Raw genomic sequence first — 461,373 nt, forward strand, 5'->3', positions numbered from 1 at the left:
AAATAGAAGCCTTCATTCATGGTGCTATGTGTATTGCTTACTCTGGTAGATGTACATTAAGTAACCACATGACAGCACGTGATTCCAATAGAGGTGGCTGTTGTCAAAGTTGTCGTTGGGATTATGATTTACTACAAGTAGATGAAGATGGTGAACTTGATTTATTTTATGAAGATGGACAAATCGTCCCATTTGCAATGAGTCCGAAAGACTTAAAATTAATCGAATCAATCCCACAAATGATGGATTTAGGTATTGATTCGTTAAAAATAGAAGGCAGAATGAAATCAATTCATTATATAGCTACTGTTGTGTCAGTATATCGTAAAGTAATTGATGCATATGCTGAAGACCCAGACAATTTTAAAATTCAACCTGAATGGTTAATGGAATTAGATAAATGTGCTAATAGAGATACAGCACCAGCATTCTTTGAAGGTACTCCAGGATATGAGGAACAAATGTTTGGAGAACAACAATCGAAGAAGTCTCCTTATGATTTTTGTGGCTTAGTTTTAGATTATGATCAGGATACAAAAATTGCTACAATTCAACAAAGAAATCACTTTAAACCTGGACAAGAAATTGAATTTTTTGGTCCGGAAATTGAAAGTTTTAAACAAGTTGTTGATACCATTTATGATGAAGAAGGTAATGAGCTTGATGCTGCGCGCCATCCATTACAAATTGTACAAATTAAAGTTGATCGTCCAATCTATGCAAACAACTTGATGAGAAAGGAAATCGGTTAATGACACAAACGACGATTATAGGAATTGCTGGAGGCTCTGGCTCTGGTAAAACGACAGTCACAAATGAAATTATGAAAAATCTTGAAGGTCATAGTATTGCATTATTAGCGCAAGACTATTATTATAAAGACCAATCACATTTAACTTTTGAAGAGCGTTTGGAGACAAACTATGATCATCCATTTGCATTTGATAACGATTTGTTAATTCAAAATCTAAGAGATTTACGAAATGGCAAAGCAGTTAAAGTACCAACATACGATTATGCTAATCATACAAGAAGCGATCAAACGATTGCATTTGAACCGAAAGATGTTATCATCGTAGAAGGTATCTTCGCTTTAGAGAATAAAACGTTACGTGATATGATGGATGTTAAAATATATGTCGACACTGATGCAGACTTAAGAATTTTACGTCGTCTTAAAAGAGACACTCATGAGCGAGGACGTTCTATGGATTCGGTTATCAATCAATACTTAAATGTGGTGCGTCCAATGCACGTGCAATTTATTGAACCAACTAAGAAACATGCTGACATCATCATCCCAGAAGGTGGTAGTAACAAAGTAGCCATAGACATTATGACTACTAAGATTCAATCTTTAGTTAGTAAACAATAGTATTTAAAAGTAAAGGAAGATGACATAATGGAAAATCAAAAACAATATCCAATGACTCAAGAAGGGTATGAAAAATTAGAACAAGAATTAGAAGAATTAAAAACAGTTAAAAGACCTGAAGTAGTTGAAAAAATTAAAGTTGCACGTTCTTTCGGCGATTTATCTGAGAACTCAGAGTATGATGCGGCTAAAGATGAACAAGGTTTTATTGAACAAGATATCCAACGTATTGAACATATGATTAGAAACGCTTTAATCATTGAAGATACAGGCGATAATAATACAGTACAAATTGGTAAAACTGTTACGTTTATCGAATTACCAGGAGACGAAGAAGAAAGTTACCAAATCGTAGGTTCAGCTGAAGCGGATGCATTTAAAGGTAAAATCTCAAACGAATCACCAATGGCGTCAGCATTAATTGGTAAAGAATTAGACGATGAAGTTCGTGTACCACTACCAAACGGTGGAGAAATCAACGTTAAAATTGTAGATATAAAATAATTAACTATTCTAAAAATAGTCGCAACAGCCTGGGACAAAAATCAGTGTCTCAGGCTACAATTATATATAGGCAGTAGTTGACTGATAAAGTAATTCTTTTTTCTTTAGAAATTAGAATTACTTATGCATGAGTGTTAACTCATGTAATCCTTAGTGGAACACATTAGCTAAAGCTAATGTGTAAGTATCACTAAACTATTAAAATAGTAGTGACACTTTATTTTTCAAATCTAGTCAACCTTGCCGGGGTGGGACAACGATAAAGAAATACTTTTTCTTTAGAAATTAGTATTTCTTACGCATGAGTTCAACTCATGTGTTCCATTAATGTACACCTTAGCTAAAGCTAATGTGTAAGTACTACTAACCTAATAAAATTAGGAGTAGTGCTTTATATTTCTGTCCCACTCCCTTGCGCTTTTTTGGAATGTTTAATATTTAAGTGAGACATTTGAAAAATCTTTTAATTTAATGCAATCATTTTAATAAGGAAAACTTATTTGGTGATAACGATTACAGTGACAAATTAAACTTATTATGATTAAATATAATAAAGAATTTTTTGAATAGTTAGTAATTATTATTAGTAAACGTAAATCTTAGAATGAATTGAGAAATTGGTTATTACTAATAATTAGAATAATTTATTAAACAATCACGCAAATAAAATGATACAATAATATAGCACAACAAACTAGTCCTATAAAAGGGGAGGAATTGGTAAGTTGGAAACTAGATTGATAAATGAACAATCTTTAATGATTTATTTTGATAATGAAATTACTAAAGATACATATAATAAAGTAAATAAATTAGTTCAATATATTAAGGAACAAAATCATAAAGAAATCATAGATATAGTACCTTCATATAGAGCTATTTTGATTTCGTTTGATAACACAAGTATTGATGGCACTAAATTAATTGAAAATTTAGAACTTAATCAATTTAATGACTCAGAATCAAATCAATTACAACAACGAAAAGTAGTAACAATACCCGTAGTTTATGGTGAAGAATTTGGACCTGATTTGGAAGAAGTTGCCTCTAGTAATCAATTAACAACTGAGGAAGTAATCCAGATACATACACAACAACCCTACTTAATATATATGTTAGGTTTTATGCCAGGATTTCCATACTTAGGTGGTCTAGACGAACGTATACATACACCTCGTCGTTCAGAGCCAAGAGTAAAAATTGAAGCAGGATCAGTTGGTATTGCGAATAACCAAACTGGTTTATATCCTTTAGATTCACCAGGTGGTTGGCAAATTATTGGACGTACGCCGCTAAAAGTATTTGATTTAGATAGAGAGCCAATGACAATCTATGAAGCTGGTGACTATATTCAATTTAAAGCGATTACACAAGATGAATTTGAACAAATTCAAGCAGATATTAATGCTGGAAATTTTGAATTAGATAAGTGGGTGACTTACGACAATGAGTATTAAAATTATAAAGCCAGGCTTGTTCACAACCGTTCAAGATGAAGGAAGAAAAGGCTATATGAATTTAGGTTTTTCGGAAGCTGGCGCACTTGATAAATTTAGCTATTTGATTGCTAAGCATCTAATCGGTAATGAAGGCCCTTCACTTGAATATACAATTGTAGGACCATCTATACAATTTTTAAGTGATAATTCATTTACCATTACTGGTGGACAGTTTAATGCAAAATTAAACGGGAACCCTATACAGACACAAGTCATCTATGAAGTTCATCAAGGTGATATTTTGGAAATCGGTAATGCTATTAAAGGCGCTCGAGGTTACATTACATTTGGTCAACCATTGGATATACTAAAAGTTGCAAATAGTTATGCAACGCATACTAGAAGTAAAATGGGTGGCTTTAAAGGTCGTGCATTAAAGAAAGATGATGTTATAGATACAGTATCATTACCTAAATATAAGAAATATGTAGGTCAAGCTGCAGAAATAAATTTAAACTATGAAGACAATGTGATTCATATTGTCGAAGGGCCACAAATTGAAGCTTTTTCAGAAGAGGCTAAAGCAAAATTAGTTGAAAATGAATTTATTATCTCAGATATGTCAGATAGAATGGGATTTCGCTTAAAAGGTGAAAGTATCCCACCCGAAGAATCTGCAGATATTATTTCTGAACCAGTAGCCTTAGGCAGTATCCAAGTTCCAAATGATGGAAACCCTATTGTATTATTAAATGATAAACAAACTGTTGGGGGCTATACAAAAATTGCAACAGTAACACAACTAGGATTAAATAAATTAGTTCAATTACAACCAGGAGAAGCTGTGCAATTTAAATGGATATCAATTGAAGATGCTATAAATGAATCTGCAACATTTAACGAGCAATTTGAAGACGAATTATCAAATATACAAAAACAACCGCTATACGAACTATCTATGTTAAGACAAACATCAAAAAAATTAGCGAATCTACTTAAAGGAGATATTTAATCAATGAATACTAAAAAAATAGAAGAAATCATTAAACTAGTCAAAGCTAATGATGTGAAAAAATTTAAATATAAAGATTTTGAAAGTGAAATTGAATTAGATTTTACAGAAGGACAAGTATTAGCACAGCCTACCAATGTACCTCAAGCTCAAAATGGTGCGACATCAAATGGTGTAAATCAACAAGATTCTCAAAAAACTGATGTTCAATCTGAAGAAAATGCGATCAAATCACCAATGGTCGGAACATTCTTTTTACAAGATAGTAAAGAATTAACAGAACCTCAAATTAAAGTCGGCGATAAAGTAGAAAAAGGCGATGTTATTGGTTACATTGAAGCTATGAAAGTAATGAATGAAGTTACTAGTGATATTGCTGGTGAAGTAGCTGAAATTGTTGTCGATCATGGAACTAATGTTGAATATGACCAAGTTTTAGTAACGTTGAAGTAAGGGGGTACAAGTAAATGTATCGATGTTTAATTGCAAACAGAGGGGAAATTGCTGTTAGAATTATTCGTGCCTGTAGAGAGATGGGCATTGAAACTGTAGCAGTATATGCTAAAGGAGATGAAGATAGCTTACATGTAGGATTAGCTGATCAAGCAGTTTGTATTGGTGAAGCAAATCCACTAGATAGTTATTTAAATATTCCTAGAATCATAGGTGCTGCAGAGGTAACTGGTGCGAATGCTATTCATCCGGGATATGGATTTTTATCTGAGTCAACAACATTCGCTAAAGCTGTAGAAGATAATAATATCAATTTTATCGGACCTAATAAAACAACTATGGAAATGATGGGAGATAAAATTACAGCTAGACAAACTGTTGATGGTGCTGGAGTTCCTGTTATACCTGGTTCAACAGATGAAGTTAAAACTGTAGAAGAAATAAAAACACTGGCAGAAGACATTGGTTATCCTGTTGTTTTAAAAGCTGCAAGTGGTGGCGGTGGTAAAGGAATACGTATTGTTAAAGAACCTGACCATCTTGAAAAAGCGTTAAAAGAAGCTAAAAGTGAAGGACAAAAATACTTTAATGATGACCGAGTATATGTAGAAGCCTTTATTCCTGTTGCTAAACATGTTGAGGTTCAAATTATTGGAGATGGAAAAGATAATTTTGTTCATTTAGGAGAACGTGATTGTTCAGTACAAAGAAAAAATCAAAAATTAATTGAAGAATCTCCATGTGCTGCACTAACTGAGGAAAGACGCCAACGTATTTGTGATGATGCAGTTAAAGTTGCTCAAGCTTCAAATTACAGAAGTGCAGGTACGATTGAGTTTTTAGTTACTGAAGATGCACATTATTTCATTGAAATGAATGCAAGAATTCAAGTAGAACATACTGTTACAGAAATGCGTGCTGACAGAGATTTATTACTTGCACAACTTTATCTACTACAACATGATGAGCTTCCTTTTAAACAAGAAGACATTAAGTTTAATGGTCATGTAATTGAGGCAAGAATCAATGCTGAAAATCCTGAAAAGCATTTCCAACCAACACCAGGTAAAGTAAATGCATTACACTTACCACAAGGTTTTAACGTTAGAGTAGATTCACTTCTATATCCAGGATATAAAGTATCTCCTTATTATGATTCTTTAGTAGCAAAAGTAATTGTAAAAGGTGCAGATAGAGCTAGCGCAATTCAAAAGTTAAAAGTAACTTTAGATGAAATGGTTATCGATGGTTTTACAACAACAGCAGATTTCCTTTATGCAGTATTAAACTATCCTGCATATTCAGATGGAGACGCAAAAGATGTTGATATTAAATTCCTTGAAAAACATCAAATAAGTAAAGGAGTGGAATTATAATGCAAATTGATTTAAATTGCGATTTAGGCGAAGCATTTGGTAATTATTCTTTTGGTGGAGATAAAGATATTCTTCCTCTAATTACATCAGCAAACATTGCTTGTGGTTTTCATGCTGGTGATGCGAATGTAATGAATGAAACAATTCAATTAGCTAAAAAAAATAACATTGGTATAGGTGCACATCCTGGTTTACCTGATTTACAAGGTTTTGGTAGACGTAAATTAGATATGACACCTGATGAAATATATAACATTGTAGTATACCAATTAGGCGCATTAAATGGCTTTTGTCAAATACACGACGTTAAAATGAATCATGTTAAGCCTCATGGAGCATTGTACCAAATGGGTGCTAAAGATGAAGCTATAGCAAATGCTATTGCTAAAGCAGTTTATGATTTTGACTCAAGTCTTGTATTTGTTGGTTTAGCTAATACATTACTTATTTCAGAAGCAGAAAAAGTTGGATTAAAGACAGCTTCAGAAGTATTTGCAGATCGTCGATACGAAGATGATGGTCAACTTGTAAGTCGTAAAGAAACGGATGCAGTGATTACTGATTCTGAAGAAGCATTGGAACAAGTTGTAAAAATGGTAACTGAGAATAAAGTCATTTCAAAAAATAATAAGGAAATCACTCTTCAAGCAGACACAATATGTGTTCATGGAGATGGCGCACATGCGCTTGAATTCGTAACAAAAATAAGAGAAAAATTAACGAAAGAAGGCATTGATATCCAAACTTTATAGGGGGTTTTTAGATGGGAGAAAAACTATCATCAAATCACAATGGGAAAGCTCAATTTACTAGAAATCATAAAAGGTTGTTATTAGGATCTGTATTTTTGATGGCTACATCAGCTATCGGTCCAGCATTTTTAACACAAACAGCAGTATTTACTGCACAATTTTATGCTAGTTTTGCATTTGCTATTCTCATTTCTATAATTATTGATATTGGAGCTCAAATAAATATTTGGCGTGTACTTGTTGTAACTGGTTTAAGAGGCCAAGAAGTATCTAATAGGATACTGCCTGGTCTTGGAACAGTAGTCTCGATTTTAATTGCATTTGGGGGCTTAGCATTTAATATAGGTAATATAGCCGGAGCAGGTCTTGGACTAAATGCGATGTTTGGTATAGATGTAAAATGGGGTGCTGCGATAACTGCTATTTTTGCTATCTTAATATTTGTTAGTAAAAGTGGTCAAAAAATTATGGATGTTGTGTCTATGATTTTAGGAGTTGTTATGATTCTTGTTGTAGCCTATGTCATGGTAGTGTCCAATCCACCTTATGGTGATGCACTAGTACATACATTTGCTCCTGAACATCCAATTAAGTTGATTTTACCAATTATCACACTTGTAGGTGGTACTGTTGGTGGTTACATAACTTTTGCTGGTGCCCATAGAATTTTAGATTCTGGCATAAAAGGTAAAGACTTTTTGCCGTTTGTGAATCATTCAGCTATTGCAGGTATTTTAACTACTGGTGTGATGCGTACTTTACTATTCTTGGCAGTTTTAGGTGTTGTTGTAACTGGTGTTACATTAAGTTCTGAGAATCCACCAGCTTCAGTGTTCGAACATGCGATTGGACCAATTGGTAAGAACATTTTTGGACTCGTTATTTTTGCAGCAGCAATGTCCTCTGTTATTGGATCAGCTTATACAAGCGCAACGTTCTTAAAGACAATGCATAAATCTTTGTTCAATAAAAATAATTTAATCGTTATTTCATTTATCGTTATTTCAACTTTAATCTTCTTGTTTATTGGTAAACCAGTTAGCTTATTAATCATAGCAGGCGTAATAAACGGTTGGATTTTACCGATTACATTAAGTGTAATTTTAATAGCGAGTAGAAAGAAATCGATTGTTGGTGATTATAAACACCCTACTTGGATGTTAGTGTTCGGAATTATTGCAGTATTAGTAACTATCTTAACTGGCATCTTCTCATTGCAAGATTTAGCTAGTTTGTGGAAAGGCTAAGATTGTAATATTAAATTAAGATAATAAATATGCGTTAATATTATTCATTTAGTTAATAAATGTTTAGTATTAACGCTTTTTTTATAACTTAAAACATACGATTATATATTAGTTAAATACTAACCTATTGTCGTTGAAAGCTATAAAATGTGATAGAATAACAAATGCTAGTATAATAAGATAAGGTGGGACAATAATGATAGGTATTATTGGTGCAATGGAAGAAGAAGTTGCCATTTTAAAAGATAAATTAGTGAATTTAAGCGAAATTAATGTAGCTCATGTTAAATTCTATAAAGGTGAACTTAATCAAAAAGAAGTAGTCATTACTCAAAGTGGTATTGGTAAAGTTAATGCAGCTATTTCTACAACATTACTAATCGAAAAATTCAATCCAAAATACATCCTAAATACAGGTTCAGCCGGAGCACTAGATGAAAACTTATCTATAGGAGACGTATTAATCAGTGATAATGTAGCTTACCATGATGCAGATGCTACAGCATTTGGCTATGCATTGGGTCAAATCCCACAAATGCCAGAAAAATATGAAGCAAATCAAAATTTAATAAATGAAACAAGTGAAGTTGTAAAACAACAAAATTTAAATGCTAAAGTTGGGCTTATTGTAAGTGGTGATAGTTTCATAGGAAGTGCAGAACAAAGAAAAACGATAAAAACTCAATTTAGCGACGCAATGGCTGTAGAAATGGAAGCAACTGCTATCGCTCAAACATGTTATCAATTTAAAGTTCCATTCATCATTACGAGAGCTGTCTCTGATTTAGCTAATGGCGAAGCAGATATGACATTCGAGGAATTTTTAGGAAAAGCAGCTGTTTCATCTAGTGAAATGGTAGAATTATTAGTCGGAAAATTATAATTAAAGAGTAAAGGTGACAATTCAATGGGTATTATTAAACATTATTTTATGCCTAATGCATATGTAAAGTCAGTATTCGAAATCAATGTTGATAAATTGGCTGAAACTGGTGTAAAAGGTATTATCACAGATTTAGATAACACACTTGTAGGTTGGGATGTTGTCGCGCCTACTGAACAAATTAAACAATGGTTTAAAGAAGCAAGAGAAAAAGGCATACAAATCACAATTGTTTCAAACAATAATGAACAACGTGTAGGTGAATTTTCAAAAGATTTAAATGTAGATTTCATTTGTAAAGCTAGAAAACCGATGGGTAAAGCATTTAAAAAAGCAATTAAACAAATGAGCATCAAACCTAGTGAAACAGTGGTAGTTGGTGACCAAATGTTAACAGATGTTTTTGGTGGTAATCGCAATGGTTTATATACGATTATGGTTGTACCTGTTAAACGTACTGACGGGTTTATTACCAAGTTTAATCGCTTAATTGAAAGAAGATTATTAAATCACTTCAGGAAAAAAGGTTATATTAAATGGGAGGAAAATTGATTGAGTGATGAATTGAAATGTATAGGTTGCGGCGCACCATTGCAATCAGAAGATAAAAACGCACCAGGTTATGTACCGGAACATAATATGTTTAGAGAAGATGTTATTTGTAGAAGATGTTTTCGATTAAAAAATTATAATGAAGTACAAGATGTAGGACTTGATAGCGAAGATTTTTTAAATTTACTTTCTGGATTATCAGATAAAAGCGGTATCGTTGTTAATGTCGTAGATGTATTTGATTTTGAAGGTTCATTTATTAATGCAGTTAAACGCATTGTTGGTAATAAAAAAGTTATTTTAGTAGCTAACAAGATGGACTTACTTCCAAAACAAATTAACAAACGTCGTGTAAAAGAATGGTTGAAACGTTCTGCTAAGAAATACGGTCTTGATTCTGAAGACGTTGTACTCATTTCAGCTGAAAAAGGACAGGGTATTGAAGATCTATTATATTCAATCAATAAACATCGTCAACAGGAAGATGTCTATATTGTAGGTACAACTAACGTAGGTAAATCAACATTAATTAATAAATTGATAGAGCTTAGTGTAGGTGAAAAAGATGTTGTCACAACGTCTAGATTCCCAGGAACTACATTAGATATGATAGATATTCCATTAGATGAAAAATCATTTATGTTTGATACACCTGGTATTATTCAATCACATCAAATGACTCACTTTGTCACAGAAAAAGAATTAAAATTAATTATGCCTAAAAAGGAAATCAAACAAAGAGTATATCAACTAAATGAAGGACAAACATTATTCTTTGGTGGTTTAGCTCGAATTGATTATGTTTCAGGTGGAAAAAGACCATTGATATGTTTCTTTTCAAATGAATTAAATATTCATAGAACTAAAACAGAAAAAGCCAATGATTTATGGAAAAATCATATTGGAGATTTGTTAACACCACCTCATGATCCTAATCAATTTAATATGAGTGAAATGAAAGCTGTTCGATTAGAAACAGGCAAAGAAAAACGAGACGTAATGATTTCTGGACTAGGATTTATTACAATTGATGCTGGTGCAAAAGTTATTGTTAGAGTACCTAAAAATGTAGATGTCATTTTAAGAAATTCGATATTATAAGGAGGGATAAACGTGAAATTTGCAGTAATTGGACATCCAATTTCACACTCTTTATCACCACTTATGCATACTGATAATTTTGCATCTTTGGGTTTGAATTATACTTATGAAGCAATTGATATACCTGAAGATCAATTTCATAACATTAAAGAAATAATTAAAGAAAGAAAATTAGATGGATTTAATGTTACGATCCCACATAAAGAACGTATTATTCCATTTTTAGATGAAATAGATTCACAATCTACAACTGTTGGTGCTGTTAATACAGTAATGGTACGTGACGGTAAATGGATTGGATACAATACAGATGGGATAGGTTATGTTACTGGCTTGCGTCAAGTTTATAATGATTTAGAAAATGCATATATATTAATTTTAGGCGCTGGTGGAGCTAGTAAGGGTATAGCAAATGAATTAACTAAATTTGTTCAACCGAAATTAACGATTGCTAACCGTTCGATGAAACGATTTGAGTCATGGCATTTAAATGTTAATCAGATAACTCTAGAACAGGCTGAATCCCACTTAGATGAGTTCGATATTATTATTAATACAACACCTGCTGGTATGGATAATAATCAAGAATTACCCATCAGTCTCAAGAATTTAAACACAGACACCTTAGTAAGTGATATCGTATATATTCCGTATAAAACACCAATTTTACTAGAAGCGGAAAATAAAGGTAATCCGATTTATAATGGATTAGACATGTTTGTATATCAAGGCGCTGAAAGTTTCAAAATATGGACTGGATACCAAGCCGATATTAAAATGATGAAACAATCAGTAATAGATAAATTAAAAGGAGTTTAATTATGTTAACTGGAAAACAAAAAAGATATTTACGTAGTTTAGCACATAATACTGATCCAACCTTCCAAATTGGTAAGGGTGGTATAAATGAAAATATGATTAACCAAATTGACGATACTTTAGAGAATCGCGAATTAATTAAGATACACGTATTACAAAATAATTTTGATGATAAATCAGAACTTGCTACTGCATTAAGTGATGCTACGAATAGTGAAGTTGTTCAAATCATAGGGTCTATGATTGTTTTATACAGAGAATCAAAGGATAATAAAGAAATTACGTTACCATAATGAAAAAGAAAATTATTTTATATGGTGGACAATTTAACCCGATTCATATCGCTCATATGATGGTAGCTAGTGAAGTGTATCATGTCATCAAGCCAGATGAATTTTATTTTTTACCAAGTTATATGTCTCCTTTAAAAGAACATTCTGATTTCCTAGAAGCACCACAACGCATTAAAATGATAGAGTTAGCAATTGCTACTTTAGGTTTTGGTAAAATTAGTGAAGAAGAAATAGAAAGAAAAGGGCAAAGCTATACTTATGATACGTTATCATCATTAATAAAGTCACATCCTAATAGTGAATTCTACTTCATTATAGGCACTGATCAATACGATCAATTAGATAAATGGTACAATGTTGATGAATTAAAGAAATTGATTACATTTATAGTGGTTAATAGAGAGAAAGATGTACAGTCTGTTGAAGAAGGTATGATATCTATCACTATTCCTAGAATGGATATTAGTTCTTCAATGATACGTGAACGTGTTAAAGCGAAACAGTCTATTCAAATATTAGTTCCTCAAAGCGTTGAACATTATATTCGAGAGGAAGGATTATATGAAAATTGAAAATGCTATAGAGTTAGTCAAAGAGAAATTGCCAGAAAAGCGATTTAAACATTCACTTAGAGTAGCAGAGACAGCTGTAAAATTAGCAGAAATCTATGATGGCGATAAAGATAAAGCTGAACTAGCTGGTGTACTTCATGATTATTGTAAATATGATGATTTAAGTACTATGTATCAAACAGTGAGACAGTATGATTTAGAATCTGATTTATTGAGTTATGGTGGAGAAATTTTGCATGGACCGGTTTGTTCAGCAATAATGGAAAATGACTTTGATGTCAAAGATGAAGAAGTTTTGTTAGCTATTAAATATCATACAACTGGTCGTCAACAAATGACAAAAACAGAAAAACTAGTATTTATAGCTGACTATATAGAGCCTGGTCGTAAGACTCCAGGAGTTGAAGAAATCAGAGATATGGCATACAATCAAGGTAGCTTAGATAAAACAATTTATGAAATTTCTAAGCGTACAGTACTATTTTTAATTCAAAAAGATATTACAGTTTACGGTGCTACGATTGCTTGTCTAAATTATTATAACTATAGTGATGAAAGAATAAAGGATGATTAAATGAATTCAGACAAATTGTTAAACATTGCTGTTGATGCAGCAGAGAACAAAAAAGCAGAAGATATTATTTCTCTTAATATGCAAGGTATCAGTGATATGACAGATTATTTTGTTGTATGTCATGGTAATAATGAACGTCAAGTTCAGTCAATTGCTAGAGCTGTAAAAGAAGCAGTTCATGAACATGATATCGATGTTAAACGAATGGAAGGTTATCAAGATGCAAGATGGGTTCTAATTGACCTTGCCAATGTAGTTGTTCATATCTTCCATAAAGATGAACGATCTTATTATAATATTGAGAAATTATATCAAGATGCTCCAATCGAATCATACGGACAGGTTGTTTACTAATTATGTCTCAATATGAAGAAATGAGTTTGGTTTATGATCAACTCACACAAGATCAACCTTATGAATCATGGTTTGATATAGTTCAATTTTATGCTAATCATCATGCCGATATCCTTGATATTGGATGTGGTACAGGTACATTAACATGTATGTTAAATGATTTAGGAAATGTTAGTGGCATGGATATTAGTCCGGATATGCTTTCCATTGCCTCTCAAAAATCTAATCAAATCAATTGGTTAGAAGGAGACATGACGAATTTTCAATTAGATCATCAATTTGATATTGTTACTATTTTTTGTGATTCATTAAACTATTTACCTACATTAGACAATGTTGAAGATACTTTTAAATGTGTTTATAACCATTTGAAAGATAACGGTTTGTTAATATTTGATGTACATACCGTTGCTAAAATGACTACATTATTTAGTGACCAAAGTTATATAGATGAAGCAGAACATTTATTTTTAGGATGGGATGCTCTAAAAGGCGCGGAACCATTAAGCGTTATTCATCAAATGTCATTTTTTATTGAAAGAGAAAATGGTTTATATCAAAGATTTGACGAAGAACATTATCAACGTACATTTGAAAAAGATGTATATACTCAATTATTGGAAAAATGTGGATTAACTTTAGTCAAAACGTTTACAGATTTCAATATGAATCAAGATGATGAACAGGCAGATCGATTATTTTTTGTAGCTCAAAAACATTAAATATAAAGTAAAATCACGCTGACATACGTTAATTAGTATGAAGGGGTGATTTTTTGCTTTCTAAATTAACACAATTAATAAAGATTTTGACACCGTATCAACTATATATTGGAATTGGAATAGCAATTATTTTTATAGCAGTTTTATCTTATTCTATGAATCATAATGAAGACAAAAGTCAACAAACATATGTTGAATCAAATACAGATAGTTATAGTAATAAAACAGATAAAAAAGAAACTTTATCTAAACGTCATCAAGGCGAAACTAAAGATTCTGATGCAAAAAAGGAAAATAAAGTTATATACGTTGACATAAAGGGGGCAGTAAAGCATCCCAATGTATATAAAATGAACAGTTCTGATAGAATCATTGACTTGTTAAAGAAAGCCCAATTAAGTAATAATGCTGATACTAAACAAATTAATTTATCAGAAAAATTAATAGACCAAAAGTTAATTTACATACCTGAAAAGGGAGAAAAGACTTCTCAAAATATACAAGAACAAATTACAAGTAATACGGTTGATAGTACACAATCAACTATTAATTTGAATGTAGCGACAGAAGAGCAATTATTGAAAGTTCCTGGTATAGGTCCTTCTAAAGCCAAAGAAATTATAGATTATAAAAATAAAAATGGTGCTTTTAATAGTATAGAAGATTTAAAAAACATAAAAGGATTTGGACCAAAAACATTTGAAAAATTAAAGGCTTATTTTACTGTGTAATAAGAGTTGCATTTGCATTATGATTTTAAAATGAGTAAGCTATAATTATTATTTTAATTAAGTACGATGGAGGCATAGATCATCATGGAAAGAATAAAATGGGAAGAATATTTTATGGCACAAAGCCACTTATTAGCATTAAGATCAACTTGTCAAAGATTATCAGTTGGCGCGACGATAGTTAAAGACAACCGTATTATTGCAGGCGGTTATAATGGATCCGTAGCTGGTGAAGTACATTGTATCGATGAGGGTTGTTTGATTGAAGATGGCCATTGTATAAGAACTATTCATGCTGAGATGAATGCGTTATTACAATGTGCAAAGCAAGGTGTATCGACTGAAGGTGCAACAATTTATGTCACACATTTCCCATGTCTTAATTGTACAAAATCAATCATTCAAGCAGGAATAAAGACGATTTATTACGCTGAAGATTACCATAATCACGAGTATGCCATGAAGTTACTGGATCAATCTGGAATAGAATACAAAAAAATTCCATTTTCACCAGATTATGTTGCAAAGTATTTAACTCAAGGTTAAGTTTATTGTTTTATATTGCAATATCATTTCTAGTAGGGATACTTTGGTTATTTAACAAAGTGCTCTCTACTTTTATACTTTGTATGCTAATGTTTCTATTAATAAGAAAAAATGTAATTAAGCAATATCTATTCTTGGTATGTATCTCAGTATTACTTAGTGTTTTAATGTTAAATTTAGCACTTACTAAACATAAACAAGAAATGCAAAATATTAAGAATAGTAAACATATTAATGAAGCAGTAACTTTTATTAAATTAAACAAAGAAAGTAATATCTATAAAGGACTCCTTGAATGGCATGACCACAATGTAAAGTTTTATTACAGACATCAAGGTGATTATAATCGATTGAATATTGATAATTATAGATGTGCTATAAATGGAGATTTACAGTTATTAAATTCGAATCAGCCTATAATATTTATTAAACAGATAGATTTAAATAGTTGTACACAAAATAAGAAAATTAATCCTATAGCCAAACATCAAAGTTATATTCAGAATCAAATGAGTAAAACAAAAAATGTTTATCACGATAGGTTACTAGCTTTGATTACTGGTGACACATCAACATTAAATCAATCATTTATTGACGATGTTAAAGAAATAGGAATTTATCATTTACTTGCAGTAAGTGGTTCACATGTTGCTGCAATTATTTATTTAGTACATTCCGCTTTTGTGAGATTGAACACACCATATTTATTAATTAAGCTTTTACTTCTACTTATATTACCTCTATATGCTTTTTATACTGATTTTGCTCCTAGCGCAGTTAGATCTATATTAGTCGGCATAATTTTACTCATTCTTCCTAGACAGTTTAAAAGTAAACCGTTAGATATACTCTCTTTTATTTTTATATTAATGTATTTTATCAATCCACTGATAGTTTTTGATATTGGTTTTCAGTTTAGCTTTTTTATTTCATTCTTCCTTATAATTTCTACACCATTATTAAAGGAACTTACTGGACTAAAATTATTAATGTCAGTGACAATTATAGCTCAATTAGGAGCGTCAGTAATTACTGTCTACTATTTTAATCAAATTCAATGGATAGGATTAGTTTCAAATTTAATTTTCGTTCCTTTATATAGCCTTATTATCTTTCCGCTAGCGATTATATTTTTCTTTCTTAGCCACTTCACAACCCACTTATTAATTTTAAATACAGTAATAAATTATAGTTACCGTATACATGATCTATTTCTTTCTTTATTTCTTTCATTAAAGTACATTAGAATTTTTGTTCCTGAGTTAAACACTTTCGCAATAGTGTTTTTAATAATTTCTGTGTTCATTTCATTATTTTTATTCGTTAAAAGAAATATTTTAACGTCTGTTTCGATAATTTTTCTTAGCATTATAATAATTATATATACATCGAGGCCTTCAGAAACAGAGTTAACAATGTTAGATGTTGGTCAGGGAGACAGCATTTTATTTCATACTGAGTACAATCTAAATATTATGATTGACACTGGTGGAAAACTAACTGACAGTCACACTAAATCTAATAATAATATAACCAAATATAAGATTTTACCAAGTTTAAAAGCCAAGGGGATATCTACAATTGATTATTTAATTATTACACATCCTCATTTAGACCACATGGGTGAATTATCATATTTAAGTAATCATATAAACATCAAAAATATTATTATAGAGCCATCAAGTTATCCTAAAAATGTCCTAAAAAATATTAAAAGTATTTGTCAGTTAAATGGTATCAATTTCATGGATATTACCTTACTCAATTCTTTATCTATTAAAGATGGGAAACTTGAATTTTTAGATACTTATATTCAAGAAAGCGACGATAAAAATGAACACTCAATTGTTACATTATTAAAATATAAAAATAAAACTATTTTACTTACTGGTGATATGACTATTAATAATGAGGAACTACTGTTAAATCGATATCAATTACCTAAAATAGATATTTTGAAAGTTGCGCATCATGGCAGTAAAACAAGTAATTCTGCAAATTTAATACAACACATAACTCCAAAAATCAGTCTTATATCAAGTGGTAAAGGTAATAAATATCATTTGCCAAATCAAGAAGTAATTATACGGTTACGTCAATCTGGAAGTAAAGTTTTAGATACCCAAATAAACGGGGAGATAACTGTTAAACTAGATTCAAATTTATCAATATCAACTAAGCAACAAAAATAAATTGGTAGAGGTTAGAGTTTATTACGTGATATAATTTCTTAATGTGAACTATATGGAAAGGGTGTAATGCATGTCTGACAATATCATTATGGTATATGGAGAGGTACCAGACTTAGTTGAGAAAAAGAGTTCAGAAATGATAAATAAATATTTACAATCAGAAAAAGATGACTTCAACTATGTGAAATATAATTTATATGAAACTGAAATTACACCAATCATTGAAGAAGCATTAACAATGCCATTTTTTTCAGATAAAAAGGCAATTTTAGTTCAGAATGCATATGTCTTTACGGGTGAAAAGGTTACCAAAGAATTGAATCAAAATACCGACCAATTACTTGAATTTATTGAAAAATATGATGGTGAAAACCTTATAGTTTTTGAAGTATTTCAAAATAAATTAGATGAACGAAAAAAATTAACCAAAACACTTAAGAAAAATGGACAATTAAAAAAAGTTGAACAAATGTCTGAAGAAGAAATAAAAAAATGGATTCAATCAAAATTAAATGATAATTTTAAGGACATCAAACAAGACGCACTAAATAATATGATTGAGTTAACCGGTATTAATTTCAATATTATCTCACAAGAATTAGATAAATTAATGCTATTTTTAGGTGATAGACCGACTATAAATAAAGACGATGTGAATCAAATCATTAATCGTAGTTTAGAACAAAATGTATTTCTGTTAACAGAATATATTCAAAAACGCCAAAAAAATAAAGCAATACAACTGGTCAAAGATTTAATTAATATGAAGGAAGAACCAATTAAATTATTAGCATTGATAACTAGTAATTATAGGTTATATTACCAATGTAAGATTTTAAGTCAAAAAGGATATAGTGGGCAACAAATAGCTAAAACAGTCAATGTCCATCCATATAGAGTGAAATTAGCATTGGGGCAGGTAAGACATTATCAGTTAGAAGATCTTTTAAATATTATAAATTCTTGTGCAGAAACTGATTATAAATTGAAATCTTCATATATGGATAAACAACTGATTTTAGAATTGTTTATTTTATCATTATAAGATTGATTTGTTGTTACATAAAAAAATAAAAGCTAGTTCGACCTATTAGGCGAACTAGCTTTTATTTATAATTATTTGTTAGCGCTCATCAATTGTGATTTTACGCGATCAGCTTTGTTAGAGTGGATTAAGTTGCTTTGAGCAGCTTTATCTAATTGCTTAATAGCAAAGCTTACTAATTCATTTTTGTTATCGGCATTTGTCTCAATAGCTGATTTCGCACGTTTAACTGCTGTACGCATAGTATTTTTCTTAGAAATATTACGTTCTTCAGCAGTTTGAGTTGTTTTAACACGTTTAACTGCAGATTTAATGTTTGGCATTACTGTCACCTCCTAAAAGTGAACTAACTTATCAAATTAAATTATATTTGATTACAACAAGAAATATTTTATCAAATGTACTATCTTTGTGCAATCATTTATTTAATGGCTATGCTAATAAATGAATATCACATTATAGTATTGGAATTAAGTTCATTACACTTTATAATAAAGTATGCAATATTAAACTTAAACCAATATAAGTATTAGTTTATCAAAGTAAATGGTTTATTTAAACGATTAATTAGATGTTTGCATTTACAATTTAAAAACGTTATCATATCAAAGATGTACAAATACGGGTTATAAATATGAAAGTGAGAAGGATATAATGGATAAGCAAGAACGATACAATAGAAGAGATAAGATTAGAAATTTCTCTATTATAGCTCATATAGACCACGGTAAATCTACCTTAGCTGATAGAATTCTTGAAAATACGAAATCAGTAGAAACTAGAGATATGCAAGATCAATTGTTAGATTCAATGGATTTAGAAAGAGAACGTGGTATCACAATTAAATTAAATGCTGTTAAATTAAAATACGAAGCAAAAGATGGAGAAACATATACATTCCATTTAATCGATACACCTGGACATGTCGATTTTACATATGAAGTTTCAAGATCATTGGCTGCATGTGAAGGTGCTATTTTAGTAGTCGACGCTGCACAAGGTATAGAAGCACAAACACTAGCTAATCTATACCTAGCTTTAGATAATAACTTAGAACTATTACCAGTAGTTAATAAAATTGATCTTCCAGCAGCTGAACCTGAAAGAGTTAAGCAAGAACTTGAAGATGTTATTGGTCTTGACCAAGATGATGTAGTTCTTGCAAGTGCAAAATCTAATATTGGTATTGAAGAAATTCTTGAAAAAATTGTAGAAGTTGTCCCACCACCTGAAGGAGACCCAGAAGCTCCATTAAAAGCATTAATTTTTGATTCAGAATATGATCCGTACCGCGGTGTTATTTCATCAATTAGAATTATTGATGGCGTAGTAAAAGCTGGAGATAAGATTAAAATGATGGCAACAGGTAAAGAATTTGAAGTGACTGAAGTAGGTATTAATACTCCAAAACAACTATCTGTGGACGAATTAACTGTCGGTGATGTTGGTTATATCATTGCAAGTATTAAAAATGTTGATGATTCACGTGTCGGTGATACTATTACTTTAGCGAATAGACCTGCTGAGAAACCATTACAAGGTTATAAAAAAATGAATCCAATGGTTTATTGTGGTTTATTCCCAATTGATAATAAAAATTATAATGATTTACGTGAAGCGCTTGAAAAACTACAATTAAACGATGCTTCATTAGAATTTGAACCAGAATCATCACAAGCCTTAGGTTTTGGTTATAGAACTGGATTCTTAGGTATGTTACACATGGAAATCATTCAAGAAAGAATCGAACGTGAATTTGGAATTGAATTGATTGCAACTGCTCCATCAGTAATTTATCAATGTATATTAAAAGATGGATCTGAAGTCACAGTTGATAACCCAGCACAAATGCCTGAACGTGATCGTATAGAAAAAATTTATGAACCATATGTTAGAGCAACAATGATGGTACCTAATGATTATGTGGGTGCAGTCATGGAACTATGTCAACGTAAGCGTGGCCAATTTGTTAATATGGATTACTTAGATGACATTCGAGTTAACATCGTTTATGAAATTCCTTTATCAGAAGTTGTATTTGATTTCTTTGATCAACTTAAATCTAATACTAAAGGTTATGCATCATTTGATTACGAATTTATTGAAAATAAAGAAAGTGATTTAGTTAAAATGGACATCCTACTTAATGGTGAAAAAGTAGATGCGCTTAGCTTTATAGTCCACAAAGAATTTGCATATGAACGTGGTAAATCACTAGTTGAAAAATTAAAAACATTAATCCCTAGACAACAATTCGAAGTACCTGTACAAGCTGCAATTGGTCAAAAAATAGTAGCACGTACAAACATTAAATCTATGGGTAAAAACGTATTATCTAAATGTTATGGTGGGGACATTAGTCGTAAACGTAAACTTTTAGAAAAACAAAAAGCTGGTAAAGCTAAAATGAAAGCTGTTGGTAATGTAGAGATTCCTCAAGATGCATTCTTAGCAGTACTTAAAATGGATGAAGAATAATAATGACGTTATTAAGTGTGACTTTGTATTTAAAAACACTTTTTAATTAAGATTTAAATATTTATATTTGATACGAGGTGGGACCAGAATTGATTTTTAACTTAATTCTATCCCGCCTCTAATTTTTTAATAAAAATAAAGTCATATCTTGTGGAGGAATTAAATTGACCATACAAAGTGCTTATATTCATATACCGTTTTGTGTCAGAATATGTACTTATTGTGATTTCAATAAATATTTTATTGATAAGCAACCAGTTGATGACTATTTGGATTCATTACTATTAGAAATGGAAAGACGTACTAAACATTCAAATACCAATTTAAAAACGATGTATGTTGGTGGAGGTACGCCAACTGCATTGAATATAGATCAACTTACAAAATTATTATCAGGAATCAATAATCTATTTAATATTGAAGGCGAATACAGCTTTGAGGCAAATCCAGATGAACTTACATTTGAGAAAGTGAAATTACTAAAATCTTATGGTGTAAATCGCATATCAATGGGTGTACAAACGTTCAAACCAGAACTACTAAATATTTTAGGAAGAACACATAAAACCGAAGATATTTATAATGCAGTTAAAAATGCTAGAGATGCTGGTATAGAATCTATTAGTTTAGATTTAATGTATCATTTACCACAACAAACTCTTCAAGATTTTGAAAATAGTTTAGATTTAGCAATGCAAATGGATATTGATCATATATCTAGTTATGGACTCATACTAGAACCCAAAACCCAATTTTATAATATGTATAGGAAAGGTCATCTCAAACTACCTAACGAAGATTTAGGTGCAGAAATGTATCAATTATTAATGCATAAAATTGAAAATTCAAGATTCCATCAATATGAGATTTCAAATTTTGCTATTGAAGGACACGAATCTGAACATAATAAAGTTTATTGGTTAAATGAGGAATATTATGGTTTCGGTGCGGGTGCAAGTGGATATACAAATGGAGTACGTTATACAAATGTTAACCCTGTCAATCATTATATTAAAGCTATTAAAAATGAAGAAGTACCTCTTCTTACTCAAACTGAACCAACTATAAATGAGCAAATGGAAGAAGAGATGTTTTTAGGACTAAGATTAAATCAAGGCGTTAGTATGACTAAATTCAATGAGAAGTTTAATACATCAATTGAAAATGTATTTGGTCAAACTATTAATGATTTAAAAAATAGAAAATTGATTGAGGAAAAATCAGATTATATTTATCTTACGGAGAGAGGTAAAGTCATTGGTAACGAGGTTTTTGAAGCATTTTTATTAAATATCTAAAATAAATTTAAATTTCTAACGCTTTAACGTTGACTTACTTTGACCAATTTGATAAATTATAATTAGCACTTAACAGAAAAGAGTGCTAATGAGGTGAAAACATGATAACAGATAGACAATTAAGCATTCTTAATGCAATTGTTGAAGATTATGTTGATTATGGACAACCCATTGGTTCTAAAACTTTAATTGATCGTCACGACTTAAATGTAAGTCCAGCGACAATTCGGAATGAAATGAAACAACTGGAAGATATGGATTTCATTGAAAAGGTTCATACATCTTCAGGAAGGTCACCATCCGAATTAGGTTTTAGATACTATGTAAATCAATTATTAGAACAAACATCTCATCAAAACTCAAACAAAATTCAACGTTTAAATCAGTTAATGATTGAGAATCATTATGATACTTCTTCTGCATTAACGTATTTTGCAAATGAACTATCTATGATGTCTCAATATGCAACGTTGGTTGTTCGTCCCAACCATAATCAAGACATTATTAATAATATTCATTTGATTCGAGCAAATAATCATTTAATAATAATGATTTTAGTATTTTCATCAGGCTATGTTGAAAATGTGCATCTTACATCTGAATTACCTTTAACTAATGATGAATTGAATAAGATATCCAATTTCCTATCAAATCAATATAATAAGTTAATTAAAGGTCAAATTGATGAAATAGAAAGATTCGCACAAACTCAAAATGAAGCACAATTCATTAAAGAATTAGTTAAAATGATGAATTTACACATTTCCAATCAAAGTAATAGCATTTACATGGGTGGAAAGGTTAAACTGATTGATGCATTGAATGAATCTAATGTATCTTCTATTCAACCAATTTTGCAGTATATCGAATCAAATAGAATTATTGAATTATTAGATGATATATCCAATTCTCAAATCAATGTAAAAATTGGTAAAGAAATAGATGAAAATTTAAGTGATATATCAATAGTATCAACACAGTATCACTTTGATGAGAAACTCAAAGGTCAAATTGCGGTTATTGGACCAACTGCGATGCATTATCAAAATGTAATTCAATTACTTAACCGAATTTGGTAACGTAATTAGAATTGTATTGGAGGGCACAAAATGACAGAAAAAGATGAATCAGTGAAACAAAATACTGAAACAGAAACAGACAACCAAACAACAGATACACAATCTGAAGAAACAGCGACTTCAGTTGATAACACTGAATCTAATAATACGCAAGATGTAGAAACGCAAGAAGAATCAAACAATGAAACAGTTTCTTCTGAAGAAACTGATAATGAAAGCATTGATCCAAAAGATCAAGAAATTAATGACTTACAAAAGTTAGCAAATGACAACGAAGAGAAATATTTAAGATTATATGCTGAATTTGAAAACTATAAACGTAGAATTCAGAACGAAAATAAAATCAATAAAATGTATCAATCTCAAGGTGTACTAACAGATATTTTACCAACTATTGACAATATAGAACGTGCACTACAAATTGAAGGTGAAGATGAATCATTTAAATCACTTCAAAAAGGCGTTCAAATGGTTCATGAAAGTCTGTTAAGAGCCTTAAAAGACAATGGTCTTGAAGAAATTGAATCTGAAGGGCAAGAATTTGACCCTAATGTACACCAGGCAGTAGTTCAAGACGACAATCCTGAATATGGTTCAGGTATTATCACCCAAGAACTACAAAAAGGGTACAAATTAAAAGATAGAGTGTTAAGACCATCAATGGTTAAAGTAAACCAATAATATTGGCGAAAAAACATTGAAAATATAAATATAACAATTGGAGGAATTTTATTATGAGTAAAGTAATCGGTATTGACTTAGGAACAACAAACTCTTGTGTAGCAGTATTAGAAGGTGACGAACCAAAAGTTATTCAAAACCCTGAAGGTGCTCGTACAACACCATCTGTTGTGGCTTTTAAAAATGGTGAAACACAAGTCGGCGAAGTAGCTAAACGACAAGCTATTACTAATCCAAATACTGTACAATCTATCAAACGTCATATGGGTACAGATTACAAAGTAGATATAGAAGGTAAATCATACACACCACAAGAAATTTCAGCAATGGTATTACAAAACTTAAAAAACACTGCTGAAAGCTATTTAGGTGATAAAGTAGATAAAGCTGTTATCACAGTACCTGCATACTTCAATGACGCTGAACGTCAAGCAACTAAAGATGCTGGTAAAATTGCTGGTTTAGAAGTAGAACGTATTATCAATGAACCAACAGCTGCTGCATTAGCTTATGGTTTAGATAAAACTGAACAAGATCAAAAAGTATTAGTATTCGACTTAGGTGGCGGTACTTTCGACGTTTCAATCTTAGAATTAGGTGACGGCGTATTTGAAGTACTTTCAACTGCAGGTGACAACAAATTAGGTGGGGATGACTTTGACCAAGTAATCATTGACCACTTAGTATCAGAATTCAAAAAAGAAAACGGTGTAGATTTATCACAAGATAAAATGGCTTTACAACGTCTTAAAGACGCTGCTGAAAAAGCTAAAAAAGACTTATCTGGTGTATCTCAAACTCAAATCTCATTACCATTCATCTCTGCTGGTGAAAGTGGTCCATTACACTTAGAAATCAACTTAACTCGTTCTAAATTTGAAGAGTTAGCAGATTCATTAATCAAACGTACAATGGAACCAACTCGTCAAGCAATGAAAGATGCTGGATTATCAAACTCAGATATTGATGAAGTCATCTTAGTTGGTGGTTCAACACGTATTCCAGCAGTTCAAGATGCTGTTAAAAAAGAAATCGGTAAAGATCCACATAAAGGTGTAAACCCAGACGAAGTAGTAGCAATGGGTGCAGCAATTCAAGGTGGCGTAATCACTGGTGATGTTAAAGACGTTGTACTATTAGACGTAACACCATTATCATTAGGTATTGAAATCATGGGTGGACGTATGAATACGTTAATCGAACGTAATACTACTATCCCAACTTCAAAATCACAAGTATACTCTACAGCAGCTGATAATCAACCAGCAGTAGATATTCATGTATTACAAGGTGAACGTCCTATGGCTTCAGATAACAAAACATTAGGTCGTTTCCAATTAACAGACATTCCACCAGCTCCACGTGGTGTACCTCAAATTGAAGTAACATTCGATATTGATAAAAATGGTATTGTAAATGTTACTGCAAAAGACCTTGGTACTAATAAAGAACAAAATATTACTATCCAATCAAGCTCTTCATTATCAGACGATGAAATCGATCGTATGGTAAAAGACGCTGAAGAAAATGCTGAAGCTGATAAAAAACGTCGTGAAGAAGTAGACTTAAGAAACGAAGCAGATAGCCTAGTATTCCAAGTTGAAAAAACTATTAACGACTTAGGTGAAAATATCGGTGAAGAAGATAAGAAAAATGCTGAAGACAAAAAAGAAGCATTAAAATCTGCTCTTGAAGGCGAAGATGTTGAAGACATTAAAGCTAAAAAAGAAGAACTTGAAAAAGTTGTTCAAGACTTATCAGCAAAAGTTTACCAACAAGCTCAACAAGCACAACAACAAGCTCAAGGTGAATCTGGTGAACAAAATCAAGATAGCACTGTAGAAGATGCTGAATTTAAAGAAGTTAAAGACGACGAAGATAAAAAATAATATTTAAGTCGAACTAATCAACTTCAATTAAAGCTATTTTAAAAAAGTCAAAGTCAATTGTACATTGGCTTTGGCTTTTTATTTGGATAGTTGTTATGAATTAGTTAAACTTATCTTGTTAGTAAAAAAGGAGAGGTTACTGTGGCCAAAAGAGATTATTATGAAGTCTTAGGGGTAAGTAAAAGTGCTTCTAAAGACGAAATTAAAAAAGCTTACAGAAAATTATCAAAAAAATATCACCCTGATATAAATAAAGAAGAAGGCGCAGATGAAAAATTCAAAGAAATATCTGAAGCCTACGAAGTTTTAAGTGATGATAACAAACGAGCAAATTACGATCAATTTGGACATGATGGTCCACAAGGTGGTTTCGGCAGCCAAGGATTTGGCGGCGGTGACTTTGGTGGATTCAGTGGCGGCGGTTTCGAAGATATATTTAGTTCATTCTTCGGAGGTGACTCTAGACAAAGAGATCCAAATGCACCACGCAAAGGTGACGACTTGCAATATACTATGACGATCACATTTGATGAAGCAGTTTTCGGTGGTAAGAAAGAGATTTCAATTCGTAAAGATGTAACTTGTCATACATGTGATGGTGAGGGTGCTAAACCTGGTACTAAGAAAAAAACATGTAGCTATTGTAACGGAGCAGGTTCTGTTTCAGTTGAACAAAATACGATCTTAGGAAGAGTTAGAACTGAACAAGTTTGCCCTAAATGTGAAGGTAGTGGACAAGAATTTGAAGAGCCATGTCCAACTTGTCACGGTAAAGGTACTGAAAATAAAACAGTTAAATTAGAAGTTACTATTCCAGAAGGTGTCGATAATGAACAACAAATTCGTTTAGCTGGCGAAGGTTCACCAGGTGTAAACGGAGGACCAAGTGGAGACTTATATGTTGTATTCAGAGTTAAACCTTCTGAAGTGTTTAAACGTGATGGAGACGACATTTACTATGATTTAAATATTAGTTTCCCTCAAGCAGCACTAGGTGACGAAGTGAAAATACCAACTTTAAATAGTAACGTTGTATTAACTATTCCTTCTGGAACTCAAACAGGTAAACAATTCCGCCTTAAAGATAAAGGTATTAAAAATGTTCATGGTTATGGACACGGTGATTTATTTGTAAACATTAAAGTGCTTACACCAACTAAAATGACTGAACGACAAAAAGAAATTATGAAAGAATTTGCTGATATTAATGGTGAAGAACTAAATGAACAGCCTTCAAATTTTAAAGATAAAGCTAGAAGATTCTTCAAAGGAGAATAACAAAAATGAATTGGACGGAACTTTCGATCGTAGTTAATCATGAGGTTGAATTCTTGGTTACTGATATACTTGAGAACTACGGGTCTAACGGAGTAGTAGTAGAAGACTCAAATGATTTAATCAATCCCCCAGAAGATAAGTTCGGTGAAATTTATGAACTTAAACCTGAGGACTATCCAGAAAAGGGAGTACGTTTAAAAGCTTATTTCAATGAAGTGAATTTTAATGAGAATTTACGTACTAGTATTGAAGAAGAAATTCTAGCATTAAAAGATATAGATAAATCTATTTTTAATATAAGTGAAACTACAATTGCAGAAGAAGATTGGGAAAATGAATGGAAAAATTATTTTCATCCTTTCCGAGCATCTAATAAATTTACTATCGTTCCTAGTTGGGAAACTTACAATAAAGAATCAGATGAAGAGTTACTTATAGAATTAGATCCAGGTATGGCTTTCGGAACGGGAGACCATCCAACGACGAGTATGTGTTTAAAAGCTATTGAAACATATGTGACTCCACAACACAGTGTCATCGATGTTGGTACAGGTTCTGGAATATTAAGTATAGCTAGTCATTTGATAGGTGTTAAAAGGATAAAGGCATTAGATATTGATCAAATGGCTGTTAATGTAGCCAAAGAAAACTTTGAAAAAAACCATTGTCTAAATGAGATTGAAGCTGTTCCTGGTAATTTATTAAAAGATGAAAATGAAAAATTTGATATTGTTATTGCAAATATTTTAGCTCATATTATTGATGAAATGATTGAAGACGCTTATAATACAGTCAATGAAGAAGGTTACTTTATAACTTCAGGTATAATTGAAGAAAAATATGAAGAAATTGAAGAACATATGAAGCGTGTAGGTTTTAAAATTATTTCAGTTCAACATGACAACGGTTGGGTATGTATCGTTGGTCAGAAAGTGAGTGACTAATTTGCAAAGATATTTTATTAATCAAAACGCTGATGAAAGTCAGCGTTTTTTTATTACAGATAAAGAAGATATGCATCATATTAAAAATGTAATGCGCCATTCTGAAGGACATAAAATAGTAATCACATTTAATGATAAAAATGTTTATACGTGTAAAATAACTAATATATCTGATCAAAATATAGAGTTAGAATTAATCGAAAAGCAAGAAATTAATACTGAGTTACCGCAACATATTACTATTTGCAGTGGTTTGATTAAGGCTGATAAATATGAATGGATGATTCAAAAAGCAACTGAACTAGGTGCCAGTGAATTTTTGGCAGTAGAAATGGACCGATCTATTGTTAAATTAAACAATGCAAAAATCTCTAAAAAACTAGAACGATGGCAAAAAATAATCAAGGAAGCTGCAGAACAAAGCTATAGATTAACAATTCCTCAAATTAATTATCTATCGAATTCAAAGGCAATTTGTGATATCATAATTCAGTATGATTATGTTCTTGTTGCTTATGAAGAACAAGCCAAACATAACGAAAATAGTCATTTCAAACACATGTTAAAACAATTTAAGCCACAAGATCGTGTATTACTTATATTTGGTCCAGAAGGCGGACTTTCTGATGAAGAAGTGTCAATGTTAAAATCAAATTCACAGTTAGTTGGTTTAGGACCAAGAATTTTACGGGCAGAAACAGCGCCACTATATGCATTGAGCGCGTTAAGTTATGAAAAAGAATTAATGGGGTGAACAATATGTCAACAGTTGCGTTTCACACTTTAGGTTGTAAAGTTAACCACTATGAAACTGAAGCAATTTGGCAATTATTTAAAGAAGCAGATTACGAAAGAGTAGATTTTGAAACAAATGCAGATGTATTTGTTATTAATACTTGTACTGTAACGAATACCGGAGATAAAAAAAGTAGACAAATTATAAGAAGAGCAATCAGAAAAAATCCTGATGCTGTAGTATGTGTAACTGGTTGTTATGCACAAACATCTTCTGCTGAAATTATGGAAATTCCAGGTGTAGATGTAGTCGTAGGTACACAAGACCGTCATAAATTACTTGATTACATTGATGAATTCCAAAAAGAACGTCAACCAATTAATGGTGTTGGTAATATTATGAAAAATCGTAAATATGAAGAGTTAGATGTGCCATACTTTACAGATAGAACAAGAGCATCATTAAAAATTCAAGAGGGATGTAATAATTTCTGTACATTCTGTATTATTCCATGGGCTCGTGGATTAATGAGATCTAGAGATCCTGAAAAAGTAGTGGAACAAGCGACTACTTTAGTTAACTCTGGTTATAAAGAAATCGTATTAACTGGTATTCACACAGGCGGATATGGACAAGATTTAAAAAATTATAATTTAGCTCAATTATTAAGAGATTTAGATCAAGTTGATGGTTTAGAGCGTATTCGTATTTCATCAATTGAAGCAAGTCAATTAACTGATGAAGTAATCAGTGTTCTTGAAAGCTCAAATAAGATTGTAAGACATTTACATGTACCTTTACAATCTGGATCAGATACAGTGTTAAAACGTATGAGACGTAAATATACAATGGAACACTTCTCAGAAAGAATTACTAAATTACATCAAGCTTTACCAGATGTAGCTATTACTAGTGACGTTATCGTTGGTTTCCCTGGCGAAACAGAAGAAGAATTCCAAGAAACATACGACTTTATTGTGAAGCATAAATTCTCAGAATTACATGTTTTCCCATATTCATCTCGTATTGGTACTCCAGCTGCAAGAATGGACGACCAAATCGATGAAGAAATCAAAAATGAACGTGTGCATAAATTAATTGAATTAAGTAATCAATTAGCTAAAGAATATGCATCTAAATTTGAAGATGAAGTACTTGAAGTCATTCCTGAGGAAAGTGGAGAAACACCAAACACTTTAGTTGGATATGCTGATAATTACATGAAAGTTGAATTTGAAGGCAATGAAGATTTAATAGGTCAAATTGTGAAAGTTAAAATTCAAAAAGCCAATTATCCTATAAATAAAGGTAAAGCTATTCGTATTGTTGATCATGCTACAAATAAATCTGAACAAGAAGTACTTGTTTAATTATTTTAAAAATATAAATATTAGTAATTGACCGGATATTACAGATATATTATACTAATAAAAGCATAGTTTTACTATGCGATTGAATATAAAGTTCCGTTGATATTTGGAGGGAGGGAAATACAGATGTCTAAAACAGTAGTACGTAAAAATGAATCACTTGAAGATGCTTTACGTCGATTTAAGCGTTCAGTTTCAAAAAGTGGTACTATCCAAGAAGTACGTAAACGTGAATTTTACGAAAAACCTAGTGTTAAACGTAAAAAGAAATCAGAAGCTGCACGTAAACGTAAATTCAAATAATTAATAACACTGTTGACTCCCTCAACAAGAATGTTAATTATAAATATGAAACACCTTAGTTGTAATAACTGAGGTGTTTTTTGTTATCTATAGAAAACTAACTTTTATAAATTGAGTTTAAATTTAATTTAATAAATATTTTTATATATTACTAAATCACTATAATATGTCTGCGTTTTCATGTATAATTATGGTGAGAGTGAGGTGAAATAGTGACATATTCAAATGTAATACATACTTTACTGTTAACTCAATTTTCAACTGAAAATAGTTGGGTTAAAGATATAACTAACGTTATTGTCCATCCGTTGGTATCACTTGTTCTAACATGTATTATTTTTCTAGGGTTTTTATATCAATTATATTCTAAAAAAATAAATATGATTGGTATCTTAGCATCATTATCGTTATTAATTTTGTTTCTAGGTTTTCTTATTAAAGGTGATGTCAACATATTATCTGTAATACTTTTTGCTATTGGCGTTTTATTCGTTATTATCGAATTATTTATTGTTGGTGCAGTCATAGGTATTATTGGCATAATACTCATATCAATTAGTATTGTGATGTTAGGCAATAACCTGCTACTTATGTTAGGTAATGTGATTGTAGCTCTAATATTATCAATAATTGAATGGGTGGTATTAGTGAAAATATTTAAGAAAAATATTCCATTTTTAGATAAAGTTATTTTGAAAGATTCAACTAATGCTGAATCAGGGTTCACTTCTCACGATGATCGCTCTCATTTAGTCGGTAAAACGGCTCAAACCGTCACGGACCTTAGACCTGCTGGTATCATAAAGTTAGATGATGAACGTATTGATGCAGTTTCTGATGGCACATTCATATTAAGAAACAGACAAGTAAAGATACTTGAAGTTGAAGGCACACGTGTCGTAGTAAGAGAAATAGAATAGTTATAAAGGAGAGTTAAAATGATTAGTATTGGATTTATAATAATTGCAGTCATTATTGTTGTAGCTTTATTAATACTATTTTCATTTGTACCTGTAGGCCTATGGATTTCAGCTTTAGCAGCTGGTGTTCATGTTGGTATCGGTACTTTAGTAGGTATGCGTTTAAGAAGAGTATCACCAAGAAAAGTAATTGGTCCTTTAATTAAAGCACATAAAGCTGGTTTAAATTTAAAAACAAATCAACTTGAATCTCATTATTTAGCAGGCGGTAATGTAGATAGAGTCGTTGATGCAAACATTGCTGCTCAACGTGCAGACATAGATTTACCATTTGAACGTGGTGCAGCGATTGACTTAGCAGGTAGAGATGTTTTAGAAGCAGTTCAAATGTCTGTAAATCCTAAAGTAATTGAAACACCTTTTATCGCTGGTGTAGCTATGAATGGTATTGAAGTTAAAGCTAAAGCACGTATCACTGTACGCGCGAATATTGCCCGTTTAGTCGGTGGTGCTGGTGAAGAAACAATTATAGCACGTGTAGGTGAAGGTATTGTTTCTACTATTGGTTCAAGTCAACACCACACTGAGGTTCTTGAAAATCCGGATAATATTTCAAAAACAGTGCTAAGTAAAGGTTTAGATTCAGGAACTGCATTTGAAATTTTATCAATTGATATTGCCGATGTAGATATTAGTAAAAACATCGGTGCCGATCTACAAACTGAGCAAGCACTTGCAGATAAAAATATTGCACAAGCGAAAGCTGAAGAACGTCGTGCAATGGCAGTAGCATCAGAACAAGAAATGAAAGCAAGAGTTCAAGAAATGCGTGCTAAAGTTGTAGAAGCAGAATCAGAAGTTCCATTAGCAATGGCTGAGGCTTTACGTTCTGGAAACATTGGTGTAAAAGATTATTATAATCTAAAAAATATTGAAGCTGACACAGGCATGAGAAATGCCATTAATAAACGTACTGATCAAAATGATGACGAATCACCAGAACAATAATTGTGGGGTGATTAAATGAATATTGGAATAATTATTTTTGTCATATCGATCATAGCAACAATAATTAGTACCATACGTGATAAGAGTCATGAAGAAAGACAAAATCAAAAACCACCGTCCACACCTAAAGAAAACCAACAACCAAAAAAAGGTGGTTTTTTCGAAGAATTTGAAAAGACATTTAAAGAACTTAGTGATGAAATTAATGGAGAAACATCAAGTGAAAAGAAAAGAACATTTGACGATAATCTTCCTCCATTGAATCAAGAAATAGAGAACAGTAAACCTACATCTGAAGAATTACATCGTAGACCTACTGACTATGATGATTCCATTCCTAAACCAGACCCAACACCTTATCATAATGAAAAAGAAGTGCGTGAACCTGTAAAACAATCAACATCTAGAGATGAAAGCGCTGAAAATTTACGTAAAGATCTTGAATCAAATTTACATCAAGATTTAAAGAATGTAAGAAGTGAGATAGATAGGGAAAAAGAAAAACAGCTCGCTTTAATTGAGAAAAAGGCGCAAGATATTATTAATGATAAATATCTTTCAGAACGTACGAAAAGAGTCAGATTAAAACAATTACTCAATTCACAAAATGTAGAACGTAATATGAGTAAGTCAGCTTTTCAATTTGATAATGATGAAATAGTGAATGGTATTATTTGGAATGAAATTTTAAATAAACCTAAACAACTTTAATTTGTAATAGCTCGGGACAGAAATGTCTCGGGCTTTTTTTGACATTAAATACTACGTTTAAATATACTATTTAGAAGTATCTTTTTTATTACTTATATTAATAAAATTTGAGTAGATATTTAGAATTTAGTAAAATTTAGTTGTATTACCACTTCTTGTTTTAAAAGGTTAAGTCTATGATAGCTCACTTCGTTATTGAAAAAGCTAGTTTTATAGTAAATTGTTATTTAAATTGAAACGAATCTTAATTAATATATGTTCAAGAATGGTATAATATAAGTATGTTAGCCCTTAAAATGGGTGTATTGAATTATAAAACTGTAATTTGAAAAGGAGCGCGTTTATGCCTGGAATAATTCAAATCGACGACATTAATCAATCCCAAGCTTTAATTGGAAATAATGATGAACATTTAAAAGCTATTGAAGATAGTTTTGATGTCGTAATTCATGCTCGTGGACAAGAAATCGCTGTTAAAGGTGAAAAAATTGAGCATGTAGAAAAAGCCGAATTAGTTCTAACCAATTTATTAAAAGTGATTGAATTGGGAAATAATATTACGCTTAAAGATGTTGAAGCTGCTATTAAGATGGCAGAAAATGGAACCATTCAACAACTTTTAGATTTATATGAAGAAGAAATAACAAAAGATGCGTTCGGCAAAACTATCCGCGCTAAAACAATGGGACAACGTATGTATGTCAATGCTATGAATAGAAATGACTTAGTATTTGGTATTGGACCTGCTGGTACAGGTAAAACATTTTTAGCTGTTGTATATGCTGCTAAACAATTGCGTAAAGGGAATGTTAAACGTATTGTGTTAACACGTCCAGCTGTTGAAGCAGGTGAATCACTAGGTTTCTTACCAGGTGATTTAAAAGAAAAAGTTGATCCATATTTAAGACCACTTTATGATGGATTGAATACTGTATTAGGTAGAGAACAAACAGCTCGATTCATTGAAAGAGGTATTATTGAAATCGCGCCTTTAGCATATATGCGTGGTCGAACATTAGATGATGCATTCGTAATATTAGACGAAGCACAGAATACAACACATGCACAAATGAAAATGTTCTTAACGCGCTTAGGTTTTGGTTCAAAAATGGTAGTAACTGGTGACCAAACACAAATAGATTTACCAAAAGGTGTTAATAGTGGTTTGAAAGAAGCAGTAAAAAAACTACATGGCGTTAAAGGAATTAGTATCATGAAACTAGAGCAAGACGATGTATTAAGACATCCACTTGTAAGTAAAATCATAGATAGATACGAAGGAGAGGACTAAATGTTTACAATAGATTTTAGTGATCACACAGAATTAGTGAATGATGATTGGTATGAACAAATAGAAAATTTATTGAACTTCGCTAAACAAGAAGAGCAAATTAATGAAAATGCTGAATTATCCATAACCTTCGTTGATAAAACTGAAATTCAAGAAATTAATAAAATGTACAGAGATAAAGATAAAGTGACAGATGTAATATCATTTGCTTTAGAAGAAGATGAGCCAGAAATTGATACAAGCGAATTTGATATTCCAAGAGTATTGGGAGACATTATAATATGTACGGATGTTGCACAAGAACAAGCAGAGTCTTATGGTCACTCTTTTGAACGTGAATTAGGGTTTTTAGCGTTACATGGTTTTCTTCACTTATTAGGATATGATCATATGAATGAAGAAGATGAAAAAGAAATGTTTGGTCGTCAAGATGCTATATTAAATGCTTATGGATTGACGAGAGATTAATCGTGAAAAGATTTAGCTATGCACTCAATGGCTTGAAAACACTATTAATTAAAGACCAAAAATTTTCTCTTCACATTTATGCTAGTATTATTGCAATTGTTTTTGGCTTCATTTTTCATATCAATCGCTTAGAGTGGTTATTTATTCTATTAGCAATAAGTTTAGTCCTAGCTTTTGAAGCGATTAATACTGCAGTAGAATACGTCGTAGACCTTGTTACATCTGAATATCATGATTATGCCAAATATGCAAAGGACATTGCTGCATTTAGTGTAATGATTGTGTCAATTTTAGCTTTATTAATTGGTTTAATCGTTTTTATTCCATATTTTATTAATTTATTATAGGAGGGCAACATGAGCTATCAATCTCATTATTTTAAAGAAGTCAGAGAAGCACAACAAAGATCTTATTCACCATATAGTCATTTTAAAGTAGGCGCCTATTTAAAAGCTAAGGATGGACGTACATTTTACGGAACGAATGTTGAAAATGCAGCATATTCAATGTCAATTTGTGCTGAAAGAGCTAGTTTAGTTTCTGCGATATCTGCTGGTTATCAGCCCGGTGATTTTGAATCAATTACTGTCACTGTAGACGCTGATCAACCATCTTCACCTTGTGGGGAATGTCGTCAAGTATTGAAAGAATTATGCGACGATGATATGCCAGTATATATGACTAATCACAAAGGTGATATGATTGAATCATCAGTTAAAGAATTATTACCATACGGATTTTCTGGAAAGGATTTAAATAAATGACAGAACATAAATCAGGATTTGTTTCAATTATAGGAAGACCTAATGTAGGTAAATCTACATTTGTAAATAGAGTTATAGGTCATAAAATTGCAATTATGTCTGACAAAGCTCAAACTACACGTAATAAAATTCAGGGTGTAATGACTAGAGATGATGCTCAAATTATTTTTATTGATACACCTGGGATTCATAAACCTAAACATAAATTAGGTGATTATATGATGAAAGTGGCAACAAATACGCTTTCTGAAATAGACGCAATTATGTTTATGGTCAACGTTAATGAAGATATCGGTCGTGGCGATGAATATATCATGAATATGCTAAAAGATTTAAAGACACCTGTATTTTTAGTATTAAACAAAATTGATTTAGTTCATCCAGATGCGCTAATGCCACAAATTGAAAAGTATCAAAAATATATGGACTTTACTGAAATTATTCCAATTTCTGCGTTAGAAGGTTTAAATGTTGATCATTTTATTGATGTTTTAAAATCTTATTTACCAGAGGGACCAAAATATTATCCTGATGATCAAATTTCCGATCACCCAGAACAATTTGTAGTAGGTGAAATCATTCGTGAGAAAATTTTACATTTAACAAGCGAAGAAATTCCGCATGCTATTGGTGTAAATGTTGACCGTATGATTAAAGAAGATGAAGATCGTGTACGTATTGAAGCTACTATCTATGTAGAACGTGATTCTCAAAAAGGGATTGTTATCGGTAAAGGTGGCAAAAAACTTAAAGAAGTAGGTAAACGTGCAAGACATGATATAGAAATGCTTTTAGGTTCTAAAGTTTATTTAGAACTATGGGTTAAGGTTCAGAAAGATTGGAGAAATAAAGTTAATTTTATTCGCCAAATTGGATATATAGAAGATCAAGATTAACTCAAAAGATGGTGAGTTAGTATGTTAATGAAACAAAAAGGGATTATTTTAAAATCTGTAGAATATGGCGAATCAGATAAAATCATTACGATTTTAAACGAACATGGCGCTAAAGTACCGCTGATGGCTAGAAGAGCTAAAAAAGTTAAAACAGGTTTACAAGCACATACACAAATGTTTGTGTATGGCTTATTTATTTATAATAAGTGGCGAGGTATGGGGACACTTAATTCTGTAGATGTCATTGATCAACATTATGAATTACAACTTGATTTGTATGAAAGTAGCTTTGCGACATTGTGTGCTGAAACAATTGACCGTTCAATGGAAGAAGAAGAAATATCAAAATTTAATTTTGACTTATTACAGTTTGTTTTAAATAAAATTTCTTCAGGACAATCTGCACAATTAATGTCTATCATAGTCTTACTCAAATGTATGAATAAATATGGTTTTTCTGCCTCGTTTAATATATGTGCTGTTAGCGGCAATACAGACCAATCTCAATTAATAGGGTATAGTTTTAAATTTGATGGTGCCATTTCAAAAAGTGAAGCATATCAAGACCCTCATGCATTACAATTATCAAATAGAACATTGTATCTATTAGATATATTATTAAAATTACCAATTGATAAGATGAATGAACTAAAAATACATCAAGACATTTTAGATGAAATGTCAGAATTAATGATAATGCTTTATAGAGAATATGCAGGCATGTTTTTTAAAAGTCAAAAGTTAATCAATCAATTGAAAAGATTAGAATTAAATGATTTAGATAAATAATTAGTTTAAAATCTAGATAAAAGACCGCAATCACAAAGCTCTTGTGATTGCGGTCTTTAGTATTAATCAATGAGAAATTATCTCAACATAATTAAAATTTAATTTTTTCTGCTAAGAATGTCTCTAGTTCTGAAATAGGCATACGAACTTGTTCCATAGAATCTCTGTCACGTACTGTAACTTGATTATCTTCTAATGAATCAAAGTCAAATGTAATACAATATGGTGTACCAATCTCATCTTGACGACGGTAACGTTTACCAATAGATTGTGATTCATCAAAATCTATTGAGAATGTTTGACTTAATTGTTCAAAGATTTTAATTGCTTCACTTGATAATTTTTTACTCAATGGTAAGATTGCAGCTTTATAAGGTGCTAAAGCAGGGTGGAATTTTAAGACTGTACGTTCATCTTTACTTCCTTCTACTCCTTCTTGAGCGTAAGCATCACATAAGAATGCTAATGTTACACGATCAGCACCTAAAGAAGGTTCAATACAATATGGGATATATTTTTCATTTGTTTCTGGATCATGATATTTGAAATCTTCACCTGAATGTTCACTATGCTTTTTCAAGTCAAAGTCAGTACGACTTGCGATACCCCATAGTTCTCCCCAACCAAATGGGAATTTGTATTCGATATCAGTTGTAGCATTTGAATAGTGAGATAATTCATCAGCATCATGATCACGTAATTTTATATTGTCTTCATTAATATTTAGATCTTTTAACCATTGACTAGCAAATGTTTTCCAATAATTTTGCCATTCAATTTCTTCACCAGGTTTACAGAAGAATTCAAGTTCCATTTGTTCAAATTCACGTGTTCTGAAAATGAAGTTACCTGGAGTAATTTCATTACGGAAAGATTTACCAATTTGTCCAATACCAAATGGTAATTTTTTACGCATAGAACGTTGAACGTTTTTATAATTTACGAAAATACCTTGTGCTGTTTCTGGGCGTAAGAATAATTCGTTAGTTGAATCTTCAGTTACACCTTGGAATGTTTTAAACATTAAATTGAATTGACGGATATCAGTCCAATTAGCAGTACCACTTACTGGACACACAATACCTTCATCATCAATGATTTTTTTCATTTCATCAAAGCTTAAGCCATCAGCAATAAAGTTTTCATCGCCTTTTTCTTGTTGCATGTAATCTTCAATTAGTTTGTCTGCACGATAACGAATTTTACTATCTTTGTTATCAATCATAGGGTCATTAAAGTTACCTAAATGTCCTGATGCTTCCCATGTTTTAGGGTTCATTAAAATAGCTGCATCTAAACCAACATTATATGGTGATTGTGTAATGAATTTTTGCCACCATGCTTTTTTAACATTATTTTTTAATTCAACACCTAGTGGACCGTAATCCCAAGTATTAGATAAGCCACCATAGATGTCACTACCAGGGAATACGAATCCTCTGTGCTTTGCAAGTTGTACGATTTGTTCCATATCATTTGCCATTAATAATTCTCTCCTTACACATAAAAACGCCCCAAGACAATAAAACACAATTAAATATGCTTAATCATCTTGGGACGAGTTAATTTTTATTTAGTATAATTCATATACATTAAAATATCATTTAACCCGCGGTTCCACCCAAATTAGTGTAGCCACTCGCTTTAAAATAAATTTAATTTTATGCCAATATTTATATGCTAAGCTTACACCATCCTTAGCTCGCTTTATAATTATTCTAATTGATTAAATATTTAATAGCAAGCGTTTATATGTATTTGTGGCAAATAAAAATAACGGTTATAATATATAATGTATATAAGAGGGGTGAAGACCTATAGAACTGAATCAAAGACAAGAACAAATAGTTGAAATCGTCAAGCAACATGGACCAATAACAGGTGAGCATATCGCCGATCAATTAAATTTAACACGCGCAACATTAAGACCAGATTTAGCTATTCTTACGATGTCAGGATTTTTAGAAGCAAGACCTAGAGTAGGTTATTATTATTCAGGCAAATCTAAAAATAAAATCATCCATGAACAACTACGCCAGTATGTTGTAAAGGATTATATGTCACAACCGGTAGTGGTAAAAGAAGATATGTCGGTTTACGATGCCATTTGTACTATATTTTTAGAAGATGCTGGTACTTTGTTTATCACAAATAAGGATAATGATTTTATTGGAGTTTGTTCACGAAAAGATTTATTGAGAGCTTCAATGATTGGAAATGATATTCATACAATGCCGATTAGCGTTAATATGACTCGTATGCCTAATCTTACTTATTTAGAAGAAAGTGAACTAATTATCTATGCTGCTAATCAAATGATAGATAAAGAAATAGATGCTATTCCCATTGTAAGATTAAAAGATAATCAAAAATATGAAGTCGTTGGAAGAGTATCTAAAACGACAATTACAAAATTATTTGTATCATTATTTAAAGAATAGGTGGTTAATAGATGGATAATATAAACATAATTGTTGCTTCAGATTCAATTGGAGAAACTGCAGAGTTAGTTGCTCGTGCAGGTGTTTCACAATTTAATCCTAAGCAATGTAAACATGAATTTTTACGTTACCCATACATAGAATCATTTGAAAACGTAGATGAAGTGGTTCAAGTAGCCGAAGATACAGATGCTATCATCGTATATACTTTGGTTAAACCAGAAATCAAAAAATATATGGTAGATAAAGTAAAAGAACATAATTTAAAATCAGTTGATATTATGGGACCTTTAATGGATTTATTATCTGGTTCAATTGAAGAAACACCTTACTATGAACCAGGTATTGTCCATAGATTAGACGATGCCTATTTTAAAAAGATTGATGCAATTGAGTTTGCTGTTAAATATGATGACGGGAAAGATCCTAAAGGTTTACCAAAAGCAGATATCGTCCTTTTAGGTATCTCTCGAACATCAAAGACACCACTATCACAATATTTAGCTCATAAAAGTTATAAAGTCATGAACATACCAATTGTGCCAGAAGTTACACCTCCTGATGCACTATTTAATATTGATTCATCAAAATGTATTGCTTTAAAAATTAGTGAAGAAAAATTAAATAGAATACGAAAAGAAAGATTAAAACAACTTGGTCTTGGTGACACAGCAAGATATGCTACTGAAGCACGAATAAAAGAAGAATTAAATTATTTTGAAGAACTAGTGGAGAAAGTTGGTTGTCCAGTTATAGATGTAACAGATAAAGCAATTGAAGAGACAGCTAATGACATCATCTATTATATTGAAAATAATAAAACAAAATAATTTCATTTAATGCATAAAAAAGGTATAATATTAAGACTAATATTTAATAGGTGATTTATTTTGCGTATAGAACAATCGGTCATTAATGAAATCAAAGATAAGACAGATATACTTGATTTAGTAAGTGAATATGTAAAACTTGAAAAAAGAGGACGCAATTATATCGGTTTGTGTCCTTTTCATGATGAAAAGACCCCTTCTTTTACTGTGTCAGAAGATAAACAAATCTGTCATTGTTTCGGTTGTAAAAAGGGTGGCAATGTTTTTCAATTCACACAAGAAATAAAAGATATTTCCTTTACAGAAGCTGTAAAAGAGTTAGGCGAACGTGTCAATATATCAGTTGATGTGGGTAATAGCCAATATCAAAATACAAACACACAAATCGCAACTGATGATTTACAAATGATAGAAATGCATGAACTCATGCAAGAATATTACCATTATGCACTTATGAAAACTGTTGAAGGTGAACAAGCGCTTAATTATTTGAAAGAACGTGATTTTCCAGAACAATTAATTAAAGAAAGAGGAATTGGTTATGCGCCTAATTCGTCTCATTTTTGTCATGATTTTTTAGAGAAAAAAGGTTATGATATCGAATTAGCGTATGAAGCGGGACTTTTATCTCGAAATGAGGAAAACTTTAGCTATTATGATCGATTTAGAGATAGAATTATGTTTCCTCTTAAAAATGCTCAAGGAAGAATTGTTGGATATTCAGCAAGAACCTATACTAATCAAGAGCCTAAATATTTAAACAGTCCAGAAACACCTATTTTCCAGAAAAGAAAGTTATTATATAATCTCGATAAAGCTAGAAAAAATATAAGAAAAAATGATGAAATTATATTACTTGAAGGCTTTATGGATGTTATTAAGTCAGACCATGCTGGTTTGAAATCTGTTGTAGCAAGTATGGGGACTCAACTTTCAAATGAACATATCACATTCATAAAAAAATTAACATCCAATATTACTTTAATGTTTGATGGAGATTTTGCAGGTAAAGAAGCAACATTAAAAACTGGACAAGCGCTTTTAGAGCAAGGTTTAAATGTATTTGTCGTTCAATTGCCTTCTGATATGGACCCAGATGAATATATTAGAAAGTATGGAAATGAAGCATTTCTAGAATTTGTTCAAAAAGATAAAAAATCTTTCGTCTTGTTTAAAGTTCAAACACATAAAGATGAAATTCAAAATAATGATTTGGCTTATGAAAGATATTTAAAAGAAGTAACTCAGGATATAGCTTTAATGCGTTCATCCATACTTCAGAAAAAGGTATTGCAAGACGTTTCAGAATTGTTTAAAGTTAGTTTTGAGACTTTGGACTATGAAGTGGCTCATCAACAGCAAACACAAAATGTTCAGTCTTCTTACCCAGATCAATCTTATTTTTATAACGAGCCACCGCAACAAACGATACAATTCAATCAATTGAATCGTCATGAAAAGGCAGAACGTTCCTTGTTAAAACACTTTATGCAAGATAAAGATACATTTTTAAATTACTATCAAAAAGTCAATTCTGACGACTTTACAAATGAGTATTTCAAGCGTATATTTAATACTTTGCATGATTATTTTTCTAATAATGATGTTTACCAATTAAGTACAATGATTCAATATATAGAAAATAATGACTTAAGAGAAGCGTTGATATCACTTGATTCATATAACTTAAATGAAGAACCATTTGAACAAGAATTAGAAGATTATATTAATATCATAAACGAGAATAAAGATGGCGAATCTTTAGAAGTTTTAAATCATAAATTGCGAGAAGCAACTCGTATAGGAGATACAGAACTACAAAAATATTATCTTCAATTAATTGTTAATAAAAACAAAAGTAGAATGTAATCTTACAAAAATTTATGATATCGTTGTATTTTAGAGATTTATGAATGGTTACCATGTATTTACATTGGGTAAACAAATAATATCTAAAAATGACTATTCAGAATGATTATATGTATTTTAAAGGGAGTTATTTTGACTGATATTTCATAAGAAAGTAATATTTTTCAGAAGATGATTAATCTACTGGCTTATTTAACGCAACATTGAAAATACATTGCTTTTAACTAAACGAAAATATGAAATTTAGTCTATATTTTATTAGCATTACCATCATTATAATCAAATTACTAATAATAAAAATGAATAAATTGAAAGTTTATATTAATACCGGGAGGCCGTTTCATGTCTGATAAAGTTAAAATTAAAAAACAAACAATTGATCCGACTTTAACAATGGAAGATGTTAAAAAACAATTAATTGAAAAAGGTAAAAAAGAAGGTCATTTAAGTCACGAAGAAATTGCTGAAAAATTACAGAATTTCGAAATGGATTCTGATATGATGGATGATTTCTTTGATCAATTAAATGACAATGATATCACATTAGTAAATGAAAAAGACAATTCAGATACAGATGCTAAATTAAATCCTAATGATTTAAGTGCACCTCCAGGCGTTAAGATTAACGATCCAGTACGTATGTATTTAAAAGAAATCGGACGTGTTAACTTATTAAGTGCACAAGAGGAAATTGAGCTTGCTAAAAGAATTGAACAAGGTGACGAAATAGCTAAATCTAGATTAGCTGAAGCAAACTTACGTTTAGTAGTAAGTATTGCTAAAAGATATGTAGGTAGAGGTATGTTATTCCTTGATTTAATTCAAGAAGGTAATATGGGTCTAATTAAAGCAGTTGAAAAATTCGACTTCAATAAAGGATTTAAATTCTCTACTTATGCAACTTGGTGGATTCGTCAAGCAATTACTCGTGCTATTGCTGACCAAGCTCGTACTATTCGTATACCCGTGCATATGGTTGAAACAATTAACAAATTAATTCGTGTTCAACGTCAATTATTACAAGATTTGGGACGTGACCCTGCACCTGAAGAAATTGGTGAAGAAATGGATTTACCACCTGAAAAAGTTAGAGAAATCCTTAAGATTGCTCAAGAACCTGTATCATTAGAAACACCTATTGGTGAAGAAGATGATAGTCATTTAGGTGATTTCATTGAAGACCAAGAAGCACAAAGTCCTTCAGACCATGCTGCATACGAGTTACTTAAAGAACAGCTTGAAGATGTTTTAGATACTTTAACAGACCGAGAAGAAAATGTCTTACGTTTAAGATTTGGTCTTGATGATGGAAGAACTAGAACACTTGAAGAAGTTGGTAAAGTGTTTGGCGTAACTAGAGAACGTATCCGTCAAATTGAAGCTAAAGCATTAAGAAAGTTAAGACATCCAAGTAGAAGTAAACGTCTTAAAGACTTTATGGATTAAATAGTTTTGGACTGGGGCATAAAGCTTGTCCCAGTCTTTATTTTTTATAAACAGATGATTTATTATTTTAATACATATAGAGGCATTTATGATTTTAATAAAATAAAGGAGAATACCTTAGTGATCACATTAAACCAAAGATTGTTAAAAGTGTCAGAATTTATTAAACAAGGTACACTTGCCGATATTGGGTCCGATCATGCATATCTACCTATTTTTGCTATTCAGTCTAATTTATGTACTAAAGCAATTGCTGGTGAAGTTATCAAAGGACCTTTTGAAGCTGCTCAAAAGAATGTTAACGCAAATGAACTGGATAATGAAATTGAAGTGCGACTAGGTGATGGTCTTAGCGTAATTCGTGACAATGAACAAATAGATAATATAACATTATGTGGCATGGGAGGGCCTTTAATAGCTAAAATATTAAAAGAAGGCCAAAATAAATTACATTCTCATCCTAGATTAATACTACAAAGTAATATTCAAACTCAGAATGTAAGAACATTATTACAAAGTATTCAATACAAAATTTTAGATGAAATCATTTTAGAAGAAAAAGGCCATATCTATGAAATAGTTATAGCCGAATACCAAACTTCACCTTTTGAATATAATGAATATGAACTCAAATTCGGTCCTATTTTGCTAGAAAATAAAAATAAACATTTTTATAATAAATGGGAAAGAGAATTGAAGGCATTAGAAAAGATTAAGCAACAACTCAATCCAGAATTACACTTACATCGATATAATGAAATAGAATCAGAAATAAAATTGATTAAAGAGGTGTTAAATAGTGAAAGTTAATGAATTAATGGCTATGTTAGATGAGCATGTTCCGTTTAATACTGCTGAATCATGGGATAATGTAGGTTTATTAATAGGCGATGAATCTCAAGAAGTGAATGGAATATTAACAGCATTAGATTGTACTATTGATGTTGTTCAACAAGCAATTAATGAAAATGTTAATACCATTATTAGTCATCATCCACTTATTTTTAAAGGCATTCAATCAATTACTAATCAAGGATATGGCGAAATAATCAGATTACTTATTCAAAATAATATTAATTTAATAGCTATGCATACGAATTTAGATGTTAATCCTAATGGTGTAAATGCAATGTTAGCTTCCAAAATTGGTTTACAACATACACAGTTAATTAATAAAGAACCAATTCAATACTATAAAGTTCAAACAATTATACCTGAAGATCATCTAGAAACATTTAAACAACAGCTCAATGATATTGGTCTTGCTAAAGAAGGCGATTATGAATATTGTTTCTTCGAAAGTAAAGGGAGAGGTCAATTTAAACCTGTTGGTGATGCAGATCCGTATATTGGTTCAATTGATGAAATAGAATACGTTGATGAAGTGAAATTAGAATTTATGATATCTTATCAACAACGTCAGTTAACTGAGCGAGCTATCCATCACTATCACCCTTATGAAACACCAGTTTATGACTTTATTGAATTGAATAAAGAAGGTAATTACGGTTTAGGAATAATGGGAGAATTAAAAGAACCAATGAAAATTGAGGACTTTGTAGAACAAGTGAAAAGACAACTTCAAATTCCAAGTGTTCGATACGTAGGTAATTCAAATGCTATGATTAGTAAAGTTGCTATGATTGGTGGTTCTGGAATAGGTTTTGAATATAAAGCTGCTCAATTAGGTGCCGATATATTTATTACCGGTGACATCAAACACCATGATGCATTAGATGCGAAAATAGAAGGAATAAATTTATTAGATATCAACCACTATAGTGAATATGTGATGAAAGAAGGATTAAAACTTTTACTACAGGAATGGTTATTAGAAGAAAATTCAAATGATATCAAAGTTGTTGCTTCTAATATTAATACAGATCCTTTCACATATATTTAAAATCTTCATCAATTACATTATAATAGTAAAGATGAACTTATAAGGAGGCCATAACATGGCAAAACATCCATTCGAATACTTCGGTCTTGAAGATAGTATGATTGAAGCAGTTAAAGATTTAAATTTTGAAAAACCGACAGAAATTCAAAATCGAATTATTCCAAGAATTTTAAAGAAAACTAATATTATTGGACAGTCACAAACAGGTACAGGAAAATCACATGCCTTTTTATTACCTTTAATTAGTTTAATAGATATAAATATTCAAGAACCACAAGCTATTGTTGTAGCACCAACTAGAGAACTTGCACAACAACTATATCAAGCCGCTAATCATTTAAGTAGTTTTAAAGAAGGCGTAAGCGTAAAACTATTTATTGGTGGTACTGATATTGAAAAGGACAAGCAAAGATGTAATCAACAACCACAATTAGTTATTGGTACACCAACTAGAATTAATGACTTAGCTAAAAGTGGTCATTTACACACACATTTAGCTTCTTATTTAATTATTGATGAAGCTGATTTAATGATTGATTTAGGTTTAATTGAAGATGTAGACCTTATAGCATCTCGCCTAGAAGATAGTTCAAATATTGCAGTATTTAGTGCAACAATTCCTAAATCTCTACAACCATTTTTAAATAAATATTTAGAACAACCAGATTTTGTAGAAGTTGATAGTCAGTCTCAAAATAAGAAAAATATAGAATTTTATTTAATTCCTACAAAAGGTGCAGCCAAAGTTGAAAAAACACTTAAATTAATAGATATTCTAAATCCATACCTATGTATTATATTCTGTAATAGTAGAGACAATGCCGATGAATTAGCACGTTCATTAAATGAAGCAGGTATCAAAGTTGGTATGATTCATGGTGGATTAACACCTCGTGAACGTAAACAACAAATGAAACGCATACGTAATCTTGATTTCCAATTTGTAATTGCGAGTGATTTAGCTTCAAGAGGTATTGATATTGAAGGTGTTAGTCATGTTATTAATTTCGATGTACCAAATGATATAGATTTCTTTACTCATCGTGTTGGACGTACTGGTCGTGGTAATTATCACGGTGTTGCTATTACGTTATATAGTCCTGATGAAGAAGAAAATATTTCAGCAATCGAAGATAGAGGATACGTTTTCGAAAATGTTGATATCAAAAATGATGAACTTACACCTATCAAGGCGCATAACACTCGACGTACTAGACAACGTAAAGATGATCATTTAACAAATGAAGTTAAAAATAAAGTACGTAGTAAAACCAAACGTAAAGTTAAACCTGGTTATAAAAAGAAATTTAAGCAGGAAGTTGAGAAAATGAAACGACAAGAGCGTAAACAATACAGTAAACGTCAAAATCGTCAAGATAGAAAGAATAGAAAAGGATAGGTGAAAAAGATGTTATTAGGTTCACATGTATCTATGAGTGGTAAAAAAATGTTAGAAGGGTCTGCAGAAGAAGCACATAAATTTGGCGAATCAACATTTATGATATACACAGGAGCGCCACAAAATACACGTCGTAAAAGTATTGAAGATTTAAATATTACAAAAGGTCATGAAGTGATGGAACAATATGGTCTATCTAATATTGTAGTACATGCTCCATATATCATTAATATTGCTAACACAACTAAACCAGAAGTATTTGAATTAGGTGTCAATTTCTTACAGAACGAAATTGAGCGTACACAAGCAATTGGGGCTAAAGATATTGTATTACATCCCGGTTCTCATGTTGGCGCTGGTGCAGATGTAGGTATACAAAAGATCATCGATGGTCTGAATGAAGTATTAACAAATGATAACAATGTTCGTATCGCTTTAGAAACAATGGCAGGTAAAGGTTCTGAAATAGGTCGTAACTTTGAAGAAATTGCTCGTATCATTGATGGCGTGAAACATAATGAACGCTTATCCATTTGTTTTGATACATGTCATACGCATGATGCTGGATACAATATCAAAGAAGATTTTGATGGTGTTTTAAATGAATTTGATAAAATTATAGGTGTAGACAGAATTAAAGTCGTACACGTAAATGACAGTAAAAATGAACAAGGTGCACATAAAGATAGACACGAAAATATTGGATTTGGTCATATAGGCTTTGATGCATTAAATTACGTTGTTCATCACGATACTTTCAAAGACATTCCAAAAATTTTGGAAACACCTTATGTTGGTGAAGATAAAAAGAATAAGAAACCACCTTATAAACATGAAATTGAAATGTTAAAATCTCAGACATTTGATCCAGATTTAAAAGATAAAATTTTAAACTAATAATATTAAAAGTAGGCGTTACAGATATTTCTGTAACGTCTTTTATTAGTCGTAAGCATTACTATTTACATTAAGTTCATCAACATGTATAGTATACAATGAGGTGAAAAAATGACTACACCAGTATTTGAACTTAAAAATATAGATTACTATTTTGATCATAAACAAGTCTTAGAAAATATAAATATTAAAATTAACAAAGGTGAATTTTTAGCAATTGTTGGTCCTAATGGAGCCGGCAAATCAACACTTTTAAAAATCATACTTGGTTTGCTGCCATTACAATCCGGCGACATTTTTATAGATGGTCATCCTATTAAAAATAATAAATCAGCTCTAAAAATAAGTTATGTTTCACAAAAGGCCTCTTCGTTTACAGCTGGTTTTCCAGCAAGTGTTAAAGAAGTAGTTTTAAGTGGTTTAACTAAAACAAAAAAACTTTTTCAACGTTTTAATAATAAAGACATCAAGAAAGTAGAACATGTTTTAGAAAGATTAAATATAGAACATTTAATTGATAAAAACATTGCAGAATTATCAGGTGGCCAACAACAACGTGTGCTTATTGCACGTGCTTTGATTTCTAATCCTAGCGTGCTTGTATTAGATGAACCTACTAATGGTATTGATGCTAAACATGTAAATGAATTTTATGAAACGCTTGATCGATTAAAAAAGGAAGGCATAACCATTATATTAGTTACACATGATATTGGTGTAGTAGCAGATACAGCAACAGAAGTTGCATGCTTAAATAAACATCTTCATTTTCATGGTACGACTGAAGATTTTAAATCTCTTGATGAGGTTGAAATTTCCAAAATATATGGACACCCAGTTCAATTCGTTGATCATCAACATGATAGAGAATGTTGTACCTAAATTAGAATCGATTCATAGAAATAAATTTGAGGAGTGTAACTCGTGATAGATGCATTATTAAACTTTGATTTTATGAGATACTCCTTGATCAGTGGTATCTTAATAGGATTTATAGCACCATTAATTGGAGCTTTTATAGTAGTACGAAGGTTGTCACTTATTGCTGATGCACTAAGCCATGTAACATTGGGCGGTATATCATTTGGCATGTTTATTATAACAGTATTGCCAGCACTAACTTTCATTAATCCTATGTGGTTTGGAATATTATTCGCCATTATTGGTGCATTATTAATTGAAAAATTGCGTACCTCATATACTAATTATCAAGAAATTGCCATTCCAATTATTATGAGTGCAGGTATTGCCTTAAGTGCTATATTTATTTCATTAGCAGATGGTTTTAATCAAGAGATAGTTGGTTTATTATTTGGTTCAATTAGTGCAGTTAATTTCAGTGATTTAACTACAATTATCTTCATTACAATACTAGTTTTATTATTCATAACTTTATTTTATAAAGAGTTATTTATTTTATCTTTTGACGAAGAGTATAGTAAAGTTATAGGAATACCAAAATGGATTCAGTTTTTATTTATTGTAGTTGTTGCAATGGTTATTTCTGCTTCTATGAGAGTAGTAGGTATATTGTTAGTTAGTGCGTTAATCACTTTACCTGTAGCAATAGCGATGCGTTGGACAAAAGGATTCAAACAATTAATTATCCTTAGTATCATCATAGGTGAATTATCAGTGATACTTGGATTAGTTCTCGCATTTTACATTAATATTTCACCTGGTGGCGTGATTGTAGTACTATTAGTCATTATGCTAATGATTACAATGACTTATCAAAAGTTAAAATTAAAGTCACAAAAAGGGGATCGTAAATATGAACACTAGTGATGCTATTAAAATATTAAAAGATAATGGTTTAAAATATACAGATAAACGTAACGATATGCTTAATATATTTGTTAAAGAAGATAAATACATTAATGCTAAACATATTCAACAAGTTATGGATAAAGATTATCCAGGTATATCTTTTGATACCATCTATAGAAACCTTCATTTATTTAAAGACTTAGCAATTATTGAAAGTACTGAACTAGATGGAGAAATGAAATTTAGAATCGCTTGTACTAATCATCATCACCATCATTTTATATGTGAAAATTGTGGTGATACTAAAGTTATTGATTTTTGTCCAATTGACCAAGTTAAACAATATTTACCAAATGTTGATATTCATACTCACAAACTCGAAGTTTACGGTACTTGTGAAAAATGTCAAAAAGTAAATCATTAATCTTACTAGCCATAGTCTATCGACAAGAAGACTATGGCTAGTTTTTATATTAGAAAGCGAAAATACACATAAATACTAAAAAAACATACTCCATTAGTACGAATTCACTAATTATAGTAAATAAATGTTTAAATATCATCGTTTTGAGATATATAATACATGTAACAATAATTAGCAGTTATATATTAAGCACATTTATTGTCGAAATTGTGACTGCTTGTTATGATTAAGATACAGACATTTTAGGAGGATGATTATTTATGGCATTTGAATTACCAAAATTACCATATGCATTTGACGCATTAGAACCACACATCGATAAAGAAACTATGGAGATTCACCATGATAAACACCATAACACTTATGTAACAAAATTAAACGCTGCAGTTGAAGGTACTGATTTAGAAGCTAAATCAATCGAAGAAATTGTAGCTAATTTAGACAGTGTACCTTCTGATATCCAAACTGCTGTTAGAAATAATGGTGGCGGACACTTAAACCACTCATTATTCTGGGAATTACTAACACCTAACTCAGAAGAAAAAGGTGAAGTAGTAGATAAAATTAAAGAACAATGGGGTTCTTTAGATGAATTCAAAAAAGAATTTGCTGACAAAGCAGCAGCTCGTTTTGGTTCAGGTTGGGCTTGGTTAGTAGTAAATAACGGGCAATTAGAAATCGTTACAACTCCAAACCAAGATAATCCATTAACTGAAGGTAAAACACCTATCTTAGGTTTAGATGTTTGGGAACACGCTTATTACCTTAAATATCAAAACAAACGTCCAGATTATATCAGCGCTTTCTGGAATGTAGTTAACTGGAATAAAGTTGACGAATTATATAACGCTGCAAAATAATTTATATTTTGATGTTAGAGTCTAGAACATTGTTATAATGTTCTAGGCTCTTTTTTCTATGATTAATATGATATTATGTCTATTAATGAAAATGATTTGAATGTAAAATTAATTATAAATAAGGATTACAAAAAGGTCGTCATAAATAAAAAACGATAGTGTTTTAATTAATGTCTGTTCACTTTTTTATCAAAATGATAGAAAAATTTTTGTTTTTCATATATTATTTTAAAGAGATACTTTGAATAGAGGTAGGTTGTTTTGCTTAAAAGATTAAAGGAAAAATCAAATGATGAAAAAGTAAGAAACACGATGAACCGGAGAATTAATTTCATTTTTGGTTTGGTTGTGTTTATATTTGCAATTATAGTACTCAGACTCGGTTACCTACAGATTGCCCAGGGTTCTCATTATAAGCAATTAATCAAAAGCGATGAGAATATCACTGTGAACGAATCTGTGCCTAGAGGTCGTATTGTAGACCGTAATGGTAAAGTATTAGTTGATAATGCCTCTAAAATGGCGATTACATATACTAGAGGTCGTAAAACCTCACAAAAAGAAATGTTAGATACAGCTAAAAAATTATCATCATTAATCAAAATGGATACTGACAAAATTACTGATAGAGACGAAAAAGACTTCTGGGTCACTTTACACCCTGAAAAAGCTAAAGCTTTAATGAAAAAAGAACAATCTCTATTAGAAAATGGTAGCATTACACAAGAACAATATGATGAACAGCAAAGAAAGAAAATTGGTAAAAAACAATTAGATGACTTATCTGACAAAAATTTACAAATTTTAGCTATATACCGTGAGATGAATGCAGGTAGTACACTAGATCCGCAAACTATTAAAAATGAGGATGTAACAGAAAAAGAATGCGCTGCAGTATCTCAACAATTATCTAAGTTACCTGGTGTAAATACATCTATGGATTGGGATAGAAAGTATCCATATAAAGATACGCTTAGAGGTATATTTGGCGAAGTTTCAACATCTACAGAAGGTTTGCCTAAAGAACTAACTGAACAATATTTATCTAAAGGTTATTCACGCAATGATCGTGTCGGTAAATCATATTTAGAATATCAATATGAAGATGTACTTCGTGGTAAGAAGAAACAAATGAAATATACGACTGATAAATCTGGTAAAGTAATAAAATCTGAAGTTATTAATCCAGGTTCTAGAGGACATGATTTACAATTAACAATAGACATTGATTTACAGAAAAAAGTGGAATCATTATTAGATAAACAAATTGAAAAATTACGTAGTCAAGGTGCTAAAGATATGGACAATGCCATGATAGTTGTTCAAGATCCGAAAAATGGTGACATTTTAGCTATGGCTGGTAAACAAATAAGTAAAAGCGGTAAATTAACAGATTATGATATTGGTAACTTTACTGCTCAATTTGCAGTAGGTTCATCGGTAAAAGGCGGAACTTTACTTGCCGGTTATCAAAATCATGCCATTAAAGTAGGAGAAAAAATGGTCGATGAACCATTAAAATTCCAGGGCGGTTTAACTAAACGTTCATACTTTAATAAAGATGGTCGAGTGACAATAAATGATAAAGAAGCACTTATGCATTCATCAAACGTTTATATGTTTAAAACAGCCTTAAAATTAGCTGGAGATCCATATTATTCTGGTATGCCATTACCAAACGATATTACATTAGCTGGTCAAAAGCTTCGAAAAGGTTTAAATCAAGTTGGTCTTGGTGTTAAAACAGGTATAGATTTACCAAATGAAACAAATGGTCAAATTGAACCATTAACTAATAATCCAGGTAATTACTTAGACTTATCTATTGGTCAATACGATACTTATACACCATTGCAACTTTCTCAATATGTATCAACAATCGCAAATGATGGTTATAGAATTCAACCGCATATTGGACTGTCTATACACGATTCAACTAATAAAGATGAACTAGGACCGGTAAAACGAAAAATTAAAGGTAATGTATTGAATAAAGTAAATAATTCTCAAAGAGAAATAAATGAAGTTCAAGACGGATTCAAAATGGCATTTAATGAAAAAGATGGTACCGGTTATGCTAGCTTTAAAAACACAGTTGTACCTTCAGCAGGTAAAACAGGAACAGCAGAAGTATTCCAAGATGGGGAATCTAGAGTAAACTCAACTTATATTGGTTATGCACCAATTAAAGATCCAAAACTAGCATTTTCTATTGTCTATACCAATCAACCAGTTCCACCACCTTGGTTAAACGGTGGAGACTTAGGAAGAGATGTTATCAATTATTATTTCAAAGATAAAGATAAAAATGGAGATAGCACTGAAAATAGTAGTGATAAATAATTAAAATTTAAATAAATTACAAACTATTGATACAGATTCTTAAAATTTACTTTGCAATTAATAAAGTAATTGGTATAATGTAAAGGTCGTATTTAGAAAAGGTAAGGAGGAATAATCATGCGCGTTAACGTTACATTAGCTTGTACTGAATGTGGTGAAAGAAACTACATCACTACAAAAAACAAAAGAACTAACCCTGAACGTATTGAAATGAAAAAATACTGTGCACGTGATAATAAACAAACTTTACACCGTGAAACTAAATAATTAATTTATTTAACAAATATTCAATACCAAAAGACGAAATTCCTCAGACGGAATTTCGTCTTTTTAAATTTTATAGTCAAATATTTTATGTTTACAAAACCTCATTTTATTCAAAGCTTTTAACAAAATTTGTACAATCACTTATTTTAATATAATTAAAAAGTTAATATCTTAGTCAACATAATGACATAAAATTAGATAAACGTTATAATATGGGGTAGTAAAAGTAGGTGAAAATTTGAGCAAAAAAAATATAAGAGCTAATATTTTAACTAAAATGAAACAGCATAATAGCATGCAGAAAAATGAGGCAGACAATTGGTTAGCCACAGAACTTATTAATTCTCAAGCATATCAAAATGCATCTTCTATAGGATTTGTGTTGTCATTGTCACATGAAGTAAATACATATCAAATGATTCAACAAGCTTTAAACGATAATAAAGAAGTATATGTACCTGAAGTTAATTATCAGACTAAAGTTATGACTTTTAAACAATTATTAAATATTAATGACATAGAAAAAGATGAAAAAGGTATTAATCATTCAGTTTCTGAATCAAATACTTCCAATCATTTAGATTTAATCGTCGTACCTGGTGTTGGCTTTAGAAAAGATGGCTATCGAATAGGATATGGAGGGGGTTACTATGATCGCTTTCTATCAAATTTCAAGACCAATACAATAAGTTTGCTATATGATTTTCAATTAACTGATTTTCAACCCGATACACACGATCAACCGGTCGATCAATTAATTATTTATAATAGCCACCAATGGAGGCATACATGAACATTAAAAAGCAATTTTGGAAAACCATTTATTACTGGATTAGGTATTTAAACTACGATGTAATTAATAGAGAAAAAGATGACCAAGAAATTTGGTTAAGTAACAAAAGAAAGAAAACAATTGTAATTTTTTCGAATCATATCACTACGACTCAGGAAATTCGGTTTGATAAAAGCAGAGTTATTGAAAATAAGGAAAATATAGAACAACTAGCTGGCTTTCAACCTCAAACAATTCTATTTTATTATTTTACTGATAAATCATTATCGACTGAATCATTAGATGAAACCTATCCGCAAAAAATAAAATTTAGAAGGATTAGTGATGAGAGGGAATTAGAACTTGCAATGCCAAATGTTATTTTATCTAAAATGATAAATCGAGAGGATTCTAAAAAGACATCTATCTTTTATAGAAACAAAGTTCTTTCATCTAATCTCTTAGATAAACATATGCAACGCTTTTCACCAGTTACATATTCCTTAATAATAATTAATATAGTCTTATGGCTATGCATGATACTTTATTTTAATCGTTTTTCTGATGTAAAATTACTTGATGTAGGTGGATTAGTACATTTCAACGTCGTACATGGTGAATGGTATCGTTTAGTTACCTCAATGTTTTTACATTTTAATTTTGAACATATACTCATGAATATGCTTTCACTTTTTATTTTTGGTAAAATAGTTGAATCGGTATTAGGTTCATGGCGTATGTTAGCCATCTATTTATTTGCAGGCATATTTGGAAATTTTGTTTCTTTATCATTTAATACCACAACGATTTCTGTTGGTGCCAGTGGTGCTATTTTTGGGCTTATTGGTTCAATTTTTGCAATTTTATATTTAAGTAAAAGCTTTGATAAAAAAGTAATTGGCCAATTATTAATAGCTTTAGTTATTTTAATCGGATTATCAATATTCATGTCTAATATTAATGTAATGGCACATTTAGGCGGGTTTATTGGTGGTCTCTTAATTACCTTAATTGGTTATTATTTTACTGTTAACCGTAATATTTTCTGGATACTACTGATTATTTTATTAGTATTGTTTGTGGCAATGCAGATAAGAATTTTTAGTATTAAAGAAGATAATATTTATGATAAATTAATTCGGGATCAAATGTTATCCGGTAATTATGATGAAGCTAGAAAAATTGTAAATAAATCTATTAAAAAGGATTACGCTGATGATCAAACATATTACCTAAGCGGTTTAATTACAGCTGCTAAAAGTTCTAAAGCTGAAGCAATGGCGGAATGGGAACGTGGATTAAGGCTGTTTCCTAATTCAGGTGCATTGAATTATGAAATGGCAATTGCTAATCGTTCACTAAAAGATAAAAGTAAAGCCTTAAAATATATTAAAAAAGCTAGAAAAGCTAATCCTCAAAATGCTCAATATAAAAATTTAGAAAAAGAGTTGAGTGAGAAAAGTGACTCATAAAATTAATAATTTCTATGATGTTTTGCAATTATTAAAAAAATATGGATATATCATCTATTTCAAAGATCCAGAAGATATGTATGAAATGATGTTACAAGAAATCAAATCTTTATACAGTTATGAATTATTAACTAAAGATGAATATCTTAAATGTATATTGATAATAAACCAAAGAAGGAATGAACATAAATGACAAAAATTATTTTAGCTGCTGATATTGGTGGGACTACTTGTAAATTAGGTATTTTTAATACTAATCTAGATAGAATTGAAAAATGGTCAATTCATACAGACACTACTGATCATACAGGAAAACTACTTTTAAAAAATATACATGAATCATTTGAAGCAAAAATTGCAGAATTAAATTACAACATGTCTGATGTAATCGGTGTTGGTATTGGAGTTCCTGGACCTGTAGATTTTGAAACAGGCATCGTTAACGGAGCTGTTAACTTACATTGGGACAACAATGTTAATGTCACTGAAATCTATCAAAATTTCATCGATTGTCCAGTGTATGTTGATAATGATGCCAATGTTGCTGCATTAGGCGAGAAACATAAAGGTGCTGGTAATGGTGCTGACGATGTTGTAACTATCACATTAGGTACAGGCCTTGGTGGAGGTATTATCTCAAATGGTGAGTTAGTACATGGTCATAATGGTTCAGGTGCTGAAATTGGCCATTTTAGAGCTGATTTCGACCAACGTTTCAAATGTAACTGTGGCAAATCAGGCTGTATTGAAACGGTTGCCTCTGCTACAGGTGTTGTCAATTTAGTTAACTTTTATTATCCAAAATTAACGTTTAAATCTTCAATTTTACAACTTATAAAAGATAATGAAGTTACAGCTAAAGCTGTGTTTGATGCAGCTAAAGAAGGTGACCAATTCTGTATCTTTATCACTGAAAAAGTAGCAAATTATATCGCTTATTTATGTAGTATTATTAGTGTTACTAGTAATCCTAAATACATTGTACTAGGTGGTGGAATGTCTACAGCTGGTTTAATTTTAGTTGAAAATATTAAAACTGAATATCGTAATTTAACGTTTAATCCAGCTCAACATGAAACAGAAATTGTACAAGCAGAATTAGGTAATGATGCAGGTATTACAGGTGCAGCAGGACTTATCAAAACATATATTTTAGATAAGGAAGGTGTAAAATAATGGCAATTGTTGACGTAGTAGTTATTCCAGTAGGTACTGAAGGGCCAAGCGTTAGTAAATACATCGCTGAAATTCAAACAAAGTTAAAAGAATTTAAAGATCAAGGTAAAATCGATTATCAATTAACACCTATGAATACACTTATTGAAGGTGATTTAAAGGATTTATTCGAAGTTGTACAAGCAATACATGAATTACCATTTGATAAAGGATTAGATAGAGTTTGTACAAATATAAGAATTGATGATCGCAGAGATAAATCTAGAAAGATGAATGATAAATTAAAATCTGTACAAAAACATTTAGATAATAGTGGGGAATAAATCATGAGAATTTCTAGTTTAACTTTAGGTTTAGTAGATACTAATACCTATTTTATTGAAAATGAAAACAAAGTATTACTCGTAGATCCATCTAGTGAATCTGATAAAATTATAAAAAAATTAAATCAAATTAATAAACCTTTAGAAGCTATTATACTGACACATGCCCATTACGATCATATTGGGGCATTAGACGATATTATAGAAAAATATAATGTACCAGTTTATATGCATAAAGAAGAATTCGACTTCTTAAATGATCCAGAAAAAAATGGTGCATCAAAATTCAAACAATATGGTATGCCTCAAGTTATAAGTCAGGCCAAACCAAAATCACTTGATGAGGGACCAGCTCAAATTGGTGATTTTACATTTGATGTATTGCATACACCTGGACACTCACCAGGAAGTTTATCTTTTGTTTTCAAAAAATTCGCAGTAGTCGGTGACACATTATTTAATAATGGTATTGGTAGAACAGATTTATACAAAGGCGATTATGAAACTTTAGTAGATTCTATTAAAGATAAATTATTCGAATTAGATGGAGATTTACCATTATTCCCAGGCCACGGTACTTATACAACTGTTGATGATGAACAATTAAATCCATTTTTAAATGGTTAAAGTAAAACTAACACCTCCTACGTTAATATATGTAGGAGGTGTTTTTATGAAGATTCTATTTCAAGAAATAATTAATAAAGGAATTGCATATAAAGCGAGTGATATACACTTTATTCCTATGGAGCATTATGTTCATATTAAATTTAGAGTAAATGATACATTAACACCTTATGAAACACTTGATATTAATATATATCGTAAGTTATTGGTGTTTATGAAATTCCAAGCTGGTTTAGATGTTTCTACACAACAAATCGCTCAAAGTGGCCGCTATACATATAAATTAAGGTCAGTTTATTACTTACGTATTTCAACCCTTCCTTTATCAATTGGATGTGAAAGTTGTGTTATAAGAATTGTGCCTCAATATTTTCAAAGTAAAAAGGAAACATACGAGTTTAAAGATTTTAAACATTTTATGAATAAGAAGCAAGGTTTATTGCTTTTTACTGGTCCTACAGGTTCAGGAAAAAGTACATTAATGTATCAAATGGTTATGTATGCACAAAAAGAGTTAAACCTAAATGTTATTTCTATTGAAGATCCAGTTGAACAAATTTTAAAAGGTATTACTCAAATTTCTGTTAATAACAAAGCAGGTATTACTTACGCTAGTTCATTTAAAGCAATTTTAAGATGTGATCCAGACGTTATTTTAATCGGAGAAATTCGTGATGCTGAAATCGCTAAATATGTCTTTCAAGCTAGTCTAAGTGGTCATTTGGTATTAAGTACATTACACGCCAATGATTGTAGAGGGGCTTTACTTAGATTATTAGAAATGGGAGTAACAGTTCAAGAATTATCTCAAGCTATAAATTTAATTTCCAATCAACGATTAATTACAACATCATATAATCATAGACAATTAGTGTGTGAACTAATGTTTAAAAATCAAATTAATTACTTTTTTGAACATAACCAAACGATGCCAAAATCTTTTAAACGATTAGCATCAAAATTAGATGATATGACAAAAGAAAGTATTATATGTGAAACTATTGCTGATAAATATATTTAAATTCAGACAAGCCAAATGCCTAACTAAATCTGAACAATTAGATTTAGTGTATAGATTACATCAATTACTTAAACATGGATTTACTCTTTACGAATCATTTAAATTTTTAAATCTACATTTTAAATATAGAGGAGATAAATCACATGATGAAGTGTTAAATAAAATAGAACAAGGTGCAACTTGCTGGGAAGTATTTAAATACTTAGATTATTCAAGTGACATTGTTACACAAACATATTTAGCTGAAAGATTTGGAAATTTAGAACTTTCTCTATTAGAAGCTACAAGATATTTAAAAAAGCAAATACAAGTTACTCAAAATGTTTTAAAGACGATACAGTATCCTATTGTATTAATAATTACTTTTATATTAATATTAACGTTACTCAATTTTACAGTTATACCTCAATTTAAAGAATTATACCAATCTATGAATATAGAACTTTCTCCATTACAATCTATTCTTTCTTATTTTATTACAACTTTCCCTTTATTCATCATAATTTTATCCAGTGTAATATGTATATTATCTATCATATTTAAATATCGTTTTAATAAGATGACTATAGAAAATCAAATTCAATTAATGTGTCACATTCCAATTATTAAACATTATTATAAAATTTTAAAAACGTATCAATTATCAAATGAGTTTGCCCATTTTTATAGAAATGGAGTTAATTTACAGATAATCGTTAGAATTTATAAACAATCAGAGAATAATCAATTTCATCAATTTTTAGGAGACAGGTTACTCAACCAATCTTATCAAGGAGAAAATCTACCTGATATATTAAAAAAATTAAATTGCTATGAAAATGACTTGATTAAATTTATAGAACAAGGAGAAAAAAGTGGAAAACTTGATATCGAATTAACGCTATATAGTCAGATACTTATACAACAATTCGAAGCTATGGCTAAAAGACACATTAAATTCATTCAACCAGTTATCTTTTTAATATTAGGATTATTTATCGTTGCACTTTATTTAACTATTATGCTACCTATATTTGACATGTTGCAGTCAATTAAATAGTAAGGAGGACTTATAAATTGAAGATATTCAAAACACTGTTTAACAAAAAGGCATTTACATTAATTGAAATGTTACTAGTTTTATTAATAATTAGCTTATTGCTTATTCTAATTATTCCCAATATAGCTAAACAAACTGCTCATATACAAACTACTGGTTGTGACGCTCAAGTGAAAATGGTTAATAGTCAAATTGAAGCATATACTTTAAAACACAATAGAAATCCTAATACCATCCAAGATTTAATTTCTGAAGGATTTATTAAAGAAAACCAAAAAAATTGCAAATCAGGAGAAACTATTAGTATTAATAATGGCGAAGCGGTTGCAAATTAAATATTTACCATCATTTACTTATCTAGAGATGTTAATGGTTATGTTTATTCTAGCTATACTAACTGCATGTACACTTATTGGTAAAACACTATTATCAGTATCAGCTTCTAACGAAGAATTAAACATTAATCATCTGATAACTCAAATGAATTATTTAAAATCTAAAGCTAACAATGAGAAACAATCAATTTCATTAATATTTACTAACCAAACAAATTCTATAAAAGTAAAAGAAGAACATGGTTCAAAATATCAGTTGAAAATTAAAGGCGGAAAAATAGTCAATATAGCTAAGATACAATTATTAACATTTAATAAAGATGGACATATTAATAATTTTGGTTCAATAAACTTAAAAATGAAACATGGGAATTATAAATTAATATTTCACATAGAAAAGGGGCGCATAAGGTATATTAAAATATAAAATTAAGGGGAGTGTTCTATTAGATAGTTTATTGGCCTTTTTAATCATGAGTACGATTACACTTATGTTCATGAGTTCAATTCATCATCTTATTAAAACATATCAAAATCCATTAGATTTATTAGAAATGCAAAAAGTCATTATAGTAGCCTTAAATAAATTCGATATAAAACAAATAAAGCAAGGAGTATTTATTGATCAATTTCAAGTTAGAATGTCTAAACAAACAATTTGTGTTTCAAATTGGCCAAAAAAGAAAAACTATTGTGTTAAGAAATAGGATACAAGGGTTTACTTTTATTGAAATGATTTTTGCTCTACTTATTACCATAGTAATCCTTACTTCACTACCCTTAACTATAAAACTAGTGAGTCATTATAAAGCGTTAGCTAACGAAAACAGCTCGATAGAATTTGAATTCTTTCATAGAGATTTAATAAGAGACATAAATCAAAATAATCTTAAATTATTTGTGAAAAACAAACATACATTCATTTTAAGGAATAATGAAAGTGGCGTAGAATATACATTTAAAAACAATAAAGTATACAAACAAATTAACGGCAAGGGGAATGTTACTTTATTAAATCAAGTTAATGTAGAAAAAATAATAAAGTCGAATGATAACATAATCAAAATTATACTGAAGGTAGGAAATCCGAATTATAAACAAATCAAAACCCTCTATTTATAAACAAAAAGCATTTATAAGTCCTTTTTTAATGATTATTTTTTTCATTTATTTAACTATTATATCTTTTTATGTAAGCCAATATAGTTTAAAATTAAAGACAACACATAACTTAGAAAAAACATATAAAGAAGTTATAGTTAATAAGCTCAAAGAGGTAGATGTTGTTGCAATTAAATAAAACACCAATTATATTAATAGGCTTCATGGGTACTGGTAAAACTACAGTAGGAAGTTACATGAGAAATCAATTAAAACTTAGTTATGTGGATTTAGATCAATATATTGAACTAAAAGAACATATGACAATACCTCAAATTTTTGATGAACAAGGTGAAACACACTTTAGAGATTTAGAGTATAAATATTTAAAAGACACATTAAATAAGTTTGATATTATTTCTACAGGTGGTGGAATAATTGAAAATCAAGCTTCTCTTGATTTATTAAAATTACAAAAAAATGTAATTTGGTTAGATTGTGACATTGAAATTGTATTTGAAAGGATTGTTAATGATCCTCATAGACCAAATGCTAATAATAAGTCACTAAATCAACTAAAAAACTTGTATTCATCAAGGATTTCAAGATATAATGAAATCGCATTCATGAAAGTGAATAGTAATCAAAATGTATCAGATATTTATCAAGAAATTACAACTTCATTAAATAGCGATTGATCAGTATTAGAGAGAATAAAAGATAGCTTTTATCGCCGAAGGTGCAAGTAGCAATACTACGAAACTCTCAGGCAAAAGGATAATACTGTTACGCGTTCCTGGAGAATAACTTTAAACAGGGTAGCAATTGTTTTGCTACTCTGTTTTTAAATAAATATAGGGGGTTTTGACATGACAAGCGAGTTAAAAAAGACGCCATTATATCAAAATTATGTAGACAGTGGTGCTAAGATAGTAGAATTTGGTGGATGGGCAATGCCTGTTCAATTTTCAAGTATTAAAGAAGAGCACAATGCAGTTCGTTATGAAACTGGTTTATTCGATGTAAGTCATATGGGAGAAGTTCAAATCCAAGGTGCAGAGGCAAAAGCATTTGTACAATATATTTTATCGAATGATACTAACAATCTAACTGATTCAAAAGCACTATACACTGCTTTATGTAATGAAGAAGGCGGCATTATTGACGACTTGGTTACATATAAATTAGCAGATAATGACTATTTATTAGTTGTTAATGCCGGAAATACCGATAAAGACTTCCAATGGATTGAAAAACAATCTAAAAAATTTGATGTTGAAGTAAAAAATGTTTCTAAAGATTATGGTCAATTAGCATTGCAAGGACCAAAAGCTAGAGACTTAATTCAAAAATTAGTAGACATAGATATATCTGAAATGGGTATGTTTGAATTTAAAAAAGATGTTCAACTTTTAAATAAAAACGTTATTCTTTCTCAATCAGGTTATACAGGTGAAGACGGTTTTGAAATTTATTGTGATGCTAAAGATACTGTAGATATCTGGAATGGTTTATTAGAATACGACGTAGTTCCTTGTGGTTTAGGAGCTAGAGATACTTTAAGATTAGAAGCTGGTTTACCATTACATGGTCAAGATTTAACTGAATCAATTACTCCATATGAAGGTGGAATTGCATTTGCTGCTAAACCTTTAATTGAAGAAGATTTTATCGGTAAATCTGTATTAAAAGACCAAAAAGAAAATGGTTCAACAAGACGTACTGTTGGATTAGAAATTTTAGATAAAGGTATTGCTAGAACTGGATACGAAGTATTAGATTTAGATGGTAATCAAATTGGAGAAGTAACTTCAGGAACAAAATCTCCTTCTTCTGATAAATCAATCGCATTAGCTATTATCAATAGAGATGAGTTTGAAATGGGTAAAGAAGTACTTGTTCAAATTAGAAAAAGACAAGTAAAAGCAAAAATTGTTAAGAAGAACCAAATTGAAAAATAGAACAAAGGGGTGGACGAATTGAGTCATCGTTATATACCATTAACTGATCAAGATAAGCAAGAAATGTTAGACACTATAGGTGCAAAATCAATTGATGAATTATTTGGAGACGTTCCTTCAGATATTTTATTAAATAGAGATTTAGGCATTGGAGAGAGTGAATCTGAAACAACTTTATTAAAACGTTTAAATAAAGTTGCTAGTAAAAACGTTACAAAAGAAACTCACGCATCTTATCTTGGTGCTGGCGTGTACGACCACTATGCACCTTCTGTTGTAGATGCAATGATTTCTAGATCAGAATTCTATACTGCTTACACACCATATCAACCAGAAATTTCACAAGGCGAACTACAAGCTATTTTCGAATTCCAAACATTAATTTGTGAATTAACTAATATGGATGTAGCAAACTCTTCTATGTATGATGGTATGACTAGTTTTGCTGAAGCATGTATTTTAGCTTATAGTCACACTAAAAAGAATAAAATTGTTGTATCAAAAGGATTACATTATCAAGCATTACAAGTATTAAATACGTATGCTAAAACACGTCAAGAATTTGAAGTCGTAGAAGTAGATTTAGATGGTACTATAACTGATTTAGAAAAACTAGAACAAGCAGTTGACGATGATACTGCAGCAGTAGCTGTACAATATCCAAATTTCTTTGGTTCAATAGAAGACTTAGAGAAAATTCAAAGCTTTATAGAAGATAAAAAAGCATTATTCATTGTTTATGCTAATCCTTTAGCATTAGGTTTATTAACACCTCCTGGATCATTCGGTGCTGATATAGTAGTTGGAGATACACAACCATTTGGTATTCCATCTCAATTCGGTGGACCACATTGTGGTTACTTCGCTACTACTAAAAAGCTAATGCGTAAAGTACCAGGTAGATTAGTTGGTCAAACCCAAGATGATGAAGGAAACAGAGGTTTTGTATTAACTTTACAAGCACGTGAACAACATATTCGTCGTGATAAAGCAACTTCAAATATTTGTTCTAACCAAGCGTTAAATGCTCTAGCTTCATCTATTGCAATGTCAGCTTTAGGTAAACAAGGTATATATGATATAGCTGTACAAAACTTTGAACATGCTAACTATGCTAAACAATCATTTAAAGACGCTGGATTTAATGTTTTAGAAGGTACTTCGTTCAATGAATTCGTAGTAGAATTTAATAAACCAATTATTGAAGTTAATAAAGCTTTAGCTGAGGAAGATATTATTGGTGGCTTTGACTTGAGTGTAGTTTCAAGTGAATTCAATAACCATATGCTTATTGCAGTTACTGAATTAAGAACTAAAGAAGAAATCGATACATTTGTTAAGAAAGCTGGTGAAATTAATGGTAAGTAAATCAAGTCCACTTATTTTTGAAAGATCTAAAGAGGGTAGATATGCCTATTCTTTACCGCAAAGCGAAATTAACAACAATTCATTTGAATCGATTTTAGATGATAAATTTATTAGAAAAGATAAAGCTGAATTCCCTGAAGTAGCTGAATTAGATTTAGTACGTCACTATACAGAGTTATCTAACAAAAACTTCGGTGTCGACACTGGTTTTTATCCGTTAGGCTCATGTACAATGAAATACAATCCTAAAATTAATGAAAAGGTAGCAAGAATTCCTGGTTTCAGTGAAGCACACCCACTTCAAGATGAAAACCAAATCCAAGGATCTCTTGAAATTATTTATAGTTTACAAGAAGAACTTAAAGAAATTACAGGTATGGATGAAGTTACGCTTCAACCAGCTGCAGGGGCACATGGTGAGTGGACTGCATTAATGATTTTCAAAGCTTACCACCAAAATAATGGTGAAGGTCATCGTGATGAAGTTATCGTTCCTGACTCAGCTCACGGAACAAACCCTGCGTCAGCATCATTTGCTGGGTTCAAATCAGTTACCGTAAAATCAAACGAACGTGGAGAAGTCGATATTGAAGACTTAAAACGTGTTGTAAATGAAAATACAGCAGCGATCATGTTAACGAATCCTAATACATTAGGTATTTTTGAAAAAAATATTATGGAAATTAGAGAAATTGTCCATGAAGCTGGTGGTTTATTATACTATGATGGCGCTAACTTAAATGCTATTATGGATAAAGTTCGCCCAGGAGACATGGGATTTGATGCAGTTCATTTAAATCTTCATAAAACATTTACTGGTCCACATGGTGGCGGTGGCCCTGGTTCTGGACCTGTTGGAGTTGTAAAAGAATTAGCAAGCTATTTACCAAAACCAATGGTAATTAAAGAAAATGACTATTATAAATATGATAATGATATCAAAAACTCTATTGGACGAGTTAAACCATTCTACGGTAACTTTGGTATTTATCTAAGAGCATATACTTATATTAGAACAATGGGTGCAAAAGGCCTTAAAGAAGTTTCAGAAGCTGCGGTATTAAATGCTAACTACTTAAAAGCACGCTTAAATGATCATTTTGAGATTCCATATCAACAATATTGTAAACACGAATTTGTGTTAAGTGGTATTAAACAAAAACAATATGGCGTTAGAACATTAGATATGGCTAAAAGATTATTAGACTTTGGTGTACATCCACCAACAATTTACTTCCCATTAAATGTGGAAGAAGGTATGATGATTGAACCTACAGAAACTGAATCAAAAGAGACATTAGATCATTTTGCAGATACTTTAATCCAAATTGCTAATGAAGCTAAAGACGATCCAGATAAAGTTCTTGAAGCCCCTCATACTACAATAATAGACAGATTAGATGAAACAACAGCTGCAAGAAAACCAATTCTTAAATTTGAAAATCTACATGCTGAAAAATAATAATTTTTATAGAGCCCGTTAGTGTATCATTCTGATGTGCACCCCAAAAGTTGGACTAAAAATCTAACTTTATGGGGTGCATTTTTTATGGGTAAACATTATAAATTTGAAATCAAATTAAAAATAGTTCACGAATATTTAAATAGTAGTTTAGGATATAAGAGATTAACTAAAAAATATAATCTTTCTCATCATTCTTTACTTCAAAGATGGGTTAACCAGTATTTGGAATCGGGCCCAGAAGGATTAGATAAAAAAATGAAAAATAGCTCATATACTAGAGATTTTAAAGTATCTGTTTTAAGATTTAGACAAGAAAATCAATTGTCTTATCGAGAAACAGCGAATCATTTTAAAATTACCAATCCTGCTACATTAGCTCAATGGCAGCGTAAATTTGATGAAGAAGGTATTCTCGGTTTAGACAATAAACAGAAAGGACATCCTTCTAAAATGAAAAGAAAACATACAAAAGTTGAACATGAAAATCAGTTGCCTTTAAAAGAAGATGAACGCGAAGAATTAGAAAGACTTAGGAATGAAAATGAAATGTTGAAAGCAGGTATTGCTTATCAAAAAAAGTTACAAAGATTGACCCAACATTACGGAACCAAACATCCGAAAAAGTAAAGGTCATTAAAGAATTACATGAAATGAATCAATTTGGGTTAAGTCTTCTGTTTAAAGTTACGGAAATAGCTAAATCCGTGTATTACTACTGGATTAAACGTTTCAAAAAACCCAAAAAAGATATAGATATAGTTAAATCTATTAAGCAAATATGTAAAGAAAGCGATTATACTTATGGTTATCGTCGAGTTACTCAAGCATTAGTTAATAAAGGAATGACAGTCAATCATAAGAAAGTAAGACGAATTATGAAAGAACATCAATTAACATGTAAGAAATTTAATCATAAAACAAGAAAATACAATTCTTATAGAGGCACAATAGGTAAAGTAGCTAGAAATATATTAAAACGTCGTTTTAATACAGATCGACCTTATCAAAAAGTGGTTACAGACATTACAGAATTTAAATTACTTGATGGAACAAAGGCATATTTGTCACCTTTTATGGATTTATATAGCTTGGAAATCTTAAGTTATCGTATATCAAAGCGTCCTACTATAGATATTGTGATTGAACCTTTAAATGAATTACTAACTATGAGACCTCAACTTTTTTATCGAATGACAATTCATTCAGATCAAGGATGGCATTATCAAAATAGAAACTATATTGAGTCATTAAAAGAACATGATGTATTTCAAAGTATGTCTAGAAAAGGAAATTGCCTAGATAATGCCTCAATGGAAAACTTCTTTGGGTTATTAAAACAAGAAATGTATTATGGGCAATCATTTGAAACATTCCAAGAATTAGAACAATCTATTCATAAATATATCAGTTTTTATAACAATACAAGAATTAAAGCAAAATTAAAAGGCTTGTCTCCTAAGCAATATAGGAAACAAACCTTTAAAATAGTATACTAAACCAGAGTACAACTTTTGGGGTTCAGTACATTCCAGTACACTAACGGGCTCTTTTTACATAAAAAAGAGTAAAGATAATGCGACTTTATATAAGACACATTATCTTTACTCCGAAATCATTTAATATTTTCATAAAAATATCAAATGACTATTTTTTGGACTTAATTTTACCAGTCCATTTTTTATAGCCGCCTTTAAGCATATAAATATCATTATAGCCATTTTTTCTTAACATACGAGCAGCACGATAGCTTGCTATACCGTTCGCATCACAAAGATATATAGGTTGATCTTTTCTTAAACCTTGGAATCTTTGTTTAAACATAGTAATTGGAATATTTCGAGCACCGTTAATGTGACCATAATCATAATCAACTTTTTCTCTCACATCAACTACTTGTGCTTTACGTAAACCTTTATGAAATTCATTTTGGTCTAATTCTTTAACAGCTCGTTTATTAAGAATTTGTTGAACGACCATATAACCAATTATTATTATTAAAATAATAATTGCAATATACAAAGAGATACTCATGTTGCATCCTCCCTAATTTACCGATATTATAATTATAAGACTGTTAGAACAAATTATCAAAATATTTTTATACATTTACAGATGTTTTAATAATTTATTCGTAATTATAGGGCTATAATCAAATTTGTTACTAAAGCAATTATTAATGGGGGATTTAATCATGACAGAAACATGGAATTTTATTAACACTGGTAGTAAAGATCCATATTACAATATGGCAATGGATGAAGCACTACTTAATTTCGTTTCTAGGGGGGAAATTGATCCGGTCATACGGTTTTATACATGGAATCCTGCGACACTATCAATAGGTTACTTCCAACGATTAAAAAAAGAAATAGATATTGAAAAGGTAAAAGAAAAAGGCTATGGACTAGTGAGACGACAAACTGGAGGAAGAGGTGTGTTACACGACAAAGAACTAACTTACAGTGTTATTGTTCCTGAATCACATCCTAAAATGCCTACAACTGTAACTGAAGCCTATAGAGTTATTTCTCAAGGATTATTAGAAGGATTTAAAAATTTAGGTTTTGAAACTTATTTTGCTGTTCCTCGTTCCAAAGAAGAAAGAGAAAAATTAAAACAACCACGTAGTTCAGTTTGCTTCGATGCACCTAGTTGGTATGAACTCGTTGTTGAAGGTCGTAAAATTGCTGGAAGTGCACAAACACGACAAAAAGGCGTGATTCTACAACATGGATCTATTTTACAAGACATTGATGTAGACGAACTTTTTGACTTATTTATTTTTAAACATGATCGATTAAAAAACAAAATGAAAGAAGCATTTGTAGATAAAGCGGTAGCGATTAACGACATCTCAGAAAAGCACATAACCCTAAATGAAATGGAAGATGCATTTAAAGAAGGTTTTAAAGAAGGTTTACAAATTGAATTTAAACCATTAACACTTACAGATGAACAAATGAACGAAGTTAAAGAACTAGAAGAAAAATTCCGTTCAGATGAATGGACATATAGAAAGTAATATAATCAATAATAAAGCAGTAGTCATCATCAAATTAATGATATCAATGACTACTGCTTATTTTTATTACTATTTATTTCTTTTACGATATTTTCTTGCAGCTCGTTTATACTTTCTTTGATCTTCTGTTAAAAAGAAAAAGTAGTATATTAGATAAATAATTAACACTAAAACTGCGAAACTAATTAACATTTTAACGATTGAAAACAAAAATACGTCTAAATTCATTATCAAACCAAATGCTGCAATCGCTATAACGATATAAAACATTATATTTTTCATTTAAATCCACCTAATTCTAATTAACTTCACTTTGTACACTAGCTAATTTTTTCTGTCCTTTATTAATTTTCTTTTTATTTTTTTCTTGATAACCTTGTTCGATGTCACTAAAGGCTGAAGTTATATTTTTATTTATCTTATTAATACTTTTTTTCGTTGATTTATCTTCACTTGTCATTGAGTCTTCATCTATATCAGATTTATATGTACTATAAGCATCGTTTAAATCAGATGTAATTGTTGATAATTTCTTTTGGATAGAGTTACTTCCTTTATTTTTAGTCACATCCGCATCTATGTCATTATACTTCTCTATAGATTTTGCAACTTTATTATAATAAGAAGAGCTTGCATTTAAATTCTTTTCTTTTTTCTTATTAGTAGCTGTTTGCTTACTATTTTCTTTATCTTTTTGTAATCCTGCAATTTTAGATTTTTGATCGCTAATATCTTGATTTAATTGCTGAATATCTAATTTTAATTGATGATTGTCATCTCTAAGTTTTGTAGTTTTATCTTCTAGTGGTGCAAGATTTTGACTACCACAACCAGCTAATAAGCAAGATGCGCCAATCACGATTATATATTTCTTCATGATTATCTCCCTAAACTAAAAACTATTATATTATTTATTGATTATGCTATCATTTTAATGTATTCAAATAAAATGTACAAACGTTATACTAATTATGGAGGTATTATATGAATAAATTAGAGCAAGTTCAACAATTATTAAAATCTAAAAAACTAGATGCAATTGTCATCCTTTCAGATTACAACAGAAGATATTTATCAGAATTTACTGGTACAAGTGGGGCATTGATTATTTCATCAAACCACAAATATTTAGTTACAGATTTTAGATATACAGAACAAGCTAAAAAACAAGCTACTGAGTTTGAAATTGTAAATAGAAAAAATGATATGATTTCCGAAATCAAATCTATTCTTGAAAAAGAAAAATTAGAAAATGTAGGTTTTGAAGGTCATGAGGTGAGTTATGATACGTACCTCGAATTAAATAAAGGTATGATTACATTAATCAGTATTTCTGATGCAATTGAAAAAATTAGAGAAGTAAAATCAGAAGAAGAAATTGATATAATTAAAAAAGCTGCACAAATCGTTGACGAAACATATGACTATATATTAACAGTTGTAAAAGCTGGTATGTCAGAACGTGAAGTCAAAGCTGCCTTAGAAAGTAAAATGTTACAATTAGGAGCAGATGGTCCTTCTTTTGATACGATTGTAGCATCAGGTTATCGAGGCGCTTTACCTCATGGTGTGGCAAGTGATAAAATTATTGAGCAAGGCGATATGATCACATTGGATTTTGGCGCATATTACAAAGGTTATTGTTCTGATATAACAAGAACATTTGCGATAGGTGAACCAGATCCAAAAATGAAAGAAATTTATGATATAGTATTAAAAGCACAAATAAAAGCTATCGATGAAATTAAACCGGGCTTAACTGTTAAAGAAGCAGATGCATTATCCCGTAATTACATTGAAGCAAAAGGATATGGTGAGCATTTTGGCCATTCATTAGGTCACGGTATTGGTTTAGACATACACGAAGGACCATTGCTTTCACAAAAAGCATCTGGACATCTTCAAGTTAATAATTGCGTTACGATTGAACCAGGTATTTATGTTGATGGATTAGGTGGCGTTAGAATTGAAGATGATATTTTAATTACAGAAAATGGTTGTGAAGTCTTTACTAAATGCACAAAAGACCTTATTATTTTAGAATAAGCGTGTATATTGAGGAGGAAACTGAATGATTTCAGTAAATGATTTTAAAACAGGTTTAACAATATCAGTAGATAATGGTATTTGGAAAGTAATTGATTTCCAACATGTAAAACCAGGAAAAGGATCTGCATTCGTTCGTTCTAAATTACGTAATTTAAGAACTGGTGCTATTCAAGAAAAAACATTTAGAGCAGGCGAAAAAGTTGAACAAGCTATGATTGAAAATCGTCGTATGCAATACCTATATGCAGATGGTGATAATCATGTATTCATGGATAATGAAACATTCGATCAAACAGAATTACCAGGCGATTATCTAAAAGATGAATTAAATTATTTAAAAGCTAATATGGAAGTTCAAATTCAATCTTATGATGGAGAAGTAATTGGACTTGAATTACCAAAAACTGTTGAATTAGAAGTTACTGAAACTGAACCAGGTATTAAAGGTGATACTGCAACTGGTGCTACAAAATCAGCTACAGTTGAAACTGGTTATACATTGAACGTACCTTTATTCGTTAACGAAGGTGACATTCTAGTAATTAATACTGGAGACGGAAGTTACATTTCAAGAGGATAGTCATCAAATTGATGTTCTTCAACACTCATAACTGTCAGAAATGATAGTTGTGAGTGTTTTTTTGCATTTTAATTAACTAAAATATTATATTGTAGGCTTGATAATTTTATAAGTATACAATATAATTGTATAAAAATACGAAAAGAGGTTTAAGTATGCGTATTAGTATTGTGGGGATTACTGGTTATTCTGGATTAGAATTAGTGCGACTTATCCATTCGCATAATCACTTAGAAGTTGTTTCTATACATGCGACTCAATCTACTGGCACTAAACTATCTGAAATCTATCCACATTTAAAAGGTATCTGTGACTTAGTAATTAAACCATTTGATGCTCGTTACATAATGAAACATGCAGATTTAGTAGTATTTGCCACACCTAGCGGAATAGCAAGTCAATTATCTTCATACTTTATTAATTATCAATTTCCAGTCGTTGATATATCCGGAGATCATAGACTGCCTCCTGATGATTACCAATTATGGTACAAGAAAGAAGCAGTTTCATTAGATATACAAACACAATTTACATATAGTCTTCCTGAATTTTCTAATATAAAAAACCAAAAATTCATTTCAAACCCAGGTTGTTACGCAACAGCAGTAGAACTTGCACTTATACCGCTAGTAAAAGATAAATTAATTCAGTTAGATTCAATCATCGTTGATGCAAAGAGTGGGTTATCTGGAGCAGGTAAAAACCCAACCACTACTAGTCATTTTGTAAATATAAACAATAATTATATTACATATAAATTGAATGAACATCAGCATATACCAGAAATTCTACAAATGCTAAAAAAGTACGATAAAAATTTACAGAATATTCAATTTTCTACATCATTAATACCTGTTAATAGAGGAATTATTTCTACTATTTATTGCAAGTTAAATAGTGACATTCATCCAAGTAAAATTAAACTTAGTTATGACTCAGCATATAAAGATAAGTATTTTATACGTATAGTGAATAACATGCCTCAATTGACAGATGTGATTGGTTCAAATTTTGTAAATATTGGTTTTAAATATAATAAATCTATGAATATTTTAACAATTATGGTAGCGTTAGATAATTTAATCAAAGGCGCTTCTGGACAAGCCCTTCAAAATATTAATCTTATGTATGGTTTTGATGAAACAGAAGGCCTTCGCACTTTACCATCAATAGTATAGTAAGGAGTAACAACATGATAGAAATCACAGGAAACATAGCAAGTCCTATTGGTTATACCGCAGATGGTATTCATTCAGGCATAAAAAAGAAAAACTTAGATTTAGGATGGATTGTGTCTGAAATACCCGCAAGTGTTGCATATGTACAAACAACTAATAAAGTTAAAGCCGCTCCCTTAATTTTAAATAATGAAATTATTCAGGAAAATGGTAAAGTACAAGCTATTATTGTTAATTCTGGTATTGCAAATGCATGTACTGGCTCTCAAGGTATGGAAGATGCTGTCTCAATGCAACAACTCACTGCTAATGCACTGAACATTAATCAAAATCTAGTAACTGTCGCATCTACAGGTGTCATTGGTAAACACTTGCCAATGGATATCATCGACAATGGGATTAGACGGTTAAATAAAAATGGTAACGCTCATCACTTTACAAAAGCTATATTAACTACTGATTTAACTACTAAAACCTGTGTAATCACTGAAACAATTTATCAACAAAAAATAACTATGGCAGGTGTCGTAAAAGGATCAGGTATGATACATCCAAATATGGCTACGATGTTAGCGTTTATCACTTGTGATGCAAATATATCAACTGAAACATTACAGCTAGCATTACAAACTAATGTTAATAAAACGTTCAATCAAATCACAATAGATAGAGATACATCAACTAATGATTTAGTACTTGTATTATCAAATGGCTTAGCACGTAATCAAGAAATTTTACCGAACACGGAGGAATACATAACGTTTTGCAATATGTTAGAGCACGTCATGCGAAACCTTGCTATGAAAATCGCTAAAGATGGAGAAGGTGCAACCAAACTAATAGAAGTCAAAGTAATGGGAATGCCTACAGAAACATCTGCTAGAATGATTGCTAAAACAGTAGTGGGGTCTAGTTTGGTTAAATCAGCAATTTTTGGAGAAGACCCGAATTGGGGACGTATTCTCGCCGCTATAGGCTATACAGAGACAAACTTTGATGTAACAAATATAGACATTGCTATTGAAGATATACTTGTTATGACTCATTCAACTCCTGAACCTTTTGATAAACAACAAATGCAGCATCTATTAAAAAAAGATCATATTAAAATTTCTATCAATATGCATCAAGGAAATCAAAATGGAACTGCCTGGGGATGCGATCTAACTTATGACTATGTAAAAATAAACGCATTATATACAACTTAGAGGTAATAATATGAATAAAATTATAGTAATAAAAATGGGCGGTATTGCAACAAAAAACATTACACCTGAAACAATACAACAGTTAAAAATTTGGATTAAACAACGATATCAAATTATTATCATACATGGTGGAGGAAAAGTGATCGAAGAATTATTAATCAATGCAGGCCATACTACAATAAAAAAGGATGGTCTTAGAATAACATCAAAATCAGATCTTCCTATAATAAAAGAAGCACTTTTCAATCATGTAGGTGCACAATTAACTGCATATTTAAAGAAGCAAAACATAACAGTCAATCACTTAAAAGATAAGCAACTCTCATTTATAAAAGCAGAGTATTTGAATTATAAAATATATGGTTCTGTAGGTACATCTATACAAATTAATCCAAATTATATTAATCCTCTTTTAAATAAAAATAATATCCCAGTATTAGCATCATTAGGTACTCATATAAATGGTGAATTAATCAACATTAATGCGGACCATTTAGCAACTGCCATAGCTATTTCACTAAAAGCACAAAAATTGATTCTAATGACAGATGTAAAAGGTGTCTTAGAAAACGGAAAACTTATCAATCGATTACATATAAGTGAGGTACAAACTAAAATAAAAGAAAACATTATTACTGGTGGAATGATACCTAAGATTGAAAGTGCTGTTGATACAGTAAAATCAGGGGTCAAGAAAGTTATCATAGGTGACAACTTGTTAACAGGGACAGTCATAGAGGGGAACATCTAATGAGTTATTTATTTCAAAATTATAAACGATCAAATATTGAATTCGTAAAAGCACAGGGCAATGAACTAATCAATGAAAATGGTAATAAATATCTCGATTTTTCATCAGGAATTGGTGTTACAAACTTAGGATTTCATCCACAACTTATTGATGCATTACAACAGCAAATTAACCTTATTTGGCACACGCCTAATTTATACATAAATACATTACAAGAAGAAGTTGCAAAATCGTTAGTAGATGATCAAGACTATTGTGTTTACTTTTGTAATAGTGGTGCCGAAGCAAATGAAGCAGCCATTAAATTAGCACGAAAATTCACTAGTAAACAATCTATAATTTGCTTTGAACAATCATTTCACGATAGGACTTATGGTGCAATGTCAGCGACAGGACAATCTAAAATTAAATATGGATTTGGTGATGGTGTTCCACATTTTTCGTTTGCCAAATTCAATGATATTGAAAGTGTTAAATCATTAATTTCTAGTGATACTGCAGCAATTATGCTCGAATTAATTCAAGGTGAATCAGGTATACATCTGGCGCAATCAACATTTATTAATCAATTAAATCAGTTATGCAAAGACAACAACATATTATTGATAATAGATGAAATTCAAACTGGAATAGGTCGCACTGGAACGCTATTTGCATATGAACAGTATGGTATTCAACCTGATATTATTACATCTGCTAAAGGGCTAGCAAATGGTATACCGTGTGGTGCTATGATAGGACATCGTCGTTTGAGCCATGCCTTTGATTATGGTAGTCATGGATCTACATTTGGCGGAAATAAATTAGCAATGACAGTGGCTAAAGAAACCCTCTCAATAGTAAAAGATAAAGAATTTTTAAATCAAATTAGTTTAAAAGGTAAAACTTTACTTGCTAAATTAAAAAAACAATTAAATGATAATCCAAATATTATAGACATCCGTGGTAAAGGGTTAATGATTGGTATTGAAACAACATTAAATATAGAACAATTAGTTAACGAAGCTCGTCGCCGAGGATTAATTGTTTTACCAGTAGGCCAAAATGTTATTCGATTACTACCTCCACTTACTATTACTTCACAACAAATTGATAAAGCAATAAGCATTTTAAATCAAATTTTCAATAAAAAATATTAAACTAACACAATAACGTGAAAGCAATCAACATACGATCTTTCACGTTTTTTATGTTTTACAAATGACTATATACGATTAATCTATTTATATTACTTATCAATTTAATCGTTGATATATCGCTCTCAATTTAAAATGAAATTAGAGGATATCTTCTCATGCTTGAATTGAGCGGTTTACTCAAGTAAAATAGACGGGTAGATGAAAACAAACTGAAGGAGTCAGTAATAATTATGAACTTTAAAGAAATAAAAGAATTAATTGAGATTCTTGATCAATCAAACTTAACTGAAATTAACATTGAAGATAACAAAGGTAGCGTAGTTAACTTAAAAAAACAAAAAGAAACTGAAATTATAACGCCACAAGTAGCACAAGCGCCAGCGCAATCAATAGCACAACCTCAACATGCTACTCAACCTGTGCAACAACCTAGTGAAGATAATCAAACTCAAGAAACAGCTTCAGACAATTACGAAACAATTAACGCACCAATGGTTGGAACGTTTTATAAATCACCTTCACCAGAAGAGGGTGCATATGTACAAGTTGGAGATAAAGTTTCCAACGATACAACTGTTTGTATCTTAGAAGCAATGAAGTTATTCAATGAAATTCAAGCTGAAATTTCAGGAGAAATAGTAGAAATATTAGTAGAAGACGGACAAATGGTAGAGTATGGCCAACCGTTATTCAAGGTGAAATAATGAAGAAAATACTCATCGCTAATCGTGGTGAAATTGCTGTAAGAATTATAAGAGCATGCCATGAGTTAGGTATTCAAACAGTTGCAGTCTATTCAGAAGGAGACAAAGACGCTTTACATACTCAAATTGCTGATGAAGCATACTGCGTCGGTCCAACCCTGTCTAAAGACTCATATTTAAACATTCCCAATATCCTATCAATTGCAACATCAACTGGTTGTGATGGCGTACATCCTGGCTATGGATTTTTAGCTGAAAATGCTGACTTTGCAGAATTATGTGAAGCATGTCAGCTAAAATTTATCGGACCTAGCTATGAATCAATCCAAAAAATGGGTATCAAAGACGTTGCGAAAGCAGAAATGATAAAAGCTAATGTACCTGTTGTACCTGGTAGTGAAGGCTTAGTTCATAATATCGATGATGCAAAGAAAGTCGCTAAGAAAATTGGTTACCCAGTCATTATTAAAGCTACTGCAGGTGGCGGCGGTAAAGGTATCCGTGTTGCTCGTGATGAGAAAGAACTTGAAACTGGATATAGAATGACACAACAAGAAGCGGAAACTGCATTTGGTAATGGCGGTTTATACTTAGAAAAGTTCATCGAAAACTTCCGTCATATTGAAATCCAAATTATTGGTGATAGTTTCGGAAATGTTATCCATTTAGGTGAAAGAGACTGTACAATTCAACGTCGTATGCAAAAATTAGTTGAAGAAGCACCATCACCTATATTATCTGAAGAAACACGCCAAGAAATGGGTAATGCAGCTATTAGAGCAGCTAAAGCTGTAAACTATGAAAACGCAGGTACAATCGAATTTATATATGACTTAAATGATGATAAATTCTACTTTATGGAAATGAATACACGTATCCAAGTTGAACACCCAGTAACTGAAATGGTAACAGGTGTTGATTTAGTTAAATTACAATTAAAAGTTGCAATGGGTGAAGCATTACCATTCAAACAAAAAGACATCAAAATTAATGGTCATGCTATTGAATTTAGAATAAATGCTGAAAATCCATATAAAGATTTTATGCCTTCTCCAGGTAAAATTACTCAGTATTTAGCACCGGGTGGATTCGGAGTAAGAATCGAGTCTGCATGTTATACTAATTATACAATTCCACCTTATTATGATTCTATGGTAGCGAAATTAATCGTTCATGAATCAACGCGCGATGAAGCTATCATGACAGGTATTAGAGCTTTAAGTGAGTATTTAGTTTTAGGAATAGATACGACAATACCTTTCCACCTAAGATTATTGAATAATGATGTATTCAGAAGTGGTGAATTTAATACGAAATTCCTTGAAAAATATAATATTATGGCTGATGACAAACAATAGGAGGTTAAAACAATGGTCAATGTTGCAGATTATTCTCATACAAATTTAGGCAAAATCGAAATTGCTCCAGAAGTTTTATCTGTTATTGCAAGTATTGCCACATCAGAAGTAGATGGCATTACAGGACATTTTGCAGAACTTAAAAATACTAACTTAGAAAAAATTAGTCGTAAAAATTTAAATAGAGATTTAAAAATAGATGCAAGAGAAGACGGTATTTATATTGATGTTTATTGTGCACTTAAGCATGGTATCAATATCTCCAAAACCGCAAATCAAATTCAAACTGCTATTTTTAATCAAATATCAACAATGGCAGCCATTGAACCACAACAAATTAATGTTCATATTACTCAAATAGTAATAGAAAAATAAATATTAACTTAAGATAGGTACTTGTTCAGAGATTTTAAAATTAAAATAAATATTTCTCAACAGTACCTTGTCTTTTATAAAAACGTTTGAAGGAGTAATTTATGAGTCGTAAAGAATCAAGAGTCCAAGCTTTCCAAACTTTATTTCAATTAGAGATAAAAGATACAGATCTAACAATTAATGAAGCTATAAACTTTATCAAAGATGATTATCCAGATTTAGATTTCGATTTTATTCATTGGCTTGTAACTGGAGTTAAGGATCATGAACCTGTTTTAGATGAAAAAATAAAACCATACCTTAAAGATTGGTCACTTGAAAGATTACTAAAAACAGATCGTATCATCTTACGTATGGCAACATTTGAAATTTTGCATAGTGAAACTCCAGCAAAAGTAGTCATTAACGAAGCCGTAGAACTAGCTAAGCAATTTAGTGATGACGACCATTATAAATTTATCAATGGTGTATTAAGTAATATAAACTAATAAAATTGAGTGATAATTATGACTGATTACTTAACAGTTTCAACATTAACCAAATATATTAAATACAAATTTGATCAAGATCCACATTTACAATCAGTTCTAATCAAAGGCGAGTTATCCAATTTCAAAAAACATTCTAGCGGCCACTTATATTTTAATGTGAAAGATAAAGAAAGTGTCATAAGTGCAATGATGTTTAAAGGTAGTGCGTCAAAACTTAACTTCGAACCTAAAGAAGGCGACGAAGTTTTATTAGAAGCACGAGTCTCTGTTTATGAGCGTAGAGGTAACTATCAAATTTATGTTAATAAGATGCAGTTGGATGGAATAGGCAATTTATATCAAAAATTAGAAGAACTCAAAAAGAAACTTTCAAAAGAAGGTTATTTTGATAATAGTAATAAAAAATCTATTCCTAAATTCCCTAAGAAAATTGCGGTATTAACAGCAAGTACAGGAGCAGCTATTAGAGATATACATTCAACAATCAATAGTAGATATCCTATAGTTGAACAAGTACAAATAAGTACACTCGTACAGGGACAACAAGCAAAAGAAGACATTATAGAGAAAATTAAATATGCTGATAGTCTTGATGTTGATACAATTATAGTTGGTCGTGGCGGTGGTTCCATTGAAGATTTATGGAACTTCAATGAAGAAGAAGTTGTTAAAGCAATCTTCGAATGTGAAACACCTATTATTTCTGCAGTTGGACACGAAACAGATTTTACATTAAGTGATTTTGTAGCTGATGTACGCGCTGCAACGCCAACTCAAGCTGCTGTCATGGCAACGCCAGACCAGTATGAATTATTGCAACAAATCAAACAATATCAATTCACATTAACTAGACACATTAAACAATATGTCGAACAGCAAAAGAAACATCTTGAGCATTTGTCATCATATTATAAATTCAAACAACCATCTTTATTATATGATCAACAAATTCAAAAAAGAGACGATTTAGAAAAGCAATTAAAACAAAAATTAACGATTAAATTAGAACAACAACAACATCAACTCAATTTATTAAAGCAACGATTTAATCCTAAACACTTACAAACATCTATTATTAGAAATCAGCAACAAAATGATCAATTCAAATCTCGTCTGTCACAAAAGATGAATTATGATTTAACTCAATATAAAAAAGAACTTAAATCTAAGCTAGAACAACTTAATCAGTTAAGTCCAACAAATACGATGTTACGTGGTTACGCTATTGTTAATAAAGATGACAATGTTATAACTAGTACTAAAGATATGTCTGAAAATGATGACATAGTATTAACTATGAAAGATGGTCAAGTCGACGCCATTGTTAAGAAAGTAAGGTGTAATGATGAGTAAAGAAAAACAAAGCTTTGAAGAAATGATGCAAGAATTAGAAAGTATCGTACAAAAATTAGATAATGAAACCGTCTCATTAGAGGAATCTTTAGATTTATATCAAAGAGGAATGAAACTATCTACAGCGTGTGACTCAACATTAAAAGATGCCGAGAAAAAGGTAAACAAATTAATGCAAGAGGAAAACGAGGAGCAAGATAATGAAGAATCTACAAATGAATGATTTAATTAATGAGATTAATATCGCTCTAAAAGAAACTATTCCACAGTCGAATTTAAATACTGATTTAGAGGAAAGTATGCTTTATTCACTTAATGCAGGCGGCAAAAGACTCCGTCCAGTTCTCTTACTTCTTACATTAGATATGTTAGAGGTAGATTACCAAAAAGGAATGCAAACTGCTTTAGCATTAGAAATGATTCATACATATTCGCTTATTCATGATGATCTTCCAGCGATGGATAATGATGATTACCGTAGAGGTAAACTAACAAATCATAAAGTATTTGGCGAATGGAAAGCAATTTTAGCAGGTGACGCACTTTTAACAAAAGCTTTTGATCTAGTATCGAATGACACAAATATAAACGATACAACTAAAATCAAAGTCATCCAACGTTTAGCATATGCTAGCGGACATTTAGGCATGGTCGGTGGACAAACTCTTGATATGCAAAGTGAAGACAAAGCAATAGATTTATCAACTTTAGAAGCAATTCACCGAACAAAAACAGGTGCACTATTAACTTTTGCAATTATGAGTGCAGTAGATATTGCTCATACTGACGAACAAACTTCAGAAATGTTAAACGAATTTAGTGATCATTTAGGATTAATGTTCCAAATTAAAGATGATTTATTAGATATCTATGGTGACGAACAAAAATTAGGTAAAAAAGTTGGTAGTGATTTAGAAAATGATAAAAGTACTTATGTATCACTATTAAATAAAGACGGTGCAGAAGAAAAGTTAAATTATCATAAAAATGAAGCACTTAAATCTTTAGAAAATATTAATGATAAATATGATAATTCTAACTTAAAACAAATCGTAGAATTATTTTACAATCGAGATCACTAAACCATTTAGTACTTATAATAATTTTTCAATAAGAGGTTAACAGAAATTACATTCAATTTTTGTTAACCTTATTTTATGTTTTAATTAGAATCTCACTGTCGTTATACAATAAATATTCACTATATTTCTAAAATGCATATAATTAACTATTAATTAATTTATCTTCAGTTGTTATTACATCATTATCATCATGCCTATTGAACTTAATTTATAGTAGTATTTCGAATGGTGATGAGTAGTAGATATGAAATGCATATGTTAAAATAATTGTATAAATATTCGTAACTAGAGGTGTTAATTTTGCCAAAGAAATCTGTAAGACATATAAAGATTAGAGAAATTATTTCGAATGAACAAATTGAAACACAAGATGAATTAGTAAAACGTTTAAATGAATACGAACTTAATGTAACACAAGCAACTGTTTCACGAGATATTAAAGAACTACAATTGATCAAAGTTCCTGCTGCTTCAGGTCAATACGTATATAGTTTACCAAATGATCGTAAATATCATCCTTTAGAAAAATTAGGAAGATATTTAATGGATTCATTTGTAAATATAGAAGGAACTGGTAATCTTCTTGTACTCAAAACATTACCAGGAAACGCTCAATCTATAGGCGCAATTTTAGACCAAATTGATTGGGAAGAAGTATTAGGAACAATTTGTGGTGATGATACTTGCCTTATTATTTGTCGTAATGAAGAAGCAAGTGAAGAAATTAAAACTAGAATTTTCAATTTATTATAAGGATGCGATGAATTTATGTTACAAACCTTATCAATAAAACAATTTGCAATCATCGATGAATTAGAAATTCAATTTTCAGATGGTTTAACTGTTTTAAGTGGTGAAACTGGTGCAGGTAAATCAATCATTATCGATGCAATTGGTCAACTTATTGGTATGCGAGCTTCATCAGATTATGTTAGACACGGTGAAAAGAAAGCTATAATTGAAGGTATTTTTGATATCGATAACAGTAAAGATGCAATTCATGTCCTACAAAATCTAAATATTGATATAGATGAAGATTTTTTATTAGTAAAGAGAGAAATTTTTAGCTCAGGTAAAAGTATTTGTAGAATTAATAATCAGACAATAACTTTACAAGATTTAAGAAAAGTGATGCAAGAATTATTAGATATTCATGGCCAACATGAAACACAATCTCTATTAAAGCAGAAGTATCACTTACAGTTACTCGATAATTATGCTGGTGACCAATATAGTCAGTTACTTTCAGAATATCATAGTGTATTTAATCAATATAAAGCTAAACGTAAAGAGCTAGAGGAATTAGAATCAGCTGACCAAGCGTTATTACAAAGATTAGATTTAATGAAATTCCAATTAGAAGAGATATCTGAAGCTTCATTAAAAGAAGGTGAAGTTGAACAGTTAGAAACAGATATTAAAAGAATACAAAACTCAGAAAAATTAAGTCTTGCTTTAAATAATGCACATTTAACACTAACTGATGAAAATGCTATCACTGATCGATTATACGAATTAAGTAATTTTCTAAATGAAATTAATGATATTGTTCCAGATAAATATGTAAAATTAAAAGAAGAAGTGGATCAATTTTACTATACTTTAGAAGATGCAAAACATGAATTATACGATGAAATGACAAATACAGAATTTGATGAGCAAATGTTAAATGAACTAGAATCGCGTATGAATTTACTTAATAATCTAAAAAGAAAATATGGTAAAGATATTTCTGAACTCATCGCATACCAAGGTAAATTAGAAAATGAAATAAGTAAAATTGAAAATTATGAAGAAAGTACTTCTCAATTACGCGAAGAAATTAACGATTTATATAAACAAGTGATTAAAATAGGTAAATCTTTATCAGGAGAAAGACGAAAAGTTGCAAGAGAATTAAGAGACCACATCGTCGCAGAAATTCAAAATCTCCAAATGAAAGACGCAAATCTTGAAATATCTTTCAAACCCTTGGATGAACCTAATATCGAAGGTATAGAATTTGTAGAATTTTTAATCAGTCCTAACAAAGGTGAACCTCTAAAAAGCTTAAATAAAATAGCTTCAGGAGGAGAATTATCTAGAATTATGTTAGCGTTAAAAAGTATATTTGTTCAATCTAGAGGACAAACTGCTATTTTATTTGATGAAGTTGATTCTGGAGTATCTGGTCAGGCAGCCCAAAAAATGGCAGAAAAAATGCGTGATATTGCTGAATATATTCAAGTTATATGTATTTCTCACTTACCACAAGTTGCAACAATGAGTGATCATCATTTACTTATTTCTAAACAGACAACAGAAGATCGTACGACGACTCAAGTAAAAGAATTAGAAGATGATGATAGAATTGATGAAGTTGCACGTATGATTTCGGGAGCTAGCGTAACTGATCTTACCCGAGAAAATGCAAAAGAAATGATTGCTCAAAATCAAAGAAAATCATAAACTTTGAAATTTCTTTTAAACAAATAATGTGTTTAGTCACTTTTTATTCAAAAAAATGAACATTTTAGAATTTCTAAAATGTTTTAACTGATGTAAAATATTAAAGTATTGTTTTATATGAGAGAACGTTAGATAGTTAATAACAATTTATATGAGAATATTCAATATCACATGTATATTGAATTTCTCTATACATAGAGTTAGGAGTAAGCAAATGTCTGAAAAACAATATGATTTAGTAGTACTCGGTGGAGGAACTGCTGGTTATGTGGCAGCAATTCGTGCATCACAACTTGGTAAGAAAGTTGCAATTGTAGAAAAGTCTCTTTTAGGTGGTACATGCTTACATAAAGGTTGTATCCCTACAAAATCATTACTAAAATCTGCAGAAGTCTTCCATACAGTGAAACACGCTAAACAATTTGGGATCGAAGTTCCTGAATATAGCCTTAATTATGAACGAATATTAGAAAGAAAAGACGAAATTGTCAATCAAATGTATCAAGGTGTACAACATTTGATGAAACAAAACCATATCGACATTTATAATGGAACTGGACGCATATTAGGTGAGTCTATCTTTTCACCACAAAGTGGAACTATCTCAGTTGAATTTGAAGATGGCGAAAATGAAATGATTCCTAATCAATTTGTATTAATAGCTACCGGTTCAACTCCTTCAGAATTGCCATTTTTACAATTTGATCATCAAGTTATTTTATCTAGCGATGATATCTTAAAAATGGATCAATTACCTAATAGTATAGCTATTATAGGTGGGGGCGTAATTGGATTAGAATTTGCCTCATATTTAACTGATTTAGGTGTTTCAGTTACCGTAATTGAGGCTAATGAGCGTATTTTACCGAATGAAAGTAAACAAATTGCTAAAACAATTAAGAATGAGCTCGAAAATCGAGGAACTAAGTTTTTTGAAAATGTTGCCTTAGATAATCAAAGTGTTTCTATTAATGATGAAACTAATGAAGCAACAATTAAAATTAATGATGAACAAATCACTGTTGAACGTATCCTATTATCAGTTGGTAGAAAGCCTAATACAACTGATATTGGACTTAATAATACTAAAATTAAGACAACAAAATCTGGTCACATTATTACGAACCAATATCAACAAACTGAAGATAAACATATATATGCAGCAGGTGATTGTATTGGTAAAATTCAGCTTGCTCATGTTGGTTCTAAAGAAGGAATAGTGGCAGTTGAACATATGTTTGATAATGCTCCACTTCCCGTTAATTATGATTTAATGCCAAAATGTATCTACACTTATCCTGAAATTGCATCAATTGGTAAAAATTTAGAACAAGCTAAAAATGATAATATTAAAGCCAAGAGTTTTAAAGTATCTTTTAAAGCAATTGGGAAAGCCATGATTGATTCAATTGATAATCAAAATGGTTTTTGTGAAATCATTATTGATCAAGAACAAGATGAAATTATTGGACTAAATATGATAGGTCCACATGTAACTGAGTTAATTAATGAAGTATCATTACTACAATTTATGAATGGGTCTTCATTAGAACTCGGATTAACTACACATGCCCATCCATCACTTTCTGAAGTATTGATGGAACTTGGACTAAAAGTTGAAGACAGAGCAATTCACGTATAATTAGGGAGGAAATGACATGATTGACTATAAGTCAGCAGGCCTTACAGAAGAAGACCTAAAAAATATGTATAAATGGATGGATCTTGGCAGAAAACTGGACGAAAGACTTTGGTTACTCAATAGAGCTGGGAAAATTCCTTTCGTTGTTAGTGGTCAAGGACAAGAAGCAACTCAAATAGGAATGGCTTACGCTATGAAACAAGGTGATATATCTTCTCCTTATTATAGAGATTTAGCTTTCGTAACATATATGGGTATTACACCTTTAGATACGATGTTAGCTTCTTTCGGTAAAAGAGATGATGTTAATTCAGGTGGTAAACAAATGCCATCACACTATAGTCACAGAGAAAAGGGGATTTTATCACAAAGTTCACCCGTGGCTACTCAAATACCACATTCAGTTGGTGCAGCTTTAGCTTTAAAAATGGACAACAAACAAAATATAGCAACTGCAACAGTTGGTGAAGGTAGTTCAAACCAAGGTGATTTTCATGAAGGTTTAAATTTTGCAGGTGTACATAAATTACCTTTTGTTTGTGTCATTATTAATAACAAATATGCTATTTCTGTTCCAGATTCTTTACAATATGCTGCTAAAAATCTATCAGATAGAGCAATAGGTTATGGTATGCATGGAGAACAAGTTGATGGTAATGATCCAATAGCTGTATATAAAGCGATGAAAGAGTCACGTGATCGCGCACTTAACGGAGAAGGTGCTACACTAATCGAAGCCGTAACTTCTCGAATGACTGCTCATTCATCTGATGATGATGATAAATATAGAACACAAGAAGAACGTGATGGATTAAAAGAAGCAGATTGTAATATTCATTTTAAAAACCATTTATTAGATTTAGGAATTATTGATGACGCTTGGTTAGCAGAAATTGAAGAGGAGCATAAACAAATCATTAATCATGCTACTAAAGCTGCTGAAGAAGCACCATATCCTTCTGTAGAAGAAGCTTATGCATATGTTTATGAAGAAGAAGGGAGTATCAATCATGACTAAGATGACTTATTTAGACGCGATTCGCCAAGCTCAAGATGTAGCTATGGAAAAAGACCAAAATACTTTTATTCTTGGAGAAGATGTTGGTAAAAAAGGTGGCGTATTCGGTGCTACTCTTGGTCTACAAAGTAAATATGGTAAAGAACGCGTCATTGATACACCTTTAGCAGAATCTAATATAGTTGGTACAGCTATTGGTGCTGCAATGTTAGGTAAACGTCCTATTGCAGAGATTCAATTTGCCGACTTTATTTTACCTGCAACAAACCAAATTATTAGTGAAGCTGCAAAAATGCGTTATCGTTCAAATAATGATTGGCAATGTCCAATTACTATAAGAGCGCCTTTTGGTGGTGGCGTGCATGGTGGTTTATACCATTCACAAAGTATTGAAAGTATTTTTGCATCAACACCAGGTTTAACAATCGTTATCCCTTCATCTCCATATGATGCTAAAGGATTATTATTGTCTTCAATTGAATCAAATGATCCAGTACTTTTCTTTGAACATAAAAAGGCATATCGTTTCTTAAAAGAAGAAGTACCAGAAGAATATTATACAGTTCCTTTAGGTAAAGCTGATGTAAAACGTGAAGGTGATGATATCACTGTATTTTGTTATGGTTTAATGGTTAATTATTGCTTACAAGTTGCCGATATTCTTGCAGAAGATGGTATCAATGTAGAAGTTGTTGATTTAAGAACTGTTTATCCATTAGATAAAGAAACAATCATTGATCGTGCTAAGAAAACAGGAAAAGTACTACTAGTAACTGAAGATAACTTGGAAGGTAGCGTAATGTCAGAGGCTTCAGCTATTATTGCTGAAAATTGCTTATTCGAATTAGATGCACCAATCATGCGTTTAGCAGGTTCTGATGTACCATCAATGCCATTCTCTCCAGTATTAGAAAACGAGTTAATGATGAATCCAGAAAAAATACAAGCGAAAATGCGAGAACTCGCAGAATTTTAAGGAGGCTTAATAATGGATATCAAAATGCCAAAACTAGGCGAGAGTGTACATGAAGGTACTATAGAACAATGGCTAGTATCTGTTGGCGATTATGTTGAAGAATATGAACCGTTATGTGAAGTAATTACTGACAAAGTAACTGCTGAAGTGCCTTCTACTGTTGCAGGTACAATTACTGAAATAGTTATTAGCGAAGGTGAAACAGTAGAAATTAATACTGTTATTTGTAAAATCGATTCACCTAATGAAAATAATGTAGAAAATACTTCTAATGATAATCAACAACAAGAGAAAACTGAAAACACTCAAGTAAATCATCAAGATACACAATCTAGTGTCCAACAAAACTCGACATCAAAAGAAAACTCAGACAAATCTAAAAATAATGGTCGATTTTCACCAGTAGTATTTAAATTAGCTTCTGAAAATCAAATCGATTTATCACAGGTTACGGGTACAGGTTTTGAAGGTAGAGTTATGAAAAAAGATGTATTAGCTTATATTAATAATCCAACTGAAAATCAAACTAATAACAATCATGCACAACCACAAAATGAACCAAAATCAACTACTATACCTAATCATTCACAAGATCAAATCGAATCTACTCAAAATGCAATGCCAGTGAATGGTGTGCGTAAAGCGATTGCTCAAAATATGGTTACAAGTGCTACTGAAATTCCACACGGTTGGATGATGATCGAAGCTGATGCAACAAATCTAGTGAAAACAAGAAATCACTTTAAAAATAGCTTTAAGAAAAATGAAGGATATAATCTGACATTCTTTGCTTTCTTTGTAAAAGCAGTAGCAGATGCATTAAAAGCTTATCCAATGTTAAACAGTAGTTGGAATGGTAATGAAATTAAAATTCATAAAGATATTAATATTTCTATAGCGGTAGCTCATGAAAATAAATTATTCGTTCCAGTCATTAAACATGCTGACGAAAAATCAATTAAAGGTATAGCTAGAGAAATTAATGAACTTGCTCAAAAAGCTAGAAATAACAAATTAACACAAGAAGATATGCAAGGTGGAACATTTACAGTGAATAACACTGGCTCATTCGGCTCAGTATCTTCTATGGGTATTATTAATCATCCTCAAGCTGCTATATTACAAGTTGAATCAATCGTTAAGAAACCTGTTGTTATCGATGATATGATTGCAATTAGAAGCATGGTTAATTTATGTATTTCTATTGATCATAGAATTTTAGATGGCTTACAAACTGGTCAATTTATGAATCATATTAAGCAACGTGTTGAACAATATACTGTAGAAAATACAAATATTTATTAAATTTACTATATAGTTAAATCTATACAATAACATTACCGTTCATAAGGTCGGAATGATTAAAAGATATTTAGATTTATAAAGTAAGAGAAAATTCAACTATAAGATTAGGCATAAATGCTTTCATATGTTAGAAAGTATTTATGCCTATTATCATATAGGTTAATCAAGCATGTTGAAGTATGTAACTATAATTAGTAAAATAAAGACAGTAAATTTAAAAAATGAAAGGTGATTCTAATTTATGGATTTAAATTTTGATTTATATATGAATGGGGTCGTAGATCAAGCTAGAAATGAAATTGAAGAAGCTGGTTATGAACAATTAACTACAGCAGACGAAGTAGATAAAGTTTTAAAACAAGATGGCACAACATTAGTTATGGTTAATTCTGTATGTGGTTGTGCGGGTGGTATTGCTCGTCCTGCAGCTACACATGCACTTCATTATGATAAATTACCTGATAGACTCGTAACAGTGTTTGCTGGTCAAGATAAAGAAGCAACACAACAAGCAAGAGATTATTTTGAAGGTTATGCACCATCAAGTCCTTCTTTCGCACTTATTAAAGATGGTAAAATCATTGAAATGATTGAACGTCATCAAATCGAAGGACATGATGTAATGAATGTCATTAGTCAATTACAAGGATTATTTGATCAATATTGTGAAGAAAGATAAGAGGTCATAATTAGATGCTCAAGTTAAATCCTTATAAGATTGGATTTAGAACACTCAAGACAGCTGTTGGTATGACTCTAGGCGTTATTATTTGTAAACTACTAGGCCTTGATAATTATGCTTCAAGTGCGATCCTAGTAGTTCTTTGTATAAAACATACAAAAATGCATTCTTTAACTGCTATTATTTCACGTTTAGTATCTTGTTTATTAATATTATTTTTAGGTTCTGCAATATTTTCCATACTTGGACAACACGCAATTGTGTTAGGTTTAATAGTATTGCTATTTATACCGTTAACAGTTGTATTGAATGCACAAGAAGGTGTCATTACAAGTTGTGTTATTTTATTACACGTTTTTAATGCTAAAACAATCGATGGACATCTTATAATAAATGAAATACTATTACTCATTGTTGGGCTAGGTATAGCATTTATTATGAACTTAATGATGCCAAGTTTAGATAAAACATTAAAACGCTATAAAAATGACATTGAACACCAAATTACTGATGTATTTATTGTATTTGACAAAGCTTGCAAACAACAAAACCATGACCTAAATATAACGTTCGAACCACTGGTTTTAAATATTAAAAAAGCAAAATCTTTAGCTTTTAGAGATGTTAAAAACCACTTCGTGAGAAATGAAAACTCATATTATCATTATTTTGATATGCGAGAAGAACAAGTTGAATTATTAAAACGAATGAAATTTTTAATAGAAAATATTCAAACTAAAGATCCTATTTTAGAGCATATTTCACAATTGCTTTGTGAAATTGGTCATAACGTCAATAGTAATGATTATACTGCTTTAAGATTACATTCCTTATATGAAATACGACTATCATTAGATGAATTACCTTTACCAACATCACATCAAGCACTCAATTCACGTGCTAATATCATTCAGTTGTTAAATGAATTAGAAGAATATTTGAATATTAAATCTCACTTTGGTTCATTAAAAATGCATAGTGAAATTAAGAACTTCGCATAAAAAACTAATAAGTATATTAAAAAATAGCCAGTGGCATATATGCCACTGGCTACTTCTATTAAGAACATCTTTTAATATCAGATTAATTCATCATAGGAACTAAACTTGTAAGTAGTAGTGCTAAAACTACAGCAACTAACATAACAATAATAATAATACGTAAAACTTTATTCATCATAAGGTGTTCCTCCAATTGCCTAATACATATTAAATTGCGTCTTAATTTAATACGAAATCTAATTATAAGATAACATTATATGATTTAAATCGAGAATGCAATCAATTTATTTTTGATATATTCAGAATTCAGTTAAACTATAGTTATATGATTAAGGGGGAATATTAAAGATGAATAAAGAACGTCTCTTAAATACATTTTTAGAATTAGTAAAAATTGACTCAGAAACTGGACATGAACAAGTCATCCAACCCATTTTAAAAGAGAAATTTGAATCACTTGGTTTAGAAGTTAAGGAAGATCAAGCAAGTGAAACAGAAGGATTAGGTTCTAACAATCTTGTTTGTACATTAAGAAGCAATTTATCAGATAAAGATGTTCCGAAGTTGTATTTTACAAGCCATATGGACACAGTTGTGCCAGGAATTAAAGTTCAACCTAATGTAGAGGATGATGGCTATGTATACTCAGATGGAACAACAGTTTTGGGGGCTGATGATAAAGCAGGTTTAGCCGCTATCATAGAGGCAATCACTACAATTAACGAACAAAATTTATCACATGGACAAATCCAATTCGTTATTACTGTAGGTGAAGAATCAGGATTACTTGGTGCCCAAGCACTAGATACTTCTTTATTAGATGCTGATTTTGGCTATGCAATTGATGCGAGTGTTGACGTTGGAACTACAGTTGTTGGTGCGCCAACACAAATGAAAATCAACACAACGATAAAAGGGAAAACCGCACATGCTAGTACGCCAACAGAAGGTATAAGCGCTATAAATATTGCAGCTAAAGCGATTAGTAAAATGAAACTTGGTCAAATTGATGACTTAACAACTGCTAATATAGGTAAGTTTCATGGTGGTTCTGCTACTAATATAGTGGCTGATGAAGTTGTTATAGAGGCAGAAGCACGTTCACATAATGAACAAAGTATTGAACAACAAGCTCAACACATGAAAGATACTTTTGAACAAACTGCAAGTGAACTTGGAGGTCAAGCTCAAGTAGAAATCGAGAAAAGTTATCCTGGTTTCAAAATTAGTGATGATGCCGAAGTAACCAAATTTGCTAAAGCAAGTGCAATTAGTTTAGGTCTTAAAGGTGATACTGTTATTTCTGGTGGTGGATCAGATGGTAGTATTATTAATACTTATGGAATACCGTCTGTCATTTTAGGTGTTGGTTATGAAAATATCCATACTACTAGTGAAAGAATAGCAGTAAAAGACCTTAATTTATTAACAAATCAAGTTCTAAAAATAATTGAACTCGTAGCAGAATAGCACGGTCAATTTAGTGAAGTAAATACTTAATTTGTGATACAATACTATTGAAATATTCGAATAAGAGAGGTAAGTAATATGACACAACAAATAGGTGTAGTAGGTTTAGCCGTAATGGGTAAAAACCTTGCATGGAACATCGAATCACGTGGTTACAGTGTATCTGTTTATAACCGTTCAAGACAAAAAACAGATGAAATGGTAGAAGAATCAAAAGGAAAAAGTATCCACCCAACATATTCATTAGAAGAATTTGTTAATTCTTTAGAAAAACCCCGTAAAATTTTATTAATGGTTAAAGCCGGACCTGCTACTGATGCAACAATAGATGGTTTATTACCTTTATTAGATGACGATGATATTCTTATTGATGGCGGTAATACTAATTATCAAGATACAATCCGTCGTAATAAAGCTTTAGCTGAAAGTGGTGTTAACTTTATTGGTATGGGTGTATCTGGTGGAGAAGTTGGTGCCTTAACTGGTCCTTCATTAATGCCAGGTGGACAAGAAGATGCATATAATAAAGTTAGTGATATCCTTGATGCTATTGCAGCGAAAGCTCAAGATGGTGCTTCTTGCGTAACTTATATTGGACCAAATGGTGCTGGACACTATGTAAAAATGGTTCATAATGGTATTGAATATGCAGATATGCAATTAATTGCTGAAAGTTATGCAATGATGAAAGACTTATTAGGTATGAGTCATACAGAAATTTCTCAAACTTTCAAAGATTGGAATGCAGGAGAACTTGAAAGTTACTTAATTGAAATTACTGGTGATATTTTCACTAAATTAGATGAAGATAACGAACCTTTAGTTGAAAAGATTCTAGACACAGCTGGTCAAAAAGGTACTGGTAAATGGACTTCTATTAACGCATTAGAATTAGGAATTCCTTTAACAATTATTACTGAATCAGTATTTGCTCGTTTCATTTCATCTATCAAAGAAGAACGTGTAAATGCATCAAAATCACTAAATGGACCAACTGCTTCATTTGATGGCGATAAACAAGAATTCTTAGAAAAAATTAGAAAAGCTTTATACATGAGTAAGATTTGTTCATACGCACAAGGTTTTGCTCAAATGAGAAAAGCAAGTGAAGATCATGAATGGAATTTAAAATTAGGCGAGCTTGCAATGATTTGGAGAGAAGGTTGCATTATTCGTGCTCAATTCTTACAAAAAATTAAAGATGCCTATGATAACAATCCAAACCTTGAAAACTTATTATTAGATCCTTACTTCAAAAATATCGTAACAGATTATCAAGACGCTTTAAGAGACGTTGTTGCAACAGGAGTTAAAAATGGTGTTCCGACACCAGGTTTCTCTGCAAGTGTAAACTATTACGATAGTTATCGTTCAGAAGATTTACCTGCTAACCTTATCCAAGCACAACGTGACTACTTCGGTGCTCACACTTATGAACGTAAAGATCGTCAAGGTGTATTCCATACACAATGGGTTGAAGAAGAATAAATAAATTATTTTAACGTCTTACATACATATGTAAGGCGTTTTTTATAATCTTTTTATTACTCCCAAAGATATAAGTAACTGATTTACTATATAAAATAAATATTTTGACGACGTTTCATTTTAAAGATAAAATAATTACTAAAGAAACCGGTTTCATTACAAAATATTAATAGAGGTGTGTTTTCAAATGACAAAAAATTGGTGGAAAGAAGCAGTAGCATATCAAGTATATCCAAGAAGTTTCAAAGATAGTAATAATGATGGTATCGGGGATTTACCAGGTGTTATTGAGAAATTAGATTACTTAAAAGACCTAGGCATTGATGTCATTTGGTTAAGCCCAATGTATAAATCTCCTAATGATGATAATGGGTACGATATTAGTAACTATCAAGATATAATGGATGAATTTGGTACAATGGATGATTTTAATCGTTTATTGGAAGGAGTTCATCAAAGAGGTATGAAATTAATACTTGATTTAGTTGTTAATCATACTTCTGATGAGCATCCATGGTTTATCGAATCTAAATCAAGTAAGGACAATCCTAAACGTGATTGGTACATTTGGGAGGACCCGAAAGAAGATGGCTCCGAACCAAATAACTGGGAAAGCATTTTTAACGGGTCAACTTGGGAATATGATGAGCATACTGGGCAATACTATTTCCATCTATTTAGTAAAAAACAACCAGATTTAAATTGGAATAATAAAGAAGTAAGACAAGCTGTATTCGATATGATGAATTGGTGGTTTGAAAAAGGTATCGACGGCTTTAGAGTTGATGCTATTACGCATATTAAGAAAACTTTTGAAGCAGGTGATTTACCAGTACCAGAAGGTAAAACATATGCGCCGGCATTTGATGTAGATATGAACCAACCTGGTATTCAAGATTGGTTACAAGAAATGAAAGATGAATCATTATCTCAATACGATATTATGACTGTTGGAGAAGCAAATGGTGTAACACCAGATAATGCCGATGAATGGGTTGGCGAAACTAATGGTAAATTTAATATGATTTTCCAATTTGAACATCTAGGTTTATGGAGTACAGGAGATTCACAATTTGATGTTACTGCTTATAAAAATGTATTAAATCGTTGGCAAAAGCAACTAGAAGGTAAAGGTTGGAACGCGCTCTTTATTGAAAACCATGACCAACCTCGTCGTGTGTCCACATGGGGTAATGATAGTCAATATTGGTACGAATCTGCCACTAGCCATGCTGTTGTCTATTTCCTTCAACAAGGCACGCCGTTTATTTATCAAGGTCAAGAAATTGGTATGACAAATTATCCATTCGAAAGTATAGAAACCTTTAATGATGTTGCAGTTAAAAACGAATACCAAATCGTTAAAGAAAATGGTGGAGATGTTAATCAATTATTAGATAAGTATAAAATGGAAAACAGAGATAATTCACGTACGCCTATGCAATGGAATAGCAATAATTATGCCGGATTTACCAATGTAGAACCATGGTTCCCAGTCAATCCAAATTATAAAGAAATCAACGTTGCTGACCAATTAGAAGATGAAAATTCTGTTCTAAATTTTTATAAATCATTAATTCAATTAAAAAAATCAGCTGATATTTACACATACGGTCAATTTGATTTAATTGATGCTGATAATCCAAATATATTTGCTTATACTAGAACGCTTGATAACGAAAAAGTATTAATTGTTGGTAACTTAACTGATAAAGAAAGTAAACTTAATTTAGATGACGACATCAAAGCATTCGATATATTACTTCACAATTATGATACTGATATTAATTTTGATAAGATTCAACCTTATGAAGCTTTTGTGCTTAAAATTTAATTATATTTAATGAAAAACATGCCTTTAATACTGACATATAGTCATTATTAAGGGCATGCTTTTTTATACATTTTCAATTATCATAATCATAATTTTCTTGTTCTACAGGTAACCACAGTTGTATTTTTGTAAAAGGATCATCAAATGATATATCTAATGGGTATACCTCCACATATAAACTATCTCTTTGATAAGGTAAAGTTAATTGCAAACTTGTTTCAATATAATACCAAGCTTCATTCACCGTATAATCAATTTCACCTTGTAAATTAAACTTAGCATAATGCCTACCAGGTAGGAATCTACTTTCTAAATGAGCAGGGTATCGTTCACTTGGTACACCTACAAAAATTTCTAAACCAGAATCAAGAGGGCAACTTATGACGAATAATTCAAATGGACTTACATCATTATAACGCTGTAACTCTTTTAATTGACCATCTAACAACAAATCTTCTAAAAAATCAGGAACATTAAAAGGATTTGATAAATCCTTAGCGTCAATATAACGTGCATATCCAACTAACGAAATATCATCAGTCTTTTCATGTCTATATGGATAAGGTGCTCTTTCTGTAGTTGTCAATTTTATATAAATTCGTTCTTGCATTTTGAGTTCATCTTTTTTAGTTGATGCTTGAATTGGTGAAACGCCATGAAAATCACTAAAGTCATTTGCAAAATCATTTGAATTTTCATATCTATACTTTTTAGCAACATCTACCAAGCGACTCGCACTATGTTTAACATCTATAGCAGCTAATGTGAGTTTTCTTGCCCGTGCATACGCCTCTGGTGATAACCCTACAATCATTTTAAAAGATTGTTCAAGGTGAAAGGGGGAGAGACCAACGTAATCACTTAATTCTTGCAAATTAAACGGCTCAAGTAGACGGTCTTCGATATAAACAATTGCCTGTTGTATTTGCTTGATAACGTCCAATATATTCACTCCAATTATTTTCAATCATTAACTTTTATTCTACATTATTTTGACTAAATATACACCTGAAAGCCTATCAATAAATCAAATTAATAAAAAAGTGAACGACTACAGAAACTGAAATGTTGATGAACTCAACTCACTTGATAGGAGATAAGATATCAAACATCACAGTTATACTATAATCATTCACTATTTGATTTATTTAGTCACATTTTCAATTTAACCTTTTTATTGAATATCGTCCCACCAATGATTACCATCTCTACTTAGTAGTAAGTCACTTTCTAATGGACCGTTCGTACCAGATTCATAGTTAGGAAATTCTGGTTCCACCATTGACCATTGTTCTTGAATAGCATCAACAAATTTCCAAGTTGATTTAAGTTCTTCCCAATGAGTAAAGTTAGTTGGATCGCCTTTAAGACAATCGAAAAGTAAATTTTCATATGCATCAACTGTATTCATTTTATCTTGTGCACCCATAGCATAAGAAAGTTGTACAGGTTCTGTATCAATGCCTTGAATGTTTTTCTTAGCATTTAAATGTAGTGATACACCTTCATTTGGTTGAATATTAATAACTAATAAGTTTGAATCTAATAATTTGTCAGTTTGATAATATAAGTTCATTGGAACTTCTTTAAATTCTACAACGACTTGAATCGTTTTAGATTTCATACGTTTACCAGTTCTAATATAAAACGGTACACCTGCCCATCTAAAGTTGTCGATAGTTAATTTACCAGATACAAATGTAGGTGTAATAGAGTCTTCTGCAACACGATCTTCATCGCGATAAGCTTTAACTTGTTTACCATCAATTACTCCTTCGCCATATTGACCACGAACGAAATTCTTTCTAACATCTTGTGGACGTAATTGACGCAATGATTTTAATACTTTAACTTTTTCAGCTCGTATATCCTCACTATTCAAACTAATAGGGGCTTCCATAGCTAATAAAGCAACCATTTGTAACATATGGTTTTGAACCATATCTTTTAAAGCGCCACTAGATTCATAATAGCCGCCACGATCTTCTACACCTAAAATTTCTGAAGATGTTACTTGAATATTAGAAATATATTTATTATTCCAAAGGGGCTCAAACATTGCATTAGCAAAGCGTAATACCTCAATATTTTGAACCATATCTTTACCTAAGTAATGGTCTATACGATAAATTTCTTCTTCTTTAAATGAACGACGAATTTGATTGTTTAGTGATTCTGCTGATTTTAAATCACTACCAAATGGTTTTTCAATAACTAAACGTTTGAAACCACTAGTATTAGTTAATCCAGATGATTTTAAATAATCTGAAATGACTCCGAAAAACTGTGGCGCCATAGCAAGATAAAACAGACGATTACCTTTTAAACTGAATTGAGTATCTAATTGATTACTAAACTCTAGTAATGATTGATAACTTTCTTCATCACTCACATCATGTTTATGATAAAACACATGTTCCATGAATTCATCAATTCGTTGTGTTTCTTTAACGTGATTTTGGATTGACGCTTTAACTTGTTCACGGAATGTATCGTTACTAATATCACGACGTCCAATCCCTATAATAGCTATATGTTCATCTAAGTTGTCTTGTTGGAAAAGATGGAAAATGGAAGGGAATAACTTTCTATGACTTAAATCACCAGTTGCTCCGAAAATTGTAATTAAACAAGGTATGTGTTTTTGTTTTGTACTCAAGAGTAAAACCTCAATTCTATAAAAGATATATGATTATTATATTATATGATAAAGAAAACTTATGGTCATATAATATGCTTTATTAAAGTTCATAAGCAATTTATCATTTAAATAAATGATAATCGATATCATACATATTTACCAAATTATACGACTCACAAACATGTGTAAAACTATGATATGAAATTAAAACTAATACGTTGTACTCAAATGGAATATTGATAATTATATTTTATTTCTTATTATAAAAATTGTCATTATATATGATAGAATGAATCGAAGAGAGGGAGGTGTGAGCATGGAAGTCACATTTTTCGGTACTAGTGCCGGACTACCAACTAAAGAGAGAAATACGCAAGCAATTGCTTTAAATCTAGAACCCTATTCCAATTCAATTTGGTTGTTTGATGTAGGAGAAGGTACCCAACATCAAATTCTTCATCATTCAATAAAATTAGGTAAAGTTGATCATATTTTTATTACTCATATGCATGGAGATCACATTTTTGGGCTTCCAGGATTACTAACGAGTAGGTCCTTTCAAGGTGGAGAAAATAAACCTCTTACATTAATTGGACCTAAAGGAATACAACAGTATGTAGAAACAACATTATCGTTGTCAGAATCACATCTCAATTATCCAATTACATACATAGAAATCGATGAACGTTTAGATTATCATCATGACGGTTTTACAGTACATGCTGAAATTTTGAATCATGGGATAACGTCATACGGTTATCGATTAGAAACACCTACAACACCTGGAACAATAGACGTAGAATCACTTAAATCAATAGGTCTTGAGCCTGGCCCTAAATATCAAGAAGTTAAAATGAATGATACTTTTGAATTTAATGGGAAGATATACCAATCTGATCAGTTTAAAGGAAATGCTAAATCTGGACCAATCGTTGCTATTTTTGGAGATACCAAGCCATGTCAAAACGAACATATCATAGCGAAAGATGCTGATGTTATGGTACATGAGGCAACATATATTGAAGGGGAAAAGACGCTCGCAAATAGCTATCATCATAGTCATATAGATGATGTCTTTGAACTGATGCGCCAAGCAAATGTTAAACAAAGTTTGATAACACATATGAGCAATAGATATACAAAAGAATATATTGATGAAGTTTATAATGAGTTGAAAAATACCACAGACACACCTAACTTTACATTCGTTAATGATTTTGACTCATTCAAAATTTAAATTTAAAACGCCACAGAGACAAATTCTGCGGCGTTTTAGTATATAATAAATTAATCTTCAGTTTTAGATAATTCAACACTGCGATTAACAGCTGCACTTAAACAATCCTCAAAAATAGCTACTAAGTCATATTGAGATAAGGCATCTAAACCAGCTTGTGTTGTACCACCTTTAGAAGTAATATTCTTTCTTAATTGTTCCATACTTAAATCTGAACGTTCAATCATCTTACTCGTACCTATAATTAAATTACGTATAGACTCTTCAACTTGATCTTTTTCCAAACCTAATTCAGTACCTGCTTTAACATATTGTTCAAATACATGATATAAAAATGCAGGTCCGCTTCCAGTTATAGCTGTTACCTGATGTAAATGGTTTTCTGAAACTTCAATAACTGAACCAAATGCGTTAACTAATTCATTAACTTCATCTTTAGATTTAGGACCAAAATTGTTAGAGTAACTTATACCTGTTACAGAATGACCTACTTGGGCATTAGTATTAGGCATAATACGTGCTAAAGGATTATTAGTATTCAATTGTTCTCTAATATAATCTATTGATAATCCAGCCATAATAGAAATAAAACGGTTATTTTCTGTAATTGAATCTTTAATTCTCTCAGCTAAAGCTTCAAAATCATGAGGTTTAGTGCCTAAAAATACGTAATCTGCATCTTTAAGTAATGCTTCATCATCATAACTATAATTGACACCTAATTTGTCAGCAAAATCTTTTAAAGCTTTCTCGTTAGACTTATTAGTTAAATAAATGTCATTAGGATCTAAATTACTAGAGTTTATTATACCTGTAAAAATCGCTTGTGCCATATTACCAGCACCATAAAATACAAGTTTCATATACTTCACATCACCTTCATTTTAATTATAAAATAATGATACTTTAAGAATATAAATATATAGTAACATAAATTGTAAACGGTATATACGAAGGAGGGATTAAACATGATAGGACAACATTACATAGTTACAGGAGGAACAAGTGGACTGGGATTAGAAATTGTACATCAACTTATTAAAAGAGGTGCTAAAGTAACAATTCTTGCACGTAATATTGAAAAATTTCAGCAAATCAATTTTGGTTCTCAATCCTATTTGGTTAATGTTTTAAAATGTGATTTACAAAATCAAAATGATATTAGGGCTTTATCAAATAAAATGAAATCTCCAATTCATGGACTAGTGTATAGTTCTGGTTTAGGATACTTTAAATCTTTATCGGATCATACAACCGATGAAATCATAGAAACGTATAATATAAATATCATCAGCTTCAATTTACTTTTTAAAATACTAAAACCTCATCTAGTAGAACACGCACATATTATAGGTATTTCAAGCCAAGCTGCTTTTGTCACACAAGCGCATGCAGCACATTACGGTGCATCTAAAGCTGCTTTTAACCAAATTCTTAATGCTTTACGATTAGAAGAACCACATCTTCATGTGATGACTGTTAACCCAGGTCCAATCGATACACCTTTTCATCAAAAAGCTGATCCGTCATTATCTTATTTTAATCAATATCGCTCAATCATGATTAATTCGAAACAACTAGCTTCTAGAATAGTAGAAGGTATCATTTTAGAGAAAGAAGAAATTAACCAACCATCATGGATGCACAATATGTTAAAACTATATCAATTAGCTCCAAGATTTTTAGAGAAACATTTTTCTTCATTGTTTAAGAATAAAACGAATCACTAAGTAAATAGAATATAATTCATAAAAGAAAAAGAGCCATTAATCAATGTTATATGACATCAATTAATGGCTCAAACTATAATTAATTTATTTTAAATGTTGTGTATACTGTAAGTCTTTCACACGTTCTCTTGCAGCTTTAATTTGATCTAAGCTAACATCTTTATAGTAGTTCTTAACATTTTCTTCTAATTGTTCAACACTACTTGCACCAACAATGATTGAACCTAATGCATCATGAGAAGTTAAGTAATTAAATGAAAGGGCAGTAAGGTTACTTTCAATTTCTTTAATAGATGCAATTGTTTCTCCTAACTCATCATTTGTATAATCGAAAATACCATCAGCAAACTTTTTATCCAATGCATTATTACTATTAGATGTTAGTAATCCTTTAAATACAGGACCTCTAGCTAATACTTTAACTTGCTTTTCGTGAACATCATCTAATAGACTTTCGGGACGATTATCGATTAGATTAAATTGAGACATCAATGTTTCAATTTGACTATGTTTTAAGTAGTAGTCTATAACGTTAGGGCGAATAGAAGATATACCATATGCTCGAATGACACCTTCTTGTTTTAATTCATCAAATGCACTGATTGTCTCATCTAATGGATCGTCTATAGTACCACCATGTAATTGATATAAATCTAAATGATCTAATCCAAGACGTTGTAATGAACCTTTTACGCCTTCTTTAATATGCTTTTTAGATGGGTCCCAAGTGATATTACCATCCTCAGTGAGTCGATTTCCAACTTTTGTACCGATGACAATATCATCTCGATTTTGATATTGTTTCAATGCTTTGCCAACGATTTCCTCATTTATACCTTGATCATACATATCTGCAGTATCAAAATAAGTAATACCGTTTTCGATTGCACTTTCAATAATAGGTTGGGCATTTTTAAAATCAGTACCTAAACTCATACAACCTAAACCTAACTCAGAAATTTCTAAACCACTTTTCAAAATATTCTTTTGCATGTAGTTTCTCCTTTCGATACACTTTAACTAACGCATTAAGTTTATCAATTTATTAAAACATTTAAAAGGACCGTGATTATAAATGGAATTTAACGAAAAAACGATAGATAGAACTGTGATTTATAATGGTAAAATTATAGATTTAGAAATCCACGATGTTGAATTACCCGATGGACAAACATCTAAACGTGAATTGATTTATCATAACGGCGCAGTTGCAATATGTGCAGTTACTCCTGAAAATGAAGTATTACTTGTAAAACAATTTAGAAAACCAGTAGAAAAACCACTACTTGAAATACCTGCGGGTAAATTGGAAAAAGATGAAGAACGTGAAGAAGCAGCAAAAAGAGAACTTGAAGAAGAAACAGGATACATTGCTAAAGATTTACAGTATGTTACTGATATGTATGGTTCTCCTGGCTTTTCAAATGAGAAATTAACGATTTATTTTGCTGATAATTTAGAAGTAGGCGAAATGAATCTAGATAACGATGAATTCGTTGAAGTTCATAAATTCTCAATTGAAGAAGTGAGAAAAGCCTTGCAAAACGCTGAAATTGAAGATGCGAAAACAATTATCGCACTTCAGCATCTATTATTAAATTATAATCATTCTAAATAATAAAGGAATATCCTTGCGTTTTATTGAGAATACTGGTAATTTATATTGTGAATCATACTTTAGATTAAAATGATTATAATTCTTAGTAGAGGAGTGAGGCTTCCGTGGAAGAACGATTAAATCGCGTGAAGCAACAATTACAACAGTCTTCATATAAATTAACTCCACAACGTGAGGCTACTGTAAGAGTTCTAATAGAAAATGAGAAAGACCATTTAAGTGCCGAAGATGTATATTTAAAAGTTAAAGATAAATCTCCAGAAATAGGTTTAGCAACTGTATACCGTACCTTAGAATTATTAGCAGAATTAAAAGTTTTAGATAAAATCAATTTTGGTGATGGGGTTGCTCGTTTTGATTTACGTAAAGAGGGGGCTAAACATTTCCATCACCATTTAGTTTGTATGGAATGCGGTAAAGTAGAAGAAATTGAAGAAGACCTATTACCAGAAGTTGAAAATCGTGTTGAAAAAGAATTTAACTTCAAAATTTTAGATCACCGCTTAACTTTCCACGGTGTATGTTCAGATTGCCAAGCTAAAAAGCAATCCGAACAGAAATAATAAAGATTATTCTCACTATAGTTAATTACACAGCCAATAATACAATCATATTGTATTATTAACTGAGAAAGTCTTTATATCTCTAATGGTGAAGTAATTTAATTAAGAAGCCACCGCTTCAAAAGAGGTGCTTTATGATAGATACAATCATAGAAGAGTATTTAAAATTTATACAAATTGAAAAAGGATTAAGCGTAAATACAATTGGTGCTTATCGAAGAGATTTAAATAAATACAAAGAGTTTTTAGAACTACAAAAAATAGCGAATATTGACTTTGTAGACCGACAAATAATTCAAGAATGCTTAGGTTATTTAATTGATCAAGGTCAATCTTCAAAATCTATTGCACGTTTCATCTCAACAATACGAAGTTTTCACCAATTTGCATTACGCGAAAAATATGCTGCAAAAGATCCTACAGTATTAATCGAAACGCCCAAATATGAGAAAAAATTACCAGACGTATTGGAAGTCGACGAAGTTATTCAATTATTAAATGCACCAGATTTAAATAAAAATAATGGCTACCGTGATCGCACAATGTTAGAACTACTTTATGCAACTGGTATGCGGGTATCTGAAGTGATACAAATTGAAATTGAAGACGTTAATTTAATGATGGGCTTTGTAAGAGTATTTGGTAAAGGTGATAAAGAGCGTATTGTTCCTTTAGGTGATACAGTTATAGATTATTTAACGACTTATATCGAAACAGTTAGACCTCAATTATTAAAACAAACTGTAACGAATGTTTTATTTTTAAATATGCATGGGAAACCATTATCAAGACAAGGTATTTGGAAAATGATTAAACAAAATGGTCTTAAAGCTAATATCAACAAAACACTAACACCACATACATTAAGACATTCATTTGCTACTCATTTACTTGAAAATGGTGCTGATTTACGTGCAGTACAAGAGATGCTCGGACATTCAGATATTTCAACAACTCAGTTATATACACATGTTTCAAAATCTCAAGTCAGAAAAATATATAATCAATATCATCCTAGAGCATAGTTATTATATTATAAAAGGCCAGTAATAATAGGGTAAATACACCTATATTACTGGTCTTTCTTATTATTAATATCTTTTATTTTATAATGTCTTTCTTCTAATGCCGCTTGTCTAGCTAATTCTACTTCACTACGGTCTCTCAACAAATGATGATGAACAATGTTTTCATTTTTTACAGGTGTGGACATAAAGTAATAATCTGGAAATGTTAATTCTAATTGATTTAACATTTGAATATTTATTGGTAACTGGATAGGTATAAATGGTAATTGTTGTTCAACTCTATCTATTTGCATTTCAAGCAATTGAATATACATGGCAATGTCTAAATGAAGTGTCATTTGATCTTTTCGTGAATCATAAGTAATCACTTGCTTTGCTTTATTAAAAGATTTTATTGCGCCTTTGAAATTACGTCTTCTATAGTGATAGCATGCTGTCGCACATAAGATTAAACTCACAACAGCATCTTGTTTACTGTAATCATTATTTTCTTTCCACGCTTCTTCCAAAATATCATGGCATAAAAAATAATGTTGATTTTTATGAAACTGATAATAAAACTGAATTAATGCTTGTTCCATCTGATTTTCACCTTAATTTTAAAAGTTATATAAATTCATGCTATAATATTTTAGTGAAATATGCACATAAGTTGCAACATGAGGTAGATACTATGTATGAAGTAAAACTGGACGCATTTAATGGTCCTCTAGATTTGTTATTACATTTAATTCAAAAATTTGAAATAGATATTTATGATATACCTATGAAATCTTTAACAGAACAATACATGCAGTATGTTCACGCTATGAATCAATTAGAAATTAACGTTGCTAGCGAATACTTGGTTATGGCTTCTGAATTATTAATGATAAAAAGTAAATTATTATTACCACAATCAGAAGAAAATTTAGACTTAGATGAAGACCCTCGTGAAGATTTAGTAGGTAGGTTAATTGAATACCAAAATTATAAAGAATACACTGAAATTCTAAATGACATGAAAGCAGAACGTGATTATTATTATACAAAACATCCAACTGATTTATCACATTTGGAAACAGATGAATCATGGGATCCATCTAATACAATTGACTTAACCGAATTAATAGTCGCTTATCAACGTGTTAAAAATCGTGTTGAAATTAATAAACCTCATTCAGTAGAAATCAGAAAAGAAACATTTACAATTCAACAAGCTACACATCAAGTAACTGATAGATTAAAGAACAATGCATCATTTAATTTCTTTAGTCTATTTACATTTACAGAACCAATCGAACAAGTGGTCACACACTTTTTAGCAATTTTAGAAATGTCTAAATCAGGTATAATTAATATTGAACAACACCATAATTTTGATGATATTAACATTTTAAGAGGAGTGAATTACAGCGTTGAATAAGCACGGCATATTAGAAGCTTTGTTATATACCTCTGGTGATGAAGGACTAGAAGTTAAACAGTTGCTCGAAATATTAGAAGTAAATGAAGATGAATTAAAAAAGTTAATCGATACTTATGAGTCAAATGGTCTCATCATTCAACAATTTGGAACAACTTGTGTTCTTACTACTAAGAAAGAAGCGGCAAATTACATCGAAGCACTCATAGAGCAGAAGTCTAAAATGAAATTATCTCAAGCAGCGATGGAAACTTTATCTATCATTGCTTATAATCAACCACTAACTAGAAGCGATATTGAAATGATTAGAGGTATCAATTCTGATGGCGCTGTTAAAACACTTATTGCAAGAGGTCTAGTTGAAGCAAAAGAAGTCCAAAATTCACGTAGTCAACAATTAATTACAACAGATCTATTTTTAAATGTATTTGGTATAGAAAAATTAGAAGATTTACCAACCACTCAAGAAGATGACGAAGAAATGGACGCATTCTTTAGTAACTTGGTAAATCAAAAAGGAGATACAAATGAGTAAAGAATTAGAAAGATTACAAAAAAGAATTGCAAGTAGTGGTTATACGTCACGCCGTAAAGCAGAAACACTAATTACAGACGGCAAAGTTAAAGTAAATGGTCAAGTTGTTACTGAATTAGGAACTAAAGTTTCAAGTTCTGACACTGTAGAAGTTGAAGGGATTAAATTAGAACAAGAAGATAAACTTTATATTTTATTTAATAAACCAGCTCAAGTTATTACGAGTGTATCTGACGATCGTGGTCGTAAAGTTGTTACTGATTACTTTAAAGATATCGAAACACGTATATACCCAGTTGGTAGATTAGATTACGATACATCTGGTGTATTATTGTTAACTAATGATGGTGAATTTACTAATTTAATGACACACCCTAGATACCATATTAAAAAGAAATATGTAGCTAAACTTAAAGGTTATTTGATGCGTGAAGAAGTGAAAGCTTTAGAAAAAGGTATTGAACTTGAAGATGGGTTTACACAACCAGCTCAAGTTAAAGTTAAAAATCAAGATAAAGACAAGAATACTACATTAGTGGAAATAACAATAAGTGAAGGTAGAAATAGACAAGTACGTCGTATGTTTGAACATTTCGGCCATCAAGTTAGTAAATTAACTCGTATCCAGTTTGGACCGTTAGATTTAAAAGGGTTAAATGCTGGTGAAGGGCGAGTACTTACACCACATGAAGTTAAAACTATTAGACATTTAGCTGAAAATGGTAATGTATAAGATAGTAGAGATTAATGTTTGAGATTTTTTTCACAAAGTTATTTTAAATACTAACTTAAATATTATTTCATATGCTATAATAACAAATGAAATGAACAGCATGTGTGGGAGGTAAATTAGTATTATGACGAATGAAATACTTATCGTTGACGACGAAGACAGAATCAGAAGATTACTAAAGCTTTATTTAGAAAGAGAATCTTTTGAAACACATGAAGCAAGTAATGGTAAAGAAGCTTTACAACTTGCAATGGAAAATGATTATGCGTGCATTCTTCTAGATTTAATGTTACCGGAATTGGACGGTATCGAAGTAGCCACTCAATTACGTGAGCATAAAGATACTCCTATCATAATGCTTACTGCTAAAGGTGAAGAAACAAATCGTGTTGAAGGATTTGAGTCAGGTGCCGACGACTATATTGTAAAACCATTCTCACCAAGAGAAGTGGTATTAAGAGTCAAAGCGTTATTAAGAAGAACACAATCAACAACACCTGAGAAAAGTGAACCTCATGCAAGAGATGTAATTGAATTTAATCATTTAATTATAGATAACGATGCACATAGAGTATTAGCTGATAATGAACAGGTAAATTTAACGCCAAAAGAATACGAACTTTTAATTTATTTAGCAAAAACACCTAACAAAGTTTTTGAAAGAGAACAATTATTAAAAGAAGTTTGGCACTATGAATTCTATGGCGATTTGCGTACAGTAGATACGCATGTTAAAAGATTGAGAGAAAAACTTAACAAAGTATCAAGTGACGCAGCTCATATGATACAAACGGTTTGGGGAGTCGGCTACAAATTTGAGGTAAATGCTAACGATGAACCGGCTAAATAGTGTAGTAATAAAACTGTGGTTAACTATAATCTTTATAGTAACGACAGTTTTAATTTTATTAAGTGCCGCGCTCATTACGTTTATTCAATATTATTATACTCAAGAAGCTGAAGACTCAATTAAAGAAGACGCCAAACGAATTAGTCATTTAGTAGAAAGCTCTCAAAATCAAAATATAGCCATTAAAAATAGTCAAACGCTAATAGATAATCCAGGTGGTTTAATTATTATGAAAAATAATAACACTGCCTATCAACAAACAACGTCATCATCAAAGCAATCCATGCTTAAAGAAATTAAAAGTAATAAAGAATTTAATAATGTATTTGAACATGGTGAACCATTAACACGTAATGTCACTGTTAATGAAAAGGGTAAATCTCATCCTTATATACTTGTTGGTTATCCAATGAAAGCTCAAGATGGTAGTGATTCAAACTATAGTGGTGTATTCATTTTTAAAGATTTAAAATCCATTGAGGATACAAATAATGCGATTACTATCATTATATTAATAACAGCAATTATATTCTTAGCGGTGAGTACTGTTTTTGCATTTTTCTTATCATCACGAATCACAAAACCTTTACGTCAACTTAGAAATCAAGCTCAAAAAGTATCGCAAGGTGATTATTCACAAATTACATCTGTTACTACAAAAGACGAAATTGGTGAATTGTCTCGTGCATTTAATAACATGAGTTTTGAAATTCAAGAGCATGTTGAAGCATTATCAACATCTAAGAATATACGTGATAGTTTAATTAATTCAATGGTTGAAGGTGTAATAGGTATTAATGAGCAAAAGGAAATCATTATATCTAATAAAATGGCAGACCAAGTCTTCCATAACTTAGATGAATGTGCTGTTGAATCAATAGAACAACAAATTGAACAAACCTTTAATACAAAAGAAACACAATTCCAAGAATTGGAAGCTAATACAAGATACTACGTCGTTATTATGAGCTATATTGATAGAATCCAAAATGATGGAAGAAGCGGTATTGTAGCGATTATTCGTGATATGACAAATGAACATAATTTAGATCAAATGAAAAAAGATTTCATAGCTAATGTATCTCACGAATTACGTACTCCAATAGCGCTATTACAAGGATATACTGAATCTATTGTAGATGGTATAGTGACAGAACCTGACGAGATTCATGAATCCTTAGCTATTGTTCTAGATGAATCTAAACGATTAAATCGATTAGTAAACGAATTATTAAATGTTGCACGTATGGATGCAGAAGGCTTATCAGTAGAAAAAGAAATACAACCTATTTCAGATTTATTAAATAAGATGAATATGAAATACCGCCAACAAGCTACTGATTTAGAATTAAACATGTATTTCGATGTGAACAATGATAATTTATGGAGCTATGATATGGATAGAATGGATCAAGTGTTAACTAACTTGATAGATAATGCGTCAAGATATACTCAACCTGGCGACACTATATCAGTTACTACAGATGAAAATGACACTCAAGATATTTTACGCATTCAAGATACAGGTACTGGTATAGCTCCAGAACATTTACAACAAGTATTTGACCGCTTTTATAAAGTAGACGCCTCAAGAAAAAGAGGTAAACAAGGTACTGGATTAGGACTATTTATATGTAAAATGATCATTGAGGAGCATGGTGGTTCTATAGAAGTAGAAAGCCAACTAGGAGAAGGTACTACATTTATTATTAAATTACCTAAAATTGATCAGTCCAAAATATAATTAACAAGCTAAAAGCACTAAGGTGATTAACATGAAATCATCTTAGTGCTTTTTTGAGTGCGATATTAAAAATGTATAACTTGGATTTCAAACTTAAATTACTAATACAAACTATTAGAAATCCATATCAATTTATTTAGTGTCACTATTAGGAATGATATCAACACTCTAACAAGCAAACGCATTGTGCATTACAGAGTTATCATGTATGATATATTTAAATAAAAAAATAATATTCAATTCATCTTCGGGGTCGGGTGTAATTCCCAACCGGCAGTAAATAAAGCCTGCGACGCAAGAAGAACACTATGTATAAATATAAGCGTTTTTCTTGCTTGATTCAGTGAGATTCTGAAGCCGACAGTATAGTCTGGATGGGAGAAGATGGAGGTTTTTTGTTGTGCAAATTTCCTCCTTTTCTAGCAAGATGAATGAAAGGAGAAAATTTAATATGCAACAAAACCAAAACAGACGTTTAATTACAATAAGTATGTTAAGTGCAGTGGCATTTGTATTAACTTTCATTAAATTTCCATTGCCATTTTTACCACCATACTTAACTTTAGATTTTAGTGATGTACCTACATTGCTAGCTACATTTTTATTAGGGCCAGTAGCTGGTATAATTGTAGCTTTTATTAAGAACTTACTTAACTTTTTCTTTAACATGGGAGATCCAGTTGGGCCAGTTGCCAACTTCCTTGCAATTACAAGTTTCCTATTAACTGCTTACTATATTTATAAAAATAAACGTAGTAATCAATCTTTAACAATGGGACTTATTGTCGGTACAATTGTTATGACAATCGTGTTAAGTATCTTAAATTATTTCGTTTTACTACCACTTTACGGTATGATATTTAACTTAACAGACATTGTCCATAACCTAAAAGTAATTATCGTATCTGGTGTTATTCCTTTCAATATTATTAAAGGAATTGTTATCTCACTGATATTCTTCTTCATATATAACAGAGTTAAAAATAATATACATTTATAATATAAAAATATAGGGCAGTATTAATGTGCTGACTCCCAAAGGAACAGTACTAGTTGAAGACTAAATAAATTCTTACAGATTTATCTGTATAGAATTATAGGCTGAAACTGTACCTTGGAAAAATATGTACATATAAAGCTGCCTGCAAAGTCAATAACTTTGTCGACGATCTAAAAAATCTCCCTTCACAAAATGTGATAGGGAGATTTAAATATTTATTATTCAAATTTAAGCGCGTCACCATCGAACGGCTCTTCTTCAATTTTAATAGAGTCAGTAGGACAACCTTCTAGTGCATCTTCCATATCTTCATATAACTCTTCAGGCACTTCTGCAGTACCTTGGTTATCATCAAGGATTACGTATGCTATACCTTCGTCATCATAATCATAGATATCTGGAGCTGCTGCACCACATGCACCACATGCAATACAAGTATCCATATCAACGATTGTATATTTAGCCAATTTCATTCGCCTCCTTTGAAAAAAATGCTACACTAGTAATTACAATACTACCATTGTAGACATCGATAGTCTAATTTTCAATATATTCGTTTTATAGAGTGAGGGTTCATTTTGTATCAAATTATCAAACATGCTTATCAACATGCATTCAACTACAAAACAAATAAAAGTATATATAATATTTTGATGGGAAAGAAATCTCATCAAACATTTTTCGACGCTTGTAGTCAACAACTTTTGTCATTATATCATAGTTTACCCCGATTAAAATATCCGTCTTTTGAGCGATATTTAAATGAACTAGATAATTATGATGCTTTATACGAAATTAAAATGCATCCTAGATTTACTTATGACAGTCTTATTAAGACATTTAATTGTATACAGTTACTGATTCAAACAGTTTCCCAAAGTCAACATCACGCATATAAATTTGTCCCTGTTGCTCAACAAACATACATACAACAACGTGTTAAAGATATATACAAACTAATCAGAGAACAGCAGCTAGAAACACAAGTTTATAACGAAATTCATCAACTATTTAATAAATTAGCAAGTAAAAATTACCATATTTATTTGCATTATTATTTACAAGGCTATGAAGAGCCTATGTATACTAGACAACAAGTAAGTTTAATAGAATCCATAAGCCAAGAAGAATTATTTGAATTGGAAATGAATCAATTAGTAGACCTGATGTATGAACTAGAAAATAATAACGATTATCCCACACTACATCAGACAATTATTTTACCTACATTACTAAACAAAACAAAAATGACATACAGACAAATACAACAAGGTCAATCACCCCAAGAAATTGCAACTATTCAAAACGTTAAAATTAACACTATAGAAGACCACTTATTAGAATTATTTATAAAAGGATATATGCACGATTATGAAACATTTATTGATTTATCCGAAAAAGACATTTTTATAAATTACTATAGCTCAAATATAGGATTGAAACTTCGAGAATATAAACAACAATTCTCTAAACTATCGTACTTTCAAATTAAATTGATGATTGTTGGTATAGAAAGAGGTGACATAGTTGCTACAAGAGAAGCTTAAACAATGGTTTGGATTTGATTCATTTAAACCCGGACAAGAAGAAATAATAACTAGTGTTTTAAATCAACAACATACACTTGGCATATTGCCAACAGGCAGCGGTAAAAGCTTATGTTATCAACTACCTACATATATTTTAGAAAAACCTATACTTGTTATTTCACCTCTAATTTCATTAATGGATGATCAAGTTATGCAAATGAAATTAAATGGAGAACATGCCGTTAGTTGTATACACTCAGGTATGGATGAAAATGAAAAACGACAAAATTTTAAAAAGATTAATCAAAGTAAATTTATATACCTTAGTCCGGAATTTATTTTACAACCTCAAAACTTCAAACTGATTGCAAATATTGATTTTGGTTTAATCGTTCTCGATGAAGCCCATTGTTTATCAGAATGGGGCTATGATTTCAGACCACATTATGCTCTAATTGGAAAAATCACTTCTCATTTTAAATCATCAACAATTGTAGCTTTAACAGCCACAGCACCACCACATTTAGAAAATGATTTAAAAGAAATATTACATGTTAATCTTCATACAGTTAAAACAAGTATGAATCGTCTAAACATCTCTTTAAGACATATGAATTTTGCATCTGACGAAGAAAAAATAAATTGGCTTTTACCACAACTTACGTCTACCGGACCCACAATCATATATGTGTCATCTAAAAAAATGTGCTTAACTTTAGCTAATCTAATATATGATTCTGGTTTTTTAACTGGTATTTATCATGGAGATTTAAGTTATCAAGAGAGACATACTGTTCAACAACAATTTTTAAATAATGATATACCCGTTATTGTCGCAACAAGCGCATTTGGCATGGGTATAAATAAAAAAGACATAAGAACAGTGATACATTTCCATTTATCTTCAAGTCCATCTAATTATCTACAAGAAATTGGACGAGCGGGTCGAGATGGTCGTCAAAGCCAAGCTATAAGTCTATATCAACCTGACGATGCATATATATTAGAAACTATTTTATTTGCAGATAGAATTACGCCCGAAGATATTAATCAATTTGAACTAGGTCAATTTATACCTCCGGAGAAAGAAACTATTTTGTCCATATTGTACAATCAATATACTATTGCTAAACTTCATTATATTTTTGATCAATCTTATAAACGAAAGAAATTAGGATATAGTAGAATGTTAGGTTATAAACAATTAGATCAATGTCGTCGTAAATATTTATTAGAATTTTTTAATGAACAACCAGAAATCCCAAATCAATGTTGTGATAATGATACAGAACTATCTGAAATTAAAGTCATTAACCGTAAAAAGGTAAAACGTAAGCTAAATTATAAAGAAAAGCTTCAAAATTTATTAGAGCTATAGATTTCATTTTGCTTAACGAAATATTCAAGCTATAATTAATCTATGAACAATTCTTTAATACCTTTAAAAATTCTTGATTAACATACATAATCATTTTTTTTGTGGGTATAGTTTATGTATCAAAACAAAATTAAAATAGAGAGGATGATGAATGTGTCTAATAATAACTTCAAAGATGATTTTGAAAAGAATCGTCAATCTATAGACTCAGAAGATCATAAAGAACAGACATCTTCAAACGAACATCATGAAGACAAACCAACAGACAAAGTAGAAGAAAAAGCGAATCAACAATTCCCACCAAGAAATGCGCAGAGACGTAAACGTCGTAGAGATGTCGCTACAAATAATAATCGTCAATCTGAATCACAAACTAGTTCTAACCAAGATGGCTCATTAGATGATAGATTCGATGATACATCATTACATAACGGAGACAACAAAAACTATGATGCTTCATCTAAGGATGTTTCAAGCAAATCACAAGAGCATCAAACAGTAAATAATGATCACAGACAAGAAACAACACATGACAATACTTCAAACCACGAATCTGACAAAGACTCTCGACAAGACGAAACATTAAAACGTAGTCATAAAGATGAAGACACTCGTCATGAAGATGTTGACCATCAAGATAAAAAAGATAATAAAGGTAAAAAAGCAGCTGCAACAGGCGCTGGGGTTGCTGGCGCTGCAGGTGCTGCCGGACTAGCTAAACATCATCACGATAAAAATGATAAGCATACTGACAAACACGATTCAAAACACGATGATAAGCATCTAAATAGTGATAGCCATGATACAACAAATGATAAACAACATGACGATAACTTAAAAGATCATGACAATGATCAACGTGGTCACAAAGATGAAGATACTCGTCATGAAGATGCTGACCGTCAAGATAAGAAAGATAACAAAGGTAAAAAAGCTGCCGCTACAGGCGCAGGAGTTGCTGGAGCTGCAGGTGCAGCCGGATTAGCTAAACATCATCACGATAAAAATGATAAGCATGCTGACAAACATGATTCAAAACACGATGATAAGCATGATGACAAACACGATCATAAAGATGATAACAACGAACCTAAAAAAGATAACGAAAAATCAGGCAAAGGTAAAAAAGCGGCTGCAGTAGGAGCAGGTGCTGCTGGGGCTGCAGGTGCCGCTGGGTTAGCTAAACATCATCATGATAAAAATGAAGCAAAAGATCATGACCATGATAACAATCATAATGATGATCATGACCATGATGATAATAATCATGGTAAGAAAAAGGGCGGCTTCATGAAGATCATCTTACCAATTATCGCTGCTGTATTAATTTTAGGTGCTATAGCTATTTTTGCTGGTATGGCTTTAAATAACCACAACAATAGTGGAAATAATGATAATAAAGTAGCTAATGAAGACAGCAAAGACGGCATGAAAAATAATGATACAAGCAAAGACAAAGATAGCAAAAAAGATAAAGATAGCTCTAAAGACAAAGATAAATCAAGTGATTCTGATAAAGATAAAGCAACATCAAATGATTCTTCAAATAGTAATTCAGCATCTGATTCAGATTCAGACGACAATGGCTCAAGTAGTAATAGCTCAAATGATGATAGTAATAGTGCTAATTCTCAAGCTACAAATAGTCAAAATAGCAGCAATAACCAAAATGGCCAAAGTCAAAATTCTCAACAAAACGGTCAACAATCAAATAATAGTCAAAGCAGTAATAGCCAACAAGGTAAACAAACACATACTGTTAATGGTAAAGAAAACTTATACAGAATTGCAATTCAATATTATGGCAGTGGTTCACCAGCCAATGTTCAAAAAATTAGACAAGCAAATGGTATAAGTGGTAATGATATCCATGATGGTCAAACATTAGTAATACCATAGGTTTTATTTATAACCATTTATAGACTGTGAGTAATGTTAAATCATTGCTCACAGTTTTTTTATTTATCCAAAATCATTTATTTTCCATTTCTTAAAACGTCACTAAAATTATAAATTTTTCTTAATCAAGGACTTCGCGTAAATAGATCATAACTGATATAATAGTTTGGTGATTAAAGGAGGCCGTATGACATGCAAAAAATAGAAAGTATCATCATTGGTGGTGGACCTTGTGGCTTAAGTGCAGCCATTGAACAAAAGAAAAAAGGTATTGAAACATTAGTTATTGAAAAAGGTAATGTTGTTGAAGCTATTTACAATTATCCAACACATCAAACTTTCTTTTCTTCAAGCGATAAATTATCAATTGGCGATGTACCATTCATCGTTGAACAAAGTAAACCACATAGAAACCAAGCATTAGTATACTATCGTGAAGTAGTTAAACATCATCAATTAAATATCAATCCATTTGAAGAAGTATTAACTGTTAAAAAGATGAATAACCGATTTACAATTACAACTACTAAAGATGTTTACGAATGTAAATTTTTAACTGTAGCGACAGGATATTACGGTCAGCATAATACATTAGAAGTTGAAGGTGCTGATTTACCAAAAGTAAGTCATTATTTTAAAGAAGCACACCCTTATTTCGACCAAAATGTAGTCATTATAGGCGGTAAAAATTCTGCTGTAGATGCAGCCTTAGAATTGGAAAAAGCTGGCGCAAATGTCACTGTAATATATCGAGGAGATCGTTATCCTAAAGCAATTAAACCGTGGATTCTTCCTAATTTTGAATCACTAGTCAATCATGAAAAAATTACAATGGAATTTAATGCCAATGTAACTCAAATTACAGAGGATAAAGTAGTTTACGAAAAAGATGGTAACACTATTGAAATACCTAATGATTATGTATTTGCTATGATAGGTTATCACCCTGACTACGAATTCTTAAAATCTATCGGAATAGATATTAATACGAATGAATTCGGCACTGCACCCGTATATAACCGCGAAACATACGAAACAAATGTTGAAAACTGTTATATTGCCGGAGTAATTGCAGCAGGCAACGATGCCAATACTATCTTTATAGAAAATGGTAAATATCATGGTGGTTTAATAACACAAAGTATTCTTGCTAAAAAGCAAACACCTTTAGAATCATAAATAAATGGCGTAGATTGATAGTATCAAATCAATTCTACGCCATTATTTTTTATTTTACTCTTCAAAATATTGTCTAATATCGTGTCGTTCAAGTTCATTACTTAAACTCACTAATAATTTCAACCGTGCTTTAGGTCCATTCAACCCATTAGAAAATATTAACCCTTTGTCAGCAAGTTGATACCCGCCACCTTCATAGGCATAAACTGGACTTACAATGCCATTAAATGAGCGAGATACCATGACGATAGGAATATTCTTATCTATGCAGGCATTTAGTCCATCTAAACAAGTAGGTGGAAGATTACCTTGTCCCATAGCTTCGATTACTAAACCATCGATTTCTTGTGATGCATAAAATTTAAATATATCACTTGGCATATCCATGTATGATTTAACGAGTGGGACATTTAAGCCAGGATTTATATTATGATAACTTGTATGACTTAAAGGATGATGGTGATATTGTACATTATCTTTTGTTAGTACACCTAATGGGCCATGGTTAGGGCTTTGGAATGTATTTGTATTAGATGTATGTGTCTTAGTCACATTGCGTGCTGTATGTATTTCATCGTTAAATACGACCATAACACTCATACGACGAGATTTTGCAGAAGAGGCCACTCTAATCGCTGAAATAAAATTGTATAGACCATCAGAACCTATTTCATTGGAAGATCTCATAGCACCTGTAATGACAACTGGTTCCTCTATATCTAATAATAAATCTAAAAGGTATGCAGTTTCTTCAAGAGTATCTGTTCCATGAGTAATGACAAATCCGTCATATGAATTGTCTTTATCATGATGAGCTTCTACAATGATATCTCTTAATTGCTTCACATGTTGTATAGACATATGTGGAGATGGTACATTCATAGGATGAATCTCATCTACTTGTGCATATTGTTTAATGATATCTTGATGTTGTGAAATTGGATTTTCTTTATTTGTAATAACTCTATTAGAACTATCCTGTGACATGCTGATTGTGCCACCGGTATGAATAACAAGTAGACGTTTCATACTTTTCCTCCTATTAATAAAATACATATTTATGATAAAATATTATTCATCAAACAACAAGGTAGGTATTTCGATAATGAGTTTAATTAATATTGCTTTAGATGGTCCTGCAGCTGCAGGTAAAAGTACAATTGCTAAACAAGTTGCTAGTAAGCTTTCTATGATTTATGTAGATACTGGTGCTATGTATAGAGCAATTACATACAAATATATACGTACAAACCAAACAGAAGATTTTGAAGCACTGATTAAAAATACAACATTAGAATTAACTTATGACGAAACAAAAGGCCAACGTGTGATGCTTGATAATGAAGATGTAACAGATTATTTAAGAGAAAATGATGTTACTAACAACGTTTCATATGTCGCTTCAAAAGAACCAGTTAGATCATTTGCAGTTAAAAAGCAAAAAGACTTAGCTGCTAAAAAAGGTATTGTTATGGATGGAAGAGATATCGGTACAGTTGTACTTCCCAATGCCGAACTAAAAGTATATATGATTGCTTCTGTTGAGGAACGCGCTGAACGTCGTCAAAAAGAAAATGAATTACGTGGCATCGAATCAAACTTGGAAAAATTAAAAACTGAAATTGAACAACGAGATAACTATGACATGAATAGAGAGATTTCACCACTAAGAAAAGCTGATGATGCCGTTACATTAGATACAACAGGTAAATCTATTGAAACAGTAACTAACGAAATTTTAAAAATGGTGGATCAAATTAAATAATTAACTAAAAGCTATGTAAACGTTATAAGCAGAAACGTTTATATAGCTTTTATTATCCCTTATAATAGAATTAGATTGAATCTTAATATTAATAAACACTATAAATATACATCTTCAACTTTAAATTGAAATTTATTTAAAAAATTCACTTTTTAATTGCATCTACGAAATCAACATAAAGTTTCTTAAAGTGTAAAAGGGGAATTTCTTGACAATTCAGTCAGTTTGTAAGATGTTATACTTATGTAGTGTATAAGGAGGCAGACAAGATGACTGAAGAATTCAACGAATCAATGATTAAAGATATTAAAGAAGGTGACAAAGTCACTGGAGAAGTACAACAGGTTGAAGATAAACAAGTAGTTGTGCATATTAATGGTGGAAAATACAATGGTATAATCCCTATTAGCCAATTATCCACACATCATATTGAAAAACCTAATGAAGTAGTTAAAGAAGGCGATGAAATAGAAGCCTATGTAACGAAAATTGAATTTGATGAAGAAAATGATTCAGGTGCATATATTTTATCTAAAAGACAACTTGAAACTGAAAAATCATATGACTATTTACAAGAAAAACTTGATAACAATGAAATAATTGAAGCTAAAGTAACAGAAGTTGTGAAAGGTGGATTAGTTGTCGATGTAGGACAACGTGGTTTCGTACCTGCTTCATTAATTTCAACAGACTTTATCGAAGATTTCTCTGACTTTGAAGGACAAACAATCAAAATTAAAGTTGAAGAATTAGATCCTGAAAATAACCGTGTAATCTTAAGCCGTAAAGCTGTTGAACAAGCTGAAAATGACGTTAAAAAAGCATCATTATTAGAATCACTTAATGATGGAGACGTGATTGAAGGTACAGTTGCTCGCTTAACAAACTTTGGTGCTTTTGTTGATATTGGTGGTGTAGATGGATTAGTTCACGTTTCTGAATTATCACATCAACATGTTCAATCTCCAGAAGAGGTTGTTTCAGTTGGCGAAAAAGTGAAAGTAAAAGTAAAATCAGTTGATAAAGATACTGAACGTATTTCATTATCAATCAAAGATACTTTACCAACACCATTCGAACAAATTAAAGGTCAATTCCACGAAAATGACGTTATCGAAGGTACAATTGTAAGATTAGCTAACTTCGGTGCATTCGTTGAAATTGCTCCTGGAGTACAAGGCTTAGTTCATATCTCAGAAATTGATCATAAGCACATTGGTACACCAGGTGAAGTATTAGAACCAGGTCAACAAGTTAGTGTTAAAATCTTAGGTATTGATGAAGACAATGAACGTGTATCATTATCTATCAAAGCTACTTTACCAAACGAAGATGTAGTTGAAAGCGATGCTTCTACAACACAATCTTATTTAAATAAAGATACTGAAGAAGATAACCCTACTTTAGGTGATGTCTTTGGTGATAAGTTTAAAGATCTTAAATTTTAATAAACGATAAATTACATTTACACTCCAATTAGAGTTATCTCTTTAATTGGAGTGTTTTTTTACATCTTCTCAAGTATTATTTAATATATTTAGTCGTTTGTTACAAACGTATTTTGAATCAGTGCTTGCATGTGATAAAATTATAGAGATTAAGAAAGAGAGGAAGTTAACAAATGACTAAACCTATAGTAGCAATTGTAGGCAAGCCTAATGTAGGGAAATCTACAATTTTTAATAGAGTAGTCGGCGAACGTGTTTCTATCGTTGAAGACACGCCTGGTGTAACCAGAGACCGAATCTATTCATCAGGTGAATGGTTAACTCATGAATTCAATATTATAGATACAGGTGGTATTGAAATTGGAGATGCACCATTCCAAACACAAATTAGAGCACAAGCAGAAGTAGCCATCGACGAAGCGGACGTTATCGTATTTATGGTTAATGTTAGAGAAGGATTAACACAAAGCGATGAAATGGTAGCACAAATGCTCTATAAAAGTAAAAAACCTGTCGTTCTCGCAGTAAACAAAGTAGATAACTTAGAAATGCGTAACGACATCTATGATTTTTATTCTTTAGGATTTGGAGAACCTTATCCAATTTCAGGTTCGCACGGTTTAGGTTTAGGTGATCTATTAGATGCCGTCGTTGAAAACTTTGGTGAAGAACAAGAAGACCCATACGATGATGATACAATTCGTTTATCAATTATTGGTCGCCCAAATGTAGGGAAATCTAGTTTAGTCAATGCCATTTTAGGTGAAGAACGTGTCATTGTTTCTAATGTTGCTGGTACTACAAGAGATGCTGTCGATACAGAATATTCATTCGACGGTCAAGATTACGTGTTAATAGATACAGCTGGAATGCGTAAAAAAGGTAAAGTATACGAATCTACAGAAAAGTATTCAGTCTTAAGAGCATTAAAAGCAATTGAACGTTCAAATGTCGTCTTAGTTGTTATCGATGCAGAACAAGGTATTATTGAACAAGATAAACGTGTCGCTGGATATGCGCATGAAGAAGGTAAAGCAATCGTCATTGTTGTTAATAAATGGGATACAGTAGAAAAAGACAGTAAAACGATGAAGAAATTTACAGAAGACGTTAGAAAAGAATTCCAATTCTTAGACTACGCACAAATTGCCTTTGTCTCAGCTAAAGAACAATTAAGATTGAAAACGTTATTCCCTTATATTAAAGAGGCAAGTGAAAATCATAAAAAACGTGTACAAAGTTCAACATTAAACGAAGTAGTGACTGATGCAATTTCAATGAATCCTACTCCAACAGATAAAGGTAGAAGACTAAATGTCTTTTATACAACACAAGTTGCGATTGAACCGCCAACATTTGTTGTATTTGTTAATGACGTTGAATTAATGCATTTTTCTTATAAACGTTATCTTGAAAATCAAATTAGACATGCCTTTGGATTTGAAGGTACACCTGTTCATATCATTCCAAGAAAAAGAAATTAAAACGGAGGGGAATATTAATATGACTAAAATATCAGTATTTGGTATGGGAAGTTTTGGTACAGCATTAGCCAATGTATTAGCACAAAATGGCCATGATGTACTAATGTGGGGTAAAAATGACGAAAACGTCGAAGAATTAAATACACATCATATGAATAAAAATTATTTAAAAGAAGCAAAACTAGATCCATCTATTAAAGCCAGTACAGATTTAAGCAAAGTTGTAGATTTTGCAGATATATATTTAATGGCTTTACCTACTAAAGCAATGAGAGAAGTTGCTAGTAAAATCGATGGATTACTAACTACAAAAAAGACTTTTATTCATGTTGCAAAAGGTATTGAAAATGGTACGTTCAAACGTGTATCTGAAATGTTGGAAGATTCAATCTCTCCTGAACACAATGCAGGTATTGGTGTATTATCAGGACCAAGTCACGCTGAAGAAGTTGTTATCAAACAACCTACAACTGTGGCAGCATCATCAAAAGATGAAGCAGTAAGCCAATTAATTCAAGATTTATTTATGAATGATTATTTAAGAGTATATACAAATAATGATTTAGTCGGAGTTGAGCTAGGTGGCGCGTTGAAAAACATCATTGCAGTAGCAAGTGGTATCGTAGCTGGAATGGGATTTGGTGATAATGCAAAAGCAGCTCTTATGACACGTGGTTTAGCTGAAATTAGTCGCTTAGGAGAAAAATTAGGTGCCGATCCTATGACATTCTTAGGTTTAGGTGGCATAGGTGACTTAATTGTAACTTGTACATCAACTCATTCTCGTAACTTTACATTAGGTTATAAATTAGGCCAAGGTAAAACAACAGATGAAGCACTTGAAGAAATGAAAATGGTAGTTGAAGGAATTTATACAACTAAATCTGTTTATTATTTAGCACAAGAAGTTAATGTTGATATGCCAATCACTACAGCATTATACAAAGTGTTATTCGAGGATGTTCCTGTTAAAGAAAGTATTAAAGAATTAATGGGTAGAGACAAAAAATCAGAATAATAAAGTGTCATTTTACACTTTATTGATGTGTTTTCCAAAAAAATTAATTCTAATCGTATTATTTTAAGGTTTTTAATATATAAATCGTTGCGGTGACAGTAATCAGTGTGTTAAAGTCTAACCATAATGATATAATGATATCATTATCAAACCTCAGGAGGTGAATTCATAATGAATAAAACTGATTTAATCAATGCAGTTGCAGAACAAGCTGATTTAACTAAAAAAGAAGCTGGTTCAGCAGTAGACGCTGTTTTTGAATCTATCCAAAACTCACTTGCTAAAGGTGAAAAGGTACAATTAATCGGTTTCGGTAATTTTGAAGTACGTGAGCGTGCTGCTCGTAAAGGCCGTAACCCTCAAACAGGTAAAGAAATCGACATTCCTGCAAGTAAAGTTCCAGCATTCAAAGCTGGTAAAGCATTAAAAGATGCAGTAAAATAATTTTACTTAAAAAAGCCCTTCGAGGGCTTTTTTCTTTTTGTATAAAATAAAAATTTAGTTCTCTATCAAAAAGAGAAAAATTAATTAACTATTTAACATAACTCCAAATACATAATCATATAATACATAAAAAGCGTTACTTTTTACATAAGTATAAATTCTGTAATCTAATAAAGATGAGAAGGGACTCTAATATTTAATTTTTTGATATATAATGTTAATATAAATAGTGATAATATCGTGAGGTGTGAACATGGAAACTACTGTAAGCAAATTAAATATAGATATTAAGCAAAGGCTTAAGGGTATAGTTGATTATGAAACCATACAAATCAATGAAAAGTTGGGTCAATTTTTAGACACATGCTCACTACCTGAAAAAGCAAAGTTAGCTTGCCTCACAATCGACACTTCGATGAAACATCTAGATGACATATCTAACAATCGTTTATCAAAGCATTCTATTCTAGTTGGAGATTTATTAAGTGCACATTTCTATACTATACTAGCTGAAATAAATGATCCTGAATATCAACTAGCAATGAGTAAAGCTATTGTTGAAGTGAGCGAGCTTAAATCTTCACTACATCAACATGTATTAACTGATGAAGAAGCGAGTGACGCAATTTTTAAAATTGAAACATTATTCCCATATATTACGTTAACTCATTTTAATAATGAAGGAAATGCAACTCAGATATATGACTTTTTATATGACGATGTACATGACTACTATCCATCATATTTAAAAAATTATAATAAAGAACGTGTTAATCTAATTATGAAAGACATCAAACAAACGCTAGATAAAAGAAGAGGTAATTAAAGATGGCTGAAAATAACGCAAAAAAAGAACAAGTTCATACAGTATTCCAAAATATTTCAAAAAAATACGATAGACTTAATAACATTATTAGTTTCGAACAACACAAAGTGTGGAGAAAACATGTTATGAAAGAAATGTCAGTCAAAAAAGGGAGTAAAGCCCTTGATGTATGTTGTGGTACTGCTGATTGGACAATCGCTTTAAGTAAAGCTGTAGGTCCTGAAGGAGAAGTAACTGGTATTGATTTCAGTGAAAACATGTTAGAAGTAGGAAAAGAAAAAACATCAAATATGGACAATATTAATTTAGTCCATGGAGATGCCATGAACTTACCATTTGATGATAATTCATTCGATTATGTCACAATCGGATTCGGCTTACGAAATGTACCAGACTATTTAGGCGCATTAAAAGAAATGAATCGTGTACTTAAACTAGGCGGTATGGTTGTATGCTTAGAAACGAGTCAACCAACATTACCTGTATTCAAACAAGTATATCGTTTATATTTTAAATTTGTGATGCCAATCTTTGGTAAATTATTCGCTAAATCAAAAGAAGAATATGAATGGTTACAACAATCTACTTTTGATTTTCCAGGTAAAGAAAAATTAAAACGATTATTTCAACAAGCAGGATTTAATAACATAAAAGTACGTAGCTTCACAGGTGGCGTTGCTGCAATGCACCTTGGCTATAAACAAAAATGATACGACCAAAGGTGATTAACGTGGCAAAGTTAAACATGAACAATGAAATAAAAAAAGTTGAAAAGCGTCTAGAACAATCAATTCATAGTAATGATAAAGTACTTGAAGAAGCCGCTTTTCATTTACTTTCTTCAGGTGGAAAACGTGTTAGACCAGCTTTCGTCATTCTTAGTAGCCAGTTCGGTAAAGAAGAAGGCGTTTCAGAAGATACGTATAAAGTGGCTGTAGCATTAGAACTCATTCATATGGCAACATTAGTCCATGATGATGTTATCGATAAAAGTGATAAACGACGTGGAAGACTTACAATTTCTAAGAAATGGGACCAAACAACAGCGATTATCACAGGGAACTTCTTACTTGCGTTAGGTTTACAACATTTATCAGAAATTAAAGACCAACGTGTTCATGAAATTTTATCTGAATCTATCGTGGACGTATGTCGTGGTGAATTATTCCAATTCCAAGATCAATTCAATAGCGAACAAACGATTACTAACTATTTAAGAAGAATTAACCGTAAAACTGCTTTACTAATTCAGTTAGCTACAGAAGTAGGTGCTATTACGTCTCAATCTGACAAAGAAACAATTAGAAAGTTAAAAATGATTGGTCATTACATCGGAATGAGTTTTCAAATTGTCGACGATATACTCGATTTTACTAGCACTGAAAAGAAATTAGGTAAGCCTGTAGGTAGCGATTTGATGAATGGTCACATCACATTGCCAGTTTTGCTTGAAATGAGAGATAATGCATCTTTCAAAGATATGATTGCTCACTTAGATAGAGACAGTAATAAAGAAGAATTTGAAAAATGTATAGATATTATACGCAATTCAAATAATATTCAAGTTTCAAAAGATATAAGTGAAAAATACTTGAATAAAGCGCTCAATCTAATTGATGAATTAGATGATAATCAAGCCCGAAACTTATTTAAAAAGTTAATTAAAAAAATGGGTTCTAGAAATGTGTAAATCATGTAAATCAGCTTGAAAGCGCTTTAATTAATTGGTAGTATATAAGTTAGCTACTTTATAATTAGCGGACAAGTTAATTTATACATACTTCAGAAGCTTGTTATTTTAAATTACAGGGGGACAACACAAAGTGGAACGTACATTTTTAATGATTAAACCAGATGCAGTACAAAGAAATCTTATCGGAGAAATAATTTCTCGTATTGAGAACAAAGGATTAAAACTTGTAGGTGGCAAATTAATGCAAGTACCACAAGAATTAGCTGAAAAGCATTATAGCGAACATGAAGGTAAACCTTTCTACAACAATTTAATTTCTTTCATTACTTCTGCACCAGTTTTTGCAATGGTTGTTGAAGGTGAAGATGCTGTAGCGGTTTCTCGTCATATCATCGGAAGCACAAACCCATCTGATGCTACTCCTGGATCTATTAGAGGAGATTTAGGTTTAACAGTTGGTAGAAATATCATTCATGGTTCTGATTCAGTGGAATCTGCTCAAAGAGAAATTAGTTTATGGTTTAATGATGAAGAAGTAAATAGTTATGAATCTCCTAGAGATGCTTGGTTATACGAATAAAAAAATAAAATTTAAAAAGTAATTCATTTTATCCATAGAGCCTGAGACATAAATCAATGTCTCGGGCTTCAATTATATATTAGCAGTTGTTGCATTAGTTATAACTTATTGAATACCTTAACTAAAACTAATGCATAAGTACCACTAACCTAATTTAGGGATTGGTACTTTATCACTTTTTTATTTGGTTGGTTAACGAAATAATATGTAAGTATTTATAATTCAATCAAAACTTGTTCAAAATAATATCATCTGTGATCAATCAATTAATTCCATTTAGAAATAACTCTTAAACTCATATTTTTGATTTGTAATAAAAATGACGGTAGCTCGATAAACTTATATTGATTTATTGATTGTGATATTATTAAACACATATAATAATTCATAAAAGAACTAAAGAGAAAGGAGTGTGCTTTAGTGAGATATTTAACTTCAGGAGAATCACATGGCCCACAACTAACAGTAATAATTGAAGGTGTTCCAGCTAATTTAGAAATTAAAGCTGAAGATATTAATAAAGAAATGTTTAAACGACAAGGCGGATATGGTAGAGGTCGTCGTATGCAAATTGAAAAAGACGCTATCGAGATTGTTTCAGGTGTAAGAAATGGCTATACACTAGGTAGTCCGATTACATTAGTCGTTACGAACGATGATTTTACTCATTGGAGAAATATCATGGGTATTGAACCGATTAGTGAAGAAGAACGAAAAAATATGAAACGTACTATTTCTAAACCAAGACCAGGACATGCTGATCTTGTTGGCGGAATGAAATATAACCATAGAGATTTACGCAACGTCTTAGAACGTTCTTCAGCTAGAGAAACAGCTGCTCGTGTAGCAGTAGGTGCTGTTTCTAAAATATTATTAGCTCAATTAGATATTCATATATATAGTAGAGTTGTAGAAATCGGTGGCATAAAAGATGAAGGCCTTTATGATGCAGAGACATTTAAATCTAATATCGATAAAAATGACGTTCGAGTTATTAATGAAGATATTGCTCAACAAATGAGAGATAAAATTGATGCAGCTAAAAAAGAAGGCGATTCAATAGGTGGCGTGGTTCAAGTAATGGCAGAAAACATGCCAGTAGGAATCGGAAGCTATGTTCATTATGATCGTAAACTAGATGGTCGTATAGCTCAAGGTGTAGTAAGTATTAATGCATTTAAAGGAGTTAGCTTTGGCGAAGGATTTAAAGCCGCTGAAAAGCCTGGTAGCGAAATTCAAGACGAAATTATGTATAACGAAACTCAAGGATACTATAGAGCTTCAAACCACTTAGGTGGATTTGAAGGTGGTATGTCAAACGGAATGCCTATCATTGTTAATGGTGTAATGAAACCTATTCCTACATTATACAAACCATTAAACTCAGTAGATATCAACACAAAAGAAGATTTCAAAGCAACGATTGAACGCTCTGATAGTTGTGCTGTTCCAGCAGCAAGCGTTGTTTGCGAACATGCAGTCGCTTTTGAATTAGCTAAAGCATTATTAGAAGAATTCCAAGCTAATCACATTGACCAACTAAAAGCACAAATCGCAGAACGTCGACAGTTAAATATCGAATTCTAATCCTCATAAATCAGGTGAATAAATATGAAATTAAATACAACTTATCAAGATAATAATTATCCAATTATTGTTGAGCATGGTGCTATTAATCAACTACAAGATTTCACTCAATCTTATGATCAGTCATTTTTTATCATTGATGAAACAGTGTATCAACATTTCAAAGATAAAATAGATCACTTTATTAGTGTGAATCACGCTCATAAAATAATCATTCCATCGGGTGAACAAACGAAATCTTTTAATTACTTCCATGAAATTGCCGAACATATTTTAAGCTTTCAAATTACGAGAAATACAGCAATTATTGCTATTGGTGGAGGCGCAACAGGTGACTTTGCAGGATTTATAGCTGCAAGTGTATTAAGAGGCGTGTCATTTATACAAGTCCCAACAACTATCTTAGCCCATGATTCAAGTATTGGTGGTAAAGTTGGAATTAATTCTCAACATGGTAAAAACTTAATCGGTGCATTTTATCGACCTAAAGCTGTTATTTATGATTTAGATTTCTTAACAACATTACCTTATAGTGAAGTACTAAGTGGTTATGCAGAAGTCTATAAACATGCATTACTAAATGGTCAAGAAGACACTAGCAATATTGAACAACATTTTCCTAATAAAGAAGTATTAGCGTCATTAGATGATATTGAAACATATATTTATAAAGGTATCGAAACAAAGCTAAATATCGTTGTGAATGATGAAAAAGAGCAAGGTATTCGTAAGTTTTTAAATTTAGGGCATACATTTGGCCATGCTATTGAATATAAATATAAAATTCCACATGGTCATGCTGTGATGATAGGTATTGTTTATCAATTTATCGTGTCTAATCAAATATTAAAAACCACATATGATATTGATCATTATCTTAATTATTTAGACTCACTAGGATATCCAATTAACATTATAAAAGAGTTAGAATTCGATGATATTTATCAATATATGCTTTTAGATAAAAAGAATAACCAAGATGGCATTCAAATGGTTCTAATGAAATCATTAGGTCATGCAGTTGTAGAACACGTAAACAAATCTACACACTTAGCTGCATTTAACGAACTTCAATCAAAAATAAAGTAGGTGAATAAATGATGTCGATTACACAAACAATTGATATTAATGGTCCTTTAACAGGGAACATTGAGGTGCCTGGTGACAAATCCATCACGCACAGAGCAATTATGCTCGCATCATTAGCAACAGGACAAACAACTATATATAAACCATTATTAGGTGAAGATTGTAAAAGAACGATGGCCATCTTTGAACTTTTAGGTGTAACAATCACCGAAGAAGAAGATCGTATTATTGTTGATTCACCTGGTTATCAAAATTTTAAAACGCCACATCAAGTTCTGTATACAGGTAATTCAGGCACAACAACACGTTTATTAGCCGGATTGTTAAGTGGTGTTGGTCTGGAAAGTGTATTATCGGGAGATGTTTCAATCGGTAAACGTCCAATGGATAGAGTATTAAAACCATTACTAAAAATGAACGCACAAATTAGTGGCGTGGATGGTAATTACACACCCTTAATTATTAAGCCTTCAAACATTAAAGGCATGCAATATACTATGGAAGTAGCTAGTGCCCAAGTAAAAAGCGCTATATTATTTGCTAGTATCTTTTCTAAAGAATCTTCTAGCATCACAGAAATAGATGTTAGCCGTAATCATACAGAAACTATGTTTGAACATTTTAATATTCCTATTTCAGTTAATGATAAAACGATTACTACCAAACCATTAGCAGTACAACATATACAACCACGTGATTTTCATGTTCCAGGCGATATTTCTTCTGCTGCATTTTTCATCGTTGCAGCCTTAATCACACCTGGCAGTGATGTTACAATTCATAATGTTGGCATTAACCCAACTCGTTCAGGTATCATAGACATCGTTAAACAAATGGGTGGTCATATTGAACTTAGTGACATAACAGAAGAATCGGAACCGACTGCATCTTTACGTGTGCGTTATACACCAAATTTAAAACCCATTCAAATATATGGAGAACTTGTACCGAGAGCAATTGATGAATTACCCGTCATTGCATTACTTTGTACACAAGCGTCAGGTACGAGTGTGATTAAAGATGCAGAAGAATTAAAGGTTAAAGAAACAAACAGAATTGATACGACAGCAGATATGCTAAATCAATTAGGTTTTGAATTGCAACCAACAAATGATGGTCTTATAATCCATCCTTCTGAATTTAAAACTAGTGTCACAGTTGATAGTCAGACCGATCACCGTATAGGAATGATGTTAGCTGTTGCATCACTACTCAGCTCAGAACCTTTATCCATAGAACAATTTGATGCAGTTAATGTTTCATTTCCAGGTTTCTTACCAAAATTCAAGCTTTTAGAAAATGAGGGAAAATAGTAATGGAAGATATCTACAAATTAATAGACGATATCAATTTACAAAAATTAACAAATTTAGATACTCGTGTAAATGAAGTGCTGAGTTCAAATAACGATGATGCATTATTCATTTTAGGTGAAACACTTTACAACTTTGGTTTAACACCACAAGGTTTAGAAGTATTCCGAACGCTTTATCACAGATATCCAGACGAAAGTGAATTACTTATTTACTTTATTGAAGGGCTAATGTCAGAGAACCAAACTGACGAAGCGTTAGAGTATTTAAGTCAAGTTGAAGAATCTACAGAAAAATTAATGCTCGAAGCAGATTTATATCAACAAATTAATATGCTTGAAGTCGCTATCGATAAAATTCAAGCCGCGATTCAATTAGAACCTAATGATCCAATTCTACATTTCGCTTTAGCAGAATTACTATATTTCGATGGGCAATATTTACGTGCTAGCACTGAATATGAAACAGTACTTGAAACTGGTGAATATGAAGTCAATGGTATTAACTTATTCTCTAGACAAGCAGATTGTAGCTTACAAAGCGGAAATTATAGTGATGCTATTCGCCTATATGATGAAATTAATGAAACTGAGATGAATTCTGAAGATTATTTCAAAAAAGCAATTGCTTATGAAAAAAATGACATAACACAAGAAGCCATTAAAATAATGAAAACGTTATTAACGAAAGACCCTGATTTCTTACAAGGTTATTTCTATTTACAATCATTATACGAAAACGAAAAAAATTATCCGGATGCTATTGAAATTGGTAAAGAAGGATTACGTTTAAGTCAATTTTATAAAGAATTAATGGTTTCAACAGGTAGTATAGAAATTGAACATGGCGATGCGAATGAAGGTGTCACTTTATTAAAACAAGCACTAGAAGTAGATAATGCATATCATGAGCCATTATTGATTTTAAGTGATTTATATAGAAGTGAAGAAGATTATGAAGCACTTATCGACTTGCTCACATATGTAGATGAAGAAGATTTAGACCCTGTGTTTATGTGGCATTTAGCCTATGCCTACGGACAAGAAGAACGTGACAAAGAAGCACAACATTTCTTTGAATTAGCTTATCCAACTTTAAAAACACAATCTGAATTCTTAAGCGACTACTATTTCTATCTCGTAGAAATAGGGCAAAAAGAACAAGCTAAATCTATTCTTGATCAACTACTTGAAATGGATCCAAGCAATGAAACATGGCATGATGAAGCAATACGTTTACAATCTTAAAAGGAATGGTACGAAATGAATAGCTCCCTTACAAAAATGAAACAAAGTTTTATCGAATATTTGCTATTCCATTATGAATTTAAATCTCGTATTTCAGTATGGGTATTAAATTATTTAAAAGCTAGTCCAAAAAAACTACAACGTATACATTTCGTCGAGGAAAAAATACAACAACATATGACATTAAAAATTGCAGAAGTAAATTCAGATGCTTCTGCAATTCAATTTAACGACCATCAACAAGCACTCGTTAACACAAATGAAATTTTCGAAGTCATTGCAAATAACGATATGACTTTTGATATCCAATTGCATTTTTCTTCTGAACATCAACGTGAAAGTCGATTAGACGATTTAATTTTAGCGCAATTAATCCATTCGCCACATTATACATCGTATGTTCAAGATTTGTATTCAATCTCTATGAGTGATCGTAAACAAACAACCTTAATTGAAACACTTCAAGATAATATAGATTTAAGTCTACAGATGAAAGAACAAGAAAGATTTTACCAACTTACACAAATACTTAATATTTTAAAAGCTAAGAAAACTAAACATGATATCGGAGATAACAATAATGACTATTAAACAATACTGGGAAGTTTCATTATATTATCGACCGTTTTAATATTTTTACTTGTATGTAATGCGATAGGTACAATATATGGCTATGACTGGTATAGTGGTCAGTTGTATATAACACCATCTTATTTTGTTCCTTTTGTTCCAGATAGCCCAACCGCTTCGTTATTTTTAACTATATCCATTGCATTATTGTTATTAAATAAATCATCATCCATAATTGAAGCTTTAGCATTCGTAACTTTAATAAAATATGGTGTTTGGGCAGTGATTATGAACTTGATTATGTTTGTAATAGATGGAGAGGTAACTATTAATGGATTAATGCTTTTGATATCACATGGCATTATGGCATTACAAGCATTTTACTTTTATCCTCGCTTTAAAATAACTATTTTGGGTTTTGTAATTTCATTAATTTGGGTGTTTTTAAACGATTATATGGACTATGTTAAAATGCAATTTCCTTATTATAAGTTTATTGCTTCCCATGTTATTGAAATTGGGGTATTATCTATTTGTCTAAGTATCATTTCGCTATTTTTATATTTATTTCTTAAACAAGTATTGAAAGTTAAATCATTTGATTAAAGTGCATTTTGACAGTAAAATATGATTAAAGGAGAGTGAGTTTATTGTCTTTAATATCAATGATTATTTATTTTGTAATATTAATGGTCATTCCAATGTGGGCTCAACATAAAGTTAAATCTAACTATGAAAAATACTCACAAGTTAGATCCACAAGTGGTAAGACTGGTCGTGAAGTAGCTGAAGAAATCCTACATGCAAACGGCATTTATGATGTCGATGTAGTTAAAGGTGATGGTTTCTTAACAGACCACTATGACCCAAATAAAAAAGTTGTTTGTTTATCTCCTGCAAACTACGATAGACCTTCTGTTGCTGGTACAGCCATTGCAGCCCACGAAGTTGGTCACGCAATTCAACACCAACAAGGTTATGTATTCTTGAGATTCAGATCAGCATTAGTACCTGTAGCTAACTTAGGTAGTTCATTAAGTTACATTGTTATTATGTTAGGTATTGTGTTAACTGCATTAGGTAGTGCCTTTGGATCTACTGCATTATGGATTGGTGCTGGATTAATGTCACTAGCAGTTTTATTCTCAATCGTGACATTACCCGTTGAATTTGATGCCAGTTCACGTGCAATGAAACAAATTACAGCATTGAATATCGTAAATGAGAAAGAGTACAAACACGCTAAAAAAGTATTATCAGCTGCAGCAATGACTTATGTTGCATCAACAGCAGTTGCATTAGCTGAATTAGCACGTATTATTTTAATCGCTAGATCAAGTGATTAATAACTATATGATTTAAATTTAGACACATCCACTGGTTGATATTGTCATACAGACATTATTAACCAGTTTTTTTTATGCTTTTTCATATTAATCATCATTAATCACCATCCCAATAAGCAATAAAAATAAATTACCAACCTTAAATTGCACTAAGAATGCATATCACTTTATTTTGATATATACTATATTAGAAATGCATTCAAAGGAGAGAATTTAATTGAAATCAATGACTCAAATGCAAAAAGAAGTAGATGATTATATTAGTCAATTTAAAGCAGGTTATTTTTCTCCCTTAGCTAATCTCGCTAGACTAACAGAAGAAGTTGGAGAACTTTCTCGAGAAATTAATCATCATTACGGTGAGAAGAAAAAGAAAGATACTGAAGAAGATAATACGATTAAAGCAGAGTTAGGCGATAACTTATTTGTATTACTATGTATTGCCAATTCATTAGGAATCGATATGACTGAAAGTTTTGATGAAACTATGCAAAAATTCAATACACGTGATTATAATCGATTCGAGAGAAAGTAACTATTTTATAAATTGATAATAGAAAGGATGGGACATAAATGAAGATAGGAATAACGTGTTACCCGTCCATGGGTGGCTCAGGTATCATTGCCACAGAATTAGGTATTAAAATGGCTGAGCGAGGTCATGAAGTTCATTTTATTACATCAAACATACCATTTAGAATCCGCAAACCATTACCTAATATCATTTTCCATCAAGTTGAAGTAAACCAATATGCCGTTTTCCAATATCCACCATATGATATTACGTTAAGTACTAAAATTTCAGAAGTGATAAAAGAGTATGACTTAGATATTTTACATATGCATTATGCTGTGCCACATGCGATTTGTGGTATTTTAGCAAAACAAATGTCAGGTAAAGATATTAAAATTATGACGACACTTCATGGTACTGATATAACAGTTCTTGGCTATGACCATTCACTTAAAGGTGCTATTAAATTCGGTATTGAAGAGAGCGATATCGTTACAAGTGTCAGTCATTCATTAGCAGAACAAACTAAAGAAATTATTCATACTGAAAAAGAAATCATACCTATATATAACTTCGTTAGAGAAAATGAATTTCCTACTCGTCATGACGAAAGCTTCAAATCTGATTATGGTATTGAACCACATGAAAAGGTATTGATTCATGTTTCTAACTTTAGATCAGTAAAACGAATTGATACAGTCATTGAAACATTTGCTAAAGTTCATCAACAAATCCCAAGTAAATTAATTTTACTAGGTGATGGCCCAGAACTCATTGATATGCGTCAAAAAACACGAGATCTTGGTGTAGAAGAGAATGTTCTCTTTTTAGGCAAGCAAGATAACGTTAGTGCATTCTATCAATTATCAGACTTAGTTTTATTATTAAGTGAAAAAGAGAGCTTTGGATTAACGCTTTTAGAAGCTATGAAAACAGGTGTCGTTCCTATTGGTTCAAATGCAGGTGGTATTAAAGAAGTCATTAAACACGGTGAAACTGGATTTATTGTCGATGTAGGTGACAGTGACAAAGCGGCTGAATATGCACTTAAACTATTACAAGACAATGAGCTTTATCAACAATTACAATCACAAATGTTATTAGATATAGAACAACGATTTGGCTCAGAATTGATTACAGATCAATATGAACATTATTACCGTCAAATGTTAAATAAAGGTGAGAACTTGCATGAGTAATGAACTATTTGAAAAAGCCAAACCCATATTAACTCAAATACAACAACAAGGATTTCAAGCTTATTTTGTAGGTGGCTCTGTAAGAGATTATCTCATGCATAGAGAAATTCACGATATAGATATTACTACAAGTGCAACACCAGATGAGATTGAATCCATTTTCAGCCATACTATCCCAGTAGGAAAAGAACATGGTACGATTAATGTAGTATTCAATCATGAAAATTATGAAGTAACAACATTTCGTGCTGAAGAGGAATATATTGATCACCGTCGCCCAAGTGATGTTCATTTCGTAAGAGATTTATACGAAGATGTTCAAAGACGTGATTTTACAATAAATGCAATTGCAATGGACACTGAGTATAAGACATTTGACTATTTTAATGGTGAAAGTGATATTCATCAAGCCATTATAAGAACAGTGGGTAATCCTTCTGAAAGATTTGCCGAAGATGCACTTCGTATATTAAGAGGTTTACGTTTTCAATCTCAGCTTAACTTTTCAATAGAAGATAACACGTTCCAAGCTATGGTAAATCAAATTGAAGATATCAAATATTTATCCATTGAACGTATTATCGTTGAACTCAAGAAATTAATCAGTGGTCAAAATGTTGCTACTAGCTATCATCATTTAATTCAATTAGATGCTTTTAAATATATTCCATATTTTGAAAAATTAGACATGCAAAATTTAATAATTGATGAACCTATGCAGTTTGATGTATGGATTGCTATACTTAATGCGAAAATGAATAATGAAGAACCATTATCAAAACTTAAAATAAGTAATAAAGAGCAATCACATATTAAGCATCTGGTTTCAATCATCAATCAATTACCGGAAGTCAATTCAAAATCAGATTTAACAATGATGGTGTATGATTATGATATTAATGATATTTTAACTATTATTAAGCATACGCCAACTCTTTCTAAAAATCACATTAAAACTGCAAGTCCACTGATTATAAATCAACAGACAATTAAAGATTCATATCAACAATTACCTATTAATCAACGACAACAACTAGCTATAAACGGGAATGATTTGATGCAACATTTAAATCAACAAGGTGGTCCTTGGGTCAAAGATGTCTTAAGAAAAGTAGAAGTTGCCGTCGTAACTAACAAAGTAAGCAATACGTATAATGAAATAATGAAATGGGTGGATAGTCATGTCAAAATATAGTCAAGATGTTGTAAGAATGCTATATGAACATCAACCTGAATATATTTCAGGTCAATACATAGCAGATCAACTTAATATTTCAAGAGCAGCTGTTAAAAAAGTCATTGATCAATTAAAATTAGATGGTTGTGATATTGAATCTATTAATCATAAAGGGCATTTACTAAAAACACTCCCAGATCATTGGTATAGTGGTATTGTTAATCCGATTATCGAGCAACGTGATTTATTTGATCAAATAGAAGTAATGAGTACAGTAGATTCAACACAATTAAAAGCGAAACAAGCGTTAGTAGGTAATCATGATACCTTTTTAATATTGAGTGATGAACAAACAAAAGGGCGAGGTCGCTTTAATCGAAATTGGGCTTCTAGTAAAGGCAAAGGTCTTTGGATGTCACTAGTACTTCGTCCTGATGTACCGTACGCAATGATTCCGAAATTCAATTTATTTATGGCATTAGGAATTAAAGATGCGATTCAACAATTTTCAACTGATGATGTTACGATTAAATGGCCTAATGATATATACATAGATGGCAAAAAAGTGTGTGGTTTCCTAACAGAAATGGTTGCCAATTACGATGCGATTGAAGCAATTATTTGTGGTATCGGTATTAATATGAATCATCAAGAAACTGATTTTGATGAAGAGATAAGACATAGAGCAACAAGTATGCGTATACATTCAGAATACGATTTTAATCGTTATGAATTTTTAGATATATTAATTAAAGAAATTGAAAAACGATATAATCAATTCTTAAAAGTACCTTTTGAAGATATTCGTGAGGAATATATTGCAGCTACAAACATGTGGCAAAGACCATTACGTTTCACAGAAAATAATGAACAATTTATCGGTGAAGCCATTGATATTGATCATGATGGTTTCTTAATGGTTAAGGACAATCAAGGACAACTTAGAAGGTTAATTAGTGCAGATATAGAATTATAACAATGTAAACTAGGAGAGATAGCTATGGGAATAGCAACATATGCAGTTGTTGATTTAGAAACTACAGGTAATCAACTTGATTACGATGATATTATTCAAATCGGCATTACTTTCGTTCGACAAAACAAAATAATAGGCACATATCATTCAATGATTCGAACTGATTTAGAAATACCTCCGTTTATTCAAGCACTTACTTCAATTGAAGAGACAATGCTTGAACAAGCACCGTATTTCAAAGATATTGCTAATGATATTTATCAACAACTTAAAGACTGTGTATTCGTTGCTCATAATGTCGCGTTTGATTTAAACTTCATTAAAAAAGCATTTAAAAATTGCAATATCAAATACCGACCTAAACGTGTTATGGATACGTTAGAATTATTTAAAGTTGCCTTCCCAACAGATAAAAGCTATCAATTAAGTGAACTAGCCGAAGCACATAATATTCCTCTAACAAACGCACATAGAGCGGATGAAGATGCTACAACCACAGCTCACTTAATGATTAAAGCCTTTGAAAAGTTTGAACAATTACCGCTTGATACATTGAAACAATTATATTATTTAAGTAAAGACTTAAAATATGATTTATATCACATTTTATTCGAAATGGTAAGACAACATAAATCCGCAACATTAGATCAACAATTTGGTCAATTTGAGCAAATTATTTATAAAAAGCAAGTAGATTTAAAAGGACCTGTGACTGAATTTAATGGCACATTAAAGACGCTATATAAAAAAGCAACTAAACAATTAGATCTAACATATCGACCACAACAACTTTATTTATCAGAAATTATTTTAGAACAACTTATGCATGGTGAAAAAGCCATGATAGAAGCACCACTTGGAAGTGGCAAGTCTCTAGCATACCTTTTAGCTGCGTTAATGTATAATATCGAAACTGGTCGACATGTTATGATTTCAACAAATACAAAGTTATTACAAAGTCAATTATTAGAAAAAGATATACCGGCTTTAAATAACGCACTCAATTTCAAAGTCAACGCAACACTTATTAAAAGTAAAAATGACTATATTTCACTTGGACTTATAAGCCAAATTTTAAAAGAAGAAACTAACAATTACGAAGTTAGTATACTTAAAATGCAATTATTGATTTGGATTACAGAAACGGATACAGGTGATATTCAAGAATTGAACTTAAAAGGCGGACAAAAAATGTATTTCGATCAGAAGATTGAAACTTATGTTCCAGTTCGTCATGATATTCATTACTATAATTACCTCAAACGCAATGCTCAAAATATCCAAATTGGCGTTACGAACCACGCTCATTTAATTCATTCTGATGCTGAAAATTCAATTTACCAGCTATTTGACGATTGTATTATTGATGAAGCACATCGCTTACCTGATTATGCACTTAATCAAGTTACAAATGAATTAAACTATGCAGATATTAAATATCAGTTAGGGCTTATCGGTAAAAATGAAAATGAAAAATTATTAAAAGCCATAGATCATTTAGAACAACAACGTATTTTAGAGAAATTAGATATAGCTCCAATAGATGTGTTTGGTCTGAAATCAAATATTAACGATATTCATGAACTTAATGAACAGTTGTTCAATAATATTTACAATATTGTACAAAACGCAGACGTATATGACGATGACATACACAAATATCATTATGTTTACGAATTTGACAATGATCAGATTATCAAAGATTTACATCGTTTAATACACAAATTAAACAAAACATTAGAAGTGTTTAATGGCATGAGTCACAAAACTATAAAGACTATGAGAAAGCAATTATTATACCTAAAAGAGCGTTTTAGACAAACAGAACAAAGTTTGAAAGATAATCATACAAGCTTTATTTCAATTAAAAATTTAAGCCAAAAATCAACGATTCGTTTACTTGTAAAAGATTATGCTGTTAAAGATATTTTGACACAACAAGTCTTAGATAAATTCAAATCCTTAACATTTATTTCAGGAACATTAACGTTTAATCAGTCGTTTGACTCCTTTAAAAATTGGTTTAACAAAGATGTTAAATTTAATACGTACGAAGTGGCATCAGCATTACAAAATACTAAAAACACTAATGTATTTATTCCGTCGGATGTCGCACCATACAACTATAAGAATGTCGACGATTATGTAGCATCAATTGTTAATTATGTTATTGAATATACAACGACAACAGAATCTAAATGTTTAATCCTTTTTACAAGTTATAAAATGATGCATATGGTTCAAGATATGCTTAATGAACTGCCTGAATTTGAGGATTATGTCATATTAACGCAACAACAAAATCAAAATTATAAAATTGTTCAACAGTTTAACCACTTTGATAAGTCTATTCTTTTAGGTACTTCAACATTCTTTGAAGGTTTTGATTTTCAAGCTAATGGTATTAAATGCGTCATGATTGCGAAATTACCGTTTATGAATAAAAACAATGCTAAATATTGGTTAATGAATTCTGAATTTACATCAACTTTTAAAGATTATGTATTACCTGATGCTGTGACACGTTTCAGACAAGGTTTAGGACGCTTAATACGACATGAAAATGATAAAGGATTAATTGTGTCATTCGATGATCGTCTCATCAATAGTAATTACAAAAGTTTCTTTGAACAAACATTAGAACATTACCGCCAGAAAAAAGGTGACATTAATCAATTTAGTAAATTATTATCACAAATCCAAAAATCAGTGGATAAATAAAAGTTGTGTGATAGGATACACATACTTTTAATTCAACTTGTAGAAGTTGGTAATATATTTTGTTAAAATAAATAAGTATTGAAAAAAGATAAAATAATAGGAGACTGGTTATGAATACAACGATTAAACAAGCAAAACAACATCTTAACCAAGAAGTGACAATTGGCGCTTGGTTAACTAACAAACGTTCTAGTGGTAAAATTGCGTTCTTACAATTACGTGATGGCACTGGATTTATGCAAGGTGTAGTAGTGAAATCAGAAGTAGACGAAGATGTTTTTAATTTATCTAAAGAAATTACACAAGAGTCTTCTTTATATGTAACTGGTACAATCACTGAAGATAACCGCTCAGATTTAGGCTACGAAATGCAAGTTAAATCTATCGAGGTTATCCATGAGGCTCATGATTACCCAATTACACCAAAAAATCACGGTACTGAATTCCTTATGGATCACCGTCATTTATGGTTACGTTCTAAGAAACAACATGCTGTTATGAAAATTAGAAATGAAATTATTAGAGCAACTTATGAATTCTTTAATGACAATGGTTATACAAAAATTGATTCACCAATTTTAACTGCAAGTGCTCCAGAAGGCACAAGTGAATTATTCCATACTAAATACTTTGATGAAGATGCATTCTTATCACAAAGTGGGCAACTATACCTAGAAGCTGCAGCTATGGCTCACGGATATGTATTTTCTTTCGGACCAACTTTCCGTGCAGAAAAATCAAAAACAAGACGTCATTTAATTGAGTTTTGGATGATTGAAGCAGAAATGGCATTTACTGAACATGCAAGAAGTTTAGAAATTCAAGAACAATTTGTTGCACACGTCGTACAATCAGTACTTAAAAACTGTAAATTAGAATTAAAAACATTAGATAGAGACACATCAAAACTTGAAAAGGTTGCTACGCCATTCCCTAGAATTTCTTATGACGATGCAGTTAAATTCTTAAAAGAAGAAGGATTTGATGATATTGAATGGGGCGAAGATTTCGGTGCACCACACGAAACTGCTATCGCTAATCATTATGATTTACCAGTATTTATCACTAATTATCCTACAAAAATTAAACCATTCTATATGGAACCTAACCCTGAAAATGAAGACACAGTATTGTGTGCTGATTTAATTGCTCCAGAAGGTTATGGTGAAATTATCGGTGGATCAGAACGTATCAATGATTTAGAGTTACTTGAACAACGTATTAATGAACATGAATTAGATTCAGAAGCTTATAGCTATTACTTAGATTTACGTCGTTATGGTAGTGTACCTCACAGTGGCTTCGGTTTAGGATTAGAACGTACGGTTGCTTGGATTTCAGGCGTAGAACATGTACGTGAAACTGCACCATTCCCACGTTTATTAAATCGTTTATACCCATAAGCATCATTCATTTAAATTTAAGTTATTATATTACATGTCGTCCAGTCGTATAAATAGACTGGGCGTTCATTTTTATCTTATACTAATTTATAATGATGCATTGCATTTTATTAAGGGCATCCATAAAAATCCTTCTATTTAATCAAATATAATGAAGGTTTAAATTTTAATGATAGGAGGGGTACAATGGACAAGTTTCAATTAAAAACTCGACCTGTTGTGATTCGTCGTGAATTATTAGATCATTACAGTGAACTAGGTATAGATGAACAAGATTTAATCATTTTAATCAAACTTATTTATGCATCAGAAACATCAAATAAACAACCATCCATTGAATCACTTCAACAGGGATCTACGATGCAACCACGTGAAGTTACTGCAGTCATTCAAAATTTAATTCAACGAGAATTATTAGAATTAAACGTTAATAAAGATGAAGAAGGTCGCTTCACAGAATATATGAATTTAGATCCTTTTTATGAAAAACTAAGTCAATTGCTTAAAAAGCAAACAATTGATACCAATGAACAAAGTGATAAAGAAAAGTTTAAAACATTATTCCAAATGATAGAACAAACATTTGCTAGACCATTGTCACCTTATGAAATTGAAACGTTGAACCAATGGATTGATGTTGATAAACATGATATATCAATTATTCAAGCTGCTCTTGATGAAGCAAATAGCCAAAATAAATTAAGTTTTAAATATATGGATAGAATATTGTTAAATTGGAAGAAAAATAATGTCAAAACAATTGATGACTCAAAAGAAATTAGAAAGCAATTTAATAAACCAAAAATGAAACACACTGTTAAGAAAGTACCAAAATTTGATTGGTTAAATGGAGAGAAATCAGATGATTAGTAAGAAAAAAGCACTTGAAATGATTGATGTAATTGCCGATATGTTTCCAGATGCAGAATGTGAACTAAAACATGATAATGCATTCGAATTAACAATTGCAGTACTTTTATCTGCGCAATGCACCGATATATTAGTTAATAAAGTTACTCGTTCATTATTTGCCAAATATAAAACACCAGAAGATTATCTAAATGTAAGTGATGAAGAATTACAACAGGATATTCGTTCCATTGGATTATATAGAAATAAAGCTAAAAATATCAAAAAACTTTGCCAATCTTTACTTGATCAATTTGATGGAAAGATTCCACAAACACATCAAGAACTAGAAAGTTTAGCTGGTGTTGGACGTAAAACTGCAAATGTCGTAATGAGTGTCGCTTTTAATGAACCTTCACTCGCTGTAGACACACATGTGGAACGTGTTTCTAAACGTTTAGGTATTAATCGCTGGAAAGATAATGTAAGACAAGTTGAAGATAGACTTTGTTCTGTCATACCAAAAGACCGTTGGAATAAAAGCCATCATCAACTTATTTTCTTTGGTCGATATCATTGTCTCGCTCGTAAGCCAAAATGTGATATTTGTCCATTGTTCAAAGATTGTAGAGAAGGTCAGAAAAGATACAAAGCAAGTTTGAAAGAAGCGTGAAACATTTGATAACTAAACAAGACTTTGAAGAGTTAGAACAACAACTCGATCAATTCGCAAGCCAAAAACAATTAAAATCAGCAGAAGCAAAACCAGTTATAGATGCTTATTTCGAAATGATTATAAGTTATTTTAAACAAATAAATGAAATCAATGAGTTAAATCTAAATGAGCTTGATAACTATCCAGTTGTTCCTATGAATTTTGGTGAGCGCTATCAATACATGTTAGCAAGAAAATATCATTTTATGGGTTATAGACAAATGAAAACATTAAAATCCGAGTTAATAAAAATGAATGCTTCGTACCAAATTCGTAAAAAAAGAAACCAATAAATGTATTGTGATTCACTAATCATTTCATACTTATAATAAAGTTGAAGTACCCACTGGTTAAATCTAGTAGGTACTTTTTAATTTATATAAAAACAAAAAAACGCCCAAATCCTATTTTAGGATTTGGGCGTTTCGTCTATATTATGAAGCTTTATTATTAAATATTGAATTAAAGCTGAATAGACTAGTTAGGGCATTTCCGTTTTGTTGGGAACTGCTATTTGAACTATTTGAGCTGTTAGAGCTTGATGAACCATTTGATGATGATCCATTACTTCCATTGCTGTTACCGCTATTAGAAGATGTTGATGAATCACTATCACCATGTGTGCTCTTATTAGTTGTATTACTATCTGAATGTCCTTTTACTGATAATGAATCAGGGTCACTACCTTCAACTGAGCTTGGTTTTTTAAAGTCTTTACCATCTCTTGAAGAAATGTCTGACATGACTTCTTCAAATAGATATTGTGGATATTCTTGTTCAGAATGTCCTACGAAAGAGTTAGTTCCGTATTCTTTAACTTTGTTGAAGCCCATCCACACTGACATAGTGTATTGAGGTGAGAATCCGTTGATCCAAACATCTTTGGCTGCATTATCAGGTAAGTTATATTGACTATAAACTTCAGCACCGTAAGTACCAGTACCTGTTTTAGCACCCATATTAACACCAGATACGCCGTGACCATAAGCTGAACCATAGGCTTTAAATGTACCTTTAAGCATTTCAGCTAACATATAGGCTGTAGAATCTTTCATTGCTTTATGGCTAGTATGATCATATTCAATAGTGTCACCATCGTGAGTAACAACTTTTTGAATTGAATGAGCATTGTTATAAGTACCACCATTTGCTAATGAAGCAAATGCAGATGCTAATTGAGTTGGTGAGAATTCTGATGAAGAACCACCAAGTACTTCAGATGGTCCAATTTTACCATCGTAATCTAAACCAACTTTAGATGCGAATTTCTTAGGTGCATCGTTACCTGCGCTAGATTTAGTTTGTTGCCAAGTTTTAAGGGCAGGGATGTTGAAACTTTGTCTTAATGCATCATATGCAGAGACAGTTCCGTGACTCTTCGTATCATAGTTTCGGAATGTTGAACCGTCTACTTGATATGAAGATTCGTCTTGAATAGCATGATTAGTTGCCCAATTCATGTTTTCAATAGCTGGACCATAAGCTAAGAATGGTTTTAATGATGAACCAGTAGGATGTGGATCTGTAGCTTGGTTTCTGTCAACGACGTCTTTATAATTACGTCCACCAGAAATGGCTACTAAACCACCAGTTTTACTATCTAAGATAGTAGCACCAACTTGTTGGTCATCGTTTTTGTAGAAGCTACCATTGTTAATCTTATCTTGAAGCGTTTGTTGAACATCTTTATCCATATTTGTATAGATCTTAATACCACTTTGAAGAACGTTACCTAAGTTTTCTTTCTTGAAGTGTTTGTTATTCATTAATTCTGATTTAACAAAGTTCACATAAGATGCTAACTCTGGGTTTTTATCTTCTGTAGTATTTTGACGTTCTTTATCACTTCTTTGAACTAAGTTAGCTTTAACATCGATTTTCTTAGCTTTCTCATATTCTTTATCGCTTATTCTATGATGATAATGCATTAAGTATAATACAGTGTCTTTACGATCTTCAGCTTGTTTAGGATGATCGTAAATATTGTAATTATTTGGTACTTGAGGTAAGCCGGCTAGGTAAGCTTCTTCAGCTAAGTTTAAATCTTTAAGGTCTTTATTAAAGTAATACTTAGCAGCAGCTTTAACACCAGTTACACCATCAGAGTAGTAAATTTTATTCAAGTAAACTTGGAATATTTCATCTTTACTGTACTCTTGTTCTAATCGGTATGAAAGGTAAGCTTCTTGAGCTTTACGACCGATAGATTTTTGTTGTGATAAGAATGAATCTTTAACAACTTGTTGAGTTAAGGTAGAAGCACCTTGAGCCCCAAATCCACCAGTTAAGTTTTTACCTATTGCACCGAATAGACGTTTATAGTCCAAAGCACCGTGATCATAGAAGCGATTATCTTCTGTAGCTAAGACGGCATCTTTCATACTTTGTGGTACATCTTTGATATTCACATGTTCATGACGTTGACCATAATCTAACGTCTTAACTAAGTCACCGTTTTTATCATAAATCTTAGCAGGGATAGGATCCTCTAACTTAGATTCAGTGAATGCAGGTGCTTTCCATGCGTAATATGCAAATAGTAAGATACCGAGTAACAATAGAACAATAAAGGCAATAAACATAAAGCCAATAATCTTAATAATCGTTCTCTTCACATTTCTATTCTTTTTTTCGTCGGACTTCCCATTATTGCCTTTATTTTTAGGCTGAGAAGACCCTTTGTTTTCCGTCATACGCGGTCCTCACTTTCATCTAATATCAACTTATCAACTGCTTTGAGGTAATTCAATCTAGGTTGATACTGATAAGGAATATGGTAACCATTTTTTCGTATTTCTTCAACTGTTATCGATTTTTTAATATCTTTTTTGTATCTATCCCAAAAGAATTCAAATTTAGAATAGGGTAATAGATAAACTTCATCAAGTGATTTAAATCTTATCATTAAAAAAACAATACCTCGTTGTTGGTATGTGTTCTTCATATGATCAACTTGATGATCATGGATATTATTCAAGGGGAAAGAAGTTTTATTCTTCGTTTCCTTTGCTTCAAAATCGATATAATAGCCATTATAGACACCATTATAATCTGTTGTTGAAGGCGTACGAAAATAAGCTTCATTTATCACAGCTTTACTCCGTTTTGGATAGTGAACATTGACTATCTGTACAGGAGTAGGTTTCTTGTGAATGACTGCGATGCCACTTTTTAAATAGTAAGCATTAGAATGCTCAATATCTTTTTCCAGTGACATACCTCGTCCACCATATTCAATATTACTTGAGTATGATGACGATTTGCGTCCGTCCAAAGTCTTATTTTCTTTGTATGGTTGACCATTAGGATAATTCATATATTTCACCACACAAGTCTGGTAGTAAACTGCGATTATTATACACAAGATTTTACAATTAACCAAACTTTTATAAAATTAATGCATTTTTCACTAACCTAAAATACATCAAACCTTATTTTAACGTGCTTTCATTAAATAAACAATAAAAATAGACACATTTATTTCCTTTGTATGCTTATTTAACACGTTTATTTTTATATAAAGCATAGTAAACAGGTAGTTTTTTTATTTAACGTGCAATTTATAACTATAAAAACAATACGTCACGTATGACGGGGGATAAACAATATGATAGATTAATAATGTAGGAGGCTACTAGATGTTAGATATCATTAAAAATTTAATATTAGAAGTCAATCATATGGGCCAAAAATATGAACGAGTTAGAGAAAAAGAGGAAGACGAAGATTTTCATAAAGTTGTAGAACCATATGTTCGAAATATAGATACACAGCTCAATCAACTGAGAAACTATGAACAATCACTCGTTAATACTACATATATGAACAAGAAGAAAGTTGATTTATTATTTAAAAATATTGAAGAACTTTCCGTAGAATGCCATTTTAAACGAACAAGTCGAAAGCTTTTTACAGAAAAAATGAAAGCTGTACAATATGATTTGAATAATATTTTAAAATATAATGTTTAAAGAGGGAAATTATGGTTAAAACTGTTTATATCACTGGATATAAATCTTATGAATTAAATATATTTAAAGATGATGCTCCAGAAGTTTACTATCTAAAGCAATTTATTAAACATAAAATTGAACAGTTATTAGATGAAGGTTTGGAATGGGTATTAATACAAGGTCAGATGGGCATTGAATTATGGACTGCAGATGTTGTTATTGAATTAAAAGAAATATACCCCGAACTTAAACTAGGTGTGATAACGCCTTTCGAGGGACATACATCTAAATGGAATGAACAAAATCAAGCTAAGTACATGAATATTATTAATAACGCTGATTTTACTGAAAGTGTTTTTCATTCTGAGTATCAGGGGCCGTTTCAATTTAAACAAACCGACCAATTTATGCTAGACCATACTGATCAAACTTTATTAATATACGATGAAGAACAAGAAGCAAGTCCTAAATTTTTTAAATCTATGTTAGTTGATTTTATGGAAAAAACAAATTATACTTGTGATATTGTGACGTTTGATGAACTCACTGACTTCATCAACGACTTGCAGTGGTCTCAAGATCAAAGTTTCGAATGAGGTGGAAAAAATGTCAGATGTTTCATTAAAATTATCAGCAAAAGATATTTATGAGAAAGATTTTGAAAAAACTATGGCTCGTGGCTATAGAAGAGAAGAAGTAGATGCTTTTTTAGATGATATCATTACAGATTATCAAAAAATGGCAGACATGAATAATGAAGTTGTAAAACTTTCAGAAGAAAACCACAAATTAAAAAAAGAACTTGAAGAATTAAGATTACGTGTTGCGACAACTAGACCACAAGAGAATAAAAACTTTTCTTCAAATGGTTCTAACAACAACGCATCATCAAACAATGTAGATATTTTAAAACGTATCTCTAACTTAGAAAAAGCAGTATTTGGTAAATAATATTTGAATTGGTTTAGACAAAGCTTTCTATTAGTGTGAGCGTAACACTTTGTTTCCATTTAGATGGGGACTTAAATTTTAAAAGGCTTTGTCTAGACCCTTTTTTATGTTATACTCTCAAAGGTGATATTTTGGGTAATCGCTATAGTGATATAGAGGAAAGTCCATGCTCACACAGTCTGAGATGATTGTAGTGTTCGTGCTTGATGAAACAATAAATCAAGGCATTAATTTGACGGCAACGAAATAACCTACGTTCTTTGAATAGGGTTAGAATAGTTTGAAAGTGCCACAGTGACGTAGCTTTTATAGAAATATAAAAGGTGGAACGCGGTAAACCCCTCGAGTGAGCAATCCAAATTAGGTAGGAGCACTTGTTTAGCGGAATTCAACGTATAAACGAGACACTAACATTTTAAATGTTATGGTAGACAGATGGTTACCACCAACGTACCAGTGTGGCTAGTGCACGTTTAGAGTACAATGGAACAGAACATGGCTTACAGAAATATCACAACTAGTTTAGCTCTCCCATCAAACGGAGAGCTTTTTTTAATGATATATTTACTTAAATCAATTTTACCAAAAATATTTTAATTCACTTTATAAAAATAAATGACTATGTATGATTAAACTTTAAAAGTATCTTTGTTAAAATAAACATAAATCAAATGAATCTAAAGGAGAACAATGCATGTTTCAATTATTAGCAGTATGTCCAATGGGATTGGAATCAGTAGTAGCTAAAGAAATACAAGAATTAGGCTATGAAACACAAGTAGAAAACGGTCGTATCTTTTTTGAAGGTGACGAAAGTGCTATTGTTAAATGTAACTTATGGTTACGTACAGCAGACCGTGTCAAAATCGTTATGGGTCAATTTAAAGCCACAACATTTGATGAACTTTTTGAAAAAACTAAATCATTACCATGGGAAACAATTATTGACCAACAAGGGAGTTTTCCAGTGCAAGGACGCAGTGTAAAATCAACACTTTATAGTGTGCCAGATTGCCAAGCTATCACTAAAAAAGCCATCGTTGAATGTCTAAAACATGCATATAATGAAAAAGGCTGGTTAAATGAAACAGGGGCTAAGTACCCAGTAGAAGTTTCTATTTTAAAAGATAATGTATTACTTACAATTGATACATCTGGCTCTGGATTAAACAGAAGAGGTTATCGTTTAGCTCAAGGTGAAGCGCCAATTAAAGAAACGCTAGCTGCAAGTTTAATTAAATTAGCCAATTGGACTGGCGATACACCATTAATTGATCCGTTCTGCGGTTCAGGGACTATTGCTATCGAAGCATGTCTAATTGCACAAAACATTGCACCTGGGTTTAATAGAGACTTTGTATCTGAAGAATGGAATATCATGCCACCAAATATTTATGATGAGATGCGAGATGAAGCTGATAAGCAAGCTGATTACGATAGAGAGATTCAAGTTTATGCTTCTGATATTGATCCAGAAATGGTTGAAATTGCTAAGCGTAACGCTGAAGAAGTTGGCTTATCAGATATTATTCAATTCAACGTTAAAGACGTCAATACATTAACGATTGATAGTGAAGAACCTATCGCATTAATTGGTAATCCACCGTATGGAGAACGTATCGGTGATAGAGAAGAAGTAGAAGAAATGTATCGTTATATGGGTACATTGATGAAACAACACCCATATCTATCTACTTATATCTTAACAAGTAATAAAGAATATGAGTTTTTAGTTAATAAAAAAGCAACAAAACGTCGTAAGTTATTTAATGGTTACATTGAATGTACTTATTATCAATATTGGGGTAAGAAACCTCAAACGAAAGATTAAATTAATCAAACAGTTCATTAGCACTCTCATTGCAACTATAGTAAAGTTGTTTTGAGAGTGTTTAAATTTAAATTACTGATGAAATTAATAAATAATATAATCAATAGATGAGAGGAGTAATATATATGAAGAATGTTTTAATTATTGGAGCTAATGGTAGAGTGGCCATTGAAGCAACCAAAATTTTCTTAGAAAACTCAAATTTTAATGTAAATCTATTTTTAAGAAATGCACACCGTATTCCAGATTATGGTTCAAACAGAGTAACTGTATTTGAAGGTGACGCTAAAAATCAAAGCGATTTAGAGAAAGCATTAGATAATATCGATATCGTATTCACTGGAACATCTGGTTCACTTAATCGTCATGCTGAAACGATTGTAAAAGCCATGGATGCAAAAGGAATTAAACGTTTAATTTTAATTGCTGCCCCAGGAATCTATGATGAATTACCTGAACCATTTAATGAATGGAACAAACAACAATTTGGCGAGAAACTTAATTTATATCGTCAAGCTGCAGATACAATTGAACAATCAGATTTAGATTATACAATTATTAGACCAGGTTGGTTAACTGATAAAAATGAAAACATTTATGAAATCACTACAAAAGATGGCCAATTCGAAGGTACTGAAGTATCTAGAAAAAGTGTCGCAAACTTAGCAGTACAAATAGCAAAACACCCTGATTTACATTCAAAAGAGAATATTGGTGTATTCAAGCCAGGCACTGAAGGCGACAAACCAGCTTGGTTTGAATAATCCTTCCCTAAATTCATAGGTTTTGAGTAATATATATGATAATATTTTAAGTAATATCATAATCTATGATTATTGGCTTACTCAAAAGAGGTTATGACAAAGTATCTTACATTAAAATTGCGTTTTGGATTTTAAGTCGTTTTGTCTTGACCTCTTCTTTTTTTATCGAAAGAACTAAAGGGGATTAAAACGTATGACACACACTGAACAATTAGACATTTTATATAAACTAAAAAAAGAAGTCGAAAAATCAAACAACACTGCTTTATTAAACACAATTAATCAAGTTATTAAAAAGGTATACAAAAATCAATTTACTACTTCATTTGTTGGTCACTTTTCAGCAGGTAAATCAACACTAATTAATTTGTTATTAGAACAAGATATTTTACCTAGCTCTCCAGTACCGACAACAAGTAATACAGCAATCGTCTCAGTTTCTGATTCAGAAGACATTATTGCGAATTTACCGGATCAACAATATACAAAATTAAAAACCTACGACGAAGTAAAACAGATGAATCGCCAAAATATAGACGTAGAGTCTGTAGAAATCAACTTTAAGTCTGATAAATTTGATAATGGCTTTACATTTCAGGATACACCCGGCGTTGACTCTAACGTAGCCACTCACCAAACTACAACTGAACAATTTATGTATACGAGTAACGTGTTATTTTATACTGTCGACTATAACCATGTTCAATCAGCGCTCAATTTTCAATTTATGAAACGAATTAATGAAGTAGGTATCCCTGTTGTGTTCATCATTAATCAAATAGACAAACACAATGAAGACGAACTTTCATTTGATACGTTTAAATCTAGAGTTGAAAAATCAATTAACGAATGGGAAATTAAATTAGAACATATTTATTATGTAACTAAATTTGACCATCCTGAAAATCAAATCAAGCAATTATCTGATTATCTCTTATATTTAGACGAAAATAGAGAATCAATGGAAGATTATATTGAACGCACAGTATCATTTATTACTGATGCACAATTATCATATATCCAAAATGAAATGCAAAGTATTTTAGAATACTTAAATATTGAAGAAGAAGAATTTGAACAAGCATATTTAAATTTCCAACAAACACAATCTGTATCAGAAGAAGCACAATTACTAAATGATAAAGATAAACTAAAGTCTTATCTCAAACAAAAACGTAAAGACATTTTAGAAAATGCTTATATTATGACTCATGATATGCGAGAACAATTAAGATCGTATTTAGAAAGTAAGGCTACAGATTTTAAAGTAGGTGGATTTTTCAATAAATCTAAGAAGAAGGAAGAAGCACAAACAGAACGTTTAAACAAAGCAGTTGATATGCTTCAAGAAAAGATAAACACCCAAATTCGCCAACCTATGAGAGAAGATATGTCATTTTTAACACGATTTATTAATCAGAAAAATATTAATGAACATATTTTAAATCAGTCTTATGATATACCAAACGATTTAGTTTCTTCTTTATATCAACCACAAACAACTATAAGTAATACGTATGTATTAACATTTTCTGATGAAGTGGTTAAAGCAATTAATCAATTTGTTGAACGCCAATCAAATCCATTATTTGAAAAGGCCATTCAACATGTTCAAGCTAACGAAATAGAAACTGAAGATAGTGAAGCATCAGAAGAATATCAACGATATATGAAATTAAATAATTTGAAAGAATCTCTAACAACACGCAATTATCAACATTACTATATACATTTAGAAGATTCTTTAGATAAATTAACAGGACGTACTGAAGCTAACTTCACGATTAAACAACAAAATGATACAACACATCATCAAAATAGAGATTCAATTCAATCAGAAAGCGATGATGTCTCAAGTTCACAAATTGATATTGAAAAGGCATTAAATGTAATCGAAGATATACCGTTATTTGAGCGAACTCAAATGGACATAAAGCAAACATTAACTCGTCTAGATCAAAAAATCACAAAAATTGGCGTATTTGGTACATTCAGCGCAGGAAAGAGTAGCTTAATTAATGCCTTATTAGGTGGTCAATATTTAGTAAGTTCACCAAACCCAACAACAGCGGCGACAACCGAATTGACTTACGGTGAAAACAGCAGTATTACTTTAAAATCATCAAAGCAATTACTTCAAGAAATTAACCAAATGCTTGAATACTTCAATCAGTCATTCGATTCACTTGATGAATTTATTAATAGTGATATAACGCAATTAAAATCAAAATTAGAAAAAAATCAACTTGCGTTTATTTCTGCTGTAGAAAAACATTATGACATGTATATCAATATGTTAAATGATGGAGAAGTACATCAAATCGACCAAGATGATGTTAAAAAATGGTCTGCAGAAGATGAATATGCAACATTTGTTAAAACAGTTCATTTACAAGTACCTGTTGAATGGCTTAAAGGAAAAATTATTGTCGATTCACTTGGTTTACATTCAAATAACCAACGACATACAAATGAAACAGAACAAATACTTACTTCTTCAGATTTAATTTTATATGTTAGTTACTTCAATCATTCATTTACTGACAATGACAAAGCCTTCATTGAACATATGAAAGATATGAATCAGCTAAACGAAAATCAAGCTTTCAAAATGATTATCAACGCGGTTGATTTAGCTGAGAGTGAACAAGATTTAGATGCTGTTAAAGATTATGTTGCTGATGCACTTAATCAAGTACAGTTACAATCAGACGTTTTTGGTGTATCTAGTCGAGAAGCATTAAAATCTAACGATGAAGGTATCAATCAATTGAAAGAAAGCATTCAACACTTTGTCGACATTGAATCTAAGACAATTCTAGAACAACAAATGATTCATCAACTACAACAAATCGACAAGTCATATGTTGAAATGATAGAAGAATTTGAATCTAATAAAGATGATATTGCTAAGCGTCAACAAAAATTAGAAACATATAAAGACCAACAAAGACTTGGTCATCAACTAATAGATACAACATCACAATATACGAATAATGAAGTTGAAGAACAAGTTTATCATTTAAATTCACGACTAAAACTTCAATTAATGGACGATATTAAATCTGTATATAACAGTCAAATGACTCAAAATAGTGATTTTAATGAAGAAAAGAAAAATTCGACTAAAATTTATTTAGATCAAATTCATCAAAGACTGTTCTTAGAACAATCATTAATTACTGAAAGAATTAAAAGATACTTTAATCAACAATTAGATGAACAAGTGGCACCTGTGTTACAACAATTAAGTCAATTGCATATCATAGTTAATCCACGTTTCAATTTACAACCAGATGTCATTAATAAACCGTTACTTCATATTGAACTTAACGATATGATGAGTGAATTACCTAAACAATTAACAAAACGTAAAATCCTTAATCCAAATTCACAGAAAGAAATTCACGAATATATTTGTCAAAGTACATTAGAATTGCTTCAATCAAATTTCAATCAGTTAAGACAGCAATTGGAATCATATGTTGATCAAATGTCTTCAGAAGCAGAAGAACAATTTAACAGTATCGAAGAAAACATTCAAAGTCAGATTAACGAACTGTTATCATTTAACTTGGATGAATCATTAATTACACAACTCAAAGATAAACACCAACAATTAGAAGCAATCATTTATTAAGAAAGAAGGATTACAAAAATGCCTAACAAAGTTTTACTCGTTGATGGCATGGCATTATTGTTTAGACACTTTTTTGCAACTAGTCTACACAGTCAATTCATGTATAATTCAAAAGGCGTGCCTACTAACGGCATTCAAGGATTCGTTCGCCATATCTTCTCTGCTATCAAAGAAATTCAACCAACTCACGTGGCTGTTTGTTGGGATATGGGACAATCAACATTTAGAAATGATATGTTTGATGGTTACAAACAAAATCGATCAGCACCTCCAGAGGAATTGATACCTCAATTTGATTATGTAAAAGAAATCTCTGAACAATTTGGCTTCGTTAATATTGGTGTTACTAATTACGAAGCAGATGATGTGATAGGAACATTAGCAAAATCATATTCAACAGATAATGACGTTTATATTATTACTGGCGACAGAGATTTACTTCAATGTATTAATGAAAATGTGGAAGTATGGCTAATTAAAAAAGGATTTAATATTTATAATCGTTACACATTAAATCGATTCAATGAAGAATATCAATTAGAACCTCAACAATTAATTGATATTAAAGCGTTTATGGGTGATACTGCAGATGGTTATGCTGGAGTAAAAGGAATAGGCGAGAAAACAGCTATTAAATTAATTCAACAATATGGCAGTGTAGAAGAAGTCATCAATCAAATTGACGCTTTAACACCCGGACAAAGAAATAAAATTAATGACAATATGAATGAATTACATTTATCTAAACGTTTAGCTGAAATTCATACAGAAGTTCCTTTAGATAGTGAACAAATATTTATGGATATGGCTTTTGCCACAACATTAAATCATATTCTATCTATTTGTAATGAACACGAACTATACGTTTCAGGAAAATATATTTCAAGTCATTTATAAATTTTAGCAATCGAATTCATCATATAGACTTTATAGTTTATATAGAATTCGATTGCTTTTTTGTATTTTTAACGCAATTTTAATAATAATAATTATAATTTGTAACAATTTTAATTACACATAAATTATATTTTGTGCTATTATAATTTAGAGCATAACTAAATTGTTCAACAACATGCTGTAATGTATTTTTATAGTCTGACTTTTAATTTCAAAAAATGTAAGACATAGATTTAAATTTCATTATCCATTACCAATTAGTGAGAATTATTATCATAATACATTACATTTTTATCAGGCAATTATACATTCACAACAAACACATCAGAGAAACAACATCAAGACAAGGAGTGAACAATAAAAATGAACGATCGTGAGAAATTACAGAAGTTTAGTATTCGTAAATATACAGTTGGTACATTTTCAACTGTAATCGCAACATTAGTATTTTTAGGATTTAACGCATCTAATGCACAGGCTGAAGAAACAAGCGCCAAGGAACAAACTAAAAATCAAACTTATCAGCATCAAGATGGACAACAGTCAAACACATCTGATTTAGCTAAACAAGAAACAAATACAATTTCACAGACAACCGATAAAGCAAATACTAATGTAGAAACTTCTATCGATAACTCAAGTCAAGAGTCTACAAAAGTAGCAAATTCAAAGAAATCTAATCAATCAGAACAAAATAGTTCTAAAGCACCGATTCAAAATTCTGAAAATACTGTAAATAAGAATCAAGAAGTTACAAATTCATCTGATTTAGAGCAGGGTAACACATTACAAAATGAACAACTTAATCATGCTGAGAATAAATTAACTGCACATGTTGAAGATAGCAATCGTCAAATTGATATAAACAATGACAATGCTCAACATTCACAAATTGATAAAAATGCTTTACAAGCATTTTTTGATGCAAATTACCATGATTATCGCTTTGTTGATAGAGAGAAAGCTGATAAAACGGCTTTCAATCAAGTAAAAGCAGCATTCGATAAAATTAATTTATTATTAGGAAGTAATGATGAATTAGACAATAAAACATTGCAATTAGCATATAAAGAATTAGAACAAGCTGTTGCAACTATTAAAACTCTACCTAAAAGACAAGCTCAAGTACGACGTAATCACCGTATTGAAGAACGTTCTGTAGAGCCAAGAGTAGGTTCTGATTATCAAAATGCATTATCAGAGTACTATGTTGAAAATTCAAATGATGGTTCAGGATATCCAGTTGGTACTTTTATTAGTGCATCTAGTCATGACTTCCCTACAGTTCCAGCACGTGAACATTGGAATATATTACATGCAGCTGATTCTAAAGAATTTGTATTAATGTCAGCTAAACCAGTACGTGATGGTTATGAATGGACAATTCAATTTAACCGAGCTTATACGAGACATGCAAAAATGGTATTTTGGTTTGGCTTGCCTGAAAATCAAACTCCTGTTGGGGAAACAAGAATTGACATTGTTGATCGTAATCAAAGCAATTTAATTAGCAGCACTGGTGCAGGCGGTGGTTTAAATAAATCATTACCTGAATTTTGGAGAAATGGTGATCAAATTGATAGTAGAAGAGCTAATTCTTTTAATCAGGGTGCACCAAATGGATATACCTTTTATGAAATGAGTGATATTCAAATCCGTAGTTTTGATGACTTTGCACGGGCAGGGGACTATTTCAATCAAACAGGTGCAAGTGAAACAGCAAAATCTAACGGTTATAAAAATTTCACTCTTTTAAATGGTGGAGATCAAAATCAAATACCAGGTTTAAATAAAATCTATTCATTTATTGGACAGGGGGAAAATAGTTATACAATTAAATTTAAAACTGTTGGTCCAACTACTGACAGATTATATTATGCAGCAGGTGCACGTGCTTATGAATATAATAATATGTCTAACTATACTCAACTTTATTTAGAGCCAAATAAGCAATATCAAGACAGAATTAGTAGCTTAACTCAAACTATAAATAGAGTACTACATATTGATAATACTAAAACTGTATACGATCCAAATGTTGGAAGGAATGTAACTAAATATATTTTAGATAGTAATTCTAATGTTATTGACTATGCAAGTGATCCTTTAAGCTATGTCAAAACACCAAGTAATACAGTTTTAGGATTTTTCGATCCAGATTCGGATTATAACCATAAGCGAAATTCAGATCCTGTTCAATTAAACTTATTCCAAATCCATGATATATTTAGTGAAGCTAATTTAACTGAACATAGCCGTACAGGACGACCTATAAGATTAATGATTGGGTTTGATGTTAAAGATAGATATGAAAATAAACAAACATTAGTGCCTGCTCAATTAACAGTCAAACCTGCATTACGTAATATCATCAATTTCTATACAAATAACGAAACTTTGGATAGAGGGGAACAACAAATATCTAAGGCAGTAAACCATCCTGTATTTGCAGTAAATCCTGGTGAAATGCAAAATAGTACATCACAAGTTGGAAATAAAACTGTATATAATCAACCATTACGTATTAATTTGGTTAGTAATGAACCATTTACTGATAAAGATTGGTCTATAATCGGTTTACCAAATACTCTTAGAATTGAAAATTCTGTCGATCGTGTGAATACAAATTATGAAAAAAATATTGAATTGGTAGGAACTCTTAAGCCAGGTGATTATTTTAGTACAATAAGATTTGGTAGAAAAGAACAAACATTTGAAATAAGAGTAAAACCAGCGCCTCCTCATATTGACACTACTGCAGAGCAATTACGTGGTAAAGGCGGAACAAGAGCAAATGTAGTTATTTCAAATGTACCGTTAGACACTAATGCACTAGTATATCTCATTAATACTGGTCCAAAAGGTCGGAATGGTACAAATGATCCAAATACCGTTCCCGTTAATTACAACATTTTAGCAACTGCTACACCTGATGGAGAACACAGTACTGTAACAATTACTAAGAATGATTACACTGTATTCCCACTCCCAACAAGCGGTAATATTAAGGCGATTGTATTTTATAATGATAATGTTAAATCTAATTGGGGCAATGAAGTAGAAATCTTACCAGATGTTACACCGCCAACAATTAGTGACCCTATAAATAAGAAAGATAAATATTATAGAGGAGACCATGTTAGTTTTACTGTTAATGTGTCAGACGAACAATATGGTTCCGGACTAAAAAATACTAATATTGCAAATTTACCAAGTGGATGGACATCTAACTTTGTTAAAAATTCAGATGGACGAACAGGAATTTTAACTATATCAGGTACAATACCTAACAATCAGGCTTTTAATAGTCACATCACTTTTACGATTACAGCAAATGATAATGCAAACAACATAAGCCAAGGTAAGCAAATATCAATAGATGTTGGAGAAATGAGTCAAGATTTTCATCCTATAGGTCTAGATAATGCTGAAAAAATAAAAGTTTCAGATCCAAGATCGGTAACAGATCTTGAAAATATACTTAAAATATTACAAGCGCTTCGAAGCAAAAATGCAACTATAATAGATAAATTAGCTCAAAGAAATCAGATTGTTGTTAATTCAAATGGTTCTGCTAGATTTACTTATTTAGATGGGTCTACAGATAACATGCCTGCTTCAGATATAATCACTTACAATCCTATTAGAAATACAGCATTTGCTAGTGGAGATAATTTAAAACAAGCTACAATTGTTATCGCTAAAGGGCAATCATATAATATTGGTGATTTAAAACAATATTTTGCGCTAGAAGATGGATCTGCGTTACCAAATGATTCATTTTACAATATTTCAGGGGATAATACATTACCTACTGCATCACAAATTTCACGTCTTGATGCAGGAACATATGACTATCAAGTTCTAGCTGCTAATGCGTATCATCAAACTCAAGCACCGTTAACTTTAACTTTAAAAGTTATAGATGTTCAACAACCAACAGATGATCAAAGGGTATATAGAGTATCAAATTATCAATTAACTGATGAAGAAGTTACTCGCGTTAAACAAGCGTTTATTAATGCTAATAGTCAAGTACTTCCATTAACAGAAAATGACATCACTGTAAATAACCCTGATGCTAGACAAGGTGTAAGTACTGTAACTGTGACAGTATCTAAAGATAGATTAGTTAAGACATTTACATCTAATTTGAATAATATGTCATTCCTTCGTTGGGTTGACTTTCCAAATGATTACCAAGTCAGTTGGACTAATCCTAAGATAGCAAATAGACCAACTGATGGGGGACTTGAATGGACACCTGATCATAAATCTTTAATTTATAGATATGACGCTACTTTAGGCCAAGATTTTAATACAAATGAAGTATTAAACTTATTAGTTGCTAATACTAATATTCCAGGTTTAAGAACTAACATTGTCGGTACTGAAAAAGAAGCTGCAGAAGCTGGTAGAAGAGCATCTAATACAACAGGATACTCTTTATCTACACCAAAGACAGATGGTCAAAGTTTATATACACTCGATGGCCAAGTTATTCAAGTACTTGATATTGTAACAACTAATACCGGTATCGGTGGACAAACAATTACTTATTCTAATTTGAGTAACAATAGTCAAAATTCAACATTAGTGAATGTAGACAAACCAGCTATTAATGGTGCAGGTGCATTTACTATTGATAAAGTTATTAAAAACAATACAATTAGCAATGCACATCATTCGATTTATCGAGCTCAATTATATTTATCACCTACAGGTCCTAAACCTTATATTGAATATTTACGTTCAAACATGGATCGTACAACTGACACTATTAATGTGTACTTTGTTCCAAGTGATAAAGTTAATCCAACGATTTCAGTTGAAAATTCAAATAATCAGCAAGTTTATTCTGGGGAAACATATACAAATCATATTACTGCTAATGATAATTATGCATTGCAAGATGTTACAGTTGCACCTACCTCGCAATTAACGGGGAATGTATCAAATAATAATCAACAAGCGTCGTTTACAATACCGAATGTAACTAGTTCAACGTCTAAAACAATTAACTTAATTGCAACAGACACAAGCGGTAATAGTACTGAACATTCATTCAATATAGCAATCAAACCATTAAAAGATAAATATCGTGTTTCAACAACTTCTACAGCTCAAAATCCAGTCAGAATCGCTAATATTAGCAATAATGCGAGTATTTCACAAGAGGACCAAGAAGCTATTACAAACTCAGTTACTTTGACAGAAATAGTACCTAATAGAAGTTATGCCACAGCATCAACAAATGAAGTTCAAAGTAAAACTGTAAGTAATGTTCGTAGACGCGGTAATAATGCTGATGTAACTGTTACAGTAACTTATACAGATGGAACTTCATCAACTGTAACCGTACCAGTCAAGCACATTCTTTATAATGTGATTGCTTCACCAAAATTTACAATACAAGGTCAAAATTTTGTTAGTGGTAAAGGATCAGCTCCAAGTGATTTCTTCACATTAGATAATGGAGACCCTGTACCTGATGCGACAATCACATGGTTACCAAATAACACACCTAATAAAAATAATGCTCAAATAGGTGAAAGCATCACAGTTAGAGCTAATATTTTATTTGATGGTGAAACTTCACCAATTGAAAAAGAATCATCGTATATGGTTGTAAAGACTGTGCCTAAACAAGTATTTGTTGCACCTAAATTGGGAACATTCCCTGATATTACTGACGTCAACAACCCTAAAGAATTTTTAAAACCTATTAATAACTCATGGTCTAACCAACCTGAAAATATGAGATTTGAGTTTATTGGCAATAATGGCTTAGGACCAAATACACGTCAAATAGGATTCCAAACTAGACTAGTACGTGTAACTTATGCTAATGGTCAAACTGAAAATGTTAGATTCTTATCTAAAGTACGTCCAGACCCACCAATTATTGATGCAAATTCTGTAAGTTACAAAGCTGGATTAACAAATCAAGAGGTTAAGTTATCTAATGTATTACCAAATTCAACAGTCCAATTATTTAAAGCAGATGGCACACCATTAACAATTACAAACCCACAAATTGGCGACAATCGTACACTAGTTGTTACTGTCACTGATGCATTACCTGATGGTGAAATTAAAGCTACTGCAACGTTGTCAGAAGGTAATCTTTCTTACACATCTATAAATGATCGTGGCCAAGTTACAAATGAAAGACATTCTGAAACTGTAGATTCGTTAGATAGTGATAGTGTTCGAGTAACAACACAATTACAAGCCATTGACGAAGGAGCAGTATTAGTTAAAGGTGGAAATAACTTTGATTTTGATCATGCAGAACGTTTTATTAAGAATGTACCAAGTGGCACAACAGCTACATGGCAAGATAATCCTGATAATTGGAAAAATAATGTAGGCTCATTTACTAAAACAGTTACAGTCACATTACCAAACGATCAAGGCACTAGAACTGTTGATATACCAGTCAAAATTTATCCATCAGCAGTCGCAATTAGTCCTGCTCGTGATAAAAAGGGTACAAATCTTACTCACGGCACTCAAGCTATTAATTATATAATTTTTGAACCAAATCAAAATACAACAGGAATTACTGCTGAATGGGCTAATAATTCTGCACCAACTTCTAATACTGCAGGCGTACAAAACTTAAAAATTAACGTAAATTATCCTGGTATACCTACACCAGTGCAAGTACCTGTAAAAGTGTATGTATATCAATTTGATTTCCCTCAAAGTGAATATACAACAACAATAGGTACAACATTTGCGTCAGGCATTGATGCTTCTCAATATGCTCATAATGAAAATGGTGATGGCCTACCTACTGACGGATTCACATATCATTGGAACAAAACTGCAACTGGTACTAATAATGCAAGCTGGTCAGCTATGAACAAACCAAATGCAGCTAAAGTAGTAAATGCTACATATGATGTTTTATACAATGGTCGAACATTTGCGACATCTCAACCAGCTAAATTTATTGTTAAAAATGTTCAACCAACTAAACCAACTATCAGTGAAACAGCTCAGGGTGTATTAACAATTGCACCAGGTAATGATCAACGTATTAATACAAGTTCTGGTAATGTTACAACTTATGCCGATAGATTAGTAATTAAACGTAATGGAAATGTAATTACTTCATTTAGTAGAAATAATAATAGAAGCCCTTGGACTAAGGAGCAATCTGCTCATACTGTAGCAGGAATCGTAGGTACTGCTAATGGAATTACTGTTACAGCAGGAACATTTAACCCAGCTGATACAATTCAAGTTATCACAACTCAAGGTAGTGGAGAATTAACAAGTGCTGAACAACCAAGTGATGAATTCACAGTTGTAGCACCACAACCAAATCAAGTTTTATCTACTGCATGGGACAATGGTCAATTAGACATTACACCTAATAACCCAACAGGCAATTTAGTTAACCCAACAAATGCTGTTGACATTTCTTACACTGAGAAAATTGCTAATAGTGCTGAACAAAATAAAATATTACATGTTGTTAAAGGCGCAAATGGCAAGTGGTCTATCGCTGATCAACCAAGTTACATTACGTTAGACAGTGCAACTGGTAAAGTAACGTTTAATGCTAATTCAATTAAACCTAACTCAGAAGTAACTGCGGTTGCTAAAGCAGGCTCTGGTAATGCAGCAAGTTCTAATTCTAGAACATTAACATCACCATCAGAGCACACAGTAACAACGGATCAAATTATTAAAGAATTCGGCGACAATATTACTGCTGACGAAATTAACAATGCTGTACATGTTAATAACAAACGAAATGCAGCAATTAAACAAGGTACAAATATGCCTACAAGCTTAGCTGGCGGTAGCACAACAACAATTCCTGTCATCATTACTTATAACGATGGTAGTACTGAAGAAGTAACTGAAACAATCTTTACGAAATCAGATAAACGTGAGTTAATTACTGCTAATGCTCATTTAGATGATGCAATTAGTACTGACGGTAAAACACCATCAAGTATTAATCAATATAACCAAGCAATGACAGCTGCCGAGCAACAAATCAATGCTGCTAAAGCTGAAGCAAATCAAGTCATTCAAGATCAATTTGCGTCACCTCAACAAGTTAGTGCTACTTTAACAAAAGTACAAGCAGCTCAAACGAAAATTGATCAAGCAAAAGCATTATTACAAGATAAAGCTGATAATAGTGAACTAGTAACAGCGAAAAACAACTTACAAGCAGCTGTTGATCAAGTACCTTCAACAGACGGTATGACTCAACAAAGTATTGATAATTACAATACGAAGCAACAAGTGGCTCAAGTAACTATTACTAATGCACAACAGGTGATTGATAATGGTGATGCCACTGAACAAGAAATTGCTGATGAAAAAGCAAGCATAGAACTTGCATTAACTGAACTTAACGAAGCAAAAGCTAATTTAACTGCTGATACTACTGCATTACAACAAGCAGTACAACAGCTTAATAGAACTGGTTCAACTACTGATAAGAAACCAGCTAGTATTACAGCTTACAACCAAGCAATGCAAGCACTTAATAGTGATTTAACTAGTGCTCGTAACAAAGCGAATGCCATCATTAATAAACCAATTCGCACTGTACAAGAAGTACAAGATGCATTAACAGCAGTAAATAGAGTCAATGAACAAATCACTCAAGCTATCGATCAATTACAACCTTTAGCAGATAACAGTGAATTAAAAGCAGCGAAAGCAAAACTTGATGAGGAAATAAATAAATCTGTATCAACAGATGGTATGACTCAAGAATCAATCAATGCTTACCAAACAGCTAAACAAACGGCTCAAGCTGAATCAAATAACGCACAACAAGTCATTGATAATGGAGATGCAACTGACCAAGACATCGCAGCTGAAAAAGCTAAAGTTGAAACTCAATACAATAACTTAAAACAAGCTATTACTAACTTAACGCCAGATAAAGCACCGTTAGAAGCAGCGAAAAATGAGTTAGAAAATGATATTAACCGTTCGACAAGCACAACTGGTATGACTGCGGATTCTGTCGCTAACTTTAATGAAAAACGCAATGCTGCACAACAAGCTTTAGAAGCTATTACTCAAGTACTTCAAGGTAATCCAGATGTAGCAACAATTAGAGAAAATGTGACTCAAGCTAATAACGCTAAATCTGCGCTTGATACTGCACGTGATGGTTTAACTGTAGATGAAGTGCCATTAGAAAATGCGAAAAATGAGTTACAACAAAGCATCACTCAAGCTGAAAGCACAAGTACAACAGGTATGACTCAAGATTCGGTGAGTGCATTTAATACAAAACTTTCTGCAGCGAAAGAAAAACTAAATGCTATTACTCAAGTATTAGATGGCAATCCTTCAGTTGACGACATCAATACAAATACAACCCAAACTAATAGTGTTAAATCTGAATTAGATCAAGCTAGAACAAATCTAACGCCAGATAAAGCACCACTAGAAGCGGCTAAACAAGCGTTAGAGCAAAGTATTAATCAACCAACAGATACTGTTGGTATGACAACCGCTTCACTAAATGCATATAACGAAAAATTAGAAGCAGCACGTCAAACTTTAAATGCAGTGAATCAACAACTTGCTGGCCAACCATCAGTTCAAACTATCAATGATAAAGTGACTCAAGCAACTAACGCTCAATCTGAGTTAGATCAAGCAAGAGCTGGTTTAACATTAGATCGTCAACCAACTTTAGAAGCATTACAACATGCAACAAGTCTTAACCAAGCTCAACAAGATAACTTTAGAGAGCAAATTAATGATGCATCAAATCATGCAGGTCTTGAAACAATTCGAAATAGCATTAATGCATTAAATACTGCTATGACATCATTACGAGAGAGCATTAATGATAATGATTCAATCAAAACTGGTATTAACTATACTGATGCAACATCATCTAACAGAACAAATTATGATAATGCAGTAAATGCAGCGAAAGACATTATTGGAGAACAAAATAGTCCAACAATGTCTCCTGACACAGTTAATCAAAAAGCAAATGCTGTTAATTCAACTAAAGTTGCCTTAGACGGAGAGCAAAACTTACAACGTGCTAAACAAGAAGCGATTGATACAATTACTAACGCTAATGACTTAAATCAAGCGCAAAAGAACGCTTTAACACAACAAGTAACGCAAGCTCAAAATGTACAAGCAGCTAATGATATTAAACAAAATGCGACTGCTCTAGATACAGCTATGGCCAATTTAAAACAAGGTGTCGCTAACCACGATCAATTAGTTCAAGACGACAACTATGTCAATGCAGATACTAATAAGAAAAATGCTTATGACACTGCTTATAATCAAGCAAATACAATCATTAATGGCAACGCTCAAAATCCAACGTTAATACCTAATGATGTAACTAACGCATTACAACAAGTATCACATGCTGAAACTGCATTAAATGGTTCTGATAACCTAAATCATGCAAAACAAGAAGCTCAAACAGCACTTGCTCAATTAACGCATTTAAATGACGCTCAACGTCAACAGTTACTGTCACAAATCAACGATGCACATCAAGTTGATTCTGTTAATGCAGTGAAACAACTTGCGTCTAATTTAGATACGGCAATGGATAACTTACAAAATGCTATCGCTAATAACGATACAGTGAAACGTGGCGAAGATTACTTAGATGCAGATAATGAAAAGCAAAATAACTACAATCAAGCAGTTTCAAATGCTAAACAAATCATTAGTGAAACTACGCAACCAACAATGACTGTTGATGCAATTAACCAAGCGATAAATCAAGTTACTTCAACAAAAGATGCATTAAATGGTTAAGAAAAGCTTGAACAAGCAAAACAACAAGCAAACAATGAGTTGAATACACTATCTCATTTAAATAATGCTCAAAAAGCAAATATCGCTTCTAAAATTAATGATGCAACTAATATTGCTAACGTTAATTCAGTGAAACAAAATGCCAACGATTTAAATACTGCAATGAGTAACTTACAAGATGCAATTAACAGCGAAAATGACACGTTAAATAGTCAAAATTATCAAGATGCATCATCTGATAAACAAACTAACTACACAACAGCAGTTAATGAAGCTAAAGCAATCCTAGCTAAAAACGGTCCTAATAAAACTCAAGACCAAGTTAACGCAGCTATTGCTAAAGTGAATACAGCTAAGAGCGAATTAAACGGTAACCGTAATTTAGAACAAGCACAACAAACTGCTAAACAAGCATTATCACAATTAACTCATTTAACTGATGCTCAAAAAGATCATTTAACAACTCAAATTAATAACAGTACAACAGTGGCAGATGTTCAAAGTATCCAAGGTAATGCGAATACGTTAGACCACGCGATGGATACATTAAGACAAAGCATTGCTGACCAAAATACTGTAAGAAATAGTGAAGATTATAACGATGCATCACCTGATAATCAAAATTCATATAATAACGCAGTAACTTCAGCTGAAGACATCATCAATGCTTCAACTAATCCAGAGATGAGTGCTGATACAATTAATGCGAAAGCTCAACAAGTGCTTCATGCTAAAGGCGATTTAAACGGTGACGAAAACTTATCAGCTGCTAAACAAAATGCACAACAGTATTTAGATACGTTATCTCATATTACTAACCAACAAAAAGATAACTTAAATACTCAAATCACTAATGCTCAAAATATTAGCCAAGTTGAACAAGCAAAACAAGTTGCTCAAAGTTTAGACACTACAATGAATAACTTACAAGATGCTGTTAATAATGAAAATCAAGTAAAAGCAACAGAAAATTACACTGATGCAGATACTAATAAACAAACAGCATACGATGAAGCGATTGCAGCTGCCAAAGCGATTTTAAATAAAGATGCAGGTCCTAACACACCACAAAATGATGTAGAAACAGCATTACAAAGAATTACTAATGCACAAAATGAATTGAATGGTGATCATAAAATTAATGATGCTAAAACAGCAGCTATTCAACATTTAGGTACATTAAATCATTTAACTACTGCTCAACATAACGCATTAGAAAATGATTTCAACCAAGCAACTAATCTTGCTGGCGTTGAACAAGTAAAACAAAATGCTGATGCATTAAATACATCAATGGGACAATTACAAACATTAGTTGATGATAAAAATAATGTTCAAAATAGTCAAAACTATTTAGATGCAGATTCACAAAATCAATCAAATTATGATATGTATCTTGTAACTGCTGAATCAACTGTAAACAAAGCGACTGGACCTAATACTTCTAAATCAGATGTAGATACTTTAGTTAACCAAATTAACCAAGCACAACAAGCATTAAATGGTCAACAAAACTTAGATCAAGCTAAACAAAGTGCAATCAATACAATTGATCAAAGCACTAACTTAAATACTGCTCAAAAAGACGCTTTAAAAGCTCAAGTTACTAGTGGTAATCGTGTTGCTGATGTAAATGGCGTTAAGCAATTAGCAACAACACTTAATACATCAATGGGTAACTTAAGACAATCGATTGCTAACAAAGCAGAAACTTTAACAAACGGAAATTATATCAATGCAGATAACGATAAACGTAATGCATATGACACTCAAGTTGCTAATGCAGAATCTATTATCAATGGTACAAATAATGTTGTTCTTGTACCAACAGATATCGATAATGCTACAACTTCAGTAACAAATGCTTATAATGCGTTAAATGGTGATAATAATTTACGTGTCGCAAAAGAAAATGCTAACAACACGATTGACGGATTAGCACAATTGAATAATGTTCAAAAAGCAAATCTAAAAGAACAAGTTCAAAATGCTCAAACATTACCTAATGTTCAAACAGTTAAAACCAATGCACAAACACTTAATGATGCAATGAGAACATTAAGAGATAGTGTTGCCAATGAACAAACAGTTAAATCAAGTCAAAACTATACTGATGCAAACCAAGACTTGCAACAGGCATACGACGCTCAAGTTAATAATGCGAACAACATTATTAATGAAACTGGAACACCAACAATGGATCCAAATACAATTACTCAAGCAGCAACACAAGTGACAAATGCAGAAGGTGCATTGAATGGTGCTCAAAATCTTGTAAATGCTCAAAACAATGCGAAAGCAAACTTAAACACGTTATCTCATTTAACAAATGCGCAAAAAGAAAGTATTACTAATCAAATTAATAGCGCATCTCATGTGAATGATGTAACTACTATTCAAAATGATGCGACTCAACTGAATAATGCTATGGGAGAATTAGCTCAAGCGATTCAAGATCAAGAATCTACTAAACAACAGGTTAACTACACTAATGCTGACCAAGCTAATCAAGAAGCATACAATAATGCAGTAGCTGAAGCAGAACGTATTTTAGATAAAGAACATGGCGCGAATACATCACAAGTTGATGTTCAAACAGCAATTCAAAATGTTCAACGTGCTAAACAGGCATTAAATGGTGACCGAAATGTTGAAATAGCTAAGACAAATGCTAAAAATGCATTAGAACAACTTACATCACTTAACAATGCTCAAAAAGCAGCGTTAACGACTCAAATCGACAATGCACCAACAGTTGCTAACGTCGAGCAAGTATCTAATACTGCAACACAGTTAAACCAAGCTATGGCTGAGTTACAACAAGGTATTAACGATAATAATGATGTAATACAAAGCGTTGATTATACTGATGCTGATCAAGCTAACCAACAAGAATATACAAATGCGGTTACTCAAGCTAATGCAATTCTAAATAAAGGTCAAGGTACAAATGCAGACATTACTCAAGTTCAAGCAGCATTAAATCAAGTTACAACTGCTAAAAATGCATTAAACGGTGAAGAAAAAGTTGCTCAAGCTAAAGAAGCTGCTAAACAAGCATTAGCAACTTATAATCACTTGAACACTGCACAAACAAATGTAGCAACTGAACAAATTACTAATGCAACTACACTTGCACAAGTCGCTCAAGCACAAAATACAGCTAATGAATTAAATACTGCGATGGGCGAATTACAAAATAGTATTAATGATCAAACTACAGTGAAAAATAGTGTTAACTTTACTGATGCTGACTCAACTAACCAAGACGCTTATACAAATGCAGTTACTGAAGCGGAAAGTATTTTAGATAATGCACACGGTGGTAACTTAAATAAAGAACAAGTTGAAGCGGTAACTAATAAAGTGTCTACAGCTAAAGACAATTTAAATGGTGATGCTAAAGTTCGTGAAGCGAAAGCTGATGCACTGAATAACTTAGGTACACTAAATCAATTAAACGATGCACAAAAGGCACATTTAACTAACGAAATTAATAGTGCCTCTACAGTTGATGGCGTTAACCAAGTTAAAACAACTGCTCAGAACTTAAATTCAGCTATGCAACAATTACAACAAGCTATCGCGAATAAAGACGAAACTTTAAACAGTCAAAACTACTTAGATGCTAATACAGATAAGAAAAATGCATATACTGGAGCAGTAGCAAATGCCGAAAGTATTTTAGACAAAACGAGTGGCACAAATGCTGATCAAAACGCAGTTGAACAAGCAATTCAAAACGTTACTCAAACTGCTAGTGAATTAAATGGTATTCAAAACTTACAAATAGCTAAAAATGATGCAACACAAGCAATTGAAAACTTAGCACATTTGAATACACCACAGAAAAATGCACTAAAAGAGCAAGTTAACCAAGCTCAAAATGTAGTAGCTGTTACTGACCTTCAAAATAATGCTAATGCATTAGACACTGCAATGGATCAATTACAACAAGCTGTAGCTGACCATAATACAATTGTTACTGATGGTAATTACACTAATGCAAGTGCTGAGAAACAAGGTAACTATACTGATGCTTACCAACACGCACAAAACTTAATTAACGGTTCGCCAGATGTTGTTACAAATCCAGCAGACATCAATACTGCTACACAAAATGTAATCAGTGCTGAAAATGAATTAAATGGTAATACAAATCTTACAAATGCGAAACAAGAAGCAACAGAAGCACTAAGTCATTTAACAGATCTCACTGATGCACAACGTCAAAGTATTACAAACCAAATTAACAGTGCTACACAACTTGATCAAGTTGCTAATATCAAGTCAAATGCAAATGCACTTAACAATGCGATGACTGATTTAAGACAAGAAATAAGCCATCAACAAGCAGTTAAAACAAGTCAACCATTTGTCGATGCTGATAATGATAGACAAACTGCTTACAACGATGCGATTAACCATGCTGAAAGTATTGTTAGTGAAACTACTCAACCAGAACTTAATCCTTCAAACGTTTCGCAAGCAATGCAACAAATTAAAACAGCAGAAACTGGTTTAAATGGTGCCGCTAACTTAACTCGTGCTAAAGAAAATGCATTACAAGATTTAAATCAACTTACTCATTTAAATCAAGCACAACGTACAGACTTTACTAACCAAATTAATGATGCTCAAAATATTGCAACAGTAAATCAAGTTACTTCTATTGCATCATCACTTAATCAAGCAATGGGGCAATTGATTGATGCTGTTAATGACCAAACAGATGTTAAACAAAGCGTCAATTACACTGATGCAGAACCATCTAAACAACAGGATTATAATAACGCAATAACAAGTGCTGAAAGTATTACGAACCCAACAACAGGTTCTAATGCAAACCAAGCACAAGTTGAAACAGCATTGTCAGCAATTAATACTGCTAAACAAGCTTTAAATGGTACGCAAAAAGTCAATGAAGCTAAAAATAATGCATCTCAAGAATTAAATGGTTTAGATAATTTAAATAATGCTCAAAGAGAAAATGTAGCTCAAAAAATTAATCAAGCTCAAACAGTTGCTGAAGTAGAGAAAATTAAACAAGATGCTCAAGATTTAAACACAGCTATGACTAAATTAAAAGAAAGCTTGGCTGACAAAGACAATACGTTAGATAGTCAAAATTATTTAGATGCTGATAATAATAAGAAAACTGATTATACAAATGCAGTGACAAATGCTGAAAATACTTTAAACCCTACACAAGGTACAAATCTAACTAAAGAACAAGTTGAAGCTGCAACTAACCAAGTTAATTCAGCTAAGAATGATTTAAATGGTACTCAAAACTTAAATAACGCTAAACAACAAGCTACAACAAATATCGATGGATTAACTAATGTTACTGATGCTCAAAAAGAAGCACTTAAACAATTAGTTGGAAATTCATCGAATGTAGCAGAAGTTCAAGCTAATTTACAAAAAGCTCAAGACGTTGACCAAGCGATGAATCATTTAAAACAAAGTATTGCAGATAATACAGCAACTAAGAATGATCAAAACTACTTAGATGCGTCACCAAATAAACAAGAGGCATATAACAATGCAGTTGATAGTGCAAAAGATATTATTGATAACACTTCTAATCCATCATTAGATCCGACTGTTATTAATCAAGCCACAACTAACGTGACAAACGCTAAAAATGAATTGAATGGTAATGATAATCTGAACCAAGCAAAACAAGAGGCTAATCAAACAGTAGGTGGACTTGATAACTTAAATAATGCACAACAACATGCTTTAAATGAGCAAATTAGTCATGCAACATCAGTTGATGAAGTAAATCAAATTAAAAACAATGCTCAAAATCTAAACAATGCTATGGCTGGTTTAAAACAAGCAATTGCCGATAAAGATTTAACAACATCAAAAGTTAACTTCACTGATGCTGATCCTGAAAAGCAAGCTGCTTACAATCAAGCTATTACGAATGCTGAAAATATATTAGATAAAGCTAGTGGCAGTAACGTATCTCAAACTGAAGTTGAACAAGCAATTCAACAAATCAACAATGCTAAACAAGCATTAAACGGTGATGCAAACGTTCAACAAGCTAAAGACGAAGCAACTGAACTCATCAATAATGCGAGTGACTTAAACCAAGCTCAAAAAGATGTATTAAAAGGTCAAGTGAATAATGCTACAACTGTTGCTGAAACAAATGGTATTAAACAAACTGCTCAAGACTTAAATAATGCAATGACACAATTGAAACAAAGTATTGCAGATAAAGATCAAACTAAAGCTGATGGTAACTTTACAAATGCTGATACTGATAATCAAACTGCATACAACAATGCTGTCACTCAAGCTCAACAGTTAATTGACGGAGCTCCAAATGTAGTTGTAACACCAAGTGAAATTACTGATGCGCTTAACCATGTTAATCGAACTAAAGACGAATTAAACGGTAATACAAACTTAGCTAATGCTAAACAAACAGTTACAAATGCAATTGATCAATTACCAAACTTAAATCAAGCTCAACGTGATGAATATAATAAACAAATCACACAAGCTACAGCAGTTCCAGATGTAAATGCGATTCAAACAGCTGCTGAAAAGCTTAACGAAGCTATGACAAACTTGAAACAAGGTATCGCTAACAAAGACGATATTTTAGCAGGCGAAGACTATCACGATGCAGATCCAGATAAACAAGCAGCATTTAACGATGCTATCTCTGCTGCACAAGATTTATTAAATCAAACAGCTAGTCCAACAATGGATTCAACTCAAGTGACTAACGCTTTAACGAAAGTTCAAGAAACGACTCAAGCATTAAATGGTAATGAAAATCTTGAAACTGAAAAGCAAAATGCAAAAGCAACGATAACTACACTTGATCATTTAAATAGTGCACAACAACATGCTCTAACTGATCAAATTGATCAAGCACCAGATATCGAACATGTTAACCAAATCAAACAAGTAGTGGAAAACTTAAATAATGCTATGACAGCCTTATCTAATGGATTACAAGATAAGACAGAAATATTAGGCAACATCAATTACACAGATGCTGATCAAGATAAGAAAGATGCATATGATGCTGCTATTGCACATGCTGAAAATATCTTAGATAAAGCTAATGGTGGCAATGTACCTCAAACTGAAGTTGAACAAGCATTACAACAATTAACTGATGCGAAACAAGCATTAAATGGTAATAACAATGTTCAAAATGCCAAAAATGAAGCAATTCAAGCTATTGAAAATGCAAGTGAGTTAAACCAAGCTCAAAAAGAAGCGTTAAAACAACAAGTAGATTTAGCTACTACAGTTGATAAAGTCAATGGTATTAAACAAACAACGCAAGATTTAAATCAAGCAATGGCTGATTTAAAACAAGGTATTGCAAATCATGACCAAGTGATTACAAATGGTAATTACTTAAATGCAGATCAAGATAAACAATCAGCATATTCTGATGCAGTAAATCATGCTCAACAAATTATCAATGGAACTCCAAATGCTATAGTTAATCCACAAGAAGTAACTCAAGCATTACAACAAGTGACTCAAACTAAAGGCGAATTAAATGGTGATCAAAATCTTCAAACCGCACAACAAAATACGACAACAATGATTGATCAATTATCTAATTTAAACACACCTCAAAAAGAGGCGCTTAAACAACAAGTAACTCAAGCAGGTTTAGTTCCAGATGTTGATCGTGTAAAACAAACTGCTAATGATTTAAATACTGCAATGGGTAATTTGAAACAACAACTTCAAGCTAACAGTCAAGTGCCGCAATCAATCGATTACACTCAAGCAGATAACAGTAAGCAAGTTGCTTATGACAACGCTACAAATCTAGCGCAACAAATCGTAGATGGCACACCAACAGCTGTATTAAACGTTGAAGATGTTAATCAAGCACTAACAAATGTTAATCAAGCTAAAGACGAACTTAACGGTAATGAAAACTTAGCTCAAGCTAAGCAAGAAGCAACAACTCAACTTGGTACATTACAAGATTTAAATCAACCACAACATGATGCACTTGCTGAACAAATTAACCAAGCACAATCAATTGATGCTGTTAACCAAATTAAACAAACTGCACAAGAAGTTAATAATGCAATGAATCAATTAAAACAAAGCATTGCTAATAAAGATGAAGTATTAGGTAGTGAAAATTATCACGATGCTGATGCAGACAAACAAATAGCATACACGAATGCAGTGAACCAAGCAGAAGCTATTATTAATCAATCATCTAATCCGACGTTAAATGCTAGTGACATCGAGAACACGATGAACCAAGTTAATAACACACATAACGAGTTAAACGGTGATGCAAAACTTGCTACTGAAAAGCAAAATGGCAATACAGAAATTAATGCAATGTCTCATTTAAACGATGCTCAAAAACAAGCACTCACAACTCAAATTGAACAAGCACCAGATATTGCAACAGTAAATCAAGTTAAGCAAACTGCTCAAAATCTTGATCAAGCAATGAATCAATTAGCTCAATCAATTAATGATAATGCACAAACATTAACTGATGGTAATTATTTAAATGCTGATCAACAAAATCAAGAAGCGTATAACCAAGCAGTTGCTAATGCTGAAAATGTATTAAACCAACATGCTGGCACAAATGAACTTCAAGATGCAGTTGAACGTTTAACAAATACAGTTAATAATGCGAAACAAGCGTTGAATGGTAATACAAACTTAGCTCAATCTCAACAAGAAGCTACTCAGTTTGTTAATCAATTACAACATCTTAACGATGCTCAAAAGCAAAATTACAATACTCAAATTAACCAAGCACCATTAGTTACAGATGTTTCAACAATAAAACAAAACGCTCAAGCGCTTGACCAAGCTATGGAACAATTGAGAAACAGTATTGCAGATAACCAAGATACATTAGCTTCTGAAGACTATCATGATGCAACAACTGAACGTCAAAATGACTATAACAATGCAGTAAATGCAGCAAATAATATCATTAACGAAGCTACTTCACCAATCATGGATCCAAATGATATCAATTCAGCTACATCTCAAGTGAACACAACTAAAGTAGCTTTAGATGGTGACGAAAATCTTGCAAACACTAAACAACAAGCTACTGAAACAATTAGACAATTGAGCCATTTAAATCAAACTCAAGTCCAAGCTTTAGAAGCTCAAATTACTCAATCGTCAGACATTGCTACAGTGAATCAACACTTACAAACTGCACAAGATTTAAACAGTGCAATGGGTAATTTAATTCAAGCTATTGCTAACCATAATGACATTGAACAGCAAGGTAACTTTACAAATGCGGATAATGATAAACAGACAGCATACACTGATGCAATTGCGAATGCAGAAAGTATCATTAACCCACAAACGGGTCAAAATGCATCACAAACAGAAGTAGAGCAAGCAATTACTCGTGTTCAAGATGCGTTACAAGCATTAAATGGTGATCAAAACTTACAAGATGCAAAAGTCAATGCTGAACAAGCAATTAATGCACTAGTTGATTTAAACGATCCACAAAAACAAGCTTTAATACAACAAGTGAATGGTGCACCATTAGTGACTGATGTTCACCAAATTGAACAAAATGCTAATACACTAAATCAAGCTATGCATGGTTTACGAGAAAGCATAAAAGATAACGCAACAGTCAAAACTAATAGTATTTACATTAATGAAGATCCAACAGAACAACAAAACTATGATCAAGCAGTTCAACATGCGCAAGATATCATCAACGAACAAACTGCTACGTTAGATGGAAATACTATTAATCAAGCTACTGAAGCAGTTAACAATGCTAAGCAATCGTTACATGGTGATGTGAAATTACAAAACGACAAAGACCATGCCAAACAAATAGTTAGTCAGTTATCTCATTTAAATGATGCTCAAAAACATATGGAAGATGCATTAATAGATAGTGAAACTACAAGAACAGCTGTTAATAATGACTTAAACGAAGCACAAGCACTTGATCAATTAATGGATACGTTACGTCAAAGCATTGCTGACAAAAATGATATTCATGCAAACAGTCAATATATTAATGCTGAACCTAACAAACAACAAGATTATGACACTGCTTTACAAAATGCTGAAAATATCATTGCTGGAACTAATAACCCAACAATTAATAAAGGTGATGTATCTCAAGCAACTCAAGCTGTCGATAATACGAAACAAGCATTAGACGGAGTTCAAAGATTAGAAGAAGATAAACAAAATGCAGGTACATCATTAAATCAATTTGATCATTTAACACCTGCTCAACAGCAAGCTATAGAAAATGCTATCAACAACGCTTCCACTCGTGATGAAGTTGCACAAAAACTTGAAGAAGCACAAGCACTTAATAATGCAATGCAAGCTTTAAAAGATAGTATTCAAGATCATGCACAAGTTGAAGCGAGCAGTAAATTTATTAACGAAGATCCTACTCAAAAAGGTGCTTATACTGATGCAGTTAACCCTGCTTTAGACATTATAAATAATGATTCAAATCCAATACTAGATAAGTCTGCGATTGAACATGCAACTCAAGCAGTAAATAATGCTAAAGATGATTTACACGGTGATCAAAAATTAGCTAATGATAAACAACATGCTAATGAAACTCTAAATCAATTAAATAATCTTAATACTGCTCAACGTGATACGCTACAAAATCAAATTAATGGTGCATCAACTAGAGATGAAGTTGCACAAATTATCAATCATGCTCAAGCACTTGATTTAGCAATGGAAAATCTAAAAGTAAGTATTAAAGACCAAGCTCAAACTGAAGCGAGTAGCAAATTTATTAATGAAGATCCTGCACAAAAAGACGCATATACACAAGCAGTACAACATGCTCAAGACTTGATTGACCAAACGTCTAATCCTACATTAGATATCACTCAAGTTGACCAACTAACTCAAGCAGTGAATAATGCCAAAGATAATTTACATGGTGACCAAAAACTTGAGCAAGCGAAACAACGAGCTTTAGAGAGCTTAAATAACTCATCTGATCTTAACCAACCACAACGCCAAACGCTTGAAACACAAATCAATCAAGCAACAACTAGAGATGACATTAATCAAATCTTAGTAAATGCTGCTGACCTTAATACAGCAATGGGCAATTTAAAAGCAAGCATTAATGACCAAGCACAAGTTGAAGCAAGTAGTAAATTTATTAATGAAGATCCTGCACAAAAAGATGCATATACTGAAGCAGTAACTAATGCCAAAGATTTAATCAATCAAACTTCAAATCCAACAATGGATACAAACCAAATTGAACAAAAAATCCAAGAGGTTATCAATGCTAAAGACAATCTTCATGGTGATCAAAAACTTGAACAAGACCAACAGCAAGCAACAACTACTGTTGATAGTTTAGATCATTTAAATCATGCGCAACAACAAGCTGCTAAAGATGCAATTGCTGGTGCTACAACAAGAACAGAAGTAGCACAATTGGTTCAAACAGCAACTCAACTTGATCAAGCGATGAAATCATTAAAAGATCAATTGAATCAAATTAATACTGATAAAGCTGAACCTAATTACACTGAAGCTTCAATAGATAAACAAGATGCATTAAATCAAGCAATAAGTAATGCTGAAAATATCGTTAACCCAGCACAAGGTACAAATGCTAATCAAACTGAAGTTGAACAAGCTTTAACACAACTTCAACAAACTGCAAATGATTTAAATGGTGATCAACGTGTTGCAGATGCTAAAGCACAAGCTAAAACAGACATCGATCAATTAACACATCTTAATAACGAACAACAAACTGCTATTAAACAAAATATTGATAATGCTACTCAACTTCAACCAATTGCTCAAATAGTTGAACAAGCAACTCAATTAAATACAGCAATGCAACAATTACAAGATGCAGTTAATGATCATACTAATGTTGAAAATTCAGTTGATTACAGCCAAGCAGATAACGATAAACAACAAGCATATCAACAAGCAATAACACATGCTCAACAATTACTTACAGAAAATGCATCGCAACAACAAGTTGAACAAGCTTATCAGGACATACAACAAACTAAACAAGCATTAAACGGTGATGAAAGAGTAGCTGAAGCGAAAACTCAAGCTAACCAAGCTATCGATCAACTCAATGCTATTAATGATTCACAACATCAATCTTTAGTTGAAAGAGTTAATCAATCAAATGACTTAAATGAAATTCAACAAATTGTTGATGAAGCTACATCATTAAATACAGTCATGAATCAGCTTCAACAAACTATCACTAATAATGAAGCATCAACTAAAAATAGCGGTAATTACATTAATGCTGAAGCTCAATTAAAACGAGACTTCGACCAAGCAATTACTAACGCTAAAGATGCAGTTGATAAAGCAAATGGTCAAAACTTACCTAAAGATCAAATTCAACAATTAATTGAGGCTATTTCAACTACAAAAGATGCACTAAATGGTGATCAAAGACTTAGTGATGCGAAAACTAAAGCGTTAGAAACATTAGACCAATTAACTAACATTAATAACGCTCAAAAGCAATTAGCTACATTACAAATCGATAATGCTGATACATTAAATAAAGTGACTCGAGCTATTAATAAAGCAACAGCAGTAGACCAAGCGATGAATGCTTTAAAACAATACGTTCAAAATAATGAACTACCAATAAAATCTAGCTCAAACTTTATAAATGCCGATGATGATTTAAAAGCCCAATTCAATAAAGCTATCACTAACGCACAAAATGTATTAAATAAAGATAGTGGAAATGCATTAACAAATACTGAAGTGGAAGCATTAAAACAAGCTATCATAGATGCAGAAAATGCATTAAATGGTGACCTTAAAGTTACAAATGCTAAATCAAAAGCTGATAAATTTATAGATAGTTTAGATCAACTTAACCAACCACAAAAAGTGGCAGCACATGAAGCAATCAAGAAAGCTAATGATTTAGATACTATAAATGACATTATCAATAATCAAATAGATTTAAATGATGCAATGGCTGAACTTAGAGATCTCGTTGAAAATACTATTCCAAACAGTGAAAATAGCATCGACTTCCAAAACGCCGATCAAAGTGCAAAAGATAATTTAAATGAAGTTAAATCAATTGCACAACAAATGCTAGATGGAAACAACAATAAAGGTACAGATGTTAACGATGTTCGTGGAATGATAGAATCAATTAAAGAAGCAATTAACCAATTAAATGGTGAAGAGAGATTACAAGAAGCTAAAAATGATGCCATCCAAGAAGTTAATAAAGCTTTAGCAGATAAATTGAAAGAAATTAATGCATCAAACGCTACTGAGCAAGATAAGACTGACGCTATTAATAAAGCCAAAGAAATTGCTAACCAAATTATTAATGATATTAATAATGCGACTAGTAACGATCAAGTCAATAAAGTTCAACAATCAGGCAACAAAGCAATCGATGAGATTCATGCAAATGAAATACCTAAAGCTAAAATCGATGCTAAAAATGATATTGAACAAAAAATCAATGACCTTATTACTAAGATTACAAATAACCCTGATTTAACGGATACAGAAAAACAACAGTTAATTAATCAATTGAATCAGTTAAAACAACAAAGTAATAATGATATTGATAATGCAACGACTAAAGAAGATATTGATCGAATTAAGCAAAAACTAGAAGATGCTGTTAATAATATTTCTAACTATGTCACAGCTAAAGTTGATGCTAAAAACGAAATCAAAGATGCTGCTGCAGCTAAAATCAAAGAAATTGATAATAATCCTGACTTAACGCCAGAACAAAAAGCTGCCGCTAAAGACGAAGTCAATCGTCTAAAAGAACAAGCATTGAAAGATATTGACAACGCGAAAGACTTAAACGGTATTGATGAAGCGAAATCTCAAGCACGAGATACTATCAGCAAATTTGATCCAAATCAATTCACGATTGATCAAGCAAAAGACAAAGCGAAACAAGCTATTGAAGAAGCAGCTAACAACAAACTCAAAGAAATTGATAATAACCCTGACTTAACGCCAGAACAAAAAGCTGCTGCTAAAGACGAAGTCAATCGTCTAAAAGAACAAGCACTTAAAGATATCGATAATGCGAAAGACTTAACTGGCATTGAGGAAGCGAAATCTAATGCGCAAGATACTATCAGCAAATTTGATCCAAATCAATTCACGATTGATCAAGCAAAAGACAAAGCGAAACAAGCTATCGAAGAAGCAGCCAACAACAAACTCAAAGAAATTGATAATAACCCTGACTTAACGCCAGAACAAAAAACTGCCGCTAAAGACGAAGTCAATCGCCTTAAAGAACAAGCATTGAAAGATATTAACAACGCGAAAGACTTAAACGGTATTGATGAAGCAAAATCTCAAGCTCAAGATACTATCAATCAGTTTGATCCAAATCAATTTACGATTGATCAAGCGAAAGACAAAGCGAAACAAGCTATCGAAGAAGCAGCTAACAATAAACTTAAAGAAATTGATAATAATCCTGACTTAACGCCAGAACAAAAAGCTGCTGCTAAAGACGAAGTGAATCGTCTAAAAGATCAAGCGCTTAAAGATATTGATAATGCGAAAGATATAAACGGCATTGATGAAACTAAGTCTAAAGCACAAGATACAATCAATCAGTTTGATCCAAATCAATTTACGATTGATCAAGCGAAAGATAAAGCCAAACAAGCTATCGAAGACGCAGCTAATAACAAACTTAAAGAAATTGATAATAATCCTGACTTAACGCCAGAACAAAAAGCTGCTGCTAAAGACGAAGTGAATCGTATAAAAGATCAAGCGCTTAAAGATATTGATAATTCAAAATCACTTGAAGATATAACTAAACAACAACATAAGTTTATATCTCAGATTATTTCTGTAAATCCAATTAAAGATTTAGTGAAACGTAAAGACGATGCTATTAAAAATATCAATAAAATATCAACACAAAAAGCTAATGACATAAGAAACAGTAGATTTGGTACTGCAAGTCAAAAACAAGATGCTTTAAATAGAATTAATAGCATAGTTAATGACACGATTAGAAGAATCAAAAATGCTCACACACCACAAGAAGTGGATGATGCATTGAGAGATGGTATTAATCGTATCTTAGCTGTTCAAATCAATACAAATATTGGCAGAAACAGAAATCAATTCAACAATACTTTAAATAGACCTTTCGATTTAACTAGAGTAGTTAGAGCTAATCAAACTAATGCTACTACTATCTTCGGAAATGGAACTAAAGAAAAATTAAATGGCAGCATACCTAGCGATAAATCTAAACAAAACAAAGATAAAAATAACAATCATCAAAATACACATAGTGTGACAGATTCAATTGCTAATGTACTTAAAAAGACACTAGGATTTGTAGGTATTTCTGGATTATTAGCTAGTTTCTGGTTTGTAATGGCAAAACGCCGTAGAAAAGAAGAAGAAGATGAAATGTTGAATCATAAAGATACTATTAAAGATGAAAAAAAACATTTATTGAGTGATAATGACCATGAACCATTGTTATTAGCTAAACAGAAAAAAGATGAAACAGAAACTAACAAACAATCTTCAAATTCATCAAAAGAGAAAAAGCTTAAAGGTAATGATAAAGATGCACCTATATTAATTGCTAAAAAGAAACAAAATCGTAAAGATAATGAAAATAAAGCAAAAGGTAAATCAACATCTAATAACAAAAAAGTCACAAACTCAAAAAAGAAGAAAAAGAATAATAAAAAATCTTCAAAACGTAAAAAATAAAACTCAATAAATTTATCCTAATTCTTCAAATAGAAGGAGCACCGATTGAATATTCATCAATCGGTGCTCCTCTTTTTACTATTTACGCTTTAACAATTTAAATAAAGCCTGTTGTGCATGTTGGTTAGCTTCTTTATTTTGTTCTCTAGGAACCCATTTTACAAACAATAACTCAAAATCTCTTTCCAATAATTCTAATTGTTCAAAATAGGGTTTAAATTTAGCATTTTTAATATATCCCGCATCAACACTATCCGCTATCAACTTCGAATCTGTGTATAGAAGGGCATTACTTACTTTTAGTTCTCTTGCATGTTCCAATGCATGAATGCACGCTGCCCATTCAGCACTATGATTATCCATTTCACCTAATTCATGAGTAAAAATATGATGTTGATCATCTTCTTTAATGACGATAGCACAAGTACTCATTCCAGGATTACCTTTTGTCGCTGCGTCAAAATTAATTTTTGCCATTTTCACACCTGCTTATATCAAAATTCCTTACAATCTAAATCATAATATCTATTTTAATCAAAAGAACAGTAATTTAAAAATACTTCAATTAAAAACATCAAATTATGGATTTATATAAATAAAAAACACGCTTCAACTCAATTATAAATTAAGTAAAGCGTGTGGCCACTATATATTAATAACCTTCATCCAATTTACTAATTTTACCTTTACGATAAAATGATTTCGCAATATAGCCAAATGGCACATTGAAAATAGTAGATACAAGTTTTAATACATATGTTGTTATGAATATTTCAAATACTGCCATACCAGGTAAACTTCCGATAAATGCGATAGATACGAAAAGGGCAGTATCAATGATAGAACTAATTACAGTACTACCATATGCTCTTATAATAAATGTTTTATCAGAACTAAATATTTTTTTAATTAGTGAGAAGATAAACACATCTATATGTTGTCCGATAATATATGCAACGATTGAACCTAATGCAATTCGTGGTACGACATCAAAAATGGCATGAAATGCGCTTTGAGCTGTGTCTTCTGGAGCAGGGATGAAATGTAATGACATTTGCATGACAATAATCATAACTAATGTTGAAGAAAATCCTAACCACACTGCGCGTTTAGCTACCTTTCTTCCATAAATATCATTCAATATATCAGTAGCCAAATAAATAGACGCAAACATGACATTACCTAAAGTAGCTGAAATACCAAATATTTCTACAGTTTTGATGACTTGAATATTAGCAATAATTGTACCAATTGCTACCCAAGCTATTAAACCATGTTTACCAAACAATCGATACATCACTACCATTAAAATAAACGTTACTAAAAACGTAGCTATTCCAAAAATTTCATTATACATATACTTTTCCTCCTAAATTTTGTTAATGCGGGTGTTTAGAAACCGCTAAAATAACTTAACCATTTTACTTGAAAAATGTTACTAATGCAATACGTAACGTTAATTAAATTTGTGGTTCTTAATAGCAAATTGATTATTGTTAATCCATCCATAATAAATGCTATAATGTTTACATGTGAATGATTGAGGTAGTATTAAAAACTAAATGTATCTCTTTATTTGCGACATAATAAACGCTATAGCTAAAGGGAGTTGAGAATATACTTACTTATTCCGAACAACAAGCTATAAATCGAATTGATCAATTATTGACTACGTATTGTCATCAATGTCCATTAAAGTCGCATATAAGAAAGACTGAAAATAAGACGCAGGCACATCATTTTTGTATCAATGAATGTTCAATTGGTAAACAAATCAAACAAATTGGAAACGAACTTCAATAGGAGGTAGTTAATATGGAAATTGTTTCAATTTCAGAAACACCAAACCACAACACTATGAAAATCACTTTAAATGAATCACGTGAAGATATGAAATCAAATACTTATACAGAAGCTCAAGAAGGGCAACCTGAATTCATCAATGCATTATTCGACATCGACGGTGTGAAATCTATTTTTTACGTTATGGATTTCATCTCTGTAGATAAAGAGGATCAAGCTGATTGGAATACACTTATTCCTCAAATTGAAGATAAATTCAACCAATAATTAAATTAAATTTCATGGAGGGACACATTTATGGAAATTTTACGTGTAGAACCTACACCGAGTCCTAATACTATGAAAATTGTTCTATCTGAAAAGAGGCAAGATAATAAATCAAATACTTATACTGAGGTAAACGAACAACAACCTCAATTTATTAATGATTTATTAAATCTTGAAGGTGTTAAGTCTATTTTCCATGTTATGGATTTTCTAGCTATAGATAAACAACCTAAAGCCGATTGGGAGAATGTTTTGCCATTAATTACATCTACTCTAAATAATGAAAAAAATGAGAATCAAGAGTATCAACCAGATGAACATTATGGCGAGATTAAGGCAGAAGCATTAATGTTTAAGGGTATACCATATCAAATTAAATTATCAACTCAGCAAGATGAAAAACGTAAACAATTGCCAGAGTTTTATGTAGACAATATGCTAAAAGCTCAAAAAGATAATGATAATGTCGTTTTTCTAAGAAAATGGGAAAATTTAGGCATACGATATGGCGACATAGATGAAGTCATGGATGACGTTTATGAAGAAATATTAGCGTTATACCCAGCGTCAAGAATAGAACAATTAGTTAACGAAGCACTAGAAACAGATATTGTTATCCCCGAAAGTCATTATAAACATGTAACATTAGCTGAATTTCAACAAGCTTCTGATTGGAAAGAAAAATTACGTATGCTTAAAGCATTTCCAACGCCGACTTTTGACGATATTCCTTTATTAGATTATGCATTAAATGAGGAAAAGATTCCGCTTCGTCGTGAGGCTGTAGTTTTACTAGGTATGGTTGAGGATAAAGACATTTTACCTTATATTTATAAAGGGTTACACGATAAGAGTCCTGCCGTACGACGAACTGCAGGGGATTGTTTAAGTGACTTAGGTTATAAAGAAGCACTTCCAGAAATGGAAAAAGCACTAGATGACCCTCAAAAAATCGTTCGTTGGAGAGCTGCTATGTTTATTTTTGATGAAGGAAACGAGCAACAGCTAGATAGCTTAAAAGCACATGCTAATGATCCAGCGTATGAAGTTAAATTACAAATTGAAATGGCCATTTCTAGAATAGAAAATGGGGATGAAGCCCTAGGATCAGTTTGGAAACAAATCGCTAATAGAAATAAATCCTAATAATTACTAAAAGGAGCATAAAATTATGAATGCCTATGATCAATATATGAAAGAACTTGCACAACAAATGCGTTCTGAACTTACAGATCATCAGTTTGAAAGTTTAGAATCTAGTGAATCAGTAAATCAATATATGAATAATGTAAATGAAGACGATACAACATTTGTTGTTATTAATTCTACTTGTGGTTGTGCAGCAGGTTTAGCACGCCCAGCAGCAGTAGCAGTTGCTGAACAAAATGAAGCTAAACCAACTCATAAAGTAACTGTCTTTGCAGGACAAGATAAAGAAGCTACTGAAACAATGCGTGAATATATTCAACAAGTACCTTCAAGTCCTTCATTCGCATTATTTAAAGGACAAAATCTAGTTCATTTCATGCCTAGAGAACATATCGAAGGTAGAGATATTAACGATATCGCAATGGATTTAAAAGATGCATTCGACGATTATTGTGAAACAAAATAATGCTGATTAGAGTGATACGGGAGGCTCATATTAATTTGAGTGTCCTGTATCGCTTTTTTATTAATAAGAAAGATTGACCCTTCATTAATTTTATCAAATATCTTGTTTCATACTTTTTTATGCGTCTAATTACAAGTATAATAATATTAATGTGACTATTGAAAGATAATAGGATTCCACTTCATTACATAAAATATAGAAAGGATGTATACAACCATGTTCAATTCATTCGACGCAGCATATCACGGTCTTTGTGAAGAAATCTTAGACATTGGAAATCAACGAGATGATCGTACACATACAGGCACAATTTCAAAATTTGGTCATCAACTAAGATTTGATTTATCCAAAGGCTTTCCTTTATTAACGACTAAGAAAGTTTCGTTTAAACTTGTAGCTACAGAATTATTATGGTTTATCAAAGGGGATACAAATATCCAATATTTATTAAAATACAATAATAATATTTGGAATGAATGGGCTTTTGAAAATTATGTTAATTCTAATGATTATCATGGTCCAGATATGACAAATTTTGGCCATCGTTCATTACAAGATAGTGATTTTAACGAATTATATAAAGTTGAAATGAAGAAATTCAAAGAGAAAATTTTAACTGATGATACGTTCGCACAAAAATATGGTGATTTAGGAAATGTATACGGTAAACAATGGAGAGATTGGGAAGATAAAGATGGCAACCATTTTGATCAACTTAAAACTGTTATCGAGCAAATTAAACAAAATCCTAATTCACGCCGTCATATCGTTTCAGCGTGGAACCCAACTGAAATCGATACAATGGCATTACCTCCGTGTCATACGATGTTCCAATTCTATGTACAAGATGGAAAATTAAGTTGTCAATTATATCAACGTAGTGCAGATATCTTTTTAGGTGTTCCATTTAATATTGCAAGCTATGCCTTACTTACTCATTTAATAGCTAAAGAATGCGGTTTAGAGGTTGGGGAATTTGTCCATACTTTTGGTGATGCACATATTTATTCAAATCATATGGATGCTGTACAAGAACAACTTTCTCGTGATAGTTTCAATCCACCTCAAATCAAAATTAACTCAGATAAATCTATTTTTGATATCGACTATGAAGACATAGAATTAATTAACTATGAGTCTCATCCAGCTATCAAGGCACCAATTGCAGTATAATTTTTAAATTAATCTTAATATTGATAAGTATTTTACAAATTTTCAAATTTATCTTTAGAAAACTTCCTTAAATACTACCTAATAGTAACGAATTGTATTCAATTTATGTTACATTTAATTTATGAAATCGATACACTAATGCCCACATATCAAGGAGGACAATGAAATGACATTATCTATTTTAGTCGCACATGATCAACAAAGAGTCATAGGTTATCAAAATCAATTACCATGGCATCTTCCTAATGATCTTAAACATGTTAAACAATTATCTACAGGTCATACATTAGTTATGGGAAGAAAAACATATGAATCTATAGGCAAACCTTTACCTAATAGACGTAACGTTGTTTTGACTAATAATAAGTCATTTCATCCTGAAGGTGTGGACGTTATTCACTCTTTTGAAGAAATAAAAGATTTAACAGGTCATGTGTTTATATTCGGTGGCCAAACTTTGTTTGAAGAAATGATTGATAAAGTAGACGATATGTATATAACTGTGGTTAATGGTAAGTTTCAAGGAGATACTTTCTTTCCTCGTTATACTTTTGAAGATTGGGAAGTTGAGTCCTCAGTTGAAGGCGAACTAGACGAAAAAAATACTATTCCACATACATTTTTACATTTAATAAGGAAAAAATCATAGGGGGACTATTTATGGTTAAGCAAGTTATCGTTACAGATTCTACTTCAGATTTACCTCAAAGTTATTTAAAAGAAAACGCAATCCATGTCATCCCATTAAATCTTACAATTAATGGTAAATCTTATGTTGACCAAGTTGACATTACATCTTCGGAATATATTGACTATTTAGAACAAGATGCTGATGTTAAAACAAGTCAGGCTTCTATCGGTGAAATAATTAACGTTTATGAAAAACTTGGGAAAGATGATGTAGAAATTATTAGCATACATTTATCTTCTGGTTTAAGCGGTATGTATAATACAGCTTACCAAGCTAGTCAAATGGTAGATGCTAATGTCACTGTAATTGATTCCAAATCTATTTCTAACGGTCTAGCTTATCAAATTAAACATATCGTTGAACTTATCGAAGAAGGTACGTCAACATCTGATATTGTTGATAGTGTTAAAAAGTTGCAAGACAACACTAAGTTATTTGTAGTAATTGGCCAATTAAATCAATTAATTAAAGGTGGACGTATAAGTAAAACTAAAGGACTTATAGGTAATATCATGAAAATCAAACCTATAGGTACGCTCAATGATGGTAAATTGGAACTCGTTCACAACGCTCGAACACAAAACACTAGTATCAATTATTTAAAAAAAGAAATTTCTGAATTCATTGAAAATCATAAACTTAAATCAGTAGGTATTACTCACGCAAATGCCATGGATTTTGTAGATAAAGTTAAAAATACATTTACAGAAGCTTTTAATTTCCATAATTATGATGTAAATGTTACAACACCTGTCATTTCAACACATACAGGTAAAGGCGCTATTGGATTGGTTGTTGTTCGCGAAAACTAATCCAATATATAGATATTTATAAACTTTTGAGCGTTTATCTTTATTTCTTTAATATAATATCGTAAATTATTAACAAAATAGGAAGGAGGCAATCAAATGGCTTATGCAACGTTAGCTGGAGGTTGTTTTTGGTGTATGGTAAAACCATTCACATCATATCCTGGTATTAAATCAGTTGTTTCTGGATATAGTGGTGGCCATGTAGAAAATCCTACTTATGAGCAAGTATGTACTAATCAAACTGGTCATGTAGAAGCTGTGCAAATTACCTATGATCCTGAAATAACTTCATTTGAAAATATTTTAGATGTTTACTTCAAAACATTTGATCCTACAGACGATGGGGGTCAGTTTTTCGACCGTGGTGAAAGTTATCAACCTATCATTTTTTACCATGACGAAGAACAACGTAAAGCTGCAATACTGAAGAAACAACAAATTGATGAACAAGGTATTTTTAAGAAACCTGTTATTACTCCAGTTAAACCATATAAAAACTTCTATCCTGCAGAAGACTATCATCAAGATTACTATAAGAAAAATCCTGAACATTACGAACAATATCAACGAGGTTCAGGCAGAAAAGCATTTATAGAATCACATTGGGGGTCTCAACATGATTAAGAAGAATAAAGATGAACTAAATGATATGGAGTATCTTGTTACACAAGAAAATGGGACAGAACCTCCATTTCAAAATGAATATTGGAATCATTTTGAAAAAGGTATATATGTCGATAAATTGTCTGGCAAACCATTATTCACTTCAGAAGAGAAATTCGAATCTGATTGTGGTTGGCCTAGCTTTTCGAAAGCAATCGACGATGAAGAAATTATCGAGCTAGTAGATAAAACGTTTGGTATGGTTAGAACCGAAGTACGTTCTGAAGATGCAAATAGTCATTTAGGACATGTATTTAACGATGGCCCTAAAGATAAAGGCGGTTTAAGATATTGTATCAATTCAGCATCAATTCAATTTATACCATATGACAAATTAGAAGAATTAGGTTACGGTGACTTAATACAACACTTTGAGAAATAGGAGTGGAACAAAATGTTTAAAAAATTATTCGGTAAAAGTAAAGAAGTAGATAAAAATATTCAAGTTTATTCACCATTATCAGGTGAATACGTTAAAATCGAAGACATTCCAGACCCAGTATTTGCTCAGAAAATGATGGGCGAAGGATTTGGTATTAACCCAACAGAGGGTACTGTGGTATCACCAATCGAAGGTACAGTAGATAATGTTTTCCCTACAAAACATGCTATTGGTCTAAAAGCTGAAAATGGACTTGAATTATTAGTTCATATCGGATTAGATACTGTTCAATTAGACGGTGAAGGTTTTGAAGTATTAGTAGATAGTGGTGACAATGTTAAAGTTGGAGATCCAATTATCAAATTCGATGTTGAATACATTAAAAATAATGCAAAATCAGTTATTTCTCCTGTAATTATTACTAATTCTGATCAAGCAGCATCAATTCATTTTGATGATGTTCAAGCAGCAGTTAAAGGTGAAACAAAAGTCATTGATGTGACAATGAACTAATGAAAAATTATTCATTTTATCAGTTCGCTATGACAGTTAGAGGTAGAAAAGATGATAAAGGGAAATTGGCTGAACAAATATTTGAAGATTTAGCATTCCCACGCCATGAGAATGATTTCAACGAACTATCTGAATATATCGAAACTCATGGTGATTTTACTCTATCTATGTCAGTCTTCGATGATTTATATGAAGAATATACTGAATGGCTTAAATTTTAATAATTATGTATTTATCGCCTGTGACAATAGAATTTTGTTACAGGCTTATTTTAAATTCTTTTTAACTTTATCATGTTATATTTCAGTTGATTTTGAAGAATAATCCATACATACTGTAAGTATCATTTTGAAAGCAAATGATTAAATGTATTAAATTGAATTTAAAATAAAGATAAAGTTATCATAAAGATGTTTCACTCAAAGACATCAAATTGAATTGTCGCCATTTTTAAAAGGAGTGATTATGTGACTAATAATAAAGACGATCAAACGACAGATGAGCAACAAAATTCAATACAAAATAAGAAGAAAGATAAACCAAAAAAACAAATTAATCTTAAATTATGGCAACTGATTACATTACTAATTGGTATTATCGTTATAACTGCGGCTATTACCGTTGCAGCAACAATACTAATTAGTCATCAAATGAGTGGTTTAAATAAGGAACAACGTGCAAATTTACATAAGATTGAATATGTGTATAAAACTTTAAATAAAGATTATTATAAAAAACAAAAATCTGACAAACTATCACAAGCAGCTATAGACGGTATGGTTAAAGAATTAAAAGATCCTTATTCAGAATATATGACTAAAGAACAAACGAAATCATTCAATGAAGGTGTGTCCGGTGATTTTGTCGGTATAGGCGCTGAAATGCAAAAGAAAAACGATCAAATTAGTATTACTAGCCCTATGAAAGGCTCCCCAGCGGAAAAAGCAGGGATCAAACCGAAAGATGTTGTTACAAAAGTTAATCATAAATCAATAAAGAATAAGCCACTAGATGAAGTCGTCAAAATGGTTAGAGGTAAAAAAGGAACAAAAGTAGTCTTAACGATTAAACGAGGCTCAGTAGAAAAAGATATTTCAATTAAACGTGATACTATTCATGTTAAAAGTGTTGAATATGAGAAGAAAGATAATGTTGGCGTAATCACAATTAATAAATTCCAAAACAATACTTCTGGCGAACTTAAAAATGCTGTCAAGAAAGCACACAAACAAGGTGTACGAGATATTGTTTTAGATTTACGTAACAATCCAGGTGGGTTATTAGATGAGGCTGTGAAAATGGCAAATATTTTCATAGATAAAGACAAAACCGTTGTCCAACTTCAAAAAGGTGATGACAAACAACAACTTAAAACAGAAAATGACCCATTAAAAGAAGCTAAAGACATGAAAGTTTCAATCCTAATTAATGAAGGTTCAGCAAGTGCATCAGAAGTATTCACTGGCGCACTCAAAGATTATCACAAAGCTAAAGTCTATGGTTCTAAATCATTTGGTAAAGGTATTGTTCAAACAACACGTGAATTTGATGATGGTTCACTATTGAAATATACAGAAATGAAATGGTTAACACCTGATGGCCATTATATTCATGGTAAAGGTATTCAACCAGATGTAAAAATAGAAACTCCAAAATATCAATCTCTAAATGTCATACCTAATAAGAAAACATATAAAATCGGTGATGAAAGCAAGCATGTTAAAACAATGAAAATTGGGTTAACTGCATTAGGATTCAAAGTTGATAACGAATCTAAAACATTTGATTCAAGCTTAGAATCGGCTATTAAGAAATTCCAAGAAGACAACAATTTAAAAGTAACAGGTGAATTTGATAAAGAAACAAATGATAAATTCACTCTAAAATTAGTCGAAAAATCTAATAAAAATGACACAGTTTTAGATAAATTAATCAAGAAGTTGAAATAAGTTTAAAAAGATGAAAATATGTGAATTAAATGATGAAAGCTTTTTAACCTATAACTATAAATACAAAGAGGTGTTTTAGATTATGATTAGATTAGCAACAAAAAATGATCTTTCAAGTATTGAGAATTTAGTAGAAGAAGCAAAAGAAATTATGGAGAAATTCAACAATAATCAGTGGGATGACAAATACCCTGTCACTGAACATTTTGAAGAAGATATCGAATCTGAAACACTTTATGTATTAGATGTTGATAATGAAATTTATGGTTTTATTGTCATCGACCAAAATCAATCAGAATGGTATGATGAACTAGAATGGCCTATTGATCGTAAAGGGGCATATGTGATACACCGTTTAGCTGGTTCTCAGTCTTATAAAGGTGCTGCTACTGAATTATTCCAATTTGCAGTAGATATGACAGAAGAGCACGGTGTTCATGTCATTTTGACTGATACATTTGCACTTAATAAACCAGCTCAAGGATTATTCGAAAAATTTGGCTTTACAAAAGTGGGCGAAGCCGAAATTGATTATCATCCTTTCGATCGCGGTGCACCATTTTACGCATATTATAAAAACATATAAGAATAGAGGTTATATTTATGACTAAAATCGCATTTACAGGTGGAGGAACAGTTGGACACGTTTCAGTTAACTTAAGTCTGATTCCAACTGCAACAGACAAAGGCGATGAAGCTTTTTATATTGGATCAAAATCTGGAATAGAAAGGGAAATGATTGAATCTCAATTACCAAATATTCCATATTATCCAATTTCTAGTGGTAAATTACGACGCTATTTATCATTTGATAATGCTAAAGACATCTTTAAAGTTTTAAAAGGTGTTTTAGATGCTCGCAAAATTCTAAAAAAACAAAAGCCAGATTTATTATTTTCTAAAGGTGGGTTTGTTTCTGTACCAGTAGTGATTGCAGCTCGTTCTTTAAAAATTCCTACAATCATTCATGAGTCAGATTTAACACCAGGTTTAGCCAATAAAATTGCATTGAAATTTGCTAAAAAAATCTATACAACATTTGAAGATACATTAAATTACTTACCTAAAGACAAAGCAGACTTTGTTGGCGCAACAGTACGTGAAGATTTAAAACAAGGTGATAAACAACGTGGTTACCAATTAACTGATTTTAAACAAGACAAAAAAGTGTTACTTGTTATGGGTGGTAGTTTAGGAAGTAAAAAATTAAATGACGCTATAAGAGAAAATTTAGAAGCTTTATTACAACAATATCAAGTTATTCATCTTACAGGTAAAGGATTAGTAGATAATTCAATAAATAAAGAGGGATATATACAGTTTGAATTTGTTAAAGATGATTTAACTGATTTATTAGCTATTACTGATACTGTTGTCAGTCGTGCAGGTTCAAATGCAATATATGAATTTTTAACATTAAGAATACCAATGTTATTAATTCCTTTAGGTTTAGATCAATCCCGTGGTGATCAAATAGATAATGCGAAAAACTTCGAAACTAAAGGTTATGGTCGAGCTATTCCTGAAGATGAACTTACACAAGTAAGATTGATACAAGAACTTAACCATATCGAATCTAACCGTGATGACATCATTAAACAAATGCAAACTTACAAAGAAAGTTACACTAAAGAAGATATATACGATAAAATTATCAAAGATGCTTTGAATCAATAGGGGGAATATTGCAATGAGTCGATTAAAACGAATTTCATTACTTATCATTTTTACTTTGATATTCGGTATCATTGCATTCTTTCACGAATCTCGATTAGGTAAGTGGATTGATAATGAAGTATATGAGTTCATTTATGCCTCAGAAAGCTTCATCACTACATCTATTATGTTAGGTGCAACAAAACTCGGTGAAGTTTGGGCAATGGTATGTTTATCTTTAATACTAATCGCTTATTTAATGTTAAAACGTTTAAGAATAGAAACACTCTTTTTTGTAATTGTGATGAGTTTATCTAGTATTTTAAACCCTGTATTAAAAAACATCTTTGATAGAGAAAGACCAACGTTATTACGTTTAATCGATATTACTGGTTTTAGTTTCCCAAGCGGTCATGCAATGGGATCTACTTCTTATTTTGGTAGTATCATTTATATTCTTAATAGAACTGATTCAGGTTTATCTAAAGGCGTACTTATTGGCTTAGCAGCCTCACTAACATTAATGGTGTCAACATCTCGTGTATACTTAGGCGTACATTATCCAACAGACATTATCGCTGGTATTATAGGCGGAGCCTTTAGTATTGTTTTATCAACATTGATCTTAAACAATAAATTATAAAGCACTTAAATTTGAAGAGATACTATTTTACTTAGAGGGGCATATATCTAAATTAACATTAGATATATTCCTCTCATTTTTCTATATATGTATATAACTAAGAAAGGAGCGAAAAGATGACACATAAAACATATAACTGTCCAGTAGAAGCAGTAATTAGTTTAATTGGTGGAAAATATAAACCTATTATATTGTGGTACCTCCTAAATAATACTTTACGTTTTAATGAAATCCAACGATTACTACCTCAAGCTTCTCCAAAAATGTTAAGTCAACAGCTTAAAGAACTACAAAAAGAAGGGTTCATTGAAAAGGTCATTTACCCAGAAGTACCTCCTAAAACAGAATATTATATGACAGACTACGGAAAAACATTGGAACATATTTTAAATGAAATGTGTAATTGGGGAGAGGAGTTTATGGGAGATTATATTGTTAAGCCAACAGATAGTTAGTATCTATTAATCCATACTTACCTTTTGGATACTATCTTACATTAAAGTGCGTTCTTCTCAAGTTAAATATGTAATGCTACTATTAATTAAAATCAATTGGGAAGGAATGACTTAAATGTTAAATGAAATTAAATGGCCAGAAAAATGGTTACCAGGTACAACAGATAATTTTGCTTCAAATGAAATCATCGTTAAAGATTTATCATTTGATAATGTTATAGAGAGTTTATTAAACACTTCTAAATGGGAAAATTACTATTCAAATAGTAGCGATATTTATATGTATAATCAAGATTCTCCAGTTTTAAAACAAAATACACGTTTTAAATTTAAAACATTCGGTTTTGATATAGAAGCTGAAGTTGAAGAATGTATGGTTGAAGATAATATTGCAAGAATCGCATGGCATGGCTGGAATAATGCAACAGGTGATGAATTCTTAGATGTTTATCATGCTTGGCTTATTGAAAAATTATCCCATAACAGACTAAGAATTTTAACTCAAGAATCACAAATTGGTAAACCAGCGAAAGACATGGCTAGTGACAACACTTATCCTATGATTAATGGACATCAGGAATGGATAACTACATTAGCTAACTTTTCAATGTAATATATTAATATCATAAAGAATAGAGCATTAAGATGATTGAAATCAAAGTCATCTTAATGCTTTTTTTTTTAATATCATTCACTATAGATTTTAATCAAAAAGTTCATACTGTTTTAGAGTTTTTTCTATTTTATTTTTGAGACTGTCTTGTTGCTCTTTTTCTTCTTTTCTCATTTTTTTATGTTCTTCAACATGACTTGGTCTGGACACCCAATTTTGGAATGATTTTTTCTCATCCCATTTTGATACAATAGAATATTCTATTTTTGATTTTGTTTCATTTTTCCATACTTCAGCATCAATTAAACCTTCGAATCCTTCAAAATCAGATTTCGCATTTTCGGCTTTTTTTAATAAAACTTCTTTTGCAGATTCATCTGATGTAGAAAAAGTAACTTGTGCAATAAACACTTAAAAATCCCTCCAATAGATTTATCGTATCAATTAATTGAAATACATTATCAATTATAATCAACTTTTACAGAATTCTCTAACGATTGAATTCTAATAACTCTTCGGTTCGCATGAGCTTTCCTCATGCATAACTCCCTCTAACGAATAAATTCGTAAGGTTTCTAGGTTCGCATGAGCCTTACTCATGCATAACTCCCTCTAACGAATAAATTCGTAGGGTCTTCGGTTCGCATGAGCTTTTCTCATGCATAACTCCCTCTAATGAATCAATTCGTAAGTTTTCTCAGTTCGCATGAGTTTCCTCATGCATAACTCCCTCTAACGAATCAATTCGTAAGGTTTCTAGGTTCGCATGAGCTTTCCTCATGCATAACTCCCTCTAACGAATCAATTCGTAAGAGGGAGTAAAAAAAGTAGTAAACCTCAAGTGTCTAAAGGTTTACTACTTTATTTGAACGTCGTCTCCAACGTTAGTCTTTTACGGGCATATAAAAGGGGATTATGAAAATGACCAATACATAAGAACGAAATATATGTGGGGGGAAAGTTCTTTTTGGTATTGATAATCATTTTAATTATTATTATACACGACTGAGAATCGTTGTCAATTAGAATACTGAAAATTTTATGATTTATTATTAAAAGGATTAAGAAATCCCTCAACCAAAGCATTTTTGGTTAAATATCCCTACAAAAATAGTTCTCAATACTGATAATAACACCATTGAAAGTATGATAAAATTTAGTTAACAACATAACTCGTTATGACAATACATAATAATGCGTTGAACTCTTTCAATTTACCTAAGATTATTACGTTTTAAAGTAGGATGTATAAACAATACTTTTATATTTTACTTAATAACAAAAGACATTGAAATGAGGTCACTTTGACATAAACAAAAATAATCACATTAACTTTTACATATTTATTAATTTATGATACATATTTATAACATACAAAATATTTATTTCAAACATATATAGTCATATTAAGAGGTGCAAAAATGACAAATATTTTATTAGTAGAAGATGAACAAAATTTAGCTCGGTTTATCGAACTTGAATTAACACATGAAAATTATCAAGTTGATATTGAAAATGATGGTGCCACTGGTCTCGAAAAAGCACTAAATAAAACATATGATCTTATTATCTTAGATTTGATGTTACCAAACATTAATGGACTTGAGATATGTAGACAAATTCGTCAAGAACAAACCATACCTATAATTATTATTACAGCTAAAAGTGATACTTATGATAAAGTCGCTGGACTGGATTATGGCGCCGATGATTATATTGTTAAACCATTTGATATTGAAGAATTACTTGCTCGTATTAGAGCAATTCTGCGACGCCAACCTCAAAAGGATACTATTAATATTAATGGTATTGTTTTAGATAAAGAAGCATTCGAAGTAACAGTTGATGGTACACAACTCGACTTAACTAAAACTGAATATGATTTATTTTATATCCTGGCAGAAAATAGAAATCACGTATTACAACGTGAACAAATATTAGATCATGTTTGGGGTTATAATTCTGAAGTTGAAACCAATGTAGTAGATGTTTATATCAGGTATTTAAGAAATAAACTCAAACCTTTTGGTAAAGATAAAGTGATTGAAACCGTTCGCGGTGTTGGGTACGTGATACGATGATGAAACAACGAAAACTCAAATACAAATGGATGTTAATTACAACTTTAATTACGTTTGTCACAATTGTTCTATTTTGTTTAATCATCATCTTTTTTCTGAAAGAAGCACTACATAATAGTGAATTAGATGAAGCAGAGAAAAGTTCCAATGACATTATCAATTTATTACACTCTAAGCCACCAGAAGATATATCTGCACTAGACTTAAACGCGTCACTAGAGAATTTTCAAGAAGTGTCTATTTTTGATGATAAAGGTAAAAAATTACTTCAAACAACTAGTGAAAATTTACCTACAATACCTTCAAATGTAGGACTATCACATCCAGAACGTGTAAAAGTCGTTAATTATAAAGGCGTTGACTACTTAGTCATCACCGAACGCATTCATTCCAAAAAGTTCGATGGTTATAGTATATTGGTTCATTCATTAGAAAGTTATGAACATCTTGTTCAATCTTTATATATTGTTGCAATAGCATTTGGTTTAATTGCGACATTTGTCACAGCTATGGTGAGTTACATTTTCTCATCTCAAATTACAAAACCAATTGTCACAATGTCTAATAAGATGAATCAAATTCGACGTGATGGCTTCCAAAACAAACTAGAACTAACTACCAATTACGAAGAAACAGATAATCTAATATGCACATTTAATGAAATGATGTTTCATATTGAAGAATCTTTTAAACAGCAACGTCAATTTGTGGAAGATGCGTCTCATGAACTTAGAACGCCACTACAAATTATCCAAGGTCATTTAAACTTGATTCAAAGATGGGGGAAAAAAGATCCTGCAGTATTAGAAGAATCTCTTAATATTTCACTTGAAGAAATGAATCGTATTACTAAACTTGTAGAAGAATTACTTTTATTAACAAAAGATAATGTAAATAGCGGACAATCTCAAGAAGAACTTGTAGATATTAATTCTGAAATATTATCTAGAGTTAAATCTTTAAAACAATTACATCCTGATTATACTTTCGATATCGATTTAGATGAGAAACCGATTAAACTTCAAATGAATCGACATCAATTTGAGCAACTCATTTTAATTTTTATTGATAATGCGATGAAATATGATAATGAAAATAAATATATCCAAATACGCACTCAATTAAAAAATAAACAAACGAGTATTGAAATCACTGACCATGGTCTTGGTATTCCTAAACAAGATTTAGAATTTATATTCGACCGTTTCTACCGTGTTGATAAATCACGTGCACGTAGTCAAGGTGGTAATGGCTTAGGCTTATCAATTGCTGATAAAATTGTTCAATTAAATGGTGGATTCATTCAAGTCGAAAGTGAAGTCAATCAATTTACAACCTTTAGAATTATCTTCTAAAAACAAATCATTAAACGTTGACTTTATATCATTGATTCTTATATTTAACTATTTAAATTCAAAATGTATATTAAGCAACCGTTCACCCAATCAATTCATATATTTCAATTAATTCAGAACCAAAATTATCTTGGTTCTGTTTTTTTACAATAATAGGTAAATCCACTTTAACAAAATTTGAAATAATGCTATTATTGTGTTGTAAGCGTTTCAACATTTTTGTGGAGGGTGTAATATGACAAAGGACAAGAGAGAAGTTACAGAGGCACCTGTAAACTTCGGCGCAAATCTAGGGTTAATGCTAGATTTATATGATGATTATCTACAAGATCCTTCATCAGTACCCGAAGATTTACAAGTCCTATTTAGTACAATTCAAACAGGGGAAGCTCATATCGAGGCTAAACCAGCCGCAAATGGCGGTGGTTCACAATCTGGTGACAGCACAATTAAACGTGTCATGAGATTAATCGATAATATTAGACAATACGGACATTTAAAAGCAGATATTTATCCAGTCAATCCTCCAGAGCGTAAACATATTCCTAAATTAGAAATAGAAGATTTCGATTTAGACCAAGCCACTTTGGAAAACATTTCAGCTGGAATCGTATCAGAACATTTTACTGATATTTACGATAATGCTTATGAAGCCATTGTTCGTATGGAAAAAAGATACAAAGGACCAATTGCGTTTGAATACACGCATATTAATAATAATAAAGAGCGTGTATGGTTAAAACGCCGTATCGAAACACCTTACAAAGCTACATTAAATAATCAACAAAAAACAGAATTATTTAACAAATTAGCTCATGTAGAAGGATTCGAAAAATATCTACACAAAAACTTTGTAGGTGCTAAACGTTTTTCAATCGAAGGTGTTGATACGTTAGTTCCAATGTTACAACAAACAATCACTCGTGCTGGTGAAGAAGGTATTACTAATATTCAAATTGGTATGGCACACCGTGGTCGATTAAATGTATTGACTCACGTTTTAGAAAAACCTTATGAAATGATGATTTCAGAATTCATGCATACTGATCCAATGAAGTTCTTACCAGAAGACGGTAGTTTAGAACTAACAGCTGGTTGGACAGGCGATGTTAAATATCACTTAGGCGGTATTAAAACAACTGACTCATACGGTATTGAACAACGAATTGCTCTAGCAAATAATCCAAGTCATTTGGAAATTGTAGCACCCGTTGTTGAAGGTCGTACGCGTGCTGCCCAAGATAATACTCAACAAGCCGGTGCACCACAAACTGACTTCCATAGAGCGATGCCAATTATTATTCATGGTGATGCTGCATATCCAGGTCAAGGTATTAACTTTGAAACAATGAACTTAGGAGATCTTGAAGGTTATTCTACAGGTGGTTCATTGCACATCGTTACAAATAATAGAATTGGTTTCACTACTGAACCAACAGATGGTCGCTCAACAACATATTCTACTGACGTTGCAAAAGGCTATGACGTGCCAATTTTACATGTTAATGCTGATGACGTAGAAGCAACAATCGAAGCGATTGATATTGCAATGGAATTCCGTAAAGAATTCCACAAAGATGTCGTAATTGATTTAGTTGGTTACAGACGTTATGGACATAATGAAATGGATGAACCATCTATCACAAATCCATTACCATATCACAATATCCGCAAGCATGATTCTGTAGAACTTGTTTATGGTAAGAAATTAGTCGAAGAAGGCATTATCAGTGAAGACGAAATGAATCAAATCATTGATAACGTTCAAAAAGAAATGCGTGCAGCGCATGACAAAATCGACAAATCAGATAAAATGGATAATCCAGATATGGAAAAACCTGAGGCATTACAACAACCATTGCAAAGTGATGATAAAGAATTCTCATTCGATCACTTAAAAGAAATCAATGATGCAATGTTAACTTATCCTGAAGGTTTCAACGTTCTGAAAAAACTAAATAAAGTTCTTGAAAAACGTAGAGAACCATTTGAAAAAGAAGATGGCTTAGTTGATTGGGCTCAAGCTGAACAACTTGCTTTTGCTACAATTTTACAAGATGGAACGTCAATTCGATTAACTGGTCAAGATAGTGAAAGAGGTACATTCAGTCACCGTCATGCGGTACTACACGATGAAGAAAATGGGGACACATATACTCCGTTACATCATGTACCTGACCAAAAAGCGACATTCGACATTCATAATTCACCATTATCAGAAGCAGCAGTTGTAGGTTTCGAATATGGTTATAATGTTGAAAATAAAGGTAGCTTTAATATTTGGGAAGCACAATACGGGGACTTCTCAAACATGGCTCAAATGATGTTTGATAACTTCTTATCAAGCGCACGTGCAAAATGGGGCGAACGTTCAGGTTTAACATTGTTCTTACCACATTCTTATGAAGGACAAGGTCCAGAACATTCATCAGCACGTCTTGAAAGATTTTTACAACTTGCAGCTGAAAATAACAGTACTGTAGTTAATTTATCAAGTGCAAGTAACTACTTCCATTTATTACGTGCACAAGCAGCAAGTTTAGATTCTGAAGAAATGAGACCATTGATTGTAATGTCACCTAAAAGTTTATTACGTAATAAAACAGTGGCTAAACCAATTAATGAGTTTACATCTGGTGGTTTCCAACCAGTTCTTGCTGAAGAATATGATGCAAATAAAGTGAAAAAAGTTATTTTAGCGTCAGGTAAAGTATTTATAGACTTAAAAGAATATTTAGCTAAAAATCCAGATGAGTCTGTATTACTTGTAGCTGTCGAAAGATTATATCCATTCCCAGAAGATGAAATTAAAGCTATTTTCGATGAATTACCAAACCTTGAGACAGTGTCTTGGGTACAAGAAGAACCTAAAAACCAAGGTGCATGGTTATTCGTTTATCCATACCTTAAATCACTTGTTGGCGATAAATATAATTTAAGTTATCATGGAAGAATCCAAAGGGCAGCACCAGCTGAAGGTGACGGTGAAATCCACAAACTTGTTCAAAATAATATTATTGAAAGTAGCATTACTAAATAAATAGGGGGAAAAATAAAATGCCAGAGGTTAAAGTTCCAGAATTAGCAGAATCAATTACAGAAGGTACCATTGCAGAATGGTTAAAAAATGTTGGAGATAGCGTAGATAAAGGTGAAGCTATTCTTGAATTAGAAACAGATAAAGTTAACGTAGAAGTTGTATCAGAAGAAGCAGGTGTATTATCAGAACAACTTGCTAACGAAGGCGACACAGTTGAAGTAGGTCAAGCTATCGCAGTTGTTGGTGAAGGAAGTGGTAATGCTTCAAGTGGTTCATCAGACAATCAAACTCCACAAAATAATGATGAAACTAATAAAGACGATCAACAAGCTAAAGAAACAACTCAACAATCAAATGATAATAATCAATCATCTGATCAATCACAAGATGATTCATCTAATAACCAATTTGTTAAAGCAACACCTTCAGCGCGTCGTCATGCACGTGCAAATGGCGTTGACTTAAACGAAGTGGCTGGAAAATCAAACGACGTTGTAAGAAAAGAAGATATTAATAACAATCAAAACCAACAACAATCATCACAAAGTGATAACAAACCTTCTGGTAATGAAGCTAAAAAATCAAGCGACAAACCATCTAAACCAGTTATTCGTGAAAAAATGTCACGTAGAAAGAAAACAGCTGCTAAAAAATTATTAGAAGTATCTAATAACACAGCAATGTTAACAACTTTCAATGAAGTTGATATGACTAACGTTATGGATTTACGTAAACGTAAGAAAGAACAATTCATTAAAGATCACGATGGTACTAAATTAGGTTTCATGTCATTCTTCACTAAAGCTACAGTAGCTGCACTTAAAAAATATCCTGAAGTTAACGCTGAAATTGATGGCGAAGACATGATTACTAAACAATACTATGATATTGGTATTGCCGTTTCTACTGAAGATGGATTACTAGTACCATTCGTAAGAGATTGTGATAAGAAAAACTTCGCTGAAATCGAAGAAGAAATCGCAAACTTAGCTGTTAAAGCACGCGACAAAAAATTAGGCTTAGACGATATGGTTAACGGTTCATTTACTATTACTAATGGTGGTATCTTCGGTTCAATGATGAGTACACCAATTATTAATGGTAGCCAAGCTGCAATTTTAGGTATGCACTCAATCATTACACGTCCAATTGCAATCGATAAAGATACAATTGAAAATCGTCCAATGATGTACATTGCTTTAAGTTATGACCACAGAATCATCGATGGTAAAGAAGCAGTAGGATTCCTAAAAACAATTAAAGAATTAATTGAAAATCCTGAAGATTTATTATTAGAATCTTAATTTTAAGATTTATATCTTAAAATTAGTTTGAAACAAAATAGCAGTAAGGTGACTTATAAAATGAAATCACCTTACTGCTATTTTTATATCCAATACTTCGTATTATATGACTTCGCTTTCCTAGGGTGCCGTCTCACTTGGTCTTCGACTGGCGCTGCTCCCTCAGGAGTCTCGTCATAAATACTTTATATAAATACATAATTTTTAATATAAAAACTAATAATATAATTGAGGTATGTACATGACAATTGATTGGACAATTTTATCTAACCCTTAAGTATCTATTTATGGTGCAATTGGAGGTTGGCTTTTAAAACAACTTACTAATAAAATGAAAATGAATCCTGAAAAAGGTATCAACGATATTTAATAAATCGTATGGAAATTTGTATTAATTCAATAAGTAAATAAAAAAACGTCCTAATACTGTTTGAATTTAACTGTTAAAAGCATAGCTTACTATGTCGCTATTAACATCATTCAAAGATTAGGACGTTTTATAATTATATTTTAATAAAGCATGAAGACTTCAATAATTGCTAAAATAAGAAACACAACAAAAGCAATTAGAAAATATTTAAAACTTGGTTTTTGTTTATTTTGTAAATTTGTAAAAACTTGTATACCTGAATAAACAGCAATTAATACAGTAATTGCAAATATAATCCACATACTGGACATATGATATGCCTCCTTCACTAATCTCTATATTTACATTTTAATATACTTTCTCGATAATACCAAAATGAATTTTTGTTCAAATATGAAAAATTAATTACAAACCACTTTACACATGGTGAGAATTTTGAAATTTATATACGTTTCAAGTCATTTTCTCTTAGAGTTCATCATATAAATCACGGTTAAAATACGTTATAATAATAGAGTAAAGATAAATGATTAGGGGTGTCAGTAGATGAGCGGAATTAGAAGCGTCACGTTAGGTACAAGTGACTTATCTAAAACGAAAGAATTATTCGAAAATATATTAGGTTTAAATTCATCTGAGAAAGGCGACAACGCATTAAGATTTGGCGATGCTGATTTAAATCCAGGAACACGTATACACTTTGTTGAAGTTCCAAACAATGACTATCAAAACTCACATATAGATAGTGTAGGTTTAAGAACACCGTCAGATTCTGGTTTGGATGAATATCAAGATATATTAAATCAACATCAAATATCTTTTAGCTCAATTACTGAACTCAATGGTAATATGCACTTTAACTTTGAGGATCATAACCAACAATTGTTTGATATCTATTCTAACGAACATAATACAGGTGTCCCTTTAGGTATGCCATCATTTGATAGTACTGTGAACCCATTACATCAAATTCAAGGCTTAGGTCCTGTTATTCTTAAAGTTAATGAATTATCTATTACAGCTTCAATTCTTAATAAAGTATTTGGTTTACATATATTTGCTGAATATCTTCCTTCTGAAGAAGCTACTCAGGCCATTCAAGTATTTAAAATTGGTGAAGGTGGACTTGGAGGTGAGCTTCATTTGTATGAAGCAGAGAGTGACATTACTAATCAAGATAATGAAATGATAGAACAGGTTGAATTTTCAACAAATAGTAAATCTGATTTTGAAAATGCGAAACAAACTTTAGAAGATATTGGCATTCCATATCAGACATTACAACAAGATGATTCCGAATCATTAAGAATCACTGAAAATAGTGGTATTTCATTTATATACACACTAGATAAATAACTTAAATATTCATAAAGGTAGGGAACAATAAATGTTACATGAAACATGGAAAGAACGCACACCTATTAAAAAAGTTGAGGTTACAAATACAGATGCTAAAAAATTCACTGTATCTGATATGTTAACTGTTGGTAAGCAATATGATGTAATAAATGAAACAGAAGAATATTATCAAATCATTGATAATTCTGGTTTAGTTGGTGGCTATTATAAAACATACTTTAAAGAAGTTTAATTTCATAAAAATCTTAAGTTAACTTTACTAAAAGTAGATAAAACAATAGTCAACAAGACTAAGACAATTGGAAAGTACAACCCACATGTCTTAGTCTTTTTCATATTAAAAAGGAGCATGCAAATAATGGCACAATCACAATATAAAAACTCAGATATTTCCGTATTTAACGATGCGAAAGCACTATTTGATTTAAATAAAAATATATTATTAAAAGGGCCTACAGGTTCTGGTAAAACTAAACTTGCCGAAACATTAAGTGAAGTTGTAGATACACCAATGTATCAAGTTAACTGTTCAGTTGATTTAGATGCTGAAAGTTTATTAGGCTTTAAAACAATTAAAACTAACGAACAAGGTCATCAAGAAATAGTATTTATAGATGGACCAGTAATCAAAGCAATGAAAGAAGGCCATATTCTATATATTGATGAAATTAACATGGCTAAACCCGAAACATTACCAATTCTTAATGGTGTATTAGACTATCGTCGTCGAATTACGAATCCATTTACAGGTGAAGTGATTCAAGCTAAACCTGGATTCAACGTTATTGCAGCAATTAATGAAGGCTATGTCGGTACATTACCGATGAACGAAGCACTTAAAAACCGTTTCGTAGTTATCCAAGTTGATTATATTGATGGAGACATTCTTAGCAACGTTATTAAAGAGCAAAGTCGTTTACAAGATGATGCCATCATCAAACAAATTATTAAGTTCAATGAAGATCTACGCACGATGTCAAAACAGGGTCAAATTTCTGAAGAAGCAGCCAGTATTCGTGCCCTCATTGATTTAAGTGATTTAATAACAGTAATGCCAATTGAACGTGCTATCAAACGTACCATCATTGATAAACTAGAAGACGAAAGAGAACAACAAGCAATTATTAACGCAATAGAACTAAACTTTTAGAGAGGGATTATTATGAGCGACCGTTTCATAAAATTTAATGATGAACAATTAGATGCTAAACAGGTTATGATGTTGCAAGACTTAGCTCGTTTACTTTTAAAAAATGAACAAACGCAAGTCAAAATTCAAAAATTCCCTTTTTATAATCCATTTAACAATACACTAATTACCAGTTGGTTTTGGTCACACCGCTCAAAGCCTGTTGAAGAAGCAGGTCTAAAAACGGATGTTATGTTAGCTGCTTATGGATATTATATGATGGATGTAGATATTACTAACGAAGTACTTCATAACGATGAATTTAATCATCCTAAATTTTTCCAACAATTATTCAAATTATTGGAAGATATGCGCATTTTTAATGAAATCAAAACTATGCGACCAAGCACAGCAAAATATATTGATTTACGATTGAAAACTAGACTCACATTTACTGAATCACAAATTAATGTATACAAAACAAAAACACTTTATACAGACTTATTATTTTTATATTTAGAACATGCTTTTATAAATCAAAACTTCTTTGATATTCCATCAATTCACCCTAAATTCGATGATGTATTAGTAAATATGTATCAATATTTACCTAATTTTTTCCAAAACGAATCTTCAGAAGACAATATGTATTTAGCAGAACGTATATTATATCAAGTTGACGATTTATTGAAAGAAGATATGTTAAACGAATATTATTATATTCCTAAAAATTTATACGAAGATATTCAAGCTGAAACATTCGAAGATTTGAAACGTACAGATGCAGCAAATACTGATGGTCATGATCAAACACAAGAAGATACTGATGCAGTTACGGCAGAAGCTGAAACTAAATCTGCAGACAGTCAATCTGAAGGTGGCGCTTATTTAGAAATGGAACTTCATGAAGGTGAAAATAGTGATGTTATGGCAGATAATGATACTGCTAGAGAAGGCGACTCGTCTGATGATATGACAGACATGATGACCAAAAAAGGGAAAGGATCACAAAATACATTAGACCGTGAAGAAGGCGGGTTTATTGGACAAAATAGTGCATTCGCATTAGAAGGTATCAATCAAAATGTCGAAATTGAGTGGAAAGTCCCTGATATTTTACCTGAATATCTTCAATTATATGAAGACGTTAAACATGATGTTCAATTTGAAATTAAAGATTTAATTAAAATTATTAAAAAGACAATCGAAAGAGAACATCAAGATGAACGTCATAATTTAACTAAAGGTCGACTACAAAAAGACTTAATTAATTGGTTTATAGATGATCAATACAAATTATTTTATAAAAAACAGGACTTAAGTCAATCGTTTGATGCAACGTTCACTTTATTAATTGATGCTTCTGCAAGCATGCATGACAAAATGGATGAAACGATAAAAGGCGTTGTACTTTTCCATGAAACATTACGAGAATTAAATGTTAAACATGAGATACTTGCATTTAATGAGGATGCTTTCGACTCTGATGATTCTAAGCAACCCAATATTTTTGATGAAATCATTCATTATGACTATTCTACAATGAAAAAAGATGGTCCTCGTATTATGGCACTAGAACCACAAGATGATAATCGTGATGGTGTAGCCATACGCGTTGCTAGCGATAGACTGATTCGACGCAGTCATAACCAACGATTTTTAATTGTCTTTTCAGATGGGGAACCTTCTGCATATAATTACAGTCAAGATGGTATTATAGATACTTATGAAGCAGTGGAAAATGCAAGAAAATACGGTATTGAAGTCTTTAATGTATTTTTAAGTCAGGAGCCAATAACAGAAGATATAGAACAAACGATTCATAATATCTATGGTCAGTATTCTATATTTGTTGAAGGTGTAGAACATCTTCCTAGTTTATTATCTCCATTATTGAAAAAACTCTTACTTAAATCTTTTTAAAAATTTGTCTAATTATGAAATTTAAATGAAGTAAGTGTTTAAATTTTCTGAAATTATATAGACTTACAAATTATATTTATGCTAGAATATTTAATGTTGCATATTTAATTATAAAGGAGCAGCATTATGAATAAGAATACATGGATTGTAGGGTTCATGCTATTTGCTATGTTCTTTGGTGCAGGTAATTTAATCTTCCCAACGAATTTAGGTTTAGATAGTGGACACTTTTTCTGGCCGGCGATTCTCGCTTTTGCATTAACTGGGATAGGATTGCCTTTACTTGGCGTCGTGGTTGGTGCACTTGATAAACAAGGTTATATTGGCGCATTTAATAAAATTTCACCTATATTTTCAATTATTTTTTTAATTGTTATTTACTTAACTATTGGACCTTTGTTTGCCATACCTCGTACGGCATCAACATCATTTGAGATGACAATAACTCCAATTGCACATTCACATGGTAATCTAACATTATTTATTTTTACGTTAATATATTTCATTATCGTATTATATTTATGTATCAATCCTAATAAAATGGTTGATCGTATAGGTTCATTATTAACACCTTTATTATTAATTACTATATTAGCTATGATTATTAAAGGGTTTATTGATTTTAGTAGTCATTCTTCAAGTCATGGGAAAACAGAACTGTTTAACAATAATATCGGTAGTTTTTCACAAGGCTTTACACAAGGTTACTTAACTATGGATGCTATTGCTGCAATAGCATTTTCTATGATTGTAGTTAATGCGATAAAAGCCACTGGTGTTAATCACGCAGATAAAATTTTCAAACAAACGTTAATTGCTGGATTAATAGCAGCTGTAGCATTAGTTTTTATTTATATATCACTTGGATTTATCGGAAATCATATCGATGTCTCAGATGCAAAATTAAAAGCATTAGCCGCGAAAGACCAAAATGTAGGTACATATTTATTAACTACTATGGCATCAACAGGTTTCGGAACATTTGGTAAGTATTTATTAGGTATTATTGTTGCATTAGCTTGCTTAACAACGGCATGTGGATTAATTGTAGCTGTTAGTGAATATTTCCATCGAATTATTCCTAAAATATCTTATAAGACATATGTTGTGTTCTTTACAATTGTTAGCTTCATTATTGCTAATCAAGGTTTAAATGCAGTGATTACAATGTCACAACCCGTTCTTAGTGTTATCTATCCAGTAGCGATTACAGTAGTTTTATTAATATTATTAGCTAGATTTATTCCAACAAAGCCAATTACACAACAAATTACTGTAATAGTAGTTGCAATCGTATCGATTTTAAGTGTAATTCACACACAAGGGTGGTTAAAACTTAACTTTATGGATTATCTTTGGTTAAAAGATTATTCATTAGAATGGTTCCCAATTGCTGTTATTACAACAATTATTGCATATATTATCGGTGCATTTATTAAACAACAACCTATCGTGTATCAAAAAGAATAAATCATAGAAAAATAGCCAGTAAAATGAGTCATTTTAAAACTCATTTTACTGGCTTCTTTATTTATCATGCTTTGTGCTATTCTTTTCTCATTGATAATAGATGTTGTTTTAAATCATTTTCTAAGCCTGATAGTTCTTTTTCGGCAGCTTGTCGTTTTTGTCGACCATCATGCTGAATTTGCAATGTTTGCTCGATTGTATCAATAATATCACTTTGAGTTTGTTTTAATGTTTCAATATCTACAACACCACGTTCATTTTCTGTGGCTGTTTCAATAGCATTTTGTTTTAACATCGCTGCATTTTGAGTTAGTAGATCGTTCGTAGTATCTGTGACTGCGCGTTGTGCAGATACTGCATTTCTTTGTCGCATGAGCGTTAGGGCAATAGCCATTTGATTTTTCCAAAGTGGAATACTTGTTAAAATCGAACTTTGAATTTTTTCAGCTAAGGCCTGATTAACATTTTGAATCATACGGATTTGTGGGGCAGTTTGTATTGCAATTTGTCTTGAAAGTTGTAAATCATAAATTCTTTTTTCTAATCTATCTACAAATTGTTCCATATCTGCAACTGCTTGTATATCCATTTGATTACCTGATTGTTCTGCTTTATGTTGTAAATTGGGAATCGTTGTTTGTCGTATCTCTTGTTTTTTACGTTGAGCAGCTGCAATATATACCGTTACTTCATCAAAATATTGTTTGTTTTGGTCATATAATCCATCTAATAAATCGATATCTTTTGTTAAATTACCTTTATGCTTTTCCAACTGAATTGTTATACGATCAATTTGAGAACTAACAGATTGCATTTTGGAAAATATTTCATTAATTGAGGCTTGAGTTCTTCTAAAGATACGTTTTAATTTAGATTGTTTGCTTGGGTCTAAATCATTTGGATTAACTGATTTTAATTTACTCATCAATTGATTTAATGAGTCACCGACAGGTCCCATGTCTTTGGATTGAACATCATCTAACATTTGATGAGAGAATTGAGACATATTTTGTTGTAAATTAGTACCAAATGATAATAAGCCATCATGATCTAGTGGTTTAATTTGCTCGCTAATTTGATTGATTTTTTGTTGGTCTTTCTCAGTAAATTGATGTTCAAAATCTTCGACAACTGTATTTGATTGCCCAGTTTGATTATTAATATACTGATCAAGAGGATGTGAGGCCTCACGTTCTAGTTCATTTGACATAGCCATTAATGCTCCTTTCTATATTATTTTTGTCTACGTTGTTGCTCTAATTTGTTTAATTCCATTTCGACATCTAATCGTTCATAATCTTCTTCATTTAATTGCTTTAAGTCTGCTACTAATGTGCGTTTAACCTCATCAAGAGTAATACGCGTTTGTTCTAACTTTTGCTTTTCTTCATGTGATTTCTTAGGCATTTTCGTTAATCTAGTATACGAATCCACTAAATTCAAAGCATTATCTATATGTGAATAGAAAAATCCTTCTACTTTAAAAAACATACCTGGACGTTGTTTCACACTCATATAAATAGAGTGAGATATTCTATAGATATCATTTACTTGTCTGAAGTCTTTAATAGATCGAATATTAATAAATGATTTTAAAATCATTCGAATTTTAGCCTGCGCTTGATTCAATTGACCTCTAACATATCTATATTCTCTTCTAGTTAAACCTATTTCATTTAAATACTTCCGTGATGTTAGCCGTTGGGTAGGGAAGTATGACACTATAAACCCACCCAAACCAATAACAGCATCTATGATAAATGACAGATCTAATCCAAAGATACTAATCATCCAAGCAATAATCGCTACAGGAATACCTACCATCATTCCAAATATTCTTGAAATATTATATCTCAACTGCCATCTTCCTTTTTAAATTAGTTTAAATCGTTTTAAAATCTTTCAATGATTCATCAACATCAAGTGTTTCAATATCATAATTGGTTACATTTGAGGCAGGAGAAGCACCTGAAACAACACTATTAATAAATTGATCTAAACTTTCTGTATCTCCTTGTGCATATATATCTACATAATCATCAACATTTTGTACTGTTCCTTTAATATCATGTTGATTTGCTATTTTCTGTGTATAAAATCTAAAACCGACACCTTGAACTGTGCCGAATACTTGTATATGTTTGCGTTCCACCATAATCACCTCTTAATATCATTATAAGGATAAAACGTTAAAAAAACTAATAATAACTACACTACGTATCGGCCAAAAGTATGAGTCTTCAAACTTGATTTTGTTATACAACAAGTTAAAATTAGCATATAGAATTATACAAAGAAGGGGATACATATGTGGACAGTTGCAAAAATTAGAGCTGACTACGAGGGTTGGTGGTTATTTGAAGATTGGCCAGAAAAAATCGTAAAGCAATCTGAGTTTTCATCATATGATGAGATGTTAGAAGAATATCAAGATTTAATTAAAGCTTGCCAAGCCTATTATGATAACTGTGTAATGGGAAAATATAATATGTACGCATTTTACAATAATTGTGATTTAAATTTCTGCGAAGATTGTGATGAAGATTTACAAATATTTTATAGTTTTATTGTTTTAAAAAATAATGAAGTATATTATAATCTTCCAAAAATAGTTTAAATGATAATTTCCTATAATTGTATTGCAATTTTGCTATTTTTAAACTATAATATTAATTAAGCAATAGTTTTATTCCATATTGCAAAAAGTATTTGCTATTATCGTTATGACTAATTAGACCATGTATTTTTTGTAATATGCGAATAACGCATATTGAATGAATTTTAGTCTTGGAGGTTTCAGATTATGAAACAAGGTACAGTTAAATGGTTTAACGCTGAAAAAGGATTCGGCTTCATCGAAGTTGAAGGAGAAAACGACGTATTCGTACATTTCTCAGCAATTAACCAAGATGGTTACAAATCATTAGAAGAAGGTCAATCAGTTGAATTTGAAGTAGTTGAAGGCGACCGCGGACCACAAGCTGCGAACGTTGTAAAACTATAATAAATAGATTGTAAAAATTGACTTTATTAACTAACACCTTACCAAGATGTAAGGTGTTTTTTATTGGAGTTTTTATATAAAATTAGCGGTTAGTGATCATAGGGTCACTAACCGTTTTTTATTTGAGGAATAGAAGTATATTAAAGAATAATAATGTAGACAATTTTATATAAATATTATACAATAATTATAACAACTAAAGGGAGGGATTAAAATGGAAAGTTTATTCAAATTATTACATGTATCAATTGGACGCTTTCATATTGGCTATAGAGGCAGACGTGTTAAATGGTAATTAATACACCTACTTTAGAGAATAAGATAAAAATCATCTTATTCTCTATTTTATTAGTAATATTTTCCTCTGCTTCATTAAGTATTTCCATAGGCATTTTTTCTATATTAATAAAAAATGAATTTGTACTTCAACTATGTACACTACTATCATTTATAATAAGTTTTATAATAATACCAATTCTTTTTATTAAACTTTTTAAGTTAAATAGTGTTGAAGGTTTATCTATTAATGTGAACAAATGTCTGTTAATATTTTTATGTGTTATTTTTATGTCATTTATTACTAAAGACTATTTAATAACATTTTATTTCCTATGTGTAGCTATTGGAGAGGAATATTTATTTAGACATATAATATACAAAATACTTAGTAAGGAATTTAATATAGTACTTATATCGATAATTGGTTCAATTTTATTTGCTTTTTTATTACATCTAAATGAACCTTTTTTAATTAATTTGATTAATAGGTTTCCAAGCAGTATAATATTATATTTTATTCGTTATAATATAAATTTAAGTTTTAGTATAATTACACATTGGATTTATAATTTACTATTAACTTATTTGGGGTGAATTAATGAAATATTATTTTTCTACTTTTATTTTAATTTCAATATTTTACCGGATAATGTGTTATTTTCAATTCAATATTAATGTTTACCTTGCATCAATATTAACGCTTTTAATTCCTACTATTATTACGGGTGTTTTTATTTTTTACTGTAACAAACACTATCAATTTGTGATTACAAATAGTCTGTTTAATTTATTATGTTATATCTTATACAGTCTTTATATAATGAATTTACCTAATTATGATTCTTATATTTTAAATTCTAAAAAAACGAATGATCAATTTGAAATTTCTATTGATGAGAATATGATAGCTATACCTCAATTAATTTTTATATTTTTATTTATGACTTCCGTTTTATTTTTAATAATACTTATCAAAAAAAGGAGGGGTTTTAAATGCTAAAATTACAGAATATTAAAAAAACTTATGGTTCTACAACTATCTTAAATAATATTAATTTTGATATGAATAATGGCGATATTATTGGTTTAATTGGTAAAAATGGTGCGGGTAAAACCACTCTAATGAAATTAATTGCTAAAATGCAACGACCTTCTGAAGGGACTATTTCATACAATAACCAAGATATACATATAAATGAAAATATACTTACTGACTTTGGTTTTATGATTAATCAAGTATATTTTCCTAATTATAGCGCGCGTCAAAATTTAGAATTTTATTTAAAAGTAAACAATCAAAATCAATATCTCGATAAAATAAGTGATATTTTAACTTTTGTTGCTTTAGAAGACAATAAAAAGAAGGTTAAAGACTATTCATTTGGTATGAAGCAAAGACTATGTTTAGCAATGTGCTTAATTACAGAACCTAAAATAGCAGTTCTAGATGAACCGTTTGTTGGTTTAGATCCAGTAGGTATTGATCAATTAATTCAACTTTTACAACAATATGCTGCAAAATATCAATCTATATTTTTAATTTCTAGTCATCAGATTAATGAATTAAAACAAATATGTAATCGTTATTTGTTCCTTAACAATGGTGAAATCAAAGAATTAAAATCTACACAATTTGAAAATCGACAATTACTTACATATACAAATCCAATAAAAGATATGCAATCAATCAAACAACAATTTGATTTTATTACGCATATAGATGGCAATACTATAGAAATTATTGACCAAGAAGATAATCTGAAATTAATTCAAAATTACATAGGTAATGATAATACTTTACTCAACATCAAAAATATTGAAGCAGATTATATATCATTATTTAAATAGTTAGGGGATTAAACAATGTTAAACGAAATTTTTAAATTTACAGTAAAGTTAAAGTCATTTTGGGTCTTATTATTAATCAGTTTATATCCATTACTTATTTTTATAGCAGAACTAACACATAGTGATTTTGTTTCATTATCATCAACTGAAAAAAATAGTGTCTCGTTTGCAGAATTACTGATTGCTATTTCTGATACAGAACTTAAATTTTTATTACCCATTGTATTAATAGGTATGATGATTGGTCAAAATTTTAATGATGATATTAAATCAGGCCGCTTAATCTTATTTAAAGATCAAAATAGGGATAAGATATTTAACTATAAATTTTTATCTATTTTATTATTAGTTATTATCTCACGAATAATATTAATCATTTCTAGCATTATCGTATATCTATTCTTTGTTAATAAACACGACTATTCTTCACACTCATTATTCTTAAATGATACATTAGTGAATAAAAGCTTTATATTATCATTAGTAGGTATTTTCAGTACGATTATTATTTTGTTATTTTTAGGAATTTTATCATCAATTAAATTTAATTCAGCTTATACAATTATGATTATGGTAATTGGATACATATTAACTAAAATCGTAGAAATGCTACCTAAATTTAAAGTTCTACCAGTTTCTTTTATAAAACTAGAACATGTTCAAGATTTTAATTTTCAGTTAGGTATGATGATAGGGCTAACATTCCTCTACATTATTATTTTTTACGTCATCGCTCGTACATTATTTAAAAAATTACAGTATTAATACAAAATTAAAGGTTCAATACAAGATAATCATTAATTGGTTGTCTTATATTGAACCTTAATTTTTTCTATTTTGTATCATTAATAATCAGTTGTCTTAATGATTGACGTTTAATGACTTCACGTGCTTTGCCATCTTTAATAAAGAACACTGATGGCTTTTGCATTTGGTTATAATTTGAAGCCATAGAATAGTGATAAGCACCAGTGGATAATATCGCTAAGTAATCTCCACGTTGTACTGAACTTGGAAGCTTAGCATTTTTAATAATAATATCTCCCGATTCGCACAATTTACCTGCAATTGTCATAGTATCATCCGCTTCTTCATGACGATTAACAAGTAACGCTTGATACTCGGCATCATATAATGATGTTCTAATATGATCACTCATACCGCCATCTATAGATACATATTTATTAACTCCTGGAATGACTTTCGTTGTGCCTACTTCATATAATGTTATACCAGCTTCACCAACGATTGAACGTCCTGGCTCAATGCCGATTTCAGGTGTATCCATATTTAACTTGTTAACCTCTTCTTTAATAGCATCTGTAATTTCAGCAATGCCAGTTTCAATAGGGAAGCTAACGTCGCCTTCAACATACTTAATACCAAAACCACCACCAAGGTTAAGCAGTTCAACATCAATATTGTTGTCATTTAACCAGTTCAACACAATTTTAGCTGTTTCAATCATTGCTTCAGTGCCTTCAATTTGTGAACCAATATGGAAGTGAAACCCTTTTAAATGAAGATGTTTTGTTTGTTTAATTTTATCTACCGCTTCATTAACTAATCCATAACGGATTGAAAGGCCAAATTTACTATCTTCTTGACCTGTTTGGATAAATTCATGTGTATGTGCTTCTACACCAGGATTGACTCTTAATACGACTTGTACTGTATCATTTGCATAGCGATCAATTAAATCAATTTCTTCTAAAGAATCTATAACAAAATAGCCAATGTTATTTTCTAAAGCATATCGGATTTCATGCTTTGTTTTATTATTACCATGGAAGTGAATACGACTTGGGTCAAAGCCTGCTTCAAGTGCTGTATATAATTCTCCTTCAGAAACCACATCTAAATGTAAATCTTCTTCTTGAACCAATTTAACCATTTGTATACATGTAAATGCTTTAGAAGCATATGAAATATTATATTTTAACCCGCTTTGTTGAAATGCTTGATGATAACGACGCATTTGATTACGAATTTGATCTTCATCATAAACAATGGTAGGGGTACCAAAGCTTTGAGCCACAGTTTTAAGACTTGTACCTCCTAATGTTAATTCGCCGTATTCGTTATATTCTACTGTCATATTTATCTATACTCCTTTATAAGAGAATCGTGATTCATTGCGCTAAGTTGTTCAGAATTTGCTCCCACACCCTTAAATGTGTATTCGTCTATGCGCATATTTTCATTATATAATACAACTTGATCTTGTGCATGTACGTTATCATCAACTTCCACGAACATATGACTCATCATTAAAGCACGAATAGGGTAGCGCTTTCCATTAATAAGTGCTTCATGTTGTGCTCTCGTTCTTAAAATACCATCACCATAACCAACATCTACTACCGCAAGTTTCGTATTATCATTCTGTGTTTCAAATGCCCAACTGTAGCCACAATAGTCTCCTTGCTGAACATCACGCACTTGTATGACATTTGCTTTTACAGTTAATGATTGCTGAATCACTTCTTCACCTAAACCACTATATGGGCGAGAACCATATAATGCAATACCAACTCTTGCGTGCGTATGGTGGGGAAGTACGACTTGACCTTCACGATAATAACTTGCACTATTTTGAGCGTGAATGAAATCAAACTGATAGCCTTCATTTAATAAAGTATTTAATACTTCTAACCATGCAGCACGTTCACGGTCATATTCAGGTACACCGAATTCATCAGCATAACCAAAATGAGTCCATAATCCTGAAATAATCATTTTATCTTGATTTGAATTTTGTTGGTGATCATGTAACACTTCTTGAATTTCAGTTAATGTTTTAAAACCGGAACGATGTAGCAAATTTTCAAATTCTAAATGTATATGAATATCATGCAAATCTTCTTTATGCTCATAATAATATTTCAAAGAAGGTAACGTCATATGAATTTGATTATCACGCACTGTATCAAAATCATATACTGCATTCATAAGAAATACCGTTGCATTTGGAGCTAATTCACGTACTCTTACAGCTTCTTTTAAAGAAGTCGTACTAAATGTATCAATACCTGCACTTAAAAACTGCTTTACTGCAAATTCTAAACCATAATGATAGGCATTATTTTTAACAACAGCCATAATAGGTTGTTGATTTTTAACTTTCTTTGCATTATCCAAAAATGCTTCTGAATCGACTGACCAAATTGCTGTCAATAGTTACACCTCTTTGTAATTTAGTAATAAATGTTCATAATAATTGGCTACATCAATTAATACCTTTTCATCAAAATTTAAATGAGATGTATGTAATCCTGTTACATAGCCTTTATCTGTATTTCGTGTACCTACAAAAACAAAATATGCTGGTGCTAATAATTGACCATAAAAACTAAAATCTTCGCCAAATAAAAATGGAGTAGGCTTTTCAATCACTTCTAAATGAGCATCTTTAAGTGCTTGTTCTACAGGTTTACGTAATTTAGGATTATTAATCGTAGCAGGGTATCCTTCTTCAAATTTCACTTCACAATCTACGTTAAATAACAATTTGACACTGTCAGCTATTTTTTGCATTTGATTTTTAACAATAGTTAAATCATCAGCATCATATGTACGAATAGTTCCTTCTAGATAACCATGACTTGGTACTGTATTAATCGCTTCACCAGCTTCAAAATGTCCCATATGTACGATATTACGTTTTAAACCATTTAAATGATATTGTTGAATTTGACCAACTTGCGTTAACACGTGATGTAATGCTTCACCACAAGAATAGCCTTGTTCTTTATCTGCAACATGGCTAGATAAACCTTTTAAATAAAAGCGATATTCAGTCGCACTAGCAGTAATTTCTTCATCTCTGATTACTACTGTGCCTTCATCTGAGAATGGATTTACATGGATACCAAATACTGCTTCAATAGGATATTGATCAAAGGCTTTGGCATTAATAAGACGATGTGCACCGCCACCTGTTTCTTCAGCAGGTTGGAAAATAAACACAACATTATGAGGAAGGGTACCTTGATCAGCCATTGCTTTACAACGTTGTACAAACAACATCAGGGCAGTTGTATGTCCATCGTGTCCACAAGCATGCATCACATTATCATTTTGACTTCGATAGTCTACATCATTTTCTTCAAAAATCGGTAAAGCATCAATATCTGCTCTATATGCAATCGTATGATTACTATTACCTTTTAAATAGGCGATAGCACCTGTTTCTAGTGGGCGTTCATATGTTACACCTAGTTCATTTAAAAATTGAGTGATATATTCAGTTGTTTCGTATTCATGTAAACTTAATTCAGGATGTTGATGTAAATGTCTTCTATGAGTAGTTACAAATTCTAATTCATTCATCAAAATCATTCCTTTCTCTAAAAATTCCCTAATGACGTTATCATATTTAATGATAATAAAAAGTCGAAACGAAAGGGTGGGGAGCTATCTGTTCTCAAGAAGTTTGAAATCTACTTCTTTAAACTGCTCAACCACGTCTTCGTTTCAACTTACTTTCATTTACGATATATTAATCGTTTAATTTTCTTAATGCAGACACAATCTCACGTTTAGAATCTTCAACTTCAGAAGTCTGTTTAATCACTTTAGCAGGTGTACCTGCAACAACTGCACCTGCAGGAACATCTTGTGTCACAATAGCGCCAGCTGCAACAATTGCACCTTCACCGACACGTACACCTTCTAAAATAACTGCATTTGCTCCGATTAAAACATTATCTTCGATGACAACTGGTGATGCGCTAGGTGGTTCAATAACACCTGCTAATACTGCACCTGCACCAACATGTACATTTTTACCTGTAGTAGCACGCCCCCCTAAAGTTGCATTCATATCTACCATAGTACCTTCGCCAACAACTGCACCGATATTAATCGTAGCGCCCATCATTACGACAGCACCATCTTCAATAATCGCTTGTTCACGAATAAAGGCACCGGGTTCAATTCTAGCATTCGTATTAGTTAAATCTTTTAAGGGAATCGCAGAATTACGACGGTCCATTTCAATCTCAACATCTTCAAATTGACCTTGATGTTGTTCATAGAATGGTTTCCATTCGTCTGCTTCTACAAAAATCACTTTAGAATTATCTGAACCAAATACTTTAAACGATTCAGGGAAAGTTACATTGTCAAAATTACCGTTAACATAAACTTTTAATGGTGTTGATTTTTTTGCATCACTAATATATTGAATTATTTCTTGGGCTGATAAATGTTGTACCATAATTTCGCTCCTTCAGTTGAATTATAAATTATCGAAAGTATAAAAACCTTTGTCTTTGTGAATTAATTTTTCAGCAGCGCCAATTGCTCCATTGGCAAAGATATCTTTTGATTGTGCTTTATGTGAAATAGTAATTGTTTCATCAGTACCAGCGAATAATACATCATGTTCTCCGACAATTGTACCTCCACGAACTGCATGAATACCTATTTCATCAGGTGTTCGTTTTTCTGATTTATCATGACGATCATATACAGGCGTTGTTTTTTCACGTAATCCTTCAATGACATCATATAGTTTAACTAACGTACCACTAGGGGCATCGACTTTTTTATTGTGATGCGCCTCGGTAAGTTCAATATCAAAATCTTGTAATAGGGGAACAGCCGCTTCTAGAATTTTGGTAAGCGCGTGTATGCCATAACTCATATTCGCACTGAAAAATACTGGCATGTTTTTCCCTAAATCTTCTAGTTTTTCAACTAATTTTTCTTTTTCACCAGTAGTTGCGATAACTAATGGTAATTTGAACGATTCTTCTAATAATGGGAATAATAAATTAGGATTAGAAAAATCTATCGCAACATCGGCATCTTTTGCGTCAGCAATGTGTTCGTATTGTTGATAAAGTGTTGAATCTTTCGGTGTGTGTTCGATAACGCCTACAATTTCATGGCCTTTTTCTTCAGCTAATCTAGCAACTCGTTGGTTCATAGCCCCATAACCAATTAAAAGAATTTTCATTATTTTTCACCTGCTTTAAATGTTTCATAAGCTTGTACTAATTTTTTACGATCATTTTCTTCTAATGGTAGAAGAGGTAAGCGTAGTTCATAGCTTCCAAAGCCTTCATGAGCAGTTAATGCTTTGATTGGTATAGGATTAACATCTACAGATAGAGCATCTAACAATTGTCCAATTGGCTCGAACGCTTTAGTGATATCGTCCCCGTTTTGTTTAGCATCATATAAATGTTGGAATTCTTTTGGAATAACATTAGCAATTACTGATATAACGCCATTACCACCACGTTCATAGAAATCAACTACATTGTCATCGTTACCACTATAAATTGCAAATTCGTCTTGATTAACTCGTTTTTTAACTTCTTCAAAGTAATCAAAATCATTTGTAGCATCTTTAAGTGCAACAATATATTGATTTTTACTTAACGTTTCAACTGTCTCTGGTTCAATCGTCATATTTGTACGAGAAGGCACATTATATAATACAACTGGTAATTCAACCGCATTTGCAATTGTTTCAAAATGTTGTACTAAACCGCGTTGATTCGTTTTATTATAATAAGGTGTAATTAACATGACTGCATCAGCGCCTAATTGTCTAGCTCGAACAGATGCTTGAATTGATTTTTCAGTATTATTTGTGCCAGTACCTGCAATTACAGGTACTTGTTTATTCACTAAATTTACTACAGTTTCTAATACATGTTCCTTTTCATCGTCATTTAAAGTAGGGCTTTCAGCCGTAGTACCATTTACAATAATTGCTTGAGCATTATTTTCTAATAAAAATGAAACGTGACTTCTTAAAGCATCATAATCTACCTCGTTATTTACGAATGGTGTAGTTAATGCTACACCTACGCCTTTAAACATGTGTGTCATATTAAAGAACTCCTTTCAATTTTAAAACTTGTTCTAAAACTTGAACTGCGTTTAATGCTGCACCTTTCAATAAATTATCTGATGTACACCATACATGGAATGTATTGTCTAAAGAATCGTCTCTACGAATACGACCTACAAACACTTCGTCTTTACCAGTAGAATGTATTGCAAGTGGATATTCATTATTAGCTGGATTATCTACAAGAACTACTCGATCATCTTTGTCAAATAGAGCTTGAATTTCTTCTACAGTTGTATCTTGATCGAATGTGACATCCATTTCCACGCTATGACTATCTTGAACAGGTACACGAACACATGTAGCAGTTACTTTTAAATCTTTATCATTTAAAATCTTACGTGTTTCATCAATCATTTTTTGCTCTTCTTTTGTATAACCATTTTCTAAAAATACATCAATGTGTGGTAACACATTATTATAAATAGGGTGAGGATAAGCTACAGGTTCTTTACCATTGGCGCCCTCAGATAAATCTCTCTTACCCTTAATACCAGATCCTGAAACCGCTTGATATGTTGTATAAGCAACACGTTTTAAACCAAATGCTTCTTGTAATACTTTTAAAGGTACAACTGATTGAATTGTAGAACAGTTTGGATTTGCAATGATTCCTCTAGTGAACTTAGGTTCATTAACTTCTGGAACTACTAAATCTACATCTTCTGCCATACGCCATTGACTAGAATTATCAATCACTATAGCACCAGCTTGTTCAAACAGTGGGGCGAAATGTTCACTTGTACCACCACCTGCACTCATTAATACATAGTCAAAATGTTCACTTGCTGCTTCTTCAGTTAATTCTTGTACTGTATATGTTTGTCCTTGAAAATCTATATTTTGACCAGCAGAACGTGCTGAAGAAAATAACACTAATTCGTCAAAGGGAATTGCTTTTCTATCTAATGTTTCTAACATTTTTGTTCCTACTAATCCTGTTGCGCCAACTACTGCTAATTTTGTCATGTGTAAGTCACTCCGTTTTCAATATTATTAATATTGTGAAAAATTAAGTTAAATCAATTATATATCAAAAGCACCGTATAGTTCTTCGACAGCTTTTTCACCATTTTCAGCATCAATGACATAAGAAATACTAATTTCTGATGTGGTTGTTTGGTAGAAGGGGATTTTAGCATTAATTAAAGTTATAAATGCTTTAGATGCAACACCTGACATATCTCTCATACCAGAACCAATTAAAGAAATTTTGACATAAGCTTCGTTAATTTTATAATCAAGAGCTTCAAAATTAACTGCTAACTGTTCTAAAATTTGTGAGATTTGATGTACATCTGTGTCTTTAATACTAAATGATAATTGTAATCCTTCATGGTTAACGATTTGGGAAATCATATCCACGTTAACTGAGCCTTCTTCTAATTCAGTGAATAATTGTGTTAATAAACGATTATCTGGTAGGGGATATGTGATTGTAACATGCATCATGTGTTTATCTAATGCGACCCCAGTTACTGCTTTTTTCTCTAATAAATCACTTCTAGACATAATCCATGTTCCTTTCACATTTGATAAAGTTCTTCCTAAATATAGTGGAATATTGTAATTTTTAGCCAATTCAACACTGCGCGTCTCAAGCACGCCAGCACCAAGTGCACTCATTTCCATCATCTCTTCATAAGATACATACTCTAAACGTTTAGCATGACTTAAAATTCGAGGATCTGTGGCATATACACCATCTACATCTGTATAGATTTCGCAAGGTATGTTATTGCTAGCTGCTAATGCCACTGCTGTAGTATCAGAGCCACCTCGACCTAATGTAGTTAATTCATGGTTCTCATTAATTCCTTGAAAACCAGCAATCACAAGTACATTATGTTGCTCAAATGCATCAGTGAAGGTTGAAGGGTTAATTTCAGCAATTTTACTTTTTAAGTGATGTCCAATTGTTTTAATTCCAGCTTGGTATCCAGTCATAGCTTTAGCACTAACACCAATATCGTTTAGCACCATAGACAAATACGAAACTGTTTGTTGCTCTCCAGTTGTTAAAAGTAGGGCAAGTTCTTGCTCTTTTGGAGTTGACGTTAAGGATGATACATTTTCCATCAATTGATCTGTAGTTTTACCCATAGCACTCACTACAACAATCAGTTGTTCATCTTGTTCAACTCGATCTTTTAACATGTTTGCTATATTTTTAATCTTTGTAAAATCGCTGACGGAAGATCCGCCAAATTTCAAAACACTTCTATTCAAAATTTGTCCTCCTCAGTTAGTAGGGAGGCCCACCTATTCAATAAAAAAAGAACAAGTCTGGAATGCGACTTGTTCTACATTTATGTACAAGTGATGCACTCCATTATTATCAAATAATGACAAACTCTTAGCTCTTAACCAAAAAGTCCAACAAATGATATCTGCTATTATCATTCGTTTCGGCATTGCCCCCTTTCAATATTAGCTGTTAGCAGACAGTAATCTAATATTTACTCATGTTTAATGCGCCTCATCAAAATCTTATTCAATTGATATGTTTTTATTATACATATCTGACATGTGACTGTAAACCGATAATTGCGATTTTTTCAAATAAACAGAAAATTTTAAAGCCACTTTCTTTTAACAAAGATTAGTGGCTTTTATGCAAAAGTTTGATTAAAACTTTTGTATTCCTTAAAACCTTATAGCATTTTAATGCTTAGTATCGTTTGTGCAATCGTTTGTTTAAGATCTTAATAAAATAGGGGACTAAAATCCCATAAAAAAACCCTTAAGTGACATCAACATTCACTTAAGGAAAAATAATCATTTATTCTATTGTAATACTCCAATTTCTTGTAAGTACTCTTCATAAGGAATTTCTTTTGAAACAGAACCCTGTGGATTTAAATCAATCACACGGTTAGCAATAGTGTTAATGAATTCAAAGTCATATGACGTAAAAATAAGTGAACCTTTAAATGATTTTAATCCATCATTGACTGCAGTAATACTTTCTAAGTCTAAATGGTTAGTTGGTTCATCTAATAATAATACATTCGCACTTGAAAGCATCATTTTACTTAACATACAACGTACTTTCTCTCCACCTGATAACACGCTTGCTTTTTTCTTAACTTCTTCACCACTAAACAACATACGCCCTAAGAAACCACGTAAGAACGTTTCAGTCTGTTCATCTTCTGGTGCATATTGACGTAACCAATCAACAAGATTCATGTTTACACCATCAAAGTATTCAGAGTTATCTTTAGGGAAGTAACTTAATGAAGTTGTAACACCCCATTTATATGAACCTTCGTCTGGTTCCATTTCACCAGCTAAAATTTTAAGTAGGGTAGTTTTAGCAATTTCACTATCTCCAATTAAAATAGCTTTATCGTTAGGGTTCATCGTAAATGAAATATTATCTAATACTTTTTCACCGTCAATTGTTTTAGAAAGATTTTGAACACTTAACAAGTCATTACCAATTTCTCTTTCTGGAGTGAATTTCACATATGGATAACGTCTAGATGATGGTTGAATATCATCTAATTCAATTTTTTCTAATTGTTTTTTACGACTTGTTGCTTGTTTGGATTTAGAAGCATTTGCAGAGAAACGTGCCACGAAATCTTGAAGTTCTTTAATTTTTTCTTCTTTTTTCTTATTTTGTTCTTGTGCCATTTTTTGAGCTAATTGACTTGATTGATACCAGAAATCATAGTTACCAACATAAACTTTAATTTTACCAAAGTCTAAATCTGCAATATGTGTACATACATTATTTAAGAAGTGACGGTCATGTGATACTACGATGACTGTATTTTCAAAATTAATTAAGAAATCTTCTAACCAACTAATAGCTGGAATATCTAAACCATTGGTAGGCTCATCTAGTAATAGTACATCTGGATCGCCAAATAAACTTTGCGCTAATAATACTTTTACTTTTTGATTATTTTCAAGTTCAGACATCTTTTTGTCTTGTAAAGATGCGTCAATACCTAAACCAGATAGTAAGTTTGCAGCATCTGCTTCTGCGTTCCAACCATTCATCTCAGCAAATTCGCCTTCAAGTTCAGCAGCACGAATTCCATCTTCATCACTGAAATCTGGTTTCATATAAATTTCATCTTTTTCTTTCATTACTTCATATAAACGTTCGTGACCTTTAATAACTACATCAAGTACACGTTCGTCTTCATATGCAAAGTGGTCCTGTTTTAAAATTGCTAATCTTTCATCTTTACCTAGTGATACATGACCAGTTTGTGAATCTAACTCACCAGATAATATTTTTAAGAAAGTAGATTTACCTGCACCATTCGCTCCAATTAATCCATAGCAATTACCATCAGTAAATTTAATATTTACATCTTCAAATAGTTTACGATCGCCAAAACGTAAACTTACATCAGTTACTTGTAACATGCATTTGCTCCTTTTTATATCGTTATTCTAACGGAAGAATTATATCATATTATTAAGATACTTTCGACCACCTACAACTTGTAATGATAGATTACTCCGCTCATGTTATACTATAAAAGAATAAATGACTCGAAGGAGAATATAATGGCACTAGAAAAAGATATCGTAGGTTCAATTGAATTTCTTGAAGTTACCGGCTTACAAGGTTCGACTTATATGTTAAAAGGACCAAACGGAGAACAAGTTAAACTGAATCAATCAGAAGTAAATGAAGAAGATGAATTACAAGTAGGTGAAGAATATAGTTTCTTTATCTATCCAAATAGATCAGGAGAATTATTTGCAACACAAAATATGCCTGATATCACTAAAGATAAATACGATTTTGCAAAAGTATTAAAAGTAGACCGTGATGGTGCACGTGTTGATGTAGGTTTACCAAGAGAAGTATTGATACCATGGGAAGATTTACCAAAAGTTAAAACACTATGGCCAGAAGCTGGTGACAAACTACTTGTTACTCTAAGAATCGATAGAGAAAATCAAATGTTTGCTCGTTTAGCAAGTGAAGGTATTGTAGATAATATGTACACGCCAGTTCATGATGATAGTAAGCAAAATGAAATGTTAGAAGCTAGACCTTATCGTGTCTTACGTGTAGGTAGTTTCTTATTAAGTACGGAAGGCTACAAAGTCTTCGTACATGAATCAGAACGTAAAGCTGAACCTAGACTAGGTGAGTTAGTTAAAGTACGTATCATTGGCCATAATGAACAAGGTGAGCTAAATGGTTCATTCTTGCCATTAGCACATGAACGACTAGACGATGATGGACAAGTCATTTTTGATTTATTAGTTGAATACGACGGTGAATTACCATTTTGGGATAAATCAAGTCCAGAAGCCATTAAAGAAGTGTTTAACATGAGTAAAGGTTCATTTAAACGTGCTATCGGACATTTATATAAACAAAAAATCATCAATATTGAAACAGGTAAAATTAGTTTAACTAAAAAAGGTTGGTCTCGCACTGAAAACAACCAAGATAATTAATGCAAAATCTTGTTTCTTCTATTAAAAAGGTAAAATTAATTTAATAACAACTATGTATAGCGTTGATTGAAACTCATATTTCAATCAACGCTATTTTTATGTTAACAATACTTACTTTAATATTTCCTCTTCTACTGAATTTCTCCTAAATCTTTGAATAATCTCAATACGATTAAAGTCTAAAAAGCTGATATATATAAGAATTTCTAATAACTTAACATAACTAAATCTAAACTTAACAAAACATTTACATTAACATAGTTTTTAATTAACAATGATTCGTTAATATTAGAACTGTAAGAAATACATATAACATTTGGGTTATTTATATTAGGAGGATGTTTCAATGAAAAAGTGGCAATTAGTCGGTACGACTGTATTAGGAGCTTCAGTACTTTTAGGCGCATGTGGCGGCGGTAACGGCGGTTCAGGCGAAGGTAAAGATGTAAGTGGTGAAGTAAAAGGTGACGGATCTTCAACAGTCGGTCCTATCATTGAAAAATTAAACGAAAAATTCGCTAAAGATTATCCTGACGCTACAGTATCTTCTGGTACTTCAGGAACAGGTGGCGGATTCGAGAAATTCATTTCAGGAGAAACAGATTTCTCAAATGCTTCAAGACCTATTAAAGATGAAGAAAAGAAAAAATTAGAAGACAAAGGTATTAAATACAAAGAATATAAAATTGCTCAAGATGGTGTAACAGTAACAGTAAACAAAGATAATGACTTCGTAAAATCATTATCTAAAGACCAACTTAAAGATATTTACTCTGGAAAAGCTAAAACTTGGAAAGACGTTAACTCTAAATGGCCTGATAAAAAAATCAAAGCGTTCTCTCCAGACCAATCACATGGTACATTCGACTTCTTTACTGAAGAAGTAATGGATAAAGGCGATATTAAAGCTGAGAAAAATGCTGACACTAACGTCATCGTACAATCAGTTCAAAAGAACGAACAAGGTATTGGTTACTTTGGTTATAACTTCTATCAACAAAATAAAGACAAATTAAAAGAAGTTAAAGTCAAAGATGATAAGGGCAAAGATACTAAACCAACTAAGAAAACAATCCAAGATAACTCTTATGCTTTAAGTAGACCATTATTCATCTACGCTAAAGAAAAATCATTAAAAGAAAACAAAGCTTTCCAGGAATTCATGAAATTCACACTTAAAGATGAAGGTAAATCTGCAGAAGATGCTGGTTATGTAGCACTTCCTAAGAAAGATTACAAAGATGAACTTAAAGAATTAAAAGATTACATTAAGAAAAACAGCAAAGACTCTGATAAAAAAGAAGATAAATAATTAACAATAGAGTTTGGGAATACAACGAAAATCAATACAAAGTGGGTTAATTCAGCCACTTTGTATGATTTTCTTTTCAGGTTAGCACATAAATATCATGAGTCTTTACTCTTATCAACCTGAAATATTCCCACTCTTTTTTTATAATTGGGAGATTTAAGAAGAGAGGTTTTCATATGGTTTCAAATACAAACATTAGAGAAATGATTGCTAAAAACAATGCCAAAAAGGGTGGCATGAGCGATAAAATAGTGCCAATCATTTTAGCTATCATTTCAGCAATTTCAATTTTAGTAACTTTAGGGATTTTATTTACATTACTAACTGAAACAATCACTTTCTTTACACGTGTATCAATCACAGAATTTTTATTTTCTACAGATTGGAACCCGTTCTCAGCTAAACCTTCATATGGTATTTGGGCATTAATCATTGGAACACTTAAAATCACAATTATTGCAGCTTTATTCGCAGTTCCAATTGGATTAGGCGCAGCTATTTATTTAAGTGAATATGCTTCAGATAGAGCTAGACGCATTATTAAACCAGTACTTGAGGTGTTAGCAGGTATACCAACTATCGTGTTCGGTTTCTTCGCATTAACATTTGTTACACCGATTTTAAGATCTATATTTCCTGACTTAGGTAGTTTTAACTCAATTAGTCCTGGATTAGTAGTAGGGGTAATGATTATCCCACTTATTACAAGTATGAGTGAAGATGCAATGGCATCAGTTCCAAACAAAATTCGTGAAGGTGCATTAGGGTTAGGTGCTACAAAATTAGAAGTTGCTATAAAAGTTGTTTTACCTGCAGCAGCTTCAGGTATTTTAGCATCAATTGTCTTAGCTATTTCAAGAGCAATTGGAGAAACAATGATCGTATCTCTAGCAGCTGGTAGTACACCTACAGCTTCATTAAACCTAACTGGGTCAATCCAAACAATGACTGGTTATATTGTTCAAGTTGCTACAGGAGATGCTACTTTCGGATCAGACGTTTACTACAGTATCTATGCGGTAGGATTCACGCTATTTATTTTCACATTAGCTATGAACTTACTATCACAATGGATTTCTAAACGTTTCAGAGAGGAGTATTAAAATGTCTACAACAACTACTAACGTAGCAAATCATAACAAAACATTAGTCGATCAAAATAAAGTCGAAAAAAATATTTCTAGTCGTATGACGAAGAATAAAGTATTTAAAGGTATATTCTTAGCTTGTACATTAATAGGATTAATCGTATTAGCAGCATTATTAATAGATACATTAATCAAAGGTGCTGGTCATTTAACACCTTCATTCTTCACTAACTTTTCTTCATCTACACCATCTATGGCCGGTGTTAAAGGTGCTTTAGTGGGAACATTATGGTTAATGATTACTATCATTCCAATTTCAATTATTTTAGGTGTCGGTACAGCAATTTATCTTGAAGAATATGCTCGTAAAAATCCATTTACAGACTTTGTGAAAGTTTGTATTTCTAACTTAGCCGGGGTACCTTCAGTAGTATTCGGTTTATTAGGACTTACATTATTCGTACGTGGTATGGGAATCGAGTCATTATCTCTTGGCAAATCAATTTTAGCTGGTGCATTAACAATGTCTTTATTAATCTTACCTGTCATTATCGTAGCATCACAAGAAGCTATTCGCGCGGTACCCAATTCAGTACGAGAAGCGTCATATGGTTTAGGTGCAAATAAATGGCAAACGATTTACAAAGTCGTTTTACCGGCTGCATTACCAGGTATTTTAACTGGATTTATCTTAGCTTTATCTCGTGCATTAGGCGAAACAGCGCCTTTAATTTTGATTGGTATTCCAACAATTCTATTACGTTTACCAAGCGGCATCATGGATCAATTCCAAGCATTGCCAATACAAATTTATAACTGGGCTAAAATGCCTCAAGAAGAATTCCAAAATGTTGCGTCAGCAGGCATTATCGTATTATTAGTTATCTTATTATTAATGAACGGTTTAGCAATATTCTTCCGTAATAAATTTAGCAAGAAATTTTAAAGAGAAACGAAATCTTAACATTGGGAAATGGATATTGATTATTAAGTAGACTTATTTCAACTTAATTATTTAGAAGGAGTTTTATACTATGGGTAACAAACAAGTCGAAGAAAACAAGAAATTAAATGAACTAAAAAGCAATTCAGGGCAAAGCGTTGCTACAATTGTAACTACAGATGATAAAAAAGATTCAATTTCAGATAGCGAAAGAAAAGTAGTATATTCTACTCAAAATTTAGATTTATGGTATGGCGATAACCATGCACTTCAAAATATCAATTTAGATATTCTTGAAAATAACGTCACTGCTATTATTGGACCATCAGGTTGTGGTAAATCAACTTATATTAAAGCATTAAACCGTATGGTAGAACTTGTACCTTCTGTAAAAACAGCTGGTAAAATTTTATACCGCGATCAAAACATATTTGATGCTAAATATTCAAAAGAGAAATTAAGAACTAATGTAGGTATGGTATTCCAACAACCAAATCCATTCCCAAAATCAATTTATGACAATATTACTTACGGGCCAAAAACTCATGGTATTAAAAACAAAAAAGTTTTAGACGAAATTGTTGAAAAATCACTACGTGGTGCTGCTATTTGGGATGAATTAAAAGACAGATTACACATGAATGCGTATGGTTTATCAGGTGGTCAACAACAACGTGTTTGTATCGCTAGATGTTTAGCGATTGAACCTGATGTTATTTTAATGGACGAACCTACATCAGCATTAGACCCAATCTCTACTTTAAAAATAGAAGAATTAGTTCAAGAATTAAAAGAAAATTATTCAATTATTATGGTTACACATAACATGCAACAAGCAGCGCGTGTTTCTGATAAAACTGCTTTCTTCTTAAATGGTTATATTAATGAATATGACGACACTGACAAAATTTTCTCAAATCCTGCAGATAAGCAAACTGAAGATTATATTTCAGGACGATTCGGATAATAGATGGCAGTTATTAGACAAAAATACGAAGATCAACTAGAAGGCTTAATCAAAGATTTACGCCGACTAGGTCTTCGTGTTTATTTTAATATTGAGAATGCCTTAGTGTCGTTAAGTGAAGAGAAGAGAACATTTGCCAGAGAAACTATTCAAAAAGATAAAGAAATCAATCATCTAGATCATGAAATTAATGAAAAAGTGATTATGTTGATTACAAAACAGCAACCAATAGCTACAGATTTGAGAATGATGATGTCAGCATTAAAAATTTCTACAGATTTAGAGCGAATGGGAGACAATGCAGCTAATATCGCTCATATTAGACTTCGAGTCAAAATAACTGACCATTATGTATTAACTAGATTAAAAACAATGGGTAAACTTGCTATGTTAATGCTTGAAGATTTAAATACAGCTGTTAAAAATGAAGATATTACTTTGATTAAAGAAATTATCGAACGCGATCAAGATATTGATGACTTATATATCAATATCGTTAATACTACTTACTTAATTGATAATGATCCTTTCGTTGCTGGACAAGCTCATTTAGCCGCTAGAAACTTAGAACGTGTAGGGGACCATATTAGTAATATTGCTGAAAGTGTATATTACTTCTTAACTGGTAACCGTTATGAAACATCACATTAATCTACCTATATAATCCAAATTAACAAATAACTATAAAAATATCCCCTCAAATGAATGGTGATTCTTTCATTTGAGGGGATATTTTTATAGTTATTTTGATTGACCTTCAATCTCATCAGTTAATGCAATTGCTTCATCTACTAATTCAGAAATATAGCGAATAGTATCTTTTAATGGCGCTTCAGTTGTAATATCTACACCTGCTTGTTTAGCTAATTCAACAGGAGATAAACTGCCACCTGATTTTAACGTATTTAACCAAGCATCGACTGCTGGTTGACCTTCATTTTTAATTTTTTGAGAAACAACCGTACCTATTGTTAAACCTGCAGAATAAGTATATGAATATAATCCCATATAATAATGTGGTTGTCTCATCCAAGTTAACTCAGCACCATCAGTCATTTCAACTGCGTCACCGAAAAATGTTTGGTAAACATTTAACATAATATCATTTAGTACTGGAGCAGTTAGAGATTCTCCATTATCTACTTTTTTATAAACTCCCCGTTGATATGCCGCTTCAAGTAAGTGTGTCACCATATTATGATAATAAGTACGTGATAAAATTGAGCCAATCACCCAACGTTTAAAACGCGGGTCATCACTATGGTTAAATAAATAATTGGCCATCAACATTTCATTCATAGTAGACGGGGCCTCTACAAAATACATAGACGCTTCAGATTCTAAGAAATTTTGATGTGTTTGTGCTAATGTAAAATGTCCAGCGTGTCCTAATTCATGTGCTAATACAAATGTTTCAGCCATTTTACCCGTCCAAGAAATAAAGACATATGAATGTGTAAAATATGGACTAGCACAAAAAGCGCCAGTATCTTTACCTTTATTTTGAGCAAAATCTATCCAACGATTCTGATAAGCAGATTCAAGCATTGAAGTATAATCATCACCCAACACATTTAATGCACCATAAATATATTTTTTAGATTCTTCTATTGAAATATCTGGTTCATAAGTAGGATCTATTGAAATTTTCAAATCTTCAAATCGCATTTTATCTAAACCATGAACACGTTGTAATAATTTGGCATATTTTTGCATTACTGGTGCTAAATCACTCATAATTACATCAATTTGTCTATCAAACATGTCTCGTGTCACTTCTTGTTCTTGTAACAGATAATCAATAACAGAATCATAGCCTCTTAAATCTGCTTCAATTTTTTCTTGTTGAACTTGCATATTATAAGTTGCTGCAGTTGTATGTTGATATCGTTTAATAGCATCACTAAATGATTTGAAACTTTTCTTTCTGAATTCTGCATCAGCATGATCTTCATATTCATTTTCAAATGTTGCGTAATCCATTGGATAATCTACATTTTCATGTTCAAACGATTCAAATGCGATATCTAGCATTTTTGTCGTACCATATAAATCATAAGGTTGATTAATAGTAGGGGATAAACTAGCTAAAGTTTGTTCTACTTTAGGATCTAGTTGATATGGTTTACGCTGAATGAGTTGTTGAATATAGTGTGGATATTGTGTTTCAGCTAGTAAGTGTTGTAATTCATCATCATCTAAATCTAATATTTCCGATTCTAAAAATGATAGCTGACTTGCGATTTTACCATATGAAGTATTTAATTTCGCATTTAATTGTTGTGCTTTTTCATCACTAGTATCTACACTTAGACGTAATTCTGAATAGTTTCCTAGACGATCTAATTGTATTAATAGAGTCTCATACTCATGTAATGCTTTTTCAGCAATTTGATAGTTTGTTAGTTGACCAGCAAATCGTTTATTAAAATCTATAGTTGAAGCCATTATTTCTTCTAACGTTTCGTAAAAGGCATCATCATTTTGGAATAAGTCTTTTAAATCCCAGATTTCTGAACTTGATACATCTTTTCTATTAGGTAAGCCTTGAGACAATATGTTTCACTCCCTGTTTGTTAATATACGTCATATTATACATTAGTTATTTTTCTTACGCAGTTGATTCAGATAGGAAAATCAAACTTTAATTAAAAGTGTTATTAATGAGATATACTACTATAGTAGGTTTAGTTGTTAGTTAGAAAATAGTATAATAAAAATAGTGTTATTTTAAATAAGGAGAATTCGTATATGACAATTTTTGATATGCCCAATTTCCTATGGATTACTATATTAGCGGTCATCATACTAACAGTGTTTTGCACTTTAGTATTACATAGATGGTTTATTGCGGCAGTAATTTCATTTGTGGTTTTAGGTGTGTTGGCATTCTTAATCCCTAACTTTCAAGATATTACATATCAACCGTTATTAGGATTTGCTGCTTTTATGGCAATAATCAGTTTAATTATTAGTTTCTTATTATGGTATTTCACTCGTAATTGGAGACGTGAAAGAAAGAAAAAACGACTCGAAAAAGATATGCGTAGATATGAACAATTTGAACATGACTATAATGATGATTTCGATAAATATCGTCGTCGTTAAATATAATTTTCATAACCCGATTCTGAATATAACTAACAGAGTTGGGTTTTTAATTTTGATGTAACTAAACATTTTTACAATATAAATATTAGCGTCTATAAACTTTGGCGTTATTAATTTAATATCATCATTTTTATGGAGAGATATCAATGAATATTTTTAAAATAATCACTGCAAAGTGCATACAAATGATTGTTGTGCTGTTAGTTTTATCAACGATTACTTTTTTATTGATGAAATTATCACCGGGTAATCCAGTTGATAAGATTTTACACTTAGATACTGCACAAGTTTCAAATACACAAATTAAAGCAACAGAGGACAAACTTGGACTAAATGATTCCATATTTATTCAATGGTGGCATTGGATCAATCAAATTTTACATTTGGATTTAGGTGTTAGTTATCAAACAAATGAGCCAGTTACTCAAGAAATCACTAACTATGCAACCCAAACTTTAATTATAACTTTAGGTACACTTGTTGTTTCTATTATTATTTCATTACCATTAGGTATCTTAGCAGCAATCCATTATCATCGCCCAATTGATAAAATAATAAGAATAGGTACTTCATTATTGGTCAGTTTACCTGCATTTTTTATAGGTATACTTTTATTATATATATTTGATTTGAAATTAAACATCTTACCACCAGCTAGTGATGGTCAATTTGTTTCATATATACTTCCAATTTTAACAATGAGTATTGGTATGTGCGCATACCTCATTAGATTAATTAGATCTAATTTGTTGGATTTATATCAAAGTCCGATCGTACAAGTTTCTCGATTACGAGGTATGTCTGAACACTATATTCTATTTCATGATTTATTAAAACCTGCACTTTTACCAACCATTCCATTGATTGGGTTATCAGTAGGTAGTTTAGTCGGAGGTACGGTGGTTATTGAAAATCTATTTGAAATACCTGGTTTAGGTGCTTTTTTAGTCGATAGTATTCGTTCTAGAGATTATCCCGTTATCCAAGGCGTTGTTTTATTTATCGGCACTTTAGTCATTTTTATTAATACCTTAGCTGATTTATTAAGTGTAATGTTAGACCCAAAACAACGTTTGGCTTCACACCATAATACAAAGAAATCGTCTCAAGGATATGAACAAAAGGAGGCGACACCTCATGAAAATTAAATTCAACAAGAAAAACTGGATATTTTATGTATTTTTCATTTATATTTTAATCATTATTCTGATGCAATTTTTTGTAAATGATGAAACTGCTATAAAAGTTAATTTATCTCAAACATTTGAGCCAATGAGTGGAAAACACTTTTTAGGAACTGATGATTACGGAAGAGATTTATTTACACGTTTAGTTGTTGGTGCACGTTCAACTTTGTTGGTAACAGTATTAACACTTATCATTACAGTCATTATTGGCGTTCCACTTGGTTTATTAGCAGGTTATAAAAAAGGTTGGACAGACAATATTATTATGCGTGCAATCGATATCGGATTAAGTATTCCAGAATTTGTTATTATGATTGCTTTAGCAAGTTTCTTTCATCCAAGTATTTGGAATTTAGTTATAGCTATTACAGTTATAAAATGGATGAATTATACAAGAGTCACAAGAGGAATAGTTAACAGCGAGATGCATCAATCTTATATACGTATGGCACAACTTTTCAAAGTACCTACATCGAAGATTCTTTTTAAACATTTATTGCCTAAAGTATTACCATCAATATTAGTATTAGTCATTGTAGACTTTGGGAAAATTATTTTATATATTAGTTCGTTATCATTTTTAGGTCTTGGTGCTCAACCACCTTCACCAGAATGGGGCGCGATGTTGCAAGCAGGACGTGATTTTATAACTTCTCATCCTATTATGATGATTGCACCTGCAACGACTATTGCTATTACAATCTTAATATTTAATTTAACCGGTGATGCTTTACGTGATCGTTTATTAGAAAGGGGAAATCGATAATTGAATACTATAGACATTAAAAATCTCTCAATTGAAGACGAACATAGAAACCAACTAATAACAAATGTCGATTTTACTATATATGATAAACAAGTAAATGCCATCATTGGTGAAAGTGGGGCAGGAAAAACGCTATTGATGCGTTTTATATTAAATCAACTACCGTCGCATTTTCGAGTTAATTGTGATCATTTTCATTTTAATGATCACTCTCATGGCACTATTCAATACCAATTAGGTAAAGATATCGGGTATATTTCTCAAAATTATACACAAAGTTTCAATGACCACTCTAAACTAGGTAAACAACTTGTTGCTATTTATCGCACTCATTACGATGTAACAAAACAAGAGGCTATTTCTAAAGTAAATAAAGCATTAGGATGGGTGAACTTAGAAGGTGAATTTATATTACAACGTTATAGCTTTCAATTATCAGGAGGGCAGTTAGAACGTGTATATATCGCTAGCGTACTTATGCTTGACCCAAAACTCATTATTGCTGATGAACCTGTTGCTTCTTTGGACGTCGTAAATGGACAACAAATTATGGATTTATTACAACATATTGTTAATGATCATCATCAAACGCTTTTAATCGTTACTCATAACATGAGTCATGTTTTAAAATATGCAGATTACATTAATGTTATGAAATTTGGACAAATCATAGATTATGGCGACCTTAACTATTTTCAAAGTCACCATATCAATCCTTATTCTCAACAATTATTACATTCTAGAAGTCATTTAAAGAGGGATGAACATGATTAAATTAGACAATGTTTCTTTCAATTACCATAAAAATCTACCTGTGTTGAAACATATTAATTTAACAATACAAGATAATGAAATCGTTGGTATTGTTGGGGAAAGTGGGTCAGGGAAGAGTACACTTGCCTCATTATTAATGAATGAACACAGCCCATCAGAGGGATTTATTAAGTCAGATACTCAAGACATACTACCTGTATTTCAACATGCTTCAGAAAGTTTTAATCCTAATATGACTATCCAACAGTCATTGTCTGAACCTTTGATCTACTATAAAAAGTATAATGATAATGATATTGATAAAATCATCAACGATACAACACAATCATTTAATTTACCATTATCTTTACTAACAAAATATCCTAGTGAATTAAGTGGTGGTCAGCTACAATGTTTTAACTTGATGCGTACGTTACTCGCAAAACCACAAATATTAATTTGCGATGAAATTACATCCAATTTAGATGTTATCGCAGAACAACACATGTTAGATATTTTAAAAGAAAATTATCAAAAACATATACAAACTTTAATTATGATTTCACACGATTTGTCTGTCATTCAGCGGATGTGTCAACGTATGATTGTATTACAAAATGGCGAAATTGTTGATGATTTTGAAACTGGATTGTTATTTAATGAGGACCGACATCCTTATACTAAACAACTTGTTCAAGCATTTGAATAAATAAGTTAAAAAGTGAGTGGGGAAGGCATTACATTGCCAACCTCACTCACTTTTTTATTGTTTTATTGAATGTTACTTTTTATTTTTAAAGGCATCTTGTATATGGTCAAGTTGATCAATTGTAAGTTGATGTCCACCTTCACCAAAGTACCATGCATTTGATTCAAATTGATATACTTCATCATTTTTAATTGCTTTAACATTCTTAATGACTTTATTATTTAATTCTTTAGGTATAGTTTTGTCATTACCATCTTTAGTACGGTTAATTACGAATATTTTATCAGGATTAATTTTATTTAAGTATTCATAACTCACTTGATTTCCCGCTGAATTTGCTTTCATATTGTCATCAGCATGTTGAATACCTAGATCTTTATTTAAAAAGCCACCAAAACGACCAGTATTAGCAAATGCTTTCATACCTTTATCATCAACCAACAATAATAATACTTTGTCTTTAGTAATTACACGTTGTGTTTCTTTAACTTTATCTTTCAATTGTTTATTTAAAGATTTGGCTTTTTGCTTTTTATCAAATATTTTACCAAGTTGATTTGTCGTATTTTCAATTGAAGAAATATAGTTATCGTTATCTGGGCTTACAAATAAAATTTTAGCATTAGGTGCAGCCTTCTTCATTTCATCAACAGTTTTCGTATGTGCTTGTCTGAAAGAAGCAAGTATTAAGTCTGGTTTTGCTTTAGCTAAGTTATCATAATTAGGGCGCCCAGGATTTCCTAAATTAATGTATTTTTTATCTTTAAATTCAGATAAAGAGTGGGGTAAAAAGCTATTACCTTGACCTTTAGCAATTGCTTTAATATGACTTTGAAGACCCATTTGTTGCATAATATCTAAAGCACCGTAGTCCATAACTGCGACATTTTTAGCATTTTTAGGTACCTTGACTGTCTCAGTTTTCTTATCTCCTTTAGAGTGGGTATTGTTTTTATCTTTAAATTCATATGTATTCTTTATAGTAACTGTGTCTTTATTTTGTTCCTTTGATTTATGAGAACCTTGACTACAAGCTACTAAAGTTAATCCTATCATTAAAATAAATAATAATTTACATGTATTTTTCATAATCATCCTCCTTATCAATATTATAATTGAAAATGAGAATCATTATCAATAGAAATTTTACTTATTTTACAACCATTTATCTATTACTTCACATACGGCTTCATTAGTATTTTCAATTAATGTAATATTAGCATTATTGATGAATGTTGTATGCTCCATATGTTCATTAGTGACAAAGTAGCCTTGTGTAGCATGTTCTAGCATCTGAATATCGTTATGATCGTTACCAAAAGCTATATATTCAGTGGCATTACCAATGAGTTCTTGGATAGTAGTATGTTTATCAATACCTTGAGCAGTAATATCAATATATCGTTCATTAAGATGATGTATAAGTTCAACAGATTTAGATTTTTCAGCTAAAATCGTAGCAATTTCTTCAAAATCATCTTTACGAATTTCTAATATAATGGCTTTAATTGGTTGAGAAATATCATTCATATCTAAAGCATTTGCAGTATTATTAGGGTCAATTCGTTGAAATAGTTCATTTGTAGCATCTAAATTCGTTGAATAGTTGTATTTATCATCAAATATGTATTTTAGTTGGTATGCATTTACAATATCTTTAATTAATTGCAAATCATCGAGTTGGATTGATTTAATAACTTCAATACGACCATTTTGAGAAATAATTGAGCCATTGCCACCAATAAGTGTAAAATCTTCAAATTCTGGAATAACTGGTAATAAATCTCTAATTGGACGTGCTGATGCAAATATAACTTGATGACCGTTAGCATGTAGTTTAAATATACGATCGATAATACGTTGATCTACATGTAGACCATCAAATGAAATCGTACCATCAATATCAAAAACAAAATTCATAAAACAAAACTCCTAAACTAAAAAGATGAACTTATTATAGCATAGTGTAAGTTAGCGTTAAAAAACGAAATTCTTTTGTAATAAACAGAAAATAGGGTCCCCTGTATCGAATATCTATAACTTCCTATAATATATATTATGTAAACTAAAATCAAAAAATAACTTAGTCTCCTTGGATTATTCTTAAATTCTAAATTTCATTACCGTATTTTATATTTTACAATTCGTTATATTTTTAAGTAGTTTTGTTTTTGTATGACTTATAACTATTAAACCTTAATTTATCCTGTATTGATTTTTATAAGTCTATAGTTAATAATATCCATTAGCTTGTTAATCTCAATATAAGATAAATTATTACTTTGATACAGACCATCAAATAATTTCTATTAAATGCTAACTGTTATAATCTCACAGAAACTAAGACTATTATGTGAGATACCAATAAATGCTACAACTTCAGGTTATGTCATATCGCATGACTGACATATCTATTGATATTAACAATTAATCATCTATATGAATTCTTTTTACACATATATTATTAATGAAATTTAACATATAAAATCATATAACTCTAAACTTCGGTACACGATTATTAACACTAATCTATTTATACACATTTTCAACTTAAATAATAGTTTTAAACATTCATGTACGTAGTTTGTTTTATTTTTGCTAATTTTAGATATATTCCACTTATAAATAATTTATTAAAAATTTCGCTATAACTATTGTTGTTAAGCGATTCTATTATGCTATGATTATTTTAGTAGGGTGCAATATGATTATAAAAATTAGAATTTTTATAATATTTATTTGTAGATTTTAACTTTTGAACAAAGTAGATAAATAAAAAAAGAGATTGAGACACATGTCCCAACCTCTTAAATACAATAAATTATTTTATTTAACTTACTTTTTCACTTTTCTACGAATACGATCTAATGTAGTGAATAACCAATATTTCACTTTGTTAATTGGCTTATAAAAATCTCCTATTAACTCTTCAATTTGAACATTAAAGCCTCGTTTAAAGCGATAAACACCGTAGTCCTCACTATTTTCAGTAAAATCACCAGATAAGCCATAAAAATTGTAACGATCATAGCCATTATCGAAGCAATAATTAATCATGAACCAATGCATCATGTATGGACCCATGTATTGATTGAATTTTTCTGATGAACCACCTGAGAAGTAGTTAACTTCATAAGCATTAGCAAAGTATACACCTGAAGCAAGATTCAATATTGAACCATCAGTTTGACGAATTTCACTCGCTTGAAGCATTTCTTTTTTGTCATGCTCAATTTGTTTGTCTAACTCACTAATTTTCTTAAGTTGCTTATCACTTTTATTTTCGTTAGCCATCATTTGATCGCGGCGGCTTTCTTTATCATTTAGTGAATGCTGTAATGATTCAATATATTCATCTAAATCAATATATGCTAAAGGAACTAATACTTTATCTCCATAATGGTCTATAAAATTATAAAAGTATTGATCCGTTTTAGAAGCAAAACCAGTTCTTTCTTCAGTTTCACGATAAAGTTCTAAGAAGAGATCAAATTCGTCCCTACTTAAAAATCTTACTTTAACTCCGTAGTTTATCGCTTTATTAATATTTCTTTTACGTTGACTATCAAATTCTTTTTTCAATGATGCAGGTGTTTTCCCCTCTAAATTTAATACACCCATCCATCTTACTTGACTGAAATTATCATATGTTGTTGTAAATCCATGATGCTCATAGCCATGTGATTTAAATAAATTAACGAGTGCATCATTTTTTTCATGATTATCTAGAGGTTTAATATCTTTATCATAAATTTGATAAATCCAATATGGGTCCATTTTGACATATAAACATTGATGTTGTTGTAAGTATTTTTCTAACTCTCTCAAATAAAAGTCAACTAGTCCTAAGTCAGAATAATCCATAACAGGGCCGCGGTTTGAATAATAAACGTAACTACCCATTGTTGGAATTTTAGAAAATAGACTTGCTGCAATGACCTTATTACTTTCATCTTTTATACCTAATAATACAACCTGAAAACCATCTGTTTCACGAGTAGCAATATTTTCTTTTACTTGAAAATAATGACTTTCTAAAGATGGATTTTGTACAAAGTTCTCAAATTCTTTAACTGTCAACTCTGTAAATTTCATATTTAGATAATTCCCTTCCTAATAAAAATTTATTATTTATGTTTATTTTTTAAGTAATTTCTTTAATGTAGTATAAACAGTGTACATAGGTTTATTTATTGGTTTAAGAAAATCTCCTACATATTCAATGACATCAGCATTATAGCCTTTTTTAAATTTGATTACACCAGCATCTTCTGCATCTTCTGTGAAGTCCCCACTGATTCCATAGAAATTATAACGGTTGATGCCATGTTCTAGTGCATAATTAATCATTGTCCATTGTACAGCATAACTACCTGCGAAGTGTCGATATTTGTTTGACGTACCGCCTGCATAGTAAACAACCTCGAAAGGATTAATAAAGAAGTAACCTGCAGAAATTGGTAATTCATTACCATGTTCTGCTTGAAGTCGTTGTGCTTCATCTAATTTCTGTTGATTAGCAGCTATTTGTTGCTCTAAGTTAGCCTTTTTATTATGTGATTTTTTATTATCTGGGCGCTTTTCAATATCTTTGATGGCTTTATTTAAATCTTTGTTTAGTGTCTCTTTTTCATTATTTAACTCTTCAATATATTCATCAAAATTAATATATGCTAATGGCACTAAAACTCGATCTTTGAAATGTTTAAAACGATCATAATAATAATTATCGTCTCTATCTTGGAATTCTTTAGTTTCTGATGTATCTTCCATAAATGATCTAAATATTGGTAATTCTTCTTCGGATAAGAATTTAACTTTCACACCATTTTTTTGTACCTTTTTAGTATTACGTTTACGTAAATTATCCATTCCGTCTAAAACATCTTTAGCAGTCTTGTCTTTTAAGTCTAATACTGAATGATATCTAACTTGTAATACTGGATGAAAGCCTTTATGAAAACCTTCATGTTTAAACCCTAGTGATTTCATTTTATCAAATATCCAATCATGGCCGGCATTTCCAAGGACTTCCCCATCATGATTTAAATATTGATACGGTACATACGGATCTACTCTTAAATAAAGACAGTTATGTTTTTTAACATATTTAGTTAATTCATTAAAAAAGTAATGAACTAATTCTTTATTATCATAATCAATGACTGGACCTCTATTAGTATAGAAATACTTGAAGAATTTCAACACTGGTACTGCTGTTAGTAAACATGCTGCAATGACTTCATTGTCATTATTCTTAATACCAACTAAATGTGACTCTGTACCTTCAGCAAGTTTCAATTCATAGTTACCTATCATTTGTGTGAAATGGGTGTAAGGCATTTGGTCTGTAAAATCGCCAAATTCCTTCGCTGTTAAGTTTGTAAACTTCATTATCATAACTCCTATTGTTTTTATCTCTATTTTTATCTCTGTTAAGAATTCGATTTAAGTTCAAATTATACTATGTTCAAATGATGTTACTTTCTATGTATATAATATCTAATAATACTTAAATATGTGCAATATAAATATTGCTATTTATGGTGTCCATATAAGTTATTACTGGTACACCTTAAAAATTAATTGTTTTAATAATATTAAGAATGCCTTTCATAACCTTTTTCAACTTATTTTGACTAATTGTAATAAATAATAGTATGAGTTAAATATATAAACCCATACTATTAATGTATTATCATCTATTATTTTAATGCATTTACAAACCTATTGCCAATGACTTCCCTTAAAACATTGTAAAATTTATGCAATTTGATTAAGTTCTATCATAATACGTGTATTAAATTACATATATCCTTTATAATTACATTTTTCTGATTTATCATGCTATGAATTAAAATCCATTTAAATTATTGATTTAGTGCATGTCGTATCGAATTGAAATATTTAATATTCTCTTCAGTTGAATCATTAGCGAAGCGTCTTACTATTTCACTACCTATAACTACACCATCTGCTATTTGTGAAATATCTTTAACATGTTGCACATTTCTAATTCCAAAACCAGCGACAACCGGAACTTGAGCAGTTCGTTTAATTAAATTAAGTTTGGATTTTAACTCTGGATGGAATTCACCATTTTTTCCAGTAGTTGCATTCATTGTAACAGTGTAAATAAAACCTTCAGCTTTTTCAGCTATTAGTTTCATTCGTTCTTCAGACGTTGTCATAGCAATTAAAGGAATTATTTTCACATTACTTTCATATGTTTGTTGTTTTAATTTTTGAGCAAGTTCAAACGGTAAATCAGGTATAATCACTCCATAAACACCTGCTCGTTGACAAGCTTCAAAAAATGCTTTTTCACCGTAATTACAAATAATATTATAGTAAGTCATTAACACATACTGACTTTTAATTTCTAATTGATGTAATTCTAGTTGCTCGAAAATGTATTCAATTGTAATACCTTCTTCTATAGCTTTTCCACCAGCTTCCATTATTGTCGGTCCATCTGCCACTGGATCTGAAAATGGTACACCAACTTCAATAATATCTGCGCCACACTGACTCAACGCTTTCATATGTTCTATCATTTTAGAATTGCCCATAATATATGGAATAAATAGTTTACTCATTTGTGTCACCTCTTTGTTGTGTGTATTGACGTATCGTATTCATATCTTTATCACCACGACCAGAAAGTGTTACAACAATGATGTCATCTTTATTCATAGTTGGAGCTAGTCTTTCTACATAACTTAATGCATGCGCACTTTCAATGGCTGGAATAATTCCTTCAGCTTTAGTGAAACGTATTAAAGCTTCCATAGCCTGTTCATCACTAGCTTCGGTATAAGTTACACGTCCAATGTCGTTATAATAAGAATGCTCAGGACCAATACCTGGATAATCTAAACCAGCTGAAATGGAATGTGCTAATTGCACTTGTCCATGCTTATCTTGAATTAAATACATTTTGGCACCATGTAAAACTCCAGGATTCCCTTTACCAATTGCAAGTGCATGTTTATCAGTATTTTTGCCTTTACCTGCTGCTTCAACACCATATAGTTTCACTTCATCTTGAATAAATGGATAAAATGTGCCGATAGCATTAGAGCCACCACCAATACAAGCAACGATTGCATCCGGTAATCGATTTTCTTTGTTCAATATTTGAGATTTAATTTCTTTTCCTATTACGCTTTGTAAATCTCTAACTATTGTTGGAAATGGATCTGGCCCTAATGCAGATCCTAAAAGATAATGTGTATCTTCAACATGACTAACCCAATATTGCAATGCTTTGTTTACTGCATCTGATAAAGTGCCTTGACCTTCTTCAACCGAAACAACCTTAGCGCCTAACAATTCCATTCTAAAGACATTTAATTGTTGTCTTTGAATATCTTCTTTTCCCATAAAGACAATGAGTTCCATATCGAATAATGCAGCAACTGTTGCACTAGCCACACCATGTTGTCCAGCACCTGTTTCAGCTACTAGTTTACGTTTACCCATACGTTTTGCTAACAGTGCTTGTCCAAGTGCATTATTAATTTTATGCGCACCAGTGTGGTTAAGGTCTTCTCTTTTTAAATAAATTTTTGCTCCACCTAATTGCTCTGTATATGCTTTGGCATAAGTTAAGGGTGTTTCTCTACCCACATATTCTTTTAAATAATATTGAAGTTCATCTTGAAATTTTTGATCATTTTTAGCTTTTTGGTATGCTTGTTTTAGTTCTATGATTGCTGGCATTAATGTCTCCGGTACATATTGTCCACCATATTCTCCAAAGAACCCTAATTCATCTGCTTCCGTTTGTATTTGTTTAATCATAACTCATTCCCCTTTCACTATATTAAAGATTGTTTTCATTTTGCGTTTATCTTTTCGTTCATTTGTTTCAATACCAGAGGCGATATCATAACCTAAATGTTTTAAAGGCATATGTTGAATCGTCTTAATATGTTCATCATTGAGACCACCTGCTATTAAAAATGGTGTATCTTCAATATGTTTTATTAAATTCCAATCAAAAGTTTGACCTGTACCACCATATTCAATAGATGGTGTATCTATAATAAATAAATCAACATACGGTTTATATAAATCAAGTTGACTATTGAGGTCTTGAGTAGCGGGTAACGCTTTAAAAATTTTAATATTTGGATATTGGTGTTTAACCCATTTGATAAGTTCAATGTTTTCATTACCATGAAATTGGATTGTATCAATATTAGTAAGCGTAACTATTTGTTGGATTTGCTGCTTATCTGGATTCACTACAACAACTACACGTTGTATTTTCTCAGGAACAAGCGCTGACAAATGCTTGATTTCATTAATTTCTAGATGACGTCGACTTTTGGAAAAATGAATAAATCCTATCGCATCGATATTACATTCAATTGCCTTTTTCACATCGTCTTCATATCTGAATCCACAAAATTTTAAATACATGATTTCACCTTGTTTAACTTAAGTGTTGGTAGAAATTGACTTAAATCATCACATTTCATTAAAGCTTCTCCAATAAGTAATCCATCGATACCTGAGTTAATAATTTGTTCTATATCAGACTTATTATGAATGCCACTCTCAGAAATATAATAAAATCCATCTTTCCTTTCTGCTAAAATGTCATTTGTATGATTAACATCAGTTACAAATTGCTTTAAGTCTCTATTATTAATTCCTATTATTTCTGGCTGTATTTGATACGCTCTATTAAGTTCATCTTTGTCATGAACTTCTACTAACACTTCTAAATTGAGTTGTGTCGCATATTGGTATAATCGTTGAAGTTGTTCGTCAGACAATATATTAACAATAAGCAAAATAATCGACGCCCCTGCAGTTTTTGCTACATCTATTTGAATTTCATCAATGATAAAATCCTTACATAAAATGGGTAATGTTGTTTGTGGTGCTAACTTTTGTAACCTTTCAAAGCTTCCACCAAAATATTGTTCATCAGTTAGAATTGATATTGCATTTGCCCCATACTTTTCATAGTCTTTAATTTGCTGTGATAAATCTCGTTCTGGTAATTGATTTACAGAAGGACTTTTAGATTTTATTTCTGCAATGATAGAAAGTTGGTTATCATTAGCTAAACTTTCTTTTAATGTTTTTTTCTTTAGGTGTGGCGTGTGATCATTGTTGTATGATTTGAGTGATATTAATTTTTCTTGATAATAATGAGACGATAATAATTTCTTTTTATAACTTACAATTTCATCTAAAATTGTCATTTAATTTCCCACCATTCTTAAATATTGTTTCATTGCTAAGCCACTATCTATTAAGTATTGAGCAAGATTGATACCTGTCTGGATATCATTAACTTTTTCTGCAACATATAAAGCTATACCTGCATTCAACACAACAACATCTCGTTTACTTGTATGATCTTGTCCATTCAATATATTTACTGTAATTGCTTTATTTTCCTCAGGTGTGCCGCCTTTTAAAGTATTGTTAGAAGCATTGCGTAATCCGAAGTCTTTTGCATTAATAGTATATGTTTCTATATCTTTACCTGTGGTTACTTCATAAATTAAGTTTTCTCCTGATAAACTTGCTTCATCCATACCTCCTGCCCCGTGAAGTACAATTGCTTTCTTACGACCCAAGTCTTTTACTGTTTGTGCAACATTACCTAATTGATTGGGATCATAAATACCCATTACTTGGTATGTTAATTTAAATGGATTAATTAACGGTCCCACTAGATTGAAAATAGTTGGCTTTGACATCATTTTTCTAATAGGTTGAATATATTTCATAATTGGATAGGATTCTGTAGCGCTGACAAATGCTAAGTTATATTGTTGTAATGTGTTAATCACATCGTTAACTTTTGTAGTATTTATATTTAATTGATTGAGTAAATCTGTGCTTCCAGAATTAGAAGTGATACTCTTGTTTCCGTGCTTCACAATTAAAGCTCCTGCACTAGCAACTATAAATGAAGCGGTCGTCGAAATATTAAAACTTCCTGACTTGTCCCCTCCCGTACCACATACACACATTGCGCCTTCATAATAAGGTTGTTCTTTATACATTGTTTTAATTAAACTTTTAGCTAAAAATGTTAACTCCGTTTGCTGCATTTCTTTATCAGTATATGTTTTTAATGCCTTATATTTAACTTGATTTTCAACTTCTGGATTAATCATTAAATTTATAAATGATTTCATATCTTCTTCATTTAAGTGTTGTTGCTTTTCTAGTTGTTGTAAAATTTCCATCTAATCACCCTTTACTGCTAAATTAATAAAGTTTTTAATAATATCTTCTCCGTGTTCTGTTGCAAAAGATTCTGGATGATATTGAATTCCAAAATGCAATTGATTTTCGTGTTCAAATGACTGGATACAATCATTTGTTGTTCCAGTTATAATTAGTGACTTAGGAAAATGTTTTGCGTCACTAACTAATGAGTGGTATCGCATGACATTAAAGTTTAGAGGTAAGTCTCTATATAGTATGGAGGTACCATTTTGCTTTATTTCATCTACTTTTCCATGCATTACAGTTTCACCTTGTATTACTTTTCCGTCGTAATAACACGTGAGTGCTTGTGCTCCTAAACAAACGCCAAGTATGGGTTTATCTTTATAACGTTCAATAATATTAACTAACCATTTATTATCCAATGGATGGCCTGGTCCAGGTGAAATAATGACACCATCTACATCTTGATTCATTACCTTTTCATCATCTGGATATAATACAGTGACATCATCTTCGTTTGGCATATACTGCGTGACGATATCAACTAAGTTATAAGTAAATGAGTCATAATTATCGACAATTAATATCATGGTGACACCTCCAATAAACTTTTAGCTTTTAATTTAGTTTCTTCTAATTCCTTCTGTGGTTCAGAATCATAAACAACGCCACAACCTGCTTCTACATTGATATATGTGTCATCAATCATCATTGTTCGTATTGCAAGTGCAAAGTCTAAGTTGTGATTACAATTGATATAACCAATGCCACCACTGTATACACCACGTTTGTTGGGCATAACTTCATAAATTCTTTGTATTGCTCTTAGTTTTGGTGCACCAGAAACTGTTCCGGTTGGTAATAAACTTGCTATCACAGACATTGGTGAAATATCTTTTTTAATTTGCCCTGTGACTTCGCTTACTATATGCATTACGTGTTCATATTTCTCTATTTCCATCAATTTCTTAATATGAGACGTTCCATTTCGGCATATCCTGTGAATATCATTTCTACCTAAGTCTACTAACATACTATGTTCGCTGCGTTCTTTTTCGTCATTAATGAGCTGATGTGCATTAGCTTCATCTTCTTCTAGTGTCCGTCCTCTTTTGATAGTTCCAGCAATTGGGTTGGTTTCAACTAAACCATCATGCACTTTTACAAAACTTTCAGGCGAACTACCTACAATAATTGGTTCACTCATATTGATGTAATACATGTATGGACTTGGATTTTGTCTTTTTAAATTTTGATATAACTGAAATGATAATGATTGACGTTGATTTTCAAAATGATGTTTATAGCGATAAATCCTTGAAGGTACCACTTGAAACATGTCCCCTTCAGTTATTTTCTTTTTAAAATCACTGACAATTTCCATGAAATGTTGTTCACTTATGTTGGTTTCTATTTGTTTGTCCTTAGGTTTAAATTGAATACTTGGTTGATATACTTGAATCGTTTAGAGTTGATTGATTCTTTCCTTTACACGTGTAATTAATTTTTCTCGAGCTACTTGAGAGAATAGATTTGTACTAATGACATATAATTCTTCTTTGTAATGATCAAATATATAAACGTCTTCTATCATGTGAAAATTAACATCATGTTGTGGATGATCATCTAAATTTATGTTTTGTAATATAGGAAATTCATGTCTTACTAAATCAAAACTGCATGTTCCAATAAAACCTGAGATAAAAGGTAATTCTTGTAAACTTTTATCTTCTATATCTTCATAGTACTGATTAACAAATTGTTTTAAATATTGATATGGTTTCTCTGTTATAGATTCGTTTTTGTGTTGAGTACTAATATGAACTTGATTGTTATCTAGCGTGATTTGTCCATAACTATCAAATACAACAATGGAATACCTTCCCTTAAGTTTATTCTGACTCGAACTTTCTAAAATGATTTTTCGGTTTTTGAGTTGAGCTAAAGTTTCTGGTGTTATATTGGCTTGTAGCTTTTCATAATATATTTCCACTTTTGAATACTCCTTTATGATTAATATTGCTTTCTTACTCATGTTTATCTTTTAGTTTGTTTTATTAGATTGCTTATTTCTGAAGAATGATTTTTATGCAAATAAAAATCAGCCTCCTATAAAAGGACGCTGACGCGTGGTACCACCTTAATTAACGTAATATTCTTAACATTCAGAATATTAAACGTTCACTCATTTTCTTTATTTAATTATTTGTCTTTATTTGCAAAACCCAATTTCATTTATAGAGGTGTTAGTTCTCATCACACACTAACTTTCTGTCACTACCTTGCTACAAACTACTACATTTTGCACCAATGAAAAAAGCACCACGAAACGCGTAAAATCAATAAGGACGCGTTACCGTGGTGCCACCTTAGTTAACAAATTATTATTGCTCACTTTTATACTATTTAATTTTATATTCGAAAGCCCAATTCACTGAATATGTTGTGCTAATTTACATTAACCATTAGCTTTCTATTTGCTACAAATCACATTCGCTACTTTATCTTCCGAATTGTTTAACAATTCTAATTATTTAGTATAATACATTCCACTCTAATATTTGTCAACGTAAAATCAAAATTTATTTTGAAATTTGCGACATACAATACGCATACAAAAGATTCTGTGTTGCTTCAATAGATTCAATATGTGTTCTTTCTAATGCATGTGAAGATTCTATTCCAGCTCCAAATAACCCGTGGCGAATATCAGCTCCTGCTTTCAGTGCTGTTGTAGCATCAGAAGTATAATAAGGATAAATATCTACTTTATATGGTATGGCATTTAATTTGCATAATTGTACTAATTGAGATCTCAATCCTTTATGGTATGGGCCTGAGCTATCTTTTGCACATATTGAAACTGTATATTCATCAGATGATTGTCCATCACCTAAAGCGCCCATATCTAACGCAATAAAATCCACAATGTTATTTGAAAGTGACGCATTTGCACCATAGCCAATTTCTTCATTATTAGAAATATAAAACTGTGTAGTATGAGGTAAATTAATATTATCTTGCTTAATTTTTTTCAATAACTCAATAATCATTGCTACACTTGCTTTATCATCAAGATGGCGTGACTTAATGAAACCAGATGTTGTAATTTGTGTTCTAGGATCAAAGCTAACAAAGTCCCCTACTTCAATACCTAAATCTTTAGTTTCTTGAACTGAATTTGTCTTTTCATCTATTCTTATTTCCATATGTTCTAAATCTCTCGGTATTTCATGATTATCTTTATATACGTGTACACTCGTTTCGTGTAAACATATCGTTCCTGTATAGACATCACCAGATTCTGTTTGGATTTCACAATACTCACCTTCTATAGCATTAAAATGAAATCCTCCAATTAAATCTATAGCTAATCTTCCATTTTCTTTTATTTCTTTAACCATTGCACCTAATGTATCAACATGAGCTGTAATACATCGCTGTTGACTTTGATTGTCTCCATCTACTGTTATAATCAAAGCACCTTTGTTAGTGAGTTCGGTTTGATAACCTAAATCTTCTGCTATATCCTTTACAAAATTTATTGCTTTTTCAGCATTGCCTGATGGACTATTAATTTCTGTTAATGTCTTTATAGTTTGTAAAATATTACTCATCTTATTTACCCTTTCCTGCATAATATGTTTAGTTTCAGTTTAGACTATTTAACTAATATATTCTAATATATATTTCTATTGATTCCGTTGCTCTCGTCTTTTACAATATTAGTATTCTGAAAATTTCGAAATAGGTGGTCATTCATGAAAAACATATTATTCGTAGGACTTGGTTTGATTGGTGGGAGTTTAGCAAGTAATTTAAAATATTATCATTCAGACATTACTATTACAGCTTTCGATGCAGACGAATCACAGTTAGATAAAGCCTTATCAATTGGTATTATCGATAAAAAAGCTATTCATTATACCCAAGCTGTTGAAAATGCCGATATGATTATCTATGCTACGCCTGTTGAACAAACCGTCTACTATCTTAAACATTTAACCAAATTAAATACTAAACCCCATTTAATTGTTACAGATACTGGTAGTACTAAATCAACAATTCAATCTTTTGAAAATGAGTTGTTAGAACATGATATCCATCTAGTTGGTGGTCATCCAATGGCTGGTAGTCATAAATCTGGCGTATTAAATGCAAAAAAACATCTTTTCGAAAATGCCTATTATTTACTTGTCTTTAATCAAAAGGCAAATAAGAAAGCTGCTGAGAAAATCCAAGAACTATTAAAATCAACGTTAGCTAAATTTATATTCACTGACGCTAATGAGCATGATTTTGTTACTGGTATTGTTAGTCACGTACCACATATAGTTGCGTCCAGTCTAGTTCACTTAAGTGCCGACCACGTAGAAAAACATCATTTAGTACAACAATTAGCTGCAGGAGGATTCCGTGACATAACTCGAATTGCTAGTAGTAATGCAGAGATGTGGAAAGATATCACATTAAATAATAAAACTTTCATTCTAGATATTTTAGAAGATTTACAAAATCAAATTAGTTCTGTTATGACAATGATTTCATCTTCAAAATCTGAAGATATTTATCAATTTTTTGCTAATGCTAAAGACTACAGAGATCAACTACCCGCTAAACAACGAGGTGCGCTATCTACGGCGTATGATCTATTTGTTGATATTCCGGATAAACCGGGTATGATTAGCAAAGTTACTCACATTCTAAGTTTACATAATATTTCTATAAGCAACCTTAAAATTTTAGAAGTCCGTGAAGATATTTATGGTGCCTTACAAATTAGTTTTAAAACTCCTGAAGATCGGGAAAGTGCTATTCAAGCACTAAGTCAATTTGATACTTATATTGAATAATATTTATGATTCAATGATTTTAACCTGAGACTTTAATTAATACGTCTCAGGTTAAAATATGCTTATTACGTTTTAAAAATAATATTTCTATTAGCGTTTTATTACATTTTATGACCTGCCATAAGTCCTAGTCGTCCATGTTTCGTACCAGCTTCTGTATACGATGTTGCCTTGGAAACAATACCTTTTCCATATTTCAAATGTAAATGGTCAATCGTTTTTGCTAATTTTTCGTCTCGTTTCCGTTCATATTCGTCAATAAACAAGTTCATTTGTCTTTCATTTTCATTTATAAATTGAGTTAGTGACACACTTAATGTCCGGTATAATGCTTGTTTATCACACAATTTGTTCGCAAAATAGTTAACTACTTTGAAAATATCTTTTTCTAAATTAGTTCCTTCTTCCAAGGTATATTGCTTATGTACGCCACCTTCATCACTATAACCAAATGAGAAGTGTATGGTACGTGCCAATTGTTTTCTTGCTCGAACCCTACTTGCTACATCCTCAATTAACTCTTGCATAACAACTTTGGCTTCTTCAAATTCATAATCTCTCATCAATATCTGACTTTTACATATTGATGGATTATTGACTTTATATTTTTCTCTCATTTTACTTTGATCAATACCATTAGCATGAAGATGCATATCCACACCTAATATCCCAAAATCCCTTTTTAAATATTGATACGGATATTGAGCTAAATCACCTATAGTAAAAATTCCTCTTTTATTTAATTTAGCTTCTGTCTTTCTATTTATTCCCCAAAATTCTCTTAATGGTTGAATTGGCCATAACTTTTCAGGTACATGCTGATAACGCCATTCAGCAATACCGTTTTTTGTATGCTTGGCTTCAATATCCATTGCTACCTTACTTAGTAACATATTGGAACCTATACCAATAGTACATCTAATACCTGTTTCTTCATGAATTTCTTTCTGTAACCTTTCGCAAAATGCTTCAACAGTTGAATTAAATCTATGATAACTATCAGTCACATCCATAAAAAATTCGTCAATACTATACTGATGTAAATCTTCTGGTGGCACATAACGTAAAGCAATCTTAGATATAGTTACTGAAACATTAAGGTACTTTCGCATACTTGGATTAATAATATATATATCGTTGCGATGTGGTATTTCAAATAACCTTGATCCCGTTTTAACACCTAATTCTTTAAGTTTAGGTGTCGCAGCTAATACGACTGAGCCTTGTCTTTTAGTATCAGCAACTACTGCTAATTTTGTTGTTAAGGGATCCAATCCCTTTTCTATACATGACACACTTGCGAAAAAGCTCTTTTGATCAATACATAGTACATCTCTATCTTCTAATAAATGATAGTCATACATCATTACCCCTCCCTAATACATTTTCATTATATACGAACAAATGTTCTTATTCAAGTATATAACGAACAAATGTTCTAAAAGGAAAATGTTTTTTTATTAACTATTCATGCTATACTAAGAGTGTAATAAATATCATTGGAGGAATGACATATGCCAATCGTAAACGTTAAATTATTAGAAGGTCGTTCAGATGAACAACTTAAAGACTTAGTTACAGAAGTAACATCAGCGGTAGAAAGAACAACAGGTGCTAATAGAGAGGCTATCCATGTAGTCATTGAAGAAATGAAGAAAAATCATTATGGTGTTGCAGGAGTTAGAAAATCAGATCAATAAGTTGATAAATAAAATAAAGCCACGCACTTAACAACTTGTGCGTGGCTTTATTCGTATTATTTTTTATCATTTTTGTCATCAAAAAAGTCTTGAATTGCTTTTTTGTTTTTTGCTTTATCAATTTGCAATGCACTACCATCGTTATTAGTAGTAATATCTTGATAAGAATTTTTAATAGGAACAGTTAATGAATCAACATTTTTGTCTCCTCGAATACCAAAGCTTATTCCAGTTTGGAACATAGCTGAATCAGGCATATCTGTATTCACATATCCTCGAAGAATACCAGCTACTTTAGGTAGCTTAGCAACTGTACCAAAATTCACTAATTCAGATTTAAGTGTTTGCATCACCTGTTGCTGACGACGTACACGTCCGAAATCGCCTTCTGCATCATGACGAAATCTTGCGTAACCAAGTAACTCTTTACCATTTAAACGATGATGACCTTTTTTCAATGATACTCCAATATTTTCAGACATATCTTTTTCTACATCTATAGGAACACCATTAGGTTCTAATTCATCTATCATTTTTTCAAAACCAGTAAAATCAACCACTGCGTAATATTCAGGATTAATTCCTAAATTTTTATTTAATGTTTTTCTTAGTAATTCTGGACCACCAAGAGAATAAGCAGCATTAATTTTATATTTATCATATCCAGGTATGTCTGCATATATATCACGCATGACTGACATCATTTTCATTTTTTTATGAATGTAATCATATTGTACAACCATAATGGAGTCTGTACGTGATTTACCACCCTGAGCTTTATCTGCGCCTAAAACCAATACAGAAATTTTACCGTCGTTTTTCACTGGACCGTTAAATTGATGTACTTTAATGTCTTTAGCATGCTTTTCAGCATACTTCACACCACTATTATATCCATGAACAATATAAGCAATAATAATGATGAAGATAATTAAAATTAATAAAATAATAAAAGGTAATTTGCGCACTCTTTTTTTCTTTCGTCGCCTAGAAGGTGTAGTTGATGTACCTGCTTGTCGTTTATACTCAGTTTCTTCTCTGTTATCCTTCTCGTCTCTCATATTTACCTACCTTATACCTTTAAAATTATAATACTATCATCTATAATTAATATGTATTAACGTTATAGAAAAAGTATTCAAAAAGCAAGGGTTTTTTTAATAAATGGTACTAAGGTCCAATGAAAGGGTGTCATAAATGAATATAAATATTGCATATTTTGCGGGTGGGTGCTTTTGGTGTATGACGAAACCTTTTGATACATTTGATGGAATAGAAAAAGTTACATCAGGATATATGGGTGGAGACATTGCTAATCCTACATACGAGCAGGTTAAAAGTGGCACTACTGGACACTATGAAACTGTAAAAGTAGAATATGATGTCGCATTATTCTCATACAATAAATTATTAGAAATCTTTTTTTCTGTAATTGATCCTTTAGATGATGAAGGACAATTTCAAGATAGAGGTTCTCAATATCAAACGGCGATTTTCTATTCCAATGAACATCAAAAGAAACTAGCCGAAGACTATATCAAGGCAATGCAAAATACAATCAACGCTGATAAAGCGATTGCTACTAAAATTTTACCTGCAACGACGTTTTATGAAGCAGAAGCATATCATCAAGATTTTTATAAGAAACAACCTGAAAGATATGCTAAAGAAGAACAAGATCGTAAAAATTATAAAAAAGACTAACTGTTAATTCAGAGAAAGTTGTATAAACATACAAAAATAGCGATTGATGAAATCATTTATTTTCATCAATCGCTTTTATTATATTATTTGTGACGTATAACTCTCATTACTTTAATCATAGATTGCCATAACGAGGCATCTTTTCTATAAACTAAAAATCTTGGCTCCCATTGTGGACCATACTTTTCTTTATAACGTCTTAAACCTTGGAAACGATATAATCCATTAAAATGTTCAAATACTCTTCCAGCTAATCGTTCTCTAAGATATGAATAATGTAGTTGTCCTACATTAGATAGCGTCGCCATACCTAAGTTAAATGATTGATATCCTTTTTCTTTACTCCACGATAGCATGTGTAAATACAATCCATCCATTAATGGTAAATCTAATTCCGGCAACCAACGAATTAAATCAACCGAAATAGCATCATTAAAATATGTTGGCATTAGAGTACAGAACGCTATAATTTTTCCTTCTTCATTTCGCATAATACCAATCGGCGCTTTAGATAAATAATCTTCACTAAATTGACCTACTGAAAAATGCATTTCACTTCTACCTTCTAACCATTGATCACTCACATTTTTTAATGTTTCGAACATATCTTGTGAAAATGGCGGCTCAATTATTTCAAATTTGATATTTAAATCTTCAAATTTATTTAAAGTTGCTCTAAAACCACGACGCTTTTTACCAGAAGTAGTAAATGTAGTTAAATCAATAATTGCTTCTTCCCCAAGTTTAAAGAATTGATTACCAAAATTATGATAAAGTGGCATGAATCTATCACTTACTTGATAAAAAATAATATCATAGCCATAATATTCAGCGTATTCATAAAATGCTTCTAATAAAGATTCGAACGATGCAGTATCCCCAACTGGATCACCTAATACTACTAAAGCATTAGATTTATATCGATACATCAAAAAGGCTGATTCGTTTTCATGAATAAAATAATTTTTATCTCCACTATAAATAAGATGCGTTAAATAATTACCACCATATTGTTGAATAATTTGTTCACAAACAGCTAAATTTTTATTTTGACTTGATTTAATAAATCGATAATCAAATAGCCATGCAATAAGTGCAACAATAATAGTAATTAGAGCTATCGTTATCCAGAAATAATATCTAAGCACTGTCGTATCTACTTCAATATTATAAACATCGAGTGCATATAACGTGCTAGAGATAATAACATGATTAATATAAAGTACGATGATACTTATTAATATAAATAAGAAGGCATTTTTTAATCTTAATGGTCTCTTAAGCACTTTTGATTGACGATAAGCAATAAACAAGAGTACTAACATAACCAAAAGCCATGTTAAAAGTATGAATGACGCATACGTATAAACTGTTGCTGCAAAAATTAATAAAATCGAAATAATCGCAAAAATAATTGCACGTCGACTTTGCTTAAATATTCCTTTTACATTTAACATTAATAATAAACAAGCACTTGTATGAATAGATAATGTTAAATAGTAAGCCAAATGATTATCGTCATATAATCCGTCATATATGATTGTTAAATTATTAATAAAGAAAATAACACTTGTTAAAAATACTAAAATCGCTAATGAAAAAGATGGAATTTTAGATAAAATATCCTTTTGATATGACATTAAAAATGACGTAACATCTTTTGCAGGAACAAAATATTTAGATTCTTCGATATATTTTCTAGCTGTATTACCAAATTCAAATGTAGATAATACTAATGCAATGGCTACAGGTACGAAATAATAAGCAAAACGATATAGTAATAAAGCTAATAAAATGTTTTCCTCATTTATACCAAGTGATTTAAGACCGAGTAGTACTACTAAATCAAATGCACCAAAGCCTCCTGGAATAAAACTAACTAATCCAGACAATGCTGCAATAATGAAAATACCAATAAAATTCATAAAGGAAATATCAATACCTACAATTAATGCAGAAAAATATAAAACAACTGCAGCAGCTAACCATTCAACACAAGAAACTAACGTACAATATACGCCCATATATCGGTTATTTGTATCCGCAGGTTTCACAATCGTATAAATAATAAATACTGGTAAAAATAAAGCAACAATATATAAAACCCAACGTACCCATGATATTTTATCTAACATATCAGATGCGTTAAACACATGAAGAACAACTAAAATCGATAACAAGCTCAAACCTGTTAACATCGAAATGAGTATGATAGATATATAGTGAACGAGTTTCTTATTATCTTGGGTATAATTTTTATAAATAAATGCTCTTAAACCTGCTCCGATAAACCCACCAAAGCCTACAATGGCATTTAAAGCATTAATAATATAACTCACTCTTAATACTTTTATTAAAGGAATTTTTAACTTAAGTGATTTAACAAGAATGACATCATATAAAGATAAAATTAATAAAGACGCTCCCCCGCTAATAAACAATAATACAATCCATAAACGATTGATTTTACCAAATTGCATTAAAGTATTTTTGAAATTAATGGAAGATAATTCTCGATATAACGTGAAAACTACAAACGTAAATAGTGCAGCAGCAAACACAAATTTTAATATAGATAATAATTTACTTTTCTTTTCCTGGGTCATTTTTTCACTTCAATTCTATTTAATTCTTCTATCTAGAAAAATATATCATAAGAATAAGATAAATAGAATATAAATAAAGTCAATTATGCATAACATTATTGTCATACTCAATGTAAGGTGCAAATCTTTTGTAGATAAAAGGATTGTACTTCTTTAAAAACAAAAAAGGATATCTTAGAAATTAAGTATCCATATGCCACAAATTGATGGCATAAAAGCTACTTGAAATAATTTCTAAAGATATCCTTGTACAAAGATAGATTATTCTTGTTCTTTATTTAACTTATAATTTCCTGCATCTTCTCCATAATATCTATTATATCTACGCTTGAATAATAAGAACATATGAGAAACTAAAACTTTCAACACTGCATAACCAGGAATACCTAATATAACCCCGACTATACCTAACAAATTACCTGCACTTAGTAAGATAAAGATAATTGTTAGCGGGTGAATTTGTAATGTTTTACCCATGATATTTGGAGAAATGAAGTGTCCTTCAAAGAATTGAACTAAAGTCCATACAATCGCTAATTTGAGTAACATTATTGGAGACGTAATTAAAGCAATAATGATAGCTGGTGAAATCGCTATTGTAGGTCCTAAATAAGGTACCACACTTGTTACAGCAGCTATACAAGCTAATATTAAACTATATTTCAATCCAATAATAGAATAACCAATAAATAGTAAAACACCTATACAGAATGACACAATGATTTGTCCTTGTATGTAAGAACCTACTTGAACACTCATTTTTTCAAGTAAATCATGAAAATCTTTTCTAAATTTAGGTGGCATAATATTAGTAGTGAAATCTTTGAACTTATGACCATCTTTTAACATAAAGAATAAAACAAATGGTGTAGTCACAATAACTACTCCAACATTAGCTACTGCTTCAACGAATGATGCTAATTTTGAACCAAAGCCATCAAAATAATCTGAAAGCATAGATGGTATCTTTTTAGTTAATGAGTTCAATTGATCATTAATTTGATCATAATAACCAGCAAAAATTGAATTACTTGTTACTTTATTAATTGTATTAGTTAACTTTTTAAAATATTGAGGAGAGTTATTAATGAAACTTCCTAATTGTGAACTAATTAGAGGAATTAATAAATTAACAATCAACACGATTATGCCTACAATCGCAACATAAATAATCAAAACCCCTACTAATCTTGGAATTCGATAACGTTCCATCAAATTAACAAGAGGGTTAAATAAATAAAATATAATCAATGAAACTATAATTGGTGCAGCAATAGTATTGAATACTATAATAAATGGTTGAAACACGTATGATACTTTATCAAAGATAAATATAACTATCCCTAAAAGCACAAGTGCTAACAAAGCATAAATTAAATCATTGCCGCCTAAAAATTTCATGAATCTTGTTTCAGACATACTGAAAATCGTTTTAAACTTTCTAGATGTCTTCTTTTCGGAAGATTTCATTTCATTCGACATTCGACATCACCATACTTTCATGTTACCTCGCTTTATAAAAATCATAAAAATGAGTTACTAAAAATTTCTAACACTAATCATAACATAATTTTACAAAACTAAGGAATATTAAAAACTAGTCTATATAAAAATTAAAAGTACTTATGAGAGCGCATAAGTACTTTTAATCCAACTTCATTTGGGCTTCAAAATGATGGATATGTAATGTTAAATAAATGATTTCAACATCATTAACAGTAATATCAAATTCCATCTGAATCATTTTTAATATTTTAAAAGCTGTAGAATAGCAACTAGGATATTGATTTTTAACCATATCAACAAAATCATTTTGAGCATGTAATGTTTCATTATTTCTTAAACGACGAATGAGAAATTGTACATGTCTAATAAAACGTTGATATTGTATTGAGGATTGATCAACTTGATGTTGTAAATCCGTTTCAATAATAGTGATACTTTTATTGATTAATTGATTAATTAACGCCATTTCTCTCATAGATAATTCTTCAGAGTTCGAAGCAATATGTAATGCGATAAAACCAATTTCATCTTCTGGAAAATCAACATCTAACTGTTCATTTAGTCTATCAATTACTTTTTCAGCTATTTGATAAGCATCTCGATATAAGTATTTTGTTTCCATGGCAAAAGGGTTGCTAATTATTTGATTTTGTTTTAAACGTTTATACGCAAAAATAATATGATCTGTTAGCGCAACAACTAGATTTTCATCACTAACATCTAGAGTCGTATTTGTAATTAAATTAACAGCTTCAATCACTGCTTGTAGAACATGGTCATCAGCCATCTCAACTAATGTCTTATAGTGTTCTTTATGCTTATCTAGATCAAGTTTATAAACTTTTTCAATGGAAGCTGATTCATCTAACGTATAGCCTTGCTTTTTATTAAAACCTATACCTTTTCCAATTAAAACAACTTCCTGGTTTTTATTCGTGCATATGATAACGTTATTATTGAGAATTTTACTAATTTTATACTTCCCCATCATTATCACCTTTCTTACTCCATTATTAAAATTATAAGGCTTAATGATATAAATGAAAAGAAAATAACTTATTAAATACTTTCATGAGTAAAATTAATTTTTAGTATATTAAACAATTTTCTACCTCTTTATAATAAATAATAGATATAATTATAAATTTCAAATTAAAAAGCTTGAGTATCCTTACGACACTCAAGCTAATCATTTATTTTAAATCTTTATTTGATTTGTTTGCATTAATTCCCCAAGATTCAATACCAAATAAATTAATTTCAAGATTCTCTGGTTTGAATACAGGCTTTTTACCTGCTTTACGTTGTACTTGGTAATCTTTCATTACTGCAAATGCAATATTGGAAAGTCCAATAATGGAGACAATATTCACTATGGCCATTAAGCCCATGAATAAATCGGCTGTACTCCAAACTGTTTCAGTTTTAGCAACCGCACCAATAAATACAAGCACAACTACTAAACATCTAAAGATGAAAATAATTGTTTTGTTATTAGATAAATACTCAATGTTAGATTGTCCATAATAGTAGTTACCTACAACTGAAGAAAATGCGAATAATGTTATTGCCACTGTTAAGAAAATACCACCAGCTGAACCTAAATGTTCATTTAAAGCTGATTGAGTAACTGCAACACCTTGAGGAGCGTTTTCTCCAAATTTTAAACCTGAATATAATAAAATCATTATTGCTGTAGCTGTACATACTAGCATTGTATCAAAGAAAACACCTAATGATTGAATTAAACCTTGTTTTACTGGATGAGGGACTGCTGCTGTTGCAGCTGCGTTAGGTGCTGAACCCATACCTGCTTCGTTTGAGAATAAACCACGTTTAATCCCTTGTAAAATAGCAGCACCAACTGCACCACCAGTTACTTGTTCAAAACCAAAAGCACTTTTAATAATTGTACCAATCATTGGAACAATTTGGTCTAAGTTTAATAACAAGATAACTAAAACCATACCAATATATATGATAGCCATAATTGGAACAATTAATGATGATAAAGTAGCAATACTTCTAACCCCACCAAAAATAATAATGGCTGTTACAACTGCTAATACTATTCCTGTAATCACTGGACTAATATGATATTGAGTATTTAATGATTCCGCAATCGTATTAGATTGCACTGTATTAAATACAAATGCGAAGGTAACTGTAATTAATATCGCAAACACAATACCAAGCCATTTTTGGTTTAAACCTTTAGTTATGTAATAAGCTGGTCCACCACGGAAACCACCATCTTTATCATGAACTTTATAAACCTGAGCTAAAGTAGCTTCCATAAAAGCACTTGCCGCACCTATAAATGCAATAATCCACATCCAAAATACCGCACCAGGACCACCAAGTACAATTGCTGTAGCAACACCGGCAATATTTCCAGTACCTACTCTTGAACCTGCACTAATCGCAAATGCTTGGAACGGTGAAATACCTTTTTTACCACTTTCTAATGTTTCTGGTTTCTCGACCAACGCTCTAAACATTTCTGGTAACATTCGTAGTTGTACAAACTTAGAACTGATAGTGAAAAAGAATCCTGCTGTAAGTAACAATCCAATTAGATACTGAGACCAAATTAAGTCGTTACCTACTTGTACAAAATCTTTAAACCAACCAGGAATTAAACTATCAAAATCTTTCAAATAAATCCCTCTCATCTATAAATAAAATTCATATCTTAAAAATATCAAGAGATTCATATTGGCATATGAAAGTCTATTTAAGCAATGTATCAAATAACAAATACTAAAATAGACAGTTCAATTGAGAATATAAACCTCTTGAATGATTTAATTGTGATTATTATATTTTATTTTATCATCTTATGCATGTGTTGCATATACTTTTATTGTAAGTACATTCCTTCAACTTCTCCGAAATCATCTACATCTACTATAAATGAACCATTAGTATATTGTTCTGATTTATGAACTGAAGCGATATCATTAGTTTCTTGGTCTTTAGCTGAATATAAAGTATATGTTGTATTGTCAGAACGAACAACATCTGCTGCCACGATACGATGTGGTGCTTTTTTCAATTCTTTAAGTAAGGTAATACCTCGTTGTGCTCGTTTCGCTTCTTGTAATACTTTAAATCCAATATGTTTAACAGCACCACGTTGTGTAGCCATAAGGATAGATTCTTTATTAGTGATTGTTTGCGTCATAATAACGTAGTCTTCATCTTTTAAATTAATAGATTTCACACCAGCCGCACGTAAGCCTGTATCAGATAATTCGTTTGTAGAGTATGTTAATGACATTCCTTTATGTGTAATAACAGTAATAAGTTGATCTTCTTCAACACGTAATACATTAATTACCTCATCTTGATCTTTTACTTTCATGGCAATTAATGGTTTATTATATCGTGTTGTTTTAAACAACGGTACAGTACTTTTCTTAATCATACCGTTACGAGTAGCCATAATATAGAATGCTTGTTGTTCTTTGAAGTCTTTTTCATTAAATACGTCAATAACTTGTTCATCTTCATCAATAGAAACAATTTGAGATACGTGTTGACCTAATTCTTTCCATCGGATATCAGCTAGTTTATGAACTGGAATAAACAAGTATCTACCTTTATTCGTAAATACAAGCGCTGTATCTTGTGTATTTACATCAAGGTATTTTAATAAACTATCGCCATCTTTCAAACCGACTTCAGAAACGCCGCTAGCATTAAAGCTACGTGTAGATGTACGTTTAATATAACCATGTCTAGTTAAACTTAATACTACATCTTCACTAGGCACCATCACTTCTTTATCAATTTTAATTTCAGAAATTTCCGCTTCAATTGTTGATAAACGATCAGTTTTAAAATTCTTTCTAATTTCTGTTAATTCATTTTTGATAACATTCAATAATGCATCGTGATCATCTAAAATATGACGTAAATCTTTAATTAAATTAGATAACTCATCGTGCTCTTGTTCTAAAGCAACGATATCTGTGTTAGTTAAACGATAAAGTTGTAACATAACGATGGCTTCTGCCTGAGCTTCAGTAAAGTCATATTCAGCAACTAAGTTATCTTTAGCATCTTTTTTATTTTTAGAATTACGAATTAAGGCAATCACTTCATCTAAAATAGATAAAGCTTTCATTAAACCTTCAACGATATGCATACGTTTTTCAGCATGTTCTAAATCAAACTTAGTTCTGTTAGCCACAACTTCAATTTGATGGTTAATATAACTATCAATGATTTGTTTAATACCCATTAATTTAGGTCTACCATCACTGATTGCAACCATATTAAAGTTATAAGATATTTGAAGGTCCGAATTTTTGAATAGGAAATTTTTAATTGCTTCACTATTCACGTCTTTTTTAAGTTCTATTGCAATACGTAAACCAGTTCTATCAGTCTCATCTCTAACTTCAACAATACCATCAACTTTTTTATCAGCACGTAATTCATCAATACGTTTAACGAGATTACTTTTATTCACCTCATATGGTATTTCAGTCACGATAAGTTCTTTACGTCCATTACGTAATGTTTCTTCATCTACTTTGGAACGTACAACAACTTTACCTTTACCAGTTTCGTATGCTTTTTTAATACCATCAATACCTTGAATAATACCACCAGTTGGGAAGTCTGGACCCTTCATGTATTTCATCAATTGACTCACTGTAATATCAGGATTATCAATATATTTTAATGTTGCTTGAATCACTTCACCTAAATTATGTGGTGGAATATCAGTAGCATAACCTGCTGAAATACCTGTAGAACCGTTAATTAATAAATTAGGAAATCTTGCAGGTAATACCATAGGTTCAAGTGTTGTATCATCATAGTTTGGTATAAAAGAAACTGTTTCTTTATTAATATCTCTTAATAGTTCTTCAGATAATTGACTTAATTTTGCTTCTGTATAACGCATTGCTGCAGGAGGGTCATTATCGATACTACCGTTATTACCATGCATTTCTATTAAAACATGTCTTAATTTCCAGTCTTGGCTTAAACGAACCATGGCATCATATACTGAAGAATCACCATGAGGATGATACTGTCCGATGACATCCCCGACAGTTTTGGCACTTTTACGGAAATTTTTATCGAATGTATTACCACTTGAATACATCGCATATAAAATACGACGCTGTACTGGTTTTAGTCCGTCTCGAACGTCAGGCAAAGCACGTTCCTGGATAATATATTTACTATATCTTCCAAAACGGTCTCCAATTACATCTTCAAGTGATAGATCTTGAATTATCTCACTCAAATCGTTTCATCCTCCTCATAGTTTTCACTTTCTAATATCTGAACTTCTGTATTATCTAAAATGCTTGAATCTTCCTGCATACCAAACTCAACATGACTTTCAATCCATTCTCTACGTGGTGCTACTTTATCACCCATTAACGTTGTAACACGTTTTGAAGAACGCACTTCATCTTCAACTTGAACACGTATTAAAGTACGAGTATCAGGATTCATAGTTGTTTCCCATAATTGTTCAGGATTCATTTCACCTAAACCTTTATATCTTTGTAATGTGAAACCTTTACCAAGTTGCTTTTGTAATTTATCTAATTCATCATCTGTCCAAGCATATTCCACTTTTTTAGATTTACCTTTACCTTTTTCTAATTTGTAAAGTGGTGGTAATGCGATAAATACTCGACCTGCTTGTACTAATGGTTTCATATATTTAAAGAAGAAAGTTAGTAACAGTACTTGAATATGTGCACCATCTGTATCAGCATCGGTCATAATAATAATTCGACTATAATTACTGTCTTCAATTTTAAATTCATTACCGACACCTGCACCTATAGTATGAATAATCGTATTAATTTCTTCGTTTTTGAAAATGTCTTCTAAACGAGCCTTTTCAGTATTAATAACTTTACCTCGTAATGGCAGAATCGCTTGGAACTTACGATCACGTCCAAGTTTAGCTGAACCACCTGCTGAATCACCCTCAACAAGATAAAGTTCATTTTTTTCTGTGTTTTTACTTTGAGCAGGTGTTAATTTACCAGATAAAAGTGTATCTTTTCGTTTATTCTTTTTACCAGAACGTGCATCTTCTCGTGCTTTACGTGCTGCTTCTCTAGCCTGTTGTGCTTTAATTGCTTTTTTAACAAGTGACTTAGATAATTGACCTTTTTCTTCAAGGTAAAATGGTAATTTCTCGGATACAACTGAATCTACAGCACTTCTAGCTTCTGACGTTCCTAATTTAGATTTAGTTTGACCTTCAAACTGTAGTAACTCTTCAGGAATTCTTACAGATACTATAGCTGTTAATCCTTCACGTATGTCATTACCGTCTAAGTTTTTATCTTTTTCTTTTAATTCATTAATGCGTCTAGCGTAATCATTGAACACACGTGTCATCGCTGTTTTAAAACCAACTTCATGTGTACCACCATCTTTAGTACGTACATTATTTACAAAACTTAATATACTTTCTGAATATTGGTCATTATATTGAAATGCAACATCTACTTCTATACTGTTAGATGTTCCCGTAAAAGTCGTAACATCATGAAGTACTTCTTTACCTTCATTGACATAACTTACAAATTCTTTGATCCCTTCTTCATAGTGGTAAAATTCTTCTCTTTCTTTACCACGACGTAAATCGATTAATTTAATCTTTAAGTTCTTTAATAGAAAAGCAGATTCTTGTAATCGCTCACTTAGAACGTCAAAATTAAATGATGTTGTTGCTTTGAAAATTTCAGGATCTGGTTTAAATGTAACCTTAGTACCTGTTTTCTTTGTCTTTCCTTCTTTTAGTAAACCTGTTGCTGGCACACCGCCATCTTTAAATCTTTGTTTATAAATATTTCCGTCTCTATGAATCTCAACTTCTAACCATTCACTAAGTGCATTTACTACTGAGGCACCAACACCATGTAATCCACCAGATGTTTTATAGCCACCTTGGCCGAACTTACCTCCAGCATGTAAAATCGTAAAAATAACTTGCACAGTTGGTTTTCCTGATGCATGGATACCAGTAGGCATTCCACGACCGTTATCTTCTATAGAAATACTATCATCTTGGTTAAGGATAACTGTTATTTCATCCCCATAACCATTTAATACTTCATCGACGGAGTTATCGACAACTTCATATACTAGATGATGCAATCCACGTTTATCAGTTGATCCTATATACATCCCCGGTCTTTTTCTAACTGCTTCAAGACCTTCTAAAACTTGAATAGAATCATCTGAATAATGATTTTGTTTATTCATTGCCAATGATTTCGCCCTCCTACAAACGTACGTTCGTTTTTAAAACTATACAATAGTTATTCTTATATAAATCAGAATAAATTGCAAGTGTCATCTTGATAAAACAGTTTATTTTACTGATTATTCATATTCAAAATGTAATTTTTATTGTTCTAATATGAGATGGATATGGTAAAATAGTGCTAAGTTATTAAAGGATGTGTATTTTATGATGATTGTCGTCATGTTAATACTAAGTTATCTTATAGGAGCTTTTCCAAGTGGTTTAGTTATTGGAAAGTTATTCTTTAAAAAGGATATAAGACAATTTGGTAGTGGCAACACTGGAGCAACAAACAGTTTCAGAGTATTAGGAAGACCAGCAGGTTTTGTAGTTACATTCTTAGATATCTTTAAAGGATTCATAACTGTTTTCTTCCCTATATGGTTACCTGTACATGCAGATGGACCTATAAGTACATTCTTTACCCATGGCCTGATCGTAGGATTATTTGCTATTGTGGGTCATGTATATCCAATTTATTTAGGATTCAAAGGTGGTAAAGCTGTTGCAACAAGTGCTGGGGTAGTTTTAGGCGTTAATCCTATTCTTTTATTAATTTTAGCAGTTATTTTCTTCGCTGTATTAAAATTATTTAAATATGTGTCCTTATCAAGCATCATAGCAGCTATTTGTTGTGTTATTGGTTCGCTCATTATTCAGGACTATATATTACTAGCAGTAGGCGCAATCGTTGCCATTATATTAATCATACGTCATAAAACAAATATTGTTAGAATCTTTAAAGGTGATGAACCTAAGATAACGTGGATGTAAATAAAAAATCTAAAACTTAATAATCAATACAAAGCATTTAGTATGATATATGAAATTTATATCACACTTAGTGCTTTTTATTTTGTTAAATGTTTTGATTTATGATGATGTTATTAGTGAGTTTTATATAGTTTGATATACCTTTAGTCTTTGATAGTGGCTTATAACTCATTAAGTTAAAATAATTATATTAGGATATTAAGCTATGCTATAATTCTACTATCAATAAAATTCACAATTTAACCCCTAAAAAATATGGATAATTAATATGGAGGAACTATTTATGAAAATCGAGCTTACCCAACCAGCAGTTCAGTGGTTTAAAGATGAGTTTGACTTACCTCAAGATGACAAAGTATTACACTTTTTTGTACGTTATGGTGGAGAATTCCAATTAAAACAAGGGTTTAGCCCTGCATTTAATGTTGAAAATAAAGCCGATGTAGAAGTGGCATATGAAGAAGAATTTGACGGACTCACTTTAGTCATCGCTGAGAAAGATTTATGGTATTTTGAAGATGATCATATTGTAGTAGATGCAGTTGATCATGAAGATGAAATTTCTTACAGTAAAAAGTAATTTAAAAACAGCCTAACAATGCCACTAAAGTGAGCAATGTTAGGCTATTTTCATTTTCTGATGCTAATTTAATTACAAATGATCGATACCATTTGTTACTTCTTCATCTATACCTTCTTTATTTAAAGCTTCAACTTTACTATATACTTCGTGCCAATCAGCAAAATAACGATCCAATCTAATAGGTTTAAATGTATCAGCTTTCATACAAATCAATTCAGTGTAACCTGTTGTAGCTAGTTCACCTTGTTCGTTAAATAATTCATAACGATATATTGAACGTAACCTTGAGTACTTTTCTACCCATGTCTTAATCGTTACTTTTTCAGGATAAAAAATAGATTTTTTATATTTAATATTTAAGTCGGTAACTGGAGAAATGATTCCTTGCTTTTCCATATCAGCATAATTAAATCCTAATTTCCCAATATAATCTGTACGGGCAACTTCAAACCATGTTGCGTAATTACCGTGATAAATCACACCCATTTTATCTGTTTCTTGATATCTTGGTTCAATTTCAGTCAAACTATAAATCATTGAATTCCAATCCTTCCTTAACTTATACATTACATATGTATTTTAGCATAAAAAAACTGTGCTAACCTAAACGTTAGCACAGTTGATTTTTATTATTGAGCTAATTTATTTCTTAATACCATTTGTAAGATACCACCATGACGATAGTAGTCTAATTCAACTAATGAGTCAAAACGAACCATTGCTTCGAAATCAACAACTTCTCCGTTTTCTTTTTTAGCATGAACTGTAACTAAATCATGAGGTTTTACATTTTCATCGATATCTACTGAGATTTCTTCTTTACCTTCTAAACCAAGAGAATCAGCTGATTCACCTTGTTTAAATTGTAATGGAAGTACACCCATCATAACTAAGTTTGAACGGTGAATACGTTCATAACTTTGAGCGATAACTGTTTTAACTCCTAATAAGTTTGTACCTTTAGCAGCCCAGTCACGTGAAGATCCCATACCATAGTCGTTACCAGCTAATACAGCTAAGCCAGTGCCATTTTCTTTATATTTCATAGCAGCATCATAAATAGGCATAACTTCGTCTGTAGGCCAATAAGTTGTAAAGCCACCTTCAGTACCTGGAGCTAATTGGTTTTTAATACGGATATTAGCGAATGTACCACGTACCATTACTTCGTGGTTACCACGTCTAGAACCGTAAGAGTTGAATTCTCTAATTGGAACATTGTGGTCAATTAAATACTTACCTGCTGGTGTATCTTTACCGATTGCACCTGCTGGAGAAATATGGTCAGTTGTTACTGAATCTCCAAATTTACCCATAATACGTAAGTCTTTTAATGGTTCAATTGTTCCTGGTTCTTTAGATAATCCTTGGAAGAATGATGGATTTTGAATATATGTTGAATTTGGATCGAAATCATATAGTGGTGCATCTGTTACATCGATTTCATTCCACATTTCATTATTTTCATAAACATTTGCATATTCTTCTAAGAATAATTCTGGTGTTACTACACTATCAACTGTGTCAGCAACTTCTTTAATACTTGGCCAGATATCTTTAAGGTAAACATCTTCGCCATCTTTACCTTTACCAATAGCTTCATTTTCTAAGTCAATATCTACAGTTCCAGCTAATGCATAAGCAACAACCAATTGAGGTGAAGCTAAGTAGTTAGCTTTAACTAATGGATGGATACGACCTTCAAAGTTACGGTTACCTGAAAGTACAGATGTTACTAATAAATCTTCGTCAGCAACAGCTTTTTCGATTTCTGGTAATAATGGACCAGAGTTACCGATACATGTTGTACAACCATAACCAACTAAGTTGAAACCTAAATCATCAAGATATTCTTGTAATCCAGAATCTCTTAAATAACCTGTAACAACTTTAGAACCTGGAGCTAATGATGTTTTAACGTATTCAGGTACTTTTAAGCCTTTTTCGATAGCTTTTTTAGCTACAAGACCTGCACCTAACATAACGTAAGGGTTTGAAGTGTTTGTACATGAAGTGATAGCTGCAATTGCTATATCACCAGTTTTCATAGTAGCTGTTCTGCCATCATTGAAACTGATATTAGCTTGTTTATCAAACTCACTTTCATCTAGGCCATGACCTTGGTTACCAGCTGGTGCTGTAACTGATTTTTCAAATTCAGTTTTCATGTCACTTAAGAAAATTAAATCTTGTGGACGTTTTGGACCAGATAATGATGCTTGTACTGTAGATAGGTCTAAGTCAATAACTTCAGTATATTCTGGATCTTCATTTTCAACTTGGAAGAACATATTATTTTGTTGTAAATATTCTTTAACAAGTTCAATATGATCAGCTTTACGGCCAGTTAATTTCATGTATTTAAGTGATTCTTCGTCAACTGGGAAGAAACCACAAGTTGCACCGTATTCTGGAGCCATGTTAGCGATTGTAGCACGGTCAGCTAATGGTAAGTTTGTTACACCAGGACCAAAGAACTCTACGAATTTACCTACTACACCACGTTTACGTAACTCTTCAGTTACACGTAAAGCTAAATCAGTTGCAGTAGAACCTTGAGGTAATTCATTACTTAATCTAACACCAATTACTTCTGGAATTGGGAAGTAAGAAGGTTGTCCTAACATACCTGCTTCGGCTTCAATACCGCCGACACCCCAACCTAATACACCAATACCATTAATCATTGTTGTATGAGAGTCAGTACCAACTAATGTATCAGGGAAAGCAGTTTGTTCACCTTCAACGTCACGAACATGAACAACATTTGCTAAATATTCTAAGTTTACTTGGTGAACGATACCAGTTGCAGGTGGTACAGCATTATAATTGTCAAATGCTTTAGTTGCCCAGTTTAAGAATTGATAACGTTCATAGTTTCTTTCGAATTCTAATTTCATATTACGTTCTAATGCGTCTGGGTTAGCGTAGCTATCTACTTGTACAGAGTGGTCAATAACTAAATCTACTGGTACTTCTGGGTTGATTTTGTTAATATCTCCACCAACATCATTCATTGCTTTACGTAAAGACGCTAAGTCAACTACTGCTGGTACACCAGTGAAGTCTTGTAAAATAACACGAGATGGTTTGAAAGGTACTTCACCTTCATTATCTTTTTTACCGAATTCTGCTAACTTTTTAATGTGATCGTCAGTGATTACAAAATCATCTTCCTGACGTAATACAGATTCTAATAATACACGAATTGAATAAGGTAATTTAGAAATTTTAGTTAAACCTTGTTCTTCTAATGATTTCAAATCATAGTATGTGTATGATTGGCCATTTAAATCAAATTGTTTCTTTGCTGTTTCTTTAAAATTAGAAGCCATTTGATATCCCCCTTGAAAATCTTTATATTTTATATGCCTTATTTAAATTGTATTATTATATGTTTTCGAAAACAACTATATAAGAGTAGAAAGACGTCGATTTTCATTTCGCATTTTTAATCAGGTAGTATAAGCAAAACTTATCATAAGACGTTAGTGCAATAAGTAAATTTTATTAATTGAGAATGGTTATCAATCGCAAGTATTAGTTTTCATTTTTATAGATAAAAAAATACTACCAGCCCTATATAGAGCCGGTAGTATCTTCACTCATTTCTAAAAGAATTAATTATTGAATTATTCTTCTCTTTCACGGTTTCTTCTTGATTCACGTTTTTCTAAAATATCAGATTCATAATCTTCTTGTTGATATTTAACGTACTCTTCTAATCTGTGTTTATTAGGCGTTAATGTTAAGCCTAAGAATTTACGTTCTTTGTTGGCATCTTTGTAAAAGCTTATCATCATCAGTATGACGACAAAGGAGAATGGGAACGCACTAATAATGGCGGCACTCTGAATCGCGTTGAGTGCTTTTGTTCCATCTCCGCCACCAGCTAATAATAGAACGAATGCAATAAGTGCTTGAGCAATTCCCCAAGTTACTTTAACTGCACTGTTTGGATTTAATGAACCAAATGTTGTCTGCATACCTAAAACGAATGTTGCAGAGTCAGCTGATGTGATAAAGAATGAAGCAATTAAAATAAGTGCTATGAATGATAACACTATACCTAACGGAACGTGGTGGAATACACCAAATAATTGTGTTTCTGGAGTCATATCAAATAATTTTGGATGTTTTTTACCTGTTTCAATACCAAGAACACCGAATACACTAAACCAGATGAAACTTACAATTGCTGGTACTAATAGTACACCTGAAATAAATTCTCTGATTGAGCGTCCTTTTGAAACTCTGGCAATAAATACACCAACGAATGGGCTCCAACTTAACCACCAGCCCCAATAGTATAATGTCCATGTTGACATCCATTCACGTTTTTGACCATTTAATGCTGCAGTGTCAAAGCTATTGAATAAGAATGTATTTAACAAGCTACCTGTTGAACTTGTCATCATATTAAGGATTAATACAGTTGGTCCAATGATTAATGTAATAATCATTAATATGGCACCTAAACCAATATTTAAATTACTTAAATACTGAATACCTTTACTTAAACCTGACCAAGCACTAGCGATAAATAATATCGTTACAACAACGATAATAATTGCTTGAACCCAAGTTGTATTTGGAATTCCGAATAAGTAACTTAAACCACCATTAATTTGTAATGCACCCATACCTAGTGATACAGCTACACCTACTAAAGTAGCAAATACAGATAAAACATCAATAAATGTTCCAATAGGTCCTTCTACTTTATCTCCTAAAAGTGGTCTTAGCGTTCTTGAAAGTAAACCAGGTTCACCTTTACGGAATTGAGAATATGCAAGTGCTAATGCTACTACACCATATACTGCCCATGCGTGGAATCCCCAATGGAAGAATGTAGAACGTAACGCTTCTGTATATGCTTCAGTAGTCTTTGGATCAGCATCAGGTGGTGAAGCAAAGTGTGACATAGGTTCAGCTGCACCATAGAAAACTAAACCAATACCCATTCCTGCACTGAATAACATTGCAAACCAAGAAATTGTATTAAATTCTGGTTTATCATTTGGTTTACCTAACTTAAGTTTCCCTATAGGGCTAAAGATTAGGAAAATACAGAAGAAAACAATAACTGTAGTTAATATTAGGTAATACCAACCTAGTTTATCAGTAATCCACATTTTGACTTCATTAGTAACCGTGTCAAATTGAGATGGGAAAATGGCACCAATTAACACAACAATTGCTGCGACAATGGCACTGTAGATAAACACCGGAGAAATCTTCTTACCATTTTTTTCTTCAGAAGAAGAATTCATAATTAATTACTCCCTTCTTATTATTAAATTTTCAAACTAGTAAAATTAAATTATTATTTTTTTATCTTAAAACAATTAACTTTACTAAAACACTACTATAGGATAACAAAGCTCCATATTAGAATCAAATTTGATTAAAATTACTATTTTCTAAATTAATTATATGATGTATAATGACGAATATATTGTTATGAAAGGATTTTTTTATATGCTTAAAGAGTTTAAAGAGTTTGCATTAAAAGGCAATGTATTAGATTTAGCTGTAGCCGTAGTTATGGGCGCTGCATTTAATAAAATTATCACTGCATTAGTTCAATACATTATTATGCCATTAATTGGTAAAATATTTGGTTCTGTCAATTTCGCAGAAGACTGGGCTTTCTGGGGAATTAAATATGGTTTATTCATACAATCAATAATTGATTTTATAATCATAGCTTTTGCATTATTTATCTTTGTGAAAATCGCAAATACATTAATGAGAAAAGAAGAACCAGAAGAAGAATTAGAAGCAAACACTGTTCTTTTAACAGAAATCAGAGATTTATTACGAGAAAAAAATTAATAATTATTAATTAAAACGATTTATCAACCTAATTTATAGAAGTTGATAAATCGTTTTTTTATAACTTTATGATTATTAATTCCATTTAAATTGTGTTGTGCTTTGGTATTGATTAGATGTCACTTCTAAAATGAGTGGTATTCGTTGTTTCAATTCACTTACATGAGATATGATTCCTACCATTCTACCTGTAGATTTCAAATTAACTAATGTATCTAGTGCTGTTTCAAGTGTTTCTTGATCTAAAGTACCGAATCCTTCATCAATAAATATAGATTGTAATGAAATTCCTCCAGATTCTTGTTGTACAATCTCACTTAAACCTAATGCTAAAGCTAATGACGCTTGGAACGTTTCCCCTCCTGATAACGAACTTATATGTCTAGATTTATTTGAGTAAAAATCAAATACGTCAATTTCAAGACCACTAAACCCTTGTGATAAAGCTGCTCTTCTTTGTAACTGATATCTTTGACCGCTCATAGTTGCAAGACGAATATTAGCTTGAGCGATTATTTTTTCTAAATAATATACAAGAACGTAATTTTCTAAGGTTAACTTTTGACTATTTTTACCTGACAAAATTTCAGACAGATTAAAGATATCTTGTTGTTCTTTTAACTCTTTATTCAAGTAATTTATATTAGATTCAACTTCATTTCCTTTTTGTTCATTTAATTTGATTTGATACTCTAGCGTTGCTATCTCATTATTTAATTGATTCAATTGTTCTTTTGTCTTTGATAGATTTTCTTGTATTTTATCGATATCTTCCAAATTTCTATCTGAAACTAGCTTCGTTAGCCTATTTATTTCTACTTCATACATATGCAATTGTTTATTAAAATCATTAATTTCTTTCTCGATTGATTCCTTTTCATTAACGATTTCTATAATGCTTTGGATTTGTTCTATTGAAGATAAACTTAATCTATTCATTTCATTTTCAATTTCTTTTTGAGTTCGTTTAAGTTCATCTTGGCTTTCATTTAATGAAGTGGTATGATGCTTAACATTGTTTTCTTCAATACTTAGTTTTTGAGAAATATCACTCATGGCATGTTTATACTTCTCGGTTAGTTGTTCATATTCAGTAACATTATTTTTTAATTGTTCATAGTACAATTTAAACTCTTTAATGTTAGTAAATTGAGATGTCGTTTCAAAATCATTAATTCTAATTTCACATTGTTCAATTTTTGCATTTGTATCTTTCATATCATTTTCTATTTCATATATTTCTTGCTTTTTTTGTTCAATTTTTTTATTTATTGATAAGATACGGTCATTTTCTTTTTGGTGTCTTACTTTTTCTTTCTCTTTTTCTCTATGTTTAGTATTAAGTTCATCTATATTAAGGATTGATTTTTCATCTACATTAATATTTTTTAATTGTTCAGTAAGGTGATTAATTGAATTTTCAAATTTAGCTTTGTTTATTTTATGCTCATTTAATTCTTCTTGTAACGACTTTAATAATCTTTGCTTTTCATTAATGCTTTCGAAGTCAATATGTTGATCTAAAGAAGTAATTTCATTACCACAAACCGGGCAAGTATCCCCTATTGATACAACTTGCTGTAATTGTTCAACTAACGTTTCTTTATTGTTTAAATTAATTTCATTTTGATTGATATCAGCTATTTCTTTTGTTAATTTTTCAATTTCTTTATCCGTTTTCTCATTAGAAACTTTAATTTCACTAATTCTGGAATTTAGATTTTCTTTGTTTTTTACTTCTTCCAATTGCTTTTCAGTTGTTTGAATATTTTTTTCTAGTTTGAAAATATCTTGAGATAATTGTTCAACTACTTCGTAATCAACGTCTTTCGAATCAATAGAATCTTTTAATTGATAAAATTCTTTTTCGACTTGCTCTTTCTTTTCTTTTAATTTTTCCAATTTAGATGAAAGTTTTTCCTTATCTTTATAACTTGAATCATATTTAGATAAATTAACAAAGAAAGTATATGTTTTTTCTAAAAATGCTTTTTCTTTGTTTATTGATGCTTCACTTTCAGTTAATTTTTTTAATTGGTTTTGATAGTCCTCATGTTCTTGATTTAACTGCTTAATTGATTGTTTAGATGATTCAACAGAATTTTCTATTTGCTTTAATTTTTTGTTTGTTTCATTTTTTCTATCAAGCAATTGTGATAAAGGTTTAATTTCGTTGATTTTATTTAGCTTTTCCTTTTGTTTATTGATGCTTTCTTCTTGTTCTTTTAATTGATTAAATTGATTTTTGTTTTTCTCTAATTCTTTTAAATTTGATTCCAGCTCTTTATTTTCATTCAAATTATGTTCAATCTTCGAAATCTTGTTCTCTAAAATATTTTTATTTTCATATTTACTTTGAGCCAATTTTTTACCGAATTCATTGAATTTTGGCAATGCGTTTATTAACTTTTCAGTTTGCTGAACATTAATCGTTTTTAATTCTTCAAGGCTTTCACTGTCAAAGGTGTTGATATCATTCCATAATCTTTCAATATTCTTATATCTATCTTCAATTTGTTTTTTTTCATTTTTAACATCTTCACTCAAAGCTTTTTCAATTTGTTCAAATCTTTCACTATTAAAAAGAGTTCTTAATATACCTTGCTTTTCTTTACTATTAGATAATAAGAATTTTTTAAATTCACCTTGTGGTAATATAAATAATTGTCTAAATTGTTCAGCGTTAACGCCAATTAAATCAATAATAAATTGATTTCCAGCACTCACCATACTTTCACGTAAATCAAATTCATTATCATTGTATTCAAAAACATTTAGCTTTGCTGGTGTTTTAGTTGTATTTCCTTCTTTAATATAAGGTCCAGTTCGAACTATTTTAAAGATTTTGTTATTTAGTTCAAATTCAAAAGTAACTTGCATGGCTGAATTACCATCAGCAAAATGACTTCTTAAATCACTTTCTTTTCTATTTTTAGTTGAAGCTTCCCCATATAACGCATATACTATGGCATCAAATATCATAGTTTTACCAGAACCGGTCTTACCACTTATCAAAAATAATTGATTTTGATCTATTTTATGAAAATCTATTGTCTCATTTAAGAAAGGTCCAAAATTAGTTAAAGTTAACTTAGTAGGTTTCAATTTAATTAATCTTCCTTTCTCATCAAATTATTAATAATTTGATTAATTTTCTTTTCTTGAATATCACTTAGTTGCTCATTGGTTATGTTTTCATAAAATTTATTTATAATCGAAATGTCACTTTCCTGTTTTATTTCAATTTGTTCGATCGCATCATAATATTCAAATGTCTCATTAGTTAATGCCAGTGTATTGGGATAAATTTGTTTCAAATTGATAATTGGATCTGATATATGAGACATATTTTTCAATTTAAAATGTATGTAATTATTTTTATTAGTAATATCTACCTTTTCTTGAATAACATCTTCGTAATCTCCAACTACTATTTCTAACTTTCTCGTTGGTTCTATTGGAACGAAATAATCATTTATATTTTCTTTATTATTAAATTTAACAACACGATAACCTTTAGGTTGTCCAACTTCAGAAAATGAGTATTGTAAAAGTGAACCACTATACTTAATCCTATCTTCATTAATACTAAATGGATGATGCAAGTGACCTAATAGTACAAAATCAAATATATCAAACGATCTTTTTTCCACTGTCTCTACAGTTCCAATAGTTAATGGTCTTTCAGAATCTGATGTTTTGCCACCTTGGACAGTTAAATGACCAATTAAAACATTAATGCTACTCTTATCTAGCGTTTCTGACATATACATTACACATTTATCAAGTGCTTGTTGATGTGTTTGAATTGTTTCATCTTTAAAAAAGTGTTGCACTTCTGTTACTGTCGCAAATGGTAATGTATAAAAATTAACTCCCTTAATATTTATAGGCTCAATCATACTTTCTAATTTTGTTCTAATATATAAGTTACTATGTTCAAACCAATTTGCCCCGTAATTCAAACATTCTTTTCCATCATGGTTTCCACTTATCATAACTACTGGTATTTTCATTTCAATATTAAGTTGTGAAATTGTTTCTTCAAATAGTTTTATCGTTTCTTTACCTGGATAAGTAGTATCATATAAATCTCCTGCAATAACGATGACATCAGGTTCTTCATCTTTCATTTTCTTTATAAACTGTTCTAATACATACCTTTGGTCCTCTAACAATTGCTTACCATTCAAAATTCGCCCTAAATGCCAATCTGCTGTATGAATTATTTTCATTTTTTACCTCCAAATAGAACGTTTGTTCGTAACTATTTTATAATTTTTTAATCTATATATCAAGTAAAAAACCACTCATCTCTAAAGATAAGTGGCTATAATATATTTAATGAACAATTGATTTTTTTACTTTTTTATACTGATAATACATTGCTAATCTCCATGGTACTATCATACAAAATGCTAATAAGAAAAACATACCCGCTATCTCACCTGGATCGATTTCGTTACTAATAAAGATTTTTAGAACAGTACGGATAACTAATAGAGAAATTAAGATAATCGGAAACGCTTTTGATCGTTTCATATAAATTTCGCTACCTTTAACTTCAAATCTAGATGTCCAAATTAACACTGTTGAGAAAAGTACACCTAAAATAAGTGACTCTAAAATCTCGGTACCAGTCAATCTAAAATATGGTACTACATACATTAGAGCACCTGTTGCCATAAAAAATGGAGGCAATATAATTTTCTTTTCATTAACTGGGAATTTTTGTGCTTTCATTCGAATCACAATAACAATTGCACCCATAAAGAATGCAACTACTATAGAAAATACTAAATATGCCACGCTTACACCTTCTCATATATTCTAAACTTTAATACTCTTTTTAATCACGTGTTAGTATATCATTAAATCAAGTCATTTTCATAGTTTTTAAATTAATAAATTCTAGCTATTTTATAAATTAAATTGTTTTCTCTTTCTCCATAAAAAAGGGATTAAATCAACGTTAACATTGACTTAATCCCCACTAATATTTATCTTATTTCTTTTGACCTTTCATGCCTTGGTCCATATTTTTGTTCATCATAGTCATCATTTGATTGATTTTCTTTTGAGAAGGTTTTTGACCCATTTGCATCATCATCATACGTAGCATTTCTTCATTAATAGGTGGGTTTTTTTTCAAATAATCCATCATATATTTTCTTGCTAAGAAGAAACCACCAGCTAAACCTGCGATTAATGCTATTATAATTAAAATAATTGCTAACCAAATTGCCATTGTTTCACCCACTTTCTTTATCCTAATGAATTTTACTAGATTCAAATATTTATTTCAAGACAAATTTGTATCTTAAAATAACGCACATCAAAAATAATAACAAATTTTCAATATATATTAAATGTACTTTTGAATATTAAAGTTAACATTTAAAAACTGCTAGTTTCGCATAAGCTTAACTAGCAGTTTATTTGAGTTTAAATTATTGATTAACTAAAATTCACGAATTTGGTTTAAAACATTTTCTTTAGTAAATCCATATTTTTCAACTACTAAATCGCCAGGAGCACTTGCACCGAAGCCATCGATACCAATAACTTTACCTTGTGTTCCAACGTATTTATGCCAACCAAGTGGTGAAGCCATTTCAATAGCAACACGTTTAGTAATATTTGAAGGAATAACAGACTCTTTATATTCTTCAGATTGTTGTTCGAAAGCGAACCAGTTTGGCATAGAAACAACTCTAACACCTTTACCTTGAGCATCTAAGTCTTTTGCAGCCTCTACTGCTAAGCTTACTTCAGAACCAGTTGCTAATAATAGATATTCAGGAGTTTCTTTAGATTCATATACAATATATGCACCTTTACGTACACCTTCTTCGACAGTTTCTTCAGAAACATCTAAAGTAGGTAAATTTTGACGTGTAAGTACTAATGATGTTGGCGTGCCTTCTGATTCTAAAGCAACTTCCCAAGCAACTCTAGTTTCATTACCATCAGCAGGACGAATCACATTCATATTTGGAATTGCACGTAATCCAACTAATTGTTCAATTGGTTCGTGTGTTGGACCATCTTCACCAACTGCGATGGAATCATGTGTAAATACAAATGTTGAATTTAATCCCATAATTGCAGATAAACGTAAAGCTGGTTTTAGGTAGTCACTGAATACGAAGAATGTTGCACCATATGGATGTAAACCTCCATGTGCAGCCATACCATTAACAGCAGCGCCCATTCCAAATTCACGAACACCAAACCAAATGTTTTTACCGTCACGATTATTTTTATCATAATCTTTAGCTTCTTTAACATTTGATTTATTTGAACCAGCTAAGTCAGCTGAACCACCAAAGAATGAAGGTACATGTTTACTTAACGCTTGAATAACTTCACCAGAATCTGCACGTGAAGCTGCATTATGATCTGCATCAAATTTAGGTAAAGCTTCTCTGTAATCTTGAGGTAATTTACCACTTACAGCTAATTTAAATTCTTCCGCTAATTCAGGATAAGCTTTACTATACTCTTCAACTTTATTTTTCCAATTTTCTTCATTTTCATTAGCACGTTTTAACATTGTTGAATTGAAAATGTCGTAAACTTCTTGTGGTACATTAAATCTCTTTTCAGGGTCTAATCCATAAGCTTCTAAAGTTAATTTACGTTCTTCGTCGCCTAGAGGAGCACCATGAACGCCATTTGTACCTGATTTATTAGGCGCGCCATAACCAATTACAGTTTTAACTTCAATGATTGTTGGACCTTGTTGAGATTTAGCTTTATTAATTGCATTATCAATTTCTTCTAAATCATTACCATCTTTAACAAAAATGTAGTTCCAACCATATGATTCGAAACGAGATTTAGTATTTTCAGAGAATGCTTTATCTAAATCTCCATCTAATGAAATATCATTTGAATCATATAATACGATTAATTTATCTAATTGATTATGACCTGCAAATGATGCAGCCTCATGAGAAATACCTTCCATTAAATCCCCATCAGAAGCTAGAACATAAGTATAATGATCTACAACATTATAGTTATCTTTGTTAAATTTACCAGCTAAATGACTTTCAGCTAAAGCCATTCCGACTGACATTGCAAATCCTTGACCAAGAGGTCCTGTTGTCACTTCTACACCATCAGTGTGTCTGAATTCAGGGTGACCTGGAGTTTTAGAATCCCATTGTCTAAATTGTTTTAGTTCATCCATTTCTAAACTACCAGAAACGTGTAATAAACTATATAATAAAGCAGAACCATGACCTGCAGATAATACAAATCTGTCTCTATTGAAATAGTCTTTAGATTGTGGGTTGAAATTTAGGTGTCTTGTCCATAGTGTGTAAGCCATTGGTGCTGCTCCCATTGGTAAACCTGGGTGACCTGAATTGGCCTTTTCTATTGTATCGATACTTAATGCACGAATTGTATCGATTGCTAATTGATCTTCTTTATTGAACATTATATATTCTTCCCTTCTAATAATAATACTTAATGCCAATTATAACTTATTTTAATATAAATTCATAAAGAAAAATCTGAAAAATTTTTAATTTTCCATATTAATCTATATTTAAAATTCAGTAATTAGCATTCTATTTTTCTTTATTTTGTCGTTGAATTTGTTTTAATTTCTCAGGAGTAACATCATTTCCCTCAGGATCAATGACCTTAGTACTTTCAAGTTGTTGTTTGAACCCTTTTCTAAATGAATCAAGATACTGTTTTCTTAATTTAGATTGTTCTTTTGCTTCTTCATTGGTCAAACCTTTTTCTTTTTTCTTTTTAGCTAATTCATTAATTCTATCAATATTTAAATTATTAGACATTTTAGCTCCTACTTTCGTTTGTTAATCGTTTAAATTGATAATTTGTTAGAAAATAACCTACTACAAATTATTTCAATAAGTAAAATGGATTTACTCTGTGTATATACCTTTTGTAAAACATAACAAAAAAAGGAGCGTAACCAAATCGTTACGCTCACATAAACTATTAAATATGATATTAGTTAATTGATGCGAACACTGATCCTGAATTTTGTTCGCTATCATCTTGTTTATTTAAAGATTGATTAGTATTATGATTAACGTTTTGATGTATTTCATGGTCTGTCATTTCGTACGTTTGTTCTGAATGCTCATTTTGGTTAACACTTAAGAAAAATACTAGAAAAATAAGACAAGATATTAAAAATACTGATATATAAGTTAAAAATGTTTTTGTTTGTTTTGTTAACATTGCATCTCACTCCTAGAACGTTTGTTTGTATTATTAATTTAACAGAACAGATGTTCCATGTCAACACTTTAACGAACAAACGTTTGTTTTTTGTTTATGTAGATGCTATAATATAATCAAATAAAATTAGGGAGTGCCTATATATGAGAGAGTTAACGAAAAGACAAAGTGAAATATATGATTACATTAAACATATTGTTCAATCAAAAGGGTATCCACCGAGTGTTCGAGAAATCGGAGAGGCTGTAGGATTAGCTTCGAGTTCGACTGTTCATGGTCATTTATCAAGATTAGAAGAAAAAGGTTACATTAGACGAGACCCTACTAAACCAAGAGCAATTGAAATTGTTAGCGAACAATTAGGCGACAATATTAATATGGAAGAAACGATTCACGTTCCTGTTATAGGTAAAGTAACGGCCGGAATTCCAATTACAGCAGTCGAAAATATTGAAGAGTATTTCCCACTACCCGAACATTTAACATCTACACATAACAGTGATATTTTCATATTAAATGTTGTAGGTGATAGTATGATTGAAGCAGGTATTCTAGATGGAGATAAAGTAATTGTTCGTAGTCAAACAATTGCTGAAAATGGAGATATTATTGTTGCTATGACAGAAGATGATGAGGCTACAGTTAAACGATTCTACAAAGAAAAAAATCGTTATAGATTGCAACCTGAAAATAGCACAATGGATCCAATTTATTTAGACAATGTCATAGTAGTTGGTAAAGTTATCGGTTTATATAGAGAAATGTAATCATATTTTATGCTCATAACCCCCTATAAATAATAAAAGGATTAGGCGATTGCCTAATCCTTTTTATTTTGATTCTTTTTTAAAACTTCTTTTACTTTATCTAAGATATCAGGTTGTTGTTTTGATTTAGTTGACATTCTATCTACTTCCTTACAACTAATTATTACCCAAAGATGATTAACTCTAAACGATTAACCAGTATAATTTTCTGTCCAACACGGTTGTCGACGATCATTAAAATCAACACCTACGCCTAAAGTAGAAAAGCTATCATTTAAAATATTTTTTCGATGACCTAATGAATTCATTAATCCTTCATGTGCAAATATACTACTTTGTTGTCCATACGCTAAATTTTCACCAGCAGAACTAAAATCATGATGATCATCTTTCAAACGATCAAAAGGTGATTTCCCTTTTAAATCTGTATGATCAAAGTAGTTATTGTCCGCCATATCTTGACTATGCTTTCTAGCAGTATTAGAAACTGAAGCTGAATATTTTAAAGTTGGTAATTGATGTTGTTTACGTTCAGCATTTACGATGTCAAAATTTTGTAATTCAAAACTCTTTTCTAATGATTTGGAAGGTGCACCATATTGTTCTTGTAATCTATTTTCCATAGCTTCACTCACTTGATATAAAGCTGTTACGCCATTTTTTTCATGTTTATCGTAAAATACTGTTGTGTAAATGTGATTTTTATGGAAAATATCGTACTCGTCATTTTTAACTTCAAAACGTTTGTTACCTTTACTTATTTCTTCTATAGGTTTACCTAAACGATCTCGAACTGCCTTTTTAGGTGTAGCATATTTAATTTTAGACTGTGAAGATATTAAATTTTGATTCGTATACATGCCATTGACACGATTTTTAATATAACTAATCATTATGAATTGATTATAATCATTATCATAATACGTATACCAATGTGTACCGTATTCATTGGAAGTTATGCGTTTTTCTTTACCTAATTTATCCTCAACGTCTTTTTTTGTCATATTCATTTGAATATTATTAATCGCAAATTCTTGTTTGTCAGGAACATCTAAGCTTAAGTCTTCTTCATTCGAATTACCATATGCCCATTGATCAACTTGCTCTCTAACTTCTTGTTGTAAATGCTCTGTAAATTTGAACTCATTTAATGGTAAGAAAATAACGAGACACAAGAAGAATATAAAAAATACTAGAAATCTTTTAATTTTAGCCACCTACCGTATGATATTAATCTCTATCCCCATTAAAAATTGAATTTCTAACAATGACATAATCCACTGTTCGAAGAGATTTCAAATCTTTGCCACCTGCATAAGAAATAGAACTTTGTAAATCTTGTTGCATCTCTTTTAAAGTGTCTTTTAATGAACCTTTATGTTCAACAAACATTTTTTTACCTTCAACATTTTTATGTTCACCTTTTTGGAATTCTGACGCACTACCAAAATATTCTTTATATCGCTTACCTTCTAATTCAACAGTTTCTCCAGGAGATTCTTCATGTGCTGCAAATAGTGATCCTATCATTACCATAGAAGCACCAAATCGAATAGACTTAGCGATATCACCGTGTGTACGTAATCCGCCATCTGCTATGATAGGTTTTCTAGCTGCTTTACTACATAAATTAAGTGCAGATAATTGCCAACCACCTGTACCAAATCCAGTTTTTATTTTTGTAATACATACACGTCCCGGACCGATACCAACTTTTGTAGCATCAGCACCAGCATTTTCTAATTCTCTTACGCCTTCAGGTGTTCCTACGTTTCCTGCTATAACAAAAGAATTAGGTAGTTTTGTTTTGATATGTTTAATCATATTAATTACTGAGTCTGAATGACCATGAGCGATATCAATAGTAATATACTCGGGTGTTAAATTTTCATTTGATAACTGCTCAATAAAGTCAAATTCTGATTTCTTTACGCCAACTGATATGGATGCAAATAGATTATTTTGTTGCATTTTATTGATAAACGGAATTCTAGCTGCTTCATTAAAACGGTGCATGATATAAAAATAATCATTTTCAGCAAACCATTGAGCTAATTCTTCATTCATTACTGTTTGCATATTAGCTGGTACTACTGGAAGTTTAAAGGTACGAGGACCAAATTTTATCGATGTATCGCATTCTGATCTACTTTCAACAATACATTTGTTTGGTATTAGTTGTATGTCTTCATAATCAAATATTTTCATATTAATTAAATAGCCCCTTTTTAAAAACAATAATATTAGGATAAATAGCTAAAATCCGAATAATCATAGTTTTATCAGTTGTTTTATTCAGAAATTCATTATCCTTATTAACTGTACATTGTTTTATTGTTCTTGTAAATGGACTTTAGGACTAGTTTTACCAACTAGATTTTTTAACACCTGGTATTTGACCTTTATGTGCGTGTTCTCTAAAAGCAATTCGTGACATTTCAAATTTACGTAATACGCCTCTTGGTCTTCCTGTCACTTTACATCTGCGAGTTAAACGTGTTGGTGATGAATCACGTGGTAATTTTTTTAATGCTTCATAATCACCTTTAGCTTTCAATTCTTTTCTTAATTCAAAATATTTATCTACAAGTTCTTGTCTTTTTTGTTCTTTTGCAATCTTAGATTTTTTAGCCATTTCCATTACCTCTCTTTTTATAAATCGTAATAATTACGTTTTATATATTAGCACGATTTTCTCAATTTGCAAATCTAAAAGTTCTATAACAAACATATTTATTTTTTAAAATGACATTTTCTTGTAGAAAAAAAAGAGACCTTTTCCCAATGAAAAAGGTCTCTTAAGCCATTTCAAATTGTCGTACTTGAAAGATAAGATTTATTTAGTTTCACGATGTAACGTATATTTATTTAATCTAGGGCAGTATTTTTTCATTTCAATACGCTCAGGATTATTTCTTTTATTTTTTGTAGTGATATAGTTACGATCGCCACACTCTGTGCATGCTAATGTGATATTTACGCGCACGTTAAACACCCTTTCTAATTAGGAATAATTACGATTTAAAATTTTATCATAAATTTGTTATGTGCGCAATCTTCAATTTTATTTATTAAAATTTTCGTAAGTTTCGTCTTGTTCGCCTTCTAAATCAACTGTATTAATATCAATACCTAATGCTTTCGCTACACCTTTACCATAATCAGGATCAGCTTTATAACAATGACGGATATGACGACGTTTTACATCTTCAGTAACACCATCCATAGCGTTCGCTGTATTTGTAAAAATACGTTCTTTCGCTTCATCAGATTGTAATCTAAATAATTTACCAGGTTGTTCGAAGTAATTATCATCATCTTGTCTTTGATTATATTCGTAACCATCACCATCTACAGGGAAAGCTGGTTTTTTGAATTCTGGTTGAGAATCATATACGCCTTGATTATTTGGATAATAGTGAGGTCCTCCACCTTGGTTATCGTCTAAAATACGCATCTGACCGTCACGACTAAATGGACATAAGTTTTCAATGCCTACACCTTTAGGTTGGTTAACAGGAATTTGCCAATGGTTTACGCCTAATCTATAGCGTTGAGCATCTCCATAAGAGAATAAACGTCCTTGTAACATTTTATCTGGTGAGAAGTCTAAACCAGGTACAATGTTAGTTGGCGCAAATGCAGCTTGTTCTACATCTTGGAAATAGTTATTAGGATTACGGTTAAGTTCAAATTCTCCAACTTCGATTAAAGGATAATCGCCGTGGTACCAAACTTTAGTTAAATCGAATGGATTATCTTTATGATTTTTAGCTTGTTCTTCAGTCATCACTTGGATATACATTTTCCATTTTGGATAGTCTCCATTTTCAATGGCATTAAATAAATCACGTTGAGATGAATCACGATCTGTAGCAATTATGTTAGCCGCTTCATCATCAGATAAGTTTTCAATACCTTGTTGACTTCTGAAGTGATATTTAACCCATATACGTTCGCCTTTATCGTTATACATTGAATAAGTATGAGAACCGAAACCATGCATATGACGTAAATCTTTTGGAATACCTCTATCAGACATTAAAATTGTAACTTGATGTAATGATTCAGGTAATCCTGTCCAAAAGTCCCAGTTATTTTGTGCACTTCTCATATTTGTTCTAGGATCTCTTTTAACTGCTCTGTTTAAACTTACAAATAATTTAGGATCTCTAAAGAAGAATACAGGTGTATTGTTCCCTACTAGATCCCAGTTACCTTCTTCAGTGTAGAATTTTAAAGCAAATCCACGAATATCACGTTCAGCATCTGCTGCGCCTCTTTCTCCTGAAACTGTAGAAAATCTTGCGAACATTTCAGTTTGTTTACCTACTTCTGAGAAGATTTTAGCACTTGTGTATTTAGTAATATCATTCGTTACAGTAAAAGTACCAAATGCGCCTGATCCTTTTGCATGCATACGTCTTTCTGGAATAACTTCACGATCAAAGTGAGACATTTGTTCTAAAAAGTATATATCTTGCATCATTAATGGTCCACGTGGGCCAGCTGTCATGCTATTTTCTCTATCTGATACAGGTGCTCCAAATAAACCTGTTAATTTTCCATCTTGTTTGGACATGTGTATATCCCCTCCACATAAATTAGAATAATTATAATTTAATATCTATTATAAAGTATTCCCTCAAAAAAAGAAACTAAAACTACTCATTTTATTTAGAATTATCAGAAAATTTGTTGTTTTTTCACTTTAAAGTGCTAATTAGTATTGAATACTAGGTTCAAAAGACTTAAAATGATGGATATATTTAAAATAGATGGGAGACAGTATATGGAAGATAATAATATGAAAAGAGGTTTAACCTCCAGACACATAACCATGATTGCTATCGGTGGCGCCATTGGAACAGGATTATTCGTCGCTACTGGTAGTGTCATTTCTGAAGCAGGACCTGGTGGTGCTATACTAGCCTACTTATTAATTGGGATTATGCTTTATTTCTTAATGTCATCAATTGGAGAATTAGCTACCTTCTACCCGGTATCTGGTTCTTTTAGTTCTTATTCATCTAGATTTATTGATCCGTCACTAGGTTTTACCATGGGATGGTTATACTGGGGAATGTGGACACTCGTAACTAGTGTAGATGTTATTGTAGCTTCTAATGTTTTAAAATTTTGGGATGTTTTCAATTTCTTTAGCCCATTAACTTGGAGCCTAATTTTTATAACGCTACTCTTACTTTTAAATATCTTTTCAGTAAAAGCTTTTGGTGAAACTGAATTTTGGTTATCTCTCATCAAAGTAGTTACTATTATTGTATTTATTATATTGGGATTATTAATGATTTTTGGTATTTTAGGTGGCCATACATATGGCTTTGAAAATTATACTAAAGGACAAGCACCTTTTGTTGGTGGTATTTCTGGTATTTTAAGTGTTTTATTAGTTGCTGGCTTTTCTGTTGGTGGGACTGAAGTGGTCGCAGTTACTGCTGGAGAATCTAGTGATCCTAGTAAATCCATGCCTAAAGCAATTAAGCAAGTATTTTGGAGAATTTTATTATTCTATGTATTATCTATAGCAGTTATTGCCGCTATAATCCCATATACTGATCCATTGCTATTAAACGAAAGCCAATCTGTAACACAAAGTCCATTTACGATTGTATTTGATAAAATTGGTATCGCCTTTGCAGCTTCAGTTATTAATGCTGTAATACTAACGTCACTACTATCAGCAGCAAATTCAGGTATTTATACTACAAGTCGAATGCTTTATTCGTTAAGTGTAGATAAACAAGCACCTCAATTCTTTAAAACATTAAATAAAACAACGAAATTACCAATTAGAGCCATTTTAACTACTTATATTTTAGTTGTAGCAGTAGTTATATATGCTAATTTTAATTCGAATGCGGTATTCAATTTATTAAATATTATTGGCTCAATGGTCATCGTCGTTTGGGGATCAAGTATCTGGGCACAAATTAGAGTACGCAGTGCAATTAAAAAGCAAGGTAAAAACATTAATGAGTTGTTACCTTATAAAGCTCCATTTTATCCATTTGGCCCAATTATAGTTATAGCAACTTTACTATTTTTATTATTTGGTAGTTCATTTGGAAGTATTGTTTCAGGAGATTGGGTAAGTGTTATTCGAAACTTTACACCACTCATTATTTTGGCAATTATTTTCATTGTCCATAAACTCATTAAGAAAACTAAATTTGTAAAACTTGAAAATATGGATTTAAGTTCTCATATCTTTAAAAATGAATAGTTAATATATCTATAGTTTAAATATTTTATACCTTTCAATTCAAGCCGATTTATAGGTTTTTAATTGGAAGGTATTTTTATTTAAATTTTCTATACAATAATCAATAAATTACAATTAATTCCTAGTTAATCTTTATTTTCTGAGCGCTCGTAATCATGTATAATAAAATTAAGAAATAAGGCTTAGAGGTGGTTAAAATGATTGGTCAAACAAATTTGTTCGATGATGTGATTAAAAATGATGAACGTTTTGTAATTGTTGTACAAGCTTTAGAGGAAAAGAATGGTCAATTAGTAAAAAATACATTAAGAGAATACCCAAGTTTAAATCATGACCAAATGAGTAACTTATTCACACATCTTAAAGAAGTATATTTAGAGGAAAAATTTCAAGATAACCAATCAGCTTTTACTATAACTGTATATACTAACCTTGACTATGCAGCAGATCAAGTTTATGCACATGTTAAGCGCTATAGAGGAAAAAAAGATTGGACTCACACAGCTAAATAAATTCAATAGACAAAAATAGACTTAGGTATCTTTACTTGGATTAGGTTGATAGCATTCATTATTTAACGCTATTTAATTATCCTTAAAAATACCTAAGTCTATTTATTTACATTATAGTAGTTTTTTTAGAGTATGTGGTATACCATTCGAATCATTATCTAATGTGACTTCATCCGCTTTTTCTTTTAACTCGTCACTTGCATTACCCATTGCAACAGCATATCCTACAACATCTAACATAGATTGGTCATTTAGACTGTCGCCAAATGCGATAACTTCCTCAAGTGGTATATCTAATTTTTCACATAAAGCAGTAATTGAGTTTCCTTTTGAAACGTCTCTTGCCATAAATTCTAAGAAGAATGGTTTACTAGTCGTAACGTCAATTTCTTCATTGAAATAACCATTTAAATCAATACGTGTTTCAGTAATATTACCAACATAATCAACACCCATTACTTTTGGTACACCATGTGTAATATATGATTTAATATCATCAACACGTTTCATAGGCAGTCCAGTAAGTTCAGATTCAATATTCATATATTCATGTTCACCATCATAAATAATATGTCCATCATCATAAGTTAATACTAAAAACCCTTTTTCTCTACAGTAATCGACAATTTCATCGAAGTTCTCTTTCGAAACGGTTTTACTTACTTCTACCTTTTCAGAAATCATGTTAATTGTTTTACCGCCATTATAACTAATAATATAACTTTCATGTTCATTTAATTTTAAAGTTCTCGCAACGGGAATCATACCTTCTGTTGGTCGTCCGGAAGCTAATACAACTTTGTAACCTTTGTCTTGAATGTCGATAAGATAAGATTGTGTTTCTGGAGATACCTTATTCTCACTATTCATTAGTGTGTCATCCATATCCATAACAACTACTTTATATTTGCTCATATTATTCCGAATCTCCTTTCAATGACTTATCTATATTTTACATCAAAACGAGCTTATTGGTACACTACTTCTTCAATTACACCAACCTCATTTATCGTTACTAATTCTGAAATACAATGCGACATTTCATTCTTTAACGTTCTTACTATTTCACCACTATGTTCCCTAGGGCTCAAAGTTAGTACAGTCGGTCCAGCTCCACTTATTACGGTTGCATATGCATGGTGTGCTTTAGAAATATTTCTAATCTTTTCAAATTCTGGAATTAAATGCTGTCTATATGGTTCATGAAAACCATCTTGTTCCATCATTTTTCCAGCTAATTCATATTTATGTTGTATCAATGCACAAATCATTGTATTACTTATCGCGCTATTTTTGACAGCATTAGCATGGGAAAATGTATCTGGTAATGCCTTACGTGATTCTTCAGTTTTAAGTTCATAAGGAGGAATCGTTAATATAACATCTACCTTAGGTACATCTATTCGAGCAACATCCGTTACTTTTGATTCTGAGTTGTAATAACCAGATATTAAACCTCCATAAATTGTAGGCGCAACATTATCAGGATGACCTTCTATTTCAGTCGCTAATTGAAGTAATTCATATTGTGATAGTTGAATATTACCAAAATGATTAGCAATATATAGCGCACCTACTAATGCTGAAGCTGAAGAACCTAAACCTCTTGCTAAAGGTATATCACTTCTCATATCAATATTTAAAGCTGGCAATTCAACTTGATATTTTTTAGCAACTAATTGTGCAACTTTATAGATGTAATTTGAATTATCTTTAGGTAAAGTCTCTAATTCTTCATTAAAGTAGTTAAATTCCCATTGATCACCTTGAATCTCTTTTATATCCATATACAGATACTTATCTAAAGCCATACCAATTGAGTCAAAACCAACGCCTAAATTTGCTGTTGAAGCGGGAATTTTCAACTTTAATATTGCTTCCATTTTAAAGTGCCCCTTTAATATATTTAATGATACTTTCTTTATCGTTTGGAAGTGGTTGAATAGGATTATCTAATAAAGAAATGGCAGTATCAGGATCTTTTAATCCATTTCCAGTTAGAACAGCGACTACTTTTTTACCTTTAGGCAAACGTCCTGCACGGTGAAGTTTAATAAGTCCAGCTATAGATGCATTACTTGCTGGTTCACTAAACACACCTTCTTTAGAAGTCATCATTTGATATGCCTCTAATATCTCTTCATCTGTAACGCTGTCAATTAAACCTTGAGATTCTTGTAATGCATTTGTTGCTTTATCCCAACTAGCAGGGTTACCGATACGAATGGCAGTCGCTACTGTTTCTGGATTTTTAATCACTTTATTCTGAACAATTGGTGATGCACCTTCAGCTTGGAAACCAAATAATTGTGGAAGTTGACTGCCCTTTTTTTCATGATATTCTTTGAAACCTTTCCAATAAGCTGTAATATTTCCTGCATTACCTACTGGAATGGCTAAAATATCTGGTGCTTGACCGTCTAATTGTTCTACTAATTCAAAGGCACCTGTTTTTTGACCTTCAATTCTGAATGGATTCACAGAATTAACTAGTTCAATATCTCCATTTTTAGCGATTTCTTTAACAATTTCTAAGGCTTCATCAAAGTTGCCTTCTATAGAAACAATTTCTGCACCATACATAACAGCTTGAGATAATTTCCCTAAAGCAATTTTACCTTCTGGAATTACAACAATTGCTTTTAAACCAGCTCTTGCTGCATAAGCCGCTGCAGATGCAGATGTATTACCTGTTGAAGCACAAATCACGATTTTTTTACCTTGTTCTTTGGCTTTAGTTACAGCCATTACCATTCCTCTATCTTTAAAAGAACCAGTAGGATTTGCACCTTCATATTTTACATATAATTCTATACCTAACATTTCAGACATGTTTTCACAATAAATTAAAGGTGTGTTTCCTTCGTTCAATGTTAAATGAGGTGTGTTTTCATTTACCGGTAAATACGTATCGAATTCTTTAACTAATCCTTGCCATCTTTTCATAAAAATTAAACCCCTTCTACAGGATAAATTTTACTTACTTCAAATCCTGCGTCATTTAATAGTTGTTCTGGTGATTGATCTAACCCTATAATAACCGTTGCAAATGTATCTCCGTCTCTTTTAGTTATTTTCAATGATTTATGGAACGGTAAATGTGCTTTGAGTTCATTTTCTAACTTTTCTTCAGAATTGTGTTGTGCTTTAAGAACAACATAGAAGTTAAGTTTTTCTTGTTTTAACACTGCTTTATCATTATCCATCATTTCTCTAGTTTCTTCTGTTTTCAATTCAAAATGAGGCGGTAGTGTATGTAAATTCGACTCAAAGAATAATGCTACATTTAGTAAATCACTAACAACTGCGCTACCTGTAGCTAAACTTCCTGCACCTTTACCATAAAACATTGTGTCCCCTACAGCATCACCGATAACGTATATTGCATTATATTCATTTTCAACTGCAGCAAGTTGATGATTTTCATCGATTAACGTCGGTTCGACTGATGCATTAACCTTTCCATTACTATATGTACCTTTACCAATTAATTTGATTTTATATCCTAAAGATTTAGCTGCATTAATATCAGATAATGTTGTTTCTCTAATACCTTTTAATTTAACCTCATTTAACTTAATTACCTGATTAAATGATAAATAAGATGTAATAACAACTTTTCTAGCGGCATCAATACCATCAACGTCATCAGTAGGATCCGCTTCTGCAAAACCGAGACGCTTTGCTTCTTCAAGAGCATCTTCAAATGATGTTTGGTCTTGAGTCATTTTTGAAAGAATAAAGTTTGATGTTCCATTCAGAATACCCATAAATTTTGAAATGTTATTAGCATTTAATCCATTATTGATTGCATTCACAATCGGAATTCCACCTGCTACACTTGCTTCGAATTTTAATGCAACGCCATTAGTTTCGGCTAAATCTTCCAACAATTTTAAATGTACAGCCAATAAATCTTTATTTGCCGTAATAACATGCTTCTTATTTTTCAATGCAGTACGAAGCCAATCAACTGTTGGTTCGATACCACCCATTACTTCAACGACAATATCAATAGAATCATCTTCTAAAATTTCATTAACATCGTCAGTTAAGTGATATTGGCTAATATTAAGCGGTCGCTTTTTTGACTTATCCCTAACAAGTATATGTTTGATAACAATATCTTTATTAAGTGTATCCTTAATTTGTTGCCTATTCTCTTCGATAATTTTAACAACACCTGATCCGACCGTACCTAAACCAAGTAATGCTATATTTAATTCTTTCATTTAGCTGTACCTCCTTGTTCACTTGAGAAAAACAAATGTATCGTTGAAAAATACTATATGATGGTATAGTATAGAATTATTCTTAATTTTTGTAAAGTTCGCAATAATAGAAATATAATTTTATATTACCATTCTCTAGACAAAAACTGAATGAAATTTTCTGATTTTTTAGAAAGGTTGTTTTATTTATGAAAGTAGCTAAATTTGGAGGCAGTTCTGTTTCCAACGCCAAACAAATTAAAAAAGTATTAAAGATAGTTAATGAAGATCCAGAAAGAAAAATTATTATCGTTTCTGCACCAGGTAAAAGATCAAAAAACGATATTAAAACGACAGATTTATTAATTCGCTTGTATGAAAAAGCGATAAATAACATTGATTATCAACATAAAAAACAAGAAATTATTCAAAGATACGCTGATATCGTTGATGAGCTCGATATGGATCGTGATATTCTCGATACAATCGATCATACTCTTGAACATTATATTCATGAACTTAAAGATAAACCCTCTCGACTATACGATGCGATTGTGTCATGTGGTGAAGACTTTAACGCTCAACTCATTGCCACATATAATAATAGTCAAGGTATCCCAACAAGGTATATTTCACCTAAAGAAGCAGGTATTTGGGTAACAGATTTACCAAAACAAGCTCAAATATTGGATTCTTCATATGAACAGATTTATAAATTAAATGACTATAAGGAAAAATTAATTATTCCTGGCTTCTTTGGCGTTTCAAAACATAATTTTATAGTTACTTTCCCAAGAGGTGGTTCAGACATAACCGGCGCTATTATTGCACGTGGTGTTAGAGCCTCACTTTATGAGAACTTTACTGATGTTTCTGGTATTTATAAAGCTAACCCAAATATCATCAAAGATCCTGAAATTATTGAAGAAATTACTTATAGAGAAATGCGTGAGTTATCTTATGCTGGTTTCAGTGTATTTCATGATGAAGCGCTTCAACCATTACATAAAGATCGTATTCCTGTAGTTATAAAAAATACTAATCGACCAGAAGATAAAGGGACATATATATTACATGACCGAGAAATTAATTCTAAAAATGTCATTAGTGGTATTAGTTGTGATAAGGACTTTACAGTAATCAATATCAAAAAATATTTAATGAATAGACAAGTAGGTTTTACTAGAAAGGTTCTAGGTGTATTTGAAGATTACAATATTTCATTCGATCATATGCCTTCTGGAATTGATAATATCAGTATAGTTATGCGTTCCAATCAAATTAAAAATATTGAAAGTCGGGTATTAAACGATATTCAAAAACATTGTGATGTCGATGAATTAAGTATCGACCATGATCTAGCTATCCTTATGATTGTTGGAGAGGGTATGAACAGAGTTGTAGGTACAGCTAGCAAGATTACACATGCTCTAGCTGAATCTAATATTAATTTAAAAATGATAAACCAAGGTGCTTCAGAAATATCTATGATGTTTGGAATTAAAGTGGAAGATGCAGAAAAAGCGGTTAGATCAACTTATGAATTCTGTTACCATGGCGTGTGTATTAAAGAATAGCTAAAAATAAAGCAACTTTCTATTATGGAATGGATAAGATTCCAAATAGAAAGTTGCTTTTTATGATTCTAATATCTTTTTATTATTAATAATTGCCTCTTTTATCCTTTTCTCGCCTACTACAAGTTTGAGAATAAAGAATTGGTAATAACTTAATGAATCAATCACTCGTTTATAGTTTGAAAATTGATGGTAATTTTGATTGTCTAATAAATCATACATTAGAACAATTTCGGGTTTAATATAATCCACACCATTATTTAATGAGTGGAAATATATATTATCCTTTGATAAACGAATTTTATTATCTAATCTAAATACCCATTCATCATTTACAACATCATAAACAAAAATTTCCATGATATGTTGTTGGTCATCATATACATTTACATGGGTAATATCCTTTAAAGCTATGTTACGATTTTTAAAACATTCCCCTGCTTTATTATATAAACAAACTGTGAATGTCTTAGGAATTGCTTTTACAATTTCTATTAATTTTTTACGTTCTACACAAATATCTACTTTTGAAGGTAGTTCAAAATCATCACTTAAAAACAATTGCATGGCAACTACACCATGAAATTTTAATGATTGAGATGAAGTTTGAATTAATTCTTCAACTAATGTTTTAGTGTTTAAATGTTCTTCCATGTATAAGCACACCACCTTCTTAGTAAACGCTTTCATAAGATTGATTATACCTATATACTTAAAATTTTTCAATTGGTTATTTGTGAACAATTAGTAAAATCTATATTTAATGCTATAAAATTTTATTATATCCACAGTTTTAATTGAGTGTCGTAAAATATTACACCCATCATATTAAATTATAGGAAGTTTTAGATTAAAAGTTCATACAATATTCTTAATTTCACCTGCTATAGATTGAACATCATTAACCGGAAGTTTATAATTTATATTGTGTTATCAAGTGTGTAATTACGATAATATTTATGTTTGCGTTACTTTAAAATTAAATATATTTATCGTAATCATTCATTTGTATTTTTTATTTAAAAATTAAAGAGATTCGGGTGAAAATTATGTCAACATTATCGATAATTCTAATAATTATCATCATTGTTTTGATTATTGTATTTTTCTTGAATCAACAGTATTTAAAAAGTAGAGTTGAAACAGAAGAATACGCTAAAAATCAAATCGTTGCAAAAAATTCAGCTTTAAGTGAAGAAAATCTTTCTTTAAAAAATCAAATGCTTAGTACTAACAAAGACATTAGTCCTCACGCTTTAAAAAATGCTAAACGTGATTTAAGAGGTATTTTGGACAAATTTATCGAGGATGATCAACTAAAATTCTATAACATCATTACTACAAGTAATTTGGCAACAAAACATCCTTTATTTGAATATGTGAGATCTTTCGATTTCATTATTGTAACAGACGTTGGTTTAATCAATGTCGATGTTAAACATTGGAACCAAAAAACGTTCTATCATTTCGATGTTCCAGATAAACATATCGATAAGGATCAACAACCTTTAGATAGAGACAAAATAGTAGGTCATTACATTAGTGAACAATATCATGAACAATTTAATACAACTCGTGAAGGCGTATATACATTTATCGAAACCCTTCAAGATAACCGTGTTATTTTTGAATTTTATGATTATGATCCATATCAACAAGCTGCTAATAACGCTAAAGCGCTTAAAGACCAAATTGAAGGACAATTTAACTTTAAGATTCAAAGTATTGGTGTCATCTACTTTAACGATGGATCAGTAAATATTATCGAAGGTTCTGGAGAAAGCGATAAATACGTAGACACTGTATCAACAAAATCTTCTTTAGAAAAAGTAATCAAAGATGCAGTTCATTTATCAAAACATCCATTGACCGAAGATCAAGTGAATCAAATTACCGAACAATTCAATTAAAGTGGACATACCAAAAGACCAGTTCAAAACATTTAATCATTTTGAACTGGTCTTTTATTTATTATTTTATCTATTTAACTCCAAAGATTAACTTTCTTTTTCTTAGCTTCATTTTGAGCTTTAATAAACATATCTCTATACTTACCATTCGGTGCAAAGTATTTCTCTCTTGCTAATCCTTTATCAACTAACTCCTTGTTAAACATATGGTCTTTATCTAACCATACGTATGCTAAGGTTCTACCGTATCTATCATTCTTTTCTTTATCATATTCTAGATATACATCTTTATCAGATAATGTTTTCTTACTATAATTAGACGCTTCTTTTCCATAAGGTTGAACTGGCGTATTAGGTTTGACAGTTTCAGGTGTATCTACACCGATTAATCTCACTTTAATACTTTTATTACCTTGTTTGGCGACAAAGGTATCTCCGTCAACGACTCTTTCTACATGAACTTTTTCTTTTCCTTTTAAATCCGTACTAGAAACTTCAGATTGATTACCACAAAATGGTCCTGAATGATTAATATATTGAAACAATAATACAAAGATAGCTATAATTACCAACGCGAGTGTTGATAGAGATTTTTTTGATTTCATTGATGTCACCCATTCTTACTTTTTTATCCTGACTAATCATAATGAAAAATAAACATAGCGTCAATATTAATTATGAATTTTTAATTAATGATTACCGTGATATAATACTGTATGTTAGGAGTGAATAACCCGTATGTCTAGTGAAAATAGAGTTACACTTATAGCTGTTATTGTAGCAGTGATTGTAGGTATTGTGATGCAAGTTGCATTTAAATTTCCAACTATTGTATCTGCAGTAGTTTCAATCTTTTTAGGTATCTTTGTAGGGTTTATTGTTTATTTAATAACTAATTTTATGAACAAAAGAAAAAGATAACCTAATAGTAATGAAAGAACCTTATAACACACGTATTTTAAAGCAGACAATTGATGTTTAATTCAATTGTCTGTTTTTAATTTATTTAACTGTACAAATTTAATATTTAAATAAAGAATTAGTGAATAATTTTAAATTTTAGTGGTATATATACATTAATAAACCGCTTAATTCCAATTCTTAAGACTTTAAAAGGAGGAAAAATGGAAATTATTGATTGTATCATTGATAGCCACCAAGTAACCTATCGCGTTAAAACTGCTCAAAACCACACCTTTGAACATACTTTAAGTATAGAAACACCTACTTACAGAGCCATTGAAATATTAAAATTGCTATCTACACACGTAGATAAGAAAAATGAACCATCTAAATCCATCCTTTACTCTTAAAACTCTTATATTATACTTAACATAATATTAATATCGTAAAATAAAAAATCTGCCACTTTATGTGACAGATTCTAAGGTTATAATATTGGTGAAATTAATTTCGCCAAATCTTCTTTAATCTTAATTTTTAGAGAACGATTTTTATATCCTTCTAGTGTAAGTTCATTTGACTTTTTAATGTCTTCTTTATATGCATGCTTGATCTTTTTAGCCATTTTTTCATCATAAACAAATGCATTAACTTCAAAGTTAAGTTCGAAACTTCTATAGTCCATATTAGCAGACCCTACAGAAACAACTTCATCATCAATTAAACATACTTTAGAATGTAAGAATCCATTTTCGTAAGTGTAGATATGTACTCCACTTTCTAATAACTGTGCTGCATTAGCAAATGTAGCCCAGTATACGAATGGATGGTCAGGCTTACTAGGAATCATCATATGTACTTCGATACCAGTAGCTGCAGCCATTTTGATGGCATTAATATAAGAATTATCTGGTATAAAATAAGGTGTTTGAATATAAATAGATTTCTTAGCACTCATAATCATTTTAGTATAACCAAATTCAATTTGATGCCAATCTTCCGCTGGACTACTTGCCACAATTTGCATTGGTACATGTCCATCTTGTACTTGTTTCTTCGGAAAATACTTATCATTATATTCAAATTGAGGTCTATGTGCTTGAGAATTCCAATCCATCATAAATCGTGTTTGCAATCCATCTACAGCATTCCCTTTAATTCTAAAATGAGTATCTCTCCAGTAACCTAATTTACCTAAACCTAAATAGTCATCACCTACATTAAACCCACCAATATAACCAACTTGGCCATCGATAACAACAATTTTACGGTGATTACGGTTATTCATTCTAAAGTTAATGATAGGTAATTTAGAGGCAAAGAATGCTTCCACTTCTCCACCTAGCTCATTGAAATGTTTAAAGTTAGCTCTACTAATCTTTTTAGATCCAACATCGTCATATAGTAACTTAACTTCTAATCCTTCTTTAAGTTTTTCTTCCAAGGCTTTGATGATACGTTTTCCTAAACCATCTAACTCAAATCCAAAATATTCTAAATGTATGTAATCTTTCGCATTGCGAATATCTTCAAGCATTTGATCATAAAGTTCATGTCCATCAGTAAATAAATCTAGATGGTTATTTTCAGTAATAAAACCATCTTGGTTCATTAATAACATTCGAACTAAATCATGATGTTTCTTTACTAATTGATTGTCGGTATCATAAGTTTTTTCATCAAATTCTTTGATTTGTTTATCTATAAGTTCATTAAATGCATCTAATTCATTACCGTTATTTTTATCTAATTTTCTTTTAGACACTGTGCGTCCGAAAAATAAATATAGAATAAAACCAATTAATGGTAATACAAATAATACAAATAGCCATGCCCAAGTTGAACTAGCACTACGACGATTTCTTTCTAAAAATATAATTATAAACGCTAAAATAATATTAATTACAAAACCTATAACTAATAATATTGTAAATAGCATACCCAAATCATGAGAAAACCTTAGTTCCATAAACATAATCTCCTAACAACATTTTATCTTTTAATTTTTATCATTTTTAACTAAAGTCACAACCGCATTAAAATCTTCTTCAATATTAGGAAATCTGTGTTCTTCAGTCTCTTTAATCGTAATATTTAATAACTTATAACTTGCACCTTCATCTGATTGTAAATATTGATTCACACTATTTTCTAATTTATCTAAGCTACTTTCTGTAAAAGTTTTAAATTTAATTTGCTCCATTTTCAATTCCCCTTTTCACTTTGATGATTAAATGATAAGTCTTTTTCATTAATAATTCAATTAATATTGAAGTTTAACCATGTCAATACGATTTGCATTAAAATTATATTGTTCGGAATATATTTGAAATAAATTTAAAATAAGATATAATATATTCATTCGTGTAAGTAATAAGAAAAATATCGCTTATTTGAAAAAGTATTTCACTGATTTATTGGAGGGAAAGTAAATGCTATCTTTTGAAAATGATTATTTAGAAGGTGCACATGAAAAAGTATTAAATCGTTTAGTAGAAACAAATAGAGTCCAAGCAGCAGGATATGGATTCGATCATTTTACAGAACAAGCTATCCAACAAATTAAAAATAGAATCAATTGTCCTAAAGCGACCGTTCGATTTCTTGTCGGTGGGACACAAACAAATCAAGTTGTCATTAATTCAGTACTTGAAAGTTATGAAGGTGTAATTTCAGCAGACACAGGACACGTCGCCGTGCATGAAGGTGGCGCTATCGAATATAGTGGGCATAAAGTTTTAGCAATACCTTCGTCTGAAGGAAAAATAACTGCAAAAGGTGTTGAGGACTATTTAGACACTTTCAATAGTGATTTCAAACGTGATCACATGGTATTTCCAGGAATGGTCTATATTTCACATCCAACCGAGTATGGTACTTTATATACAAAACCAGAATTAGAATCTTTATCTAAAGTATGTCAAAAACACAATCTCCCTCTATTTATGGATGGCGCAAGATTAGGATATGGATTAATGAGCGATCAATCAGACTTAACTATTGAAGACGTAGCTAAGTATTGCGATATATTTTATATTGGTGGTACAAAAATTGGTGCACTTTGCGGAGAAGCAATAGTATTTACAAAACAAAATGAACCAAAACAATTTACAACCCGCATTAAACATCATGGCGCCCTATTAGCTAAAGGTAGATTAACAGGTATACAATTTCTTGAATTATTTACTGATGATTTATATTTCAAAATTAGCCGTCATGCAATTGAAATGGCAAATAAAATGAAAGCCGGGTTCCTAGAAAAAGGTTATCAATTATATTTTGATTCACCTACAAATCAACAATTCTTTATATTAAATAATGATAAAATTGTTGAACTAGAGCAAAAAGTGAAATTCGCAGTTTGGGAAAAATACGATGATCAGCATCGAGTTGTGAGATTTGCGACAAGCTGGGCAACTACTGAGGAAAATGTAGATCAATTGTTAGCGTTGATATAGTAGTTATATGGAAGTTTTATTTTGAGCATCATTCTATTATAGGGTGATGCTTTTTTATTTGAATTAATGGTTAGGAAGTTTAGTAAGTATATATGTTTGAGAAAGTTGATATCTATTTTGTATTTTATTGTCATCAGTATGTTTTGGGTAATAAAAAATAACCTTTACATTGGAAAGTTAAAAGAATATATAAATAGCATCACTTTCTCTTTATCTATGCTGAAAGGATGCTACTAATCTTTTGATTTTTTGTTTTTCTAATTCTATCGCTTTCTTATATTCTTTTTCCAATAATTCTTGCGACTATTTATTGGTTATTTCACCATCTAACTGTGCAAAATGCATAATAACCACTTCCTAATAAAATTTACTTTTCTATAATTTCAATTTGTTTTATATCGGATTCATCAATAGAGTATGTACACAAATCTGTCTTAAGATCCATATCATAATTGCCAGTGTCTGTTTCTAATGGGTTTTCATAATCAATTACTCTACCTTTTAATTCATCTCCATTTGTTAAAATTACCTTTACATTATGACCATAAGCATCTCTTATATGCAATATTCTCACCTACATTTTTATAAGAATATAAATCATATCTTAATTCTGATTGTTGTTACTATTCATTTTCTTCATTTAATTTTTTCAAATCCTCTTGCAAGTCTTCTATTAAATCCTCTATAGGTATATTACCATCTAATTGTAGTATTACCATTTATATCACCCACATATATATTTTAATACCAAGCAACAGTATATTTTTCTGGAAAATAACCATTCATATTAAATTTTTTAATAGCATGATACACATGATTTCTATATATCAAAATATCATTATCTATTTCTAATTTCGACAAAGTATAACTATCAACTCTATTATTATTTTTATTTACTATTACTTGGCCATATCCATTGCTTATTTTATTTTCAGGCAAATATTTATATTCAATTTGATTGTCACTTTCTTTGACTTTGTATAATTCTACCATAATTTTTACTCCTTTAAATAATTAAAAAATAAGCTAAATCACTGTATAAGTGTTTTATCCCCATGCTACAAGTTCAGAATCAGGAAATAATCGCTTATTAGTATTCGTGTGTATTCTATCAATTGCATGTATGAAATAATTATCTATTGTATTATTCTCAATACCAGATTTTTTGGCATTGAGAATTTGAAGACTATCTATATCCATTTGAATAACACCAGGTTTAATATTTTCATCATCATTTGGATAATATTTATATGTAACACTTTTATCATTTATTTCTTTAATTTTTAAAGTTAGCAATCACTTTCACCTCTGATCAACAAAACTAATAACATTACCTATTAACCTACTATTAATTTTAAAAATTACTCATTCATCTATAGTTTTAATTGAGTCTTCATCAGTCAATTCTTTCATTTCGTTTTCTTGTTTCTTTTCGACCGAATATTCTTCGATATCTATATTTAAAAAATCAAATAGTTCTTCTTTTGTCATCTCACCATCTAACCTTAATATAGGCTTCTTCATATAATCAGCTCATTTTGAATTTTGTTTTGAAAATCATTGTTCTTTTTCTTTCTCTTTTTTTATCTATCTTAATTTCGTTGTCCAAAATTTCACGTAATTCTTTCATTATTATATTTCCATCTAGTTATGTAAAAACTATTTAAACACCTTTGAATACTGAAATTTTATAAAAATATTATATTATAAATATATAATAACTACAATAGTTATTTTTTTAGTTGTGGTATTCAATTACAATTTCTAAAGTTAATTGGATACTAAAATGTCATCAGCACGTTTTGGACAATAAAAAATAACCTTCACATTGGAAGGTTAAAAAAGAGTATAAAAATAGCACCACTTTCTCTTTATTTGTGCAGAAAGGGTGCTATGCAGAAATTATATTTATATCTTCAATCTCGGATTCATCAATATCATATAATAAATCACCCACTGCTAAGTGGATAGAATTCTCGCCACTTTCATTGTCTAAGTGGTCATCAAAATTAGTAACTTTTCCCATAAGTCGTTGTCCATCAGTAAAATCTATCACTACTTTTTTACCAATATATGTCCACAATTTCAATTTTTATCTTCCTTTCCATTTGGAATAATGTGGCTCCCAGTTTTTGAATAATGTACTGTGCCACATTGAGTATTTATAAATTTTCCATCAATATAATCTTTCCCTATAATTTTGCCAAAATCAATTATTTCTTTATTTTTCCATTTACCTTGCCTATTAGTTACTAATTTTCCACTACCAAATTTTTGCAGTATCAATTCATTTAATTCATCATTTTTTAAAATTATATAACTTGGTATTAAATTCCTGTTCCGCAAATTTTTTAACTTATATTCATCATATAATTTATGACCTAACAAATGTCTATTTTGTTTCTCTTGGTTTAGTTCTACTTTTATTTTACCATTACTTATCATTTCAAGCATTTCTTTTTTAGCTTTTTCTTGTAATTTTTCTCTTTCAGATACTTTGTCTTCTACTTGATACTTACCTTTACGTTCTTTAAAGAATTTCTCTCTCCAGTTACCTACTTTTGGTATAGTAGTACTTCTACACCATGGATGCATTGGAGGGGCATTCACACCAGGAACCATATCTTTAACTTTAAATGTTTTACCATTTAATGAGTGACATACTTTAGATGTTTTCCCATCTAATTTAGCTACATAATCGTATTCACCTTCTTCACCTAAATCTTTAAGATATGCTATCTTCTGTGATTCAGATTGTACCCGTGCTGATTCAGTGACTAACAATCTACTGGCATTATAAGAAGTAGTATTGAATTGCTTTTTAAATTCAGTAACAAATTCATTTGGATGTCGACCTCGAATGACGACATGACTTGTTACTCGTTCAACTTCCTTTTGAACAAGTTCCATATCATTCCATAATCTCGTTGACCATTTGACACCTTTAAAATTACTATTCACGACTGCTTTCACTTCAGTGTCATCAATTTGAACATGTTCACCTAGAATATGTGCTTGTCTCTTTACTTCTCTATTAACTGCGTCACTTAACTTATCTTCAATTTTATTTTGAAGATCTAAACTAGAATCTTTCACAATCAAATCTAGCTGCTGCTTTAATAGTTTTTCTCTAGAAACTTTCATCGTTAAGTTGTATTGTTTGAGCGATTGATTTGCCTCATCACTAAAGTCTTTACACTCAACAAATTGTTTCGCTTTGTTACTAAACGCTAATACATCAAAGCTATCAGCCATTTTCTTAACTTCTTGAATACTTAATCCAGTATCTTTAGCATATTTTGCATAAAAGGCTAATAATTCTTTTGTAATTTCGGCATACATCAATAGAATGATACGTTCAATTTCAATGATTGCTTGTGCATCGACTAAAGATTCAGCGTCCATAACGTTTTTAGCACGTTCTAGCCAATATTTGGAAATTAAAAAAGACGCATCATCGGATGACACGTCTAGTTAAATCTTTAGTTTAGATATTTAATTAATAGAATGATACTAACAACCACAAGTGATCCAACTAAGAAATCTAATTTTTCTTTTTTTGTAGTTTTTCGTACTTTTACAGTTACTTTCACAATCTTCACCTAAATACAAACGCTATTATTCGTCTCCCTTTCTATTTATTTTAAAAATTTTTCTAATACTTTTGATACTTATAAACTCTATTCGGCATTTCAAATATATACACATTAAATAGTGCTTTCACTTTCCTCAATCAAATATACACCATTTTAATATAACAATAATTTTATGAATTTAATAACCAGATATTTCACTATTTATTAGTATTTACATTATTTTTTAATACACCATTTTATCTACTTCCATTCTTTTTATCAAGATAATAAAAATGGATCTTTCTGCCAACAAAAAGCAATAATAGAAAGCATAAAGTACATAAAGATAAATAAATTTGAATTGTCACAATTGAAAACCTCTGAAAAATATTATAATATAATTGTGTAAGGAGGAGCCTTATGGCTCCGATAATCATTAAGCTTATATTTTAGGCTTCCGATCCAAGTAACCGAGATGCCATAGTCTAAGCTCTTTTATTACTCCTGGAGTAATCAGTGCTACCCACACTGGATATTCTAGGAGTTTTATTATGATATCGGTCAAGGCTTTTCACCCCCTAACACAATAGCGTTGTAAGTCATCTCTATTTCTTACTAATATAATTTTACTACATACTAATTCAGCAATAAAGTTTTATTATACTTTTTAATTTAATGAAAATTATATTGTACGCTCTTTATATACTCCTTATTTATCTCTTACTGATAACACAATTAAGTCTCCGCTATCTATTTATTAAAATGATTTGTATATTTCATTTAAAAATTAAGTAACTCTTATGTGAAAAGCCACACTATAAATTAAATTTTTTCAAAGTTCTTTATAATGTATGACTTACATTAATTTCCTTTTGTAGAACTGCATAAAAATGATACTTCCCAAAATCTACCTTTCACTTCAAAATATTTCCATATTTTAAAGATAAATAACTGTTTGAGTTATAGCAAAATTAATCCTTTACATTGTAGTTGTCCAAAAGTTGCCCAGTTATCAATTTTATCGTTAAATTTCTTATATTAGTTGCCCAGTTTTAATTAAAAAAGAGCTAAAGCAAAAATGCTCTAGCCCTTGATATAACAATATTCCCCAATATTGTTTAGCGCTTTAGTATTGTTTCATGTACTGATCTCTTTCCCATTCAGATACTTGGGTTCTATAGTAATCCCATTCAATTGATTTTGAATTAAGGAATTGGTTATAGATATGATTACCTAAAGCTTTTTTGATTGTTGGATTTTCACGCATAGCTTTTAACGCAGTGTATAGTGTTGAAGGTAAGTCTTCAATACCTACAGCTTCACGTTCTTCGCGATTCATTTCGTAAATATTTTGGTTTACTGGTTTAGGAACTTCTAATTTGTTTTTAATACCGTCTAGTCCAGCTTCTAAGATTGCTGCTAATGCCATGTATGGGTTAGCTGCTGGGTCTACTGAACGTACTTCAACACGAGTAGATAAACCTCTTGAAGATGGTACACGTACTAATGGTGAACGGTTTTTACCACTCCATGCAATGTAACATGGTGCTTCGTAACCTGGAACTAAACGTTTGTATGAGTTTACTAATGGGTTACAAACTGCAGTGAATCCACGTGCATTTTTAAGAATACCAGCTGTAAATTGGTAAGCTGTATCTGTTAATTCCATTTCGCCATTTGGATCATAGAATGCATTTTCTTTACCTTTGAATAATGATACGTTAAAGTGCATTCCGCTTCCGTTTACACCGAATAATGGTTTTGGCATAAATGTCGCATGTAAGTTATGTTTACGAGCGATTGTTTTAACAACTAATTTAAATGTTTGGATATTATCACATGCTGTTATCGCATCTGCATATTTAAAGTCAATTTCATGTTGTCCAGGTGCAACCTCATGGTGACTTGCTTCGATATCAAAGCCCATGTCCTCTAATTCAAGAACGATATCACGACGACAGTTTTCACCTAAGTCTGTTGGTGCTAAGTCGAAGTAACCACCATCATCATTTAATTCTAATGTTGGTTCGCCTTTTTCATCTAATTTGAATAAGAAGAATTCTGGTTCAGGTCCTAAGTTGAAATCTGTGTAACCTAAATCTTCCATTTCTCTCAATACACGTTTTAAGTTATTACGTGGGTCACCTTCAAATGGTGTACCATCTGTTTTGTATACGTCACAGATTAAACGTGCAACTTTACCTTGACCAGCTGTCCATGGGAAGATTACCCATGTATCTAAGTCAGGTTGTAAGTACATGTCAGATTCTTCGATACGTACGAAACCTTCGATAGATGATCCATCGAACATCATTTCGTTATCTAATACTTTCTCTAATTGGCTTACTGGTACTTCAACATTTTTAATTGTTCCTAATATATCTGTGAATTGTAATCTTAAATATCTTACGTTCTCTTCTTCAGCAAACTTACGAATATCATCTTTTGTAAAACTACGTTTAGGCATACTTAAAATCCTCCAAATTTTATTTTATAAATCGGGATAAATCTCCTCGATTTATTGGCAAAGTTTCGCCATGTTGTTTTTGAGTTGCATCTACAATCATTCTTTTTCTAGTTTCTTGTTCGTCTGATGTTAAGTGATTTTGTTGATTATGAATAATTTGTTTAATACCTTTAATATTAAATCCTTTTTCAATTAAAGATTTAATTTCTAATAATCTTTCCAAATCATTCAGCGAAAATAATCTCTTATTTCCTTCAGTTCTTGCCGGCATAACTAGTTCATGTGTTTCATAGTAACGAATTTGTCTTGGACTTAATTCCGTTAATTGACTAACAACACTCATGGAGAATACGGCCATATTTCGTCTGATTGAATCATTAGACATCAATAACCTCTCCTCCACTTTTGAACTTGTACTTAATTTAGCATAGTTTAACTCATATTACAAAAATATGTTAGGTTTTCTGACATATGCTCTCAAAATACTGATTTTATTGTATTTTCCAACCCTAAAAGTATCTCTTTTTAACCAAATACCCTATATTCCGAAAAATAAATTTAAAATTTTCTGATAAAATAAGAAAAATCTCGAAGTTTTAAATTACTCCGAGATTATCTCAATGTTACACAAGCCCTTGTTCTTTTAATTGTTTGACTGCTCGTGTGACTGCTAGTTTAACATGTTCATATGTTAATCCACCTTGAACATAAGCTTCATATGGTTCTCGTATAGGACCATCAGCAGATAATTCAATTGAAGATCCTTGTACAAACGTACCTGCTGCCATTATCACGTCATCTTCGTACCCTGGCATATAGCTTGGCTCAGGACTAAAGTGTGCATTAATTGGTGACGCATGTTGTATACTCTGACAAAATGATATCATCTGTTCTTTTGTATCAAATGTCACTGTTTGTATTAAATCAGTACGTTTAACATTATATTTTGGTGATGTTGTCATATTTAATTTTTCTAATAATAGACTAGTAAATAAAGCACCTTTTAAACTTTGACTTACAACGTGTGGTGCTAGGAAGAAACCTTGATACATTTCTTGTAATGAATTTAAAGAGGCGCCCGCTTCTTTACCAATACCTGGGGCAGTAAGTCTATAACCGCAACGCGCTATTAAATCTTTTCTCCCTGCGATATAACCTCCAATTTTAGCTAGCCCACCACCAGGATTTTTAATTAATGAACCAGCAATTAAATCAGCGCCTACTTCGATAGGTTCTTGTTCTTCAACAAATTCACCATAACAATTATCTACAAAAATAATTACGTCAGGATATTGTTGTTTAATTGCTTCTATTGCTTCTTTTATTTCATCAACTGGAATAGATGGTCGTTGATCATAACCTTTAGAACGTTGTATTGCCACAACTTTAGTTTGTTTATTAATAGATTTCAGAACCTCTGGTATATCAATTTTACCTTCATTTAATGCAACTTCATTATATGTAACACCATGTTCTTTTAAACTTTCAATCCCGTTTCCGTTCACGCCTATAACTTCTAGTAACGTATCATAAGGACTTCCAGTGATATATAATAATTCATCACCATATTTTAAATTACTTTGTAATGCTAATGTGATTGCATGAGTACCAGAAATAATTTGTGGACGTACGATAGCATCTTCGGCTTTAAATGTTTTGGCATATATTTCTTCTAAATGATCCCTACCAAAATCATCGTACCCATAACCAGTCGTACCTAATAAGTCACTTTCTGTCGCTTTCACCGCATGAAACGCGTCTAAAACTTTTTCCTGATTAGTTAAAGCAACACGTTCAATTTCTTTAAAATATGGAGATAATGTATTTTCAACGTCTTCAATAAGACTTGTCATGTCTGTCATCTTGCTAACTTCCTTTATATTTTTTTATATCCTTTAATTTCATATGTCGCATCATTTTCATTAAATTCTAATTCACTTACTAATGTATGTTGTTTTAAGAAATATAATCGATCAGCATCCGAACTTGGTACAGTTTCTTCATAGTAAGTTAAATTATCTTTAATTTGATTAATTAATAAGTCTTTAACTTTATCTTTGTCACTATCGTAGCGACTTGATACAAATACATATGGATTGTTTGAAACTGGTAAATCCATTTGACTATCACACTGGTCTTTTTTATTAAAAATAACGGCTTGTGGAATTTGATCCATATCTAATTGTTTAATTAATTGATTAACCGTATCATATTGTGAGCGATATTCTGAATGACTAGCGTCTACCACATGTAATAATAAATCTGCACCTTTTGCTTCTTCTAACGTTGATTTAAAAGCAGCAACTAATGTAGTAGGTAACTTTTGTATAAATCCAACTGTATCAGAAATAATTAAGTTAAAGCCTTCATTGATTTGAATTTGTCTTGTTTTAGGATCTAATGTGGCGAACAATTGGTTCTTTTCATAAGTTGTTTCATTAGCTAGTACATTAAACCATGATGATTTACCAGCATTGGTATAACCTACTAAAGCAATTTGAAATACTTGATTCTGTTCACGTTTACTACGATAACGGTCTCTATGTTCTACTACCGTTTGTAATTGATGTTTAATTTCATTCATTCTAGTGCGAATATGCCGACGGTCCATCTCAAGTTTCGTTTCACCAGGACCTCTAGTTCCAATTCCACCACCAAGACGTGATAAGCTACGTCCATGTCCTTGTAATCTAGGTAATAAATAATCAAGTTGTGCGAGTTCAACTTGTAATTTACCTTCTCTACTTTTAGCTCTTAGTGCAAATATTTCAAGTATTAACTGTGTTCTATCGATAATCTTAATGCCCAAATTACCATTTAATGTTTTAGATTGAGCTGTCGTTAATTCATCATTCGTTACTACGACATCAATATCATGAAATTCTATGAAAGCTTGTATTTCTTCAATTTTCCCTTTTCCAACATAGTATTTATGGTCTACTTGTTCTCTATTTTGAGTAATTTGACCTTTTACATTTAATTGGCAAGTTTCTGATAAAGCTTCTAATTCTTCCATTGTTGATTCAAAATTAAATTGATTATCATTTTGAGCATGTACACCGATTAGTACAGCCGTTTCCAATTTTTTCTTTGTATCATGCGTTGATAGCTGTGCCATGATATACATCTCCTTTATATTTTCTTCTTAAGTATTTTATCATAGTGCCAATATAAAGACTATTCGTCCATATTATGTTAAATTGTAAGTAATTCGAAAGGGTGGTATTATGGAAAATATTTATGATTTCGTAGTAGAAAAAAATACTGGTGAAACATACAAGTTAGAAGATTATAAAGATTATGTTATGTTAATCGTTAATACTGCAAGTGAGTGTGGTTTCACACCTCAATTTGAAGGATTACAACATCTATATGAAAAATATAAAGATCAAAAATTTATTATTTTAGGATTCCCATGTAATCAATTTGGTGGGCAAGAACCTGGTTCAGGTGAAGAAGCTGCACAGAATTGTAAATTGAATTATGGTGTTACTTTCCCTATTCATCAAAAAATCGATGTTAAAGGTGATAATCAACATCCATTATTCCGTTTCTTAACAGATGCTCAACACGGTATGTTTAATGAAAAAATTAAATGGAATTTCACAAAATTTTTAATTGATCGTAATGGTAATGTGGTTAAACGTTTCTCTCCACAGAAAAAACCAGCACAATTAGAAAATGAAATTGAAAAATTACTTTAATCAGATTACTAAAATAAAATTATAAATTTAAAAGCTTCAATTAAAGTTGGTTTCGTGAGCTAAATGTTAGCTCTGCCAGCTTTAACTGAAGCTTTTTTACATGAATTAATACAAATACGATAAAGCACGCATGAGAATGATATTAGAAACAAAAATAATCCAATATTGTGCTGTTACCATTCCCACTAGTATGTAACTATTGCTACGTTCATTGAAAGTTGTGCTTTAATGCACTTCAATTATTACTTATTCTTCTGATGTTGATTCATTTTCGTCATCAATCATGAAAGTGCTGATCGCATGTTTGTAAATCAGATGTTGTTTTCCTTGAGAAACCAGACGAATTACCTGATCATCGAAATCTTCAATAGTTCCTTTCATTTGGAACCCATTTAGAAAGAAGACAGTAACTTCTGTTTTTTCTGATTTAAAGTTCTCTAGTGCTTGATCTTGGATGTTTTCGTTTGCAATCATGTTCAGTACTCCTTTTATTTATTTGGGTTGTAATCTCATCTAACATCATTTGAAGCGACATTTTCTCTCTATCTAACCAGTGAACGTTCATTTTATTTTTAAACCAAGTCAATTGACGTTTCGCATATTTTCGCGAATTTTGTTTTAACTTTTCAATGGCTGTTTCTTTATCCATGTTCCCTTTAATAACAGGTATAAGTTCTTTGTATCCAATTGCTTGCATACTTTGACTTGACTCATAACCTTGTTCAACTAAGTATTGCACTTCTTTAAATAATCCGTGGCTCAACATAATATCAACACGTTTATTTATTTTTTTATATAATGTTTCACGCGACATTTCAATCCCTAATAATAATGTATCATAATTTTCGGTGAATTGTTGAACTTTCTTGCGATAACTTAAAAGTTTTTTTGTTTTTAAATAATATTCTATCGCTCTCAATACTCTTTTTCTATTATTTGGATGTATATTCGAAGAAGATTCAGGGTCAAATGTATTTAGATAGTCATGTAATTCAATATTATTTAATTGTTCCAATTCTTTTAATTTAGTATTAACTTCATTCATTTTCTCTTCTGATACTGTTTCGTCTTCAAATTGATAGTTATAAAGTAAAGACTGAATATATAATCCTGTACCACCTGCAACGATTGGTGTTTTACCTCTATTAGTTATATCTTTAATACATGCTTCTGCTCTTTCTTTAAATGCATAAGCAGAGAATGATTCATCTGGATTTAATATATCAATTAAGTGATGTGGAATACCATCCATTTCTTCTTTAGTAACCTTAGCAGTACCGATATCCATGTGTCTGTATACTTGCATTGAATCACCGCTAATGATTTCGCCATTACATCGTTTGGCTAATTCTATACTTAATTCTGTTTTACCGGATGCTGTTGGTCCAACAATGACGATTAGAAATGGTTTATCTGTACTATTCATGCTACTCACTCACTTTATTTTTCTTTAAAATTTGTTTTTTAATCCATTCAAACATATGGTGCCAAGTTGACAAATAATCGTCTTCAAATAAAATTTCATGCCGTTTATTTTTATATAATTGTACGGTGATATGTTTAATACCCGCTTTTTTATAAATTTTACCTAATTTTTTAATTCCCTTACCATATTCACCAAAGGGGTCGTCTTTTCCTGAAATTAAAAGAATAGGCAGATTGTGATCCATTTGTTTTAACGATTTTACATTTGCAGTATCCATCATGTATTTAACGGTTTGATATATAAGTTGATTAGATACTCTGAAGCCACAATATTCATCATCAATAAATTTATTAACTTCTTCTCTTTTTGTAGAAAGCCAATCACTTTCTGTCTCAGGTTGGTCAATTTTTTTGGTGAATGATTTGTTCATTAATCGATTAACCCATCTAATACGACGACGTTTTCCAGCAACAATTGTAAGTAATTTTAACAGGATCATTGTTGGAATGCCTTTCCATTTTGGGAACATACCTGTACCAGTTAATATAAGACCATCTGCAAATTGAGGGTATTGTTTTACAAATAGTCTTGCAATGATTGAGCCCATTGAATGACCTAAAATAATGTATGGTAATTCAAAATGACTATCGTATAACGTTTCAACTATTTCGTATGCATCGGCAGCGACTTGAGACATATCATCAAAATGACCTCTTTCTTTTTCATCAATATTTTTACCATGTCCTCTGTGATTATGTCTGATAACATCATAGCCTTGTAAATTTAAAGCTTTGACTAATTCATCATAACGATCCATATGCTCAGCCATACCATGAAAAAGATGAACAATGCCTATAGTTTCATTATTTGCTTTGTCTATTTTCACTTCAATCATTGTTCCATCTTCCACTGTGATATTGAATTGACTTTGACTCACATATATACCCCCAAAATTTCTAAAGTTCATTTATATTATTTACGTTAAACAACCATATTATATTCAATATACCTTTTGATAACATTGTAATCAAATTGTATGCATAATAAATAGTTATCTACTTATAAGATGTTTATTTTGATTAAAAAAAGTTGTATTACAAAGTATAACATTTCGCATAAAAAAACTACTAGTATTGAGAGTATATCTCAATACTAGTAGTTCAACATCATGATATTTATTCTTTAACTGCAGGTTGATTATTACCTGATTGTGCTTCATCAATCGCTTTATTTACTTCTTCAGTATAAGCTTGTTTTTGAGCATCGCTATATTGAAGCATATCTGCTAAAACATCAATAACTGCATCTTTGTAGTTAAGTACATCATCAATATTAAAGTATAATTTACCAGAACGACGTACTAAGAAGTCAGTTGGTTTAAATACCATTTCTTGTTGAATACCATAAATTAATTCAACATAAATTTCTAATGGTAATTTACTGTTATGATATTGTGCTGTTTGAGCAATATTGAATAAATCGTCAACGTTAGAACCATATTTACTTGCTAAACGATAAGCAACGTCTTCGTCAATGCCAAATCCTTTAGCTGCGTCAACTTTTTGTTTAACGAAATTGTCGAAGTTTTTACTTCCGCCTACGTCACCACCAGAGATTTTTAATTCTTTAGTTGCACATGGTTTGAATGTTAAACCGTATTCTTTTTTAAGACGTTTAGCTAATAAATCTACAATTTCTAATGCCATATGACGGTATCCTGTTAACTTACCACCAGCGATAGTTAGTAATCCAGATTCACCTTCCCAAACTTCATCTTTACGAGAAATTTCTGAAGGATCTTTACCTTCTTCTAAAATTAATGGACGTACACCAGCCCAAGTTGATTCGATATCTTCATCTTTAACTTTAACTGATGGGAACATGTAATTAATAGCTTCGATTAAATAATCTCTATCTTCTTGAGTAGTTAATGGTGTAGCTTTTTCATTATCATAGAATGTATCAGTTGTACCAACATACGCTTTTCCTTCTCTAGGAATAGCAAAGATCATTCTGCCATCTTTTTCAGTATCAAAGTATACTGCTTGTTGTAATGGGAATTTAGATTGATCAATAACAACATGAACACCTTTAGTTAAACGTAATTGTTTGTTGTTTCTTGCATAGTCTCCACTTCTTACTTCATCAACCCATGGTCCTGAAGCGTTAATAACTTTTTTAGCTTTAATAGGATAAGTTTCATTATCAATCATATCAACGACTTCAATACCATTTACTTTTTTATTTGAGTCATAAGTGAAATGTTCTGATTTAGTATAGTTAATGATTTCAGCACCTTTTTCGGCAGCTTTTTTCATAACTTCGATTGTTAATCTTGCATCATCTGTGCGGTATTCAACATAATAACCGCCACCTTTTAAGCCATCTTGTTTAACTAATGGTTCTTTATTAAGCGTATCTTGTTTAGATAGCATTTTTTTACGTTCTGATTTTTTAACGCCTGCTAAAAAGTCATACATTGTTAAACCAATAGCAGTAGTAAATTTACCGAATGTACCGCCTTTATGCATTGGTAATAACATCCATTCTGGAGTTGTTACGTGTGGACCATTTTCATAAACAATGGCACGTTCTTTACCTGTTTCAGCTACAACACCTACTTGAAGTTGTTTTAAATAACGTAACCCACCATGTACTAATTTAGTAGAACGAGAACTTGTACCTTGTGCAAAGTCTTGCATTTCTACTAATGCTACTTTCATTCCACGGTTACTTGCATCAAGTGCAATCCCTGCACCTGTAATTCCGCCACCAACGATGACAACATCATATTCTTCATTTTTTAAATTTCTTTTTATGTGATCCCTTTTAAGTGTTGATAAACCCATAATTCAACGCCTCCTAATTAGTATAAAAAAAGAGAGACTTATCCCACAATTACCATTTAATTGTACGAATAAATCTCTCATGTCTCGATTTCTTTATTAACTTATTTTAAGTATAACATAAATAAGAAAATCAAGTCTATCTTATGCTTACAAATTATTAATATATTAATTTCTAGTCTTCTAGTTTAAATACTTGTGTAGCTTCTACAGCTTTTTTCCAACCTTTATATAGTTTCGCGCGTTGCTCTTCTTCCATTTTTGGTTCGAATTCTTCTTCAAGTTTCCATCTGTTAGCAATATCATCTTTGCTTTCCCAGAAGCCTACAGCTAAACCAGCTAAATAAGCAGCACCTAACGCAGTTGTCTCTTGAATTTCTGGACGTTCAACTGGTGTATCAACAATATCAGCTTGGAATTGCATGATAAAGTTATTTTTAACTGCACCACCGTCTACACGTAAGTTTTGAACTTCGATGCCTGAGTCTTTAGACATCGCTTCCATAACATCGCGTGTTTGATAACAAAGTGATTCTAATGTTGCACGGATGAAATGTTCTTTTTCAGTACCACGTGTTAAACCAAAGATAGCGCCTCTTGCTTCAGAATCCCAATAAGGTGTTCCTAAACCAACGAATGCTGGAACTACATATACACCTTCAGTTGAATCTACACGTGTAGCATAGTTTTCAGTTTGTGGCGCTGAATTAATCATTCTTAATCCATCACGTAACCACTGAATTGCTGAACCGGAAACAAAGATTGATCCTTCTAAAGCATAATTTACTTTACCGTCAAGACCGTATGCAATTGTAGTTAATAAACCACTGTCAGATTTTACCGCTTCTTCACCAGTGTTCATTAACATGAAACCACCAGTACCATAAGTGTTTTTCACATCTCCACGATCAAAGCATGCTTGACCGAATAAAGCAGCTTGTTGGTCACCTGCGATACCAGCAATTGGTACATTTTGACCAAAGAAGTGATAATCCACTGTATGTGCATATACCTCACTAGAAGGTTTAACTTCAGGTAACATGTTTTCGGGAACTTCTAGAATATCTAATAATTCTTTATCCCATTTTAATTCATGGATATTAAACATTAATGTACGACTAGCATTAGTATAGTCAGTAATATGCGCTTCTCTACCTGATAACTTCCATACTAACCAAGAATCAATTGTGCCGAACAGTAAATCACCGTTATTAGCTTTTTCTCTTGCACCCTCAACATTATCTAAAATCCATTTTACTTTTGTACCAGCAAAATACGGATCTAATAAAAGACCAGTTTTATCACGGAATAAATCTTCATGACCTTGTTCTTTTAAATCATGACAAATACTTTGAGTTTGACGAGATTGCCATACAATAGCATGGTAAATTGGACGGCCAGTATTTTTATCCCATACAACTGTTGTTTCACGTTGGTTTGTAATACCTATACCTTCAATTTGCTCAGCTCTTACATCTTGTTCATTCATGACTTCTGCCATTACAGATAATACAGATGTCCAAATTTCATTAGCATCATGTTCTACCCAACCAGATTGTGGAAAATGTTGTTTGAATTCTCGTTGTGCTACACCTTTGATTTCTCCGTCTTTATTAAATAAAATCGCTCTTGAACTAGTTGTTCCCTGGTCTATTGATAAAATGTATTTTTCCATAATTATTTGACTCCTTTTGATGTCATAAATATAGATAAAAGATGATTAATACTAATCATTTATATTTTATATTCACGAATCATGTTTATATTCTATGCTTATTTTCTAAAATTAATTCTAACGATGCTACTTAAGTTCTCTTTTAATAGATAGATTCGATGTCATTGCTTTTAGACGCTCTATTTAAAACTACACCTAATACTAATGTTATGATAACTAAAATAATGCCCACTGCACAACTTACATTAAATGTTTGTTTGTAAAATACTTCGTATATGACAGCACCTAACATACCACCAGCGATTGGTCCAAGTACAGGTACGATAGCATATGACCAATTTGAACCACCTTTACCAGCGATTGGTAAAATCGCATGAGCGATACGAGGTCCTAAGTCACGTGCTGGGTTAATAGCATAACCTGTTGTTCCGCCTAAACTTAAACCAATTGCGACAATTAAAGCCCCAACAATTAATGGGTTTAATCCATCAGCAATTTTATTAACACCAATAAATAATATACCTAAAGTTAATGCAGTTGTACCAATGATTTCACTCATAAAGTTAGCAAAATAGTTTTTGATTGCAGGTGCAGTTGAGAATACACCTAACTTAGTGGCTTGATCTTCTGTTGCTTTCCAATGTGGTAAATACATTAACCAAACTAGTGCACCACCTACAATACCACCAAGCATTTGACAAATGATGTATCCAGGCACTTGCGCCCAACTAAATCCTCCATCCATAGCTAACGCAATTGTAACGGCTGGATTCAAATGTGCTCCTGAGAATTTACCAACTGCGAATGCGCCCATGGCAACGGCTAGTCCCCATCCTGTAGCGATAACAATCCAGTCAGCGTTATTACCTGCACTACGTTTTAAATTAACGTTAGCACAAACGCCACCACCGAAAAGTATGAGGATGGCTGTACCTAAGAACTCTGCTAAATAAGCATTCATATAATTATTCCTCCCAAAATAGATAGGGAGACCCCTACAAAGCGATAAAGCTGTAGAAATCTCCCCTTCTCTGTTCTAATATTAACTTTTAATAACTTGTTTATATATTACAATTACGTTGTAAGCGTTGTCAATGATTTTGTTGAAAATTTGTCAAAAATATCAAACTTATATTCAATAAAATTGACCAAACATTTATAAAAAATAGAGGGATTAATAGATCATTATTTCACCATTAATCCCTCTACTTATTCTTTATAAGTTTTTATTTACCATAATTTTTGATTACTAGTCGTAATATATTTAGCGCCATTTTTAATAGCTTCATCTACTTCAGAAACATCACTAATTAATCCACCAGCAATTACAGCTGTATCGGTTTCTTCTTGAATACATCTTACTGCTTTATGAGCAATACCTGGAAGTACTTCGACAAAATCTGGTTGAACCTTTTGAATTAATTCAATACTTCTACTTAAAGCTTGGCTATCAATAATAAATACTCTAAAGATAGTTAAAGTATTGAGCGATTTCGCTTTTTTAATGACTTTCGTTTTAGTAGATACGATACCTTTAGGCTTATATTGTTGTATAATATATTCACATGAATATTCATCATGACTAAGACCTTTTATTAAATCAATATGGATATAACATTCAATTCCATTATTTTTTAATAAGTCTAAAATGCTTTTTAGATGACCTATATGCATGTCTAACAATACACATGATTTATATTCCGTTTTAATGAGGTTATCTAAATCTTTCATATTTCTAATTGCTGGGAGTATATTTTCTTTCAAAGCATTGCTCCTCTCTACATGACACGTTTAAATAATTTTTCTAATTCGTAATTTGAAAAGTTAATAATAATTGGACGTCCATGCGGACAAGTAAATGGATCTTCCATTTCACGCAGTTGATCAATTAAATCTGCCATTTCGTTATTTTTTAAATAATGATTAGCTTTAATTGATTTTTTACATGACATCATAATCGCTGCATCTTCACGCATTTTTTTAACATCTATTTTTTTATTTTCTAAAACTAATTCAATCATATCTTTAATAATTTCTTCCGCTTCTGCTTTTGGAAACCACACTGGATAACTATTAACAATATAATCATGACCTCCAAAATGTTCAAGATGTACACCGACTCTATCTAGTTCTTCTTTATATTGGTCTATAATCAATTGTTCATCCTTAGAAAAATGGAAAGTCATTGGTATCAATAAGTTTTGTACTTCATTTGATACTTCTCCAATTTTATCTCTAAAATATTCGTATTTAATACGCTCTTGTGCAGCATGCTGGTCAATCATAAACATACCATTTTCATTTTGAGCTATGATATATGTTCCATGAACTTGTCCAACAACTTCCATATAAGGTACACGACGTCTCGTTGAAGCACTTATAGCACCTTTAATGTCTTGATTATCTTTAACTTCATCATCTAATTCAAATGTATTATCGTTATTATCTAATTCGTTTAAAATTTCTTTTTGATTTTCGAAGTAATTATCATCATTATCACGGTTAATATTATTAGAGGAATTAAATGATTCACTTTCATCATTTTCTTGTACATTGGATGAAAGGCTTTGGCTTGTTTCTTCGTTATACCGTTGTTCATTTGTGGCATGATCTGATTTATTTTCAGAGTCATTCATACCGTTATGATTATTTGCTTCTTCTTTTTGTCTACGTTCAAAGTCTAACTTTTGTTGTTCAAAACTATTTAACACTTTGTTTTTCTTAGAATGTTGGTCTAAATCATTTTTAGGTATTAAAATTTTATCTTTAAATGCTTCTTGAATTTTTTCAACAATTAATTTGTATAATTGTTCTTCCTTAGATAATCTGACTTCAAGTTTAGTAGGATGAACATTAACATCTACTAGTATGGGATCCATTTGGATATTGATGTAGCAAATAGGGTATCGACCAATTGTTAATAATGTATGATAACCTTCAACAATTGCTTTATTTAAAACAAAGTTTTTGATATATCTACCATTGATAAAAATAGAAATATAATGTTTATTACTTCTTGAATGCTCAGGTCTAGCAACATAACCTTCAAGATGATAATCGCTTGTATCACCAGTGATATGTACTAAATCTTTTGCTACTTTCATTCCATATATTTCTGCCATAACTTCATTTGTTTTACCAGAACCATTAGTTTTTAAAAGTGTTTTACCATCAGAAACTAATGAAATTCTTATATCAGGATGACTCATTGCCATTCTATTAACAATATCTGTAATTTTGCCTAGTTCTGTATATAAACTTTTAATATATTTTAACCGAGCTGGCGTATTATAGAATAATGACTCAACAAGTATATCTGTCCCTTTTTTAGCTTTAGCTGGTTTTTGATCTTTAATCAAACCATTTTCAGCATATATTTCATGACCACTTTCATTATCTGTACATGTACGTAAAGTCACTTTGGATACTGAAGAAATACTCGCTAATGCTTCTCCACGAAATCCTAATGTTCTAATATGGAATAAATCATCATCTGCATCTAATTTACTAGTAGCATGTCTGTGAAACACCAGACTTAAATCATCTTGTTCAATACCAGTTCCATTATCTACAACACGTAATGAAGCTATACCTGATTGTTCCACTTCTATATTAATTTCGGTTGACTTGGCATCAATAGCATTTTCTAATAATTCTTTTACAACCGAACTGGGTCTTTCGACTACTTCGCCAGCTGCAATTTTGTTAGCTAAGGAGGTTTGTAGTTCTTTAATTTTTCCCATTTACAACACCTCTATTTTAATTGATTTTGTAATTCGCTTAATTTTACTAAAGCTTCTATTGGAGTCATATTTGATAAATTTAAAGATTTGATTTGTGCTTCTACTTCGCTTTGTTGTACTTCTGCATCAAATAAATTAAATGCCGCTTGTTCAAATGAAGACGTATTTTCTTGATTATTAGTATGTTGTACTGCATCTTGTGTCTCACTATTTGAGTTTGAATCTATAGCATCATCTTTTACTTCACTTTGTACAATCATTGGTTCTGGATTATCAGACTTCTGTTCGAATTCATCTAATATAACTTGTGCTCTTTGAATCACTTTATCAGGTAGATCAGCAAGTTTTGCTACTTGAATACCATAACTGTCATCAACAGCACCATCTTTTACTTTGTGTAAGAAGATAAGTTCACCTTTATATTCATTTGCAGCAACATGAACATTTTTCAAACAAGGTAATAACTGATCTAAAGTTGTAAGTTCATGATAGTGTGTAGAGAATAGTGTCTTAGCGTGAGACGTTTGAGCAACGTATTCTATCATGGCTTGTGCGAGTGCTAAACCATCATATGTTGAAGTCCCCCTACCTATTTCATCAAAGATAATTAAACTATCTTCTGTAGCATAAGTTAATGCTTTTTGCGCTTCTAACATTTCTACCATGAACGTACTTTTACCTGATACTAAATCGTCTGCAGCACCAATTCGTGTAAATATTTGATCAAAAATTGGTAGCACTGCTGATTCACAAGGAACATAAGCACCCATTTGAGCCATAATGCTAATAATAGCGATTTGTCTCATATACGTTGATTTCCCTGACATATTAGGACCTGTAATTAAGTAAATGAATGTATCATTATCTAATTCACAATCATTTGGAACATAATCGTTATAATCCATGACACGTTCTACAACTGGATGTCTAGAGTTTTCAAGTTTTAATGTTTTGTTATCGCTAAATTGTGGTCTAACATAATTATATTTTTGAGCAATTTCCGCAAAGCTTTGTAAACAATCTAATTCTGAAATGATTTTTGCCTGCTTTTGAAGTCGTTCTGTATACGACTTAATATGTTCTCTCAATTTTACAAATAATTGATATTCTAATTCTATAGCTTTATCTTCTGCGCCTAGAATAATATCTTCTTTTTCTTTTAATTCATCAGTAATAAAACGTTCAGCATTAGATAAAGTTTGTTTACGATTATATCCAAATTCAGAAGGTTCAAATCCTTGTAAATTGGCGCGAGTAATCTCTATAAAATAACCAAACACTTTGTTAAAACTAATTTTAAGAGATTTAATACCTGTGCGTTCTCTTTCTCTTGCTTGTAATTCAGCAAGCCAAGATTTACCATTACGAGATGCTTCTAAATACTCATCTAATTGTTGATTAAAACCTGTTTTGAACAATCCTCCATCTTTAACTGAGATAGGAGGCTCTTCTACTAAGCTATTTTCAAGCACTTCTAATAAATCATCTAATGGTTCTAACTCATCAAATTGAGTTATCTTGTCGCTTTCAAGCTGACTTAATAATTGTTTGATATTAGGAATCTCACTAATTGAATGTTTTAATTGTATTAAATCACGTGCATTAACATTACCGTAACTCACTCGACCTACAAGTCTTTCAATATCGTAGACTTGATTCAAATAATTTCTTAAGGTATCACGTTCAATAAAGTGGTTAATAAACTCATCAACTATATTCAATCTCTCTTCAATTTGCTGTTTATAAATTAATGGTCGGTCTATCCACTGTTTAAGACGTCTAGCTCCCATTGGTGTTTTTGTTTCATCCATTAACCATAACAGTGTTCCTTTTTTGGATTTCAATCTTATACTTTCAGTTAATTCTAAGTTTCTTTTAGCATAGAAATCCATTTTCATGAAATCAATAGCAGCATAATGTTGCACTTCTTCTAAATGTGATAAGTCTCTTTTTTGAGTATGGTGGATGTAATCTAATAATAATTGAGTAGATTGATACATACCTTCATGTTCATTATTGTTTACGGAAAATGATTGGTTAGATATCTCCTCACGAACTGTTATCGTTTCAGTAATCATATTAATTTGTCGTTGCATGTTTTCAGATAAAGTTTCATTTACTACAATTTCATTAGGATTAATCGTTGTAATTTCATTTAGTAAAGTAGCTTCATCTTTAAAATGTGTAGCTTTTAATTCACCTGTTGAAATGTCACAATAACTTAATGCATATTCTTGCCCTTGCTTAATAAAACTTAAAATATAGTTGTTTTGCTTTTCATCAACGCCACCTTGATCCATCACTGTTCCTGGAGTTACTATTCTAACTACTTCTCTTTTAACCATACCCTTTGTCTGTTTAGGGTCTTCCATTTGTTCACAGATAGCTACTTTATAGCCATTATTAATTAATGTTTCAATGTAACTATCAGCGGAATGATAAGGTACACCGCACATCGGTATTGGGTCTTCTTTTTTGGCATCTCTTTTAGTAAGCGTGATTTCTAATACTCTTGACGCTTCTTTAGCATCTTCGAAGAACATTTCATAAAAGTCTCCGAGTCTAAAAAATAATAAACAGTCATCATATTCTGATTTAATTTTTAAATATTGTTGCATCATTGGTGTCACATTCGACATAAAGTTCTTCACAACCCTTATTTTATAGTCTTTTTATTTTTATGAATTGAATCATTTTATGTAATTTTTACGTTCTTTTAACTCATCTATTTTAACATATTGAATATATTCTAGCCTATGAAGTTAATTTGATAATTAAAAAAGTACGTACAAACATTGAACTGAGTCATTTCAGTTTCACTATGTATTGTACGTACTTAATTGCTATTTTTGAAATCTATCTAAAAGACCACGTTTTTTTAATATAATTAATAACACGTAGCTAATTGCGGCACCAATAATACTAGACACGATAAATGCAGTCATTAATGGTTTAACAAAGAAGTTTTGTAAATTAAGTATCCATGCTAATGGAATACATATTAAACTTCCAATGATGCCTGTTCCAAGAACTTCTCCAACTGCTGCCATAAATATATGTTTACGATACATGTAAAAGAGGCTAGCTAAGAATACACCTATCATACTGCCCGGAAATGCAAATACACTTCCAGTACCAAACGTAACACGTAAAATGGAAGAAATTAAAGCTTGTGCAAGTCCATACCATGGTCCTACGAACACTGCGCAAAGTACGTTTACTAGATGTTGCATAGGCGCTGCCTTGATTGGACCAAGAGGGATGACAATGATACTGCTTAAAATGACATTTATTGCTATTAATAGCGCTGTTATTGTAAGTTTTCTAATATTCAATGCATTGTCTCCTTATCCAATTTATTTGTTATGATAACTTTCATTATGTTCATTCAAACGGTTTTCCATTGTTTTAATCATCATTTGTAGAAGATAATTGGCTTCATATTGAGATGTACGAAATTCTTCAACTATTGGTAATTCATTTATTTCGTTTTCCAACTGATGAATTTGGTTCTCTGATTGATTAAATGCTGTTGATTTACCATAGTTTTGTAAGTTTACTGATTGTTTTTGTTGCTTTTTCAATCGGTTCATTTTCTTTTCAATGGTTTTATTATTGTGAATTTGTGTTTCGATTGTTTGATAGTCTTTAATTACTTCAAGATTTTTTATCTTTTGGGCAAGTTGATCAGCATTCGATAGTATGTCCTCTTTATTATACATTATTATTGCATCACCAATTCTTTTTGATGTTCTCCTACGAAAGTACCATTTAATGAATATTGTTTCGCTTCATCTATTTTAACATCAACTAATTTACCAATCATTTCTTTTGGTGCTTTAAAGTTAACAAGTTTATTTTTTTCAGTATAGCCTGCTAAAACTGTATCATCTTTTTTACTTGATCCTTCACATAAAACCGTCACAATTTCGTTCTCATACTGACTCATTGCTTTTTGTGAGTATTCTCCAACTTTTTTGTTTAAACGTTGAAGTCTCTCTTTTTTTACATCAGTTGGTACATTATCTTTCATTTTAGCTGCAGGCGTACCGTCTCTTTGAGAATATAGATATGTGTATGCATGTTCGAATCCAACTTCATCATATAAAGTTAATGTTTCTTCAAACTGTTCTTCAGTTTCATTTGGATAACCTACAATGATATCAGTCGTTAATGCGATTTGAGGAATTGCTTCTTTAATACGGTTTACTAAGTCTAAATAACTTTCTCTCGTATATTTTCTTCCCATAATTTTTAGCACAGCATTGTTTCCTGATTGTACTGGTAAATGAATATGAGGTACAATGTTTCCTCCATTAGCAATCACTTCAATCATGCGATCTGTAAAGTCCCAAGGATGACTAGTTGTGAATCTTACTCGAGGAATATCAATTTTTGAGATATCCTCTAATAAATCACCTAATCCATAGTCAAGTCCCTCGATATCTTTTCCGTAAGAATTAACATTTTGTCCTAACAATGTAATTTCTTGATAGCCTTCTCTAGCTAATTCTCTTACTTCATCAATAATATCTTCTGGTCTACGGCTACGTTCTTTACCTCTTGTAAAAGGTACTATGCAATATGTACAGAATTTATCGCAACCATACATAATATTCACCCATGCTTTAATATGACCGTCACGAACTTTAGGAAGATTTTCAATGACATCTCCTTCTTTAGACCATACATCAACAACCATTGCTTTAGATAGATAAGCTTCTTCTAATATTTCTGGTAGTTTATGAATATTATGAGTTCCAAAAATCATATCTACATTTTGGTATGATTTTAAAATTTTATTAACAACAGATTCTTCTTGTGACATACAGCCACATACACCTATTAAACAATCTGGTCGTTCTTTCTTAAGATGTTTTAAATTACCAATTTCGCTAAATACTTTATTTTCAGCATTTTCACGAATCGCACATGTATTAATTAATATAATATCTGCTGTGTTAATATCTGATGTTGCACTATATCCTAAAGCTTCTAATATCCCCGCCATTACTTCAGTATCATGTGCATTCATTTGACAGCCATACGTTTTAATTAAAAATGAACGTCCTTTACCCATGTCTCGATATTTTTCATCAATTTGAAAGTCTCGATTATATTTTATCTCTTGTTTACCACGTTTTTTAGCTTCTTTTAAACTAGGTGGTTGATACACTTGTTCAAAATATTTACTATAATCCTTTTCTTCTTTACGATCACGTTCTGCTAAAATATTTATCGAACCAGCTTTTCTTTGCTCTTCATTCACTATTAAAAATCCTTTCTATATGCCCATATATCATTTCTACATTATATTAAATTTAACCACAAAGTGCAAAAAGCGTCTTATCAATATTTACTTCACAATGAATAAGGCTAAGACAACATTGATGCCTTAGCCTCTACTTTAGTCTATCTAATTCTAAAAGTAAGATTATTATCACAGTGATTATAAAATTGTCATAAATCTATGCTTCGTCATACTTTCCTGTTAATGTTTCAATTTCAATACCTTCTGGTACATGATAAAACTTAACTTGACTAATTATACTAGGACATTCTAATTCTACCATACGTTGGTTTAAATTTTGGATTAATATTAGACATTCATTCATATCTCCTTGTACGGATGTTTCAAGTGGTCCGACACGATAGTGCATTCCCGATTGATCTATAATCTTAATTGCTTCATCTACATAAGGAATGACGTCTTCATTATTTGGTGTTTTAGGTATAATTTGAATACTCATTAATGTATCAACCATTTAATTTAGCTCCCATCTTATCTTTATTTATAATACTAGTTTAACATTTTTATTAAGTTAATCATGTAATCCTTCAACTGCCTTTACCAAAGCATTTGCAAATGTATATAAAAATTCATCCCAATTATCTTGATCTTCTCTGCTTTTACGATTTAATTTTCCATCTTTAAAAAAATGTTTCCTTAATGCATGCGTTATTTCAAGTTGAACTCCTGCTTGTATTTGAGTTTGATTAACTATATTTTCCTTTTGTTTACCCGACATCGTATGCGGGGCATGTTGAACGTCTACTTCAATATCTTTTAATTCAGAAGTTATTAACTTAATTAACTGTTTATCTTTACCGCCTATGTAAACGATTGATTCTTGGCCTGTACAACCATGTAATGAGATTGCGCGTTGACTTTTTTGAGTTAAGTCTTGTGCTATTTCATTATCATAGTGAATTGATGTGACATGTAACTCATTATTACCATGTCGTCTATCTCCCTTAAAGGTAAAATAGTTATATTCGTTGGTTTGTGCAGTCACAAAAGCAAGCTCACTAGTTGCAGGTTCGATACCTCCACCGTGTATAGCTAATATTGTAATGTCACTGTTATTATCTTCAGTTTCAATATGCCAATCTTTATCTTCTATTGTATTTTCTTGTAATTCTTTCATAGAAATAAATTTGTCCATATACCTTCTCCTTATATGACCTTTATTATCTATTCCACAATGTACAGTATTTTAATGTATATTTACAGAAAATTTATAATTTAATTCTATAGATTAATATGTTGTTTGCTTATAAGCTAATAATAAAATAGCTGCCAAATACCATTCTATTAATGGAATTGACAGCTATCCTCTCTATACAAATTGTTTAGTTAATTCATTAAACTTGTCTTCTGATATATGAATATCTTTCTTAGCTAATGGCGTTCCTTCCATTTCTTCAATCTGTGATTCATATGAAGGTGTTTCTGTATCTTGATAAACAATACCTTTTAACATAGATTCATGTTCTAAAACTGTTTGTATAGCTAATTGTTTATCCGTCGTATCATAATTTTCAATGTCATCAATACTTGTTAGATTTTCTTTGAACCAATCATAAGTATTAATTTTGTTATAAGTAACACATGGTGAGAATACATTTACGAATGAAAATCCATCGTGATTAATAGCATCTTCGATAAGTTTTGTTAATCCTTTAATATCACTTGAAAAACCTTGTGCTACAAAAGTCGCTCCTGAAGATAATGCTAATTCTAAAGGTGCTACATTTTTTTCAATGTTACCTTTAGGTGTAGATTTAGTCACAAATCCAACCGCTGAAGACGGTGAAGTTTGTCCTTTAGTTAAACCATATATTTGGTTATCCATAACGATATAAGTCATGTTCATATTTCTACGTAAGGCGTGAATAGTATGACCCATACCAATCGCATAACCGTCACCGTCACCGCCAGAAGCAATAACTGTAAGATCTCTGTTAGCCATTTTAACGCCTTGTGCTAACGGTAAAGCACGACCATGTATGGCATGTACACCATAGGCATTTATATAGCCTGATAATCTACCTGAACAACCAATGCCTGTAATAAGTGCAACTTCTTCTGGTTCTAACCCTACATTTGCGGCTGCTTTTTGTATAGCAGCTTTAACAGAGAAATCACCACAACCTGGGCACCAGTTTGGCTTAACATTATTTCTAAAATCTTTAAATGTAGCCAATTAGACCAACTCCTTTATTTCTTTTGCAACTTCGATACCTTTATCAACTATTTCATGTGGTAAGAATGGTGTACCATCATATTTAGTTTGATTTACTAATTTATTTTGAATATTCACGTTCATTTTAATAATATTTGCTAATTGTCCTTGATAGTTATGTTCTGCAATAACGACTTTTTGTGCTTTATCAATCGCACTTTGAATCGTTTCAGTTGGGAATGGATGTAATTGTCTGATTTGTAGTGTATTAACAGCGATATTTTGATCATTTAATCGTTGTGCACCTTCTTCGATAGCACCTTTACTTGAAATGAAACCAATATATAAAATATCAGCTTGTTCGTGATTTTCAGTATAGTCTACTGGTTTTTCTATAAGAAGATTTTTAGTTTTGCGCATACGTTTGTCCATTTGTTGTTGACGATTTTGTGCAGCTTCGCTTGTTTTACCTTCTTCGTTATGTTCAACACCAGTAACATGGTGAATACCACCTTTAGTACCAGGTATTGGTCTAGGTGAAATGCCACTTCCTGTTAATGCATATCTTCTGAAATATGATTTGTCATCTTCTTCACGTTCGATATCAGATTGAATTAATTCTCCACGTTTAATTTTGATTTTATCATAGTCTAATTCTTTAACTGTTTGTTTACCTAATGATAATTGTAAATCACTTAAAATAATTACTGGACATTGATATTCCTCAGCTAAATTAAATGCTTCCATTGTTAAATAAAATGCATCTTCCGCATCTGTAGGGGCTACTACAATTTTTGGAATATCACCATGAGTACCATAAATCATTTGCATTAAGTCAGATTGTTCTTGTTTAGTTGGTAAACCTGTAGAAGGACCTCCACGTTGTGTATTTATGACAACAAACGGTGTTTCAGTCATACCAGATAAGCCAATTGATTCCATCATTAGAGATAATCCTGGTCCAGCACTTGCAGTAAATCCACGAACACCTGCATAATTAGCACCGATAGACATTGTCGCGGCAGCAATTTCATCTTCAGTTTGAACAACTGTTCCGCCAACTTTTGGTAAATTAGCAATCATGTACTCCATAATTTCAGAAGCTGGTGTAATTGGATAAGCTGACATAAATCTTGATCCAGCAGAAATTGCACCTAATCCAATTGCGTCATTACCAATCATATAAAGATGAGGATTTTCACTACTTTCTTGAAGTTCGAAATCGCCTTGAATATCTTCTAAATATTCTTTCATTAATTGATAACCTTGATTTAAAGCTTGTATATTCATTTCAACAACTTTGTCACCTTTTTTAGTGAACATGTTTGTAATTAATTCTTCAAATGTAGATGTATCTAGGTTCATTAATGCAGATGTAGCACCAATCGCTACCATGTTCTTCATTAATGCAGTTCCTAATTCTTTTGCAGTACTAGTAAACGGTAAATCTATAAGTTGTGCCTGACAATCATCAGGTTTTACTGGTTTTGCTTTTGAATCAGCAATAATGATACTATCTTCGCGCATTTCATGATGATTAACTTCTATTGTTTCTTGGTCAAATGCGATAAGTATATCTAAATCATCACTAATAGCATGCACTGGAGAAGTAGAGACTCTAATTTTATTATTAGTATGTCCACCTTTTATACGACTAGAAAAGTGTCTATAACCATATAAGAAATAGCCTTTTCTATTCATTGCAGTAGCAAATATTTCTCCAGTTGATTCAATTCCTTCACCTTGTTGTCCGCCCACTTTCCATGATATTTGTGATTTCATATCATAAGCCTCCTGTGGTTTTTAATTCATATTAAATGATAACAAAAATAACCACCGTATTACTATGTAAACAGTGGCATGTTTATAATTTCATACTAATGGACGATAGTCTTTTGTAACTATAATGTCACAAACATTTACTTTATAATTTCATAGGATTATCGTCATTAATTAATATTCTTTCAATATTTGTTGTTTTACCATTTTTATCTAAATCAATGATAACACCAGAAAGAACACTGCGTCCATTATCTGGTACAACATGACGTTGTGGTAAACTCGTAATAAAGCGCTCTATCACTTCATCTCTATTGATGCCTAATATACCATCATAAAAACCTGTCATGCCTACATCAGTAATATAGCCTGTTCCACTTGGTAAAATACGGTTATCAGATGTTTGAATATGAGTATGTGTACCCACTACTGCACTTACTCTACCATCTAAATACCATCCCATTGCATTTTTTTCTGATGTTGTTTCAGCATGAAAATCAACAAATATATATGGCGTTACTTTTTGAGCTTCTTCAATTAGTGCGTCAGCTTTTTTAAAAGGGTCATCTATATCCTGCATGAACGCTCTTCCTTGCAAATTAATTATAGCTAATTTTATTTCATTAATTTGAATAAAGCGCATCCCTACTCCAGGTGCTTCATCAGGAAAGTTGGCCGGTCTAACCATTCTTTTAGCATCATCAATAAATTCGTATATTTCACGTTGACCATAAGTATGGTTACCCATAGTCATAAAATCGACACCCTCACGAAGCAATTGCTTATATATCTTTTCAGTTAGTCCTTTACCATGTGCTGCATTTTCAGCATTTACAATGGATACAGTAGGACGATATTCTTGTTTTAATTTAGGTAAATATGTAGTTATTGCGTTTCTGCCAATCTTACCTACAATATCCCCAATAAATAATATTCTCATGCCTTGTTCATCCTCTCATATCATTAAGTTTAATAGATAGAACACTTTATTTAAAGTACTCTTTGTAAAATTATTTATCTGAATGTTAACTGTCTTTGCTTTTTTATCAATATATATTATGTTAGTATATGTTTATAAAATATTTAAGAGTTGTAAATAATAAATGTCTATTAATATCGATCCTGAAAAGTTTGCAGAATTAGTAGTAAGTTCTAACCCATCTAAATCAGAAGATGCAGAAGATATTGCTAAAGAAAGTTTAAAATTATACATCAATGCATACCGTTTAGCAGAAAGATACGCTAATATCGCTACTAATTGCTATGACACAGCTGAAATTATTCAAGAATTGAAGAAAACAGATTTACAATTGAAGTAAAATTTTTAATACAACATTATGATTATACGAATATCTGACGATTGATTTATTTAACATCAATCGTCAGTTTTTTTATATAATCACAAATTTTGATAATAACTAAACCCCTAACTACACAATGAGTAATTAGGGGTTTAACTTATTTAGCATATTCTACTGCTCTAGTCTCTCGAACAACTGTCACTTTGATATGACCTGGATATTGTAATTCATCCTCAATTTGAGTTTTAATATCTCTAGCCAATCGGTATGATTTTAAATCATCTATTTCTTCAGGTGAAACTACTACACGAATTTCTCTACCTGCTTGAATTGCGAATGCTTTTTCAACACCATCATAACTTTCTGAAAGTGTTTCTAAACGCTCTAATCGACGAATGTAGTTTTCTAATGTCTCTTTTCGAGCGCCAGGACGAGCGGCTGATAATGCGTCAGCTGCTGCAACTAAAATCGAGATAATTGATGTTGGTTCAACATCACCATGATGGGAATGAATAGCATTAATAATTGTTTCATTTTCACCATATTTTTTAGCTAATTCAACACCTATTTCAACGTGACTACCTTCAACTTCGTGATCGATAGCTTTACCAACATCATGAAGTAATCCAGCACGTTTCGCTAACGTAACATCTTCACCAAGTTCTGCTGCTAACATTCCTGATAAATGTGCTACTTCAATAGAATGTTTAAGCACATTTTGTCCATAACTTGTACGATAATTTAAACGTCCAAGTATTTTAACTAAGTCAGGATGCATGTTATGAACATTGATTTCGAATGTAGCTTGTTCACCGGCTTCTCTAATAATATCGTCTACTTCTTTTCTAGCTTTTTCGACCATATCTTCAATACGACCAGGATGAATTCTTCCATCAGAAACTAAGTTAACTAATGCTGTTCTAGCGATTTCTCGTCTAATAGGGTCAAAACCAGATAAAATGACAGCTTCTGGAGTGTCATCGATAATTAAATCGATGCCCGTAAGTGTTTCAAGTGTACGAATATTTCGTCCTTCACGTCCGATTATTCGACCTTTCATTTCATCATTTGGCAAGTTTACAACTGATACAGTTGATTCAGTTGTATGATCTGCTGCTAACCTTTGTACTGTAGTAGCTAGCAATTCTTTTGCTGTTTTATCAACTTTTTCTTTAGCTTCTCTTTCTTTTTCCTTAACAAGTATAGCAATATCTTGTGACAGTTCTTCTTCTACTCGTTGAAGTTGCTCATTTACAGCTTCTTCTTGAGTGAGACCGGAGATGCGTTCTAATTCTTGTTCATGCTTCATTATTAATGTTTGAACACTACTCTCTTTTGCGTCTACTTGTTGTTGTCTTTCTTCAATTTTTGATTCTTTTTGCTCTAAAATCTCATCTTTTTTATCTAATAGATCAGATTTACGCTCTAAGTTCTCTTCTTTTTGAAGAAGTCGGGTTTCTTGTCTTTGTAATTCACCACGTCTTTCACGTAGTTCATTTTCAGTTTGTTCTCGTAAAATTTGATTTTCTTCTTTTGCCTCAAGCAATTTTTCTTTCTTAGTGTTGTCGGCTTCTTTGTGCGCTTGATTGACAATATCATCGGCTGTCTGTCTAGCCTGAACCTGCTTTTGATGCAATAAATTTCGGGCAACAACATACCCTACAACAACGCCTAGAATTATACCCAGCAAAATGAGTAGGAGGCCTAATAAATTCACATAAACACCTCCTTTATCTAGGGTTTGCTCTGTATATCAAAATCAATATGATTATATGAAATTATATAAGAATCATACATACTAATTGTACGGTTTTACACTCAGAAGTGTCAAGATATCAATGCTAACTTATAAGTATTATAAAGAAATTGAGTTGTTATTTTACAAAATGTTATTTTGATTTCTTTCAGTTAATGATAAATAAAAAGCAGTTTCTATATAATATCTATAGAAACTGCTTTTGAAAAATCCAATTTATTTTATTCTTCATCAAATAAAGACTTTGGCGCCTCTTCTTCTTTTTCTTCTACGTCGCCATCAAAAATTCCAAGTTTTTGACGTAATTTTTGGTCAATTTCTTCTTTAATTTGTGGATTTTCTTTAAGGTAGGATTTAACATTTTCTTTACCTTGTCCCATTCTATCTCCATTGTATGAATACCATGCACCAGATTTATCTACAATTTCATTTTCAACACCAAGATCAATAAGTTCTCCTTCTTTAGAGATACCTTGACCATACATGATATCAACTTCTGCAACTCTAAATGGTGGCGCAACTTTATTTTTAACTACTTTAATCTTAGTTCTATTACCAACAATTTCTTGTCCTTGTTTTAATTGTTCAGCACGACGAACTTCTAATCGAACAGAGCTATAGAATTTTAACGCTCTACCACCAGGAGTTGTTTCTGGGTTACCAAACATAACACCAACTTTTTCACGAATCTGGTTAATGAAAATTGCTGTAGTGTTAGATTTAGAAATAGCACCAGATAATTTACGTAACGCTTGTGACATCAATCTAGCTTGTAAACCAACGTGTGTGTCTCCCATTTCACCTTCAATTTCAGCTTTAGGTGTTAATGCAGCTACTGAATCGACTACAACGATATCTACTGCACCACTACGAACAAAAGCTTCTGCAATTTCAAGGCCTTGTTCCCCGTGGTCAGGTTGTGAAAGATATAAATTATCAATATCCACACCTAATGCTTGTGCGTATACAGGATCTAAAGCATGTTCAGCATCAATAAATGCTGCAACGCCGCCATTTTTTTGTGTTTCAGCAATAGCATGTAATGCTACTGTTGTTTTACCAGAACTTTCTGGACCATATATCTCAATAATTCTTCCTTTAGGATAGCCACCTACTCCTAATGCGTTATCTAACGTAACTGAACCACTTGATGTACTTGAAACTCTACGGCCTTTATTATCGCCTAATTTCATTACTGCACCTTTACCAAATGATTTTTCCATATTTTTTATTACTGTATCTAGAGCTTTTTGACGTTCGTTATCCAAAGCGAGACCTCCTAAATTGGGAATGTTTTCTGTTTAATATCTTAATTCATACTATACAAGCTTTTAAATAAAATTACAAGCGATTTGCGAATATTTGTTCGTGTTATTTTATAAAACACACAAACAAAAACGAACAAACGTACTATAAAATAGTACTGAAACTAATATAATTTTATTGTTCTAGCCATTTTAATAATTTTATTAATGCATAATTTTGACTTCTGCTTCTTAATAAATTTCTATTTTGAGACATTTTAAATGATTCAATATCTAATTTATCATCATTGAGGATACCCAAATAAACATCTTTTTCATTATGCAATAAAGTAATACCCTTCTCTGTTTTAAATAAATCTTTTACATATTTAGCAGTCATATATAATTGTTCATTTATATCTAGTTCATGATCAACAAATTGTGGTGAATCTGGTAATGCGCCTTTTAATTGATCTTCTGTATCTTCATTTTTTAAACGTGTATATAACGCTCCATTGGTAACACCATCATAAATTGAAAATGTACTATCCATGTGATTCATTACAGCCGCTTCTAATGTTGTATCGTCTGAACCATAATAATATTCGCCAATGCGATTTAATACTTCTTCTTTTATTGGTTGAATTAAATCTCGACATTGCTGTTGGGTTTCAGCATTTGCTGTTAATCTGATATATACTTCATGAGAACCAGCTAGTGGCGCAATAGTAGGATTTGTTTGCTTATCAATTAAATCCATTAAGATTGTTTCTACTTTAGATTCGCCAATGCCAGCAAATTTAAGTTGTTCTGAAAAAATAACTTTATCATCATCAAGAATATATGGTAGTAATTCATTTTTAGCCATAGGTTTCATTTCTTTTGGCGGTCCGGGTAATAATACTACCCTTTTACCTTCATTTTCAACTAACATACCTGGTGCCATTCCATTTCTATTAGGAAGAACAATTGAATCTTCTATTACTAATGCTTGCTGTTTATTATTAGGTGTCATTTCTTGACCTTGGTCTTCAAAATAACTTTTAATATAATCTAATGAGGCTTCATCAGTAACTAAATCTTTGTTTAAAACTTTTGCGACTGTATGTTTCGTTAAGTCATCTTTTGTAGGTCCTAAGCCGCCTGTCAGAACAAGCATGTCAAAACGTTCTAAACCTTGACGAATAATATATTCTAAACGCTCTGGGTTGTCACCAATAACTGTATGTTCTACAACATTTTTTCCAACACCATTAAATAATTTAGACAAATATTGTCCATTAGTATTTGCAATTTGTCCTAACAGTAGTTCTGATCCAACAGCTATAATCGAAATATTCATAACACATTACTCCCCTTTAATTCTCGAATGTATGCAATATCACTATTATAAACGTTTATAATAGTAAAATCTAAGAATGAGGATTCCACATCAAACAAGATACTGAATCTGTTGTAAAATATAAAAAAACGAGTTGAAACGATACCATTTCAACTCGTTAATTATTTAATGTTTAAATACATCTCTGCCTTTGTAGAAGTATTCAATACCAGAAAGAATTGTAAAGAATACACCGATATATAATAAAACTTGTCCAATTGGGAAACCAATCCAAGTTGCTAATGGATCACCTAATAAAATCCAAATAATAGCAACCATTGTTACTGCAGTTTTAATTTTACCTAGTTGCCCTGCAGCACTTACAAAGCCTTGTTCAATTTGTAGTAATCTAAGACCTGTAACTGCAAATTCTCGTGCAATTATTATAATTGCTACAACAGAGTTAGTTAAATCTAATTGAACTAATACAATCAATGCACTAGCAACTAATAATTTATCAGCTAAAGGATCTAAAAATTTACCCATATTAGTTACTAACTGCCATTTACGTGCTAAATATCCATCGGCAAAATCACTTAATGATGCAATAATGAAAATAATTGCTCCGATAAATAGTTCTATTTTTATATCATATCCGCCTAAAAATGACATTTTCCCAAAACCAAAATTAACTAAAGCAAATAAGATAAACACTGGTATAAGTATAACTCTGAATACCGTAATCTGATTCGGTATATTCATTTTTCAACCTCATTTCTTAATACATTTTTCTTTAAAATAATAATACTGCTAAAATCCATAAAGCTAATGTTACTAATGTAACTAAAACAATAATAGCTGCAACTTGCAATGGTTCCATAGATTTACTTCGATAAGGAGGCGCTTCTTTATTAGCGAACGAAGTTATCATGTCGTCTAATTGAATATGATGTTGGGGTATTTCATCTTGATGTGCTTGGATTAGTTGGTTGGGTTCAATATTAACAACATTGGCATACTTTCGAATGAAACCTTCAGCATAATTACTATTAGGTAATTGATTAAATTCATTGTTTTCTATTTGTTCTAGTGTATGACGTTTAAGTTGCGTTCGTTGCTCCAATTCATTAAGAGTCATTCCTAATCTTTCACGTCTACCTTTTAATACTTCGCCTATCGTTTTCAAAAATATGCCTCCTTAAATCCTATTCAAAAAATCCAAATCCTCCACCAAATGGATCACCAAAATCTAAATTATTTTTACTTTTAGTTTGAGCTGTTTGTTTCTTCATTTCTTCATATTGAATTTCCTGATCTTTATTTTCACGTAATTCAATAATATAGTCAAAATCATCCATGCTATAGTCACATGATTCAACAAATAAATCTGGATGCTCCACTACTTTCACTGAAGGAAGTGTTATTATCTCTCTAACTAAATCTTGGTGTTTCGTATTAGATTCTCGAGCTGTAACTGCTCCGTCTATAATATAAACATGGTTCGAATCATATTCGCCTTTAATTAATGAACTTCTAACTGTTTGTTTAATTAATGTTGAGCTGATAAATAACCATCGTTTATGGGCACAAACACTACCTGCAACGATTGATTCCGTTTTACCAACTCGTGGCATACCACGAATTCCGATTAATTTATGTCCTTCTTCTTTGAATAATTCTGCTAAGAAGTCAACAAGTAAACCTAAATCTTCACGTTCAAAACGAAATGTCTTTTTATCATCGGCATCCTGTTCGATATAACGACCGTGTCTAACAGCTAATCTGTCTCGCAATTCAGGTACACGTAATTTAGTTATATCGATTTCATTAATTTCTTTAACGATTTGTTCGAATCGTTGAAATTTTTCTAATTTATCAGTTTTAATTAATAATCCACGTTTACCTTGATCAACGCCATTAATAGTAACGATACTAATGCCTAACATCCCTAATAAACTCGAAACGTCTCCTAGCAAACCAGCACGATTCATTGTAATTTCGTATTCTAGATACCATTCTTTTCTTCTCTCAGCCACTGACACGAGAATCCACCCCTTGTTTAAACACAACTATAAAATAGACTATACTTTGATTAATAATACTCACATTATAACATCGAATTCAATATCATGTACTACAAAGTTCATGCAAAAATTTGGAGCTTACAAGTAGTTATTACAAATACCAACCACCGTTAACTTTTTGAATGGTGCCAGTAATACTTTTAGCCATAGGATGATATAAATATGAACAAGCATAAGCTATTTCATTAGGTGCAATCATACGGTGTTGAGGAAGTTCATCTAAAATTTGGTTGAGTTCATCTTCAGACCATTTGTCACTCATATTACCTGATACAAAACCTGGCGTAATTGCATTAACAGTCACTGATGTTTGTGATAATTCTTGACTTAATGATTTTACGAACCCTAGCTGAGCACTTTTCATTGTCGCATAAATTGTTTCCATACTCGCACCAGTTTCTCCCCAAATTGAAGAAATAACAATGATTCTTCCATTTTCACTTTGTCTCAATGTATCTACAAAATAACGACTTATTCTGATGAGTTGGTGGACGTGAATCTGATAAGTCATGTCAATTTGTTCATCAGTCATGTCTTGAAGCATACCGTATAATGCATTTCCTGCAGCATAAATAATACAATCAAGTTGCTGAATATGCCCAAATAAATGGTCTAAATTAACATTACCTGATAAATCGCATTGAATTAAATTAACTTTTTTATTTTGATACTGTGCCTTTAATTGGGTCTCATCGGACGTGTTAAATTGTAGATCGACTTCATATCCATCAATTAATAATTGTTCAACAATTGCTGTTCCTATTGAACCTGAACCACCTAATACTAGAGCTCTCATTATGGTTTAATCTCCAAGCGACTATCAACGATTTCATCTAAATTTAAATATAGTTGTGATGTCTCGTTGACACTTTCAAGCGTAATATTTTCAACAATATCTAACATATCAAAGACACTAACTCCTTCAAAGTATAGCTTTGCGTATTGATTCGCAATGTACTCAGGAGAATTAAGACTCGAAATAAATTCGCCGATAAATTGTTTTTTCAGTAATTCAAAAGCTTCAATATCTGAGAGATTACCTTGATTTTGTTTCAATTGATTTAAAAGCAATTGTTTTAATTGATCTGGATTAGTTGTGGCACTTGTAATTATAGAAAAACTATACGTCGGTTCTAAAACAAATTGATATCCAAATGTTTCATCAATTAAATCATTATTAAGTAATTCTTGATAAAATTCAGTCTCTTCTCCAAAAATAAGTTCATAGAAAAATGTCATTTCTAAATCACGTTGTACATATTTTTCAGGAGATTCTTCTAATGGTTGATTTTTAAATCCAAGCATCAATTTAGGGGATTGTAGTTTCATTTCTTCAGTTACAAAATGTTGATTCACAGATTGAGGTTCATCAATTTTAGCACGTTCGATTTCAGGTTGATTTGTTTTATTTCGCTGATTTTCATGTTCCTCTACAATATCAACAATATATTCTGGATCTACGTCACCTACAACAAAAAGTACCATATTAGATGGGTGGTAGAATGTTTCATAACATAAATATAAGTCATCTTTAGTAATGTCATAAATACTTTCAACACTACCCGCAATATCCACTCTAATTGGATGATTTGTATACATCGCTCTTAATGTATTAAACATTAATTTATAGCCAGGTTGTTCTTGATACATTTTGATTTCTTCTGCAATAATACCTTTTTCTTTATCTACAGTTTCTTTTGTAAAATAAGGCGTCTCAACCATAGTCAGTAATCGTTTAATATTATTTTCTAAGTGATCAGTAGCACTAAATAAGTAACTTGTACGATCAAAACTTGTAAATGCATTCGCTTGTGCATTTTCTTCAGCAAAAGCAGTAAATAAATCTTCCTCTTCTTTTTCAAACAATTTATGTTCTAAAAAATGTGCTACGCCATCAGGGACTGTCACAAATTCATTCTGGCCAAGAGGTTTAAAACGACTATCTAGTGAGCCAAATTGAGTAGTATACGTTACAAATGTTTTTTGAAATCCAGGTTTAGGAATGACAAATAAACGTAAGCCATTTTGTAATTCATGTTCATAAACTTTTTCATCTATGACCTCATAGTAATGTTGTTTCACTACTCATTTCCCCCTTTCGTTAATACATAAATCGAATCTAAAACTGCTTCATTTACAAGATCTACGATATCTTTCTTAGTAACTTGATTTATGTTATTCAAAAAGTCTTCGTCAGTTTGTGGTTCATCTAACAGAATCTGATTATGTAATATTTCTATAATACTTTTGGGTCTATCTGAAGATTCGTGTCTTTGGGACGTAATGATTTTTTTAGCTAATTCAATTTTACCTTCTTCAAATTCACCTTTTTTAAATTTATCGAACTCTTCTAAAATTGTTTGTTTAGCAACTTCATATTTATCTGCTGATACACCACTAAGCACAAATAGATAACCATTTTTACCATCAATTTGTGAATGAATAGAATAAGCTAAACTTTGTCTTTCACGTACCTCGTTAAATAGTACAGATGAAGGATCTCCGCCAAACATAATATTAAACACTATAAAAGCATAGTAATTATTTTTACCATAATGCGTTGGGAAACGATATCCTAAATTTAGCTTTGCTTGATCAACATCATCAGTCTCAACAATTGGATTCGGTATGTTGCTAGCATTTTCTAATTGTTTATTATCATTTGAAGTTGTCTCAAAAATAAATGGCTCAATATTAAATTTAGTATTGATTTGGTCAATAACTTGTTGTTGATTAACATTACCTACAACATAAACAGCACAATAATCATTTTGAATCATTGATTGATATGTATTATATAAGGAATTTGGAGTCACTTTAGATATTTGTTCAATTTGACCTGTCGCTAAATATCGATAAGCTTCATTTTCAAACATATTTTCTAACAATTTTAAGAATGAATATTGCGCTTTATTATCAATCATAGCTTCTATTTTTTTACTAAGTAGTGATTTTTCTTGTTTAACAAATTTTTCGTCAAATTGTTGATTATGTATTAATGGATTCCATATTAATTCATTTAATAAATCTAACCCTTGTTCAAATAGTGGGGTTTGGTCTTTGAGATAGCGTTCATTTACGATTTCAAGGGAAATTGTAATAACATGTTTATCTTTAAATTTAGAAACAAAACTATTCACATAAGCGCCATAAAGTTCAGACAATCGACGATTCAAAGCCTTATCGTCTTGCCACTTTTGAGAAGCTCTTACTAGTACTTTACTAAGCACTGATCGTTCAGTAATTGTTTCATAATCAAGTGGTGCCATAAATTTAAATGTTATCGTTGTAGTTTTAAATTTTTCAGTTGGCATCACATGAATATGTCTATTTTTATTATTTTGCTTTTCTTTATGCAACTACTTTACCTCCAATGACTTTATCATTATTTTTCTTTTGTAATTCTAAATTTCACTAAACTACTTTTCATATAATTTAAAGAATATAAAATCGGATTCTTTTCTTCATCATAATGTGTTACTTTGAGTAACATTAATCCTTCATGTGGTGAGGCATTAAGTAATTCTGATATATGAGGTTCATAATTAACCGCTTCTAAATCAGTTTCTGCATAAGTTACTATATGACCTGTTGCATCTTTAATTGCATTTAACATTGAACCATTACTTTCTTGGTAACCCGTACATGTTAAATAGTCCTTCGCAATTTTATCTAAACAATACACAACCGGTTGGTGATTGGCAGTTTTTAATCTTTCTATAATAGTAACTGGTTGTTTTTCGCCAATTCCTAAACGTTTAGCATCTAAAATGGTTGCTGGTTGTTCATCAAAATTTAAATATTCAGTCCCAGATTTAAAACCAGCACTTTTAATCATTTCAGTTATACTAATCAATTCATTTAAGGGATAAAAGAAAGGGGGCAGTGATTTCACACTTGTACCCTCTTCAAAATTATCAACTATCACTTGTTCAGTGATAAGTTCATTTATCCCATCATAAACATCATCTGTTTTTATTTGAAGTTCACGAGCAATTGATAAATTACTTGGTAATTTACTTCCATACTCTAACTCTCCAGATTTAATTTTATTTAAAATGTATTGTTTTACTCTATATTTAGCATTCATTTCCGACATAATTACACCTCATCTTTATCAATATCAACTAAAATTTGTCTTGGTTTACTTCCCTTTTGAGGACCTATAACTTGATTTCTCTCAAGATCATCCATGAGTCTTGATGCTCGGTTATACCCAATTCTAAACTGTCTTTGTAATAAAGATGTACTTGCTTTTTGTTTTTCTATAACAAATAAGTAGGCTTCATCATATAACGCATCTTCACTTTTCATTTCTGACTTATCTACTGGTGCATCAGGTTCCATTTCTTTAACATAATTAGCTTGTTGTTGTTCCACTACATAGTTGACTACATCCTGTACTTCTTGGTCACTTAAGAATGCACCCTGTATTCTTGTTTTAGTTGAATCACCATTTCCAACGTATAGCATATCACCTTTACCTAGTAATTTTTCAGCTCCTCCAGAACCTATAATCGTTCTTGAGTCTGTTTGTGAACTTACAGCAAAGGCAATTCTTGATGGAATATTATTTTTAATTATACCAGTAATAACATCTACGGACGGTCTTTGTGTAGCAACAATTAAATGAATACCTGCTGCACGTGCCATTTGGGTGATACGTTGAATAGCATTTTCTACTTCTTTACCAGCAACCATCATTAAATCAGCTAATTCATCTACAATTACAACAATATAAGGTAATTCTGCTTGTTTTTCATCTAATTCTTTATTTTGATTTCTAATATATTGATTATATCCTTCTATATTTCTTGTAGAAGAATGTTGGAATAAATCATAACGTCTTTCCATTTCCGCTACAATCTTTTCTAAAGCTTGTGCCGCTTTATGTGGGTTAGTTACAACTGGTATTAATAAATGCGGAATACCATTGTACACATTTAATTCTACCATTTTAGGATCAATCAACATAAGTTTAACTTCATGTGGCTTAGCATTTAATAACAAACTAGTAATTATTCCATTAATGCAAACAGACTTACCACTTCCGGTAGAACCCGCAACTAATAAATGGGGCATTTCGTTTAATTGAATAGTAATTGGATCTCCTGAGATATCTCTACCCAATCCGACTTCTAATTTATCATTAGAAGGGAATTTTTCTTCTAATACTTCTTTCAATGCAACTAAAGAGATCTTATCATTTGGCACTTCAATACCTACAGCTGAACGTCCTGGTATAGGTGCTTCAATACGTACATCCTTTGCAGCTAAAGCTAAAGCAATATCATTATGCAAATTAACGATTTTATTTACTTTCACTCCTTGTGCTGGTTGAACTTCATATTGTGTAACGGCTGGTCCGATTTTAATTTGAGTAACTTTTGCATCAACACCGAAGTTTTTCATTGTAGATTCTAAAACTTGACCTTTACGTTTAACTTCTGCTTTTGACGTTGATTGTTTCTGAGCTGGTTGCTTTAATAATGATAATGGCGGTACTACATAAGAAACATTCATTTCTTCTCCAGCTTCAGAAATAGAATTTTCATTTTGGCTATCATCATTTTCATTATTTGTTGATTGAGTTTGATGTTCTATTTCAGAACGATCATTATTCGTCTGTTGTTCTTTATTGCTTGGTGTATTGTCATTTGCTTCATGATCAAATAATCGTTTTTTACGTTTTGGTTGTACTGTCTCTTTCTCAGAATCACTATGACCATATATAGGTATATCACTGTCTTGTTGTACTTCTGGTAAATCTGTAACGTCTTTTACTACATCATTTTCTTGTGAACGATGGCGCTTTTCGATTCTTTCTGCTTTATTTTTGGCTTTTTCTTCTTTTTTAGATTTATTATTTTGTCGGTTTTCTTTTAAATTTTGAGAAGCTGATACTGTAGTAGTTTTTATACCTTCTAATATTTTTTTAGATACATCACGATGTCTTAAGTTTAATAGCAAAATAATGCTTGATGCTAAAAGTAAAATCGTAATAATGATAACACCGACAATAGAAATGAGCGGAATACAAATTTCTAGTAAATAATAGCCAATCAATCCGCCACCAAAATTTGGAAAATGATTATGTTCATATGATTTATAAACATAAGACAATACTGGTTCTCTTTCAGAAACGATACCTTTACTAAAGTGATAATATAGCTGAGCTATAAATAGTAATGCAAATTGTAATGTAATTGAACCTACTGTTCTTCTTGTTTTAGGTATTTTCTTAGAATATGTGATAAAACCTGTTGCTAATAAAATTAAAATATATGTTAAATATCGACTCATTCCGACAAAATAATTAAAGAAACTATCAATCATTCGTCCTATGATGCCTAATTGAAAAGCACCTAAAATGATTAAAATAACCACAACGATAGCAATAATATATCTTAATGGACTCTCAGTTTGCTTTTTCTTTGTGGTTGTTTTCTTTCTAGTTGTATTTGTTTTTTTCTTTGTCGGCGATTTTTTCTTTGCTTGTGGCAAATTGGTACACCTTCTTTTTATAATCTTTCATATGTATAATAAATAACTTTTGTGCCAATAATTTAAGGCTTTTTTAATAAGATGAAAGAGGCAAGGACACTTACACTCATAATAGAAACATTTCGTAAAATAAAGAATGTATTCGAATCATTCCTTATACTTACAATAGTCTATTGAAGTTCAAAGTCATATATTTCAAATGACTAAAAACAATGTGAGTATGTCCCAACCTCTTTAAATTATATTTATAATGATTATATTTCTGAAATGACTGGAATAATCATTGGACGACGTTTAGTACTTTCGAAAAGTAATTTGCTAATTTTGTCTCTCATATTTTGTTTAATATCTGACCATTCAATACGTTTTTCTTGTAATCCTGCTTCAACGATTTCACGTACTTTTTCTTCAGCTTCTTTTAATAAGTCTTCGCTTTCTCTAACGTAAACAAAACCTCTTGATTGTATTTCAGGTCCCGCTGCAATTCTGCGATTTTTAGGATCAAGTGTAACTACTGCAATAAAGATTCCGTCTTCAGCTAATAAATGGCGATCTCTTAATACAATATTACCTACATCACCGACGCCGATACCATCGATTAATATATTACCTGAAGGTACTTTTTCATTTAATACCATATTTGTACCGTCATAATTAATAACATCACCTTTTTCAACAAGGAAAATCTTTTCAGGTGCAACACCTGCTTCAGCTGCTAATTTAGCATGCGCAATTTGCATTTTAAATTCACCTTGAACAGGTATAAAGTATTCTGGTTTCATAATATTAATCATCATTTTTAGTTCTTCCATACATCCATGACTTGATGCATGAATCTTTTTATTATTAGGAATAATATGTGCACCTGCACGTACTAATTCATTTAATGTATTAGCGATAATAACTTCCATATTAGCTGATGCTGTAATTGCTAAAAATACTGAATCACCTTTTTCGATGTTCATAATTTTATGTTTTTGTTGAGCCATTTGACTTAATGCTTCTACAGGTTCACCTTGCATACCTGTTGCAATAATAATGACTTCATTTTTAGGATAATTTTCTACTTCGCTAATTGGAATAAGTAAATCTTTCGGAATATCAAAATAACCCATTTTACGTGCAATATTAAATGAACTTTCTAGTGAACGTCCTAAGAAAGATACTTTACGATTTAATTGGCTCGCAATATTTAATACTTGTTGTATTCTTATAAAGTTTGAAGCATAGCATGATACAATAAGACGTCCATTTACTTTAGCAAATGCATCGTACATGTGATGTTCAATCACGTTTTCAGGTGTATTGTATCCTGGTTTTTCAGCTTCAGTAGAGTCACTGATTAAAGCAAAGACTCCTTCTTCTCCAATTTCAGCCATACGTTTAAAGTCTGGTGAGTATTGTCCACTTAAACTTTGATCAAATTTGAATTCACCTGTGTATACAATTGAACCATAAGATGTGTGAATACAGATACCTAAACTATCGGGGATACTATGTGTTGTATTAAAGAAACTAATATTCACATTTTTAAAACGCATAACTGATTCATGGTTAACTGAATAGTAACGAACTTTTTTATTAATATTACGTGATTTCATACTCTCTTTAACAAGGGCAATTGTTAATTTAGACCCGTAAACAGGAGCATCAACTTGTTCTAATATATAACTTACGGCACCCATTGCATGTTCATGTCCATGTGTTAGGAAAATGCCTTTTAATTTTTCTTTATTTTCAATGACATATTGAATGTCTGGAATTACGATATCTACGCCTAACATTTCATCTTCTGGAAACATTAAACCAGCATCAAGCATAAACATCTCATCGTCTACTTCAACGATATACATATTTTTCGCAATTTCTCCTACACCACCAAGTGGTATGATGCGAATGTCTTTATTTTTTTTCTTTATTAAACTCAAAATGTTACCTCCTATATTTTATCCCCGTCCATATATAAACTCACCATTTATTATAAGTTAAAATGGGCTTGATGTACACTATTAATCAATGTCATCACTGCTTTAATATAAAAGGTTAGCGAAATATAAAAAGATTGGAACCCTTTATAAAGATTCCAATCATTTAAACAATATTATTTTTCATTTATAGCTTTATGTGAAGCGTTGACACGACCTTGTTTGTCAATTTCAGTTACTTTAACTTCAATTGTGTCTCCAATTTTCAACACGTCTTCTACTTTATTAATACGTTCAGTAGAAATTTGTGAGATGTGTAATAACGCATCTTTACCTGGGAATAATTCAACGAAAGCGCCGTATTTTTCAATACGTTTAACTTTAGCATTGTATACTTGACCAACTTCAGCTTCACGAGTAATTTCTTCAATTATTTCACGTGCACGATTAATCATTTCTTGATCTACTGCACCAATAAATATTTGACCGTCTTGTTCGATATCAAGTTTAACGCCTGTTTCATCAATAATTTCATTGATTTTTTTACCGCCTGGTCCAATGACATCTCTAATTTTTGATGGGTTAATATTCATTGTAACAACTTTAGGTGCATAGGCACTTAGTTCATTTCTAGGTTGATCAATAGTTTGTAACATATGATCCATAATAGCTAAACGACCTTGACGTGCTTGTTCTAAAGCTTCTTCAATCACTTCACGAGTTAAACCGTCAATTTTAATGTCCATTTGAATAGCAGTAATACCTTCTTTAGTACCTGCAACTTTAAAGTCCATGTCACCTAAAGCATCTTCCATACCTTGAATATCCGTTAAAATAGTATAACTATCTTCACGAGTAACAAGTCCCATAGCGATACCGGCAACTGGTGCTTTAATTGGCACACCTGCATCCATTAAAGCTAATGTTGAACCACAAATAGACGCTTGTGAAGATGAACCATTAGATTCTAATACTTCACTTACGATTCTTACTGTATAAGGGAAATCAGAAGTATCAGGTATGATGTGCTTAAGTGCTCTTTCACCTAATGCACCGTGACCAATTTCACGACGTCCTGGTGCTCTTACTGGACCCGTTTCACCAACTGAGAAGTTAGGGAAATTATAGTGATGCATAAAACGTTTTTCTTCTTCTGGTCCTAGGCCATCAATTAATTGATAATCTCCTAAAGCACCTAATGTTAATACAGATAATGCTTGTGTTTGACCACGAGTGAATAAACCTGATCCATGTGCTCTTGGTAAGAGACCAACTTCAGATTCTAATGGACGAATTTCGTCAGGTTTACGACCATCAGGACGAATTTTTTCGTCTGCGATTAAACGTCTTACTTCTTCTTTAACCAAATCATTTAAGATTGCATAAACTTCTTTAATTAAAGTTTCGTTATCAGGATCTTCTTCATCGATAAATTCAGCAGCAATGTCTTCTTTTAATGCATCTAAATTAATGTCACGTTGTTGTTTATCAAATGTTAATACAGTATCTTTTAAACCTTTTTCTTCTGTTAAAGATTTAACCTTTTCAACAAGTGCTTCATCTCTTTCAATTGGAATAAATTCTTGTTTTTCAGGTTGAATATGGTCAATAATTTCTTGTTGAAATGCAACTAAGCGTTTAATTTCATCATGACCAAAGAAGATTGCCTCAAGCATTTCGCTTTCAGTAATTTCGCTAGCACCCGCTTCAACCATGTTAACAGCGTCTTTATGACCTGCAACTTCTAGGTCTAAACGTGATACTTCTTTCTCTGCAACAGTTGGATTGATAACATATTTTCCGTCAACATAACCCACATTTACACCAGCGATTGGTCCTTGGAATGGAATATCAGAAACACTTAATGCCATAGATGAACCTATCATTGCAGCCATTTCAGGTGAGCAATCTGGGTCTGCACTAAGTACAATGTTCATAATTTGCACATCATGTTTGTAACCTTTAGGGAATAATGGACGAATTGGTCTATCAATTAAACGTGCAGTTAAAGTTGCATCATCACCTGGACGTCCTTCTCTCTTTTTAAATCCTCCAGGAATTTTACCTGCAGCATACATTTTTTCTTCATAATTAACTGTTAATGGGAAAAAGTCACCATCACGTGGCTCTTTAGAAGCAGTTGCAGTTGATAATACAACTGTATCACCATAACGAACTAAAACAGCACCATTAGCTTGTTTGGCTAACTGTCCTGTTTCAATTGTTAATGATCTGCCAGCCCATTCAGTTTTAAAAACTTTCTTCTCTTGAGACATTATGAATCTCCTCTCTAAATTCTATTACTTATATCATATCACTTATTACTTTCAATTTATATTAGTTCTTATTTGTTAGAGAATAAAAAAAGGAAAGTACCAATCGAATGGTGCTTTCCTAATTTATTATTAAGATTAACGACGGATACCTAATGATTTAATTAATTCACGGTAACGTTGAATATCTTTACCACGTAAGTAGTTTAATAAATGTCTACGACGACCTACCATTTTTAATAATCCACGACGTGAATGGTGGTCTTTTTTGTGCTCACGTAAATGCTCGTTTAAAGCTGAGATTTCAGCAGTTAAGACAGCGATTTGAACTTCTGGAGATCCAGTGTCTGCTTCGTGAGTACGGTATTCTTTAATTAATTCATTTTTACGTTCTTGTGAAATTGCCATTATCAATTTCCTCCTTTATTGTATATACACCTTTATCCGAGTTAGGCGTCGGAGTCTCGACCTACTAAGAAAAAGGTTGTGGTTAAAACGAATCAACTCGTTTTAATCAACTTTATATATTATATGATACATCATCACCGAAATCAACTGATAATAAATATTTTGCACGCGCTTTATCATCATTCATTTGTTCAACCAATGGATCTATACCATCAAATTTTATTTCCGGTCTTAAGAAATGATGCCAATAAACAACTACACGTTCACCGTAAATATTTTCATCGAAATCGAAAATATTTACTTCGATAACTACTTCGGCTTTAGCTGGGTCATGGAAAGTTGGTTTAACACCTACATTAGCAACTCCACGGAACAGCTTTTGTTCTGCTCCGATTTCCATACTTACAGCGTATACACCTTTTTTTGGTAATAAGTAATCATCGCTAGGATGAACATTTGCAGTTGGAAAACCAATAGTACGGCCTCGTTTTTCACCTTGAACTACAGTACCTTTGATTTTATATAAGTAACCCAATTCTTCATTGGCTTTTTGTAGTTCTCCATTTTGCAATGCTTCTCTAATAGCAGTTGTTGATATTTTTTCTTCGCCTAATTCTTGTCTACCAACTATAGTAGTGTTAAAGTCTTCTACCTCATTTAACACTGACATGTTACCTTTACCGAATTTTCCAAATGTAAAATCAAATCCTGCAATAACTTCTTTAACATTATTTTTAATAATATATTCTTCTATAAATTCTTCAGAAGTAACATTAGCAAATCTAGATGAAAAATTGATGACAATACAGTAATCAACACCATGTGCTTCAATCATGTCAATTTTATCAGAAAGTGGTGTTAAATAAGTTGTTCTTTTACGTTCTGGATTTAACACAACTGATGGATGCGGATCAAAGGTCATAACTGCTTTTTTCAATCCGTGTGATTGCGCTTGTTCATCTAAAGTTTGAAAAACTTTATCGTGCCCTTTATGCATACCATCAAAGAAACCAAACGCCATCGCAACGTTTTCATTTATTCTTTGATTTTCTTGAATTGGATGGGTAATTTCTATCACTTTCATAATAAATCTCCTTTAATTAAATACTTTTTTAGGTTTTAATTCTCCTGGTTTATCTGGATGTATGATATATATAGCCAACACTTTTTGTGATGCATTATCTACAAATACAAATTGATCATCATTAATGTTTTCGAACTGCTTTTTATAAAATTTTTGTCCGTTTAGGATGCGTTGTTTGATTTGATCATCTGTAACCATTTGTTGTGGTAAACCTTTCAAACCATATTCTATAGGAAACAATTTATCTTGTAACGAATCATGCTCATGCAAATTTTTAATATCTTCTAATGACAAACTTTGTTCTAAATTAAAGCCTCCAGATTCAATACGAGTTAATAATGACATATGAGCAGGATACCCTAGTTTAGCACCTATATCAGTAGCTAGTGTTCGTATATATGTTCCTTTACCACAACTAACTGCTATATCAAAGTGACATTCTTCCCCATCAAAACGTAATGGTGATGTACGTTTAATAATTTTTATAGTGGCTTGTCTTATTGGTCTTTCAACCGTTTCATTATTACGTGCATATTCATATAATCTTTTGCCGTTAACTTTAACGGATGAGTACATAGGTGGAATCTGTTCAATTGTACCTTCGAATTGTTTAATAACATGATCTACTTGTTGTTCAGTCAAATCAGTTTCAGTAATTGATTTATGTTCAACTGTTTCTCCTGTCTGGTCTTCTGTAGTTGTACTTCTTCCAATGGTTACTGTTGCTTCATATGCTTTCCCCATCTCCATAACATAATCGCTTACACGAGTAGCCGGTCCTACACAAATAGGCAATACGCCTGATACTTCAGGATCTAATGTTCCAGTATGACCTATTTTTTTAGTATTAAGTATTTTTCTTAACTTAAATACTACATCATGGCTAGTTAAGCCTCTTTCTTTAAATACTGGTAATATACCGTTATACATGGTTTCACACCTTTTTAATTATCAATATTAATATCCCTGGCTATTATACCACTACTAATTAGTAATATGATTGTTTGATAGATAATTAAAATCTATTCAGTCATTTTATATGTATTTAGCCTGAGAAAAAAGTTTCCCAGGCTAAGTGTTGTCATACTATATTTATTTATCTTGTTTGTGTAAATCTTGAATCATTCGTTCGATTTTATTTCCGTATTCAATGGATTCATCATATTCAAATGATAATTCTGGAATGATACGTAATCTCATACGTGATCCAAGCTCAGATTTGATAAAGCCTTTAGCTTTTTCTAATGCTTTAAATGTGTTGTCGACTTCTTTTTTATCGCCTAAAACTGTTAAATAAACTTTTCCTTGAGATAAATCATTTGTTAATTCAACATCAGTAATTGTGATAAAACCAACACGTGGGTCTTTCACTTTATTGTTAACGATATCCATGATTTCTTTTTTCATTTGTTCGCCAACACGTTCTGCTCTCATATTGCTCATCTTTGTCACCCTTTCTAAATTTTTCTTTAGTTAAAATAAGAGGTGAGATCAAGGCAATTTTCTTTTTAGAAACTTAACGTTGTTTCAAAAAGTGTCGCCAGTCTCAACCTCGAATAAATCATTAATATAAATTATCTTTTAATTTCAACCATTTCGAATGCTTCAATAATGTCGCCTTCTTTTAGGTCATTGTATTTTTCAATTGTAATACCACATTCATAACCTTGAGCAACTTCTTTAGCATCGTCTTTAAAACGTTTTAGTGTATCTAATTCACCTTCAAATTGTACGATACCATCACGGATAACACGTACACCTGCATTACGTGTAATCTTACCGTCAGTAACATAACTACCTGCAATTGTACCAACTTTAGATACTTTAAATGTTTGACGTACTTCTGCTTGTCCAATCACTTGTTCTTCAAATTCAGGATCAAGTAGACCTTTCATTGCTGATTCAATTTCTTCGATAACGTTATAGATAACGCGATGTAAACGCATATCTACATTATCAGCTTCAGCAGCACGTTTTGCTCCTGAATCAGGACGAACGTTAAATCCGATGATAATACCATTTGATGCATTGGCTAATGTTACATCTGATTCATTAATCGCACCTACAGCAGTGTGAATGATACGTACGTTTACACCTTCAACATCAATTTTCATTAATGATGCAGCTAATGCTTCAACAGAACCTTGAACGTCACCTTTAATAATCACGTTTAAGTCTTTCATTTCACCTTGTTTCATTTGTTCAAACAAGTTATCTAAAGTAACATTTTTACTTTCTTGACGTTGTTGGATAACACTTTCTTCATGACGTGCTTCACCAATACGACGAGCTTGTTTTTCGTCTTTAAATACTACAAAGCGATCGCCTGCTTGAGGTACATCGTTAATACCAGTAATTTCAACTGGAGTTGATGGACCAGCAGTTTTAATACGTTGTCCTAAATCATTTACCATAGCACGAATACGTCCATACGTATTACCAACTACGATAGAATCACCTTGGTGTAATGTACCGTTTTGTACTAATAGTGATGCAGCTGGACCACGTGATTTATCTAATTCTGCTTCAATTACTGTACCTACAGCTTGTTTTTCTGGGTTAGCTTTTAATTCTTGTACTTCTGCTACTAAACCAATCATTTCTAATAAATTATCGATACCATCACCGCTTAAAGCTGAAAGTGGTACAAAGATAGTATCGCCACCCCAGTCTTCAGGAATTAAACCATATTCTGTTAATTCTTGCATAACACGGTCTGGATTTGATGTTGGTTTGTCAATTTTATTAACTGCTACAATTGTTGGAACATTGGCTTCTTTCGCATGGTTAATTGCTTCAATAGTTTGAGGCATAACACCATCATCAGCAGCTACTACTAAAATTGTAATATCTGTCACTTGAGCACCACGTGCACGCATAGTAGTGAAAGCTGCGTGTCCTGGTGTATCAAGGAAAGTGATTTTTTTACCTTCATTTTCAATTTGATAAGCACCAATATGTTGAGTGATACCGCCAGCTTCACCTGCTGTTACTTTAGTGTGACGAATTGAGTCTAGTAATGTTGTTTTACCGTGGTCAACGTGTCCCATGATTGTTACTACTGCTGGACGCTCAATTGCATCTGGATCTTGTGATTCATCATCGAAATAAATTGATAAGTCTTCTTCTTCAATAACAACTTCTTCTTCGATTTCAACACCATAGTCATCTGCAATTAACTCTAATGTCTCTTGATCTAATGATTGATTAATATTTGCAACAATACCTAATAAGAATAATTTTTTAACAATACCTGAAGATTCAACATTTAACTTATCAGCTAATTCGCCAACTGTAATACCTTCTTGGTACGTAATTTTTGATGGCATTTCTTTAGGTTCTGCTTGTTGTTGGTTGTTTTGTTTTTGGTTGTTCTTTTTATTGTTTTTATTATTTTTGTTATTCTTATTATTTTTCTTATTATTGTTGTTATTTTGATTATTTTGGTTGTTTTGTTGTTTACCTTTGTTGTTTTTATTCTGACCACTTTGATTATTTGATTTATTATTATTTTGTTTCTGATTGTTTTGTTGTTTGTTTTCAGATTTTTTGTGATTATTTTGAGTATTTTTAGTGTTTTCTTTGCTTTGTTCTGGCTTGAACTTTTTGTCTAAAGCTTTAATTTGGTCGTCTTCTAAAGCTTGCATGTGATTTGACACTTCAACGTTCATACTCTTTAATTCATCTATAATCTCTTTACTCTTTAGATTTAATTCTTTCGCATATTCGTAAATTCTTTGTTTACTCATATAATCACTCCTCACGATATTCATCTATCATAGATAGCAATTTTTTGGCAAAACCTTGATCAGTTAAACCTACGTTCACCCTCTCACCTTTACCAATAGCTATCCCTAACTCTTCTCTAGTTCCAAATACCCTTAATGGCACTTTATAACTCGAAGTTTTATTTTGTATTAATTTCATAGTGTTAGGAGAAGCATCATTAGCTAATATAACTAATTTTATATTGCCTTTTTGCATATCATTGACAATAACTGATTCACCCGTTTTCACTTTGCCAGCTCTCATTGCAAGCCCTAAAAAATTAAATATCTTCTCATTCATTATTTTGGAATCTCTTCTCTATAAATTAAACGAATAACCTCTTTATAAACAGGTTCTAATTGTTCTTTTGACGCTTTAAAATATTTTTCTAAAACTTCTTTTTGTTGTGCGTTTTCTACTAATTGGACATCTTTTGAAACATAAGCACCTCGTCCTTGTTTCTTACCAGTAGCGTCAGCAAAAATTTCGCCTTCTTTATTGATCACAACTCTAATCATATCTTTTTTAGGATGCATTTCATTCGATATGATACATTTACGCATTGGAATTTTTTTCTTTTTCATGTTACATCATCACTCCAACCTATTTTTCTGTATCTTTATCTTCAACAGAAACGTCATCTGTTTCTTCTAATTCTTCATCTGTCTCAGCAGCTAATTCTGCAGTTGTTAAATTAGATTCTTCTAAATTCACATCATCAAATTCAACATCTTCGTCACCTGTATTGACTACTTCGTCCGCAATAGGTTCAGTTTCAATAACAGGATAAATACCCGCTTCACGTGCATCGCTTTCAGATTTGATATCAATTTTCCATCCAGTCAGTTTAGCAGCTAAACGTGCATTTTGACCACGTTTACCAATAGCTAATGACAATTGATAATCTGGAACGACAACAACTGTTGATTGATTTTCTTCATCAACAATGACTTCTAATACTTGTGATGGACTTAACGCATTTCTTACAAATACTTTAGGATCTTCATTCCATTGAACGATATCAATTTTTTCTCCACCTAGTTCTTCAACAACCGCTTCTACACGTGCACCTTTAGAACCTACACATGCACCAACTGCATCAATATCAGGATTTTCAGAATAAACACTGATTTTAGAGCGATCGCCAGCTTCACGTGCAACAGATTTAACAATAACTGTACCGTCAAAGATTTCAGGTACTTCTTGTTCAAATAAACGTTTTAGTAAACCTGGATGGCTTCTTGAAACATAAATTTGAGGTCCTTTAGTTGTCTGTTCAACTTTATTAACAAATACTTTGATTCGTTCATTTGGAATGTAACTTTCATTAGGACTTCTTTCAGCCTCAGATAATACTGCTTCAATACGGCCTAAATTTACGTATACATATCTATGATCAACACGATCAATAACACCTGTTAAAATGTCTTCTTCTTTGTCGATAAATTCATCATAAAGAATTTCTCTTTCAGCATCTCTTAAGCGTTGCATAACAGCCTGTTTTGCAGCTTGAGCACCTACGCGTCCGAAATCTTGAGGTGTTACGTCTTCTTCGTAAATGTCACCAATTTCATATGCTGGATTTTTAACTAATGCTGTACTAATATCCACTTCTTCTCTGTCATCGAATACTTCTTCAACAACTTCTTTTCTTGCTATAACTTTGAAAGTACCTTCATCCATGTTTAACTCTACTCTCACGTTTCTAGCACTATCATAGTTTTTCTTATATGCTGTAATTAAAGCTGCTTCAATTGCATCAATTAAAACTTCTCTAGGAATTTTCTTTTCCTTTTCTAAATATTCAGTAGCTAATAATAATTCATTACTTGACACGATTTTTCCTCCTCACCACGTTAAAGCATTACTGCGTGACGTGCTTTTGCAATTTTATTGCGTGGTATTTCTATCGTTTTAGTTTTAGATTTTTCTTTAACTTCTATTAGTATAATATCCTCTTTAACATCTTTTAAAATACCTAACCATTCTTTTTCTTTTTCAATAGGTGCATAAAGTGATACAAAGATAGGATGTGTAATTGCATCTTTAAGTGCTTTTTCATTTTTAATAGGTCTTTCAGCACCTGGAGAAGCAACATCAAGGTAATACATTTCAGGTATAGGATCGTTTTCATCCATTGCTTCGCTGATTTTTTCAGATGCTAACGTACAATCATTTAAATCAACGCCACCATCTTTATCTATAGAAATTCTTAAAAAATGATCTTTACCTTCTTTAACATACTCAATTTCAACTAGTTCAAAGTTAAGGTCATCTAATACGGGTTGAATAATAGGTTCTACTTGTTCAGCTATTTTACTCATACAGGCCTCCCTTTTAGGCAAATAGAAAAGAGCGGGTATATGCCCACTCTTTTGCCTGAGTTACTAATTTTTTAAGCAACATAAGTATATCATAAGTTTCACTTGTAAACAAATCACAGCATAATCACTATGGTTGTTCATTAAAATGAAATAGTTATTCTATAAATTGATTACTAAAATTAACTCTTATTTTTAATTTACATATCGAAAATTGATAATTGTGCTTTATCAGGTAAGCCTGGTAATGAACCTAAATCATCTAAGTATTCAATTACCTTTTGTGATAGACCTGCTTTTTTATTTAAGTCTTCTTTTGATAAAAATGGTCCTTCTTCTCGCGCTTCAACAATTCTCTTAGCAACGTTTTCCCCTAGTCCTGGAACAGCAATAAACGGTGGAATTAAACTGTCATCTTCAATTATGAAATCGAATGCTTGGCTTTTTTCAAGGCTGATAGGCTGCATGCGGTAACCACGATGTGCCATTTCATTCATAATTTCAAGAACAGTTAACACGTCTTTTTCTTTTTTGCCTAAATCCATATATCTTGAGTACATATCTTTAACTGTATTTTTAATACTTTCTTTATCTTTAATCATTGTAATTAAATCAAAATCAGATGCTCTAACAGTAAAGTATGACGCATAATAATATAGTGGATGATGCACTTTGAAATACGCAATACGAACTGCCATTAATACATAGGCAGCTGCATGGGCTTTAGGGAACATGTATTTAATCTTACGACATGAATCTAAATACCAATCAGGGACATCATTTTCTTTCATAGCTTCAACCATTTCATCAGTCAAACCACGACCTTTACGCACAAACTCCATCGTTTTGAAGGCCATAGAAGGCTCTAAACCTGCATACATTAGATACACCATAATATCATCACGACAACCAATTACTGATGATAGATCACAAATGCCTGCACGGATTAATTCTTGTGCATTACCTAACCAAACGTCTGTACCATGAGATAATCCTGAAATTTGAACTAACTCAGAGAAAGTAGTTGGCTTAGTATCTTCGAGCATTTGTCTTACGAATCCAGTACCGAATTCAGGGACGCCAAACGTACCTGTTTTACATAAAATTTCTTCTTCAGTAACGCCTAAACTTTCAGGACTACTAAAGATTTTCATCGTCTCTTTATCATCAACAGGTATCGTATGAGGATCAATGCCAGATAAATCTTGTAACATACGTATCATTGTAGGATCATCGTGTCCAAGTATATCGAGTTTCAATACATTATCATGAATTGAATGGAAATCGAAGTGTGTTGTCATCCAAGCTGAACTCTGATCATCGGCTGGATATTGTATTGGTGTAAAATCATAAATATCCATATAATCTGGAACAACGATAATACCACCAGGGTGTTGACCTGTAGTTCTCTTAACGCCTGTACAACCTTTAACTAAACGGTCAACTTCTGCGCCACGTTTGTGAATACCTTGATCATTTAAATAACCTTTAACGAAACCGAATGCTGTTTTTTCAGCAACTGTACCGATAGTACCTGCACGGAAAACTTTATCTTCACCAAACAATACTTTTGTATAGTTATGTGCATTGGGTTGGTATTCACCACTAAAGTTCAAGTCAATATCTGGTACTTTGTCCCCTTTAAATCCTAAGAATGTTTCGAACGGGATATCTTGTCCTTCTTTAATTAAATCATTACCACATTGTGAACATTTCTTATCAGGTAAATCAAAGCCTGAACCAACAGAACCGTCATCAAAGAACTCACTCGTTTTACAATGCGTACAAATGTAATGAGGTGGCAATGGATTAACCTCAGTAATCTCTGTCATCGTTGCCACAAAACTTGATCCAACTGATCCACGTGAACCAACTAAATAACCATCATTTAATGATTTTTTAACTAAACGTTGTGAAATTAGATAAATAACTGAGAATCCATTACCTATAATACTATCTAATTCTTTCTCTAAACGATCAATAACTATTTGAGGTAGGTCTTCGCCGTATAATTTTTTAGCATTGCTATAACTTAATTCTCGAATTTCCTCGTTAGCTCCATCCATTCTCGGTGTATATAGTTTGTCTTTAATCGGAACAACACGTTCAATTCGGTCAGCTAAAGCATTAGTATTAGTTACTACGAGTTCATATGCTTTTTCTTCGCCTAAAAAGTGTAACTCATCTAACATTTCATCAGTTGTTCTAAAATGTGCTTCTGGTAATGTCGAACGATTTAACGGATTACCTGGTTGTGAAGCAATAAGTATTTTACGTGCAATAGCATCATGTTCATATAAATAATGTGCATTACCTGTCGCAATAACTGGGATATTCGCACTTTTACCCGCTTCTATTAATCGATTATAGATTTCATGTAATGTTTCAGTATCTCTGATAAGTTCTCGATCGATTAAATCTTGATACAATGCAGGAGGTTGTACTTCTATAAAGTCATAATATTTAGCTATTTTTTCAACTTCAGATTGATCACGTTGCATTACTGCAGTGAATAACTCACCTTCATCGCATGCAGTTCCAACAAGTATACCTTCTCTATATTCATTTAATAACGATCTAGGGATTCTAGGTGTTCTGTAATAATAAGTAACTAGCGATTCACTTACTATTTTAAATAGATTTTTCAATCCTTGTTGGTTTTGTACGATTAAAGTGACGTGTGAAGGTCTTGCCCTTTTATAAGCATCTTCATTGGTTAACTTTTTATTTATATCAATATGGTTAGTTACACCTAATTCTTTCATTTGTTGTACCATTTTAATGAAAATATAAGCAGTTGCTTCGGTATCATAAATGGCTCTGTGATGTTGTGTTAAATCCACGCCATATTTTTTGGCAAGGAAATTCAAACCGTGTTTTCCGTATTCTGTATTGATTGTACGTGATAATTCTAACGTATCAATAACTCCGTTAGTTGATGGTCCAAAGCCTAATCGTTCATAACCCGTGTCAATGAATCCCATATCGAAAGAAGCATTGTGAGCTACAAATATTGCGTCGCCAACCCATTCTTTAAATTCTGTAAGCACTTCTTCGATTTCTGGAGCATCTGTTAACATGTCATCTGTAATATGTGTCAAGTTAATGATTGTTTCGGATAGTTTTTCATGTGGGTTACTGAATCTCTCAAATTTATCAATGATTTCTCCATCGTGTACTTTAACGGCAGCTAATTCAATAATCTTATCGTATTGGTTTGATAAACCTGTAGTCTCAACGTCGAATACTACATAGGTAGCATCTTTTAAATCTCGATCAGTAGGTTTATATGCAATTGGAACGCCATCGTCTACTAACATACCTTCCATACCATATATCATCTTAATACCATTTTTCTCAGCTGCTGCATGGGCATCTGGAAATGCTTGAACAACATTATGGTCAGTAACAGCTATAGCTTTATGTCCCCATTGAGCGGCTTGGTCAACATATCCGCTAATATTAGGAATACCATCCATTTGACTCATTGATGTATGTAAATGGAATTCAACTCTTTTTTCTTCAGCTTTATCTTTTTTAGGAGATTTTTTAATTTCTTCTATGTCAGACATCATCATAACTAGGTCTCTGACAAATGTATCTTCTTCGATACGACCTTGTGCACGTACCCATTTACCTACACTTAATGCTTTAAAATGATCTAAATCATTTTTATTTTTACGTGTAAACATTTTTAACACTAATGAATCGGTATAATCTGTTACTTTTAATTCTACAATGTGGCGTCCACTTTTTAACTCTTTTAAGTTGATATCAAAGATAACACCTTCTACAGCCACTTTAAATTCTTCTTCGATAATAGACTCTATAGAACGTATATTTTCAACTTGAATTGGTTTACCAATTTGACACTTATCTACATCACTTTCATTATTATCTTGTTGTTTAGCTTTTTCTGCTTTCATTTTTTCTAATTTTTCAGTAGCTTCTCGTGCACTTTGTTCATCTTCTTCTTGAATATGTGCTTCTAGTGACGCTAAGTCATCATCATGATTGGTATTATCTGTTTCAAACACAATTTTATCAATATCAAATCCGCAATTTTTAAATGCTGCTATTAAACTACCATTACATGCTTTATCAAAGTGATTACGCTCGATATCATTAGATACCATTACTTTTAAAATGTTACCTGACATAATCAAACGTTTTTGTTTTAACTGACCTTTAACTTTAGGTGACAATGCTGTTTGGTCAATACAATGCCCAAAATATTTGATAGCATGTTCATCTTGATTATCAGTATTTTTTACTGTGAAATAGCATTTTACAGTAGCTATTTCTTTAAACTCTTCTACTATTGCATGATTAAAGAGTAGGTAGTCTTCATGTGATAAAAAATGCGGCAATGTAATATGAAATTCCCATGTTCTGTTTTTACTTGAGACATCAATTCTTGTTAACTCGCCTTGCTCTATGATTTCTGAATCTAGCTGATTAGAAATTTTAATTTGATCAGCAAGTACTTTAAATTTTTCCTGATTTGTCATTGCCAATACGAAAACCACCTTAAATATATAATTCTCTCGAAAATTTCCATGATTAATATGATAACAACGCTACAAATTATACTGATTTATGCTATGAAGTTCAAAGCAAATTTATATTATATTATACGCTTAAATGACTTATATTTCATTGATTACATTTTGAAATTTTAAAAGAAAATAAAGGAGTGGATAAGAACTCAATTTGAATTCGTTATCACACTCCTACTCAATGCTCGAATACTAAATAATGTAAATATTTCTTATACAATATTTATTAATCGTAATTTAGTTTAATGTTAAATATAAATCTTTAATGTAATCTTCTAATTGATCAATATGAATTTCTTCACTTTCTCCTGTTGAACGTTGTTTTACTTCAACAATTCCTTCTGAAGCAAGTTTACCCACAACAACTCGAATAGGTAATCCAATTAAATCTGAATCATTAAATTTAACGCCGGCACGCTCTTGTCTATCGTCATATAATACATCATATTGCTTCATTAATTGATTATACAATTGGTCTCCAAGTTCGCGTTGGTCATCTTTTTTAGGATTAATAGTGATTAAATGTAAATCAAATGGTGTTACTGATTTAGGCCAAATAATTCCATTATCATCATTATGTTGTTCAACGATTGCACTTAACGTTCTTGATACACCAATTCCGTAACATCCCATAATAAGTGGCTGAGCTTTTCCTTGATTATCTAAGAACGTTGCGTTCATTGCTTCAGAATATTTAGTACCGAGTTTGAATACTTGTCCTACTTCAATTCCTTCAGCAAATTGTGCAGCAGAACCATCAGCTAATGTTTCTCCTTCGAGAATGAATCTAAAGTCTCCAAATTCATCTACTTTAAAATCACGGTCTAATTGTACATTATCGAAGTGATATCCATCTTCATTTGCACCCACAACTAAATCAGATAAATCTTTCACAAAATGATCTGCGTAAATTTTTATATCTTTATCGTGAACTGGACCTAATGAACCAGGACTAGCACCCAATAAATTGACAATTTCATCTTGCGTAGCCATTTCAATATTATCAGTACCAAAATAAGCTTTTAATTTTACGTCATTTAATTCATGATGCCCTCTAACCAACACCATTATAAATTCGCCATCTACTTTGAAAATCATTGTTTTAACAATCTCATCTAACGGTCTGTTTAAAAAGTCTGCTAATTCTTGAGATGTTTTAACACCTGGTGTAGCTATTTTTTCCATAGCTTTACCGCTTGATTCTTTAGGATTGGCATGATATACGACTTCAGCTTTCTCAATATTCGCAGCATAGTCTGTCTCGTTACTATAAACAATAGTATCTTCACCAATTTCACTTAATGCCATAAATTCGTGAGTATGACTACCACCAATAGCACCAGAATCTGCTACAACTGGACGCGCATTGATACCTACACGTTTAAAGATGCGATCATATGCGTTATACATGTCTTGATATGTTTCATCTAATGAAGCTTCATCGGCATGGAAAGAATATGCATCTTTCATAATAAATTCTCTTCCACGTAGTAAGCCAAAACGAGGACGTTTTTCGTCTCTGAATTTAGATTGAATTTGGAATAATGTTATCGGTAATCGCTTATATGATTTTAATTCATCTCTTACAAGTGATGTTACGACTTCTTCATGTGTAGGTCCTAATGCAAATTCGCGTCCATTACGGTCTTTTAAACGCATTAATTCAGGACCATAGGCACCCCAACGACCTGATTCTTCCCATAATTCAGCTTGTTGTAGCGCTGGCATTAAAATTTCTACTGCATCAACGCTTTCCATTTCTTCACGAATAATCTTAGAAATGTTATTAAGTACACGAGTTGCTAGTGGTAGATAACTATAAATTCCACTCGTACTTTGTTTAATTAAACCTGCTTTTAATAGTAATCTATGACTTAAAGCTTCTGCTTCTGCAGGTACTTCTCTCATTGTTGGTATAAAAACTTTAGATTGTTTCATAGTAACTTTGCCTCCCTATTTATAAGAAATATCGTTGTATGTCATTCCAAGTAACTAAGATCATAATAATAATTACGAAAATAGCACCGACTGCAATAATAGTCGTTTCTGCTTTTTTGTTTATAGGTTTTCTAAATATTGCTTCGTAGAAAACAAATAAAATACGTCCGCCATCTAATGCAGGTATTGGTAATAAATTCATAATCCCTAGGTTAACACTTAATAGTGCTGTATAAGTAATTAAATTAATGATACCTGATTTCACCACTGAATCCACATTATGGTATATACCAACAGGACCATTTAACATATCAAATGAAAATCCGCCTGTGAAAATACTAGCTATCATTCCGACAACAGCTGTAAATATTAAAGTGCCTGCTTTGAAGAATTGTTCAACACCCATAACTAAAGGTTTAAATACGGTGTGTTCTTTCTCTGGTATAAAACCAATTTGATAAACGGTTTCAGATTTATTTTTAGTTTGTTTGATTTCTCTTTTCTTAGGTTCTAAATCAATTGATTTAGTCTTGCCATCTCGATCAACTTTAATAGTTGTTTTAGCAGATTTATTTTTATCTAAAACCTTTTTAATATCATTGTAGTCTTTAACCTTATGATTGCCGACTTGTACAATTTTATCTCCAGCTTTTAGGCCTGCTTTTTCAGCTGGTAAACCTTTTGCCAAATCTCCTACTGTTGTTGTAGGTGTACCTTGATAATAAGCTAACCCAATAAATAAGACGATTGCTAAAATAAAATTGAATAATGGTCCTGCAAATAATGTTAAAAATTTAGGTAAAGGTTTTTTATGTGTGAATTGACGATCTCTTGGGGCAATTTGAATTAAACTACCATTTTCAACAAAATATGCTTTCTTAGCAATATTAAAGTGATGTCGTTCTTCATCATATGAAGTAATTCCTTCAATAAATAAATTATCTTTAAAATCACATTGTTTTACTTCAATTGCTTCAATTTGTTGAAATTTGTGTTGATCATCTAAGATGATATGTGTAATTTCATCTTGTTCATTTAATTTAATTTTAACGTTCATACCAGGTTCAACAGGTGGTTCTTCAAGTCCATCTCCTGCCATACGAACGTACCCACCTACAGGTAAAATTCGAATTGTATATAAGGTTTCATCTTTTCTAAAACTAAATATTTTAGGGCCCATACCAATAGCAAATTCCGGGCACATAATGCCTGCTCTTTTAGCAAAGAACATATGTCCATATTCATGAACAGTGACTAGTACACCAAATACTATGATGAACGCTAATATTGTAATTAAATAGCTCACGCGCTACACCTCAATTTTTTAAGTAATATTTCAATTTATAACTTCCATTAATAATAAGACAATAATAAAAACATTATATTACGATTACCAAATTTAGCATACAAATTTGGATAAGCTTTTCAAAATTTCTAATTTTTCCATAAAAGTTATGTATGAGTTATGAAAAGGAGTTAAGAAATGATAATACATTTCAATAACTCCCCCATTATAACATTATATTTATTTGAAAATGATTGATGATATTAAATTTGAATTAAAAGAATGTTTAATAATGGTAATACAAACATAAAGCTATCAAATCTATCTAATATACCACCATGTCCTGGTAAAATTCTTCCTGAATCTTTAACACCAAAATGTCTTTTAAATCCTGATTCTACTAAATCACCTAATTGACCAAACATGCTTAAAATAATAGTTACAAGCAATAGTAACCATACATTTAAGTTGAAGTCTACAAAAAATTGCATGAGTAGAGGTACTAATAAACTACAGAAAATACCACCTATAAATCCTTCAATTGTTTTATTAGGACTAATAACCGGCCATAATTTGTGTTTTCCCATTAAACGTCCAAACAAATAAGCACCAGTGTCAGTTAACCAAACAATCAAGAATGCAAATAATATATAATGTAAACCTTCAGAACGTGTTTCATAAAAATACATAAAGCCTATTCCTACGTATGCAACACTCATTAAACAAAATGCCGCATCCATAAAACTAAATCTATTTTTAGATAAAACAGTATAACTTAACACTATAAAACTCATAGCAATTAAACTTTTCAATTGAATGACTTGTACCCAATTTCCAGCATCTTGTGGCAACATAATGATAATTAATCCAATAGCACTAATAATCCCTGGAATTGATACAAATTTAATCATATTCATATTTAAAAGTTCTTTTAATGCAATTAATGCTAATAAATTAGCAAAAAGCATTAGTACTAATCCACCCTTTAATAGGATGGGCAAGAATATTAATAGAGCAATAATTGCTGTCAATGTTCTTACTTTCATACTACTTTACTCCTCACTCAATCCTCCAAAACGTCTTTGGCGAGATTGGTAAATTTTTAAACAATTTTTCAATTCTTCACCATCAAAGTCTGGCCATAATTTTTCATTAAAAATGAATTCACTGTATGAAACTTGCCAAATTAAAAAGTTACTTATTCTTTGTTCGCCAGAAGTTCGAATTAATAATTCTGGATCAGGATAATTTTGGGTCATTAAATGCTGATCTATCATCGTTTCATTAATATCATTACTATTAAGTCCTTTTTCTTGAAACTCATCAAATATCATCTTCATACTTTGGACAATTTCAGCACGACCACCGTAATTAATTGCAAAAATTAATTTCAATCCTGTGTTATTTTTTGTCTTTTCTTTGGCATGATCAATAGCTTCGATTGTTGATTTCGGTAACCCTGTTTGAAAACCAATTGTTTCTACTTTAACATTCTTTTCAATTAATTCAGGTAAAAATGTTTTTAGAAAATTAACTGGTAAATTCATAATATAGTTTACTTCACTTTCAGGTCTAGACCAATTTTCAGTGGAGAAAGCGTATAAGGTAAGATATTTGATACCGATATCACTAGCTTCTCTTGTGACTTTCTTGATTGTTTGCATACCTTCATAATGTCCTTTTATGCGAGGCATTCTGCGTTTTTTAGCCCAACGCCCATTTCCATCCATAATAATAGCAACATGTTCAGGTATATTATGTAAATCTAAATCATTAAATTGATTATTTTCACTCTTGTTATTATTTCTAAGCTTTTTAAACATGGTCTTTCCTCCGAGCCTGATCATCTCTGTAATATAGTATAGGTTGTTTAAACAATCATCTACCATTTTATCATACTCATTTATAGCATTGAATAAGCAAATAAAAAAACTGTACCAAAGTCTTACTTGGTACAGTTTAGACTAGAATGAAAATAGCATCATTTTGTCTTTCAATTTCATCTCCAGATGTATTGTATCTGGCAAGATGAAACTATCGCATTAAAGTTTAATTACACTGACATAATGTCTTTTTCTTTTTCATCTACTAATTGATCAATTTCTTTAATTGAATTATCAGTAGCTTTTTGAACATCGTCTGTTTGACTTCTTAAATCGTCTTCAGTAATGTCACCATTTTTTTCATCTTTTTTGATTTGGTCGTTTACGTCACGACGGATGTTTCTTATAGAAACTTTTGCGTCTTCACCGATTTTTTTAACTTCTTTAACTAATTCTTTACGACGTTCTTCAGTTAAAGCAGGTACAGAAATACGAATTACTTCACCGTCACTAGTTGGATTAACACCAAGGTTAGCAGCGTTTATAGCTTTTTCGATATCAGCAACAGATGATTTATCATATGGTGAAATAACAAGTAATCTTGCTTCAGGAACATTAATACTTGCTAATTGTTGCACTGGCGTTGGTGCACCATAGTAATCTACATTTACACCATTTAATAAATTAGAATTGGCTCTTCCTGCACTAATATTAGCTAATTCTTTAGATAAACTATCGATTGATTTTTGCATTCTTGATTTAGTATCTTTAATAATGTCACTCATTTTTTACACCTCGTATTATTTTGTAATTAATGTACCAATTTTATCGCCCATAACAGCACGTTTAATGTTGCCTTCTTCCATAATTGAGAACACATTTAATGGAATATTATTATCCATACAGAATGATGATGCTGTTGAGTCCATAACTTGTAATCCTTCTTGTAACATTTGAATATGTGTTAAATGTTCATATTTAACTGCATTTTTATCTACTTTAGGGTCAGCTGAATATACGCCATCAACATTATTTTTACCCATTAAAATGACATCAGCTTCGACTTCAGCTGCACGTAAAGCTGCTGTAGTATCCGTAGAGAAATAAGGATTTCCAATTCCAGCCGCAAAGATAACAACACGTTTCTTCTCTAAGTGACGAATAGCACGACGACGAATATATGGTTCTGCAACTTGTTTCATTTCGATTGAAGTTAATACTCGAGTATCGCAATCTAATTGTTCAAGGCTATCTTGTAAAGCTAAAGCGTTCATAACTGTAGCTAACATGCCCATATAGTCAGCAGTACCGCGATCCATACCTAAATCGCTTCCTGTTTTACCTCTCCAAATATTACCGCCACCAACGATGACAGCAATTTCACAATCCATTTTTGCTACTTCAGCAACTTGTTTAGCTACACTTTTAATGATCATTGGATTTATACCAAAACCTTTGTCACCTGCAAGTGCTTCACCACTAAGTTTTAAGACTACACGTTTATATTTTGAAGTTTGAGCCATTTTCTTATCCTCTCTATAGTAGAAATATGTAAAAGTATATAAGTAAAGAAGACACGGATGTCTTCTCTAAAGCAAAGTATCTACTTCACTTTGAGAAAACCTTTCAGGTGTCTTCTTTCTTGTTAACAATATGACTAATTATTTCATTTGTCCTTTAACTTCATCTGCGAAGTTTTCTTCACGTTTTTCCATACCTTCGCCTACTTCATAACGTACGAAGTCAACAAGTTTACCACCTTTAGATTTTAAGAAAGCTTCAACTGTTTCGTCTGGGTTTTTAACGAAGTTTTGGTCAACAGCACAAATTTCTTGTAAATATTTACGTAAACGACCTTCAACCATTTTTTCAACGATGTTTTCTGGTTTACCTTCGTTTAATGCTTGTTGTTTAAGTACTTCTTTTTCATGGCTAATTTCATCTTCGCTTACTTGATCAGATGAAACGTATTTAGGGTTGATTGCAGCGATATGCATAGCAACATCTTTAGCTGCTTCTTCGTCAGTAGTACCTTCAACAACTGTTAATACACCGATACGTCCACCCATGTGTAAATAAGCACCAAAAGCATTGTTATCAGTTTTAGTTCTAACTGAGAAACGACGGATACTTAATTTTTCTCCAATTGTAGAAATAGCTTCTTTCATTTTTTCGTCAACAGTTTTACCGTCTTCAAATTTAGTTTCCATTAATGCATCAACTGATTCTGCTTTTGTAGCAAGAACTTGGTTAGCAATTTCTTTAACTAAATTTTGGAAACCTTCGTTACGAGCAACGAAGTCTGTTTCTGAGTTGATTTCAACGATAGCTGCTTCGTTACCATTGATTTCAACATGTACAAGACCTTCTGCAGCGATACGATCAGCTTTTTTAGCTGCTTTAGCAATACCTTTTTCACGTAAGTAGTCGATCGCTTTATCCATATCACCATCAGTTTCAGTTAGCGCTTTTTTACAGTCCATCATACCAGCGCCAGTTTTTTCACGTAATTCTTTTACAAGTTTAGCTGAAATTGCCATTAATTATTCCTCCAGTATATATAATTCTATTATAGATATATCTAAATTCTACCATTATTGTTAGTAAAATTTCCAATACTCTATACTTTATTTTTATTTTTTAAAAAAAGGTGATAAGCATTAGTATCTTATCACCCATTTAAACTATAACTTAGTTTGATTCAACAGAAGTGTTTTCTTCAGTTGTTTCTGCTTTGTCAGATTCTTCTTTATCATCTAAATTGATGTTTTGTTCTGCAGCTACTTCTTCGTTTGATACACCTTGTTGACCTTCTAAAACAGCGTCTGCCATTTTACCAGTTAATAATTTAACGGCACGGATAGCATCGTCGTTTGCTGGGATTACATAATCAATTTCATCTGGGTCACAGTTAGTGTCAACAATACCCACGATTGGAATATTTAATTTACGTGCTTCAGCAATTGCGTTGCGCTCTTTACGAGGATCAACTACGAATAATGCTTGAGGCATAGTTTTCATATCACGAATACCGCCTAAGAATTTAATTAAACGGTCGTATTCTTTTTTAAGTTCAACAACTTCTTTTTTAGGTAATACTTCGAATAATCCGTCTTCTTCCATTTTTTCAATTTCAGAAATACGTTTGATTCGTTTTGAGATTGTTTTGTAGTTAGTTAAGATTCCACCTAACCATCTTTGGTTAACGTAGAATTGTCCAGCACGTTCTGCTTCAGCTTTAACTGATTCTTGTGCTTGTTTTTTAGTACCTACGAATAAGACTTTACCGCCATCTTCAGATACTTGTTTAATAAAGTTGTATGCTTCTTCAACTTTTTTCACTGTTTTTTGTAAGTCAATGATATAAATACCATTTCTTTCAGTGAAGATATATTTTTTCATTTTTGGGTTCCAACGACGTGTTTGGTGGCCGAAGTGAACACCAGCTTCTAACAATTGTTTCATTGATATAACTGCCATTATAAATTCCTCCTATTGGTTAATTACCTCCATAACAAACTCATATAAAGACAATAATTAAATATTGCACCCTCTATATTTACATTTATTATGTGCGTATTGGCTTCATAGCCGAAAATAAATATATCATAATTTGATGTTTAATGCAATGGCTTTCTACTGATTAGTTGAATGTAATTGAGCAACTTTTAATCTCTTAATTAATGTTAAAATCACAATCAAAAAACAACTGAGTAGATAACATAAAAAAGGTTCAGGTATAAAAGTACACTACCCAAACCTAAATTGATTTATTATTTATTTCGCTCTAATTCGTCTAAGAATTTTTCTTTTTTAACTTTTATAAATGTACCCTTCATACCTAGTGAACGTGACTCAATAACACCAGCACTTTCAAGTTTACGTAAAGCATTAACAATTACTGAACGAGTAATACCAACTCTATCAGCTACTTTAGATGCGATTAGTAATCCTTCGTTACCACCTAATTCATCAAAGATGTGTTCAATAGCTTCTTTTTCAGAATATGATAATGAATTAATCGCCATAGTAATTGAAGCTTTATCGCGTGCTTCTTTTTCTACTTCATTGTGTTTTTCACGTAAAATTTCCATTCCGATAACAGTAGCTGCATATTCACCTAAAACTAAATCGTTTTCGTTGAAATCGTCTTGTACTCTTCCTAAAACTAAGGTACCTAATCTTTCTCCTCCACCTAGTATAGGGAAAATAGTTGTTTTACTATTAATAAATACTTCTCTATTTTCTGGAGGGAATACAGTTAAAACATTATCAATATCAATATTTGATTGTGTTTCTTTTACGTCCATTAATTGATCAGTGTATTCTGCAGGGATGTGTCTATCTTCAAGCATGTGAATGATACGATCACTTTTAAGTAATTCGTTTAAACTTGATCCTAAAATTTTACCTCTTCTCGACACGATGAATACATTTGTAACTGTAACGCTACTAATTGTTTGGGCTACGTCCTTAAAATCTACTGCGATGCCTTTGTGTTTCTGTAATAAAGTGTTTAACTCTCTTGTTTTAGATAATAAGCTCATAATTTTTCTCCTTCTTTGTATATTTATAGAATAAATGCACTTAAATCTTTATTTGTTGAGATTGATTTTAATTTATCGTCTACATATTGCGGTGTAATATCAACTACAGCATTTGGCATGCTTGGTGCCTCAAATGATAAATCCTCTAACATTTTTTCTAATATTGTGTGTAATCTACGAGCACCAATATTATTTGTATCTTGGTTAACTTGATATGCGATTTCAGCTAATCGAGTAATAGCTTCGTCAGAGAAATTAACAGTTACTTCTTCTGTTTCAAGTAATGCTTCATATTGTTTAACTAGTGATAATTTAGGTTCTTTAAGAATTCTTACGAAGTCTTCGACTGATAGACTATCAAGTTCTACTCTAATTGGGAATCTACCTTGAAGTTCTGGAATTAAATCACTAGGCTTAGAAACATGGAATGCACCAGCACCAATAAATAGCATGTGTTCAGTATTTACAGTACCATATTTAGTTTGAATCATGCTACCTTCAAGGATTGGTAAGATATCTCTTTGAACACCTTGTCTTGAAACATCTTGTCCGCTATTTTGGTTATTTGTTGCCACTTTATCAATTTCATCAATAAAGATAATTCCCATTTGTTCTGCCAATTCTAATGCTTCTTGGTTTGCAGTTTCTTGATCAATTAACTCATCAGCAAAATCATCTGCTAATATTTTACGTGCTGTTTTAACTGGTACTTCACGTTCAACTTTCTTCTTAGGCATAAGTTGATTCATCATATCTTGCATTTGTTGATTTTGATTCGTTCCTAACATGCCTAATGCACCAGGATCTTGTTCAACTTTAATACGTACTTTTTCTTCTTCTAACTTACCTTCTTGAAGTTGTTGCTTGATTTCAGAACGTTTTGTTTTAATCTCTTCTGTTGGTGGTTCTTCCTCTTCTTCATTGTTCTGATTAAAATTAGGAATAGCACCACCAAAAAGTGATTCTAACGGATTGTTTCCTTGAGAAGCTTTTTTCTTCATACTTGGAACTAACAATTTAACTAGTTTGTCATTGGCTTTTTGAGTTGCTTCATCTTTAACCAATTCTTTCTTTTCATCTTTGACTAAACGAACGGATACATCTACTAAGTCTCTTACCATGCTTTCTACGTCTCGTCCTACATAGCCAACTTCAGTAAATTTAGTTGCCTCTACTTTAATAAATGGCGCACCAACAATTTTAGCCATTCTACGAGCTATTTCAGTTTTACCAACACCAGTTGGTCCAATCATTAAAATATTTTTAGGTGCAATTTCTTGTTTAGATTCTTCATCTAATAAACTTCTTCTGTATCTATTGCGTAGGGCAATGGCCACTTTTCTTTTTGCGTCATCTTGCCCGACAATATATTCATTTAATCGAGATACAATATCTTTCGGTGTTAATTTAATACCATTTGTATCCATGAATGCTTTACCTCCATATATCATAAATTACTTGAAATTAGTGTTATTTAATTTATATACAAATCAATTTGCTCGAATGATTAAATATATTTATAATGTTTCAACTATAATATTATCATTTGTGAATACACAAATGTCAGATGCAACCTTCAAACTTTCATATGCCATTTCTTCAGCAGACATATGTGTTGCATGTCTCTTAAGTGCTCTACCTGCACTTAATGCATAATTCCCACCTGAACCAATAGCGATTAAATCGTCATCAGGTGCTATAACTTCTCCTGTACCACTTACAACTAAAATAGCATCTTTATCCATAACAATTAGCATTGCCTCAAGTTGACGTAGTTGTTTATCTCCTCGCCATTCTTGCGCAAGTTCAACAGCAGCTCTTTCAAGATTTCCGCTAAATTGTTGTAATTTAGTTTCGAATTTTTCAAAAAGTGTAAATGCATCGGCAACACTACCTGCAAAGCCTGCAAGCACTTTACCATCATATAAACGTCTCACTTTTCTAGCTGTTTGTTTCATAATGACTTGTTGGCCTAATGTGACCTGTCCATCTCCTGCCATTGCAGCACCGCCATTATGTCTAACAGCATATATCGTTGTTGCATGTAATGAATTATCCATAAATCATTCTCCTTTTTTTGCTCGAGGGTGTGCATTGAGATAAACTTTTCTCAATTGTTGATTCGATACGTGCGTATATTTACCAGTTGTTGATAAATTAACGTGACCTAATAAAGATTGTACTGTTCTTAAATCAGCGCCTTGATTAAGTAGATGAGTTGCAAACGTGTGTCTTAACTTATGCGGATGAATATTTGTAACACCTGACGTACGTTTGACCACATCATTAAGTACATATCTTACGCCTCTTTCTGTAATAGGCTGACCCTGCATATTAACGATTAAATAATCATGATCAACATTTTTTAAAGGTTTGAATTCCTCTAAATACCGTTCGATACTTTGTTTACAAAATTCTCCAAAAGGTATAAATCTTTCTTTATTACCTTTACCTAATACTTTGACACCAGGTAAATTCATATCTAAGTCATTTCTTTTTATATTCACTAACTCAGAAACGCGAATTCCCGTGGCATATAGTAATTCAAGTATGAGTTTATCTCTCATGCCCTTTTTATTGTCAGTATCAACTGTTTTAAATAATGCTTCCATCTCTTCTTCATAAAAAAATTGAGGAAGATATTGTTCTTTCTTGGGATGAACAAGTTGAACAAAAGGATTAACGACCGTCTCATCTTGCGTCATCCAATATTCATAAAAAGTACGTAACGTAGAAATTTTACGTGAAACTGTAGTTCTTTTCAAATTTTTCGAATATAAAAAACTTAAATAATTTCTTGCATCTTTATATTCAAAATCATTTAAATCTAAACACTCTTGATCTAAAAAGTGATTAAATTGCACAATATCGTCATGATAAGACTTAAGTGTATGATCTGAAAAATTCCGTTCAACTTTTAACATATAGAGAAACGCTTTTTGAATATCATTCAATAAATTTCGCCTCCATCATATTGAATTGTAGCATATTCATGGTAGGGCTTACAGTGATTTGATATTCAATTCAAAATCTTTCGAGAATTGTAACACTATATCTTTATAAGCAGTAACCAACAAAAAACTAGATAGCATTTGCCACCTAGTTCATGTACTTGAAAATTATAAAGTTTTTTTATAATTCTCAAGATATTCTAAAGCACGATTCGCTTGAGTTTCATATCTTTCTTTTTTATCTTTAATACGTTTTTCTAACGATGGTAATAATCCAAAATTAGCGTTCATCGGTTGGAAGTTCTTTTCATTCTTAGCATGAGAAATGTAATATGCCATACTACCAATCATTGTTTCTCTTGGGAAAATGACTTCACCTTTATTTAATAATTTATGTGCCAAGTTAATACCTGAAACTAAACCACTTGCAGCACTTTCAACATATCCTTCTACACCTGTCATTTGACCAGCAAAGTAAATGTTGTCATGTCCAATTAATTCATATTTTTCATTTAAAACATCTGGCGAGTTAATAAATGTGTTTCTGTGCATCACACCGTATCTAACGATATCTACGTTTTCTAAACCAGGAATTAACTTAATAACTTCTTTTTGTGCGCCCCATTTTAAATGTGTTTGGAAACCAACAATATTGTATAGTGTGCCAGCAGCATCGTCTTGTCTTAATTGCACTACGGCGAACGGTCTTTTTCCTGTTTTAGGATCTTCTAATCCAACAGGCTTCATTGGTCCAAATAACAATGTTTTACGACCACGTTCTGCCATAACTTCAAATGGCATACAACCTTCAAAATATTTTTCTTTTTCAAATTCATTTACAGGCGCTACTTCTGCTTCTAAAACAGCATTATAAAAACGATCAAACTCTTCTTCAGTCATTGGACAATTTAGATAAGCAGCTTCACCTTTGTCATATCTTGATTTTAAATATACTTTATCCATATCTATACTATCTTTTTCAATGATAGGTGCTGCAGCATCATAGAAATATAGTTGGTCTTTACCAGTAATGTCTACGATTTCTTTAGCTAAGTTTTCAGTTGTAAGTGGCCCAGTAGCTATTATTGTATAACCCTCTGGAATACTGTGCACTTCTTGATTTAGCACTGTCACATTAGGATGATTTCTAAGTGTATCTGTAATATGACCTGCAAAATCATGTCTATCTACTGCAAGTGCACCACCAGCTGGAACTCTTGCTTTATCTGCTGCTTGAATAATAAGTGAATCCAAGCGTCGCATTTCTTCTTTTAAAACACCTACAGCATTTGTAAGTGCATTACCTCTTAACGAGTTTGAACATACAAGTTCAGCAAATTTGTCAGTGTGATGTGCAGGTGTCTGCTTAACTGGACGCATTTCTATTAAATTTACTTTAATTCCTCTTTTTGCTAATTGGTAGGCAGCTTCAGAACCAGCTAAACCTGCACCAACTACATTGACTGTTTGTGTCATGTTAATGCCTCCTGCTATTCTCATTTATATAAAATTCTAACGAGTAATTTTATTAATAAAACTATAAAAATAGCTCTCGCAATGTAATGCGTAGCTATTTTTATATAGATATCTATTTTTGTACTTCTTCTTTATAATCACAATTTGAACAAGTTACTTGGCTGCTTCTGCCTTTTTTCTTTTCAACTAAGTAATGATTACATTTTGGACAGTCTCTACCGATTGGTTTATCCCATGAAATAAATTCGCATTCTGGATAATTTGAACAACCATAGAAAATTCTGTTCTTCTTAGATTTACGTTCTACAACATCGCCATCTTTACAAGTTGGGCATTTCACGCCAATTGTTTTAACGATGGCTTTCGTATTACGACAATCTGGAAAATTAGAGCAAGCCATAAATTTACCGTAGCGACCCATTTTGATAACCATCGGAGAGCCACATACTTCACAATCTTCACCTGCAGGTTCGTCTTTGATTTCTATTTTTTCCATTTCTTCTTCGGCACGTTCAACGTCCTGTTTGAAACTATTATAAAAATCTCCAACTACTTTTCTCCAATTTGTGTCGCCTTCAGCGATTTTATCAAGAAGTGTTTCCATATTTACAGTAAATTCAACGTCAATGATTTCAGGGAAGTATTCTTTAACTTGTTCATAAACAATTTCCCCTAATTCAGTTGGCATGAATCGTTTACTATCTAATTTGACGTAATTACGTTTTTGAATTGTGTCAATTGTTGGTGCATAAGTTGATGGTCGACCAATTTTTAATTCTTCTAATGTTTTAACTAGTCTAGCCTCTGTAAATCTTGGTGGTGGTTGAGTAAAGTGTTGTGCAGGTTCAATTTGAGTGGCAGTTACTTTATCTCCCTGTTCTAATTTAGGTAATTTATTTTCTTTTTCACTATCTTGGTCATCTTTAGTTTCAACATATAATGTCATGAAACCTTTAAACTTAATTGTTTGACCATTAGCTCTAAATTTAATGTCATTTTGTGTTACATCTAAAGCGATAGTATCTAAAATTACTGGAGCCATTTGACTTGCAACAAAACGTTCCCAAATCAATTTATATAAACGATGTTGATCACGAGTTAAGAATGGTTTCATTTCATCAGGTGTTCTTAAAGTACTTGATGGTCTAATAGCTTCATGGGCATCTTGATCCCCTTGTTTACCAGTTGCTTTTCTTTTAGAAACATATTCGTTTCCGTATTTATCGATTATATAATTTTTAGCTTCAGACTTTGCTTGGTCTGAGATACGAGTTGAATCGGTACGCATATATGTTATTAGACCAACTGTACCTTGTTTCTTTAAATCAATACCTTCATAAAGCTGTTGTGCAACCATCATTGTTTTACGGGCTTTAAAATTAAGTTTACGTGCTGCCTCTTGTTGTAATGTTGATGTTGTAAATGGATTAGCTGGATTACGTGTTTTTTCTTTCTTATTCACGTTAGTGATTTCAAATTCGTCACCATCTAATGCAGCAGTGATTTTTTCAACATCATCTTTTTTATTTAGTTTATATGGTTTGTTTTTATAATGAAGAAATTTAGCTGTGAATTTAGATTTTTTATATCTAAATTCTCCTTCTATTGTCCAATATTCTTCAGGTTTGAAGTTTCTAATTTCATTTTCTCTATCAATAACAAGTTTCAATGCTACAGATTGTACACGTCCTGCAGATAGACCTTTTTTAACTTTCTTCCATAATACAGGAGAAATATTATAACCAACTAATCTATCAAGTATACGACGTGCTTGTTGCGCATCAACTAGATCCATCTCAATACCTCTTGGGTGTTTGAAACTATCTTTTACAGCATCTTTTGTTATTTCATTAAATACTACTCTGTTTTCTTTTGAATCTTCTAATTCTAATATTTTTGATAAATGCCAAGCAATTGCTTCACCTTCGCGGTCAGGGTCACTAGCCAGGAAAACTTTTTTAGCTTTCTTAGCATGTTTCTTTAATTCTTTAACTACGGGACCTTTACCACGTATTGTTATATATTTGGGTTCATAGTTATCTTCAGTGTCCACGCCCATTTGACTTCTAGGTAAATCACGAACGTGTCCCATTGAAGCGATAACTTTATATCTTTTTCCTAAATACTTTTCAATGGTTTTAGCTTTTGCAGGCGATTCAACTATGACTAAATTATCTGCCAAAGTGATTTCCCCCTTGCTAATCTAATTACTAAAGATAAATGATAAACGGTCAATTTTGTTTTTGTCAATGTTTTAATATTTTATGACGCATTTTGTTATATTTTTTAATTAACTATTTGTCTTTTTCTTTAATGATTTTAATCCATTTTATTACAGTCTAATTGCTTAATATACACTATATTCTTAAATTGAATAGTCTTGTAAAATATCATGTTCATTCACAACAATCGTTGCGCCTTCTTGATGCAATAATAAATTCCCTTTTGTTGAGGTATCAAATATTTTTCCTGGTAATACATAGACATTTCGATTTTGTTCAAGTGCACAATCTATAGTAATACGACTTCCACTTCTTTCATTAGCTTCTGTTAATAAAACACCTTTTGATAAACCACTAATCAATCTGTTCCTTGCAGGAAATTTATATTTCGCTATTGGAGAAAATGGTGGATATTCGCTAATAACAATACCTTGTTCTTCAATTTTCTTTCTAAGTGAAAAAGTAGATTTTGGATAATGATGTGTATGTCCATAACCTAATACAGCAATTGTAGGCAAATAGGCATTCAATGCTTGTTGATGTGCCTCACTATCTGCTCCTGCAGCAAGACCAGATACAATTGTAAGTTGAGCCCTTTTAAATGAAGGAAAAAGATAATTAAGTGCTTGGCTTGTATAGTTTGTACACTTTCTAGCACCAACTATAGCTAAAGTTTTATCGTTTTTTAAAATGTCTTTATTACCCTTATAAAATAAGACAAAAGGATAATCATATATTTCTTTTAATAAATAGGGATAATCTTTATCAAAATAGGTGATATAGTTGATATCTAATTGTCGAAGAACTTTCATAATTTCATTATATTGAAATTGTCTGTAGTCAAGGAACTTAGGCAATAATCGTGGCTGGTATTGAGTAATCCAACAATGTAATAACGATTCTTGTTCATAATCATTAACATGAAAGAGCTGTGGATAATATTGGTTGAGTTGATGTATTTGTGAAGTAGTAAACTGAGCCCAGTATAATTTAAGTAAAAAATGTTTGTTCAAAATCATTGCTCCTTTAATTAAATTATACACAGAAACAACTTGCTTTTGTGTTACAGTTCATAAACATATAAATGGAAAATGTAATTCAATTTTAAGAAGTAAAATGATAACGTGACATTTCATTTTCAAGCTATATTGTGGCTGTATATTTCTATATAAATAACGACACACAAATAAAAAGCTTAGATGCCTTTAAAGCACCTAAGCTAGTTAATCAATTAAAATTATTTAATAGTTAATAATTCTTCGTAAATGCCTGCTTCTTTTGCTGCTTCGATTAAAGTTGTACCGATTTCTGAAGGTGTATCTGCAGTGTGTACACCACAGCTGTTAAGTGTTTTAATTTTTTCTTCAGCAGTACCTTTACCACCAGAAATAATCGCACCAGCATGACCCATACGTTTTCCTGGAGGTGCTGTTTGACCACCAATGAATCCAACTACAGGTTTATCCATATTTTCTTTAATCCATTGAGCTGCTTCTTCTTCAGCTGTACCACCGATTTCACCAATCATTACTACAGCTTTAGTTTCAGGATCTTCATTGAAAGCTTTTAAAACATCGATGAAGTTAGTACCGTTAACTGGGTCGCCGCCAATACCTACAGCAGTTGTTTGACCAATACCTTCTTCAGTTAATTGGTGAACTGCTTCATAAGTTAATGTACCTGAACGAGATACAACACCTACGTGACCTTTTTTGTGAATGTAACCTGGCATAATACCAATTTTACATTCATCCGCTGTAATTATTCCTGGACAGTTTGGTCCTACTAAACGTGTTTTTCTACCTTGTAAATAACGTTTAACTTTAACCATGTCTACAACAGGAATATGTTCAGTAATACAAATCACCATATCTAAATCAGCATCTGCTGCTTCTAAAATTGAATCTGCAGCAAATGGTGCTGGAACGTATACTACTGATACGTTTGCTCCAGTTTCTTGTTTAGCTTCTTCAACAGTATTGAATACTGGAACACCTTCTACTACTTGTCCACCTTTACCAGGTGTTACCCCTGCGACAATTTGTGTTCCATAATCTAACATTTGTTTCGTATGGAAAAGGGCAGTAGACCCTGTAATACCTTGTACCATTACTTTTGTATTTTTATCTATAAATACACTCATCTTAGTGTTCCCATCCTTTCCTTATGATTCTTTAACAAGTTTAACAATTTTTTGAGCGCCGTCAGCCATAGTTGATGCTGGCTCAATTGCTAAACCTGAATCATTTAAGATTTCTTTACCGCGTTCTACGTTAGTACCTTCTAAACGTACTACAAGTGGTAAAGTTAACTCTACTTCTTTAACTGCTGCAACGATACCTTCAGCGATAACATCACATTTCATAATTCCACCGAAGATATTTACAAAGATACCTTTAACATTTTCGTCACCTAAAATGATTTTGAATGCTTCAGTAACTTTTTCTTTAGTAGCGCCACCACCACAGTCTAAGAAGTTAGCTGGATTTCCACCAAAATGATTGATTGTATCCATAGTAGCCATGGCAAGTCCTGCACCATTAACCATACAACCAATATCACCATCTAATGCAATATATGATAAATCATATTTAGATGCTTCGATTTCTTTTGGATCTTCTTCTTCTAAATCTCTTAATTCCATAATGTCTTTATGTCTGAATAAAGCATTGTCATCGAAGTTTAATTTAGCATCTAATGCTAAAACTTCACCGTCACCAGTTGTTACTAGTGGGTTAATTTCAACGATTGAACAATCTTTTTCAATAAATACATTGTAAAGTGACATTAAAAATTTAGCAGCTTTACCAATTGATTCTTTAGGAATATTGATATTGAAAGCAATTCTACGTGCTTGATAAGGTGATAATCCTACAACAGGATCAATTGTTTCTTTAAAGATTTTTTCAGGAGTTTTAGCAGCTACTTCTTCAATTTCAGTACCGCCTTCTTCTGATGCCATTAAAGTAACACTATCAGTAGCACGATCAATTACAAATCCTACATAATATTCTTTTTGAATGTCGCAACCTTGTTCGATATATAAGCGTTTAACTTCTTTACCTTCAGGTCCTGTTTGATGTGTAACTAATTGTTTACCTAATAATTCATTAGCGTAAGTTTCAACTTCAGATAGTGATTTAGCAATTTTTACACCGCCTGCTTTACCTCTACCCCCAGCGTGTATTTGTGCTTTAACCACGTATACATCTGAATCTAATTCTTTCGCTTTTTCCACCGCTTCTTCAGCAGTAAATGCTACTCGTCCTTCTGGAACGGCTACGCCCATTGAACGAAATATTTCTTTACCTTGATACTCGTGGATATTCATCTTCCATCCTCCTGTTTCTTAGGTTAAGTTCCTTTTCAATTATAAAAAATGAAAGCGTTATTGTAAACTGATACCACTCTTTTTTTGCAATTAATTTAAAATTCAAACTATTATTTGATTGATTTAATAGGTTCAAACGTTTTTCGGTGTTCTTTTATAACGCCATATTCTTCTATACCCTTAAGGTGTTCTTTAGTACCATAACCAACGTTATTTTCAAATCCATATCCTGGAAATTGCTCAGCTAATTCTTTCATATAGTTATCTCGATGTTCTTTAGCCATAATACTTGCTGCTGCAATTGATACACTTTTAGCATCACCTTTAATAATAGACGTCTGGTTAATTTCGTTATCTAATTTCATCGCATCAATTAATAAATGTGTGGGTTTTAATTTTAAATTGTCTATTGAGCGTTGCATGGCGATTTGTGTCGCTTTATATATATTGAATTGATCAATTTCTTCTGCTGTTGCAACACCATAAGCGTATTCAGTAACACCATCTATTAATTGTTGGTTTAATTTTGCTCTATTTTTAGCAGATACCTTTTTAGAGTCATTAAGGCCTAGATAATTATGGTCATTATTCAAAATCACTGCACAAGCTACAACTGGTCCAGCAAGTGGACCTCTTCCCACTTCATCGATGCCACAAATAACTTCGTCGGCATTATTTGCTAACAATTCATTTTCATAGAAAGTCATCTCATGATATTGTTCTATGAGTTGTAATTCTTTTTCTAATTGCTTTTTACGACTAGCAATTGCTTGCTGTACACCTTTTCGATTATCCAAATTAGCTTCATGTTGTTCTAGTTCTTCAATCGTATCAATTTGTTCAAGCAACTGCTTCATTTCTTTAATCGTTTTAGACATGTTCAATGTCACTCTTCATTTCTTTAAATATATCAAAGCAATATGTGCCGATTTTAGCATTTCTAATTTCATAAATAATTAACTCAATAACCGCTTCATAATCCACTTCATTACCCTTTTGTAATAAACCTCTTCGACGCCCAATTGCATCAAACCACTCTAATATTTCTGCATCTTCATCCACTTCAATATTGTAATGTGATTTTAAACCAACTAAATCTTTTTTAATCATAAATTGAAGTCCATAAATAGCTACTTCATCTAAGTGAACGATGCTATCTTTAATTGCACCAGTTAGACTTAGTTTCTTCCCTACTTCTTCATCTTCGAATTTTGGCCATAAAATTCCGGGTGTATCTAATAATTGTAACGAGTTTCCTACTTTAATCCATTGTTGTTGTTTCGTAACTCCAGGTTTATTACCAGTTTGAGCAATGCTTCGGTTCGCTAGTTTATTAATTAGCGTTGACTTACCTACATTAGGAATACCAACTATCATGGCACGTATTGCTCTAGGTCTTAATCCTTTTGCTTTTTCTCGATCGAACTTTTCTTTCGTCGCTTGTATTGCTGCTTTTTCAACATCTTTTAAATTTTTACCATGTTTAGCGTCGACAGCTACTGGATAGTAACCTTTATTTTCAAAGAATTGTTCCCATTTTTCCAATTCCTTTAAGTTAGTCATGTCTTTTTTATTTAAAATAACTACTCTTGGTTTTTGTTTTATTACTTCATCAATCATTGGGTTTCTTGAACTATAAGGAATACGTGCATCTACAAGTTCAAATACAACGTCTACTTTCTTTAATTGTTCGCTTACTTCCCTTTTAGCTTTGGCCATGTGGCCAGGATACCATTGTATTGTCATTGTCATCACCTTTCATCAATACTTTTCATCTTTTACATTGTATAAATTATACTCTAACATCTTCTCATAAACTAGGTTTAGTTTAACACGCGAACTATAATAACTTGTTTTTAAATATTTTAGCGATTCTATACTTTAAGATTCTGTAAAATAGTTTAAATTAAAGTATAAATACTTTTCATCGTCATTACTATCCCCTACAATTTGGGAATAGTCATAAAAAATTATAATCAAGATAAATATATGGAGTAGGAGTCAGTCATGAAAAAAATTCTCAAATACTCACTTATTTTCTTCTTTCTATCATTAATTGGTCATAGTTATGTTATTTATAAATTCTATCATGACGGCATACTATTTACTGGACCTAATGATGGTATGGAACAAATGGTACCTATCCAGATGTACTTATTTAATCAATGGAGTCATGGTAATTGGTTTTATTCATCTGACTTTGGAATAGGTGGAGATTTCTTTACAGATTTAAGTTATTACTTTTCAACCAATATTATATTCATTATCAATGTTTTAGTAATTATGCTATTAAAGCTATTCATACATATTGATACTACACAATTATTATTTTGGATGAACAATGCGCTTATCGTTTCAATTTTCAAAGCAAGTTTAGCGCTTTATTGTACATATTTATATGCAAAGCACTTAACAAAAAATCACATCATTAGCTTGTTAATGGCATTTTTATTTGTAATTTCACCTTTGTATTTCAGATTTACAGTATACTGGCCGTTTTTCAGTGATGTGTTTATTTGGTTGCCATTATTGTTATATTCGATTGAACGATTTTTTAAAACTAAAAAAATAGGTTTATTCATAACATCAATGACATTGATATTAATTAATAATTTTTACTTTGCTTATTACTTATTCATTATCGGTGCAGGATATATTATCATTCGAATCTTGTTTAAACATGACAATGATAAAGTTTCACGTAAACAGGCATTTTTGATTTTCATCCTCAGTGGGATTTTATCTTTAGGGAATAGCTTATTTATTTTCTATCATAGTGTGCAAGGTTATTTAGGTAATCGACGTATTCCATTTACAGGAAAAGTGCCTCGTTTTGAACATATAGATGCAAATACAAATTTATTTTTTGATAATTATCTTATTGTCATTTTATTTATTACGATTCAAGCTATTTTATCCTTTAAATTATATAAACATTTTTATTATCGTTTATTTGCTATTCTAACTTTTGTATTTATTTTATTTAATTTTGTACCGTTTATAGACCAGTTATTTAATGGATTCTCTGCCCCACAAAAAAGATGGCATTTTATCATTGCATTTAATTCAGCTATGTTAATAGGACTTTATGTTAAATATTTTAAAACTGTAAAAATTAAATCTTATCTTCTAACAAATATTATTGCGCAAAGCGTCATATTTATAAGTGCCTTCGCCTATCATACTTATGTTGCTTGGATGATATTTGTACCTATAGTTTCTCTTATAGGATTGTTGATTTTAGTACTCAATGATAAAACAAGCCGTATTAAATTATCATATTTATATATTGTTGCTATAGCTTTATTAAATATCATGGTGTCATTTGTATTTATTAAAAATCAAATTTATTTTGAAGATCATAAGGATAGAGCTAATACGTTCTACTTAAATTCAAATATGTATAGTTCAGATTTACAAAGATCACTAGTTAATCAAATGAAATCATCTAAACGTGAGGATGAGCGTATCGATTGGAGAGTTAATGAGCAAGATAATACACCTATGTATCAAAATTTCAAAGGATTGAGCCTATATTCAAGCATTTTCCATCATAATATTCTAGATGATTATTATGATGATTTAAAAATTAACTTAGCAGAGGAATCATTAAGTAGGTATCAATCTACAAATGGTAGACAAAATATAGCTAGTCTTTTCTCAATTCGTTATCTCATGTTGAAAGAATATCAAGATAATGTCCCAAGTTACTTTAAAAAGGTTAAAAAAGCAGGTCAATATTCAATTTATGAAAACACACTAAATCTGCCTTCAGTTAAAGTTACAGATAACGTTTTTAATGAAAAGTCTTTAAAAACACCAATTGACCGTGAACATGCCATGTTAGATGGTGTTGTTTTAAATAAAAAAGGACAAAACTATCATAAAAAAGCAGATAATTTACTAAACAGAGTGAAAATTTCAAGCGACAATATTTCTAAATTAAAGCATCATAATATTAAAGTTACTCAAAATACAGGACATATTAAACTTCATATTCCTAAAAAATTAAGAACTCAATATACTGATTTTTACTTAACGATGAAGATCAAAAGAGGTGTTCCAGATAGCAATTATACGGTCAACGTAAATCAATATAATAACAATCGTCTATATAACGATTCTGTATACCGCACAGGTGTAGATACCCAATTATACCGTGCTCAACCAGATAAAAATGGCGATATCACGATTCAATTATCTCCTAAAGGTACATTTAACTTACAATTATTAAACCTAAATGGTGAAAATTATGATACGCTCAAAAAAGCAAAGCAACATGCAAATTTTAAAATGAATTATCAGGACATTAAAAATGGTGTGAAAGTCAATTTAGATCAGCATAATAAAGGTATTGCGACCATCAATATTCCTTATAGAAAAGGTATGAAAGCTTTCGTAGATGGTGAAAAAACAGAAGTCTATAAAGCTAATGGCATGATGACAGGAGTTCCAGTAAATAAAAATGACAAAACGATCATCATTAAATATCAACCACCTTTATGGAATACAATGATTTTTATATCAATAATTAGTATGATTGTAAGTTTGATATTTATTAAATATTTAAAATCTATAAAGAGAAAGAAGAGAAAGCATAATGTATAAAAAGATCACTTCCAATCCTTATTCATTTCTATTATTAATTATCATTGCAAGTGCTATTTTATCACTATGCATTTATCTCCCTTTCATTTATCTTTTTATTACTAAAGGAACAGTGTTTAGTGGTAATGGAGATGGATTCAGACAAATGATGCCATTTCAAATGTATTTATATGAACATTTCTCTACTTTCAAAGGATTCTATGATGAATCCTTTGGTTTAGGTGGAGATTATGTAAAAGGACTTGCCTATTATTATTCAATGTCACCTCTTATGTGGATTAACTTTGGTTGCATTGGGATTTTAGAAAAAATAGGTTTAGCGCACCCACACGATATCAATTTTTGGCCTGCAAACCAATTAATAATGGCATATGTTAGAACCGTCCTTACATTTATTTGTACATTTTATTTCTTTAGATATTTAAAATTCAAACCTACTTCAGTCATCATAGCTACAATAATGTATTGTATTTCTACAGTTGTTATCTACTACAATTTTACATGGTCTTTTTATGGTAATTTATTAATTCTATTACCACTTTCTTTACTCTCTATGGAACGTTTCTTTAGAGAAAAGAAAATTGGACTTTTTATATTTGCCATTGGTTTGACACTTTTTATGAATTTTTACTTTAGTTATTATCAAGCAATCGTATTAGGATTTTATTTTATTTATAGAATAATCATGACGCATCCAAAAGATATTGTGACTAGATGGCAAAAATTCTATATGCTTCTAATTGCTGTAATATTAAGTGTATTAAGCAGTATATTTGGATTGTTTACAGGACTTTCTTCATTTTTTAACAATGATAGAGCACAGAATTCTAAATTTGAAATCACTTTATTGACAGATCTTACAAACAGTAATTTCAATATTTTTGCAGATGGATTTTATATAACGATTACTTTTATAACGATTATTGCTTTATTTTCATTCAAATTATATCGTCATTATTATTTTAGATTATTTGCCATAGTGACATGGATATTATTGATTGGCTCATTATCACAATACTTTGATAGTGCATTTAATGGTTTTTCAATGCCCCAAAGACGTTGGGTTTATGCATTAACGTTATCTTCTAGCGCATTAGTTGCATTATTAATACAGCATATTAGTGAATTATCACTTAAAAAATACTTAATAGTTGCAATACCTATTAGTTTATATGGAATCATTTACTTTTTGGAAGCAAGTCATACTATTTATTGGATTCCGGTATCAATCATACTTATTGTCGTATTAGGTTTCATCATTAAAAAACCTATGCTTGCTAATCAATGGTGGCTCCAACTTTTATTAATATTACTCATTTTTCTACAACAATTAGCGATTGAACATGTTACTTTTAAGAAGACAATTGAGCCTTATCAATCAACGATGAAGGATATCAATGATCCTAGCTATAGAGGTCATACTTTAAACGATAAAATACAACAAATTAAACAATCACAGTCCAACCCATTGTCTAGAATCGATTACATGTCTTTTTACGGGTTAAATTCACCATTCATTTATCACTATAATGGGATTTCTTTATACTCAAGCATTTTTGATGGAGACATTTTGAAGTATTATGATAAGACAATGCAAATCAATATGCCAGTAGATAAAAATAGTACTTATCGTTATCTAGGCAATCGTGCAAACTTAATGGCATTATGGGGAGTAGAAGATCGACTTAGACATCCTAACGATTTAAATATGCCTTATGGATTTAAAAAGAAAGCGTTAATTAACGATAGCGGTGATCAATGGATTCATTCACATAACATGATGCATTATCCAGCTGCACATATTACAAATAAAATATATGATGCTAAAGATTTAAAATCTCCTTTAGATCAAGAACAAGCTGTGCTTCAAGGTGTTGTATTTAATCAGAAAGACGATAAATCGAATACGTCTTTCAGTTCAAATCCAAATCTGTTATCACATACTAAACGTACGTTAGTTAATGCTAAACGACTTGATAATAATCATATTGAAGTTACTAAAAATAATGGAGGCATTCATCTTCAATTACCTCAATTCATTTCTAAACAATATAAAGATTTATACGTTGAAATGGATGTTGAATTATTATCACCAGATAAAAAACATACAGTAGGTGTAAATGATTACAGTCAAAACCGTAATGAGCTCACTTATAAATATCGTCGATTCGTAAGCCCAGTCACAATGCGTATTAAATCATCAGATGATTTAAATATAAAATTATCTAAAGGCAAATACCGTATTAAAGTTAAAGGTATATATGGCGAAAATTATCAAATATTAAAACAAAGTACGCAACAATTAAAGCATGTGCATATTGATAAACAACGAAATGGTTATACAATTAAAAAAGATAAAAAAGACAGTGGTTATTTAGTTATGCCTGTACCTTATGCTAAAGGAATGAAAGCATCTATTGATGGTCATACAGAAAAAGTTGAAAAAGCAAATGGTATCATGACAGCGATTCCTGTTAAAAAAGGACAAGAAATGATTAAACTAACTTATACACCACCTCATTTTTACTTATTAATCATTATTTCGATTATTGGTATCATCGGCAGTATAATATTTACCAAAAAATTAAATAAAAGAAATTAAAAAAGTATGAGTCTTATCAAATGTTTAAGTTGATAGGACTCACACTTTCTGTATAGATTTTTAATAACATTAAAGGATTTGTATTCACAAACGAATATATACCCATTCATACAAAAAGCCATTAAGCTATCATATTAAGATAACTTAATGGCTTTTCTAAAGTATAGTCTTCATACGTAACTACGTTTTCAGTATGCTGATTAACGAATTTCTTGGATTCTAGCAGCTTTACCACGTAAATGACGTAAGTAGTATAATTTAGCACGACGTACTTTACCGCGACGTTTAACTTCGATTTTTTCGATTTTTGGAGTGTGTAATGGGAATGTACGTTCCACACCTACACCTGAAGAAATTTTACGAACTGTGAAAGTTTCTGAAATTCCTCCACCACGGCGTTTGATTACAACACCTTCGAATACTTGGATACGTTCACGTGAACCTTCAATGATACGAACGTGTACACGTAAAGTGTCACCAGGACGGAATGAAGGTAAATCTGTACGTAATTGTGATTTAGTTACTGCTTCGATTAACTTATGATTACTCATTATAAATTCTCTCCTTCAACCTATGTTCTTGCCTAGACAAATGTATAGCAGCGGATCATAGTGATTTTTAGTGCTTTTTCACACTTAAATTATGTTAGCACAACGTTAGTCGTTTTTCAATTGGTTTTTATATGTTTGTATGATTTTTTTATCTTTATCAGTCAAATCATATTGTTTTAATAAATCTGGTCGTTTATTTAATGTACGAATAATTTTCTGTTCATGACGCCACTCATCAATATGTGCGTGATTACCTGATAATAACACATCTGGTACTTTTAAACCTTTAAATTCTCGTGGTCTTGTATATTGTGGAAATTCCAATAAGCCATCTGAGAATGAATCATCTTGATGTGATTGTTCATTACCTAATACACCAGGAATGAGTCTAACAATGGCATCTGTCATCGTCATTGCAGGTAATTCCCCACCTGTTAATACATAATCACCCATAGATATTTCATCAGTGACTAAATGTTCCCTAATACGTTCGTCATATCCCTCATAGTGGCCACAGATAAACACAATGTGCTCTGCTTCACTTAATTCTTGTGCAATTGCTTGGCTAAATGGACGTCCTTGAGGACACATTAAAATAACTCGAGTATTATCTGTTCTGTTTAAGTCTTCCATTGCATTAAACACTGGCTCAGGCTTTAAGACCATACCTTGTCCACCACCAAAGGGATAATCATCAACTTGATTGTGTTTATTGATAGAATAGTCTCTAAAATTAATAGTATTCACTTCAATAATATTTTTGTCTTGAGCTCTTTTTAGTATCGAATGGTTAAGCACGCCATCAAACATCTCTGGAAAAAGTGTTAAATAATCAATTTTCATTAATCTAACAATCCTTCCATTGGCGTGATAATCACTTTTTTACCTTCAACATCTACTTCTTTAACTACATCTGCAATATAAGGAATTAAATATTCTTTATCTCCTTTTACAACCCAGACATCGTTAGCTCCAGTTTCAAAAATACTTGTAATTCTACCAATAGGTTGTTCATTATCATCAAAGACAGTACAACCTATAATATCAGAATAATAAAATTCATTTTCTTCTAATTCTATTTCTTCATGGTCTCTTTCTTGGTAAAGCGTAGCACCTTTTAAATATTCGATATCATTGATATTATCAATGCCTTCAAATTTCAACATATGAAATCCTTTATGTACATGATATGATGTTATAGTTAAATCTTTTTCAGTTTGATTTAATTTAGCTGTTAACACTTCTCCTGGTTGAAAACGAGTATCTGTAAAATCAGAATTAGATTTTACTTTCACTTCTCCTTTAATTCCATGAGTATTAACGATTTGTCCTACTTCTACTTCCATTAATACTAACCTCCTTATATTGCAAGTTTATTTCATAATATCACTTTACCATTGATTAAAGTTATTAGTTATTGATTTGTTATAAGTAAGACATTGATATAAATAAAAAAGGCACCAAATAATGGCGCCCTAACTAAATTGATAGATTAGTCAATAATGACTAGAATTATTTAGTGTGTTTTTGGTCATCAAATTTTTTCAAAATACCTTCTCTTGATAAGATATTGTGAACTGTATCTGTTGGTTTAGCACCGTCTTTTAACCATTTTAATGCTAATTCTTCGTCAATTTTCACTTCTGGAGCATTAACGTGTGCTGGGTTGTAAGTACCGATTTGTTCGATGATACGACCATCACGTGGTGAACGTGCATCTGCAACTACGATACGATAGAATGGGTTTCTTTTAGAACCTAAACGAGTTAAACGAATTTTAACTGCCATTATAAAACTCTCCTTTGAACATTTCAATTTTTATTTTCTACAAGAATAAATAATAACAGGTCTATAAAACTTTGTAAAGACATTTTTCTTTACCAAATCTAAATTCATGAAATGAATTGTAGATTTGGTTATGCATTAGCTTTAGCTAAGGCGTTCCTCTTCGTTACTTTTTTCTGAAAGAAAATCAGTGTTGGTTATGGGAGTGGGACAGTTAAAGTTTAATTTACAAGGGACATCAATAAACAAAATCATGTGTATTAAACAGCTTACTAAATTTTAAATAATTACAACTTTAACGTCGTCCCACCCCGGCAAGGTTGACTAGTATAGAAAAAAGCTTAAAAAGCGCATTTTCTATACAGACAACTACTGCCAATATAAGATTTTATCCCTTTATATCAATATATTTCAAACATATCTGTTCTAAATTCATGAAATGAATTGTCATAAATAGGTTCCTAATCGTACATACGATTAGGTTAGTCATACTATTTCGTTTCACAAAAAATATGACTTTATATGCATTAGCTTCAGCTAAGGCGTTCCTAATACATAAAAAAATTCCAACAGACTGAAATCTGTTGGAATATATAAAATATTAGAAAGGTAAATTCATGCCTTTTAGCATATTTTGCATTTGATTACGTTTTGCTTTTTTACCTTTACCGCCACCAGTAAATTGTTTCATCATTTTCTTCATGTCGTTAAATTGTTTCATTAAACGATTCACTTCTTGTAATGAACGTCCTGAACCTTTAGCGATACGCTTTTTACGTGATACATTTAACATTGCTGGATTTTCTCTTTCACTAGGTGTCATTGATTGAATAATCGCTTTAATATGGTCGATTTGTTTATCGCTCATATTAAGTTGATCTAATCCTTTCATCTTATTCATACCTGGAATCATTTTCATTATGTCATCCAATGGTCCAAGATTTTTAACCTGATCAAGTTGCTCTAAGAAGTCATCCAATGTAAATGATGAATCTCGCATTTTTTTCTCTAAATCTTTAGCTTTTGTTTCATCAACATCTTGTTGTGCTTTCTCAATTAAGCTTAGTACATCACCCATACCTAAAATACGAGATGCCATACGTTCTGGATGGAATAGTTCTAAACCATCTAATTTTTCACTCATACCTACAAATTTAATTGGTTTTTGAGTAACGGAACGAATTGATAGCGCAGCACCACCACGAGTGTCACCATCTAACTTAGTTAATGTTACACCCGTTACATCTAATTGGTCATCAAATGATTGAGCTACATTAACAGCATCTTGACCAGTCATAGCGTCAACAACCAACATAATTTCATTAGGTTTCGCTATTTCTTTAACTTCTTGAAGTTCATTCATCAATGCTTCATCGATGTGTAAACGACCTGCCGTATCAATAATAACAAAATCTAAATGTTCTTCTTTAGCGTGTGCCAATGCGTTTTGAACAATTTGTTGAGGTTTAACTTGGTCACCTTCACTATAAACAGGTACATCCAATTGTTTACCTACTGTTTGTAATTGGTCAATGGCAGCTGGTCTGTAAATATCTCCAGCAACTAACATTGGTTTTTTATTATATTTTTTACGCATTAAAAGCGCTAATTTACCAGCAGTTGTTGTTTTACCTGCACCTTGTAAACCTACCATCATGACAACAGTTGGTGGTTTATTAGCCATTTTGATAGATGAATTTTCGCCACCCATTAAATTAGTCAATTCATCTTGAACAATTTTAATGACTTGTTGTCCAGGTGTTAATGACTGCATTACATCTGAACCTAAAGCACGTTCTGAAACAGTTTTGACGAAATCTTTAACAACTTTAAAGTTAACGTCGGCTTCTAATAATGCAAGACGCACTTCTCGCATCATTGCTTTAATATCCGCTTCGGTAACTTTACCTTTACCACGCATTCTTTGCATTGATGCTTGTAAGCGATCCGACAATCCTTCAAATGCCATAATTATTCCCTCCTCATCGTTATTCTAATTCTTCTAATTGATCTATATATTGCTTTAATAATTCTGGTTTATCAAGAGATTGTTTCATTTGATTATAAATATCTCGTCGTTGTTTAAACCTTTTGTATAATCCTAATTTAGCTTCATAATCTTCAACTAAATCGCCAGTTCTTCTTATATTATCATAAACTGCCTGTCTACTCACTTTAAAAGTATCAGCAATTTCACTTAAAGCATAATCTTGTAAATAAAATAATTCTAGATAATTTCGTTGTTTATCAGTCAAAAGTGACTGATAAAAGTCGAAGAGATAATTCATACGTAACGTTTTAACTAAATCATTTTGGCTCATTATTATTTTCCTCATGATTATCAGCTGAAACGTCACTACTTTCTTCTGGAATTTCTTCATTTTGTTCAATCATATCTGCAAATAAACCATAAACATAACTTTCGGGATTAAATGGTTGCAAGTCGTCTAATTTTTCACCTAAACCTACATATTTAACTGGTATTTTAAGTTCATTTCTAATAGCTAACACAATACCACCTTTAGCTGTACCATCTAATTTAGTTAATACGATACCTGAAACATCTGTTACCTCTTTAAATGTACGAGCTTGTGATAATGCATTTTGTCCAGTTGTGGCATCTAAACAAAGTAATGCTTCATGTGGCGCGTCTGGAACGGCTCTACCAATAACACGTTTAACTTTTTCAAGTTCTTGCATTAGGTTAGATTTATTTTGTAAACGTCCTGCTGTGTCACATATTAAAATGTCTACTTGTTTATGTTTAGCAGCATTAATTGCATCATACATTACAGCTGCAGGATCTGAACCTTCACTTTGGCTAATCACTTCTACACCAACACGTTCGCCCCAAACTTTTAATTGTTCAATAGCGCCCGCTCTAAAAGTATCACCTGCTGCAAGCATTACTTTTTTACCTTCCATTTTATAACGATATGCTAATTTACCGATTGTTGTTGTTTTACCTACACCATTAACACCAACCATTAAAATAACATTTAAACGTCCATCTTCTAAATTCATCACTTCAGATTTATCATCTTCTTGGTGATAAATTTCAACAATTTTTTCTACGATAACTTCTCGTAAATCTTCTGTCTCTTGAATGTTACGACGTTGTGCTTCAACACGTAATTCTTCAGTAAGTTGCATTACCGTATTAAAACCAACATCAGCTGTAATTAACATTTCTTCTAATGCTTCAAAGAATTCTTCATCAACTTTTCTATAACGCGCTATTAAGTTATTTAACTGTTCTTGGAAATTTTCACGAGATTTTTCTAATCCAGCTTTAAATTTCGCTCCGATTTTTTGTGCTTCTATTTCTTCAAAATCTTCAATTGAAATTAATCCATCTTCATCAAAGTCAGCTTCACTTAACTTTTTAGGTTTCTTTTTAGGTTTTTCTTCTTCAATTTCATTTTGTAACCCTTGTTGTGAATCGTCAGTCTTTTTCGAAGACTCATCAATTTCTTCCTCATTGGATAATTCTTTTTCTATATCTTTTTCACTCGATCCTGAAAATTTATCTTTTAAGCGTTTAAAAAAGCTCATGCTTCTTCCTCCTTCATAACCTCATCTATTGTATTTAGGTTAACACTTACTAATTTAGATACTCCTGATTCTTGCATCGTAACACCATACAAACGATCTGAAAATTCCATCGTTCCTTTACGGTGCGTAATCACAATGAATTGCGTTTGATCAGATAACTCATTGAGATATTGAGCATATCTGATGACATTTGCTTCATCCAATGCCGCTTCGACCTCATCTAAGATTACAAATGGGGCTGACCTTACTTTTAAAATAGCGAATAATAAAGCTATTGCGCTTAATGCACGCTCTCCACCACTTAATAATGATAAATGTTGTAATTTTTTGCCGGGGGGTTGCACGATAATATCAACGCCAGCTGCTAGATAGTCATCTTCAGTAAGTTGTAACTCAGCCTTACCACCGCCGAACAGTTGTTTAAACACATTACTAAAATGATTTTGAACAGCGTGAAACGTCTCTTTAAATCGTCCTTCTACTTCTTTATCCATTTCATTAATAATTTGTTCTAATGTAGATTTTGCCTCACGCAAATCTGTTCGTTGTTCATTTAAGAAAGTATAACGTTCATTTAATTCTTCAAATTGTTCAATTGCATTTAAATTAACTGGGCCTAATTCATCAATGGACATTTTTGTTAATTTAACCTTTTTACGTAAAGAATCGATCTCTTCATCATTGTCATAAAGTGTACGTGCTCTTTCTACCGTAAGTTGATATTCATCATTAAGATGATCGATAGCATGATTGATTAATACATCTAATTTAGATTGATTTGCTTTAATATCTTGGTAATGATTTTCGATAGACAATAAATCTTGGTGGCATTCTTGAAGCTTATTATCATTGTCTTCAATCATTTGATTTAAGTCAACTCGTTGTTGTTTAACTTGATCTAGTTGCTGATTTAATTCAGTTCTTTCACGTTCTTTATCCTTAATTTGTGTTCGGATTTTATCAAACGCTTGCTCACCCATCATTTCATCTGAATTAAATAATTCTATTTTTTCTTTAATAGTATCAAGTTGTTGTTCTGTACTTTGTAATTGTTTATCTAAACGTTCGATGTCTTGTTGTTGAGCTTTAATACGCTCTTTGACTACTGCTAAATCTGATTGTTTTTGATGCAGTTGTTGTTGTGTTTGTGTAGTAGATGCTTTACCTTCTTTGGATAATTTTGTATAACGCTCGATATCTTCTTCAAGTTGTTTTAATTCTGCTTTAATTTCAGCTAAATGTTGTTGCTTTTGTTCGAGTGTTTCTTTACTCTTATCACTTTGATAACCATCATTTTTTTCAAATTCAAATTCTTCATGTTCATCTTTAAGATGTGCTTCTTGTTTCTTCAGACGATCAAGTTCTAATTCATAGCCATGTGCTTTTTCTTTCAAAGTATTATAACTTTGACTGATATCAAAATATTGTTCACTTAATTTTTCAGAATGAGATTGATGGGCTTGAAATTGTTTTTCAAATTCTTGAGTCTGTTGTTGATAATCTGCTAATTGCTTGCGCATTGTTGTAAGTTCATCTTTTTGAGACAAGATGCTTTTTGTTTTACGAGCGCCACCACCTGTCATAGAACCACCAGGGTTAACTACATCTCCATCAAGTGTAACAATTCTTGTACGATAGCGAATTGATCTCGCTAAGTCATTAGCATGCTTTAAGTCTTCAACTATAATTGTATTACCCAATAAATTCTCGACAATGTTTTTATATTGAGACGATACCTTAACAGCATCTGAAGCAATATTCACAAATCCTTCTGAAGATTGTGCTGTTGATTTGATATCTGAAGCTAAATAACGCGGTTGAATTACATTTAACGGTAGAAATGTTGCTCTCCCTAAACTGCGCTGTTTTAAAAACTGTATTGCTTGGCGTCCATCTTTCTCATCTTCAACTATAATGTGTTGTAATGATGCACCTAAAGCTGTTTCGATAGCCTGTGTTAAATGGGACGGAACGTCAATAACTTCTGCTACAGCACCATGAATACCACTTAATTCTTTACCTTTAGCTTTTAATATATGTTTTACGCCATTAAAGAAATACGTATAATCCTCTTCTTGTGTTGCTAAACTATCAATACGAGATTTTAATTTTTCGTTATAACGATAAGCTTGATACAATTTATTTTCAAATTCAGACTGGTGTTGTTTCGATTGAGTCAATTGTTTCTCTACTTCTTTGATTTGTTGTTCAGTCTTTTTCATTTCTTTCAGAGTTTGATTATAATCTTTTTCAGTATTGGAAATGTTATTTTGTATTTCTTTCAATTGATTAAAAGCTTCAACTAATCTAGAATCAAGCCTTGATTTTTTAGCTTCATTTTCATTAATAGTATGCTCTAAAAAACGAATATCATTATTCACGTCTGACTGTTTAGACATCAACTCATAATATTGGTTCTTTATTTCTTCTAATTTTTCATCATGTTGTTCATCAGAAACATATAATTTAGATTCAAGTGTCTGTATTTCTTTATTTAATTCTTTTTGTTTCTGTTTTAATTGATTAAGTGTATGAATTGCCTCTTCTTTTTCTTGTTGAACATTTTCTAATTGAGTCTGTAAGTTGTCTTGTTCTTCTTCAAATCTTGCATTAGTTTCTGACTGATTCTTTTTACGTTCTTCCAATACATTTAGTTGACCAGAATATTTTTCAAATTCTTCAGTTGCCTTAACTAGGTTATAGTTTAATTGTTCAATCTGTTGGTCTAACTCTTGACGTTTACCTTTATGCTTTTGCAATAATTGATTAATTTGGCTTTGTTCAGCCTCTTTATTTGCTTGTTTCCCTTTTAAATCATTAAGTTGTTCGTCTAGTTGAGCGTTATCTTTTGTATATTGATCAATATCATGGACAGTAACAATTACATCACTTTTCTCCATTTCTGATGATAATTGTTTATATTCTTTCGCTATAGCCGCTTCTTCTCTTAAAGGTTCAACGCGTCCTTCTAAATCATATAGTATATCTTCTACACGTGTTAAATTATCTTCAGTATGATCTAATTTTTGAACGGATTCAGCTTTACGTTTTTTATATTTTAAAACTCCTGCTGATTCTTCGATAATTTGTCTTCGATCTATTGGCTTTGCATTTAAAATTTCATCAACTCTACCTTGAGAAATAATCGAAAATGCCTCTTTACCTAACCCAGAATCTAAGAACAAATCAATAATATCTTTTAATCGTGCACGATCATTATTTAAATAATACTCACTTTCACCACTACGATATAAACGTCGTGTGACTTCAACTTCTTCAGCATCAATTTGTAATTTTTTTGAATGATTATCTAATTTTAATTTAACTTCTGCATAATTTTGGGGTTTGCGATGTTCTGCACCAGAAAAAATAATATCTTCCATCTTAGAACCACGAAGTGATTTTGCAGATTGTTCACCTAAAACCCATTTAATCGCATCAGTAATATTACTTTTACCGCTACCATTTGGACCAACAATTGCTGTAACACCTTTATCAAACTGAACATCAGTATGGTCTGCAAATGACTTAAATCCTACGGCATCTATTGATTTTAAATAAACCATGCTATTCTCCTTATCCAAATCCACGTTGATTTTTACTTCGAAATCAACTTATTGTTTGATGCATATTCATGTTGATTGCATCAGTATTCAACTTATACAAATCACATAACGTTAATCTCTATTGGATGTATTTGTATGTCGTAACATTATTTGTTCTTCATCATTTTATAGGCACGTTCAGCTGCTTTTTGTTCAGATTCTTTCTTAGTTTTACCCTTACCTTCAGCAACAGCTTGCTTTTCTAATATCACTTCGGAAGTGAATAAACGGTGATGTGCTGGACCTTCTTCTTTAATCAAACGATAAGTAACATCACCTTTGTTTTGTGTATGAACAAATTCTTGAAATTGTGTTTTGAAATCTACAACTCCATCTAGTTCATCATCTTCTACATAAGGGAAGATAATTTTTTCGGCGAATTTCCACACCGTATCTAACCCTTGATCCAGATATAAGGCACCAACAAATGCCTCAAAAGCATCAGAAATAAGGGAAGGTCTAGTTCTACCACCAGTTTTTTCTTCACCTTTTCCTAACAAGATGAGTTCATTTAATTTAATTTTATTTGCAAATATTACAAGTGAAGGCTCACATACGATAGTCGCTCTCATTTTTGTTAAATTACCCTCTGGTAAATCTGGGTGTTTATCAAATAAATAACGTGAAACCGTCAATTCTAATACCGCATCACCTAAAAATTCTAAACGTTCATTATGAGCTAAACGATCCATATTAAAATCATTGATGAAACTAGAATGTGAAAATGCTTGTTGATATAAATCTATATTTTGATATTCAAAACCTAACTCTTGCATCTTTTGTGCAAATTGTTTTCGAAATTGATTAACCATCTCTGTCTTTTTATGATTGGTCATAAATCTTACCTCCTCAATTAATGATGCGTTAACTATAATTTTACGTGAAATTGCAATAAAACAAAAGAAAAAATCTGAGCCGACACAAAGACGACTCAGATATAGGTTTATTATTTTTCAAGACTATTGATGAATTTAACAGCATCACCAACAGTGTTGATTTTTTCAGCTTCTTCATCAGGAATTTCAGTACCAAATTCATCTTCTAATTCCATTACTAATTCAGCGATATCAAGTGAGTCAGCGCCTAAATCATCTTTGAAAGATGCATCTTCAGTTACTTTATCAGCATCTACACCTAAACGGTCAACGATGATATCTTTTACTTTATCGAAGTTTTCCACGTCGATTCACCTCCTTTAAAAGCGTCTATCCATAGACTATTATATTTTCCCATTTTAGATTCTAAAATACAAGTAGAATTTGGTCGCAAGACAGAAATTCTACTGATTTCGTTGTCTTGCACCTGCAAGGTTGACTAGATCAATCATGAACTTTGTGAAATGATTGGTCAGACAACTACTGCGTCACTTGCATTTCATGCATAGTGTTTCTTATGCATGAGCTTTAGCTCAGGCGTTCCTTAATACTAATCGCCCCAACTTGCGTTGTCCGGCGATTTTCTTTTCGAAAATCTCTGTGTTGGGGCCCCGGCACCCGCAAGGTTGACTATAAAGTATCACTACTATTTTAATAGTTTAGTGATACTTACACATTAGTTTTAACTAATGTGTTCAATAATTTTAACTAAGTCAACTAATTTGAGCATAATCGTTACATATACATTCCACCATTAACATGGATAGTTTGACCAGTAATGTATTTAGCTTTATCAGAAGCTAAGAATGCAACTGTATTAGCGATGTCAGTATCTTCACCAAAACGAGCTAATGGAATTTGACCTAACATTTGTTCTTTTAAGTCATCACTTAAAGCATCTGTCATGTCTGAAACAATAAATCCAGGTGCTACTGCATTAACTGTAATGCCTCTTGAAGCTAATTCACGTGCAGCAGATTTAGTTAATCCTACAACTCCTGCTTTAGTTGCTACATAGTTTGCTTGACCTGGATTACCAACTGCTCCAACAACACTTGATAAGTTGATAATTGAACCACTACGTTGTCTTAACATTTGAGGCGTAACTTTTTGAATACAATTAAAGACACCTTTTAAGTTTGTGTCGATAACGTCATCCCATTCTTGTTCTTTCATACGCATAAGTAAATTGTCACGTGTGATACCTGCATTATTAACTAATACATCGACAGAACCAAATTGGCTTACGACTTCTTTAATCATAGCTTTAACTTCGTCTCCATTTGCAACATTAGCTTGAATTGCAAAACTTTCGACACCTTTTGCTTTAATTTCTGAAACGACTGCTTCTGCTTTTTCTTGATTGCCAGCATAGTTTACAGCTACATTGTAGCCCTCTTCTGCTAACTGAATTGCAATACTACGACCAATACCTCTTGAAGCACCTGTTACTAATGCACTTTTTGTCATTATTCATTCCATCCTTTCACATCTTCAAGCGTTTGAATTGAAGTTATTTTAACATCTCTATTAATTTTCTTAATAAGACCTGATAAAACTTTTCCTGGACCAATTTCGATAAAATGATCAACACCTTGATCTATTAACCATTCTGTTGATTTAATAAATTGAACTGGTGAATAAAGTTGTTTAACCATATTATGTTTAATTACTTCTGGATCAGTTTCTCCTTCAGCATTGTAGTTTTGAACGACTGGAAATTGTGCTTCATGCCATTCGAATTGATTAATATACGCTGCAAAATCTTCTTCAATTACGTTCATCATTGAAGAATGGAATGGGCCAGAAACTGCTAATGGTAATACACGTTTAGCACCTAAAGACTGTCCTTTTTCAGCTAACTCATCAATCAAGGATTTATGTCCAGATACTACAATTTGACCTGGTGAATTAATATTAGCTGGCTCAATTAATTCATCATCTGTTGAAAGTTCTTTACAAATTTTATCAACGTCATCATAATCCAAGCCTAATACTGCTGCCATACTACCTACACTATTTGGAAATGCTTGTGCCATTAATTCGCCACGTTTACGAACGATTTTTACTGCATCTTCAAATGATAGAACACCGCTCGCAACTAAACTAGAATATTCACCTAAACTATGACCCATAGTATAATCAGCATTCACATTTTCTAAAGTTTCTAATAATGCAACACTATGTGTTAATAATGCAGGTTGTGTATTTTCTGTTTCTCCTAATTTACCTTCTTCATCTGTAAACATTGTTTCTAGTAAATCAAAATCAACTGCTGCTTGTGCTTGGTTCAAAATTGTCGTAGCTTTGTCATCTACATTATATAAATCTTGAGCCATTCCGACCTTTTGTGCACCTTGTCCGGGGAATACGATTGCTGTTTTACCCATTTGAATCACCAACCATTTCTCTCATAGTTTGTACAATTTGTTGTTCTCCTGCAATTTTTGCTTGGCGAATTGCTGAATAGAATGCTTTAGCATTAGAACTACCATGTGCTTTTACAACAGTACCATCTAAACCTAATAAAACAGAACCGCCATATTCTGAGTAATCCATTTTTGAAGCAAATTGGTTTAAGTCTTTTTTAAGAACAACTGCTGCCAATTTATTTTTGAAACTACTTAATAATGTTTCTTTCAACATTTTACCAATTGATTTAGCTGTACCTTCTAAGTTTTTAAGTACCATATTACCTGTAAATCCATCGGTAACAACAACATCAACATTACCATCCATCAATGTTTTAGCTTCTACATTACCAGTAAAGTTAAAATCTTGTTGTGCTTCCATTAATTCATAAGTTTTCTTAGTAAGTGTATTACCTTTTGCCGCTTCTGTACCAATATTTAATAATGATACTGACGGTTGTTTAATGCCTCTAATTTTTTGTGCATATATATTACCTAATTGTGCATATTGCAATAAATGTTCAGGCTTAGCGTCTGCATTAGCGCCAACATCTAAAAATACAAATCCCTTGCCGTCAATAGTTGGTAAAGTAACTACGAGTGCAGGTCTTGAGACGCCTTTAATTCTTCCAACAATGAACAAACCTGCTGACATCAATGCGCCTGTATTTCCTGCTGACACACAACCATCTGCCTCTCCAGATTTTACTGCTTCAGCCATTTTAACCATTGAACTGTCTTTTTTACGTTTAATTGCTCTAACTGGTTCATCTTCCATTTCGATTTTTTCAGAACAATGTCTAAAATCTATACGTCCATGATTTAAAGTATATTGGTCTTTATCACCAAATAAAATAATTTCTAAATCTTTAAAATTATCTACAGCTTTTTTTACGGCTTCTAATACGATTCCTGGTGCGTCGTCTCCACCCATCATGTCTACTGCAATTTTAACCATTAAATTCATCCTCACTTATATAGAACATTTTAAAATTACCTTTAAATACTAGATTATCTTTTACATAAGAGTTTACTTCTATAAAATAATGTTTATCTGTTTGTTTTATTACTTTTGCTTCAGCTTTCACTGTATCATTTAATTTAACTTTATCCAGAAATTTAATATTACTTTCTTGAGTTAAAACTGTTGGGTTATGTATAAGTGCTACACACAGTGAATTTGCTTGTGCAAATAAAATATGACCTCTAGCTATTGATGATTTCGAAAAAACTGAATCTGTTGTAATTTCAATCATTGATGTAGCAGTATGATTCGGTTTCAACTGTACTAAATCACCTATAACTTCATTAGCTTCCATTGATTTAATTTGATCATAATTGTGTTCTGCCACTAACTTAACACGTTTTCTTAATTCTGGAATATTAAGATGTGTACGGTCTAGTCGAATTGTTTGTATACTCACTTGGAACATTTCACAAAGTTCATTATCAGTAATAAAGGGGTTATTATCTATCGCTTGTTGAATAGCTTGTCTACGCTCGTTTTTCTTTAATTTCACTATCTCACCCCTCATTTTAGTACCAAGTCTTAAACATTCCTCACATATCATAACACTTTCTATTTCAATCCCTCAACAATAAACTATAATAGATATTTAAAATAGTTTTTAGATTATTGAAAATGGCGTCTTAATAGTACTCCAACAATTAATCAAAGTTCATATCTAATAAATTATCTTCAATGAAATGTCTTAAATGATCATAATTTGAATTGAAAAATTCTCCTGATTGAATTAATTCACCAGCTTCATCTCTAGCAACTTCTAACATTCTATAATCTTCTACTATATTTGCAACTAAGAAGTCAGGCAATCCACTTTGCTTAACGCCAAAGAAATCTCCTGGACCTCTCATTTCTAAATCGCGTTCACTTAATTCAAATCCATCCGTTGTTTGTGTCATGATAGTCATTCTTTCAATACCTGTTTCTGTTTTAGGTGAAGCTATAAGTACACAATAACTTTGATGCTCACTTCTACCAACTCTTCCTCGTAATTGATGTAGTGTAGATAAACCGAAACGATCTGCATCATAAATCATCATAAATGTTGCGTTAGGTACATTTACACCAACTTCAACAACAGTAGTAGAAACTAAAATATCAATCTCATGTTGACTGAATCGATGCATTACTTCATCTTTTTCCTCATTAGTCAATTTACCATGTAATAACCCTACTTTATTTTGCCCATAGTATTGTTGTAATGATTCATATAACTCAACTACATTTTGTACATCTTCTAAATGTTCTGAGCTTTCTATAAGCGGACATATCACATATGCTTGTCTTCCTTTTTTAAGTTCGCTTGTCATTTGAGTTAATACTTGTTCATATTGTTCATGCTTGGCCCAACTCGTGATAATCGGCTTTCTTCCTTTTGGTAATTGTTTAATAGATGAAACGTCCATTTCACCAAATACTGATATAGCTAAAGTTCTTGGAATTGGGGTTGCCGTCATAAATAATACATTAGTCATAGCACCTTTTTCTCTTAAACGTTGTCGTTGATTTACACCGAAACGATGCTGTTCATCTGTTATAACCAAACCAACATTTTCAAATGTTACATCATCTTGTATTAAAGCATGTGTACCTATAAGACAATCAATTGTTCCATTTTCAAGTTGTTCAAGTAGAATACGACGTTTTTTTCCTTTTACAGACCCTGTTAACAAGGCTACGTTCATAGTTTCTCCGAATAAATCAATTAAACTTTCTGCATGTTGTTCAGCTAATATTTCTGTTGGTACCATTAATGCCGATTGATATCCAGCCGTTTTTAAGGCATACATACATATAGCTGCTACAACAGTTTTACCGGAACCTACATCGCCTTGTAATAATCTATGCATACGTATAGGTGCTTTTAAATCTCTAAAGATTTCATTCACACTACTTTTCTGAGCATCTGTAAGTTCAAAAGGAAGTGAGTCTATAAAAGATTTCACTTTTTGAATATCATATTTTATTTCGATAGCATCATCTGAGGTCTTTTCCAATCTATTCAACCATTGCATACGCAATTCAAACATAAATAATTCTGTAAAAGCATATGTCCGTCGTGCTCTTAACAAATCATTTTTACTTTTTGGATGATGTAACGTTTTAAGTGTGTAATCTAATGTTTCTAATTTATACTTTGTTCTTAATTCATCTGATAACCATTCATGAATGACCACATCATCTAGTGATTGACGAATATTATCTCGAAGTTGCTTTTGTTTAATGCCTTCTTTAATACGGTAAACCGGCTCTAGTTGCGTATCATTCGAATTATCTTGCTGATTAAAAAACATTCGATTGCCATTAATTTCTTGTTTAGCTCGATTCCATTTTCCTTTTACAGTTACGATACCATTTAATTCGATTTTCTTTTTTAAATAAGGTTGATTAAAAAAGACGCATTTAACGGCAATCTGATTGACCATAATATGTACTGTTAATTTAGACCTATTTCTTCCAAAGAATGCTACAGTTGGAGATGAATAGACTTCCCCTTGAACTGTCACTGTACTTTGATCTTCGGCTTCATTTAAATCTATAACAGTATTATCTTCGTAACGTGTAGGTAAATAAAGTACGAGGTCTTCCACAGTATTAATATTTAATTCTTGTAACACAGCCAAACGTTTAGGTCCAATGCCTTTTATTTGATTTAAAGGATACGGACTTTCTATTAAATTGACTTTCGCCATATTCGATCACCTTAATTTAAATTACTCTATTAAACGAGTTTTGATTATTAAACCCATTCTACCATTTACACAGCTTAACGTTGATAGAAACGCATTACGAAACTAAAGTTTACATAATATATTTATGTTAGACTTTATTATTATCATTTATTACTAAATATAAAAATAAAACGAGAATGAAGTATACAGCTATCTCTGCATAAAACTTCAATCTCGTTATCATTTATAGTTTACCTATATTACTCTTATTCAACCGCGAATAAATATTGATATATTGGTTGTTGTCCATTATGGTTTTCAATTTCAACATCAGGATAAGTAGACTCAACCCATTCAGTTAATTGATCCGTAATTTGTTGCTTACTATCTTCTCCAGCTATAATAGTTAAAATTTCACTATCTTCACTTAACATAGCTTCTAACAATTGCTTAGTAGCTGTATATTGATCAGCGTCACAAGTTATAATTTTATCTTCAGCAAGACCCATAAACTCATCTTTTTTGATTTCAACGCCATCTATTTTTGTATCTCTAACAGCAAATGTTACAGAACCTGATTTAACAACATCTAATGCATTGACCATATGGCTTTTATTATCTTCTAATGAAGAATCTGCATCAAACTGGAATAATGCTGCAATACCTTGTGGTACAGATTTTGTAGGGATTACTACTGCTTCTGCATCAACTATTTCAGCTGCTTGTTCACTGGCCATTAAGATATTTTTATTATTTGGTAAAATAATAGCACGTTTACATTCAGACTGTTCAATAACTTTGACAATATCTTCCGTAGATGGGTTCATTGTTTGACCACCACTAATGATATGAGTTGCACCCATCGATTTAAATAATTCTGAGATGCCGTCACCCATAGATATAGTAATAATTGCTGTTTCAACTGTTTGAGGTGTTTCGTGTTTATGATTGTTTGCTTCTTTTCTAATCACTTCACGATGTTGCTCTCTCATGTTTTCAACTTTAAGTTTGATTAATTCACCATATTGTTGTCCGTAATTAAATACTTGACCTGGATATTCCGTATGAACGTGAACTTTAACAATTTCATCGTCATTAATTACTAATAAGGAATCTCCAAATTCGCTCATATCTTGACGGAATTCTTCTTCTTTAAAAGGTTTCTTATCTTTACCAAAACGAACCATCATTTCAGTACAATAACCATAGACAATATCTTCAGTATTGATAACACCATGGAAATCGTGTTCATCATTTACTAAAGTATCAGTATCTAGTTTTGGTTTAGATGCTTCTATAGTTTCACCATTTAATCCTTTTAAAAATCCTTCATATACAGATAATAGACCTTTACCACCACTATCGACAACGCCGACTTCTTTCAATACGGCAAGTAAATTAGGGGTGTTATTTAATGATTTTTCAGCTGCTTCAATAGTTGATTCCATAACTTCAATACAATCATTTGATGTTTCAGCTTTATCCACTGCTGCTTGAGCTGCGTCTTTAGCGACCGTTAAAATTGTTCCTTCAACTGGTTTCATAACAGCTTTATACGCAGTTTCAACACCAGCCTGCAAACTAGCAGCTAATTGTTGAGCAGTAATTTCGGCTTCTGTTTCGATATTTTTACAGAATCCTCTAAATAATTGAGATAAAATAACACCAGAATTACCTCTAGCACCCATTAATAATCCTTTAGAGAATGTTTTACCTAGTTCTCCAATGTTTTGTGATAAATTATTTTCAACTTCTTCACGACCAGAAGTGATTGTAAGATTCATATTAGTCCCTGTATCTCCATCTGGTACTGGATATACATTAAGCGAATCCACTAAATCTGCATTATTAGATAAATTTTGTGCCCCTTGTATTATCATATCGGCAAACAATTTACCATTGATTTTGCTAATCATTTCACGTTGTCCTCCTATATCTTTTTGCCCGTTTGGTTTAATCTAACACCTTGTACAAAGATATTAACTGAATTCACTTTAACATTAAGTGTTGACTCTAATGTATATTTAACAGTTGACTGAACATTGTTAGCCACTTCTGAAATTTTCACACCATAACTTACTATAATATACATATCTATATCAACATTTCCGTTTTCTTCGCGTACTTTGATACCGCGTGCGTAATTGTCATGCCCTAAAATTTCAGCAATTCCATCTCTAACTTGTTGTCTAGATGACATACCAACTATGCCGTAACATTCAACAGCTTTACCGCCTACAACAGAGGCGATGACTTCATTCGAAATATCAATTTTACCGTAATCATTTGAAATTTCTAATGTCATATTAATATTCCTCCTGAAAAATAAAGTTATATGTTGCGATTCTCATATAATTAAGCAATCTCATTGCTAAATTTTAATAATTAATATTAGTAAATCATTTGAATTTTTAATGTTTAAATTTCATATTTCTTTACAGTATCATACTATATTACTCCACAGCTTACAATTATATCATAAAATATCAACAGTTTGCGCCATTAAATTTTAATTTGCAGAACTAATTATTGCCAATTTCGTTAAGTTATGATATCTTAATAAAGTATATAAGTAGTGACGTGTATTTATATTTATTAAAGGAGGTACTTTCATGGGTAAACAATGTTACGTAACAGGTCGTAAAGCTTCGACTGGTAATAATCGTTCACACGCTTTAAATGCGAACAAACGCAGATGGAACGCTAACCTTCAAAAAGTTAGAATTCTTGTTGACGGAAAACCTAAAAAAGTTTGGGTTTCTGCACGTGCTTTAAAATCTGGTAAAGTTACTAGAGTTTAATAAATATAATGCACTTATAAATAGTCCTTATGTGGAGGATTTATTTTAAAAGAACTTAAAGGAGCTTCCTTTAAGTTCTTTTTTTATGCAATCATATTTACAAGTAATAAAATAAAGGGGTACTATTTCCAAATAATTATATCTTTCTCTTTCCTATTATTCTATTAGTAATCTTTGTCTTTGCTTCTCATTTGTAAAACATGTCCATGACTAATTTCAATATTGCCTCGCTCATGTTTAACTTCATTTGAAATTGTTAACGTAGATCCCACTTCTAATTTTTCTTGTTGTAATTCATATTTAAATCCAGTTAAAGAAATAACTGGTTCACCACTCATAGGTATAAATGAAATATAAGGATAATTTGAATTAAAATCTACTGTATAACAACCAGGTGTCAGTAATGTAATTTCATTTTGAGTATCAATAATCTTAAACTTGACCCCTTTATTAATATATTCAGGTTTTAAGAGTAATTGAATAACACCCATAAAATGATCTAAACGACCACCAGTCGCGCCATAAATATTAATCTCTTTATACCCTTCGGCGACTGCTTGTGCTACACCGAGGCCTAAATCAGTATCATCCTTTTCTGCTTTCACTGGATGTATATTTAATTGTTGGGATAAAATGTGACGTTCTTCATCGTTTACTGAATCAAAATCACCAACCGAAAATTCAGGAATAATTTGATGCTTTAAGAGAATTAAGGCACCTCTATCTATGCCGCCCCAAATATCTTCACGGTGTTGATCAAATAAATCATTTGGAAGATTTCTATCAGAGCACATTAAATTGATTTCCATAATCATCAGCCCTTTAGTTTTTGTGTAACTTCTTTATAATCACTTTGTTTAAAGAAATATGAGCCAGTTACTAACATTGTAGCTCCATTTTTCACACAAATTTCAGCTGTTTCTGCATTGATACCGCCATCAACTTCAATATCAAATGTAAGTTGCTTTTCATTTTTTAACGTATTTAATTCTAGTATTTTATCAACACATTCTTCAATAAATGATTGACCACCAAAACCAGGGTTAACTGTCATAATTAATACATAATCTACTACATTGATAATAGGTAGTAGCTGACTAACTGGTGTTCCTGGATTAATGACAACGCCTGCTTTTTTACCTTTGTTCTTTATTTGTTCTAGCGCTCTATGAATATGGGCAGTAGCTTCTAAATGAACAGAAATGAGATCTGCACCATGGTCTGCGAATAATTCAATATATTGTTCAGGATTTTCAATCATTAAATGGACATCTATCGGTAAATCTGTTTGTTTACGAACTGCATCTAGAATTGGAATTCCAATAGAAATATTAGGTACAAATTGACCATCCATAACATCAAAGTGTAATCCATCAACTTGTGCATCTTCTAATTTTATTATTTCATCTTTTAAGTTTAAAAAATCAACTGATAGTAGTGAAGGTAATACTTTAGTCATTTAATATCGAACCTTTCTCTCTGAAATTTCATTAAATAATTGTAAATAATGTTCATATCTAAATTGTGCGATGTTTCCTTTATCTAATTCTTCTTTGACATTACATTTTGGTTCTTTAAGATGATTACAATTACGGAATTTACATTGCTCACCGTATTGTGCAATTTCGATAAAGTAATTTTTAATCTCATCTTTGTCAATATGATCAAAGTCAAGTGCACTAAAACCTGGCGTATCTGCGATAAAACCACTCACCGTTTCATGTAGTTCTACATGTCTAGTAGTATGTTTACCTCGATTAAGAGATTTTGAAATATCATTAGTTTCAAGCTCAAGTTCAGGTTTAAAATGGTTTAAGAAAGTCGATTTCCCAACTCCAGACTGTCCACTTAAAACAATTAAACCTCTCCCCCATTCTTCAACTAATGTCGTTTGGTTATCATGAATACTAACAAATTGAGTTGAATAACCTATTTCTTCATAAATAGATAGATAATTATTAATTTTTTCAATTTGATTATCGTCAGCCATATCTTTTTTAGTGACTAAGATTCTTGTGTTTAACCCATATGAATGGGCAATCACTAAAAATCTATCTAATAGTTGCGTTGAAAATTGTGGCTCAACAGCACTCATTACAATAACTAATGTATCAATATTACTGACAGGTGGCCTTTTTAATTCATTATCTCTTTCATGAACATGTTGAATATAACCTTCTGTTTCATTTTGCACATCAAAATCTACAATATCTCCAACAATGGGTGAAAATTTCTTCTTTCTAAATAAGCCACGTGGTTTCGTATTATAGCGTTTACCGTTAACATCTACTTGATAAACGCCGCTTATCAATTTTACAATTCGACCTGTCTTCAAAAGGACACCTCTCATAATTATTTTACTGATAATAGTATATCAAACTCATTAATAATTATATATCTTTATAACTATAAAAAATACGATGAGTCTCGTAATTGACTCATCGTATAGCACTTCATATTTTAATGAATTATTATTTAGTCATCATAATCCACATCTTTATCTGCAACAATTTTGTTATCTACTCTTACAGTGTAACCAGCAGTTTTACCTTTTTCAATTTTCATAGGAATATTAATTGATTTGTCATCTTTAATTTCAAATGATTGAACTGCGCTAGAACCACTATTATCTTTATCTCTAACATAAACTTCTACTTTTTGGCTTTTTCCCTTTTTACCAGAATAAGGTACTTTCACTGATTCATTGTAATTCTTAACATCTTTATCTGAATCATCATCTGATTTATCATCGTCGGATTCTTCGCCTTTAGAGACAACTAATGTTATTGTTGAGCCTTCATCTACTGATTTACCTTTTGGTGATTGTGAAATAATATCATTCTTTTTCACACTGTCGCTATAGGATTTTGAAACTTTTAATTTGAATCCTTTTAATTCTAATTCTTTCTTAGCAGTATCATATGATTTGTTTTCATAATCACTTACATATACTTGTCTAACTCCTAAAGATTCATAAATTTTGATATTATTGTCATTTAATTTCACTTTTTTATTTGCTGACACACTTTGATTAGCAATATAACCTTTAGGTGTGCTTGAACTATATGTTTGTTCAACCCCTACATCTTTAAGACCTACTTCACGCAGTTTATCGAGCGCGTCATCTTTTGATAAACCAATTACACTTGGCATTTTAACCATTTCAGGTCCTTTTGATACTACAATATCAATTTTATCTCCACGCTCAACGCGCTCACCTTTAGCTGGTTTAGATTTAATGATTTGATTTTCAGGGTATTTATCACTGTAATCTTTCGAAACGTCACCAAGTTTTAGATTATGATTTTTCAACATTGTTTCAGCTTGGGATTGTGTTTTACCAGTGATATCTGGCATTTCTTCAAATTTATCACCAAACACTGCCATACTTACAAAAGAAATAAGACCGATAAGTAATAACGCAAAGATAAATGCGTATAAAAATTTCTTTTTCTTAGAACTTTTTTTGCGTGGCGGTTCATATAAATGTGTATCTTTATTTTGAGGTTGTTGATTGTCTTGGTGATCCATTATTGGAATTTGCATTGTTTGACCAATACTTTTCTCTTTTGGTGTGTCGTCAATCTTTCTGGAAATTTCTTCTTTAGAAAAAGACATTGTTTTAGTCTTGGTTTGATCTAAAGTATATCTTTCTTCGTTAGAACGATTTTCATGTAGTGCACTACTTAAATCATCACGCATTTGTTGAATAGTAGTATATCTATTAGCTCTATCCTTCTCAGTCGCTTTAAGTACAACGTTGCTCAAAGCTTGTGGCACTTCTTCGCGTTTATCTGTTGTTATGTTAGGAATGGAATCTTGTATATGTTTAATGGCAATGCTTACAGCTGTTTCACCATTAAATGGTGGTTCCCCTACTAACATTTCAAATAACACGATACCTATAGAATATATATCAGTACCTTCATCGGTAGATTCACCTTTAGCTTGTTCGGGAGATAGATATTGCACAGTCCCAAGTACATGATTCGTTTGAGTTAACGATGTTTCACTTATCGCTTTTGCTATACCAAAATCAAAAATTTTCAAGGTTTTATTTTTATCAATGAGAATATTTTGTGGCTTTATATCTCTATGTACGATTCTATTGTCATGTGCATGTTTAATGCCTTCTAGAATTTGTTGAGTAAATTGTACAGCAGTTTCTAAACTTAAGGGTCCATGGTTCTCAATATACTCAGCAAGTGTTGGCCCTTCAATATACTCCATTACTAAAAAGTAACAATCATCTTCTTCAGCTACATCAAAAATGGTAACAATATTTTTATGTGATAATTGTGATGAATTATGAACTTCTCTTTCAAAGCGACGTAATGTCTCTTCTTTCTCCCTTGGTGGGATTGAAATAGCTTTAATTGCAACCTTACGCTTCAGAATTAAATCTTCAGCTAGATAAACAATGCTCATTCCACCGCCACCAAGCTTATCAATGACTTTATAGCGCTCATTAATCAGTTTATTTATCATACTCTATCACCCTCGATAGCAGATAATATAAAACTTATATTATCTCTAGATTCGTGGGCGAATGCTAAACGCATAAGGCTCTCACCATGATCTTCTAAAGAAACTTCTTGTTTTAATTCTTCTTGAATCTCATAATTTCTAACATAATCTGTTAGTCCGTCAGAATTAAGTAATAAATAGTCATAAAAGTTTAAGCGCTTAATAAATAAATCTGGAGATACACGTTTATCTGTTCCCATTACTTTGGTAATGATATTTCTTTGAGGATGATGGTATGCCTCTTCTTCTGTAATTTGACCTGTCATTACTAGATGATTCACAAAAGAATGGTCACTAGTAATTTGATCAATTTGCCTACTATTTATAACGTAAGCTCGAGAATCACCAACATTAGCAATAACAACTACTTTATCGAATACTAATGCACAAACACAAGTCGTACCCATACCATGGTAATCAGGGTTTTCTTGAGCATAATTATAAAGATCAAAATTAATTGCTTTAATGTTCGTACTCAACCATTCTTCAGCTTGATGTTCTTCGATTAAATTTTCCGCTTCAAAGCGTTTTTGTAGTTCATAAGTAACAAACTGACTTGCAATTTCACCAGCTCTATGACCACCCATACCGTCACACAACACTAACATTTGTTGACTAGTTTGGTTATAAAATATACCGCCTGCGTCCTCGTTCTTATCTCTATGTTGTCCAGTATCAGTGAAAAATTGTGCATTTAGCATTGCTCTTACCTCGTTTCTACTTGTCGTTCCTTCGCTCTTAATTGACCACATGCTGCATCAATATCTGATCCTTGTTCACGTCTTATTGTAGCATTGATACCTAATCGTTTTAACTCTTTTTCAAATTTAAAAATATCATCTTTAGGTGTTTTGACATAGTTTCTTTCTGGAACATGGTTAACTGGAATTAAATTGACGTGACAATTTAATCCTTTAATAAGATGAGCTAAATCTCTAGCATGTTCTAATTGATCATTTACACCGCCAAACAAACCATATTCAAATGTAATACGACGATTTGTTTTTTCTTGATAGTATTCAATAGCTTCCATTAATTTTTCAACATTATAGGCACGGTTTATAGGCATTAATCTTGAACGAATTTCATCTTTTGCACCATGTAAACTTACTGCAAAATTAATTTGGATATCTTCATCAGCAAAGTCATAAATTCTTGGAATAATTCCTGAAGTAGATACTGTGATATGTCTTGCACCGATATTTAAACTATTATCGTCATTTACAATACGTAAAAAGTCCATCATTTCATCATAATTTTCAAATGGTTCGCCAATACCCATAATAACAATTTGTGATACACGTTCATCTGTTTCGTCTAATGCTTTTTGTACTGTTAATACTTGAGATACAATCTCTCCTGCTTCTAAATTACGTTTTAATCCGCCTAATGTTGAAGCACAAAATGTACAACCAATACGGCAACCAACTTGTGTTGTTACGCATACTGAATTTCCATATTCATGTCGCATTAATACAGTTTCAATTGTATAGCCATCTTGTAATTCGAACAAGAATTTGATTGTGCCGTCTCTACTTTCTTGTTTAACAACAGTCGTTAACGTTGTCATTGCAAAGTTGTCTTTTAATAGTTGACGTAAATCTTTTGAAAGATTTGTCATTTCATCAATGCTATCAACACGTTTTTGATATAACCATTCAAAAATTTGTTTTGCTCTAAATTTCTGTTGACCGTGTTCAATTAACCAGTCTTGCATTTCATCGTATCTTAAAGAGTAAATAGACTGCTTCTCAAAATCAGGAAGGAATTTATTTTTCTTTTTCTTTTTTTCAGTAATCATATTAACTTTCCTTTCTTTTAATTCTAGCGATAAAGAATCCATCTGAATGATAGTCTTGGGGGAAGACTTGTAATGTTTTAACCATTTCACCAGTTGTTGGGTGTTGGAATGGTTCAAATTCAAAATCATCATTTTGTTTTAAGAATGTATACACTACATTTTCATTTTCCATTTGTTCTATTGTACATGTTGAATAAACAATTGAACCTCCAGGTTTTACGTTATGTTTTACATTCTCCAATATTTGTAATTGTAATTCAACTAGTGATTGAATTGTATTTTTCGACTGACTATATTTAATTTCAGGTTTATGTCGTAATACACCGAAACCGCTACATGGAGCATCCACTAAAATTTTGTCATATTGATTTTCATAGGGTTCTGTTGCATCGTGTTGAAAGGCTTTAATATTTTTAAGTCTTAATTTTCTTATATTGAAATCAATCAGTTTTATTTTATGATCATGTATATCTGTCGCATCAACATGCCCTTCTGGAGATAATATTTCAGCAATGTGACACGCTTTCCCCCCAGGTGCACTACATGCATCTAATACAGAATCATTTCTATCTAAATCCATGATATGCGCTACAAACATGGAACTTTTATCTTGAATTGATACTAAACCATCTTTAAAAGCTCTTGAGTTCACAATTGGTTTTCCAGAAATGTGAAGACAGAAAGGTAAAACGTCATCTTTTTTTACTGTATACTCTTCTTTTACTAACGCACTTATAATGTTATCAATCGAGCCTCTTGTTATATTAGCTCTTACAGTAGTAGCTACTGGTTCTAAAAATGATTGTGCAATTGTCTCTGTTTGTTCCAAGCCGTAATGTGTTACCCAATGGTCAACTAACCACTTAGGTAAACTATATTGAATAGCAATTCTTTTTTTATCATCTTGGATATCATTTATATCTGGTAATTCACTTCTCATAATTGTACGTAGTATACCGTTAACCACATTTCCGGTATAATAACCGCCTTCTTCTTTGGCAATTTCCACCGCTTCATTAATGATTGCGTGATCAGGTACTTTATCTAAGTATACATATTGATAAATACTCATCCAAAGTAATTCACGTACCCAACCTTTGATTTTTGTTTTTAAAAATGGTTTCAAATAAAAATCTAAAGTATATTTACGTTTTACTGTACCGTATACAAGTTCAGTGAATAATCCTTTATCTAAATCACTAATTTCATATGTTGATAGTACTTCATTAATTTCTAAGTTACTATAGGCACCTTCATCTAATATTGCTTGTATTGTCTCAAAAGCGAGACCTCTTATCGAATTTGTCATACTAATTTCTTCCCAACTAGTGATTCTTGAACACCACTTAAATAATTTGCTACTTGCATACGTTTTTTACCGGCTAATTGAATATCAGTTAAAGCAATACATTCATCTGAGGCAGTTGCAACTATAATTGCTTTCTTAGTCGTATCTACAATAGTGCCTGGTTCACCTTTTTTACCTGATACGATATGTGCACCATAAATTTTTAAATTCTTGTCATCCATAATAGTATAGGCAACTGGCCATGGTGATAGACCTCTTATATGATTGTGTATCTCTTGTGCACTACAATTCCAATCGATTTTTTCATCTTCACGACTAATATTTGAAGCAAATGAAGCTTGACTATCATCTTGTTCTACACTGTCATTAGTACCATTTAAAATTGAAGGTAATGTTTCTTTTAATAAATCAGCACCTAAAAAACTCAACTTATCATGCATTGAACCCACATTATCATCTTGTTCTATGTCGATAGCTCGTTGTGAGATAATATTTCCTGCATCTAGTTTTTTCACCATATACATAATCGTTATACCTGTTTCTTTTTCACCGTCTATAATCGCTTGATGTATTGGTGCGCCACCTCGATATTTAGGTAACAATGAAGCATGTACGTTTATTGCCCCTAGTTTAGGTGTATTCAATAATTGTTCTGGTAAGATTTGGCCAAATGCAGCTGTTACGATAAGATCTGAATCCATGTTTAATAATGTTTGTAATTCCTCAGATCCTTTTATTTTCTCAGGTTGATATACTGGAATATTATGTTCTACCGCTACTTTTTTTACAGGCGGTGGTGTCATAACGCGTTTTCTACCTACTGGTCTGTCTGGTTGAGTTACTACTGCAATAACTTCATGCTCTGCAATAAGCATTTCTAATACTTTAGTTGAGAAATCTGGTGTTCCCATAAAAATTATTTTACTCATTTTCGAAATATGCCTCCATTTCACTATCACTTAATATACGTTTAGCCTTTTCTGTGAAAAATATGCCATTTAATTGATCAATCATATGTAAAATCATTCTCGCTACATCATCGTACGCTGTTAATTCTACTGAATTTCCGTTAACGTCATTACTTTCAACAACAATCATTTTACTGCGTTCAACTTCGCCATATACATCAGGTAAACTTACTGATCCTTCTAAATCAGTAATCGTTTCAGTTGATTGTTTAATAATTTTAGGATTGATAAGTTGTAATAAGCCTTCCATTTCCATATCAACGATGGCAACTTGTTGGTTAATACCGATTTGATTTGCGCTTAATGCAGATCCTTCCAACGCATATAAAGTATCTTCAACATCTGTTAGTGTTTGCTTTAATTGATTATCGTATTGTTCTACTTGATGTGCCGGTTGGTTAAATATTGGATGCTCCGCTTTAACTAATTTTTTTACTGACATATTTAACGCTCCTCATTAAAATTCATCAAACCATTATAACTTATATAGTATAAAATTGCGACCTCCCTTATTCAGACTAAAGAATGAGAACGATCTCTTTGACTTTAATACCATATTTTATAAAATATAAATGAGTACTATGTTTAAAAAAAGGGAAGATTAATAAAGACAATTAATTTAAATTGTAAAAAAAGAGGTGAATTAATAATGGAAGTAAACAAAGTGATTTATATTTTATTAGCTGTATTTTTAGGTAGCTTTGGAATTCATAAATTCTATGCTGGTAAAAATATGCAAGGCATTCTACACATTTTATTCTGTTGGACAGCAATACCTCATATTTTAGCTATTATTAGTGCTATCTTAACATTATTCAGACCAGCTGATGAAAATGGTAATGTATTAATGTAATTAAATTAAATTTTTAAGCCATTGAGCGCTGACAACTGTGTTTGTTGTCATGATACTCAATGGCTTTTTTATGTCTACATCATCATTTGTGGGTTGATATCTATTTTTAATGCTAATTTATCTTTAACATACTTGTCATGATAATAATCATCTAAATATGTTAATGCTTTGTGTAATTCTGGTTCTCTTTTATATTTAACTAGAATTTGGAAGCGGTACTCGTTGTTAATTCTTGATAAAGCCGCAGGAGAAGGACCGAGGACAAGGGCTTGATCAGTTAGATGTTGTAACAATATTTTATGAATATGTTTAGAAGCTTCCATTACTTTTTTCATTTCTTTATGTGAAATTGTAAAATTAATTAAAAAGTAATAAGGAGGATACTTACCTAATTTGCGATAACTCATTTCTTGTTGATAAAAAGTTAAATAATCATTTTTCTTAACATCTTCAATTGCGTAATGTTCAGGATTATATGTTTGAATAATTACTTGCCCTTCTTTTTCATGACGTCCTGCTCGTCCAGCTACTTGTGTTAATAGTTGATATGTGCGTTCGCTAGCTCTAAAATCAGGTAAATTTAACATTGTATCTGCATTTAGAACACCTACTAATGTGATATTAGGATAATCTAATCCTTTAGCTATCATTTGTGTGCCTAAAAGAATATCTCCTTTACCATTTTCAAAATCATTAAGTAATTTTTCATGAGCACCTTTACGTGATGTTGTATCTACGTCCATACGAATGATTTTTGCATCTTCGAATTCTTGCTGGAGTAATTCTTCAACTCTTTGTGTACCAGTCCCTACTTGTCTAATATGTTCACTTTCACAATTAGGACATTTATTAGGTGGCGTTTCTTGATAACCACAATAGTGACATTTCAATTGATCAGTTGTTTTGTGATACGTTAATGAAATATCACAGTTTGGACACTGTGGTACGTGACCACAATCACGGCAAAGCATAAATGAAGCATATCCTCTTCTATTTAAAAATAGTACGATTTGTTCATTATGGTCTAAACAATGTTGAATGGCTTGTCTAAGTGTAGAAGAAAACATTGAACGGTTCCCTTCTGCAAGTTCCTCACGCATATCCACAATATTAATAGCAGGCAGCGCTTGATTATTAACACGATTAGGTAATGTTAATAATTGATAAACGTCTTTTTCTGCACGTGCATATGTTTCTAAACTTGGAGTTGCACTTCCTAGTATGACTGGACATTGATGATAATGACTACGCCATTGCGCTATATCTCGCGCATGATATCTTGGATAATCTTCTTGCTTATATGTAGATTCATGTTCTTCGTCTATAATAATTAGACCTAAATTTTTAAATGGAGCAAATATACTTGAGCGAGCACCTACACTGACTTGTGCACGACCATCACGAATCTTTTGCCATTCATCATATCTTTCACCATTTGAAAGACCTGAATGTAACACCGCAACATCATCACCAAATCGGCGCTTAACCCGTAATACCATTTGTGGTGTTAAAGCAATTTCGGGGACGAGCATCATAGCCTGTTTACCTTGATTTAATGCTGTTTCAATAGTTTGTAAGTATACTTCTGTTTTCCCCGATCCTGTGACACCATGTAATAAAAATGTTCTCTCTTCATTTGCATCTATTTTTGCTTTAATCGCATCGAAAGCATTTTGTTGATCATTCGTTAATTGACGATTATTTTCTTTCTCAAAAATACGATTTGCAAAAGGATCTCTTTCAACTTCAGCGTCATACTTTTCTAAATAACCTTTTTTAATTAATGTATCTAAACTTGATTTAGAGAATCCCATTTCATCTAATTCTTTGATAAACACATCTCGGTGTCTTTCATCTAACAAGTAAGCATATAAATCATATTGCTTAATTGATTTTTCTAATTTATTTAAAATTTCGTCTGGATTACCTATATCCGTTACTTTAACAGCACGTTGTGTTTTCTTTTTAATATTTTGCGATAAGATAGTAGTTTCTTTAATGAAATGTTGCTTTAATAAATCATCTAAATATCCTAAATCGTTATTTTTTTGTGCATCTTTATAAAAATAATATCCATCTTTATTAAATCTTTTTAAAATAGATTCTGATATGTCATTACCCTTTACAATTTCGAACGCTTTTTGATATTTAGCTTTAATTGCATTAGGCAACATGACTTCTAAAACTGAAATACGTTTTGTTAAATGATAATGACTAAGCCACTCACTAAGTTCAATTAATTCAGGTGTTAATTCTGGTTTGATGTCTTGAATCTCTTTGATTTCTTTAAGTTTACTGAAGTCAATGTCTTCGTCAGGTTGATCTTGAATACTCATAACATACCCTTGAATTGTTCTTGGTCCAAACGGTACTATCACACGTACCCCTATTTGAACGAATGATTGCAATCGTTCAGGTATAATATAGTCAAATTTAAAATCAACACTTTTAGAAGGTATATCTACAATAACCTTTGCTATCATTATTGCCACCTAGTTTCTAATTCGTCTAAAATTTCGTTAGCAATTTCAACTTTTTTGCCTTTCTTTATATTGACCATATCTTGGTTTTTAAAATGCATCGTTAATTCATTTTCATCTGAATTAAAACCAATTGATTTATCACCAACATTATTGGAAATAATCACATCCGCATTTTTTCTTTTTAATTTATCTTGAGCATATTGTTCAATATTTTGAGTTTCTGCAGCAAAACCAACTAAATACTGATCCTGTTTATGTTCACCAAGATACTTAAGAATATCCTGAGTACGTTTAAATTTTACAGTTAAATCGCCATCTTGCTTTTTCATTTTATGATCTAACACTTCAGATGGAGTGTAATCAGATACAGCTGCGGCTTTAATAACGATATCTTGAGTATCATAGTATTGTAATGTTTCTTCAAACATCTCTTTTGCACTTTCAACTCGAATCACATTCACACCTTTAGGATCATCTAATTGGGTTGGCCCACTAACTAGCGTGACATTAGCACCACGTTTTTGTAATGCAGTTGCTATTGCGAATCCCATTTTTCCTGATGAACGATTTGATACAAATCTAACTGGATCGATGACTTCAACTGTAGGACCTGCAGTAACAAGAGCATTTTTACCTTTAAATGAACTTTCAATTTGTGTCTCATGTTGATTAAAGTATTGATTAATGACTGACACAATTTGTAAAGGTTCTTCCATACGTCCTTTAGCAACATATCCGCACGCTAAATAACCGTCCCCAGGTTCTATAAATTGGTACCCATCAGATTTTAAAGTCTCTATATTATGTTGTGTTCGTTTATTTTCGTACATGTGTACATTCATAGCTGGAGCGATAAATGTTTGTGTTTCTGTTGCTAATAAAGTTGACGTTATCATATCATCTGCAATACCGACACTTAACTTTGCAATTGTATTTGCAGTCGCTGGCGCTACGATAATAACATCTGCCCAATCGCCAAGTGCAACGTGTTGGATTTCTTGAGGATTTTCTTCTTTAAAAGTATTTGTATAAACTGGATTTTTACTAATAGATTGAAAGGCTAATGGTGTAACAAATTCTTGTGCATGATTTGATAACATCACACGTACTTCATAACCTGCTTGAGTTAATTTACTAGTTAAATCTATAGCTTTATATGCAGCTATACCGCCCGTAACCGCTAATAAAATATGTTTCATTATTGTGTTCTCCTTAAATACATTTTCAATTCAATCAATTTATTTCCCTGATTAGAACTTTGCTCGTTTGTTTATTCAACAAGATGTTATTCAAATTTATATTAATTATACACAAATTATCAATGATATTAAAAAAACACACCTTATATAAGTGATATATTCATTACAACTCATGTAATAACATATCTCAAAAAAGGTGTGTACATTTATTTTAATGTGATTATCCTAAAAATTCGTTAGGAATAACTGGTGAAACTTTACCATCAGCAATTTCTTCTAGTGCTTTACCAACAGGTTTAGCTGAAATGTATTTACTTTCTAAAGCTGTTTCTGGTTTTTCATCTAATTCACGAGCTCTTTTTGCAGCAGTAGTAGCGATAAGATATTTAGATGTAATCTTACCTGTTAATTGGTTTAAAGGTGGATTTAACATTATTTTTTTGCCTCCAGTATCATTTTTCTATATTTAGCTTCTATTCTTTCACGTTTAAGGTGTTCAGCTTCGACGATTGATTGAATTTTGTTTTTGGCTAACTCTACTTCATCGTTAACCACAACATAATCATATAAATTCATCATTTCTACTTCTTTTCGTGCTTCGCTAACACGACTTTGAATTTTCTCATCTGATTCTGTCCCTCTACCTACTAAACGATCTCTTAAATCATCTAGACTTGGTGGAGCTAAGAAAATAAATAATGCTTCAGGGAATTTCTTTCTAACTTGTTTTGCACCTTCGACTTCAATTTCTAGAAATACATCATGTCCTTGGTCCATCGTATCTCTAACATATTGAACAGGCGTACCATAGTAATTACCTACATACTCGGCATATTCAATAAATTGATCATCTTTAATTAATGCTTCAAATTCATCTTTTGTTTTGAAGAAGTAATCTACACCATCAATTTCACCCTCGCGCATGCTACGAGTAGTCATCGATATAGAATACTTATACGAAGTATTGGGATCTTCAAATATTTTCTTTCTAACAGTTCCTTTACCTACACCAGAAGGACCTGAAAGAACTATTAACAATCCTTTTTCATTATCCATGCCTTACGACCTTTCTAAGCTATTCTTCTATTATTTAAATATGATATCATATTGCACTTGAAATTGTATAGAGATACTTTTAGCGACTCATTATACATTTTTCATAATAAGTTAAATTAAACAAGAATCATGACCGTACGAATGATGCATGTTACAATAATGAGAATGAATAACAAGAAGGTGGCAGATATCAATGGCATATGATGGCCTATTTACAAAACAGATGGTTGATTCCTTACAAGATTTAGTTACAGGACGCATCCATAAAGTTAATCAACCCGAAAATGATACGATAATTATTGTTGTACGCCAAAACCGTCAAAATCATCAACTACTTTTATCTATACATCCAAGCTTTTCAAGGTTGCAATTAACGAATAAAAAATATGATAATCCATTCGACCCACCTATGTTTGCTCGTGTCTTCCGTAAACATCTAGAAGGTGGCATTATTAAAGCTATTCGTCAAATTGGTAATGATAGACGTGTAGAAATTGATGTACAAAGTAAAGATGAAATCGGCGATACTATGTATAGAACGATTATATTAGAAATTATGGGTAAACATAGTAATTTAATATTAGTTGATGAAAATCGAAAAATCATCGAAGGATTTAAACATCTTACACCTAATACAAACCAATATCGTACAGTAATGCCTGGTTTCCAATATGAAGCCCCTCCAACTCAACATAAGTTAAACCCTTATGAAGTGTCAGGTTCTGAAGCATTAAAACATATTGATTTCAATGCAGGTAAAATTGCTAAACAACTGTTAAATACTTTCGAAGGTTTTAGCCCGTTAATTACAAATGAAATCGTTAATCGTCGTCAGTTTATGACGCCTGAGACTTTACCTGAAGCATATGATGAAGTCATGGCTGAGACACTAGAAACACCTACCCCTGTATTTCATAAAAATCATCAATCTGGTAAAGAAGATTTTTACTTCATGACTTTAAATCAATTTTATGATGATATAGTAACTTATGACTCTTTAAATGATTTATTAGATCGTTATTATGATGCACGAGGAGAACGTGAGCGCGTCAAACAACGTGCTAATGATTTAGTGCGTTTTGTCCAACAACAACTTCATAAATATCAAAACAAATTAAGCAAACTCATGCATGAATATGAAGGAACTAAAGATAAAGATAATTATCAATTGTATGGGGAATTAATAACAGCAAATATTTATCGTATAAATCAAGGAGACGAATCTGTAACAGTACTCAATTATTATAATAATGAAGAGATTACAATTCCCTTGAATCCAACGAAATCTCCTTCTGTTAATGCACAATATTATTATAGACAATACAATCGTATGAAAACGCGTGAACATGAACTTCAACGTCAAATTCAGTTAACTAAAGAAAACATTGACTATTTCACTGGTATTGAACAGCAATTAGAACATATAACGGTAAATGAAATCGATGATATTCGTGACGAATTAGCAGATCAAGGATTTATGAAACAGCGTAAAAATGTTAAGAAAAAGAAAAATGCTAAAATACAGCTTCAATCTTATCTTTCAACAGATGGAGATACGATATTAGTAGGTAAAAATAATAAACAAAATGATTATCTCACTAATAAAAAAGCACAGAAAAATCATATATGGTTCCATACGAAAGACATCCCAGGTTCGCATGTTGTTATTCTAAATGATTCACCTTCAGAAGAAACTATTAAAGAAGCGGCTATGCTCGCTGGTTACTTCTCTAAAGCTGGAAATTCAGGTCAAATTCCTGTTGACTATACCGAAATAAAACATGTCCATAAACCTTCTGGTGCAAAACCAGGATTTATCACTTATGACAAGCAAAAAACTTTATATGCAACTCCAGATTATGATCATATTCAACATATGAAATCTGAAAGTTTAACTTAATTTAAATATAAAGAGGACTGATTACGCATATATGAAGTGCACCCCAAAAGTTAGACTTAAAATCTAACTTTATGGATTTCAGCACAATATATGACACGTAACCAGTCCTTTTTAATTATATAAATATTTTGTTAGTGCTTATCTGGTAATGCAAGTTGGAAACTGACACCAAATTTATCTTGTACCCATGCAAATTCGCGATATGGTGGCATTTCAGTTTTAGGCATTAAAATAGCGCCTTCTTTTTTTAGTCCACTGAAAAGTCTTTCCATTTCCATTGTATCTTTAACAGTGACATAAAGTGACATTGCAGGATTCATTGGTAATTCTTCTCCATTGTTTGCATCAATAGCCATAAAAACTTGACCATTTAGTGTGAATATCGAATGTTGAACAGTTCCAGGTGTTCCAGGTCCATCTTCATCATATTTAACCATCGTTATAATTTCACTATCTTCAAATAAGCTTGTATATAAATTAATTGCTTCTTCTGCTTGATCATTAAACATTAAAAATGTCGTTATTTTTGGTATTTCCATTTTAATCCCCCTATAAGTGTTGTTTAAATTATTATCAATACTTATCCATAGTTTAACATGCGTGTCTTAATTTTGTTGACTATACCCACTTTTAAGATTTTAGCTATTTATAATATTTTTGTTAGATGTAGTTTTTTAATTTTGACTTATATGTTTGAACGGTTAAAATTAAATTAAGTGAAAAGGAGGCCATAATATGACACATTTACTTATTCCTCTATTGATATTAGTAATTGTTTTACTAATTGGATGGCTATTAACTAAATTATTTATTCGTTAAAGTAATATAAAAAAGAAACGGCGTTAGAGTGTTGTTAAACTGATGTGCCCTTATAAAGTTAGATTTTTAGTACAACTTTAGGGTTCAGTACAAACATTGACTAATCGCCGTTTTTTTAATTCATTGCTTTTAAATTAATAATCATGTAGTTTAAATCATTATTTCGGACTACAATTCACCTTTAGTACGTAAGTTTTCCTTTGCTTTTTTGAAAATATCACTTGTATGTTCAAAAGCATTATAATTCATTTCTTTTTGAAATTTGGATACTGTACTTTCATTTTCTTGGACATCGAGTTGAGTTGTATTTCTAAAATCTTCCCGTCGACTTAAAAATGCATTGCAGTGTTTTAATGACGAGTACAGATGATTATCATGTTTCTGCTTTAACATTTTACATCCCACCTATAAACCTATCTTATGATAAGTTATCTCTCCAATCAACTAAAGTCTGAATGTCATTTTCAGAAATTTCTCCACGCTCTTTTGCTACTTCAATCAATTCATTATAATTACTTAAAGTGTAAAAAGGAATTTGTGCTTGTTTGAATGTATCATCTGCTTTAGCTAGACCATAAGTAAATATGGCAACAACGCCTAACACTTCTGCGCCAGCTTCTTTAAGGGCATCTACTGCTGTTACTGATGATCCACCAGTAGAAATTAAATCTTCAACAACCACTACTTTTTTGCCTTTACTTTTGGCACCTTCAATTTGATTTTGTTTACCATGGCTTTTACTTTTCGAACGAACATAGTTCATTGGTAACTCCATTTTTTCTGAAATATACGCAGCATGTGGTATACCTGCTGTTGCAGTACCAGAAATAATTTCTACGTCTTCAAATTTTTCATTAATAAGTTTGATTAAACCATCTCTAATAGCATTTCGTACTTCTGGATAGCCTAATGTTACTCTGTTATCGCAATAAATTGGTGATTTAATACCTGAACTCCATGTAAATAAATCATTTGGTGATAATGATACTGCTTCAATATCTAGTAGTGATTTTGCAATTTCTTTAGCCATTTAACCTAACCAACTTTCTTTTATTTTTTGATAACTTTCAACTGGATTGTCACTTTGAGTAATTGGTCGACCAACAACAATATGTGTTGATCCTAATTTTTTAGCTTGCTCCGGTGTAGTGATTCGTTTTTGATCATTTTGCGCAGCACCTTGAGGTCTAATGCCAGGCGTTACCTTCATAAAATCTTCGCCTAATTCTTTAGTTAACAATTCCGCTTCCAATGGTGAGCAAACGACACCATCAAGACCTGCTTGTTGAGTCAATCGAGCATAATTTAGAACTGCTTCTTCAATCGTTGTTTGTATATTTTGTTCATTATTTAACTGTTCTTGAGTTGTTGATGTTAATTGAGTAACAGCAATGATTTTTATATCTTTGTTGTGTTGACGTAATCCTTCAATAGCTGCTTCCATCATCGCCTTACCACCAGCTGCATGAACATTTACTAAATCTACATCTAATTTTGCTAACCCTTGCATTGCTTTATTTACTGTATTGGGGATGTCATGTAATTTTAAATCAAGAAATATACTATGACCTCTATCTTTAATTGATTTAATTAAATCAGGTCCTGTTTGATAAAATAATTCCATTCCAACTTTTACAAATAATGGTTCATTAAATTGATCTAAAAATGCATTAACTTTATCTGCAGATTCAAAATCTAATGCAATAATTGGTAATTGTTTCATTATGTACTCCTTATATTGAAAGTTCTTCAATCAAAGTCTAATAACTAAGAATTGAAGAACTTATCTAAATTAAAATGTAGTTTCAAAATATTAAATTATATTGAATTAGTTTACATATTTCGCATCGTAAATGTCATACTCTCAATAACATTAGTTAAAGCGCTAGCAGTATCTAATGATGTTAAACATGGAATACCATTTTCAACTGTTGTACGACGAATTTGGAATCCATCTCTTTCCACTTCTTTACCTTTTGTCATTGTGTTAATAACGATTTGAACGTCACCATTTTGAATACGTGTAAGCAAGTCATTTTCTCCACCGATTTTGCCTACAACTGCTGCTGGTATATTATTTTGTTTTAATTTTTCAGCAGTCCCCTTAGTTGCTAGAATCTTATAACCTACTTCATTAAGACGGTGTGCAATTTTGACAATTTCGTCTTTATCTTTATTGCTTACTGTCATTAATACTGTACCGTGATCTTTGACTTCAAATCCACTACCAGTTAACCCTTTGTATAGCGCTTTTTCTAATGTTTGGTCTTTACCCATTACTTCACCTGTAGATTTCATTTCAGGCCCTAAAGTAATGTCTACATTTTTCAGTTTATTAAAGCTAAATACTGGTGCTTTAACAAATACACCTTCTGAATACGGTTGAATACCTTCTTTATAGCCTAAAGATGATAATTTCGTACCCATGATTGCTTGCATAGCTAATTGTGCCATTTGAATGTCAGTAATTTTACTTAAAAATGGTACTGTTCGACTTGAACGAGGATTTACCTCTAGAACATAAACACCATCATGTGCAATTACAAATTGAATATTGATTAATCCAATAATATTTAAACCTTTAGCTAATCTAATTGTGTAATCTTCAAGTGTTTTAATTTCTTCTTGAGATAGTGTTTGAGGTGGGTATACTGCAATAGAATCACCACTGTGTACACCTGCACGTTCAATATGTTCCATTATTCCTGGAATAATGACTGTTTCTCCATCTGAAATAGCATCGACTTCAATTTCTTTACCAGTTAAATATCTATCAACTAATACTGGATGTTCTGGACTAGCTTTAACAGCTTGTGTCATATAATTTTCTAACTCATCATCACTATCTACAATTTCCATAGCACGACCACCAAGCACATAAGATGGTCTAACTACAACTGGATATCCAATATTACGCGCGTTTTCTAACGCTTCTTTTGGTGATGTTGCAGTTTTACCTTGAGGTTGTGGTACATCGATAGTATGAAGTAATGCTTCAAATTCTTTTCTATCTTCAGCACGGTTTAAGTTTTCTAAAGAAGTTCCTAGTACTTGTACGCCATGTTTTGCTAATTTGTCAGCAAGGTTAATTGCTGTTTGTCCACCAAACTGTACAACTACACCTTTAGGTTTTTCAAGATTAATAATACTCATTACATCTTCTTCTGTTAATGGTTCAAAATATAATTTATCTGAAATTGAAAAATCTGTTGATACAGTTTCAGGGTTATTATTTACAATAATTGCTTCATAACCAGCATTTTGTATTGCCCACACAGCATGAACTGTTGCATAGTCAAATTCTACACCTTGTCCAATTCGAATAGGTCCAGATCCTAATACAAGAATTTTTTCTTTATCAGTAACAATAGATTCATTTTCAGTTTCATAAGTACCATAGTAATAAGGTGTTGTAGACTCAAATTCAGCAGCACATGTATCTACCATTTTGTACACTGGAGTAATATTATTTTCAATTCGTAATTGATAAACTTCTTCTTCTGTCATATCAAAACGATGTGCAATAACTCTATCACTGAATCCATAATCTTTAGCATATTTAAGGTATTCTAAATCACCTTGATGTGCTTTAAGTTCATGTTCAATGTTGATAATATTTTGGAATTTATTTAAGAAGAAATAATCAATTTTAGTCATTTCATGAATTTCTTCTAAAGTTGTTCCACGACGTATGGCCTCACCTATAAAGAATAATCTTTCATCATCTTGATGACTAATACGTTCTTTAATGTAGTCTAAATCAAAGCTTTCACCGTTTGGTAATCCTAAATGATGTACGCCGTATTCTAATGAACGAATCGCTTTTAATAAAGATTCTTCATATGTGCGTCCTATTGCCATTACTTCTCCAGTTGCTTTCATTTGAGTACCTAATTCACGCTCACCTTTTTCGAATTTATCAAATGGGAAACGTGGTATTTTTGAAATAACGTAGTCTAGTGTAGGTTCAAATGCAGCATAAGAAGTTCCAGTAATTGGATTTAACATTTCATCTAGTGTTAAACCTACAGCAATTTTGGCTGCTAACTTCGCAATTGGATAACCTGTTGCTTTAGATGCTAATGCTGATGAACGAGATACACGTGGGTTTACTTCAATAATGTAATAGTTGTATGAATCTGGATCTAAAGCTAGTTGTACGTTACATCCACCTTCAATTCCTAAAGCGCGAATAACTTTTAATGACACATCACGTAGCATTTGATATTCGACGTCTGATAGTGTCTGACTTGGCGCAACAACAATTGAGTCACCAGTGTGTATACCAACTGGGTCAATATTCTCCATATTACAAACTACTATTGCATTATCATTTTTATCACGCATAACTTCATATTCAATTTCTTTAAATCCAGCAATTGATTTTTCAATTAAACATTGTGTAGCAGGACTATAATGAAGACCATTGGTAACAACTTCTTTTAAGTCATCATCGTTGTAGCAAATACCGCCACCAGTTCCTCCCATTGTGAATGCAGGACGAACGATTAATGGATAGCCAACTTCTTCTTTAAATTTAAAAGCTTGTTCTACTGTATTTACGATGTCACTTTCAGGTGCTGGAACATTTAAATCATTCATTAACGTTCTAAATAATTCACGGTCTTCAGCTTGTTGAATTGATTCTAATTCAGTACCAAGTAACTTCACATTATTTGCGGCTAATACACCACTATCGTGTAATTGAATAGCCATATTCAAACCAGTTTGACCACCTAATGTAGGAAGTAATGCATCGGGTTGTTCTTTGCGAATAATACGTGCAATAAAATCGTGTGTTAATGGTTCAATATAAACTTTATCTGCAATTTCTTTATCTGTCATAATCGTCGCTGGATTTGAGTTAACTAATATAACTCTATATCCTTCTTCTTTAAGTGCAAGACAAGCTTGAGTTCCTGCATAATCAAATTCCGCAGCTTGCCCAATAATAATTGGACCCGATCCTACTACTAAAATTGTTTGAATATCGTTACGCTTAGGCATTTACATTACGCTCCTTTTCTATGAACTCGTTCATCATTGTTATAAATTCATCAAATAAATAATTCGAATCGCTTGGGCCTGGTCTTGCTTCAGGATGATATTGAACAGAAAAAGCAGGTAAAGTCTTATGTCTTAAACCTTCAACAGTTCCATCATTTAAAGCAATATGAGTAACCTCTAAATCAGTGTTTTCTAAAGAATCTTTATCGATTGAATAACCATGGTTTTGACTTGTAATGTCAACTTTACCTGTTTTTAAGTTTTTAACAGGATGGTTAGCGCCTCGATGACCAAACTTCATTTTGAATGATTTAGCACCTTGGGATAATGCGAATAATTGGTGTCCTAGGCAAATTCCAAAGAATGGAATTTTACCAAGAATACCTTTAATCATTTGAATAGCTACTTCTACTTCATCTGGATCTCCAGGTCCATTTGATAGCATTACGCCATCTGGTGACATCTTCAATATTTCTTCAGCAGATGTGTCGTATGGCACAACTGTCACATTGCACCCTCGCATATTTAATTCTCGTACAATATTTTGCTTTTTACCAAAGTCAAGAAGTACAACGCTTAAATCTGCTCCAGTAGATACATAAGGTGTTTTTGTAGAAACAGTTGATACTTCGTCTCTAGGTAATTCAGTTGTTTTAAGATGTTCAACTAAGCTTTCAATTTCATCTTTGTTATCTGTAAATCCAGCTCTTAATACACCATGTTGGCGAATTTTACGTGTGATACTTCTAGTATCAACACCTGAGATACCAGGTATTTGATATTGAACTAATACTTCATGTAATGTCTTTTGATTACGGAAATTACTTGGATGTGTACTTGCTTCTTTGACTACTACACCATTTAATGTAGGTGTTAAAGATTCAAAGTCATCTCTATTAATTCCATAATTTCCAATTAATGGATACGTAAATGTAATAATTTGACCTGTATATGAAGGGTCAGAAATTGTTTCTTGATAACCTGTCATTGCTGTGTTAAAAACAATTTCACCAATCGATAATTCATCTGAACCTAGCTGGTATCCTTCATAATAAGAACCGTCTTCAAATACTAGATAACGTTTTGAAAGCATTTATTTTTCCTCCTTAAATACAACTTCACCTTTTATCATAGTTAATACGGGATGTCCGTATACTTTCTCACCAATAAATGGTGTATTGTCAGCTTTTGATAAGAAATCTTCACTTCTAATTTCTTTTTCATTTTCTAAATCAATAATAGTAATATCAGCATAACTATCTTTGTGTAGTTTTCCGTAGTTAAGATTAAAGATTGTAGCTGGTTTAATTGTTAAATAATCAATTAATTGTTTTAATGACCAATTACCATTTCTTACGAAGTGTGTATATAGTAATGGGAATGCTGTTTCACTACCTACAATTCCAAATGGTGCTTTAGTCATAGGTTGTTCTTTTTCTTCTTTAGCGTGTGGCGCATGGTCTGTAGCAATACAATCAATTGTACCGTCTAATAATCCTTCTAATAATGCGTCACGATCTTCTGTACTTCTTAATGGTGGATTCATTTTATAATTAGCATCATCACCTGGAACATCATTTTCTGTTAATAATAAGTGATGTGGCGTTACTTCAGCTGTAACATGAATGCCTGCTTTTTTAGCATCGCGAATAACACGGACACTTTCTTTAGTTGATACGTGACAAACATGATAATGACATCCTGCTGCTTCAGCTAATAAAACATCTCTTGCAATTTGAACTGATTCACAAACATTTGGAATACCAGGAATACCTAGTTCTTCACTACGTTTACCTTTATGCATAGCGCCGCCATAAATTAAGCTATTGTCTTCACAATGAGCAACAATTGGCTTTTTAACTTTAGCAGCTTGCTTCATAGCAGCGTACATCATACTCGCTTGTTGTACACCGACGCCATCGTCTGTGAACGCAAACACACCTTCTTTAGCTAAAGCTTCGAAATCCACTAACTCTTTACCAGCTTGTCTAGTTGTAATTGAAGCATAGGGTAATACGCGAACTTGAGCTGTTTCAGAAATTCTTTCTCTTAACGCTCTTACATTTTCAACTGAATCTGGTACTGGTCTTGTATTAGGCATAGGGCAAATTGTAGTAAATCCACCTCTAGCTGCTGCTTTTGTACCTGTTTCAATTGTCTCTTTGTGTTCACCACCTGGTTCACGTAAATGCACATGTACATCTACAAATCCTGGTGCGATTAAATTTCCTTTAGCATCAATGACTTCAATATCGTCAGATGATGCATCTATTTTAGTACTGATCGTTTTAATTCTTTTACTTTCGATTAAAATATCTGTATTTTTCAATTTTCCGTTCTTAATAATTTTACCGTTTTTAATTAATTTCATGATTCAAATACCCCTTCCTTATTGTAAAAGCTCATCAATAACTGCCATTCTCAAATACATACCGTTTTCCATTTGCTTAAATATTCGAGACTTACGTGCCTCTACCAATTCGCTTTCGATTTCTACTCCTCTATTTACAGGAGCCGGATGCATGACAATAGCTTCTTCTTTTAATTTATCATATCTTTCCCTAGTTAACCCATATTGTTGATGATAATTTTCAGCTTCAAAATTGGCCTTTCCAGTAATACCATGTCTTTCATGCTGAACTCTTAGCAACATCACAATATCTACTTGGTTAATCACATCATCAATATTTACATATGATGCCTCTATTGTATCTTCTACCCATTCTTCGGGGCTCGCGAACATTACATTTGCACCTAATGCTTTTAAACTATGAAAATTACTTCTAGCTACTCGAGAATTTTTGATGTCACCACAAATTAATACATTTAGACCTTCAAATTTTCCATACTCTTCATAAATTGTCATTAAATCAAGTAAACTTTGTGTTGGATGTTGACCACTACCATCCCCACCGTTAGCTATAGGGATATTTAAATTATTTAATTCTTCATAATATGCATTTTGAGAATGTCTAATTACAAGTAAATTAACACCAATACTTTCTAAAGTTTTACAAGTATCATACAAGGATTCACCCTTTTGAACTGATGATGTACTTGTCTCAAAATTAACTAAATTCAATCCTAACTTTTGTTCGGCAACTTCAAAACTACATTTTGTTCTAGTTGAATTTTCAAAGAACAAATTAGCTACAAATTTATCTTTGTATTGCGGTACATTAACTTCTCCAGATTTAAATTGACTTGCTTTTTTAACTAAGCTAAAAATTTCATCGTTTGATAAATCTTCCATTGATAATAAATGTTCCATTATTTGCCTCCTCAGTTAAACTGATTATTTTTTAGGTAAGATTAAATTTAAAATAATACCTGATAATGCTGATAATGCCATTCCTTCAAGCTGAAGATTTATGCCAATACCTTTTAAATTGATAAGTAGATTTCCAATACCAATTACTAAAATGACAGATGCTATTACCAAGTTTCTATTGTTAGCAAAATCAACATTACTCTCAACAATCATTCTTAAACCACTTGCGGCGATAATACCGAATAATAGTATAGATACACCACCCATGACTGGTGTTGGTATTGAAGAAATAAGTGCTGTGAATTTTCCTATAAATGCGAGTACTATCGCTATGACAGCTGCGCCACCAATAACGTAAATACTATAAATTTTAGTAATCGCCAGAACGCCAATGTTCTCACCGTATGTTGTACTTGGTGGTCCTCCGATAATACTTGCAACCATCGTTGATACACCGTCACCGATAATTGATTTGTCTAATCCTGGATCTTTAAAGAAATTTTTACCTACAATTTTATTAATGACCATTTGATGTCCAATATGTTCACTGACTGTAACAAAAACAACAGGTATCATCACTAGTACCAATCCTAGGTGAAACGATGGTACATAATCTTTAAATGGTAGATAAATATCTGGGAAATCTAACCATTTAGCTTTAGCTATTGGCGCAAATTTTACTAATCCCATAAATATTGAAACGATATAACCTACAATAATACCGATTAAAACTGGTATGAGGGATAAGAATCCTTTGAAAAAACCTTGCACAATAATAGTTACTATTAAAGTGATTAACGCTACTACTAAATAACTTAAATTGTAACCTTTCATGTCTCCTGAATTTTCATACATTGCCATGTTTACTGCTGTAGGTGCAAGACTTAAACCGATAACCATGATTACTGGTCCAACCACAACAGGTGGTAATAATTTCATTAGCCATTCTGTTCCACTAAATCGTATACATATACCGATAATGACGTACATTAATCCACTCATGAATAATGCAACTAACATGTCTCCTAAACTATGTGTACTTAACCCAGTAATGATTGGAGTGATAAAAGCGAAACTAGAACCTAAATAAGCAGGTATTTTGGCTTTTGTTATTAATATGTATAATAATGTTCCGATTCCAGATGCTAATAATGCAGCTGATATTGGTAGTCCTGTTAAAAATGGTACAAGTACAGTCGATCCAAACATCGCAAATAAATGTTGTAAACTTAAGAATGCCCATTGGCCTGCTTTTGGTTTATCTTTAACATCTAATACTGGTTTTACTGTACGTTCAAACATTTGTTCATTTTCCATAATGATTCATTTCCTCTCATAAAAAAATCTCTTTACATACAGTTATGCAAAGAGACTAAAGTCAATGATATGAATCATAAGCAATATGTATCTATAGTCATATAAGTTTACATAACTATATTACAGTTAGTTAAATGCTTATATAATTCAATTCACCTTTTTCAGTCTCTCGTACTGTTTTAAAAGGATATATTATTCAATTACTACCGCATTCGTTGAATCCTTTTCCGTTAAGAATACTTTCACTGATTCATCTCGTGCAGTAGGTATATTTTTCCCTACAAAATCTGCTCGAATTGGAAGTTCTCTATGGCCTCGATCAACAAGTGTTGCCAAACCAATTTTAATTGGTCTAGAGTGTAATAGTATAGCATCTAATGACGCTCTTACAGTTCTTCCTGTATATAAAACATCGTCCACGATGACAACAACTTTTCCTGTGATGTCTACATCAATCTCAAATGCTTTATCAAAAGATTGCTTTGAAACTTGATCAATGTCATCTCGAAATTGTGTAATATCAATTGTACCTGTTGGAACAAGTTGTTGCTCAATCATATTAATTTTTTCTTGAATACGGTAAGCAAGGTAAGCACCTCGCGTTTTAATGCCCAATAATACTAAATCTTCTGTACCTTTGTTATACTCAAGAATTTCATGTGCAATTCGAGTTACTGTACGTTGTATTGCTGCTTCATCCATAATGATGCGTTCAGACATTTCCTCACCTCATAAATTAACATGAAAAAAACCTCACGCCTTTAACAAGACATGAGGTTGATATATAGACAATGTGTGATTGATGTTTTATCACATACACATGTTCATTCAATTACATGAGTTACATTCCTTTATTGACGTCTCTATATACGAATATAAAGGTAGTAACGTTAATGTAGATTAAGTATCATTTTCATGTCTTTGAAGCCTCTCTGGACTTACATTTAAAGACCTACGATTTTTTTATTTAAACTGTTATTAGTTTAATCCTAAAACTACAATTAGTCAACGGTCATATGACTATTTTTTTATTTATCTTTATAAGTTTATGACTTATGTCTAGACTTTAATTAATATCTAAATTCAAATATTGAACTATATGATTTATCAAACTATATTAAGCATCTCTTTTTCTAATATCATCTAATAAATCTTCAAATTCTTGTGGTAATTTAGCTGTTCTTTCAATATATTCATGCGTAACTGGATGTTCAAAACCGATGACTCCAGCATGTAAAGCTTGTCCACCAATATCTAATGTTTTCTTAGGACCATATTTAGGGTCCCCAACTAATGGGAATCCAATATATTTCATATGTACACGGATTTGGTGAGTACGACCTGTTTCTAACTCGCACTCAATTAATGTGTAGTCTTTAAAATGTTCTAATACATTGAAATGTGTTACTGCTTCTTTTCCATCATCTACGACAGCCATAGCTTGGCGGTCTTTTTTATTACGTCCAATAGGTGCATCTACAGTTCCATAATCATGTGGAATATTGCCATGTACTAATGCGACATATTTACGTTTAACTGATTTCGCCATTAATTGCTCAACTAAGCCTCGATGCGCAATATCATTTTTAGCAACCATTAACAATCCTGAAGTATCCATATCAATTCTGTGAACGATGCCTGGGCGTATTTCACCATTAATACCTGATAAATCTTTAATTTGATACATCAATCCATTGACTAAAGTACCTGTATAATGACCAGGTGATGGATGAACAACCATACCTTTAGGTTTATATACAATAGCTACATCGTTATCTTCATAAAAAATATCAAGATTTAAATTTTCTGGCGTGATATCCGCTTCTACGACCTCTTGTTCTGTTACGATAATATGATCGTTTTGTTTAACTTTATAGTTTGGTTTTACCACTTTATCATTTACTTTTACTAAATCTTCTTTGATCCAATCTTGAATCTGACTACGTGACCAATCGCTATTCAATTCAGGTAATACTTTATCTAATCTTTGACCTACATAATTATTATCTGAAATTTGATATTCATATGTTTCCATTACCTTACCTCCTATTCTTTATTTGTTGTATCTTTAAGTAAAGCTATAATTATTAAAATTACACCAATTGTTAAACTTGAATCGGCAATATTAAATATTGGAAAATCATATCCAAAAATATTTGTGTCGATAAAATCAACAACTTCTCCATTAAACAAACGATCTATAAAATTCCCTAAAGCGCCTGCGAACAACAAACTAACAGCTAATTGCATAAATAAATTGTACTTAGCTTCTTTAATAAAGAATAATACGAGTATGATTAATATAATTACTGTAATGATATAAAAGAAAAACATTTTTCCACTTAAAATACCCCAAGCAGCACCATTATTTCTATGGGATGTTATATTTAAAAAATTTGGTATTACTTCGTAGGAATCCCCTATTTTCATTGAACTAGCAATTATCCATTTTGTTATTTGGTCAATGACTAAAATAAAAATGACTACGAATAATGAAATACCAGTATAATATTTCTTTTTCATTCATGTGCCTCCATTCAAAACCATTCATCACTTTTTTACAACATCTTTTATTATATCTTAATCAAGTATATAAAAACAGGATAGCCTAAAAATAAATACGATGTACATAATGAAATAATTTTATTTGCTAATCGGCATTATTATGAGTATCGATATGTTGTTCTTAATTATGCTTTTTCATTATTTTTAGGATGTATATACTGATATTGATCTACATCAAAACTTGGAATTGTTCTATCTGTAATTTCATAAGCTTTTTTAAAATTCATCTCAGAAATTTGAAGTGATCCATCTTGATTTATTTTTTCAATATATGCTACGTGCCCATATTTTCCTTTAGTTGTTTGTAATATCGACCCTTTTTTAGGTTGATGATTGACTTTGTAATCATCTTTTTCAGCATTTTTAGCCCATTCTTTTGCATCAGACCATGTGTTCTCAATTTGATGGTGATCTTCTTTAACTTTATCAAAAACATAATACGTACATTGACCTTTTTGATAAGTATTATATTTCATTGGATTGATTTCTAATAAATGATTTTTGGGCTCTGTCATATCTTGATTATTTAATCCATCTATTATTGCAGCTATCGTAATACATATAGTCACTATAAACATTAAAGTTATACTTTTTTTCACTGAATCACTCTTCTTTTATATAATTAAACCTAAAATATATGCCATCCGGCCCTTTAACATTCAAATGGGTCGTTTCTGGATAATGAAAATCTACAAGTGCTAAGCCATAAGAATGAGAATTATCAACGCGTTTAGTTCCGGATATCCATTGATTTATAGCTAAATGATGGTGGTAATGTTGAGATGATAAAAAGAATGAATAGTCATCCATATATGCTGATTCTTCTAAACCAAAATAATTTAAATAATAATCTTTGACTTCAGATATACGTACCGTCTTTAAATGTAACGTACCAATTTTAGCCTCATCTGGAATGCCTTGCCACTTTTCGTCTGAAACTTCATTTAATAAACGTGGGACGTTAATTGGCACAATATTAAGCAATGCTTTATCATCCTCATAATGCCATGACTCAAAATCTTGATCGACATAAAATTTCAAACCGTTGCCTTCAGGATCTTCAATAAACAAAGACGTTGAAACACTTTGTTCTCCACCGTTAACAGGTATTTCATAATCGCTCAATTGTACTAATAAATCAGCTAAATCAGATAGCGTTGGCAACATGATTCCTAAATTAAATAACCCAGCTTCTGACATTAATGGTTCTCGTCCATTAGTAATTTCATTTAACGTAATGAATGTATTTGACATTCCTACTTCATATTGAATGCTCGTCATCGTTTCGTTAACAATATTTAACCCTAATATTTCTTCATAAAAAGGTTTAAGTTCATCTTTATCTCTTACATTTATAGTTATTCCATTTACAAAATTTGCATTCTTATTATGAAACATACATACTACCTCTTTCATAAAGCTTATCTATAAATTTAACTCATTATTGAAATTATTATCAGTAACATCCATATTTTTAATATTATGCTAAAAATTTATACTAAAAGCAACTTAATTGCTAAAAATATTTCTTGAAAGAGCATAATGAGAACATAATATTACAACTAAACTTACACTAATTCATTTATCAATATTTCAAATTTAAAACTATAAAACAAAAGCTGTTAGCAATGTCAATTGACACTGCTAACAGCTTTAAATCAATGATCTAATATTAATTTAATGTTTTTACGACTTCTTGACAACGTGGGCATAAGTGATCTAGTTCTCCTACTGAACCTAATTGATCACTATAGTTCCAACATCTTTCACATTTTTCGCCTTCAGCATGTTCAATACGGATATCACCATATTGATATGCTTGACCATTGTCAACGTGGTCAACTACTTCTGCTTGAGAAGTAATAAATAATTGTTGTAAGTCATTAAATTGTTGTAAGAATTCTGAAGCATTGAAATCACTATTACTACCGATAGTCACTTTAGCTTCTAATGATTTACCAATGACTTTTTCATTACGAGCTGCTTCTAATGCACGGTTGACGTCATCACGTAATTTCATAAATGTATTCCATTTATCTAATAATTGTTGGTCTACTTCTTCAACTTTTGGCATATCAGCTAAATGTACACTTTCTTCTTTAACATGTGGCGTATGTGACCAAACTTCTTCTGCAGTATGCACTAAGATTGGTGCAAGTAATTTAGTCATATCAACTAAGATTTGATATAACACTGTTTGCATACTACGACGTTTATGTGATGAACGTTCTTCAATATAAAGAATATCTTTACCATAATCTAAGTAGAAATTACTTAATTCTACATTGATAAAGTTTTGTACTTCTTGATAAATATTAAGGTAATCAAAGTTTTCATAGTTTTTGATAGTACTAGCAGTGAATTCACGTAAACGATGTAATAAATAACGATCGACTTCTAATAAATCCGCTTCAGCAATACCATCTGTTTCTGGATTGAAATCATTCACATTACCTAACATAAATCTTAATGTATTTCTGATTTTACGATATACATCTGACGTTTGTTTTAAAATTTCATCTGAAATACGCACATCAGCTAAATAGTCTGTACTACTTACCCATAAACGTGCAATATCAGCACCTTTTTGTTTTACAACTTGATCCGGTACAATCACGTTGCCTAATGATTTACTCATTTTCTTACCTTCTCCATCCATGACGAAACCATGAGATAATAAGAATTTGTATGGTGATTGACCTTTTGTTGCCACTGCAGTTGTAATTGATGAGTTAAACCAACCACGATATTGGTCACTACCTTCAAAGTATAAATCTGCTGGGAAACTTAATTCAGGGCGTGTTTCAAGTACACCTCTATGAGATGATCCTGAATCGAACCATACGTCCATAATATCTTCTTCTTTAGTAAATTCGCCATTAGGACTTCCTGGATGAGTGAATCCTTCAGGTAATAAATCTTTAGCTTCACGTTCGAACCAAATATTTGAACCATGTTGTTCGAATAAATCTGCAACATGATTAACTGTTTCTTTAGTCATGATGATGTCGCCATTTTCAGCATAGAATACTGGTAGTGGAACACCCCATACACGTTGACGAGAAATAACCCATTCTCCTCGATCACGAATCATATTGTAAATACGAGTTTTGCCCCAATCTACTTTAAAATCAGTATTATCAATCGCATCTAGAATATCTTGTCTTACTTTATTAATAGAAGCAAACCATTGTGGTGTCGCACGGAAAATAACTGGTTTTTTAGTTCTCCAATCATGTGGGTAACTATGAGTAATGAAGCTTAGTTTTAATAAAGCATCTTTTTCTGTTAATAAATCAGTAACAGCTTTATTCGCTTTGTCATAGAACATACCTTCAAATGGTCCGCCTTCTTCAGTGAACACACCTTTATCATTTAGTGGACTAATAACAGGTAAATCATATTTTTGACCAACGATATAGTCATCTTCCCCGTGTCCAGGAGCAGTATGAACACAACCTGTACCAGCATCAGTAGTGACGTGGTCTCCGTTAATAACTAATGAAGTTCTGTCTAAGAATGGATGTTGTGCTTCAACATATTCTAATTCCTTACCTGTAAATTCTTTTTCAAGTTGGATTGAATCTGTATCCCATTCTAATGCTTCTGCAACTGTTTCTGCTAGAGCTTGTGCAATAATGTATTTTTTACCGTTAACATTATATTGTCCATATTTTAATTCTGGATGAACTGTAATCGCTACATTTGAAGGGATTGTCCATGGTGTAGTTGTCCAGATAATAAATTGTGCGTCAGGATCAACGACACCTTTGTCATCTTTAACATTAAACGCTACATAGATTGAAGCAGAACGTTTATCATGGTATTCAATTTCAGCTTCAGCTAATGAAGATTCACTTGATGGTGACCAATATACTGGTTTTTTACCTTTGTAAATTAAACCTTTGTCAGCCATTTCACCAAATAATCGAATTTGTGCTGCCTCATATTCAGGGTTTAATGTGATATACGGATTATCAAAATCACCACGTACACCTAAACGTTTGAAATCATTTTTTTGAATTTCAACTTGTTTTAAAGCAAACTCTTTACATTTTTCTCTAAATTCAGCAGTAGTCATTTTTTTACGATCTACGCCTTTTTTAGTTAATGCTTGTTCAATTGGTAAACCATGTGTATCCCAACCAGGAACATACGGGGCATAAAAGCCTTGCATCGTTTTGTATCTAACGATGAAATCTTTAATAATTTTATTTAAAGCATGACCCATATGTAAGCTACCATTAGCATAAGGTGGGCCATCATGTAAAATGTAAGATTGGTTTCCTTTATTTTTATCTAATGCTTTTTGGTATTGATTGTCTGCATCCCATTGTTCTTGAATTTTTGGCTCTTTATTAGGTAAGCCACCACGCATTGGAAATTCTGTTTTTGGCATTAATAACGTATCTTTATAATTCATTTACTTTCATTCCTCCTAATTATAAAAAAGAACTCTAAGTTCAATTAACAGGGACGGTTATACCGCGGTACCACCCTGATTAACTCAACTTAGAGTTCTCTCTTGAATGTATTCATTTTAAATAAATCAGTGATATAAGAAACATGCTTATATTAGGCTCCCACCATTTCCTAATTCGCTGTGATAAGTGTTTTGTTTCTTACGCGTCTGATTTTTTATTTTTGATTTGGTGATTCTGGTTGAGTCACTGAATCACTTTGAGATGTTGAAACCGTACTTTCTGAAGATTCAGTTGTTTGAGACTGACTTTGAGCATTTTGTTTCATTGCTTTTTCTTCTTCAGTTAAATCATTTTCATTTAAATGGTGAATGTCTTCTAAAGTGACTTGTTCAGCATCTAAATCATAATTTAATAAATAATCCCAATCGTCATTCTTAAGTAAGTCTAATTGAGCTTCAACTAACATACGGAAACGAGATCTAAATACTTTAGATTGACGTTTCATATCTTCAGTTTGGAAAGCTAAACGACGTGCTTTTTCTACCGCATCGTTTACAATTTGATCAGCTTGCGCTTGAGCTTTGGCAATTGTTGCTTCTGCATCTTTATTCGCTGCTAATTTAGTTTCTTCACCAGCTTTTTGTGCTTGTACTAATGCGTCAGTTACAGATTGATGAACATCTTGATATGACTTAATATTAGTATCTCTTTCTTCAATAACTTTTTCAAGTTGTTTTTTATCTTCTTTTAATCTTTCTATTTCAGAGCTTAATTGTTCTAAATAGTTTGCAACTTCAGTAGGTTCTAGACCATTTTTCACACGAGTAAACTCTTTGCTTTTAATTTCACTTGGTGTAAAAGGCATTTTATGTCCTCCTTAATTTTACACTATTTGAATAATGTATTATAGGTAATGTGTATTTTATCTTTTTTAGTTCTTCCACCTATATCGGTCATTTGTGCTCTACCGAAACCTTGGATGGAAAGTAAATCATTCATTTCTAATTGAAAATCAGGTGAATCAATGATTGTGTGATTCACTTTTACTCTTTTTTTCTCGATGAGTTGTTTCGCAATCGATCTTGATTTGTGAATCATTTCTTTAAGTACAACATCAAGTCTTAGTGCACTCACCGTTGAACTATGAATCTTCCAATTCTCTTCTGATTGTATCATATCTTTCAAAGGAATAGAATTAAGTTTAATTGTAGCACCTTTGATTTTAGTGAATTCTAACATAATAAATGATTCTAAAGCTTTTGTCAAAACAAATTGAATACGTTCTCCAACCATAATATCTCCAAGTTGATTTCTATCTATTCCTAAAGACATCAATGTCCCTAATACATGTTGGTGTTGTATTGTAACAAACTTTTGTGGATAGTCTATTTCAATTAAAGTTAAATCAAAATCACTTTCATTTGGTTCGTAATAAGAAGGTGTGATCAGTGCACGTTGTCGTTCAGCTTGAGGTCCCCCATTAAAATGAACAACCAAATCTTCATAACTACCAACAATAACTTCCAATATATACTGACCTCTAGGATCTAAAAAGTTCGTTAATACTGGCGCATAATGTCGTTCAGCTTGTTGGCATTTATCGATTAATAAATCAATGGTTGCTTGTTCTTCTTTTCTAAAATGCTGATAAATATCGATGTTTGACACCTCCTTATTTTTAAGTAGTTTAGCCAGTTCAGTCACATTATTTTACAAAGTTAACAATAAAACGAGGCAAACTGGCATACTTCCAGTTACCTCGTTATTCAACAACATCTATATTATTTACTATCTTTTAAGTATTTACTCTTATCCAGCTAAGTGAACTAAAATCATGTTGAAAATAGTCACTAATCCTCGTTGGAATAATACTAAAACAATGATAGCAACAATAGATGATATATCAATAATTCCAATTGGTGGAATTATTTTTCTAAATGGTTCCAAAAATGGTTCGTAAATCTTCCCGAGTATTTCACCAAACTTAGATTCTCGAATATTTGGCACCCAAGAAGTAAAGAAATAAACAATCATTCCATAATAATAGATTTGAACAATCCAAATTATAATTCGGAATATTGTATTAAGTAATCCAATATCCATATGTTATCTCCTTATTCGTAATGTTGCTCCATATTCTCAATATGGTCTGTAATGCTACCAGCAACTTCAACATTGTCTGGAGTACATAGGAAAATATCTGTACCGACACGTTGGATATCGCCACCAATTGCATATACTGTACCACTCAAGAAATCAATAATACGTTTAGCAGAGACTTTATCAATGCGTTGTAAATTAACTAAAGTAGCACGACGATTTTTTAATTCATCTGCAATATCTTGAGTGTCTGAGAATACACGTGGTTCAAATAAACACATTTTTGAACTTTCTTGAGTAGCAACATTTGTTTGTGCATTATTATTCATCGTTACAACATTTCTTGAGTTTGATTTAGAATTATTAGTCATACGATAATTCCTTTCTTCAGAAGTTGAATTATATCTAGTTGAACTTTTTTGTGGTACTGATTTAATAGCACTTGTTTTTGACGTAGCCGGTTCTTGTGCTACCTCTCTTTGTGATTCAACTTCACGTTCTTGTTTACGATCACGTTCTTGTTCGCGTTCTTCTGGTACTTCCACTTCTTCTTCATCTTCAACTACAAAAAAACCATTAAATAAATCTTTTAAAGCCACGGGGCTCACTCCTCTTCTCCTACAAGTTTAGTCCCAATTCTTACAAACGTAGCACCTTCTTCTATAGCAATGAGGTAATCGTTACTCATACCCATAGATAATTCAGTACACGGTGCATATTCTAAATTGAGTTTCTGTATTTCGTCTCTTTTTATTCGTAATTTTCTAAATAATGACTGTATGTATTCAACATCATCTGTAAATGGTGCCATAGTCATTAATCCGACTATTTTTATATTCTCATATTGTTTAAGGTCTTCGATAAATGAATTAACATCGTCTAAATCAATACCATGTTTAGAAGATTCTCCAGAAACATTCACTTGCAAGAAACAAGAAATAGTATGATTGGCACGTTTGTTAATTTCTTTAGCTAAACTCATTCTATCTAAAGCGTGGAAGTAATCAACTTCATTGATGACATCTTTAACCTTTCTAGATTGCAAAGATCCGATAAAATGAAACACTGCATCACTAGGTAGTGCTTCTTTCTTTTCTTTAAATCCTTCAAGTCTATTCTCACCAAAGTGACGAAGTCCAGCTTGATAAGCTTCTTTAGCTCGCTCTATTGTAACATACTTTGTCACTGCAATCACGCTAGGCTGTGTTGAAATGTTACTTTTTTCTCTTTGCTGATTTATTTCATCGTTAATTTTTGCCAAATTTTCTTCGACTTTACGCATTAATCTTCACCTTGCTTTCTTCCGATGAAGGCTAACATTCTACCAGTTTGCCCTTTCTCTACTCTATAGGAAAAGAAATAATCTAAGTTTTCTGATGTAGCATAATCTGTAATATAAATATTATCTTTTGGTACACCCACACTTTGTAATAATAAAGCATTGGCTTTTTTTAAATCGATGCCATGTCTGTCTTCATCTCGTGTTTCTATATATTGAGTTGTTTCAATATCTAATGTTTCAAATTTAGATTTAATATCATCATTAATTTCATACGAATTTGAAGTTGCTGGACCTATCACAACTTGTAAATCATTTAAGTCAAAATCGATTTGTCGAACCATTTCTTTTACAATTTCACCATATGTACCTCTCCAACCTGCATGAGCTAAACCAACATAATGATTTTTCTCACTATAAAAATATACTGGTACACAATCTGCATAACACATCGTTAATAAAATATTAGGTTCATATGTATACAGACCATCAATGCCATGTAAATCGTTTGTGATTGCATCGATATTAGTTCCTTTATCTGCAGCTGTAATTTTGGCTACTTTATTTTCATGAGTTTGTATAGGAAATACCCAATCTCTTCTAGGAAAATGTATCAAATCGGCTAAAATAGCTTGATGCTTTGATATATTATCTTGATCATCGTCAACGTATCTAGCCATATTAAATGCATTTTCAGGATACATACTTAAGCCACCCTCTCTCGTAGTAAATCCAAGGGTAGTATTTGTCTTATTTTCGTCTTTGTATTCTAAAAAATGATCTTGTTTAATAAATTTTTCAGTCAAATGTTTCACAACCTTAAGTATGAATTTTCAATATTTGCTATTAATGATAAAAATGGCTTTCGTAAAGTTATTATATAACATTTTTATTTGTAATTAAATTAAAACTATTTTAATTGTACATGGATTAACATGCTTTTTCTTAAACTTTAGAATCTGGTTATAATCTTAAAAATTCCTATGTAAAAAATTAAAAAGTCATCAGAATTCAATCTGATGACTTAAAATAATATGTTTAGAGAATTAATTAACGTCTAGTTCTTCTTGAACGTCTTTCTTCTCTGTTTCTAATAAAGCTAGGAATATCATCGTCTTTAGTTGTATGAGTTCTTTCGTTCACACTGTCAGAAGATGATGCACTTGAAGCAGAACTGCTTACAGATTCTTCTCTATCTACAGAATGAGATGATGAAGCACTATTTACACTAGAACCGAATCCAGTACTAGAAGCTTTACGTCCTTGAGAAGATGGTTTGTCTTCAAATCCAGTAGCAATAACTGTAACTACAATTTCATCTTGTAATTCTGGGTTAATTACTGTACCGAAAATCATGTTCACGTCTTCATCAGCAGCATCTTGTACGATATCAGCAGCTTCTTGAGCTTCGAATAAAGAAAGTGATTCCCCACCTGTAATGTTCATAAGCACACCTTGTGCACCAACAATAGAAGTTTCTAATAAAGGTGAAGAAATAGCTTTTTTAGCTGCTTCTACCGCTCTATTTTCTCCAGATGATACGCCAATTCCCATTAAGGCAGAACCTTGGTTTGACATAATAGTTTTCACGTCAGCAAAGTCTAAGTTAACTTCACCAGATACAGCGATTAAGTCAGAAATACCTTGTACACCTTGACGTAAAACGTTGTCTGCTTCTTTAAATGCTTCCATCATAGGAGTTGATTTATCAACGATATCTAATAAACGATCATTAGGAATAACGATTAATGTATCTACAGCAGCTTTCATTGATTCAACGCCGGCAGCAGCTTGTGTTTGACGTTTACGACCTTCAAAGCCGAATGGACGAGTAACAACACCAACTGTTAAAGCTCCCATTTCTTTAGCAATTTTTGCTACTACAGGAGCAGCACCAGTACCAGTACCGCCACCCATACCTGCAGTTACGAATACCATATCTGCACCTTGGATTGCATCTTCAATTTGTTCACGTGATTCTTCTGCAGCTTTTTTCCCAATTTCTGGGTTAGCTCCAGCACCTAATCCACGTGTTAATTTTTCACCAATTTGGATTTTTGATTCAGCTTTAGATAAGTTTAAAGCTTGTCCATCCGTATTGATAGCGATAAATTCTACATTATTCATACCGTGGTCAATCATACGGTTTACAGCGTTGTTACCGCCGCCACCTACACCGATGACTTTTAAAGTCGCTAAATGATTAAATCCTTGTTCAAATTCTAACATTTAAATTTCCTCCTAGTTTTAATGGCCAATAATCATTCAAATAAAGATTTCATGAGTTTTTTAAATTTACCTTCTTCTTTGTCTTTATCTTGAGCATTATGATGATCTTGTTCTTGATGAGTTTCGCGGTTGTCATATTCTTCATGAGGTGCTTCAGGTTCTTCCTCATAATCATCTTTTTTATTCGATTTGCGTTTGAACCAATCGAAACCGCTTGATTTAGAGTCAGCATCTTTATCATTTGATTCGATAACTTCCTCTTCAAATTCCTCATTATCTTGATAACTAATTGTAACATAATCTAATAACTCGTCAAAAGTGATACTACTAGAAATCGTAGAAATCGCAGAAGAAAATTCTGGTTTTCTGATACCCATTTGAGATGGTGTATGAATTCTTACTTTTTCACTTACCATATCTTGTAGTAATTCTTTTACACCTAATAAGTTAGCTGATCCGCCAGTAACGACGAAACCACCGTTAACTTTAGTTAATCCTAATTCTTGCAATACATCAAATACTTCGAAGAAAATATCTTCAACTCTTGCTTCAATAAAATCACTTAAATCTTTTTGCGTATATTGAACATTCTCTTCACTATCTATTTGATCCACAGAAAATACATCTTGGCTTGAAGCTGAGTCATAAAAAGCATGACCATATTGATGTTTAATCTTTTCTGCTGTGTCATAAGAAGTGTTTAATCCTTGTGCAACATCGTCAGTAATATCACGACCAGCCATTTCGATTGAATCTGCATCCACTAATTCGCCACGTTCATAGAAGGCAATTTGTGTTAAATCTTCACCGATATCAATAACACATGCACCGAGCTCTTTCTCAGTTGCTGATAAGATTGAGCCATAATTGTATGCATCTGAATATACGTCAAGCACGTCTACACCACATGATTCAACACATTTAATCATATTAATTAAAATTGATTTTTGAATAGCTATAACGCCTGCATCCACTTTAAGTGAATGTCTAGCGATTAATTCTTTTGGATCTGATACTTCATTTTCCTTATCTACAACAAAGCGTATTGGGAAAACGTTAATGACTTCTGTTTCAGGAACATCATTTTTGTCTCTAATACCTTCAAGTACAGATTCGATATGTGTTCCATTAATTTCAGTATCTTCATAAAATTCTATTTCATTTGATTCATCATACACTTCAGTTCCTATGATAGGTAATTTTAAGAATACTTCTTTAATATCGACACCTGAAGCGATAGAAGCCTTTTTAATTGTGTCTTTGACAGCTTGTCTTGCTATATCAAAGTCATCAATCAGACCATTTTTAATACCGCTTGTATAGGTTTGTCCTGTACCTATCACATTTATTCCATTGTGAAATTTTTCGCCTACTATTGTTTTAACACTTGATGAACCAATATCTATGCTTACATAGTAATGTTCCTCCATAGATAGGCACCTCCTGACAAGTTACTATTAAAATACACTATGTTTAGTTTACAATACGTTTATAAGCTTGTGAACTATAAACACATACTAATATCAAAATTTTTTAATTATTTTCTTTTGATTCTTTATTAATTTTATTTAACACACTTTGAAGTTCTTCTTTTGCTTCAGTTTCTTTTGCTGATGTTTTAGATACACTTTGTTCAGATTCAGATTGATCACCACTACTATTTTGATAAGGAATAAATGATGCTCCTACCGACAAATCAATATAACCATCTGTTTTAAGGTCGCCTGAATCACTACGAGACAGTGATTCTGACATTTGTGGGTAATATTTCATCTTATCCGCTATAGTCGTAATATCTCCAATGACTTGAATATCATCTTTAGTGAATATTTTAATTCTGTTCTGCTTATTCTTATCTGGTGCATAGTTGACTTCCGCAATTAAATTTCTCACTTTAGGTGACATTTCTGATAACGCTTGGATTATTTTTTCCTTTTTGTCGCCTTTAAAACCATCAATGATTGGACCGTCATGTGAAATATTACCATCATAATCTTTTAATTCTTTCCCGTCTTCTAGCACAGGCACATATTTGTCTTTGTTTTTCGTTAAACCAACAACTTGATATTCTGTTATTTTAACATTTAACGTATTAGGTAATTGCTTGGTAATGCTTACATCTTTAATTAATTTATTTTTCTTTAAATTAGTTTTAGCTTTACCTTTACTAAAAGTATACATGCGTGAAGTAGACTTAACATTGAGTGCTTTGTTAATTTGGCTTTTACTTACATTATGATTCCCCTCAATATTTACGTTGGAGATTTTACTTAATGGTGTAAACATATATAGTAAGAATATCACAATTAACAATACCAATACTGTAATAACGGTGTACTGAATTCTTTTTTGTCTTCGACGCCGTTGTGCTCTTTTCTCTTCTAGAGTTGGTGAACTAAATTGTGTAACTTTCTTATTAGAATCTGTTTGTTCTTCTTGTGCATGTTCTTTTTTCTTTGATGTTGATTTATTTGGTGTAAAAAAACTCAACCAATTTTTCTTTGCATTTTTATTTTTGTGCTTAGTTTTTGAAGTTGTATTAACTTCAATATTATTTGTTTGTTCTTTATCTTGTTGACTATCATCGCTATTAACTTTTTCATCATTATTATAATGATTAATTTGCTCACTTTCGCGATACGACTCTGAGTTATCATTATCGCTAACAAAATCTTCTTTATCGTTTAAATGAGTTTTGCGATCATTTAAGATGTCCTCACTATGATGCTGTTCTTCTTCACTCGTATCATCATAGTGATTCGAGTTAGATATGTCGTCTTCAACTTTATCTTTAAACTTTTTTCTTTTACGCGTTCTAAAATCGTTACTTCTACGAAACATGCTTAACTCATCATTTTGTTTGTCATCGGAGTTAGCTGCATTGTTTCTGTTATTGTCATTAGATTTACCGTCCATTTTCTATCACGCCCTTTTAGTATGATGGCAAGTGTGCACGGAAACTTTGAATAAATTTCTCTCCACGTTCTTCGAATGTATTATACTGATCCCAACTTGCACACGCTGGTGAAAGTAACACCACATCATTTGGTTCAATAACGTCTTGAATTTTATCGACGGCATCTTGTACATCTGTAGCCTTGATAACGTATTTACCTTGACTATTTCCTAATTTAGCGAATTTTTCTTGTGTTTCACCAAATACGACCATAATTCTTACATTATTCATATAAGGTACTAATTCATCAAATTCATTACCTCTATCTAACCCGCCACATAACCAAATGATTGGTTGATTAAATGAATTTAATGCAAATTGTGTAGCTAGCGTATTTGTTGCTTTAGAATCGTTATAGTATTTATTAGTTCTATTTGTACCAATATATTGTAATCTATGTTCAATCCCTGAGAATGTTGTAAGACTGTCAACAATCGCTTTAATTGGTACACCAGCTAATATTGTAGCTAAAACAGCTGCTAAAATATTTTCTAAATTATGTTCACCTGGTAAAACTAAATCATCTACGCTAATAATACGAACACCTTTATATTCAATAAAGCCATCTTTAATATATATACCATCCACTTCTTGTTGAGTTGAGAAATATAACGTTTTAGCTTTTAAATTTTCTGATTCAATTAAATGACGTTGATGATAATTACAAATTAAGAAATCATCTTCTGTTTGATTTTTATATATTTGCTTTTTAGCATTTTGATAATTTTCAAGCGTTTCGTGATAATCTAAATGCGCTGAATAAATATTAGTGATAATTGCGATATGTGGTTTATATTGATCAATTCCTAATAATTGGAATGATGATAATTCAGTAATCAAATAATCTTTCGGAGTTACTTCTTGTGCCACTTTCGAAGCAACATAACCAATATTTCCAGACAATCTACCAGTTAATCTACTATTTTTAAACATGTCACCTATTAATGAAGTGACAGTGGTTTTACCATTTGTACCTGTTACTGAAATAATGGGCGCTTCTGAAATTAGATAACTTAATTCAACTTCAGTTAATATTTTTAAACCTCTTTTTACTGCTTCATCTATAATCGATACAGTGTATGGAATACCGGGGTTCTTAATAACTATAGGGTTATTATCTAATAATGAATTTGGATGGCTTCCACTAATAACCTTAATGCCCATAGCTTCTAAATCTTTAGCATGTGCATCTTGAGATAAATCTTTACCATCATTCACTGTTACATTCGCGCCTAATTTACTTAATAATTTGGCTGCCTCGTAACCACTTTTTGCTAATCCTACAACTAATACATCTTTATTTTCTAATCCTGTGTAATTTAGCATACTAGTGCACTCCAATCCATAAGCCTATTAGACCTGTTATTAAACCTACTGACCAAAATACTGTTACAACTTTCCATTCATTCCATCCACATAATTCAAAGTGGTGATGAATAGGACTCATTTTGAAAATACGTTTTTTAGTTAATTTATATGAAGCAACTTGTAACATAACTGATAACGTTTCTACTACGAATACAAATCCGATAAATATAAGTGATAACTCTTGGTTTAACATAATTGAAATTGTAGCAAATATGCCACCTAATGCTAAGCTACCTGTGTCACCCATAAATACTTTAGCTGGATTTAAGTTATATGGTAAGAATCCTAGTAAAGCAAATACCATAATAATACAGAATGTACCAATTGCAGGTGATTCTAGTACAAAACTCATAATGGCATACATTGCAAAACCGATAATTGAAAGTCCTGTAGCTAAACCATCTAATCCATCTGTTAAATTGACTGCATTTGAAAAGCCAACTTGCCAAAAGATGATAAATATAACATAAGCAAATGAAAGAGGGATACCACCGTCAGTAAACGGAATATGTAAAGTTGTTGAAAAATTGACTAAGTTAAACACATTACTTAGTACGAAAAATATTACAGCAATTAAAATTTGTGCTAAAAATTTCTGTTTACTTGTTAAACCTTGGTTATTTTTCTTAACAACGATAATGTAATCATCAATAAAGCCAATTAATCCAAATCCGATTGTTACAAATAGTAATAAAATTATTGGATTAGAACGATCTACAAAAATAATCGCAATAACTGAAGCGATAATGATACTTATTAAGAATGTTAGTCCACCCATTGTTGGAGTACCCGTTTTCTTCATATGGCTTTGAGGCCCTTCTTCACGAATACTTTGTCCAAATTTCATTCTTTTGAGCGTTGGTATGAGTATAGGTACAAGTACAAAAGTTACTAGAAGCGATAACATCGCATATACAAAAATCATAATAATCTCCTTTTCTTTTATCCGTCAATTTACATATATTATTAAATATTTTTAATTGTTAGCTTTTACATTTTATCAGTTTTAGTTCTAAATTTATACGTTAGTTCATAACATATTAAGAAAGAGAGAAGGATAAATAAAATCCCAATCTCTTCCTTATATGTTGAATATCTATGTTGTACTAGTCAGTGCTTGAATCTTTCTTTTTAGACTTAGATTTATCTTTCTTATCAGATGATTTGTCTAATGATTGTTTATCACTATCGTCAGTTGTGCTATCAGTAGATTCTGCTGATAAAGTAACTTCAATTTTATCTGATTTTTTAAGTTTTTGACCTTGTGTCATAGATTGATCTGAAACAAAACCACTGCCAGTCGTTTTGACCTTAATGTTAGTTAATTCTTGGAAAGCAAGAACATCTTCTTTTGTCCAGCCTTTCATATCAGGCATAGTCAAGTCACCATCTGTTACTAAAAGAACTTTACTATGAGGCAATGCTTCAGAATCAGCTTTGACTGATTGTGATTTCACTGTTTTACCACTGCCAATAACAACTGGTTTAAGTGATTTAGCATTAATACTATCTTTAGCTTTTTCTATTGATTGTCCTTCTACGTTAGGCACTTTACTATAATCCTTTTTAGAAGCAGAATCTTTTGATTTATCAACGTTTAAATATTTCAACGTATTTTCCATGATCGGTTTGAATGCTTTACTTACACCCATTTCATATGCTTCTTGATCATTTTTTTGTGCAAGACTCATACCAGCATAAACAATCACTTTAGGATGTTTCTTAGGTGCATCACCCATGAAACTTACGAAGTATGGATTCTCACCCTTAACATAACCGCCACCTTTAGAATCGGCTACTTGAGCGGTACCTGTTTTACCTTCGATATCGTATCCTTTCACACGATAGTTCATCGCATGACTCTTCTTACTATTTACAACTTTATCTAATTCTTTTTCAACTTTATTAGCAGTATCTTCTGAAACTGGTTTTCCAGCGTAAGATTTCTCACCTTTATAAAAATTCTTTTTAGAAATTGGATTGTCTATACTACTTACAAACCATGGTTTCAACATATTACCTTTGTTGAAAAATGCTGACTGTGCTTGAATCATTTGAACTGGTGTTACTGTAGTTGATTGTCCAAATGCTGATGTTTTTTGTTGTAATTCATTATCCCATGCAATATGACCAGTGGATTCACCATCAAACATACCATTTGTTGATTTACCAAAACCAAATCGTTCATACCAAGATTTCATTTTATCAGCACCAACTTCATCTTGTAAGTGCATCATTAATGAGTTAGCTGAGTACGTAAATCCTAGTGTTTCAGGAATACTACCCCAACCTGTTTTATTCCAGTCAGAAATTTCTGAGCCCATTATCTCTCTAGGTCCTGATTTAAATTTCTTATTCGGGCTGAATTTACCTTCTTGAATAGCTGCAGCTAATCCATATGTTTTAAATGTTGATCCTGGTTCATACGTATTTTGATATAAATCATTAGCCCATTTTTTACCAAAGTCTTTACCTGTTTCAGGATTAAATGTAGGTCTTTGGCTATACGCTAAAATTTCTCCGGTTCTTGCATCCATAACAACCGCAAATAAATCTTTAGGATTGTAGCGGTCAACCATGTCATCTAATGCTTCTTCGACGAACACTTGAATATTTGAATCAATCGTTAAATGAACATCATCGCCACGTTTAGGTTGTTTTTCTGATTTTGTATTTGGTGCGATGTATCCCCAGATATCATGTATATATTTTAATGATCCTTTTGAACCATTAAGATAACTATTAAATATCTTTTCAACTCCCATGGCACCATTTAATTGACCCGTATCAGGATCTTTTTGAGCCATACCAATTAAGTGAGAAGCAAAGTTACCATTAGGATAAAATCTTTCAGTTTCAGGATATAAGGTAATTCCTGGTAAGTCTTTCTTTTCAAGTTTTTCTTTATCTTGATACGTTAAATTAGTACCTTTTTGACCAAACTCTACTTGGAATACTTTTTTCTGATTCAATCTTTTTTCGATTTCATCTGGTTTCATATCAATAACTTTTGATAATTCTTTGGCAGTTTTCTTTTTATCTACCACATGCCTTGGCTTTTTACTATTTTCACTCGCTTTTTTATCTACAACTGCTACGACTTTATATCTTTCAACATCTTCGGCTAAGACTTTACCGTTTCTATCGTAAATCTTTCCTCGTTCTGGTTGCTCTGAGTTATTAACTAAATATTTTTGGTTTGCTTTCATTATCAAATCTTGTCCATTTGAATGACCAGTAATCATTATGTATGAAAACCTCAAAACCAATATAAAAAAGAGCAGCCCGAATAAACCAACAAGTAGGACTGCCCCTATTTTATTTTTTTTAATTTTAATTTTTCGTTTCGCCATTATTACGCACTACCTTTACATTATCGTTCTTGAGGCTCATACCTTGCTTCTTAGCCTTGTCGTAAATGCGTTCGTATGAAGAATTTTTCTTAATTTCAGATTTTAAGGCGCTGTTCTCGCTAGATTGTTGTTCAATTTTTTGATCTAAATCTGCAATTTTTCCTCGCGTATCATACGCATCCATTTTTAAAGATAGCATATAAATACTAATCATAGCAATGACAGAGACTAGCGTTATGTATAAAATCTTTTCGAATCTAGTAAGTTGAACGACAACTTTACGTTTAACGGTTTGCTTTTGAGGAGAGGTTTGCGGTTGTCTTTTTGGAACACTGGTTTGTGTTGCATTATCATATGGTTGGTAAACTTTTTCTACAGCCATGTTGAATTACTCCTTATTTTAATATTTCTGCAATGCGTAGTTTTGCGCTTCGGGCTCGATTATTGTCATCTAAATCTTCGTCAGTCGCAGTAATAGGTTTACGGTTTACGCGTTTCAATTTTGGGGTATATTCTTCAGGGATAACTGGTAAGCCTCTAGGTAAGTCAGGTCCCTTTTCATACTCTTGAAACATCTGTTTACATAATCGGTCTTCCAATGAATGGAATGTAATAACAGAAATACGTCCGTGTACCTTTACAAGCTCGATAGCTTGTTCTATTGAATCTTCGAATGCACTTAATTCATCATTTACTGCAATTCGTATAGCTTGGAACACTCTTTTCGCAGGGTGCCCGCCTTTTCTTCTAGCTTTGGCAGGAATGCCTTCTTTAATCACTTCAACTAATTCTAATGTTGTCTCGATTGGTTGTTTTTCTCGGTTTGCTTCAATTCTTCTTGCAATTTGTTTTGAGAACTTTTCTTCACCATAACGATAGAAAATTTTGACTAATGCTTCAAAAGACCATTCATTTACAACTTCATAAGCTGATAATGATTGCGTTTGATCCATCCGCATGTCTAATTTAGCATCATGATGATAGCTAAAGCCTCTTTCTGGTACATCTAACTGTGGACTTGAAACACCTAAGTCATAGTAGATACCATCAACTTTTTCAATGTTTAGCTCTTTTAATATTTGTGTTAACTCTCGAAAATTACTGTGAATAAAAGTGACTTTATGTAAATGTTCTTTCAAAACATCTTTAGCATTTTCTATTGCAGTTAAGTCTTGATCAATTGCAATAAGTCTACCTTCATCACTTAATTGATTTAGTAAATATAAGGCATGTCCTGCTCCACCTAACGTACAGTCAACATACACACCATCTTCTTTTATATTTAGATAATCAATGGTTTCGTTTAACATAACGCTTATATGATGAAACACTGTCATACCTCCAAATTAAAAATCAAAATCTATTAAATCCTCAGCAATATCTTCGAAACTATCTTCAGATTCCTCATAGAAATCATTCCAAGTTTCTCTATCCCAAATCTCAATTCGATTTGAAACACCTATTACTGTACATTCTTTAGTTAAATTAGCGTATTTCCTTAAATTTTGTGGAATATTAATACGTCCTTGTTTATCTAACTCTACTTCAACGGCACCTGAGAAGAACATACGCATAAACTTACGTGCGTCTTTTTTTGTCATAGGTAAGGTTTTCATCTTCTCTTCAATTTGTTGCCATTCTTCTAAAGTATAGCCGAATAAACACTTATCAAGGCCTCGAGTGATAATAAAACGTTCATTTAAATCATAACGAAACTTGGACGGTATAATCATACGTCCTTTTGTATCTAATTGATGATCGTATTCTCCCATGAACATTTTTTCTCACCTCACCTTATTTATAATTTACCACATCTCCCCACTATCCTCCACTAATTATGTAAAATTCGTCAAAAATATTTATTTTTATAAAAAAATACCCGCTTTATCTTTTCGATAAAGCGGGCTTAAACGCTGTTATATCAATCTTTTATTATGATATGATCAAAAGTGTAAGAAAGTGGTGGATAAGTGGAGGGACTGAACACATCTTTCCCAAAATCATTCAAAATTTGAAGTGGATTCCATATTCTTTCTTGTAATCCTCCCATTGCGTGGAGATGATCATTAATTTCTCTAAAATGTCTCATGCTAATGTCATTTTCTCTTTCGATATTTAAAAGATAACGTTTTTTCAAATAATCATACTGTCTTAAGTGTATTTCATTATTTTTAGTTACTAAATTTTCATTAGCATTATTACCTTGAACTTCTTTATATAAAGAATGAAATAGATTTTCCTGTTGTTGTTTCATACTGTCAATTTCATTTAAAAATGTTTCGGAAGCTTGTTCACGAATAAATTTTTGTTTATCTTCTTCAATACCATTCTCTATGACGTGTTCTAATTGAAGTTGATACTGATTTAATAATTTTTGAGTTCTATTATATAAGTAAGTAATCCTCAATCTTGGTAATACAATCGGCATATCAATATTTAATAACTGAAATACATCATGTAGTTCTGCCCAATATTTAATTTCACTTGGACCACCGATGAAGGCCACAGTATTAAATAACCATTCTTCCATTATAGGACGTGTAACAACATTATTTGAAAATCTATCAGGTTCTTCATCTAATATGTCTAATAACTGTTGTTGATTATAGTTTTGTGTTGATTTACTTAAATGGAAAGCATCATTTTCATAAGTTAATAATTGTCTCATCCCTTCTTCATGAAGGAATAAATGCACATTAGTATCAGTTTGAATCATTTGAGACAAACCTTGTTGTGTTGTATTTTTTTGATTATTTCTAAAAGCTTCATCAATAGCACGATGTTTTAAAATCATTTCTTTTAATAAAGGTTTTTCCATTTTTCTCAACGAAGTATATTGAGCATCAATAAATAAAACACCATAATCTTTGAAGATTTCATGTAATAAAGCTTTAAAAATATTTGACCAGTTATCATTACTTTTAATAATGTCTAAACACATTTGGTAAATTGCTTTACTATGCTCTGTTTCTTTTAATTGTTTAAAGTAATCATTCAACACTTCAATCATTTGTGACTGTTCAGGATTAAAACGAGATACGTTACTTTCAGGTGGTGTCATAGTATGATATTTAATTTTATGTAGATGTGCGTCTTGTTGATTATAAGCAAATGTATGATTGACTTCATCAAAATCATGATCTTCTCCAGCAATCCAAAATACCGGTACAACCGTTTGGTTATATTTATTTGAAAGTTGTTGACTCAATGTAATAATTGAAAAAATTTTATGAATTGTATATAAAGGACCACCAAACAGACCAGCCTGTTGTCCTCCAATGACAACTTTTGCGCCATTAGCTAAAGCATCCAAATGTGTTTGTTGCGCTTCAATTATTGATAAATCTTCCATATAAGATTGAATAACATTAGCAAGTTCTTTTTCTCTTCCATTAGAAGGCGCATCCATTTTCTTTTTAAAGCTATCTTCTGACATAGCATCATATTGGTAGAATTGTTGGAGCCTACTATCACTATTTTTTATTTTGGAAATAAACTGATCGTCATTGTTTAATTTTAATATTTTACAGTCCATTGTTTTTCTCCTTCAGTATCACTATTCCTAATATAGTATAAAGACTATACTCACTTATGACAATTTAACGGCTTATAAAAATTTATAAAATCTTAAAATTCATTAAAAATACATACGTTCGAAATGACATTCGTGTCATTATTTTTATTTTGAATGGTATAAAAAATTCAACTCGTATAAATATATTTATCTAGTTTAATTTTGGCTTAGAGCATAAATAAATGAAAAGAACATAGACTTTAAGGTATAATATAAGAAAGGAATAAAGGGGGACATGATGATGAGCGACGTAAAAAAATTAGAAATTAATTACAAAACTGATGAGTTATTCGAAGATTTTAGAGAGTTTGGTAATAAAGATTTATATATGGTTGAAGAATTTAACGGACAAATGATCGATGCAAGTTCAGACTCACCTTTTTATGGTATTTTTGTCGGAGATAAATTAGCTGCAAGAATGGCATTGCTAAATAAAGGTGAAGTTGAGGAATCTTACTTCCCTGATTGTGACGATTATATTTTATTATGGAAATTAGAAGTATTAGAGAAATATCAAAACAGAGGTTTTTCTAAGGAATTAATCGATTTTGCAAAATCATTTAACCTTCCTATTAAAGCAATCGCTAGAAATAATTCAAAATCTTATTTCGAAAGTCAAGGTTTCAAAGATGTCGAAGCTAAAAATCCTGAAGGACATGATGTTTTAATTTGGCACCCATAGTACGAAAAAATTCCACCGAATTTATTAAATTCGATGGGATTTTTTAATTTGATTATTCTACAATATCAATTAATTCTTTAAGAGACTTAATTTCATAATCAGGTTGAATTGTTGTATTATTTTCTTTATTTCTTAAATTGAACCAACATGTAGCAATATTAGCATTTTTTCCTCCTAAAATATCCGAAGTAAGTGAATCTCCTACAATTATTGCCTTTTCTCTATGTGTTTCTCCCATCTCTTTAAAAATGTAATCAAAAAATTCTGGCATAGGCTTTTGATAACCTGTTTGTTCAGATATAAAAATGCCATTTAATGTTTCGTTAAATGTTGTTTGGGCTAAACGACGTTGCTGTGTTTCTGTAACTCCATTTGTCACAATATAAATATTATGTTTTTTTCTCAAATAATCTATTGTGTCTAAAGTCCCATCAAAAAAGCTAGGTGTAGCTTTTGCTAATTCATCTCTAAATAGATTGTCAGCTAAATTCCCATCAACTTCAATGTTATAGTCTTTAAAGTAATTAACAAATCTCAGAGTTAAAACTTCAACTTTAGTTAATTTATTTTCTTGAAAAGCTTCCCAATGAGATTGATTAACCTTTCTAAAATAATAAAAATCCTCTTCTGTTGGATAATGATTAAAATGTTTAGCCATATTGTAAAATGCTTTTTCTTCAGCATCATAAAAATCAACAATTGTATCATCAAAATCTAGTAAAATAGTTGTGTATTTCATTTTTATATCCCTCACTACTCTTTTATCTCTATTAACAATAACAAATTTTGAATATAATTTCTTAGAAAATAAAAAAAGACCAGAGCGCTTGCCCTGGTCAGTACTAAATATTTGAATATTAGAATCCGAATAATTTTCCTAATACGCTAACACCATTTTCTACGATGCTTACGATGCTTGTTCCTAATTTAGCTCCATCGTGATTTTGTGCTGCTTGTACTGTATTTGCGATTGCTTCTGCTAATTTTGTCATTATAAAAATCTCCTTTTCTGTTTTAATTTATTTTAATTGTTGTTAAGACTTAGAATCCAAATAATTTTCCTAATACGCTAACGCCATTTTCTACGATGCTTACGATACTAGTGCCTAATTTAGCTCCGTCATGTCCTTGTGCTGCTTGTACTGTATTTGCGATTGCTTCTGCTAATTTTGTCATAATAAAAATCTCCTTTTTTATAATTTATTTTAGTAATTGATAAATCTTAGAATCCAAATAATTTACTTAATACCCCTACACCATTTTCTACGATACCTACGATACTTGTACCTAATTTAGCACCGTCATTATTAACACCGGCTTCAACTGTATCTTTAATTGCTTTGAATAAACCTTCCACTATAAACACTCCTTAATATTTATTGTTCAAAAGTTACTTTCAAAAACTGAGGTAAATTGATTCGTGTTGTTTATCTATCGTTTTGTTATTTATAATATATAACTTTCATGCCCAACTTTGGCGTCTTTTCCTTACTTCGCTATAAACACTTCAAAACTGTAAAATCGTTTTCAGTTTTGAACAGTTAGGGATACAAAACTGAATTGTTCACAATTCAATAGATTCAAATATTCTTCAAACTTAAAAACACTTTATGATATTGTTTCAATACACTACAATAGTGAAAAATATAAACATTTTTTATATCATAGCTATTGCATATTACAGTTAATTTAGCTATAATAACTCTTGTGTTAAAAAATGTCCTGGTAGCTCAGCTGGATAGAGCAATGGCCTTCTAAGCCATCGGTCGGGGGTTCGAATCCCTCCCAGGACGCTAACTAGAACTGTAATCCTGTTGGATTACAGTTCTTTTTTTATGACATCAAAACAGCTAGGCATTCAAAAATGCCTAGCTGTTTTGATTATTAATTTATAGGGACTTTTTAGGGACCTGAATACTTACAAATAAACTTAAAAAAATGATTTCCTATCTATCATTATAATTCTACAATATGAGGTTTAACATCTGGGTCGTGATTAGCAATGGCTTCTATACAATTAGGATTTTGCACCATCTCTATCACCCAATTTAAAGATTGTTGAGCATCTTTTTTATCAACTAATACTCCAGGTAATATATTTTCTTTCCAAGATTTAGAAGCATAACCAATATCAGATACTAGGAATAAGAATTTCTCATTATCATAAGATTTTACAATCGTAGAACTTAGACCTTTACTATGTCCTGGTGACCATATCATTTTAATAGTACCGTCTCCAAATAAATCAAAAGCTTTCTTTTTAGGTCCTAAATCGCTATCTTCAAATTTAAATGTTTCTAAGTGAACACCCTTCCATTCATGAGGAAGATAATGCATTTTATCTTTTTGTATAGCTTCATATTCCTCTTCACTAACTAATATATGTTTAGCATCTTTAACTAATCTTAATCCGTCAGCATGATCACAATGCATATGACTCATTAATATATAGTCGATATCACTAGGTTTATATCCTAGTTTTATCAATTGTTCATGCACTGCTTCTCCTTTTGGTAAATCAGCTTTATTTACAGGATATTGAAAACGTAAATTTTTAATTTGATGTGTTCTATTATCTGTATGCCATCCAGTATCTATTAATACTAAACCTTTAGGATGTTCTATTAAATAAACTGAAACAGGTATCTTAATTTGATGCTGTTTAGATCTAAAAAGACCTGTCCATGCAAGTAATCTATTATTTGAATATCCAAATGGTAACGCTTCATCTACAATCACATTCCCTGTGTGTAAAACATGAACTTTAATTTTATTTGTCATTGTTCTTCATCCTTTTTTAAAATGTCGTTGATGTGGTTCGTATAATCAAAAAGATCATTTAATTCTTTATTATTTAAATTTAATTTCCTTTTAAAACCTTCATACAACTTGTTTTGTCTATTATTATAAAATTGAAGTCCTTCCTCAGTTAGTTGTATAACTTTCTCTCTTTTATCTCCAGACTTTATCCGTTCTACAAAATGTTTTGTTTCTAATTTCTTAATCCTTTTTGAAATTGCAGTTTTATATACACCTTGTTTTTCAGCTATTTGATTCACAGATAATTGTTTATGTTCTAAAAGTAATTTAAAAATGCCTAATTGTTCTCTTGAAATATCAATATTTTCTTCATCAATAACTTCGTTAATAATTTTACTTATTTCAATAAATGTTAAGTGAAATTGATTAAATTGTTGTAATTCATTACCTTTCATATGTACCTCCAATAAAATAGTACACCTAGGTGTACTATATGTCAAAAAA

The 461,373-nt window shown here is 31.5% G+C and carries 420 protein-coding genes, 1 tRNA gene, 1 other RNA gene, 6 pseudogenes and 3 riboswitches (1 of these 431 only partly in view); of the genes and pseudogenes, 214 read left to right on the forward strand and 214 right to left on the reverse strand.

Annotated features, from left to right (window positions below):
- The 22 genes from LFT63_RS01195 to holA all read left to right on the forward strand — a co-directional run.
- Positions 1 to 752, forward strand: partial view of a peptidase U32 family protein gene (locus tag LFT63_RS01195; RefSeq protein WP_017637085.1) — the 3' portion only. 517 nt of this gene lie to the left of the window's left edge; only the last 752 of its 1,269 coding nucleotides appear in the window; the start codon falls outside the window, past its left edge; the stop codon is at positions 750 to 752.
- Positions 752 to 1,375, forward strand: a complete 624-nt coding sequence (gene udk, locus LFT63_RS01200; protein WP_017637086.1) for a uridine kinase — start codon at positions 752 to 754, stop codon at positions 1,373 to 1,375. The genes LFT63_RS01195 and udk overlap by 1 nt, the downstream gene beginning before the upstream one ends.
- Before the next feature lie 27 nt (positions 1,376 to 1,402).
- On the forward strand, positions 1,403 to 1,879 hold the full coding sequence (gene greA, locus LFT63_RS01205) for a transcription elongation factor GreA (RefSeq protein ID WP_017637087.1): 477 nt from the start codon (positions 1,403 to 1,405) through the stop codon (positions 1,877 to 1,879).
- A gap of 725 nt (positions 1,880 to 2,604) precedes the next feature.
- Positions 2,605 to 3,336, forward strand: coding sequence for a 5-oxoprolinase subunit PxpB (gene pxpB / locus LFT63_RS01210; RefSeq protein ID WP_029055714.1), 732 nt, complete (start codon positions 2,605 to 2,607; stop codon positions 3,334 to 3,336).
- Positions 3,326 to 4,330 carry a 5-oxoprolinase subunit C family protein gene (locus LFT63_RS01215; RefSeq protein ID WP_029055715.1) on the forward strand — a complete coding sequence of 335 codons (1,005 nt, stop codon included), beginning with the start codon at positions 3,326 to 3,328 and terminating at the stop codon, positions 4,328 to 4,330. The genes pxpB and LFT63_RS01215 overlap by 11 nt, the downstream gene beginning before the upstream one ends.
- A gap of 3 nt (positions 4,331 to 4,333) precedes the next feature.
- Positions 4,334 to 4,783, forward strand: coding sequence for an acetyl-CoA carboxylase biotin carboxyl carrier protein (locus LFT63_RS01220; protein WP_029055716.1), 450 nt, complete (start codon positions 4,334 to 4,336; stop codon positions 4,781 to 4,783).
- Positions 4,784 to 4,797: 14 nt separating this feature from the next.
- The gene (locus tag LFT63_RS01225) at positions 4,798 to 6,159 is read left to right on the forward strand and encodes an acetyl-CoA carboxylase biotin carboxylase subunit (protein ID WP_017637091.1); all 1,362 of its coding nucleotides are present in this window, start codon (positions 4,798 to 4,800) and stop codon (positions 6,157 to 6,159) included.
- A complete protein-coding gene (gene pxpA / locus LFT63_RS01230; protein WP_029055717.1) occupies positions 6,159 to 6,911 on the forward strand; it encodes a 5-oxoprolinase subunit PxpA in 753 nt (250 codons plus the stop codon). The genes LFT63_RS01225 and pxpA overlap by 1 nt, the downstream gene beginning before the upstream one ends.
- An 11-nt stretch (positions 6,912 to 6,922) precedes the next feature.
- Positions 6,923 to 8,158, forward strand: coding sequence for an NRAMP family divalent metal transporter (locus tag LFT63_RS01235; RefSeq protein WP_154874365.1), 1,236 nt, complete (start codon positions 6,923 to 6,925; stop codon positions 8,156 to 8,158).
- 196 nt (positions 8,159 to 8,354) lie between these two features.
- On the forward strand, positions 8,355 to 9,041 hold the full coding sequence (locus LFT63_RS01240; RefSeq protein WP_017637094.1) for a 5'-methylthioadenosine/adenosylhomocysteine nucleosidase: 687 nt from the start codon (positions 8,355 to 8,357) through the stop codon (positions 9,039 to 9,041).
- A gap of 24 nt (positions 9,042 to 9,065) precedes the next feature.
- Positions 9,066 to 9,593, forward strand: coding sequence for a YqeG family HAD IIIA-type phosphatase (locus LFT63_RS01245; RefSeq protein ID WP_029055719.1), 528 nt, complete (start codon positions 9,066 to 9,068; stop codon positions 9,591 to 9,593).
- Positions 9,594 to 10,694 (forward strand): ribosome biogenesis GTPase YqeH, encoded by a 1,101-nt coding sequence (gene yqeH / locus LFT63_RS01250; protein ID WP_029055720.1) that lies wholly within the window; start codon positions 9,594 to 9,596, stop codon positions 10,692 to 10,694.
- A gap of 12 nt (positions 10,695 to 10,706) precedes the next feature.
- On the forward strand, positions 10,707 to 11,513 hold the full coding sequence (aroE, locus tag LFT63_RS01255) for a shikimate dehydrogenase (RefSeq protein WP_029055721.1): 807 nt from the start codon (positions 10,707 to 10,709) through the stop codon (positions 11,511 to 11,513).
- A gap of 2 nt (positions 11,514 to 11,515) precedes the next feature.
- Positions 11,516 to 11,806: a ribosome assembly RNA-binding protein YhbY gene (gene yhbY / locus LFT63_RS01260; RefSeq protein ID WP_017637098.1), complete on the forward strand. Its 291-nt coding sequence runs from the start codon at positions 11,516 to 11,518 to the stop codon at positions 11,804 to 11,806.
- Positions 11,806 to 12,378, forward strand: coding sequence for a nicotinate-nucleotide adenylyltransferase (locus LFT63_RS01265; RefSeq protein ID WP_029055722.1), 573 nt, complete (start codon positions 11,806 to 11,808; stop codon positions 12,376 to 12,378). The genes yhbY and LFT63_RS01265 overlap by 1 nt, the downstream gene beginning before the upstream one ends.
- Complete coding sequence (yqeK, locus tag LFT63_RS01270) at positions 12,368 to 12,952, forward strand: bis(5'-nucleosyl)-tetraphosphatase (symmetrical) YqeK (protein ID WP_017637100.1); 585 nt, start codon at positions 12,368 to 12,370, stop codon at positions 12,950 to 12,952. The genes LFT63_RS01265 and yqeK overlap by 11 nt, the downstream gene beginning before the upstream one ends.
- A complete protein-coding gene (rsfS, locus tag LFT63_RS01275; RefSeq protein ID WP_029055723.1) occupies positions 12,953 to 13,306 on the forward strand; it encodes a ribosome silencing factor in 354 nt (117 codons plus the stop codon).
- A 2-nt stretch (positions 13,307 to 13,308) separates the two neighbouring features.
- Positions 13,309 to 14,028 (forward strand): class I SAM-dependent DNA methyltransferase, encoded by a 720-nt coding sequence (locus tag LFT63_RS01280; RefSeq protein ID WP_017637102.1) that lies wholly within the window; start codon positions 13,309 to 13,311, stop codon positions 14,026 to 14,028.
- A gap of 53 nt (positions 14,029 to 14,081) precedes the next feature.
- Positions 14,082 to 14,759, forward strand: a complete 678-nt coding sequence (locus LFT63_RS01285) for a helix-hairpin-helix domain-containing protein (RefSeq protein ID WP_119623140.1) — start codon at positions 14,082 to 14,084, stop codon at positions 14,757 to 14,759.
- Between the two features lie 84 nt (positions 14,760 to 14,843).
- Positions 14,844 to 15,305, forward strand: a complete 462-nt coding sequence (locus LFT63_RS01290; protein WP_017637104.1) for a ComE operon protein 2 — start codon at positions 14,844 to 14,846, stop codon at positions 15,303 to 15,305.
- 203 nt (positions 15,306 to 15,508) lie between these two features.
- Positions 15,509 to 17,497: a DNA internalization-related competence protein ComEC/Rec2 gene (locus tag LFT63_RS01295; RefSeq protein WP_340767789.1), complete on the forward strand. Its 1,989-nt coding sequence runs from the start codon at positions 15,509 to 15,511 to the stop codon at positions 17,495 to 17,497.
- 70 nt (positions 17,498 to 17,567) lie between these two features.
- A complete protein-coding gene (gene holA, locus LFT63_RS01300) occupies positions 17,568 to 18,542 on the forward strand; it encodes a DNA polymerase III subunit delta (protein ID WP_029055727.1) in 975 nt (324 codons plus the stop codon).
- Between the two features lie 71 nt (positions 18,543 to 18,613).
- Here holA and rpsT read toward each other — a convergent pair whose 3' ends face one another.
- On the reverse strand, positions 18,614 to 18,865 hold the full coding sequence (rpsT, locus tag LFT63_RS01305) for a 30S ribosomal protein S20 (RefSeq protein ID WP_002451849.1): 252 nt from the start codon (positions 18,863 to 18,865) through the stop codon (positions 18,614 to 18,616).
- Between the two features lie 331 nt (positions 18,866 to 19,196).
- Here rpsT and lepA point away from each other — a divergent pair, with 331 nt between their 5' ends.
- The 19 genes from lepA (at position 19,197) to recO (ending at position 37,445) form a co-directional block, all read left to right on the forward strand.
- Entirely contained in the window at positions 19,197 to 21,020 is a 1,824-nt protein-coding gene (gene lepA, locus LFT63_RS01310) for a translation elongation factor 4 (protein ID WP_340767790.1), read from the forward strand.
- A 164-nt stretch (positions 21,021 to 21,184) separates the two neighbouring features.
- Positions 21,185 to 22,318, forward strand: coding sequence for a radical SAM family heme chaperone HemW (hemW, locus tag LFT63_RS01315; RefSeq protein WP_070453887.1), 1,134 nt, complete (start codon positions 21,185 to 21,187; stop codon positions 22,316 to 22,318).
- A gap of 101 nt (positions 22,319 to 22,419) precedes the next feature.
- Positions 22,420 to 23,397, forward strand: a complete 978-nt coding sequence (hrcA, locus tag LFT63_RS01320) for a heat-inducible transcriptional repressor HrcA (RefSeq protein WP_017636289.1) — start codon at positions 22,420 to 22,422, stop codon at positions 23,395 to 23,397.
- Positions 23,398 to 23,427: 30 nt separating this feature from the next.
- Positions 23,428 to 24,078, forward strand: coding sequence for a nucleotide exchange factor GrpE (grpE, locus tag LFT63_RS01325; RefSeq protein ID WP_017636288.1), 651 nt, complete (start codon positions 23,428 to 23,430; stop codon positions 24,076 to 24,078).
- A gap of 53 nt (positions 24,079 to 24,131) precedes the next feature.
- On the forward strand, positions 24,132 to 25,967 hold the full coding sequence (dnaK, locus tag LFT63_RS01330) for a molecular chaperone DnaK (RefSeq protein ID WP_017636287.1): 1,836 nt from the start codon (positions 24,132 to 24,134) through the stop codon (positions 25,965 to 25,967).
- A gap of 141 nt (positions 25,968 to 26,108) precedes the next feature.
- Positions 26,109 to 27,245, forward strand: coding sequence for a molecular chaperone DnaJ (gene dnaJ, locus LFT63_RS01335; protein WP_340767791.1), 1,137 nt, complete (start codon positions 26,109 to 26,111; stop codon positions 27,243 to 27,245).
- Between the two features lie 5 nt (positions 27,246 to 27,250).
- Positions 27,251 to 28,189 carry a 50S ribosomal protein L11 methyltransferase gene (gene prmA, locus LFT63_RS01340; RefSeq protein WP_017636285.1) on the forward strand — a complete coding sequence of 313 codons (939 nt, stop codon included), beginning with the start codon at positions 27,251 to 27,253 and terminating at the stop codon, positions 28,187 to 28,189.
- Between the two features lies 1 nt (position 28,190).
- On the forward strand, positions 28,191 to 28,943 hold the full coding sequence (locus LFT63_RS01345; RefSeq protein ID WP_017636284.1) for a 16S rRNA (uracil(1498)-N(3))-methyltransferase: 753 nt from the start codon (positions 28,191 to 28,193) through the stop codon (positions 28,941 to 28,943).
- A 5-nt stretch (positions 28,944 to 28,948) separates the two neighbouring features.
- The gene (mtaB, locus tag LFT63_RS01350) at positions 28,949 to 30,295 is read left to right on the forward strand and encodes a tRNA (N(6)-L-threonylcarbamoyladenosine(37)-C(2))-methylthiotransferase MtaB (protein ID WP_017636283.1); all 1,347 of its coding nucleotides are present in this window, start codon (positions 28,949 to 28,951) and stop codon (positions 30,293 to 30,295) included.
- A gap of 126 nt (positions 30,296 to 30,421) precedes the next feature.
- Positions 30,422 to 30,598: a 30S ribosomal protein S21 gene (rpsU, locus tag LFT63_RS01355; RefSeq protein ID WP_000048060.1), complete on the forward strand. Its 177-nt coding sequence runs from the start codon at positions 30,422 to 30,424 to the stop codon at positions 30,596 to 30,598.
- A gap of 242 nt (positions 30,599 to 30,840) precedes the next feature.
- Complete coding sequence (locus tag LFT63_RS01360; protein ID WP_249663683.1) at positions 30,841 to 31,518, forward strand: NfeD family protein; 678 nt, start codon at positions 30,841 to 30,843, stop codon at positions 31,516 to 31,518.
- 18 nt (positions 31,519 to 31,536) lie between these two features.
- Positions 31,537 to 32,526, forward strand: a complete 990-nt coding sequence (floA, locus tag LFT63_RS01365) for a flotillin-like protein FloA (RefSeq protein WP_017636281.1) — start codon at positions 31,537 to 31,539, stop codon at positions 32,524 to 32,526.
- Between the two features lie 15 nt (positions 32,527 to 32,541).
- Entirely contained in the window at positions 32,542 to 33,237 is a 696-nt protein-coding gene (locus LFT63_RS01370; RefSeq protein WP_017636280.1) for a hypothetical protein, read from the forward strand.
- Between the two features lie 343 nt (positions 33,238 to 33,580).
- The gene (locus tag LFT63_RS01375) at positions 33,581 to 34,528 is read left to right on the forward strand and encodes a PhoH family protein (protein WP_340767792.1); all 948 of its coding nucleotides are present in this window, start codon (positions 33,581 to 33,583) and stop codon (positions 34,526 to 34,528) included.
- On the forward strand, positions 34,529 to 34,996 hold the full coding sequence (gene ybeY / locus LFT63_RS01380) for an rRNA maturation RNase YbeY (RefSeq protein WP_017636278.1): 468 nt from the start codon (positions 34,529 to 34,531) through the stop codon (positions 34,994 to 34,996).
- A 2-nt stretch (positions 34,997 to 34,998) separates the two neighbouring features.
- Entirely contained in the window at positions 34,999 to 35,343 is a 345-nt protein-coding gene (locus LFT63_RS01385) for a diacylglycerol kinase family protein (RefSeq protein ID WP_017636277.1), read from the forward strand.
- A gap of 9 nt (positions 35,344 to 35,352) precedes the next feature.
- Positions 35,353 to 35,760 (forward strand): cytidine deaminase, encoded by a 408-nt coding sequence (gene cdd / locus LFT63_RS01390; RefSeq protein ID WP_017636276.1) that lies wholly within the window; start codon positions 35,353 to 35,355, stop codon positions 35,758 to 35,760.
- A complete protein-coding gene (gene era, locus LFT63_RS01395; protein WP_017636275.1) occupies positions 35,757 to 36,656 on the forward strand; it encodes a GTPase Era in 900 nt (299 codons plus the stop codon). Before cdd ends, era begins: the two co-directional genes overlap by 4 nt.
- A gap of 27 nt (positions 36,657 to 36,683) precedes the next feature.
- Complete coding sequence (gene recO / locus LFT63_RS01400) at positions 36,684 to 37,445, forward strand: DNA repair protein RecO (protein WP_176745296.1); 762 nt, start codon at positions 36,684 to 36,686, stop codon at positions 37,443 to 37,445.
- Positions 37,446 to 37,536: 91 nt separating this feature from the next.
- On the opposite strand, the gene LFT63_RS01405 is transcribed toward recO, so the two are convergent.
- On the reverse strand, positions 37,537 to 38,928 hold the full coding sequence (locus LFT63_RS01405) for a glycine--tRNA ligase (protein WP_029055737.1): 1,392 nt from the start codon (positions 38,926 to 38,928) through the stop codon (positions 37,537 to 37,539).
- A gap of 334 nt (positions 38,929 to 39,262) precedes the next feature.
- On the opposite strand from LFT63_RS01405, the gene LFT63_RS01410 reads away from it, so the two are divergent.
- The 31 genes from LFT63_RS01410 to LFT63_RS01560 all read left to right on the forward strand — a co-directional run bounded on the left by LFT63_RS01410 (position 39,263) and on the right by LFT63_RS01560 (position 68,050).
- On the forward strand, positions 39,263 to 39,886 hold the full coding sequence (locus tag LFT63_RS01410) for a helix-turn-helix transcriptional regulator (RefSeq protein WP_081581202.1): 624 nt from the start codon (positions 39,263 to 39,265) through the stop codon (positions 39,884 to 39,886).
- Positions 39,887 to 39,897: 11 nt separating this feature from the next.
- Positions 39,898 to 40,716 (forward strand): pyruvate, water dikinase regulatory protein, encoded by an 819-nt coding sequence (locus tag LFT63_RS01415; protein ID WP_340767793.1) that lies wholly within the window; start codon positions 39,898 to 39,900, stop codon positions 40,714 to 40,716.
- A gap of 60 nt (positions 40,717 to 40,776) precedes the next feature.
- Entirely contained in the window at positions 40,777 to 42,585 is a 1,809-nt protein-coding gene (gene dnaG / locus LFT63_RS01420) for a DNA primase (protein ID WP_208970238.1), read from the forward strand.
- A 342-nt stretch (positions 42,586 to 42,927) separates the two neighbouring features.
- Entirely contained in the window at positions 42,928 to 44,031 is a 1,104-nt protein-coding gene (gene rpoD / locus LFT63_RS01425; RefSeq protein ID WP_029055739.1) for an RNA polymerase sigma factor RpoD, read from the forward strand.
- Between the two features lie 120 nt (positions 44,032 to 44,151).
- Complete coding sequence (locus LFT63_RS01430; protein ID WP_340767795.1) at positions 44,152 to 44,841, forward strand: tRNA (adenine(22)-N(1))-methyltransferase; 690 nt, start codon at positions 44,152 to 44,154, stop codon at positions 44,839 to 44,841.
- Positions 44,831 to 45,934 (forward strand): Nif3-like dinuclear metal center hexameric protein, encoded by a 1,104-nt coding sequence (locus LFT63_RS01435; RefSeq protein ID WP_340767796.1) that lies wholly within the window; start codon positions 44,831 to 44,833, stop codon positions 45,932 to 45,934. Before LFT63_RS01430 ends, LFT63_RS01435 begins: the two co-directional genes overlap by 11 nt.
- A 55-nt stretch (positions 45,935 to 45,989) precedes the next feature.
- A complete protein-coding gene (locus LFT63_RS01440) occupies positions 45,990 to 47,333 on the forward strand; it encodes a DEAD/DEAH box helicase (RefSeq protein WP_029055742.1) in 1,344 nt (447 codons plus the stop codon).
- A 9-nt stretch (positions 47,334 to 47,342) separates the two neighbouring features.
- The gene (locus LFT63_RS01445; RefSeq protein WP_029055743.1) at positions 47,343 to 48,230 is read left to right on the forward strand and encodes a deoxyribonuclease IV; all 888 of its coding nucleotides are present in this window, start codon (positions 47,343 to 47,345) and stop codon (positions 48,228 to 48,230) included.
- Positions 48,231 to 48,341: 111 nt separating this feature from the next.
- Positions 48,342 to 49,112, forward strand: a complete 771-nt coding sequence (locus tag LFT63_RS01450) for a metal ABC transporter ATP-binding protein (protein WP_017636264.1) — start codon at positions 48,342 to 48,344, stop codon at positions 49,110 to 49,112.
- A gap of 42 nt (positions 49,113 to 49,154) precedes the next feature.
- Positions 49,155 to 50,015, forward strand: a complete 861-nt coding sequence (locus LFT63_RS01455; protein ID WP_017636263.1) for a metal ABC transporter permease — start codon at positions 49,155 to 49,157, stop codon at positions 50,013 to 50,015.
- The gene (locus LFT63_RS01460; RefSeq protein WP_017636262.1) at positions 50,005 to 50,424 is read left to right on the forward strand and encodes a Fur family transcriptional regulator; all 420 of its coding nucleotides are present in this window, start codon (positions 50,005 to 50,007) and stop codon (positions 50,422 to 50,424) included. The genes LFT63_RS01455 and LFT63_RS01460 overlap by 11 nt, the downstream gene beginning before the upstream one ends.
- Positions 50,425 to 50,684: 260 nt before the next feature.
- Complete coding sequence (locus LFT63_RS01465) at positions 50,685 to 51,284, forward strand: superoxide dismutase (protein WP_017636261.1); 600 nt, start codon at positions 50,685 to 50,687, stop codon at positions 51,282 to 51,284.
- Between the two features lie 261 nt (positions 51,285 to 51,545).
- Positions 51,546 to 53,627 carry a peptidoglycan D,D-transpeptidase FtsI family protein gene (locus LFT63_RS01470; protein ID WP_340767797.1) on the forward strand — a complete coding sequence of 694 codons (2,082 nt, stop codon included), beginning with the start codon at positions 51,546 to 51,548 and terminating at the stop codon, positions 53,625 to 53,627.
- A 117-nt stretch (positions 53,628 to 53,744) separates the two neighbouring features.
- On the forward strand, positions 53,745 to 53,894 hold the full coding sequence (gene rpmG, locus LFT63_RS01475) for a 50S ribosomal protein L33 (RefSeq protein ID WP_017636259.1): 150 nt from the start codon (positions 53,745 to 53,747) through the stop codon (positions 53,892 to 53,894).
- A 238-nt stretch (positions 53,895 to 54,132) separates the two neighbouring features.
- Positions 54,133 to 54,687, forward strand: a complete 555-nt coding sequence (locus LFT63_RS01480; RefSeq protein WP_029055745.1) for a 5-formyltetrahydrofolate cyclo-ligase — start codon at positions 54,133 to 54,135, stop codon at positions 54,685 to 54,687.
- On the forward strand, positions 54,684 to 56,138 hold the full coding sequence (locus tag LFT63_RS01485) for a rhomboid family protein (protein ID WP_029055746.1): 1,455 nt from the start codon (positions 54,684 to 54,686) through the stop codon (positions 56,136 to 56,138). Before LFT63_RS01480 ends, LFT63_RS01485 begins: the two co-directional genes overlap by 4 nt.
- Positions 56,128 to 56,331 carry a YqgQ family protein gene (locus tag LFT63_RS01490; RefSeq protein ID WP_340767798.1) on the forward strand — a complete coding sequence of 68 codons (204 nt, stop codon included), beginning with the start codon at positions 56,128 to 56,130 and terminating at the stop codon, positions 56,329 to 56,331. The genes LFT63_RS01485 and LFT63_RS01490 overlap by 11 nt, the downstream gene beginning before the upstream one ends.
- Positions 56,328 to 57,314 (forward strand): ROK family glucokinase, encoded by a 987-nt coding sequence (locus tag LFT63_RS01495; protein WP_017636255.1) that lies wholly within the window; start codon positions 56,328 to 56,330, stop codon positions 57,312 to 57,314. Before LFT63_RS01490 ends, LFT63_RS01495 begins: the two co-directional genes overlap by 4 nt.
- Positions 57,314 to 57,637, forward strand: a complete 324-nt coding sequence (locus LFT63_RS01500; RefSeq protein ID WP_017636254.1) for an MTH1187 family thiamine-binding protein — start codon at positions 57,314 to 57,316, stop codon at positions 57,635 to 57,637. The genes LFT63_RS01495 and LFT63_RS01500 overlap by 1 nt, the downstream gene beginning before the upstream one ends.
- Positions 57,638 to 57,640: 3 nt before the next feature.
- Positions 57,641 to 58,264 carry an MBL fold metallo-hydrolase gene (locus LFT63_RS01505; protein WP_029055747.1) on the forward strand — a complete coding sequence of 208 codons (624 nt, stop codon included), beginning with the start codon at positions 57,641 to 57,643 and terminating at the stop codon, positions 58,262 to 58,264.
- Positions 58,265 to 58,310: 46 nt separating this feature from the next.
- The gene (gene comGA / locus LFT63_RS01510; RefSeq protein ID WP_340767799.1) at positions 58,311 to 59,285 is read left to right on the forward strand and encodes a competence type IV pilus ATPase ComGA; all 975 of its coding nucleotides are present in this window, start codon (positions 58,311 to 58,313) and stop codon (positions 59,283 to 59,285) included.
- Positions 59,257 to 60,324, forward strand: a complete 1,068-nt coding sequence (gene comGB / locus LFT63_RS01515; protein WP_029055748.1) for a competence type IV pilus assembly protein ComGB — start codon at positions 59,257 to 59,259, stop codon at positions 60,322 to 60,324. The genes comGA and comGB overlap by 29 nt, the downstream gene beginning before the upstream one ends.
- 23 nt (positions 60,325 to 60,347) lie before the next feature.
- Positions 60,348 to 60,659 (forward strand): competence type IV pilus major pilin ComGC, encoded by a 312-nt coding sequence (gene comGC / locus LFT63_RS01520; RefSeq protein WP_029055749.1) that lies wholly within the window; start codon positions 60,348 to 60,350, stop codon positions 60,657 to 60,659.
- Complete coding sequence (gene comGD, locus LFT63_RS01525; RefSeq protein ID WP_340767800.1) at positions 60,637 to 61,086, forward strand: competence type IV pilus minor pilin ComGD; 450 nt, start codon at positions 60,637 to 60,639, stop codon at positions 61,084 to 61,086. The genes comGC and comGD overlap by 23 nt, the downstream gene beginning before the upstream one ends.
- Before the next feature lie 46 nt (positions 61,087 to 61,132).
- Positions 61,133 to 61,366 carry a hypothetical protein gene (locus LFT63_RS01530; RefSeq protein WP_340767801.1) on the forward strand — a complete coding sequence of 78 codons (234 nt, stop codon included), beginning with the start codon at positions 61,133 to 61,135 and terminating at the stop codon, positions 61,364 to 61,366.
- A 573-nt stretch (positions 61,367 to 61,939) separates the two neighbouring features.
- The gene (locus LFT63_RS01535; protein WP_183998747.1) at positions 61,940 to 62,458 is read left to right on the forward strand and encodes a shikimate kinase; all 519 of its coding nucleotides are present in this window, start codon (positions 61,940 to 61,942) and stop codon (positions 62,456 to 62,458) included.
- A riboswitch (glycine riboswitch) is annotated at positions 62,455 to 62,551 on the forward strand. It overlaps the preceding gene by 4 nt.
- 78 nt (positions 62,552 to 62,629) lie before the next feature.
- Positions 62,630 to 63,721 (forward strand): glycine cleavage system aminomethyltransferase GcvT, encoded by a 1,092-nt coding sequence (gcvT, locus tag LFT63_RS01540; protein WP_017636954.1) that lies wholly within the window; start codon positions 62,630 to 62,632, stop codon positions 63,719 to 63,721.
- Between the two features lie 18 nt (positions 63,722 to 63,739).
- Positions 63,740 to 65,089, forward strand: a complete 1,350-nt coding sequence (gene gcvPA, locus LFT63_RS01545) for an aminomethyl-transferring glycine dehydrogenase subunit GcvPA (RefSeq protein WP_340767802.1) — start codon at positions 63,740 to 63,742, stop codon at positions 65,087 to 65,089.
- On the forward strand, positions 65,079 to 66,551 hold the full coding sequence (gene gcvPB / locus LFT63_RS01550) for an aminomethyl-transferring glycine dehydrogenase subunit GcvPB (RefSeq protein WP_017636956.1): 1,473 nt from the start codon (positions 65,079 to 65,081) through the stop codon (positions 66,549 to 66,551). The genes gcvPA and gcvPB overlap by 11 nt, the downstream gene beginning before the upstream one ends.
- A gap of 87 nt (positions 66,552 to 66,638) precedes the next feature.
- A complete protein-coding gene (locus LFT63_RS01555; RefSeq protein ID WP_225880630.1) occupies positions 66,639 to 67,181 on the forward strand; it encodes a helix-turn-helix domain-containing protein in 543 nt (180 codons plus the stop codon).
- Positions 67,182 to 67,204: 23 nt separating this feature from the next.
- Positions 67,205 to 68,050, forward strand: a complete 846-nt coding sequence (locus LFT63_RS01560; RefSeq protein WP_232159984.1) for an IS3 family transposase — start codon at positions 67,205 to 67,207, stop codon at positions 68,048 to 68,050.
- Positions 68,051 to 68,198: 148 nt separating this feature from the next.
- Here the strand turns inward: LFT63_RS01560 and LFT63_RS01565 are convergent, their stop codons facing one another.
- Complete coding sequence (locus LFT63_RS01565; protein WP_017636957.1) at positions 68,199 to 68,585, reverse strand: rhodanese-like domain-containing protein; 387 nt, start codon at positions 68,583 to 68,585, stop codon at positions 68,199 to 68,201.
- A 160-nt stretch (positions 68,586 to 68,745) separates the two neighbouring features.
- Between LFT63_RS01565 and LFT63_RS01570 the strand changes: the two genes are divergently transcribed.
- Positions 68,746 to 69,576: a lipoate--protein ligase family protein gene (locus LFT63_RS01570; protein ID WP_029055293.1), complete on the forward strand. Its 831-nt coding sequence runs from the start codon at positions 68,746 to 68,748 to the stop codon at positions 69,574 to 69,576.
- A 69-nt stretch (positions 69,577 to 69,645) separates the two neighbouring features.
- On the opposite strand, the gene LFT63_RS01575 is transcribed toward LFT63_RS01570, so the two are convergent.
- The gene (locus tag LFT63_RS01575) at positions 69,646 to 69,858 is read right to left on the reverse strand and encodes an SA1362 family protein (RefSeq protein ID WP_029055294.1); all 213 of its coding nucleotides are present in this window, start codon (positions 69,856 to 69,858) and stop codon (positions 69,646 to 69,648) included.
- A gap of 16 nt (positions 69,859 to 69,874) precedes the next feature.
- A complete protein-coding gene (locus LFT63_RS01580) occupies positions 69,875 to 70,453 on the reverse strand; it encodes a hypothetical protein (protein WP_029055295.1) in 579 nt (192 codons plus the stop codon).
- 107 nt (positions 70,454 to 70,560) lie between these two features.
- Here LFT63_RS01580 and LFT63_RS01585 point away from each other — a divergent pair, with 107 nt between their 5' ends.
- From LFT63_RS01585 to LFT63_RS01685, 21 genes are all read left to right on the forward strand, one after another.
- A complete protein-coding gene (locus LFT63_RS01585; RefSeq protein ID WP_017637911.1) occupies positions 70,561 to 71,622 on the forward strand; it encodes a M24 family metallopeptidase in 1,062 nt (353 codons plus the stop codon).
- A 25-nt stretch (positions 71,623 to 71,647) separates the two neighbouring features.
- A complete protein-coding gene (gene efp, locus LFT63_RS01590; RefSeq protein WP_017637912.1) occupies positions 71,648 to 72,205 on the forward strand; it encodes an elongation factor P in 558 nt (185 codons plus the stop codon).
- Positions 72,206 to 72,360: 155 nt separating this feature from the next.
- The gene (gene argC / locus LFT63_RS01595) at positions 72,361 to 73,383 is read left to right on the forward strand and encodes an N-acetyl-gamma-glutamyl-phosphate reductase (RefSeq protein ID WP_029055296.1); all 1,023 of its coding nucleotides are present in this window, start codon (positions 72,361 to 72,363) and stop codon (positions 73,381 to 73,383) included.
- Positions 73,384 to 73,397: 14 nt separating this feature from the next.
- Positions 73,398 to 74,591 (forward strand): bifunctional glutamate N-acetyltransferase/amino-acid acetyltransferase ArgJ, encoded by a 1,194-nt coding sequence (gene argJ / locus LFT63_RS01600; protein ID WP_340767803.1) that lies wholly within the window; start codon positions 73,398 to 73,400, stop codon positions 74,589 to 74,591.
- Between the two features lie 10 nt (positions 74,592 to 74,601).
- The gene (gene argB / locus LFT63_RS01605) at positions 74,602 to 75,342 is read left to right on the forward strand and encodes an acetylglutamate kinase (protein WP_340767804.1); all 741 of its coding nucleotides are present in this window, start codon (positions 74,602 to 74,604) and stop codon (positions 75,340 to 75,342) included.
- On the forward strand, positions 75,342 to 76,481 hold the full coding sequence (locus tag LFT63_RS01610) for an acetylornithine transaminase (RefSeq protein WP_340767805.1): 1,140 nt from the start codon (positions 75,342 to 75,344) through the stop codon (positions 76,479 to 76,481). The genes argB and LFT63_RS01610 overlap by 1 nt, the downstream gene beginning before the upstream one ends.
- Positions 76,482 to 76,711: 230 nt before the next feature.
- Complete coding sequence (gene accB / locus LFT63_RS01615) at positions 76,712 to 77,185, forward strand: acetyl-CoA carboxylase biotin carboxyl carrier protein (protein ID WP_017637917.1); 474 nt, start codon at positions 76,712 to 76,714, stop codon at positions 77,183 to 77,185.
- Positions 77,185 to 78,543: an acetyl-CoA carboxylase biotin carboxylase subunit gene (gene accC, locus LFT63_RS01620; RefSeq protein WP_017637918.1), complete on the forward strand. Its 1,359-nt coding sequence runs from the start codon at positions 77,185 to 77,187 to the stop codon at positions 78,541 to 78,543. The genes accB and accC overlap by 1 nt, the downstream gene beginning before the upstream one ends.
- A 12-nt stretch (positions 78,544 to 78,555) precedes the next feature.
- A complete protein-coding gene (locus tag LFT63_RS01625; RefSeq protein WP_017637919.1) occupies positions 78,556 to 78,918 on the forward strand; it encodes an Asp23/Gls24 family envelope stress response protein in 363 nt (120 codons plus the stop codon).
- 101 nt (positions 78,919 to 79,019) lie between these two features.
- Positions 79,020 to 79,406: a transcription antitermination factor NusB gene (gene nusB / locus LFT63_RS01630; RefSeq protein WP_017637920.1), complete on the forward strand. Its 387-nt coding sequence runs from the start codon at positions 79,020 to 79,022 to the stop codon at positions 79,404 to 79,406.
- Positions 79,407 to 79,424: 18 nt separating this feature from the next.
- On the forward strand, positions 79,425 to 80,762 hold the full coding sequence (xseA, locus tag LFT63_RS01635) for an exodeoxyribonuclease VII large subunit (protein WP_029055299.1): 1,338 nt from the start codon (positions 79,425 to 79,427) through the stop codon (positions 80,760 to 80,762).
- On the forward strand, positions 80,755 to 80,985 hold the full coding sequence (locus LFT63_RS01640) for an exodeoxyribonuclease VII small subunit (RefSeq protein WP_017637922.1): 231 nt from the start codon (positions 80,755 to 80,757) through the stop codon (positions 80,983 to 80,985). The genes xseA and LFT63_RS01640 overlap by 8 nt, the downstream gene beginning before the upstream one ends.
- Positions 80,963 to 81,844, forward strand: a complete 882-nt coding sequence (locus tag LFT63_RS01645) for a polyprenyl synthetase family protein (protein ID WP_340767806.1) — start codon at positions 80,963 to 80,965, stop codon at positions 81,842 to 81,844. The genes LFT63_RS01640 and LFT63_RS01645 overlap by 23 nt, the downstream gene beginning before the upstream one ends.
- Positions 81,845 to 82,144: 300 nt before the next feature.
- On the forward strand, positions 82,145 to 82,597 hold the full coding sequence (gene ahrC, locus LFT63_RS01650) for a transcriptional regulator AhrC/ArgR (protein WP_017637924.1): 453 nt from the start codon (positions 82,145 to 82,147) through the stop codon (positions 82,595 to 82,597).
- Positions 82,598 to 82,612: 15 nt separating this feature from the next.
- The gene (recN, locus tag LFT63_RS01655; protein ID WP_108000529.1) at positions 82,613 to 84,292 is read left to right on the forward strand and encodes a DNA repair protein RecN; all 1,680 of its coding nucleotides are present in this window, start codon (positions 82,613 to 82,615) and stop codon (positions 84,290 to 84,292) included.
- A 214-nt stretch (positions 84,293 to 84,506) separates the two neighbouring features.
- On the forward strand, positions 84,507 to 85,934 hold the full coding sequence (gene lpdA, locus LFT63_RS01660; RefSeq protein ID WP_029055302.1) for a dihydrolipoyl dehydrogenase: 1,428 nt from the start codon (positions 84,507 to 84,509) through the stop codon (positions 85,932 to 85,934).
- Between the two features lie 16 nt (positions 85,935 to 85,950).
- Positions 85,951 to 86,952, forward strand: coding sequence for a thiamine pyrophosphate-dependent dehydrogenase E1 component subunit alpha (locus LFT63_RS01665; protein ID WP_017637927.1), 1,002 nt, complete (start codon positions 85,951 to 85,953; stop codon positions 86,950 to 86,952).
- Complete coding sequence (locus tag LFT63_RS01670) at positions 86,945 to 87,928, forward strand: alpha-ketoacid dehydrogenase subunit beta (protein ID WP_029055303.1); 984 nt, start codon at positions 86,945 to 86,947, stop codon at positions 87,926 to 87,928. The genes LFT63_RS01665 and LFT63_RS01670 overlap by 8 nt, the downstream gene beginning before the upstream one ends.
- Positions 87,929 to 87,940: 12 nt before the next feature.
- Positions 87,941 to 89,233, forward strand: a complete 1,293-nt coding sequence (locus LFT63_RS01675) for a dihydrolipoamide acetyltransferase family protein (RefSeq protein ID WP_340767807.1) — start codon at positions 87,941 to 87,943, stop codon at positions 89,231 to 89,233.
- 241 nt (positions 89,234 to 89,474) lie between these two features.
- On the forward strand, positions 89,475 to 89,912 hold the full coding sequence (gene brxB / locus LFT63_RS01680) for a bacilliredoxin BrxB (RefSeq protein WP_029055305.1): 438 nt from the start codon (positions 89,475 to 89,477) through the stop codon (positions 89,910 to 89,912).
- Between the two features lie 14 nt (positions 89,913 to 89,926).
- Positions 89,927 to 90,916: an aromatic acid exporter family protein gene (locus tag LFT63_RS01685; protein ID WP_340767808.1), complete on the forward strand. Its 990-nt coding sequence runs from the start codon at positions 89,927 to 89,929 to the stop codon at positions 90,914 to 90,916.
- 82 nt (positions 90,917 to 90,998) lie between these two features.
- On the opposite strand, the pseudogene LFT63_RS01690 reads toward LFT63_RS01685, so the two are convergent.
- Positions 90,999 to 91,109: pseudogene (locus tag LFT63_RS01690) on the reverse strand (hypothetical protein); the annotation flags it as partial.
- 155 nt (positions 91,110 to 91,264) lie between these two features.
- On the opposite strand from LFT63_RS01690, the gene LFT63_RS01695 reads away from it, so the two are divergent.
- The 3 genes from LFT63_RS01695 (at position 91,265) to LFT63_RS01705 (ending at position 95,708) form a co-directional block, all read left to right on the forward strand.
- On the forward strand, positions 91,265 to 92,386 hold the full coding sequence (locus LFT63_RS01695; protein ID WP_340767809.1) for a M20/M25/M40 family metallo-hydrolase: 1,122 nt from the start codon (positions 91,265 to 91,267) through the stop codon (positions 92,384 to 92,386).
- Positions 92,387 to 92,464: 78 nt separating this feature from the next.
- Positions 92,465 to 93,874: an NADP-dependent phosphogluconate dehydrogenase gene (gene gndA, locus LFT63_RS01700; RefSeq protein WP_017637934.1), complete on the forward strand. Its 1,410-nt coding sequence runs from the start codon at positions 92,465 to 92,467 to the stop codon at positions 93,872 to 93,874.
- 187 nt (positions 93,875 to 94,061) lie between these two features.
- The gene (locus tag LFT63_RS01705; RefSeq protein WP_029055307.1) at positions 94,062 to 95,708 is read left to right on the forward strand and encodes a glycoside hydrolase family 13 protein; all 1,647 of its coding nucleotides are present in this window, start codon (positions 94,062 to 94,064) and stop codon (positions 95,706 to 95,708) included.
- Between the two features lie 73 nt (positions 95,709 to 95,781).
- Here LFT63_RS01705 and LFT63_RS01710 read toward each other — a convergent pair whose 3' ends face one another.
- Both LFT63_RS01710 and zwf read right to left on the reverse strand, forming a co-directional pair.
- A complete protein-coding gene (locus LFT63_RS01710) occupies positions 95,782 to 96,651 on the reverse strand; it encodes an AraC family transcriptional regulator (RefSeq protein WP_029055308.1) in 870 nt (289 codons plus the stop codon).
- Between the two features lie 231 nt (positions 96,652 to 96,882).
- A complete protein-coding gene (gene zwf / locus LFT63_RS01715) occupies positions 96,883 to 98,367 on the reverse strand; it encodes a glucose-6-phosphate dehydrogenase (RefSeq protein ID WP_017637937.1) in 1,485 nt (494 codons plus the stop codon).
- Positions 98,368 to 98,665: 298 nt separating this feature from the next.
- Here zwf and rnz point away from each other — a divergent pair, with 298 nt between their 5' ends.
- Entirely contained in the window at positions 98,666 to 99,586 is a 921-nt protein-coding gene (rnz, locus tag LFT63_RS01720) for a ribonuclease Z (RefSeq protein ID WP_029055309.1), read from the forward strand.
- Between the two features lie 50 nt (positions 99,587 to 99,636).
- On the opposite strand, the gene proC is transcribed toward rnz, so the two are convergent.
- Positions 99,637 to 100,449 carry a pyrroline-5-carboxylate reductase gene (proC, locus tag LFT63_RS01725; protein WP_029055310.1) on the reverse strand — a complete coding sequence of 271 codons (813 nt, stop codon included), beginning with the start codon at positions 100,447 to 100,449 and terminating at the stop codon, positions 99,637 to 99,639.
- 105 nt (positions 100,450 to 100,554) lie between these two features.
- Here proC and LFT63_RS01730 point away from each other — a divergent pair, with 105 nt between their 5' ends.
- The gene (locus LFT63_RS01730) at positions 100,555 to 101,316 is read left to right on the forward strand and encodes an SDR family NAD(P)-dependent oxidoreductase (RefSeq protein ID WP_070453822.1); all 762 of its coding nucleotides are present in this window, start codon (positions 100,555 to 100,557) and stop codon (positions 101,314 to 101,316) included.
- Between the two features lie 84 nt (positions 101,317 to 101,400).
- On the opposite strand, the gene LFT63_RS01735 is transcribed toward LFT63_RS01730, so the two are convergent.
- On the reverse strand, positions 101,401 to 102,309 hold the full coding sequence (locus LFT63_RS01735) for an aldo/keto reductase (protein WP_017637941.1): 909 nt from the start codon (positions 102,307 to 102,309) through the stop codon (positions 101,401 to 101,403).
- Between the two features lie 82 nt (positions 102,310 to 102,391).
- Here LFT63_RS01735 and LFT63_RS01740 point away from each other — a divergent pair, with 82 nt between their 5' ends.
- From LFT63_RS01740 to xerD, 3 genes are all read left to right on the forward strand, one after another.
- Positions 102,392 to 102,934 (forward strand): NUDIX hydrolase, encoded by a 543-nt coding sequence (locus tag LFT63_RS01740; RefSeq protein WP_340767810.1) that lies wholly within the window; start codon positions 102,392 to 102,394, stop codon positions 102,932 to 102,934.
- A 104-nt stretch (positions 102,935 to 103,038) separates the two neighbouring features.
- A complete protein-coding gene (gene fur, locus LFT63_RS01745; protein ID WP_017637943.1) occupies positions 103,039 to 103,497 on the forward strand; it encodes a ferric iron uptake transcriptional regulator in 459 nt (152 codons plus the stop codon).
- A gap of 137 nt (positions 103,498 to 103,634) precedes the next feature.
- Complete coding sequence (xerD, locus tag LFT63_RS01750; RefSeq protein WP_026083518.1) at positions 103,635 to 104,522, forward strand: site-specific tyrosine recombinase XerD; 888 nt, start codon at positions 103,635 to 103,637, stop codon at positions 104,520 to 104,522.
- 47 nt (positions 104,523 to 104,569) lie between these two features.
- On the opposite strand, the gene LFT63_RS01755 is transcribed toward xerD, so the two are convergent.
- Positions 104,570 to 105,106 carry a DUF309 domain-containing protein gene (locus LFT63_RS01755; protein ID WP_029055313.1) on the reverse strand — a complete coding sequence of 179 codons (537 nt, stop codon included), beginning with the start codon at positions 105,104 to 105,106 and terminating at the stop codon, positions 104,570 to 104,572.
- A gap of 92 nt (positions 105,107 to 105,198) precedes the next feature.
- Between LFT63_RS01755 and LFT63_RS01760 the strand changes: the two genes are divergently transcribed.
- From LFT63_RS01760 to LFT63_RS01785, 6 genes are all read left to right on the forward strand, one after another.
- Positions 105,199 to 105,930, forward strand: coding sequence for a segregation and condensation protein A (locus LFT63_RS01760; protein WP_017637946.1), 732 nt, complete (start codon positions 105,199 to 105,201; stop codon positions 105,928 to 105,930).
- Positions 105,923 to 106,465, forward strand: coding sequence for an SMC-Scp complex subunit ScpB (gene scpB, locus LFT63_RS01765; protein ID WP_029055314.1), 543 nt, complete (start codon positions 105,923 to 105,925; stop codon positions 106,463 to 106,465). Before LFT63_RS01760 ends, scpB begins: the two co-directional genes overlap by 8 nt.
- Positions 106,458 to 107,198, forward strand: coding sequence for a pseudouridine synthase (locus LFT63_RS01770; protein WP_017637948.1), 741 nt, complete (start codon positions 106,458 to 106,460; stop codon positions 107,196 to 107,198). Before scpB ends, LFT63_RS01770 begins: the two co-directional genes overlap by 8 nt.
- 124 nt (positions 107,199 to 107,322) lie before the next feature.
- Positions 107,323 to 108,048, forward strand: coding sequence for a response regulator (locus LFT63_RS01775; RefSeq protein WP_017637949.1), 726 nt, complete (start codon positions 107,323 to 107,325; stop codon positions 108,046 to 108,048).
- A complete protein-coding gene (locus LFT63_RS01780; protein WP_340767811.1) occupies positions 108,032 to 109,792 on the forward strand; it encodes an ATP-binding protein in 1,761 nt (586 codons plus the stop codon). The genes LFT63_RS01775 and LFT63_RS01780 overlap by 17 nt, the downstream gene beginning before the upstream one ends.
- A 239-nt stretch (positions 109,793 to 110,031) precedes the next feature.
- A riboswitch (FMN riboswitch) is annotated at positions 110,032 to 110,182 on the forward strand.
- 61 nt (positions 110,183 to 110,243) lie between these two features.
- Complete coding sequence (locus LFT63_RS01785; RefSeq protein WP_029055317.1) at positions 110,244 to 110,792, forward strand: ECF transporter S component; 549 nt, start codon at positions 110,244 to 110,246, stop codon at positions 110,790 to 110,792.
- A 218-nt stretch (positions 110,793 to 111,010) separates the two neighbouring features.
- Here the strand turns inward: LFT63_RS01785 and LFT63_RS01790 are convergent, their stop codons facing one another.
- Entirely contained in the window at positions 111,011 to 111,259 is a 249-nt protein-coding gene (locus LFT63_RS01790; RefSeq protein ID WP_017637952.1) for a ferredoxin, read from the reverse strand.
- A 111-nt stretch (positions 111,260 to 111,370) separates the two neighbouring features.
- Here LFT63_RS01790 and LFT63_RS01795 point away from each other — a divergent pair, with 111 nt between their 5' ends.
- The 4 genes from LFT63_RS01795 to ypdA all read left to right on the forward strand — a co-directional run bounded on the left by LFT63_RS01795 (position 111,371) and on the right by ypdA (position 116,777).
- The gene (locus tag LFT63_RS01795) at positions 111,371 to 112,339 is read left to right on the forward strand and encodes a helix-turn-helix domain-containing protein (RefSeq protein WP_340767812.1); all 969 of its coding nucleotides are present in this window, start codon (positions 111,371 to 111,373) and stop codon (positions 112,337 to 112,339) included.
- Positions 112,320 to 113,699, forward strand: coding sequence for a RecQ family ATP-dependent DNA helicase (locus LFT63_RS01800; RefSeq protein ID WP_340767813.1), 1,380 nt, complete (start codon positions 112,320 to 112,322; stop codon positions 113,697 to 113,699). Before LFT63_RS01795 ends, LFT63_RS01800 begins: the two co-directional genes overlap by 20 nt.
- Positions 113,700 to 113,846: 147 nt before the next feature.
- On the forward strand, positions 113,847 to 115,598 hold the full coding sequence (ebpS, locus tag LFT63_RS01805; RefSeq protein ID WP_225880640.1) for an elastin-binding protein EbpS: 1,752 nt from the start codon (positions 113,847 to 113,849) through the stop codon (positions 115,596 to 115,598).
- A 192-nt stretch (positions 115,599 to 115,790) separates the two neighbouring features.
- Positions 115,791 to 116,777, forward strand: coding sequence for a bacillithiol disulfide reductase YpdA (gene ypdA, locus LFT63_RS01810; RefSeq protein WP_029055321.1), 987 nt, complete (start codon positions 115,791 to 115,793; stop codon positions 116,775 to 116,777).
- A 54-nt stretch (positions 116,778 to 116,831) separates the two neighbouring features.
- Here ypdA and LFT63_RS01815 read toward each other — a convergent pair whose 3' ends face one another.
- Positions 116,832 to 117,806, reverse strand: coding sequence for an asparaginase (locus LFT63_RS01815; protein WP_029055322.1), 975 nt, complete (start codon positions 117,804 to 117,806; stop codon positions 116,832 to 116,834).
- A gap of 76 nt (positions 117,807 to 117,882) precedes the next feature.
- Between LFT63_RS01815 and cmk the strand changes: the two genes are divergently transcribed.
- The 25 genes and pseudogenes from cmk to LFT63_RS01940 all read left to right on the forward strand — a co-directional run bounded on the left by cmk (position 117,883) and on the right by LFT63_RS01940 (position 143,034).
- Complete coding sequence (gene cmk / locus LFT63_RS01820) at positions 117,883 to 118,542, forward strand: (d)CMP kinase (protein ID WP_029055323.1); 660 nt, start codon at positions 117,883 to 117,885, stop codon at positions 118,540 to 118,542.
- Positions 118,543 to 118,811: 269 nt separating this feature from the next.
- Positions 118,812 to 119,990, forward strand: a complete 1,179-nt coding sequence (rpsA, locus tag LFT63_RS01825) for a 30S ribosomal protein S1 (protein WP_340767814.1) — start codon at positions 118,812 to 118,814, stop codon at positions 119,988 to 119,990.
- A 173-nt stretch (positions 119,991 to 120,163) separates the two neighbouring features.
- Entirely contained in the window at positions 120,164 to 121,474 is a 1,311-nt protein-coding gene (gene der, locus LFT63_RS01830) for a ribosome biogenesis GTPase Der (RefSeq protein WP_029055325.1), read from the forward strand.
- A gap of 19 nt (positions 121,475 to 121,493) precedes the next feature.
- Entirely contained in the window at positions 121,494 to 122,492 is a 999-nt protein-coding gene (locus LFT63_RS01835) for an NAD(P)H-dependent glycerol-3-phosphate dehydrogenase (protein ID WP_017637961.1), read from the forward strand.
- A 171-nt stretch (positions 122,493 to 122,663) separates the two neighbouring features.
- Positions 122,664 to 122,936, forward strand: coding sequence for an HU family DNA-binding protein (locus LFT63_RS01840; protein WP_001043863.1), 273 nt, complete (start codon positions 122,664 to 122,666; stop codon positions 122,934 to 122,936).
- Between the two features lie 253 nt (positions 122,937 to 123,189).
- Positions 123,190 to 123,762 carry a heptaprenyl pyrophosphate synthase subunit A gene (locus LFT63_RS01845; RefSeq protein ID WP_029055326.1) on the forward strand — a complete coding sequence of 191 codons (573 nt, stop codon included), beginning with the start codon at positions 123,190 to 123,192 and terminating at the stop codon, positions 123,760 to 123,762.
- A 2-nt stretch (positions 123,763 to 123,764) separates the two neighbouring features.
- Complete coding sequence (locus tag LFT63_RS01850; protein WP_340767815.1) at positions 123,765 to 124,472, forward strand: demethylmenaquinone methyltransferase; 708 nt, start codon at positions 123,765 to 123,767, stop codon at positions 124,470 to 124,472.
- A 20-nt stretch (positions 124,473 to 124,492) separates the two neighbouring features.
- Entirely contained in the window at positions 124,493 to 125,452 is a 960-nt protein-coding gene (locus LFT63_RS01855) for a polyprenyl synthetase family protein (protein WP_037536644.1), read from the forward strand.
- 133 nt (positions 125,453 to 125,585) lie between these two features.
- A complete protein-coding gene (gene ndk / locus LFT63_RS01860) occupies positions 125,586 to 126,035 on the forward strand; it encodes a nucleoside-diphosphate kinase (RefSeq protein ID WP_029055328.1) in 450 nt (149 codons plus the stop codon).
- Positions 126,036 to 126,455: 420 nt separating this feature from the next.
- Positions 126,456 to 127,622: a chorismate synthase gene (gene aroC / locus LFT63_RS01865; RefSeq protein WP_017637966.1), complete on the forward strand. Its 1,167-nt coding sequence runs from the start codon at positions 126,456 to 126,458 to the stop codon at positions 127,620 to 127,622.
- Between the two features lie 24 nt (positions 127,623 to 127,646).
- Positions 127,647 to 128,711, forward strand: coding sequence for a 3-dehydroquinate synthase (gene aroB / locus LFT63_RS01870; protein WP_029055330.1), 1,065 nt, complete (start codon positions 127,647 to 127,649; stop codon positions 128,709 to 128,711).
- An 11-nt stretch (positions 128,712 to 128,722) separates the two neighbouring features.
- Positions 128,723 to 130,024, forward strand: coding sequence for a 3-phosphoshikimate 1-carboxyvinyltransferase (gene aroA / locus LFT63_RS01875; protein ID WP_029055331.1), 1,302 nt, complete (start codon positions 128,723 to 128,725; stop codon positions 130,022 to 130,024).
- A gap of 2 nt (positions 130,025 to 130,026) precedes the next feature.
- On the forward strand, positions 130,027 to 131,271 hold the full coding sequence (locus LFT63_RS01880) for a tetratricopeptide repeat protein (RefSeq protein ID WP_340767816.1): 1,245 nt from the start codon (positions 130,027 to 130,029) through the stop codon (positions 131,269 to 131,271).
- A 15-nt stretch (positions 131,272 to 131,286) separates the two neighbouring features.
- Positions 131,287 to 131,862 (forward strand): YpiB family protein, encoded by a 576-nt coding sequence (locus LFT63_RS01885; RefSeq protein ID WP_340767817.1) that lies wholly within the window; start codon positions 131,287 to 131,289, stop codon positions 131,860 to 131,862.
- A pseudogene (locus LFT63_RS01890) lies at positions 131,852 to 132,447 on the forward strand (DUF1405 domain-containing protein). The gene LFT63_RS01885 and the pseudogene LFT63_RS01890 overlap by 11 nt, the downstream one beginning before the upstream one ends.
- A 44-nt stretch (positions 132,448 to 132,491) precedes the next feature.
- Complete coding sequence (locus LFT63_RS01895) at positions 132,492 to 133,187, forward strand: zinc metallopeptidase (protein ID WP_017637971.1); 696 nt, start codon at positions 132,492 to 132,494, stop codon at positions 133,185 to 133,187.
- 217 nt (positions 133,188 to 133,404) lie between these two features.
- Positions 133,405 to 133,722 (forward strand): nucleotide pyrophosphohydrolase, encoded by a 318-nt coding sequence (locus LFT63_RS01900; protein ID WP_017637972.1) that lies wholly within the window; start codon positions 133,405 to 133,407, stop codon positions 133,720 to 133,722.
- A 38-nt stretch (positions 133,723 to 133,760) separates the two neighbouring features.
- Positions 133,761 to 134,900 (forward strand): N-acetyl-alpha-D-glucosaminyl L-malate synthase BshA, encoded by a 1,140-nt coding sequence (gene bshA / locus LFT63_RS01905; RefSeq protein ID WP_029055335.1) that lies wholly within the window; start codon positions 133,761 to 133,763, stop codon positions 134,898 to 134,900.
- Entirely contained in the window at positions 134,893 to 136,095 is a 1,203-nt protein-coding gene (locus tag LFT63_RS01910) for a CCA tRNA nucleotidyltransferase (RefSeq protein ID WP_029055336.1), read from the forward strand. The genes bshA and LFT63_RS01910 overlap by 8 nt, the downstream gene beginning before the upstream one ends.
- Positions 136,082 to 137,053 carry a biotin--[acetyl-CoA-carboxylase] ligase gene (locus LFT63_RS01915; RefSeq protein WP_029055337.1) on the forward strand — a complete coding sequence of 324 codons (972 nt, stop codon included), beginning with the start codon at positions 136,082 to 136,084 and terminating at the stop codon, positions 137,051 to 137,053. Before LFT63_RS01910 ends, LFT63_RS01915 begins: the two co-directional genes overlap by 14 nt.
- A 24-nt stretch (positions 137,054 to 137,077) precedes the next feature.
- A complete protein-coding gene (locus LFT63_RS01920) occupies positions 137,078 to 139,774 on the forward strand; it encodes a helicase C-terminal domain-containing protein (protein WP_340767818.1) in 2,697 nt (898 codons plus the stop codon).
- A gap of 110 nt (positions 139,775 to 139,884) precedes the next feature.
- Positions 139,885 to 141,177, forward strand: a complete 1,293-nt coding sequence (gene asnS / locus LFT63_RS01925; RefSeq protein WP_029055339.1) for an asparagine--tRNA ligase — start codon at positions 139,885 to 139,887, stop codon at positions 141,175 to 141,177.
- Positions 141,178 to 141,363: 186 nt separating this feature from the next.
- Positions 141,364 to 142,047: a DnaD domain-containing protein gene (locus LFT63_RS01930; RefSeq protein ID WP_017637978.1), complete on the forward strand. Its 684-nt coding sequence runs from the start codon at positions 141,364 to 141,366 to the stop codon at positions 142,045 to 142,047.
- Positions 142,040 to 142,699, forward strand: coding sequence for an endonuclease III (gene nth, locus LFT63_RS01935; protein WP_017637979.1), 660 nt, complete (start codon positions 142,040 to 142,042; stop codon positions 142,697 to 142,699). Before LFT63_RS01930 ends, nth begins: the two co-directional genes overlap by 8 nt.
- 5 nt (positions 142,700 to 142,704) lie before the next feature.
- A complete protein-coding gene (locus tag LFT63_RS01940; protein ID WP_026083522.1) occupies positions 142,705 to 143,034 on the forward strand; it encodes a YpoC family protein in 330 nt (109 codons plus the stop codon).
- 141 nt (positions 143,035 to 143,175) lie between these two features.
- Here LFT63_RS01940 and LFT63_RS01945 read toward each other — a convergent pair whose 3' ends face one another.
- Complete coding sequence (locus LFT63_RS01945) at positions 143,176 to 145,434, reverse strand: transglycosylase domain-containing protein (protein ID WP_029055340.1); 2,259 nt, start codon at positions 145,432 to 145,434, stop codon at positions 143,176 to 143,178.
- On the reverse strand, positions 145,431 to 146,057 hold the full coding sequence (gene recU / locus LFT63_RS01950; RefSeq protein ID WP_017637982.1) for a Holliday junction resolvase RecU: 627 nt from the start codon (positions 146,055 to 146,057) through the stop codon (positions 145,431 to 145,433). The genes LFT63_RS01945 and recU overlap by 4 nt, the downstream gene beginning before the upstream one ends.
- A gap of 322 nt (positions 146,058 to 146,379) precedes the next feature.
- On the opposite strand from recU, the gene LFT63_RS01955 reads away from it, so the two are divergent.
- The 11 genes and pseudogenes from LFT63_RS01955 to LFT63_RS12630 form a co-directional block, all read left to right on the forward strand.
- Complete coding sequence (locus tag LFT63_RS01955) at positions 146,380 to 146,712, forward strand: DUF1798 family protein (RefSeq protein WP_119622546.1); 333 nt, start codon at positions 146,380 to 146,382, stop codon at positions 146,710 to 146,712.
- An 11-nt stretch (positions 146,713 to 146,723) separates the two neighbouring features.
- Positions 146,724 to 147,290 (forward strand): DUF1273 domain-containing protein, encoded by a 567-nt coding sequence (locus LFT63_RS01960; RefSeq protein ID WP_017637984.1) that lies wholly within the window; start codon positions 146,724 to 146,726, stop codon positions 147,288 to 147,290.
- A 10-nt stretch (positions 147,291 to 147,300) separates the two neighbouring features.
- Positions 147,301 to 147,645, forward strand: coding sequence for a cell division regulator GpsB (gpsB, locus tag LFT63_RS01965; protein ID WP_017637985.1), 345 nt, complete (start codon positions 147,301 to 147,303; stop codon positions 147,643 to 147,645).
- Between the two features lie 127 nt (positions 147,646 to 147,772).
- Positions 147,773 to 148,153, forward strand: an RNA gene (rnpB, locus tag LFT63_RS01970) — RNase P RNA component class B.
- A gap of 186 nt (positions 148,154 to 148,339) precedes the next feature.
- On the forward strand, positions 148,340 to 149,476 hold the full coding sequence (locus LFT63_RS01975; protein ID WP_017637986.1) for a THUMP domain-containing class I SAM-dependent RNA methyltransferase: 1,137 nt from the start codon (positions 148,340 to 148,342) through the stop codon (positions 149,474 to 149,476).
- Between the two features lie 125 nt (positions 149,477 to 149,601).
- A complete protein-coding gene (locus LFT63_RS01980; RefSeq protein ID WP_017637987.1) occupies positions 149,602 to 150,240 on the forward strand; it encodes an SDR family oxidoreductase in 639 nt (212 codons plus the stop codon).
- 193 nt (positions 150,241 to 150,433) lie between these two features.
- The gene (locus LFT63_RS01985; RefSeq protein ID WP_029055342.1) at positions 150,434 to 153,880 is read left to right on the forward strand and encodes a dynamin family protein; all 3,447 of its coding nucleotides are present in this window, start codon (positions 150,434 to 150,436) and stop codon (positions 153,878 to 153,880) included.
- 18 nt (positions 153,881 to 153,898) lie between these two features.
- Positions 153,899 to 154,777 (forward strand): 5'-3' exonuclease, encoded by an 879-nt coding sequence (locus LFT63_RS01990; protein ID WP_029055343.1) that lies wholly within the window; start codon positions 153,899 to 153,901, stop codon positions 154,775 to 154,777.
- A 363-nt stretch (positions 154,778 to 155,140) separates the two neighbouring features.
- Positions 155,141 to 155,200 (forward strand): annotated as a pseudogene (locus LFT63_RS12625) (YSIRK-type signal peptide-containing protein); the annotation flags it as partial.
- Between the two features lie 471 nt (positions 155,201 to 155,671).
- Positions 155,672 to 178,567, forward strand: a pseudogene (gene ebh, locus LFT63_RS01995) (hyperosmolarity resistance protein Ebh); the annotation flags it as partial.
- Positions 178,568 to 178,585: 18 nt separating this feature from the next.
- Positions 178,586 to 181,345 (forward strand): annotated as a pseudogene (locus tag LFT63_RS12630) (DUF1542 domain-containing protein); the annotation flags it as partial.
- Positions 181,346 to 181,423: 78 nt separating this feature from the next.
- Here LFT63_RS12630 and LFT63_RS02000 read toward each other — a convergent pair.
- Together LFT63_RS02000 and LFT63_RS02005 are read right to left on the reverse strand one after the other, a co-directional pair.
- Positions 181,424 to 181,822, reverse strand: a complete 399-nt coding sequence (locus tag LFT63_RS02000) for a ribonuclease HI family protein (RefSeq protein WP_029055345.1) — start codon at positions 181,820 to 181,822, stop codon at positions 181,424 to 181,426.
- A 175-nt stretch (positions 181,823 to 181,997) separates the two neighbouring features.
- The gene (locus tag LFT63_RS02005) at positions 181,998 to 182,702 is read right to left on the reverse strand and encodes a queuosine precursor transporter (protein ID WP_017638021.1); all 705 of its coding nucleotides are present in this window, start codon (positions 182,700 to 182,702) and stop codon (positions 181,998 to 182,000) included.
- Positions 182,703 to 182,962: 260 nt separating this feature from the next.
- Between LFT63_RS02005 and LFT63_RS02010 the strand changes: the two genes are divergently transcribed.
- The 17 genes from LFT63_RS02010 (at position 182,963) to LFT63_RS02090 (ending at position 194,580) form a co-directional block, all read left to right on the forward strand.
- On the forward strand, positions 182,963 to 183,148 hold the full coding sequence (locus LFT63_RS02010; RefSeq protein WP_081581220.1) for a zinc-finger domain-containing protein: 186 nt from the start codon (positions 182,963 to 182,965) through the stop codon (positions 183,146 to 183,148).
- 12 nt (positions 183,149 to 183,160) lie between these two features.
- Positions 183,161 to 183,415 carry a NifU N-terminal domain-containing protein gene (locus LFT63_RS02015; protein WP_017638020.1) on the forward strand — a complete coding sequence of 85 codons (255 nt, stop codon included), beginning with the start codon at positions 183,161 to 183,163 and terminating at the stop codon, positions 183,413 to 183,415.
- A 30-nt stretch (positions 183,416 to 183,445) separates the two neighbouring features.
- Positions 183,446 to 184,561 (forward strand): conserved virulence factor C family protein, encoded by a 1,116-nt coding sequence (locus LFT63_RS02020; RefSeq protein WP_029055346.1) that lies wholly within the window; start codon positions 183,446 to 183,448, stop codon positions 184,559 to 184,561.
- 25 nt (positions 184,562 to 184,586) lie between these two features.
- Positions 184,587 to 185,030 (forward strand): bacilliredoxin BrxA, encoded by a 444-nt coding sequence (gene brxA, locus LFT63_RS02025; protein WP_029055347.1) that lies wholly within the window; start codon positions 184,587 to 184,589, stop codon positions 185,028 to 185,030.
- Between the two features lie 216 nt (positions 185,031 to 185,246).
- Positions 185,247 to 186,203 (forward strand): thymidylate synthase, encoded by a 957-nt coding sequence (locus LFT63_RS02030; RefSeq protein ID WP_017638017.1) that lies wholly within the window; start codon positions 185,247 to 185,249, stop codon positions 186,201 to 186,203.
- Between the two features lie 166 nt (positions 186,204 to 186,369).
- Positions 186,370 to 186,852 carry a dihydrofolate reductase gene (locus LFT63_RS02035; RefSeq protein ID WP_017638016.1) on the forward strand — a complete coding sequence of 161 codons (483 nt, stop codon included), beginning with the start codon at positions 186,370 to 186,372 and terminating at the stop codon, positions 186,850 to 186,852.
- An 11-nt stretch (positions 186,853 to 186,863) separates the two neighbouring features.
- On the forward strand, positions 186,864 to 187,706 hold the full coding sequence (locus tag LFT63_RS02040; protein WP_017638015.1) for a DegV family protein: 843 nt from the start codon (positions 186,864 to 186,866) through the stop codon (positions 187,704 to 187,706).
- A 96-nt stretch (positions 187,707 to 187,802) separates the two neighbouring features.
- Positions 187,803 to 188,330: a peptide-methionine (S)-S-oxide reductase MsrA gene (gene msrA / locus LFT63_RS02045; RefSeq protein ID WP_017638014.1), complete on the forward strand. Its 528-nt coding sequence runs from the start codon at positions 187,803 to 187,805 to the stop codon at positions 188,328 to 188,330.
- Positions 188,323 to 188,751: a peptide-methionine (R)-S-oxide reductase MsrB gene (gene msrB / locus LFT63_RS02050; RefSeq protein WP_017638013.1), complete on the forward strand. Its 429-nt coding sequence runs from the start codon at positions 188,323 to 188,325 to the stop codon at positions 188,749 to 188,751. Before msrA (LFT63_RS02045) ends, msrB begins: the two co-directional genes overlap by 8 nt.
- A 12-nt stretch (positions 188,752 to 188,763) precedes the next feature.
- Positions 188,764 to 189,264, forward strand: a complete 501-nt coding sequence (locus LFT63_RS02055) for a PTS sugar transporter subunit IIA (RefSeq protein ID WP_017638012.1) — start codon at positions 188,764 to 188,766, stop codon at positions 189,262 to 189,264.
- Positions 189,264 to 189,485 (forward strand): YozE family protein, encoded by a 222-nt coding sequence (locus LFT63_RS02060; protein ID WP_017638011.1) that lies wholly within the window; start codon positions 189,264 to 189,266, stop codon positions 189,483 to 189,485. Before LFT63_RS02055 ends, LFT63_RS02060 begins: the two co-directional genes overlap by 1 nt.
- A 294-nt stretch (positions 189,486 to 189,779) precedes the next feature.
- A complete protein-coding gene (locus LFT63_RS02065) occupies positions 189,780 to 191,213 on the forward strand; it encodes a S41 family peptidase (RefSeq protein ID WP_225880641.1) in 1,434 nt (477 codons plus the stop codon).
- Positions 191,214 to 191,295: 82 nt separating this feature from the next.
- Positions 191,296 to 191,799, forward strand: coding sequence for a GNAT family N-acetyltransferase (locus LFT63_RS02070; RefSeq protein ID WP_017638009.1), 504 nt, complete (start codon positions 191,296 to 191,298; stop codon positions 191,797 to 191,799).
- Between the two features lie 17 nt (positions 191,800 to 191,816).
- On the forward strand, positions 191,817 to 192,890 hold the full coding sequence (locus LFT63_RS02075) for an undecaprenyldiphospho-muramoylpentapeptide beta-N-acetylglucosaminyltransferase (RefSeq protein ID WP_046466679.1): 1,074 nt from the start codon (positions 191,817 to 191,819) through the stop codon (positions 192,888 to 192,890).
- 13 nt (positions 192,891 to 192,903) lie between these two features.
- Positions 192,904 to 193,512, forward strand: coding sequence for a phosphatase PAP2 family protein (locus LFT63_RS02080; RefSeq protein ID WP_340767819.1), 609 nt, complete (start codon positions 192,904 to 192,906; stop codon positions 193,510 to 193,512).
- Between the two features lie 116 nt (positions 193,513 to 193,628).
- Positions 193,629 to 193,967: a winged helix-turn-helix transcriptional regulator gene (locus LFT63_RS02085; RefSeq protein WP_029055352.1), complete on the forward strand. Its 339-nt coding sequence runs from the start codon at positions 193,629 to 193,631 to the stop codon at positions 193,965 to 193,967.
- Between the two features lie 115 nt (positions 193,968 to 194,082).
- Positions 194,083 to 194,580, forward strand: coding sequence for a hypothetical protein (locus LFT63_RS02090; RefSeq protein ID WP_029055353.1), 498 nt, complete (start codon positions 194,083 to 194,085; stop codon positions 194,578 to 194,580).
- Between the two features lie 90 nt (positions 194,581 to 194,670).
- Here the strand turns inward: LFT63_RS02090 and LFT63_RS02095 are convergent, their stop codons facing one another.
- Entirely contained in the window at positions 194,671 to 194,991 is a 321-nt protein-coding gene (locus tag LFT63_RS02095; protein WP_017638004.1) for an antibiotic biosynthesis monooxygenase family protein, read from the reverse strand.
- Positions 194,992 to 196,001: 1,010 nt separating this feature from the next.
- Between LFT63_RS02095 and LFT63_RS02100 the strand changes: the two genes are divergently transcribed.
- Together LFT63_RS02100 and LFT63_RS02105 are read left to right on the forward strand one after the other, a co-directional pair.
- Entirely contained in the window at positions 196,002 to 196,661 is a 660-nt protein-coding gene (locus LFT63_RS02100) for a response regulator transcription factor (RefSeq protein WP_017638002.1), read from the forward strand.
- Complete coding sequence (locus LFT63_RS02105) at positions 196,658 to 198,016, forward strand: HAMP domain-containing sensor histidine kinase (RefSeq protein ID WP_340767820.1); 1,359 nt, start codon at positions 196,658 to 196,660, stop codon at positions 198,014 to 198,016. Before LFT63_RS02100 ends, LFT63_RS02105 begins: the two co-directional genes overlap by 4 nt.
- Before the next feature lie 82 nt (positions 198,017 to 198,098).
- On the opposite strand, the gene LFT63_RS02110 is transcribed toward LFT63_RS02105, so the two are convergent.
- On the reverse strand, positions 198,099 to 198,233 hold the full coding sequence (locus LFT63_RS02110) for a hypothetical protein (RefSeq protein ID WP_261764949.1): 135 nt from the start codon (positions 198,231 to 198,233) through the stop codon (positions 198,099 to 198,101).
- A gap of 18 nt (positions 198,234 to 198,251) precedes the next feature.
- Here LFT63_RS02110 and LFT63_RS02115 point away from each other — a divergent pair, with 18 nt between their 5' ends.
- On the forward strand, positions 198,252 to 201,056 hold the full coding sequence (locus LFT63_RS02115) for a 2-oxoglutarate dehydrogenase E1 component (protein WP_017638000.1): 2,805 nt from the start codon (positions 198,252 to 198,254) through the stop codon (positions 201,054 to 201,056).
- Positions 201,057 to 201,073: 17 nt separating this feature from the next.
- A complete protein-coding gene (sucB, locus tag LFT63_RS02120; RefSeq protein ID WP_340767821.1) occupies positions 201,074 to 202,360 on the forward strand; it encodes a dihydrolipoyllysine-residue succinyltransferase in 1,287 nt (428 codons plus the stop codon).
- Positions 202,361 to 202,870: 510 nt separating this feature from the next.
- Here the strand turns inward: sucB and LFT63_RS02125 are convergent.
- Positions 202,871 to 203,041 carry a hypothetical protein gene (locus LFT63_RS02125; RefSeq protein ID WP_029055356.1) on the reverse strand — a complete coding sequence of 57 codons (171 nt, stop codon included), beginning with the start codon at positions 203,039 to 203,041 and terminating at the stop codon, positions 202,871 to 202,873.
- Between the two features lie 235 nt (positions 203,042 to 203,276).
- Here LFT63_RS02125 and LFT63_RS02130 point away from each other — a divergent pair, with 235 nt between their 5' ends.
- The 5 genes from LFT63_RS02130 (at position 203,277) to brnQ3 (ending at position 208,611) form a co-directional block, all read left to right on the forward strand.
- The gene (locus LFT63_RS02130) at positions 203,277 to 204,086 is read left to right on the forward strand and encodes a VOC family protein (RefSeq protein WP_029055357.1); all 810 of its coding nucleotides are present in this window, start codon (positions 203,277 to 203,279) and stop codon (positions 204,084 to 204,086) included.
- Between the two features lie 31 nt (positions 204,087 to 204,117).
- Positions 204,118 to 204,321, forward strand: coding sequence for a DUF6501 family protein (locus LFT63_RS02135; protein WP_002451189.1), 204 nt, complete (start codon positions 204,118 to 204,120; stop codon positions 204,319 to 204,321).
- A gap of 126 nt (positions 204,322 to 204,447) precedes the next feature.
- Positions 204,448 to 205,239 (forward strand): ATP-binding protein, encoded by a 792-nt coding sequence (locus LFT63_RS02140; protein WP_029055358.1) that lies wholly within the window; start codon positions 204,448 to 204,450, stop codon positions 205,237 to 205,239.
- 12 nt (positions 205,240 to 205,251) lie between these two features.
- Entirely contained in the window at positions 205,252 to 207,141 is a 1,890-nt protein-coding gene (locus tag LFT63_RS02145) for a vWA domain-containing protein (protein ID WP_017636524.1), read from the forward strand.
- Positions 207,142 to 207,267: 126 nt separating this feature from the next.
- Entirely contained in the window at positions 207,268 to 208,611 is a 1,344-nt protein-coding gene (brnQ3, locus tag LFT63_RS02150; protein WP_017636525.1) for a branched-chain amino acid-like transporter carrier protein BrnQ3, read from the forward strand.
- Between the two features lie 76 nt (positions 208,612 to 208,687).
- Here brnQ3 and LFT63_RS02155 read toward each other — a convergent pair whose 3' ends face one another.
- The 3 genes from LFT63_RS02155 to LFT63_RS02165 are packed head-to-tail and all read right to left on the reverse strand — an operon-like array spanning position 208,688 to position 210,763.
- The gene (locus LFT63_RS02155; RefSeq protein WP_029055361.1) at positions 208,688 to 209,821 is read right to left on the reverse strand and encodes a toxic anion resistance protein; all 1,134 of its coding nucleotides are present in this window, start codon (positions 209,819 to 209,821) and stop codon (positions 208,688 to 208,690) included.
- A gap of 23 nt (positions 209,822 to 209,844) precedes the next feature.
- A complete protein-coding gene (locus LFT63_RS02160) occupies positions 209,845 to 210,468 on the reverse strand; it encodes a 5-bromo-4-chloroindolyl phosphate hydrolysis family protein (protein WP_340767822.1) in 624 nt (207 codons plus the stop codon).
- A gap of 25 nt (positions 210,469 to 210,493) precedes the next feature.
- Entirely contained in the window at positions 210,494 to 210,763 is a 270-nt protein-coding gene (locus LFT63_RS02165; RefSeq protein WP_026083438.1) for an acylphosphatase, read from the reverse strand.
- A gap of 156 nt (positions 210,764 to 210,919) precedes the next feature.
- Here LFT63_RS02165 and msaA point away from each other — a divergent pair, with 156 nt between their 5' ends.
- The 6 genes from msaA to LFT63_RS02185 all read left to right on the forward strand — a co-directional run bounded on the left by msaA (position 210,920) and on the right by LFT63_RS02185 (position 214,507).
- Positions 210,920 to 211,228 (forward strand): regulatory protein MsaA, encoded by a 309-nt coding sequence (msaA, locus tag LFT63_RS02170; RefSeq protein ID WP_017636529.1) that lies wholly within the window; start codon positions 210,920 to 210,922, stop codon positions 211,226 to 211,228.
- A 186-nt stretch (positions 211,229 to 211,414) separates the two neighbouring features.
- The gene (gene cspA, locus LFT63_RS02175) at positions 211,415 to 211,615 is read left to right on the forward strand and encodes a cold shock protein CspA (protein ID WP_002433901.1); all 201 of its coding nucleotides are present in this window, start codon (positions 211,415 to 211,417) and stop codon (positions 211,613 to 211,615) included.
- Positions 211,616 to 212,182: 567 nt separating this feature from the next.
- Positions 212,183 to 212,488, forward strand: coding sequence for a CPBP family intramembrane glutamic endopeptidase (locus LFT63_RS12635; RefSeq protein WP_186803558.1), 306 nt, complete (start codon positions 212,183 to 212,185; stop codon positions 212,486 to 212,488).
- A gap of 4 nt (positions 212,489 to 212,492) precedes the next feature.
- Positions 212,493 to 212,894, forward strand: coding sequence for an Msa family membrane protein (locus LFT63_RS12640; protein WP_445684198.1), 402 nt, complete (start codon positions 212,493 to 212,495; stop codon positions 212,892 to 212,894).
- Entirely contained in the window at positions 212,888 to 213,742 is an 855-nt protein-coding gene (locus tag LFT63_RS02180) for an ABC transporter ATP-binding protein (RefSeq protein WP_029055364.1), read from the forward strand. The genes LFT63_RS12640 and LFT63_RS02180 overlap by 7 nt, the downstream gene beginning before the upstream one ends.
- Before the next feature lie 15 nt (positions 213,743 to 213,757).
- Positions 213,758 to 214,507 carry a hypothetical protein gene (locus LFT63_RS02185; RefSeq protein ID WP_051522831.1) on the forward strand — a complete coding sequence of 250 codons (750 nt, stop codon included), beginning with the start codon at positions 213,758 to 213,760 and terminating at the stop codon, positions 214,505 to 214,507.
- A 67-nt stretch (positions 214,508 to 214,574) separates the two neighbouring features.
- On the opposite strand, the gene lysA is transcribed toward LFT63_RS02185, so the two are convergent.
- From lysA to LFT63_RS02230, 9 genes are all read right to left on the reverse strand, one after another.
- Entirely contained in the window at positions 214,575 to 215,840 is a 1,266-nt protein-coding gene (gene lysA / locus LFT63_RS02190; protein ID WP_029055366.1) for a diaminopimelate decarboxylase, read from the reverse strand.
- Between the two features lie 2 nt (positions 215,841 to 215,842).
- Positions 215,843 to 216,919 carry an alanine racemase gene (locus LFT63_RS02195; RefSeq protein WP_017636966.1) on the reverse strand — a complete coding sequence of 359 codons (1,077 nt, stop codon included), beginning with the start codon at positions 216,917 to 216,919 and terminating at the stop codon, positions 215,843 to 215,845.
- 3 nt (positions 216,920 to 216,922) lie between these two features.
- A complete protein-coding gene (locus LFT63_RS02200; RefSeq protein WP_017636967.1) occupies positions 216,923 to 218,074 on the reverse strand; it encodes an amidohydrolase in 1,152 nt (383 codons plus the stop codon).
- A gap of 169 nt (positions 218,075 to 218,243) precedes the next feature.
- Complete coding sequence (gene dapD / locus LFT63_RS02205; RefSeq protein WP_017636968.1) at positions 218,244 to 218,963, reverse strand: 2,3,4,5-tetrahydropyridine-2,6-dicarboxylate N-acetyltransferase; 720 nt, start codon at positions 218,961 to 218,963, stop codon at positions 218,244 to 218,246.
- A gap of 21 nt (positions 218,964 to 218,984) precedes the next feature.
- Positions 218,985 to 219,707, reverse strand: coding sequence for a 4-hydroxy-tetrahydrodipicolinate reductase (gene dapB / locus LFT63_RS02210; RefSeq protein ID WP_340767823.1), 723 nt, complete (start codon positions 219,705 to 219,707; stop codon positions 218,985 to 218,987).
- Positions 219,707 to 220,591 carry a 4-hydroxy-tetrahydrodipicolinate synthase gene (gene dapA / locus LFT63_RS02215; protein ID WP_117239054.1) on the reverse strand — a complete coding sequence of 295 codons (885 nt, stop codon included), beginning with the start codon at positions 220,589 to 220,591 and terminating at the stop codon, positions 219,707 to 219,709. Before dapA ends, dapB begins: the two co-directional genes overlap by 1 nt.
- Before the next feature lies 1 nt (position 220,592).
- Complete coding sequence (locus tag LFT63_RS02220) at positions 220,593 to 221,582, reverse strand: aspartate-semialdehyde dehydrogenase (RefSeq protein ID WP_029055369.1); 990 nt, start codon at positions 221,580 to 221,582, stop codon at positions 220,593 to 220,595.
- 57 nt (positions 221,583 to 221,639) lie between these two features.
- On the reverse strand, positions 221,640 to 222,845 hold the full coding sequence (locus tag LFT63_RS02225) for an aspartate kinase (RefSeq protein WP_026083466.1): 1,206 nt from the start codon (positions 222,843 to 222,845) through the stop codon (positions 221,640 to 221,642).
- 82 nt (positions 222,846 to 222,927) lie between these two features.
- Positions 222,928 to 223,104, reverse strand: a riboswitch (Lysine riboswitch).
- A 296-nt stretch (positions 223,105 to 223,400) separates the two neighbouring features.
- The gene (locus LFT63_RS02230) at positions 223,401 to 225,002 is read right to left on the reverse strand and encodes an ABC-F family ATP-binding cassette domain-containing protein (RefSeq protein ID WP_017636973.1); all 1,602 of its coding nucleotides are present in this window, start codon (positions 225,000 to 225,002) and stop codon (positions 223,401 to 223,403) included.
- Positions 225,003 to 225,146: 144 nt separating this feature from the next.
- On the opposite strand from LFT63_RS02230, the gene cvfB reads away from it, so the two are divergent.
- The 6 genes from cvfB (at position 225,147) to phoU (ending at position 231,016) form a co-directional block, all read left to right on the forward strand.
- Positions 225,147 to 226,055 carry an RNA-binding virulence regulatory protein CvfB gene (gene cvfB, locus LFT63_RS02235; RefSeq protein WP_017636974.1) on the forward strand — a complete coding sequence of 303 codons (909 nt, stop codon included), beginning with the start codon at positions 225,147 to 225,149 and terminating at the stop codon, positions 226,053 to 226,055.
- A 346-nt stretch (positions 226,056 to 226,401) separates the two neighbouring features.
- Positions 226,402 to 227,367: a PstS family phosphate ABC transporter substrate-binding protein gene (locus tag LFT63_RS02240; protein WP_123186373.1), complete on the forward strand. Its 966-nt coding sequence runs from the start codon at positions 226,402 to 226,404 to the stop codon at positions 227,365 to 227,367.
- Positions 227,368 to 227,543: 176 nt separating this feature from the next.
- Positions 227,544 to 228,470, forward strand: a complete 927-nt coding sequence (gene pstC / locus LFT63_RS02245; protein ID WP_017636976.1) for a phosphate ABC transporter permease subunit PstC — start codon at positions 227,544 to 227,546, stop codon at positions 228,468 to 228,470.
- Between the two features lies 1 nt (position 228,471).
- Entirely contained in the window at positions 228,472 to 229,401 is a 930-nt protein-coding gene (gene pstA / locus LFT63_RS02250) for a phosphate ABC transporter permease PstA (RefSeq protein ID WP_029055372.1), read from the forward strand.
- Positions 229,402 to 229,489: 88 nt separating this feature from the next.
- Positions 229,490 to 230,365, forward strand: coding sequence for a phosphate ABC transporter ATP-binding protein PstB (gene pstB / locus LFT63_RS02255; RefSeq protein ID WP_029055373.1), 876 nt, complete (start codon positions 229,490 to 229,492; stop codon positions 230,363 to 230,365).
- Positions 230,366 to 230,368: 3 nt separating this feature from the next.
- Positions 230,369 to 231,016: a phosphate signaling complex protein PhoU gene (phoU, locus tag LFT63_RS02260; protein ID WP_017636979.1), complete on the forward strand. Its 648-nt coding sequence runs from the start codon at positions 230,369 to 230,371 to the stop codon at positions 231,014 to 231,016.
- A gap of 90 nt (positions 231,017 to 231,106) precedes the next feature.
- Here phoU and pepF read toward each other — a convergent pair whose 3' ends face one another.
- Positions 231,107 to 232,921: an oligoendopeptidase F gene (gene pepF, locus LFT63_RS02265; protein WP_340767824.1), complete on the reverse strand. Its 1,815-nt coding sequence runs from the start codon at positions 232,919 to 232,921 to the stop codon at positions 231,107 to 231,109.
- 195 nt (positions 232,922 to 233,116) lie between these two features.
- Here pepF and LFT63_RS02270 point away from each other — a divergent pair, with 195 nt between their 5' ends.
- From LFT63_RS02270 to LFT63_RS02290, 5 genes are all read left to right on the forward strand, one after another.
- Positions 233,117 to 233,473, forward strand: coding sequence for a hypothetical protein (locus LFT63_RS02270; protein WP_029055375.1), 357 nt, complete (start codon positions 233,117 to 233,119; stop codon positions 233,471 to 233,473).
- Positions 233,474 to 233,622: 149 nt separating this feature from the next.
- Entirely contained in the window at positions 233,623 to 234,624 is a 1,002-nt protein-coding gene (gene nikB, locus LFT63_RS02275) for a nickel ABC transporter permease (protein WP_340767825.1), read from the forward strand.
- Positions 234,614 to 235,429 carry a nickel transporter permease gene (nikC, locus tag LFT63_RS02280; RefSeq protein ID WP_017636983.1) on the forward strand — a complete coding sequence of 272 codons (816 nt, stop codon included), beginning with the start codon at positions 234,614 to 234,616 and terminating at the stop codon, positions 235,427 to 235,429. The genes nikB and nikC overlap by 11 nt, the downstream gene beginning before the upstream one ends.
- Complete coding sequence (locus tag LFT63_RS02285) at positions 235,430 to 236,203, forward strand: ATP-binding cassette domain-containing protein (RefSeq protein ID WP_029055378.1); 774 nt, start codon at positions 235,430 to 235,432, stop codon at positions 236,201 to 236,203.
- On the forward strand, positions 236,196 to 236,891 hold the full coding sequence (locus tag LFT63_RS02290; protein WP_340767826.1) for an ABC transporter ATP-binding protein: 696 nt from the start codon (positions 236,196 to 236,198) through the stop codon (positions 236,889 to 236,891). The genes LFT63_RS02285 and LFT63_RS02290 overlap by 8 nt, the downstream gene beginning before the upstream one ends.
- 72 nt (positions 236,892 to 236,963) lie before the next feature.
- On the opposite strand, the gene LFT63_RS02295 is transcribed toward LFT63_RS02290, so the two are convergent.
- The 12 genes and pseudogenes from LFT63_RS02295 to LFT63_RS02350 form a co-directional block, all read right to left on the reverse strand.
- Entirely contained in the window at positions 236,964 to 237,980 is a 1,017-nt protein-coding gene (locus LFT63_RS02295; RefSeq protein ID WP_029055380.1) for a siderophore ABC transporter substrate-binding protein, read from the reverse strand.
- Between the two features lie 66 nt (positions 237,981 to 238,046).
- Complete coding sequence (locus LFT63_RS02300) at positions 238,047 to 238,811, reverse strand: HAD-IIB family hydrolase (protein WP_340767827.1); 765 nt, start codon at positions 238,809 to 238,811, stop codon at positions 238,047 to 238,049.
- A 915-nt stretch (positions 238,812 to 239,726) separates the two neighbouring features.
- Complete coding sequence (locus tag LFT63_RS02305; RefSeq protein WP_017636406.1) at positions 239,727 to 240,986, reverse strand: aminoacyltransferase; 1,260 nt, start codon at positions 240,984 to 240,986, stop codon at positions 239,727 to 239,729.
- Between the two features lie 42 nt (positions 240,987 to 241,028).
- Positions 241,029 to 242,285 (reverse strand): aminoacyltransferase, encoded by a 1,257-nt coding sequence (locus LFT63_RS02310; protein ID WP_029055383.1) that lies wholly within the window; start codon positions 242,283 to 242,285, stop codon positions 241,029 to 241,031.
- A gap of 476 nt (positions 242,286 to 242,761) precedes the next feature.
- A complete protein-coding gene (trpA, locus tag LFT63_RS02315; RefSeq protein WP_340767828.1) occupies positions 242,762 to 243,490 on the reverse strand; it encodes a tryptophan synthase subunit alpha in 729 nt (242 codons plus the stop codon).
- Positions 243,483 to 244,697 (reverse strand): tryptophan synthase subunit beta, encoded by a 1,215-nt coding sequence (trpB, locus tag LFT63_RS02320; protein WP_017636409.1) that lies wholly within the window; start codon positions 244,695 to 244,697, stop codon positions 243,483 to 243,485. Before trpB ends, trpA begins: the two co-directional genes overlap by 8 nt.
- A gap of 3 nt (positions 244,698 to 244,700) precedes the next feature.
- A complete protein-coding gene (locus tag LFT63_RS02325; protein WP_037555468.1) occupies positions 244,701 to 245,321 on the reverse strand; it encodes a phosphoribosylanthranilate isomerase in 621 nt (206 codons plus the stop codon).
- Positions 245,312 to 246,115 (reverse strand): indole-3-glycerol phosphate synthase TrpC, encoded by an 804-nt coding sequence (gene trpC / locus LFT63_RS02330; protein WP_029055386.1) that lies wholly within the window; start codon positions 246,113 to 246,115, stop codon positions 245,312 to 245,314. The genes LFT63_RS02325 and trpC overlap by 10 nt, the downstream gene beginning before the upstream one ends.
- Positions 246,116 to 247,114: an anthranilate phosphoribosyltransferase gene (gene trpD / locus LFT63_RS02335; RefSeq protein ID WP_017636412.1), complete on the reverse strand. Its 999-nt coding sequence runs from the start codon at positions 247,112 to 247,114 to the stop codon at positions 246,116 to 246,118.
- Positions 247,115 to 247,690: an anthranilate synthase component II gene (locus LFT63_RS02340; RefSeq protein ID WP_070451223.1), complete on the reverse strand. Its 576-nt coding sequence runs from the start codon at positions 247,688 to 247,690 to the stop codon at positions 247,115 to 247,117.
- A pseudogene (locus tag LFT63_RS02345) lies at positions 247,687 to 249,093 on the reverse strand (anthranilate synthase component I). Before LFT63_RS02345 ends, LFT63_RS02340 begins: the two are co-directional and overlap by 4 nt.
- A 589-nt stretch (positions 249,094 to 249,682) precedes the next feature.
- Positions 249,683 to 250,717, reverse strand: a complete 1,035-nt coding sequence (locus LFT63_RS02350; protein ID WP_017636415.1) for a M42 family metallopeptidase — start codon at positions 250,715 to 250,717, stop codon at positions 249,683 to 249,685.
- A gap of 144 nt (positions 250,718 to 250,861) precedes the next feature.
- Here LFT63_RS02350 and LFT63_RS02355 point away from each other — a divergent pair, with 144 nt between their 5' ends.
- Positions 250,862 to 251,953: a prephenate dehydrogenase gene (locus tag LFT63_RS02355; RefSeq protein WP_029055388.1), complete on the forward strand. Its 1,092-nt coding sequence runs from the start codon at positions 250,862 to 250,864 to the stop codon at positions 251,951 to 251,953.
- 101 nt (positions 251,954 to 252,054) lie between these two features.
- Here the strand turns inward: LFT63_RS02355 and LFT63_RS02360 are convergent, their stop codons facing one another.
- Positions 252,055 to 253,317 carry a Y-family DNA polymerase gene (locus LFT63_RS02360; protein WP_017636417.1) on the reverse strand — a complete coding sequence of 421 codons (1,263 nt, stop codon included), beginning with the start codon at positions 253,315 to 253,317 and terminating at the stop codon, positions 252,055 to 252,057.
- 150 nt (positions 253,318 to 253,467) lie between these two features.
- Here LFT63_RS02360 and LFT63_RS02365 point away from each other — a divergent pair, with 150 nt between their 5' ends.
- Positions 253,468 to 253,653, forward strand: coding sequence for a 2-hydroxymuconate tautomerase (locus LFT63_RS02365; RefSeq protein ID WP_017636418.1), 186 nt, complete (start codon positions 253,468 to 253,470; stop codon positions 253,651 to 253,653).
- 56 nt (positions 253,654 to 253,709) lie between these two features.
- Here the strand turns inward: LFT63_RS02365 and LFT63_RS02370 are convergent, their stop codons facing one another.
- On the reverse strand, positions 253,710 to 254,714 hold the full coding sequence (locus LFT63_RS02370; protein WP_017636419.1) for an LCP family protein: 1,005 nt from the start codon (positions 254,712 to 254,714) through the stop codon (positions 253,710 to 253,712).
- A gap of 136 nt (positions 254,715 to 254,850) precedes the next feature.
- On the opposite strand from LFT63_RS02370, the gene msrA (LFT63_RS02375) reads away from it, so the two are divergent.
- Positions 254,851 to 255,357 carry a peptide-methionine (S)-S-oxide reductase MsrA gene (msrA, locus tag LFT63_RS02375; protein WP_340767829.1) on the forward strand — a complete coding sequence of 169 codons (507 nt, stop codon included), beginning with the start codon at positions 254,851 to 254,853 and terminating at the stop codon, positions 255,355 to 255,357.
- Positions 255,358 to 255,440: 83 nt separating this feature from the next.
- Here msrA (LFT63_RS02375) and mprF read toward each other — a convergent pair whose 3' ends face one another.
- From mprF to parE, 6 genes are all read right to left on the reverse strand, one after another.
- Positions 255,441 to 257,963 (reverse strand): bifunctional lysylphosphatidylglycerol flippase/synthetase MprF, encoded by a 2,523-nt coding sequence (gene mprF / locus LFT63_RS02380; RefSeq protein ID WP_340767830.1) that lies wholly within the window; start codon positions 257,961 to 257,963, stop codon positions 255,441 to 255,443.
- Between the two features lie 261 nt (positions 257,964 to 258,224).
- Positions 258,225 to 259,433 carry an AI-2E family transporter gene (locus LFT63_RS02385; RefSeq protein WP_176745265.1) on the reverse strand — a complete coding sequence of 403 codons (1,209 nt, stop codon included), beginning with the start codon at positions 259,431 to 259,433 and terminating at the stop codon, positions 258,225 to 258,227.
- 175 nt (positions 259,434 to 259,608) lie between these two features.
- Positions 259,609 to 260,457, reverse strand: a complete 849-nt coding sequence (gene glcT, locus LFT63_RS02390) for a glucose PTS transporter transcription antiterminator GlcT (RefSeq protein ID WP_340767831.1) — start codon at positions 260,455 to 260,457, stop codon at positions 259,609 to 259,611.
- Between the two features lie 205 nt (positions 260,458 to 260,662).
- Positions 260,663 to 262,129 carry an alanine/glycine:cation symporter family protein gene (locus LFT63_RS02395; RefSeq protein WP_017638430.1) on the reverse strand — a complete coding sequence of 489 codons (1,467 nt, stop codon included), beginning with the start codon at positions 262,127 to 262,129 and terminating at the stop codon, positions 260,663 to 260,665.
- A 203-nt stretch (positions 262,130 to 262,332) separates the two neighbouring features.
- Positions 262,333 to 264,738 (reverse strand): DNA topoisomerase IV subunit A, encoded by a 2,406-nt coding sequence (gene parC / locus LFT63_RS02400; protein ID WP_029055391.1) that lies wholly within the window; start codon positions 264,736 to 264,738, stop codon positions 262,333 to 262,335.
- Complete coding sequence (gene parE / locus LFT63_RS02405; protein WP_037555492.1) at positions 264,735 to 266,729, reverse strand: DNA topoisomerase IV subunit B; 1,995 nt, start codon at positions 266,727 to 266,729, stop codon at positions 264,735 to 264,737. The genes parC and parE overlap by 4 nt, the downstream gene beginning before the upstream one ends.
- Before the next feature lie 208 nt (positions 266,730 to 266,937).
- Here parE and plsY point away from each other — a divergent pair, with 208 nt between their 5' ends.
- Both plsY and LFT63_RS02415 read left to right on the forward strand, forming a co-directional pair.
- Entirely contained in the window at positions 266,938 to 267,546 is a 609-nt protein-coding gene (plsY, locus tag LFT63_RS02410; protein WP_340767833.1) for a glycerol-3-phosphate 1-O-acyltransferase PlsY, read from the forward strand.
- A gap of 283 nt (positions 267,547 to 267,829) precedes the next feature.
- Positions 267,830 to 268,126, forward strand: a complete 297-nt coding sequence (locus LFT63_RS02415) for a HesB/YadR/YfhF family protein (RefSeq protein WP_017638426.1) — start codon at positions 267,830 to 267,832, stop codon at positions 268,124 to 268,126.
- Positions 268,127 to 268,198: 72 nt separating this feature from the next.
- On the opposite strand, the gene menI is transcribed toward LFT63_RS02415, so the two are convergent.
- The 3 genes from menI to LFT63_RS02430 form a co-directional block, all read right to left on the reverse strand.
- The gene (gene menI, locus LFT63_RS02420; RefSeq protein WP_017638425.1) at positions 268,199 to 268,666 is read right to left on the reverse strand and encodes a 1,4-dihydroxy-2-naphthoyl-CoA hydrolase MenI; all 468 of its coding nucleotides are present in this window, start codon (positions 268,664 to 268,666) and stop codon (positions 268,199 to 268,201) included.
- Positions 268,667 to 268,758: 92 nt separating this feature from the next.
- Entirely contained in the window at positions 268,759 to 271,464 is a 2,706-nt protein-coding gene (acnA, locus tag LFT63_RS02425) for an aconitate hydratase AcnA (RefSeq protein WP_029055394.1), read from the reverse strand.
- Positions 271,465 to 271,761: 297 nt separating this feature from the next.
- On the reverse strand, positions 271,762 to 273,402 hold the full coding sequence (locus LFT63_RS02430) for a BCCT family transporter (RefSeq protein WP_029055395.1): 1,641 nt from the start codon (positions 273,400 to 273,402) through the stop codon (positions 271,762 to 271,764).
- A gap of 208 nt (positions 273,403 to 273,610) precedes the next feature.
- Between LFT63_RS02430 and mscL the strand changes: the two genes are divergently transcribed.
- Complete coding sequence (gene mscL, locus LFT63_RS02435) at positions 273,611 to 273,967, forward strand: large conductance mechanosensitive channel protein MscL (protein WP_017638422.1); 357 nt, start codon at positions 273,611 to 273,613, stop codon at positions 273,965 to 273,967.
- 75 nt (positions 273,968 to 274,042) lie between these two features.
- Here mscL and sbcC read toward each other — a convergent pair whose 3' ends face one another.
- The 7 genes from sbcC to sosA all read right to left on the reverse strand — a co-directional run bounded on the left by sbcC (position 274,043) and on the right by sosA (position 282,196).
- Positions 274,043 to 277,072: an exonuclease subunit SbcC gene (gene sbcC, locus LFT63_RS02440; RefSeq protein WP_029055396.1), complete on the reverse strand. Its 3,030-nt coding sequence runs from the start codon at positions 277,070 to 277,072 to the stop codon at positions 274,043 to 274,045.
- 5 nt (positions 277,073 to 277,077) lie between these two features.
- Positions 277,078 to 278,202 carry an exonuclease subunit SbcD gene (gene sbcD / locus LFT63_RS02445; protein ID WP_029055397.1) on the reverse strand — a complete coding sequence of 375 codons (1,125 nt, stop codon included), beginning with the start codon at positions 278,200 to 278,202 and terminating at the stop codon, positions 277,078 to 277,080.
- Between the two features lie 106 nt (positions 278,203 to 278,308).
- Positions 278,309 to 278,776: a CcdC family protein gene (locus LFT63_RS02450; protein WP_029055398.1), complete on the reverse strand. Its 468-nt coding sequence runs from the start codon at positions 278,774 to 278,776 to the stop codon at positions 278,309 to 278,311.
- 196 nt (positions 278,777 to 278,972) lie between these two features.
- A complete protein-coding gene (locus tag LFT63_RS02455) occupies positions 278,973 to 279,215 on the reverse strand; it encodes a YneF family protein (RefSeq protein ID WP_029055399.1) in 243 nt (80 codons plus the stop codon).
- 213 nt (positions 279,216 to 279,428) lie between these two features.
- On the reverse strand, positions 279,429 to 281,417 hold the full coding sequence (tkt, locus tag LFT63_RS02460) for a transketolase (RefSeq protein ID WP_208970245.1): 1,989 nt from the start codon (positions 281,415 to 281,417) through the stop codon (positions 279,429 to 279,431).
- Between the two features lie 133 nt (positions 281,418 to 281,550).
- Positions 281,551 to 281,784 carry a DUF896 domain-containing protein gene (locus tag LFT63_RS02465; protein ID WP_029055401.1) on the reverse strand — a complete coding sequence of 78 codons (234 nt, stop codon included), beginning with the start codon at positions 281,782 to 281,784 and terminating at the stop codon, positions 281,551 to 281,553.
- A 178-nt stretch (positions 281,785 to 281,962) separates the two neighbouring features.
- Positions 281,963 to 282,196: a DNA damage-induced cell division inhibitor SosA gene (gene sosA / locus LFT63_RS02470; RefSeq protein ID WP_017637359.1), complete on the reverse strand. Its 234-nt coding sequence runs from the start codon at positions 282,194 to 282,196 to the stop codon at positions 281,963 to 281,965.
- Between the two features lie 143 nt (positions 282,197 to 282,339).
- Between sosA and lexA the strand changes: the two genes are divergently transcribed.
- The gene (lexA, locus tag LFT63_RS02475; RefSeq protein WP_017637358.1) at positions 282,340 to 282,963 is read left to right on the forward strand and encodes a transcriptional repressor LexA; all 624 of its coding nucleotides are present in this window, start codon (positions 282,340 to 282,342) and stop codon (positions 282,961 to 282,963) included.
- A 191-nt stretch (positions 282,964 to 283,154) separates the two neighbouring features.
- Here lexA and LFT63_RS02480 read toward each other — a convergent pair whose 3' ends face one another.
- The 5 genes from LFT63_RS02480 to LFT63_RS02500 form a co-directional block, all read right to left on the reverse strand.
- Entirely contained in the window at positions 283,155 to 284,180 is a 1,026-nt protein-coding gene (locus LFT63_RS02480) for a CAP domain-containing protein (RefSeq protein WP_340767834.1), read from the reverse strand.
- A 13-nt stretch (positions 284,181 to 284,193) separates the two neighbouring features.
- Positions 284,194 to 285,171, reverse strand: a complete 978-nt coding sequence (guaC, locus tag LFT63_RS02485; RefSeq protein WP_029055403.1) for a GMP reductase — start codon at positions 285,169 to 285,171, stop codon at positions 284,194 to 284,196.
- Between the two features lie 157 nt (positions 285,172 to 285,328).
- Positions 285,329 to 285,598 carry a 30S ribosomal protein S14 gene (rpsN, locus tag LFT63_RS02490; RefSeq protein ID WP_017637355.1) on the reverse strand — a complete coding sequence of 90 codons (270 nt, stop codon included), beginning with the start codon at positions 285,596 to 285,598 and terminating at the stop codon, positions 285,329 to 285,331.
- 201 nt (positions 285,599 to 285,799) lie between these two features.
- Complete coding sequence (rpmG, locus tag LFT63_RS02495) at positions 285,800 to 285,949, reverse strand: 50S ribosomal protein L33 (RefSeq protein ID WP_001831295.1); 150 nt, start codon at positions 285,947 to 285,949, stop codon at positions 285,800 to 285,802.
- 78 nt (positions 285,950 to 286,027) lie between these two features.
- On the reverse strand, positions 286,028 to 287,545 hold the full coding sequence (locus LFT63_RS02500) for a catalase (RefSeq protein ID WP_340767835.1): 1,518 nt from the start codon (positions 287,543 to 287,545) through the stop codon (positions 286,028 to 286,030).
- A 210-nt stretch (positions 287,546 to 287,755) separates the two neighbouring features.
- On the opposite strand from LFT63_RS02500, the gene LFT63_RS02505 reads away from it, so the two are divergent.
- Positions 287,756 to 289,207, forward strand: coding sequence for an amino acid permease (locus LFT63_RS02505; protein ID WP_029055405.1), 1,452 nt, complete (start codon positions 287,756 to 287,758; stop codon positions 289,205 to 289,207).
- A 197-nt stretch (positions 289,208 to 289,404) separates the two neighbouring features.
- Positions 289,405 to 289,719, forward strand: coding sequence for a hypothetical protein (locus tag LFT63_RS02510; RefSeq protein WP_029055406.1), 315 nt, complete (start codon positions 289,405 to 289,407; stop codon positions 289,717 to 289,719).
- A 111-nt stretch (positions 289,720 to 289,830) separates the two neighbouring features.
- Here LFT63_RS02510 and LFT63_RS02515 read toward each other — a convergent pair whose 3' ends face one another.
- From LFT63_RS02515 to LFT63_RS02530, 4 genes are read right to left on the reverse strand one after another with little or no spacing between them, the layout of a single operon-like run.
- Entirely contained in the window at positions 289,831 to 290,634 is an 804-nt protein-coding gene (locus LFT63_RS02515) for a Cof-type HAD-IIB family hydrolase (RefSeq protein WP_340767836.1), read from the reverse strand.
- Between the two features lie 53 nt (positions 290,635 to 290,687).
- A complete protein-coding gene (gene thrB / locus LFT63_RS02520; RefSeq protein WP_029055408.1) occupies positions 290,688 to 291,602 on the reverse strand; it encodes a homoserine kinase in 915 nt (304 codons plus the stop codon).
- A gap of 1 nt (position 291,603) precedes the next feature.
- On the reverse strand, positions 291,604 to 292,665 hold the full coding sequence (gene thrC, locus LFT63_RS02525) for a threonine synthase (RefSeq protein WP_029055409.1): 1,062 nt from the start codon (positions 292,663 to 292,665) through the stop codon (positions 291,604 to 291,606).
- 5 nt (positions 292,666 to 292,670) lie between these two features.
- Positions 292,671 to 293,951, reverse strand: coding sequence for a homoserine dehydrogenase (locus tag LFT63_RS02530; RefSeq protein ID WP_046466634.1), 1,281 nt, complete (start codon positions 293,949 to 293,951; stop codon positions 292,671 to 292,673).
- Positions 293,952 to 294,139: 188 nt separating this feature from the next.
- Here LFT63_RS02530 and LFT63_RS02535 point away from each other — a divergent pair, with 188 nt between their 5' ends.
- The gene (locus LFT63_RS02535; protein ID WP_017637347.1) at positions 294,140 to 295,507 is read left to right on the forward strand and encodes an aspartate kinase; all 1,368 of its coding nucleotides are present in this window, start codon (positions 294,140 to 294,142) and stop codon (positions 295,505 to 295,507) included.
- A gap of 60 nt (positions 295,508 to 295,567) precedes the next feature.
- Here LFT63_RS02535 and LFT63_RS02540 read toward each other — a convergent pair whose 3' ends face one another.
- Entirely contained in the window at positions 295,568 to 296,161 is a 594-nt protein-coding gene (locus LFT63_RS02540) for a hypothetical protein (RefSeq protein ID WP_340767837.1), read from the reverse strand.
- Between the two features lie 395 nt (positions 296,162 to 296,556).
- Here LFT63_RS02540 and LFT63_RS02545 point away from each other — a divergent pair, with 395 nt between their 5' ends.
- Positions 296,557 to 297,417: a hypothetical protein gene (locus LFT63_RS02545; RefSeq protein ID WP_037555472.1), complete on the forward strand. Its 861-nt coding sequence runs from the start codon at positions 296,557 to 296,559 to the stop codon at positions 297,415 to 297,417.
- A 74-nt stretch (positions 297,418 to 297,491) separates the two neighbouring features.
- Here LFT63_RS02545 and nucI read toward each other — a convergent pair whose 3' ends face one another.
- Positions 297,492 to 298,022 (reverse strand): thermonuclease NucI, encoded by a 531-nt coding sequence (nucI, locus tag LFT63_RS02550; protein ID WP_340767838.1) that lies wholly within the window; start codon positions 298,020 to 298,022, stop codon positions 297,492 to 297,494.
- Positions 298,023 to 298,155: 133 nt separating this feature from the next.
- Here nucI and LFT63_RS02555 point away from each other — a divergent pair, with 133 nt between their 5' ends.
- Positions 298,156 to 298,338: a hypothetical protein gene (locus LFT63_RS02555; RefSeq protein ID WP_017636440.1), complete on the forward strand. Its 183-nt coding sequence runs from the start codon at positions 298,156 to 298,158 to the stop codon at positions 298,336 to 298,338.
- Between the two features lie 203 nt (positions 298,339 to 298,541).
- Entirely contained in the window at positions 298,542 to 298,730 is a 189-nt protein-coding gene (locus tag LFT63_RS02560) for a hypothetical protein (protein WP_029055413.1), read from the forward strand.
- 77 nt (positions 298,731 to 298,807) lie between these two features.
- On the opposite strand, the gene cls is transcribed toward LFT63_RS02560, so the two are convergent.
- The gene (cls, locus tag LFT63_RS02565; protein ID WP_070451259.1) at positions 298,808 to 300,289 is read right to left on the reverse strand and encodes a cardiolipin synthase; all 1,482 of its coding nucleotides are present in this window, start codon (positions 300,287 to 300,289) and stop codon (positions 298,808 to 298,810) included.
- A gap of 30 nt (positions 300,290 to 300,319) precedes the next feature.
- Entirely contained in the window at positions 300,320 to 300,523 is a 204-nt protein-coding gene (locus tag LFT63_RS02570; protein ID WP_029055415.1) for a hypothetical protein, read from the reverse strand.
- 229 nt (positions 300,524 to 300,752) lie between these two features.
- Between LFT63_RS02570 and LFT63_RS02575 the strand changes: the two genes are divergently transcribed.
- Complete coding sequence (locus LFT63_RS02575; RefSeq protein ID WP_029055416.1) at positions 300,753 to 301,778, forward strand: threonine aldolase family protein; 1,026 nt, start codon at positions 300,753 to 300,755, stop codon at positions 301,776 to 301,778.
- 367 nt (positions 301,779 to 302,145) lie between these two features.
- Here LFT63_RS02575 and LFT63_RS02580 read toward each other — a convergent pair whose 3' ends face one another.
- From LFT63_RS02580 to hflX, 12 genes are all read right to left on the reverse strand, one after another.
- Positions 302,146 to 302,343, reverse strand: coding sequence for a hypothetical protein (locus LFT63_RS02580; RefSeq protein ID WP_017637898.1), 198 nt, complete (start codon positions 302,341 to 302,343; stop codon positions 302,146 to 302,148).
- A 176-nt stretch (positions 302,344 to 302,519) separates the two neighbouring features.
- Positions 302,520 to 302,771, reverse strand: a complete 252-nt coding sequence (locus tag LFT63_RS02585; protein WP_029055417.1) for a hypothetical protein — start codon at positions 302,769 to 302,771, stop codon at positions 302,520 to 302,522.
- 54 nt (positions 302,772 to 302,825) lie between these two features.
- Entirely contained in the window at positions 302,826 to 303,074 is a 249-nt protein-coding gene (locus LFT63_RS02590) for a hypothetical protein (RefSeq protein ID WP_029055418.1), read from the reverse strand.
- Positions 303,075 to 303,143: 69 nt separating this feature from the next.
- Complete coding sequence (locus LFT63_RS02595; RefSeq protein ID WP_155979877.1) at positions 303,144 to 303,302, reverse strand: hypothetical protein; 159 nt, start codon at positions 303,300 to 303,302, stop codon at positions 303,144 to 303,146.
- 367 nt (positions 303,303 to 303,669) lie between these two features.
- The gene (locus LFT63_RS02600; RefSeq protein WP_029055419.1) at positions 303,670 to 303,867 is read right to left on the reverse strand and encodes an LSM domain protein; all 198 of its coding nucleotides are present in this window, start codon (positions 303,865 to 303,867) and stop codon (positions 303,670 to 303,672) included.
- Entirely contained in the window at positions 303,864 to 305,183 is a 1,320-nt protein-coding gene (locus LFT63_RS02605; RefSeq protein WP_340768204.1) for a minor capsid protein, read from the reverse strand. The genes LFT63_RS02600 and LFT63_RS02605 overlap by 4 nt, the downstream gene beginning before the upstream one ends.
- A gap of 77 nt (positions 305,184 to 305,260) precedes the next feature.
- Entirely contained in the window at positions 305,261 to 305,371 is a 111-nt protein-coding gene (locus tag LFT63_RS02610; RefSeq protein ID WP_225880628.1) for a hypothetical protein, read from the reverse strand.
- A gap of 424 nt (positions 305,372 to 305,795) precedes the next feature.
- Complete coding sequence (locus LFT63_RS02620) at positions 305,796 to 305,918, reverse strand: hypothetical protein (RefSeq protein WP_225880629.1); 123 nt, start codon at positions 305,916 to 305,918, stop codon at positions 305,796 to 305,798.
- 561 nt (positions 305,919 to 306,479) lie between these two features.
- Complete coding sequence (glnA, locus tag LFT63_RS02625) at positions 306,480 to 307,820, reverse strand: type I glutamate--ammonia ligase (RefSeq protein WP_029055421.1); 1,341 nt, start codon at positions 307,818 to 307,820, stop codon at positions 306,480 to 306,482.
- 19 nt (positions 307,821 to 307,839) lie between these two features.
- Positions 307,840 to 308,208: a MerR family transcriptional regulator gene (locus LFT63_RS02630; RefSeq protein WP_340767839.1), complete on the reverse strand. Its 369-nt coding sequence runs from the start codon at positions 308,206 to 308,208 to the stop codon at positions 307,840 to 307,842.
- A 235-nt stretch (positions 308,209 to 308,443) separates the two neighbouring features.
- Entirely contained in the window at positions 308,444 to 309,682 is a 1,239-nt protein-coding gene (locus LFT63_RS02635; RefSeq protein WP_029055422.1) for a methionine gamma-lyase family protein, read from the reverse strand.
- 14 nt (positions 309,683 to 309,696) lie between these two features.
- A complete protein-coding gene (hflX, locus tag LFT63_RS02640) occupies positions 309,697 to 310,938 on the reverse strand; it encodes a GTPase HflX (protein ID WP_029055423.1) in 1,242 nt (413 codons plus the stop codon).
- 109 nt (positions 310,939 to 311,047) lie between these two features.
- On the opposite strand from hflX, the gene LFT63_RS02645 reads away from it, so the two are divergent.
- On the forward strand, positions 311,048 to 311,524 hold the full coding sequence (locus LFT63_RS02645) for a glutathione peroxidase (protein WP_029055424.1): 477 nt from the start codon (positions 311,048 to 311,050) through the stop codon (positions 311,522 to 311,524).
- Positions 311,525 to 311,770: 246 nt separating this feature from the next.
- On the opposite strand, the gene hfq is transcribed toward LFT63_RS02645, so the two are convergent.
- The 17 genes from hfq to LFT63_RS02730 all read right to left on the reverse strand — a co-directional run bounded on the left by hfq (position 311,771) and on the right by LFT63_RS02730 (position 331,399).
- Entirely contained in the window at positions 311,771 to 311,998 is a 228-nt protein-coding gene (gene hfq / locus LFT63_RS02650) for an RNA chaperone Hfq (protein ID WP_017638332.1), read from the reverse strand.
- Positions 311,952 to 312,950, reverse strand: a complete 999-nt coding sequence (gene miaA, locus LFT63_RS02655; protein WP_340767840.1) for a tRNA (adenosine(37)-N6)-dimethylallyltransferase MiaA — start codon at positions 312,948 to 312,950, stop codon at positions 311,952 to 311,954. Before miaA ends, hfq begins: the two co-directional genes overlap by 47 nt.
- A gap of 1 nt (position 312,951) precedes the next feature.
- Entirely contained in the window at positions 312,952 to 313,887 is a 936-nt protein-coding gene (locus tag LFT63_RS02660) for an alpha/beta hydrolase (protein ID WP_340767841.1), read from the reverse strand.
- Between the two features lie 238 nt (positions 313,888 to 314,125).
- Complete coding sequence (locus LFT63_RS02665; RefSeq protein ID WP_029055426.1) at positions 314,126 to 315,799, reverse strand: glycerol-3-phosphate dehydrogenase/oxidase; 1,674 nt, start codon at positions 315,797 to 315,799, stop codon at positions 314,126 to 314,128.
- Between the two features lie 172 nt (positions 315,800 to 315,971).
- The gene (glpK, locus tag LFT63_RS02670; protein ID WP_017638335.1) at positions 315,972 to 317,471 is read right to left on the reverse strand and encodes a glycerol kinase GlpK; all 1,500 of its coding nucleotides are present in this window, start codon (positions 317,469 to 317,471) and stop codon (positions 315,972 to 315,974) included.
- Between the two features lie 142 nt (positions 317,472 to 317,613).
- Complete coding sequence (locus tag LFT63_RS02675; RefSeq protein WP_017638336.1) at positions 317,614 to 318,432, reverse strand: MIP/aquaporin family protein; 819 nt, start codon at positions 318,430 to 318,432, stop codon at positions 317,614 to 317,616.
- Positions 318,433 to 318,701: 269 nt separating this feature from the next.
- Positions 318,702 to 319,235: a glycerol-3-phosphate responsive antiterminator gene (locus LFT63_RS02680; RefSeq protein ID WP_029055427.1), complete on the reverse strand. Its 534-nt coding sequence runs from the start codon at positions 319,233 to 319,235 to the stop codon at positions 318,702 to 318,704.
- Between the two features lie 14 nt (positions 319,236 to 319,249).
- Positions 319,250 to 321,214: a DNA mismatch repair endonuclease MutL gene (gene mutL / locus LFT63_RS02685; RefSeq protein WP_340767842.1), complete on the reverse strand. Its 1,965-nt coding sequence runs from the start codon at positions 321,212 to 321,214 to the stop codon at positions 319,250 to 319,252.
- An 11-nt stretch (positions 321,215 to 321,225) separates the two neighbouring features.
- Positions 321,226 to 323,853, reverse strand: a complete 2,628-nt coding sequence (gene mutS, locus LFT63_RS02690) for a DNA mismatch repair protein MutS (protein WP_026083535.1) — start codon at positions 323,851 to 323,853, stop codon at positions 321,226 to 321,228.
- Positions 323,854 to 324,057: 204 nt separating this feature from the next.
- Positions 324,058 to 324,549, reverse strand: a complete 492-nt coding sequence (thiW, locus tag LFT63_RS02695) for an energy coupling factor transporter S component ThiW (RefSeq protein ID WP_017638340.1) — start codon at positions 324,547 to 324,549, stop codon at positions 324,058 to 324,060.
- Between the two features lie 21 nt (positions 324,550 to 324,570).
- The gene (locus LFT63_RS02700) at positions 324,571 to 324,936 is read right to left on the reverse strand and encodes a RicAFT regulatory complex protein RicA family protein (RefSeq protein ID WP_017638341.1); all 366 of its coding nucleotides are present in this window, start codon (positions 324,934 to 324,936) and stop codon (positions 324,571 to 324,573) included.
- A gap of 2 nt (positions 324,937 to 324,938) precedes the next feature.
- Positions 324,939 to 326,483, reverse strand: coding sequence for a tRNA (N6-isopentenyl adenosine(37)-C2)-methylthiotransferase MiaB (gene miaB, locus LFT63_RS02705; protein WP_017638342.1), 1,545 nt, complete (start codon positions 326,481 to 326,483; stop codon positions 324,939 to 324,941).
- 199 nt (positions 326,484 to 326,682) lie between these two features.
- The gene (locus LFT63_RS02710; RefSeq protein ID WP_017638343.1) at positions 326,683 to 326,979 is read right to left on the reverse strand and encodes a thiamine-binding protein; all 297 of its coding nucleotides are present in this window, start codon (positions 326,977 to 326,979) and stop codon (positions 326,683 to 326,685) included.
- A 57-nt stretch (positions 326,980 to 327,036) separates the two neighbouring features.
- Positions 327,037 to 327,660 carry a poly-gamma-glutamate hydrolase family protein gene (locus tag LFT63_RS02715; RefSeq protein ID WP_017638344.1) on the reverse strand — a complete coding sequence of 208 codons (624 nt, stop codon included), beginning with the start codon at positions 327,658 to 327,660 and terminating at the stop codon, positions 327,037 to 327,039.
- A gap of 174 nt (positions 327,661 to 327,834) precedes the next feature.
- Positions 327,835 to 328,701: a 2-oxoacid:ferredoxin oxidoreductase subunit beta gene (locus LFT63_RS02720; RefSeq protein ID WP_340767847.1), complete on the reverse strand. Its 867-nt coding sequence runs from the start codon at positions 328,699 to 328,701 to the stop codon at positions 327,835 to 327,837.
- Entirely contained in the window at positions 328,702 to 330,462 is a 1,761-nt protein-coding gene (locus tag LFT63_RS02725) for a 2-oxoacid:acceptor oxidoreductase subunit alpha (RefSeq protein WP_340767848.1), read from the reverse strand.
- 142 nt (positions 330,463 to 330,604) lie between these two features.
- The gene (locus LFT63_RS02730; RefSeq protein ID WP_017638347.1) at positions 330,605 to 331,399 is read right to left on the reverse strand and encodes a TIGR00282 family metallophosphoesterase; all 795 of its coding nucleotides are present in this window, start codon (positions 331,397 to 331,399) and stop codon (positions 330,605 to 330,607) included.
- Between the two features lie 163 nt (positions 331,400 to 331,562).
- Between LFT63_RS02730 and LFT63_RS02735 the strand changes: the two genes are divergently transcribed.
- A complete protein-coding gene (locus LFT63_RS02735) occupies positions 331,563 to 331,778 on the forward strand; it encodes a hypothetical protein (protein WP_017638348.1) in 216 nt (71 codons plus the stop codon).
- 139 nt (positions 331,779 to 331,917) lie between these two features.
- Here the strand turns inward: LFT63_RS02735 and rny are convergent, their stop codons facing one another.
- The 42 genes from rny to ylqF all read right to left on the reverse strand — a co-directional run bounded on the left by rny (position 331,918) and on the right by ylqF (position 382,326).
- A complete protein-coding gene (rny, locus tag LFT63_RS02740; RefSeq protein WP_017638349.1) occupies positions 331,918 to 333,477 on the reverse strand; it encodes a ribonuclease Y in 1,560 nt (519 codons plus the stop codon).
- 260 nt (positions 333,478 to 333,737) lie between these two features.
- Positions 333,738 to 334,784 (reverse strand): recombinase RecA, encoded by a 1,047-nt coding sequence (gene recA / locus LFT63_RS02745; RefSeq protein WP_017638350.1) that lies wholly within the window; start codon positions 334,782 to 334,784, stop codon positions 333,738 to 333,740.
- 172 nt (positions 334,785 to 334,956) lie between these two features.
- Positions 334,957 to 336,102 carry a CinA family nicotinamide mononucleotide deamidase-related protein gene (locus LFT63_RS02750; protein WP_029055431.1) on the reverse strand — a complete coding sequence of 382 codons (1,146 nt, stop codon included), beginning with the start codon at positions 336,100 to 336,102 and terminating at the stop codon, positions 334,957 to 334,959.
- 165 nt (positions 336,103 to 336,267) lie between these two features.
- Positions 336,268 to 336,843: a CDP-diacylglycerol--glycerol-3-phosphate 3-phosphatidyltransferase gene (gene pgsA / locus LFT63_RS02755; RefSeq protein WP_017638352.1), complete on the reverse strand. Its 576-nt coding sequence runs from the start codon at positions 336,841 to 336,843 to the stop codon at positions 336,268 to 336,270.
- Positions 336,844 to 336,874: 31 nt separating this feature from the next.
- Positions 336,875 to 337,267 (reverse strand): helix-turn-helix domain-containing protein, encoded by a 393-nt coding sequence (locus tag LFT63_RS02760; protein ID WP_017638353.1) that lies wholly within the window; start codon positions 337,265 to 337,267, stop codon positions 336,875 to 336,877.
- Positions 337,268 to 337,286: 19 nt separating this feature from the next.
- Positions 337,287 to 338,123, reverse strand: coding sequence for a YmfK family protein (locus LFT63_RS02765; protein WP_340767852.1), 837 nt, complete (start codon positions 338,121 to 338,123; stop codon positions 337,287 to 337,289).
- Between the two features lie 133 nt (positions 338,124 to 338,256).
- The gene (gene ymfI / locus LFT63_RS02770; protein WP_017638355.1) at positions 338,257 to 338,961 is read right to left on the reverse strand and encodes an elongation factor P 5-aminopentanone reductase; all 705 of its coding nucleotides are present in this window, start codon (positions 338,959 to 338,961) and stop codon (positions 338,257 to 338,259) included.
- Complete coding sequence (yfmH, locus tag LFT63_RS02775) at positions 338,961 to 340,247, reverse strand: EF-P 5-aminopentanol modification-associated protein YfmH (protein ID WP_029055432.1); 1,287 nt, start codon at positions 340,245 to 340,247, stop codon at positions 338,961 to 338,963. Before yfmH ends, ymfI begins: the two co-directional genes overlap by 1 nt.
- Complete coding sequence (gene yfmF, locus LFT63_RS02780) at positions 340,247 to 341,524, reverse strand: EF-P 5-aminopentanol modification-associated protein YfmF (RefSeq protein WP_445684199.1); 1,278 nt, start codon at positions 341,522 to 341,524, stop codon at positions 340,247 to 340,249. The genes yfmH and yfmF overlap by 1 nt, the downstream gene beginning before the upstream one ends.
- Positions 341,525 to 341,550: 26 nt before the next feature.
- Complete coding sequence (locus tag LFT63_RS02785) at positions 341,551 to 342,264, reverse strand: GntR family transcriptional regulator (RefSeq protein WP_017638358.1); 714 nt, start codon at positions 342,262 to 342,264, stop codon at positions 341,551 to 341,553.
- Between the two features lie 2 nt (positions 342,265 to 342,266).
- Complete coding sequence (locus LFT63_RS02790; RefSeq protein ID WP_070451333.1) at positions 342,267 to 344,669, reverse strand: DNA translocase FtsK; 2,403 nt, start codon at positions 344,667 to 344,669, stop codon at positions 342,267 to 342,269.
- A 254-nt stretch (positions 344,670 to 344,923) separates the two neighbouring features.
- Positions 344,924 to 346,597 (reverse strand): ribonuclease J2, encoded by a 1,674-nt coding sequence (gene rnjB / locus LFT63_RS02795; RefSeq protein WP_046466618.1) that lies wholly within the window; start codon positions 346,595 to 346,597, stop codon positions 344,924 to 344,926.
- Between the two features lie 173 nt (positions 346,598 to 346,770).
- Positions 346,771 to 348,870 carry a polyribonucleotide nucleotidyltransferase gene (gene pnp / locus LFT63_RS02800; protein WP_029055437.1) on the reverse strand — a complete coding sequence of 700 codons (2,100 nt, stop codon included), beginning with the start codon at positions 348,868 to 348,870 and terminating at the stop codon, positions 346,771 to 346,773.
- A gap of 135 nt (positions 348,871 to 349,005) precedes the next feature.
- A complete protein-coding gene (gene rpsO / locus LFT63_RS02805; RefSeq protein WP_017638362.1) occupies positions 349,006 to 349,275 on the reverse strand; it encodes a 30S ribosomal protein S15 in 270 nt (89 codons plus the stop codon).
- A 112-nt stretch (positions 349,276 to 349,387) separates the two neighbouring features.
- Complete coding sequence (gene ribF, locus LFT63_RS02810) at positions 349,388 to 350,359, reverse strand: riboflavin biosynthesis protein RibF (protein WP_029055438.1); 972 nt, start codon at positions 350,357 to 350,359, stop codon at positions 349,388 to 349,390.
- 12 nt (positions 350,360 to 350,371) lie between these two features.
- A complete protein-coding gene (truB, locus tag LFT63_RS02815) occupies positions 350,372 to 351,289 on the reverse strand; it encodes a tRNA pseudouridine(55) synthase TruB (RefSeq protein WP_029055439.1) in 918 nt (305 codons plus the stop codon).
- A gap of 162 nt (positions 351,290 to 351,451) precedes the next feature.
- On the reverse strand, positions 351,452 to 351,802 hold the full coding sequence (gene rbfA, locus LFT63_RS02820; RefSeq protein ID WP_017638365.1) for a 30S ribosome-binding factor RbfA: 351 nt from the start codon (positions 351,800 to 351,802) through the stop codon (positions 351,452 to 351,454).
- Between the two features lie 131 nt (positions 351,803 to 351,933).
- Complete coding sequence (infB, locus tag LFT63_RS02825) at positions 351,934 to 354,108, reverse strand: translation initiation factor IF-2 (protein ID WP_029055440.1); 2,175 nt, start codon at positions 354,106 to 354,108, stop codon at positions 351,934 to 351,936.
- Between the two features lie 4 nt (positions 354,109 to 354,112).
- Positions 354,113 to 354,427: a L7Ae/L30e/S12e/Gadd45 family ribosomal protein gene (locus LFT63_RS02830; protein WP_017638367.1), complete on the reverse strand. Its 315-nt coding sequence runs from the start codon at positions 354,425 to 354,427 to the stop codon at positions 354,113 to 354,115.
- The gene (gene rnpM / locus LFT63_RS02835) at positions 354,427 to 354,711 is read right to left on the reverse strand and encodes an RNase P modulator RnpM (protein ID WP_017638368.1); all 285 of its coding nucleotides are present in this window, start codon (positions 354,709 to 354,711) and stop codon (positions 354,427 to 354,429) included. Before rnpM ends, LFT63_RS02830 begins: the two co-directional genes overlap by 1 nt.
- 19 nt (positions 354,712 to 354,730) lie before the next feature.
- A complete protein-coding gene (nusA, locus tag LFT63_RS02840; RefSeq protein ID WP_017638369.1) occupies positions 354,731 to 355,963 on the reverse strand; it encodes a transcription termination factor NusA in 1,233 nt (410 codons plus the stop codon).
- A 20-nt stretch (positions 355,964 to 355,983) separates the two neighbouring features.
- Entirely contained in the window at positions 355,984 to 356,451 is a 468-nt protein-coding gene (gene rimP / locus LFT63_RS02845; protein ID WP_017638370.1) for a ribosome maturation factor RimP, read from the reverse strand.
- Between the two features lie 197 nt (positions 356,452 to 356,648).
- Entirely contained in the window at positions 356,649 to 360,959 is a 4,311-nt protein-coding gene (locus LFT63_RS02850) for a PolC-type DNA polymerase III (RefSeq protein WP_340768207.1), read from the reverse strand.
- 285 nt (positions 360,960 to 361,244) lie between these two features.
- The gene (locus LFT63_RS02855; RefSeq protein WP_017638372.1) at positions 361,245 to 362,945 is read right to left on the reverse strand and encodes a proline--tRNA ligase; all 1,701 of its coding nucleotides are present in this window, start codon (positions 362,943 to 362,945) and stop codon (positions 361,245 to 361,247) included.
- 19 nt (positions 362,946 to 362,964) lie between these two features.
- On the reverse strand, positions 362,965 to 364,251 hold the full coding sequence (gene rseP, locus LFT63_RS02860; protein ID WP_017638373.1) for an RIP metalloprotease RseP: 1,287 nt from the start codon (positions 364,249 to 364,251) through the stop codon (positions 362,965 to 362,967).
- Between the two features lie 242 nt (positions 364,252 to 364,493).
- Positions 364,494 to 365,276, reverse strand: coding sequence for a phosphatidate cytidylyltransferase (locus LFT63_RS02865; RefSeq protein WP_017638374.1), 783 nt, complete (start codon positions 365,274 to 365,276; stop codon positions 364,494 to 364,496).
- A 6-nt stretch (positions 365,277 to 365,282) separates the two neighbouring features.
- On the reverse strand, positions 365,283 to 366,053 hold the full coding sequence (locus LFT63_RS02870; RefSeq protein WP_029055443.1) for an isoprenyl transferase: 771 nt from the start codon (positions 366,051 to 366,053) through the stop codon (positions 365,283 to 365,285).
- A gap of 230 nt (positions 366,054 to 366,283) precedes the next feature.
- Positions 366,284 to 366,838 carry a ribosome recycling factor gene (frr, locus tag LFT63_RS02875; protein ID WP_340767864.1) on the reverse strand — a complete coding sequence of 185 codons (555 nt, stop codon included), beginning with the start codon at positions 366,836 to 366,838 and terminating at the stop codon, positions 366,284 to 366,286.
- 15 nt (positions 366,839 to 366,853) lie between these two features.
- Entirely contained in the window at positions 366,854 to 367,576 is a 723-nt protein-coding gene (pyrH, locus tag LFT63_RS02880; protein WP_017638377.1) for a UMP kinase, read from the reverse strand.
- A 138-nt stretch (positions 367,577 to 367,714) separates the two neighbouring features.
- Positions 367,715 to 368,593, reverse strand: a complete 879-nt coding sequence (tsf, locus tag LFT63_RS02885; protein ID WP_340767866.1) for a translation elongation factor Ts — start codon at positions 368,591 to 368,593, stop codon at positions 367,715 to 367,717.
- A 151-nt stretch (positions 368,594 to 368,744) separates the two neighbouring features.
- Positions 368,745 to 369,533, reverse strand: coding sequence for a 30S ribosomal protein S2 (rpsB, locus tag LFT63_RS02890; RefSeq protein WP_029055444.1), 789 nt, complete (start codon positions 369,531 to 369,533; stop codon positions 368,745 to 368,747).
- Between the two features lie 293 nt (positions 369,534 to 369,826).
- Positions 369,827 to 370,600, reverse strand: coding sequence for a GTP-sensing pleiotropic transcriptional regulator CodY (codY, locus tag LFT63_RS02895; RefSeq protein WP_017638380.1), 774 nt, complete (start codon positions 370,598 to 370,600; stop codon positions 369,827 to 369,829).
- 23 nt (positions 370,601 to 370,623) lie between these two features.
- Complete coding sequence (gene hslU, locus LFT63_RS02900) at positions 370,624 to 372,027, reverse strand: ATP-dependent protease ATPase subunit HslU (protein ID WP_340767868.1); 1,404 nt, start codon at positions 372,025 to 372,027, stop codon at positions 370,624 to 370,626.
- A 90-nt stretch (positions 372,028 to 372,117) separates the two neighbouring features.
- Complete coding sequence (gene hslV, locus LFT63_RS02905; protein ID WP_017638382.1) at positions 372,118 to 372,660, reverse strand: ATP-dependent protease subunit HslV; 543 nt, start codon at positions 372,658 to 372,660, stop codon at positions 372,118 to 372,120.
- Between the two features lie 3 nt (positions 372,661 to 372,663).
- Positions 372,664 to 373,554, reverse strand: a complete 891-nt coding sequence (gene xerC / locus LFT63_RS02910; protein WP_017638383.1) for a tyrosine recombinase XerC — start codon at positions 373,552 to 373,554, stop codon at positions 372,664 to 372,666.
- Positions 373,555 to 373,719: 165 nt separating this feature from the next.
- Positions 373,720 to 375,027, reverse strand: a complete 1,308-nt coding sequence (trmFO, locus tag LFT63_RS02915) for an FADH(2)-oxidizing methylenetetrahydrofolate--tRNA-(uracil(54)-C(5))-methyltransferase TrmFO (RefSeq protein ID WP_029055445.1) — start codon at positions 375,025 to 375,027, stop codon at positions 373,720 to 373,722.
- 112 nt (positions 375,028 to 375,139) lie between these two features.
- Positions 375,140 to 377,215 (reverse strand): type I DNA topoisomerase, encoded by a 2,076-nt coding sequence (gene topA, locus LFT63_RS02920; protein WP_340768209.1) that lies wholly within the window; start codon positions 377,213 to 377,215, stop codon positions 375,140 to 375,142.
- Positions 377,216 to 377,392: 177 nt separating this feature from the next.
- Positions 377,393 to 378,262: a DNA-processing protein DprA gene (dprA, locus tag LFT63_RS02925; protein WP_340767871.1), complete on the reverse strand. Its 870-nt coding sequence runs from the start codon at positions 378,260 to 378,262 to the stop codon at positions 377,393 to 377,395.
- Between the two features lie 224 nt (positions 378,263 to 378,486).
- Positions 378,487 to 379,392, reverse strand: coding sequence for a succinate--CoA ligase subunit alpha (gene sucD, locus LFT63_RS02930; protein WP_340767874.1), 906 nt, complete (start codon positions 379,390 to 379,392; stop codon positions 378,487 to 378,489).
- Positions 379,393 to 379,413: 21 nt separating this feature from the next.
- Positions 379,414 to 380,580, reverse strand: a complete 1,167-nt coding sequence (sucC, locus tag LFT63_RS02935; RefSeq protein ID WP_017638388.1) for an ADP-forming succinate--CoA ligase subunit beta — start codon at positions 380,578 to 380,580, stop codon at positions 379,414 to 379,416.
- A gap of 110 nt (positions 380,581 to 380,690) precedes the next feature.
- A complete protein-coding gene (locus LFT63_RS02940) occupies positions 380,691 to 381,458 on the reverse strand; it encodes a ribonuclease HII (protein ID WP_340767876.1) in 768 nt (255 codons plus the stop codon).
- Positions 381,451 to 382,326, reverse strand: a complete 876-nt coding sequence (ylqF, locus tag LFT63_RS02945) for a ribosome biogenesis GTPase YlqF (RefSeq protein WP_029055448.1) — start codon at positions 382,324 to 382,326, stop codon at positions 381,451 to 381,453. Before ylqF ends, LFT63_RS02940 begins: the two co-directional genes overlap by 8 nt.
- Before the next feature lie 261 nt (positions 382,327 to 382,587).
- On the opposite strand from ylqF, the gene LFT63_RS02950 reads away from it, so the two are divergent.
- A complete protein-coding gene (locus LFT63_RS02950) occupies positions 382,588 to 385,188 on the forward strand; it encodes a YfhO family protein (protein WP_340767879.1) in 2,601 nt (866 codons plus the stop codon).
- Positions 385,181 to 387,790 (forward strand): YfhO family protein, encoded by a 2,610-nt coding sequence (locus LFT63_RS02955; RefSeq protein WP_340767882.1) that lies wholly within the window; start codon positions 385,181 to 385,183, stop codon positions 387,788 to 387,790. Before LFT63_RS02950 ends, LFT63_RS02955 begins: the two co-directional genes overlap by 8 nt.
- 200 nt (positions 387,791 to 387,990) lie before the next feature.
- Here LFT63_RS02955 and rplS read toward each other — a convergent pair whose 3' ends face one another.
- The 17 genes from rplS to LFT63_RS03040 all read right to left on the reverse strand — a co-directional run bounded on the left by rplS (position 387,991) and on the right by LFT63_RS03040 (position 406,573).
- Positions 387,991 to 388,341: a 50S ribosomal protein L19 gene (rplS, locus tag LFT63_RS02960; protein WP_017637117.1), complete on the reverse strand. Its 351-nt coding sequence runs from the start codon at positions 388,339 to 388,341 to the stop codon at positions 387,991 to 387,993.
- 105 nt (positions 388,342 to 388,446) lie between these two features.
- Positions 388,447 to 389,184 (reverse strand): tRNA (guanosine(37)-N1)-methyltransferase TrmD, encoded by a 738-nt coding sequence (gene trmD, locus LFT63_RS02965; protein ID WP_029055451.1) that lies wholly within the window; start codon positions 389,182 to 389,184, stop codon positions 388,447 to 388,449.
- Positions 389,184 to 389,687: a ribosome maturation factor RimM gene (gene rimM / locus LFT63_RS02970; protein WP_340767884.1), complete on the reverse strand. Its 504-nt coding sequence runs from the start codon at positions 389,685 to 389,687 to the stop codon at positions 389,184 to 389,186. The genes trmD and rimM overlap by 1 nt, the downstream gene beginning before the upstream one ends.
- A gap of 166 nt (positions 389,688 to 389,853) precedes the next feature.
- The gene (gene rpsP, locus LFT63_RS02975; protein WP_017637120.1) at positions 389,854 to 390,129 is read right to left on the reverse strand and encodes a 30S ribosomal protein S16; all 276 of its coding nucleotides are present in this window, start codon (positions 390,127 to 390,129) and stop codon (positions 389,854 to 389,856) included.
- A gap of 598 nt (positions 390,130 to 390,727) precedes the next feature.
- Positions 390,728 to 392,095 (reverse strand): signal recognition particle protein, encoded by a 1,368-nt coding sequence (gene ffh / locus LFT63_RS02980; RefSeq protein WP_029055452.1) that lies wholly within the window; start codon positions 392,093 to 392,095, stop codon positions 390,728 to 390,730.
- A gap of 19 nt (positions 392,096 to 392,114) precedes the next feature.
- Positions 392,115 to 392,447: a putative DNA-binding protein gene (locus tag LFT63_RS02985; protein ID WP_029055453.1), complete on the reverse strand. Its 333-nt coding sequence runs from the start codon at positions 392,445 to 392,447 to the stop codon at positions 392,115 to 392,117.
- Complete coding sequence (gene ftsY, locus LFT63_RS02990) at positions 392,434 to 393,681, reverse strand: signal recognition particle-docking protein FtsY (RefSeq protein ID WP_017637123.1); 1,248 nt, start codon at positions 393,679 to 393,681, stop codon at positions 392,434 to 392,436. Before ftsY ends, LFT63_RS02985 begins: the two co-directional genes overlap by 14 nt.
- A complete protein-coding gene (gene smc / locus LFT63_RS02995; protein ID WP_107999701.1) occupies positions 393,678 to 397,247 on the reverse strand; it encodes a chromosome segregation protein SMC in 3,570 nt (1,189 codons plus the stop codon). The genes ftsY and smc overlap by 4 nt, the downstream gene beginning before the upstream one ends.
- 146 nt (positions 397,248 to 397,393) lie before the next feature.
- Positions 397,394 to 398,122: a ribonuclease III gene (gene rnc / locus LFT63_RS03000; protein WP_017637125.1), complete on the reverse strand. Its 729-nt coding sequence runs from the start codon at positions 398,120 to 398,122 to the stop codon at positions 397,394 to 397,396.
- 110 nt (positions 398,123 to 398,232) lie between these two features.
- The gene (locus LFT63_RS03005) at positions 398,233 to 398,466 is read right to left on the reverse strand and encodes an acyl carrier protein (RefSeq protein WP_000426914.1); all 234 of its coding nucleotides are present in this window, start codon (positions 398,464 to 398,466) and stop codon (positions 398,233 to 398,235) included.
- Between the two features lie 430 nt (positions 398,467 to 398,896).
- The gene (fabG, locus tag LFT63_RS03010) at positions 398,897 to 399,631 is read right to left on the reverse strand and encodes a 3-oxoacyl-[acyl-carrier-protein] reductase (RefSeq protein WP_029055455.1); all 735 of its coding nucleotides are present in this window, start codon (positions 399,629 to 399,631) and stop codon (positions 398,897 to 398,899) included.
- Complete coding sequence (gene fabD / locus LFT63_RS03015) at positions 399,631 to 400,551, reverse strand: ACP S-malonyltransferase (RefSeq protein ID WP_340767890.1); 921 nt, start codon at positions 400,549 to 400,551, stop codon at positions 399,631 to 399,633. The genes fabG and fabD overlap by 1 nt, the downstream gene beginning before the upstream one ends.
- Positions 400,544 to 401,530 (reverse strand): phosphate acyltransferase PlsX, encoded by a 987-nt coding sequence (plsX, locus tag LFT63_RS03020; protein WP_029055457.1) that lies wholly within the window; start codon positions 401,528 to 401,530, stop codon positions 400,544 to 400,546. The genes fabD and plsX overlap by 8 nt, the downstream gene beginning before the upstream one ends.
- Positions 401,523 to 402,092: a transcription factor FapR gene (gene fapR, locus LFT63_RS03025; protein ID WP_017637129.1), complete on the reverse strand. Its 570-nt coding sequence runs from the start codon at positions 402,090 to 402,092 to the stop codon at positions 401,523 to 401,525. Before fapR ends, plsX begins: the two co-directional genes overlap by 8 nt.
- A gap of 148 nt (positions 402,093 to 402,240) precedes the next feature.
- Positions 402,241 to 404,289, reverse strand: a complete 2,049-nt coding sequence (recG, locus tag LFT63_RS03030) for an ATP-dependent DNA helicase RecG (protein WP_340767892.1) — start codon at positions 404,287 to 404,289, stop codon at positions 402,241 to 402,243.
- Positions 404,290 to 404,534: 245 nt separating this feature from the next.
- Positions 404,535 to 406,184, reverse strand: coding sequence for a fatty acid kinase catalytic subunit FakA (fakA, locus tag LFT63_RS03035; RefSeq protein ID WP_017637131.1), 1,650 nt, complete (start codon positions 406,182 to 406,184; stop codon positions 404,535 to 404,537).
- Between the two features lie 14 nt (positions 406,185 to 406,198).
- Positions 406,199 to 406,573 carry an Asp23/Gls24 family envelope stress response protein gene (locus LFT63_RS03040; protein WP_017637132.1) on the reverse strand — a complete coding sequence of 125 codons (375 nt, stop codon included), beginning with the start codon at positions 406,571 to 406,573 and terminating at the stop codon, positions 406,199 to 406,201.
- Positions 406,574 to 406,880: 307 nt separating this feature from the next.
- Between LFT63_RS03040 and rpmB the strand changes: the two genes are divergently transcribed.
- Entirely contained in the window at positions 406,881 to 407,069 is a 189-nt protein-coding gene (rpmB, locus tag LFT63_RS03045; protein WP_002435210.1) for a 50S ribosomal protein L28, read from the forward strand.
- A gap of 164 nt (positions 407,070 to 407,233) precedes the next feature.
- Here rpmB and LFT63_RS03050 read toward each other — a convergent pair whose 3' ends face one another.
- The 9 genes from LFT63_RS03050 to LFT63_RS03090 all read right to left on the reverse strand — a co-directional run bounded on the left by LFT63_RS03050 (position 407,234) and on the right by LFT63_RS03090 (position 416,116).
- A complete protein-coding gene (locus LFT63_RS03050; RefSeq protein WP_029055459.1) occupies positions 407,234 to 407,878 on the reverse strand; it encodes a thiamine diphosphokinase in 645 nt (214 codons plus the stop codon).
- Between the two features lie 5 nt (positions 407,879 to 407,883).
- Complete coding sequence (rpe, locus tag LFT63_RS03055; protein ID WP_017637134.1) at positions 407,884 to 408,528, reverse strand: ribulose-phosphate 3-epimerase; 645 nt, start codon at positions 408,526 to 408,528, stop codon at positions 407,884 to 407,886.
- Positions 408,529 to 409,404: a ribosome small subunit-dependent GTPase A gene (gene rsgA, locus LFT63_RS03060; RefSeq protein WP_029055461.1), complete on the reverse strand. Its 876-nt coding sequence runs from the start codon at positions 409,402 to 409,404 to the stop codon at positions 408,529 to 408,531. It abuts the gene before it with no gap.
- Positions 409,405 to 409,544: 140 nt separating this feature from the next.
- Positions 409,545 to 411,557 (reverse strand): Stk1 family PASTA domain-containing Ser/Thr kinase, encoded by a 2,013-nt coding sequence (gene pknB, locus LFT63_RS03065; protein WP_340767896.1) that lies wholly within the window; start codon positions 411,555 to 411,557, stop codon positions 409,545 to 409,547.
- A complete protein-coding gene (locus LFT63_RS03070) occupies positions 411,554 to 412,297 on the reverse strand; it encodes a Stp1/IreP family PP2C-type Ser/Thr phosphatase (protein WP_029055463.1) in 744 nt (247 codons plus the stop codon). Before LFT63_RS03070 ends, pknB begins: the two co-directional genes overlap by 4 nt.
- Before the next feature lie 5 nt (positions 412,298 to 412,302).
- Positions 412,303 to 413,397 carry a 23S rRNA (adenine(2503)-C(2))-methyltransferase RlmN gene (gene rlmN, locus LFT63_RS03075; RefSeq protein WP_029055464.1) on the reverse strand — a complete coding sequence of 365 codons (1,095 nt, stop codon included), beginning with the start codon at positions 413,395 to 413,397 and terminating at the stop codon, positions 412,303 to 412,305.
- Position 413,398: 1 nt separating this feature from the next.
- Entirely contained in the window at positions 413,399 to 414,706 is a 1,308-nt protein-coding gene (gene rsmB / locus LFT63_RS03080; RefSeq protein ID WP_029055465.1) for a 16S rRNA (cytosine(967)-C(5))-methyltransferase RsmB, read from the reverse strand.
- Positions 414,703 to 415,635 carry a methionyl-tRNA formyltransferase gene (gene fmt, locus LFT63_RS03085; protein ID WP_029055466.1) on the reverse strand — a complete coding sequence of 311 codons (933 nt, stop codon included), beginning with the start codon at positions 415,633 to 415,635 and terminating at the stop codon, positions 414,703 to 414,705. The genes rsmB and fmt overlap by 4 nt, the downstream gene beginning before the upstream one ends.
- Positions 415,628 to 416,116, reverse strand: coding sequence for a peptide deformylase (locus tag LFT63_RS03090; protein WP_029055467.1), 489 nt, complete (start codon positions 416,114 to 416,116; stop codon positions 415,628 to 415,630). The genes fmt and LFT63_RS03090 overlap by 8 nt, the downstream gene beginning before the upstream one ends.
- Positions 416,117 to 416,323: 207 nt before the next feature.
- On the opposite strand from LFT63_RS03090, the gene LFT63_RS03095 reads away from it, so the two are divergent.
- Positions 416,324 to 416,527 (forward strand): TM2 domain-containing protein, encoded by a 204-nt coding sequence (locus LFT63_RS03095; RefSeq protein WP_029055468.1) that lies wholly within the window; start codon positions 416,324 to 416,326, stop codon positions 416,525 to 416,527.
- Positions 416,528 to 416,601: 74 nt separating this feature from the next.
- On the opposite strand, the gene priA is transcribed toward LFT63_RS03095, so the two are convergent.
- The 4 genes from priA to gmk form a co-directional block, all read right to left on the reverse strand.
- Positions 416,602 to 419,010 carry a primosomal protein N' gene (gene priA, locus LFT63_RS03100; RefSeq protein ID WP_029055469.1) on the reverse strand — a complete coding sequence of 803 codons (2,409 nt, stop codon included), beginning with the start codon at positions 419,008 to 419,010 and terminating at the stop codon, positions 416,602 to 416,604.
- Entirely contained in the window at positions 419,010 to 420,209 is a 1,200-nt protein-coding gene (gene coaBC, locus LFT63_RS03105) for a bifunctional phosphopantothenoylcysteine decarboxylase/phosphopantothenate--cysteine ligase CoaBC (RefSeq protein WP_107999693.1), read from the reverse strand. Before coaBC ends, priA begins: the two co-directional genes overlap by 1 nt.
- Positions 420,210 to 420,429: 220 nt before the next feature.
- Positions 420,430 to 420,642 carry a DNA-directed RNA polymerase subunit omega gene (gene rpoZ, locus LFT63_RS03110; RefSeq protein WP_017637145.1) on the reverse strand — a complete coding sequence of 71 codons (213 nt, stop codon included), beginning with the start codon at positions 420,640 to 420,642 and terminating at the stop codon, positions 420,430 to 420,432.
- Entirely contained in the window at positions 420,642 to 421,265 is a 624-nt protein-coding gene (gmk, locus tag LFT63_RS03115; RefSeq protein WP_017637146.1) for a guanylate kinase, read from the reverse strand. Before gmk ends, rpoZ begins: the two co-directional genes overlap by 1 nt.
- A gap of 193 nt (positions 421,266 to 421,458) precedes the next feature.
- Between gmk and LFT63_RS03120 the strand changes: the two genes are divergently transcribed.
- Positions 421,459 to 423,165, forward strand: a complete 1,707-nt coding sequence (locus LFT63_RS03120; RefSeq protein ID WP_340767900.1) for an Rqc2 family fibronectin-binding protein — start codon at positions 421,459 to 421,461, stop codon at positions 423,163 to 423,165.
- A gap of 131 nt (positions 423,166 to 423,296) precedes the next feature.
- Here LFT63_RS03120 and LFT63_RS03125 read toward each other — a convergent pair whose 3' ends face one another.
- From LFT63_RS03125 to bshC, 31 genes are all read right to left on the reverse strand, one after another.
- Entirely contained in the window at positions 423,297 to 423,704 is a 408-nt protein-coding gene (locus LFT63_RS03125; RefSeq protein WP_017637148.1) for a VOC family protein, read from the reverse strand.
- Positions 423,705 to 424,152: 448 nt separating this feature from the next.
- On the reverse strand, positions 424,153 to 424,377 hold the full coding sequence (locus LFT63_RS03130) for a hypothetical protein (RefSeq protein WP_017637149.1): 225 nt from the start codon (positions 424,375 to 424,377) through the stop codon (positions 424,153 to 424,155).
- A 25-nt stretch (positions 424,378 to 424,402) separates the two neighbouring features.
- Positions 424,403 to 425,014 carry an orotate phosphoribosyltransferase gene (pyrE, locus tag LFT63_RS03135; protein ID WP_017637150.1) on the reverse strand — a complete coding sequence of 204 codons (612 nt, stop codon included), beginning with the start codon at positions 425,012 to 425,014 and terminating at the stop codon, positions 424,403 to 424,405.
- On the reverse strand, positions 425,015 to 425,707 hold the full coding sequence (gene pyrF, locus LFT63_RS03140; RefSeq protein ID WP_029055472.1) for an orotidine-5'-phosphate decarboxylase: 693 nt from the start codon (positions 425,705 to 425,707) through the stop codon (positions 425,015 to 425,017).
- A gap of 110 nt (positions 425,708 to 425,817) precedes the next feature.
- Complete coding sequence (carB, locus tag LFT63_RS03145) at positions 425,818 to 428,991, reverse strand: carbamoyl-phosphate synthase large subunit (RefSeq protein ID WP_340767904.1); 3,174 nt, start codon at positions 428,989 to 428,991, stop codon at positions 425,818 to 425,820.
- On the reverse strand, positions 428,984 to 430,084 hold the full coding sequence (locus LFT63_RS03150) for a carbamoyl phosphate synthase small subunit (protein WP_017637153.1): 1,101 nt from the start codon (positions 430,082 to 430,084) through the stop codon (positions 428,984 to 428,986). Before LFT63_RS03150 ends, carB begins: the two co-directional genes overlap by 8 nt.
- A complete protein-coding gene (locus tag LFT63_RS03155; protein WP_340767906.1) occupies positions 430,085 to 431,362 on the reverse strand; it encodes a dihydroorotase in 1,278 nt (425 codons plus the stop codon).
- 18 nt (positions 431,363 to 431,380) lie between these two features.
- Entirely contained in the window at positions 431,381 to 432,262 is an 882-nt protein-coding gene (locus LFT63_RS03160; protein WP_340767908.1) for an aspartate carbamoyltransferase catalytic subunit, read from the reverse strand.
- Positions 432,263 to 432,286: 24 nt separating this feature from the next.
- The gene (locus LFT63_RS03165; protein ID WP_029055475.1) at positions 432,287 to 433,579 is read right to left on the reverse strand and encodes a uracil-xanthine permease family protein; all 1,293 of its coding nucleotides are present in this window, start codon (positions 433,577 to 433,579) and stop codon (positions 432,287 to 432,289) included.
- A gap of 192 nt (positions 433,580 to 433,771) precedes the next feature.
- Positions 433,772 to 434,299 (reverse strand): bifunctional pyr operon transcriptional regulator/uracil phosphoribosyltransferase PyrR, encoded by a 528-nt coding sequence (pyrR, locus tag LFT63_RS03170; protein WP_017637157.1) that lies wholly within the window; start codon positions 434,297 to 434,299, stop codon positions 433,772 to 433,774.
- Between the two features lie 397 nt (positions 434,300 to 434,696).
- On the reverse strand, positions 434,697 to 435,614 hold the full coding sequence (locus tag LFT63_RS03175) for an RluA family pseudouridine synthase (RefSeq protein ID WP_029055476.1): 918 nt from the start codon (positions 435,612 to 435,614) through the stop codon (positions 434,697 to 434,699).
- Positions 435,615 to 435,625: 11 nt separating this feature from the next.
- Entirely contained in the window at positions 435,626 to 436,102 is a 477-nt protein-coding gene (gene lspA / locus LFT63_RS03180) for a signal peptidase II (RefSeq protein ID WP_029055477.1), read from the reverse strand.
- A gap of 167 nt (positions 436,103 to 436,269) precedes the next feature.
- Positions 436,270 to 436,743 carry a CHAP domain-containing protein gene (locus LFT63_RS03185; protein ID WP_017637159.1) on the reverse strand — a complete coding sequence of 158 codons (474 nt, stop codon included), beginning with the start codon at positions 436,741 to 436,743 and terminating at the stop codon, positions 436,270 to 436,272.
- Between the two features lie 4 nt (positions 436,744 to 436,747).
- On the reverse strand, positions 436,748 to 437,542 hold the full coding sequence (locus LFT63_RS03190; RefSeq protein WP_017637160.1) for a VOC family protein: 795 nt from the start codon (positions 437,540 to 437,542) through the stop codon (positions 436,748 to 436,750).
- Between the two features lie 274 nt (positions 437,543 to 437,816).
- Positions 437,817 to 440,567: an isoleucine--tRNA ligase gene (gene ileS, locus LFT63_RS03195; RefSeq protein WP_029055478.1), complete on the reverse strand. Its 2,751-nt coding sequence runs from the start codon at positions 440,565 to 440,567 to the stop codon at positions 437,817 to 437,819.
- Positions 440,568 to 440,782: 215 nt separating this feature from the next.
- Positions 440,783 to 441,433, reverse strand: a complete 651-nt coding sequence (locus LFT63_RS03200) for a DivIVA domain-containing protein (RefSeq protein ID WP_340767915.1) — start codon at positions 441,431 to 441,433, stop codon at positions 440,783 to 440,785.
- A 23-nt stretch (positions 441,434 to 441,456) separates the two neighbouring features.
- Complete coding sequence (locus tag LFT63_RS03205) at positions 441,457 to 442,236, reverse strand: YlmH family RNA-binding protein (protein WP_017637163.1); 780 nt, start codon at positions 442,234 to 442,236, stop codon at positions 441,457 to 441,459.
- Between the two features lie 141 nt (positions 442,237 to 442,377).
- Complete coding sequence (locus tag LFT63_RS03210; RefSeq protein ID WP_017637164.1) at positions 442,378 to 442,671, reverse strand: YggT family protein; 294 nt, start codon at positions 442,669 to 442,671, stop codon at positions 442,378 to 442,380.
- A gap of 11 nt (positions 442,672 to 442,682) precedes the next feature.
- The gene (locus tag LFT63_RS03215; protein WP_017637165.1) at positions 442,683 to 443,267 is read right to left on the reverse strand and encodes a cell division protein SepF; all 585 of its coding nucleotides are present in this window, start codon (positions 443,265 to 443,267) and stop codon (positions 442,683 to 442,685) included.
- 5 nt (positions 443,268 to 443,272) lie between these two features.
- Positions 443,273 to 443,950, reverse strand: coding sequence for a YggS family pyridoxal phosphate-dependent enzyme (locus LFT63_RS03220; RefSeq protein ID WP_017637166.1), 678 nt, complete (start codon positions 443,948 to 443,950; stop codon positions 443,273 to 443,275).
- Positions 443,950 to 444,753: a peptidoglycan editing factor PgeF gene (pgeF, locus tag LFT63_RS03225; protein WP_017637167.1), complete on the reverse strand. Its 804-nt coding sequence runs from the start codon at positions 444,751 to 444,753 to the stop codon at positions 443,950 to 443,952. The genes LFT63_RS03220 and pgeF overlap by 1 nt, the downstream gene beginning before the upstream one ends.
- A gap of 244 nt (positions 444,754 to 444,997) precedes the next feature.
- On the reverse strand, positions 444,998 to 446,176 hold the full coding sequence (gene ftsZ, locus LFT63_RS03230) for a cell division protein FtsZ (protein ID WP_017637168.1): 1,179 nt from the start codon (positions 446,174 to 446,176) through the stop codon (positions 444,998 to 445,000).
- A gap of 32 nt (positions 446,177 to 446,208) precedes the next feature.
- Positions 446,209 to 447,606 carry a cell division protein FtsA gene (ftsA, locus tag LFT63_RS03235; RefSeq protein WP_029055481.1) on the reverse strand — a complete coding sequence of 466 codons (1,398 nt, stop codon included), beginning with the start codon at positions 447,604 to 447,606 and terminating at the stop codon, positions 446,209 to 446,211.
- A gap of 103 nt (positions 447,607 to 447,709) precedes the next feature.
- Positions 447,710 to 449,092 (reverse strand): cell division protein FtsQ/DivIB, encoded by a 1,383-nt coding sequence (locus LFT63_RS03240; RefSeq protein WP_029055482.1) that lies wholly within the window; start codon positions 449,090 to 449,092, stop codon positions 447,710 to 447,712.
- Positions 449,093 to 449,108: 16 nt separating this feature from the next.
- A complete protein-coding gene (murD, locus tag LFT63_RS03245; RefSeq protein WP_340767920.1) occupies positions 449,109 to 450,458 on the reverse strand; it encodes a UDP-N-acetylmuramoyl-L-alanine--D-glutamate ligase in 1,350 nt (449 codons plus the stop codon).
- A gap of 1 nt (position 450,459) precedes the next feature.
- Entirely contained in the window at positions 450,460 to 451,425 is a 966-nt protein-coding gene (gene mraY, locus LFT63_RS03250) for a phospho-N-acetylmuramoyl-pentapeptide-transferase (RefSeq protein ID WP_017637172.1), read from the reverse strand.
- A 181-nt stretch (positions 451,426 to 451,606) separates the two neighbouring features.
- Positions 451,607 to 453,853 (reverse strand): penicillin-binding protein, encoded by a 2,247-nt coding sequence (locus tag LFT63_RS03255; protein WP_107999682.1) that lies wholly within the window; start codon positions 453,851 to 453,853, stop codon positions 451,607 to 451,609.
- Complete coding sequence (ftsL, locus tag LFT63_RS03260) at positions 453,834 to 454,235, reverse strand: cell division protein FtsL (protein WP_017637174.1); 402 nt, start codon at positions 454,233 to 454,235, stop codon at positions 453,834 to 453,836. The genes LFT63_RS03255 and ftsL overlap by 20 nt, the downstream gene beginning before the upstream one ends.
- A gap of 13 nt (positions 454,236 to 454,248) precedes the next feature.
- Entirely contained in the window at positions 454,249 to 455,184 is a 936-nt protein-coding gene (gene rsmH / locus LFT63_RS03265; RefSeq protein ID WP_046466587.1) for a 16S rRNA (cytosine(1402)-N(4))-methyltransferase RsmH, read from the reverse strand.
- A gap of 15 nt (positions 455,185 to 455,199) precedes the next feature.
- Entirely contained in the window at positions 455,200 to 455,631 is a 432-nt protein-coding gene (mraZ, locus tag LFT63_RS03270; protein ID WP_002442408.1) for a division/cell wall cluster transcriptional repressor MraZ, read from the reverse strand.
- Between the two features lie 143 nt (positions 455,632 to 455,774).
- On the reverse strand, positions 455,775 to 457,388 hold the full coding sequence (gene bshC / locus LFT63_RS03275; RefSeq protein ID WP_340767927.1) for a bacillithiol biosynthesis cysteine-adding enzyme BshC: 1,614 nt from the start codon (positions 457,386 to 457,388) through the stop codon (positions 455,775 to 455,777).
- Between the two features lie 280 nt (positions 457,389 to 457,668).
- On the opposite strand from bshC, the gene LFT63_RS03280 reads away from it, so the two are divergent.
- On the forward strand, positions 457,669 to 458,109 hold the full coding sequence (locus tag LFT63_RS03280) for an N-acetyltransferase (RefSeq protein WP_029055486.1): 441 nt from the start codon (positions 457,669 to 457,671) through the stop codon (positions 458,107 to 458,109).
- Between the two features lie 52 nt (positions 458,110 to 458,161).
- On the opposite strand, the gene LFT63_RS03285 is transcribed toward LFT63_RS03280, so the two are convergent.
- The 4 genes from LFT63_RS03285 to LFT63_RS03300 all read right to left on the reverse strand — a co-directional run bounded on the left by LFT63_RS03285 (position 458,162) and on the right by LFT63_RS03300 (position 459,466).
- A complete protein-coding gene (locus tag LFT63_RS03285; protein WP_017637179.1) occupies positions 458,162 to 458,848 on the reverse strand; it encodes a YjjG family noncanonical pyrimidine nucleotidase in 687 nt (228 codons plus the stop codon).
- A gap of 118 nt (positions 458,849 to 458,966) precedes the next feature.
- On the reverse strand, positions 458,967 to 459,101 hold the full coding sequence (locus tag LFT63_RS03290) for a beta-class phenol-soluble modulin (protein ID WP_017637180.1): 135 nt from the start codon (positions 459,099 to 459,101) through the stop codon (positions 458,967 to 458,969).
- A gap of 49 nt (positions 459,102 to 459,150) precedes the next feature.
- Positions 459,151 to 459,285 carry a beta-class phenol-soluble modulin gene (locus tag LFT63_RS03295; protein WP_002450638.1) on the reverse strand — a complete coding sequence of 45 codons (135 nt, stop codon included), beginning with the start codon at positions 459,283 to 459,285 and terminating at the stop codon, positions 459,151 to 459,153.
- Between the two features lie 46 nt (positions 459,286 to 459,331).
- Positions 459,332 to 459,466: a beta-class phenol-soluble modulin gene (locus tag LFT63_RS03300; protein ID WP_017637181.1), complete on the reverse strand. Its 135-nt coding sequence runs from the start codon at positions 459,464 to 459,466 to the stop codon at positions 459,332 to 459,334.
- 362 nt (positions 459,467 to 459,828) lie between these two features.
- On the opposite strand from LFT63_RS03300, the gene LFT63_RS03305 reads away from it, so the two are divergent.
- Positions 459,829 to 459,902 (forward strand) — tRNA-Arg (locus LFT63_RS03305).
- Between the two features lie 163 nt (positions 459,903 to 460,065).
- Here the strand turns inward: LFT63_RS03305 and LFT63_RS03310 are convergent.
- Both LFT63_RS03310 and LFT63_RS03315 read right to left on the reverse strand, forming a co-directional pair.
- On the reverse strand, positions 460,066 to 460,890 hold the full coding sequence (locus LFT63_RS03310; RefSeq protein ID WP_029055487.1) for an N-acyl homoserine lactonase family protein: 825 nt from the start codon (positions 460,888 to 460,890) through the stop codon (positions 460,066 to 460,068).
- Positions 460,887 to 461,324 carry a MarR family winged helix-turn-helix transcriptional regulator gene (locus tag LFT63_RS03315; protein ID WP_029055488.1) on the reverse strand — a complete coding sequence of 146 codons (438 nt, stop codon included), beginning with the start codon at positions 461,322 to 461,324 and terminating at the stop codon, positions 460,887 to 460,889. Before LFT63_RS03315 ends, LFT63_RS03310 begins: the two co-directional genes overlap by 4 nt.
- Between the last annotated feature and the right edge of the window lie 49 nt (positions 461,325 to 461,373).

Origin of the sequence: Staphylococcus sp. FSL H8-0121 (genome assembly GCF_038008425.1) — a bacterium.
GTDB lineage: Bacteria > Bacillota > Bacilli > Staphylococcales > Staphylococcaceae > Staphylococcus > Staphylococcus pasteuri.

Coding starts and splice junctions, on each gene's coding strand:
- LFT63_RS02115 (WP_017638000.1), top strand. CDS start 198,252: ATGACAAAGGACAAGAGAGAAGTTACAGAGGCACCTGTAAACTTCGGC.
- ftsA (WP_029055481.1), bottom strand. CDS start 447,606: ATGGAGGAACATTACTATGTAAGCATAGATATTGGTTCATCAAGTGTT.
- yhbY (WP_017637098.1), top strand. CDS start 11,516: ATGTTAACTGGAAAACAAAAAAGATATTTACGTAGTTTAGCACATAAT.
- ftsL (WP_017637174.1), bottom strand. CDS start 454,235: ATGGCTGTAGAAAAAGTTTACCAACCATATGATAATGCAACACAAACC.
- LFT63_RS01535 (WP_183998747.1), top strand. CDS start 61,940: ATGTTGTTGCAATTAAATAAAACACCAATTATATTAATAGGCTTCATG.
- xseA (WP_029055299.1), top strand. CDS start 79,425: ATGACTGATTACTTAACAGTTTCAACATTAACCAAATATATTAAATAC.
- sosA (WP_017637359.1), bottom strand. CDS start 282,196: ATGTTAACAAAACAAACAAAAACATTTTTAACTTATATATCAGTATTT.
- LFT63_RS01640 (WP_017637922.1), top strand. CDS start 80,755: ATGAGTAAAGAAAAACAAAGCTTTGAAGAAATGATGCAAGAATTAGAA.
- rpsA (WP_340767814.1), top strand. CDS start 118,812: ATGACTGAAGAATTCAACGAATCAATGATTAAAGATATTAAAGAAGGT.
- LFT63_RS02675 (WP_017638336.1), bottom strand. CDS start 318,432: ATGAATGCTTATTTAGCAGAGTTCTTAGGTACAGCCATCCTCATACTT.
- trpB (WP_017636409.1), bottom strand. CDS start 244,697: ATGATTAAACAAATACAAACGGAAGCAGATGAATTAGGGTTCTTTGGA.
- cls (WP_070451259.1), bottom strand. CDS start 300,289: ATGGAACTAAGGTTTTCTCATGATTTGGGTATGCTATTTACAATATTA.
- era (WP_017636275.1), top strand. CDS start 35,757: ATGACAGAACATAAATCAGGATTTGTTTCAATTATAGGAAGACCTAAT.
- LFT63_RS02510 (WP_029055406.1), top strand. CDS start 289,405: ATGATTGGTCAAACAAATTTGTTCGATGATGTGATTAAAAATGATGAA.
- LFT63_RS01485 (WP_029055746.1), top strand. CDS start 54,684: ATGAACATTAAAAAGCAATTTTGGAAAACCATTTATTACTGGATTAGG.
- LFT63_RS02155 (WP_029055361.1), bottom strand. CDS start 209,821: ATGTCAAATGAACTAGAACGTGAGGCCTCACATCCTCTTGATCAGTAT.
- LFT63_RS02370 (WP_017636419.1), bottom strand. CDS start 254,714: ATGAGAGACGAGAAGGATAACAGAGAAGAAACTGAGTATAAACGACAA.
- LFT63_RS01530 (WP_340767801.1), top strand. CDS start 61,133: ATGAGTACGATTACACTTATGTTCATGAGTTCAATTCATCATCTTATT.
- hfq (WP_017638332.1), bottom strand. CDS start 311,998: ATGATTGCAAACGAAAACATCCAAGATCAAGCACTAGAGAACTTTAAA.
- LFT63_RS01850 (WP_340767815.1), top strand. CDS start 123,765: ATGGCTGAAAATAACGCAAAAAAAGAACAAGTTCATACAGTATTCCAA.
- cvfB (WP_017636974.1), top strand. CDS start 225,147: ATGGCACTAGAAAAAGATATCGTAGGTTCAATTGAATTTCTTGAAGTT.
- nikB (WP_340767825.1), top strand. CDS start 233,623: ATGAATATTTTTAAAATAATCACTGCAAAGTGCATACAAATGATTGTT.
- LFT63_RS02310 (WP_029055383.1), bottom strand. CDS start 242,285: ATGAAGTTTACAAACTTAACAGCGAAGGAATTTGGCGATTTTACAGAC.
- aroA (WP_029055331.1), top strand. CDS start 128,723: ATGTCGATTACACAAACAATTGATATTAATGGTCCTTTAACAGGGAAC.
- LFT63_RS01555 (WP_225880630.1), top strand. CDS start 66,639: ATGGGTAAACATTATAAATTTGAAATCAAATTAAAAATAGTTCACGAA.
- LFT63_RS02200 (WP_017636967.1), bottom strand. CDS start 218,074: ATGAATGAATTAGAATTTGTAACTACTCATAGAAGACATTTACATCAA.
- LFT63_RS02575 (WP_029055416.1), top strand. CDS start 300,753: ATGCTATCTTTTGAAAATGATTATTTAGAAGGTGCACATGAAAAAGTA.
- LFT63_RS01235 (WP_154874365.1), top strand. CDS start 6,923: ATGGGAGAAAAACTATCATCAAATCACAATGGGAAAGCTCAATTTACT.
- comGA (WP_340767799.1), top strand. CDS start 58,311: ATGAAGATTCTATTTCAAGAAATAATTAATAAAGGAATTGCATATAAA.
- fabD (WP_340767890.1), bottom strand. CDS start 400,551: ATGGGTAAAACAGCAATCGTATTCCCCGGACAAGGTGCACAAAAGGTC.
- LFT63_RS03200 (WP_340767915.1), bottom strand. CDS start 441,433: ATGCCTTTTACACCAAGTGAAATTAAAAGCAAAGAGTTTACTCGTGTG.
- recO (WP_176745296.1), top strand. CDS start 36,684: ATGAAACAAAAAGGGATTATTTTAAAATCTGTAGAATATGGCGAATCA.
- pnp (WP_029055437.1), bottom strand. CDS start 348,870: ATGTCTCAAGAGAAGAAAGTTTTTAAAACTGAATGGGCTGGCAGATCA.
- pknB (WP_340767896.1), bottom strand. CDS start 411,557: ATGATAAATAAACTGATTAATGAGCGCTATAAAGTCATTGATAAGCTT.
- pstB (WP_029055373.1), top strand. CDS start 229,490: ATGGGTAACAAACAAGTCGAAGAAAACAAGAAATTAAATGAACTAAAA.
- LFT63_RS03280 (WP_029055486.1), top strand. CDS start 457,669: ATGAGCGACGTAAAAAAATTAGAAATTAATTACAAAACTGATGAGTTA.
- mscL (WP_017638422.1), top strand. CDS start 273,611: ATGCTTAAAGAGTTTAAAGAGTTTGCATTAAAAGGCAATGTATTAGAT.
- LFT63_RS01495 (WP_017636255.1), top strand. CDS start 56,328: ATGACAAAAATTATTTTAGCTGCTGATATTGGTGGGACTACTTGTAAA.
- LFT63_RS02710 (WP_017638343.1), bottom strand. CDS start 326,979: ATGGTTGATACATTAATGAGTATTCAAATTATACCTAAAACACCAAAT.
- lysA (WP_029055366.1), bottom strand. CDS start 215,840: ATGACAGTAGAATATAACGAATACGGCGAATTAACATTAGGAGGTACA.
- hslV (WP_017638382.1), bottom strand. CDS start 372,660: ATGGATAATTCATTACATGCAACAACGATATATGCTGTTAGACATAAT.
- LFT63_RS01295 (WP_340767789.1), top strand. CDS start 15,509: ATGCAAAATATTAAGAATAGTAAACATATTAATGAAGCAGTAACTTTT.
- trpD (WP_017636412.1), bottom strand. CDS start 247,114: ATGGAAATTTTACAACAACTAGAAAAGCAACAACACTTAAATGAAGAA.
- LFT63_RS02355 (WP_029055388.1), top strand. CDS start 250,862: ATGAAAAACATATTATTCGTAGGACTTGGTTTGATTGGTGGGAGTTTA.
- LFT63_RS02870 (WP_029055443.1), bottom strand. CDS start 366,053: ATGTTTAAAAAGCTTAGAAATAATAACAAGAGTGAAAATAATCAATTT.
- LFT63_RS03315 (WP_029055488.1), bottom strand. CDS start 461,324: ATGAAAGGTAATGAATTACAACAATTTAATCAATTTCACTTAACATTT.
- carB (WP_340767904.1), bottom strand. CDS start 428,991: ATGCCTAAGCGTAACGATATTCAAACAATTTTAGTAGTAGGATCGGGT.
- hflX (WP_029055423.1), bottom strand. CDS start 310,938: ATGGCACAGCTATCAACGCATGATACAAAGAAAAAATTGGAAACGGCT.
- LFT63_RS01645 (WP_340767806.1), top strand. CDS start 80,963: ATGAAGAATCTACAAATGAATGATTTAATTAATGAGATTAATATCGCT.
- LFT63_RS02130 (WP_029055357.1), top strand. CDS start 203,277: ATGAGCGGAATTAGAAGCGTCACGTTAGGTACAAGTGACTTATCTAAA.
- mraY (WP_017637172.1), bottom strand. CDS start 451,425: ATGATTTTTGTATATGCGATGTTATCGCTTCTAGTAACTTTTGTACTT.
- LFT63_RS01565 (WP_017636957.1), bottom strand. CDS start 68,585: ATGAGTATCTCTTTGTATATTGCAATTATTATTTTAATAATAATAATT.
- LFT63_RS12640 (WP_445684198.1), top strand. CDS start 212,493: ATGAAATATTATTTTTCTACTTTTATTTTAATTTCAATATTTTACCGG.
- dnaK (WP_017636287.1), top strand. CDS start 24,132: ATGAGTAAAGTAATCGGTATTGACTTAGGAACAACAAACTCTTGTGTA.
- LFT63_RS01580 (WP_029055295.1), bottom strand. CDS start 70,453: ATGAAGAAATATATAATCGTGATTGGCGCATCTTGCTTATTAGCTGGT.
- parE (WP_037555492.1), bottom strand. CDS start 266,729: ATGAATAAACAAAATCATTATTCAGATGATTCTATTCAAGTTTTAGAA.
- LFT63_RS02515 (WP_340767836.1), bottom strand. CDS start 290,634: ATGAGCAAATATAAAGTAGTTGTTATGGATATGGATGACACACTAATG.
- gndA (WP_017637934.1), top strand. CDS start 92,465: ATGACACAACAAATAGGTGTAGTAGGTTTAGCCGTAATGGGTAAAAAC.
- nucI (WP_340767838.1), bottom strand. CDS start 298,022: ATGAAATCAAAAAAATCTCTATCAACACTCGCGTTGGTAATTATAGCT.
- LFT63_RS01755 (WP_029055313.1), bottom strand. CDS start 105,106: ATGGAACAAGCATTAATTCAGTTTTATTATCAGTTTCATAAAAATCAA.
- dapB (WP_340767823.1), bottom strand. CDS start 219,707: ATGAAAATTCTTTTAATTGGTTATGGGGCTATGAACCAACGAGTTGCT.
- codY (WP_017638380.1), bottom strand. CDS start 370,600: ATGAGCTTATTATCTAAAACAAGAGAGTTAAACACTTTATTACAGAAA.
- glnA (WP_029055421.1), bottom strand. CDS start 307,820: ATGCCTAAACGTAGTTTTACAAAAGATGATATTCGTAAGTTTGCTGAA.
- grpE (WP_017636288.1), top strand. CDS start 23,428: ATGACAGAAAAAGATGAATCAGTGAAACAAAATACTGAAACAGAAACA.
- LFT63_RS01220 (WP_029055716.1), top strand. CDS start 4,334: ATGAATACTAAAAAAATAGAAGAAATCATTAAACTAGTCAAAGCTAAT.
- rpoD (WP_029055739.1), top strand. CDS start 42,928: ATGTCTGATAAAGTTAAAATTAAAAAACAAACAATTGATCCGACTTTA.
- LFT63_RS02055 (WP_017638012.1), top strand. CDS start 188,764: ATGTTTAAAAAATTATTCGGTAAAAGTAAAGAAGTAGATAAAAATATT.
- lexA (WP_017637358.1), top strand. CDS start 282,340: ATGAGAGAGTTAACGAAAAGACAAAGTGAAATATATGATTACATTAAA.
- ymfI (WP_017638355.1), bottom strand. CDS start 338,961: ATGAGAGCTCTAGTATTAGGTGGTTCAGGTTCAATAGGAACAGCAATT.
- LFT63_RS02950 (WP_340767879.1), top strand. CDS start 382,588: ATGAAAAAAATTCTCAAATACTCACTTATTTTCTTCTTTCTATCATTA.
- LFT63_RS01570 (WP_029055293.1), top strand. CDS start 68,746: ATGACAGAAACATGGAATTTTATTAACACTGGTAGTAAAGATCCATAT.
- dapA (WP_117239054.1), bottom strand. CDS start 220,591: ATGACACACATGTTTAAAGGCGTAGGTGTAGCATTAACTACACCATTC.
- LFT63_RS01610 (WP_340767805.1), top strand. CDS start 75,342: ATGAGTTATTTATTTCAAAATTATAAACGATCAAATATTGAATTCGTA.
- LFT63_RS02555 (WP_017636440.1), top strand. CDS start 298,156: ATGTCTAGTGAAAATAGAGTTACACTTATAGCTGTTATTGTAGCAGTG.
- LFT63_RS02985 (WP_029055453.1), bottom strand. CDS start 392,447: ATGAGCCAAAATGATTTAGTTAAAACGTTACGTATGAATTATCTCTTC.
- LFT63_RS01290 (WP_017637104.1), top strand. CDS start 14,844: ATGGAAAGAATAAAATGGGAAGAATATTTTATGGCACAAAGCCACTTA.
- tkt (WP_208970245.1), bottom strand. CDS start 281,417: ATGTTCAATAAAGAAGATCAATTAGCAATCGATACAATTCGTGCATTA.
- nikC (WP_017636983.1), top strand. CDS start 234,614: ATGAAAATTAAATTCAACAAGAAAAACTGGATATTTTATGTATTTTTC.
- LFT63_RS02000 (WP_029055345.1), bottom strand. CDS start 181,822: ATGGCAAAAATTAATTTTGACGCAGCGACAAAAGGTAATCCTGGAATG.
- LFT63_RS02415 (WP_017638426.1), top strand. CDS start 267,830: ATGAAAATCGAGCTTACCCAACCAGCAGTTCAGTGGTTTAAAGATGAG.
- rnz (WP_029055309.1), top strand. CDS start 98,666: ATGGAAGTCACATTTTTCGGTACTAGTGCCGGACTACCAACTAAAGAG.
- LFT63_RS02030 (WP_017638017.1), top strand. CDS start 185,247: ATGTTCAATTCATTCGACGCAGCATATCACGGTCTTTGTGAAGAAATC.
- ypdA (WP_029055321.1), top strand. CDS start 115,791: ATGCAAAAAATAGAAAGTATCATCATTGGTGGTGGACCTTGTGGCTTA.
- truB (WP_029055439.1), bottom strand. CDS start 351,289: ATGTATAACGGTATATTACCAGTATTTAAAGAAAGAGGCTTAACTAGC.
- LFT63_RS01815 (WP_029055322.1), bottom strand. CDS start 117,806: ATGAAACGTCTACTTGTTATTCATACCGGTGGCACAATCAGCATGTCA.
- LFT63_RS01575 (WP_029055294.1), bottom strand. CDS start 69,858: ATGAAAAATATAATGTTTTATATCGTTATAGCGATTGCAGCATTTGGT.
- LFT63_RS01405 (WP_029055737.1), bottom strand. CDS start 38,928: ATGGCAAATGATATGGAACAAATCGTACAACTTGCAAAGCACAGAGGA.
- floA (WP_017636281.1), top strand. CDS start 31,537: ATGATTAGTATTGGATTTATAATAATTGCAGTCATTATTGTTGTAGCT.
- nth (WP_017637979.1), top strand. CDS start 142,040: ATGATTAGTAAGAAAAAAGCACTTGAAATGATTGATGTAATTGCCGAT.
- LFT63_RS01840 (WP_001043863.1), top strand. CDS start 122,664: ATGAATAAAACTGATTTAATCAATGCAGTTGCAGAACAAGCTGATTTA.
- LFT63_RS01500 (WP_017636254.1), top strand. CDS start 57,314: ATGGCAATTGTTGACGTAGTAGTTATTCCAGTAGGTACTGAAGGGCCA.
- cmk (WP_029055323.1), top strand. CDS start 117,883: ATGAGTTTAATTAATATTGCTTTAGATGGTCCTGCAGCTGCAGGTAAA.
- argJ (WP_340767803.1), top strand. CDS start 73,398: ATGATAGAAATCACAGGAAACATAGCAAGTCCTATTGGTTATACCGCA.
- LFT63_RS03040 (WP_017637132.1), bottom strand. CDS start 406,573: ATGACATTAGAAATTTCAAATGATTACGGTAAAATTGATATTTCGAAT.
- LFT63_RS02075 (WP_046466679.1), top strand. CDS start 191,817: ATGACTAAAATCGCATTTACAGGTGGAGGAACAGTTGGACACGTTTCA.
- plsX (WP_029055457.1), bottom strand. CDS start 401,530: ATGGTTAAAATTGCAGTAGACATGATGGGTGGAGACGACGCACCAGGA.
- thrC (WP_029055409.1), bottom strand. CDS start 292,665: ATGAAAAGATGGCAAGGATTAGTTAAAGAATTCGATACGTATTTACCG.
- LFT63_RS02865 (WP_017638374.1), bottom strand. CDS start 365,276: ATGAAAGTAAGAACATTGACAGCAATTATTGCTCTATTAATATTCTTG.
- plsY (WP_340767833.1), top strand. CDS start 266,938: ATGATGATTGTCGTCATGTTAATACTAAGTTATCTTATAGGAGCTTTT.
- LFT63_RS01695 (WP_340767809.1), top strand. CDS start 91,265: ATGAATAAAGAACGTCTCTTAAATACATTTTTAGAATTAGTAAAAATT.
- mtaB (WP_017636283.1), top strand. CDS start 28,949: ATGTCAACAGTTGCGTTTCACACTTTAGGTTGTAAAGTTAACCACTAT.
- thrB (WP_029055408.1), bottom strand. CDS start 291,602: ATGGAAGCAATATTAAAGTTGAAAATTCCCGCTTCAACAGCAAATTTA.
- priA (WP_029055469.1), bottom strand. CDS start 419,010: ATGATAGCAAAGGTTATTGTAGATATACCTTCTAAAAGTGTTGATTTT.
- LFT63_RS01240 (WP_017637094.1), top strand. CDS start 8,355: ATGATAGGTATTATTGGTGCAATGGAAGAAGAAGTTGCCATTTTAAAA.
- LFT63_RS02830 (WP_017638367.1), bottom strand. CDS start 354,427: ATGAATGAGAAGATATTTAATTTTTTAGGGCTTGCAATGAGAGCTGGC.
- ylqF (WP_029055448.1), bottom strand. CDS start 382,326: ATGACAATACAATGGTATCCTGGCCACATGGCCAAAGCTAAAAGGGAA.
- LFT63_RS01930 (WP_017637978.1), top strand. CDS start 141,364: ATGGACAAGTTTCAATTAAAAACTCGACCTGTTGTGATTCGTCGTGAA.
- argC (WP_029055296.1), top strand. CDS start 72,361: ATGCGTATTAGTATTGTGGGGATTACTGGTTATTCTGGATTAGAATTA.
- gpsB (WP_017637985.1), top strand. CDS start 147,301: ATGTCAGATGTTTCATTAAAATTATCAGCAAAAGATATTTATGAGAAA.
- LFT63_RS02530 (WP_046466634.1), bottom strand. CDS start 293,951: ATGAAAGAATTAAATATAGCATTACTTGGTTTAGGTACGGTCGGATCA.
- rpsB (WP_029055444.1), bottom strand. CDS start 369,533: ATGGCAGTTATATCAATGAAACAATTGTTAGAAGCTGGTGTTCACTTC.
- trpA (WP_340767828.1), bottom strand. CDS start 243,490: ATGAGTAAACTATTTATTCCATATATTATGGGCAATTCTAAAATGATA.
- pyrR (WP_017637157.1), bottom strand. CDS start 434,299: ATGTCTGAACGCATCATTATGGATGAAGCAGCAATACAACGTACAGTA.
- pstC (WP_017636976.1), top strand. CDS start 227,544: ATGGTTTCAAATACAAACATTAGAGAAATGATTGCTAAAAACAATGCC.
- LFT63_RS01775 (WP_017637949.1), top strand. CDS start 107,323: ATGACGAATGAAATACTTATCGTTGACGACGAAGACAGAATCAGAAGA.
- LFT63_RS02750 (WP_029055431.1), bottom strand. CDS start 336,102: ATGAATATTTCGATTATAGCTGTTGGATCAGAACTACTGTTAGGACAA.
- lpdA (WP_029055302.1), top strand. CDS start 84,507: ATGTCTGAAAAACAATATGATTTAGTAGTACTCGGTGGAGGAACTGCT.
- LFT63_RS01910 (WP_029055336.1), top strand. CDS start 134,893: ATGAGTAATGAACTATTTGAAAAAGCCAAACCCATATTAACTCAAATA.
- rimM (WP_340767884.1), bottom strand. CDS start 389,687: ATGGAAGTAGAAGTAGGACAAATCGTTAATACTCATGGAATTAAAGGA.
- fmt (WP_029055466.1), bottom strand. CDS start 415,635: ATGAGTAAAATAATTTTTATGGGAACACCAGATTTCTCAACTAAAGTA.
- rsmB (WP_029055465.1), bottom strand. CDS start 414,706: ATGACAAATTCGATAAGAGGTCTCGCTTTTGAGACAATACAAGCAATA.
- brnQ3 (WP_017636525.1), top strand. CDS start 207,268: ATGAATAAGAATACATGGATTGTAGGGTTCATGCTATTTGCTATGTTC.
- rpmB (WP_002435210.1), top strand. CDS start 406,881: ATGGGTAAACAATGTTACGTAACAGGTCGTAAAGCTTCGACTGGTAAT.
- LFT63_RS02100 (WP_017638002.1), top strand. CDS start 196,002: ATGACAAATATTTTATTAGTAGAAGATGAACAAAATTTAGCTCGGTTT.
- recN (WP_108000529.1), top strand. CDS start 82,613: ATGTTACAAACCTTATCAATAAAACAATTTGCAATCATCGATGAATTA.
- msrB (WP_017638013.1), top strand. CDS start 188,323: ATGATTAAGAAGAATAAAGATGAACTAAATGATATGGAGTATCTTGTT.
- LFT63_RS01780 (WP_340767811.1), top strand. CDS start 108,032: ATGAACCGGCTAAATAGTGTAGTAATAAAACTGTGGTTAACTATAATC.
- LFT63_RS01215 (WP_029055715.1), top strand. CDS start 3,326: ATGAGTATTAAAATTATAAAGCCAGGCTTGTTCACAACCGTTCAAGAT.
- pgsA (WP_017638352.1), bottom strand. CDS start 336,843: ATGAATATACCGAATCAGATTACGGTATTCAGAGTTATACTTATACCA.
- acnA (WP_029055394.1), bottom strand. CDS start 271,464: ATGGCTTCTAATTTTAAAGAAACAGCAAAGAAACAATTTGATTTAAAT.
- LFT63_RS02505 (WP_029055405.1), top strand. CDS start 287,756: ATGGAAGATAATAATATGAAAAGAGGTTTAACCTCCAGACACATAACC.
- LFT63_RS01835 (WP_017637961.1), top strand. CDS start 121,494: ATGACTAAAATATCAGTATTTGGTATGGGAAGTTTTGGTACAGCATTA.
- LFT63_RS01560 (WP_232159984.1), top strand. CDS start 67,205: ATGAATCAATTTGGGTTAAGTCTTCTGTTTAAAGTTACGGAAATAGCT.
- rimP (WP_017638370.1), bottom strand. CDS start 356,451: ATGAGTAAAATAGCTGAACAAGTAGAACCTATTATTCAACCCGTATTA.
- LFT63_RS02715 (WP_017638344.1), bottom strand. CDS start 327,660: ATGGACAAATTTATTTCTATGAAAGAATTACAAGAAAATACAATAGAA.
- LFT63_RS02850 (WP_340768207.1), bottom strand. CDS start 360,959: ATGACAAATCAGGAAAAATTTAAAGTACTTGCTGATCAAATTAAAATT.
- LFT63_RS01975 (WP_017637986.1), top strand. CDS start 148,340: ATGTTTCAATTATTAGCAGTATGTCCAATGGGATTGGAATCAGTAGTA.
- LFT63_RS03160 (WP_340767908.1), bottom strand. CDS start 432,262: ATGGAACATTTATTATCAATGGAAGATTTATCAAACGATGAAATTTTT.
- LFT63_RS02540 (WP_340767837.1), bottom strand. CDS start 296,161: ATGGAAGAACATTTAAACACTAAAACATTAGTTGAAGAATTAATTCAA.
- msrA (WP_340767829.1), top strand. CDS start 254,851: ATGAATATAAATATTGCATATTTTGCGGGTGGGTGCTTTTGGTGTATG.
- LFT63_RS02730 (WP_017638347.1), bottom strand. CDS start 331,399: ATGAGAATATTATTTATTGGGGATATTGTAGGTAAGATTGGCAGAAAC.
- LFT63_RS03290 (WP_017637180.1), bottom strand. CDS start 459,101: ATGACAAAATTAGCAGAAGCAATCGCAAATACAGTACAAGCAGCACAA.
- smc (WP_107999701.1), bottom strand. CDS start 397,247: ATGGTTTATTTAAAATCAATAGATGCCGTAGGATTTAAGTCATTTGCA.
- fakA (WP_017637131.1), bottom strand. CDS start 406,184: ATGATTAGCAAAATCAATGGTAAATTGTTTGCCGATATGATAATACAA.
- LFT63_RS03095 (WP_029055468.1), top strand. CDS start 416,324: ATGGAAGTAAACAAAGTGATTTATATTTTATTAGCTGTATTTTTAGGT.
- miaA (WP_340767840.1), bottom strand. CDS start 312,950: ATGAATAGTACAGATAAACCATTTCTAATCGTCATTGTTGGACCAACA.
- LFT63_RS01735 (WP_017637941.1), bottom strand. CDS start 102,309: ATGCAAAAGAATATTTTGAAAAGTGGTTTAGAAATTTCTGAGTTAGGT.
- pyrF (WP_029055472.1), bottom strand. CDS start 425,707: ATGAAACAATTACCAATTATTGCATTAGATTTTGAATCTGCAGATAAA.
- msaA (WP_017636529.1), top strand. CDS start 210,920: ATGTGGACAGTTGCAAAAATTAGAGCTGACTACGAGGGTTGGTGGTTA.
- LFT63_RS01280 (WP_017637102.1), top strand. CDS start 13,309: ATGTCTCAATATGAAGAAATGAGTTTGGTTTATGATCAACTCACACAA.
- argB (WP_340767804.1), top strand. CDS start 74,602: ATGAATAAAATTATAGTAATAAAAATGGGCGGTATTGCAACAAAAAAC.
- LFT63_RS02605 (WP_340768204.1), bottom strand. CDS start 305,183: ATGGACGCTGAATCTTTAGTCGATGCACAAGCAATCATTGAAATTGAA.
- dapD (WP_017636968.1), bottom strand. CDS start 218,963: ATGGTACAACATTTATCAGCCCAAGAAATAATTCAATATATTAGTGAT.
- LFT63_RS01845 (WP_029055326.1), top strand. CDS start 123,190: ATGGAAACTACTGTAAGCAAATTAAATATAGATATTAAGCAAAGGCTT.
- LFT63_RS02340 (WP_070451223.1), bottom strand. CDS start 247,690: ATGATATTAATTGTCGATAATTATGACTCATTTACTTATAACTTAGTT.
- comGD (WP_340767800.1), top strand. CDS start 60,637: ATGGCGAAGCGGTTGCAAATTAAATATTTACCATCATTTACTTATCTA.
- LFT63_RS01915 (WP_029055337.1), top strand. CDS start 136,082: ATGTCAAAATATAGTCAAGATGTTGTAAGAATGCTATATGAACATCAA.
- LFT63_RS01505 (WP_029055747.1), top strand. CDS start 57,641: ATGAGAATTTCTAGTTTAACTTTAGGTTTAGTAGATACTAATACCTAT.
- LFT63_RS02080 (WP_340767819.1), top strand. CDS start 192,904: ATGAGTCGATTAAAACGAATTTCATTACTTATCATTTTTACTTTGATA.
- LFT63_RS02305 (WP_017636406.1), bottom strand. CDS start 240,986: ATGAAATTTACAGAGTTGACAGTTAAAGAATTTGAGAACTTTGTACAA.
- udk (WP_017637086.1), top strand. CDS start 752: ATGACACAAACGACGATTATAGGAATTGCTGGAGGCTCTGGCTCTGGT.
- LFT63_RS01245 (WP_029055719.1), top strand. CDS start 9,066: ATGGGTATTATTAAACATTATTTTATGCCTAATGCATATGTAAAGTCA.
- rplS (WP_017637117.1), bottom strand. CDS start 388,341: ATGAGTAATCATAAGTTAATCGAAGCAGTAACTAAATCACAATTACGT.
- LFT63_RS02145 (WP_017636524.1), top strand. CDS start 205,252: ATGAGCGACCGTTTCATAAAATTTAATGATGAACAATTAGATGCTAAA.
- ffh (WP_029055452.1), bottom strand. CDS start 392,095: ATGGCATTTGAAGGATTGTCGGATCGCTTACAAGCATCAATGCAAAGA.
- trmFO (WP_029055445.1), bottom strand. CDS start 375,027: ATGACACAAACAGTCAATGTAGTTGGTGCAGGTTTAGCTGGTTCTGAA.
- rpsN (WP_017637355.1), bottom strand. CDS start 285,598: ATGGCTAAAAAATCTAAGATTGCAAAAGAACAAAAAAGACAAGAACTT.
- LFT63_RS01415 (WP_340767793.1), top strand. CDS start 39,898: ATGGATAATATAAACATAATTGTTGCTTCAGATTCAATTGGAGAAACT.
- LFT63_RS01685 (WP_340767808.1), top strand. CDS start 89,927: ATGCTCAAGTTAAATCCTTATAAGATTGGATTTAGAACACTCAAGACA.
- rpoZ (WP_017637145.1), bottom strand. CDS start 420,642: ATGTTAAATCCACCTTTAAACCAATTAACAGGTAAGATTACATCTAAA.
- frr (WP_340767864.1), bottom strand. CDS start 366,838: ATGAGTGACATTATTAAAGATACTAAATCAAGAATGCAAAAATCAATC.
- ftsY (WP_017637123.1), bottom strand. CDS start 393,681: ATGAGCTTTTTTAAACGCTTAAAAGATAAATTTTCAGGATCGAGTGAA.
- asnS (WP_029055339.1), top strand. CDS start 139,885: ATGAATACAACGATTAAACAAGCAAAACAACATCTTAACCAAGAAGTG.
- bshC (WP_340767927.1), bottom strand. CDS start 457,388: ATGGACTGTAAAATATTAAAATTAAACAATGACGATCAGTTTATTTCC.
- LFT63_RS02855 (WP_017638372.1), bottom strand. CDS start 362,945: ATGAAACAATCTAAAGTTTTTATACCAACAATGAGAGAAGTACCTGCA.
- LFT63_RS03255 (WP_107999682.1), bottom strand. CDS start 453,853: ATGGCGAAACGAAAAATTAAAATTAAAAAAAATAAAATAGGGGCAGTC.
- LFT63_RS02940 (WP_340767876.1), bottom strand. CDS start 381,458: ATGTCTAAAACGATTAAAGAAATGAAGCAGTTGCTTGAACAAATTGAT.
- lspA (WP_029055477.1), bottom strand. CDS start 436,102: ATGAAAAAGAAATATTATACTGGTATTTCATTATTCGTAGTCATTTTT.
- murD (WP_340767920.1), bottom strand. CDS start 450,458: ATGCTAAATTACACAGGATTAGAAAATAAAGATGTATTAGTTGTAGGA.
- LFT63_RS01945 (WP_029055340.1), bottom strand. CDS start 145,434: ATGACGGAAAACAAAGGGTCTTCTCAGCCTAAAAATAAAGGCAATAAT.
- LFT63_RS01370 (WP_017636280.1), top strand. CDS start 32,542: ATGAATATTGGAATAATTATTTTTGTCATATCGATCATAGCAACAATA.
- LFT63_RS01675 (WP_340767807.1), top strand. CDS start 87,941: ATGGATATCAAAATGCCAAAACTAGGCGAGAGTGTACATGAAGGTACT.
- rlmN (WP_029055464.1), bottom strand. CDS start 413,397: ATGATTACTGAAAAAAAGAAAAAGAAAAATAAATTCCTTCCTGATTTT.
- LFT63_RS02270 (WP_029055375.1), top strand. CDS start 233,117: ATGACAATTTTTGATATGCCCAATTTCCTATGGATTACTATATTAGCG.
- LFT63_RS02070 (WP_017638009.1), top strand. CDS start 191,296: ATGATTAGATTAGCAACAAAAAATGATCTTTCAAGTATTGAGAATTTA.
- gmk (WP_017637146.1), bottom strand. CDS start 421,265: ATGGATAATGAAAAAGGATTGTTAATAGTTCTTTCAGGTCCTTCTGGT.
- greA (WP_017637087.1), top strand. CDS start 1,403: ATGGAAAATCAAAAACAATATCCAATGACTCAAGAAGGGTATGAAAAA.
- LFT63_RS03220 (WP_017637166.1), bottom strand. CDS start 443,950: ATGCGTAAAGTCGAAGAAAATTTGGCAAAAATTAACGATGAAATAAAT.
- efp (WP_017637912.1), top strand. CDS start 71,648: ATGATTTCAGTAAATGATTTTAAAACAGGTTTAACAATATCAGTAGAT.
- LFT63_RS01440 (WP_029055742.1), top strand. CDS start 45,990: ATGGCAAAACATCCATTCGAATACTTCGGTCTTGAAGATAGTATGATT.
- LFT63_RS01460 (WP_017636262.1), top strand. CDS start 50,005: ATGAACACTAGTGATGCTATTAAAATATTAAAAGATAATGGTTTAAAA.
- nusB (WP_017637920.1), top strand. CDS start 79,020: ATGAGTCGTAAAGAATCAAGAGTCCAAGCTTTCCAAACTTTATTTCAA.
- LFT63_RS02180 (WP_029055364.1), top strand. CDS start 212,888: ATGCTAAAATTACAGAATATTAAAAAAACTTATGGTTCTACAACTATC.
- ileS (WP_029055478.1), bottom strand. CDS start 440,567: ATGAATTATAAAGATACGTTATTAATGCCAAAAACAGAATTTCCAATG.
- LFT63_RS02785 (WP_017638358.1), bottom strand. CDS start 342,264: ATGTCGGAAATGAATGCTAAATATAGAGTAAAACAATACATTTTAAAT.
- LFT63_RS03150 (WP_017637153.1), bottom strand. CDS start 430,084: ATGCTTTCAAAACGTTATCTAGTATTTGAAGACGGTTCTTATTATGAA.
- LFT63_RS01445 (WP_029055743.1), top strand. CDS start 47,343: ATGTTATTAGGTTCACATGTATCTATGAGTGGTAAAAAAATGTTAGAA.
- LFT63_RS01585 (WP_017637911.1), top strand. CDS start 70,561: ATGAATAAATTAGAGCAAGTTCAACAATTATTAAAATCTAAAAAACTA.
- mutL (WP_340767842.1), bottom strand. CDS start 321,214: ATGGGAAAAATTAAAGAACTACAAACCTCCTTAGCTAACAAAATTGCA.
- LFT63_RS01375 (WP_340767792.1), top strand. CDS start 33,581: ATGCCTGGAATAATTCAAATCGACGACATTAATCAATCCCAAGCTTTA.
- LFT63_RS02185 (WP_051522831.1), top strand. CDS start 213,758: ATGTTAAACGAAATTTTTAAATTTACAGTAAAGTTAAAGTCATTTTGG.
- LFT63_RS02635 (WP_029055422.1), bottom strand. CDS start 309,682: ATGACAGACATGACAAGTCTTATTGAAGACGTTGAAAATACATTATCT.
- LFT63_RS02020 (WP_029055346.1), top strand. CDS start 183,446: ATGGAAATTTTACGTGTAGAACCTACACCGAGTCCTAATACTATGAAA.
- LFT63_RS02240 (WP_123186373.1), top strand. CDS start 226,402: ATGAAAAAGTGGCAATTAGTCGGTACGACTGTATTAGGAGCTTCAGTA.
- sucD (WP_340767874.1), bottom strand. CDS start 379,392: ATGAGTGTATTTATAGATAAAAATACAAAAGTAATGGTACAAGGTATT.
- aroB (WP_029055330.1), top strand. CDS start 127,647: ATGAAATTAAATACAACTTATCAAGATAATAATTATCCAATTATTGTT.
- LFT63_RS01730 (WP_070453822.1), top strand. CDS start 100,555: ATGATAGGACAACATTACATAGTTACAGGAGGAACAAGTGGACTGGGA.
- LFT63_RS03175 (WP_029055476.1), bottom strand. CDS start 435,614: ATGGAAACATATGAATATCAAATTTCAGATAATAATTATGTAGGTCAA.
- pxpA (WP_029055717.1), top strand. CDS start 6,159: ATGCAAATTGATTTAAATTGCGATTTAGGCGAAGCATTTGGTAATTAT.
- LFT63_RS02665 (WP_029055426.1), bottom strand. CDS start 315,799: ATGGGTTTATCAACACTTAAAAGGGATCACATAAAAAGAAATTTAAAA.
- LFT63_RS02135 (WP_002451189.1), top strand. CDS start 204,118: ATGTTACATGAAACATGGAAAGAACGCACACCTATTAAAAAAGTTGAG.
- rpsT (WP_002451849.1), bottom strand. CDS start 18,865: ATGCCAAACATTAAATCTGCAGTTAAACGTGTTAAAACAACTCAAACT.
- LFT63_RS01625 (WP_017637919.1), top strand. CDS start 78,556: ATGGTCAATGTTGCAGATTATTCTCATACAAATTTAGGCAAAATCGAA.
- LFT63_RS02035 (WP_017638016.1), top strand. CDS start 186,370: ATGACATTATCTATTTTAGTCGCACATGATCAACAAAGAGTCATAGGT.
- guaC (WP_029055403.1), bottom strand. CDS start 285,171: ATGAAAATATTTGATTATGAAGACATACAACTAATACCAAACAAATGT.
- ybeY (WP_017636278.1), top strand. CDS start 34,529: ATGTTTACAATAGATTTTAGTGATCACACAGAATTAGTGAATGATGAT.
- LFT63_RS01705 (WP_029055307.1), top strand. CDS start 94,062: ATGACAAAAAATTGGTGGAAAGAAGCAGTAGCATATCAAGTATATCCA.
- rpe (WP_017637134.1), bottom strand. CDS start 408,528: ATGACTAAAGTATTACCTTCACTACTATCAGTTGATTTTTTAAACTTA.
- prmA (WP_017636285.1), top strand. CDS start 27,251: ATGAATTGGACGGAACTTTCGATCGTAGTTAATCATGAGGTTGAATTC.
- ribF (WP_029055438.1), bottom strand. CDS start 350,359: ATGAAAGTGATAGAAATTACCCATCCAATTCAAGAAAATCAAAGAATA.
- gcvPB (WP_017636956.1), top strand. CDS start 65,079: ATGGTAAGTAAATCAAGTCCACTTATTTTTGAAAGATCTAAAGAGGGT.
- proC (WP_029055310.1), bottom strand. CDS start 100,449: ATGAAACTTGTATTTTATGGTGCTGGTAATATGGCACAAGCGATTTTT.
- LFT63_RS01990 (WP_029055343.1), top strand. CDS start 153,899: ATGCCTAACAAAGTTTTACTCGTTGATGGCATGGCATTATTGTTTAGA.
- recU (WP_017637982.1), bottom strand. CDS start 146,057: ATGAATTATCCTAATGGTCAACCATACAAAGAAAATAAGACTTTGGAC.
- LFT63_RS02220 (WP_029055369.1), bottom strand. CDS start 221,582: ATGACAAAATTAGCAGTAGTTGGCGCAACAGGATTAGTAGGAACAAAA.
- mutS (WP_026083535.1), bottom strand. CDS start 323,853: ATGTCGAATGTGACACCAATGATGCAACAATATTTAAAAATTAAATCA.
- LFT63_RS02385 (WP_176745265.1), bottom strand. CDS start 259,433: ATGAAATCTTCCGAAAAGAAGACATCTAGAAAGTTTAAAACGATTTTC.
- LFT63_RS01265 (WP_029055722.1), top strand. CDS start 11,806: ATGAAAAAGAAAATTATTTTATATGGTGGACAATTTAACCCGATTCAT.
- trmD (WP_029055451.1), bottom strand. CDS start 389,184: ATGAAAATTGATTATTTAACACTTTTTCCAGAGATGTTTGATGGCGTG.
- LFT63_RS03050 (WP_029055459.1), bottom strand. CDS start 407,878: ATGGAAATCAATTTAATGTGCTCTGATAGAAATCTTCCAAATGATTTA.
- LFT63_RS02465 (WP_029055401.1), bottom strand. CDS start 281,784: ATGTCTAATAATTTAAATATTGATAGAATTAATGAATTAGCTAAAAAG.
- ebpS (WP_225880640.1), top strand. CDS start 113,847: ATGAATGTGTCTAATAATAACTTCAAAGATGATTTTGAAAAGAATCGT.
- LFT63_RS01740 (WP_340767810.1), top strand. CDS start 102,392: ATGGAATTTAACGAAAAAACGATAGATAGAACTGTGATTTATAATGGT.
- mprF (WP_340767830.1), bottom strand. CDS start 257,963: ATGACCCAGGAAAAGAAAAGTAAATTATTATCTATATTAAAATTTGTG.
- LFT63_RS02140 (WP_029055358.1), top strand. CDS start 204,448: ATGGCACAATCACAATATAAAAACTCAGATATTTCCGTATTTAACGAT.
- LFT63_RS02110 (WP_261764949.1), bottom strand. CDS start 198,233: ATGTTGAAACGCTTACAACACAATAATAGCATTATTTCAAATTTTGTT.
- LFT63_RS03090 (WP_029055467.1), bottom strand. CDS start 416,116: ATGTCAGTAAAAAAATTAGTTAAAGCGGAGCATCCAATATTTAACCAA.
- LFT63_RS02295 (WP_029055380.1), bottom strand. CDS start 237,980: ATGAAAAATACATGTAAATTATTATTTATTTTAATGATAGGATTAACT.
- LFT63_RS01760 (WP_017637946.1), top strand. CDS start 105,199: ATGTATGAAGTAAAACTGGACGCATTTAATGGTCCTCTAGATTTGTTA.
- LFT63_RS02560 (WP_029055413.1), top strand. CDS start 298,542: ATGGAAATTATTGATTGTATCATTGATAGCCACCAAGTAACCTATCGC.
- cspA (WP_002433901.1), top strand. CDS start 211,415: ATGAAACAAGGTACAGTTAAATGGTTTAACGCTGAAAAAGGATTCGGC.
- LFT63_RS03190 (WP_017637160.1), bottom strand. CDS start 437,542: ATGTTTCATAATAAGAATGCAAATTTTGTAAATGGAATAACTATAAAT.
- holA (WP_029055727.1), top strand. CDS start 17,568: ATGTCTGACAATATCATTATGGTATATGGAGAGGTACCAGACTTAGTT.
- brxB (WP_029055305.1), top strand. CDS start 89,475: ATGGATTTAAATTTTGATTTATATATGAATGGGGTCGTAGATCAAGCT.
- LFT63_RS01920 (WP_340767818.1), top strand. CDS start 137,078: ATGGGAATAGCAACATATGCAGTTGTTGATTTAGAAACTACAGGTAAT.
- rpmG (WP_017636259.1), top strand. CDS start 53,745: ATGCGCGTTAACGTTACATTAGCTTGTACTGAATGTGGTGAAAGAAAC.
- LFT63_RS01450 (WP_017636264.1), top strand. CDS start 48,342: ATGACTACACCAGTATTTGAACTTAAAAATATAGATTACTATTTTGAT.
- LFT63_RS02325 (WP_037555468.1), bottom strand. CDS start 245,321: ATGTATTTAAAATTTTGTGGATTCAGATATGAAGACGATGTGAAAAAG.
- LFT63_RS02455 (WP_029055399.1), bottom strand. CDS start 279,215: ATGGCAATTTGGTTAGCAATTATTTTAATTATAATAGCATTAATCGCA.
- LFT63_RS03240 (WP_029055482.1), bottom strand. CDS start 449,092: ATGGACGGTAAATCTAATGACAATAACAGAAACAATGCAGCTAACTCC.
- LFT63_RS03295 (WP_002450638.1), bottom strand. CDS start 459,285: ATGACAAAATTAGCAGAAGCAATCGCAAATACAGTACAAGCAGCACAA.
- yqeK (WP_017637100.1), top strand. CDS start 12,368: ATGAAAATTGAAAATGCTATAGAGTTAGTCAAAGAGAAATTGCCAGAA.
- hslU (WP_340767868.1), bottom strand. CDS start 372,027: ATGGATACAAATGGTATTAAATTAACACCGAAAGATATTGTATCTCGA.
- mraZ (WP_002442408.1), bottom strand. CDS start 455,631: ATGTTCATGGGAGAATACGATCATCAATTAGATACAAAAGGACGTATG.
- accC (WP_017637918.1), top strand. CDS start 77,185: ATGAAGAAAATACTCATCGCTAATCGTGGTGAAATTGCTGTAAGAATT.
- brxA (WP_029055347.1), top strand. CDS start 184,587: ATGAATGCCTATGATCAATATATGAAAGAACTTGCACAACAAATGCGT.
- LFT63_RS03130 (WP_017637149.1), bottom strand. CDS start 424,377: ATGTTAAAGCAGAAACATGATAATCATCTGTACTCGTCATTAAAACAC.
- LFT63_RS01225 (WP_017637091.1), top strand. CDS start 4,798: ATGTATCGATGTTTAATTGCAAACAGAGGGGAAATTGCTGTTAGAATT.
- LFT63_RS02085 (WP_029055352.1), top strand. CDS start 193,629: ATGACACATAAAACATATAACTGTCCAGTAGAAGCAGTAATTAGTTTA.
- ftsZ (WP_017637168.1), bottom strand. CDS start 446,176: ATGTTAGAATTTGAACAAGGATTTAATCATTTAGCGACTTTAAAAGTC.
- trpC (WP_029055386.1), bottom strand. CDS start 246,115: ATGACAATTTTAGATGAAATTGTAAGTTATAAAAAGAAATTATTATCG.
- gcvT (WP_017636954.1), top strand. CDS start 62,630: ATGACAAGCGAGTTAAAAAAGACGCCATTATATCAAAATTATGTAGAC.
- LFT63_RS02105 (WP_340767820.1), top strand. CDS start 196,658: ATGATGAAACAACGAAAACTCAAATACAAATGGATGTTAATTACAACT.
- LFT63_RS02735 (WP_017638348.1), top strand. CDS start 331,563: ATGTCTATTAATATCGATCCTGAAAAGTTTGCAGAATTAGTAGTAAGT.
- LFT63_RS01785 (WP_029055317.1), top strand. CDS start 110,244: ATGCAACAAAACCAAAACAGACGTTTAATTACAATAAGTATGTTAAGT.
- LFT63_RS02545 (WP_037555472.1), top strand. CDS start 296,557: ATGTCAACATTATCGATAATTCTAATAATTATCATCATTGTTTTGATT.
- LFT63_RS02015 (WP_017638020.1), top strand. CDS start 183,161: ATGGAAATTGTTTCAATTTCAGAAACACCAAACCACAACACTATGAAA.
- recG (WP_340767892.1), bottom strand. CDS start 404,289: ATGGCGAAAGTCAATTTAATAGAAAGTCCGTATCCTTTAAATCAAATA.
- LFT63_RS02090 (WP_029055353.1), top strand. CDS start 194,083: ATGTTAAATGAAATTAAATGGCCAGAAAAATGGTTACCAGGTACAACA.
- LFT63_RS02360 (WP_017636417.1), bottom strand. CDS start 253,317: ATGTATGACTATCATTTATTAGAAGATAGAGATGTACTATGTATTGAT.
- LFT63_RS03165 (WP_029055475.1), bottom strand. CDS start 433,579: ATGGAAAATGAACAAATGTTTGAACGTACAGTAAAACCAGTATTAGAT.
- LFT63_RS02350 (WP_017636415.1), bottom strand. CDS start 250,717: ATGAGTAATATTTTACAAACTATAAAGACATTAACAGAAATTAATAGT.
- LFT63_RS01980 (WP_017637987.1), top strand. CDS start 149,602: ATGAAGAATGTTTTAATTATTGGAGCTAATGGTAGAGTGGCCATTGAA.
- LFT63_RS02230 (WP_017636973.1), bottom strand. CDS start 225,002: ATGTTACAAGTAACTGATGTAAGTTTACGTTTTGGCGATCGTAAACTA.
- rsfS (WP_029055723.1), top strand. CDS start 12,953: ATGAATTCAGACAAATTGTTAAACATTGCTGTTGATGCAGCAGAGAAC.
- LFT63_RS03155 (WP_340767906.1), bottom strand. CDS start 431,362: ATGAAATTAATTAAAAACGGTAAAATTATTAAGAACGGAAAATTGAAA.
- lepA (WP_340767790.1), top strand. CDS start 19,197: ATGGATAAGCAAGAACGATACAATAGAAGAGATAAGATTAGAAATTTC.
- LFT63_RS01880 (WP_340767816.1), top strand. CDS start 130,027: ATGGAAGATATCTACAAATTAATAGACGATATCAATTTACAAAAATTA.
- LFT63_RS01885 (WP_340767817.1), top strand. CDS start 131,287: ATGAATAGCTCCCTTACAAAAATGAAACAAAGTTTTATCGAATATTTG.
- LFT63_RS02645 (WP_029055424.1), top strand. CDS start 311,048: ATGGAAAATATTTATGATTTCGTAGTAGAAAAAAATACTGGTGAAACA.
- coaBC (WP_107999693.1), bottom strand. CDS start 420,209: ATGAAACATATTTTATTAGCGGTTACGGGCGGTATAGCTGCATATAAA.
- bshA (WP_029055335.1), top strand. CDS start 133,761: ATGAAGATAGGAATAACGTGTTACCCGTCCATGGGTGGCTCAGGTATC.
- glpK (WP_017638335.1), bottom strand. CDS start 317,471: ATGGAAAAATACATTTTATCAATAGACCAGGGAACAACTAGTTCAAGA.
- LFT63_RS02535 (WP_017637347.1), top strand. CDS start 294,140: ATGAAAGTAGCTAAATTTGGAGGCAGTTCTGTTTCCAACGCCAAACAA.
- LFT63_RS01960 (WP_017637984.1), top strand. CDS start 146,724: ATGGTTAAAACTGTTTATATCACTGGATATAAATCTTATGAATTAAAT.
- phoU (WP_017636979.1), top strand. CDS start 230,369: ATGGCAGTTATTAGACAAAAATACGAAGATCAACTAGAAGGCTTAATC.
- der (WP_029055325.1), top strand. CDS start 120,164: ATGACTAAACCTATAGTAGCAATTGTAGGCAAGCCTAATGTAGGGAAA.
- rpsU (WP_000048060.1), top strand. CDS start 30,422: ATGTCTAAAACAGTAGTACGTAAAAATGAATCACTTGAAGATGCTTTA.
- pyrH (WP_017638377.1), bottom strand. CDS start 367,576: ATGGCTCAAACTTCAAAATATAAACGTGTAGTCTTAAAACTTAGTGGT.
- rpsO (WP_017638362.1), bottom strand. CDS start 349,275: ATGGCAATTTCACAAGAACGTAAAAATGAATTAATTAAAGAATACCGT.
- LFT63_RS02365 (WP_017636418.1), top strand. CDS start 253,468: ATGCCAATCGTAAACGTTAAATTATTAGAAGGTCGTTCAGATGAACAA.
- sucB (WP_340767821.1), top strand. CDS start 201,074: ATGCCAGAGGTTAAAGTTCCAGAATTAGCAGAATCAATTACAGAAGGT.
- LFT63_RS03070 (WP_029055463.1), bottom strand. CDS start 412,297: ATGCTAAATGCACAATTTTTCACTGATACTGGACAACATAGAGATAAG.
- LFT63_RS02430 (WP_029055395.1), bottom strand. CDS start 273,402: ATGAATTCTTCTTCTGAAGAAAAAAATGGTAAGAAGATTTCTCCGGTG.
- LFT63_RS01770 (WP_017637948.1), top strand. CDS start 106,458: ATGAGTAAAGAATTAGAAAGATTACAAAAAAGAATTGCAAGTAGTGGT.
- LFT63_RS02570 (WP_029055415.1), bottom strand. CDS start 300,523: ATGGAGCAAATTAAATTTAAAACTTTTACAGAAAGTAGCTTAGATAAA.
- LFT63_RS01985 (WP_029055342.1), top strand. CDS start 150,434: ATGACACACACTGAACAATTAGACATTTTATATAAACTAAAAAAAGAA.
- LFT63_RS02700 (WP_017638341.1), bottom strand. CDS start 324,936: ATGTATAATAAAGAGGACATACTATCGAATGCTGATCAACTTGCCCAA.
- LFT63_RS03285 (WP_017637179.1), bottom strand. CDS start 458,848: ATGAAATACACAACTATTTTACTAGATTTTGATGATACAATTGTTGAT.
- msrA (WP_017638014.1), top strand. CDS start 187,803: ATGGCTTATGCAACGTTAGCTGGAGGTTGTTTTTGGTGTATGGTAAAA.
- sbcD (WP_029055397.1), bottom strand. CDS start 278,202: ATGAAAATAATTCATACAGCAGATTGGCATTTAGGGCGAATTTTGAAT.
- LFT63_RS12635 (WP_186803558.1), top strand. CDS start 212,183: ATGTCATTTATTACTAAAGACTATTTAATAACATTTTATTTCCTATGT.
- LFT63_RS03125 (WP_017637148.1), bottom strand. CDS start 423,704: ATGGAAATACCAAAAATAACGACATTTTTAATGTTTAATGATCAAGCA.
- glcT (WP_340767831.1), bottom strand. CDS start 260,457: ATGGGGAAGTATAAAATTAGTAAAATTCTCAATAATAACGTTATCATA.
- LFT63_RS02585 (WP_029055417.1), bottom strand. CDS start 302,771: ATGGTAGAATTATACAAAGTCAAAGAAAGTGACAATCAAATTGAATAT.
- cdd (WP_017636276.1), top strand. CDS start 35,353: ATGAGCTATCAATCTCATTATTTTAAAGAAGTCAGAGAAGCACAACAA.
- LFT63_RS01670 (WP_029055303.1), top strand. CDS start 86,945: ATGACTAAGATGACTTATTTAGACGCGATTCGCCAAGCTCAAGATGTA.
- LFT63_RS02725 (WP_340767848.1), bottom strand. CDS start 330,462: ATGAAATCACAAATATCATGGAAAGTGGGCGGACAACAAGGTGAAGGA.
- rbfA (WP_017638365.1), bottom strand. CDS start 351,802: ATGAGCAATATGAGAGCAGAACGTGTTGGCGAACAAATGAAAAAAGAA.
- fabG (WP_029055455.1), bottom strand. CDS start 399,631: ATGACAAAAAGTGCATTAGTAACAGGTGCTTCAAGAGGTATTGGTCGT.
- LFT63_RS02125 (WP_029055356.1), bottom strand. CDS start 203,041: ATGTCCAGTATGTGGATTATATTTGCAATTACTGTATTAATTGCTGTT.
- rpsP (WP_017637120.1), bottom strand. CDS start 390,129: ATGGCAGTTAAAATTCGTTTAACTCGTTTAGGTTCTAAAAGAAACCCA.
- rnc (WP_017637125.1), bottom strand. CDS start 398,122: ATGACCAATCATAAAAAGACAGAGATGGTTAATCAATTTCGAAAACAA.
- LFT63_RS01465 (WP_017636261.1), top strand. CDS start 50,685: ATGGCATTTGAATTACCAAAATTACCATATGCATTTGACGCATTAGAA.
- pstA (WP_029055372.1), top strand. CDS start 228,472: ATGTCTACAACAACTACTAACGTAGCAAATCATAACAAAACATTAGTC.
- LFT63_RS01665 (WP_017637927.1), top strand. CDS start 85,951: ATGATTGACTATAAGTCAGCAGGCCTTACAGAAGAAGACCTAAAAAAT.
- rnpM (WP_017638368.1), bottom strand. CDS start 354,711: ATGAAAAAGAAAAAAATTCCAATGCGTAAATGTATCATATCGAATGAA.
- infB (WP_029055440.1), bottom strand. CDS start 354,108: ATGAGTAAACAAAGAATTTACGAATATGCGAAAGAATTAAATCTAAAG.
- menI (WP_017638425.1), bottom strand. CDS start 268,666: ATGATTTATAGTTTGACTGAAATTGAACCAAGATATCAAGAAACAGAT.
- LFT63_RS02060 (WP_017638011.1), top strand. CDS start 189,264: ATGAAAAATTATTCATTTTATCAGTTCGCTATGACAGTTAGAGGTAGA.
- LFT63_RS02040 (WP_017638015.1), top strand. CDS start 186,864: ATGGTTAAGCAAGTTATCGTTACAGATTCTACTTCAGATTTACCTCAA.
- LFT63_RS03310 (WP_029055487.1), bottom strand. CDS start 460,890: ATGACAAATAAAATTAAAGTTCATGTTTTACACACAGGGAATGTGATT.
- LFT63_RS02595 (WP_155979877.1), bottom strand. CDS start 303,302: ATGAAGAAGCCTATATTAAGGTTAGATGGTGAGATGACAAAAGAAGAA.
- LFT63_RS02005 (WP_017638021.1), bottom strand. CDS start 182,702: ATGTATAATGAAATTTTTGGAATAGCTACGTTTTTAGTAACGTTTATT.
- LFT63_RS02290 (WP_340767826.1), top strand. CDS start 236,196: ATGATTAAATTAGACAATGTTTCTTTCAATTACCATAAAAATCTACCT.
- pyrE (WP_017637150.1), bottom strand. CDS start 425,014: ATGGCTAAAGAAATTGCAAAATCACTACTAGATATTGAAGCAGTATCA.
- LFT63_RS03120 (WP_340767900.1), top strand. CDS start 421,459: ATGGCATATGATGGCCTATTTACAAAACAGATGGTTGATTCCTTACAA.
- tsf (WP_340767866.1), bottom strand. CDS start 368,593: ATGGCAATTTCAGCTAAACTTGTAAAAGAATTACGTGAAAAAACTGGC.
- LFT63_RS02300 (WP_340767827.1), bottom strand. CDS start 238,811: ATGAATTTTGTTTTTGATATTGATGGTACGATTTCATTTGATGGTCTA.
- sucC (WP_017638388.1), bottom strand. CDS start 380,580: ATGAATATCCACGAGTATCAAGGTAAAGAAATATTTCGTTCAATGGGC.
- LFT63_RS03210 (WP_017637164.1), bottom strand. CDS start 442,671: ATGGATATTGGATTACTTAATACAATATTCCGAATTATAATTTGGATT.
- LFT63_RS01955 (WP_119622546.1), top strand. CDS start 146,380: ATGTTAGATATCATTAAAAATTTAATATTAGAAGTCAATCATATGGGC.
- LFT63_RS02500 (WP_340767835.1), bottom strand. CDS start 287,545: ATGTCCAAACAAGATGGAAAATTAACAGGTTTATTTGGAGCACCTGTA.
- accB (WP_017637917.1), top strand. CDS start 76,712: ATGAACTTTAAAGAAATAAAAGAATTAATTGAGATTCTTGATCAATCA.
- LFT63_RS02955 (WP_340767882.1), top strand. CDS start 385,181: ATGTATAAAAAGATCACTTCCAATCCTTATTCATTTCTATTATTAATT.
- hrcA (WP_017636289.1), top strand. CDS start 22,420: ATGATAACAGATAGACAATTAAGCATTCTTAATGCAATTGTTGAAGAT.